Here is a 456,165-nt window from a genome sequence, read left to right as displayed (position 1 = left end):
CCCCGAGGGCCGCACCGTACGATCCGCCGCCGCGCGCCCCACGCCGAAACGTACCCGTTTCTGCGAACCCCCTCGCCAACGCGGCGCTACACCGGCTGCAACGTCACGCCCTGCTCGCAGCGCTCGATCAGCTCCGCCAGCGGCACGCCGGCACCGAACAGGAAGCCCTGCACCGCATCGCAGCCCTGCTCCCGCAGGAAGTGGAACTGGTCGGCGGTTTCGACGCCCTCGGCCACCACCTGCAGCCGCAACTGATGGCCGAGCGCGATGATCGCCGCCACCACCGCGCGGTCTTCGTCATTGCTGTCGCCGCCGGCGAGGTTGGCGACGAAGGAGCGGTCGATCTTCAGCTTGTTGATCGGCAGCCGCGTCAGATAGCTCAAACCCGAATAGCCGGTGCCGAAGTCGTCGATCGACAGGCCCACACCGAGCGCGCGGATGCCGCGGAACGCCTCGATGGTCTGCGGCGTGCCCTCGATCAATATGCCCTCGGTGACTTCGATCGCCAGATTGCGGGCCGGCAGCCCGCTTTCGCGCAGGCAGCGGTCGACCAACTCGGGAAAGTCCGCCTGCTGCAGATGCGGCGGCGAAATATTGACCGCGACCTCGAGGTCGATGCCGGTGCGCATCCGCAGCGTCTGGATTTCGCGGCAGGCGGTCGCCAGGACCCATTCGCTGATCGGCACGATCAGCCCGCACTGCTCGGCGATCGGGATGAACTGGCCCGGCTCCATCGCGCCACGCTCCGGGGTGTGCCACGACAGCAGCGCCTCGACGCCGACAATGCGCTGGCTGGCGGTGTCGACCAGCGGCTGATAACGCAGCGTGAATTCCTGCTCGACCAGCGCGCGCCGCAGCAGGCCCTCGATGGTGAAGCGGGCCAGCGACGCCTCCTTCATGTCCGGCGAGAAGCGGCGCACCTGGCCGCGGCCGCCCTGCTTGGCGGCATGCAACGCCGCATCGGCCGCCTGCAGCAGGTCGGCGACGGTATTGCCGTCTGCCGGGAACAGCGCCATGCCGATCGACGGCACGACGCGCAGCCGTACGCCGCCCAGCCGCAATTCCTCGGACAGCCGCGCGACGATCTTGGCGGCCGCCAGTTCGGCCTCGCTTTCATCGGCGATGTCCGACAACACCACGGCGAACTCGTCGCCATCCATCCGCGCCGCCAGGTCGGCCCGGCGCACGGCGGCGCGCAGCCGGTCGGCCATGGTGCGCAGCACGTCGTCGCCCACATGGTGTCCGAGCGAATCGTTGATGCGCTTGAATTGGTCGAGGTCGATCAGCAGCAAGGCAACCCGTCCGTCACGGGCGCCGATCGCCTGCAGCAGCGCGTCGGCACGGCCGCTCAGATAGTCGCGGTTGGGCAGCCCGGTCAGCGTGTCGTGGTGCGCGAGATGATCGATATAGGCATCGGCGCGCCGGCGCTCGGTCAGATCGTGGGCAATCGCCAGGTAGCCGCCGGCGCCGTCCTCTCCCGCGTCCCCTTGGTGCCTGCCGGCGTCGCCACCGGCCCCCGGCAGCGGCAACAGCGTCAATTGCACGGGCAGCGTCGAACCGCCCTTGCGCACGTAATGCCAGGTGTGCTCGTCGACCAGCCCGAGGCGCGGCTTGGCGATCAGCGCTTCGAAACCCGGCGCCACCGGCTGGCCCAGTTCGGCGGACAGTGCGCGGGCCCGCGCGGCGAGTTCTCCCGGTTCGTGCAGCGCGCTGTACGGAATGCGTCCGACCAGTTCGTGCGCCTGGTACCACAGCATCTGCTCGCCGGGGCGATTGATCGAGGTGATCGTGCCGTGCCGGTCGAACCCGATCACGCAGATCGGCGCATGGTCGAGCAGGCGCGCGTGCCGCTGCGCCACCACGTCGGCCGACTGCCTGGCGCGTTCGGCGTTGCGGCGCCGCGCGGCCAGATGCCACACCAGAGCGCCGAGCAGCACGGTGCCGAGCGTGCCGGCCGCGATCACCAGCGGTACCGGGGCGGGGCCGCCGTCCTCGAAGGCGGGCAGTGTGCTCGCGCGCACGGTCCAGGTCTGGCCGCCGAACGACAGCTCGCGATCGAGTTGGCGCAGCGGATGCGAATGCATGCGCGGCGCCGCCTCGCCGCCCGCCCGGGCCAGCAGCACGGTGCTGGCGGCGGAGGGCCGCCCCTGATACAGCGACAGCGAAAGCTTGCCGCCATGGATCGCCGCGGCATCGGCAAGCAGGTCGCCGAGCCGGTAGGCGGCATAGACATAGCCGAGCACGGCGTGCCGGCGCTCATCCACCGCGTTCAGCGGCATGCCGTTGCGGTAGACCGGCAGATACAGCACCGTGCCCTGCAGCGCGACGCTGCGATGGGCCTCGCGCAGCAGCGTCACGCGGGAAGTCATGCGCGCCTGCATCGCGTCGCGCGCCGCTTCTGCCGCCGCGCGGCGTGCCGGGTCGGACAGATGGTCGAAGCCCAGCGCGCCGATGGTGCGGCCGGCGAAGGGCTCGACATAGATGCCAGGCGCGTAGACCTCGCGCTCGCCGCGCGGAAACACGTCGAAGGCGGGCAGGCCGTCGGCGCGGACGGTGTCGATCAGCGCCTCCAGCCCGGATGCATCCGTCAATCTGGCATAGCCGACCGAGTGGATGCCGGCCGGCAGATCGTCGACCTGCGTGGCAAGCATATAGGCGCGCCATTGGTCGCGCGTGGTGTCGGGATCGGCCGCCAGCAGGCCGCTGGCCCCGCGCACCAGACGCTCGCCGGTATCGAGACGCTGGCGCACCGCCATTACGCTCGCCGCGAGCATCGCATCGAGGCGCTGCGCGGCGGCCCGCTCGCTCCACGCCGCGGTCTGCACGGCGGCCACCGCGGTGACGCAGGCGCCGGCGGCCACGACCAGCAGAGCCAGGACGGCAGGAGGAAGCGAAGGCAGTTTCATCGCGGTAGCAAAGCGGCGGGGCGGCGGGGCGGCCTGGATTGGGGCGCCGGAGCGTGGCGCCAGAGCGGTGACCGGCACCGATGCCGCTGGCGTCCAGGCTCCGATCACGGCTTGGACTATACCGCGCGAAATGCACTTTGCGACAGCCGCCAGGCCCGCCCCGGCTACTCGCACCATGCCGCTCGATGTGATACGGTGACGCCTACGGAACCCGCCGACCCCGGGGAACGCCCTTGCGGGCACGCATGCACCCGTCCCCCTTGCTCGACGCCTCGCCCAACGCACCGCAGAAAGGACCGCCCGACACACCGAACGACGATCGCCGCGCGCAAGCGCCCGCGGCACAGACACGTCGTCCGCGTTTCGCGCTGTCGTTGACGACCCGCATCGCGCTGGTCACGGCCGGTCTGTCGACCGTGCTTGGCGCCGCCATCGTGGTCGGCTCGCTGCAATCGGCCCACGCCGATCTGCGTGACGCCCTGCAGGCGCAGCAGGATTCCGTGGTCAAGCTGACCGCGGAGCAACTGGACACGGCGGTCGGCGATCGCCTGATCCTGCTCGAACACCTGGCCCCGCAGTTCAAGACCATGATGGACGCGCCGCCCGCCCAGTTGCAGGCGATGCTCAGCCGCGCGCTGCCGATTCCCGGCACCTTCAACAGCGCCGTCGTGGTCGACGCCAGGGGCATGCTGCTGGCCCGCGACGGCACCGTGGTATCGGTCGCGGACCGCACCTACTTTCGCGAGACCGCACGCACGCTGGCGCCCGTGATCAGCCCGCCGATCCGGGCGCGGGCCGATGGTTCGGTCGGCGTGCTGCTGGCCGTGCCGATCGTCTCGGACGACAAGACCTTCCTCGGACTGGTAGGCGGCTGGATCGACCTGGGGCGCTCCAACTTCCTGGTGGAGGTGCCGCACAGCCCGATCGGCAGCACCGGCTTCTATTGCCTGGTCTCGGCCGGGCCTCAACCGGTCTACGTGCAGCACCGGTTGCAGCAGCAGGTGGGACGACCGGCGCGCGCCCAGGGCGAGACCTGCGGGGTGCAGGCGCAACCGGCCACGTTCGAGTTCCTGACCCCGCGCGAGCCGGTCATCGCACGGTATCTGATGGCCACCACCGGCTGGGAACTGGTCGCGGTGCTGCCGGCCAAGGAAGCCTTCCAGCCCTTGCACGCGATGCAGCAGCGCTTCCTGCTGTGGTCCGCGGTGGCCGTCGGCATGGTGGCGATGCTGAACTGGTTCGCGGTGCACTGGATGTTCGCGCCGCTGGCGCAGTTGCGGCGCGTGGTGCGCGACAGCGCGCGCGACCTGTCGGCCTTCGAGCGGCTGTCGACCGATCGCCACGACGAGATCGGCGTGCTGGCGCGCGCCTTCGCCCGGCTGATGCGCGACGTGCGCGAGCGCCGCGAACAGCTGCATCGCAGCGAGGCGCGCCTGCGCGCGGTCACCGACACGCTGCCCTCGCTGCTGGCCTTCATCGACACCGAAGAGCGCTACGTCTTCAACAACCTCGCCTACGAGCGCACCTTCGGCATTCCGCTCGATCAGCTGCGCGGCATGACGCTGCGCGAGCTGCTGGGCGAGGCCCGCTACGCGCGCATCCAGCCGTATCTGCAGCAGGCGCTGGCCGGCACCGCGGTCACCTTCGAGACCGAATTCCACGACCCCGACTACCACTGCACCGAGACCAATTTCCGGCCCGAGTGGAGTGCCGACGGCAGCCGCGTCGAGGGCGTGCATGTCCACGTGCAGGACATCACCGCGCGCAAGCTCGAGACGCTGCGGCTGGCGCAGATCTCGCGCCTGGACCACCTGACACAGCTGCTGAACCGCAGCGCCTTCGAGACGCGGCTCGCGGAGGCGATGGCGCGCAGCCGTTCGCAGGAGCGCTTGATGGCGCTCCTCTACCTCGACATGGACCGCTTCAAGGCGGTCAACGACCACTATGGGCACGCGGCCGGCGACCAGCTGCTGCAGAGCTTCGCCAAGCGCGTGCAGCGCTGCGTGCGCGAGCGCGACGCGGTGGCGCGCCTGGGCGGGGACGAGTTCGCCATCGTGATGGAGGACATCGACCGGCCCGATGTCGCGGTGCGCGTGGCCGGCGCGATCCTGCATTCGGTGGGCCGGCGCTTCTTCATCGAAGGCGCCTTCGTCGACGTCAATGTCAGCATCGGCATCGCGCTGTACCAGGGTGCCCCGATCACATGGCAGCAGCTGGCCAAGGAGGCCGATGCGCTGCTGTACCGCGCCAAGGACGGCGGACGCGGCCGCTTCGAGATCGGCCCGCCGGAGCTGGCGAACCGGTCGCGCGAGGCGCGCTCGTAGGGCCGCCTTCGCCGCCTTTGCCGCCTTCGCCGCCTTCGCCGCCGGGGCCGCCCTGCGTCGGCGCCACGGGCGGATCCGGCAGCGGCGGCACCGGCGGCAACCCGAGCATTGGCGGCGTATCCTAGAAGACCGATTCGTACCGTTCGTTCACAGGAGCCAGTCATGTCAGACCAGCAGCCCCCAGCGACCCGCATCGAACAGGACAGCCTGGGCCAGGTACCCGTCCCCGCCGACCACCTGTGGGGCGCGCAGACCGAGCGCTCGCGCCAGAACTTCCGCATCGGCAACGAGAAGATGCCGCCGGCGCTGATCGAGGCATTTGCGATCCTGAAGCTGTGCGCGGCACGCGCGAACCGCGAGCTGAACGTGCTCGACGCGGGGCTGGCGCAGGCGATCGAACAGGCCGCGGAGGAGATCATCGCCGGCCAGTGGCCCGACGAGTTTCCGCTGTCGGTCTGGCAGACCGGCTCGGGCACGCAGACCAACATGAACCTGAACGAGGTGATCGCCAACCGCGCGATCCAGCTGCTCGGCGGCGAGGTCGGCAGCAAGCGGCCCGTTCATCCCAACGACCACGTCAACGCGAGCCAGTCGTCCAACGACAGCTTCCCGACCGCGATGCATATCGCCGCGGCGCGTGCGGTGCAGCGCCAGCTGCTGCCGGCGCTGGAGACGCTGCAGAAGACGCTGGGCAGCAAGGTCGAGGCCTTCGCCGATATCGTCAAGGTCGGCCGCACCCATCTGCAGGATGCCGTGCCGCTGACGCTGGGCCAGGAGTTCTCCGGCTACCAGGCGCAGGTGGCCGACGCGCAGGCGCGGCTGCACCAGGCCGTGCTGCGCGCGATGCCGGTGCCCCAGGGCGGCACCGCGGTCGGCACCGGCCTCAATGCGCCGGCCGGCTTTGCCGCCGCCTTCGCGCGCGCGCTGGCCGACTACACCGGCCTGCCGTTCGAACCGGCGGCCAACCGCTACGCGTTGCAGGCCGCGCACGACGCGCTGGCCGACCTGTCCGGCGCGCTCAATACCACGGCTTCGTCCTTCCTGAAGATCGCGCGCGACTTCATGCTGCTGGGTTCGGGCCCGCGCGCGGGCTTTGCCGAACTGCAGCTGCCGGCCAACGAGCCGGGTTCGTCGATCATGCCGGGCAAGGTCAATCCGACCCAGGCCGAGGCGCTGGCGATGGTCTGCTGCCGCGTGATCGGCAACCACACCACCATCACGCTGGCCAACGGCCTGGGCACGCTGGAACTGAACGCTTACAAGCCGGTCATCGTTTACAGCCTGCTGCAGTCCGTTACACTGCTGGCCGACGCGGCGGCCAGCTTCGCCGAACACATGGTGGCCGGCGTCGAAGCGGACCGGGCGCGCATCGCCGAGCTGCTCGAACGGTCGCTGATGCCGGTCACCGCGCTGAATCCGCATATCGGCTACGACAAGGCGGCCGAAATCGCCAAGCTCGCGGTGGCCCGCAACCTGTCGCTGCGCGAGGCGGCGATCGCCTCCGGCCATGTCACCGCCGAGCAGTTCGAGCAGTGGATCGATCTGAAGGGGATGACGCGCGAGGTGTAGCGCCGCGGCGCACCGGTGCTGGCGGACGCGTCCACGACCGCGCATGCGGCCGCCCACACATGGAACGACCCTATCGACCGGCCCCGCGCTGCCGCGGCGGCCGGCGACAAACCCGCTTGAGACGGGCAGACGACGATCGGGGATAACAACGATCGCATTGACGAGATGATTCCTGCTCCCATTCCCGCCGATGACCAGCGGCGCCTCGACGCGCTGTACTCGCTGAACCTGCTCGATACCGCCGCCGAAGAGCGCTTCGACCGGCTGACCCGCCTGGCCAGGCGGCTGTTCGACGTGCCGATCGCGCTGGTCAGCCTGGTCGATGCCAGGCGCCAGTGGTTCAAGTCCTCGTTCGGCCTGGCCGTGCGCGAAACGCCGCGCGAGCAATCGTTCTGCGGCCATGCGATTTTGCGCGACGACCTGCTGATCGTGCCCGATGCGCTGCAGGACCAGCGCTTTCACGACAACCCGCTGGTCACGGGCGCGCCCGGCGTGCGTTTCTATGCCGGCTGCCCGCTCGCGGTACGGGGGGGCGCCAAGGTCGGCACGCTGTGCCTGATCGACACCGAGCCGCGCGAGTTCGACAAGGACGATCAGGCGCTGCTGCACGATCTGGGTCGCCTGGCCGAGCAGGAACTGGAGTCGGCGCAACTGGCCTCGATGGACGACCTGACGAGGCTGTCGAACCGCCGCGGCTTCTCGGCGCTGGCGCAGCATGCGCTGGCGGTCTGCCAGCGCCAGGGAATGCCCGTCACACTGCTGTTCTTCGACATGGACGGCTTCAAGGCCATCAACGACCGCTTCGGGCACGCCGAGGGCGATCTGGCGCTGGCCGCCTTCGCCGACCACCTGCGCCAGGCCTTCCGCGAGTCCGACCTGATCGGACGGCTGGGCGGCGACGAGTTCGTCGTGCTGCTGGTCGACGCCTCGGCCGACCAGTGCGACGCGATGCTGGCCCGGCTGCGGCAAGTCGTGGACGCGTACAACGCGCAGAGCCAGCGCGGCTATGCGCTGGATTTCAGCGCCGGCGCGGTCGCCTTCGATCCCGCCCGGCACACCGGCATCGCCGACCTGCTGGCGCAGGCCGACCAGGCGATGTACGCCAACAAGGCACGCAGGAAGGGAACGCCGCCCGCCGCGCCACAGTAACTCGCGTTGCGGCCGCCGCCGCGCCGTGTTACTGTCCGCCCATCCAGGAGAAAGCGAGCCTGCGGCGCGACAGCGCGGCGGCAGCGCTGCCGAAGGCGTACCCCCGAAACGCTCAGGTACCGAAGACTGGAGACGACAACGAACTGGAGAGCGCCGCCATCATGATTGAACGATGACGGCCGCCGAAGGGGCAAACCGGGTCCGGGGCGGACGCGGTGAATCTCTCAGGCAAAAGGACAGTGGGGGCAGCCGGGTTGGCATCGACGATGCCGGCCGGCTGCCCCTTTTTGCATCCTGGAGCCTGAAATGAAAGTCATCGTGATGGGGGCCGGCGTGATCGGCGTGGCCTCGGCGTGGTATCTGTCCAAGGCCGGCCATGAGGTCGTCGTGCTCGAGCGCAATGCCGGCGCGGCACGCGAAACCAGCTTCGGCAACGGCGGCCAGATCTCGGTCAGCCATGCCGAGCCCTGGGCCAACCCCTCGGCGCCGCTGAAGCTGCTCAGCTGGCTGGGACGCGAGGACGCACCGCTGCTGTTCCGCCTGCGCGCCGACCCGGCGCAATGGTCGTGGGGGCTGAAGTTCCTGCGCGAATGTCCGGCCCGGCGTTCCACCCGCAACATGATCCAGCTGCTCAACCTCGGCACCTACAGCCGCGCCAGCCTGCAGGCGCTGCGCGCCGAGACGGGGATCGAATACGATCATCTGACCCGCGGCATCCTGCACTTCTATACCAGCCAGAAGGAATTCGACGCGGCCATCGAGCCGGCGCGCATCATGCGCGAGCTGGGCTGCGAGCGCCGCGTGATCGGTCCCGACGAAGTGGTGAAGCTCGAACCGGCGCTGGCCTCGATCGCGCCGCGGCTGGCGGGCGCCACCTACACCAGCGAGGACGAGTCCGGCGACGTGCACCGCTTCACCACCGGGCTGGCCGCGCTGTGCGAGGCGCGCGGCGTGCGCTTCCGCTACGGCGTGCGCGTGCAGCGGCTGCTGGCCGAAGGCGGTCGCATGCGCGGGGTCGAGATCGCCGACGAGACCGGCGCCTACACCTTCGAGCAGGCCGACGCCTATGTGCTCGCGCTCGGCAGCTTCAGCCCGATGCTGGCGCGGCCGCTCGGCGTCAAGCTCGATATCTATCCGGCCAAGGGTTATTCGGCCACGCTGCCGGTGCTCGACCCGGAGCGCGCGCCAAGCGTCAGCCTGACCGACGACGAGTACAAGCTGGTGTTCTCGCGTCTGGGCGACCGGCTGCGCATCGCGGGCACCGCGGAGCTCAACGGCTATTCGATGGAGCTGAACCCGGTGCGCTGCGAGGCGATCGTGCGGCGCACGCTGGAGATCTTCCCCGGCGTCAGCCGCCCCGAACTGGCGCGCTACTGGACTGGCCTGCGACCCGCGACGCCGGGCAACGTGCCGTATATCGGCGCGAGCGCGGTGCAGGGGCTGTACCTGAACACGGGCCATGGAACGCTGGGCTGGACCCACGGCTGCGGCTCGGGACGCGCGATCGCCGAGCTGATCAGCGGCCGCGTGCCGGAGGTGGACTTTGGCTTCTGCGGTCCGCTGCCGGAGGCGCCACGGATGGCGCGGCCGCTCGCGCCGGTGGTGGCGGCGCGTGCCGCCGCGTCGGAGCCGGCAGAGGTCTAATCCGGGGTCTGATCCGGGGTCTTATACGGATCTGATACGGGCCTGAAACAACGACACCGGCGCGGCATGGCATCGCCATGCGCGCCGGTGTTTTCGTTTCATCGTTGGCGTGGATGCGTCCGGGCACGCCTCGGGCACGCCTTGGAGATGCATCAGGACAAGCATCGGAACACGTGTCGAGCATGCATCGCGCACGCACCGGCCCCCGCATGCCGGCGAAAGCGTACCCGTTTCTGCGTGCCCCTCGCGCAAACCGTACCCGTTTCTGCGTACCCGTTCGTGAGCGTCGATGGGCCGGCTGATTGCGATGAAACCGCCGGTAAAACCGGCGCGCCGGCAGGCGAGGGATAGCGGCGCCGTACCCGTTTCTGCGTCGCGCGAACTCGATGAAGACAGACGCCGCGCGCGGAGCGTACCCATTTCTGCGTACCCCGCGGTGGTGCGAAATGAAGTCCGGCGCGATCGCGATGCAGCGGCATCGCACCGTTGCACCATCCCGCCGCTGCCAGGCTCAGGCGATGGTATCCACCACGCCACCATCGACCCGCAACGCGGCGCCGGTGGTCGCCGATGCCTGCGGCGAACAGACGTAGACCACCATGTGCGCGACCTCTTCCACCGTGGCCGCGCGCTGGAGGATCGAGCTGGGCCGATGCGCCTTGACGAACTCGGCGGCCGCCTCCTCGATCGACAGCCCCGCCTTCTCCGCGTCCTCCCGCAGCATCTCGCGCAGGCCGTCCGACAGCGTCGGCCCCGGCAAGACCGCGTTGACGGTCACGCCGGTGCCGCTGAGCCGTTTGGCGAGGCCGCGCGATACCGCCAGCTGCGCGGTCTTCGAGAAGCCGTAATGGATCATGTCCTCCGGCGTGTTCAGCGCGGACTCCGACGAGATGAACACCACGCGGCCCCAGCCGTTCGCCGCCATCGCCGCCGTATACGCCCGCGCCAGCCGCACGCCCGACATCACGTTGACATCGAAGATGCGGGTCCAGTCCTCGTCGCTCAGTTCGTAGAAGTCGCGCGGACCGTAGATGCCGGCGTTGTTGACCAGAATGTCCACGGCCGGCTCGGCGGCCACGATGGCATCGCACCCCTCGGCGCCGCCGACGTCGGCCGCGACGCCGCGCACCGTGGCGCCCGGCACCTCGCGCACCACGTCGGCAATGGCGCCCTCGACGGTGTCCTGCTTGCGGCCATTGACGATGACGGTGGCGCCGCTGCGCGCGAGGCCGATGGCGATGGCCAGCCCGATGCCCGCGGTGGAGGCGGTGACAAGGGCGGTCTTGCCGGTGAGATCGATCTGCATGAGTACCTCCTGAATCAATGGGACAGCAGGGCAGAGGATGCAAACGGTTGGCGAAAGCCGTACGCAGAAACGGGTACGCTATTGGAGAAAATCGCCACCACCGCCGTATGCCGCGGACTAGTGGCGGCGTTCGCCTCGTGCGTCGCCCGCTGCGGGAAACACCACGCGCACCCGCAGCCCCGGCTCGTTATCTTCCAGCGACAGCGTGGCGCGATGCACCTGGGCGATCTCGTCGACGATGGCCAGGCCCAGGCCGCTGCCGCCGCTCGGTGCATCGGGCAGGCGGTAGAAGCGATCGAGCACGCGGGCGCGCTGCTCGGGCGGGATGCCGGGACCGTTGTCGGCGACCATCAGCGCGACGCCGCCCGCATCCGCGCGCTGCACGCGCACGTCGACCTTGCCGCCGGCCGGCACATAGCGCAGGGCGTTGTCGATCAGATTGGTCAGCAGGATGCGCAGCGCGTCGGGGTCGCCCTGCACGGTCAGCCCGGCCGAGTCTCCATCGCGGCCATCGTGACCGCTGTCGCCATCGTGACCAACCCGACCATGGCGACCATCCCCACCATGGCGACCATCGGCACCGCCATCGCCATCGGTAGTGTCGAGCCCCAGGTCGATATGCCGATCGAGAGCGGCCTGCGTCATCTCGCCGACCACCGCCGCGGCCAGCTCGCGCAAGGCGACCGGCTGATGGCCCGCGACGGCCGCGCCGGGCTCGTGGCGCGCGAGCGTCAGCAACTGCGTCACCAGATGCGTCAGCCGCTCGAGCCCGTCGCGCAGATTGCCAACCGCCTCGCGGCGCGCCGGCTCGCTGTCGGCGCGTTCGACCAGTTGCGCCTGCAGCTGCAGCGCGGTCAGCGGCGTGCGTAGCGCGTGCGCGGCATCGGCGATGAACGCGCGCTGCGTGTCGATCGCGTCGGACAGCCGCGCCAGCAGCAGGTTGAGCGCCTCGGTCAGCGGCGCGATCTCGGCCGGCATCTGCGCCACCGCCAGCGGCGACAGCGCATTGGCGTCGCGCTTGCCCACCTGCCGCGCGATCTCGCGCACCGGCCGCAGTCCGCGGCCCACCGCCAGCCAGACCATCCAGCCCAGCAGCGGCAGCAGCAACAGCAGCGGCGCCACCGTGCGCAGCGCCATCCGCGCCGCCACTTCGCGGCGCGCGCTCATCGGCTGCGCGATCTGCACCACCGCCGGCCCGAGCTGCACGCTGTAGATGCGGAACTCGCCGTCGTCGGTGCGCACATTGGAGAAGCCGAGCTCCGCGCGCGGCGGCAGCGACGGCCGCGAATGCGACAGATAGAGGCTGCGGCCGGTGCCGTCCCAGATATGGATGACCACGTCCTCGTCGGAGCGGAACAGGTTGTCGGTGCCGGGCGGCAGCGGCGGCGGCAGCGATGGCATCGCCGGGCCGCTGAACTGGCTCGGCAGCGCGAGCGCGACCTGGCGCATCTGGTAGTCGAACAGCGCGTTGGCCTCCTGCCGGGCCTGGCCGTAGATCAGCGCGGTGGCGGCGGCGATGCCGGCCAGCAGGCCGAGCGCCAGCCACCACAGCAGGGTCCGCTGGATCGATCGCATCAGCGCGCTCCTCCAGCGGCTTCATTGTCCTTGCCGCCGTCTTTCTTGCTGCCCGTCTCGCTGCCCGTCTCGCTGTCCTTCTCGCCGCCGTTGTCCCCCTGCTGCACGCCTTCATCGAGCTTCGGGCAGACATAACCGACACCGCGGATATTGCGGATCAAACCCTGGCCGAGCTTCTTGCGCAGCGCGTGGATATAGACCTCGACCGTGTTGCTGCCCACCTCGTCGTCCCAGCCGTACAGCTTCTCCTGCAGCTGCGGCACCGACCAGACCTTGCCCGGACGCGCCAGCAGCGCCGCCAGCAACGCGTATTCGCGCGCCGACAGATGGACCGGCTCGCCCGACAACGTGACTTCGCGCGTGGCCGGATTGAGCACGATGGCGCCGTAGCGGACCAACGGCTCGGCGCGGCCCTGCGCGCGCCGCGCCAGCGCGTGGATGCGCGCCACCAGCTCCTGCAGGTCGAAGGGCTTGACCAGATAGTCGTCGGCCCCGGCGTTCAATCCGGCGACGCGATCGGCGACCGCATCGCGCGCGGTCAGGATCAGCACCGGCGTGGCGACGCCGCGCGCCCGCATGCCGGACAACACATCAAGACCGGATCGGCGCGGCAGGCCGAGATCGAGCAGCACCAGATCGTGCTGCCCCTCGGCCGCGCCGCCGGCGGCGACGCCAGGCGGTTGCGTGGCGGCCGACAGTCCGGCCTCGCCGTCGCGTACCCAGTCCACCGCGAAGCCTTCCTGACGCAGCGCCAGCCGCACGGAATCGCCGATCATCGTGTCGTCTTCGATCAGCAGCACACGCATCGCTTCGCTCCGTTCGTCCGCCCCGCCGGGCGTGCGCAGCGGCTCATCGCCGGTCGACCGCTTCGGCCAGCGCGTGCGCCAGCCCCGGCAGCGCGGGAAAGCGCGCGGTGATGACCTGCACCGGCACCGGCTCGAGGAAAGCGCGCATGCGTCCCTTGTCGACGAAGCGCGCGTTGAAGCTCGACGCCGCCAGCGCCTCGACGAAGCGCGGCACGATGCCGCCGCCGATATAGACGCCGCCGCGCGCGCCGAGGATCAGCGTCACATCGGCCGCGACCGACCCGAGCAGGCCGCAGAACACCGCGAGCGCGCGCTGGCACAGCGCATCGCCGCGCTGCAAGGCGCCCTCGGTGACCTCCGCCGCGGTCAGCGGCACGCGCACGGGCGTACCCGTTTCTGCGGCCAGCGCGGCATGCGTGTGCGACAGCCCCATGCCCGACAGCAGCCGTTCGGCCGAGACGCGGCCGTGCTCGCGATGCGCGGCATGCCAGGCGATCCACTCGTCGTCGGTGGCCGGCATCAGCTCGACATGCCCGCCCTCCCCCGCCAAGGCCACGGGCCCCGCGCCGTGGCGGCCGGGGATCAGCCCCGATACGCCGAGCCCGGTGCCGGGGCCGATCAGGGCCAGCGGCGTGTCGGCCGCCGGTGTGCCGGCACGCACGGGCGCCAGCTCGCCGGGCTGCAGGTACGGCAGGGCCAGCGCCAGCGCGGTGAAATCATTCAGCGCCAGCAGTGTCTCCAGGCCCAGCGCCTGGCGCACCGCCTCGATCGAGAAGGCCCAGGCGTGGTTGGTCAGCTTGACGCGATCGCCAGTGACCGGATTGGCGAGGCCGATCGCCGCGTGGCGCGGCTGCGGGCCGGGCAGCTGCGACAGGTATTGCCGCATTGCCGCTTCCAGCGACGGATAGTCGGCGACCTTCAGTGCCGTGACCGGTCCGATCGCATCGGGCGCGGTCTGCAGGGCGAAGCGGACATTGGTGCCGCCGACATCGGCGAGCAGGCGTGGGTAGGTAGTCATCGCAGGGCGGAAAACATCGGGCGAAATTCGGGCCGTGGTGGCAACGCGTGCATTCGGGCTACGTGTTCGGGCTACGTGTTCGGGCTACGTGTTCGGGGGCGTGTTCGGGCGGTGTGTTCGGGCGGCGTATCGAAGCGGCGTATCGAGTCAGCGTAGTCAGGCCTCGCAGTCAGGCAGTGAACACATCGAACCCATGCCGATGCCGGCTGGCCACCAGCCCCACCGGCAACGCGGGCCCCGGCTCCTGCAGCGCGCGCTCGAACACCTCGGCCTTGGCCGCGCCGGCAAACGCCAGGAAGACGCGCTCGGCCGCCAGCAACGCGGCCAGGTTCAGCGTCACGCGCGCATGCGGCGCGCTGGCCGGGCGTGTCACCACATAGCAGGGCGTATCGCCGTTCAGCGCTTCGCCGAGCTCCGGCGCATCGGCGAACAGCGACGCGGTATGGCCGTCCTCGCCCATCCCGAGCACCGCCACGTCGGGCTGGCGAAACGCGGCATTGAGGCGCACCACCGCCCGCGCGGGCTCGGACGCCTCGACCGCATCGGCGATCAGCGGCACGAAGCTGGCGGCGGCCGCGGCATCGCGCAGCAGGTGTTCCTGCACGAGGCGCGCGTTGCTGTCCTCGTGTCCGGGCGGCACCGCGCGCTCGTCGACCAGCGTGATGGTGACGGCGTCCCAGCGCACCGGCCGATAGCGCAGCCGCTCGAACATCGGCACCGGCGAGCGCCCGCCCGAAACGGCCAGCACAGCGTGTCCGCGGTCCTGGATGGCGAGGTCGAGCGCGTGACTGACGGAGGCGGCCAGCGCTTCGGCCTGGTCCAGCAGCGAGGGATGTTCGAAGCGGCGCATGGCGATTTCCGGGTCAGGGTTCGTTGGAGCGGAGCGGCGGGCCGATTCGCCAAAGCGGGCGAGCCGGCGTCAGACCTCCTCGTGCCACAGCGCGTTGTCGCGCGAGAGCAGCGCGGAGGACGCGGCCGGTCCCCAGGTGCCCGCGGTATAGGGCTTTGGCGGCAGCGAACTCTCGGCCCAGGTGTCGATGATCGGCTCGACCCAGCGCCATGCCTGCACCTGTTCGTCGCGGCGCACGAACAGGCCCAGCCGTCCGCGTATCACGTCGAGCAGCAGGCGTTCGTAGGCACCGGCGCGGCGCACCTTGAACGAGTTGGCGAAATCAAGGTCGAGCGAGGTCGGCGTCAGCGCGACCGTGTCGCCGGGCTGCTTGACGAGGAAATACAGCCGGATGCTTTCCTCGGGCTGCAGCCGGATCACCAGCCGGTTCTGCGGCGACAGCGTCAGCGGACGGGGAAAGATCGCATGGGGCACGTCGCGGAAATGGATCACGATCTCGGCCACGCGCGACTGCATCCGCTTGCCCGTACGCAGGTAGAACGGCACACCGGCCCAGCGCCAGTTGGCGATCTCGGCCTTGATCGCGACGAAGGTCTCGGTGCGGCTGTCCGGCGCGATGCCGGGCTCTTCGAGATAGCCGGGCACCGGCTTGCCGGCGATGGCGCCAGCGCGGTACTGCCCCCGCACCGTCTTCTCGGCGACCTCCTGCGGCGAGATCGGCTTGAGCGCCTTCAGGATCTTGATCTTCTCGTCGCGCACCGCGTCTTCGGTCAGGCTGGTGGGCGGTTCCATCGCGACCATGCAAAGCAACTGCAGCAGGTGGTTCTGCACCATGTCGCGCAGCGCGCCGGTCTGGTCGTAGAAATCGCCGCGGCCCTCGACACCGAGTTCCTCGGCGATCGTGATCTGCACGTCCTGCACCCATTCGCGCCGCCACAGCGGCTCGAACAGCGCGTTGCCGAAGCGGATCGCCATCAGGTTCTGCACCGACTCCTTGCCCAGGTAGTGATCGATCCGGTAGATCTGCTCCTCGGCGAAGTAGCGCGCCACCGCCGCGTTGATCGCCTCGTTCGAATCCAGATCGTGGCCCAGCGGTTTTTCCAGGACCACGCGCACCTTCGGATGGTTCAGGCCGGTGCGGCCGAACTGCTCGCAGATCGGCACGAACAGATGCGGCGCGGTGGCCAGGTAGCAGACCACGACCTCGGGTTGGCGGTCCAGCACCTTGCGCGCCAGCGCGTCGAAATGCTCGGGCTTGCGGGCGTCGGCCTGCACGTAGCACAGCCGCGCGACGAAGCTGGCCCAGTCGCCCGGCGGGGCGTGTTCGAGGCCCGGCCGCATGCCCTGCTCGAGCGTGGCGACGTATTCCTCGGTGGTGGAAGGATGGCTGCCCGTGGCCAGGATGCGCGCCGCGGGATGCAACAATCCGGCGCGATGCGCGTCGAACAAGGCCGGCAGCAGTTTGCGCCTGGCCAGGTCACCGGTGCCGCCAACCAGCACCATGTCGAAATCGGGCATGCTCACCCTGACCTCCTTGTCGCTTGATAGAGACCCCGTAGCGCGGCCGTTGCGGCCAGTTTACGTGAGTCGCGGGCGCTTTGCGAGCCACGCGGCAGCCAGCGGCGGCCGTGGTCGTGGGTGTGGCGGCGCGTGTGGCGACGAGAGGCGGCGCGGCGGGCATGCTCCGTGCAAGCCCCTGCAACATGCGCTAGGCTGAACTGCGACATGCCAGGCATTGAAGAATCCGCTGGAGAGAGCCCCATGCCCCATCCCGTACTCGAACAAGTGACGGCCCGCATCGTGGCCCGCAGCGCGCCGACGCGCCAAGCCTACCTGTCCCGCACGCAGGCCATGGCCGGCAGCAAGGTGCAACGCGCGCAGCTGTCCTGCACGAACCTCGCGCACGGCTTCGCCTCGATGCCCGAGCCCGCCAAGATCCGCCTGAAGGCCGAGGAACGGCCCAATGTGGCGATCGTTTCCTCGTACAACGACATGCTTTCGGCGCACCAACCGCTGGGAGAGTTCCCCGCCTGGATCAAGGAAGCCGCGCTCGAGGCCGGCGCCACCGCGCAATTCGCCGGTGGCGTGCCGGCGATGTGCGACGGCGTGACGCAGGGCCAGGACGGCATGGAGCTGTCGCTGTTCTCGCGCGACGTGATCGCCCAGGCCACCGCGGTCGCGCTGTCGCACCAGATGTTCGATGCGGCGCTGTATCTGGGCATCTGCGACAAGATCGTGCCCGGGCTGGTGATGGGAGCGCTGTCGTTCGGCCATCTGCCCGCGGTGTTCGTGCCGGGCGGGCCGATGCCGACCGGCATCCCGAACGAGGAAAAGGCCCGCATCCGCCAGTTGTATGCGCAGGGCAAGATCGGCCGGGAGGAACTGCTCGAGGCTGAAAGCCGCTCCTACCATTCGCCCGGCACCTGCACCTTCTACGGCACCGCCAATTCAAACCAGATGCTGATGGAGATCATGGGCCTGCATCTGCCGGGGACCGCCTTCATCAATCCCCACACGCCGCTGCGCGAGGCGCTGACGCGCGAGTCCGCGCGGCATGTGCTGCGGCTGGTGCACCAGGGCGAGCGCTATACGCCGATCGCGCAGGTGCTCGACGAACGCGCCTTCGTCAATGGCATCGTCGGCCTGCTGGCGACCGGCGGCTCGACCAACCACACGCTGCATCTGATCGCGATGGCGCGCGTGGCCGGCATCCTGCTGACCTGGGACGACTTCGACGAACTGTCGGCGGTGGTCCCACTGCTGGCGCGGGTCTATCCGAACGGCCAGGCCGACGTCAACGGCTTCCAGGCCGCGGGCGGTCTCGCGCTGGTGATCCGCGGCCTGCTGGCGCGCGGCCTCCTGCATGATGATGTGACCACCATCGTCGGACAGGGCCTGGAGGACTACACGCGCGAACCGGCGCTGCGCGAGGGCAAGCTGGTCTGGATCGACGGGCCGACCGAATCGCTGGACGCGTCGGTGGTGCGCGGCGCCGGCGAGCCGTTCGCGCCGGACGGCGGCATCAAGGTGCTGGACGGCAATATGGGCCGCGCGGTGATCAAGACCTCGGCGGTCAAGGCCGAGCATCAGGTGGTGCAGGCACCGGCGCGCGTGTTCCATCATCAGGACGACATGCTGGCCGCCTTCAAGCGCGGCGAGCTGGAGCGCGATTTCGTCGCGGTGCTGCCGTACCAGGGACCGGCGGCCTGCGGCATGCCCGAACTGCACAAGCTGACGCCGACGCTGACGGTGCTGCAGGACCGCGGCTTTCATGTGGCGCTGGTCACCGACGGCCGCATGTCGGGCGCCTCGGGCAAGGTGCCGGCCGCCATCCACGTCTGCCCCGAGGCGCTCAAGGGCGGCGCGATCGGCAAGGTCCGCGACGGCGACATGATCCGCGTCGATGCGCCGGCCGGCATCCTGACCGCGCTGGTGCCGCAGGCCGAATGGGAAGCGCGCACGATCGACGTGCCGGACCTGAGCCGCCATCGCCATGGCGTCGGCCGCGACCTGTTCGGCAACTTCCGCCGCAACGTCAGCACGGCGGAGGAAGGCGCCTGCACGCTGTTCGCGGACGAGGCCTGAGCGGCGGCGAGGGCCTGAGCGGCAGGGGCGCGGCCCCTGCCTGCCACCGCTAGGCGTGTCGCTGCGCGCCGCCCGGCGCGGACTGCGGCGACTGGGGCCGCTGGGCCGGCTGCGGCGTATGGGGCTGCGGCGTATGGTTCAGCACCAGCGCGGTCTGTTCGCCCTGACCGCCATTGCCCGGCACGCGCAGCTCCTGCACCGGCACCGCGATATCGATGCCGACCGCCTGCAGCTCGCGCTTGACGCGCTCGTAGAAGGCGAAGCGCAGGTTCCAGTAGTTGTCGTTGGAGGTCCAGCAGCGCAGGTTCAGCGTCACGCCCTCGCTGGTGAAGTTGACCACCATCGCCTCGGCCGCCGGCACCTCGAGCACGCGCTCGTCGTCGGCCAGCATATGGCGCAGCACCCGCAACGCGGTCTGCACGTCGGCGCCGAACGGCACCGTGACCTCGATATCGAGCCGGCGCGTCGGATTCTCGCTGTAGTTCGTGATCGCGCTGCCCCAGATCTTGTTGTTCGGCACGCGCAGGCAGACGCCGTCGAAGGTCGTCAGCTCGGTCATGAACAGCCCGGTCTCGCGCACGGTGCCGGCGATGCCCTGCGCGTCGATGTACTGGCCGACGCGGAACGGCCGCAGCAGCACCAGCATGATGCCCGCGGCGATGTTCTGCAGCGTGCCCTGCAGCGCCAGCCCGATCGCCAGGCCCGCGGCGCCGAGCATCGCGATGATGCTGGCGGTCTGCACGCCGAACTGCGACAGCACCAGGATCACGGTGACGACGCGCACCACCCACTGCGTGACGCTGCCCAGCATCGGCCGCAGCGTCGCGTCGACATGCGGGCGGTCGAAGGCGTGCAGCACCGCGTTGCGCGCGCGGCCGCTGAGCCACCAGCCCACCAGCAGGATAGCGAGCGCGGCCAGCACGTTCAAACCCTGGTGCACGGCCAGCTGCAGCAGATAGGCCCAGGTGGCCTGCAGCTTGTCGGCGTCGATGAAATTCAGATCCATGGCGTCGGCTCCGGAAAGGATGGCATCACGAAGGCGTCACGGTGCATCACGACGAACCCTCGCGGCGGGTATGCACCAGTTCGCCGGCATCGGGCAACGGCGTCTCGCTGCGCGTCAGCTGGCGCGGATCGAGCTGATGCGAGAAGCCCGCCACCGAGCCCATGCGGCGCTGGCGGTCCTCCGGCAGCGTCGGCCCGCTCTGGATATAGACGGTCAGCAGCTCGGCCAGATTGACCAGCACGTCCAGATGCGTCCGCTCGTAGCCATGCGAGGCATCGGCACCGAAGCACAGCAGCGCGGTGCGCACGTCGTGGCCCGCGCTGACCGCGGCACCGGCGTCCGAATGGTAGAAGCGGAACACGTCGCGATGGCTGGGGATGCCATGCTCGTCGCACAGCCGCAGCAGGCGTCGCGTCAGGTGATAGTCGTGCGGACCGGCCGAGTCCATCAGCGGAATCGTCACGCCTTCCTCGCGCGCGCCCTGCCCCGGCGCCACCGGACCGATATCGATGCCGATCACCTCGCTGACGTCGTCCTCGATCACCGCGGTCGCACCGGAGCCGACCTCTTCCGTCAGCGTAAACACCGCATGGCAGTCCATCGGCACCGAGGCGCCGCTCTCGCGCACCGCCTTCAGCGCGGCCAGCACCGCGGCGACGCCGGCCTTGTTGTCCAGATGCCGCGAGACGACATAGCCGTTGTCGAGGATTTCGGGATTGGCGTCGAAGGCGACGAAATCGCCGACCTGGATGCCGAGCGCGCGGATCTGCTCCGGCGTCGCCGCCGGTTCGTCGAGCCGCAGTTCGAGCTGGTCCCAGTTGACCGGCTGCGTATCCACCGCCTCGTTGTAGACGTGGCCCGAGGCCAGCAGCGGCAGCACCGAGCCGCGATGCCGGCCATGTTCGGTAAACAGCGTCACGCGGCCGCCTTCGGCCCAGCGGCTGGACCAGGTGCCGATCGGCGCCAGCGCGAGCCGGCCGTTGGGCTTGAGCTCGCGCACCATCGCGCCGAGCGTGTCCAGGTGCGCGACGATCGCGCAGTCGGGCCCCATGCCGCTGTTGGCGCGGTTGCCGCGCAGCGTCGCGCGGATGGTGCCGCGCCGGGTCAGCTGGTAGGGAATGTCCAGACCATCGAGCACATTGGCGGTGTAGTGCACGATCTCGTCGGTCAGCCCGGCCGGGCTGGGGATGGCGAGCAGCTCCAGCAACGCGGTCTTCAGGTACAGCCGGTCGATGTTCAGTTTCTGCATGGATGTCGATGCCTGGCGCCGCGCGCCCGGGACATGGCGCGCGAATCCGCTCAGGAATTGGCTCAGGAGGTGAAGGGGAACAACAGGTCGACGAAGCGCTCCGCGGTCGGCTGCGGCTCGTGATTGGCCAAGCCCGGCCGCTCGTTGGCTTCGATGATCACGTACTCGGGCTGGTCGGCGGCCGGCACCAGGAAGTCCAGGCCGACCACCGGGATGCGCAGCGCTCGCGCCGCGGTCTGCGCGGCCTCGCGCAGCACCGGATGGAGCTGGCCGGTGACGTCGTGCAGCGTGCCGCCGGTATGCAGGTTCGCGGTCTTGCGCACCGGCACGCGCTGGCCGGCGGCCGGCACCGATTGCAGCGTCAGGCCCTGCGCCGCCAGGCAGCGCTCGGTCTCGGCATCGAGCGGAATGCGGCTCTCGCCGCCGGTGGCGGCGCTGCGCCGCGCGCTGTGGCGCTCGATCAGCGTCTTCAGGTCGGCCTGCCCATCGCCAACCACCTCGGCCGGCTTGCGGATCGCCGCGGCCACCACCTCGTAGCCGATCACCACGATGCGCAGGTCCTGGCCCGGGCAGAACGATTCGAGCAGCACGGTGCCGCCCTCCTGGTGCGCGGTGTCGATCGCGCTGCGCAGATGGTCCTCGGTGCGGACGTCGACGCTGATGCCGCGGCCCTGCTCGCCGAAGGCGGGCTTGACCACCACCGAGCCGTGCTCGGCGAGGAAGGCGAGGTTCTCGGCATCGGTGCCGATCTGGCGCTGCGCCGGCACCTTCAGTCCGACCTGCTCCAGCCGCTTGCGCGTCAGCGCCTTGTCCTGGCACCACGTCATCGCCACCGCGCCGGTCAGCTCGGACAGCGACTCGCGGCACAGGATCTCGCGCCCGCCATAGCGCAGGCTGAAGATGCCGGCATCGGCATCGATGATCTCGACGCCGATGCCGCGCCGGCGCGCTTCCTTGACGATCAGCGCGGCATACGGATTGAGGTTGTCGCACTCGCTCGAGCCGGCGAACAGCGGCTCGTTGATCGCGTTCTTGTGCTTGACGACGAAGCCGTCGACCTGCACGAAGCCGAGCTTGTGGTACAGGCCGATCGCATGCTGGTTGTCGTGCAGCACCGACAGATCGAGATGCTTGCGTCCGCGCGAGGCGAACAGCGCGATCAGCTCGCGCACCAGCGCCTGGCCGACGCCCGCCAGATGCGTCTGCGGATCGACCACCAGGCACCACAGGCTGCTGCCGCCGCGCTCGTCGCCGAAGGCCAGCAGATGGTCCACGCCCATCGCCGAACCGATGATGTCGCCGGTCGATTCGTCCTCGGCGATCAGGTAGATCACCGCGTCGTGGTCGCGCTGGCGCCAGACCGTGGCGGGATCGAGCGGCACCATGTGGCGCGCCGCGTAGAGGCGGTTGATCGCCGCGATATCGGCGCGTGTCGTCAGGCGCCGGATCGTGACGCCGGCCGCGCCGGTTGCTGCGGCCGCGGCGGCATCGCCGTCCTCGAGCGTGCGGCGAAACAGCAGCGACGGGTCGAGGAACAGCGTCTGCGGCGCCTCGGCCAGCAGCAGCTGCGGCGCTTCCACATAGAGCGCGATATCACGCCGGCCCGGCGCTTCCTGCTGCAGCTCGGCGGCCAGCCGCGCCGGCGATTCGAACGACGGCGCGAACATCAGCCGGCCCCAGCCGCAGTCGAGCATTGCGTTCGGGCGCGCCGACACCGGCGCGGGCGCGGGGCTCGGCTGCACGGCGGGTTCCTGCTGCACCGGCGCGCCGCCGGCGTCGTGCATCACGGCGCGCGGGGGCTGCCCTTCGGCGCCGGTGGGCGCGCCGAGATGGAGCGAATCGGCCAGTACCGACGGCTTGGTCGACGGCTTGGCCGACTGCTTGGCCGAAGGCTTGGTGGCTGGGCGGACTTCCGCATTGACGGTCGACATTCGATCTTTCTCCTCGTTGTTGTCCGGGTTCTGGCCCCGGTCGTTGCCGACACGGGACTGCGGCCGCGCGCGGCGGCCGTTGGCGTCATCGTCAGGGTGGGGGGCTGCCGGTCCCGGTCTGTCGCCAGTCATGGCAGCCCTCACAGGCCATGCGACTGCAGCCAGCCCTCGAGCAGCGCGACTTGCCACAGCTTCGAGCCCTTGAGCGGGGTGATGTGGGCATCGGGGTCGGCCAGCATCGACTCGACCACGCCGGCCCGGTACAGGCCGCGCTGGCGTGCCGCGTCGCTGTCGACCAGGCCGCGCACGTAGTCGAGGAAGGGACCGCGCAGGTACTTCAGCGCCGGCACCGGGAAATAGCCCTTGGGGCGGTCGATCACCTCGGCGGGGATCACCTGCCGCGCGGCTTCCTTCAGCACGTGCTTGCCGCCCGCGGCGATCTTGTGGCGCGCCGGCATACGCGCGGCCAGTTCCACCAGGCGGTGATCGAGGAAGGGCACGCGCGCCTCCAGCGCATGCGCCATCGTCATGTTGTCGACGCGCTTGACCGGGTCCTCGACCAGCATCACGGTCGTGTCCAGCCGCAGCGCGCGATCGATCGCGCTGTCGGCGCCCGGCATGGCGAAATGCGCCGCCAGGAAGCGGCCGCTCGGATCGTCGGCCAGCCATTGCGGCGACAGCAGCTCGGCCATCTCCGACTGCGTGCGGTCGAAGAACACCTTGCGATAGGCCGCGACGCCGCCGTCGGCATCGGTATTGGCCGCCAGCGGCGGATACCAGTGGTAGCCGCCGAACACCTCGTCGGCGCCCTGCCCGCTCTGCACCACGCGGCTATGGCGCGCGACCGCCGCCGACAGCAGATAGAAGGCCACGCAGTCGTGGCTGACCATCGGCTCGCTCATCGCGTGGATCGCATCGGGCAAGGCGTCCAGCAGATCGGCCGCGGGGATCATCATCTTCTCGTGGCGCGTGCCGAAATGCCGGGCCACCAGATCGGAATAGTGGAACTCGTCGCCGGCCTCGCCGCCGGCCGCCTCGAAGCCGATCGCATAGGTGCGCAGGTCGGGCGTACCCGTTTCTGCGAGCAGGCCGGTGATCAGGCTGGAGTCCACACCGCCCGACAGCAGCACGCCGACCGGCACGTCGGCGACGGTACGCAGGCGCACCGCGTCGCGCAACGCGGCCAGCGTCATGTCGCGCCATTCCTCAAAGGTGCGCGCCTCGTCGGCGGCATCGTGGACGAAGTCGAGCCGCCACCAGGTACGGGTTTCGGTGCGGCCATCCGCATGCACGGTCATGTGCGTGGCGGGCGGCAGCTTGCGCACGCCCTGGACGATCGTATGCGGGGCCGGCACCACGGCGTGCAGCGTCAGGTAGTGATGCAGCGCGACCGGATCGAGCGCGGTATCGATGTCGCCGCCGGCCAGCAGCGCCGGCAGCGTCGAGGCAAAGCGCAGGCGCCGCGCGTCCTGGCTGTAGTACAGCGGCTTGATGCCGAGGCGGTCGCGCACCAGGTGCGTGGTGCCGGTGTCGCGCTCCCACAGCGCGAAGGCGAACATGCCGGCCAGGCGATCGAGCGCCGCGGGGCCCCAGGCGTGCCAGGCCTTGATGATGACCTCGGTGTCGCCGGTCGACGAGAACGTGTAGCCGCGCGCGCTCAGTTCCTCGCGCAGCGCGTGGTGGTTGTAGATCGCGCCGTTGAAGACGATGCCCATCCCCAGCGCGTTGTCGATGAAAGGCTGATGGGCGCGCTCGGACAGATCCATGATCCGCAGGCGCCGATGCCCGAAGGCGCGCCGGCCCAGGCCGAACAAGCCTTCGCCGTCAGGGCCGCGCGCGGCCTGCACCCGCGCCATGTCCGCCACGGCGTGAAGGTCGGCCATTTGTTGATCGAAACGTATTTCTCCTGCGATACCGCACATCGATGGTCTGCTCCCTTGCCCGCAGGCGCGCGGGACACCCTTGCTTATCGCACGGGGCGATGCCAGGGTCTGCCCGCGCTCATCCGACGCAATGTCGGAATTCGCCTACAGATAATCGAAATTGACAATATTTTCGGGACAGATCGATGGAGAAATGGTTTCCGTGAATATTTGGCAGGGCCCGGGCGAACGGGCGCGAGCCCTTGCCGGGCAAGGGCTGCAGCGGATGGAAAAATTTCGCAAAGAGTGCCGCCGGCGTCGCTTTCAGCAGCGTGGCCGCACGCAGAAACGGGTACGCTTCGGCTGGGACTCCGGTCGAACTCCGGTCGAACTCCGGTCGAACTCCGGTCGAACTCCGGTCGAACTCCGGTCGAACTCCGGTCGAACTCCGGTCGAACTCCGGTCGGAATCAGGCGGGATTCAGGTGGCCCCGGGGCTGTCGTGAAGCCGGTTGCGGTTCGCCAGCGCCGGGAACAGCCGCATCCACACGGCCACCACCACCAGCGTGCCGATGCCGCCGAGCAGCACCGCGCCGACCGGACCCAGCCAGGCCGCCGTCACGCCGGATTCGAATTCCCCAAGCTGATTGGAGGCGCCGATAAAGACGGAGTTGACCGCGCCGACCCGCCCGCGCATGTCATCCGGCGTATCGAGCTGGACCAGCGTCGAGCGCACCACCACGCTGATCATGTCCGAGGCGCCCAGCACCACCAGCGCCAGCATCGACAAGGGCAGCAGCGTCGACAACCCGAAGCAGATCGTCGCCAGGCCGAACAGTGCCACCGCGCCGAACATCACGCGGCCCACCTTGCGCTCGAGCGGATGACGGGCCAGCCAGATCGCGGTGGCCAGCGCGCCGATCGCCGGCGACGAGCGCAGCAGCCCCAGGCCCCACGGACCGGTATGCAGGATGTCGCGCGCGTAGATCGGCAGCAGCGCGGTCGCGCCGCCCAGCAGCACCGCGAACAGGTCCAGCGAGATCGCGCCCAGCAGCACCGGCCGGCTGCGGATATAGGCAAACCCGGCGAACAGCGTGCTGATGCTGACCGGGGCGGTCAACCGCTGCGGCCGCTGCCGCAGCTTCAGCAGCGTGATCAGCGTGGCGGCCGCCAGGAACAGCAGCGCGCCGATGCCGTAAACCACGCCGGGGCCCGCGACATAGGCAAAGCCGCCGAGCGCCGGGCCGACGATGATCGCGGTCTGCGTCGCCGAGCTCGACAGCGCGACCGCGCGCGGCAGCTGGCGCGGCGTTACCACGCTGGGCAGCAGCGCCTGCAGCGTGGGGGTTTCGAAGGCACGGGTCGCGCCGAGCAGTGCGACGAACACAAAAATGTGTTCGTGCCGGACCCAGCCGGCGAGACTGGCCGCCGCCATGCCGAGGGCAATTGCCGCTTCGGTCAGCTGGCAGATCCGCACGATCTGGCGACGGTCGAAGCGGTCGGCGACGTGGCCCGACATCAGCAGCAGCACCACCGAGGGCAGGAACTGCACCAGGCCAACCAGGCCCAGCATCAGCGGGTCGCCGGTCAGGTCGTACATCTGCCAGCCCACCGCCACGGTCAGGATCTGGTAGCCGATCGTCGTACAGAGACGGGCGCACCAGAACATGCGGAAACCGGGGTCGCGAAAGACCGAATCCGGATCGGAGGCGGACGGCGTGCTGCTGGCAGGGGTGGGAGGCATGGCGGGAGAGGGAAGCGGCGCCGTCTTGTGCGGTGGCGGCTGCCGGGACAGCGGGAGGCCGGTGTAGCGGGTCATGAGTGGCCCATGGCCCGCCTCGCCGGCAAGCCGCAATTCTAGCGGAGCGGCGCCAGGCGCGCTGGACGTTACATGAATCCCTGCTGGCAGCGCGGTGTTGGCGTCACGCAACGTCGACCATGACGACGGGGCCGGTTTGCGGCGCCTGAGAATGCTTCGCATTTATAATTCGCCGCTTCTTGGGTGACGCGGAGGCCGTGATGCCGCTTTCACCTGGTCGCGGTCCGGTCGCCGCGCCATCGCGCGGATCCGACCCCGCTTTCGCCGCTTTCCCGCCTCTGTTCAGGATCCGATCTTGCAAGCCGCCTTCCGCCTGACCGCCGCAGCCGCCGGCGTCGCCCTGCTGTGCCTGTCGTCCCCGGCCCGTTCGGCCGAGCCCATTGTGATCGCCCAGGCGTCGCCGCAGGCGCACACGCAACTTCAGGCGCAAGCTCAGACGCAGCCCCAGGAAGCTCAGGCCCAAGTTCAGGCGCAAGCCGCCCCGGCCGCCGCGGACGCCGACAAGACGCTGAGCACGGTGACCGTGGTCGGCAACTGGCTGGATCAGCCAAACGAAACCAAGGTGCTGGAGCACCCGGGCGCGCGCTCGATCGCCGACCGCCGGACCATCGAGGAAAGCGGCGCGACCAATGTGCGCGAGGTGCTGCGCCGCATGCCGGGCGTGCAGGTGCAGGACAGCAACGGCACCGGCGGCAGCGACATCTCGCTGAACGTCGGCGTGCGCGGCCTGGCCTCGCGCCTGTCGCCCCGCTCGACCGTGCTGCTGGACGGCGTTCCGCTGGCGGTCGCGCCCTACGGCCAGCCGCAGCTGTCGATGGCCCCACTGTCGATGGGCAATATCGACACCATCGACGTGGTGCGCGGCGCGGGCTCCGTGCGCTATGGCCCGCAGAACGTCGGCGGCATCATCAACTTCGTGACCCGGCCGATTCCGCAGACCTTTGCCGCGCAGGCCTCGGTGGAGACCGAGGTGGCAACGCACGGCGGCAATGTGAAGACCATGCCGAGCGTCTTCATCGGCGGCACCAACGACAACGGCCTCGGCGGCGCGCTGATGTATTCGGGCGTGCACGGCGACGGCTATCGCCGCGGCAACGACCGCGTCGATATCGACGACCTGATGCTCAAGGGTTCGTACCGCATCTCCAGCACGGACCAGATCACCGCCAGCTATCACTACTACGAGGCGCTGGCCGACATGCCGGGCGGCCTGACCGCCGCGCAGTACGCCGCCGATCCGTTCCAGTCGGTGCGGCCGTACGACACCTTCGCCGGCCGCCGCAACGACGTCTCGCTGAAGTATTCGCACCAGGACAACAACCGCAAGTTCGAGGTGCTGACGTACTACACCGACAGCTTCCGTGGCAGCCAGATCGAGAGCGAGAGCGCCGGCCGCCGTCGCCTTGGCTCGTTCCCGCGCCACTACCACACCTTCGCCGTCGAGCCGCGCTATTCGCAGCTGTTCCGCGGCGCCAACATGAGCCACGAGGTCAGCGTCGGCTACCGCTACCTGCGCGAGGCCAGCGACGAGCAGGCATCGCGCACGGCGTTCTACACGCCGGGCACGGTCGATCCGACCACGATCGCCTCGCCGATGTACCAATGGCGCAGCGGCGGCACCACGGCGAACGCGGTCTATATCGACGACACCATCAACGTCGGCAACTGGACCATCACGCCGGGCCTGCGCTATGAAATGATCCGCTCGAACATCACGGACCATTTCACGCAGCGCCGCACCGACATCAAGTCGGACGAGCCGCTGCCCTCGCTGGCGGTGATGTACCACGTCAGCGACAACTGGAAGCTGTTCGGCAATGCCGGCGTCTCGTTCGGGCCGCTGCAGTACTTCCAGATCGCGCAGACCACCAACGGCCTGGCGCCGGAAAAGGCCAAGACCTACGAGCTGGGCACGCACTTCAACGCCAACGGCTGGGGCGGCGAGCTGACGCTGTTCAACATCGACTTCGACGACGAGCTGCAGCTGCGCGGCGGCACGATGGGCAGCCCGGACGCGTGGACCAATCTCGGCGCGACGCGCCACCGCGGCGTCGAGAGCTCGCTGCGCTACGACTTCGGCACGCTGTCGAAGGCGCTGGCCGGCCTGTCGGCGTATGCGGGCTATACCTATACCGAGGCCACCTACAACCACGGCACCTTCGCCGGGCGCGACCTGCCGTTCTACTCGCGCCATGTGGCCACCGCCGGCGTGCGCTACAGCCGCAACCGCTGGACGCTGAACGTCGATGGCTTCGCGCAATCGCGCCAGCATTCGCCCGGGGATCCGACCGACGGCACGCCGTACCAGACCGCCGAGAGCGCCAACGGCGCGCTGGGGGACATCCCCGGCTACGCGCTGGTGCACATGCGCCTGGGCTACGACTTCGGCAAGTCGATGTCGAACCTGAAGCTGGCGGTGGGCGTCAAGAACCTGTTCGATCGCCGCTATTTCACGCGCTCGACCGACAACAACCTGGGCAAGTACGTCGGCATGCCGCGCACGTTCTACGTGCAGGCGACGCTGGCGTTCTGAGGGACTTGAGCTGGGCGGGGGCGGGGTTTGAAGCGAGGTCTGCCGGGCGCTTGCCCGGGGCACGTTGCGTGTCCGCGGGCAAGACGCTGAATCCCCGCCTGCGCGGGGACGACGATGCGGCGCGCGCCGCCTAGACGATCTCGCGCGTTTCCATGAATTGCAGGTTCGGGAAGCGTTCCTGCGTCAGCCGCAGGTTCACCATGCTCGGCGCCAGATAGACGTGGTCGCCGGCGCCGTCGAGCGCGACGTTGTGGCCGGCCTTCTCGATCAGCTTCTCGATCTCGGCCGGGTCGCCCTTGAGCCAGCGCGCGGTCGCGCACTCGTGCGATTCGAAGATCGCGTCGACGCCGTACTCGTGCTCGAGCCGGTGCGCCACCACGTCGAACTGCAGGATGCCCACCGCGCCGAGCACCAGCTCGTTCGAGGCGATCGGGCGGAACATCTGCGTCGCGCCTTCCTCGGCCAGCTGCTGCAGGCCCTTCTGCAGCTGCTTGACCTTCAGCGGATTGTTCAGCCGTGCGCGGCGGAAGTGTTCCGGCGCGAACGATGGAATGCCGGTGAACTTGAGCGCCTCGCCTTCCGTGAAGACATCGCCCAGGCGGATCGTGCCGTGGTTGGGCACGCCGATGATGTCGCCGGCGTAGGCCTCCTCGGTGGTGTTGCGGTCCTGCGCCATGAAGGTGATCGCGTTGTTGATCGCCACCGTCTTGCCGGCCGACACGTGCAGCAGCTTCATGCCGCGCGTGAAGCGGCCGGAGCAGACCCGCACGAACGCAATGCGGTCGCGGTGGCGCGGGTCCATGTTGGCCTGGATCTTGAACACGAAGCCGCTGAACTTGGCTTCCTCGGGCTGCACCGTGCGGCTGTCGGTCGCCCGCGGCTGCGGCGAGGGCGACAGGTCGCACAGCGCGTCGAGCAGCGACTGTACGCCGAAGTTGTTGATCGCCGAGCCGAAATAGACCGGGGTCTGCTTGCCGGCCAGGAAGGCGTCCTTGTCGAAGGCGTGCGAGGCGCCGCGCACCAGTTCGATCTCGACGCGCAGTTCCTCGGCCTGCGAACCGAGCACGCGGTCGAGCTCGGGATTGTCCAGTCCGTCCAGGATGGCGGCGGTGCCCTTCTCGCCGTGCGGATCGAACAGCTGCACCTTGTCGTCGATCAGGTGATAGACGCCGCGGAACGCCTTGCCCATGCCGATCGGCCAGGTCATCGGCGCGCACTGGATCTTCAGCACGTCCTCGATCTCGTCGAGCAGCTCGATCGGCGAGCGCCCTTCGCGGTCCAGCTTGTTGATGAAGGTCAGGATCGGCGTATCGCGCAGCCGGCAGACGTTCAGCAGCTTGATCGTCTGCGCCTCCACGCCGTTGACCGAGTCGATCACCATCACCGCCGAGTCGACCGCGGTCAGCGTGCGGTAGGTGTCTTCCGAGAAGTCCTCGTGGCCCGGGGTGTCGAGCAGGTTGACGATGTGCTCGCGGTACGGGAACTGCATCACCGACGAGGTCACCGAGATGCCGCGCTGCTTTTCCAGCTCCATCCAGTCGGAGGTGGCGTGGCGGTCGGCCTTGCGCGCCCGCACCTCGCCGGCGACCTGGATCGCGCCGCCGAACCACAGCAGCTTTTCCGTCAGCGTGGTCTTGCCGGCGTCGGGGTGGGAAATGATGGCAAAGGTGCGACGACGCGCAATTTCGGATTCGAGCGAGCTCACGGTAGGACGTTCGGATGGCAGGCGATTGGATCGGGACCCGGAGGGCGCGGCAGAGGCGATGGCGAAGCCGATCGCGCCGCGCCTGGTGTGTCGCGTTCCGCGGCGGCCGGCTTGGGATCGGCTGTCGCGGCGGAGCGCCCGAGGGAATGGGCCGCTATTCTACCGGTTCCCGGCGCCGACCGGTTCCGGCGCCTCGCCGCGGCGCCGCCGCTCCCGCAGGCTGCCGAATTGCAGCGCGTACTGATGGGTCAGTTCGGCGCCGAAGAAGAAGATCTGGGCCGAGTAGTACACCCACAGCATCAGCGCCACCACCGAGCCGGCCGCCCCGTACGAGGACGCCACCGCGCTGTTGCCCAGGTAGATGCCGATCAGGCGCTTGCCGACCGAGAACAGCACCGCGGTGATCACCGCGCCCATCGTCACGTCCCGCCAGGTCACGCGCACGCGCGGCAGCATCTTGAACACCACCGCGAACAGCGCGGTGACCACGGCGAACGAGAAGCCGTTGGAGATGGTGGTCGCGACCGGGGCCAGCCACGACTCGAACCACATGCCGTCCCAGAAGCGCTGCACCACCGCGATCGCGGCATTGACCACGAGCGACACGAGCAGCATGAAGGCCAGCACCAGCACCAGGCTGAACGACAGCAGCCGCGTGCGCACCAGCGAACGCCAGCCGCTGGCCGGCGTCGCATCGGCCTCCCAGATATCGTCCAGGCTCGCCTTGAGCTCGGCGAAGGCGCTGGTCGCGCCGACGATCAGGATGCCGGTGGCGATCAGCGCCGCCACGCCGCTGCCGCCGGCGCGGTGCGTGGCGGCCAGGATTTCCTGGATCGCCGTCGCGCCCTGCGTGCCGAGCAGGCCCTCGAGCTGCTCGAAGATCTCGCCGCGGGCCGCTTCGGCGCCGAAGAACAGCCCCGCGATCGAGATCACCAGCACCAGGATCGGCGCCAGCGAGAACAGCATGTAGAACGACAGCGCGGCGCCCTTGCTGGCGGCGCGGTGCGCAAACCAGGCCTGCACGGCGCCCGTCACCACCATCGCGGTGCGGCGCAGGGTATGGCGGTCGGGCAGCATGCGGGCCAGGCCGTGCCAGCGGCCGTCGCGGTGCTCGGGGTCGGGTTGGTACATCGGCAAGAAGGCGCTCCCTGGCTTGGTCGGTGGGCTGAGGTCCGGAGGGGCTGGGGGTCGTGCCGCCGCAGGGCGCGGCCGGCGGGGCAGTGTTCAGGATACCGCGCCTGGCGGCTGTGCCCAAGCCGCGTTCGGGGCAAGGGCTCGCGCAGGCGGGCGCAAGCGGGCGCGAGAGCCGGTGCAAGAGTCGTTGCAAGAGCCGGTGCAAGAGCCGGTGCAGGGGCGGGTGCAAGGGCGGGTGCAAGGGCTGGCGCGAGCGTCAGTACAAGGGGTAGCGCGAGGCCTGTGAAAGAGCGGGCGCAAGGGCCGGCCGCGACCAACTGCTAGAGTAAAAGCGGGCGGCGCGCCATTCCGCCGCCGCGTCTTTCGTCTCTTCTCTCTCCTTCAGGAGGTACCGTGATCCGTTTTCCGATCGCATCCTTCCCCGCCCTCCGGCTCGGCACACTCGCGCTGGGCGTCGCCGCCATCCTGGCGACCGCCGGCTGCGACCGCAGCCAGCCCGGCCCGAAACCGATTTCGGGCGACACGCCCGCCGCCGACACCGCGCCTTCGGCCAACCCGCCGGCTCGCAAGGAATGACGCCGAGGCGCGGCCTCGGTTTCGGCCTCGGTTTCGGCCTCGGTTTGGGCGTCGGTTTGGGCCGCGATTTGGCCGCGGTTTCGCCGCGGTTTGGCCGCGTCTGGGGCCGACGTGGGGGCCGCCGATGCTCGTCGCAGGCCGATGCGTACCCGTTTCTGCGGACGTTCGTGTGTGGGTTTCCGAGTGTTATGGACGCGTCGGGTGCCGCCGTCGCGCTTTTCGCCCGTCTGCGCGCGTCCGGCACCCGTGCGTTAAGCCGGTGTAACCGCGCCGCCCTTGGCTGCGCGGCGCGGGCCAGGCAGGGGACTTCGGCCGTATCGGCGAGCCCGTCGCGCCGTTCCCTGCCCTGACTTCATCCGGAATTCCTCCTTTGGACGGATGCCGGCGCCCGTGCCGTTGTGCCGGCGCGCCGTTGGCCACCGTCCCGGCGTCGACGGCATGGCCGGGAGGGAAACACCGTGCGCGCAGCCGCCGCCACCCCGGTTTCAGGGCCGCAACAGAATCGGACCGGTCCGTCCAGGGCGATCCGTCGCGCGCGCGGCCAATGGCCGCAAACCCAACGGGGACAACGGCGGGCGCATCTTGGCACGCTTGTCGCAACAGGCCGTGGAGAGCCAGGACCCACGCTTCAGCCACGGGAGAGCGCCCCACCATGCGTCACCCTCCAGCACGCATGACGGCACGACGCCGCGCCCAGCGTCCGGCGCGCGCCGCGCCGTCGGTATTGCAACTGCTGTCGCCCCCGCTATTGGCTGCGCCGCGGTTGCCGCATCGGGCGACATCGTCGTTCTGCACGGAGTCCAACCGCGTCCTGCCGATCGGGGCCTTCCGCAGCCGGACACGGCGATAGCCGCCCTTCCGTGGATCGTCGGCGGCCACGGGCCGCCCACAGGTCGGCCTGTCCACGCGCCGCGGCGCGCCGGCTGGCCATCCGGCATCCGATCAGGGAGGAGACACAATGAAAACCAGGCTTTGCGCATTCGCTGCGTTGGCCGCGTTCTGTACCAGCGCCGCGGCCGGCAGCTTCAGCCATCTGGACCGGTCCGACGATGCCGAGATCCACAGCCATACGGCATGGAGCAACGATATCTACGTCAAGGGCTTCGGCTTGTCGCTGGGCCTGCTCGGCGCCGGCGCGCAGGACGACGAGGCGCCCGGCCAGCAGTCCGCGGTGGACGACGACGGCAAGACACGGCAGGTGGCCCGCCTGCCGATCGATCTGCTGGCGGCATCGGCCGATTCGGTCGGCTACGGTGGCGGCCTGGCATCGGGCTGCTGGAAGCCGGCCTCGTCATTGGCGCCGCGGCGCTGAGCGGCAAGCGCCATGAAAAAGGGGCCGATGAATCGTCGGCCCCGCTGATTGCCGCTGTCTCGGCGGTGCGCTACTCGGCGTGGCTCGACTGGCCTTCGACGCGGATATTGTGCTTGTGCATCAGCCGGTAGAGCGTGACACGCGACACGTTGAGCTCGCGCGCGGCGGGCACCACGTGGAAGCCGTGGCTCGCCATCACCGAGCGGATGGCCTCGCGCTCGGCCTCTTCGCGGATCGCGTCGAGGGTCTTGCGCGGCGCGTCGCTGTTGCCGTGCAACTGCAGGTCCTCGGCGGTGATCTTGCGATTGTCGGTCATCACGATCGCGCGGCGCACCCGGTTGATCAGTTCGCGCACATTGCCGGGCCAGCCGTACTGCATCATCGCCTGCGTCGCGCACGGCGAGAAACCGCGAATGCGCCGATGGGCCTCGTGGCCGTGCTCGGCGAGCACCGCGTTGGCCAGCAGCAGGATGTCCTCGCCGCGCTCGCGCAGCGGCGGGATCGACAGCGTCAGCACGCACAGCCGGTGGAACAGATCGGAACGGAAGCGCCCCTCGGCCTGCGCCGCGACCAGGTCCACGTGCGTCGCCGAGATGATGCGCAGGTCCAGCGGTATCGACTGATGGCCGCCCAGGCGCGTGATCATGCCCTGCTGCAGGAAGCGCAGCAGCGCGACCTGGCTCTCCAGCGGCAGATCGCCGATCTCGTCCAGAAACAGCGTGCCGCCCTGCGCCTGCTCGATCCAGCCGATCTTGCGCTGGTTGGCGCCGGTGAAGGCGCCCTTCTCGTAGCCGAACAGTTCGGACTGCACCAGGTGCGGCGGAATCGCGCCGCAGTTGATCGCGACGAAGGGCCCCTTGCGCCGGTTCGACGCTTCGTGGATCGCCTGCGTGGCCAGTTCCTTGCCGGTGCCGGACTCGCCCGAGATGAACACCGGGGCGTCGTTGTGCGCGACCTTGGCCAGCGAGCGGAACATCCCCCGCATCGGCGCGCATTCGCCGATCATCTTGCCCTGCACCGCCGTATCCGGCCCGCGGGCGGCGTGCAGCGCGGCCATGCCATGCGCGTGCTTGAGCGTGTAGGCCAGTTCGCTGTAGGAGAACGGCACGCGCACATAGTCGACGCAATAGTCGCGGATCAGGCGCCGCACCCGCTCGTCCTCGAGCCGCTGCGGCGAGGTGATCGCGACCCACATCACGTGCAGGCATTGCAGGCTCTGCTCGAGCAGCGCGATCTCGGCATCGGTGTATTCGGTCTCCAGGTCGAGCACGCCAGCCATCGGCGCGCTGCTGCGAACGACCCGTGGCAGGTCGCGCAACTGGTGATGGTGGCGGATCTCCCAGCCGGGTCCGAACTGGCTCGCGTCGATGCCGAAGTTCTGCTGTCGTGATACCACCAGGACCTGCGCGGCCCGCGATGTCGGCTTGTTGAGTCGGTCCATCCCGTTCTCCCGCGCGTTTGGCGTGGCCGCATGCCGCACGGTCTCGCTGCGCCGGCTGGCGGACGGGATCGGGCTGCGGTCCAGTTGTATGCGGTGCGGCTGGGCACCCAGGTGGGCGGCCGCCATTACACGCTCGAAACGCTGTGGGGAGGGAGATCGAACATCGCGGTCGGCGTCGTGCCGCTGCGCAGCTGTTCACGAATGGTGCGGCGCATGCTGTCCCGCTCGCGCATCAGGCGATCGCTCGGGGCATGCAGGGTCTGGCCGGAATAGCGGTGATAGAGGGCCTGATAGGTCAGCACGTTGACGATCCATTCCTCGCGCTGGGCGCGCAGGCGGGCGATGTCGGCTTCGAGCTGGCGGTGGCGTTGCAACAGGCCTTCAATGGCCTGCCGGACGTTCGATGGCACGCTGTCGTCGGCCGCGAGCACGGCGGCCACGGCATCGGCGATGGATTCGTCGCGATGCTCGCGATGGGACTGGCTGGGAGCGTGTTCGGGTTTGGCGCCGGCGACATTGGCCAGATGGCTCCAGGCGCGGGTAATCGAAGGCGTGGCGGATCGAGTCGGCTCGAGAACGGGCCGATGGACTTCTCCTGCGGTCATGATTCTTCCCCGTTGAACAACATCCCCCGGCACTACACGTTCGCGATTACCACTTGTTCCGCTTATTGTTTCGGCACGCTTTGCGCATGCTCTCGTCGTGGAGGCGAAGCCGCCTGAAGGCGGTCTGTCTGTACGTCCGCTTCACGCGGATCGAATGGGTCTGCGTCGCGCCATGGGCGCACTCCGTTGCCCGGAGTCAACAAGGGGCGCTTCGAAGCGCCCCGGGAATAGCACGCCTCTAGTTCAGTGCATTTGGCTTCGTTTGTCTAGCCCCCACGCGGGGCATGCGCCCAAAATCATCCTTCGGTATGACCGTAACAACGGTGGCCCATCATGGTGCGGGAGGTAAATAAGTACTTACCTTGAACGCAGAAACGGGTACGGTGCCCGCGTTCCGCGCTGCTGCAGCGCACGCAGAAACGGGTACGGTCCGGTGACTTTGCAGCGAAATTTCGAACGTTCGGGGGCACGTCCCGGACGATGGCCATGAAAAAGGGCGGCCGTGGCCGCCCTTGCTGCAAGCGATGCCGCCAGGTCAATGGCCGGGCAGATAGTAGAACTTGAAGACGAAGACGGCGGCGATGATCCACACCATGATCGGCACGTCCTTGGCCCGGCCGGTCAGCAGCTTCAGGCCCGCATAGGTCACAAAGCCGAAGGCCACGCCGTTGGCGACCGAATAGGTGAACGGCATGCCCAGCGCGGTGAGCACCGCCGGCACCACTTCGGTGGCGTCGTTCCAGTCGATGTCGACCAGCTCGCGCAGCATCAGGCAGGAGACATAGAGCAGCGCCGGCGCGGTGGCGTAAGCCGGCACGGTGCCGGCCAGCGGTGCGATGAACAGGCAGGCCAGGAACAGCACGGCCACCGTCACCGCGGTCAGGCCGGTGCGGCCGCCGGCCTGCACGCCAGAGGCGCTTTCGATGTAGGCCGTGGTCGACGAGGTACCGAGGAAGGAGCCGGCCATGATGGCCGTGCTGTCCGCCATCAGCGCCTTGTTCAGCCGATCCATCTTGCCCGCCTTGAGCAGCCCCGCGCGGTTGGCCACGCCCATCAGCGTGCCGGTCGCATCGAACAGCTCGACCAGGAAGAACACCAGCACCACATTGATGATGCCGATCGACAGCGCGGCGGTGATGTCGAGCTTGAACAGGGTCGGATCGATCGACGGCGGGGCGGACACGATGCCGTGGAAGGTGTTGCCACCAAACGCGAAGCTCAGCAGCGTGGTCAGCAGGATGCCGATCAGGATCGCGCCCTTCACCTTGAGGCGGTCCAGTGCGACGATCGCCAGGAAGCCGACGATGGCCAGCACCGCCGAGGGCTGATGCAGATCGCCGAGCGTGACAAGCGTGGCGGGGCTGGCGGTGACGATGCCGGCGTTCTTCAGCGCGACGATGGCGAGAAACAGCCCGATGCCCGCGGTGATCGCCACCCGGATCGAATGCGGGATGCCGTTGACGATCATCTCCCGCACACGCAGCAGCGTCACCAGCAGGAACAGACAGCCCGAGATGAACACCGCGCCGAGCGCGGCTTCCCACGGCAGGCCCATGCCCTTGACGACGGTGTAGGCGAAATAGGCATTGAGCCCCATGCCCGGCGCCATCGCGATCGGATAGTTGGCGTAGAAGCCCATGATCAGCGTACCGAGCGCCGCGGCCACGCAGGTGGCGACGAACACCGCGTCCTTCGGCATGCCCGCATCGCCCAGGATGGTCGGGTTGACGAAGATGATGTACGCCATCGTCAGGAAGGTCGTGACGCCGGCCAGTATCTCGGTGCGCACGTCGGTCTGGTGCTCGCTCAGCTTGAACAGGCGTTCGAGCGGCGAGCGGCGCGCCGGCGTGGTCATGGCGGGTGTGTCGTTGGGTTCGGAAAGGGGTTCGGGCATCGACATGCTGTGTCTCCTGTATCGTTTTGTCCCGTCTCTCGCAAAAGGCAAGAGCCTCCTTCCGGCGCGTTGGCCAGGGAGGCACACGTAATGTCTTACACTTTTGTATACAGGTGCGCCGATACGGACAAATAGACTGTATGCAAAATGGGTGATGATCGCACGAGGGCACTCGCGTGATCTAGCCTGCAGCAGGGGAACACCGCTCTTGACGTGGGCTCCGATCCCCCGTATAAAGCGCGCTAGATTCAAGCGACGAGGCAACAGCACATTCGTTAGCCACCGTCATGGTACTTCGGTTGTCCATGGTGTCCTTTCCTTGAGTTGCTCTGCCGGAAGCGCCCTGAGCGCCTCCGTTTTTTAATTTTTTTTAGGAAATGCAAGACCATGAAAACCGGTATCGTCAAATGGTTCAACGACGCCAAGGGTTTCGGTTTCATCAAGCCGGACGAAGGCGGTGATGATCTGTTCGCCCACTTCTCGGAAATCCAGGGCTCTGGATTCAAGTCGCTGCAAGAAAACCAGCGCGTTTCGTTCGAAGTGAAGAACGGCCCGAAGGGCCTGCAAGCAGCGAACATCACCCCGCTGTAAGGCCTCGCGCTCCTCGCCTTCGGGCGAGAAGACACTGAAAGCCCCGCCCCGTGCGGGGCTTTTTGTTTTGTGGCGCGGCGAACTTCGTCGGTCCGCCAAGCGCTGGCCGCCGGGCGGCGTCGTCCGGGTTCGACGTCTCTCTTCGGCCCCTTCCCTCGCTCCTTCCCTGGCTCCTTCCCTGGCTCCTTCCCTCGCTCCTTCCCTGGCTCCTTCCCTGGCTCCTTCCCTCGCTCCTTCCCTCGCTCCTTCCCTGGCTCCTTCACTGGCTCCTTCACTGGCTCCTTCACTGGCTCCTTCACTGGCTCCTTCACTGGCTCCTTCACTGGCTCCTTCCCTGGCTCCTTCACTGGCCCTTCACTGGCCCTTCACTCGCCCCTTCACTCGCCCCGTCCTCCGCCCCTCCTCCTCGCCCCCCGTCCGCTCGACCCTTTCCCCTCGGCTCTCCCCCCCTCCGCCGCGCCTTTGCTCAGGTCCTCCCCTTGGTTGCCCGCGCGCCAGAACAGTTTGGCGCACCGCCATCAGCCGGGCCTCACCACGCAGAAACGGGTACGGGCAGCGCGGATTGCCGTCCGCAGAATCGGGTACGGATTGGCATCGCTGGCCCTTTTCGGACCGCCGACAGCCGCAGAAACGGGTACGCCATGGCCCACCCCACAAGGATTTCGGCACGCAGAAACAGGTACGGATAGGCCGGCACTGAAGGCCGATCCGCGGTCCGCGCACGGGTCACGTTCGCAGAATCGGGTACGGTTTGCCGCTTTTTTGCCGCGACGCAGAAACGGGTACGGTTTTCCGGGTGCATCCCCTCGGGATCAATGCGGCACCATTTCCCGCAGAAACAGGTACGCGGATCGCACCGGTCGGACACGTACCAGACGCGCAGAAATGGGTACGGCCGTCTGGCAGTCCTCCAGCGATCTCTTCTGCGAGGTCCGACCTCCGACGCAGAAACGGGTACGCCCTTAGGCATTGGCAACGTTTCCGGCCCGCAGACGTTTGGAAGCGCTCGCTTTTAACAGGATGTACGTATACGTGGTCCTTTGCCGTGAGCGGCGCGGCTTCACGGCCTTGAGGCTGCGCAGAAACAGGTACGCTCGTCGCTCCACCGATGCCCCATCGCGTACGCAGAAGTAGGTACGCTTTGCGGAGGCCGCTCCCCCGCCTGTCGCTCGCAGAACTGGGTACGCCGCAGAAACGGGTACGCACTTCCCCCAGTTGGTCCCACGCATCTTCACGCAGAAACGGGTACGGCCACGCCGGGATGCGTGCAATACCGGGCCCAATGCGCTTTATGAGGCGCTTTCCAGTCTTCTCGATCCCAGCCGGCACGCCGATACGGCGCAGAAACGGGTACGCACCGAGCCCGCGGCCGCTGTGGATAAGCCTGTGCAATGCCGAAGTTATCCCCGCAGAAAGCGGTTCGCCGCTTTCGCTGAAACAGGTTCGGGTATACGCAGATTCGGGTTCGACGCTTCGCAGAATCGAGTACGCTGCGGCGCAGAATCGGGTACGAAGGGAGTCGGTTTACGTTTACGGTTCAACGGCTTAGGCGCCCCGTATACGGTTTACGAGTAGTTAACCGTAAAGGTATGTATTGCTTGTAGTGGATGACTGCGCGGAAGTGGACAACCCTGCCGGGTTGCCCCCTGCCGCACGGCATGCGAGCTGGCAAGAGAGAGATATCGGCACAGAGCCAAGGGCTGACCAGGCCGGCGCGAAGCCGCTGCGAACGCGGGGTATACCCGGCCAGATTTCACCACACGACGGGGTATACGCCCGAATCTCCGAACGTACCCGTTTCTGCGTGACAAGGGTGGCGGCATCAAGTAAAAAGGCGGGTAATTCGAAGCACGCCGATATGCCGATCAAACGTTCCCTGGCCACCCCGGACGACCGCACCGTCACTGACGTGGAAACCGGTCCCTCGCGCATCATCGTTCCCGGCAACGATGCGCCGTTGGTTCCGTCCGAAAAATTTCAGCGGCTGTTCGACGAAGCGCAAGCCATGGAGCGCGAAGACGCTTGGCAAAGTGGCGAGGTCGGCTTTCTGAGCCGCGCCAGTGTGCAGGTCACGCTTCCCTACCGAGCGCCGAAGGGCGCGCCGCCCGTCTGGACCCGGACCAGTGGCAACATCTCGCTGATGATCCAGCCCGGTTACTTCACGCAGCAGCGTTCCGAGCGCGCCAGCAACGGCCGCCAGAAGCTGGTGTCGGAAACGGTCTCGCTCGGGTATCCCTATGGCTCCTATCCGCGGCTGATGCTGGCCTGGATCGGCAAGGAGATCATGGCGAAGAAGAAACGGGGCGAGTTTACCGGCACCGTGGACGACCGCCGCATCTCGCTGGGCAACTCGCTGTCCGAGTTCATGTACAACCTCGGCATCCCGATGGCCACGGGCGGCAAGCGCGGCACCATGACGCTGGTGCGCCAGCAGATGATCCGCCTGTTCTCGGCGACCATTGCGATCGTCCAGAACAAATCGGCGCCGACGCAGAACCAGACCAACAACCACGAGCCGATGTCGATCGATCGGGTCGGCTACCTGCTGGCAGATCAGCTGTCGACCTGGTGGGATCCGATGCAGCCGGGCCAGGGCTCGATGTTCGAAAGCTTTGTGGTGCTGTCGGAGCCGTTCTTCAACGAGCTGGTCAATCGCCCGGTGCCGGTCGATATGCGTGCGCTGAAGGCGCTGAAGCAGTCGCCGTTCGCGCTGGACGTCTATTCCTGGCTGACCTACCGCTTCTTCACCATCCAGCGGCGCACCGAGATCCCATGGGAAGCGCTGCAGATGCAGTTCGGTACCGAGACCGAGAGCGAGCGCAAGTTCCGCGCGCTGTTCCGCAAGGCGTTGAAGGACGTGCTGGTGGTGTATCCGGACGCCAAGGTGGACGCCGACTCGTCGAAGGCGCTGATTCTGCAGCCCTCGCGTACCAGCGTGCGCAAGCTGGCCTGAGCGACTGTCCTTGAAGGAACGCGCCGGGGCCCCTTCGCCTCGGTAATATTGGGCGCGGCAATAAAAAAAGCAGGTGTTGAACACCTGCTTTTTTGCTGGCTCCCGGCGAGTGCCGCGAACCAGCGGCGACGCGGGCAATCAGGCCGGTTTGATGCCGGAAGCTTGCTTGCCCTTCGGACCTTCCTTGACTTCGAAGGTCACTCGCTGGCCGTCCTTCAGCGTCTTGAATCCAGTGCCCTGGATTTCCGAGAAATGGGCGAACAAGTCCGCGCCACCATCGTCCGGGGTAATGAAGCCGAACCCCTTGGTTTCGTTGAACCACTTAACCGTACCGGTTGCCATGTGAGTTTCCTTTCGACGCAAGTTCTTTGTACACGACGCAAACAACCGTTCAAGCACGTTGATTTCTCGCAGATACCGAACGGAAGCCGACGAGGGTGACACGACTTGACGCGACTGTGTTGGGCATCATATCCAGTTTGTCTAACCGTGTCATGTGCGGCGTACAACGCACAACCTCTAATGTAGGCCGATTCTCGACCGATTTTCAAGCACAACTTTTGAAGAAACTTGTGCGCCTTTTTGGCTTCCGGGCTGTGACGAATTCGTGTAATTGAAGAAATCGGTTGATAGCACCAAGGCGATTGACTAAAGTTTCGCCTACAGTCAAACCGCGCTTTCAGCGCTGAAAGAGAGAGGCCCCGGTGGCAGCGAAAATCATCACGGTGTTCAATCAGAAGGGCGGCTGCGGCAAGACAACGGTCAGCATGCATCTCGCGGGAACGCTGGGTTTGCGCGGGGCGCGCGCAATGCTGGTCGATATGGACGAGCAGGGAACCGCGACGCGTTGGGCGGCGCAAGCTTCGGACGAGCGCCCGTTCCCCGCTTCCGTCATTGGTTTGGCGGCCTCCGGCGGTGCGATGCACCGCGAAGTCCGCAAGTTCGTCCAGGACTACGACTATATCGTCGTCGACTGCCCGCCCGCAGTGCACTCCGCAGCGCCGTCCAGCGCCCTGCTGATCTCCGATCTGGCAGTGATTCCGGTCGTCCCGTCGCCCCCGGATCTGTGGGCGGCGGTGGCGGCCAAGACCCTCGCGCAGCATGCGCAGGTCCAGAACGAAACATTGACCGTCCGCGTGATGGCCAATATGGTGCAACGCCGCGTTTCCATCGCGCGCCAGGCTATCGAAATCCTGGGCGATGACGGCGACTTTCCCCTGCTGCAATCGATGATTGGCTCGCGCTCGGCGTTCCGTGAGTGCCAGGCCATCGGTTGTACCGTGCACGGCGTACCGGGCGCACGCGAGGCGGTGCAGGAAGTCGACATCATGGTGGACGAGGTGTTGTCCCTGATCGAGTAAAGAGAATGGCAACGAAGATGAAGAATCTGCGGGCCGGCATGCTGGCCGGCATGGCGGCGGAAAAGAGCCGCGCCGACACGCTGGACCGCTTCGCGCGCGCGGAAGCGGCGATCGCCAAGCATCCGCACGGCCTGTTGCAGGCAAAGGGCGCCGAAACACCGCCCACTTTCAGCGCTGAAAACGAGGAGCGTTCGGGAGACGGCCGCGTCCTCAAGCGCATCCCGCTGGCGCAATTGCACGACAACCCGCTCAACGCGCGCCGGATTTACGATCCCGCCGTCGTCCAGGAGCGCGCCGCGTCGATCGCGACCCACGGCCAGAAGACGCCGGGTCTCGCGGCGCCAGACCCGTCCCGTCCCGGCCATTACATCCTGATCGACGGCCACTACCGCAAACGCGCGCTCGCGGCGGCCGGCAAGCTCGAGATGGAGTGCTTCGTCGAGAGCGACCTCAGCGACCTCGACTTCTACCGCCTGTCCTTCCTGCTGAACGAACAGCGCTCGGACCAGTCGGCGCTAGACAATGCGATCGCCTGGCGCCAGTTGCTGGACGAGGGCAAGGTTGCCAAGGAAGAAGATATTTGCGAGCTGACCGGCATGTCGGCCGGCACGGTCAACAAGACGCTGGCGCTGCTGAAACTGCCCGAGTCCGTGCTGATGGTGATGCGCGAGCGTCCCAGCGCGATCGGCATCGCGGCCGGCTATGAGCTGACGCTGTACTACAAGCTGGCGGGCGAGGAGCGCACCCGCGAGCTGGCGATGCGCATCATGAACGACGGCCTGTCGAGCCGCGAAGTCGAGGCGATTCGCAAGCAGGCGCAAGAGGGCAAGGCGCGCAAGGTCAAGGAAATCAGCCGCCAGTACAAGATCCGCACCAGCGGCGGCGAGCTGCTGGGGACGATCAAGGAATGGGACTCGGGCCGTGTCGTGCTCGACGTCCAGCTGACCGATCGCGATGCCCGCGAAGCGCTGCTGGAAGCCCTGAAGGCGCGCTTCGGCCTGGACAAATCGCTGCTGTAGCAGACCGCACGGGCGGCGCGCCGGTGGGCCATGAAGATGGTCCGCCCGCGCAGCACGCCATCACGGCTGCCCGGCGTGCCGCCGCACCAGCATGCGCGGCGTGAATCGGAGGTCGCGATGCTCGGCATGCTCGGGCAGCGCAACGAAATCCCGCCACGCCGCGCGAAGCAGCCGGTCCAGGCCGCTGGGGGAATAACCGGCAAGCGGCTGACTGGCCCGTTTGGCCTGGCCCCGCGACGTCGGCGGCAACATCAGCGGACCCAACAACGGCGCGGCGTGGGGTAGCCCGTCCGCCGCCAAACCGCGGTCTGCCCAATGCAGGGAGAGGGCGTTCCAGGCATCGTCGCTGAGCGTGGCGAAGCGCTTCTCGACGCGGCCCGGCTCAGGGTCCGACATCACGATTCCGGACCCACCGCGGTCGAACCGCGCGCGAACCAGACAGCGGCTGCCGTCGCCGAGCCGAAGATGGCCCCCGGTGACCAACACGGCTTCGCCGATCCGCATCCCGCAATCGCCGATCAGATACGCGGCGGCATTGGCCGCCCGCCATATCGGCGTGCCATCCGATCCATCGAGCCAGCGGCGAAATGCGGCCACACTCGTACCCGCGCCGGCCGCCAGCCCGGGAGCCGTTTCCCGGTGACCGGCCAGCCCAGCCAGACCATCTGCCTGATCCTCTAGCTCTCCGTCCGCCTTGTCGCCTGGCCGATCGTCGTGCAATGCCGCCGCCGCAGGCGGTATCGCAAAACCATCGAAGGGATGATGCGCCAGCACGCCGCGTTGGCGCAGCCAGCCGAACAGCGCCCGTATCACCCGCATGGCCGCCTGGCGAGAACTGTCCCGCAAGCCGCCCTCGAACGGCCGCCACGGCATCCGGTCGCGCGGGCCGGCGGGTCCCTGCCAGAACGAGGCCGGTTGCGGATCGGCCAGGAAATCCCAATACGCCGACAGATCTACCGCGTTCATGCCGCGCAAGGGCTGCCGTCGCCGCGCCGCCCACAGCAGCAGCCGTTCCGCCTCGCGCCGGTAGCTGGCCCAGGTGTGGGAGCCGGGCCGCTTGCCCTCCAACCATTGGCGTACCAACTGCAACTCCTCGCCAAGAACGGCTCGCCAGTCACCATTAAGTGCTGTACAGAGCATATATTCCAGCGGAACAGGCGCCGCCAGCCGTTCGTCCAACGGTGCCGGCGACATCGGCGGCCGCTGCGATGGCGCGACCAGCGCGCCCACCTGGGGCCCCAACACCGGTCCCCCATCGCTCGCCCGCAGCGTGTCGCGCTGCCGCTCGAGCCAGTGCCGTACCACGTCGGCCGACTTGGCGCCCAAGCGCGGCACCCCGCGCCACCAGGCGGCGCCGCGCCGGTTGACCCGCTCCACCAGGTCGCCGATGCGTTCGATGCCGCCCGCCGCGAGCCGGCGCGACAAGCTCGGTCCGAACCACAGCGACACCGCGTGATCGAGCGCCGGCCGCCCCGGCGACAAGCGCTCCAACGACGACAGCGCGTCGACGCGCCGGTCCATCGCGACATTCGAGCGACCCTTGAGCGAGTCGAACATCGCCGCGATATCCGGCCGGTTGTTCTGCAGCGCGAACTGGACCAGCCGATCGCGCAGCCGCAGGATGCGCTGCACCGCCTGATGCTCGGTCAGCGCCTCCTCCTCGTCCGGGTCGAGCAGATAGCGGTTGGCGATATCGACCGCGGCCATGCCTTGGGCATACGCGCGTACCACGGCGAATTCGGTCCGGGTCAGTTTCGAGGGATCCAGCGTGTCGTCCCGCACAGACATCGGCAATCGCCCTTAAGTGATTGATTGATAACGACTTTGAGCAGACGAGTAGCGCAACCTGCCCAAATTGCTACCCGAAGTGTAATGTAAATTATTTTCTCGGCACAGCGTCCGAAAGGTCGACCCGTGCCAGCAGAGCATGGCGAAGAATCGCCGCGAACATCGCCTGAAACATTGACCGGACATCGGTCGAATACCGCCCAAACATCGGTCCGAACCCTAAGAACGCGGCCGCTTTGCGATTGACGTAAGGGAAAATCCTTACCCCGCCTCCAGCCTTGTGCTGCGTACGCATTCGCACAAAAGCGACTTGCCCACCATCCGGCAAGCCTTGCTTTCCTGTTTTCGCATGCATATGCTGGACCGCAGAATAAGTGAAAGTTAAGTCTGTCTTTAGAGGGATCGAAAGCGTGCAAACACGCAAACGGGGCGATTGCATCACGCTTGACGGGAAGGGACGGCCGCGCTGAACGCCGCGCCGAACAGAAGCGGGATGGATCGTAGGGAGGGGCAGGGGCAACATAGCACCGCACTTCCGATCACACGGGCGACCGTCGCGGCGCACGTGTCGCAACAAGAACGAGAGCGGCATGGCCACCATTCTGTTGATCGAGCCTCATCCATTACTGCGATTGGGCCTGCGCCAGTTACTGGCGCAATCCGAGCTTCCCGTCCACGTCATCGATGTCGAACCGGCCGCGCTGCCGTCGCCCGACGACGCCCGCCTGCGCGACGCCGACCTGCTGATCTACGGCTGGCACGACGATGGCAGCGGCACCTGGCAAGCGATGGAGGACGTGTGCCGCTATCTGGCGCCGCAGCGCGTGCTGGTGCTGGCCGATGGCCTGCCCGCCGCAATGGCGCAGGAATCCGTGCCCCCGATGGTGGCGGGCCTGCTGTCGAAGAACTGCTGCGCCGAGGTGCTCGACGCCGCCATCCGCCTGGTGCTGGCCGGCGGCGAGTGCTTTCCCGCGCTGGTCCACGCCCAGCCGACGCGGCAAACGGGGCTGTCCGGCCTGCAGAACACCGGCGGCAGGGAAGGGACGGCCACCCGGCCGGATGAACCGATCGAGTCGACCCGCGCCGTTCCCGGCTGGTCCGCGGACATCGCCATCCGCACCGCACCGCTGATCCAGCCCGATATCGAAACACCGTCGTTCGGCTCGCATCTGCTCAATATCACCGAGCGGCAATACGAGGTGCTGGCACTGCTGGCACGCGGCTACCCGATCAAGACGGTCAGCCGCGTGCTCAATATCTCGGTGGCCACCGCCAAGACCCACGCCTGCACGCTGTACCACCGCCTGCATGTGCGCAACAAGGGCGAGGCCGTCTACGAAGCGCTGCGGCGCGGCGCCAAGCTGAACTGGCCTGGACCCTCGACGCTGGGCGCGGTGCCGTTGCACGTCGACGCCATGCGATTGCCGGCGGTCTGCCAGGCGGCCTGAGTTGCAAGGCGCCGGTCACGGTGGCATGTGCTTGCGCGAACTCATCCTTTCGGCTGAGGGACTTCATTCCAATGGTCGAGGCGGCCCGGGAGGCGGCTTGCTAGGCTTATGGACATGCACGCCGGCAGTCACCTCGCCCCCCTGAGCTCGCCCGAGTCGATGACGACCCTTCTTCTGGCCAACAACGCGATCATGCTGCGCGCGCTGTCGCGCCACCTCGGCAAGCGTCAGGCCTCCTGCCCGTTGACCTTGCAGTCGCCGGAATGGCTGCTGCACGCATCCTCGGCCCAATTGCCCAAGCAGCCCGTCGATTTCGCGCTGCTCGATTGCAGCAGCAGCGACGCGGATGCCGGCGCGCTGATCGACGCCTTGTGCCAGCGCATCGCGCCGCGCCGGTGGCTGCTGATCGCCAGGTCAGGCGCCACGGCGCTGACGCAGCGCGCCGCCCGGCTCGGGGCCGGCGGCTGCCTGCTGGCACCGGCTTCGCCCGACCTGCTTTCCGCGGCGGTGGCGCTGGTCGCCGCCGGCGGCCAATGCTTTCCGCGCGCCAGCATGGCGTGGCTGATGGCGCCTGCTCCCTCTCCCGCTGCGACCTCCAACTTTCTGCGCCCTGGTTCTACGGCAAGCGGCTGATGGTCGTCCACCGGCGATGCGGCCTATGCTGGCACTACGCTGCTGGCGTAGCCGGACCCGGGATCAGAAGGTCCGCCGCCGGCAGGAGCGGGGGGTCATATGAATGGAGGAGCGGCGGTCCTGATCGTGCGCGGCTTTGCCGTGCCGGAGGGCCGCAACAAGTGGGCGTGTTGTTATGAGATCCGGCTGGCGTCGGCATGCGATGGGCCGCTGGTCCATCGCGGCGAACTGCATGGCCGCGCGTTCTGCAGCGAGGATGCCGCGGTAATCGCGGCCCGCGAAGCCGGCGAGCGCGAAGCGCGGCGGCGCATTGCCGCGGGACTGGCGACATCGTTCCTGTCGGTGGCGCCCGGCACGTGCGCGGGCGATGGCCGCGACATCAGGACGCCGCGGCCGGACGATCGGTAAGCGATAGAGCCAGGCGAACGAACACGAAGGGGGGAAATAAGGCGCGTGCTCGGGGGAGCCGCATGTCGGATGACGAATCGAACGACATGCGTACACGCGCGTATCGGCTGCGGCGATCGCCCGGCCGGATCTGCGGACCACGGCGGAGCCGCCGCTCGACAGACGGCACGCCGGGGTCCTTTCTTTTTTGGGAAGAGCGCGGCCGTCGACGACGACCGCAGACGACGACCGCAGACGACGACCGCAGACGACGACCGCAGACGACGACCGCAGACGACGACCGCAGACAACGACCGCAGACAACGACCGCAGACAACGACCGCAGACGAGCGCAACGCAAGGAAGGGGGAAAAAAGAAGCCCGCAGACCGGGGGACCATGCGGGCTCCAAAGTGGCAGGCCGATTCCGCCTGGCCCACCACAAGACTGACGATATCCAATCGATCTTGCGACTTCCATCAACCAAAAGGACCAAAAGCCCACGGTCGCGCCGCGGCGGCGCGGGGCATTCCGCGGGGCATTCGACACCATGTGGCACTGGCACTTGATTTCGCGCTTCGGCGACGCCGCGCTGCTGCTGCCGTGCGCCGCGCTGTTGCTGCTGTCGCTGTGCCATCGCGGCGAATGGCGCGCGGCGCGCGACTGGTGCCTGGCGTTCGCCGCCGCCGCCGGACTGACGCTTGCATCGAAGCTGGCCTTTATCGGCTGGGGCATCGGCGTGCCGGCGCTGGACTTCACCGGTTTCTCGGGCCACAGCATGATGGCGGCGAGCGTGCTGCCGGTGCTGCTGCATCGGCTCGCACCGGGACGGCGGCCGCGCCTCGGGTGGATCGCGGCAACGCTCGGCGCATCGCTGGCGCTGCTGGTGGGCTATTCGCGTTTGCCGCTGGGCGCGCATTCGCTCAGCGAAGTGGTGGGCGGACTGGCGCTGGGATTTGCCGTCAGCGGCGGCTATCTGCTGGCCACCGCGCCGCGCCGGCGCCAGCGGCGGCCCCCGCGGTGGCGTCGATCGCCGCGCGCGCCGCTGCTGCTGCTGATCGGCGCCTTGCTGCTCGGGGTGCCGGCATCGGGCGCGCATGCGCCGACCGAGCAGTGGATCGAACAGATCGCGCTGTATCTGTCCGGCCGCGCGCGACCGTTTCAACGCGAGGATTGGCAGCGGCGCGAAGCGGCGACGATCGCGCCTCCGGCCCCGTCCACCTTCCCGTCTACCGCGCCGTCTTCCTCGCCCGTATAGCAGCCCCCACCTGTGTGGGGGACCCAACAGACCCCACGCCGACCCGAGCGCGACGATGTTCCCGATATGCCGACGCACGGCATCGAACACGGCAGCAAGGGGAGAGGGTCATGGCAACGGCAAGCGCGCAGGCGATCGTCGAGCGGCAGACGGCGCTGCAACTGCTGTATCGGGTCTCGGATGCATTGACGGTGGGCATCTGCGGCATCCTGGTCGGCGAATTCTGGTTTCCCGAGGGCGGTCTGGCATCGGCGGCGCCGATACATGGCTTCCTGACCGCGTTCTGCGCGGTCGCCACGCTGATCGTGTTCCCCGCCTGCGGGCTCTACGAATCGTGGCGCGGCCGCAGCCGCGCCGCACTGGGCGTGCGCACGCTGGCGGCATGGAGCCTGGTCGCGGTCAGCGGCCTGGTGCTGGCCTACCTGATGCATCAGATCGGCGCGGTGTCGCGCTTGTGGTCGACCACCTGGTTCGGCGCCGTCTCGCTGGCGCTGATCGGCTCGAGGCTGGTGCTGTACCAGCTGCTGGGCAATGTGCGGCAGCAGGGCATCAACGCCAAGCGCGTGCTGATCTTCGGCTACGGCCCGCTCGGCAGCGAGATGTACCGGCGCGTGCATCGCATCCGCGAGGCCGGCTATCACGTGGTCGGCATCTACTGCGACCACGACGACGACACGCTGCCGTCCGGCGTGCCGATCCTGCGCGAAATGAGCGACGTCACGCGCTTCGTGCGCAGCCAGGACGTGCGCGAGATCTGGCTGACGCTGCCGATGGCGGCGTGCCGCGATCTGTGCGACGTGGTCTACCAGTTCCGCAACGACCTGGTCGACATCCGCTGGGTGCCCGACATCATGTCGGTCGAGCTGCTGGGCCACCGCTTCAGCGAATTCCTCGGCCTGCCGGTGATCGACCTGAACAGTCCGCCCGATTCGCGCATCACGGGCCTGCTCAAGGCAAGCTTCGATCGCGTGTTCGCCGCGGTGGCGCTGCTGGGCATGTCGCCGCTGCTGGTCGCCATCGCGATCGGGGTCAAGCTGTCCTCCCCGGGCCCGGTGCTGTTCCGGCAGAAGCGCCTGGGCATCGACGGCAAGCCCTTCGACGTCTTCAAGTTCCGCACCATGGTGGTCCACCAGGACCGCGGTGTCACGCAGGCGGTGCGCAACGATCCGCGTGTGACCCGCATCGGCGCCTTCCTGCGCCGTACCAGCCTCGATGAGCTGCCGCAGTTCTTCAACGTACTGCGCGGCGAGATGTCGGTGGTGGGCCCGCGCCCGCACGCGCTCGAACACAACGAGATGTACAAGGAGCTGATCGACCGCTACATGCTGCGCCATCGCGTCAAGCCCGGCATCACCGGCTGGGCGCAGATCAACGGCCTGCGCGGGCAGACCGACACGGTCGAGAAGATGCGCGCGCGCATCGAGTTCGATATCTATTACATCCGCAACTGGTCCTTCCAGCTGGACCTGCGGATCATCGCGCGTACCGCGCTGCATGGCTGGACCGGCAAGAGCGCGTTCTGAAAGAGTTCCGGCCCACGGCTGTGGCGAACGTGCGTTGGCAAGCGCACGGTGCCGGCGGGTACGGTCGAGCCAAATGGGGCATACCAAGACCCCAGCGGGAGGAGACCATGAAAGCCACCATACGCACGATCCTGGCGGAGGTGGGCCGGCTCGAGGTGCCAGCGGACACGCTGGACGATCACGCCGACCTCTATGAAGCCGGGCTGTCGTCGCTCGCCACGGTGCACGTGATGCTGGCCATCGAGAACGCCTTCGATATCGAGATTCCGGACCGCATGTTGACGCGCCAGCTGTTTCGCAGCATCCAGTCACTGGCCGACGCGATCGTGTATCTGCGCCAGCAGCAGGAGGCAGCATGAACGCGTTCACGGCGCAGGCGGTGCAGCCCCGCCCGCACGATGCCGGCACCGATGCGGCGCATGTCGATCCGCCGGACACGGCGCATCCACCGCGGGACATGCTGGCTGCCGCGCGCGAGGTGGTGCCGCTGGCGGCGGCGCAGGCCGATCGCGTGGACCGCGAGGCGGCGTTCCCCGAGGCCGCCTTTGCCGCGTTGCGCGAGCGCGGCCTGCTCGGTGCGATGGTGCCGGTGGAACTCGGTGGCGGCGGCGCGTCGCTCGATACCATCGCGGCGATCTGCCGCGTGCTCGGCGGCGCGTGCGCGGCCACCGGCATGATCTACGCGATGCATCAGATCCAGGTCGCCTGCCTGGTCGCGCATGCGCGCGGCAGTATCTGGCACGAGCGCCTGCTTGCGCGCATCGCCGGCGAGCAGCTGCTGCTGGCCTCGGCCACCTCGGAGCAGTCGATCGGCGGCGCGCTGCGCACCAGCGGCTGTGCGGTGGCCACCGACGGTGGACGCTTTCATCTGGTCAAGATGGCGCCGACCATTTCGTACGGCGCGCAGGCCGACGTGATCCTCGCCACCGCGCGCCGCCATGCGGAGGCCCCGCAGTCCGACCAGGTATTGGTCTGCGTGCTCGACGGCGACTGCACGCTGCAATGCACGAGCGGCTGGGACACGCTGGGCATGCGCGGCACCTGCAGCAACGGCTTCCGGCTGGAGGCGCGCGGCGCCTGCGAGCAGATCGTGCCGGTGCCGTTCGGCGAGATCGCCGACGCGACCATGACGCCGGTGTCGCACATGCTGTGGAGCGCGCTGTGGACCGGCATCGCCGCCGACGCGGTACAGCGCGCCAAGGCCTTCTTCCAGGGGCAGGCGCGCTCGCGGCCCGGCACGCTGCCGCCGTCGGCCACGCGGCTGGCGGAGGCGGCGGCGATGATCGACACGATGGAGGCGCGCGTGCAGATGGCGCTCGCGCATTACCGCCAGCACACACCGGGCCGATCCGTCTCCGCGGACTTTGCCTTTGCCGCCGAAATGAACGGCCTGAAGACCAGCGTGTCGGCGCTGGCGCTCGAGGCGGTGCAGATCGCGCTGCTGATCTGCGGCATGGCCGGCTACAAGCAGGGCACGCCGTTCAGCGTCGGCCGCCATCTGCGCGATCTGTGGTCGGCGCCGCTGATGATCAGCAACGACCGCATCCTGACCAATACCGCCAGCCTGCTGCTGGCCGAACGTTCGCATTGAGGAGAATCGGCATGGACTACCAGAGCGGCCAGCACGGTGGCGCCGTCGAGCCTGCCGACACCGCGGCGCCGCCGCAGCGCCTGTCACGATCGCCGGAGGAGGCCGCGCTGGCGGCGCAGCGGCGCTTTCGCCAGGCGCTGATCGAGGCCGGCCTGCTGATTCCGACCGGCGTCGATGGCCTGTATGGCCGCAGCGCCGACTTCGAGGCCATTGCCGACGGCCTGAACGCCACCATCGGCGCGCTCGGCGCCGACCAGCAGGCCGAGGTGATGCGCTTTCCGCCGGCGATGGCGCGGCAGGACTTCGAAGCCAGCGAATACCTGAAGAGCTTTCCGCAACTGGCCGGCACCGTGCACAGCTTCTGCGGCAGCGATCGCGATCATCACCGGCTGCTGGCCAGGCTCGATGCCGGCGAGGAATGGGCCGACCAGCAGCGGCCCACGCGCGTGGTGCTGACGCCGGCCGCCTGCTATCCGATCTATCCGGTGATGGCCGCGCGCGGACCGCTGCCGCCGCAGGGCCGAGTCGTCGACGTGCTGTCGTACTGCTTCCGCCATGAGCCCTCGGTTGATCCGGCGCGCATGCAGCTGTTCCGCATGCGCGAGTACGTGCGGCTGGGCACCGCCGAGCAGGTCGCCGCGTTCCGCGCGCAGTGGATCGAGCGGGGCAGCGCGCTGGCGCAGCAGCTGGCCTTGCCCTGGCAGCTCGACCTGGCCAACGACCCGTTCTTCGGCCGCGGCGGCAAGATCGTCGCCGACGGCCAGCGCGAGCAGAAACTGAAGTTCGAACTGTTGATTCCGATTCACGACGACGCCCCGCCCACTGCCTGCATGAGCTTCAACTACCACAAGGACCACTTCGCCGAAGTCTGGCCGCTGCGCACCGCCGACGGCGCGCGCGCCCACACCGGTTGCGTCGGCTTCGGCATCGACCGGCTGATTCTGGCGCTGCTGCGCCACCATGGTTTTGCGCTGGCACGCTGGCCGAGCCCGGTGCGCGAGCTGCTGGGACTGCGCCATGTATGACGGCACCGGGCGGCTGGCGCCAGCCGTGCATGCCTCGCATGTCCTGCATACCGAGCAGGCGGTCTGGCCGCAGACCAACTGCTACGTCGACCTGTGGATCGAACTGCTGCACGGCTGGCAGCTCGATCCGCTGGCGGCGCTGCCGTTTACCGTCGCGCAGGACTTCGAGGGCGATCAATTCACCTTCTTCAAATACCCGGTCGACGACCTGGAGCGGCTCTATGGCGTGGTGGTGCAGGAGCTCTCGCTCTACGACGCGATGGAGCGCCATGTCGCGACGCAGACTGCGCGCGGCCATGTGGTGCTGCTCGAGGTCGACGGTTATTACCTGCCGGACAATCGCGCCACCTCGTACCGGCGCCAGCACACCAAGACCACCATCGGCATCGACGTGCTGATGCCCGAGGCGCGCGGCGTCGGCTATTACCACAACGACGGCTACCACGTCGCACGCGGCGACGACTATGCGGGGCTGTTCCGCTTGCTGCCCGACCTGCAGGCCGATCCCAATCTGCTGTTCCCGTATGCCGAGGTGGTGCGGCGGCGCTTTCCACCGCTGTCCGGGCCGATGCTGCTGCGCGCGTCGCTGGCGCTGTTGCGGCGGCATCTGGCGCGGCGACCCCGGCAGAACCCGATCGCGGCGTACCGGCAGGTGTTTCCGCAGCATCTGGACGAACTGGCGGTGCGCGGCGAACCGGCCTTCCACCCGTACGCCTTCAACGTGCTGCGCCAGCTGGGCGCCAACTTCGAGCTGCTGGGCAAGTACCTGCGCTGGCTCAGCCTGCAGGGACAGCCGCTGCCGGCCGCGATCGCCACGGCCTGCCAGCGGCTGGCATCGGAGGCGATGGTGATGCAGTTCCGGCTGATCCGCTCGATTCTCGGCCGCCGGCCCGACGCTTGCCAGGATTGCCTGGACCAGATGGAAGCCTGCTACGAGGCCGCGGTACCGGCGCTTGCCGCCTATGTCGGCGAGGGCGAGCCCTGACGCCGCGGGCGCGCTCGCGACCGCGCCCACGGCCGTAGCGACGACCGCGCCCGATGTGTGCGAACGGATGGCGGCGGCCATGCCGCTGGGCCGGCCGCTGACGCGGCAGCCGCTGGCCGGTCCGTGGCGGATGCTGGAAACCGGGGCCGATGCGATCGCCAGGCCGTCGGAGTTGCCGGGCGACTTGCCGACTGACTTGCCGACTGACTTGCCCGCCGACTTGCCGCCCGACTTGCCCGACGCCGTGCCGGGCAATGTGGACTGGTTGCCGGCGCCGGTCCCTGGCACCGTCGCGCAGGCGCTGCAGGCGGCGGGCCGCTGGTGCGCCGAGGCGCCGCCCCCGCTGCACCAGCGCGACTACTGGTATCGCGTGCCGATCTCCGGCGAGGGCGCCCACTGCCTGCGGCTGCGCGGCCTCGCCACGATCTGCGAGGTGTGGCTCGACGACACGCGCGTGCTCGACAGCCGCTCGATGTTCGTCGAACACGAGATCGCACTGACGCTGTCCGGTGCTCACACGCTGACGCTGTGCTTTCGCTCGCTCGAGCGCGCGCTGCGCGGCCGGCGCGGTCCGGTGCGATGGAAGCCGCGGCTGGTGTCGCTGCCGTCGTTGCGGCATGTCCGTACCACGCTGCTGGGCCATATGCCCGGCTGGTGTCCATCGGTACACGCGGTGGGCCCGTGGCGCGAGATCGATCTGCTGCCGATGCCTGCGCCTGCGCGAGCGCTCGACGCCGCCCGCTGTGAAACGATCGCGCGCCTGGACGGCGACGACGGCATCGTATCGGTGCAGGTGCGCGGCGTCGCTGCGCTCGCGCCAGGGCCGCTGACGGTGATCGTCGACGGCCACGAGGCCGCGCTGACATGCCGGCACGACCCGCTACACGACGCGCAGCACGACGCGCAGCACGACCCGCAGCACGACCCGCAGCACGGCCCACAGCACGGCCCACAGCACGGCCCGCAGCACGGCCCACGACACGGCTCACAGCGCGGCCCACAGCGCAGCCCGCAACACGACCTTGTATGGCACGGCAGCGTACGCGTGCCCCGCGTGCGCAAATGGTGGCCGCACACGCACGGCGAGCCGGTGCTGTACGACGTGATGCTGCGCGCCGGCGCGCAGACGCTGCCGTGTGCGCGCGTCGGCTTCCGGCACGTCGATGTCGACGAGCGCGACGGCGGCTTCGTCGTTCGCGTCAACGGCGTGCCGGTGTTCTGCCGCGGCGCCTGCGTGGCCAGCCTCGATCTGCATGGCCACGCGCCCGATGCGCGGACCTGCGCCGCGTGGCTCGAACAGGCGCGCGACGCCAACATGAACATGATCCGCATCAGCGGCGTGACGTGCTATCAGGGCGAGGCGTTTTACGCGGCCTGCGATGCGATGGGCCTGCTGGTCTGGCAGGACTTCCTGTTTGCCAACTTCGATTATTCGGCCAACGTCGGGCCGAGCGGCGGCATCAACGCAGCGACCAATGCCGTGACCAATGCCGTGACCAATGCCGGGACCAATGCCGGGACCAATGCCGGGACTGACGCCGCAACCAACTCCGGGACCAGCGCCCAGGCCGGCTCCGCCGCCGCGCTGCTCGACGACGCACGCCGCGAGGTGCACCAATGGCTGGCCGCGCATGGCCACCATCCGAGCCTGGCCGTGCTGTGCGGCGGCAGCGAGGCGGAACAGCAGGCGGCGATGCTAGGAGCCCCGCGCGAGGCGTGGCGCCAGCCGCTGTTCGACACGGTGATTCCCGACTGCATCGCCGCGCATGGTGTTGCCGTGCCGTATGTCCGCAACTCGCCCAGCGGCGGTGCGTGGCCATTCCAGCCCGATCGCGGCGTCAGCCACTACTACGGCGTCGGCGCCTACCAACGGCCGCTCGACGATGCGCGGCGCGCGCGCGTGCGTTTTGCCGCCGAATGCCTGGCCTTCGCCAACGTGCCATGCGAGCGCACGCTGCGCGAGGCGATGGCCGGCGTCGCGCCGGTGCACGACCCGCGCTGGAAGCGCGCGGTGCCGCGCGATGCCGGTGCGAGCTGGGACTTCGAGGACGTGCGCGACTTCTATCTGCAATCGCTGTACGCCGTCGATCCCGCACACCTGCGCAGGGAGGATCCGGCGCGCTATCTGCAGTGCTCGCGTGCGGTCGTCGCCGAGCTGATGAGCGAGGTCTTCGCCGAATGGCGCCGCGCGGGCTCCAGCTGCGCCGGAGGACTGGTGTGGCAATGGCAGGACCTGGCCCCGGGCGCCGGCTGGGGCATCGTCGATGCGCTGCGCCGGCCCAAATCCGCCTGGCATGCGCTGCGCCAGGTCTGGCAGCCGCGGCAAGTGCTGCTTACCGACGAAGGGCTGAACGGCGTGCATGTGCACCTGATCAACGAGACCGCGGCCCCGCAGCCGATGCGCCTGCAGTTGCGCTGCCTGCGCGACGGACTGACGCCGCTGCTCGACGTGGCACGCGACTTCACGCTGGCGCCGCGCTCGGTGCAATGCGTCAGCGGCGCCGAGCTGGCGAGCGAATTCTTCGACTTCGCCCATGCCTATCGCTTTGGTCCGCGCCTGCATGACGTGGTGCATGCGGCGTGGTTCGACGCCAGTGGCTCGCTCGTCAGCGAAGCCTTCTATCTGCCCGATCGCAGTGCCAACGCGCTCACGCCGCCTGAGCTACATGCGCAGGTCGAGCGCATCGACGGTCAGTGGTGGCTGACGATATCGGCGCGCCGCTTCGCGCGCTGGGTGCAGATCGACGATGCGAACCTGCAACCGGCAAGCGATTACTTCCATCTCGCACCCGGTGCGAGCCGCCGTGTGCTGCTGCGTGCCGACGAGGGAACACGTGATCGGGAGGGGCACGGCAATGAAGGCGGCGGAGAAGGCCTAAACCGTCTGGCGAACACCGCCATCCCGATGGGTGAGATTCGCGCGCTGAACGCGCCTCGTCCACTTGGCTACGGCGCGTAGCGCATCGTCGCGCAAGCCAATCCCCATCACAACGCGCGCAGGCATCGCCGCTGCGCCGTGCCAAAAGGTTGCACCGCTGTAACGCGGCTCCCTCCCGATTCCCACCTACCGAAGGATGAGCAGGTTTCAGCCGTGCGGCTACTGTTGGGCGTCCCACAGATGGAACTTAATGGAAGCACGCAAGCCGCACCGCGTCGCCGTCATGGTCAGCATCGCTGTCTCGTGGTTGTGACGGACGTCGTCGATGGGTCCTGGTGCGAGGCGGGGGAAAAACAGCAACAAAAAGGACAAGAAGGGAGAACAGAAATGATCGGTCAACGTTCGGATTTGCACGTCAACCACCTGCTGGCCTCGCTGCCGCGCAAGGAGTGGGAGACGCTGTCGGGTCATCTGGAGCTGGTGCGGATGCGTGCGGGACAACTGCTCACCGACTCGGGTCAACGCATCCACCATGTGTACTTTCCCACCACGGCGATCGTGTCGATGCTGTCGCTGCTGGAAAACGGCGCGACGGCCGAGATCGCCGCGATCGGCAACGAGGGCCTGGTCGGCATTCCGGTGCTGACCGGCGGCGACACCATGCCGTGCCGCGTCGAGGTGCGCACGCCCGGCTTTGCCTATCGGCTGTCGGCGGGCACGCTGCGCCAGGAGTTCATGCGCTCGCCGACGATCCAGCGCGCCACGCTGCTGTACGTGCAGGCCGTGCTGACGCAGATCGCGCAGACCGCGGTCTGCAATCGCCATCATTCGCTGAACAAGCAGCTGTGCCGCTGGCTGCTGCTCGCGCTCGATCGCATGGCGACCAACGAGTTGGTGATCACGCAGCAGGTCATCGCCAACATGCTCGGCGTGCGCCGCGAGGGCGTGACCGAGGCCGCCGGCAAGCTGGAGGACCTCGGCCTGATCCATCACAGCCGCGGCCATATCACGGTGCTGGATCGTCATGGGCTCGAAGCGCATTCGTGCGAATGCTACAAGCTCGTCAAGCGCGAGTTCGACCGGCTGCTGCCGGCCCTCGCCGAAGCGTGAACTGCGCCAGTGCGTCAGGAGATTGCCGTGGACAGGTTGTCTTTCGCCGGAACGATGCCGGCTCCCAACGTGGTGCCGCAGCGGCCGGCCGGCTATGCGCGTGCGCTGCAGGATCGCGCCGGCCTGCTGGTCGGTGCGACGCTGGCCGGCGCCGCCGTGGCCGGACTGGCCGCGTTGACGGTGCCGCCGCGCTACGAGGCCGCGGCGCTGATCCAGGTCGCGCAGCCTGACGTTGCGGTCGCCGGCGCACCGGGCGCGCCGTCGACTCCCGCGGCCGGCTTCGACGCCAGCATTCTGAAGAGCCGCGCGGTGGCCGCGCCGGTGATCGAGCAGCTCAGGCTCGGCATCACCGCCGAGCCCGTGCGCGCGCCGCTGGTCGGCGCCCTGGCGGCACGCCTGTCCGAGCCGGGACAGGTGCGCGGCGCCTGGCCGCCGGGGATGGGCTATGCATGGGGCGGCGAGCGCATCGCGCTCGATACGCTGGCGGTGCCCGAGCGGCTGCTGAACAAGCCGCTGACGCTGGAGGTGCTCAGCGGCGGGGCGTTTCGCTTGAGCGATGGCAACCGTACGCTGCTCGAAGGCCGAGTCGGCGAGCCGGCGGCGGTCGATGGCGTCGAGGTGCTGATCTCGCGCATCGACGCGCGGCCGGGCACGCGCTTCACGCTGATGCGGCGCGATCCGGTGGCCACGGTCGACGCCGTCGCGAACCAGCTCAAGGTCAGCGAAATGCCGGGCGGCACCGTGCGGCTGTCGTGGCAGAGCGGCGATCGCAAGCAAGCCGCCGATCTGGTCAACGGCATCGCCGACGGCTACATCCGCGGGCAGACCAGTGCGCGGCGCGGCGATGCGGCCGAATCGCTGGCCTTCCTCGCGGCCGAGCTGCCGCGCGTGCAGGCCGAGCTCGAACGCGCGGAGGCGGCGCTGACCCGCTACCGTTCCCGCTCCGGCTCGATCCAGCCGACGCAGGACGCGCAATCGTATCTGCAGGGCAGCATGGAGTACCAGCGCCAGATCGCCGCGCTGCGGCTCGAGCGTACCAAGCTGCTGCAGCGCTTCACCACCGATGCCAACGAGGTGAAGACCGTCGACAGCCAGATCCAGCAGCTGATCCGGGAGCGGCGCGAGCTCGACGAGCGCATGCAGAACCTGTCGCTGTCCGAGCGCGAGTCGGTGGCGCTGACGCGCGACGTCAAGGTGGCCGAGGACATGTACATGACCCTGCGCCGCAAGATCGAACAGCTGTCGCTGGTGCAGGCCGACCGCAGCAGCGCGGTGCGCATCGTCGATGCGGCCGCGGCCTCGACCGTGCCCGTCGGTGTCGGCCCGTGGCCGGCGGCGGTCGCCGGCGGTGCTGCCGCGCTGGTGCTGGCGATCGGCGGCGTGATGCTGCGCCGGCGCGTCAAGCCGGTGGTCGCCGATGCCAACGAAGCGGAGGCGCGCCTGGGCCTGTCGATGCTCGGCGATGTCGCCTTCAGCGACGAGCAGGCCGAACTGGAGCGCCAGGCCGAGCTCGAACGGCGCTTCGGGGCAATGGCGGCGATGGGGCTCGCCGATGCCGCGCGGCAACGCCTGGCCGCGCCCGCGCCTGGCACCGCGCTGGCCGAGGCGCAAGGCGGTGTCGATCCGCAGGCCGGCGCTCGCAATGGCAACGGGCTGCACGATCGCTTCCTGCTGGCCCGGCGCTCGCCGCATGCGTTGGCGGTCGAGGGGTTGCGCAGCGTGCGGGCCTCGCTGTACTTCGGCCTGCGCGGCGCGCCCGATACCGTGCTGGCGATCACCAGTCCCGCGCCGGGCGCCGGCAAGACCTTCGCCGCGGTCAACCTTGCGGTGCTGTTCGCCGAGGCCGGACAACGCGTGCTGCTGATCGATGCCGACATGCGGCGCGGCAAGGTCGCAACGTGGTTCGGCCAGGCCGCCGAGCCGGGACTGTCCGACGTGCTGGCCGGCCGCATTCCGGTGGGCGCGGCGGTGCAGCCGACCGTGGTCGCGGGGCTGTGCATCCTTGGCGCCGGTGCCACGCCGGTCAATCCGTCGGAGCTGCTGATGCTGCCGACGCTGAAGGACGCGCTGCAGCAGTGCAAGGAGCGTTTCGACCTGGTCATCGTCGATACGCCGCCGGTGCTGTCGGTCGCGGACGCGATGCTGATCGCCAGCCTGGCGGGCTCGACGCTGCTGGTCATGCGCGCCGACGTGACGCTGCCCGGCCAGGTCGACGACACGCTCAAGCGGCTCTCGCGCGCCGACGCGCGCATCGCGGGCGGCATCATCAACGGCGTGGCGCAGCGCCGCAGCAACCGCGCGGACTTCGCCACCATCAATCCGTATCTCGGCATGCCGCTGCCACCTGCAACGCCGGCGGCCCGCGCCCTCGAACGTCCCGTGGCTGCCGCGGCGGGCAAGGCGTGAAGCGGGCAGCGTACCCGTTTCTGCGTAGACGCTGCGCACGATTGCAGAGTCAGTAAGACGGTTTCGAGAAGGCATGCGCGGGCGCTTGCCCGCGCGCCTTCTCGGCATCCGGGGGAAGACCGATGAAGCGAGTGGCGTTCGACCACTGCGTCGGCTGGCTGCATGCCGGCCCTGGCGCAACCGGCGTGGTGCTGTGCGCGCCGTGGGGCCACGAAGCGATGTGGTCGCATCGCGCGTGGCGGCATCTGGCCGCGGATCTCGCCAGCGCCGGCATGCCGGTGCTGCGCTTCGACTATCCCGGCTGCGGCGATTCGGCGGGAACCGACGGGGGTCCCGATCGGCTCAGCGCCTGTGCGCACAGCATCGTGCGGGCCGTGCAGACGCTGCGCACGCATACCGGGGTCGAGCGCGTGGTGCTGTGCGGTCTGCGCCTGGGCGCGACGCTGGCCGTGCTGGCCGCCGAGGCAATGGCCGCCGACGGAGGGCAGCGTCCCGAGGGACTGATCCTGCTGGCACCGCCGGTGACCGGCCGCGCCTATCTGCGCGAACTGCGCGCGCTGCAAGGCAGCTGGTGCAATAACGCGATCCCCGATATTCCGGTCGCGCCGCCGCGCGACGGCAGCTGCGAGGTGCTGGGCTATCGGCTGCCGTCCGATGCGGTGGCCTTGCTGGAGAGCCTGCGGCTGGAGCGCCGTGCTACCTGCCCCGCGCCACGCGTGCTGCTGCTCGATGCATGGCCCGGCGGCGGTTCCCCGGTCGCCGCTCTGGCGGGCCGCTATCGCGCGCAGGGCGCGCAGGTGACGCGGCTCGACTTCGACGAGTATCCCGCGATGATGCGCTCGGCGGAGAACAGCAGCGTGCCCGAGCAGGCGTGGCAGCAGATCGCACAATGGTTGGGCCCGGCCGCTTCGGTCGCGCGCCGGGCCAAGCCGTCTTGCGATGTCCCGGACGATGCCGTGTTGCGCGTCGAGGGGATCGTGGAGCAGCCGGTGTGGCTCGATGGCGGCCGTCAGTTCGGCGTGCTGTGCACGCCCGAGGACGGCGCCGATACGAGCGGCATCGCGGTGCTGTTTCCAAACACCGGCGGCAACCACCATGTCGGCGATTGCCGGCTGTTCGTCACGCTGTCGCGCCAGCTCGCCCATGCCGGCGTGGCGGCATTGCGGCTGGACGTATCGGCGCTTGGCGACAGCCCGCTGGCCGCGCGCACGATGCGGATCGCGGCGCTCTATGGCGAGCAGCCGTGGCGCGATGTCGCCGCCGCGGCTGCGTGGCTCAAGGCGCGCGGCTACCGGCGCGTGGTCGCGGCCGGGGTTTGCTCGGGCGGCTTTCTCGCGCTGCAGGCGGCATTGGCGGCCGCGCCGATCGATGGGCTGGTGCTCGCCAATCTGCTCAAATTCCGCTGGGACAGCCGGGACGGCGGCAACGGGGCAAATGCCGAAGCCGAAGCCGACGCCGATGCGCAGCCGCAATCGACGCGGGTCTACCTGGCCGCCGCGCGCAATCCGGCGCAATGGCTGCGGCTGCTGCGCGGCGAGATCGATCCGTGGCCGCATGCCGCCGCACTGGCGCGGCGGTTATTGTCGAGCCGCGCCGGCGCCGAGCCGGGCACGCAGGACCTGGACGTGTATGCGCGCGAGGCGATGCACAGCCTGCAACGCCGCGGCGTGCGCGTGGATCTGCTGTATGGGGCGGGGGATATCGGCCTGGAAGAAGCGCGTGCGCGCTTCGGCCGGCATCTGGAGGCGCTGGCGCCGATGAGCGGCATTCGCGCCCATGTACTGCCGCGGCTGGACCATTCGCTGTTTCTCGCGGAGAGCCGCGCGCAATTTGCGGCTTGCCTGATGCGGCATCTGGCGGCGTCCGGGGCGCCGGTGGCGGCGACATCCACGTCTTCGCTGGCCGCGTCTTCGGCCGCTTAGCCCGCGGGCCCGCCCCCGCAGACCCCGGACTGGCGCTTGGCCTTCGTCCGGGGCCAGGGGCGGCCCGCGACGCATCAGCGCGCCGGCGGCGTGGTCAGTTCGCGCTTGGCCTCCTCGTTGGCCTCGCGCATCTCCTGCTTGCGTTCCTGCTTGGCGGCCTTCACTTCCTGCTTGTATTCCTGCCGCGCTTCGGACTTGCGCTCGCGGTACTCGCCGCGTGCCTCGGCGCGTGCCATGCGCCGCTCGACCAGCGGATCGAGCTTCGGCTGGAGCTGGTAGACGCCCGGGCCGTACGGCGTGGCGACCATGCCTGCCGGAACGCTGCCGGGAGCGGGGCCGGTGGTCGGCATGGTCGAGGCCGCGCCGGCGGGTGCCATCGTGCCGGCACCGGCGCCGGCGCCAACACTGGCACCAGCGCCAGCGCCGACACCAGTACCACCGGCGCCAGCGGCGGCGCCCGCGCCAACGCTGGTATCGGCACCGGTGCCGGTGGAGGGCGCCATCGGCGCCTGCGCAAAGGCGGTCGCGCTGATCAGACCCGCGGCCAGCGCCGCCAGGGCGGTTCGGGTGCGCACAGTCAGGTTTCGGGACATATCGGACCTCTTGAGTTGTTATCGAACGAAGCCCGCGGCCGATGGGGCCGCGGGGACGACGGTGGCGGCACGCGATCGAAGGATGCTGCCGCCCGCTCGATTTTTGATGGCAAGCGCTCGTCGCCGTTTCCGCCTTTCAACAACTCCTTACAAATGGCCGAAAGACCGACAGCGCGTTCCTACGCGGCGCGCGCCGGCTGTCCTACAAAACGCCGATCCCCGCGCGCGGCGGGGATCGGCGTTGATACGACGGTAGGGTGCCAGCCCGTGCGGATCAGGCGCGCTTGGCCTTGATCGCGCTGTACTGGTTCATATAGCGATACTTGCCGAAGTGGTAGTGCGAGCGGTACCAGCGGCCTTCCACATGCAGGCCGTTGAACAGCACGCCCTTGACGTCGCCGCCGGCATGGCGGATTGCCTTGTCGGTCGCCTGCAGTTCGCTCGCCGTGGTGACATCGGCGCGCGCCACCAGGAAGACCGCACCCGCCCTGCTGGCCAGGATGCCGGCATCGGCCGCCGCCAGCACCGGCGGCGAATCGATCAGCACCACGTCGTAGCGCGACTTCAGTTCATCGATCAGCGCCTCCATGCCCGGGCTGTTCAGCATGTCGGCCGGCTGTGGCGCCTGCGTCCCCGTCGGGATGAAATCCAGCCCCGGCGCGACCTGGCGCTGCACCACCTTGTCCAGCGGCGTGCCGAGCAGCACGTCGCTCAGCCCCGGCGAGCGGCGCGAGCCGAAGCGGTGGTTCAGGCCGCCGCGGCGCAGGTCGGCGTCGACCAGCGCGACGCGCTTGCCGCCGGCACCGAGGATCGCGGCGAAGTTCGCGGCGATGAAGGACTTGCCGACGCCCGGTGCGGGGCCCGTGATCACCACGATGCGGTTGCGGCTGCCGACCAGCGCGAACTGCAGCGCGGTGCGGAAGCTGCGCAGGCTTTCCATCGCCGGGTCCTCGGGCTCCTGCAGCGCGAGCAGGCCAGGCAGCGGCCTGGCGCCGCCGAACTTGCGCGCCTGCTGCTGGCTCTGCGGGATCGTCGCGTAGACCGTCAGGCCGGTATGCTGCTCGATCTCGTCGGCATCGGTCAGTCCGCCGTCGAGCGAGCGACGCACCACCACCATCAGCAGGCCGGCCAGCACGCCCAGGCCCACCGCCACCGCGACGATCAGCGGGCGATTCGGCCGCACCGGCTTGAGCGGCACGCTGGCCGGATCGACCAGGCGCGCGGTGCCGACCTTGCTCGCCTTCATCAGCTTGAGCTGCTGCACGTCGTTGAGCAGGGCCTGATACAGCTCGGTATTGACCTTGACGTCGCGCATCAGGCGCAGCACGTTCTGCTCGACATCGGGCAGGCGCTGGATGCGCCCGGTGACGCCGTTCAGCTGCGCGGTCAGGCTGTCGATCTGGCTGTCGATCGCGGTGATGCTGGGGTGGTCGCCGACAAAGCGCATCGCCAGTTCCTGCCGCTTCTGCTTCAGTTCCTGCAGGCGGGTCTGGATCTGCACCGACTGCGCCAGGATCAGCTTCGATTCCTCGCTCAGGTCCACCGTGCCGCGCTGGTTGCGCATCGCGTTATAGCGCGATTCGGCGGCCTCGACCTGCTGGCGCAGCTGCGGCATCTGGCCCTGCAGGAATTCGAGCGATTTCTCGGCTTCGGCGGCCTTGCGGCGTACGTTCTGCTCGACATACTCCATGCCGATCTCGTTCAGGATCGCCGCGGTCAGCTGCGGCGAATCGCCTTCGAGCGTGACGCCGATCACGCCGCTCTGCTTGCCGCGTTCCATGATGTGAAGCTGCTGCTGCAGGCGGGCGATCGCGGCCAGCCGCGGCAGATGGCGCAGTTCGAACTGCGCGCCGGGACGGCCATCGAGCTTGCTGATGGTCAGGTTGACCGGGCCGTAGGCCGTCTTCACCGTCAGCGGCTCGCCGACCTTGCCGTTGGCCCGGGCCGGATCGCTGGCGAAGCTGACGCGGTAATCGCCCTTGCCGAGCGCGGTCACCGTGATCTTGCGCTCGTCCATCTCGGCCGGCACCGTCAGCTCGCTGACCGCGATCGATTCGCTGCCCCAGGCGAATCCGCCCCAGCCGAACAGGCCCGGCTGCGACAGCTCGCTGTTGTTCTGCGCGATCGCGCGGCCCACGATCGGGAAGTAGCGCGGCGACGCCTCGATGTTCAGCATCAGGTTGTCGACCGCGCGCCCGACCACCATGCGCGACTGCAGCAGCTCGATCTCGGCGGAGGCGGCCGACTTGACCTCGATCACCGGCGAGATCTGCGCGGCCACGCGGTTGGTCGCCGCGGTGGTGTTGGTGCTCTCCTCGACCTGCACCATGATGTCGGCGCGATAGACCGGGCGCGCGATCAGCGCATAGATCGCACCGAGCGCGATGACCAGGCCCGCCACCGTCAGGAAGGTCCAGCGGTATCGCGCCAGCACGTCGAACCAGGAGGTCAGATCGACCATGCCATCGCGCTCGTCGGCGCGCTCGGAGTGGGTGCTCCGGATGTTGTTGCTATTCATGATGCCTCCCCGTGACATTCGGCCGGCGCAATGGCTCTTATGCGTACCGACCAGGATTCGATGCCCGTCTTGATCAAGCCGAGTGCGATGGCGAACATGCTGTGCGAACCGCCGAAGGGATCGGGCACGTCGGCCGCGATGAACTCGCAGATGCGATAGACGCGGCCGCGTGCATCCGGAAACCGGCGCTCGACCTCGTCGCGCTGCTCGAGGTCCATCACCAGCACCAGATCGGCCCAGTCCACCAGCTGCGTGTCGACGACGCGGGCGCGATGCCCGCGCAGTTCATGCCCCTCGGCGGCCATCAGCGCGATCGCGCACGGATGCGCCGCCGCGCCGACCGGCGGTGCCAGTCCGGCGGAGGCCACCTCGCACGTTGGCAGCGCCTGCCGCAGCAGCGCTTCGGCCATCGGACTTCGACAGGTATTGCCGATGCAGACCACCAATATGGTTCGGATCATCGCGCCCGCCTATCGGACCACGCCGGCCGTGCCGATCACCGGCTGGGTCGACGGAATCAGCAGGTTGATGACGCGGCTCCAGCGCACCAGTTCGCGGGCATCGACATAGACGACGTCCTTCGGCTCGAGCTCGAATCCTTCTGCGATGGCCAGGGCCACCGGCGAGCTGCCGTCCAGGTGGAACACCTTCGGCTCTTCGCCGGCGGTGGTCTTGCGGATGACGTAGATCTGGTCGGCGCTGGCCGAACTCGGATTCACGCCGCCGGCATCGCCGAGCGCCTCGTTCAGCGTCATGCGTCCGTTGCGCATCAGCAGCGCGGTGGGCCGCAGCACTTCGCCGGTCACGAACACCTTGCTGTCCTCGCGCTGTTCGACGCGCACGATGTCGCCGTTGCGCAGCAGGATGCGCGACGGGTCGACGCCCTTGGCCAGCAGCGCCGGCATGTTGATGTACCAGCTGCGCTCGCCGCGCGTCACGCGGATGCGGCTGCTGTCGCCGGTCTGCGTCAGCACGCCGCCGGCGCGGTTCAGCGCCTCGACCAGCGTCATCGGCGCGTCGTCGATCGGCAGCATGCCGGGCGTCTTGACCTCGCCGTCGACATAGACGCGCTGGCTGCGGAAGGCCAGCACGCGCACCGTCATCTGCGGGTCGCGCACCACGCGCGACAGCGCCTTGGCGATCTGGTCGCGCACCTCGTTGGCGGTCTTGCCGCCAACCTTCATCACGCCCGCGTACGGGAACTGGATGTCGCCGTTGGGACTGACCACATAGCCGGGCACGTTGGCGCTGCCGCCGGTGGCGGGCAGCTCGTAGGCCTGGCCGATGCTGTAGGTCTGCGTCGGGAAGACCAGCTCGGGGTGGTCCCAGACCACCACCGAGATGATGTCGCCCGGGCCCACGCGATACGGCTGCGGCGCGGCGAACAGCTCCTCGACGTTCTCGTTCTCGCGGCGCGAGTTGTTGCGCAGCTCGCGCACCAGGTCCATCGTGATCGGCGTGATCTTGGGCACCGCATCGGGGCCGATGGCGGAGACCGGCGCCTGCTTGTCGAAATACATGCCCGGCGAGCTGGCGCAGCCGGCCAGCAGCGCCGCCGCTCCCATCGCGCCGGCCGCGACCAGCCCCGCCACTGCTCGACCGCGGCGCACACTGCGTGGACCGCGTTGCTGATGCTGTTCCAATGCTTTCATGGCAACCTCCCCCACTGCGACTTGCACATGGACACGCGCACGGCCATGTCCCCCGGATGCTGCCATCGTGTCCGCGCAGGCACTGGGTATCGGTGCGTTGTCACACATTTGATGCGGAGTGGATCGGGAGCCCAACGCAAGGGGAACGAAAGGGGTTGGCGAGGACGCGCTTGCCAGTGTTCGAACTCGCGCAAGCGCGCGTATCACGCAAAAAAAAAAACGGGCCGGATTTCATCCGGCCCGCCTTCGTTCGAACCCCGCCTGGCGTCAGCGCATGCCGCCTCCGGCCTGCAGCGGCAGTTCGGTAATCTCCGCGCGTTCGTTCGCCGGACGCGGCATGCGCGTGACCGACGCAACCGGCGCCGCGCCGTCGCCGTTGACCCATTCGAGCTTGGCACCGCGTTGCAGCGCGGTGTAGACCGCCTCGCCCTTGTTGCGCACCTTCAGACGCTGGTACAGCGTGCAGGCGTGGCTCTTGACCGTGGCCACCGAGATATTGAGCATGCGGCTGACGGTCTTGATCGGATGGCCGCGCGCCAGCAGCACCAGCACCTCGTACTGGCGCGGCGTGATCTGCAGCATTTCGGCTTCGTCGTAGTAGGTCGCTTCCGCGCTGCCGGTGTCGACCGGTGCGGGACGCGGCGCGGCCGCGGCAGCGTGCGGCGGCACGATGCCGCTGCGCGAAGACGCCGGCATCGCGGGATGCGGCGACACGGTGGCGCTGCCCGTCATCGTGGGGCGCACGCCGAGCGAGGGCGGCGCGACCACCGGACCCCCATAGCCGGCCGGCAGCGAGGACGACAGCGTGCCCGCCGCGCCGTTGCCGCGCACGAAATAGCCGCCCACCATCGCCAGGCGAATGGCCGCTTCGAGCACGGCGAGCGAGGCGGACTTCGGCAGGCAGCCGCACACGCCCTGCGCCATGGCGGCAGCCGGAACCTGCAGCGGCACCATATCGGAGAGCAGCAGCACGCGCTGGGCGTTGAGCACGCGGCGGACCTGGGTCAGCAGTTGCCAACCGGCGTCGACATCCTGCGGCATGCCGAACACCATCAGGTCGGTATCGCCGTCGGTGCCGTCAAGAAGAGAGACATCGGCGGGATCGATCGCGATGACCTGATCGATCCCCTCGATGCGCTCCAGCATCTGGTGCAGGCCCAGCCGGAGCAAGGGATGGCTTTCAATCAACAGTGCATTCATGTTCTTTTTCCCCCGTATCTGTGGGCGGAAAACAGGTAAATACACTGGTGAATGCAGTTGCCTCATCGCAGGCGACTTCCCGGCGAAGCGGCTCAGGCCTTCCCCCCGTCTGTCGGTCTCGGCATCACCAGGCCACTGTGGTGCGCCGGCCCCGATAGCCGACCCTGTTCCCCACCCCAAAACATTTATCTTTAATCCGTTTAGGGCATCTTATGGGTTGAGTCAGTCGAAATCAAGTCACCTCCCAGGGACCCGGAAGGATGGGATTACCCCCACTTTTCATAATCCGGTAACCCTTGATCCATAAGCGTTTCCAGCCTCCCCAAATGGGTGAGAATAAATGCGCCCATTAGAGTTTCAATAATGAAACAACGCTCGTTCGATAATGTTTCAGCGTTGAAACTCGTGTCATCGCCGATGGCGTTCCCATCGCAGTAGATCCAGCCTCGCCCGGGCCATCGATACAGCGCTGAAACAGCAGCGGCCCGCACCGTCACGGATCGCGCCGCGCACACGGACGGGGCCCCGCGAACGGGGGGCCCGCCAAATGGATGAGTGGGTTCTCCACCATCAGGATGATGACCGCGAGGCAGGGCGCATCGTCCCTCCCTCCACCCTGCTTCCACCCTTCTGCCGCCGTCCTGCCGCCGTTCGTGCGGAGGGCATCCGCCCGGCGCGGGACCCTGTCGCGCCACGCCCGCTGGGTGCGCCAACGAACAGAGCTTGCCCATCGCGCTGCCTACGCTTTGTGGCACGGAGCGCCGCCCGCCAGCACGGCGCGTCTTGGCGCGGCATGTTCGTCGCTGTGCGCCATCCCATCCTGCTGCATGCCGATACGGTCAGGGCCATGAAGCTTCTTCACATCATTGCGACTATCAATCCGGCCGGCGGCGGCCCGATCGAAGGCTTGCGGCAGTTGCGCATGCCGCTGGTCGAACGCGGCGTGCATGTCGATGTCGTCTGCGGCGACGATCCGAATGCGCCATGGGTGCGCGAGAGCGAGCTCAACGTGATCGCGCTGGGGCCTTCGAAGGGCATCTACACCTATAACCCGCGCCTGCTGCCGTGGCTGCGCGAACACGGCACGCGCTACGACGCGGTCATCATCGAAGGTCTCTGGCAGTTCCACAGCCTGGCCGCGCTCTGGGTGCTGCGCGGCAAGGTGCCGTATTACGTGTTCACCCACGGCATGCTGGACCCCTGGTTCAAGACCCGCTATCCGCTCAAGCATCTGAAGAAGCTGGTGTACTGGCTGCTGTTCGAGCGCCGCGCGCTGCGCCATGCCACCGGGGTGCTGTTCACCTGCGACGAAGAGCGCCGGCGCGCGCGCCTGTCATTTCCCTGGTACCACTGCACCGAACGCATCGCGTCCTATGGCACCGCGCAGCCCCCGGCCGACGACGGCACGCTGCGCGCGGCCTTTCACGCGGCCTTTCCGCAGACCGAGGGCAAGCGCATCGTGCTGTTCTTCGGGCGCATCCACGAGAAGAAGGGCTGCGATCTGCTGATCGAGGCCTTCGCGCGCGTGGCGAACGTCGATCCCGCGCTGCAGCTGGTGATTGCCGGCCCGGGCGCGCCGGCGTTGCGCGAGGACCTGGAGATGCTGGCCGAGAGGGTCGGCGTCGCCCCGCGCGTGGTGTGGACCGGCATGCTGTCCGGCCCGCAGAAGTGGGGTGCCTTCCATGCCGCCGAAGTGTTCTGCCTGCCCTCGCACCAGGAGAACTTCGGCGTCGCGGTGGTCGAGGCGCTCGGTTGCGGCGTGCCGGTGCTGATCTCCGACAAGGTCAATATCTGGCGCGAGATCGAGGCGGACGGCGCGGGCATCGTGCGCACCGACACGGTCGACGGCACCGAACAGGCGCTGCGCGAATGGCTGGCCGCCGACGCGGCCACGCGCGCGCGCATGCGCGCCGCCGCGCCGGCCTCGTTCGCGCGGCGCTTCCAGAGCAGGCAGGTCGGACAACGCCTGCTCGACATCATTCAGGGCCGCGCCGATGGCGCGCCGCCGGCCGACCGCGATTCCGGACCGGCGCTTTCGCATGCGGCCCCTTAGCGGTTGACCGGGAGACTGACATGCGAGAACTGATCCTCAATGCCGACGATTTCGGCTGGGATGCCGATACCTGCGACGCCACCATTGCCTGCTTCGAGGCCGGGCTGCTGACCAGCGCCACCATCATGACCGGCCGGCCGGCGTCGCAGCAGGCGTACGACTACGCGCGCCGCAACCGGGGGCGCTTCTCGTTCGGCCTGCATTTCAACATGGTCGACGGCCATCTGCCGCATGCGGGCCGGACCTCGTCGCTGTGCACGCCCGACGGGCGCTTTCGCGCCAGCCATCGGCAGCGCGTGCGCGCGCTCGCCTGGATGCTGTCGGAGGACGATATCGCGCGCGAGTTCCGCGTGCAGCTCGAAGAGCTGCGCGACCACGGCGTCGAGGTGACCCATGTCGACAGCCACGGCCATCTGCACAAGTTTCCCATCGTGATCAGCGCGCTGCGCACCGAACTCGAACGGGCCGGCCTCGAATGGGTACGGCGGCCGCAGAACTTCTACTTCACCGCCAATCCGCGCCAGGCGGTGATGAACAACTATTGCCAGCGCTACTTCAACGGGCTGCGCCATACCCATTACTACGGCGCGATCAATCACGACAACACCGACTGGGCCGCGCGGCTGCCGGAGCTGCTGCGCGACGGGCTCACCGAGATCTCTGTCCATCCCGGCTTTGCGGAGCCCTGGCGGCGCTGCGAGACCGAACCGCTGGTCAGCGCCACCGAGTTGCGCACGGCGCTGCAGCGCGCCGGCATCGCGCTGCGGAGGTACGGCCAATGACCGCTCCGCTGGCCCGTAGCCTGCCGGCGCAGGCGGTGACGCGTCCCGATACGCCGCAGGCCGCCGCCGACGGCGCGCATGCCGTGCCGTGCAAGACCGCCAAGGTGTCGGTGCTGATCCTGACGCTGAACGAGGAGAAGAACCTCGCACGGTGCCTGGAGTCGGTGTCGTGGTGCGACGATGTCGTCGTGCTGGACTCGTACAGCACGGATCAGACGCTGGAGATCGCGCGGCGCCACGGCGCGCGCGTGTTCCAGCGCAAGTTCGACAACTGGTCGGCCCATCAGAACTGGGCCAACGAGAACATCGACTTCAAGCATCGGTGGGTCTACTACTCCGACGCGGACGAAGTGGTCAGCCCGGAGCTGGCGGTGGAGCTGCGCGAGATCGCCGACCGGGTGCCGGGCGACGAGGCCGAAGCGCCCGTGGCCTACCGCGTGCGCTACAAGAACTACTTTCTCGGCAAATGGATCCGCTTCGCCGGCGGCTATCCAATCTGGGTGCTGCGCTTCTTCCAGCCGGACAAGGTGCGCTGGGAGCGGCTGGTCAATCCGGCGCCGGTGGTCGACGGGTCGGTCGGCTTCCTGCGCCATCATTTCCTGCACTACAGCTTCAACAAGGGCTTCGACGCCTGGTTCGACAAGCACAACAAATATTCGATGGGGGAGGCGCTGGAGACCATCCGCAGTCTGGACGAGGACAAGTTCCGTTTTTCCTCGCTGTTGGCCTCCGATCCGCCGGCGCGCCGGCGGGCGCTGAAAGAGCTGTCGTTCCGCCTGCCGATGCGGCCGGTGGCGCGCTTTCTGTACCTGTACCTGCTGAAGTTCGGTTTCATCGACGGGAAGGCCGGATTTCATTACTGCGTGCTGGTATCGATCTACGAATACATGGTGGTGCTGAAGGTACAGGAGCAGCGAAGACGGGCGATGCAGTTACCCCTGTAGCCGGCGTGCGCCGCCACCGCTGGAGAGAACCATGCGAGTGGCCTACGTGACGACGTACGACGCTTCCGATCCCCACGCCTGGTCGGGATCGGCAAGCTATATCCCGCGCGCGCTGCGCAGCAGCGCGATCGAGACCGAGGTGATCGACAAGGTCGACGAGGGGCCGGTGCTGGCCTGCCTGCTGCGCGCCAAGGCGCTGGCCTATCGGCGGCTGTTGCGGCGCGACTACCAGCGCGACCGCTCGCCGACGGTGGCGCGCCGCTACGCGCAGCGCGTGCAGCGCCGCCTGGAGGGCGCGCACTGCGACGCGGTGCTCAGCCCCGGCACGCTGCCGGTGTCGTGCCTCGACACGGACCGTCCGATCGCGATCTGGACCGACGCGACCTTCGACGGCATGGTCGGCTTCTATCCCGGCTTCAGCAACTTCTGCAAGGAAACGCTGCGCGACGGCCATCGGCTCGAGCAGCAGGCGCTGTCGCGCTGCCGCCTGGCGATCTTCAGCTCGGAATGGGCCGCGGCCACCGCGCTGCGCCACTACGACGTCGATGCGGCCAAGGTCAAGGTGGTGCCGTTCGGCGCCAACCTCGAATGCAGGCGCACCTCGCAGGATATCGAGCGGATCGTGCTGGGCAAGGACTACCGCGTCTGCCGGCTGCTGATGGTCGGCGTGGACTGGATGCGCAAGGGCGGCGAGACCGCGCTGGCCGTGGCGCAATGCCTGAATCGCCGCGGCCTTCCGACCGAGCTGCATGTGGTCGGCTGCCGTCCGCCGTACGAACCACCCAGCTTCGTCAAGCTGCACGGTTTCGTGCCCAAGAGCACGGAAGCGGGCCGGCGCCACTTCGAGCGGCTGATGAGCGAGGCCCATTTCCTGCTGCTGCCCTCGACCGCCGAGTGCTACGGCGTGGTGCTGGCCGAGGCCAGCTCCTTCGGACTGCCGTCGCTGGCCACGCGGGTCGGCGGCATTCCGACCGCGGTACGCGATCGCCGCAACGGCATGACCTTCGAGCTGCAGGCCGATCCGGCCGAGTGGTGCGACTACATCGAGCGCGTGTTCCAGTCCGCGCCGCACTATGGCGCGCTCGCCCGCGGCGCGTACCGGGAGTACGCCGAACGGCTGAACTGGCGCAGCGCCGGCGAGCAGGTCAAGCAACTGCTGCGCAGCCATTGCGCCTAGCGGCACGCGCGGCCGCCACACTGCGCGGGCATCCCACGAAAAGTAACTTGACCTTTTATGAGGTCGAGGCAACAGTGCGACGCCATGTTGGACGCTACATTGTCTGCACAAGAGGACCTTTGGTTCGCAACACGTTGCAGGGCGATCGACGATGACTGAAAAGACCGTACTGGTCACCGGGGCGAGAGGCTTCTTCGGCGGTTACGTCGTGGAGCACTATCTTGCCGCGGGCTGGCGTGTGGTCGGCCTCGGCCACGGCAGCCCGGGCAGCGCCTGCGCCGGCCGCGTGGTCTGGCACCAGGCCCCGGTCAGTCTCGAGCGCCTGGAGCGGCTGGAGATCGAGCCGGATCTGCTGGTGCACTGCGCCGGCGGCGGGTCGGTGTCGGCATCGCTGCGCGATCCTTTCGGCGACCACGCCCGCACCGTCGACTCGACCGCCGCCGTGCTCGAATACATCCGGCGGCATTGCCCACGCACCCCGGTGGTCTATCCGTCCAGCGCCGCGGTCTATGGCAACGCCGCGCATCTGCCCGCCAGCGAAGGCAGCACGGCGCCGCTGCGGCCGGCCTCTCCCTATGGCATGCACAAGTTGATGGCCGAGCAGTTGTGCGCGTCGTATGGCGCGCACTTCGGCGTGTCGGTGGCGGTGGTGCGCTTTTTTTCGCTCTTTGGCGAGGGGCAGCGCAAGCAGCTGCTGTGGGACGCATGCCGCAAGATCGGCCAGCGCGACGACCTCTATTGCGGCACGGGCGAGGAGAGCCGCGATTGGCTGCATGCCGAGGATGCGGCGCGCCTGGTGGCCGCGGTGGCGGCGCAGGCGTCGCCGGCCTGCCCGATCTACAACGGCGCCAGCGGCACGACCACCACGGTCAGGCAGGTGCTGACGCTGCTGTATCGGGACCTGGCGCCGTCGCGCCATCCGCGCTTTTCGCTGGCGGTCCGTCACGGCGACCCTTGCGACCAGTGCGCCGATATCGGTCATACGCTGAGCACCGGCTGGGCCCCGCAGATCCGGCTCGAAACGGGCGTGCGGCGCTATGCCCAATGGTTCGAGGCAGTGTGCGATGACTAGGGTCGGTTTCGTTTTCGCCTTCCAGGATCGCGGCTGGCTCGGCGGCATCAGCTACTTCCGCAACCTGCTGTGGGCGCTGCACACACTGCCCGGACGCACGATCGATCCGGTGATCCTGACCGGCGAGCGCACGCCGGCGGACCTGCTCGAAGGCATGCCGCCGCTGCCGGTTCATCGCACGGCGCTGCTCGATCGCCGCCGTCCGTGGTGGTACGTGCGCAAGGCCTGCCAGGCGGCAAGCGGCACGGACCTGCTGCTGGCCCGCTATCTGGCCCGCAACGGCATCGCGGTGCTGTCGCACCACAACCCGCTCGGACCGCGCGCCGGCGTGCCGACGCTGGGCTGGATTCCCGATTTCCAGCATCTGCATCTGCCCCAGATGTTCTCCGGCGAAGAGATCGCGATGCGCGACCGCCTGTTCGCGTCCTTGTGCCAGGGCTCGGCGCGCGTGCTGGTCAGCAGCCACGCCGCGTGCCGCGATCTGCAGCGCTGCTTTCCGGCGCAGGCGCATCGCGCCCGCGTGCTGCAGTTCGTGGCCAACATGAATCCGCTGGCGCCGGCGCCGCCGGTGTCCGAGCTGGAGCGCCGCTACGGCTTTCGCGGTCCCTACTTCCATTTGCCGAACCAGCTGTGGCAGCACAAGAACCACGGCATCGTGGTCGAGGCACTGCGCCTGCTGAAGCAGCGCGGGATCGAAGCGCTGGTGCTGTCGACGGGCCAGACCGCCGACCATCGGCAGCAGCCCGGCTATGGCCAGCGCCTGCTGGGCAGCGTCGCGGAGGCCGGCCTGCAGCGGAATTTCCGCTTCCTCGGCGTGGTCCCGCACGGCGATCTGGCCGGCCTGATGCGTGGCGCGGCCGCGCTGATCAACCCGTCGCGCTTCGAAGGATGGAGCACCACGGTGGAAGAGGCCAGGTCGCTGAACAAGCCGATCCTGCTGTCCGATATCGAGGTCCACCGCGAACAGGCGCCGCCACGCGGGGTCTTCTTCGCCCCGGACGATGCGCCCGCGCTGGCCGACGCGATGGCGCAGGCGCTTGCCTGTCCGGCCTCGTCCGAGAGCGACGCCGAGCAGGCGCGCCTTGCCCGCGACGACCTGGCACGGCGCCGTCGCCGCTTCGCCGAGACCTACCAGCAGATCGTGATGGAGTTGAGCGCCTGAGCGCCTGAGCAGTTGAACAACTGAGCTCCTGAGCTCGTGAGCGCGGCGTCGCGCCGCCGCGTCACCCTGCGCCGCGGCTCGGCGGTTCAGTCCCTGCGACTCAGCGTCCCTGCGGCTTGCGCGTGCCGATTGCCCGCGCCGGCGTACCGCCGTAGACCGTCCACGGCGTCGGCAGCGATTTGGTGACCACCGAGCGCGGCGCGACCACCGCGCCTTCCGGCACGGACACCCCCGGCGAGACGAAGCTCTCCGCGCAGATCCACACCCGCGGCGCCAGCGTGATCGGCGAGGCGATCAGCTGGAAGTTCGGGCTGTTGTAGTCGTGCGAGCCGGTGCACAGATGCGTGCCTTGCGACACCACGCAGTATTCGCCGATGTCGATGCGCTCGATGTTGTACAGCGTGACGCCGTCGGCCACGCCGGCATTGTTGCCGATGCGCAGATTCCACGGTGCCCAGATGCGCACGCCCGGGTAGACATGGACATGGCGCCCGAGCTGCGCGCCGAACAGCCGCAGCAGCGCGGCGCGCCAGGCGTGTGCGGGCCGCGGGCTGGGACGGAACAGGAACAGCCAGACCCAGTTCCAGATCTGCCGCTGCACGCGGTTCCCCAGCGAGAACGAGGGGCCCATGGTCGGATCGTCTTGCGTAATCAGCATCGGCTGTCCCGGTAAGCGCGCGGCGCGCATGGGACGATGGTGTGCCGGGACACGCCGACGGTCGGTGCGGCCGGTCACAGACCCCGCGCCGTGGATGCCCGGCGGCCTGGAATGGGACTTGCACGAGCGGTGGATCGTGCAGGAGACCATTCATGCGGATCCATCATCTGAACTGCATCTCGACTTGTCCGCTGGGCGGGCGCCTGATGGACGGACGTTCCCGTTCGATCCTCGAGCGCGGCGAGCTGGCCTGCCACTGCCTGCTCGTCGAGCTGCCGGAGTGCCTGGTGCTGGTCGATACCGGCATGGGGCGGCGCGACGTGCAGGACCCGCGCTCGCGCCTGAGCGGCTTCTTCCTGACGCTGTTGCGGCCCGATTTCCGCGACGAGATGACGGCCTACCGGCAGGTGGAGGCGCTCGGCTTCGATCCGCGCGACGTGCGGCACATCGTGCTGACGCATCTGGACTTCGACCACGCCGGCGGACTCGACGACTTCCCCTGGGCCACCGTCCACCTGATGGCGGCCGAGCGCGACTATGCGCGGCTGCAGCGCACGTGGCTGGACCGCCAGCGCTTCCGGCCGCAGCAGTGGTCGACGCAGGAACGCTGGCGCACCTACGCACCCGACGTCGGCGAGCGCTGGTACGGCTTCGACCGCGTCCGCACGCTCGACGGTCTGCCGCCCGAGATCGCGATGGTTGCATTGCCCGGCCATACCTTCGGCCATGCCGGCATCGCGGTGCAGGCGCAGGGCGAATGGCTGCTGCAGGCGGGCGACGCCTATTTCCATCACGGCGAGCTCGACCCGGTGCGGCCCTACTGCACGCCGGGGCTGCGCTTCTATCAATGGATGATGGAAAAGGACCGTGAGGCTCGCCTGGCGACACAACGGCATCTGCGCGAGCTCAAGGAACGGCGCGACGGCCATATGACGGTCTGCTGCGGCCACGACGTGGTCGAGTTCGAACGGCTGTCGCGGCGCTCGGCGCGCGTGCCGGCCCGCGCGTTTGCCACGGCGCCTTGATCGCCCCCGGGCGCCGATGACGCGCGATGCGCGCCGGCCCCAAATATGCAAGCCCGTGGAGCAATTTCTGCAAGCGCTGCAGCGCGGCGCAGGAGCCCCATGTTGCAGGTGGCTCGCAAATACCGGCATGCGGCTTGCGTGGCGAGCGGGTAGATCACCACGACAATCAGGAGGGACAGCATGAAACCACGAGATCTGCTGGTGGTGGCCGCGTCTTGCCTCGCGCTGGCGAGCCAGCTCGCGATGGCGCAGGGCCGCTCGAGCGGCGGCAGCGGCAAGGCAGGATCGACCGGCATGAGCGATAGCGCCGGCGCTGGCGCAGGTACCGCGGCCGGCGCCAGCGCTCCCGTCAGCGGCGGTGCGCGCGGCGCGGTCGGCCCCGGACAGGGCGCCCAGTCGAGCGTGCAAGGCAGCGCGCAAGGCAGCGGGCAAGGCGGGGCCCAGGGCGGCGCGCAAGCCGGCGCCGGCGGCTCCCGTCAATCCCGCGCCGGCGATGTCGAGCATGGCGGCAGTCCGACCACCGGTTCGCCGTCGGGCGGACGTCAGCCTCCTGGCAGCGCGAAGGCCGCGCCCGGCGGCGGCACAGGGAAGACCGCGGGGAACAACGCGGGCAACACCGCTGCCAACAGCGGCGGCGACGCGACCAGCGGCAAGCCGGCGAGCGGCTCGCGCCGCGCCGGCGGCGTGTCCGACTCGACCCAGGGCAGCAGCCGCGCCAGCGCCGGCGGCGGCAAGGCCAGCACGCCGTCCGGGGCGACCAAGGGCAGCGGCACATCGGATCGCGGCACGGGCGGGGGCGGCGTGACCAGCGGCAGTGACCGCTGAGGCAAACGCCGCCCGAAACGCCCGAAACGCCGTCCGTTACTCGGTGCCGACGCTCGCGGCCGGCACGCTGACCGCCGCGCGCTCGCCGCACAGGGCCTGCATCGCGGCCTCCCAGCGGCCCAGCACCGCGTCGCGGTCCAGATGCCGCTCGGCCCAGGCGCGGCCCGCCGCGCCGAGCGCGTCTCGCGTCGCCGGGTCGGCGGCCAGCGCATCGATCGCCGCGGCAAGCGCGAGGCCGTCGCCCGGCGCGACCACGCGCCCGCAGCGCGCCGCCAGCCGGGCCAGCTCGGTGCCGGGATGCGCGGTCGCAATGACCGGCCGGCCGCTGGCCAGCATGCCCGCCAGCTTCGACGGCAGCACCAGGTCGGCGGCATCGGCGCGCTGCGGCAGCAGATGCAGATCGGCGGCGGCCAGCAGCGCGGGAAAGCGCGAGGCCGGCTGCAGCGGCAGGAAACGGACCTGCGGCAGCCCGGCGCACGCCTGCTCGAGCGCGGCACGGCCCGCGCCGTCTCCGCACAGCACGAACCAGATGTCTGGCCGGTCGCGCAACTGGCGCGCGGCCTCGGCCAACACTTCCAGTCCCTGCTTGTTGCCCATGTTGCCGGAGTACAGGGCTACCGTGGCATCGGGCGCAATGCCCAGCCGACGCCGATAGAGACTGCCGCGGCCGGGCTGGATCGCGCGCAGGTCGACCCAGTTCGGAATCAGTTGCGTGCGTGCGGCCGGCGCGCCCTTGTCGCGCGCGAGCCGCAGCATTGCCTCGGAGATCGTCGATACGCGGTCGAAACCGGCCATCGCATGGCGCTCCAGCCCATAGGCGAGCCTGCGCAGCAACGGCTGCTTCAGCAGTCCGAGCGCGAAGGCGGCATCGACCTCGTAGTCCTGCACATGCAGCCAGGTCTTCGCACCGGTCCAGCGGCCGAGTAGCAGCGCGGCGGGGCTGCACAGCAGCGGCGGCTCGACCACCATCACCACGTCCGGACGCCAGCGCCATTGCGCCAGCAGGCAAGGCAGGCTGCTCAGCGCGAAGCTGGCCAGATGCAGCACGCGCTTGAAGCCAGACGGCCGGCGCGGCACCCAGATCGGCGCGCGCCATACCTGCACGCCGTCGTGTTGCTCGCGCCGGTATTGCCAGGCGCGGTAGCCGGCGCCGACACGCCAGGCCGGATAGTAGGGCGGGGCCGTGACGACGCGCACCTGGTGGCCGCGCGCGGCGAACCAGCGAGCCTGTTCGCCTGTGTACTTGCCGATGCCGGTCAGCTCGGGAGCGTAATTGAGGCAGTACAGCAGGATCTTCATCGGCGGGACCTGCGCGGGCTCAGCGCAGCGCGACCAGCCGCGGCTGGCGCCGCGGCGGGCTCTCCAGGCGGCCGCTTTGCAGCGCGTCGCGATAGGCCAGCCGCAGTCCGTCGACCAGCGACACGGTCGGCTTCCAGCCGGTCGCCTCGATCCGGCGCGAGTTCAGCCGCTTGCGCGGCGTGCCGTCGGGTTTGCTGGTGTCGAAGCGGATCGCGCCGCGAAAGCCCACGGTGTCGGCGATCAGCTCGGCCAGCACGCGGATGCTGACCTCGTCGGGGCTGCCCACATTGAAGAAACCCGGCGCGCCGGCGTGGTTGCGATATTCCTGCTGCGGCAGCGCCATCAGGTGCACGCAGGCCTGGCCGAGATCGTCGGCGTAGAGGAATTCGCGCAGCGGCGTGCCGGTGCCCCACACCACCACCTCGCTGGCGCCGCTCTGCTTGGCCTCGTGGAAGCGCCGCAGCAGGCCGGGTATCACGTGGCTGTTCTCCGGGTGGTAGTTGTCGCCGGGGCCGTACAGATTGGTGGGCATCGCGCAGCGGAAGTCGGTGCCGTATTGCCGGTTGTAGCTCTCGCACAGCTTGATGCCGGCGATCTTGGCGATGGCATACGGCGCGTTGGTCGGCTCCAGCGCGCCGGTGAGCAGCGCCGCCTCGTCGATCGGCTGCGTGGCGAAGGCCGGATAGATGCAGCTCGAACCGAGGAACAGCAGCCGCTTGACGCCCGAGCGCCACGATTCATGAACGACGTTGGCCGCGATCAGCAGGTTCTGCTGGATGAACTCGGCCGGATAGGTGTTGTTGGCATGGATGCCGCCGACACGTGCGGCGGCCAGGTAGACCTGATCGATGCGCTGCTCGGCGAAGAAGGCGCGTACCCTGGCCTGGTCGCACAGGTCCAGTTCGGCATGCGTGCGGGTGATCACGGTGATGTCGGGACGCGCGCCGAGCGCGCGCACGATGGCGCCGCCGACCATGCCGCGATGGCCGGCAACGAAGATGCGTTGTGGAGGCTGATTCATGGCTGTGACACTGACTGTGGATCGGCGAATTGGGCCACCGGCGTGGCGATCGGGCGAGGATCGGGAACGCCGGGCTGCACCCGGAAGGGCGTGCACTGGACGGACTCTAGCGCGCGATCCCGCTCCCGACTGTGGGCTTGCGCACATTGGCGCGGGGCGGCTCGAACCGGTGTGCGCCATCGAACGGAAAACATGCTTACCCCCCGGCATCGTGCGGCCATGCGGGTCCGTGGGCTCGCGGGTCCGGATGTCCGGTTCCGCCCTGGTCCCGCACGGCATACCCGCTCACCGACTCAGAAGGCGGTCAGACCATGCAAACCACCTCGACCCTGCCGATCGGCGCCCGCACCAGCCACGCCGCCCTGCTGCTGTACCTCGGGCTCGGCGCACTGTGTGCGATCAAGCTCAATGTGATCGGCGAAGTGTACGTCGGCGAATTCATCGCGGCGGCATACGGCCTGGCGATGCTGTCGACGCTGCGGATCGAGCGCGGCTATGCCACCTTCCTCGGCCTGACATTGATGTGGGCGTTCGCCCAGGCGCTGTCGGACCTGTCCAACAGCACGCCGCTGACCAGTTCGATCAAAGGCGTGCTGGCGCCGGGCGTGTTCTTCCTGACGGTGTTCGCGATCGGCACGCACTTCAGCCAGGGCAGTCCGAAGCGGATCTGGTATTTTCTGATCGGCGCCGCGCTCAGCGAGATCTTCAACGTGAGCCGGGCCCCGACCGAGGAGATGCTGTACAACCCCTGGAAGTGGGGTTATGCGACGCCGGTGCTGATGCTGCTGCTGTGCTATCTGGCGCTGGCACGCGCCGGCGCGCTGCGCATCGCGCTGTGCATCCTGGCCTATTGCGCCGTGTCCGCGGCGTTCGACTTCCGCAGCGCGGCGGGGCTGCCGCTGCTGGCGCTGGTGATCTACCTGCTGCGCCGTAGCGCCGTGGTTGCGTGGGTGCGCAGCCTGACCAATGCGCGCGGCGGCATTCCCTTGCTGTTCGGCGTACTGGTGCTGGTGATCGCGGCGCTCAACGCGCTGTTCTCGATGGTCTTCGCGCATGCCGGCGAGTTCGGCTTCCTCACCCCCGAAGCCGCGCACAAATACACCGTGCAGGCCACCAGCGAGCTCGGCATCCTGTTCGGCGGCCGCTCGGAGATCCTGATCTCGATGCGCGCCTTCCTCGATGCGCCGCTGCTCGGCCATGGCTCGTGGGCGATCGACCGCAACGGCTACCAGGACGCCTACAGCGTGATGGTCTACCAGATGGGGGCCGCGCTCGACGACAAGATCGTCGTCACCGACGACACGCTGATTCCCGCCCACTCCTTCCTGATGGGCGCGCTGATCTGGAGCGGCCTCGTCGGCGGCCTCTACTGGATCTGCATGTTGGCCCGCACGCTGTGGTTGTTCGTGCGCAATATTCCCACGCTGCCGATCTTCTTCTATGTCGGCACCGCGCAGTTCGTCTGGGACGTGTTCTTCTCGCCGTTCTCGGCGGACCACCGCTGGGAGTCCGCGCTGTTCCTCGGCATGCTGTTCGCCTGGCACCATGCCTCCCGCAATCGCCAGCTGCGGAGCGTGCAATGAAATTCAGCGTGGTGACGGTCTCGTTCAACCAGGCGCGGTATCTGGAGCAGGCGATCCGTTCGGTCACGGGCCAGCGCGGTTGCGAGATCGAATACATCGTGGTCGATCCGGGCTCGACCGATGGCAGCCGCGACATCATCGCGCGCCATGCCAGGTCGATCGACCATTGCATCCTCGAGCCCGACAACGGCCCCGCCGACGGCCTGAACAAGGGCTTCGCGGCGGCGACGGGGGAGATCTTCTGCTACCTGAACTCCGACGACCTGTTCCTGCCGGAGGCGTTCGCCAAGGTGGCCGCCTACTTCCGCCGCTATCCGTCGTCCGACGTGATCTGCGGCAACGGCTACGTGATCGACGGCGAGGGCGCACTCGTGCGGCGCGTCTACTCCGACCGCTTCGGCCTGCGGCGCGCCGCCTATGGCGCCAGCATTGCGATCCAGCCGTCGACCTTCTTTCGCGCCGAGACCTATCGCGCGGTCGGCGGCTTCAATGTCGAGAACCGCTCGAACTGGGACGGCGAACTGGTGGTCGACATGGCGCTGGCCGGAGCCACCTTCCGCAATGTGCCCGACTTTCTCAGCTGCTACCGCGTCTACGCCGAGTCGATCACCGGCTCGGCGCGGATGGCCGAGGCGCACCGGCAGTTCGAGCAGCGCATGTTCCGCAAGATTCTGGGGCGCGATCGCCGCCGCTACGACGATCTGGCGTCGGCCTGGTTCCGCGTGACCAAGCATCTGGCCAATCCGCGCGCCGCCTATGAGCGCGTGGTACGCGGCCCCGTGTTCGGGAGGCAGTCATGATCCGGAAAGTGCTGGCGGCCGTCTCGATCGGCCTGCCGTGGCCGCTGCGGCGGCGGCTGCTGAACCGCTTCTGCGGCGCGCGCATCGATCCGAGCGCGCGCATCGGCTGGTCGCTGGTGCTGTGCGACGAGCTCGAGATGGGGCCGCACTCGCACATCGCCCACCTGACGCTGGTCAAGGGCATCCGCCGGCTGAGCCTGGGCGAGCATGCCATTCTCGGCAGCCTGAACTGGGTGTCGGGATTCCCGCAGGGGCTGACCGATTCGCCGCATTTTCGCGATGCCGCCGACCGCGACCCGGCACTGGTGATCGGCCGGCATGCCGCGATCACCTCCCGCCATATCCTCGATTGCACCGACACCATCACGGTCGGTGCGTATTCGACGGTGGCGGGCTATCGCAGCCAGATCCTGACGCACAGCGTGTCGATCCGCGAATCGCGCCAGCGCTGCGCGCCGGTGACGATCGGCGCCTACTGCTTCGTCGGCACCGGCTCGATCCTGCTGCCCGGCGCGGCACTGCCCGACTACAGCGTGCTGGCCGCCGGCGCGGTGCTGAACCGCAGCATGGCGGCGCCACACATGCTGTACGGCGGCTGCCCGGCGAAGGCGGTGCAGGAACTGCCCGAGGACCTGGCTTATTTCCGGCGCGAGGAAGGGTATATCGTCTGACGGTGCGCACGGCGCCCGATGTCAGATGCGTCGTCCCCGCGCCCGCGGGGGACCCGGCGGCTCGCGAAGACGCCCATCTCCGCATCCGCCGCGCATCCGCCGCCTGCATCCGCTGCCTGCATCCGCCGCAATGACAGCCAACGAGGGGATGATCCGTTCAGGGCTTGACCGGTTCAGAGCTTGACCGGTTCAGGGCTTGGCCAGCACCCCGGCCAATCCGTGCCGAGCGAAACCGTGTATCAGCGGCAGCAGCGCCAGCAGGATCAGCAGCTCGGTGGCAAGCACGCCGAACGACACCGCCGCCTGGCCCAGCAGCTTGCCGCCCGCCACCGCGATCAGCAGACCGGCGGCGTTTGCCGCCAGATACACCAGCGACAGCCGTGCGTGGTTGTTGGTCGAGGTCACCATCACCGATGCCGTATGCCACAGCGAATTGACCACCGCGGCCGCCAGCAGCCAGCTGTAGTCGGGATGGATCGGCGCGATCTTGCCATGCGTCCACAGCTGGCAGATCCATTCACCGGCGATATACAGGAACACGCCGCAGGCACCGGCCAATCCCACCGAGGCGCTGAGCGCATGACGGAACAGGGCGCGCAGCGCGCGCGCGTTGCGCTGGCCATAGAGCCGGCCGATCTCGGGAGACAGCGACTGGCTGATCAGCTGGCCCAGCTGGTAGGGGATGCGCGAGAGCGTGCGCATCGCGCTGAAGTAGGCGACGAAGGCGGGACCGAAGACAAAGCCCGCGCACAGCACCATGCCCTGCATATTGAGGGCGTTGCCGATCGGGAAGGCATTGAGCGCCAGCGCGGGCAGCAGCATCTCGCGCAGTTCGGCTCGCGAAAACGCCGATACGCCGGCGCGCGCCCATGCGGCCAGGCGCACCATCCGCACATACGTCACCACCACCAGCAGTACCCGCACAATAGCCAGCAGCGTCAGCAGCAGCAGGAAGCCGCCATCGAACAGCAGCACGCCGGCGGCGAGCGCGACGAATTCGAGCAGCCGGAACAGGTTCAACCACATGATGGCCTCGGCGTAGCGCCCCACGCTGTAGAACACGCCGTGCGACAGCAGTGCAAACATGTAGCCGACCACGTAGATCGCGATCATCAGCATCGCCAGCACCGCCGCGCCGCCGGCCAGGCCGGTCCATCCCTCGATCGCGTCGCCGAAGGCGGCGCCGGCCAGCATCGCCATCCCGCCCAGCACGGCGCCGATCGACAGCAGCAGCACCAGCGTCGACTGGTAGCACACCACGGCGGCGCGCTGGTTGCCCGCCGCGATGCTCATGTTGATGCGATTGACCGCCACGCCGGTGAAGCCCAGGTCGGCGAGCCCCAGATAGACCGGTACCGCAATGACCATCAACCAGGTGCCGTAGCGCTCGGGCCCCCAGGCCGCCAGGAACAGCGGCACGCTGAGCAGCTGGGTCAGGATGGTGACCACCTGCCCAAGGGCGTTGGCGCCGATGCCGCGCAATATCCGCTCCACGCTTTCCTCTTTCTTTGCGCGGCCCGGGCCCGCCGCAGCAGGCCCGGGCCGCCATCCATGCGCCGGCGCTTGCGCGCCGCCGCACTGACGCGTTTGCCATCAGCCCATCATTCGTGGTGATCGTAGGCGCGGAAGCCTGCCAGCTTGCACAGGGCATCGCGCCGCGCCGCCGCGTAGTCGGCGCCGATCATCTCGCGTACCAGTTCATCGAAGGTGGTGGTCGGCGACCATCCCAGCCGCTCGCGCGCCCGCGTGGGATCGCCCAGCAGCGTGTCGACCTCGGTGGGGCGGAAGTAGCGTGGATCGACCCGCACGATCACGTCGCCGACCTTGCGTCCGGGCGCCAGCTGGTGGCGGCTGTTGTCGATCGCGTCGATCACGCCGATCTCGTCAACCCCGCTGCCTTCGAAACGTACCGTGATGCCCAGTTCGGCGGCGGCCCGCTGCACGAATTCGCGCACGCTGTGCTGCTCGCCGGTGGCGATCACGAAGTCCTCCGCCTGTGCCTGCTGCAGCATCATCCATTGCATCTGCACGTAGTCGCGCGCATGGCCCCAGTCCCGCAGCGAGGACAGGTTGCCCAGGTGCAGCGTGTCCTGCAGGCCGAGCGCGATCCGCGCGATGGCGCGCGTGATCTTGCGCGTCACGAAGGTCTCGCCGCGCAACGGGCTCTCGTGGTTGAACAGGATGCCGTTGCAGGCGTACATGCCATACGCCTCGCGGTAGTTCACCGTGATCCAGTACGCGTAGAGCTTGGCGGCCGCATACGGGCTGCGCGGATAGAACGGCGTGGTTTCCTTCTGCGGAATCTCCTGCACCAGGCCGTACAGCTCCGAGGTCGACGCCTGGTAGAAGCGCGTGGTCTTTTCCAGGCCGAGGATGCGGATGGCTTCGAGCAGCCGCAGCGTACCGAGCGCATCGGTGTTCGCGGTGTATTCCGGCTCCTCGAACGACACCTGCACGTGGCTTTGCGCCGCCAGGTTGTAGATCTCGTCGGGCTGCGATTGCTGCACCACGCGCACCATGCTGGCGGTATCGGTCATGTCGCCGTGGTGCAGGAACAGGCGGCGGTCGGGGGCCTGCGGGTCCTGGTACAGATGGTCGATCCGCTCGGTATTGAACAGCGAGCTGCGGCGCTTGATGCCATGGACCTCGTAGCCCTTGGCCAGCAGCAGCTCGCACAGATAGGCGCCGTCCTGGCCGGTGATGCCGGTGATCAGCGCACGCTTGCGGCGTGCCCCGCTGCCGGCCGACGCCTCGTCGTGCTGCCGCGGCTGGAGTTCGAGATCGCCGGCCGCGAGCGGGCCGAGCGGTTGCAGGTCAAGTGCGCCCATAAATGTCTGCCATCCTGATGATGTCGTCTTCGCCAAGGTACGAGCCGGACTGGATCTCGATCAACTCGAGCGGGATCCGGCCGGGATTTTCTAGACTGTGGGTTTCGCCGATCGGGATATAGGTGGACTGATCCTCGGTCAGCAGGAATTCGACGTCGCCGCGGCGCACGCGCGCGGTGCCCGACACCACCACCCAGTGCTCGGCGCGGTGGTGATGCTTCTGCAGCGACAGCTTGGCGCCGGGTTTGACGCTGATGCGCTTGACCTGATAGCGCTGGCCGTGGTCGACGCTGTCGTACGAGCCCCACGGCCGGTAGACCTGTCGATGCTGCGTGGCCTCGGGGCGTCCCTGCGCGCGCAGCGCTTCGACCAGCTGCTTGACGTCCTGCGCATGGTCCTTGTGGACGACCAGCACGACGTCGGGCGTCTCCACCACGATCACGCTGTCGAGCCCGGCCACCGCCACCATCCGATGCGAGGCGTGGACCAGGCAATCGCGCGCGCCGTGCGTGACCACGTTGCCGACCGCCGCGTTGTTGCCTTCGGTCTTCTCGGCCGCCTTCCACACCGCGTCCCACGAGCCGATATCGCTCCAGTCGGCCGCGAGCGGCGCCATGCGCCCGTCGCGCAGATGCTCCATCACCGCATAGTCGATCGAATCGGACGGGCACGCGCCGAAGGCATCGGCATCGAGCCGGCAGAAGTCCAGATCGGATTTGCCGCGCGCCACCGCCTGTTCGGCGGCACGCAGGATGTCGGGGGCGAACTGCCGCAGCGCATCGAGATAGACCGAGGCGCGGAACAGGAACATGCCGCTGTTCCAGAAGCAATTGCCTTCGCCGAGGAAGTCGGTGGCCTGCTCCAGCGAAGGCTTCTCGACGAATCGCTTGACCGTCATCAGCGCGCCATCGTTGGTCGGCACCGCCTTGATATAGCCGTAGCCGGTGGCCGGGAAGGTCGGCACCACGCCCAGCGTGGCAACAGCGCCCGCCGCGGCGGCCACGCTGGCGGCGGTGACCGAGCGCGCGAACGCCGCGTGGTCGCGGACCAGATGGTCCGACGGCAGCACCAGCAGGATCGGATCGTCGCCGCCCGCCTGAGCCTTGATCGCGGCGACCGCGGCCGCCGGCGCGGTGTTGCGCGCATGCGGCTCGAGCAGGATCGCCGCCGGTTCGCAGCCGATCTCGCGCGCCTGTTCGGCGACGACGAAGCGGTGCGCTTCATTGCTGACGAGGATCGGCGCGCCGACGCCGTCGATACCGCGCACGCGCAGCAACGTGTCCTGCAGCAAGGTATGGTCGCCAAGCAGACGCAGGAACTGCTTCGGATGGCCGTCGCGCGACAGCGGCCATAACCTCGAGCCGGTGCCGCCGCACAGCACCACCGGTACGATTCGATTCTCGCTTGCCATGACACCTCCAACCGGCCGCTGCGCGCGCCGATGCGATTGGGTGAAACCGTCAGGGCAAGTGTATCGACCGCTGTCCCGCAGCAATGTTTGTTAGGCAACAGAGATCGACGGTCACCGTCTCGCGCCGCAGGTGGCGCAGCGATGACAAAAAGGGCCGGCGCAATGGCCGGCCCTGCGGGGCTCAAACAAAGAGAGTGGATGGGGGCGCTTCTCTCGTTCCAGCGAGACAGCGGGCGGGTTTATCGCACCCAGTGTCCCGGCCGCATCACCCAGCCGTGCGGCCCGCGCACCCAGCGCTCGGGCACATAGCGGTAGCCGGGGCGGGCGCGTTCCCAATGGCCCGGTTGCCATACATAGCGCGGACCGGCGGCACGCCAGTAGCCCGGCACCCAAACCTGTCCCCGGCGTGCGGCCCGTGGCGCTTCGTAGCGCGGCGGTGGCGGCGCGTCACGGCGATAGCCATGGTCGCGATCGTAGCGATGGCCGTCATGCGCCTGGGCCGGCGACACGAGGCCGAAGGCCGAGCCGGCGGCGAGGGTGGCGAGCGCGAGAATCAGAGGGCGGGTCATGAGGTACTCCTGGTCCGGGTAACAAGCTGGGCGTTGCGGTGATGCACTGCGATGCGGTTCGGGGCCGTTGGCGCGGCCGCAATTCCATCAATAGCGGTGATGGCGATGGTGATGCCCGTGCCCATGTCCATGCGGCACGACGATGCAGGCGGACAGCATGGCGGCGGTGGCGGACAGCAGCACGAGGATGGAGAGGGTTCGTTTCATCTGTGGGCTCCTTGGCGGGGCGCGTTGAACATGGCTGCAATGTAGCGGTGCCCCCGCTGCGGCGGCCGTTGCACTTGTAAGGCACTCTCACAGCGCCATCGCGTCGCCGCGGCCGCGTCGAGCGACGGCGTCGATTGGCGTATCTCCTTGCGCGGCAAGGCTTTTTCGCCAGGATGAACGCGTGTGGAATCGCCGCGCCGCGTTGCGCGTGCGTAATGTGGCGTTACATCGGAAATGAATGCGGGCAGGGCGGCATGCCGATCGGCACGCCGAGCCTGCGAATTGGCCAGCGAATCGGCGAGCAAATCGGCCAGCGAACAGGTCAGCGAACAGGCCAGGGAACAGCCAGTAAGTCGGCCGTTGAATCGGCCAGGGAATCAGCCAATCAGCCGGGGAACCCGCCGTGGGCGCGTCAGTGCGCCGTGCTGGTGTACTCGATCTCGAGCCGGTAGGCGACCGCGAGGAACAGCGATTGCGCCAGGCACAGCGTGCTGGTCAGCGAGCGGAAGCCGAAGGTCGCGCCGTCCTGGACCTGCAGCAGCACGCTGGCGTGTTCGGCCAGCGGGCCGAGCGCGCTGTCGCTCAGTGCGACGATGCGCGCGCCCTGCGCGGCGGCGGTCCGGACGCACGCCAGCGTTTCCTCGGCATAGGGCGCGAACGAGACCGCGATCATCACGTCGCCCGGCTGGATGGCGCGCAGCTGGCCCTGCTGCATATGCCCAAGGCCATTGAGCCACTGGATCGGCTTGCTGGTGTGCTGCAGCGCGTAGGCGAGGTAGGCGCCCACCGGGAAAGCCCGTCGCGATGCCACCAGCCAGATCGACGGCGCCTCGACCAGCATCTCGACGGCCTGGCCGAAGCGTTCGCCGTCGACCTCGCGCTGCAGGGCCTCGAGGCTGTCGAGGCTGCCCGCGATGACCTCGTGCGCGATGTCCGCCGGCGCCAGCGGACCGCCCTTGCTGCCGATCAGCGCGCGCAGCCGGTCGCGATAGTCCCGATTGGGCGCCAGCTGCCGGGCCGCCGCGGCGCGGAACAGCGCCTGCATCTGCGAATACCCCGACAGTCCGAAATGCTTGGCGAAGCGGACCATGGCCGAAGGCTGCACGCCGCAATGGCGGGCCGACTCGTTGACGCCGTCGAGCACCAGCTGCTCGCGATGGCTCTCGACGTACTGCGCGATCGCCTTGAGCTGCCTGCTCAGTTGTGGGAAGCCGGCGCGCACGGCGGCCAGGAATTGATCGGCGTCTGCGTAGGGAAGGGATTCGCTCATCGGTGTTCGGTGCCGCCGCGCTGCCTCTCCGGCGGCAGCATCGTGCAGGCCGCATGTGGAGAGACAGGCATTGAATTGGAATTTATTTTCTCACACAACAAAAAACAGAACAAATTTTCTATTCTCGCGCTATCATCGCTTCCATCGCTGGCGCAGCCGCTCGGTCCCGATCCACGGCAGCGACCAAGACAAGACAAGACAGCAGACAGAGACAGCACCTCCATGCGCACCCTCCCATTTCCCGATCAGCGCGATTTCGATGTGGCCTGCCTTGGCCGGCTGGCGGTCGATCTCTATGCGCAGCAGATCGGCTGCAGCCTCGAGGCGGCCAGCACCTTCGCCAAATACCTGGGCGGCTCGTCGGCCAATATCGCCTTCGGCACCGCGCGGCTCGGCTTGCGCTCGGCGATGATTTCGCGCGTCGGCAACGAGCAGAACGGGCGCTTCCTGCTCGACACGCTGCGCCGCGAGGGCTGCGACGTCAGCCGGGTGCAGATCGACGCCGCGCGGCTGACCGGCATGGTACTCCTGGGCATCAAGGACCAGGACACCTTCCCGCTGCTGTTCGCGCGGGAGAACTGCGCCGACATGGCGCTGGATGCCGAGGCCATCGACGCCGCCTTTCTGGCCCGCTGCCGCAGCCTGGTCATCACCGGCACGCATCTGAGCACGCCCGGCGTGCTGGCCGCCTCGCGGCGCGCCCTCGAGATCGCCGGGCGCCACGGCGTGGTGCGCGTGCTGGACATCGACTACCGCCCGGTGCTGTGGGGCCTGACCGGCAAGGGCGACGGCGAGACGCGCTATATCGGCAATGCCGAGGTCAGCCGCCACCTGCAGGCGCAGCTCGGCGCGTTCGAACTGATCATCGGCACCGAGGAGGAATGGCTGATCGCCGGCGGCGTCGAAGGCGACCTGATGGCCAGCCTGCGCCAGGTGCGCGCCTGCACGCAGGCCACCCTGGTGGTCAAGCGCGGACCGCTCGGCTGCACGATCGTCACCGGCGAGATTCCGCCGACGCTGGACGATGCGCTGACGGTGCTGGGCGAGCGGGTCGAGGTGCTCAACGTGCTCGGCGCCGGCGATGCCTTCGCCTCGGGCCTGCTCGCCGGCCTGCTGTGCGGCAAGGACTGGCGCGAATCCGCTGCCATCGCCAATGCGTGCGGCGCCATCGTGGTGTCGCGGCACGGCTGCGCGCCGGCGATGCCTACGCCCGCCGAGCTGGCGCACTGGTTCTCCGGCCATCGGCATCCGCGGCCGGACCGCGATCCGACGCTGGCCCATCTGCATCGCGTGTCGGCGCCGCGCCAACCGTGGCCCGAGCTGTACGTGCTGGCCTACGACCATCGCTCGCAATTCGAGGAGCTGGCGCGCGCGGCAGGCGCCAACGTGGCCGAGATCCCGCGGCTCAAGCGGCTGATCAACGAAGTGGTGGCCGAGGTCGAATGCGATCCGGGCTGCGGCGGCAAGATCGGCGTGCTGATCGACGGCCGGCTGGGCGAATCGGCGCTGCATCAGGCCACCGGTCGGGGCTGGTGGGTGGGCCGCCCGATCGAGCTGCCCGGTTCGCGGCCGTTGCGCTTCGACGGCACGCGCTCGCTCGCTTCCGAGCTGGCGCACTGGCCGCGCGAGCAGGTCGTCAAGTGCCTGGTGTTCTATCACCCGGACGATCCGGCCGCGCTGCGCGCGGAGCAGGACGACTACCTGCAGGCCGTATGGGAAGCGACCCGCCACAGCGGCCACGAGCTGCTGCTCGAGGTCATTCCGCCCAAGGACACGCTGGCACCGGATGACCGGGGCGAAGCGGTGGTCCGCGCGATCCGCCACTTCTACGACATCGGCCTGAAGCCGGAATGGTGGAAGGTCGGCGCGATGTCGGCAGCGCAATGGCAGGCGCTGGACCGGCTCGTGCAGGAGCGCGACCCCTGGTGCCGCGGGGCGGTGATTCTTGGCCTGAACCAGCCGCTCGAGCAACTGCTCGATGGCTTCGCGCAAGCCAGCTCGCCGCTGGTCAAGGGCTTCATGATCGGCCGCTCGGTATGGGCCGAGGCGAGTCTTGCGTGGCTGCGCCGCGAACTGGACGACGACGCCTTCCAGGCAAGGGTCGCCGCCAACTTCCGCCGGCTCATTGCAGGCTGGCGCAGCACCCGGCCCGCGCCCACGGGCGACAGCACCACACGGGAGGCAGCATGAATCCGAGGTCGATGCGCAACACCGGCAGCCTGCTGGTCAAGGCCCAGCCGGGCCGCCATATCGTCGACATCACGCCGCAGTCGGCCGGCTGGCGCTATATCGGCTTTCGTGCAATCCGGCTCGACGCCGGCGAGGCCGAAGCGTTGTCCACCGGCGCGCGCGAGCTGTGCATCACGGTGTTGTCGGGGCAGCTCGACGTGGTGGTCGGCACGCAGCGGTTCAGCGCGCTGGGCAGCCGCCGGTCGGTCTTCGAAGAACAGTCCCCGTATGCCGTCTATGTGCCGCCGGGCCGCGACGTGCAAGTCATCGCGCGCGATGCGGCGGAGATCGCGTTCAGTACCGCACCGGCCGAGGGCCGCCTGCCATGCCGCGTGATCGAGCCCGCGCAGATGCGGCGCAGCGTCCGCGGTCAAGGCGCCAACACCCGCCATGTCTGCGACATCCTGCCCGAGACCGAGGCCGCCGAATCGCTGCTGGTGGTCGAGGTGATCACGCCCGGGGGGCATTCGTCCAGCTATCCGCCGCACAAGCACGACAGCGCCGACGCGAGCGACCCGCTGGCCGAAACCGCGTTGGAGGAGGTCTATTACCACCAGCTCAATCCCTCGCAGGGCTTCGCCTTCCAGCGCGTCTATACCGACGACCGCAGTCTCGACGAGGCGATGGCGGTCGAGCATCGCGATGCGGTGCTCGTGCCGCGCGGCTATCACCCGTGCACGGCGCCGTACGGCTACGACCTCTATTACCTGAACACGATGGCCGGGCCGGAACGGCGCTGGGCCTTCCGCAACGACCCCGCGCATGAGTGGCTGATGGCGCCGCGCTGAAGCGCCGCGCCAGTGCCGCTCGAGTGCCGCCCGACACTGCTCAAACGCCGAACCCGCTTGATCCCCGCCGCAGGGCGGACACCCGCATCGCCATACGACAAGGGAACACCGCAGTTCCCGCCAAGACAGGAGACATCGCCATGAAGACCCGCATCCCCCGCGGCATTGCCCGCGCCTTCGCCGCGCTCGCCACGACGCTTGCCACGTCACTGGCCACGACGTTTGCCTGCGTGGCCCCGGCCGGCGCACAGACCTTCCCCAGCCAGCCCGTCAAATGGATCGTGCCCTATGCGCCGGGCGGTACCACCGACGTGATCGCGCGCAACCTGGCGCTGCGCATGGGGCAGGACCTGGGCCAGCCCGTGGTGGTCGAGAACCGGCCCGGCGCGGCCAGCATCATCGGCGCCACCGCCATCGCGCGAGCGGCGCCCGACGGCTATACGGTCGGCACCGCGGACTCGGGCACGCTGGCCTTCAACCCGGCGATGTATTCGAGCCTGACCTATGACGCGGGCAAGGACTTCACCTTCATCGGCGGACTGGGCCGGATGCCGCTGGTGCTGGCCGTGCATCCGTCCTTTCCGGCGAAAGACCTGAAGGAGTTCGTCGCGCTGGTGCGCAAGTCGCCGGGGCGCATTTCTTCGGCGTCGTCGGGGCCCGGCTCGCCGCTGCATGTCGCGCTGGAACTGTTCAAGCAGCGTACGCGTACCGACATCCTGCACGTGCCCTACAAGGGCTCGTCGCCGGCGCTGCAGGACCTGATGGCCGGCCAGGTGCAGACCATGTTCGTCGACTTGCCGCCGAGCCTGTCGATGATCCGCGCCGGCAAGATCCGCGTGCTGGCCGTGGCCACGCCCCAGCGACTGCCGATCCTGCCCGACGTGCCGACCATGGCCGAATCCGGCCTGCCCGAACTCGCGGGCTTCGAGGCCTATGCATGGCAGGGCTTTGTCGGCCCGGCCAAGCTGCCGCAGCCGGTCGTCGCGCGGCTCAACCAGGAACTGGTCGCCGCGCTGCGCCATCCGGGCACGCGCGCCAAGCTCGAGGAGCTTGGCATCCAGCCGATGCCGATGTCCGCCGCGGAGTTCGGCGATTTCACGCGCAGCGAGCAGAAGCTGTGGTCCGGCGTGATCAAGGCCGCCGGCATCCGGCTCGATTGAGCGCGGCCTGCGCCGGTTCTCTCCTCGCTCCTGCTCTCGCTCCAGTCTTTACCGTACCCCGGAGTTTTCGTCATGAATGAACCGCTTCATCAACGCCGCGCCGTGCTGCGCGCGCTCGCTGCGATGTCTGCCACCGCGGCCTGCCCGGCGCTGGCCCAGGGCGGCGCCTACCCGTCGCGCCCGATCGAACTGATCGTGCCGTTTGCGGCGGGCGGCGGCACCGATGTGCTTGCGCGCGCCTTCGCCGAGGCCGCGCGCAAGCATCTGCCGCAGAACCTGGTGATCCTGAACAAGTCGGGCGCCAGCGGCGCGGTGGGCTGGGCTGATCTGGTCAGCGCCAAGCCCGACGGCTATCGGCTGGCGGTGATCACGGTCGAGCTGACGATGATCCCGCATCTGGGTCTGGCCAAATTCACCGCCGACGACATGACGCCAGTCGCGCGCCTGAACGCGGACCCGGCCACCATCGCGGTGCGCGCCGATTCGCCCTTCACGACCATCGAGGCGTTCCTGGCCGCCGCCCGCAAGCAGCCCGATTCGATGCGCGTGGGCAATGCCGGTCCCGGCTCGCTCGGCCATCTGTCCGCCGCCGCGCTGGAGGACAAGGCCGGCGTGCGCTTCAACCATGTGCCGTTCCGCGGCGCGAATCCGGCGGTGCTCGACCTGCTCGGCGGACATATCGAAGCGGTGGCGGTGACGCCGGTGGAAGTCGCGACCTATGTGGCCGCCGGCAAGATCCGCCCGCTGGCGGTGATGTCGGAGCAGCGCATCAAGGCGGGCTGGGAGAACGTGCCGACGCTGAAGGAGCGCAACGTCGATCTGGTCATTCACGGCTGGCGCGGCATCGCGGCGCCCAAGGGCACGCCACCGGACGTGGTCGCCCGCCTGGGCAGCGCCATCGCCAAGACCATGCAGGACCCCGCGCTGCGCGAGACGATGGCCAAGCAGAACATGGGCGAAGGCTATCTGGACGAAGCCGCCTTCAAGCGCGTGATCGCGCGCGACAACGCTACCTTCAAGGCGCTGATCGAAAAACTGGGGATCAAGACCTGATCGGAAGTCCGGGCCGGCCTACGCAGAAACGGGTACGGTCGGCTTCGGCAGCGCGGCTGCGGTACGCAGAAACGGGTACGCATCGTCGTGCAGTGTGCCCCGTTGCAGCGGCCATGCGGGCGAACTGGTGGCGTCGGAAAGAGAAGAAGGAGCGCCGATGTGGCCGAAGGCGAAGACCGAAGCCTTCGCCTTCGCAGGCAGCCATCAGACCCGGCTCGGCATCGCCAGCAGATACCGGCGCGGATCGAAGCGCGTGGTGGCCAGCATCACCAGCACGACCGCGGCGAGGTGGTACCACCAGGCGGTGGCGAAGCTGCCGGTTGCGTCGTGCAACACCGCCGCCAGCCACGGGGCGCAGCCGGCCAGCAGGAAGCCGCCGCCCTGCATCAGCGCGCCGAGCGCGGCGGCGTCTTCGGGGCGGGGCAGGTGGTCCAGCGCGACCACCAGGTAGAGGGAGAAGCAGCCGCCGAGGCCGGCGCCGCCGATGATGGCCCATGCGGGCGGCGCGAGATCGGGCCATCCGGCCAGGCCGGCGAAGCCGATCGCCTGCAGGGCGAGCGCGAGCGCCAGCCATGCGCGGCGATCCGGGCTGCGGGCCGCCAGCGTCGGCAGCGCCAGCGCGGCAACGGCCTGCGCCACCGACATCACCGCGATCAGGCCGCCCGAGGCCGGACCGCTCCAGCCGCGCTCCTGGTAATAGGCGGCGAGCCACGCGATCAAGGAGGCATAGCCGCCGTTCATCACGCCGAACGAGGCCATCAGCAGCCAGGTGCGTGGGCGCTTGAGCAGGCGCAGCACCGGAATCGCGGTGGGGCGGCTGGCTTTGGCACTGGCATCAACGGTGTGGGCGGCGTTCGCTTTGGCCCTGGCATCGGCGACGTGAGCGGCGTTGGCTTTGGCGCTGGCATCAACGGTGTCGGTGGCGTTCGCTTTGGCCCTGGCATCGGCGACGTCGGCAGCGTGGGCTTCGGCTCTGGCATCAACGACGTCGTTGGCGTTGGCTCTGGCATCGGCGATGTCGCCGGCAGGAATCGCTGGCTCGACCGCCGCATCGCGCGGCAGCGTCCGCCACGCCAGCAGCCATCCGGCCCATGCCGGCAGCGCCCACACCGCAAGCCCCGCATGCCAGCTGCCGCTCAGGCCGGCGATCCACGGCGTCAGCTGCGCGCCAAGCGCGCCGCCCGCCATCAGCGCGGCCGAATAGAGGCCCATCACCATCGCCATCCGCGTCGGAAACCGGCGTTTGACGATCGCGGGCAGCGCCGCCTGCGCGGCCGCCGTCCCGAGGCCGCACAGCGCGGCGGTGGCGATCAGCGCCGTGCCGCCGGGCCAGGCGAGCCGCAACAGCGAACCAATGCCGACCAGCGCCAGTGCGAGCAGCACCGCGCGCCGCTCGCCGAGCCATCGGCGCATCGCCGGCGCGAGGCAGGCGCCGACGCCGATCAGCACCATCGGCAGCAGCGTCAGCCACGCCATGCCGCGGTAATCCAGCCCGGTGCTGTTGCGGATGACCGGCGCCAGCGGGCCGATGCCAGTCAGGAAGGGACGCAGGTTCAGGCCGGCCAGCACGATCGCCGCCAGCGCCCAGCCCGGCGCGCCGAGGCCGCGCCGGCCGGTGGAGACTTCAACTGCCATGGAACTCAACGGCCATAGACCGCATCGGCGGTGACACCCACATCGAGGCGGATCAGCGGCAGCGGCGGCGGATCGAGCGTCAGCCGCAGCGCCTGGTAGGTGGCCTCGCTGGACAGGCCATAGGGCGCGGCGTCGTTGTTGTCGAACGCGTAGTAGACCTCCTGCACGCCGCTGATCACCAGCGCGGCCAGGCACATCGGGCAGGGATGGCCGCTGGCATAGACCGCGCAGCCGCGCAGGTCCGGGCTCTGCAGGCGCCGGCTGGCGGCGCGGATCGCCTCCATCTCGGCATGGCTGGTCGGATCGTGGCTGTGGACGATGCCGTTGACGCCGGTCGCGATCAGCTGGCCGTCGCGCGCCAGCACGGCGCCGAAGGGCCGGCCGCCGCGTGCGCGATTGGCCTGCGCCAGATGCACGGCTTCGCGCAACAGGGATTCGTGGTTGGACATGGGGATGCCTCCCGGAAAAAGAGCCTGCGGGTAGAGGACCAGACTGTACGCGCGCGCTTGGCAATTGGGAAATTAAATGATGGAATGCTCGGCAGGGAGGAATCAAATAGATGCGCAAAGGCCCGCGCAAGGGCCGGCGCCCCGGCGCCAAGACCCGCGCAATCGAGCTGGGCAAAGACGCGCGCAAAAGACCGCTCAAAGGCCCCCCAAAGGCCCCCCGAAAAACCGCCCGAACACCTGCGCGAATCCCTGCCCAAATGGCCGCCTCGAACGACACCCCTTGAACGACATCCTCGATCCCCAACTGCTGCGCAGCTTCGTCGCCGTGGCCGACAGCGGCAGCTTCACCCGCGCCGCCGAGCGCGTCCATCTGACCCAGTCCACCGTCAGCCAGCAATTGCGCCGGCTCGAGGAACAGTGCGGCTGCGCGCTGCTCGACCGCGGCGGGCGCTATGTCACGCCGACCCCGGAGGGCGAACGGCTGCTGGGCTATGCACGGCGGATCCTGCAACTGTCGGGCGAGGCCGTCGCGCAGATCCGCGACAGCGCGGTGCAGGGCGAGATCCGGCTCGGCGTGCCGGAAGACTTCGCGGCGCAGACGCTGACGCCGGTGCTGGCCGATTTCGCGGACGCGTGGCCCGGCGTGCGGCTCGAGGTCACCAGCGGCCTGAGCCACGAGCTATGGCAAGGCTTCCAGGAGGGGGATTTCGATCTGGCGCTGATCAAGCAGCGCGAGGGCAGCGCCGCCGGGTTGGCGAGCTGGCCCGAGCCGCTGTGCTGGATCGACAGCCGCCGGCGTCCCGCCTTCGGGCGCGAGCCGGTGCCGCTGGCCGTCTTTCCCGGCGGCGCCCTGTATCGCGGCGAGATGACGCATGCGCTGGAGGCGAGCGGCCGGCGCTGGCGCATCGGCTTCGTCAGCGCCAGTCTTGCCAGCCTGAGCTCGGCGGTGGCCGACGGCCTGGGCATCAGCCTGCTGCCGCGCCGCGTGGTCACGCGCGCGCATCGCGTGCTCGACGAGCCCGCGCTGATCGGCGCGGTGCCGCCGGTCGAGCTGAGCCTGCATGCCAGGCCGGAACCGTCGGCGCCGGCGCGGGACATGGCGGCACGGTTGCAGGCGATGTGCGATGCCATGATGCGGCGCGACCAGCGGCGCGGTCAGCCGCGCGATGCGTAGCCCCACGATTGGCGCGAGCAGCAGCCCGAACAGCAGGGCGAACAGAAGCGCCAACAGCAGCGCCAACAGCAGCGCCAACAGCCGCGCCAAAAACAGCGCGATATCTGGCGGGCCGCGTACCCCGATGACCGGCCGGCTCAGCCAGCCGGATCAGCGATCCGTGCGGATCGGCCCGAACTCGACCGGCACCCACGTATAGCCGTTGCCGTCGGCCCGCACGTGCCCGATGCCGGGGAAGGGCAGATGCATGCCGGCGACCCACAGCTTGTTGCGCGCGGCATCGTTGAACAGCCGCTTGCGCGTGCGTACCGCGGCGCGGCTGTCCACGTCGAATTCGATCGCCACGTCCGGCCGGCGGAACTGCACCGCATGGCTGTGCACGATGTCGCCCCACACCAGCAGGCTCTGCGCCTTGCCGTTCTTCTCGGAGCGCAACAGATAGCCGGTATGGCCGGGGGTATGGCCGTAGGCGGCCACCGCGGCGATGCCCGGCACGACCTCGTCGCCGGCCTTGAAGGTGCGGAAGCGCCCGCCCGCCTGATACGGGGCGACCGCATCCCGCGCCATCTTGAAGTAGGGCTGGGCCTCGGCCGGGGCCTTGTCGGCGACGTCCTGCGACAGCCAGTAGTCGGCGTCCATCTGCGACGCATGGACCGTCGCGGTCGGGAACGCCGGCTTGCCGTCGACCGCCAGGCCGCAGGCGTGGTCGCCATGCAGATGGGTCAGCAGCACGGTGTCGATCTGCATCGGGTCGTAGCCGGCGGCGCGAACGTTGTCGACGATCTTGCCCAGCGCGGGGCCGAAGCAGGCGCCGGCGCCGGTGTCGATCAGCACCAGATTCTTGCCGGTGTGGATCAGAAACCCATTGACCGCGGTCTGCACGCCGGGAGTCGACTCCACGAACATGCGCGCCAGCAGGGTTTGCACCTCGCGCGCGCTGGTGTTGCGCAGCAGCTTGGGGTCGACATCGATATAGCCGTCGTACAGTGCGGTGATCTCGAACTCGCCGAGCATCATCCGGTAATAGCCGGGCACCTGATTCTGCTGCTGCGCCGGTACGCCCTGCGCGTGGGCCGGCGTGCCGGCGAGCGCCGCGCACGACAGTGCGGCGGCCAGCGCGAGAGGAAGAACACGACGCGGAAGGGCAAAACGGGACGGGTTCATGCGGCGCTCCATGCGGAAGAACGTTGTTTGGCGCAATGACGGGAACAACAAGCCGGAAATCGGGCTGGCGCTAATGTATCACTCGTCACATTTCCCCGCAGGCCGTCACTCCGCTGGCGGCAGCCGATACGGCACGCTGCCGTGCTCGTTGGTCGCCTCGACCAGGCGGATCAGATACAGCAGGAACCGTTCACGGTCGGCCGGCGGCAGATGGTCGACGGTGCGATCGTGCGCGCGCTGAACCGCCGCCTCCATCTTCCTGACCAGTGTCTTGCCCTTGCGGGTCAGCTTGACCAGCTTGACGCGCCGGTCGGTTTCGCTTTGCCGCCGCTGCAGCAGTCCGCGCGCCTCCAGTCGAGGAATGACTTCGGCCACCGTGGTGCGCTCCAGGCCTACCTCGAGGGCCACGGTGTTCTGGTCCAGTTCGCCGTGCTGCTCCAGTGCCGTCAACAGGCTGTACTGGACCGGCGTGATGCCGAACGCCTCGGTCTCCTCGAGGAACAGCGAGCAGTGGATCTGATGCAGGCGCCGGATCAGGAAGCCGGGGCGCCCCAGCAGCGTGGAGCGGTGCCGGGCGGCGTCGATCTCGGTCTGGATGGCGATGGGTCGTTTGGTCGTCGTCATGCGGTGTCGTGGTCGGCAATCGACGGCATTTCGCCGCCGGCGGTTGGCCCCTGGCCAGGCAGCAGCCGTTCCAGCGTGGCTGCGGTTGCCGCCATTATCGCCGATTAGGTGGCATGCCCCGTATTGCACAGAAACGGGGCAGGCTCGCTGCCGGCTGGGTTCGTATACGCCGGCTCGCGGTGCGCCGGCACCAGCGTCGCGCATGCGGAATCGACCCGGATAAGTGGCATACCCCGTATCTCGTTGGGTCCTCGGAAAGCCGCAAAGCCTTGCCGGGCAACGGTTTGCAGCAACGGCGAGCTCGCCGCCGGCATGCACTGGCAAAGTTCTTGCGTTTTGCAGGCAGCGTTTTCACCCCATGAGGCCAGCATGACTGAAAGCAATCGCGACATCGTTCTTCGGCAAGGCCGCGTCATCGATCCGGACGCCGGCATCGACGCGGTGTGCGATGTATGGATCCGCAACGGCCGCATCGCCGCCGTCGGCGACGGCTCGGCGGCCTTGCCTGCCGACGCCGATGCGGCCGAAGTCGTCGACTGCCGCGGCAAGCTGGTGCTGCCCGGCCTGATCGACACGCACGCGCACGTGTACCAGTACGTGACCGGACGCTTCGGCCTGAACGCTGATATGTGCGGCGTGCATTCCGGAGTCACCACGTTGATCGACCAGGGCGGCGCGAGTTGCATGACGCTGCCCGGGTTTCGGCACTACGTCGCCGAGCCGGCAAGCAGCCGCATCTACGCCTTCCTGTCGGCCTATCTGGTCGGTGGGCTCGAAGGCCATTACTACGCCGAGCTGTATCGGCCCGAATGCGTCGATGTCGATGCCACGGTGAAGGCCGCGCTGGCCAACGCCGACCTGGTGCGCGGCATCAAGGCCCATGCCGAGCTCGGCGGGTTTGCGCGGTGGGGCGTCGAGGTGATGCGTGCGTCCGCCGAGATTGGCCGTCAGACAGCGCTGCCGGTCTATGTCCACTTCGGCCAGTTGTGGCCGATGCCTGGCCACGTCGAGCACGATGTCGACCCCGACACGATCCTCGAGCAGGTGGTCGACATGCTCAAGCCTGGCGATGTGCTGGCGCACCCGTTCAGCCGCCATCCCGGCGGCTTCGTAAACCGCGACGGCACCGTGCACCCGCTGGCGCGCGAGGCGGCGGCGCGCGGACTGAAGATCGACGTCGGTCACGGCTCGCACTTCAGCTACCGGATGGCCCGCACCGTGCTCGAAGCCGGCATCGTGCCCGATACGCTGGGCGCCGACATGCATGGCTACAACACGCACGTGCCGGCGCCAGCGGGTACGCCGGCGGAACATCCGGACCAGGACCATATGTTCCTCGGCCGCGTCCGCTTCAGCCTGGTGTCGGCGATGACCAGCATGCTCGCGCTCGGTTTGCCACTGGACCATGTGGTGCGCATGGCCACCGTCAATGCGGCAAGCATGGCCGGCCTGAAGGACGGCGCCGGCACGCTGCGCGTCGGCGCCGAGGCGAACGTCTCGGTGCTGGAAGACCTGCGCGGCCGCTGGGTTCTTGCCGACAACGAGGGCACCCAGGTGGTGGGCGAGCGGATGCTGGAACCGGTGTTCTGCCTGCGCGCCGGGCAGCGCTTCGACGCGGCCGCGCCCATCCTGCCGGTGGCGCAGGTCGCCTAGGGAGATCGCGATGACGACCCCGGCAGCGCACAACGACCGCGGCAGGAACGGCGGCAACAACGGCAGCAAGACCGGCGGCATCGGCGCGCGGCTGCGCCGCAAGGAGGACGACCGTTTCCTGCGCGGCCGCGGCGACTATGTCGCCAACCTGCGCATGGTCGGCATGCGCGATGTCGCCTTCGTGCGCAGTCCGCTGGCGCATGCGCGCATCCGCGGCATCGAGAAGCCCGAAGGGCTGGCCGATGCGGTATTCACGCTGGCCGACCTCGACGGCGTGCGGCCCATCGTCGCCGACTCGGGGCTCGCCGGCTTCAAGTCGTCGGCGCAGCCGGTGCTCGCCGACGGCAAGGTGCGCCAGGTCGGCGAGATGATTGCGATGTGCGTGGCCCCGACCCGCGCCCTGGCCGAAGACATTGCGGCGCAGGTCTTCGTCGACTTCGAGGAGCTGCCGGCGGTGGTCGACATGCTGGCCGCACGCGAAGTCGGCGCGCCGCTCGTGCACGAGCACTGGGGCGACAACGTGTTTCTTTCGACGGCGGTCGGCACGGACGGCGACAACGAGGCCGCGTTGGCCGCGATCCGCGCGAGCGCGCCGATTCACGTCATCCGCACGCTGCGGACCGCGCGCCAGAGCATGGCGCCGATGGAGGGCCGTGGCGTGGTCGCGTGGTGGGACCGGCGCCTGGCCCAGCTGGTGGTGGTCACCGCGGCGCAAATGCCGCATATCAACCGCACGGGTCTGGCGGGCTGTCTGGGCCTGGACGAAGGGCAGGTTCGCGTGATCTCGCCGGACGTCGGCGGCGGCTTCGGCTACAAGGGAATCCTGCTGCCCGAAGAAGTCTGCGTCGCGTGGCTGGCGATGCGGCTCGAGCAGCCGGTGCGCTGGATCGAGGATCGGCGCGAGCAGCTGACGGCCAACGCGAACTGCCGCGAGCACGCCTATCGCATCGAGGCCTGGGCCGAGCGCGATGGCCGCCTGCTGGCGGTCGACTGCGAGGCCACGGTGGATTCTGGCTGCTATTCGTCGTACCCCTTCTCGGCCTGCCTGGAGGCCGCACAGGTCGGCAGCATCCTGCCGGGGCCCTACATGATGGAGCGCTATCGCTGCCGCACCTGGTCGGTGGCGACCAACAAGCCGCCGATCCTGCCATACCGCGGCGTGGCGCGCACCGGCGTCTGCTTCGCGATCGAGAGCGTGATGGACGCGATCGCGGTCGAGGCGGGGCTGGAACCCCATCAGGTGCGGCTGCGCAATCTGGTGCCGCCCGAGCGCATGCCGTTCGACAACATCACCGGCAAGCACTTCGACAGCGGCGACTATCCCGAATGCGTGCGACGCGCCGTGGCAGCCATCGATCTGCCTGGCCTGCGGGCGCGCCAGCAGCGCGGCGAGCCCGACGGGCGCCGCATTGGCGTCGGGTTTGCGGTGTTCTGCGAGCAGGGCGCCCATGGCACCTCGGTCTATCACGGCTGGGGCATTCCGATGGTGCCTGGCCGCGAGCCGGCCGTGGTGCGGCTGACGCCGGACGGCGTGCTGGAGATCCGCGCCGGCGTGCATTCGCACGGGCAAGGTATGGAAACGACGCTGGCCCAGATCGCGCACGAGGTGCTCGGCGTCGACACCGATCAGGTGCGCGTGCTGCTTGGCGATACCGCGATCACGCCGTACTCCACCGGCACCTGGGGCTCGCGCTCGATCGTGATGGCCGGCGGGGCCGTGGGCCAGGCCTGCAAGCAGTTGCGAACACGGCTGCTGCACATCGGCGCCCATCTGCTGGGCCTGCCTGTGCCGGCGGCGCGCTGGGAGGACGGGGCGGTGGTGGGCGGCGGTGGCCGCGTGCCGCTGGCCGAGCTCGCCCACGTCTGGTACCGGCAGCCGCAGAAGTTGCCCGCCGATGTCGATCCTTCGGGGCTGGAGGTCATGACCACCTACCAGGCAACGCGCGATACCGGCACCTTCAGCTATGCGTGCCATGCGGTGGCGGTCGCCGTCGATACCGAACTCGGCAAGGTCGAACTGATCGACTACGCGATCGTCGAGGACGGCGGCGTGCTGATCAATCCGATGGTGGTCGACGGCCAGGTCTACGGCGGGGCGGCGCAGGGCATCGGCACCGCGCTGTACGAGGAGATGCGCTACAGCGAAGACGGCCAGCCGCTGGCATCGACGCTGGCCGACTACCTGCTGCCCGGCGCTACCGAAGTGCCTGCGATCCGCATCCACCATATGGAAACGCCAGCGCCCTACACCGAGTTCGGCCAGAAGGGCATCGGCGAGAGCGGTGCGATCGGCTCGCCCGCGGCGATCGTCAACGCCATCAATGACGCGTTGCGGCCGCTGGGCGCCGAACTGCGCGAGCTGCCGGCAAGCCCGCGGGCGATCCTCGCCGCGCTCGCCAATGCGCGTGCCAGGGATGTCCGCCACCCCGGCCACTTCAGCCCGATGCCGTCGTCGCCTGCGCAGGTGGCGGCATGAAGCCGGCGCCGTTCGACTATCGGCGGCCCGACACCGTCGAAGCGGCGCTCGCCGCGCTCGCCGGCAGCAATGGCGTTGCCAAGGCCGTCGCCGGTGGCCAGTCGCTTGGCCCGATGCTGAACCTGCGGCTGGCACAGCCGGCCGAGCTGATCGATCTGGGCGGCATCGCGGCACTGCGCGAATGCCTCGACGCGGGCACGTCGGTGCAACTGGGCGCCGGCATCACCCATGCGCAGATCGAGGACGGGCGCATTCCCGATCCGAGCCGCGGCCTGATGTCCTTCGTCGCGCGCGGCATCGCTTATCGGGCCGTGCGCAACCGCGGCACACTGGGCGGCAGCCTGGCCCATGCCGACCCGGCGGCCGACTGGATCAACGTGATGGCGCTGCTCGACGCCACCTGCATCGTGATGGGCCCGCGCGGCCAGCGCGAGATCGCGCAGCGCGACTGGATGGTCGGCGCATTCACCACGGCGCTGGCGGATGACGAAGTGCTGCTCGGGGTCCGCATCGCGCGCTTGAGCCCCGGCGCGCGCTGGAGCTACTACAAGGTCAACCGCAAGCCGGGCGAATTCGCCGAGGCGATCTGCGCCTTCGTCGACGACGGCGCACAGGGTAGGCGTCGCGCGGTGATCGGCGCCATCGACGGCGCGCCGTTCGTGATCGCCGACGCCGGCGCGCTGATCGAGCGCTGGGACGAAGCGCTGGCGCACCGCCACCTGTGCGAGGCCGGGCTCGAGCCCGGCACGCTTGAATACCAACTCCACGCGGTGGCGTTGCGGCGCGCCGCCGCGGCGCTGGCTGTCTTTACCGGAGAAGGCGCATGACACTCCCCATGCCTGTCGAACTGTGTGTCAACGGCGAGCGTGTCAGCGCCGCCATCGAGCCCCGCACGCACCTGGCCGACTTCCTGCGCGAACACCTGAACCTGACAGGCACCAATCTCGGCTGCGAGCAGGGCGTCTGCGGCGCGTGCACGTTGCAGGTCGACGGCGTGCCGACGCGTTCGTGCACCGTGCTGGCCGTCAGCTGCACCGGCGCCGAGGTACGCACCATCGAGGACTTCGATGCCGACCCCGTGATGGCGCAACTGCGCGAAGCCTTCAGCGCCGAACACGCGCTGCAATGCGGATATTGCACGCCGGGCATGCTGGCCACTGCGCGTGACATCGTGCTGCGGCTGCCGGATGCCGACGATGCGCGCGTCCGTCACGAGCTTGCCGGCAACCTGTGCCGCTGCACCGGCTATGTCGGCCTGGTGCGGGCGATACGCAGCGTGCTCGATGCCCGCAAGACCGCCGGCGCGGTCAATCGGACCTGACCAGAACCCGCGCGAACCGACACGACACGCTACCGAGGCGACCCACAGGAGGCTGAGCCCCGCATGGAACTCCAACAAACGATCTTGCTGCCGTTCGCGCGCGACGCGGTATGGCGCTGCTTCCGCGATACCGAGGGCGTGATCGCCTGCCTGCCCGGGGCGTCGCTGTCGGCGCCGCCACGAGACGGCCGGTTGCCCCTGACGATGACCGTCAAGCTCGGGCCCATCGTCGCGGTCTTCGCCGGCGACGGCGAGATGCGCCTGGACGATGCCGATTACCGTGGCGCGGTGACAGGCACCGGCGCGGACCGCAAGAGCGGCTCGCGCGTCAAGGGCGAGGCCGCGTTCTCGCTGCATGACCTCGCGGACGCGACCGGCGGGCCCGCCACGCGCGTCGACATCGCGGTGGACTATGCGATCGCCGGCAGCCTGGCGCAGTTCTCGAGAGGCGGCATCGTGCGCGAGCTGGCCGCCCGGCTGACCGAGGCCTTTGCCGCCAACCTGCGCCGCAAGCTCGAAGCCGAGGCCGGACCGGCCGTTACCGTTGCGGCGGCGCCAACGGTAGCCGCCTTCGCCGCGGCCGAGCCGCCTGCCTTTGTCGAGACGGCGCCTGCGCCGTCGAGGCAGGCCCCAGCCAGTGGGCCAGCCAGTGCGCCAGCCAACGCGCCTGCCAACGCGCCGCTCGACCTCAATGTCCTGTTCTGGCCCGCGCTGTGGGCCCGCCTGCGGCAGTGGCTGTCGTTCGGCCGCCGCTGAGTTTGCCGTCCCTTTCCCTGATTCGCTCCGCAAGACCTGTCCCGTGACGAGGTATTCCATGACTCCCAAGCTGATCCGTACCGCGCTGCTGTCCGCGCTCCTGATGGGCGCCACCGCGCTGGCCCAGGCCCAGTCCACCATCCGTATCGGCGCGCCGCTAGCGTTGACCGGAGGCCTGGCCGACGAAGGCAAGAAGCAGCAGGTCGCCTATGACATGTGGCTCAAGCGGGTCAACGCGGCCGGCGGCATCAATGTCGGCGGCACCCGGCGCAAGGTGGAGCTGATCACCTACGATTACCAGTCCGACGAGAAGCGCGCGCAGCAGATGGCCGAGAAGCTGATCACGCAGGACAAGGTCGAATTCCTGACCGCGCCCTTCGGCTCCGGACATACCAAGGTTGTCGCGGGCGTGGCCGAGCGCTATGGCATTCCCGTCATGGCGTCGGCCGCGTCGTCGGAGTCGGTGTTCGACCAGGGCTACAAATACCTGTTCGGCACGCTGGCACCGAACGGCGGCCTGGTCGATTCGATGATCCGCACCTTCACCGCACAGATGCCCACGGTCAAGAAGATCGCGATCCTCGGCCGCGAGGACGTGTTTCCGCGCTCGATGGCCGCGACCATGAAGGCACATGCCGAGAAGGCCGGGCTCAAGGTCGTCCACAACGAATATTTCCCGGTGGGAGCGCTCGACCATTCCGCGTCGCTGTCGCGCATCAAGGCATCGGGCGCCGAGTGGATCTATATCACCGGCTACACCAAGGACCTGATCCTGGTGCGCAAGCAGATGGCCGATCTGGGCACGACCGCGCCGATCATCACGATGATCACCGGTCCGGCCTACCGCGAGTTCATCGATGCGCTGGGCCCGCTCGCCAACAACGTCAGCAGCGCGACCTGGTGGCATCCGTCGTCGCAATACAAGGCGGACGATGTGTTCGGTTCGACCAAGGCGTTCTACGACGAGTTCGTCGCCCGCGAGAAGCACGACCCCGACTATGTGCACGCCTCCGCGGCGGCGGCGCTGATCGCGCTGCAGAAGGCCATCGAGAAGGCGGGCAGCACGCAGGGCGCCAAGGTGCGCGACGCGCTGGCCTCGCTCGATGCGATGACGTTCTACGGCCCGGTCAAGTTCGGCCCCAATGGCATGAATGCCGGGCGCGACCTGCCGATCATCCAGGTCCAGTCGGGCAAGGTGGCGGTGCTGTATCCGCAAGCCGTCAAGCAGGCCGACCTCGTCGCCGTGCGCTGACACGGACCGCCGGAAGCCACCGCCATGAGTCTCTACGCACAAATCGTCGTCAACGGCCTGATGCTGGGCGCGCTGTACGCCTGCATCGCCGTCGGCTTTTCGCTGGTCTGGGGCGTGCTGAACGTGATCAACATGCTGCACGGGTCGTTCATCGTGCTGGGGGGCTATCTGGCCTACTTCGCGTGGCTGCACTGGCAGGTCAGTCCCTTCGTGATGCTGCTGGTGGTATCGGTGGGATTGTTCCTGCTCGGCTTCCTGCTGCAGTACGGGCTGGTCAACCGGGTCGTGTCGCAGCCGGTGCTGACCACGCTGACGCTGACCTTCGGCCTGGACATGATCCTCTACAACCTGATGAACGTGTGGTTCGACGCGACGCCGCGCCGGATTTCGCTGGACCTTGGGCGGCTGGACCTGAACGGCGTGATCGTGCCGAACGACCGGCTGCTGGCGATGCTGCTGGCGCTGGCGATGACCGGCGTGCTCTATCTGGTGCTGCGCAGCTCGCGCATCGGCCGCGCGATCGTCGCGGTGCGGATGGACCGTGATGCCGCCACGCTGATGGGCATTCGCGTGGGCCGCGTCTACGCGATCACGTTCGGCATCGGCGCGCTGATGGCCGGCGCCTGCGGCGTGCTGATGTCGGTGGTGTTCCCGATCACCACCAATATCACCGGGCTGCTGCTCGGCAAGGCCTTCGTGATCTGCGTGATCGGCGGGCTCGGCACGGTGCCGGGCGCGCTGGTCGGCGGCCTCGCACTGGGGCTGATCGAGAGTGTGGCGGGCAACTTCCTGGGGGCGCAGAGCGCGATCCTGGTCGGCTCGCTGCTGATGCTGGTGCTGTTGATGACGCGGCCCACCGGGCTGATCGGCAAGCGAGGGTACCAATGAACGCCAACCGTTCCCGCTTCCCCGCGCGCGGCGCGCATCTGCTGTTCGCCGGCGGCGTGCTGTTGCTGGCCGCGATGCCGTTCCTGGCCGACAACTACTTCGTGCGGCTCGCCACGTTCGTCTGCATGTACGGCGCGCTGGCGCTGTCGTGGAACTTCATCGGCGGCTATGCCGGCTATCCGTCGTTCTCCACCGCGGCCTTTGTCGGCCTGGGCAGCTATGTCGGCGGCCTGCTGCAGAACGCGGGCGTGCCGATGGTGCTCGCCTGGCTGGGCGCGACCGTGTTCGTCAGCCTGTTCGCCGCGCTGCTTGGCGGCGCAATCCTGCGGATGAAGGGCCATTACTTCGCGATCGGGTCGATCACGCTGGTCGAGGTGCTGCGCATGGTCGCCTCGCTGTGGGTCGATGTGACCGGCGGCGGGGACGGGCTCAATATCCGCATCCTCGACGGCGGCCCGGACTTCGCCGGCCGTGTCTTCCTGTACGCGATGCTGGCGGTGATGCTGTGCGCGTGGGCCACCACGCTGGCGGTCGAGCGCTCGCGGCTCGGCTTCGGCCTGCGCTGCATCAGCCAGAACGAGGAGGCCGCCGATATGGTTGGCATCGACACCAACCGCTACAAGACCGCGGCCTACACGCTGTCGGCCGTCTATTGCGGCACCGTCGGCGCCATCTACGCGTCGTGGGTCTCGTATATCGCGCCGACCGACGCGTTCGGCATCCTGCTGACGCTGAAGGTGCCCGTGATGGCGATGCTGGGAGGACTTGGCACAGTGTACGGGCCGCTGGTCGGCGCCACCGCCTTCGTGCTGATGGAGGAAACCATCTGGGCGCGCTTTCTCGACTACCACCAGGCGATCCTCGGCGTGGTGATCGTGCTGCTGATCTTCTTCCTGCCGGGCGGCCTGCTGAAGATCGACTATCGGCGCGGGCTGGCACACATCCGATCGGCCGCCTGGGCGCGCGCCGGCCGCGCCACCGCGACGGAGGTGCGCTGATGGGCAGGCTGCTGGAGGTCCAGGCACTGGACAAGCATTTCGGCGGGTTGCATGCGACCCGCGAGGTCAGCTTCGCGCTGGAGGAAGGCGAGATCGTCGGACTGATCGGACCGAACGGCGCGGGCAAGACCACGCTGGTCAATCTGATCACCGGCGTGGTGCGCGCCGACGGCGGCTCGGTGGTGTTCCGCGGCCGGGACGTGACCGCGCAGCGGCCGTGGCAGGCGGCCCGCAGCGGCCTGGCGCGGACCTTCCAGATCGTGCAGCCGTTTCCGCAGATGACGGTCCTCGAGAACGTCTGCGCCGGCGCGCTGTTCGCGGGCCACGCGGCGAGCCTGGCGCAGGCCGAGCGCGACGCAATGGACCATCTCGAGTTCGTCGGCCTCGCGCATGAGGCGCGGCGCCCGGCCACCGCGCTGACGCTGCCGTCGCGCAAGCGGCTGGAACTGGCCAAAAGCCTGGCGATGCGGCCGCGCCTGCTGCTGCTCGACGAGGTCAATGCGGGGCTGAACACCGCCGAGATCGACCAGGCGCTGGCGCTGATGCGCGCGATCGCGGCGCGCGGCGTGACCATCCTGCTGATCGAACATCTGATGAAGGTCGTGATGTCCCTGAGCCAGCGGATCCTGGTGCTGCATCAGGGCGAGCTGATCGCGCAGGGCGAGCCGCAGGCCGTCATCCGCGACGCGCGCGTGGTGGAGGCCTATCTGGGCAGCAAGTTTGCCGCGCGCCAGGCGGCGCATGGCGTAGCCGCGACGCCGGCGGCGGACACCACCACGGAGGTCCACCGATGAACGTCCAAACCAGCGCCGCCATGGGCGCTCGCACCAGTGCCGCGCCCGCCGGCGCCGCCGCGCCCCTCAACACGCCGCTGCTGGAGATTGCCGGGCTGCACGCCGGCTACGGCGACGTGCAGGTGCTGTGGGGCATCGACCTGCAGGTGCCGGCAGGCGAGATCACCTGCATCGTCGGCTCCAACGGCGCCGGCAAGTCCACGCTGCTGCGGACGATCTCCGGCATGGTCAAGCCCTCGGGCGGGCGACTCGCGTTTGCCGGCAAGGACATGACCGGCGCCAGTCCCGACGCGATGCTGCGCGCCGGCGTCGCGCATGTGCCCGAAGGGCGGCGGCTGTTCCGCGGCCTGTCGATACGCGACAACCTGCTGCTTGGCGCGTATCTGCGCAGCGACAGCCGCGCCGACATCGAGGCAGACCTCGACTTCGTCTTCACCATGTTTCCGATCCTGAAGACGCGCCAGAAGCAGGATGCCACCACGCTCTCCGGCGGCGAGCAGCAGATGTGCGCGATCGGCCGGGGCATCATGTCGCGCCCGCAGCTGCTGATGATCGACGAGCTGTCGCTGGGGCTGGCCCCGCGTGCGGTCGAGAACCTGGGCGAGGCGCTGCTGCAGATCAACCGCGCGGGGCTGACCATCCTGCTGGTCGAGCAGGATGTGCTGACGGCGTTCGAGCTGGCCCGCCATGCAAACGTGGTCGAGACCGGACGCATCTCGCTTGCAGGCGACACGCGCGTGCTGGCCGACGATCCCCGTGTGCGCCAGGCCTATATGGGGATGTGAGGCGGCATGAGAATGGCAATGGACGCGATCGATGCCAATCAAGCGGACCGCCGCGCCGCCAATGCGCGCGTGCTGGCGCGGCTCGTCTCGGTACAACCCGCGTGGACGGCCGTAAGACCCGCGCGCGAGGCGCTCGGTCTGGAGCACCACACCCTGCTGCACGCCGGCCCGCCGCTGACGGACCCGTGCCGGCCGCCGGGACCGCTGCTCGCTTCGGCCGTGCTGTGCTGCCTGTACGAGGGCTGGGCGAGCGATGCGATGGCGGCCGAGCGCGCGATTGCATCCGGGCGCATTGCGTTGCGGCCGGCGCAGGACTTCGGCGCCGTCACGCCGCTGGCCGCGTTGATTTCGCCTTCCTCGGCGCTGGTGGAGGTCACCGACGTCGCGGCTCCAGCCGCGTACTGCCCGCGTGCCCGGGCGTGGTCGCTGCTGGGCAGCGGCGCGGGGCCGCAGTTGCGCTTCGGCAGCCGGGATCCCGCGATCCTGCCCAGGCTGGCGTGGCGCGATGGCCCGCTGGCGCGCCGGCTGAGCGCCGTGCTAGCCGCCGGGCCGCTGCCCCTGCTGCCGCTGGCGGCGGCGGGACTGGCCGGTGGCGACGATCTGCATGCGCGTACCGTCGTGGCCAACGCGGCCCTGTGCGAGCGGCTGATCCCGGCGCTGGACACCCTTCCCGACGTGGCGGCCGACGCCACCGGCGAAGCAGACGCGTACGCGGTGGCGCAGATGCTGCGCCAGACGCCGCTGTTTTTTCTGACGCTCTGGATGGCGGCCTGCCACCTGATGCTCGAACGCGCCGCCGATGGCGGCCGCGACGCGGCGTCGACCCTCGTCGTGGCGCTGGCCGGCAATGGGCAGCAGGCTGGCATCCGGCTGGCCGGCCAGCCGCATCGATGGCATACCGCGGCTGCCGCCGCACCGGTCGGGCCGCCGCTGAACGCATCGGCGGCCGCGGCCACCGCCTCGCCGGTAATCGGCGACAGCGGGGTCATCGATGTGTTGGGCTGTGGCGGGCAGGCATTGACCGGAGCGCCGGAGATCGCCACCGTGCTGGCGCCATGGTTGCCGGCCGACTGGCGCAAGCGGTCCGGAATCCTGCTGGCGGGCCGGCATCCGGGCCTGGCGCCGCAAGGGCTGGCCGTGGGCCTCGATGCCGCACGCGTCGCCGCGGGTTGCGAGCCGCTGACCGCGATCGCCATGATCGATGCCGCCGGGGAACGGGGCCTGCTCGGCCGCGGGCTGTACGTGCCGCCCGCGACCCTGTTCGCGCAGGCCGCGCGGGACATCGCGGCAGCGGCAGGCGAGGCCTGACGCCGCCGGGCCATTGCGGGCGCCGATTTCGCCAGGCAGCGCCAGGTTCGTCCCTGCGCTTGCCGCCACTGTGCCGTCCCCCTATAGTCGGGCCAATGTCCTTCAACTCGGGAAACGGCATGACCACCAGCGATTCCGCTCCGAAACGGCAAGCAGCCGGCGCCTCGACGCCCGTCGTGGCCGACGCGCGCGGCCACGTCGTCGAGCAACCGGTGTCGGAGCGCATCCGCGCCCGGCTTCTCGCCGCGCGCCAGCGCTTCCACGCCAACGACAATATCTCGCGCTTCATCGAGCCGGGCGAGCTCGACCAGCTGTCCAAGGAGGTCGAGAACCGGCTGGCCGACGTGCTGCGCAGCCTGGTGATCGATATCGACAACGATCACAACACGCAGGAGACCGCGCGCCGCGTCGCCAAGATGTACCTGAAGGAAATTTTCGCCGGCCGCTATGTGCATGCGCCGAGCGTGACGGAATTTCCCAATGTCGAGCAGCTCAGCGAGCTGATGATCGTCGGTCCGATCCGCGTGCGCAGCGCGTGTTCGCACCACCTGTGTCCGATCATCGGCAAGCTATGGGTGGGCGTCATGCCGAACCAGCACTCGAACCTGATCGGCCTGTCCAAATATGCGAGGCTGGCCGAATGGATCATGTGCCGGCCGCAGATCCAGGAAGAAGCAGTCAGCCAGATGGCGGACCTGCTGCAGCAGAAGATGAATCCGGACGGCCTGGCCATCGTGATGGAGGCTGAGCACTTCTGCATGCACTGGCGCGGCGTGCGCGATACCGACGCCAAGATGACCAACAGCGTGATGCGCGGCTCCTTCCTGAAGAACGACAGCCTGCGGCGCGAATTCCTGACCCTGCTCAATCTGAACCGCGGCTGAAGGAGGCCATCATGCTTGTTCGTCTGCTTTACGGGAGCCGCGCCCGCCAGCCCGCCGACGAGGATCTGGTCGATACCATCGTCGCCACCAGCATCGAGCGCAATCCGCCGCAAGGCATCACCGGGGTGCTGTGCTACGGCAACGGTGTGTTCCTGCAGGCCCTGGAGGGCGCCCGCGCCGAGGTGTCGGCGCTCTATCACCGGATCGCACAGGACCCGCGGCACGAGGACGTGGTGCTGCTGCACTACGAGGAAATCGCCGAGCGGGAATTTGCCGGCTGGGCGATGGGGCTGGTCGATACCTGCCGCATCAATACCGCCACGCTGCTGAAGTATTTCCCGCGGGCGGAGTTCGATCCGTACCGCACCAGCGGGCGCGCCTCGCTGGCGCTGCTGAGCGAATTGATCGCGGGCAACGCGGTGGTGGCGCGCAGCGCGGAGCGGCCGCGTTATTGAACGGTCGCCGTTGAGGGACCGCAGCTCGTCGGGGGATTGTTGACTACCGAGGGATCGCTGGCCATCGCGTGGCCGCTGACCACCGAGGGATCGCAGGCCTTCGACGGCGAGCGCCGGTGAGTCAGGCCACCCGCGAAAGCAGGGTGGCCTGCAAGGGCCGATCAAGGGCCGATCAAGGGCCGATCAAGGGCCGAATCGCCCGTCAGTCCTTGCCGAGCTCGTGGCCGATATAGCCGCCGACCGCCGCGCCGCCGATGGTGCCCCACGGGCTGCCGTCACTGACTTCGTGGCCGATCGCGCCGCCGGCGACAGCGCCGCCCAACGTACAGCCCTGCATCGAGATGGTCATCGCGCCCGCCGCAACGAGCGTCGCTATCAGCTTCCACATGATGATCTCCTGAGCGGCGTGGTTGCCGCCTGATGCGTCCAGCTTAGGCCCGGGCGGACCGGCGTCGATTCGGCCCCGGACTGAATTGCCTGTAGGAAAGGGACGACACCCCGGGCGGCGGACATGTCACAGCCTTCGCCCTGCTCGTCCCCTGCCTGTGCTTCGCTTGTGCGCCGCCGCATGCCGTGCCGGCATGCCAGCCATGCGCAAGCCGCGCTTGAGCGGCACCGGGCCGCGCGCCATCATCGTGACGTCGCAGCCCACGAGGAGACACGATGTCCGCCGTGCCCACGCCCACCCTGGAGTTCTGGTTCGAGTTCGGCAGCAACTACAGCTACCTGAGCGCGATGCGGATCGAGGCGCTGGCCGCCCGGCACGGCGTCGCGCTGGCATGGAGGCCCTTCCTGCTCGGCCCGGTGTTCGCCGCACACGGCTGGGAAGGCTCGCCCTTCGTGGTGCAGCGCGCCAAGGGCGCCTACGCGATGTTCGACACTGCGCGCCAGTGCGCCAAATACGGCCTGCCGTGGCGGCAGCCGAGCCAGTTTCCGCGCCGCGCGCTGCTGCCGATGCGCGTGGCACTGCTCGGCGCCGAGGAGCCCTGGATCGGCGCCTATTGCCGCCGCATCATGCGGATCAATTTCGCCGAGGACCGCGATATCGACAACCCCGAGGCGGTCGGCGAGGCCCTGGCCGAACTGGGCCTGCCGGCTGACGCGCTGCTGTCCGCCGCGGTGCTGCGGCAGAACAAGGAGGCGCTGCGCGCGCAGACCGAACGGGCGCTGCACCGCGGCATCTTCGGCGCGCCGACCTTCTTCGTCGGCGAGCAGATGTTCTGGGGCAACGACCGGCTGGAAGACGCGCTGGCGCTGGCCATCGGGCAGGCCGCGAATGCCTGAGCGCGCGGGGCGGGCCGGGCTGGGCACGGGGGGCACGCGTGCTACCATCGTCGCCCCATGCCGACCAATATCGAAATCAAGGCCCGCGTCGACGACCGCGACGCCCTGGCGCCCCTCGCGGCCGAACTGGCCGATCACGGTCCCGAGCTGCTGCAACAGGACGACACCTTCTTCCATTGCGGCAACGGCCGCCTCAAGCTGCGCGCGTTTCCCTCGGGACGGGGCGAGCTGATTTTCTATCGCCGCGCCGACGACAGCGGTCCCAAGCCCAGCCACTACCAGATCGTGCCGACCGCCGAGCCGGACCAGCTGCGCGCCGCGCTGTCGGCCGCCTACGGTGAGGCCGGGCGCGTGCGCAAGGCCCGCATCCTCTACCTGATCGGCCGCACCCGCGTGCATCTGGACCGCGTCGAGGGACTGGGGGACTTCCTCGAACTGGAGGTGGTGCTGCGCGACGGCGAAGCGCCCGAGCACGGCGTGGCCGAGGCGCACGCGCTGCTGGGCAAGCTGGGCATCGACGCCAGCCGGCTGGTGCCGACCGCCTATGTCGATCTGCTGCGCGCAAGGGGCTGATCCCGCCCGGCTTTTCGCAGAGGGCTTGATTGCCGCGCCGCTTTCCTGCCCTTCCTCGCCGACTGCGTCGTTGCCTGCCTTGTTCGCCGATCTCCCGCGCCGCACCGCCTCCCCGCCGGTGCCATTCCCGTGAACACCCTGATTTCCACCCGCTTTGATGTAGTACATACTGAACGTCCATTCGGTAAACACTACATCAATGGCGGGGCCCGGAAGCACCACGCCGCGCCGCGGCCGGACGTATCCGCCGCGGAACGAGCGCGAAGCCGCTTGCCGTGGCATGCTTGCACGGTTCGGCGTGGGCAGCCGCTGGCCCGTTCCTTGCGTCAAACCGGCCGCTGCGATTTATGTAGTGAATCCTGAATGAAAACAGTGCGCGGCGCACCGCCCGGGCGGGGCGCCACGCACCAGCGCTGTGCCGTCCCTGTGCCGGGCCTGCGCCGGCGCGCCTTGCCGTTCCACCGTCCATCTCCGCCAACCGGCGACTCGCTTCAGCAAAGGAAGAACGATGCACAACCGAATCCGCCCCCAACGACGACTGCGCCGCGCCACCGCTGCCATGGCAGTCACCGTGTCGGCGCTGCTCGGCAGCGCCGCGGCGCTGGCGCAGAACACCATCAAGATCGGCGAGATCAACAGCTACAAGGCGCAGCCGGCGTTCCTCGAGCCGTACAAGCGCGGCTGGGAAATGGCGGTGGACGAGGTCAATGCGGCGGGCGGCGTGCTCGGCAAGAAGCTGGAGGTGGTGTCGCGCGACGATAACGGCAATCCGGGCGACTCGGTGCGGGTGGCCGAGGAACTGGTGGCCCGCGAGCGCGTGGCGCTGTTGTTCGGCGGCTTCCTGTCCAACACCGGCCTCGCGCTGACGGACTATGCGAAGCAGCGGCGCGTGTTCTTCCTGGCCGCCGAGCCGCTGACCGACAAGATCGTCTGGCAGAACGGCAACCAGTACACCTACCGGCTGCGCCCGTCGACCTATATGCAGGTCGCGATGCTGGTGCCCGAGGCCGCCAAGCTGAAGAAGAAGCGCTGGGCCATCGTCTATCCCAATTACGAGTATGGCCAGTCGGCGGTCGCCACCTTCAAGAAGCTGCTGAAGCAGGCGCAGCCCGATGTCGAGTTCGTCGCCGAGCAGGCACCGCCGCTGGGCAAGGTCGACGCCGGCTCGGTGGTGCAGGCGCTGGCGGACGCCAAGCCCGATGCGATCTTCAACGTGCTGTTCGCCGCCGACCTCGGCAAGTTCGTGCGCGAGGGCAATACGCGCGGCCTGTTCGAGGGGCGCGAGGTGGTGTCGCTGCTGACCGGCGAACCCGAATACCTCGATCCGCTGCGCGGCGAGGCGCCGAAGAACTGGGTGGTCACCGGCTACCCGTGGTACGCGATCGATACGCCGGAGAACAAGAAGTTCGTCGAGGCCTACCGCAAAAAATTCAACGACACGCCGCGCGTCGGCTCGGTGGTCGGCTACGCCGCGGTCAAGTCGATCGCGGCCGGGCTGCAGAAGGCCGGCACCGCCGACAGCGACAAGCTGGCCGCCGCATTCTCCGGCCTGCGCGTCGACACGCCGATGGGGCAGATCGTCTACCGTCCGCAGGACCATCAATCGACGATGGGCGCCTACGTCGGCCGCACCGGCGTGCGCGACGGCAAGGGCGTGATGACTTCGTTCGTCTACGTGGACGGCGCCAAGGTGCAACCGAGCGACGCCGAGGTGAAGGCGATGCGGCCGGCGCAATAACGGCGATGCAATCAGGCCGGTGAAATCGTGCCGTTGAGAGGGCGGTCCAATCAGGCCGGTGCAACAAGGCCAATGCAACAAGGCCGGCACGTCCCGGCTGGAGTCGACACATGACACTGACAAGCTTGCTGGTCCAGTTGCTGAACGGCCTGGCCGAAGCCTCGACGATGTTCCTGGTGGCTGCCGGGCTGTCGCTGATCTTCGGCGTCACGCGCATCGTCAATTTCGCGCACGGCTCGTTCTTCATGCTGGGCATCTATCTGTCGTACACGGTGGTCAGCCGCATCGGCGAAACCGCCGCCGGTTTCTGGGGCGGCGTGCTGGTGTCGGCGCTGCTGGTCGCCGCGATCGGCGCGCTGGTCGAATGCGTGATCCTGCGGCGCATCTATCAGGCGCCGGAGCTGTTCCAGCTGCTGGCGACCTTCGCGCTGGTGCTGGTGATCAAGGATGCGGCGCTGTTCGTCTGGGGACCGGAAGACCTGTTCGGCCCGCGCGCCCCGGGCCTGAGCGGCGCGGTGGAGATACTGGGCCAGCGCTTCCCGCAATACGACCTGGTGCTGATCGCGATCGGCCCGCTGGTGCTCGGCCTGCTGTGGCTGCTGCTGACGCGCACGCGCTGGGGCACGCTGCTGCGCGCGGCGACGCAGGATCGCGAGATGGTCGGCGCCCTCGGCATCAATCAGGCCTGGCTGTTCACCGGCGTGTTCGCGCTGGGCTGCTTCCTTGCCGGACTGGCCGGCGCGCTGCAGGGTCCGCGTGTCCCGGCCAACCTGGCACTGGATCTGGAGACGATCGGCAACGCCTTCGTCGTCGTCGTGGTCGGCGGCATGGGCTCGATTCCCGGTGCCTTCCTCGCGGCGCTGCTGATCGCCGAGATCAAGGCGCTGTGCATCGCGCTCGGCACGGTGTCGTTTGGCGGCGTCGAGATCGCGCTGACCAAGATGACACTGGTGGTCGAGTTCCTGGTGATGGCGGTGATCCTGGTGGTGCGGCCATGGGGACTGCTGGGCAAGCCGCAGGCGCCGTCGCGCAATGGCGCCGAGCTGGAGGCGCCGATGCGCGCGCCCGGCAAGGCGGTCAAGCTCGCCGGCGCGCTGACCGTCGCGGCGCTGCTGCTGGTGCCGGTGCTGGCGCAGGCCTATCCGTACCTGACCGTGCTGCTGGTCGAGATCCTGATCGCTGTGCTGTTCGCCGCCAGCCTGCACTTCATCATGGGGCCGGGCGGCCTGCATTCGTTCGGCCATGCCGCCTACTTTGGCCTCGGCGCGTATGCCGCCGCGCTGCTGCTGACCAAATGGCAGCTGCCGATGGAGGCCACGCTGCTGCTGGGGCCGCTGGTCGCCTGCATTGGCGCGGTGGTGTTCGGCTGGTTCTGCGTGCGGCTGTCGGGCACCTATCTGGCGATGCTGACGCTGGCCTTCGCGCAGATCGTCTGGTCCGTCATCTATCAATGGGACGGCTTTACCGGCGGCAGCAACGGGCTGCTGGGCGTGTGGCCAGCCGGCTGGCTGTCGTCACCGACCGCGTTCTACTACCTGACCATGGGGCTGTGCTGCCTGTGCGTGCTGGCGCTGCGGCGCGTGCTGTTCGCCCCGTTCGGCTACGCGATGCGGGCCGGCCGCGACTCGGCGCTGCGTGCCGAGGCGATCGGCATCGACGTCAAGCGCGTGCAGTGGGTGGCGTTCGCCATCGCGGGCCTGTTCTGCGGCATGGCGGGCGTGCTGTTCGCCTACTCGAAGGGCAGCATCTCGCCGGAGGCGATCAGCGTCGGCCGCTCGGTCGACGGCCTGGTGATGGTGCTGCTTGGCGGCGTGCAGACGCTGGCGGGGCCGCTGGTCGGCGCGTCGGTGTTCACCTGGCTGCAGGACACCATCGCGCGCGAAACCGATTACTGGCGCGCGCTGCTGGGCGCGACCATGCTGCTGCTGGTGATCCTGTTCCCGGCGGGCATCGTCGGTTCGCTGCGCAAGCGCTTCGGGCGCGAGACGGACCCGGCCGTAGCCGAGCCGGCGGCCGGCGGTGCGGGGGTGGCCGGCGCGTCCTCCTCGTCCTGGCAATCCCCCTCGCTGAAGGAGCCGGCATGACGCTGCTGCAAGTCAGACATCTGGGCAAGGCGTTCGGCGGCGTCAAGGCGGTCAGCGACGTGTCGTTCGACCTGCCCGCCGGCCAGCTGCTGGCGCTGCTCGGCCCGAACGGCGCCGGCAAATCGACCTGCTTCAACATGCTGAACGGCCAGCTGAAGCCGGACCAGGGCTCGATCCGCTTCGACGGGCACGAGATCGCCGGCATGCGGCCGCGCGACATCTGGCGGCTCGGCGTCGGCCGGACCTTCCAGATTGCCGCCACCTTCGGCTCGATGACGGTGGTCGAGAACGTGCAGATGGCGATCCTGTCGCGCGAGCGCAAGCTGTTCCAGCTGTGGCGCCCGGTGCGCGCGCACCATCGCGACGAGGCGATGGCGCTGCTCGAGCAGGTCGGCATGGCAAGCCAGGCCGAGCGCGCCTGTGGCGTGCTCGCCTATGGCGACGTCAAGCGCGTCGAGCTTGCGATCGCGCTGGCCAACCGGCCCCGGCTGCTGCTGATGGACGAGCCGACCGCCGGCATGGCGCCCGAAGAGCGCCGGGCGCTGATGGCGCTGACCAGGCAGCTGGTCGTGCGGCACCAGTTGTCGGTGCTGTTTACCGAGCACAGCATGGACGTCGTGTTCGCCTATGCGGACCGGATGATCGTGCTGGCGCGCGGGCAGCTGATCGCCGAGGGCGATGGCGAGGCGATCCGCAACGATCCGAAGGTGCGCGAGGTGTATTTCGGCACCGGCAAGACCTTCGAAAGCCAGGCGGGACAGCGCCGCCCGGCACAGACGCAGGAGGGCTCGGCATGAACGCCGACATGCTGTTGGAAGTCAGCGGCCTGAACGCCTTCTATGGCCGCGCGCACATCCTGTTCGATGTCGGCCTCGAAGTGCGGCGGGGCGAGGTGGTCGCGCTGATGGGCCGCAACGGCGCCGGCAAGTCGACCACGATGAAGGCGCTGATGGGGCTGCTCGACCGCGCGCACGGCAGCATCCGCTTCCGCGGCCGCGACCTGGCGCGTGCCAAGCCGTACCAGATCAGCCGCATGGGCATGGGCTTCGTGCCCGAGGACCGGCGCATCTTCACCGACCTGACGGTGATGGAGAACCTCGAGATCGGCAAGCAGCCGCCGCGCCCCGATGCGGTCGAATGGACGCCGCAGAAGCTGTTCTCGCTGTTTCCCAATCTCGGCGAGATGCCGCACCGTCCGGGCGGCCAGATGAGCGGCGGCGAGCAGCAGATGCTGACGGTGTCGCGCACGCTGATGGGCAATCCCTATCTGGTGCTGCTCGACGAGCCGTCCGAGGGCGTGGCGCCGGTGATCGTCGAGCAGATGGCCAACATGATCCTGGCGCTCAAGCGCGAGGGCATGTCGATCCTGCTGTCGGAGCAGAACCTGCATTTCGCCGAACTGGTCAGCGATCGCGCCTATGTGCTGGAGAACGGCCACATCCGCTATCACGGCACCATGGCGGAACTGGCGGCCAACGACGCGGTGCGGCGCGACTACCTGGCGGTGTAGGGAGCGAGTCGACAGGCGCGCTGGCAAGCGCGCCGGGAAGCGCGCCGCCGCGTCTCAGCGGCCGGTGTCCTCGATCAGGCGCAGCAGCGCATCGGGGCTGACCGGCTTGACCAGATGCTGGCCGAAGCCGGCGGCCTTGCTGCGATCGCGGTCGGTCTCCTGCCCGTAGCCGGTCAGCGCGACGAAGCGGCAGGGGTGCTCGCCGAGCGCTTCGCGCAGCCGGCGCACCAGCTCGTAACCGTCCATCACCGGCAGCCCGATGTCGAGCACCGCGACATCAGGGGCGAAGCGTTCGACGATACGCAGCGCGGAAACCGGGTCGTAGGCGACCTGCACATGGTGGCCGTAGGCCGTCAACAGCTGCGCCAGCGCCTGTACCGAATCGACGTTGTCGTCGACCAGCAGCACGCGGCGCGCATCGCCGGGGGCCACCACGGCGGCAGGTTCCTCGCGGTGCGCAGCGGCGACCAGTGCGGCGCTGGCGTGCGCGGGCAGCCGGATCGTGAATTCGCTGCCGTGACCCGGTCCTTCGCTGGTCGCCGTGACGCTGCCGCCGTGCAACTCGACCAGATTCTTGACCAGCGCCAGGCCGATGCCGAGCCCGCCCTCCGGGCGGTCGATCTTGCGCGGCCCCTGATAGAACAGGTCGAACAGATGGGGCAGCATCTCGGCGGCGATGCCGATGCCGTTGTCGCGCACCTGGATCACGATGGTGCCGTCGGCGCTCTCACCGCTGCCGCTGCCGCTGCCGCTGCCGATATCGTCTCCGCCTTCATCGTCGCGCCGTGCCGACAGCAGGATTTCGCCGCCGATATCGGTATAGCGCGCGGCATTGGTCAGCAGATTGGCCACTGCCTGCGCGAGCCGCACGGGGTCGCCCTGCCAGACCAGCGTGCGGTCGACATCGACGGTCAGCCGATGGCTGCGCTGCTCCAGCAGCCGGCTTGCCATCTCGACGGCCTTGGTCAGCACGTCGACGAGCTGCACCGTCTCGACCTTCAGTTCGATATTGCCGCGCGTGATGCGCGAGACGTCGAGCAGATCGTCGATCAGCCGCACCAGATGATCGACCTGGCGCTCGATGATGGCCCGCTCGCGCTGGGTCTCGGTGGAGCCGCGCATGCGCATCAGTTGCAGCGCGGTGACGATCGGCGACAGCGGATTGCGCAGCTCGTGCCCCAGCATGGCCAGGAATTCGTCCTTGGCCTGGCTGGCGCGCTCCAGTTCGCGCAGCAGGCGTTCGCGCTGCTGCTCGGCGATCTCGCGCGCGACGCGGTCGCTGGCGTCGCGCGTGAAGCAGCGCGTATAGCGCAGCTTGCCGTCCTCGAAGCAGCCGTTCGAGTGGATCAGCACGGGTTTGATGCTGCCGTCCTTGCAGCGCAGCCTGGCCGGCTGGTCGTACAGCGTCTCGCCCGCCTTCAGGCTGTCGAGGATGTGTTCGATGACCGGGGCGTCGACGTGAAAGTCGGTGATCGGGCGGCCCACATACTCGTCGTAGCGATAGCCGAGCATCTGCAGCTCGGCCTGGTTGGCCCACAGGATGGTGCCGTCCGCCGCCACGCGGTGCACCCCCTCGGCGGCGTTGTCCAGAAAGTCGGTCAGCTCGATCTCGCGCCGGCGCAACGTGGCTTCGGCCTCGCGCAGGCGCTTGACCTCGTTCTCCAGCGCCAGCGCCTTCTGCTGCCATACCGCGGCGCGCAGGGCGTTGTCCTCGATCTCCGGCGGCTTGCCGGCCGCGGTGGCGTAGAAGTGGGTGTGGACGTCGCAGACGCAGCGGAAGTGCCGCGCCTGCTCGTCGCTGTCGAACACGCGATGCGGATACGCGCACAGCAGCTTGAAGCCGTGGCGCCGGATCAGGTCGTTCCACAGTTCCTCTAGCCGCAGCGCGGCGTCGTGCCTGCCCTGCTCGCACAGCAGCGCCACCATCTCGCCGAAGGCGTGCAGCGGCGGAGCACGCCGCGCTTCGGTGGCGACCAGCTCCCCCACACTTGCCAGAAAGCGCTGCTCGTCCGGCCAGCCGTCGACCATGAAACGGTCCAGCGTCGCCTGCGCCGGCAGTGCGACCAGATTGCCGGTGTACCACGGCCGGTCGTCGCGTCCGGGGCCGAGCCCGCGCAACAGCGGCAGCAGGGCGTCCAGGTGTTCTTCGGTGGCGATCAGGATCGCACTGCCGCCGCAGCGCAAGGCCTCGTCGGCGAACTCGCGCACGTCCGCCAGAAGGATCGAATCCTCGTCGTAGAAGCGGACCATGTGGGAGGGCTCAGGCCTGGCCAGATGCCCCGGGATGACGGCTGACATAGAAGCGATGTGGGCGCGCTGCGCCGTGCGGAAGGCCCCATGATACTGCGCGCGCGCCGGCAGGCCGTCAAATCGCACGCCTATTGCCGTGAACCGGACGCGGATTGGACGCGGACCGGCCGCGCATCGGACGCGAACCGCCCGCGAACCAGCCCAGGAAATGCCGGCGAAGGCAGCGCGGAAAGCGGCGGCGAAGGCCCCGTATCGACGCCGTGCCCGATATACTCTGCGCAACACTCCTACCGATGCCGCCACGCAAAGTGTCCACCTCGTCATCCAACAAGAACAAGACGCCGGTCCCTTCGTACGATTTCACCGACCAGGTCGGCCACCTGTTGCGGCGGGCCTATCAGCGGCATGTCGCGATCTTCCAGCAGACCATTCCCGATTCGCAGCTGACCGCGGCGCAGTTCGTCGTGCTGTGCGCGGTCAAGGAGCGGCAATCGTGCTCGCTCAGCGAGATCGTGCGCGCCACGGCGATCGACCAGGCCACGGTGCGCGGCATCATCGAGCGGCTGAAGGCGCGCGAGCTGATCGCGGTGTCGCATGACCCCAGCGACCGGCGCAAGGTGGTGGTCACCGTCACGCCCGCCGGACTGGCGCTGATCGACCAGACGATTCCCTTCGCGCACCAGATCACCGAGCAGACCTTCGGCGACCTGAACCCGGCCGAACGCGTCGCGATCACCTATCTGCTCAAGAAGATGAGCGAGTTCGACGAGCGCGAGCCGGGGGCGTAGCACCAACTCGAACGCGAACGCAAAGGCTGCCGTTCCCGCGAGCGCGGTAATGCAGCCGCTGCTTCAGCCGGCAAGGGCGGAGACACCGGGTCGCCGCATTCGCGCGGGCGACGATTTCCCTGCGGCATCGGCCAGCGCCGCGCGCACCGATTCCGGCGTGAACGGCGGCCGCCGCAGCCGCAGGCCGGTGGCGTCGAACAGCGCATTGGCCAGCGCCGGCGCGCCCGGCAGCGAGGCGGACTCGCCGGCGCCAAGCGGCGCCTCGTGCTGGCGCGGCATCAGCACCACCGAAATCGGCGGCAGCTCGGGGAAGGTCAGCAGCGGATAGCTGCCCCATTCGCGGCTCGCGACGCCGTCCGCGTGGAAGCGCACCTGCTCCTTCAACGAGCGGCTGAGGGTCTGCACCACATTGCCATGCACCTGATGGCGGACGCCGTCGGGGTTGACCATCATGCCGGTGTCCTGGCCGACCACCACGCGCAGCACGCGGATGCTGCCGCTGTCGGGCTCGACCTCCAGATCGACGACCCACGCCGACCAGGCCGCGCCGAAGCCGGGAAACTTGCTGTGGATATAGCGCGCATAGGCGATGCCGCGGCCGCGCAGCCTGCCGTTGGCAGCGGGGATGCCGCGTGTCCCGCGTTCGCCCTCGCGCCAGCCGGCTTCGTTGGCGACCGCGCGCAGCAGGTCCGTCGCACGTTCGTCGGCAAGATGCCGCAGCCGGAAGGCCAGCGGGTCCGCGCCCGCCTCGTGCGCCAGCTCGTCGATAAAGGACTCGTGCGCGAAGGTATTGGGCAGCGCCGATACCCCGCGCAGCCACGCGGCGCGGACGATGGCCGGCGTATCGTCGCAGGCGATGTGCGTATGCGCGTAGTCGTAGGGCGGCACCGCGGTGCGGTCGCCCATTTCCAGCATCCGCGGCGCCGGGTCGATCCTGCCGGTCAGCAGCAGCGCCAGCGTCGGCGCGTCGTTGGACGGATAGCGGCTGACGAAGTCGCAGCCCAGCAGCGCGCCATCGGCGCCAAGCGAGCCCTGCACGTCCATCAGCTGCGCCGCGCCCTTGGGCTCCCACAGATGTTCCTGCTCGCGCGACAGCTGCACGCGCACCGGCCGGCCCACCGCGCGGGACAGCAGCACGGCGTCGGCGCAGACGTCGTCCGCGCAGTTGCGGCCATAGCAGCCGGCCGCCTCCATCCGCACGATCTCGATCCGGCTTTCGTCCAGCCCGGTCAGGCGCGACAGGTCGATGCGCAGCACATGGGGGTTCTGCGTGCCGGACCAGACCGTCAGCGCGCTGCCGTCCGCATCGTTGTGCCGTTCTTCGTGCCGTTCTTCGCGCTCTTCGTTGCGTCCGTCGTCGTCCCGCTCTTCGTTGCGGCCTTCGTTGCGCCCATCGTCGCGCCCTTCGTTGCGCCCTTCGTTGCGCCAGTGGGCCACACCGCAGGACGGCCCGATCGACGCGTGCATCTGGTAGGGCCATACATAGCTGCGCTGCAGCGTGGTGGCGGCCTGCTCCCGGGCAAGATCGACATCGCCCTGCGCGCGCAGCTCGCGCCGTTTGGCGGGATTGGCCCGCAGCGCGGGCTCGGGATCGTCCAGCGGCGGCAATGGCGGCGCGGCGCGCCAATGCACGCGCAGCCGGCGCGCCGCTTCGATCGCCTGCTCCTCGCGCTGCGCGACCACGCCGACGAAATCGCCGATCGTCACGACATCGACCACGCCCGGCACGTCGCGGATCGAGTCCCGATCTACCGAAATCAGGCTGCGGCCGACGAAGTCGCCGGCATCGCGTCCCGCATACGGGGGACGGATCACGCGCCCATGCAGCATGCCGGGCACGCGCACGTCATGGACGAAGGTCAGCGCACCGGTGGCCTTGCCCGGAATATCGACGCGCGGCGCGGCCTTGCCGACCACGCGATAGGCGCTGGCCGGCTTGAGCGCGACCTCGTCGGCCAGCGGCAGTTCGATGTGGTCGTCGCCGAGCAGGGCCCCGTAGGACAGGCCGGTTTCGGCGGGCGTATGGCTGTCCGATGGACGGACGCGAACGCGGCCTGCGTCGACGACGAGGCCGTCGGCCGCCACGCCAAGGCGCTCGGCGGCGCGCGCCAGCAGGAAGGCGCGCGCCTGCGCCGCGGCCCGGCGCAGCGGCTGCGCGGAAATCTGGATGGTCGCGCTGGCGATGGTCGGGCCCTGGTTCGGCGTGGCATCGGTATGCCCGAGCACCATGCGCACCGAAGCGAGCGGCACGTCCAGTTCCTCGGCGACGATCTGCGCGAGCGCGGTGCGGATGCCCGTGCCGAGATCGACATGGCCATTGAAGGCCAGCACCTCGCCGTCCGCTTGCACGGCGACGAAGACATCCGGCAGCGCCGGCACATAGTCGGATGCCGCCCCGGGCTGGCCGGGTGCGGGTTTGGGCGCGGCCTGCGCGGCGCGCGTGATCAGCAGCACGCCGCGGGCCTGCGACAGCGCCGCCCTCAGGGCGCGCGGAGAGTCATCGTCGTGCATCGGCATTTCGTTCGTTTTCCTTCGATCGCGGCCGCGCCGCGATGGCGCCGCAGTGCTCTCGCATCGCCTTGCATGGATCGCCCCGCATGGCCTGCAAGGCGTGCGGCCGCGGGCACCTTCGACAGTTATACTGGCAGCTTCGCAACGCCAGATCCTCGCAACCGACGACATGACCACCGCGACGGCAAGAACCAGGGCAGCGGCCGGCACGCGGGCCCGGCAAGCCCAGGATACGCGCGCCAAGATCCTGAAGGCCGCCATCAAGGTGTTCGCCGAGCGCGGCTACGACGGTGGACGGGTCGAGCGCATCTCGTCGCTCGCCAAGACCTATGACCGGATGATCTACTACTACTTCGGCAGCAAGGAAAAGCTGTTCGTCGAAGTGCTCGAGACCATCTACATGCAGCTGAACGAGGCCGAGCAGGCGCTGGAGCTCGATCCGGACAATCCGGTGCGCGCGCTGATGCAGCTGACCGATTTCGTCTGGCACTACTACCTGGACCACCCCGAGTTCGTCGCGATCCTGACCAGCGAGAATATCAGCCAGGGCCGGCATGCGAAGAAGTCCGGCCGGCTCAAGGAAATCTCCAGCTATGCGCTGTCGGTGCTCGACGGCGTGCTCGAGCGCGGCAAGGCCAGCGGCCAGTTCCGGCCCGAGGTGCGCGCCCGCGACATCTATCTGGTGATCGCCTCGCTGGGCTACTTCTACAACTCCAACCACCATACGCTGAGCGCGTTCCTCGGCGAGCCGATGATGAGCAAGCCCGCGCTGGAGCACTGGCGCGAGGTGATGCAGCACACCGTGCTCAACGCGGTCTGCCGGCCCGCCATTGCGGCGGAGCAGGCGACGGCGGCCGAGCCGGCCGCGGCATCCCGCCCCGCCAGGTCCGCGCGCAAGCCGGTGCGCAAGACCGTGGGCAAGACCGCGCAGAACGCCCGCGTGGCGGCGGCCGGTTGAAGCGGGACGCATCGGCGGTCTCCGGCGGTCTGTCGAAGCCTTAACGATCCTGCGCCGCGGCGATCGCGCCCAGCGCTTCGTCGCGCGGCATCACGGTCGCGTACTTCTGCTCCATATCGAACAGATTGGCCTGATGCGGGCCCAGCGCGCGATCGCCGACGCAGTCGGACAGCACCAGCGGGCGGAAGCCGTGCGACATCGCATCGACCACGCTGGCGCGCACGCAGCCGCTGGTCACGCAGCCGGCCACCAGCAGCGTGCGCACGCCGCGGTGCGCCAGCCAGGCCGCCAGCGACGTGCCGAAGAACGCCGACGGCACGGTCTTGCGCACCACCAGCTCGCCGTCGCGCGGCGCCAGCTCTGGCACGATCGCGCTGTCGTGGCTGGCCTCCTTCAGGGTCAGCATGCCCGGCACCTTCTGCGTGAAGACATTGCGGTCGGCATCGTCGTCGGCAAAGACGATGCGCGTATGCGCGATCGGCCAGCGCTGTTCGCGCGCCGCGGCCAGCAGCGGCCCGGTGTTGGCGATCGCCTGCGGGATATTGCCGCCGCCAAAGACCGCCGGATCGGCAAAGCCGTTGACGAAGTCGATGATCAGCAGGCCGAACGGCGCGGCGATCTCCATGGTCGCGCCAAAGCCCTGGCGCTGGTACGTCGACACTTCATCCTGCATGTCAGGCTCCGTCGTTTCGATAGTCGAATGCATGCTGCACCGGCGCGCCGCCGTCCATCACGCGGCCGCGCTCCACCACCGTCTCGCCATCGAGGCGGACGGTGCAATGGCGTACCGGAATGTCGATGTGGCAGGCGGTGGTGCGGCTGCCGCCGGCCTCGTTGTTCGGGCCGAACGAGCACAGGAAGTTGCCCTCGTAGGCGCGCGCGTCCATGCCGATGGTGGCCTCGCGGTCGTACATCGCCAGCGTGGACCAGCGCGCGCGCGGCTGCAGGCCCCAGCCGATGTGCGACATCGCATAGGCCTCGGGGTCGTTGAACGAGGCCATGTAATCGGCCAGCAGCTCGGCGTCGAGCTCGCCGTCGATCGACGTGACATAGCCGTTCTCGACCGTGATATCGATCGGCGCCTGCAGATAGGACTTCATCGGCAGCAGGATGTCGCCGCGGTCGAGCACGATGCGGCCGTTGGTGCCGCCCTCGTTGGGCCAGGTCAGCACGAAGCCGCTCGGCCAGTGGTCCCAGCGGCCGGGTTCGTCGACGAAGCCGTACTCGCTGATGGCCGGGAATTCGCCGAGCGCGCAGCGCAGGTCGGTGCCGGCGTCGGAGACGACATGCATCTCCCGCGCCCGCGACAGCCGCGCGGTGGCGGCGCGCACGCGCGTGCGGTCCGCTTCGGTCGGCACCAGCCGCACCAGCACCTCGGGCGGCTCGACCGCCAGCAGGATCTTCGTGCCGGTGGCGAGGATCGCGTGCTGCTCGGGCGAGAACAGCAGCGTCATCAGGTCGAGCACCAGGTCGCTGGCCTTGAGCGCGGCGATCGCGGCCGGATTGCCGGTCAGCGGCGTGGTGCCGAGATAGGCCAGCGAATCGCGGCTCAGCGCCTTCTCCGCGTTGACCGGCGGCAGATCCAGCCGGTTGACGATGGCGCCCATCGACGAGGCCGCCAGCAGCGCGGTGCGCATCGTCTGCGGATGCGTGGCGGCGCTGGTCAGCACGGTGACGCTCTGGCCCGGCTGCAGCTTCGACAGCGTCAGCACCTGCTTCCAGGCTTGCGTCAGATCATGATCGCTTACCGGCATGCGTTCTCCTTGCTCGGTGATTCGGTGAAGGTTGGCGTGCGTCACGGCTGCAGCGGCGCGCCGAGGAAGTCGCCGAAGGCGCGATAGAACCCGGCCTCGTCGTCCCACGGAATCATGTGGCCGGCGTCTGGCACGCGCGCGACCTGCAGCTGCGGCATCAGGCCGCGGATTTCTTCGACGTCCTCGGGTCGGATCACGTCGCCGCGGCCCGCGACCATCAGCAGCGCCGGCACGGCGACATGGGGCATGTCGGCATGCACGTCGTCCTGGTGGAAGCCGTCGAAGCTGGCCACCACCGCGCGTTCGTCGCAGGTATGCAGCCATTCGGCGCGCAGCCGCAGCTGCGCCTCGGTCCAGGTCGGGCAGAAGGCGCGCATGCCTTCTGCATCGATGCCCCGGCGCGCCAGCCGGATCGAATCGACATACCAGGGCAGCTGCGAGGGGTAGGGCCGGCGGCCGGGGCCGGATACCGGCGGGTCGATCATCGCCAGCCGTACCAGGCCGGCCGGCCTGGCGCGCGCCGCGCGCAGGCCGATGCGCGCGCCCATCGAGTGGCCGACCACGCTGTAGCGCTGCAGGCCGAGGGCCTCGGCGAAGGCGATCACGTCGGCCGCCTGGGCATCGAGGCTGTAGTCGAGCGCGTCGCCGGCCTCGGACAGGCCGCGGCCGCGTACATCGAGCACATAGGTATCGAACTGGCGGCCGAAGCGCTCGCCGACGAAGCCCCAGGTGATCGCAGGGGAGGTGATGCCCGGCACGACGATGACCGGGTCGCGCGCGTCGCGGCCTTCGCCCGGACCGCCGTAGCGCAGGTAATGCTGGCGGATGCCGTTGGCAAGGACGTTGCCGCCATAGAGTAGGGACGCTGTCATGACGGCCTCCGCTCAGTACGCGCCCGACAGCAGCGTGCCGCCGCCCGGCACCACCGCCTCCAGGTCCAGCGCCTTGAGCATCGCGTAGGTGGTCGCGATCGCGGCGGTGATCACCGGCTTGCCGGTCATCGCTTCGACCTTCTCGACCACCGGCAGCGAAGGCATCTGCACGCAGGCAGACAGCACCACGGCATCGACGTCGCGCGTATTCATCTGCGCGACGATGGCCGGCAGGCGGTTCGGATCGTGGCGGCCCACTTCGAGATTGTCCGGAATCTCCAGCGCGCGCCAGTCGACCACCTCGTAGCCCTCGTTCCGGATGTAGTCGACCACCAGCTCGGTCAGCGGCTTCATATAGGGCGCGACCAGCGCAATGCGCTTCGCCCCGATCACCTTCAGCGCATTGACCAGCGCGCCCGCGCTGGTGACCACCGGTGCGGTGCCGTCGTTCTCGGCGGTGCGCGACTGCAGGCGCCCTTCCGACACGCGGTGATAGCCGCGCCCCATCGACATGATCGCCACCAGGCAGGCGTAGCCCAGCACGTCGACCCGCGCATCGCTGAGTTCGACCGCGCAGCGGTCCGACTCGGCGTCCATCGCGGCAAGCTCCTCCTTCTTGACCGTCTTCATCCGCATCCGGCTCGAGTGGAAGGTAAAGCGTTCCGGCCGCACCAGCTGGCGCGCCGCCAGCATCGCGGGGATCTCGGTTTCCATGGTGGTGTTGGAGCTCGGCACGATCTGGCCGATCCGGAAGACTTTCTGCACTGTCGACTCCGTTTGTCAGTAGAGAGGGGCGCGTTACGGCAAGCCGTCTTGCGTGTGTCGAGTCATTGTAGTGTACACACTGTATTACGACAACCATCTCCGGCACCGTGCCGAATGCACCATTTTAGTAAGTACTCAACGAACGTAAGGCGCAATTGGTGCTTGAGTTCACGGATATGGCGCATTGCAGCGTTCCGTCCACTTCAATACCTAGGGATTACACCGAGTCGCCGCATTCCGCCTTTACGTCAAAAAATATGGTGTGTACACTCAATTCCAATCGCTGGCCCCGGCCGGCGCGAACTGTGTTTGATGGAAGTGATGGCCAGGAGAAAAACGTGCAAGGCAAACCTCGGATCGCCGTGATCGGTGCAGGACTGGGAGGAACGGCCGCGGCCGCGCTGCTGCAGCGTGAGGGCTTCAACGTCAGGCTGTATGAACAGGCCCCGGCGTTTTCGCGGCTTGGCGCCGGCATCCATGTCGGACCCAACGTGATGAAGATCATGCGCAGGATCGGCATCGAGGACGGACTCAATGCGATGGGCTGCCATCCGGACTACTGGTACAGCCGCGACTGGAAGACCGGCGAGGTGATCGCGCAGATTCCGCTGGGCGACTACGCGGTGTCCCATTACGGCGCCACCTACCTCACCGTGCACCGCGGCGACTTCCACGCGCTGCTGACCGACGCGGTCGCGCCCGGCACGCTGCTGTTCGACAAGAAGCTGACCCAGGTCGAGGATCTGGGCGATGTGGTGCGGCTGAGCTTTGCCGACGGCACCGTCGAGGAGGCCGATATCGTGATCGGCGCCGACGGTGTCAATTCGAAGATCCGCGAAACGCTGCTGGGCGCCGAGCCGCCCAAGTACACCGGCTATATCGCGCACCGCGCGGTGTTCCCGATCTCGCGCGTCAAGGGCTTCACGCACGACCGCTGTACCAAGTGGTGGTCCGACGATCGGCACATGATGGTCTACTTCGACACGGGCAAGCTCGACGAGATCTATTACGTGACGGGCGTGCCCGAGCCGACCTGGGACATGAGCAAGAGCTGGCTGCCGAGCAGCATCGAGGAGATGCGCGCCGCGTTCGACGGCTGGCACCAGGGCGTGCAGTCGCTGATCGAAGGCACGGTCGAGGTCACCAAGTGGCCGCTGCTGGAGCGCGACCCGCTGCCGCTGTGGAGCCGCGGCCGGCTGGTGCTGCTGGGCGATGCCTGCCATCCGATGAAGCCGCATATGGCCCAGGGCGCGGCGATGGCGATCGAGGACGCCGCGATGCTGACCCGCTGCTTCGTCGAAGCCGGGCTCGACGACTTCGGCACGACCTTTGCGTTGTACGAGGCCAACCGCGCCGAGCGCGCCAGCAAGGTGCAACGGGTCTCGCACGAGAACACCTGGCTGCGCAGCAACGAGAATCCCGACTGGTGCTTCGGCTACGATGTGTTCGAGGTACCGCTGGTCGAGCCTGCCGCGGCCCCGGTGCCCGCCAGCCCGGCCACCGCGGCCACCGCCACCGCCGCGGCCTGAGCGCAGGCCTGGCGCGGGTCTTCGGGCCCGCCGGCGCGGTCGAGCCGGCGCGCTCCGGCCCGCGATGCCCATCGTGAATCCCGGAGGCGCGGCAACCTTGCATTGCCGCCCCCAAGACAAGCCAGCCCCATGAGCGTGCCTCGCCCCCCCAGCCAGCTCTCGCTGAACGTCAACCGCACCGAACGATCGGTCTGCGCCGACCCGGCCACGCCGCTGCTCTATGTCCTGCGCAACGACCTGCAATGCAACGGGCCGAAGTACGGCTGCGGGCTCGGTCAGTGCGGGGCCTGCACGGTGCTGATCGACGGCGTCGCGGCGCGTTCGTGCGTGGTGCCGGTCAGGGCCGCGGTCGGGCATGCGGTGACGACGCTGGAAGGGCTTGCGCGGGGCGAGCGGCTGGACCCGGTGCAGCAAGCCTTTATCGAGGAACAGGCGGCCCAGTGCGGCTACTGCCTGAACGGCATGATCATGACCGCCAAGGCCTTCCTGTCGATGCATCCCGATCCCACCGACGAGCAGATCCGCGAAGCGCTGCGCTTCAACCTGTGCCGCTGCGGCACGCATGTCGAGATCGTGCGCGCGGTCAAGCGCGCCGCGGTATTGCTGGGGCAGGCCGGCGAACAGGCGGAGCCGCGATGAACGATCTGGCACGGGTGGCCGGCGGCGGCGATATCGCCCACGGAGCGGACGGGACGATGCTGATCCCACCGCCCGCGCGCGAACGCTGCTTGTTTGGCGAAGTCGTGCGGCCCCGTCATCCGCATGCCGCGACGCTGCGCCGCTTCGACGCCGAGGCCGCACGCGCGGTGCCCGATGTGGTCGCGGTGGTCGCGCGCGCCAACTTCCTCGCCGTGGTGGCACGCTCGCCCGCGCAGGCGGCAGCCGGTGCGGCAGCGTTGCGCCCGGTATGGTCGGAGGCCGGGGGCCGTACCGAGCAGCGTGTTCCGCGCCGGCGCCGGGTGGTCGCCTCGCACGGCGACGCAGCGTCGGCGCTGGCGGCCGCATCCATGCAACTCGAACAGGACTACCGCTGGCCGCTGGCCGGCATCGCCCCGCCTGCCGCCACCGCGATCGCGGATTGGCGAGACGGCGAACTGCGGGTCTGGCTTCCGGATAGCCGTCCCGGTGCGCTGCGCGCCGAGCTGGCGAAGCTGCTCGGGATTGCCGAGACCGCGGTCGCGCTGATCTGCTGGCACGACGGCGCCGATATGGCCGATATGGCCGCCATGGCCGACATGGCCGACATGGCCGACGTGGCCGACATGGCCGACGTGAGCGGTGCGGCCGCCCGGGCAAGCGTGTCCCATCATGCCGCCGCCGATGCCGCGCTGCTGGCGCAGGCGGTCGGCGGACCGGTGCGGGTTCGCTTCGATGCGGCGGCGTTCGACGATGCCGCGGGATGGATCACGACCCGCATCGCAAGTGCGACGACCGGCGGCGAGCCCGATGGCGAGGCCGCCGCGATTTCCGCCTACCAGGTCACAGCCACGGCAATGCCTGTCCAGGCTCGGCCGCTGGCATCGATCCAGACCGGTACGCCGTCCGCGGTCTCGGATGTCGGCGGCAGCGATGACGCCGGACTGGTGCCGCCGTATCGGATCGACCATCTCGAAGCGGTGTCGGCCGACATGGCGCCCACGGCAGTCGCCATCGCGATCAACCCATTGGCGGGCGCCGTCGCTCAGGTGTTTGCACGCGAATCGCATCTGGACGAGGCCGCCGCGCTGGCCGGCGTCGATCCGGTTGCGCTGCGCCTGAATCATCTGCAGGACGAGCGGGGCGCGGCGCTGGTTCGGCAGGTGGCGTGGCAGGCCGGATGGCAGGCGCCTGCACAGCGCTCTGTGTCCCGCGCCGCGTCGCCCGATGTGTCGGCGGGCGTTCGCCGCGGGCGCGGCTTCGCCTACGCCAGCGTGGTCGATACCGATGGCGCGCAGCCAACGCACAGCTGGGCCGCGTGGGTTGCCGACGTCGAGGTAGACGCGTTCAGCGGCGAAGTCAGCGTGACACGGGTCACGCTCGGTCACGACAGCGCGGTGTCCACGTCCACACCTTCGCGGTCGTCCTTGCCGTCGCCTTCGCCTTCACCTTCACCCGGCCGAACGCAGGCCGCTGCGCCGGCGCTGGAACACGATATCGCCGAAGCGACCCGGCAATTGACGGCACAGGCGCCGTCGTTCGATCGCTGGGCGACGGCCGCCGATGCCGCCACCGCGCTGCCGGCCGCGGTCGGCACGCTCGCTCCCGAGGTCCGCGTCGTCGGCGGCTTGACGACGACCGCGGGTCTGCGCGGAAGCGCCGCCGCGACCCTGCCCGCCGCCGCCGCGATCGCCAATGCGATTTTTGATGCCACCGGCGTGCGCCTGCGCGAGCCGCCGTTCAGCGGCGAACGCGTACGCCTGGCGCTGGCCGGAGAACACACCGAGGGCGCGCCCGCCAGGCGCAAGCGCCATTGGCTGATTGCGGCGGGCGCCGCCATCGCCGGACTGTGCGCCACCGTGATGCCATGGCGCTCGGCGATCGCGCCCGTTGCGCCCCCCGAGCCGGGCTTCTATTCGGCCGCGACAATCGAACGCGGCCAGCTGGTGGCGGCGGCCGGCGATTGCGCGGTCTGCCACACCGCGCCCAACGGCGCGAAGAACGCCGGCGGCCTGCCGCTCGAGACGCCGTTCGGCACGATCTACAGCACCAATATCACGCCCGATGTCGACACCGGCATCGGCAACTGGTCGTACGCCGCGTTCGAGCGCGCGATGCGCGAAGGCGTCCATCGCGACGGACGCCGGCTGTACCCCGCCTTCCCCTATACCGCCTTCGCCAAGATCAGCGAGGGCGATATGCGCGCGCTGTACGCGTACCTGATGTCGGCCGAGCCGGTGCATGCGCCGGCGCCGAAGACCGAGTTGGCGTTCCCCTTCAATCTGCGGCCACTGATGGCCGGCTGGAATCTGCTGTTCCATCGCAACGAGCCCTTCCAGCCCGACCCGTCGCGCTCGGTGCAATGGAACCGCGGTGCGTATCTGGCCGAAGGGCTGGGACACTGCAGCGCCTGCCATTCGCCGCGCAATGCCTTCGGCGCGGAGAAGGGCGGCCGCGCCTACCTGACCGGCGGCGAGGCCGAAGGCTGGGAAGCGCCGGCCTTGACCTCGCTGTCGCGCGCGCCGATTCCCTGGACCGAAGAAGACCTGTTCCAGTATTTGCGCACGGGGTACTCGTCGCGCCATGGCGCCGCCGCCGGACCGATGGCGCCGGTCGTCGAAGAGCTGGCGCAATTACCGGAGAGCGACGTCCGCGCGATTGCGCACTACGTCGCATCGTTCAACGCGCCGCCGCCGGATGCCGCCACGCTCGACCGGCGGGCACGGGTCCTCGAGCAGCGCAGCGCGACGCTAGCCCGCACCATGACCGGTCCCGCCGACCGGCTCTACCAGAGCGCCTGTGCGGTCTGCCATCAATCCGATCAGGGCGTGCCGATGTTCGGCGCCAAGCCGTCGCTGGCGCTGAACACCAATCTGCATGGCGACAAGCCGGACAACGTGATTCAGGCCGTGCTCAAGGGCATTCCGGCGCCTTCATCGAATGCGCTGGGCGATATGCCGAGCTTTGCCGACAGCTTCGACGACCGGCAGGTCGCCGAACTGGTGCATTACCTGCGCGCCCGTTTTGCGCCGGACAAGCCGGCCTGGCAGGGCGTGGACGAGGCGGTGGCCCGAATACGCAGCAGCGCGTCCACCGGCGCGAAGGTCGTACATGGCGCCAATGGCGCCAATGGCACGCATCACGGGCAATAAGGTCGAACAGGCTCAAGACATCGAAGAGGTCGCCGCCGCTACTCACAACCGCACCACTGCTTCACAACGCATTCCCGATCACGATGCAGCACGCACTGCATCGGACCCCAGTCACGCCGAACCCGCACCTTGCGTCATCGACGCCGAGGCGGGGACGGTGTTGGCGCCAGCACCCAAAGGTAGACCAAGCAAGGAGCGAAGATGTCGTATCAGTACCCTCAAGGAACGGCCGGCGTGCTGGCCCCAACGACGGAACCGGATGTCTACCGCAAGGTGACATGGCGCCTGATTCCGTTCTTCTGTCTGTGCTATCTGGCCGCTTATCTGGACCGCATCAATGTCGGGCTGGCGAAGCTGCAGATGCTGGACGACCTGAAGTTCAGCGAGACGGTCTACGGCCTGGGCGCCGGGCTGTTCTTCGTCGGCTATATCCTGTTCGAAGTGCCGAGCAACCTGGTGCTGCAGAAGGTCGGCGCGCGTATCTGGATCGCCCGCATCATGGTGACGTGGGGCCTGCTGTCCGGGGCCACCATGTTCGTCACCACGCCCACGCAGTTCTATATCGTGCGCTTCCTGCTCGGCGCGGCCGAAGCGGGCTTTCTGCCCGGCGTGCTGCTGTACCTGACCTACTGGTATCCGACCCATCGCCGCAGCAAGATCATCGCGCTGTTCATGATCGGGCTGCCGCTGGCCAGCATGATCGGCAGTCCGATCTCGGGCTGGATCATGACGGCGTTTGCCGGCGTCTACGGCTATGCCGGCTGGCAATGGCTGTTCTTCCTCGAGGCGCTGCCCTCGGTGCTGCTCGGCGTGATGGTGTTCTTCTATCTGCCGAACAACATCGACTCGGCCAAATGGCTCGATGCGGGCGAGAAACGCACGCTGCAACGCAATCTCGAAGCCGACGTGCTCGTCGAGAACCAGCATTCGCTGAAGGCGGCCTTCACCGACCGCCGCGTCTGGATGCTGGGCGTGATCGACATGTGCCTGCTGATGGGAACGTATTCGATCGGCTTCTGGATGCCGACCATCATCCGCGATTCGGGCGTCGCCAGCCCGCTGCATATCGGCCTGCTGACCGCGATTCCGCATGCCGTGGCGGTGGTGGCCATGCTGATCAACGGCGCGCATTCGGACCGCACCCGCGAACGCCGCTGGCATATCGTCGTGCCGGTGCTGTTCGGCGCCTTCGGGCTGGTCGCCAGTACCTTCGTCACTGGCCATACCGGCGCCACACTGGCGCTGCTGACGCTGGCCAACGTCGGCATCGTGGCGACGTTCCCGGTGTTCTGGTGCCTGCCGTCGACCTTCCTGAGCGGCACCGCGGCGGCCGCGGGCATTGCGCTGGCCTGCTCGATCGCCAACCTGGGCGGGTTTGCGGCGACGTACCTGCTGGGCTGGATGAAGGACACCTTCAACAGCCCCAGCGCCGGCCTGATCCTGTTCGCCGTCTGCCTGCTGGGAAGCTGCCTTCTGGTGCTGGCGATGCCGGCGAAGACGGTCAACCGATAGCGGCAAGGGCGGGGCGGCATACGGCCACTGCGGCGGCCGCTGCGGTGATCGGACGGCCGAGGCGATATACAGTCGCCCGGCAGCCGCCGTACAATAGGCGCTCCAACTGCCCGTATCCGACCCCATCATGCCGCGAGCGAAAGCCGTCCGCCTCGACACCGACAGCCCCGCCGAACCGCTGGACGACGGCAAGGCCGCGTCCGGCATCCAGGTCGACGAGATCGCCGAGCGCATCCTGGTCGCGATCTGGGAGCACAGGCTGCCGCCCGGCACCAAGCTGGTCGAGGAGAAACTGGCCACTGTGTTTGGCGTCAGCCGGACCAAGGTGCGGCTGGCCTTTACCAAGCTCGCACACGAGGGCGTGGTGACGGTGTATCCGAACCGCGGCACCTTCGTCTCCAGCCCGAGCGTGCAGCAGGCCCGCCAGGTCCTGCATGCGCGGCGGCTGATCGAGCCCGAGCTCGCGCGCGACCTCGCGGCCGGCATGACGCGGGAGCGCCTGCGGCCGCTGCGCGCGATCACGCGCGACGAAGCGCAGGCGCGGCGCAAGAACGACCGGCGCACGATCATCCGGCTGTCCGGCGAATTCCATGCGCGGCTTGCGGACCTGTCGGAAAACCAGTACTTGGCCAGGTATCTGCGGGAGCTGTGCTCGCTGACCTGCCTGATCATCGCGCTGTACGACGCGCCGGGCGTGCCGTCCTGCCCGCATCACGAACACGACGACATTCTCGATGCGCTCGAAGCGGGAGACGGCGAGCGCGCGGCCACGCTGATGACCGAGCATCTGGCGCATGTCGAGAGCACCTTGCACCTGGACGCGCCGGCCGACGAAGAGGTCGACCTGGAGGCGGTGTTCGCCTCCGTGTAGCAAGGCGCCGCCGCGCCGGGTCATCGGAGCACCGATGTGCGGACTGACCTGCGGTCTGGGGTGCGGACCGACGTGCGGGCTGCCGACAACGACTGGCGAACGATGGGCTAACGATGCTCGATACGCGCCGCGAGCGCATCGGGCAGACCCAACGTGGACTTGGCATCGGGCCGGCGGAACGTGCCGGCGGTCGCCTTGCGCGTGTTCAGCGCGACAAGCCCCTCGGCCTGCTTGACGGCGGCCGCCATCTGGTCGACCACGGGCACCGGGATGCGGTCGCGCACCCGCGCCGCCAGCCCGGCCAACGGCGCACCGGCAAGGATCACCACATCGGCCTCGTCCTCGGTGACGGCGCGGTTGGCCAGCGCCACCAGCAACGCCTCCTTCTCGTCCTGCACATCCGATACCGACGCAAACGCGTCCTCGAGCATGCGGATGCCGGCCAGCCGGCCGCGCAGTCCGTGCATGTCGACGCATTCCTCGTACCACGGGCCCAGCGCGCGGGCGAAGGTGACGATGGCAAAGCGCCGTCCCAGCATGCAGGCACTGAGCATTGCGGCCTCGGCCATGCCCACGACCGGCAGGTCGAACAGTTCGCGCGCGCCGAGCAGGCCCGGGTCGCCGAAGGCGGCGATGATCGCCGCATCGACGCTCGCATGATGCTCGGCCAGCATCTCCAGCGCGATGGCGCCGCCGATCTGCGCCTCGGCACGGGTGGCGATATAGGGCACGCCGCGTGGCGCGGTCAGCGGCACCAGTTCGGTACCGGGCGCGGCGGCATCGCTGCCGGCGGCCATCAGCCGCGCCGTGATGCCTTCGCTGGTATTGGGATTCAGGACAAGGATGCGCATGGTGTCTCGGGATGGAGTCGCGGGTTCGTCACGTGCGGGGAGCGGCCGTCGCCTCAGCCGGCCGCCAGCAGTTGTTCGACCAGGCGCGCGGCCGCCAGTACGCGCCAGTCGGCGCCGCGCGGGCCGGCGATCTGCAAGCCGACCGGCAGGCCGTCGCGCCCGGTGCCGCATGGCACCGAAATCGCCGGCGCCTGGGCATGGTTGAAGAACGGCGTGAAGACGGCATGCGCCCGCGGTTCGACGGCGACGCCGCCGATCCGCTCGGGACCGAGCCGGTCGTTGGGCCAGGCCACGCACGGCGTGGTCGGGCACAGCAGCAGGTCATGCTCGGTGAAGAACGCCGCCAGGGCCAGGCCGATGCGGCGGCTCGCCTCGCGTGCGCGCGCTACCTCGGCGCCGCTCCACGACAGGCCGCGCTCGATCTGCCGCGCGATGTCCGGATCGAAGCGATCCGGGTCGCTTCGCCAGGCCTCGCCGTAGAGATTGGCCAGGCCGACATGCTGCAGCGGCATCAAGGCCGCCTCGCCGGCCCCTTCCGGCCAGGCCGGATCCTGCCGCGCGATGCGCAGCCCTGCCGCACGCAGGCGTGCCACCGCCGCCTCGAAGGCCTCGGCGACATCGTCGTCGACCGGTGTGTCCAGGCCCAGGCGCGGGCTGACCGCGATGCGAAGCTCCTCCAGCGGCTCGGCCGCAGCGCACTGAAAGCCCATGGAATCGGGATCGCGCGGATCGGGACCGCACAGCGCGCGGAACATCAGGGCAGCATCGTCGACCGTGCGCGTGATCGGCGCCATCACCTGGATGCCCGGAAACGCGTGCGGAAAACCGGCGGCATCGGGAATGGCGCCGAAGGACGGCTTGAAGCCGACCACCCCCGCGTGCGCGGGCGGGCGCCGACTGGAGCCGCCGCCATCGGTGCCCAGCGCCAGCGGCGCCATGCCGGCGGCCACCGCCACCGCGCAACCGCCCGACGAGCCGCCGGCCGTCAGCGCGGTGTCCTGCGGATGGCGCGTCAGCCCGTAGACCTTGTTGGTGGTCAGGCCCTTGCAGGCGAATTCCGAGGTATTGCCCATGCCCAGCACGATGGCGCCGGCCGCGCGCAGCCGCTCGACCGCGATGGCGTCCTCGGGCGCGACGAAGTGGCGGTACAGCAGCGAGCCCTGGGTCACGCGGCGGCCGCGCACCCACACCACGTCCTTGACAATCACGGGCACGCCGGCGAGCGGCGGCCGTTCGCCGGCGGCCAGGCGGCCGCGCAGTTGCGCGACGTCGGCCTCGACCAGATCGCGGCGCTCCTCGAAGACGGCATTGAGTTCACCGTTGCGCGCGTCGATGCGTGCCTGGAACGCCGACACCACCGCGCCGGGATCGAGCTCGCCCGCGTTGACCTGGGCCGCGATGCCAGAGGCGCTCGGGTACGGCGGCGCGGCATCGCGGTCATGGCCGCTGTCCTGCCGACTGCGATTCGGATGGGACATCAAAGGCTTCCTCCCGAAGTCCGGTAACGCGGCTTTGCCATCTCCGGCAGCGCGCACGGCAGGAATTCGCCGTGTCCCGCCGTCGCCTGCATCTTGCCCTCGTGCGCGACGACCTTGCCGCGCACCAGCGTCGCGACCGGCCAGCCCTTGACGCGCGTGCCTTCGTACGGCGTGTAGTCGACCGCGTGATGCAGGTCGGCGTTGCGGATGACCACCTCGCGCTGCGGGTCCCAGATCGCCAGATCGGCGTCCGCGCCGATCGCGATGGTGCCCTTGCGCGGATGCAGTCCGTAGAGCTTGGCGGGGTTGGTCGACGTCAACGCGACAAACTGGTTCAGCGAAATGCGCCCGCCGCCGACGCCCTCGGAGAACAGCAGCGGCAGCCGCGTCTCCAGCCCGGGGATGCCATTCGGAATATAGCGGAACGGCACCTCCTGCCCGCCCGGCTGCTTGCCTTGCGGATCGTCGTAGCGGAACGGCGCATGGTCCGACGAGAAGATCGTGAACAGGCCATCGGCCAGGCCGTCCCAGATCACCTCCTGGTTGGCGCGGTCGCGCGGCGGCGGGCTGCAGACGCATTTCGCGCCATGGTAGCCGGGCTGGTCGAGGTCCGATGCCGTCAGGAACAGGTACTGCGGGCACGTCTCGGCGAAGATCTTCATGCCGCGCGCGCGGCTCCAGCGGATCTGCTCGACCGCTTCGCGCCCCGACACATGGACGATCAGGATCGGCACATCGACCAGTTCCGAGAAGGTGATGGCGCGGTGCGTCGCCTCGCGCTCGATCGCCATCGGCCGCGCGATGGCATGAAAGCGCGGCGCGGTCTTCTGCTCGGCCTCCAGCCGGTCGGTCAGCCAGGCGATGCAGTCGGAGTTCTCCGCGTGGATCATCACCAGCGCGCCTTCCTGGCGCGCCACCGTCAGCACGTCGAGGATTTCGCGGTCGTTAAGCTTCAGGTCGTCGTAGGTCATGTAGACCTTGAACGACGTGTAGCCCTTGCGGATCAGGGAGGGCAGCTCGTCGCGCAGTACCGTCTCGGTCGGATCGGAGACGATCAGGTGGAAGGCGTAGTCCACCACGGCGCGCCCTTCGGCCCGTCGATGGTAGTCGGCCACGGCGGCACGCAGCGACTGGCCCTTTTCCTGTGCCGCAAACGGAATCACGGTGGTGGTGCCGCCGCACGCGGCCGAGATGGTGCCCGACTCGAAGTCGTCCGCCATCTTCAGGCCGTCGGGCATCGGCTGGTCGAGGTGGCAATGCGCATCGACACCGCCCGGCAGCACCAGCTTGCCGCTCGCATCGATCTCCTCGTGGGCGCTGCCGAGGTCGTGGCCGAGCTGCACAATGCGGCCGCCGGCGATCGCGATGTCGCATTGCACGGTGTCGCTGGCGGTCACCACCGTGCCATTGCGGATCAGAAGGTCGAACTGTTTCACGGGTATCTCATTACGGTTGTTGTTCTGGCGCGGCACACGCGGCGCTCGTTCAGCGTGCGGCCTCGTTGCCGAGGTCGGACAGGCGGGCCCGTGCGGTCTCGCGTGCCACGCCCGCGGCGACGGCGATCAGCACGCATACCACGGCCAGGTAGATGGCGACCGGCGTGCTGCTGCCGAAGCGGTCCAGCAGGCCGACGGCGATCAGCGGGGCCAGCGCGCCGCCGAACACGCCGGCGAACTGGAAGCCCAGCGAGGCGCCGGTGACCCGCACCTTCGTGGCGAACAGCTCGGGCAGGAACGACGCGAGCGGCGAGAACATGAAGGACACCAGCACCATGCCGATGAACGAGGCCAGCATGATCAGCGCCGGGCTCAGCGTATGCACCAGCGCGAAGAAGCCGAATGCCCACAGCGCGCCGCCGATGCCGCCGATCATCAGCACGGGGCGGCGGCCGATGCGGTCGGCCAGCAGGCCCGCGACGGGGATGAACAGAATCTGCGCGACGGCGCCAAGCAGCACGGCATTGAGCGCGATGCTCTTGGGCAGGCCCAGCTTGGTCGGCACGTAGTACAGCAGGAACAGCGTGAAGACGTAGAAGGCGATATCGCCGCCCAGGCGCGCGCCGAATGCGATCAGCAGCTGCTTCTTGTAGTGACGCAGCACTTCGGCGATCGGCGCGCGCGCTTCGGCGTGCTGCGCTTCGGCCTTCTCGAACACCGCGGACTCGCGCACATTGGCGCGGATGTACATGCCGACGCCGACCAGCAACGCGCTCAGCAGGAAGGGCACACGCCATCCCCAGCTCAGGAACGCCTCTTCCGACACCATCCACGTCACCAGCGCGAAGACGCCGTTGGCCAGCAGCAGCCCGATCGGCGCGGCCAGCTGCACCAGACTGCCGAGCAGCCCTCGGCGCCTGCCTTCGGGATCGAGCTCGTTGACCATGATGGCCGCGCCGCCCCACTCGCCGCCCAGCGCGAGGCCCTGGATCACCCGCAGCAGCACCAGCAGCAGCGGCGCCAGCATGCCGACGCTACCGTAGGTCGGCAGCAGCCCGATGCCGAAGGTCGCCAGGCCCATCATCAGCAGCGTGACGATCAGCACGGACTTGCGGCCGAACTTGTCGCCGAAGTGGCCGAAGATCGCCGCGCCAAGCGGCCGCGCGACAAACGCGACGCCGTAGCTGGCGAAGGACAGCAGCGTCGCGGTCAGCGGATCGCTCTGCGGGAAGAACAGCTTCGGAAAGACCAGCGCGGCGGCCGATCCGTAGATGAAGTGGTCGTAGAACTCCAGCGTGGTCCCCGCCACGCTGGCGCCCGCGACCCGCGCGACCGACTGGGGACGGTCCTGCGCGGCACGCGCGGTTGCGTCGACACTGACTGCTTGCATGATGCGTTCTCCTCCGGAGGGGGCCGCCTGTCGGCGGTTGGCATGTTGGCGTAGTGGGTGGGACTGCTGCTTCCGTGCCGTCGGCACGGCCCTCGCATGGCGTCTCACTGTCCCGTACAGTAGTCCAATAACCGCCATACAATCAAGACCAAAATTGTTTGACGAAAGTGGTGCATGTGCATGCCGGCTATTGGTGCGGCGCACGGTTTCGGGGCACGGCCGCGGACGTGCAGGCCAAGCGGGGAAAGGGTTTGCGGGGTGGGGTGGGAGATGGCCGCAGCGCAGCGCGGCCGCGTGAGGCCCGCCGTCGACGGACGAGGGGCTAGGGAAAACGAGGGGTCAGCCGGCCGAAGAAAGAGAGGCCTGGCGCAGTCGCGCCAGCGCCAATACCTGCAAGGCGGCACAAGCGATGCCGTCGTAGAGCGGCACGTCGGTATCGCGCAGGTTCACGTAGCCGCACAGCGCGGCGGCGACGGTGACCACCACGCGTGCGCCATGGGCGCGATGCAAGGTGCGCACGGCATCGCGCAGCTTGTCGGCCACGCTAGTGTCGGTCGCCCCGCCGTAGGCCCCCGGCGCTTCGATGCCGATGATGCCGGCCAGGCGGCTGCCCAACCCGTACTGCCGCACGAGGTCGCGATACAGCGGCACCAGGTCGGGACCGACCGTAATCAATCCGACGGGCGCGCCGAGTTGGGAGCCGAGCAGCATGGCCGATTCGGTGACACCGGCGACGGGGATCGTCGCCTGCCGGCGGAGCTCGCCGAGCGCGGTGTCCATCGACACGCCGAGGATCGCCGCGTCGCACCGGTGCAGATGTCTGGCGCCTAGGGCGAGCAGGCCCGGCACCGCCAGCGCGTTGTCGGCCGCGGAACGGATGGCCGCCGGGCCGTCGGGATTGTGGTGCCCGTCGAGCGTGTGACCGGGGCCGATCGCCTCGCGCGCCACCGCGCACATGCGCGCCGTCATCTCGACGCTGGCATTGGGGTTGAGCAGAACGAAGCGCACGATCAGGCCAGCGGGGCGCCGAGCACGTCGGCCAGATCGATGTCGGTCGTCGGCGCCATATGGGCCAGCACGCGCGCCTGGACGTCGGCCAGATGGCCGCTCATCGTCGCAATCGCCGCGGCCACGTCGCCTTTGTCGAGCGCGGCGACGATGCGGCGGTGCTCGTCCGGCGCGCAATGGCTCTCGTCCCGCGCCTCGTAGAGCGCGACGAACAGTTGTGTGCGAGCGATCAATTGCTCGAGATAGCGCAGCAGCGAGTCGTTGCCCACCAGTTCGGCCAGTTTCAGGTGGAACTCGCCGGCCAGGCGCACCGACGTTTCGCGGTCCTGCGCCCGGCATGCCGCCTCTTCGGCCTCCACATGGGACTTGAGCCGTGCCAGGGCACCACGGCCACCGCGCTGGGTCAGGCGCATGGCCAGCGCGGCAACGAGCCCCGCCTCGACGATGGCGCGCGCGCCATAGATGTCCGCCACGTCTTCCGGCGACGGCTGCGGTACGAAGGCGCCGCGATTCTGCAGCAGTTCGAGCTTGCCTTCCTGCCCCAGTCGAGCCAGCACCTTTCGCACCGCGCCGCGCGTGGTGCCAAACAGTTCCGCGAGATTGCGCTCCCGCAACGGCATGCCGGGGCGCAGCTTGCCGGCCATCAATGCGCTGGCAATCGATTGATAGAGGCGTTGCTCGATGTCGGGCGAAGGGTCGGTACTCATCCGTGGGACGTGCGCGAGCGGCCGGCGTGGCGGACCGATGGCCGAATTATTCTTGCGTTCCGGGTTATCGTCAACCAGAATGGTTAACCAGATTTCAGCAAAATTGTTGTGCGGTAATGGTGCATGCGGTGCACCATCGGTGCGCCATGAATGCGCCATCAACAGGCGCCCGCACCAGAAGCGACCGTGATCCCTTCGAAACGAGACCCATCCATGACCACCGAATTCCTGCAGTCACCGCCCGTGTTCGACCTTGTATTCACCGGCGCCACATTGCTCGGTACCGCGGCCGGTGCCGACGTCGCGCAGCGCGACATGACGCTTGCCGTTCGGGACGGCTCGATCGCCTATATCGGCAACGCGCTGCCCGAAGGCGCCCAGGTCCGGCGCGTCGTCGACGCGACCGGCAAGGTGCTGATGCCGGGGCTCGTCAACGTCCATACGCACGCGATCCTGTCGATGGTGCGCGGCGTGGCCGCCGACGCGGGCTTCGCGCCGTCCTATACGCCGGGAATTCCGAAGGGCACGCAGGTCAATCCGGAGCAGGCCCGCGCGCTGGCGCGGCTCGGCGCGCTCGAGGCGATGCTGTTCGGTTCCACGCTGATCGGCGACAACTTCGTGCACGCCGACGTGACCACCGAGGCCATGGCCGAACTCGGCGTGCGGCTCGCGCCGAGCTGGCGCATCCACGATGTCGATTTCGCGCAGGTCGCCGAAGGCCGCTGGCACTACGACGCGGCGATCGGATCCCGCACTCTGCAGGCGGCCCTGGATCTGGCGGCCCGCTGGCAGGGAAACGATCGCGTCCAGGTCCAGCTCGCCGCTCACGCCGTCGACACCTGTTCCGACGGCTTCCTGCGCGAGATCGCCGCGCTGGCACAGCAGCGCGACATGCGGGTGAACATGCACCTCGGCCAGAGCGTCGTGGAAGTCGAGCGGGTGAAGGCACGCACGGGGCGCACTTCAACCGAAGTGTTGGACGAGACCGGACTGCTGACGCCGCGCCTGATGGGCGGCCATTGCATCTATGTGACGGCAGACGACATCGAGAGGCTCGCGCGGGCGGGCGCACATGTGGTCCACATCCCCAAGTGCAATGCGACCTCCGGCCGCCTTGCACCGACGCCCGACATCAAGCGCGCCGGCATCAATATCGCGCTGGCAACCGATACGCAGCATGCGGACATGATCGAGTTGATGCGCTGGGCCCTGGTCACGGCGCGCGTGCAGCGTGGCGGCGTCGATGACGATTGGCAGCCGCGCCATGTGTTCGAGATGGCGACCATGGGCGGCGCGCGTGCGCTCGGGCTGGCGGACCGCATCGGCACGCTGGAGATCGGCAAGCGCGCGGACCTCGTGATGCTGGATTTCGCGCGGCCGCATCTGGTTCCGCTGGTCAATCCGCTCGGCAACCTGGTTCACAACGGCCAGGGCAGGGATGTCCGGATGGTCGTCGTCGATGGCGAGGTGCTGGTGAACGATGGCGTGCCGACGCGCGTGGATCTCGACGAGGTATGCCGTGAGGCCGAGCATGCCTGTCGCGCGCTGTGGCAGGGAGTCGGTCGCGAATACTGGAAACCGGCGGCATGACGCCGCTGCGCTGTCGCGTCGTGCCGTGATGCAGCCATCGATGGCACGGCGCTTGCAAACGACCCGGGGCGTTCCTTCCTTCCATCGCAACAGGTGACCCTATGACGCTGCACGCTTTGTTGAGCCGATGCCTTCTTCCCTGCGCCGCCCTGCTGACAGTCGGCACGGCTTCCACCAACGCCGTGGCGGCGGCATCGGCCGCCAGCTTTCCGGACAAGCCGGTACGCATCGTGGTGCCATTCCCGCCCGGCGGTGCGGCCGATACCTTCGGCCGCGTCCTCGCGGACAAGCTTGGCGCGGCGTGGAAGCAGCCGGTGCTGGTCGAGAACAAGCCGGGTGCCGGCGGCCGGATTGCCACCGAGTACGTGGCCAAGGTACCTGCGGACGGACACACGCTGCTGCTGGTGACGGTGGGCCATGCGGTCAATCCCAGCCTCTATCCGAAGCTGCGCTATGACACCGAGCGCGATTTCACGCCGGTGGCAATGGTCGCCACGCTGCCCAGCGTGCTGGCCGTCAATCCGGCAGTGCAGGCGCGCTCCGTGACGGAGCTGGTCACACTCGCGCGGCGCGCCGGCGGCAAGATGACCTATGCCTCCTCGGGCAGCGGCTCGACCAGCCATATTGGCGGCGCGCAGTTTGCCAGCCTGGCCGACGTCGCTCTGACCCACGTGCCCTACAAGGGCGCTGCGCCGGCGCTGACGGATCTGGTCGGTGGCCAGGTGGACATGATGATCGACCCGGTCGTCTCGTCGGTCGGCTATATCAAGAGCGGAAAGCTGCGGGCCCTTGCCGTGACCACGCCGCGCCGCTCGCCCCTGCTGCCCGACGTGCCGACGATGGCAGAGGCCGGCCTGCCCGCCTACCAGTTCGCACCCTGGTTCATGATGATCGCGCCGTCGGGCGTACCACGCGAGATCGTGCAGAAGCTAAACCAGGACATCGCCGCGGTACTTGCGAGCGCCGACGTGCGCAGCCGCTTCGAGGCGCTGGGCGCCGAGCCGGCCACCGCGTCGCCTCCGGAGGCGGCGGCCTTCCTGCGCGGCGAGCTGGACCGTTACGCGAAGCTGGTGCGCAGCGGCAAGCTGCAGGCGGAATGACGATGGACCGCGATGCCTTGCCGCCGAACTCCGACGAACAAGCGCCAGCCGTGCAGCGCGACCTGCTCGGTTATGCGGGTCGTCCGCCCCACCCGCATTGGCCAGGCGAGGCCAGGGTGGCGGTATCGTTCGTGCTGAATCTCGAGGAAGGCGCCGAACTGTCAATCGCCGAAGGCGACGCGCGCAACGAATCGACGTACGAGGTGGTCGACCGGATCGAAGGCCGTCCCGATCCCTGCCTGCAGAGCCATTTCGACTACGGGACGCGTGCGGGATGGTGGCGCATCATGCAATGCCTGGCCGACGCCGGCGTAGCCATCACGGTCAGCGCCTGCGGACGAGCCGTGGAGCGCCTGCCCGAATTGGCGCGCGATGCCGTGGCCCGTGGCCATGAGGTCGCCGCCCATGGTTGGCGCTGGGAAAGCCATGTCGCCATGTCGGAGGAGCAGGAGCGCGAGGCCATCGACCGCACGGTCGCCGCAATCCGTTCGGCCACCGGCATACGGCCGGTGGGCTGGCATACCCGTTCCGCGTCGACCCCGAGAACGCGCAGGCTGCTGATGGAAGAGGGCGGGTTCGTCTACGACAGCGACTTCTATGGTGACGACCTGCCCGTGACGCTGTCTGGCCCGCGCGGGCCGCATGTGATGCTGCCCTATGCATTCGACACCAACGACATGCAGTTCCAGCACGGCAACCGCTTTGTGCGCGCCGCCGACTTCGCCGGCTATGTCACCGATGCGTTCGACTGGCTCTGGCGCGAGGGCGCACACGCCCCCAAGATGATGTCCGTCGGATTGCATCTGCGCATGTTGGGGCGGCCCGGCCGCATTGCGGCGCTGGAGGCGATGCTCGCGCATATGCGTTCGCGCGGCAGCGTCTGGATCGCGCGGCGCGACGCCATCGCGCGGCACTGGCTGGCGCATGCGGAGACGACGCGCGTGTAGCGGAGGGGCGAGGTCGTCGCGTACTCAGCGATTTCCGCCATGGCGAAGCGCCGCGCGAAATCGCGGCGCCGCCTTGCCCAGATGCTCCCACAGCCGGTTCGCGACGGGCCCATGCGGGCGGTCGCGCCGGCGGGCGGCGACCAGTTCCTCGACACGGCCCGGCAGATAGCGCCCGGCGATCGACAGCAGTCTTCCTTCCGCCAGTTCCTGCCCGATCAGAAAGCGGGGCAGATGTCCCCACGCCATCCCCTGCAGGATGATCTCCTTCTTCATCATCGGATCCGGCACCGTGCATTGCGGCGCGCCCGCCACGACGAAATGCTCCTGAGCCACGGGACGCCGTGCGCTGTCGCGGATCACGCATTGCGTCAGCGCCCGCAATTGCTCGGGACGGATTGCACGCGAGACCGGGAATGGCAGAAAACCCGGTGCCACCACGGGGATCAGCTCGATCTTGCATAGATCCAGCCATTCGATGCGCGTGTCGCTCTTGTCGACGCGATGCACGATCAGGTCCGCCTCGCCGTCGAACAGGCGCTCCCACGGCCCGGTCACCGCTTCGACATGCAGGTCCAGCCGCGTTGCGGGATGTTCCGCGAAGAACGGGCCGAGCAGCCGCAGCGTCTGCGGCGGCGGACACAGGTCACCGATCACCACGCGCAGTTCGCTTTCCTCGCCCATCGCCAATTGCTCGGCATGAAGCTGCAGCGCATGCAGCTCGCGCAGCAGCGACTGGGCGTGCCGATGAAACGCGCGCCCCGCTTCCGTCGGGCTGACCCGGTAACCGCTGCGATCGAGCAGCGCCAGGCCAAGCTGCCGCTCCAGCCTGGCCACCGCCGCAAACACCGCGGGATGCGTCCGATGCAGAACCGTCGCGGCCGCCTGGAAGCCTCCCTCGCGGACGACGGCGTCGAAGCACTGCAGGTCTTGCAACGTGAAGCGGGACATTGTTTGTTTTGCTGACAGAGAAGTTGAGAACTTTGTAATTTTCTAAGATTCGGTCCGCCGCTAGGATGGTTCCTGTGATGGCCCCGGCGCCGATTCGGCGAAGGGCCTTCCCTACCTTCCAGGAGAACCGAGATGCAAGCGCTTTCGACCTTCACCACCAGCGATGCCCAACGGATTGCCTACCGTTTCGAGGGCGAAGCCGGCCGCCCCGTGCTGATGCTGTCCAATTCGATCGCGACCGATATGTCGATGTGGGACGGCGTGATGCCGCAATTGCTGGAACGCTTTCGCGTGCTGCGCTACGACATGCGCGGCCACGGCGCCTCCGACGTGCCGACCGGCGCCTATTCGCTGGACCGGCTCGGGCGCGACGCGCTCGAACTGATGGACGCGCTGGAGCTCGAACGGGTCCACTTCCTCGGCCTGTCGCTGGGCGGCATGGTCGCGCAATGGCTGGGGATCCACGCCCCCGAGCGAATCGACCACCTCGTGCTCGCGCATACCGCCGCCTATCTCGGCCCCGCTGCGGATTGGGCGCCTCGCATTCAAACGATCCTGACCGCGACGCCGAACGAGACCGCCGAGGCGTTCCTGGGCAACTGGTTTCCCGCCGAAATGTGCGAGAAGAGCGATCCGGCGCTCGCGTCGTTCCGCAAGGTCCTGCTCGAAACCAACCCACGCGGCATCGCCGGCGCACTGGCCGCCGTGCGCGATATGGACCTGCGTCGGACCATTACGCTCATTTCACGGCCGACGCTGGTGATCGGCGGGAAGTTCGATACGGTGACACGCGCGGAGCACAGCGAAGAGATCGCAGCGGCGATTCCGAGTGCGAAGCTGGTGCTGCTACCGGCGGTGCATATGTCGAATGTGGAGATGCGCGAGGGGTTCTTGGCGGAGGTCGGCGGTTTCCTTCGCTGATTTGGCATCTGTGGCAATGAGACGCTATCCCCCATCGGTGGGGTCTTGAACGGTCTGCGAGCGCCGATACTATACGATCCGGCATTCCCATTTCGGCGAAATACGTGAAGCGGCGAGGTCAGGCAACTTACGCCTTATTGGCCGAACAGTCGATCATGGTTTGCTCATTTGTAGAGCATCGAAATCCTGCTGTACCAGCGGGCGGGTCCGCTATATCAATTCAAAATAAGGAGAATAAGTTGGACTTTATCGACGAGGTTCGATCGCTCGCCGCCAGGGTCGCGGCTGCCAAGGATATGCTTCAAACCGAAGAAGCAACGAAGAACGCGATGGTGATGCCGTTCATCCACATGCTCGGCTATAACGTCTTCGATCCTCTGGAGGTCACACCCGAACTCGTCGCTGACGTTGTGTTGCCACTAGGCAAGCAATGTCCTCCCTCATGATCCGTGATGCGGACGCGCGACCTGTTGTCGGCGTTGACACATCCGTCATTCAAAGCAGAAAAGCGGGGTTCGGGCCCGTGCGCTGCTCGACCATCAAGACGCGGCTCTCAAGGTAGTCAGCCGTGTCACCAGTTCTCCCACCCCCGTGTACGGTTCCGGCGCCATCTCGGCAGTGAATCGCCGGCTCAGCTCCATGGCCCGTCTCGTCGCAGCGTCGAGATTCGGTCTGGTGATGGCAAAAGCGTCCCGCATGCCTTTCCTGTAGTGCGGAACATGATTTTTCAGTCGCCGGAGCACCTCGTCGCGATGGACGGGCGCGTGGACCTGCGCGTAGTGGAGCAATAGCCAGAGCTCAAAATTCGGCACCGACGCGACGGCACGGAAGGCGACGTCTTGCTTGATATCGTTCTTCAGCCGACCATCCAGTGCCGCTGCGTATTGCAGGGCATCGAAGTAGCTGTCGTGATCATCGCGGTCAAAAACAGCGTAGACCTGTTCGAATGCACGGGCCTGGATGCGCTTGTGGCGGTCGCCGTTTCGGAATAGCGATTCGGCGTATTGCACCACCTGGATCGGAGACGTTCCGATCTCGCAGTGCCGGACTTCCACATTGGTGGTGTGCAAACGATAGGCGGCCCGGATTTCGCAGAAGTAGTTTGGCTCGGTTTTCGCGCCTTCGGAAACGATCAGGATGCGGTCGTAGCTGGCGCGCTGGCCAATCTTGCGCGCCAACTGATCGCGTCGGCGGACCCGTGGGGATTTATCCCGGGCCATCAGTGACGTCGCCCGATATCACCGCGCACCAACGGGATGCCGCCATATCGGCCGATCAGATATCCGCGCTCCAGCGCTTCATTCTTGCGAGGGCTGAATTCTGCGAGCGCAATCAGGTGCGAGGCTTGTTCGTTGTCTTTTTCGACGAGCCAGATCTGATCGCGTCGGAGAAGATCCGGCGCATCGAGCAGCGACGTATCGTGGGTCGTAAAGATCAACTGCGCGCCGCCGGTATTGACGTCGGGACGGTGAAACAGCCGGACCAACTCGCGAACCAGAAGGGTATGGAGGCTGGTATCCAGTTCATCGATCACCAATGTCTGACCCTTCTCGAGAATGTCCAGGACGGGGCCGGCGAGGAACAACAGGTTGCGTGTTCCGTTTGATTCGTCCATTAGATCGAATACGGCCGTGCCGTGATCGGTGGTATGCGAGAAGCGCAGCTGATGCTCTTCGATTTCCTCCGACCGCAGCTCGGACTTGCCGGCGGCAACATCGAAATGCACTGTCTGCCCAGGCACCTTGCGCGTCACGACTTCGATGTCGGCAATGCTGATGTCGGCGGACGTCAGGAAATCGCAAATCCGCTTGCGTCCTCCGGGCTGCTTGAGCATCTCGATCGAAACCTGCGGATTGAGCCGCGCCTGCTCGTTGAAGACGACCAAACTGCTCGCGAACCAGTCGAACAGCGGCCGCAGTGCTTCGCTGTTGAGCTGGGCGGCCATCGACAGAAACAGCGCATTGGACCGGGTGGCGTTTTCCCACAGCGTCTTCGCGCCCTTCAGCCCGGTACCGAACTCGTAGATGTCCTTGCCCGAGCTTGGGTCATAGTGCCGTTCGAACCAGCGCTGCGGCTTGAAGGCTTTATAGACCAGCAGATGCTCGCTGACGATGCGTTGCTGCGTCATGGCGAAGCCGTACTGATGCCGCACGCCGGATAGGATCACGGTCACCTCGAACTCTGTCGGTTTCGCCGCAGAAGCGGTGTCGAGGCGGAACGGCTGGACGGCGTATGTCTGCCCAGGCTGTACGACCGTGGCCGATTCCACGACCACGCCACGCATGTATTGCAGCGCCTTGATCAGATTCGACTTGCCGCTCGCGTTGGCGCCATAGACGGCGGCGCTGCTCAGCAGCCGGGGGGCGGCGTTCAGGCCGGTTTCGACGGTATTGGTGTCGGCGAGAGAGGCGTCCTTCGACGCCACGAGGCTGAGGACCTGCTCGTCCCGCAGGCTGCGGAAGTTCTTGACGCGGAACTCGAGGAGCATGAAATCAACCTGGTGGTGCGTAGAATAAATTTGAATCTTGCGCAGATAATGCGCAAAGTCAAGTTATTCGAGTGATCCAGGCGGAAATTTCGAACGGTAGTGTCGTTTTCAGCGCTTCCGGACGGCGCTGGAATCTGCTGGGAAGCCCGCCCACATAGATGCTCTCGACCAAAAAAAGCGCCGCCCACAGGCGGCGCAATCAGGCTTCGTCCATTAGCCCAAGTGTCGATAATCTTCCCGAGCCGGATCAGAACCGGTAGGTAACGCTGCCCACCACCGTCCGGCGGGCGCCGAAATAGCAGTCGCCGCGGGCGAGGCAGGTCGTCAGGTATTCCTTGTCGAACAGGTTGTTCACGTTCAGCGCGACGCGAACCGGACCGTGGTCGTAGGCCAGCACGGCGTCGACGAGCGTGGCGCTGCTGACCTTGTTGCGATCGGTGCCGTCATAGCTCGCGCTGAAATACCGCACGCCGGCGCCGGCCGAGAAGCCAGGCTTGTCGAACAGGTTGAACTTGTACGTGCCCCACAGCGAAGCCATATGCTTCGGAATGCTGGCGATGCGCTTGCCGACTTCGGCAGGATTGCCGGCGAGGATGCGGGTATCGAGGTAGGTGTAGTTGGCGATCAGGTCCACCCGATTGCGCAGCGATGCGAGGGCTTCGACCTCGACACCGCGCGTACGGGCTTCGCCGATCTGCACGGTGTCGGGCACGCCGTTGACGATGCCCGATGCGCGACGGTTCTTCTCGCGCATGTCGAACACGGCCATCGTCACCATCGCGTTCTTGCCGGGCGGCTGGTATTTGATACCGGCTTCCCATTGCTTGCCGCGCAGCGGCTTGAGCGGGCCGGCGCGGTTGGTGCCCGGCACACCCTGGAAGGACTCCGAATAGCTGATGTACGGATTCAGGCCGATGTCGGTCTGGTACATCAGGCCGAAACGCTTGGTCAGCTCATTGTCGTCGCGCGAGCCGGCCGTCGTGTTCACTTGCGAGGCACGCGACCAGTCGTAGCGCAGGCCGACCATCAGCAGCCACTGGTTCCACGACATCTGGTCCTGCATATAGATGCCGGTCTGGATCTGCTTGGTCGGATTGACGTGGCCGAGCGTCGGTGCGACGTAATTGCCGTAAACGGGATTGATGATGTCGATCGGCGCCGCGCTGCCGGTACCGTTGACGCCCCGGCGTCCGTCGATATCGGCGTGCTGATAATCCATGCCGGTCAGCAAGGTATGGCCCACGCTGCCGGTGCCGAATTTGGCCTGTGCCTGGGTGTCGACGAGGAAGGACCGCAGCCGCGGGTTGTCCCAATAGACGGTCCGTCGCAGCAACCGGTCGCTGCCTTGCACCCAGGGGCCTTGTGAATTGTTGAAGCTCGCGTAAATGCTGCGGTAATCCACCGTGCTGTACGAGTACCGCAGATTCTGGCGGACCGTGAACACCTCGTTCGCCTTGTGCTCGAACTGGTAGCCGATCGCCGCCTGTTCCGCCTTGAAGCGGTCGAATCCCGGCTCGCTGACGAACAGGCTGTCGCGAATCTTCAGGCCGCCGGGGTTCGGAAACAGCATGCCGCTCCAGGGAAAGAAGCCCGCAGTGGTATTGCTGTCATCCCGCTGGAAATTCGCCAGCAGCGTAAACGACGTATCGCTGTTCGGCCGATACGTCAGCGACGGCGCGATCAGATAGCGATTGTCCTGGGCAAAGTCCACATGCGTGTCGCTGTCGCGCGCGAGCGCGACCAGCCGATACAGCCATTTGCCGTCCGCATCGAGCGGCCCGGTCAGATCGGCCTGGACCTGCTTGCGGTTGTTGTTGCCGAACTGCACGCCGATTTCGCGGGCGGCCTCGGGCTGCGGCCGCTTGCTGACGAGGTTCAGGATGCCGCCGACCGCGCCCTGGCCGAACAGCATCGACGACGGGCCGCGCAGGATGTCGATCCGCTCCAGCGCATACACGTCGGGACGGACGTTGTTGTAGTAGCCCACCGCATTGAGCAGGCCGTCCTGGTATTGCGTGAAATCGGTGCCGCGAAAGCGTCCCCAGTCGCCGCGATTGTCGTTGCCGTAGAGGCCCGCGTGGACGCCCGCGGTATAGCCCATCGCCTGCTGCACCGATTGCGCGCCCTGCGCCTCGATGCGGTCGCGCGTGATCACGGTGATCGACTGCGGCGTTTCCATGATCGGGGTATCCGTCTTGGTCGCGGTGGCGCTGCGCTTGGCGACGTAGCCAAAGACCGGGCCGGTCGCGGTTTCGTTGTCGCTGGTGGCACGCACGGTAACGGCCGGCAATTCGGCGGGGGCCGTGGCAGTAGCGGTGGCGGGGGCAGTAGCGGTGGCGGTGGCAGCAGAGGCGGTGGCAGCAGAGGCGGGGGCGGCAGAGGCGGGGGCGGCAGCCGGCGCCGATGCATCGGCGGACGCGGACTGCTGGGCCCAGACCATGCCGGCGGCTTGCAGGCCCAGGGCGAGAGTCGTCAGGCGAAGGGCATGGCCGCGGTGGCGGCCGCGGCGATAGGTTGCACGCTGTGGCATGGTCGGTTCCGTCTATATTTTTTCAGAACGCCCGCGGAATGCCGCCGCGGTGCGGCGGCGCGGACCGTGACGTCGGTCCGTGCGGGTCGGAGGCTCGGGCAACGAACGATAAATGCGAATCGTTCTTGTTAACCTTCGCATTGTAACGGCATGTGTCGAGCCGGACATAAAAGGGTGACCGCGCCACAGGGTTAATGGGCCCGTGCGCGGCCCCGTTCTCGTACCGCCCCGGGGAAGCACCAACAGGACAGGAGGGCCGCGATGCCGCTGCCGCCGTATTTCGCCGATCGACACGACGCCGGCGTCCAATTGGCGCGCCGCCTGAGCGAGCTGGGCTATGCGAAACGAGAGGAAAACCAGCCGCCGCTGGTGCTGGCCCTGCCGCGCGGCGGTGTGCCGGTCGCCTTCGAGGTCGCCCGCGCGCTGGGCGCGACGCTCGACATCCTGCTGGTGCGCAAGATCGGCGCGCCCGGCTATCCCGAACTGGCGCTGGGCGCGGTGGTCGAGGGCGATGCCACCGGCTCGCCCCCGCATACCGTCGCCAATGACGATGCGTGGACGCGCCGCGCGGTCGACAGCGGCGCCTTCGAGCTGGAGCGCGGTCGACAGCTGGGAGAAATCGCCCGGCGCCAGCAGCGCTATCGCGGCGGGGCGCCGGTGGCGGCGATGCGCGACCGGGTCGTGATCATGGTCGACGACGGCGTGGCGACGGGCGCCACGATGCGCGCGGCACTGGAGAGCGCGCGCCATGCCGGGGCGGCTCGCGTGATTGCGGCGGTGCCGGTCGCTTCGGTGGAAGGGTTGGCGTCGCTGCGGGACGCGGCCGACGAATGCGTCTCGCTATGGGTGCCGGACGATTTCGGCGCGGTGGGCGCGTATTACGCGGATTTCGACCAGACCACCGACGAAGAGGTGATGGCCTTGCTGCGCGAGGCTGGCAACGCGCAGCGCGGCTGAGCGCGACAGGTGGTCAAGCGCGCTGCTGCGCGAGCCGCCGCTTCAGATGCTGGATCAGCCCGCCGGCGCGCAGCATGTCGAGCAGGAACGCCGGGATCGGTTCGCATGGCACGCGGCTGCCGTCGGGCAGCACGACCGCGGCGTTTTCCAGATCCAGCGTCGCGTGTTCGCCGTCGATCAGCTTGTCGGTATCCGCGCAGACCAGCGCCGGCAGGCCGAGATTCAAGGCATTGCGATAGAACAGGCCCGCGAACGAAGGCGCGATCACTGCCGCCACGCCGAGATGGCGCAAGGCCTGGGGAGCCTGCTCGCGCGACGAGCCCACGCCGAAATGCCGTCCACCGACGACCAGATCGCCCGGCCGTACGGTCGCGGGAAATTCGGGACGCAATCCGGCCAGGCAATGGCGCGCGATCTGCTCGATTCCGCCTTTCATCTGCGTGGCGGGCGCCATCGCATCGGTATCGACGTTGTCGCCGAAGCGCCAGATGCGGCCGGGGGCCTGGCGTTCGGGCCTGGTATGGGGTCCGGTATCGGGGCCGGTTTGGGTCGGCGTATCCATGCGGATCTCGGTCTTCACAGCAGCGTGCGCGGATCGGTGATGCGGCCCGTGACCGCCGATGCGGCCACGGTCATCGGCGAGGCCAGCCACACCGCGCTGCCGGCGTCGCCCATCCGGCCCGCGAAATTGCGCGCGGTCGAGGCGATCGCCCGCGTGCCGGCGGCGAAGCGCGTGGGCCCGTAACCGGCGCAGGCATTGCACGCATTGGGCAGCAGCTGCGCGCCGGCATCGACGAGCGCCGCCAGCGTGCCTTCGCGCTCGGCCTGCTGCTGGTCGCGCAGCGAGGCGGGCGCCAGCTGCAGCGAGACGCCCGGCGCGACCTTGCGCCCGCGCAGGATGCGCGCGGCCATGCGCAGATCGTCGAGCTTGGCGCCCGTGCAGGCGCCGAGATAGGCGAGGTCGATCGGCTGGCCCTGGGCGTCGCTGACCGGCGCGCCGTTGGCCGGCGAGTGCGGCGCGGCGACCTGCGGCGCCAGGGCGGCGGCGTCGAAGCGATGGGTTTGCAGCAGCGGCGCATCGGCATCGCTGCGCCAGTGCTCGATATCGATCTGCGCCAGCGTGGCGGCGGGCACGCCGGCCTGTTCAAGCCATTGCAGCGTGGTGGCGTCCGGTGCGACGAGGCCCGTCTGCGCGCCCAGTTCCGCGCTCATATTGGTCAGCGTCATCCGCTCCTGCATCGACAGCGCGGTCACCGCCGTGCCGGCATATTCGATCGCCTCGTAGCGGCCGCCGCCCAGTCCGAGCCGGGCGCACAGGAACAGCATGATGTCCTTGGCGCAGACGCCGTCGGCCAGCGTGCCGTCCCATTGGATGCGGATGGTCTGCGGCACGCGCAGCCAGATTTCGCCGGTGGCCAGCACGCCCGCCATCTCGGTGGCGCCGATGCCGAACATATAGGCGCCGAACGCGCCCCCGGTGGGACTGTGGCTGTCGCCGCCGACGATGAACTGGCCCGGCAGCACGTAGCCGCGCTCGGGCAGCACCACGTGGCAGATCCCTTCGTTGTCGATCAGATGCGGCAGGCGCTGTTCGCGGACCCAGTCGCGCGTGAAGCGGACGATCGCCTCGGCCTCGGCATCCGCGGCGGGCACGAAGTGGTCGGTCACGACGACGAAGCGCTCGGGGTCCCAGACCTTGGCGCCCAGCTCGCGCAGCAGCGGCGCGACGCGGCGCGGTCCGCTGGAGTCGTGCGACATCGCCAGATCGACCTTGCAGGTCACCACGGTGCCGGGCGTCGCGTGGTCCAGGCCCGCGGCGCGGGCGACCAGCTTCTGTGCGAGGGTTTGCGCCGGGGCGGTCCCGGCGCCGGCACGGCTCATTCCACCTTGGCTCCCGAATAGCGCACCACGGTGGCCCAGCGCTTGATGTCCTGCTTGACGAAGGCGCTGAAGGCCTCGGGCGTGCTGGCGACCGGCTGCGCGCCATCGCTTTCGAGGCGCTTGGCCACCGATGGCGTCTCCAGGCCCCGGCGCGCGGCCTGATAGAGCGTGCGCGTGACTTCGGGCGGCAGCCCTGCCGGGCCGAACAGCCCGAACCAGGCATTGGACTCGAAGCCCTTGACGGTCTGCGAGATCGGCGGCACGCCCGGCAGCTGCGGCAGCGGCGCCGGACTGGTGACCCCAAGCGCCTTGAGCTTGCCGGCCTTGATATGCGGCAGCACGTTCAGGGTGCTGGCGAACATCAGCTCGACGCGGCCCGACAGCAGGTCGGTCACTGCCGGCGTCGTACCTTTGTACGGAATGTTGACGATGTACGTGCCGGTCATCATCTTGAACATGTCGCCGGCCAGATGCACCGACGAGCCGACGGCGCCGATGCCGAAGTTCAGTTTGCCGGGACGGGACTTGGCCAGCTGGATCAGCTCGGCGACATTGTTGGCCGGCACCGACGGATGGGCGACCAGCACGCTTGGCACGCTGGCCACCAGTGTGATCGGCGTGAAATCGGCGACGGGATCGAAGGGCAGGTTCTTGTACAGCGTCGCGTTGATGGTATGGCTGGTGAAACTCATCAGCAGCGTGCTGCCGTCCGGCGCGCTCTGCGCCACCAGCTCGGCGGCGATATTGCCGCCGGCGCCCGGGCGGTTCTCGACCACGACGGACTGGTCCAGCAGCTTGCCCATCTCGTTGGCGATGGTGCGGGCCAGCGTATCGGTGGTGCCGCCGGCCGGCGCGCCGACCAGGATGCGGATGGGCTTGCCGCCGGCGATCTGGCCAAGCGGGGCCGCCGACGTGCCGGATGTCGCGGAGGTGCCCGATGTCGCCGATGTGCCGGATGTGCTCGCCTGCCCTGCGTTCCCGTTGGTTGCGCCGATGGCGCTGGACGGCGCGAGCAGCGGCAGCAGCGGTATCGGCGACGCCAGCGATGTCAGCAGCGTGGCCGCGCCCAGCCTGAGCGCGGCGCGGCGTGTCTTGACGATGCCGGCGGGGTGCGCCGGCGGCAGAAGGGAACGGCTGGCTCGATGCAGCGGCATGACGCGAGTCTCCTTGTCTGATCGTCGAAGCGCGCAGCATGGCGCGCCTGCGTCAGTCTCGCAAGCTGGTGCGGGTCCCGTTGTCGACCCAGACGTTGGCGCTGTCGCCGCCTGCCGGCGACAGCTCCATCCGGTATTCGTAGCGGTCGGGCCGGTACTGCCCGAGCAGCAGCTGGATCGGCCGGCCGGACTTGTCCTGCACCACGCGGCGGGTCGCCAGCAGCGCGGCGCCGACCGGCACCTCGAGCAGCGGGGCCACCACCACGTCGGCCAGGCGCGCCGACAACACCTGCGTGGCACGGCCCAGCTTCAGGCCGCCGCGGTTCTCGAGCAGCCGCAGGATCGGCGTGGTCTCCAGATCCTTGCGCGTCAGATGGCGGCCCAGGTCGGCCGGCACATAGACGGTGATATGGGACAGCGGTTCGCCGTGGTAATGGCGCACGCGCACCACCTTGGTGACGGGATCGCCGGGCTGCAGGCACAGCGATTCGGCGACGTCCGGGGCGGCCTGCACCTCCTCGATCGAGATCACGTTGACCGAGGTCTTCTGGCCCATGTCCAGCAGGTTGTCCAGCAGGCTGACGGTGCGTGGCGCATTGGCGGCCGGCGCGATCGGATGCGGATTGACGAAGGTGCCCAGGCCGCGATGGCGGCGCACCAGGCCTTCCTGCACCAGGCGATCGAACACCCGGCGCATGGTCACGCGCGAGGCATGGAATTGCTTGGCCAGGTCGATCTCGCCCGGCAGAGGCCCCTGGCCAAAACGGCCTTCCACAATCTGTTGGCGCAGCACCACGTAAATCTGGTGATACAGGGGAACGACGGCTTCACTCATGGTTTCCCTTGCGAGTCGACGACAGGTCGGCAATTAGTTTAATGTACTTTAAATCAGACATGGATCAAAGTGACAACGGAATACGTGCCGCCGTGTGAATTCGCACATTGGCTGGGCCGGCCGGTCACTGGCCTTGGCGGAACAACGTCGGCGCAATGTCGACACAATTTGCGGTGCAATCCGGCGAGCGATTTCCAGCCAGCATTTCCGCTACGGGAAGCGACGCATGAAGCGCGCCCCGGCAACGGCCGCCAATGATCCGCGATGCGGTCCATCCGAAACATCCCCCCAATGCAGGACGTGCTTAAAAAAACACCACCTGCGCCCTGTCCGATTCCTCGTTTCAATTCCGTAACGCCACGTCAGCCGGTTCGGTTTTATCGGCATCCCGACTTAACTATCCGGCGATAAACATATTTTTCTCGCGCAATCGGAATCGCCGCGCGACGCCACTTTCCGGCCGCTGTCACATCGATGTGACATGTCTGTTCCGGTTCACAGTATTTGGGCTCCCAGTGTCGCACCGAAAGCGGGATCTTGCACCGCAGCAGGGCCATTTTGGCCTTGTTTTACAAGGGAAAGCGACGCCTGCGGGGGGTGCTGGCACCGAATATGCGCAGGGCGCTTCGGTTTGGCCAATGCCGGACCATGACCTGGCTACCGCTTCGTTTTCCGTCTGACGAGCGCGGCGCCGGGCTGAGTCGCAGAGAACATTCCTCCTGGGAGCTATGTATGAAAAAGACCTTACTCGCGTCCGCCGTCGCCCTGACTCTCGGGGTGACAGGGCACGCCTTGGCACAGACCGCAACCGACGACGCCGTGGCGGTGAATGTCAATGTCACCGACAACGACACCACCACCACGACCAAGACCAATTCGGAGAACCGCGGACGCGCATGGGCTGAGGGCCTTGGCACGACTGCGGCAAACAACGGCTCCACCTCGACCGCCAACTTCTCCAATGCCTTCAACACCAGCCGTGCGGTCGCCATGACGCGCCTGAACGGCACGGTCAGCGGCCTCACCGTCAGCCATATCGGCAACGTGGCCCGCCAGCTGGGTAATGCCAGCGGCGGCGCCGGCGGCCGCGGTGGCGCGGGCACCGGCGGCAATGCCATGGGTGGCACCGGCGGCAATGGCGGCAACAGCGGCAATGGCGGTGCCGGCGGCAACGGCGGTGCCGGCGGCATGGCAAGCATTGGCGATGCGACCGCGGGCGATGCCACCAACGGCAGCGCAACGGCAGGCCGCGGCGGCTATGGCGGTAACGCCAACGGCACCGCGGGCCGGGGCGCGAACGGCGTCGGCACCGGCGGCGGCGCCTTGGCCGCCAGCGTGGGCGTCGGCGCGCGCGGCGCCAATGGCACCGGTGCCGGCGGTAACGGCACCGGCGGCAGCCTGGCCGGCGGCGGCGATGGCGGCGGTGCCGGTGCGGCGTCGGGCGGCTCGCTCGGCGCGAGCGCTGGCCTGGGCGGCAGCAGCAGCTCGAGCGGCGGCGGCGCGCGCGGTCCGGGCGCTGACACCACCGCGACCACCGCGGGTGCGGGCGGCGCAGGCACTGGCGGCGCAGTGACCACGGCGGGCGGCACGTCCGGCGCGGCGGGCGGTGCCGGCGGCGCTGGTACCACCGGCGCAGTGGCGGCCACTGGCGGCGCGGGTACCGGCACTGGCGGTGCGGGTGGCGCGGGCACCGGCGGTGCGGCGACGGCTTCGGGCGGCGCCGGCACGGGCACCGGCGGCGCTGGCGGCGCGCAGACCAGCGTGGCCGGTAACGGCGGCAACGGCGGCAATGCCACCAATGGCGGCGCCACCACCACGGCCAGCAATGGCGCCGCGACCGCCGGCAACGGCGCGGTCGGCGCGGCTGGCGCGACCAGCGGTGCCGGCGGTGCCGGTGGCGCGGGTGCGGGCGGTACCGGCGGCGTGGGCAACGGTGCGACCGGCGGTGCCGGTGGTGCCGGTGGTGCGGCGCTGGCCGATGCAGGCACGTTCAACATGTCCAACGCGATGAGCAGCGTCGGGCAGTCGGCGGCCGGCATCATGATCGCCAACCAGAACAGCGGCCTCGGCTCGCTGGTGCAACAAGCCGTCACGGTCCAGGCCAACCTGGCTGTAGGCAGGTAAGACGCTGCGCGCTCGCGAATGCCGGTGCGTGGATGGCGCACCGGCATCGCGCCTTGCGCGGTGTTGCTCTGCAGGAGTGGGCGTCCCGGCCTCGCGTCGGGATGCCCGTTCGACGGGACACAAGGAGGCACCATCATGCGAGCGGTCCGCACCGCTGTCGGCGCTTTGACGACAGCATTCCTGCTCTGGCCCGGCCTGCACGCCGCGGCGGAGCCGTCCGCCGCGCCAGAAGCGGCGAGCCCGACGGCCGCGATGCCGACCACCGTCGGCATGCCGGAAGACAACAGCAAGGACACCCCGATGGCCGCGACACCGCGGACAACGGTCGACGCATCGGCACAAGGGCAGACGGGCACCGTGCTCGCCGGCTTCGGCAAGCCGGTCGGCACCGACGCGCTGGCCGATATCCGTGGCGGCGCCGAAGTGGTGGTCAACGACATGCGGCTGGCTGGCGTCGTGGCGGACAACACCGCCAATCGCGTCATCACCGGCAGCAACGCGATTTCGGATGGGGCGTTCGCCAATGCGAGCGGCCTGCCCACGGTGATACAGAACACCGGCGCCAACACGCTGATCCAGAACGCGACGATTCTGAACGTGCGATTTGGGCCATGAAGCGGGCCATGAAGCGGGCCATGAAGCAGGCCATGAACCTGCCACGCCTTGCCGCGCTGGCGGCGCTCGCCTGGGCGTCGGCCATGGTGCCGGCGCACGCCGCCGATACGGTGGTGATTCCACCGGCCGGCAGCGACTACAAGGTCCGGACGGTGAGCCTGAAGGAGGCACGCTTCAAGACCACCATCCGGCAGCAGTACGACTTCAGCTGCGGCTCGGCCGCAGTGGCGACCCTGCTTACCTATCAGTACGGCCATCCGGTCACGGAAGCCGAAGTGTTCCAGCAGATGTACCTGACCGGCGATCGCGCCAAGATCCAGCGCGAGGGCTTCTCGCTGCTGGACATGAAGCGCTTCCTCGAAACGCGCGGCTTCATGGCCGACGGCTTCGAACTGCCGCTGTCCAAGCTCGAGGAAACCCAGGTCCCGGCGATCGTGCTGGTGGTCGAGAACGGCTACCACCATTTCGTCGTGGTCAAGGGGGTACGCGGCAATCGGGTGTTGGTTGGCGATCCCGCCCTCGGTACGCGAGCGTTGTCTCGCGAACACTTCGAACGGATCTGGGACAGTAGTCTTCTGTTCGTGATCCACAACCGCACCGATATCGCGCGCTTCAACCAGGCTTCGGACTGGCGCGTCGCACCCAGTGGGCCGTACTGGATGGGGGTCAATCGGGACAGTCTGTTCTTTACCGTCATGCCAAAGCATGGCGCTGGAGACTTCTAGGGACCCGTCACCATGTATCGACAAGCCATGACTACGCGGCCGGCGCGCCGCGGCGCCGCCCGTGGCGCTGCCAATTCGGCCGCGGCAGCGATGCTGCTAGGCGCGGGACTGGCCTGCGCCGGCCAGGCGTGGAGCACGCAGGCCCCGCGCGAGGACGGGCTGGACGCCGGACTGGCGTCCTACCCCGCCGCGGATCCGCATCACGATGCCATCGCTGCCGCGCGCAGCGGCATGGCCGGCTGGAAACCGGTCGCATCGGCACGATTGGAAGAACTGCGAGGCGGCTTCGAGACCGGCGGCCTGCAGGTCTCGTTCGGCATCGAACGCGCCGTCTATATCAACGGCAACCTGGTGGTATCGACCAGCCTGGTGATTCCCGACGTCAGCCGCATCACCTCGGAACAGGCAGGACGGCTTGCCGCCGCGCTGCAGAGCGCGGCCAATGCGGGCTCGGTCGCGGCCAACGCGCTGGGGCAGGCCGGGCAGGCGGGGCAGGGCACCTCGACGCCCGGCAGCGGCAGCGCCAGTTCCTCGGCGAGCGCGGGACAGCCAGGCACGTCCACCTCCACGCCGGGCACCGCCACGGTGGCGGCGCCATCGCCTCCACCGTCTTCGGGGACGCCGCCGATGCCGGCGCCGGCGGTGATCGCCACCGCGACCGGTTCGGTCACCACCAACGGCCTGCTCAATCTGATCCAGAACGGGCCGGGCAACAGCTTCAACGCGGGGGCGCTGGCGGGCACGCCGGCGACCGTGATCCAGAACTCGCTCAACAACCAGTCGATCCAGAGCCTGTTGACCATCGATGCGGGCGTGAACACCTTGCAGGCGTTCCGCGCGGGGGTCGCCGGCGCGGCATTGAACAGCGCCCTGCAGCGGGCGGCGAGCATGCGGTAGAGCCAAACACGCATACGGGACCACACGAAGCAAGCGGAAGCAACGGATGCACGCGGTCGCATCCGGACACACAGGGGTGCATGGCAACAACGCAAACAGGTCGCGGACTCCTGAACCAGTCCGCCATCCGGGGGGAGGAGAGTCATGAGAAAAAGGTCGATGCAGGGCATCCGGCAGGCGGGATGCTCGACCTTGCTATTGCTGGGGGGATTGGCGCATGCGCAGAATCTGCCCGACGAAGGGCCGACGGCCGCCAAGCTGGAAGCCCTGAAACGCGAGGTCGCGGAACAGGCCGCCGTGCTCGACGCGATGAAGCGCTCGATGGCCCAGCAAGAGGCCACCATCCGCGAGTTGCGCAGCATCGTCGGCGCCGATGCGCTGGCGAACAAGCGCGGCGGGCAGCGCGGCCCCGGTGTGACCGGCGCCGATATCGCGACCGGCGCGGCGACGGCGCCGGCTGCCGCCAGCGGCAATACCGGCCTGCCGAATACGCGCAACGTGCCGGTCAATCAGGCACAAGGTCCGGCACAAGGTGCGGCACAGGGCCCCGCACAGGGCCCCGCCAACGGCAGCACCACCGTCGCACAGGCGCAGGAACCGGTGGGCCGGCCGCCCGAGCGCGACACGCGTCCGCCGGAGATCGCGCCGATCTTCGATCAGCCCGGCGTGCTGACGCCGCCCGGCCGGCTGGTGGTCGAGCCGGCGTTCCAGTACGGCTATTCGTCCAACAACCGCGTGGCGCTGGTCGGCTACACGGTGATTCCGGCGATCCTGATCGGGCTGATCGACGTGCGCGAGGTCAAGACCTCGACCTATGTCGCCTCGGTCGCCTTCCGCTACGGCATTACCAAGCGGCTTGAAATCGAGGCCAAGGTGCCATACGTGCATAGCTCGGGCTCGACCATCAGCCGCGAAGTCTTCACCGGCACTGCGGTCGACAACGTCTTCAATTCGAGCGGTAGCGGACTGGGCGATGTCGAGGCGACGCTGCGCTATCAGCTGAACTACGGCAACGACCGCATGCCGTATTTCGTCGGCTGGCTGCGCTACAAGTCCAATACCGGCAAGAGCCCGTTCGACGTGGTCACCGATTGCGTGCAGCGCTGCATCGGCAATACCACCGGCACCGGGCTGCCGCTGGGCATGCCGACCGGCACCGGCTTTCATGCGATCCAGCCGGGCATCACGTGGCTGCTGCCGACCGATCCTGCGGTGTTCTTCGGCACCTTCAGCTATCTACACAATTTTGGCCGCGACAACGTCAGCCGTACCGTGCTGAACGGCCAGAAGGAGCCGCTGGGCAAGATCGAGCCGGGCGACATCTTCGGCTTCAACTTCGGCATGGGCCTGGCGCTGAACGAGCGGGCGTCATTCAGCATCGGCTACGACCAGAGCATCATCTGGCCGACCAAGCAGAACGGACAGACCGTGCCCGGCTCGGTGCGGATCACGCAGGGCTCGCTGCTGGTCGGCTATTCGTACCGCTTCAGCGACCGCTATACGCTCAATATCTCGGTCGGCGCGGGGCTGACGCGCGATACGCCGGATCTGCAGGTCAACGTGCGGCTGCCGATCACGTTCTGAGCGGCTTCGGGTCGGGCTCGGGCTTCGGCTCGGGCTTGCGCTTTGGCGCGGGTTCGCTTCGGCTCGGACTTCGCCCCCAGCTTCGGCTTTTGGCGTTGCCCTGGCGTCATCGCCGTCACGTCGGCCCTGTGCCGGCGTGACGGCTACGCGACGCGGCGCCGGCACGGTGCGCTGCCCCCCACGGCTTCGCTTGCGATTCCCTGCCTGGTGGCGTACAAAAGTAAAACCCGCCCCGCTGGCGGATTCTGCCGCCACCTGCCAGCCTCGGCAGCCCACGGACGGGACCTCGCTCGGAGGAATCCGTCATGCGCAAACGCATCTACTGGTTATTGCCCGACGTGGTCAGCGCTCGGCGCACCATGGACGATTTGCTGATCAATCGCGTCGAACACCGGCACATCCACTTCGTCGCCCGCGACGGCATGGACATGACCGGCCTGCATGAAGCCAATCTGTTCCAGACCTCCGATATCGTTCACGCCGCCGAGATGGGTTTGATGATCGGTGGTGCGGTCGGCGTGGTCGCCGGCGTGGTGGTCGCGATGTTCCCGATCGTCAGCGATACCCCGCAATGGGGCCTGGTCGGCGTGCTGGCGGTGCTCGGCGCGGTATTCGGGGCCTGGGCCTCGAGCATGATCGGCAGCTCCGCGCCGAACAGCCGGCTCAAGCCCTTCGAGGCCGATATCGCCGACGGCAAGATCCTGCTGATGGTCGATGTGCCGCGCGGCCGTGTCGAGGAAATCGAAACGCTGCTGCGCAGCTCGCATCCGGAAGCCCGCTTCGCGGGGATGGACCCGGCGGTGCCGGCATTCCCCTGATCCGGCGCGATGCATTGCTTCGGCTGTTCGATGGTCTGATGGTTTGATGGTCTGAAGGTCCGATGATACGTGGTGCAGGGCCCGTGCCCGTGCACCACGTTCTCTCTCTGCGCGCCGGCTCGGCGCGACTCCCCGCGCATTGACCCCTCGCCGAGAAACCGGTAGTTTTCGGCCGACCCTCCCATCTCGCCTGAAGATCGATGAATCGCATGCTGCCGGGCACGCGCGCCCTCCGGACCTTCGAAGCGGCGGCGCGGCATCTGAACTTCACCCGCGCGGCCGAAGAGGTTGGCCTGACGCCCGCGGCGGTCAGCTACCAGATCAAGGAAATCGAGGAACAGCTCGGCATCACGCTGTTTACGCGCACCAGCCGCAGCATCCAGCTGACACCCGCCGGCGCGGTCCTGTACGAGGCCACCGCCGATGCGCTCGACAATCTGCGCCGCGCCACCGCGCGCGCCCGGCGCATGGCGCGGGGCGCGACGCATCTTCGGATATCGCTGGAGGCGCGCTTCGCGTCCAACTGGCTGCTGCCTCGGCTGCCGCAATTTCGCGCCGCGAATCCCGGCCTGGAGCTGACCTTCGATATCAGCGAGCAGGTCCGTGATTTCGAGGCCGACGATATCGACGTCGCGATCCGCTTCGGCGCCGGCCACTACGAAGGCGCACGCGCCGAGCGTCTGTTCGGCACGGTGGTGGTACCGATCTGCAGTCCCCGCCTGCTCGAATCCGGCCCCCCGCTGCGCGAGCCGCGCGATCTGCTGCACCACACGCTGTGCCATGTCGATTGCCGGACCGATGGCATCGTCTGGCCGGACTGGCCGATGTGGATGGCGGCGGCCGGCATCAAGAACTTCGACGACAGCCGCTGCATGGCCTTCGCCGATTCCACGCACGTCGTGCAGGCCGTGCTGGACAGCGGCGCCGTCGGCCTGGTCGAACTGCCGATGATCGCCAACGACCTCGCGGCGGGCCGTCTGGTCAGGCTGTTCGACATCGGGGTCAGCGTGGCGCAGGATTATGCGTATCACCTCGTCTATCCGCAGAGCAGCAGCGACGATCCACGCGTTGTGGCGTTTCGCGACTGGCTGATCGAACAAACCAGGCAGACACCACAGGGATAAGCTGGCCTCCCTGCGGTATATTTCCCCGCATGTCCGCGCATACCCCATCCCATTCCTCCTCCCATCCCTTCTCGCTGACCGGCCGCGTGGCGCTGGTTACCGGCGGTGCGCAGGGTCTTGGCATCGCCATCGCGAAAGGCTTGATCGACGCCGGTGCCATCGTGCTGGTGGCCGCACGCAATGCGCAGCGTGTCGAGCAGGCCGTCGCCACGCTCGGTGAGGGCGCCCGTCCGCTGGTGCTCGACATTACCGACGAGACCGCGGTAGCGAACGCGTTCGACAGCATCGACAGCCAATATGGCCGGCTCGACATCCTCGTGAACAACGCCGGCGCGCGCAATCGGCAGACCATGGCCGAGCTCGATACCGGCGATCTGCGCGCGATGATGGAGACCAATCTGGTCGCGCCGTACAACCTGTGCCGGCATGCAGCGATACGCATGCGTCGCGGTGGCTATGGCCGCATCATCAATGTCAGCTCGATCGCGGGGCAGGTGGCGCGGGGCGACGACGTGCTGTATCCCGCCACCAAGGGCGCGCTCGATGCGCTGACGCGCTCGCTATCGGCGGACCTGGGGCGCGATGGCGTCACCGTCAACGCGATTGCGCCGGGGTTCTTCGCCACCGAGCCGAACCAGCCGATGGTCGGCGACGCCGGCGTGAAGGACTGGCTGCAGCGCCGTACCTCGCTGGGCCGCTGGGGCCAGCCGGACGAGATCGCGGGCGCCGCGGTGTTCCTGGCCTCGCCGGCGGCGTCCTATGTCACCGGCCACGTCCTTGCCGTCGACGGCGGCTATCTGGCTCATTTCTGACTCACGTCTGACTCACTTCGGACGCGTCGGCCGCGCGGCATCCTGCGCGCCGCGCCGCTTGCGAAAGTGCGCGTAGACGTAGTCGAGCATCGCGCTGGCCGCGGCCGAATCACCGCGGTCGCGCAGCCGCACCAGGCAGATGTCGCGCACCAGCGATTCCAGCCGCAGCGGCCGGATCGCCAGATTGGGCAGCTGGAACTGGAACAGCGCCAGCGACGGCACCACGGTGACGCCGAGGCCCGCGGCCACGAGCCCGGCCACCGTGGCCAGATGCTCGACCTCCATCACGCCATTGAGCCGCGTCGGATGCAGCGCGGCGTCCAGATGCTGCCGCACGCTGCTGGTGCGCGACAGATGGATGAACGGCAGGCCGGCGAGCGCGGACGGGGCGATGCTGCGGCGCGAGGCCAGCGGATGATCGGCGGGGCAGATCACGTGGAAGGAATCCGCCACCAGCGGCTCGATCTTCAGGTCCGCATCCTGGCTTGGCGCCGGCGCCAGCGCGAAATCGACGCGGCCGCGCCGTACCAGATCGATGCAGCCGTCGGCCAGCACATCGTGCAGCGCCAGCGCGATGCCTGGATAGCGCGCGCGGAAGGCGGCGAGCACCGGCGGCAGATCGCCCGCGGCGATCGACGGCAGCGCCGCGATCGCGACCCGGCCCTTGCGGCGCTCGGCATGGTCGCGCAGGTCGGCGAAGGCGTCCTCGAAATCGGCCAGCAGCCGCTCCGCTACCTCCTCGAAGCGGCGACCCTCGGCACTGAGCTCGACAAAGCGCGTGGTGCGCTCGAACAGCCGCGCGCCGGCCTGTTCCTCCAGCGTGCGGATCAGCGCGCTGAACGCCGACTGCGACAGATGGCAGGCCTGCGCCGCCCGTGTGAAATTGCGCTGCTGGGCCAGTGCGACGAAGGCGCGCAGATGCTTGACGGACAGGTTCATGGCGGCGAAAGGATGGTTGATCGAGGGCGAATGGACGGCGAATGGACGGCGCATGGATGGCGCACGGACGGCAAATGCACGGCGAGCGGGCCGCGAATTGACCACGGATCGGTCGGGAATCGACCACGGACGGACCGCGCATTGATCGGCCGGACCGCTAGATTAATCCAAATAATCCGTTTTTCCGAATTCGCCATCGTGCCTAGAATGCCGGGACCGGCCGCGCATCTGCGCGGTTCCGTATTGGTCTTTGTTGGTCCTTGTTGGTCCTTGTTGGTCCTTGTTGATCCCTGTTGGTCCTGATTCCGACCGTCGACTTCCTGATATCGCGCCCGCCATGGCTTCTTCCCTCTCGATCGGCTCCGGTGCCGGCTTCTCCGGCGATCGCATCGACGCCGCGCTGCCCGTGGTGCGCACGCTGATCGCCGACGGCGGCCCGGCCGCGCTGATCTTCGAAACGCTGGCCGAGCGCACGCTGGCGCTGGCCCACCTGGCCCGGCGCGCCGATCCCGAGCGCGGCTACGAGCCGCTGCTCGACGCCTTGCTGACCCCGGTGCTGGGCCTGTGCCTGGCGCACGGCATTCCGATCATCGGCAATTTCGGCGCGGCCAATCCGCACGGCGCCGCGCGACGCGTGCAGGCGCTGGCGGCCGAACTGGGCCTGCCCAGGCCGCGCGTGGCCGTGGTCGAGGGCGACGATCTGTCCGGCGATGCCGGCCGCGCGCTGCTGTCGGGCCTCCTGGGCGAGGCCTTTCCCGAGCGCCGCTTCGTCTGCGCCAACGCCTATATCGGCGCGCAGGGCATTGCCGATGCGCTCATCGCCGGTGCACAAGTGGTGGTGTGCGGCCGCGTCGCCGACCCGGCCCTGGCGGTCGGCCCGGCGATGGCGCATTTCAAATGGTCCTGGCAGGACTGGGACCGCCTCGCGCGCGCGACCATGGCCGGCCATCTGCTCGAATGCGGTGCGCAGGTGACCGGAGGCTATTTCGCCGATCCCGGCATCAAGGACGTTCCCGACGTCCATGCGCTTGGCTATCCGATCGTGCGACTCGACAGCGATGGCGGCATCGAGATCGGCAAGGCGGCCGGCACCGGCGGCTGCGTCGACCTGCGTACCGTCAAGGAACAGCTGCTGTACGAGGTCCACGACCCCGCCGCCTATCTGACGCCCGACGTGGTGGCCGACATCAGCGCGGTCACGGTCGAGCAGGTCGGTCCGGACCGCGTCGCGGTGCGCAATATCCGCGGCCACGCGCGTCCCGAGCAACTGAAGGCCAACCTGTTTCATGAAGGCGGCTGGATCGCCGAGGGCGAGATCTCCTACGCCGGACCGAACGCCGCGGCGCGCGCGCGCCTGGCCGGCGACATCGTGCGCAAGCGGATGGCGATGCTGGGCATTGAGGCGCCGGTGCGGCTCGACCTGATCGGCGTGCTCAGCGTGCTGGCCGACGATGGCGGCGCATGGCTGTCCGCGCCGCAACCAGATGAAGCGCGAAGCCAGGACGTGCGGCTGCGCGCCGCGCTGGCGCACGAGGACAAGGCCGTGGCAGAGGCGCTGCTGCGCGAGGTCAACGCGCTCTATTGCTGCGGACCTGCCGGCGGCGGCGGCGTGCGCACCGCGCTGCGTCCGCGGCTGAACGCGATGTCCTGCCTGGTGCCGCGCGATGCGGTGTCGCCGCGCCACACGATGATCGAAGGCTGAACATGACGACGTCCGACACCATTGCCCTCTATCGTCTCGCGCACGCCCGCACCGGCGACAAGGGCGACCGCTCGAACATCAGCGTGATCGCCTATGACGAGCGCGATTTCGCGCATCTGCTCGCACACGTGACCGAGGACGCGGTACGCACGCTGTTCCGTCATCGCCGTCCCGCCGCGGCGACGCGCTACGTCGTGCCCAGCCTGCATGCGATGAACTTCGTCCTCGACGGCGTGCTCGACGGCGGCGTCAACGATGCGCTCAATCTCGACGCGCACGGCAAGGCCCTGTCCTTCCTGCTGCTGCAGTTGGAGATTCCCTTGCCGCCGCGCTTGCGCGGAGGCGGCTGACTCGGCGCCACGCATCGGTTCATCCTGACCCGACGACTGGCCTGATCACCGACCTGATCACCGACCTGATAACTGACCTCATAAAACACCCAGAGGAGACCACACCATGCCATCCCGATTCCTGCCCGCGGCCGTGCGAACGCAACCGGCGCCGCGCCTGAAGACACTGCTCCCCGCGCTGGCCGCGCTGACGGCATTCGCCGCGCTGGCGCTGCCGTCAGCGCCGGCGCGCGCGGAATTCCCCGACAAGCCGGTCCGTTTCGTCGTGCCCTTCGCCGCCGGCAGCGCCACCGACCAGCTGGCCCGCGCCATCGGCCAGGCGATGACCACCGATGCGAAGGTCACCGTGGTGGTCGACAACAAGCCGGGCGCCAACGGCTTCATCGCGGCCTCCGACGTCGCCAAGGCCGCGCCGGACGGCTATACGGTGCTGATCACGACCAACACCACGCACGCGGCCAACGAGCATCTGTTCAAGAAGCTGCCCTACGATCCGGTCAAGGATTTCACGCCGATCACCGCGCTGGGCAAGGGCGGGCAGATCATGGTGGTCAACCCGCAATTGCCGGTGAAGACCGTGGGCGAGTTCATCGCGCTGGCCAAGCAGCAGCCGGGCAAGCTGAGCTTCGGCAGCGGCAGCTCGTCGTCGCGCATCGCCGGCGAACTGTTCCAGCAGATGGCGCAGGTCCAGCTGCTGCACGTGCCCTACAAGAGCAATCCGCTGGCGGTCACCGACCTGCTCGGCAACCAGATCCAGATGATGATCACCGATACCGCGACCGGCCTGCCGCAGGTCAAGAGCGGCAAGCTGCGCGCGCTCGGCGTGTCCGGCAAGACCCGTTCGCCGCTGGCACCGGATGTGCCGACCATCGACGAGGCGGGCGTCAAGGGCTACGAGATGAGCTACTGGTTCGCGGCGTACACGCCGGCGGGCACGCCGCAGCCGGTGGTCGCGAAGCTGAACGAGCTGCTCGTCAAGGCGGCGCGCAGCCAGACCGCAAGCAACTTCTATCGCAGCACCGGCACCGAGATCTTTACCAGCACGCCGGCCGAACTGGCGGCCTTCCAGCAGCAGGAATCGGCCAAATGGGGGCGCATCATCCGCGCCGCCAATATCCAGCCGGAATAAGGCGGGCGAACAAGCCGGCGAAGTGAGCCGAGGAAATAAGCCGGCAGCCGCTCCCGCATTCGCTGGAGCGGCATCGCGATGGTTTGCCGGGTCGCCAGCACGGTCATGTGCAGGGCGCGTGCGCTCCGGAGTATGATCGTCGCATGCAAGCCTCGATCTTCTCTTCCGCCCATCCGGCCGACCAGTTGGCCGAGTTCACCGACCCAGAAGCCGCGCTGGCGCGCATCGGCGAGATCTACGACAACGCGGTCGGCGCGGTGCGCGCGCGTTTCGATGCCTTCGCCCGCGGCGAGCCGCTGCCCTCGGCGGCGCATGCCTGTTATCCCTATCTGGGCATCTCGGTCAATATCGAAACGATGGTGACCGACAGCCGGCCGTCGTGGGGCACGGTGGCGTATCCCGGGGTTTATGGCACCACCGTGACGCGGCCCGATCTGTTTGCCGACTACTACCGCGACCAGATCGAACGGCTGATGCGCTATCACCGCGTGCCGGTGGTGGTGGGCACCAGCCGGCGGCCGATTCCGCTGCCCTTCGTGATCGAGGCGTCGACCACCGATATCAGCTACACGCAGGCCCGCGAACTCGAGGCGTCGTTCGTGCTGCCAGAACTGAGCCGCATCGACGACGGGATCGCCAACGGCACCTACGAGCCCGTGCCCGGCGAGGCCTGGCCGCTGTCGCTGTTTCCCGCCGAGCGCGTCGATCTGGCGCTGCAGCGGCTGTACCACTACACCGGCACGGCGCCGCAGCACTTCCAGCGCTTCGTGCTATTCACCAATTACCAGCGCTATGTCGACGAGTTCGTCGCGCTGGGCCGTTCGCTGATGACCAGCGCCGATGGCGACGAGTACATCCGCTTCGTCGAGCCCGGCGATATCGTGCAGAACCACGGCGAGGCCGAGCCCGATCTGGCGCTGTATCCGCGCGCGCTGCCGCAGATGCCGGCCTATCACCTGGTGCGCGAGGACCGGCTCGGGGTCACGCTGGTCAATATCGGCGTCGGCCCGTCGAATGCCAAGACGATGACCGACCATCTGGCGGTGCTGCGCCCGCATTGCTGGCTGATGGTGGGGCATTGCGGCGGCCTGCGCCGCTCGCAGCAGCTTGGCGACTACGTGCTGGCGCACGCCTATGTCCGCGACGACCACGTGCTGGACCAGGACCTGCCGCCATGGGTCCCGGTGCCGCCGATTGCCGAGATCCAGGTCGCGCTGCAGGAAGCGGTAGCGCGGGTGACCGGGCTGTCGGGCAACGAGATGAAGACGCGGATGCGCACCGGCACCGTGGTCTCGACCGACGACCGCAATTGGGAATTGAAGTCCAAGACGCTGTACGCGCGGTTCAACCAGTCGCGCGCGATCGCGATCGACATGGAAAGCGCGACGGTGGCGGCCAACGGCTTCCGCCTGCGCGTGCCCTACGGCACGCTGCTGTGCGTCTCGGACAAGCCGCTGCACGGCGAATTGAAGCTGCGCGGCATGGCCAACGCCTTCTATCGCCAGCGCGTCAGCCAGCATATGACGATCGGGCTCGAAGCGATCCGCATCCTGCGCGAGAACGGCGTCGAGGCGCTGCACTCGCGCAAGCTGCGCAGCTTCGACGAGCCGGCGTTCCGGTGACACGGTGACACGGTGACACGGTGACACGGTGACGCGCGACGCCGCCGGTATCGCTATGGTGTCCCCTCTCCCGTGAGCGGGAGAGGGAAGCCAACCTGCGGTGTCGCAAGGTGCGCGGGTGTCTCAGGCGGCCTGCTGCTCGGCGCCGCTCAGCTGTGCCGCCCGCAAATGCCGATTGATCCCCGACACCACCGCCTTCAACGACGCCGTCACCAGATTCGCGTCGATCCCCGCGCCGAAGCCGGTCGCTGATTCCCCTACCCGTACCTCGACATAGCAGGCCGCGCGCGCATCGGCGCCGGACGATTGCGCGTGTTCGTGGTAGTCCATCACGCGCACCGGCATGCCGAGCGCGCGCACGAAGGCGTCGATCGGACCGTTGCCCTTGCCGCGCACCACGCGCGTGGCGCCATCCTGCACCAGCGTCGCCTCGATCTCGACCTGGTCGTCCGCGCTCGACATCATCCGGTGCGACACGTAGCGCAGCGGCGCATCGACATCGAGATATTCGCGGCGGAACAGTGCGAACAGATCGTCCGCGCTGGCCTCGGCCCCGGTCTCGTCGGTCATGCGCTGCACCGCGCGGCTGAACTCGATCTGCAGCCGGCGCGGCAGATACAGCCCGTGCACCTGTTCGAGCAGATAGGCCATGCCGCCCTTGCCGGACTGGCTGTTGACGCGGATCACCGCGTCATAGCTGCGGCCCAGGTCGGCGGGATCGATCGGCAGGTACGGCACCTCCCAGATGGCATCCGGCCTCTGCTGGGCGAAGCCCTTGCGTATCGCGTCCTGATGCGAGCCCGAGAACGCCGTGAACACCAGATCGCCGGCATAGGGATGGCGCGGATGCACCGGCAGCTGATTGCAATGCTCGACGCACTGGCGCACCTCGTCGATATCGGAGAAGTCCAGCTGCGGATCGACGCCCTGCGTATAGAGGTTCAACGCCAGCGTGACCAGGTCGACGTTGCCGGTGCGCTCGCCGTTGCCGAACAGGCAGCCCTCGACGCGATCGGCACCGGCCATCACGGCCAGCTCGGCCGCCGCCACCGCGGTGCCGCGATCGTTATGCGGGTGGACCGACAGCACGATGTCGGCGCGGCGCGCCAGATGCCGATGCATCCATTCGATCTGGTCGGCAAACACATTGGGCGTGCTGCACTCAACCGTGCTCGGCAGGTTCAGGATCATCGGTCGCGACGGGCCCGGCTCCCAGATGTCGGCGACGGCGTCGCTGACTTCGAGCGCGAAATCGAGCTCGGCCATGCTGAAGGTCTCGGGCGAATACTCGTAGGTCCACGCGGTGCCGGGAATCGCATCGGTCAGTTCGCGGATCAGCCGCGTGCCGGCCAGCGCGATCTCCTTGACCTCGTCGCGGCTCGCGCCGAACACGATGCGGCGAAACGCCGGCGCGATCGGGTTGTACAGATGCACGACCGCACGCGGCGCGCCGCGCAGCGATTCGATGGTGCGGCGGATCAGGTCGTCGCGCGCCTGCGTCAGCACGACGATGGTCACGTCGTCGGGAATGCGGTTCTGCTCGATCAGCATGCGCACGAAGTCGAAATCGGTCTGCGATGCCGACGGAAACGCGACCTCGATCTGCTTGAGGCCGATCTTCACCAGTTGTTCGAAGAAGCGCAGCTTGCTCGCCACGCTCATCGGCTCGATCAGCGCCTGGTTGCCGTCGCGCAGATCGGTGCTCATCCAGACCGGCGCGCGCGTGATGCGCTGGTTCGGCCAGCTGCGATCCGGCAGATCGACGGTGGCGGCGGAGCGGTATTTGACGGCGGGATTGCGCAGCATGAACGGGTCCTCCTCGCGAGGGAATCGCGATAGCGAAAAAAGGCGGGACGCATGGCAAGCGGGCGATCGAATGCCGATCGGGCGCGATCAGGACCGCAATCGAGGCCGATTGCGGCGTGCCAATGCGAACGGAAAAGTGGCGACAGGCTGCCGAACTGCCACGGGGCGCTAGGCCCGGCAACCGATCGGTAGGTCTAGTTGTAGCGAGGAGAGGGCGCAGGCGAGCGCGCGGACCGAGCCGAGGCCATCGATGGCGACCGCACGACGCGCGCGCGCCGACGCGGCGATGCGCAGGGCATCGGCGGCTTGGCGGTGGACGGTCGTTGCAACGGACATCGTGCTGGCTGGTGTGAGTGGTGTCGAGCTTCGATGCGATTCGACGCGATTCGACGAGGCGCTACGGTGTAGCAGCCACAAAGCGTAGTGCATCGAGCGTCGACTCGTCAAGCGCGCACGCTGCGGTGGTGTGACGCCACACCGCGGTCTCGGCCAAATGGATGAGATCGCGCTCCCGGTCTCGTACCTGAACGCGCGCTGCCCCACGCAAACCGCGGCCATCGTCCACCGCCTGGCCGGTACAGCGACGCCGCCGTCGCGCCTAGCCTGAATGGGGACATTGGCCCAGCAAACGGGGAGACATCATGAGAACGGGAACGGGGTCGAAGGCGCTCGCCTGGGTCGCGGCGGCGCTGACAGCGATGGTATTGGCCGCATGCGGCGGAGGCGGCGGCAGCGATGGTGCGGCAGCGGGTCCGAGTTCGGGCTCGGGTTCCGGCGGATCGTCGGGACCCGGGTCCAACGGCTCACCGACAACGGTCAGCTATACCGTGACACTCGGGCAATCGGCGGGACAGGTCGGCGTGGGCCGCACGCTGACGCTGGCCGCCGTCATCGTCGACAGCAATGGCAAGGACGTTACCGCCCAGGGCAGCTACGCGTGGACCTCGTCCGATCCCGCCGTCGCGACGGTGACACCGAGCGCCACCGTCGCCGGTGCCGCGGTCGTGACCGGCATTGCGCCGGGCACCGTCAACGTGCAGGTCGCCGCCACCATCAACGGTGCCGACGGCAAGGCCATCATGCTGCCGGTGCAGACGGCCACGATCACCGTCGCCGCCAGCCACCACTACAGCCTCGCGGTCTCGCATCCGCTGCTGACGCTGGCCAATGGCGAAACGCGGCAGATCCGCGCCACGCTGCTCGATGGCGACGGTATCGATGTGTCGGCCGCCGTGCACGACTGGGCCTGGGCCAGCTCGGCCGCCGGCATCCAGCTCAGTGCCGATCGCGAGCGCGCGACGCTGCACGGCGTCAATCTGTCTACCACCAGCACGGTCGAGGGCACGGTCACCGTCGGCGTGACGGCGCCCAATGGCGTCGCGCTGGCCGCGCGGATCGCCGTCGTGGTGCTGAAGAACGGCAGCTACGCCTACACGCTCGAGCTGCTGCGCAACGGCACGCCGATCGACGCGATCTCGATCCTGAACGGCTATCCGGCCACGCTGTCCGCGCGCGTGATGCGCAGCGACGGCCTTGATGCGACCGCGCAGTTCGACGGCCAATGGTCGTACGCCAGCACCTCGCCGTCGCTGTCGGTCCAGCCCACGGCGAGCGGGCGCGGCTTCACGCTGAACACCAGCCGTCCCAACGGGGCCGATCCGCTGCAGAGCCTGTTGAAGGTCACGGCCACCAGCAACGCCCTCGATGCCACGCCGAGCGCCGGCCTGACGGTGACCGAGCAGCCGACCTGGGCGCTGGTCTACGACGGTCCGCAACCGCTGCGCATCGCGACGATGCCGCCGCTGCCGATCCCGGTCACCGCGACCGTCAGGCATCGCGGCAACGCGCTGACCTTCCTCGAATGCGAGGCGTGGGACTGGCAGCAGGCCGGCAATATCGCCGTGACCCCGGCCACGCATCCGGGCCAGGTCGGCGTGACGCCGTTGACCCCGGGCGACTTCTCGCTGACCGCGAGCTGCAGCGTCAGGAAGACCGGGCAACGGTTGTCGGTGACGATCGCGGGCACCGCAATCTGATGCGCGCGCAGTTGGCGCGCAACCAGCGCGCCATGCCGCGCCATGCGAAACGCCCCCATGGCGACAAGCCGTGGGGGCGTTCTATCGGTCCAGATCAGAGGCAGCGAGAGACGAGCGTACCCGTTTCTGCGTGCCAATGGGACCGGCCCTCAGAACCGATATCCGACACCGACGCTGAACAGCCACGGGTCCAGCTTGACCTCCGACACCTTGGCGCCGGCCGCCTTCACATCGCTGGAGAGCCACACCTTCTTGATGTCCGCATTCAGGTACCAGTGGCGCGTCAGCCGGTAGTCCATGCCGATCTGCAGCGCGGGCGCGATGCTCCAGCGGTCCAGCGACAGCGTATTGCCGGCGAGATCCGCGCCCCAGATCCGCGTGAAGTTCAGCCCCGCGCCGACATAGGGCCGGAAGGTGGCGTGCGGCAGGAAGTGGTACTGCACCAGCAGCGTCGGCGGCAGATGCTTGAACGTGCCGATCCGATTGCCGTCGAGATGGACGTCGTGCTTCTGCGGAATGGTCAGCACCAGTTCCGCGGCGATATGCGGCGTGAAGAAATAGGTGACGTCCAGCTCGGGGATCCACTTGTTGTTGACGCCGATCCGGTCCGAGGCGCCGGCGCCGCCGACGGGGTCGGACTTCTGCGCAAAGTCGAGATAGGTGCCGCGCAGGCGGATCATCCAGTTGCCTTCGGGCTGGGTGACGGCCGCAGTGCCAGCTGCGGCGCCGGTTGCCGTGTTGGTTGCAGCGTCGGCCGCGTTGGCGTGCAGCGGCGGCAAGGCCATCATGACGGCCGCCGCGGCGACCGTTGCCAATCGGGTACGAGGAGATTGCATCGGGCTCATGTTGTGATCGACAGGACTGGGAAAGACCCCATGCCGAGTGTGCCCGTGGTGCCTGCGGACCCGTTTGACCTAAAGCAAAGGGCCAGCAAAAGCTGGCCCTCTCTACTATGGCGTGCGGCTGCGGTGTGCGGCTGCGGCGTGCTGCTACGACGTGCTACCGCGCGCTGTCGTGTATCTCCCCCTGGCCCTTGCCCTGCGGCTTGCGCACGATGCGGATCGGCTTCTCGTGCGCGGACGGGGCGGGGCTGGACGCATTGCCCAACGTATTGCCCGATGTATTGCCGGATGTATTGCTGTCGCAGCTGTTGCAGCCCCCGCTGTCGCAACCGGTGGCGCAGCCGGCCGCTACCGCCTGCGGCGCCAGCCGTGCCACCAGCCGCGCGCGCCATCCGCGTGCCTGCGCGCCGCCCAGGCTGGCGGCCAGCGCGGCCTTGGCGCGCTCGCGCGTGCGCGGCATGTAGCGCGCCGCCACCGACAGCGCGCACACCAGCACGATCAGCGGCACCAGCACGGATTCGACGGCGTGATAGAGCGACATGATGGTTTCCGGCTGCCTCAGCTGAACAGCAGCGCCACGCGATACGTGACGAACGCCGCCAGATAGCCCAGGCCCGCGAGATAGAGCGTGGAGGCGGCCATCACCTTCCACGAGTTGGTCTCGCGGCGGATCACGGCCAGTGTCGAGATGCACTGCGGCGCGAACACGAACCACGCCAGCAGCGCCAGCGCGGTGGCCAGCGACCACTGCGCGGCGATCATCGGCGCGAGCTGCGCCGCCACCGTGTCCTCGCTGCCCGACAGTGCGTAGACGGTCGCCAGCGCGCCGACCGCCACTTCGCGCGCGGCCAGGCCCGGCACCAGCGCGATACAGATCTGCCAGTTGAAGCCGACCGGCGCGAATACCTTCTCCAGCGCGTGGCCGATCATGCCGGCGAAGCTGTAGTCGATCGGCGGCAGCGTCGCGCCTTCGGGCGGGGACGGGAAGGTGGCCAGGAACCACAGCAGCACCGTCAGCGTCAGGATCACCTTGCCCACGCGCGACAGGAAGATGCGGGCGCGCTCCCACAGCCCGATCGCGACGTCGCGCGGATTCGGAATGCGGTAGGCCGGCAGTTCCATCAGCAGCGGATGCTCGGTGCGGTCACGGCGGAAGAACTTCAGCGCATAGGCGACCACCAGCGCGCTGACAATGCCGGCCACATACAGGGCGAACAGCACCAGCCCTTGCAGGTTGAACACGCCCATCACCGTGTCCGCCGGAATGAAGGCGCCGATCAGCAGCGCATAGACCGGCAGCCGTGCCGAGCAGGTCATCAACGGCGCGACCAGGATCGTGGTCAGCCGGTCGCGCGGGTCCTGGATCGTGCGGGTCGCCATGATGCCGGGAATCGCACAGGCGAAGCTCGACAGCAGCGGGATGAACGAGCGGCCCGACAGCCCCGCGCCCATCATCAGCCGATCGAGCAGGAAGGCCGCGCGCGGCAGATAGCCCGATTCCTCCAGCGTCAGGATGAACAGGAACAGGATCAGGATCTGCGGCAGGAACACCACCACGCTGCCCAGGCCGGCGATCAGGCCGTCGACGATCAGGCTGCGCAGCAGTCCATCGGGCAGCAGGCCGCCGACCAGTTCGCCGGCATAGGCCACGCCGCCCTCGATGCTCTCCATCAGCGGCTCGGCCCACGAGAACACGGCCTGGAACATCAGGAACAGCAGCACGGCGAGGATCGCCAGGCCGAACACCGGATGCAGCACCACGCGGTCGATACGGTCTTCGAGGCTCGCCGATGCGGTCGGCATCGTCACCGCCGCGTCGAGCAGGCGCTTGACCTCGGCATGCGTGTCGAAGTCGTCGGCCGGGGCCGGAGGAGGCGGCGGGGCCGACGGCAGCGCGCCGTCGAGCACCGACAGCAGCGCGGCGGCGCCACCGCGCCGCACGGCGACCGTCTGCACCACCGGCACGCCCAGCGCGGCGGCCAGCTTGTCGCGGTCGATGCGGATACCGCGGCGTTCGGCCGCGTCGCTCATATTGAGCACCACCACCATCGGCAGGCCGAGGCGGCGCAGTTCCAGCACGAAACGCAGGTGCAGCCGCAGATTGGTGGCATCGACCACCGACACCAGCAGGTCGGGCACGGCCTCGCCGGGGCGGTTGCCCATGCAGACGTCGCGCGTGATGGCTTCGTCCAGGCTCGTCGCGTGCAGGCTGTAGGCGCCCGGCAGATCGAGGATGCGGACCTGCCGGCCGGACGGCGCGACGAAATAGCCTTCCTTGCGCTCGACCGTGACGCCGGCGTAGTTGGCCACCTTCTGGCGGCTGCCGGTCAGCCGGTTGAACAGCGCGGTCTTGCCGCAATTGGGGTTGCCGACCAGCGCGACGCGCAGCGGCGCCTGCGCGGTGGCGGCGGAAGCGGGAGTGGCGGGAGAAGTAGCGACGGACATGGCGTAATTCGAATCGGTCCGCTTCATGCGGTACCGGCTGTATCGGCGGTATTGCCTGCAGCAGCCGTATTGCTCGCAGCGGCCGGATTGGCGGTGCGGGCGCCCTCGGGCTGCACCGTCACGCGGGCGGCTTCGGCGCGGCGCAGCGCGAAGCGCGTGCTGCCGACCTGGGCGACCAGCGGGTCCTTGCCGAACGGGCCGAAGGTAATGATCTGCACGGCCTCGCCGGGCACGAAGCCGAGTTCGCGCAGGCGTCGGGCGATGGGATCGTTCGGGGTGCTGTCGTCGACCGACAGTACGATGGCCGCGGTGCGCCGCGGCAAGTCTGACAAGCGCATGTGCTTTGGTCCCGCGGGCGGGTTGCCGGCGTGGCGCCGGTACTACCTGACCGCTTGCTTAGTGATGAATCAGCGGGCGTAGATGAGAATCGTTTGCATTGTACTGCATTCACTCCCGCCCGATGTGCCGTACTGGCGTGGGGTGCCGCCCGACGTGCCCGCAATTGCCCTGTGGCATCGCGGGACGCAGGAAGGACAGCGGCCCGGCCACCGCCGCCCCATCGGGCTGCGGTGGCCGGGCCGGTGCCTGGCTGCGGTGCGTCGGTCCGAGCGCGTTCCCCTAGCCGCCCAGATACGCGTTGCGCACCTGGTCGTTGGCCAGCAGGTTCGCGCCGGTATCGGCCAGCACCACCTTGCCGGTTTCGAGCACATAGCCGCGGTCGGCGACCTGCAGCGCCTTGTTGGCGTTCTGCTCGACCAGGAACACCGTCACGCCGTCCTCGCGGATGGTGCGGATGATGTCGAAGATCTGCGCGATGATCATCGGCGCCAGACCCAGGGTCGGCTCGTCGAGCAGCAGCAGCCGCGGCCGGCTCATCAGCGCGCGGCCGATCGCCAGCATCTGCTGCTCGCCGCCGGACATGGTGCCGGCGCGCTGCGAGGCGCGCTGCTCCAGCCGCGGGAACAGCTTGAACACATGCTCGATGCCCGCCTCGATCTCGTCGCGCTTGGCGAAGAACGCGCCCATCTTCAGGTTCTCCAGCACGGTCAGGCTGGGGAACACGCGCCGGCCCTCGGGCGAGATCGCCATGCCCATGCGCATGATCTCGTGCGTCGAGCAGCCGGTGATGTCGCGGCCCTCGAACAGCACGCGCCCGCTGGACGCGCGCGGGCTGCCGCAGATGGTCATCATCAGCGTGGTCTTGCCCGCGCCGTTGCTGCCGATCAGCGTGACGATCTCACCCTGGTTGACCTCGATCGATACGCCACACAACGCCTCGACGGCGCCGTAATGGGTATGGACCTGTTCCAGCTTCAGCATCAGTCCTCTCCCAGGTATGCCTTGATCACGCGCGGGTCGTTGCGCACGTCCTCGGGTTTGCCGATGGTGATCGGGCGGCCGTGCTCCATCACCAGGATGCGGTCGGACACGCCCATCACCAGGCTCATGTCATGCTCGATCAGCAGCACCGCGATGCCGAACTCGCGCCGCAGCTGGTCGATCAGCGTCTTGAGCTCGACCTTCTCCTGCGGGTTCAGGCCCGCGGCCGGTTCGTCCAGCATCAGCAGGCGCGGCTGCGTGATCATGCAGCGCGCGATCTCCAGCCGCCGCTGGTGGCCGTACGACAGCGTGCCCGCCTCGCGGTTGGCCACCGCGCGCAGGCCCATGCGGTCGAGCCATTCGGCGGCGCGCTCCAGCGCCTCGCGCTCGGCGCGGCGATAGGCCGGCGTGGCGAACAGCCCGTGCAGCAGCCCCGATTTGACGCGGCGATGCTGCGCCACCATCAGGTTCTCGACCACCGTCAGGTTCTTGAACAGCCGGATGTTCTGGAAGGTGCGGACCAGTCCCTGGCGCGCCACCATATGGCTCGGCAGGCCGGCGATGGGCCGGTCGTCCAGCATCACCTCGCCCGCGGTGGGCTTGTAGAAGCCGCCGACGCAATTGAACACCGTGGTCTTGCCCGCGCCGTTCGGCCCGATGATGGCGAACACCTCGTCGTTGCGGACGCTGAAATCGATGCCGTCCACCGCCAGCAGGCCGCCGAAGCGCATCTGCAGGCCGGACACTTTCAACAGTTCTGCGCTTTGTGCACTCATTGCGGCAACTCCACGTGCGGGCGGCTGGCGGGCAACAGGCCCTGCGGGCGCCACATCATCATCAGCACCATCACCAGGCCGAACAGCAGCATCCGGTATTCGGCGAAGCCGCGCGCGACCTCGGGCAGCACCGTCAGCAGGATCGCGGCGATGATCACGCCGAGTTGCGAGCCCATGCCGCCCAGCACCACCACGGCCAGGATCAGCGCCGACTCGATGAAGGTGAACGATTCGGGATTGACCAGGCCCTGGCGCGCGGCGAAGAACGCGCCGGCCAGGCCCGCGAAGGTCGCGCCCAGCGTGAAGGCCGACAGCTTGATGCGGGTCGGATTCAGGCCCAGCGAGCGGCAGGCGATCTCGTCCTCGCGCAGCGCCTCCCAGGCGCGGCCCATCGGCATGCGGATCAGCCGGCTGGTGACGAACAGCGTCAGTCCCACCAGCAACAGCGCGAGCAGGTACAGGAAGATCACCATGTGCTCGCCGCTGTAGTCCAGGCCGATCAGGTCGTGGAAGGTGCGGGCACCATCCTCGCCGGCGCTGCGGGTCATCGGGATGCCGAACACGGTCGGCTTCGGGATGCCATAGATGCCGTCCGGTCCGCCGGTCAGGCTGGTCAGGTTGTTCAGCAACTGGCGGATGATCTCGCCGAAGCCCAGCGTCACGATGGCCAGGTAGTCGCCGCGCAGGCGCAGCACCGGAAAGCCCAGCAGGAAGCCGAACAGCGCGGCCATGCCGGCCGAGATCGGCAGGCATTCCCAGAACGACAGCCCGAAGGCCTGGTTCAGCAGCGCATAGGTGTAGCCGCCCACCGCGTAGAAGCCGACATAGCCGAGGTCGAGCAGGCCGGCGAAGCCGACCACGATGTTCAGGCCCAGGCCGAGCATCACGTAGATCAGCGCCAGCGTGGCGACGTCGACCGCGCCGCGCGAGCCGAAGAACGGCCAGATCAGCCCGACCGCCAGCAACACCCAGACCGCGGCGCGCTGCTGCCCCGGCGCGAGCGTGGGCAGCGCCGGCAGCCTGACCGCCGAGGTGGTGCGGTGGATCACCGGCTTGAACAGCTGGAACAGGAACACCGCGGCCACCGCGATCCACACCGGGCGCCAGTGCGGTTCGAGCACCACGCGATAGCCCTCGAGCTTGAGCTGCAGGCCGAGGATGGGGATCGTCAGGATGGCGGTCAGCACCGCCGCCGAGACGGCGTTCTTCAGCGATTGCGTCATCGAAATGGAGGAGTTCATGGCGCGGTCCTCAGACTTTTTCCACGTCCGGCTTGCCCAGCAGGCCGGTGGGACGGAACAGCAGGATCAGCACCAGCAGGCCGAACGCGACCACGTCCTTGTATTCGGCCGGCATGTAGCCCGAGGCGAAAGTCTCGGCCAGGCCCAGCAGCACGCCGCCGAGCATCGCGCCCGGAATGCTGCCGATGCCGCCGAGTACCGCGGCGGTGAAGGCCTTGATGCCGGCGACGAAGCCGATGAAGGGGTTCAGCTTGCCGATCGTCAGCCCGATCAGCACGCCGCCCGCGGCGGCCAGCATCGCGCCCAGCACGAAGGTGAACGAGATCACGCGGTTTGTGTCGATGCCGAGCAGATTGGCCATGCGCATGTCCTCGGCGCACGCGCGGCAGGCGCGGCCCATGCGCGAGTGGCCGATGAACAGCGTCAGCGCGATCATCAGCACCAGCGTCACGCCGACGATCAGCAGGCGCGAGTACGGCACGGTCACCGTGAAATCGCCGCCCATCTCGAGCTCGAGCGCGCCGCTGATCAGCACCGGCACCGACACGTCGCGCGCGCCCTGGCCGATCTGCACGTAGTTCTGCAGGAAGATCGACATGCCGATCGCGGAGATCAGGGGCACCAGACGCGGTCCGCCGCGCAGCGGCCGGTAGGCGACCCGCTCGACCGCGAAGCCGTACAGGCCGGTGACGATCACCGACACCAGCAGCGCGGCGCCCAGCACCAGCGGCAGCGGATAACCGGCGGCCACGCCGATCGCGGTCAGCGTCACCAGGCCCACATAGGCGCCGATCATGTAGATCTCGCCGTGGGCGAAATTGATCATGCCGATGATGCCGTAGACCATCGTGTAGCCGATGGCGATCAGCGCATAGATCGCACCCAGCGTCAGGCCGTTGACCAGCTGCTGGGTGAATTGGGGTAGGAATTCGTTCATGAGGTACGTCCCGTCTGTACAGCACGTCGGCCGGGTTCAGCCCGTTCGGGCCGCTTCGGTGAGGCCGGCGTGCCTGTCGCGGCGGGCCCTTCCCGCGCGGGGAAGGGCGCGATCGAAGCGGCCCGGCATATCAAAACGCCCCGTTCGGTGACGAACGGGGCGTTGGCACGGACCGCGCCGGCGATCAGTTGGCGGCCGTCTTGGTGGCGTCCTTGTGCCAGGTGAAGACGACGAACTTGAACGACTTGAGGTCGCCCTGCGCGTCGTATTCGACCTTGCCGATCGGGGTCTGGAAGGCGTTCTTGTGCATGTACGCCGCGACCTTGACCGGATCGGTGCTCTTGGCGCCCGCGATCGCGTCGGCGATGATCTTGACGCCCGCGTAGGCCGGCATCTGGAACGGACCGTTCGGATCGCGCTTCTTGTCGGCGAAGGCCTTGACCAGCGCCGCGTTGGCCGGGTCGGCCGAGAAGTCGGCCGGCAGCGTGACCAGCATGCCTTCCGAAGCCGGGCCGGCGATCGCGGTGACGTCCTTGTTGCCGACGCCTTCCGGTCCCATGAACGTCGCCTTGACGCCCTGCTCGCGCGCCTGGCGCAGCAGCAGGCCCATCTCGGGGTGATAGCCGCCGAAGTAGACGAAGTCCACGCCCTGCGACTTCAGCTTGGTGATCACGGCCGAGTAGTCCGAATCGCCGGCGTTGATGCCTTCGAACAGCACCACGGGGATCTTGGCCGCTTCCAGGTCCTTGCGCACCGAGGCGGCGATGCCCTGGCCGTACGACTGCTTGTCGTGCAGCACGGCGACCTTCTTGGGCTTGACCTTGCCGATGATGTACTGCGCGGCGGCCGGACCCTGCTGGTCGTCGCGGCCGATCGTGCGGAAGATCATCTTGCGCTTCTTGCCTTCGGTCAGCTGCGGCGCGGTGGCCGACGGCGTCACCATCACGACGCCTTCGTTCTCGTAGATGTCCGCGGCCGGAATGGTCGAGCCCGAGCAGACGTGGCCGATCACATAGCGGATGTTCTGGCTGACGATCTTGTTGGCGACGGCCACGGCCTGCTTCGGTTCGCAGGCGTCGTCCATCAGCACGACTTCGAGCTTGTTGCCGCCGGCGCCGCCGGCAGCGTTGATCTGCTCGATGGCGGTCAGCGCGCCCGCCTTGACCATGTCGCCGTACTGCGCGACCGAGCCGCTCATCGGGCCGGCGATGGCGATCTTGACGGTTTCCGCATGCGCGGCGGCACCCAGGGTGAGCAGCGCGGCGGCCAGAGAAAGGGAGGTAAGACGGGAATGCTTCATTGGGAGCTCCTCGATCGTGTTTGTTCGAATCATCCAGGCGCGGGCCTCGGACGTGCGCAAAATCGAAGAACTCCCCGGCGACTTGACAGGCTGGTCGGGGGCGCGCATGCACGACCGCGGCTCAGGCCTGAAAGGGCACTACTTGACCACGTTCTTGTTATTGCGCAGGCCAATCGCCCGCCTGCCCACCGCACCGATGAGGACCGGGTAAGTCCGTTCGGCGTCGGCCAGGTGGCGGCATTATAAGGTGAATCTTGGAGCGGCCTATGCGCGCTGCACCAATCCGAGGCTGTTGTGGCTTTCGCGGAACACTCGAACGCGCCGAGGCCCTTCCGATGGGGGGTAATGCGGTTTGGCGCGGGGTTCAGCGGCCGGTGGTCACCATGCCGCGCGTGGCCAGCGCGAGCGCGCCGTGCCGGGTGCCGCCACGCAGGCTCGACGAAATCTCCGCCGCGGCGTGCTGGACCATTTCCGCGAACGTGCGCAGCTTCTGCGGCTTGAAGCGCTCCGCCGGCCCGGACAGGCCGACCGCGGCGAAGACCTGGCCATGCCCGTCGACGATCGGCGCGGCCACGCCATGGACCGACTCGCGCCATTCGCCGCGATTGACCGCATAGCCCTGCCGCCGCACCTTGTCCATTTCCTGCAGGAAGCGCGCCGGCTCGACGATCGAATTGGCGGTGGCGCTCTCCAGCGCGGTCGACATCCGCTGCAGCACGGTCGGCGGCTGGAAAGCCAGCATGGCCTTGCCTGTCGCCACGCAGTGCGCCAGCGCGCGGCCGCCGATCTGGGTATAGGCGCGGACTGGATTGGGGCTGTCGATCTTGTGCACGTAGACGACCTCGCCGCGATCGAGCACCGACAGGTGGACGCTTTCGCCGCTGTCGTGCATCAGCCGTTCCATCCAGCCCTCGGCGTGGCGGCGCAGATCGAGCCGGCCCAGCACCGCCGAGCCCAGCTCCCACAGCTTGATCGACGCGCTGTAGGCCGCGGTGTCCTCGTCGCGGATCACATAGCGCAGCTCGGTCAGCGCCTGCAGCAGCCGATGGACATTGCTCTTGGCCATGCCGAGCCGGTTGGCGATCTCGGTCAGCCCCAGCGGCCGGTCGCTATGGGCCAGCAGTTCGACGATGCCGAGGCCTTTGATCAGGGTGTTGTTCATGGTTTGCTGTATTGCCTGGGCGCTTACGCGGGCAGCGGACGGGTCGTCCGCCCTGTTCTCAAATACGGAACCGTTGTCCCGTATTCCGGCACGTCCATATAATGCCTCGCATGCCCCGCCGCCCGCAAGACGGGCGCCGGCGTGCCTTTCCGCCAACCGGCGCCCTCCCACCGCTGCCACTGTCATGTCCGATCTGAACGAGAAGGATCTGCCGCTCGCCGGCGTCAAGGTATTGGAGTTCTGCACCGTTGCCGCCGGGCCGTTCTGCGGCATGCTGCTGGCCGACATGGGCGCCGACGTCGTCAAGATCGAACCCCCCGACGGCGATACGCTGCGGCAATGGCCGCCGATTTCGGCCGGCTTCTCGGAGAACTTTGCTTCGCTGAACCGCAACAAGCGCTCGGTGGTGCTGAACCTGAAGCAGCCGGAAGACGTGGCGCTGGCGCGCCAACTGATGCTCGAGGCCGACGTGGTGGTCGAGAACAACCGGCCCGGCGTGATGGACCGCCTGGGGCTGGGCTATGCGAGCCTGCGCGAAGACCATCCGGGGCTCGTCTACTGCTCGGTGTCGGCCTATGGCCAAAGCGGGCCGCGTGCGACCGAGGGCGGCTTCGACCTGACCATCCAGGCCGCCGCCGGCGTGATGAGCGTGACTGGCGAGCCGGACGGCGCGCCGGTCAAGTGCGGCGTGCCGCTGGCCGATTTTGCGTCCGGGCTGTACGGGGCCTTCGCCATCGCCAGCGCGCTGGCCCGCGTGCGCGCCGGCGGCGCCGGCATGCATATCGATGTGCCGATGTATGGCTGCACGCTGGGCATCGCGGCGCTGCAGACCAGCGAGTATTTCGGCACCGGCCGCAGCCCGGCCAAGCTGGGCTCGGCGCATCCGCGCAACGCGCCGTACCAGGCGTTCCAGGCCGCCGACGGCTACTTCGCGATCGCGGCCGGCAACCAGAAGCTGTGGCTCGAGGTCGTGCGCGTGGTCGAGATGCCCGAACTGGCCGAGGACCCGCGCTTTGCCACCACGCGCGATCGCGCCGCCAACCAGGTTGCGCTGAAGGACCTGCTGGAGCAGCGCTTTGCCCGCGCCGGCGTCGATCACTGGATCGCGGCCTTCCAGGCCGCCGGCGTGCCGCACGCGCGCATCAACGACTACGCCGCCGCGCTGCAGGATCCGCAGGTCGAACATATGGAGTGGGTGCGCCCGCTGACGCTGCCGAGCGGCGTGGCGACGCGGACCTTCGTCTCGCCGTTGCGGCTGGACGGCATGGGTCTGCCGGTGCGCCGGCCGCCGCCCGCGCTCGGCGAGCATACCGAGGCGGTTCGCGCCGCCCATGCCGGCGGCGCCGCGGAGCAGCAGCAGGGGCAAACGCAGGAACGAACGCAGGAACAATCGCAGGAACGAACGCAGAAGCAAACGCAGGAGAAAACGCCATGAGTCGCACCATCGAACCGCTGCGGACCTTCGTTGCCGGCGTCACGTCGCTGATGGAAGGACCCGACCGCGACGAGGCGGCCTTGCTCGAAGGCACGCGGCCCCTGCTGCAGGCGCTGGTCGCCCGCGACGACTGGCTGCCCGACGAACTGGCGCAGCCGCATCCGACCTACTACCAGCAATACCTGCTGTACGGCGATCCGCTCGATCGCTTCTCGGTCGTCAGCTTCGTCTGGGGGCCGGGCCAGCAGACCCCGGTGCACGACCACACGGTGTGGGGCTGGATCGGCGTGCTGCGCGGGGCCGAGATCGACATCCGCTATCGCCTCGACGATCGAGGCATCCATCAGGACGGCGAGGAAACCCGGCTCGAGGCCGGGCAGGTGGCGGCGGTTTCGCCGTCGCTCGGCGACATCCACCGCGTGCGCAATGCCTTCGACGACCGCGTCTCGGTCAGCGTCCACCTGTACGGCGGCAATATCGGCCGCATTCGCCGCCATGTCTTCGATCCCGCGACCGGCGCGCCGAAGGAGTTCGTCTCCGGCTATGCCAACCGCTTCGCGCCGAATCTGTGGGCCGCTGCCGATGTCTGACGACGCATCGACCGTCGCCGCCACCGCGCAGCCGGCGCTGCTGGTCGACCGGCAAGGCGATATCACGCGACTGACGCTGAATCGTCCGCAACGGGGCAATGCCTTGTCGGCCGAACTGGTGCAGGCGATGCACGACGCGGTCCTCGCCTGCCAGCGCGACGGCACGCGGCTGCTGCTGATCGAAGGCGCGGGCAAACACTTCTGCACCGGCTTCGACCTCGCCGACCTCGACGGCGAAACGGATGACACGCTGCTGGCCCGCTTCGTCCGCGTCGAACTGATGCTGCAGGCCGTCTATACGGCGCCATTCACCACCGTCGCGCGGGTCCACGGCCGGGCCATGGGCGCCGGCGCCGATCTGGCGGCGGCCTGCGAACAATGCTGGGTGGCGGCCGACAGCCGCTTCGCCTTCCCCGGCGCGGCCTTCGGGCTGGTGCTGGGGACCGCGCGGCTTGCCGCCCGCGTCGGGCCGACACTGGCGCGCCAATGGATCGGCGCCGGCGCCACCATCGATGCCGACACGGCCCTCGCCACGGGCCTGGCCTCGCGGGACTTCGAGGCCGACGAACACGGCAAGCCCGACACCGCGCTGGAGGCGCTGGCGCGTCAGGCGCGCCGGCTCGACACCGACACGCAGGCGGCGATCCATGCCGCCTCCCGCGCAGACGGCGACGAACTCGCCAGGCAGCTCGCCGCGCTGGTCCATTCGGCCGCGCGGCCCGGTTTGCGCGAGCGCATCCGCGCGTATCGCGCGGCGTCGGCCCGCTAGGCGGTCCGTTGCCGCGCGGCCGGCGTGGGGAAGATGCCGACGAAGCGATCGCGCGCCGGATGATCGGGCGCCGCCTTCCAGACGCAATAGACCTCCGACGGCACGGTGCTGTGCTTCAGCGGCCGAAATGCCGCGCCGGCCAGCGCCGAATGCCGCAGGGCCGCCGGCACCACCGCCACGCCCATTCCCTGCGAGACCAGCGACACCACCGACAGCCAGTGCCGGACCTCGTGGCGGATCTGCGGATAGAAGCCCTCGGCCGCGCACATGTCGACGATGCGCGCGTAGTAGTCGGGCGACGCATTGCGGGAGAACAGCACGAACGGCTCGCCGCGCAGCTCGGTCAGCGCGATGGTCCGCCGGGTTGCCAGCCGATGGGCGGCCGGCATGCAGCAGACGAAGGGCTCGCTGTGGATCAGCCGCGCCGCCAGCTCGTCCGGCACCCGGCTGGTGTGGATGAAGCCGACGTCGAGCTGCCCGTGCAGCAGCGCCTCGATCTGTTCCTGCGAATTGAGTTCGGTCAGCGCGATCTGGATGCCGGGCTGGTCGGCCTCGAACTGCTGCAGCTTCTGGGGCAGGCCTCGATACAGCATCGACCCGACGAAGCCCACGCGCAGCCGGCCCACGGCGCCGGCTTCGATCTGCCGGGCCAGCAGCCGCGCCTCCTCGGCCTGCGCCAGCAGCGCGGTGGCGGATTCGCGGAAGGCCCGGCCCGCCGCGGTCAGCCTCACGCCCTTGCTGTCGCGCTCGAACAGCCGGGCGCCGACCGACGCCTCCAGCTGCTGGATGTTCAGCGACAGCGGCGGCTGGGAGATCGACAGCCGGCGCGCGGCGCGGCCGAAGTGCAGCTCGTCGGCCAGCACGAGGAAATAGCGCAGATGGCGGAACTCCATGGCAGGGCGGCGTTCGATGACGCTTCGATGAAGGTTCGTTGAAGAGGGCGGCAACCGGCGCGGCAACCGGCGCGGCAACCGGCGCGGCAACCGGCGCGGCAACCGGCGCGGTAACCGGCGCGGTAACCGGCGCGATACCCGGCGCGATACCCGGCGCGATACCCGGCGCGATACCCGGCGCGATAACGGGCCGGTAACGGGCCGGTAACGAGCGCCGGTAACGGTGAAGCGGGCCTCATTCTATGCCTACAGTTTGCGCGCGGCATGCCGTTATCCCTTCGATGTGCCGCCTGAACAGGTAGCGCGCAGCAGCAGTGCGGGCTGCGCCAACGGCGAATACAAGGCCCCCGTGACGCACCATGACCACTACCAGACCCTAGGCGTTGCCCCGACGGCCACGGCGGACGAGATCCGGCAGGCGTACCGGCGGCTGGCCATGCGCTGGCATCCGGACCGCAATCCGGACGATCCGCAGGCCGCGGAAGAGCGGTTCAAGCGATTGCAGCATGCCTTCGCGGTGCTCAAGGATGCCGGCCGCCGGATGGCCTATGACGCCGAGCGCGCCGCGCCGCGTGGCGGTTCCAGCCACGGCGCCGGCAATGGCGCGGGCAATGGCACCGGCAACGGCCGCGGCGCCCACGGACCGCGTCCCGCCCGCGAGGCCTGGCCGCATGGCGGCCCGCGCCGCAACGCGCAGGGCAAGGCCGGCGTCGACTACCTGTGCGAGACCAGCATCGCGCTGGAAACGGCGGTGCTGGGCGGCATGGCATCGACCCGCGTCAGGATGACCGTCGATTGCCTGCACTGCGATGCACGCGGCATCCGCATGATGGCCTGCAAGCCGTGCGCCGGCACGGGCCAGGTGCGACGCGGCCTGTTCCACGCGTATGGCGCCTGCGAGCGCTGCGCGGGTCGCGGCGTCGAGCCGGCTCCCTGCGACGCCTGCGGCGGGACCGGCAAGGTCCGCGTCGACAAGGCACTGCGCGTGCAGATCAAGCCGGGCGTGATCGACGGCACCGTGCTGCGCGCCCGCGGCATGGGCGGAGCCGGCATCGACGGCGGCCCCAACGGCAATCTGATGTGCAAGGTCCGGGTGCGCAAGGACCGCGTGTTCGGCGTCGATGGGCTGGACCTGACGCGCGAACTGAAGATCGACTTCGTGCTGGCCTGCCTCGGCGGCCGCGTGCCGGTGGTGCGCTTTCGCAAGACCGTGATGGCCGAGATCCCGGCGATGACGCGCAGCGGCACCGTGATCCGCGTGCGCGGCATGGGCCTGCACGATCGCGCCAAACAAAAGACCGGCGATCTGCTGCTGACGGTGGTCATCGATCTGCCGTCGCGGCTGCGCGCGCTGACCGAGTCGCAGCAGACGCTGCTGCGCGAACTCGGCCGCGGCGCCGGCGAATGAACCCTGAATGAATCCTTACTGGTTCTTCATGGCCTCGGCCAGCCGCCGGATGATCGCCCCCTCGCTCTTGAAGGCCTTCTGCGCATAGGCGGTGTACTGCTCCGGACCCATATAGTTGGTCGACATGCCGTACTGCTGCGTCACCGTCAGCAGCTTCTGGTCCTTCAGCGCGTTGCGGAACGCGGTGTCGAGCTTCTTGACGACCTCGGGCTTCATGCCGGCGGGGCCGACGATGCCGAACGGCGAATTGGACCAGACCGGATAGCCGATCTCCTTGAGCGTCGGCGCATCGGGGAAGTCCGGCGCGCGCTTTTCCGACAGCACCGCGAGCACGCGCAACTGGCCGTTCTTCACATAGGGCAGCAGCGTGTTGGTCAGCATCGCCACGTCGCACTGGCCGCCCAGCAGCGAGGTGATGGCCTCGGCGTCGCCCTTGTACGGGACATGCGTCCAGTTCGATTGCGTGATGCGCGCCAGTTCCGAGATCGTCAGATGCTGGCTGCCGTAGATGCCGGTGGTGCCGTAGCTGATGCCGCGGCTCGACGCCTTGGCCTCGGCCACCAGCTCCTGCATGGTCTTCCACTTGGCATCGGTGCGCACCGCGACCGCGAAGTTGTAGTCCGCGATCATCGAGATATAGGTCAGGTCCTTCAGCGGGTCGTAGCGCATCTTCTGCACGTGCGGCAAGCGGAAGATCACCACCGGCGCCATCGTCAGCGTATAGCCGGCGGGCTCGCTGGTGGCCATCTGCGTCGCGCCCAGCGTGCCGCTGACCCCGGGCTTGTTCTCGACGATGATCGATTGGCCCAGCTCGCGCCCGGCCGCGTCGGCCAGCGCGCGGCCGATCTGGTCGGTGATGCCGCCGGCGCCGTAGGGCACGATCAGCTTGATGGGACGACCGGGAAAGTCCTCGGCGTGCAGGCGTCCGACCGGCATCCCGGCCACGCCCGCCGCCCATGCCGCGCCGGCCAGGCGCAGGATTTGGCGTCGTTGCATGTTGTCTCCTTTGTATGGTGTCGATGCGACGGTGTCGATACGACGGCCAGGCTGTCCCGCCCGGCTCGCACGGCTCGGCCGTGGCGGGACAGTATGCAACGCGTTGCGGTCTGGTGGTGTGACAGGGCGGGTTTGTCCCTAGCGCTGCAAGCGACGCATGAGAGCGTAGCGAGGTGAATCCCCTGTGTGGGCGCCTATACAAAAAACATATCGTCCAAGCCATTATTAGTATTGGACGCAAATCGCTGGTTCCTCGAACATTCCAGCATCCGGCGGGCTCGGTCCCGGCCGCATATCGAGAAGTGGGAAGAGGAGACAAGCATGCCGACCAGCGCCGTCCGTCAGGACGTTTCATCGCAACCCGCCGCCGCGGCGACGCCGTCCGTGCACCCGGTGCCGGACCAGCATGGCGTCAATCTGTTTGCCAGCGATCCCGACCTTCGCGCGCTGCTGCCGCTGTATCTGCCGGCGGACCTGTACCAGCACCTGTTGCCGCATCTGGACCGGATGGGTGCGCTGGCGGGGGGCGTGCTGGATGCGCTGGCCAATACCGCCGATCACCATCCGCCGACGCTGACGTATCGCACGCGCACCGGCATCGATGCGCAGCGCATCGACAAGCATCCGGCCTATGTCGAGCTCGAACGCGTGGCCTTTGCCGAGTTCGGCCTGGCGGCGGTATCGCATCGCGGCGGCGTGCTGGGCTGGCCGCAGCCGATGCCGGCGGCCGCCAAGTACGCGCTGACCTATCTGTTCGTGCAGGCGGAGTTCGGCCTGTGCTGCCCGCTGTCGATGACCGATTCGCTGACGCGCACGCTGCGCAAGTTCGGCGATCCGGCGCTGGTCGAGCGCTTCCTGCCGAACCTGACCACGCAGGTGTTCGAGGACCTGTACCAGGGCGCGATGTTCATGACCGAGCAGGGCGCGGGCTCCGATGTGGCGGCCACGGCCACGCGCGCGATCCCCGATCCCCAGGCGCAGGGCGGCTGGCGCCTGACCGGCGACAAGTGGTTCTGCTCGAATCCCGACGCCGAGCTGGCGATGGTGCTGGCGCGTCCGGATGGTGCGCCCGACGGCATCAAGGGCGTGTCGCTGTTCCTGCTGCCGCGCCGGCTGGCCGATGGCAGCCCGAACCACTATCGCATCATCCGCCTGAAGGACAAGCTGGGCACGCGCTCGATGGCGAGCGGCGAGATCCGCCTCGAAGGCGCGCACGCCTGGCTGGTCGGCGAGCCTGGCCGCGGCTTCGTGCAGATGGCGGACATGATCAACAACTCGCGCCTCTCCAACGGCGTGCGCGCCGCCGGACTGATGCGGCGGGCGTTGTCGGAAGGACTGTTCATCGCGCGGGAGCGCCGTGCGTTCGGCAAGCGGCTGATCGACATGCCGCTGATGCGCCGCCAGCTGCTGAAGCTGGCGCTGCCGACCGAGCAGGCCCGCACGATGGTGTTCCAGACCGCCGAGGCGCTGCGCCGGGCCGACGCCGGCGAGGCCGACGCCTATCCGCTGATGCGCATCCTGACGCCGCTGATCAAGTTCCGCGCCTGCCGCGATGCGCGCAAGGTCACCGGCGACGCCATGGAGATTCGCGGCGGCTGCGGCTACATCGAGGAATGGAGCGATCCGCGGCTGGTGCGCGACGCCCACCTCGGCTCGATCTGGGAAGGCACCAGCAATATCGTCGCGCTCGACGTACTGCGCGCGATCCGGCGCGAGGGCGCCCTGCCGGTGCTGCGGGCCCATCTGCAATCTCTGCTGGTGCAGACGCCGATGCACGCCAACGCGCGCGCGGCGTTCGACCGCGCACTGGAACGCGCCTGCACGCTGGCGGCCGACGCCGCGCAGGCCGATGCGGCCGGCGATGTGCTGGCCCGGCAGGCCGCGTCCGCGCTGTATCACGTGACCAGCGCGGCGGCGATGGCGTGGGAAGCGGGCCGCATCGGCTCGGTGCGCCGCATGCGGCTGGCCCAGCTGGTGCTGATTCACCGCGTGCTGCCGCGCGATCCGCTGGCAGGTGGCGCCGAGCCGGACTGGCTGGCCGATACCGTGGCGCCGGCGGCCGAAGGCGCGGTGCAGCCTGCCGGAGCGGTCGATCAGGTCGATCTGTTCTGAAGATCTACTGAGCCGCCAGACCCGCATACCTGCCGACATGGGACCTGCGGACCCACGGAACGCAGACCCACGGTTCCACGGCTCCACCGACTCACCCGCCGCGACGCGCAATGCCTCGCGGCGGATCCCAACCCCACAACAACCCGAACAAGCGCCCGGGACGACGAAGCCCGCGGCGCATCGCCTGACAAGGAGACATGAAATGACCCCCTGGCAACGCTTCGCGGCGCTCGCCGCCGCTTCCACGCTGACGCTGTGCGCCGGCATCGCACCCGCCTTCGCGCAGAAGGACTATCCGTCCAAGCCGATCATGATGGTGGTGACCTACCCGCCGGGCGGCCCGACCGACGCGATGGCGCGCACGCTGGCCGCCTCGCTGAAGAACACGCTGGGCCAGCCGGTGGTAGTCGAGAACCGCGCCGGCGCCGGTGGCAATATCGGCGCGGAGGCCGTCGCGCGCGCCGAGCCCGATGGCTACACGCTGATGTTCGGCACCTCGGCGCCGCTGGCGATCAACGTCAGTCTCTATCGCAAGATCAACTACGACCCGGTCAAGAGCTTCACGCCGGTGATCCAGATCGGCCATCTGCCCAATGTGCTGGTGGTCAATCCGTCGGTGCCGGCGAAGAACGTCACCGAGCTGATCGCCTATGCCAAGGCCAATCCCGGCAAGCTGACCTATGCCTCGTCCGGCAACGGCGCGTCGTCGCACCTGGCCGGCGTGCTGTTCAACAACCTGGCGGGCACCGACTTCCAGCACATTCCGTACAAGGGCACCGGCCCGGCGCTGAACGATCTGCTGGGCGGCCAGGTCAGCATGACCTTTACCGACGTGCTGACCGCGCTGCCCTTCATCAAGAGCGGCAAGCTGCGCGCGCTCGGCGTGACCACCCGCGAGCGCTCGCAGGCGCTGCCCGATGTGCCGACGGTCGCGGAGCAGGGCGTCGCCGGCTTCGACGTGTCGGTGTTCTTCGGCGTGGTCGCGCCGGCCGGTACGCCCAAGGAAGTCATCGGCAAGCTCAACACGGCCTTTGCCGACGCGCTGAAGCAGCCGGAGGTCCGCAAGACGCTGCAGGGGCAAGGGCTCGAGTTCGCGCCCTCGACCAAGCCCGAGCAACTGGGCGGATTCATCAAGGCCGAGGTCGGCAAGTGGCGCGCGGTGGTGCAGAAGTCCGGCGCGCAGCTGGACTGAGCCGGATCGACCTGGATTGATGACAGCGCTCACGATGGCGCCGACGATGGCAACGAGCAAGGGAATCCGATGACGCAAGCAAGCACCGGCGCGCTCGCCGGTATCCGGGTGGTCGACCTGTCGCGCATCCTGGGTGGCCCGTACTGCGGGCAGATCCTGGGCGACCACGGCGCCGATGTGCTGAAGATCGAGCCGCCGCAGGGCGACGACACGCGGACGTGGGGGCCGCCGTTCAAGGACGGCGTGGCGTCCTACTACTTCGGCCTGAACCGGAACAAGCGCGTGATGCGGCTCGATCTGGCGGCGCCGGCCGAGCGCGAGGTATTGCTTGCGCTGCTGGCCGACGCCGACGTGCTGATCGAGAACTTCAAGACCGGCACCATGGAGAAATGGGGCTTGGGCTACGAGGCCCTGTCGCAACGCTTCCCGCGGCTGGTGCACTGCCGCGTGTCGGGCTTCGGCGCCCACGGACCGCTCGGCGGCCTGCCGGGCTACGATGCCGCGATCCAGGCGATGGCGGGCATCATGAGCATCAACGGCGAGGCGGACGGCGAGGCGCTGCGCGTCGGCCTGCCGGTGGTCGACATGGTGACCGGGCTGAACGCCGCGCTCGGCGTGCTGCTCGCCCTGCAGGAGCGCGAGCGCAGCGGCCGCGGCCAGTTCGTCGAGGCCGCGCTGTATGACTCCGGCCTGTCGCTGCTGCATCCGCATGCCGCCAACTGGTTCATGAGCGGCAAGGCGCCGCAGCGCACGGGCAACGCCCATCCGAACATCTATCCGTACGACACGGTGGCCACCGCCACCGATCCCATCTTTCTCGCGGTCGGCAACGACCGGCAGTTCCGCATCCTGTGCGAGCACCTTGGCGTGGCCGCACTGGCCGACGACGAGCGCTATGCGACGGCCGGGGCGCGCTCGGTCAATCGATCCGCGCTGAAGGCCGAACTGGAGGCGCTGCTCGGCACGCGTGACGGCAAGGCGCTGGCCGACGCGCTGGTGCAGGCCGGTGTGCCGTGCGCGCCGGTGCTGTCGGTGCCGGATGCCCTGCAGCATCCCCATACGGCGCATCGCGAGATGGTGGTCGAGATGGAGGGCGGCTATCGCGGGCTGGGCGCGCCGGTGAAGCTGTCGCGCACGCCGGCGACCTATCGCTTCGCGCCGCTGGCCGAGGGGGACCGCTTCCTGCCTCGCGACGGGGAGAGTTAAGCGGGAGAGTAAAGCGGGAGAGTAAAGCGGGAGAGTCAAGCGGAAGAGCCAGGCGGGAGGGCTGGCCTGCTGTCCACTTTGGACATTGCGGTTCTTGCACTATGGTAACGAGACGCATTCCGAGCGTGAGGCTGCGCCACCCGGCGCGGACATGAGCGCCGGTGCCAATCGATTCCCAAGGAGACCACCATGTCCTATGTCGACGGTTTTGTCATTGCTGTGCCCACCGCCAATCGCGAGGCCTACCGCGAAATGGCGCAGAAGGCCGCGCAGGTGTTCAAGGAGTACGGCGCCCTCCGGGTGTACGAGTGCTGGGGCGACGATGTGCCCGAGGGCAAGGTCACGTCGTTCACCATGGCGGTCCAGCGCAAGGACGACGAGTCCGTGGTGTTCTCGTGGATCGAGTGGCCCTCGCGCGAGAAGCGGGACGAGGGCATGAAGGCGTCGCTGGCCGATCCGCGGCTGGCGAACGACATGCAGAACATGCCCTTCGATGGGCAGCGGATGATCTACGGCGGCTTCGAGACGATCGTCCAGGCCTGAGCGCCGGGCCGCCTCGCCCGCCAGGGCGTAGCGGCGGAATGGCTTGCGATGGGGCGGACCGCGGCTAGAATCGCGGTTCGCGACGCTGCCTGTCGTTGTCCCGCCTACCGACCGCTACCCGATGCCCACGAAGAAATCCGACACCAGCAAGCGCGCGACCAGCGAGCAAGCCCTTCAACTGCTGGATGCGGCCACCGAGCATGTGCTCAACCACGGCCTGGGCGATCTGTCGCTGCGCAGCGTCGCGGAGGCCCTGGGTACCAGCCATCGCATGCTGATCTACTACTTCGGTTCCGCGGACGGATTCTGGCAGGCGCTGCTGCATCGCATCCGGCATGCCGAACAGCAGGCGCGGCAGCAGACGCTGGCCGAAGGCACGGATCCGAAGACGGCGCTGGTCTCCGCCTGGCAGCGATACTCGGCGTCGAACTACCTGCCCATCATGCAACTGGTGTTCGAAATATACGGCCGCGCCATCCGCGACCGCGAACGCTTCAGCGGCTTTCTCGAGGACGTGATCGGCAGCTGGACCGGCATGCTGGCCGAACGCTTCGAGCGCAATCTGGGGATGAGCCGCACCGAGGCCAGGCTGCTCGCCCGCGTCGAAGTCGCCACGATTCGCGGGCTGCTGCTCGATCTGGTGACCACCGGCGACCGCAAGGGCACGACCGCTGCCATCGAGTACTTCGCCGAAATGATGGCACGCCACCGTCGGCCCTGATCCCCTCGCTGCCGCTACGCACCAGCCCCTGATTTCCCCCGGTGATTCGCGTATACCCTCGCTACACCCGGCAATGTACCACATGGTACATTGCGTCTCGATTCGACAGCCGTGGGTGGCGGTCGAAGTGATTCTCGACCGAGATGAATCGACCGGACGGATCGGCCGAGATGGATCGAAGACAAGGTGAGTGCAGCATGAAACGGCGAACATGGATGAGCTGGACTGCGGGCGCAGTGCTGGCGGCGGCGCTGCCGGGTATCGGGCAGGCTGAAACCTACCCCGCCCGGCCGGTACGGCTGGTGGTGCCGCAGGCGGGCGGAACGGGCAACGACGTACTGGCGCGGGCGCTGGCCGAACGGTTGGGACACGCGTGGAAGCAGGCCGTCGTGGTCGAAAACAAGCCTGGCGCCAACGGCGCGCTGGCCATCAACTACGTGTTGTCCCAGCCGGCCGACGGCTACACGCTGTTCTTTGCCGGCGTGTCGAACCTGAGCTTCAACCCTCATCTGTATCCGAAGCTGCCCTATCGCCCGTCGAAGGATCTGGTCGGGGTCGCGATGCTGGCGAACTCGCCCTTTGTATTCGTCGCCGCACCGTCGCTGGGCGTCAAGACCTTGCAGGAGTTCGTGCAGATGGCCAGGGCGCGTCCGGGCGAGATCAGCTTCGCATCGGGCGGCGTCGGCAACTCCACCCATCTCGCGATGGAGCTGGTGGCCGAAAAGGCCGGCATCAAGCTGCAGCATGTTCCCTTCAACGGCCCGGGCGGCGCTACCAGCCTGATGAACGGACAGACCCCGGTGATGATGAACGTGGTGGCGGGCGTGCACGCCAACATCGCCGGACAGAAGCTCGTGCCGCTCGCCGTCACCGGCGACAAGCGCCTTGCGGCGCTGCCCAACGTGCCCACCTTCAAGGAACTGGGCTATGACATCGCGGTGCCGGGCTGGTATGCGATCGTCGCCAAGGCCGGAACGCCGGCCGCGCTGGTGCATAAGATCAACGCCGATATCAAGCAGGCGCTGGACGACCCGCAACTGAAGGAAAAGCTCGCCTTCCAGTTCCTCGAACCGATCAAGGGCCCCTCGACGGAAGTCGAGCGCTACATGAAGCGCGACTCCGAAGCCTGGGGTCCGATCATCCGCAAACTCGGCATTTCTCTCTGATCAAGCCATGCCTCATCTGACAAAAGCCGTCCACGAATACCGCCTGGCGTCGATGCGCAAGCTGATGGATCGGCTGCGCGTCGATGCGCTGGTCTTCGGCACGCCCGACTTCTTCCAGTTCGCGACCAACTTCCAGCTGGACGTATGGCCATGGGAACGGCCGGTCTTCGTGGTCGTTCCGCGCAATGGCGACACCTTCGCGGTGATGAACGAACTGTCGACCAACCATATGCGCTTCGCCACCGAGAAGGGGAAGGTATGGTTGTCGGATATCACCTATTACGCCGAGCACCCACGCATTTCCCATCGCCTGCCGCTGGTGCCGCAGCTGCCCGAGGTCGTCGCCGGGCTTCTGGCTGAGAAGGGTCTGGGCATGTCGCGCATCGCCGTCGATGTCGCACATCCGATCCTGACGGCGGCACAGCGCCATCTGCCCGAGCTGACACTGCGGCCGTCCATGGGCGACATGCGTGGCCTGCGTTGGGTCAAGCATCCCGAGGAACTGCAGGTGATGCGCGAGCTCGGGGCGCTGACCGATTGGGTACAGGATCGCTATCGCGAGAACATCCGCGCGGGCCGGCTGGTCCAGGAACTGGACCATGCCATGGCGGCCCTGATGGTCGAGGAAGCCGCTCGCCGTTTCCCCGGCGAGGACTTCGACATTCTCAAATGCTGGACGCTGTCCGGGCCCGCATCCGCTTCGCCCCACGGCGACGGCGCGGCTTGCGGCGCGCGCATCTCGGCGGGCGACACGATCGTCAATCTGGTGCTGCCGCGCCTGAATGGACTCTACGTCGAGAACGAGCGCACGTGGTTCTGCGGCAAGCCGACGGACCAGCAGGCCCGCCTGTACTCGGTGGCCGCGGAAGCTACCGACGCCGCGGTGGCAGCGGCGGTGCTGGGGAAACGCGTGTGCGACATGGATGCCGCGGCGTTGCAGGTGATCGAGCGGGCCGACTGCGCGCAGTACGTCTTCCACCGGACGGGCCATGCCGTCGGCCTGATGCTGCATGAGTATCCGGAAGACATGGCGTTCAATACGCGGCCCCTGCTGGCAGGGGAGGTGTATTCCGCCGAGCCGGGGCTGTATGTCTATGGACTCGGCGGCTTCCGGCTCGACGACACGGTGATCGTCGGTGAGCGGCCCGAGGTCATCGTCAAGACGCCGAAGACGCTGGCTTACGCGACGGTGGAGTAGGCGGGGAGGCAGGGGCGGGCCATTCGCGGCGGCATGCGGATGGGCCCCGCAGCGATCTACTTGCCAAGCAGGCGGTCGAGCTTGGCGTCCATCCGCTCCAGCCGGGTCTCAACCGCCCCGACTCGAACCTCCAGCGCTCCGAGCCGGCCCTCCAGCGCTCCGAGCCGGCCCTCCAGCGCATCGAGCCGGCCGCTCAGCCGCTTGTCCAACTCGACAATCTGAACACTGAGCGGGCCGGTTCCCTTGTCCACCTTGTCCTGAGTGGTGGAGTTCATGTACCCCATTACCGAGAGGATCAGGCCTATCCCGGTGCCCACGGCGGCGAACACTCCCCACGGTGCGACGGTTGCTGCGGCTTGCTTGCGGACCAGATGGACCAGGTCTTCCCGGGACATCGACTCGTCGCGGCGTCGAAAAGGCCTCGAGCGATGAGGATCGATAGGCATTGCATCGTCGCCGGTGGCGTAAGGATCGTGGGCGGTGCTCATGGACATGTTTGGGCAGAGGTGAAAACGGTCGGCATCGATCGTCGGCACAGGCAGTCATCGTAGTGGCCCAACAGCGCACCGACTCGATCGATGCGGCACTATCCCATCCCACCCAATCCCCTGCTTTCGCTTTTCGCCGCCGTCCATCGAAGAGCGTGCACGTGGCGATCGGCGTCCTAGCCCGGAATCATCCCCGTCAACCAATACGCCTGCACCATCGTGATGATGCCGACGATCACCGCGAACAGCAGGCTGTGCTTGACCGTGAAGCGGAACAGCTCCGACTCGCGGCCGACCAGTCCCGTCGCGGCGCACGCCACCGCGATGGACTGCGGCGAGATCATCTTGCCGGTCACGCCGCCCGTGGTGTTGGCGGCGACCAGCAGCGTGTCGGAGACGCCGATCTGATGCGCGGTCGTGCTCTGCAGCGAGCAGAACAGCGCGTTCGACGAGGTATCGGAGCCGGTCAGGAATACGCCGAGCCAGCCGAGGAACGGCGAGAAGAACGGGAAGGCCGCGCCGGTGCCGGCGAGCAGCAGCGCCAGCGTCGACGACATGCCCGAGTAGTTGGCAACGAAGGCGAAGGCGAGCACCAGTCCGATCGACAGGATGGGGCGGCGCAGCTCCAGCAGCGTCTCGCCGAAGGTCGCCACCAGCGCGCGCGGCGACATGCGCAGCAGCACGGCGGAGATCAGCGCGGTCAGCAGGATCGCGGTGCCGACGGCGGACAGCAGGTCGATCTTCAGCACGGCATCGTAGGCCTTGGGCGCGGCGACGATCGGCGCGGTCTTGACGACCAGCTGGTCCAGCCACGGCACCGGGAACTTCAGCACCGTGCCGGCCAGCGCGCCGCCGGAGGCGAACAGCGCCTTGAACGGCTGCAGGCTCCATACCGTGACGATCGCGGTCAGGATGCCGAACGGCGCCCAGGCGCACACCGTTTGCGCGAGCGTGTAGGGCGAGGCCTTGCGCCGGTTCGTGGCGCCGATCGTCGGCAAGCCGCCCATGTCGCCGAAGCCGCCGAGCGCCGCGGCGCCGCCGTGGCCGGCACGCAGCGATGCGCTGGCGGCGCGCGTCGCGCTGCGCGGCTGCCACACCTTCAGGAAGGCCGACAGCGACACCAGGCTGACCAGCGCGGAGGTGATGTCCGGCAGCTCCGGCCCGATATGGTTGGCGGTGAAGTACTGCGTCACCGCGAAGCTTGCGCCGGTGACCAGCGCGGCGGGCCAGGTCTCGCGCACGCCCTTGACGCCGTCCATCATGAACACCAGCCAGAACGGCACGGCCAGCGACAGCAGCGGCAATTGCCGGCCGGCCATCGCGCCGATATGGAAGGGATCGATGCCGGTGACCTGGCCGGCCACGATGATGGGGATGCCCATCGCGCCGAAGGCCACCGGTGCGGTATTGGCGATCAGGCACAGTCCCGCCGCGTAGAGCGGATTGAAGCCAAGGCCGACCAGCAGCGCGGCGGTGATCGCCACCGGCGCACCGAAGCCCGCCGCGCCCTCGAGGAAGGCGCCGAAGGCGAAGCCGATCAGCAGCACCTGCAGGCGCTGGTCGTCGGTGATCGCCAGCACCGAGGCGCGGATCACGTCGAACTGGCCCGTCTTGACGACAATTTTGTACAGGAACACCGCGGTGACGATGATCCAGGCGATCGGCCACAGGCCGTACAGGAAGCCGTAGCCCGCGGCGGCGAGCGCCTGCGGCACCGGCATGCCGTAGCCGGCGATGGCCACGGCCAGCGCGAGCGCCAGCGTGATCGCCGCGGCCACATGGCCCTTCATGCGCAGCAGCGCCAGCGCGACGAAGAAGAACAGGATGGGAATGGCGGCCGCCAGCGAGGACAGCCACAGGCTGCCCAGCGGCATATAGACCTGTTGCCAGGTTTGCATATCGGTCTCCTCCGAGGGATGCGAGTCTAGAAAGGAAAAAATCGTGGCCGGCGAAGCCACCGACGAGGTTGCGGTTGCCACCGCGTCGTTGCCGCGAATGCGCGAATCCAGCGTCTTCGGAAGCCGCTGGGTCCGCGCTTTGGCGGGGACGAGGGGCTCTTGTCGGCGAGGGTGCCGGGCTTATTCGGGTTGTCCGCGCTCGCGCAGCAGATCGGCCAGGCTGCGCGCGGCCGGCCGCAGGGGCTCGCGGTGGTCGGTCCACCCCATCTGCCGCGATGGCGTGAAGGCCCGCAGCCGCGTCGCCGCCCAGCGGAACAGCCGATACAGGCGCGGATGGGCGAACGCGCCGCGCCAGAAGCGCCAGATCAGCTGTTCGCCACGGCTGTAGCGCGCGCCCTGGCCGCGCAACGGGTGCTGCACCGCCTCGTCGGGATTGCGGTTGGCCTCGGTGCGCAGCCGGATCAGCAACTGGGGAATCGGAATCCGCACCGGGCAGACCTCGCCGCAGGCGCCGCACAGGCTCGACGCGGTCGGCAGGTCGGCGGTGGCGTCCAGTCCCAGCAGATGCGGCGAGATGATCTTGCCGATCGGGCCCGGATAGGTCGTGCCGTAGGCGTGCCCGCCGATGCGGGTATAGACCGGGCAGTGGTTCATGCAGGCACCGCAGCGGATGCACTGCAGCGTCGCGCGCAGTTGCGCGTCGGCATAAGCCTGGGTGCGGCCGTTGTCGAGCAGCACCACGTGCATCTCGCGCGGGCCGTCGAGCTCGCCGGCGCGTCGCGGACCGGTGATCAGGTTGAAGTAGGTGGTGATCGCCTGGCCGGTAGCCGAGCGCGTCAGCAGCGTGGCAAGCGGCACGATATGGTCCAGGCTCGCCACCACCTTCTCGATGCCCATGATCGCGATATGCACCGGCGGCACGGTGGTCGACAGCCGGCCGTTGCCCTCGTTCTCCACCAGCCACAGCGCGCCGGTATCGGCGGCGGCGAAGTTGACGCCGGACAGGCCGATATCGGCCTCGACGAAGGCGTGCCGCAGCGCGCGGCGGCCCGTCTGGATCAGCGTGTCGACGTCCTCGGTGTAGGGCGTGTCGGGGATATGCTGCTCGAACAGCGCGGCGATATCGCCGCGCGTCTTGTGGATCGCCGGCATCACGATATGCGAGGGGCCTTCGCCGGCCAGCTGGACGATGTATTCGCCCATGTCCGACTCGAGGCTGCGGATGCCGCGCTCGGCCAGGTAATGGTTCAGCGCGATTTCCTCGCTGGCCATCGACTTGCCCTTGATCACGCTGCGCGCGCCGTGGCGCTCGGCAATGCCGGCGATGATCGCGTTGGCCTCGTCGGGCGTCTGCGCCCAATGGACCTGCACGCCTGCTTCGGTCAGCTTCGCTTCCAGTTGTTCCAGCAGCGCTGGCAAATGCGCCAGCGCGTGCTGGCGCACCGCCTCGCCGAGATCGCGCAGGGCCTGCAGTTCGTCGCCGTCGGGAAACTGGAGCGCACGCTTGTTCTGCAGGAAGTCCATCGCGCCGCGGAAGCTGCTGCGCAGCTTGGGGTCGTCGAGCGCCGCGCGCGAGCGCGCCTTGAAATCGGCGGAGGGGACGAAATGCATCGGGGTCGCGCTCATGCGGATTCTCCCTGTGCCGGTACCGCGCCCGGTACCGCGCTCGATGGCGTGGCGGATACCGCGGCCGATAGCGCGCTCGATACAGCGCCCGATACAGCGCCCGATACAGCGGCCGATGGCGCCTTGCCGGCGCGCTCGACGATCAGCACCCACAGCCGGCGCGGTCCATGCGCGCCATAGGCCAGCGTCTGCTGGATGTCGGAGGTCTTCGACGGGCCGGACACCAGCACCAGGTTGGTCGGCATGCCGTCCTGCCAGCGTTCGGCGCGCATGGCCGCGTGCAGGTCGGCATGCAGCGTGTCGGCGTAGACCAGCGCCACATGCAGCGGCGGCACCAGCGAGACCGTGCGCGGTGCGCGCGCGTCGGGCACGAGCACGAGCGTGCCGGTGCCGGCGATGCCGGAGCGCGCCACCGTGAAGCCGGCGTCGATGGTGTCGAACAGCTCGCGTTTCCAGTCTTCGACGGGGCGTTGATAGGCGACGGCTTCCACGGTAGACGGGAGGGCGCGCGACAGCGCGGCGCCCTCGGGACCCTGGGAATCGAACAGCAGCCGGCGCACGCCATCGGCGGCCAGGCGCCCGGCGAGCAGTGCGGGCCAGCCGGCCTCGTCGGTGCGCCACACCTCGGCGTGGGCGGCCTGCAAGTTGACCTGCATCGCGTCCGTCAGCGTGGCGGCGTCCGCGGGCGCGTGCATCGCGCGGCGGAGGTCGAAATGCGCATCGATGCGCCGGCTCAGCGTTGGCGCGGCGGCGTGGCCGTCGGCTGCGTTCGCTGCATCCGGCGCGGCGGCGCGCAGCCGTTCGAGAATGCGGGTGCGGGCGTCGTCGGCGTTCATCGCTGTGGCTCCGTTCCGGCGATGGCCACATCCCGACCGCCGCCGCTGCCGCCGCTACCGCCGCTTCCTCTGCCGCCGCTTCCGCCGCCGATGCTGTCACGGCTGCCATCGTCACCGCTGTCACCGCTGCCATCGCCGCTGCCAAGGCGGCGCCACAGGAACGTGGCCATGTGCTCGACCTTGAGCCCGAGCGCCTGCCGGCGCGCGGCGTGGCCGATATTGAGCAGGCAGCCGCAGTCGGCCGATACCAGCGTGTCGCAGCCGGTCGCGCAGGCCGAGCGGACTTTGTCCTGCACCATCGCCCCCGAGATGTCCGGATGCTTCAGCGAGAAGGTGCCGCCGAAACCGCAGCATTCGGACTCGCGCTCGTGTTCCAGCCGTGTGACACCGGGCAACGCGTCGATCAGCTCGACGCCGTGCACGCGCGTTCCCATCTCCCGGCGGGCCGCGCAGGAGGTATGCAGCACCACGGTTTCGGGTCGGGCGGATCCGGAGCCCGAGCCCGAGCCCGAGTCCGACCCCGACCCCGACCCCGATCTGGACTTCGACCCCGAGGCCGCCGCGGCGGGAAAGCGGACCTTCAGTACGCGCAGCAGGAACTCGCTCAGTTCGTACACGCGCTCGGCCAGCGCGCGCGCCTTCGGCCCGGCGACGGCGTCGTCCTCGAACAGCCTGGGCCAGTGATGGCGCATCATGCCGGCGCAGGAGCCGGAGGGCACCACGATCGGCCAAGGCTGCGAAAACAGGTCCAGCTGCGCGCGTGCGACGGCGCGCGCCTGCTCGGGGTTGCCGCTGCTGTAGGCCGGCTGGCCGCAGCAGCTCTGCCCGCGCGGGAAATGCACGGTCAGCCCTTCGCGCTCGAGCAGGCGGACCGCATCCAGGCCGGCTTGCGGCACGAACAGGTCGACCAGGCAGGTCGCGAACAGGTACACCTCGGCGGGGGCCTCGGGGTATTGCCTCGGAATCATGTCTCGCTCCGGAGATGGCCTGCCTGCAATGGCGGGCTCGATGCGTGGTGCTGGGGACGTCGTCATGCGTCTGATGGCGGGCGCGATGGGGCGCAATGGGTGCGACCGGGGCGCGATCGGGCACCGCAAGGCGCGTCCGCTTCGGCGGCATAATTCCCGCTGCGGCGACAAGGTTCAAATTGGTTGGACCAGTTGGCGAACCGGGCGGCAAGCAGGGTGGCGGACCAGGTGGCCAGCCCCGGTGGCGGGCCGGTCGGCGGACCAGCACGTGGCATGGCGATGCGAAGGGAGAAAACGATGGCGGCAGGCATGCGCGAGCGCGGCCGGGTGGAAGAGGTGATGCGCAAGGTCGAGACCGCGCTGCTGGACGGCACGTGGCGGGCCGGTACGCGCCTGCCGGCCGAGCGCGTCCTGGCCGAGACCTACGGCGTGGCTCGCAATACGGTGCGCGAGGCCACCCAGCGGCTGGCCGCGCGCGGCCTGCTGCAGAGCCGGCGCGGCGCCGGCGTGTTCGTCACCGAGCAGCTGCGCAGCGGCATCGCCTCGCCGTGGCGCCAGCTGGTGGCCGATCATCCGGCGCTGCGCGAGGACATCCTCGAATTTCGCCGCGTGCTGGAAGGCGCCACCGCCTATTTCGCCGCGCTGCGCGCCGACACGCAGGATCTGCGGCGGATCCGCGCGCTGTTGGACCAGTTGGAGCGAGCCCGAGGCCGCGACGACAAGCAGGCGGAGGCGGATGCCGACGCCAAGCTGCACGAGGCGATCGCGCTGGCCTCGCACAACACGATGTTCCTGCACCTGCATACCAGCGTGATCGGCATGCTGCGCGAGCACATCACGACCAATGGCACCGGCCTGCGCGAGCAGGACGCGGAGGCCTCCGAACAACTGCTGCTGCAGCATCGGACGTTGTGCGCGGCGATCCTGGCGCGGCGTCCGGAAGAGGCGCGCACGGCGATGCAGGCGCATATCGATTACGTGCGAAGCCGGGCGGAGTAACGGTGCAGGGCACGGAAGGCGACGCGCATTCCCCCGCTATTGCGCAGCCCCGTGCCGCCGGGTAACACGTACGCGATCGTACGCAGAAACGGGTACGGTCTCACCGGCCGAGCGGAAGGACAGCCCTACGGCGGGGCGCTCGAGCGAGCCACGGGAGCCGTCCCAACACCGGAAAGGGCGGAAATCGAACCCGTTCGGCGGGCCGCCGAGCCCGCGATAGCGGCACGCAGAAACGGGTACGCCTTGCGCCCAGCCACCCCGCGATATGCCCCTCCCCCCGCTCCCGTAACGTTTGCGCGCTATATTGCGGACCAGGGGCCCCGCCATCGCGCCAAGCCGCGTCAAGCCACGCCAAGCCGCGTCAAGCTACGCCAAGCTGCGCGATGACCGGGCCACCACTCCTTGCCGGGGGAACAGATGGCGTTCACTGAAACGATCCGCGCGCGGCGCTATGCGTTCGCGGACCTGAAGACCCTGCTGGCCAAGGCCAGCCCGGCCCGCTCGGGCGACCAGCTGGCCGGCCTCGCGGCCGACACCGAGGAAGAACGGATGGCCGCGCGCATGGTGCTGGCCGACCTGCCGCTGTCGCGCTTCCTGAACGAGGCGCTGATTCCCTATGAAAGCGACGAGGTCACGCGCCTGATCGTCGATCGCCACGACGCCGATGCCTTCGCCGAGATCGCCGCGCTGACGGTCGGCGAATTCCGCAACTGGCTGCTGCTGCATGAGACCGACGGCACGGTGCTGGCGCGGGTGGCGCCGGGCATCACGCCGGAGATGGCGGCGGCGGTCAGCAAGCTGATGCGCAACCAGGACCTGATCGCGGTGGCCCGCAAATGCCGCGTGGTCACGCGCTTTCGCGACACGATCGGGCTGCCGGGCCGGCTGTCGGTGCGCTTGCAGCCGAACCATCCGACCGACGACCCCAAGGGGATCGCCGCATCGATCATCGATGGCCTGTTCTACGGTTGCGGCGACGCCACCATCGGCATCAATCCCGCCGGCGACAACCTGGCGTCGATCGTGGCCCTGCTGCGGCTGATCGACGAGCTGCGCGAGCGGCACGGCGTGCCGACGCAATCGTGCGTGCTGACCCATGTCACCAACACGCTGCGCGCGATCGAGCAGGGCGCGCCGGTGGACCTGGTGTTCCAGTCGATCGCCGGCAGCGAACAGGCCAACGCCAGCTTCGGCATCGACCTGGCGCTGCTGGCCGAAGCCCGCGCCGCCGCGCTGTCGCTCGGGCGTGGCACGGTTGGCGACAACCTGATGTACTTCGAGACCGGGCAGGGCAGCGCGCTGTCGGCCAACGCCCACCACGGCGTCGACCAGCAGACCATGGAGGCGCGGGCGTACGCGGTGGCGCGCGCGTTCTCGCCGCTGCTGGTCAATACCGTGGTCGGCTTCATCGGGCCGGAGTACCTGTACGACGGCAAGCAGATCGTGCGCGCGGGGTTGGAGGACCATTTCTGCGGCAAGCTGCTCGGTGTGCCGATGGGCTGCGACATCTGCTACACCAACCACGCCGAGGCCGATCAGGACGACATGGACACGCTGCTGACGCTGTTCGGCGTGGCCGGCGTCAACTTCATCATGGGCGTGCCGGGCGCGGACGACATCATGCTGAACTACCAGAGCACCGCCTTCCACGACGCGCTGTATCTGCGCGAGACGCTGGGCCTGGCGCCGGCGCCGGAGTTCGAGGCATGGCTGCAGCGCACGGGCATCCTCGGCGACGACGGCAGGCTGGTCGAGCCGGCCGAGCGCCAGCCGCTGCTGCAACTGGCGCACGACCTGTAACCGCTCCGGGAGCCAACGATGCCTTCGAACCTTGCTCCGCCGCATCCCTGGCAACGGCTGCGCCAGTTCACCTCGGCGCGCATCGCGCTCGGGCGGGCGGGGCACAGCCAGCCCACCGATGCGGTGCTCGCGTTCGGCCTTGCCCATGCGCAGGCGCGCGACGCGGTGCACCAGCCGCTGTCGTGCGAGGCCGTCGAGGCGGCGCTGGACGAGGCCGGGTTTGCCAACCTGCGGGTCCACAGTGCCGCGGCGGATCGCGCGCAGTATCTACGCCGCCCGGATCTGGGCCGCCGGCTGGACGGGGACAGTCGCGAGCGGCTGCGCCAGGCGGCGGGCGAGCCGTGCGACGTCGCCTTCGTGATCGCCGACGGCCTGTCGTCACAGGCGGCGCAGCGTCATGCGGTGCCGGTGCTGAGCTTGGTACGGGAGCGGCTGCCCGACTGGCGGATCGGTCCGGTCGCGATCGCCGAGCAGTCGCGCGTCGCCCTCGGCGACGAGATCGGCGAGCTGTTGCGCGCGCGCCAGGTCGTGATGCTGATCGGCGAACGCCCCGGGCTCAGCTCGCCGGACAGCCTCGGCATCTACCTGACCTACGATCCGCACCCCGGGCGCACCGACGCGCAGCGCAACTGCATCTCCAACGTGCGGCCCGAGGGACTGTCCTACCAGCAGGCGGCCGATCGGCTGGCGTGGCTGCTGCGCGGCGCGCTCGCGCTCGGCTGCAGCGGCGTGCGGCTCAAGGAGGACAGCGGCGACCTGGGCCAGAACGAGGCCGCCGCCCTCAGGTCACCGGCGCCGGATTGAACAGCACCAGCGCGTTCTGCAGCTTCCACTGCTCGGCATACGATTTGCGGCCGCTGGCGATGTCCAGCATCGCGTGGAACAGCTGCCAGCCCACCTCTTCGATGGTGGCCTCGCCGGTGGCGATGCGGCCGGCGTCGATGTCCATCAGGTCGTGCCAGCGGCGCGCCAGGTCGCTGCGCGTGGCGACCTTGATCACCGGGACTTCGGCCAGTCCGTACGGTGTGCCGCGTCCGGTGGTGAACACATGCAGGTTCATGCCGGCGGCCAGCTGCAGCGTGCCGCAGATGAAGTCGCTGGCCGGCGTCGCCGCATAGAGCAGGCCCTTCTGCGTGGCCTTCTCGCCGGGGGCCACCACGCCGTGGATCGGCCCGGTACCCGACTTGACGATCGAGCCCATCGCCTTCTCGACGATGTTCGACAGGCCGCCCTTCTTGTTGCCCGGCGTGGTGTTGGCGCTGCGGTCGACGCGGCCCTTGCTGAGGTAATGGTCGTACCACGCCATCTGCTCGATCATCGCCTGCGCGACCTCGGGCGTGGCGGCGCGCGCGGTCAGCTGGTCGATGCCGTCGCGCACCTCGGTGACCTCCGAGAACATCACGGTGGCGCCGGCGCGCACCAGCAGGTCGGTGGCGAAGCCGACCGCGGGATTGGCCGTGACGCCGGAGAACGCATCGCTGCCGCCGCACTGCACGCCAACGACCAGGTCCGACGCCGGGCAGGTCTCGCGCCGGCGCGCGTTCAGCCGTTGCAGATGGCGCTCGGCCGTCTCCAGGATCGAATCGATCATCGAGCCGAAACCGACATGGCGCTCGTCCTGCAGGCACACGACATCGGGCGCGCCGCCCTCGACCTGCAGCGGGATCGTGCCGGCCTCGATCAGGCGCGTCGGCTGCAGCTTCTCGCAGCCCAGGCTGACGATCATCACTTCGCCGCCGAAGTTCGGATTGAGCGCGAGGTTGCGGATCGTGCGGATCGGGATGACCGCATCGGGCGCGTCGATGGCCACGCCGCAGCCATAGCTGTGTTCCAGCGCGACCACGTCGTCGACGTTCGGATAGCGCGGCAGCAGCTCGGCCTTGATCCGGCGCACGGCGAAGTCGACCACGCCGGCCACGCACTGCACCGTGGTCGTGATGGCGAGGATGTTGCGCGTGCCGACCGAGCCGTCGGCGTTGCGGTAGCCCTGGAAGGTGTAGCCCTCCAGCGGCGGCAGCGCGGGCGGCACGCGATTGGCGATCGGCAGCGCGTCAAGCTCGGGCGCGGACGGCATCCGCAGCACGCGCTCGTTGACCCAGCTGCCGCGCGGCAGCGGCTTGACCGTGTAGCCGATGACGACGTTGTAGCGCAGCACCGGCGCGCCCTCGTCGAGATCGACCAGCGCGACCTTGTGGCCCTGCGGCACGTTTTCGACCAGTTGCAGCCCGCACGGGAAGGTAGCGCCGGCCGGCAGGCCGCCGTCGTTGGCGACGATGGCGACGTTGTCGGCCTCGTGCATGCGGATATAGAGCGGTTGGCCGGGGCCGCGGCTCGCCGTTTGCATCATCAGTGGTTCTCCTGTGCCGCCGTCAGTCGGCGGCGATCTTTCCGGTTTCGATGACGCGCTTCCAGCGGGCCGACTCGGCGGCCTGGAAGCGGGTGAACTGTTCGGGCGTGTTGCCGACGATCTCGAAGCCGACCTCGAGCAGCTTGTTCTTGACCGCGGGGTCGTTCAGCCCGGCGACGATGCCCTTGTGCAGCTTGTCCCGGATATCGGCGGGCAGTCCCCTGGGCGCCGCCACGGCCTGCCACGAATAGACGACCAGGTTCTTGATGCCCGCTTCTTCCATGGTCGGCACCGAGGGCAGCACCGGCGAGCGCTGCGTGCTGGTGATCGCCAGCGCGCGGATCTTGCCGGCCTTGACGTGCGGCATCGCGGTATTGATGTTCATGAAGGTCGCATCAACCTGGCCGCCGATCAGGTCGTTCATCGCCGGCGCGCCGCCCTTGTAGGGGACATGCGTGCCGCTGGTGCCGGTCTGCTGCCAGAACAGCTCGGCGGTCAGATGGTCGCTGGTGCCGTTGCCGGCCGAGGCGAAGGTCAGCTTGCCGGGATTGGCCTTCAGGTACGCCACGACTTCCTGCAGCGTCTGGAAGCGCGAGTTCGCCGGCACGGCGAGGATGTTCGGCGCCTGCACCGCGACCGAGATGTAGTCGAAATCGCGGGCCGGGTCGTAGGGCGTGCTCTTGATCAGATGCGGCGCGATGACCAGCGGCCCCAGCGAGGACACCAGCAGCGTATAGCCGTCCGGTGGCGCGCGCTTGACGAAGCTGGCGCCGATCGCGCCCGCCGCGCCGGGTTTGTTCTCGACCACGAAGCTGGCGCCGGTCTGCTCCTGCAGCTTGGCGCCCAGGATGCGGGCGATCACGTCGGTCGAGCCGCCGGCGGGGAAGGGCACCACCATCGTGACCGGCTTGTCGGGCCAGGCGGCGTGGGCGGACAGCGTGGTGGCGAGGCCGAAGGCCAGCGTGGCGATCAGGCGTTTCATCAGTGTCTCCTTGAGGATGGGGTCTGCGCTTGTCGTGCATCGGCCGGTCCTGGGCGCCGGCCTGTTTCTGTCTATTCCTGCCTGTTTACTGCCCCGTCTGCCGGGTTCTCGTCGGGTGGTCGCCGTTACGGGCGCTCGCCGAATTCGGCCTGCGCGCGGGTCCACGCACGCGCCTGCTCGCTGATCGATACGCCCAGGCCCGGCCGCGTCGGCACGGCGATGCGGCCATCGCGGATCTCCAGCCGCTCGTTGAACAGCGGCTCGAGCCAGTCGAAATGCTCGACCCAGGGCTCGCGCGGATACGCCGCCGCCAGGTGGATGTGCAGCTCCATCGCGAAATGGGGGGCCAGCATCAGGCCGGCGTGCTCGGCCAGCGCCGCGACCTTCAGGAACGGCGTGATGCCGCCCACGCGCGGGGCGTCGGGCATCAGGTAGTCGGCGGCGCGGTGGCGGATCAGGTCCCAGTGTTCGGCGGCGCTGGTCAGCATCTCGCCGGTGGCGATCGGTGTATCGAACTGCGCGGCCAGCGCGGCATGACCCTCGTGGTCGTAGGCGTCCAGCGGCTCCTCGATCCAGACCAGGTTGAACGGCTCCAGCGTGCGGCACATGCGCTGCGCGGTGGGGCGGTCCCACTGCTGGTTGGCGTCGACCATCAGCGGCACGGCGTCGCCCAGCTGCTTGCGTACGGCGCCGACCCGTTCGAGGTCGCGCGCGCCGTCGGGCTGGCCGACCTTGAGCTTGATGCCGCCGATGCCGCGCTCGACCGAGGCGGCGGCGTTGATCAACAGCTGATCGAGCGGCGTATGCAAGAAGCCGCCCGAGGTGTTGTAGCAGCGCACCGCATTGCGCTGCGCGCCGAGCAGCTTGGCCAGCGACAGGCCCGCCCGGCGCGCCTTCAGGTCCCACAGCGCGACGTCGAAGGCGCCGATCGCCTGCGTCGCCATGCCGCTGCGCCCGACCGAGGCGCCGGCCCAGCACAGCCTGTCCCACAGCCGCGCGATGTCGCTGGGGTCTTCGCCCAGCAGCGTCGGCGCCAGTTCGCAGGCATGGGCGTACTGGCCGGGACCGCCGGCGCGCTTGGAATAGCTGAAGCCCATGCCCTCGCGCCCGTCCGCGGTCGTGATCTCGGCGAACAGGATCGCGACCTCGGTCATCGGCTTCTGGCGGCCGGTCAGCACCTTGGCGTCGCTGATCGGGGTGGCCAGCGGCAGAAAGCAGCTGGACAGGCGGATCCAGGCGATGCGGTCGGCGGCGAGGGTCATGGGGTGTCTCCGTTGGGCGGGGGGTAATCGTCTTCGTCTTGCGGTGCGAAATGACAACGTTGTCATTCCGCCGCCAAAACAAGCCCGTTACAATGTCGGGCGCCGTGCACAGCGATTTTGTACGGCGGCGCGACAGGAACGGGCACGTTTCGGCGAAATGCTAACGTTGTCATATCATCGCTGTCAACGCGCTTCGCCACGATGCCGGCTCATGGCTTTCCCGAAGCCGCCCGTCCGTTGCCCTGTCCGTTGCCCTGTCGTTGCCCTACCTTTTGCCTTGATCCGAGACCCCGACGTGGCCCCCACCAAAGCCCAGAACAAGTCCGTGACCCTGCATGACGTCGCCTGCGAGGCCGGCGTGTCGCTGATCACCGCGTCCCGCGCGCTCAGCAATCCCGGCATGGTGTCGGCCAAGACCATCGAACGCGTGCAGCAGGCGGCGGAGGCGGTGGGCTATATCCCGAACCTCATCGCAGGCGGACTGAAGTCGCGGCGCAGCCTGATGGTGGCGGCGGTCGTGCCCGATATCGCGGTGACGCAGTTCCTGCCGACCATCAAGGCGCTGACCGAGACGCTGGAGGCGGCCGGCTACCACCTGATCCTCGGCCAGAGCAGCTACGACGATTCGCGCGAGGAGGCGTTGCTCAACGCGATGATCGGCCGGCGCCCGGACGGCATCGTCGTCACCGGGCTGATCCAGTCGGAGGCGGCGCGCGAGCGGCTGCGGCAGTCCGGCATTCCGGTGGTCGAGACGTGGGAGCTCAGCGACCGGCCGGTGGACATGGCGGTCGGCTTTTCGCACGTCAAGGTCGGCAGCGCGGTGGCCGGCTATTTCCTGTCGAAGGGCTGGCAGCGCGTGGGCATCGCCACCGGCGACGATCGCCGGGCACGCCTGCGCTCGGAGGCCTTCGTGTCGACCTTCGGCCGGCCGGTGCCGACCGCGGTCGTGCCGGCGCCCAGCAATCTGCCGTTGGGGCGGCGCGCTCTGGCGGAGCTGCTGGAGAAGGAGCCACGGCTGCAGGCGATCTGCTGCAGCTCGGACCAGCTGGCGCAGGGCGTGCTGGTCGAAGCGCAGGCGCGCGGCCTGCGCGTGCCCGAGGATCTGGCGGTCTGCGGCTTCGGCGATGCCGAGGCGTCCGCGCACATGGCGCCGTCGCTGACCACGGTCCAGGTCGATGCCGCGCGTATCGGCGCGACCGCCGCGCGGCTGATCCTGGACAAGTGCAAGGGCCTGCCGGTGGAGCCGCGCATCGTCGACGTGGGCTTTCGCGTGATCGAGCGGGCGTCGACGGGCGGGCCGGATTAAAGCTCGGCGCGCGCCGAAAGTCTGCCGGTCACTGGATCACTGCGTCACGGGGTCACTGCGTCACTGCGTCGCTGCGTCACTGCGGCATCGCCGCCAGCCGCGGCCAGATCGCCTGCAATTCCCCCTTCAGGAACGTCAGCAGGCAGCGCGTCGCCATGGTCTGGTAGCGGTTCGGCAGGGTCAGCATGTAGAGCCGGCTGCCGAACACGCTGATGCGGTAGTCGCGCAATACCGGCGTCACCAGGCCGGCGGCGAGTTCGCGCCCGATCGCGTAGAGCGGAAAGATGCCGATGCCGACGTCGCCCAGCACGGCCTCCTTCAGGAAGGCGAAATTCTCGGAGCTCAGCGTAGGCTCCAGCGCGACCTGCTCGCGTTCGTCCTCGCCGGCGCGCGCGCCGAAGGCCTTCAGCTTCTGCCCGACCGGCGAGGCGCAGACGATCGCATGGCGCTGCAGATCGGCAAGCGTCCGCGGCGCCGGCTGCGCGGCCAGATAGGCCGGCGAGGCGCACACCACCCAATCGACCTCGCCGATCTCGGTCGCGACCACCGAATCGGGCGGGGTCGAAATGATCCGCAACGCGACCTCGACGTCCTCCGACACCAGGTTGTGGATGCGGTTGTCGAACACCACATCGAGCGTGATGTCCGGGTAGCGGTGCTTGAACTGCACCAGCAGCGGCGACAGCAGCGCGTGGCCCAGGCCGGTCGGCACCGACAGCCGCACATGGCCCTGCAGCGTCTTGCCCATATTGCTGATCAGCGCGTCGGCCGCGGCCACCTCGGCGAGGATGTTACGGCCGTGCTCGTAGAGGCCGGCGCCCACCGGCGTCGGCTCGACATGGCGCGTGGTCCGGCGCAGCAGCTGCACGCCGAGCTCTTCCTCCAGCGCCTTGAGCCGGTAGCTGACGTTGGCGCGCGTCATCTTGAGCTTGCGTGCGGCGGCGGAAAGGTTGCCGGCGTCGACGATATCGACGAACAGGCGCAGGGCGTTCAGATCCATCATGGCGAAATGGTGGTGGGGTGCGGCAGGAGCGGGACGGCGGGCCGGAAAGCGGCGCCGGCCGCGGATTGTCAAATATGGCTGTCCATTCTGTCCAAGCTGTCGTGGATTGTCAAAATCCGGGGTCGGCGTACCATGACGGCCATCCGCCCGCATTGCCGGATTGACCGGTCCGGCCCCGGACCGCTGCCGGCCCCGCGGCGCCACCCTTCCTCCACCGAATTCCCACGGAGATCGCCATGACCCTGGACACCGAATCGTTTTCCTTGCTGCGCGCCTCGGTGCAGCGCTTCATCGAAGAGCGCCTGAAGCCCGCCGAGGACATCCTCGAGGAAACGGACGACGTGCCGGCCGATATCGTGGCCGACATGAAGGAGATGGGCCTGTTCGGCATCTCGATCCCGGAAAACTACGGCGGCATCGGCCTGTCGATGTCGCAGGAGTGCGATGTCGTCTATGACCTCGGCCATACCGCGCTGGCCTTCCGCTCGGTGTTCGGCACCAACGTGGGCATTGGCTCCCAGGGCATCCTGATGGATGGCACCGAGGAGCAGAAGCAGAACTATCTGCCGCGCATCGCCAGCGGCGAGCTGATCATCTCCTTCGCGCTGACCGAGCCGAACGCGGGCTCCGACGCGGCCTCGCTGCAGACCAAGGCGGAACTGGACGGCGATCACTATGTGATCAACGGCACCAAGCGCTTCATCACCAATGCGCCGCGCGCCGGCGCCTTCACGCTGATGGCGCGCACCGGCGGCCCGGGCGCGTCGGGCATCTCGGCCTTCATCGTGCCGGCCGACACGCCTGGGATCTCGCTGGGCAAGCCGGACAAGAAGATGGGCCAGCGCGGCACCAAGACCTGCGACGTGGTGCTGGAAAACGTGCGCGTGCCGGCCGCCAACATCATCGGCGGCGTGCCGGGCGTGGGCTTCAAGACCGCGATGAAGGTGCTCGACCGCGGCCGCCTGCATATCTCGGCGCTGGCGTGCGGCATGGCCCATCGCCTGCTGACCGATGCGGTGGCCTACGCCAAGGACCGCAAGCAGTTCGGCCGCCCGATCGGCGAATTCCAGCTGATCCAGGGCATGCTGGCCGACAGCCAGGCCGAGCTTTACGCCGGCCTGTCGATGGTGCGTGATTGCGCCCAGCGCTACGACGCCAAGGAGCCGGGCAAGAGCGATCCCGAAGTCAGCATGCTGGCCTCCTGCGTCAAGATGTTCTGTACCGAGATGGTCGGCCGCGTGGCCGATCGCGCGGTGCAGATTCACGGCGGCGCAGGCTATATCGCCGAATACAAGGCCGAACGCTTCTACCGCGACGTCCGTCTGCTGCGCCTGTACGAAGGCACCACGCAGATCCAGCAGATGATCATCGCCAAGCAGCTGCTGCGCGATTGAAGCCGGTCCGGACGCGGAGGGTTCGAGCATGAAACAGCTTCAACGCGTCCGCCTCGCCGGCACGGCATCCGGGGTGGCACACTCCGGTGCCGGCGCGCACGGCTGGGCCCCGCATCTGGGATGGACCGCGGACGAGCCGGTTCGTCCGCCATGCTTTCCGATCATCGCCGCGCTGCGCGCCGCCTGCGCGACGCCGCCGACCGCACCGCTCGACGTGGGCGCGCTGGCGCTAGGCGCGGCAGCCATTCTGGGCCGCCGCGATCCGATCGTGTCGGTCCAGGCGGCGGCCGAGCTCGGCGACGTCGACGGCGTGCTGTACCGGACCGGCAACGGCGGCTGGACGCTGCTGCACCGGACCGCGCTGCGTCCGTCCGACACCCGCTTCGTCCAGGCCTGGCTGCTCGCCTGCTATGCGATGCGCGGCGAGCATGCAGATACCGACGCCTTCGAATGCCGGCAAGCGAGCCTGTATTCGCTGGCCGATGACGACAGCCCCGCGGCGCGCGCCTACAGCTTCGCGGCGCGGCTGACGATGCCGGCAACTGCCTGCCATCTCGGCCTGACGGGCCATGTCGATGGCGACGTGCTGATGGCCTTCGCCTCGCAACTGCAGGTGCCGCTGCTGCATGCCGCGCGGCGCTGGCTTGCACGTACCGCGCAGAAGGCCGTGCTGGTGCTCGATGAAGCCGGGACGGTGCGCGCCAGCTGGCTCAGCGAGACCGCGTGCGCGGCGGGCTGGCGCATCGATCCGGCCGCGCTGCCGGTACGGGACGGGAAGGGCACGATCGAACCGTCGGGCGATGCCATGCTGGCTGCCGTCGTGCACGAACGCCGCGTCGCGATGTCGGACTGGTTTGCGCAGGCGCCGGCCGGCGGCCAGCTGATGGAAGCCTCGTTGGGAACGGTCGAAAGCGGACGGGGACGGCTGAGGCTTACCTTGCTGCAGCTGCCGCGCGATGCGGTCTGCCCCCAGCCGCGCGCGATATGGCCGCAATACGGCGCCAGTGTCAGCGCCAACGTCAGCGCGTAGCGCGCGGCGGCCCGCGCCTCAGCGGATCAGCAGCCGGCGACTCAGCGGATCAGCAGCCGGCGACTCAGCGAATCAGCAGCCGGCGACTCAGCGAATCAGCAGCCGGCGATCCGAGGGGCCGCGCGTCACGCTGCCGCCGCTGGCCGCGCAGTTTGCTGCGGAGTTTGTCGCGCAGTTCGTCGAGCCGCGTGGCGCCAGCCGCTCGAGCTGGCGCCGCATCCTGGTCAGACAGGTGAGCATCATGCCGCGCTCTTCCAGGCTCAGCGGCGAGACCCAGACCGATTGCAGCGCCTTGATGGCCTGACCGAGCTTGTCCATGCGATGGCTGGCGCTGGAGCGGATCAACGGAATCGGCTGCGCCGCATACGGGCCGGACTGCTGCTCGAGCCATCCCTGGTCCGACAGGCTGCGGACCATCGCCTCGAATTCCTCGGCCTCGAGCCAGGGCAAGGTGCAAGCCGCCGTGATGCGATCCGGTTCGGTGCGCTGCCGGTGTGCGAGGTGTTGCAGCAGGAGCCATTCCGTCGGGGAGATGCCGGACTGCGACAGAACGTGGTCGAGGGCCGAATGCCAACCGGCCAGATTCTCTTGCAGACAGCGCAGCAGCGGCTCCTTGGCGTCGTACAGGTTGGCTGACATGGTGTCGCGGGTCTCCTGTTGTGTTTTGCCTGATGTGTTCCGTTCGCTGGATTGCCTGGCGCTGGCGCGGGAGCCAACCCTGCCTGCGATCGGGGGCACCATCGTGCGTTGCCCGGATACCGCATTCTTTCGAAAAGCTCACGAAAGTATTTGGTGGATCGTCGGGTGAAGCGATGGTTTTGCCGCTGTTCCTGGTGCTGCGACACGGCGTCGCAGCGTCGTGCTCGGCTCAGCCACCATCACGCCTCGATCCGCGCCCTGGTCGGGCGCTGCAATCGCGTGCTGCAATCGCGCGCTTTCATCGCGCCTCAATGCCAGAAGGCATCCACCTCGCGCAGCAGATGGCCGGCCAGGATGTAGTCGCCGAGGCGGCTGGCGCGCGCTTCGAGCTCATGCAGTTCCTGGTCGGCAATGGCGCCGAGATCGAACAGGCAATAGAGATTGCGCTGACGGAAGGTGGTCTTGGGTTTGGCGAGCCCTTCGATCAGGGCCTCGTGCGAGCGCACCGCGATGCTTTCCTGGCCGCGGTACTGGACGCGTATGCCGCGTTTTTCCCCCAGCCGGCCCAGTTCGACGGCGTCCTGCCAACCCGTTTCATAGTCCAGCTCCAGCGCCAGAACCTCACGGGCGGCCAGCAGACGCAGGGCCTCGTTTTTGCTGCCGGCTCGTGCGATTGACATGCTTACCTCCGTGGCGATCAAGGACTGTACAAATATACAGTCCTTGAGGTCACCCGGCAAGCGGAAGGTGCCCCGAATGGCTCACCGATCCGGGGCCGAGACCACGCCCGTGCGGCGTGGCCGATGACCGCTCACGCCGCCGCGCGGGTGCTCGTCGCGAGTTCCCGCACAAACGCCTGCATCGACCTTGGCGGACGACCCAGGATCGCCTGCAGCACCAGCGTATTGGCGCGCAATCCATGGGCTGCATAGTGTTCGTGGATCTTGCGCAGCAGCTCCCATTGGGCCGCGGTGTAGTCCAGCGGCAGGCGCGCCCTCCATCGCTCGAAATCGATCTCGCCGGGGACAATGTTGCGGCCGAGCGCCTCGCTCATCATCGCGGCAATCTGCGTGCGCGTCAGTCCCGCCTCGCCGGCCAGCTCGAAACAGCCGTGCGCCAGCCGATCGGTGGTCAGTGCCATCGCGGCGACCTCCGCCACGTCGCGATAGTCGACGCGGGCCACCGGCACGTCGACCGGATAGGGCTCGGCGAAGCTGCCCTCGGCCACCACGCGCGCCCATCCGCCCAGCAGGTTCTGATGGAAGTTCGCGGGCTGCAGCACGGTGAACTGCAGGCCCGAATCGAACAGCGCCTGCTCGACCGGAATCTTGCTGGCGTGGTTGGCGAGCGTCACGTCGGTCGGCTGGATCACCGAGGAAAACACGAAGCGCCGCACGCCGGCGCGCCGCGCCGCGGCGACCATGTTGATGCCGAGCTGCGATTCGTCCGGCGCGAAGGCCGGGCCGATGTAGAAGACGCCATCGACGCCATCCAGCGCGGCCACCAGCGTCTCGGGCGAGCGCAGGTCCGCGACCGCGACCTCGTCGACGCCATTGGCCAGGGCGTGGGGAGCGCGTTGCGCGTCGCGGACCAGTCCGCGCACGGTCACGCCCTTGTCCCGCAGCGCCTGCGGAACCAGGCCGGCAAACCGTCCGGCGGCGCCGACGACCAGTACGCGGCGCGCCGCCGCGGACTCGGAGGGAGATGTTGCTGTGGCGATGGATGTCACGATGCGTGTCCTCGTTCGTGGTGGATGATCCGGACACGATAGAGAGTCACGTATCGGAGGAGAATACGGGCGCTCGATGATTCTCTCTTCCACAAACTGAGAGAATGGCGGGCAACGATCTTCGAATCCAACCGGAATCCAACCGGAATCCAACCGGAATCCAAACGGGAATCCAGCCGTGGAGCGCTGATGGACCGCGTATCCGACATCCTGACCTTCCTCGCCATCGCCGAGCACGGCAGCCTCAGCAAGGCCGCCCGGCATCTGGGCCGCTCGCTGCAATCGGTCAGCCGTTCGCTGGCGCTGCTCGAGCGCAGCCTCGGCGTGCAGCTGGTGCAGCGAACCACCCGCAGCTGCCAGCTGACCGAGGCCGGCGAGGCGTTCCGGCATCGCGTCGCGCCGGCCATGGCGGAGTTGAACGAGGCGTGGGATGCCGCGTCGAGCCTGAGTACGTCCGCGTCGGGCACGCTGCGGGTCAGCGCACCGGTGCTGTTCGCACCGGCATATATCGTGCCGGTGGTCGCCCGTTACATGGAGCGGCATCCGAAGGTGGAAGTGGAGCTGACGGTCAGCGACGCCTTCACCGGTCTGCGCGCGGAAGGGCTGGACTTGGCGGTGCGGATCGGCGAGGTGACCGACGACAACCTGAAGGCGCGCCGGCTGGCGATGCTGCGGCGCGTGGCCTTCTGCTCGCGCAGCTATGTGGCGCGCCACGGCGTGCCGGCGCACCCACGCGACCTGGCCGCGCATCGCTGCGTCGTGCGCAGCGGCGAGGGCAACGACGCGCGCTGGCCGTTCCTGATCGACGGCAAGCTGCGGCGCTTCGCCGTCGACGGCAGATTGCGCGCGGGCAGCACGGCCGCCGTCAACGAGGCCGTGGCGCTGGGCCTTGGCATCGGGTTCGGCCCGCTATGGCAGGTGCGGCCTCTGCTCGACCAGCGGCGCCTGGTGACGGTGCTGGACGCGTTCGAGGCGCCGCCGATCCCGGTGCAGGCGGTATGGCCCGCGGCCCGCGCGATTCCGGCCAAGACGCGGGCCTTCATCGACCTGCTGGCGGACCATCTGGGCGGCCTGTCGTTATAGCGCTGACCGGCCACCGGCGCTGCAGCGTGGCAACGCTTGCGACCGGCAGCGCCGCGCGGAAGTCCTTACTTCGCGAACACCTGGCTGATATCGCCGAACGCCTTGAATTCGAGCGCATTGCCCGACGGGTCGAGAAAGAACATCGTGGCCTGTTCGCCGACCTGGCCCTTGAATCGCACATGCGGTTCGATCACGAACTTGACGTTGGCCGCGCGCAGCTTGTCGGCCAGCGCCTCCCATTGCTCCATCGACAGGATCGCGCCGAAATGGCGCACCGGCACGTCGTCGCCATCGACCGCGCTGGTCGAGCGATGTCCGGTCTCTTCGGGCGACAGGTGCGCGACCACCTGATGGCCGTAGAAGTTGAAATCGACCCAGCTGTCGGAGCTGCGGCCCTCGGGGCAGCCGAGCAGCTCGCCGTAGAAGCGCCGGGCCTCGGCCAGATCGTGCACAGGGAACGCCAGGTGGAACAGGGGAATGGTTTGCATATGTGTGTGTCGGCCTTTGTGGAGAGAAAGCGCCCGGCTGCGGCGTGGTATGGTCCCGGAAATTCTACTCAGCACAAGTCGCGATATGAAGCGAATCATTTTGGCGCTGAGTATCAAAGATTTCGATCGGATACCGCCGAGCCCTTCGCCATGATCCGCTACTTCCGCACCTTCCTGGTCGCTGCCGAGACCGCTTCGTTTTCCGCCGCCGCGGCGCGGCTGTCGCTGACCCAGTCCGCGGTCAGCACGCAGATACGGCGGCTGGAAGAGGATCTGGGCTGCGCGCTGTTCGATCGCACCGGCAAATCGGTGGCGCTCAGCGAGCAGGGGCGCAAGCTGCTGCCCGAGGCGGTGCGCTTCGTCGAGCTGTACGAGTCGATGAAGGGACAGGCGCACGCGGCTCCCGCGCTGACGCCGATCGACCTGGGCGCGGTATCGACGGTGCAATCGACGCTGCTGCCCAAGGCGATGCAGCGTTTCCGCGCCGATTATCCGAAGACCCACGTCAATATCGTGCCCGGCATGTCGACGCAGTTGTTGACCCAGGTCGACGCGCGCGAACTCGAGGTCGCGGTGATGATCAAGCCCCGGCTCGGCATTCCGGCCGAGCTGAAATGGCTGCCCTTGCTGAGCGAGCCCTTCGTTGCCATCGCGCCGCGTGGCGCGCCGCGCGAGCTGAGGGCGATGCTGGGCGCGCTGCCCTTCATCCGCTACAACCGGCATTCGGCCGGCGGGCATCTGGTTGACCGCTATCTGAAGCGCCATCGGCTGCGCGTCGACGAAGGCATGGAGCTCGACGAGCCGGCGGTGATCCTGCAGATGGTCGACCAGGGCCTGGGCTGCGCGATCGTGCCGGCCGATCTGCTGCCGCTGGCGCAATGTCCGAACGTGCAGGCCGAACCGTTGCCGGGGCGGCCGATCCATCGCGAGGTCGGCGTGCTGGCGCGGCCCTCGGCACTGTCGCGCGCGCCGACCGCTGCGCTGATCGAGGCCTTCGTCATCGCGGCGCGCCAGTGGCGCGGGCGGCGGAGCAAATCCCGCTGAACCGGACGTGGCCGGACGGCTCGGACTCGCATGTCCGAATCCGGCTGGTCGCTTCGCCGGAAAGCGGTAGCATGCAGCCATGGAACTCGATCCCGACACCTGCTACCGCGCCGTGGTTTCGCACGACCGCCGCTTCGACGGGCGCTTTTTCGTCGCCGTGTCGTCGACCGGCATCTACTGCCGGCCGGTCTGCGCGGTGCGCACCCCCAAGCGGGAAAACTGCAGTTTCTTCGCCACCGCGGCGGCGGCCGAGAAGCACGGCTATCGGCCCTGCCTGCGCTGCCGGCCCGAGCTGGCGCCAGGCCATGGGATTGCCGACCTGTCGGGCCGGCTGGCGCAGGCGGCGGCGACGCTGATCGACGAGGGCTTCCTGGCCGATGCCGGCGTGCCCGAGCTCGCCGCGCGCATCGGCGTCACCGAGCGGCACCTGCGGCGGCTGTTCACCGCGCAGTTCGGCGTCTCGCTGGTCGACTATGCGCAGACGCAGCGCCTGCTGCTCGCCAAGCGGCTGCTGACCGATACCGCGCTGCCCGTCACCGAGGTGGCACTGGCGGCCGGCTTCGGCAGCGTCCGCCGCTTCAACGACGTGCTGAAGACGCGCTACGGCCTGGCGCCCACCGCGATGCGCAAGCGCGCCGCGGGCATGCCGGCCGACCGCCTGGTGTTCGAGCTCGGCTACCGGCCGCCAATGGCGTGGGCCGCGCTGATGCAGTTTCTCGGTGCGCGCGCGGTGCAGGGCGTCGAGCAGATCTGGCCCGATGCGCATGGCGGCGAATACGGACGCACCGTTGCCATCGAAGTGGGTGGACGACTGCACAGCGGCTGGATACGGCTCGCGCTGGTCCCGCAACGCCACGTATTGCGCGTGACGCTGTCCGGTTCGCTGGCGCATGCCATTCCGCAGGTGCTGGGCAAGGTCCGGCGCTTGTGCGATCTCGGTTGCCGGCCCGACGTGGTCGATCGCCATCTGGGCGCGCTGGCGGCCGACATGCCCGGCATGCGGTTGCCGGGGACCGTGGACGGTTTCGAGATCGCGGTGCGGGCGGTACTGGGCCAGGTCGTCTCGCTGGGCCAGGCCCGTGCCATGCTGCATCGGCTGGTGCAGGCCCATGGCGTACCGCTGGCCGCGCCGATGGACGAACTGCGCGCCTGCTTTCCGGGCGCGGCCACGCTGGCTGCGGTGCCAGTGACGGAGCTCAATGCACTGGGCGTGCCGATGGCCAAGGCGCGCGCGATCCATGCGATCGCCACGGCCGTGGTCGAAGGCAGGGTGTCGCTCGAGCCCGGTGTGGAACCCGCGCAGACCGTCGCGGCGCTGTGTGCCATCGACGGCGTGGGCGACTGGACCGCGCAATACATTGCGATGCGCGCGCTGGGCTGGCCCGATGCGTTCCCGGCCACCGACTATGCGCTGCGCATGGTGCTCGGCATCGAGCGCAACGGCGAGATGCTGCGGCACGCCGCGCAATGGGCGCCGTGGCGCGCTTACGCTGCCATGCATCTGTGGCGGCAGTACCAGGACATGCAGGACCGCCGCGAGCGCGAACGTGCCGAGGCGCGCGCGGTGCCCGCGGGCCTTGGCGCTACCACTGGCGATCCAGCCGTGACGCGACGCGCCCGCAGAACACGCCGCCCTCAATTACAGGAGCAGCCAACATGATTCACTATCGTTCGATGTCGAGCCCGCTCGGCGACGTGCTGTTGCGCGCAGAAGACGGCCATCTGACCGGGATGTTCTTTGCCGGCCAGAAATACCATCCGGCCGGACCGTTCGACTCCGCTGCCGTTGACGCACGTAACGCGCGCGTACTGGCGCAGGCGGCGCAAGAGCTGACCGAGTACTTCGCCGGTGGGAGGCAGCGTTTCACCGTGCCGCTGCGCCTGGCCGGCAGCGCCTTCCAGCAGCAGGTCTGGCGGGCGCTGTGCGAGATCCCCTTCGGCGAAACCATCAGCTATGGCCAATTGGCCCTGGGCCTCGGCCTGCCGCCCGGCCATGCGCGCGCGGTTGGCAGCGCGGTGGGCCGCAACCCGATCTCGGTGATCGTGCCCTGCCATCGCGTGCTGGGCGCCAAGGGCGCGCTGACGGGCTATGCCGGCGGCACCGACCGCAAGCAGGCACTGCTGCGGCTGGAAGGCACGGCGGCGGCGCCGCATCTGCCGCTGTTGCGCGACGCGCTGGCGGCCGCCGCATGACGGCAGCCGCATAACGATGGCCCGTAACGGTAGCCTCGTAACGGCAGCCTCGTAACGGCAGCCACATCGCGCTACCCGCGTCGCACCCGCAACGCACCCGCAACGCACCCGTAACCGCGCGCCGACATGCCACGGCTCTTTGTCGCACTGGAAACCCCGCCCGCGCTGGCGGCCTCGCTGCTGGCGACGCTGCCGCGCGAGCGCGGCATCCGTGCGACGCCGGCCGCGCAGGTCCACCTGACGCTGCGCTTCGTCGGCGAGGTCGAGGAGGAAAAGGCCGCCGCGATCGACGCCGCGCTGGCCACGATCGCCGCCGTGGCGGTCCCGGTGCAGGTCGCCGGCGTTGGCCGCTTCGGCCGGCGCGGCGGCATCCTGTGGGCCGGCGTCGTGCCCGCGGAACCGCTGCTGGCACTGCATGGCGCGCTCGATCTGGCGCTGCGCGATGCCGGGGTCGAGCCCGAGACGCGCCCCTTCCACCCGCACCTGACGCTGGCGCGCTGCGCGCCGCATGCGGCCGAGCCACTGCTGCGCGAGTGGGTCGCCGCGCACCGGGAACTGGCCTGCCCGTCCTATCTGGCGCGGCGCTTCGTGTTGTTCGAGAGCCGCCTGCAGCGGCAGGGCGCCGAGCATCGCTGCCGCCGTGCCTTTGCCTTGCGCGAGCCGGAGCGGGACAACCCCCCGTAAGTCGGGCTCAAGTTTTGCGCCAGGGATGCCGTTTCTGTACTAGAGTCCCAACGCCCGCAATCTGGATCCCCGCACCCGCCCGCGTGATTTCATGAGTTCCCACGAGTCCATCGACCAGCCCGAGGCCGCCGTCCCGTCCGACGAGCAGTACCGCCTGACGCATGCCTCGCAGATCGGCACGGTGCTGCGCGATCTGGCGTGGCAGAAATGCACGCTGAACGTGCGCTCCGGCCGCGGCCGGGAAACCGTTTCCTCGGTGCTGCACGTCGATCCGGGCAGCCGCACCTTCATCTTCGACTGGTGCCGGACCGACGAGGAAGCGCGCGCGGTGCTGGAAGCCGAGGAAAACGCGATTTCGGCCTCGCTGCGCGGCGTGCCGGTCAACTTCACCATCGGCCAGCCGGAGCCGGTGCAATATCAGGGCGGCCCGGCGTTCAAGGCCCCGTTCCCGGACAAGCTCTATCACTTCCAGCGCCGCCGGCATTTCCGCGCGCGCACGCTGGTGACGCGGGGCTATGGCTGCGAAGGGCGGCTCGACGACGGTACCGTGGTCAAGCTCGATATCTCGGATCTGTCGCTATCGGGGGTTGGCCTGCGCTCGCGCACGGTCGGCGATACGCAGCTGCCGGTCGGTACGCGCATCGCCCGCGCCCGGCTCGATTTCCGCGAGCTCGGCAAGCTCGACCTCGATCTGCAGGTGGTGGGACATTGGCTGGTGGGCCGCGACGACAGCGCGATTCATCATTTCGGCTGTGCCTTCGTCAATCCGGACGGGCGGCTGGAAAATACGCTGCAGCGGCTGGTATTCGCGCTGGAATTGGCCCATCGCGGCTGATAAAAGGCGCCGGCGGTTCGCAGCGAAATCGGCCGAAAATCGCCGTCCGCAATCACATCGTTCGCGCGAAAGCGGGAAATCCAGCGCCATTGAAAGCCGCTGGTCCACGCTTTCGCGAGGATGACGCGCGGGTCGGCGCCCTCGCGCTGTTTCTTCCCGCTGTTTCTTCCTTATTGCGGCTTGCTCTGCGCCACCATCGTGAGGGCGAGCATCACATCGCCGGACAGGCGGCCACCGTTCGATGGCATGCCGGCATCTTCCAGAATGGCCCACAAATTCTCGGAGCCGGCCGCAATCCGTTGACGCAGTTCGGCGAGATAGGCCTGTTCGGCGGGCATCAGGGGTCTCTCTGCCATGCGCATATCCGCGACGATTGCGCCAAGCGAGATGTCATCGAAAGTCATATTGGTGTTGCGGTAGTCTCTTTTTTGGCAAGAGTCTTTCAGGTTCGGACTTGTTGGACGGTGATTTTAGCAATGTATATCGCAACGCGATGCATGGAATACCGCGACTTTTCTCCGGTCTATTCCGAGGAGTGATGGCGGCGACGCGCCTCACGCTTTAAAGCGTTGCGATTGTGAGCATTGCGACATGATTCGCTTCAAACAAGCGGCGCAATATTGGCGTTAATTGTCGATTGTCGTTGTGGCGAGGAGACAGCAACGCAGGGCAGCGACACAGGGCTTGCCTGGTGCCGCACGGTCATGCCGCGTCCTCATGTCACACCGTCGTGCCGCAACCTCGCGCCGCAATCACGCCGCAATCACGTCGCACTCACGCCGCAATCAGCCTGCTCATTTCCATCGCGGCCTCGCGCATGCGGGGCAGCATGCGGGCAAGCATCTCCGCCTCGCCGACCTGCGTGGGCCGCACGCTGACGCTGATGCCGGCCACGACCTCGCCCGATTCCGCATGCACCGGCACCGCAAGCGCGCGCAGATCGAGCTCCAGTTCCTCGTCCACCACCACGTAGCCGAGCGTGCGGGCCTGCTCGAAGCACGCCTCCAGCTCGGTGCGCGACACCTTGGTCTGCAGCGTGCGCGGTCGCAGCTCCGCGCGCTCGAAGTAGGCATCGCGCGCCGGCTCGTCCAGGTGGGCCAGCAGCATGCGGCCGATCGACGTGCAGAAGGCCGGCAGGCGGCTGCCCATGCCGAGCGCGTGCGACAGCATGCGGCGCACCTCGCAGCGGGCCAGATACAGGATGTCGGTGTCTTCGAGGATCGCCAGCGCCGAGGTCTCGCCCACCGCGGCGCTGAGCCGGTCCAGGATCGGCTGTGCCTGCGCGACCAGCGCGGTCGACGAGAAGTAGGCGTGGCCGAGATGGAGCACGCGCGGGCGCAGCGCGAAGCGGCCGTCTTCCTGGCTGACATAGCCGAGCCGCTGCAAGGTATAGAGGCAGCGCCGCACCGAGGCGCGCGACAGCTGCGTGCGCTGCGCGATCTGCGAAATGGTCAGCGGCCGCCTGCGTTCGGAGAAGGCCTCGAGCACGTGCAGGCCTCGGGCCAGCGACAGCATGAAGTTCGGATCGCCCGCGTACTGGTCCAGTTGGTCCGGACGTCGCGGAGCCGTGCGCGGTGGGGCCGCATCGGCGCGCGCGGCGTCGGAGGCAGCGGGAGCACCGGGAGCAGCGGGAGCAGCGGGCGCCGGGGCGGCGGTGGAGCGGGTGGCGTCCATATGGGAAAGGGCAGGAAGAGGGCGACAGCGATTGTTCGATAATCGCGCATCATAACCGGCCCCGGGGTGCTGCGGGAAATCTGCGGCCGGCGTCGCTGCGCGATGCCCGCGGGCTCGGCGCATTCGCCGGCGTGCGATCCGAGCATTCCCCCCGCGCGATCCCCTCGTTCTCCGCCGCGCTATTCCGCCAGCGCCGCCAGGATTTCCGCATGCAGCCGGCGATCGCCGCAGGCCACCACGCGTCCGCCATGCTGCGGATCGTCACCGGTCCAGCTGGTGATGATGCCGCCCGCGCCCTCGACGATCGGGATCAGCGCCTGCACGTCGTAGGGCTGCAGCCCGGCTTCGACCACCGCATCGACATGGCCCGCGGCGACCATGCAGTAGGCGTAGCAGTCGCCGCCATAGCGCAGCAGCCGGGCGCGGTCGGCCACGCAGCGGAACGCCTTCCGTTCCGGCTCGTCGCCGAACATCTCCGGCGTGGTGCACATCAGCTTGGCGTCGGCGAGGCTGGCGCAGGGACGCGTGCGCAGCGGCGTCCTGCCGAGCCAGGCGGCGTCGCAGGTGCCGACGAAGCGCTCGCCGGTGAACGGCTGGTCCATCACGCCCAGCACGGGCCGGTCGCCGTCGTTCAGCGCGATCAGCGTGCCCCACAGCGGCAGGCCGGTGATGAAGGCGCGCGTGCCGTCGATGGGGTCGAGCACCCAGGTCAGCGGCGACGTGCCCTCGATGCGCTCATGCTCCTCGCCATGGATGCCATGGTCGGGATAGGTCGCGGCGATCAGCTCGCGCATCGCGGTCTCGGCAGCCTGGTCGGCGGCGGTGACGGGATCGAAGCGGCGGCCGCCCTTGTCCTGCACCTCGGCATGGGTGCGGAACAGCGGCAGGCTTTGCGCCGCGGCCGCGTCGGCCAGGCGGTGGGCGAAGTCCAGATATTCGTTCAGGCGTTCGGCGGGCAGCGGCATGGCGTCGGCAGCGGGTGGTTGCAGGAAGGGACGTGGAACGGGACCTGGGCAAGGGCGCAGGAAGGGCCGGCAAGGACCGGCCGATGCAGCGATGGTACGTCGGTCCCAGCGGGCATGCCAGCCGCGCTTTGGGGGCCTTGGCTCCGACTGACGCCTAGCGCCGGTTCGGCGCGACGATGCCGAATCGCTCCATCTGCCGGTAGACCGTCGCGCGCGAAATGCCGCAGGCCGCGGCGACCTCGGTCACGTTCCAGTGGTGCGCCTGCAGCGCGGCCAGCAACTGGCGCGCTTTCGGATCGTCGGGGACCGGCGAGCCGGCGGCATCGGATGCGGGCACGGACGGGGGCATGGATGCGGGCACCGATGTGGGCACAGACGCGGCCAGCGCGCGCAGCGGGCTCGCCGTGCCGGCGTCGGTCACCTCCGGCGGCAGGTCGCCAAGATCGATATGGCCGCCGTCGCTCATCGCCAGCGCGAAGCGCAGCACATTGCGCAGCTGGCGCACGTTGCCGGGCCAGTCGTAGGCCAGCATCGCGCGCCAGGCGTCGTTCGACAGCGTGGCGTCGATGTGCAGCTGGGCCGCTTCCTCCTGGCAGATGCGTTCGATCAGATAGGCCTTGTCCTGGCGCTCGCGCAAGGTCGGCAGATACAGCGTGGCGCCGCACAGCCGGTAATACAGGTCCTCGCGAAAGCGCCCCTCGGCGATCAGCTGGCGCAGGTCCCGGTGCGAGGCCGCGACCACGCGCAGGTCGACCGCGACCGGACGCTGCGCGCCGAGCGGGGTGACCTCGCGCTCGGACAGCACGCGCAGCAGCCGGCTCTGCAGGTGCAGCGGCATGTCGCCGATCTCGTCGAGGAACAGCGTGCCGCCATCGCTCTGCGCGATCAGGCCGCGCATGCCCTTGCCGCGCGCGCCGGTGAAGGTGCCGGCGGTATAGCCGAACAGCTCGCTCTCGATCAGCGTCTCCGGAATGGCGGCGCAATTGACCGCGATGAAGGCATGCTCGCGCCGGTTGCTGCTCTGATGCAGCGCCTTGGCGAGGACTTCCTTGCCGGTACCAGTCTCGCCGTGGATCAGCACATTGAGCGGCTTGTTGGCGAGGCGTTTCGCCTGCGTGATCAGCCGCTGCATCTGCGCGTCGTCGGCGCCCAGCGCATCGAGCGCGGCGGTGTCGCCGGGCTCGGGCGCGGCCGGTGCGGGAATGCGGTGCGGCATCACGCGCGGCGCGATCGCGCTGGCGTAGTAGACTTCGTCGCCATGCGTGCGCAGCGTGGCGCGATCGGACGACATGCCGGCGCGTGCGATGCGCCACAGGTCGCTCATGCTCTCGCGGAACAGCATCGTCAGCGGGCGCCCGATCACCGGGCCATGGTCCGCCGCACGCAGCGCGCGGCGCGCACCGCTGTTGATGCCGCAGACGATGCCGTCGGCGTCGAAGGCCACCATGATCTCGCCGCTGACGTCGACCAGCGACCAGGTCGCGCCCAGCCGCAGGATCCAGCGGTCGCGGAAGTAGCGCAGGAAATTGGCGTCCTCGATCATCTGCGCGTACATCGCCGTCATCTGCAGCGCCAGATGCTGGCTCTCGCGCGGACCGGGCGAGGTCAGCGCCGATACGTCGAGCACGCCGAGAAAGCCGCCGGTGGGGTCGAACAGCGGCGCGCTGTTGCACGTCAGGCTGATATGCGAGACATCGAAGTGGTCGGTCTGGTGGCAGGTGACCGCATGCTGCTCGACGATGCAGGTGCCCACCGCGCAGGTGCCGGCCTGGCGCTCGCTCCAGTCGGCGCCGAGATAGAGGCCGGAGCTCTTGAGCTCGCGATCCCACTGGTCGTTGCCGATGAAGTCTACCGCGATGCCGTGCGAGTCGGTCAGCAGCAGCACGTAGCCGAGCGAGGACATGCGCTTGTACAGCTGCTCCATGCCGGTGCGGGCCACGCCGAGGAAGTCCTCGATCTGGTCCTTGTGCTCGCGCAGCCGTCCCGCCTCGACGATATGGGCCGGCATGCGGCGGCCGGGGTCCATACCGTACTCGTTCACGCAGCGGATCCACGAGCGCTCGATCTCGCTGAGCGGCGGCCGGGCCGGATCGGCCTGGCTGGCGAGCGTCAGCACCTGCTCGACATGCGCGTGCCGTTGGGCGGCTTGCTTGGCACTGATCACAGGGTCTCCTTCGCTGCGCCTTGCCGGGGGGACGGGCGACGCTTATCTGCTGTTGTCTTCGTGGTGTTATCCAATATAGACCCGGAGGCGGACGGTGTCGGTACCGCGGGCCGCCTTTTCCCTCTCCCCCGGGCCCTCTCCCGCGGGCGGGAGAGGGGAGCCCCCCGGTGGCCGAGAGCGCTGCCCCTTCCCAGGCGCGACGACCTTACACCAGCCCCGGGGCGGACTTCAATCCCGACAAGCCCGGGCTCAGACCTCGCCCCTGCGCAGCGCGCCGGCCAGGTATTCGGCCTGGCGGATCGCCAGCGCGACGATCGTCAGTGTCGGATTGGCGGCCGAACTGGAGGTGAACTGGCTGCCGTCCGAGACGAACAGGTTCTTGACGTCGTGCGCCTGCCCCCAGCGGTTGACCACGCCGTCGCGGGCGTTGGCGCTCATCCGGTTGGTGCCCATATTGTGACTGGCGGGATACGCCGGCATATCGATGACCCGCGTCGCGCCGACGGCCTCCGACAGCTTGCGGAACTGCTGCAGCCCGTGCGCCGCGATGGCCTCGTCGTTGCGGTGGTAGGTCTTGGTCACGATCGGGATCGGCAGGCCGTACTGGTCCTTCTCGGTCGGATGCAGCGTGATGGTGTTCTGCTCGCGCGCCATGTCCTCGCCGCAGACCCAGATCGCGGTCATGTGGTCGTACTGCTCCAGCGCCGAGGTCACGTCGCGTCCCCAGCCACCGGGCTTCATGAAGGCCGCCGTATAGGGCAGCCCCAGCGCCAGCCCTTCCAGGTAGTAGCCGCCGTTGAAGCCGCGCCTGGTATTGAGCGCGACCTCGTCGGCCACCACCGCGCCGATATCGAAGCCGCGGTACATGTAGACCGGCTTGCGATGGATCGCCACCGCGGCCGCGGTAGCGTGGTTCATGTAGTTGCGGCCGACCTGGCCCGAGGAATTGGCCAGCCCGTTGGGGAACAACGTCGAAGTCGAGTTCAGCAGCAGCCGCGCCGATTCGATCGAATTGCCCGCCACGCAGACCACGCGCGCCTTCTGCAGATGCTTGCGCCCCTTGCTGTCGGCATACAGCACGCCGTTGACCTTGCCGGACTTGTCGTGCTGGACCTGCAGCACCATGCTCTCGGGCCGCAGTTCCACACGGCCGGTCGCCAGCGCCTTCGGGATCTCGGTGTAGAGCGCCGACCATTTGGCGCCGATCTTGCAGCCCTGCATGCAGAAGCCCGCCTGCTGGCATGCGGGACGCCCGTCGTAGGGCGTGGAATTCGAGGCCACCGGCCGCACGATCTTGCGATAGCCGATCTTGCGCGCACCAGCCGCCACCACCTTGTACTGGTTGCTTTCGGGCATCGGCGGCTGGCCGCTGGCGGCGCTGCCGGTCACGCCCATCTTCTTCTCGGCCTTGTCGTAGTACGGAGCCAGTTCCTCGTACGTGATCGGCCAATCCAGCACGTTGGCGCCTTCGACCTGCCCATAGATCTGCCGCGTGCGGAAGTCGTGCGGCTGGAAGCGCAGCGCGACGCCGGACCAGTGGATGGTCGAGCCGCCCACCGCCTTGACGATCCACGCCGGCAGGTTCGGATAGGTCTTGGTGTGGTGCCAGCCGCCGGCCGAGATCCGCTTGTCGAGCCACGAGATCTTGCGGAACATCGCCCATTCGTCGTTCTCGAAGTCCGCCTGCGTGTAGTGCTTGCCGGCCTCGAGGATCACGATCTTGCCGATGCCCCGCTGCGCCAGCTCGTTGGCCAGCGTGGCGCCGCCCGCGCCGGAGCCGATGATGACGACCGCGTCGCGGTCGTTCAGGTCGATCCGTGTTGCCATGTTTTGTCTCCAGTGTTGTCTCGATGCGGTACCGCGGTACGGTCAGCGGTGCCGTCTGTGCGGCCCTGCGATGCGCTTGCGGATCAACTCGCGGACCAGATTGCGGACCAGATTGCGGACCCCATTGCGGATCGAATGGGCCGATCAGATCCAGTCGATGTCGTTGAAGCCGCGGTTCGCGTAGCCGCCCTTCTCCCAGGAAGAGCCCTCGTAGCCGAGCAGCGGCCAGACCGCCTTGTTGTCGTAGAGGCTGGTCACCATCTCGCCGCGCACCTTCTCGAAGAAGGGCGTGGTCTCGATGGCCTTGAGCAGCGCGACCCGGTCGGCCTCGTCCTGCAGCTGTGCGTAGGGTTTGCCGTGCTTGCGCTGCGCGGCCGCGTCGAGCTCGCGGGCGCCCCGCTGCAGCAGCGTGCGGACCGCCTTGTCCTTGGCAGCCGCCTGGTCCAGCGGCGCGATGGCCTGCACGTAGTAGCGGTCGGCGAAGCGGTCGTGCGGGAAGATGTCGCGCGCCATCACCAGCAGCGTGCGCGCGGTCGGCGTGCCCAGCGCCTTCAGGTCGGTGACCAGCGCCTCGCGCGCCGGCTTGGCCAGCGCGCCGGGCGAGACCACGGCGACGCCGATGGCGGCCAGGCCCGTGCCGCGCAGAAAGCCGCGCCGGGTCACCGGCTGGGTCTTGGCCACGATGCGCATGCCGGCCGCGGGCGCGGCGGCATCCTCGTGCTGGATGTCGTCTTGCATTTGTCGTCTCCTTCGGTGGGATATCGGTATCGTTGTGTTCGCGGCGTCGGGCGTCGGACGTCGGGCGTCGGGCGTCGGGCGGCGGTTCGGCGGCATTCGGCGGCATTCGGCGGTGTTTGGCTGCGTTTGGCAGCTTGGGGCCGCATCAGGCAGCTTCGGACCGTATCGCGCAGCGTCGGCAGCGTTGGCCGCGCCGCGCTAGCCTGGCGGCGCCGCGGCACCGCGCGGCCGCGTTGCGTGACGGATGGAAGCGCGCGGCATGGGCTCGTGGTCGTTCGCCGCCACGCTGCCGAGCACGTCGGTCAGCATGTGGTGCAGGCGGTCGGCCAGCACCTCGGCGATCACCGGCGCGCCCAGCTCGGTCTCGCACGACGTGGTGCGGTCGGCGAGCGCATCCCCCAGGCCCGCCGGCTGCCCGAGCGCTTCGCACAGCAGGCGCCAGTCCGGCGGCGCGATCAGCGTGCCCGAGGTCAGCAGCACGCCAGTGCGCCGGCGCAGCTGCGCGAGGCCGACGATCTTGCGCGAGTCGACCACGACCTCCCAGGGCGACAGGCCGCCATAGCAGGCCCACGTCAGTGCCGCATCCGCCTGGTGGCTGCGCGCCTGCTCGGGCGGCAGCGCGAACGCCGCGATGCCCATGTCGCGCAGCAGGCCCGCATGCAGCACGCCTAGCCACCGGTAGCTGCCGATCGGCCCGCTCGACAGCAGTGCGTGATCGGGCGGCAGCACGATCGAGGCCGACAGCATCCACGGGCCGGTCAGCACCGCGCCGCCGCCGGAGCCGCGCACGACCGCGCGGTCCGCGAGTGCGGTGCGCTCGTGCAGCGCCCGCTGCGAGCAGCCGAACACCACGCCGGGCGCGCGATAGGTCCACAGCCGCAGGCGCGGCTCGGTGACCGGCTCGGCCAGCTGCCGCGCGTTCCACGCCTGCTCGGCGTGCGGCGTCGCGGTGACGAGGGTCGGGGCGAGCGCGGCCATCACAGGTCTTCCGCGGATTCGAGGCGCCGCTTCAGGTCGCCGAGGAAGGCCGCGGCCGGGTAGCCGTCGACGGCGCGATGGTCGAACACCAGGTGCAGGCCCATCATCGGCGCGATGCTGATCCAGTCGTCCTTGACCACGGCGCGCCGGATCACGCGCGTGACGCCGAGAATCGCCGCCTGCGGCGCGTGCAGGATCGGCGTGAAGCGCTCGACCTCGGTCATGCCCAGGTTGCTGATGGTGAAGGTGCCGCGCTGGTAGGCGCCGGCGCTCAGCGTGCCGTTGCGCGCGCCCTCGGCCAGCGTGCGCGCCTCGCGGGCGATCTCCTCGACCGGCTTGCGATCGACCTCGCGCAGCACCGGCACCACCAGGCCGTCGTCGAGACTGACCGCGAGCCCGATATTGACGTCCGGCATCAGCTCGATCTCCTTGTCGGAGACGCGCGCGTTCAGGCGGGGATGCGCACGCAGCGTCAGCGCGGCGGCACGCAGCACGTAGGCGGTCAGCGTGAGCTTGACGCTGTCGCCCAGTTCCGCCTGCAGCCTGGCGCGCTTCGCTTCGACCGCGCTGACATCGGCCTCGAGCGAATGCGCGACCCGGGGAATCTGCCAGCCGGCCGTCATGCCGCGCGCGATCGCGCCGCGCATGCCGGTCAGCGGAATGGTCTGCCGGGTGGGCCCGGGCGGGGACGCGGGCGCGGCGGTTCCGTCCTCCGCCGCCAGCGTCAGTGAGGCTTCGGCCATGGTCTACTCCTCGATGCGCGCCAGCACGGCGCCGCGCGCGAAGGTGTCCTGCGACTGCACCAGGATCTCGGCGATGCGGCCGGCCACCGGCGCGACGATCTCGTGCGTGGTCTTCACCAGCTCGGCTACCACCAGCGTCTGCCCCTCGGCGACGCTGTCGCCGACATTGACCTGCCAGTCCTGCAACAGGGCCTCGGTGCCTTCCTCGACATCGGCCCACACGTCGTCTGCCATCGTTACGTCGGTCATGCTGCTTCTCGCTTCAGTTCCTGGGTGGGTTGCATCAGCGCGCGGACGCTGGCGGCGATCGTGTCGACTTGCGGGATCACGAAGTTCTCGAGGGGACGGCTGAACGGGATCGGCACGTCGGGCACGGCCAGGCGCCGCACCGGCGCCTTCATCGACAGGGTGTCGAGATGCTCGGCCACGATCGCGGCGATCTCGCCGGACAGGCCGTAGCTCAGATAGTCCTCGTCGGCGATCAGCAGGCGGCCGGTCCTCGCCACCGACTCGAGCACGGTTTCCTTGTCGAGCGGCACCAGCGTGCGCAGGTCGATGATCTCGACATCGATGCCTTCCTGCGCCAGCTGCTGGGCCGCGAGCACGGACTTCTGCACCATCTGGCTCAGCGTGACGATGGTCACGTCGCGCCCCTCGCGCACCACGCGCGCCTTGCCGAACGGAATCGTGTAGGCCTCGGTGGGGACGGCCGTGGTGCTGCCTTCGAAGTACGACATCCACGACAGGCCCATGATGCCCTTGTGGTAGCAGAACACCACCGGGTTGTCGTCGCGGATCGCCTCGATCATCAGGCCCTTGGCGTCGTAGGCGTTCGACGGCACCACCACCTTCATGCCGGGCATATGCGCGAAGGTGCTGTACAGGCATTGCGAGTGCTGGGCCGCGTCGTTGTAGCCACCGCCGATGCCGGTCATCACCACGGCCGGCAGCTTGACGCGGCCGCCGGACATGTAGGTGTTCTTGGCCAGGTGGTTGTAGATCTGGTCGAAGCAGACGCCGAAGAAGTCGACGAACATCAGCTCGGCGATCGGGCGCAGCCCCTCGGCCGCGGCGCCGATCGCGGCGCCCATGAAGGCGGTCTCCGAGATCGGCGTGTCCATGATGCGCTCGGGACCGAAGCGGTCGAGCAGTCCGGTGGTGGCGCTGAAAATGCCGCCGTACTTGCCGATGTCCTCGCCCATCACGAAGACGCTGGGGTCGCGCTCCATCTCCTGGCCGATGGCCTCGGCGATGGCCTGCGCCATGGTCAGCTTGCGGGCGGCCTGTGCGGGCTCGACCGAGGCGTGGGTGTCGTTGGGTTGCATCTGGTTGTCTCCTGTTCCTGTCATTGCGGGCAGCGGGTGGCGTTTCGTGTTGGCCAGCGGGGCCGCCATCACGCGAACACGTGCTGCAGCGCTTCCTCGGGGGCGGGGTAGGGGCTTTCGCGGCCGAACGCATAGGCGGCGTCGACGCGTTCGACGATCTGCCGGCGCAGCGCGGCATCTGCCTCGTCGTCGAGCAGGCCCTGTTCGCGCAGCTGTTTGCCGAGCCGGTCGATCGGATCGTTGCGGCGCAGCGTCTGCGCTTCGTTCTTCGGCCGGTAGGTTTCCGGATCGCCCTGGAAGTGGCCCAGGTAGCGGTCGGTCTTGACCTCGATCAGCGTGGGCCCTTCGCCGCGCCGCGCGCGCGCGACCGCGACACCGGCCGCGCGGAACACCGCAACCGCATCGTTGGTATCCACCAGTACGCCGGGTATGCCGTAGCCGGCGGCGCGAACCGCATTGCTGTCGACCGACGTCGAAGCCGACTTCTCGACCGAGATGCCATATTTGTTGTCCTCGCAGACGAACAGCACCGGCAGCTTCCACAGCGCCGCCAGATTCAGCGCCTCATGGAAGGCGCCCTGGTTGGCCGCCCCTTCGCCGAAGAAGGCGATGGCAACCCAGTCCTTGCCGAGCTTGCGCGCGGCCAGCGCGGCGCCGCAGGCCTGCGGCGCGCCGGCGCCGACGATGCCGCTGCACGAGAACTTGGTTTCGGGGTGGAACAAATGCATGTGGCCGCCCTTGCCGCGGCCCAGGCCGGTGACCTTGCCAAACATCTCGGCGGTCATTTCATTCAGCGGCACGCCCTTGGCGATCGCGAAGTGGTGCGGGCGGTGGGCGCCGACCACGGTGTCCTCGGTGCGCAGATGCGCGCAGACGCCGACCGCCACCGGTTCCTGGCCCGCGGCCAGATGCATTTCGCCGGGCACCGGGCCGGCACCGATATCGAAGGCCAGACCCTTCTGGATCTTGGGCGGCAGCTTTCCTTCGAGATACACCTTCGCCATCGTCTCCTCGTAATGGCGAATCTCGACCATCTTTTCGTACATCCACAGCAACTGGTCCGTGGTCGGTTCCATCGTCGTGTCTCCTGTTTCTTTCGCTTGGCGAGGCGCCCGTGTCCGCGTGGGGAAGCGCGGGTGCGGCGGGCGCCGCGGCTGCCATGTCATTGCAAGCGCGATGCCAGTGCGGGAAAGTGGGGGGACGGCGGGGGACAGACCGAGCTGGGCCGGTGGCCGCAACGCCTTGTGTGGCGCGGCTTCGCGGCGGATCGGGGAGGGTGGGTCAGGGGCGGTGCGGGACGCTCGGAGGCGATGGGATGGCGGCCGGTGCGTCGCGACGCCGTCGCGGCATGCGACAGGTGTCGCGTCCGGAATGCGACAGGTGTCGCACGGGGAGAGGCAGCGGCGAGGCGCCGGGAGGCGCCGGGAGGCGGGGGTAGCGGAGGTAGCGGAGGTAGCGGGGGTAGTGGAGGTAGCGGAGGTAGCGGAGGTAGCGGAGGTAGCGGAGGTAGCGGAGGTAGCGGGGGGGGGGGGCTAGCCCTGCAGCGCGCGTATCGCCGTGCGCAGCGGCATTGCGATGTCGGCGGCGCGCGACTCGACCCGGTGGATCGGGCCGGCCACCGACACGCCGTAGACCACCCCGGCCAGCGTCAGCGGCACCGCGACGGCGCCGAGGTCGGCCAGCGACTCGCCGAAGTTCTGCGCCCAGCCGCGTTCGCGCGAGATTTCGAGCTCGGCCTCCAGCGCTTCGCGCGACGCGAGCGTGCGGGCGGTCAGCGGTGCGAACGAGGCCCGCGCGAGCAGTGCGTCGCGGTCCGCGGCGGGCAGCGCGGACAGGATCGCGCGTCCGATCGAATTGGTATGGGCCTGCCGCAGTTCGCCGGCGGTGGCGATGTAGCGCACCGGATTGCTGGACTCGACCACGTCGAGATAGACCACGCGCCCGTCGTCCTGCAGCTTGCCGAAGATCACCGTCTCGCCGGTCTCGTCGCGCAGCGATTCGAGCACCGGCTGCACCCGCTCGAGCAGCGGGTCGTTGGCGGCGATGCGTTGCGCGATCGCCAGCAGGCGGCCGGTCGGGTAATAGCCCTGGCGCCGTCCGGTCTCGTACAGATAGCCCAGCGCCGCCAGCGTGCGGATCAGGCCGAGGCAGCTCGACATCGGCGCGCCAAGCAGCCTGGCCAGTTCGGTCAGCGTCAGCGAGCGTCCTTCGCGCGCGTAGATCTCCATGATCTCGACCACGCGCAGCGCGGTCTTGACGTTCGAACTCGCGGCTTTGTCGGCGGGCTCCACGGCGGTCATCTGCTTGTTCCTGTCGGCCTGTTGATCGGGGGCATGCTGCGCAAGGCCGACAGTGTAAGGCCTTGGCGGGCGCCGCCGCGGCTCGCGCCGACGCTAGGCGGGATCGTTGGCCGCGTCCGTGGCGGCATCCATCCTGCGCCTGGGCAGCGGCTCGGGCCAATGCCGGATATTGCCCGGCGTGCGCGAGAAGCGGGTCGGAATGCCGACCGCACGCAGCTGGCCCTCGCTTGGATGCGCGTATTCGAACACCATGCCGGTCGCGCGCAGGTGCGGGTCGTCCAGCACGTTGTCGAAGCGCGGTACCTCGCTGTGCGGAATGTCGGCGTCGCGCAGCAGGTCCAGCCATTGCGCGGTGGTTTTGGTGCGCACGATGTCCGCCAGCGTCGCGTACAACGAATCGATATGCGCGCTGCGGCCGGCGGGACTGGCGTAGCGCGGATCGGCGGCGAGCTCGGGGCGCCCGGCCACGGCGAAGAAGCGGGCCCATTGCGCGCTGGTGTACGGCAGCAGCGCCAGATAGCCGTCGGCGGTCTGGTAGGGCTTGCGATGGGGCGACATCACGCGCCCGTAGCCCGCGTCGCCCAGCGGCGGCACGAAGGTGCGGCCCGCCAGCTGCTCGACCGCGAGGAAGGACACCAGCGTCTCGAACATCGGCACCTCGATCGCCTGGCCCTGTCCCGAGCGCTCGCGTTCATAGAGCGCCATCGGAATCGCATAGGCGACGGTCAGTCCGGCGACCTTGTCCGCCAGGATCGTGTTGACGTAGCGCGGGCCCTGGTCGCCGTTGGCGCCCTGGAACTGCGCCAGGCCGCTGCGCGCCTGGATGATGTCGTCGAACGCCGGCTGCCCCGCGTACGGGCCGTCCTCGGCATAGCCGTAGGCGCCGCAATAGATCAGGCGCGGATGGTCTTCGCGCAGCGATGCGTAGTCCAGGCCGAGCTTGCGCAGCGAGGCGGGGCGAACGTTGGAGACGAACACGTCCGCCTCGGCAAGCAGACGCTTGAGGGCGGCCAGGTCGTCCGGCCGCTTCAGGTCCAGCACGACGAAGCGCTTGTTGCGGTTCAGGTTCAGGAAGGCCGCGCCCATGTTCGGATGCCGCGCCGGCTCCGCATGGCGGAAGACGTCCCCTTCCGGGGATTCGACCTTGATCACCTGTGCGCCCATGTCGCCGAGGATCTGCGTTGCATAGGGGCCCATGCCGACCGAGGTCATGTCGACCACACGCACGCCGGCCAGCGGACCGGTGGCGGCGGTGGCGTTGGTGTCAGGCGTGTCCCAGGGCGAATTTGTCATGCCGTGATCCATCACGCGTTGTGCTCCGGGGTTCAGTTCGGTTCAATGCGGTTCAATGCGGTTCAGTACGACTTCGGCAGGCCGAGCACGCGCTCGGCGATGAAGCACTGGATCAGCTGCGGGCTGACCGGCGCGATGCGCGGGATATACGATTCGCGCAGCAGCCGCTCGACGCGGTACTCGCGCGAGTAGCCCATGCCGCCGAGGGTCAGGATCGCGGTCTGGCAGGCGTTGTGGCCGGCTTCGGCGGCCAGGTATTTGGCGGTGTTGGCCTCGGCGCCGCAGGGCAGGCCGGCGTCGTAGCGCGCCGCCGCCTTCATCACCATCAGGTTGGCCGCTTCGAGCTGCATCCAAGCCTGCGCCAGCGGATGCTGCACGCCCTGGTTGGCGCCGATGGGCCGGCCGAACACCACCCGGTCCTTGGCGTATTGCGTGGCAATCGCCAGTGCCGCACGGCCCAGGCCCACCGCCTCGGCGGCGATCAGGATGCGCTCGGGATTGAGCCCGTGCAGGATGTATTCGAAGCCGCGTCCCTCCTCGCCGATCAGGTCTTCCTCCGGCACGAACAGCTCGTCGATGAACAGCATGTTCGAATCGACGGCGCCGCGGCCCATCTTGTCGATCTCGCGCACCTCGATGCGGCTGCGGTCCAGCGCGGTGTAGAACAGCGACAGGCCTTCCGTGGGCTTGCCGACCGATTCCAGCGTCCGCGTGCGCGCCAGCAGCAGCATGCGGTCGGCGACCTGCGCGGTCGAGATCCAGATCTTGCGGCCGCTGACCTGATAGCCGCCGTCGACCTTGCGCGCGAAGGTCTTCAGCCGCGTGGTGTCGAGCCCCGCGTCGGGCTCGGTTACCGCGAAGCATGCCTTCTCGCGGCCTGCGATCAGCGGCGGCAGGAAGCGGGACTGCTGCTCGGGCGAGCCGAATACCACCACCGGATTCAGGCCGAACACGTTCATGTGCACCGCCGAGGCGCCGCTCATGCCGGCACCCGATTCCGAGATCGCCTGCATCACCAGCGCCGCCTCGAGGATGCCGAGACCGGCGCCGCCGAGCGCTTCCGGCATCGCCACGCCGAGCCAGCCGCCCTCGCACATCGCCGCGTGGAAATCGTGCGGGAAGGTGTGGTCGCGGTCGAGCCGGTCCCAATATTCCATGTCGAAGCGGGAGCAGACCGTGCGCACCGCTTCGACAATGGCGGTCTGCTGGTCCGAGAGTTCGAAATTCACGTCGCTGTCCTCGTGTTGCGGCTGTTGTTCGGTGGGGGCGTGGCGGCTTGGTGCCGCGCTAATGCCGCTGATGCGGCGTCAGTGTGGGCGTTGGTGCCGCGTTGGTGCCGCGTGGGTGCCGCGTGGGTGCGTGCATCGGCGCGGCGTCACGGCGCGGCACGATGGCCGGTCATTCGGGCTGGATGCCCGCGTCCTTGACCAGCCTTGACCATTTGCGCAGCTCCGCCGTGACGAAGTTGCCCAGTTCGGCCGGCGTGCTGCCGAAGGGTTCGAAGCCGAAGGCGTAGTACTGCGCGGCGTGCTGCTTGTTGGAGACGATCGCCACCAGTTCGCGATTGAGCCGTTCGACCACCGGCGCGGGCGTGCCCGCCGGCGCGAACACGCCGTTCCACGACGTGATATCGAAGCCCTTGAGCTCGGGCACGCTGGCCAGCGGCGGCACCTCGGGCAGCAGTTCGCTGCGCTGCGCGGTGGTCACGCCGAGCGCGCGCAGCTTGCCCGCCTTGACGTTGGCGATGCCGGCGGCGAAGTCGACGAACATCAGCTGGATCTGGCCGCCGATCACGTCGGTCATCGCCGGCGGGGTGCTCTTGTAGGGGACGTGCAGCATGTTCAGGCCCGCCATCCGCGCCAGCGTCGCGCCGGCGACGATGCCGGTGCTGTTGCCGCTGCCATAGGACAGACCCGGATGCGACTTGGCGTAGGCGATGAACTCGGGCAGCGTCTTGACCGGCAGCGAGGGGCTGACGACCAGCATGAAGGGCAGGTTGCCCATGCGCGCGACCGGCGTGAAGTCCTTGACCGGGTCGTAGCGCAGCTGCTTCATCAGCGACGGGTTGGCCGAGTGCGTGGTGTTGGTCGTCATGAACAGCGTGTAGCCGTCCGGCGCGGCCTTGGCCACGTATTCGGCGGCAATGGTGCCGTTGGCACCCGGCTTGTTCTCGACCACGACCGACTGGCCGAGCGACTCGCCGAGATACTTGGCCGTCAGCCTGGCCACCGCATCGGTGCCGCTGCCGGCGGCGAACGGCACCACCAGCTTGATCGGCTTCGAAGGAAAGGTGTCTGCCAGCGCCGCGGGCGCGGCTACGGTCAGCGCCATCGCCACGGCGGCCGCGGTGCGTCCCAATAGTCGGCCCAAGCCCTGCCTGGTCAGCATGTTCATCGTCTGTCTCCTCGTTATGGTGGGATGGCCCGACTGCGCGGGCTCAGGGTTGGGCGCGGCTCAGTCGGGCCGCACCACGCGTTCCGGCGATTCCTCGTACGGCGGCGAATAGATGACCAGTACCTTGACCGGCTCGTCGCTGACCACCGTGAACACGTGCATCTCGTCGGCGGGAAAGAAGCAGCAGTCGCCCGGGCCGAGCTCGCGGCGCTGCCCGCCTACCTCCGCCAGCGCGCGGCCCTCGAGCAGGTAGCAGACCTGCTCGATGCCCGGATGCGCATGCGGCAGCGCGCCCTTGCCCTTTTCGATGGTGCCGTGCACCACCTCGAGATGGCGCGCGCCGACGGTTTCGGGGCCGATCAGGCGACGGTTCAGGGTGCCGACGTGGTTGGCCGGGTGATAGCCCGGAACGTCGTCGAGCGATACGAAGTAAGTGGGGCGGTCTGGCACGGGCAAGCCTCGGTATGGAGTCGCGGAAGCGATCTTCAAATTCGAAATGATGAATCGGAGTTTATATCCGTGAATTAACGGGTCAAGCGATTTGTGGACGGCTCCGGGTTTACGCCTACCGAAGCGGGGCCACGGCAAACGGCGACGCGAAGCCGCACCGCCGCTCGGAAGGCCGGCGGCGTACGTGGGGAGAGGAAGAACGGGGAAGGAGGAGGGAGGAGGAAGAAAGGAGGGCAGGGAGGGCGGGGAGGGCAAGGAGGCGGGTCTGGCGTAGCGGTCCCACCTGATCGGCAGGCCGCTGCGCCTTGGCCCGGACGCCGACTATGTCGCCGGCGGCGAATTGCCGGCCGGGCCGGCGCCGGCGACCGTGCCCTGCTCGACCATCGCCAGCAGCATCTGCAGCTTCGGCAGTTCGACCGGCTTGACGATATGGAAGTGAAAGCCCGCCGCCTTGGTTTCGGCCCGGTCGCTCGGCTGGCCGAAGCCGGTCATCGCGGCGAACACGGTGCCGGACCAGCCCCGCATGTTCTTCAGTCCGCGCAGCAGCGCAAAGCCGTCGACCACGGGCATCGCGATATCGATCAGCGCCAGCTGCGGCACGAAGCTGCCGGCGATCTCGATAGCGCCTTCGGCGTCGTAGGCGATATGGACCTCGTGCCCCATCGCCTGCAGCAGCATGCCCAGGCTGTCCGCGGAATCGCGGTTGTCGTCGACCACCATCACCCGCAGCGCGCCGGCCGGCAGCGGCACCGCCGTATCCTGCTTTTCGTCGGCGCTCTCGATGCCCAGCGGCAAGCGGATCGTGAAGGTGCTGCCCATGCCTTCGCCGGGGCTGCTCGCACGGATCGAGCCGCCGTGCAGCTCCACCAGCGAGCGGCACAGCGACAGGCCGATGCCCAGGCCGCCCTCGTCGGACACCTTGCCGTGCTTGTGCTGCACGAACAGGTCGAAGATGGTGTCGATCTCGCTGGCGGGAATGCCGATGCCTTCGTCGCTGACGCGCAGTTCCACCGCCTGCGGCTGCAGCTCGGACTCGATCGCGATCCGGCTGGCCGGTGGCGAGAACTTCGACGCGTTCAACAGCAGGTTCTGCAGCACCTGAATCAGACGGGTCGGATCGGCGCGCATCGCGATCTGGCCGGGCACCCGCAAATCCAGCCACTGCCTGCGCCGCTCCAGCGTTGGCTTGGCGGCTTCGGCCGCCCGCGCGACGATGTCGGCCAGGTCCACGCGGCTGTATTGCAGCTCGACCTTGCCGGAGGTGATGCGGCCCATGTCGAGCAGGTCGTCGACCAGCCGCGTCATATGGGACAGTTGCCGGTCCAGCACGCTCTGGCACTGGCGCAGCGTCGCGCTGTCGCGCGGCGCCCGCTGGTCGCCCGAGCCCAGCGTCTCGAGCCGCATCAGATTGACGGCGTTGCGCATCGGTGCCAGCGGATTGCGCAGTTCGTGCGACAGCGTGGCCAGGAACTCGCTCATGCGCCGGCTCGATTGTTCCAGCTCTTCCAGCCGCTTGCGCTCGGTCATGTCGCGCGTGACCTTGGCGAAGCCCTGCAGCACACCCTGCTCGTCGAACATCGCCGTGATGGTGACGTTGGCCCAGAACAGCGTGCCATCCCGGCGCACGCGCCAGCCTTCGTCCTCGAAGCGGCCATCGGCGGCGGCCCGGCGCAGCTCGTAGTCCGGCCAGCCGCGCGCCACCGCATCAGGTGGATAGAAGACCGAGAAATGCTTGCCGATGATCTCGTGCGCGGCGTAGCCCTTGATCTTGGCGACGCCGCGATTCCAGCTGGTGATATTGCCGGACACGTCGAGCGTGAAGATCGCGTAGTCCTGAATGGCCTCGACCAGGGCCCGATATTTGGCTTCAAGCTGCTTCGGCGTGCCTTCCGCGTTGGCTGAAGCCTCCGTACCGTGCGCCGGTTCGGTGGGGTGTGTCATGTTGAAGCTCCGGGCGGGGATGACGCAAAGGATACGCCAGCCCTGGCGGCGGGCCAAAAAAACCGCAGGCGGCACGAGGCCGCCTGCGGTGTCTTGGGGGCGCATCGGCGATGCGCCACACGTGCCGATACGTTCGATACATTCGATACGCAGGCCGGTTGGCGTGGAGCGTCGCCGGCGCCCGCGGGCACGGCTCAGGCCGCCCGCGCTGCCGGTGTGCGGCCTGCCGCCTCGGCGCTCTCGCGGTACAGCGTCGAGGCGCGCTGCACCAGTGTGCTCAGGCTTGGCGTCATCGGCTTGAGCTCCATCCGCTCGGCCGCGAGCGCGCAGGCCAGGTTGGCCCTGTCGCCGCGCAATGCCGCCTCGATCAGCGTCAGGTTCAGGATGTCGCGCTGGGCGTGGCTGCCGCCGAAGCGATGCGCGATCAGGCGCACCGGCATCAGCAGTTCGATCGCATGGTCGTAGTCGCAGGCCTCGAACGCGTACAGCGCCTCGATCACCGGCAGGCCGACCTCGCGCGTCATCGCGGCGTTGGTACCCGTGCCCGCCGTCGCCCGCCGCATGTTCGCCATCAGCCTGGCGAAGGACGCCGGGCGGTCGTCGCCGAGATAGGCAAGGCCGGCGTGCACGTCGTTGAAGGCGTAGGTCCCCTCCGCGCCGCGCGCCTCGCAGGTATCGGCCAGTTCCGCCCAGCGCGAGCCCACGTCGATGCCGCGCAGCTGCAGCCGCCACAGCATCGCGCTGGCGTCGATCACGTCGAGCGCCACCGCGGAGCGCGCGGCACGGATGCGTTGGTCGTACAGCGCCAGCACCTGGTCGGCATGGCCGAGCTCGAGGTGGAACAGCGCCAGATGCCACCAGTTATGGACGGCCATCATGTTGTCGGTGGCCCAGTCCTCGGTGCGCGACTGCAGCCAGCCGATGCCCTGGTCCGGGCGGCCCTGCATCTCCATCACGTGCGCGACCGCATGAATGGCCCACGGATCGCGCGGATCGAGCTCCAGCGCGAAGCGCCCGCGTTCCTCGGCCTGTTCGTACAGATGGGTCTCCTCCAGGCCGAAGGCGTGCATGCCCAGCACATGGCTGAAGCCCGGCACACGCGCATTCCAGTTCGGCAGCACCTGCGCGATGCGATCGCGCAGCATGCTCGACTGGCCCAGCAGGAAGTCGGTGATATGCGCGACCTGCAGCGCCAGCGCATCGCGCGGGTAATCGATCACGATGTCGCCATACATCTGGTTCGCGCGGGCGAACTCGCCGTCGAGCCAGGCACGGGCAGCGGCGATATGCCGGCGCTCGCGCTCGTTGGCGATGCCGTGCAGCGCCTCGGCGGCCTCGACGGTCTGGCGCAGCAGCGGCGCGACCGCGCCATCGCCGGCGGTGATCAACATCCCCGCGCGTAGTGCGTGCCCCATCACGAACTCGGGGTCTTCGGCCAGGGTCTCGTCGATCATCGTCAGCGGATCGCCGTAGTAGCCCTGCAACAGTTCGAGGGCGGATTCGAAACGCTCCATCGAACGGCTATTGCCCGACGAAACCTGCAGGTGCCGGGAATCGGTGTGTGCCATGGAAGTCATCCTTGTTTCTAATGCGCAATCCAGCAGCCCGGTGGTCTTGTCGCTGTCTGCGCCGCATCATGCGGCCGGCGGGCGTCGCGGCTGGCCTCGCCATTGGAGAGTCTTGGAGGCGGGGCAGTAGCGAGGTTAGGGGGGCGCCGTGATATGGCCGTGCGCGCCGGCGTGAAAGAAGCGTGAAAGTTGTGGGGCAGCAGTACCGCGCTGCGTCAATCCGTGGCCTATAAAAGAGCTTTCCAGGCCAGCTTCGCAAGCCGATGCCGCCGCGCCTGCCTCTGACATCGGCCACGGCAAGGACTCCCAAGCGATGGCGGCGGTCCGTCTCGATCTGTTCGGCGGCTTTACCCTGAGTTCGCCGGACGGCACTCCCATCCCCCTGTCCGCGCGCAAGGCGCGCGCGGTGCTGGCCTATCTTGCGCTGGCCGACGGCCGGCCGCAGCCGCGCGACAAGCTGGCCGCGCTGCTCTGGCCCGACAGCCATGCCGAGCAGGCACGCACCAGCCTGCGCCAGGCACTCAGCGCGGTGCGCCGCGCGGTGGAGGGATATCCCGTGGTGCTGGCCGATGCCGACCGGGTGGCGCTGTGCGGCGTCGCGGTCGACGTGGTGGCCTTCGAAGACCATCTGCGCGCTGCTACCCCGGAGGCGCTCGAGGCCGCCGTCGCGCTGTATCGCGGCGATCTGCTCGAGGGATTCGATGCCGCCGCGCCGACCTTCGACCATTGGCTCGCGGTCGAGCGCGAACGGCTGCGCGGGCTGGCGCTGCAGGCGCTGGCGCGGCTGATGGATCGGCACGAGCAGGCGGGCGAGCTCGATCGCGCGATCGCCTGCGCCACGCGCCTGCTGACGCTCGATGCCCTGCAGGAGTCGGTGCACCGGGCGCTGATGCGGCTGTACGACCGGCAGGGTCGGCAGGCGCTGGCGCTCAAGCAGTACCGCCTGTGCCGGATCGCGCTGCAGCGGGAGCTGGGCGTGTCGCCCGAGGCGGAAACGGAGGCGCTGCACCAGCAGATTCTGCGTGCGCGGCGGCAGGCGTCGCCGGTGCCGGCCGCACCGGCGGGGATGTCGGCCGCGCCGCCGGTGGCGGTGTCCGGGGCGCCGGTGTCCGCGGCTCCGGTGGTGCCGGAGGCCCCGGCCGGCGCCGGCCCCACTGCCGCACCGATCGCCGGCGCCGCCAGGGCAGCCGCGGCGGTCGCACCCGGTACGCCGCAGCCGCGCCATGCCGTCGTCGTAGTTGCCAGCGTCGACGATATCGGCGCCCATGCCGCCGGGCTCGACGCCGAGCAGATCCATGGCCTGCTGATGCGCTGGCGCGAACGGGCCCGGGCGTTGGCCGCTGCCTGCGGGGGCACCGTGACCGACGAGATCGGCGCGCGGCTGACCGTCGTGTTCGGCGTGCCGGTGGCCCACGGCAACGATGCCGAACGCGCGATGCACGTCGCCGTCGGCCTGCACGACGGCGTGCGGCGCCTGTGCCCCGAGTGCGCGACGCCGCCGGCGGTGCGGGTGGGCGTCGCCAGCGGACAGGTCCTGTTCGCGGCCGCGCCACCGACCGCTGGCGGCGCGATGACGCTGACCGGCCCGCCGGTCAACGTCGCCGCGCGCGTGATGGAGCACGCGCAGGCCGGCGAGACCGTGGTCTCGAATCGCGTCTTTCTCGCCTTGCCGGGGCGCCTGGAGGTCGAGCATCTGACCGATGTGTCGATGCCGGGCATCCCCGAGCCGATTCCGCTATGGCGCGTGCGCCGGTTTCTCGATGCCGCCGAGACGGCGCCCCAGCATGCCTTCGTCGGACGGCAGGCCGAGCTGGTGCAACTGGCCGGCGTGGCCGGCGATTGCCTGCGCTCCGGACAGGGCCGCGTGGTGGTGATCCGCGGCGAGGCCGGCATCGGCAAGAGCCGGCTCGCCGAGCGCTTCGTTGCGCTGGCGCGCGAACACGGCATGGAAGCGCTGCGCGCGCTGGTGCTCGATTTCGGCGTCAGTACGTCGGGCGATCCGCTGCGCGTGCTGGTGCGCGCTCTGTTCGGCATCGATGCCGGCGCCAGTACCGAGGCGCGCGCGGCGGTCATTGCGGGCTCGATCGCCAGCGGCCGCATCGACGATGACGACGTGCCGTTCGCCTTCGATCTGCTCGACGTACCCCAACCCGAGGCGCAGGCCGCGGCGCTGGCGGCGATGGATGCCGGCGCGCGGCAGCGCGGCGTGCAGCGCTTCCTGCTGGCGCAGGTCGCGCGCCGCAGCACGTTCAAGCCGCTGCTGATCGTCGTCGAGGACGTGCATTGGGCCGAGCGCGCGCTGCTCGATTGTCTGGCGCGGCTCGCTGCCGCCACGCGAAGCTGCCGGCTGGTGCTGGCGATGACGGTGCGGCCGGAGCAGGATCCGCTCGACAGCGCATGGCGCGCGGCCGCGGGTGGCGCGTCGCTGACCACGATCGACCTCGGGCCGCTGAACGATGCGGAGGCGCGCGAACTGGCGACGCGCTATCGCCATGTCGACGAGCAGCTGGCCGATTCCTGCATCCGCCGCGCCGAAGGCAATCCGCTCTTTCTCGATCAGTTGCTGCGCAATGCGGCCCCCGGCACGGACGCCGAGGCGCTGCCCGGCACGCTGCAGAGCATCGTGCTGGCGCGCATGGACCGCTTGCCCGAGTCGCATCGCCAGGCCCTGCAGGCGGCCGCCGTGCTGGGTCAGCGCTTCTCGCCGGTGGCGCTGCGCCATCTGCTTGGCACGGCCGACGATCCCTGCGATGCGCTGGCGCGGCAGGCGATGCTGCGGCCCGAGGGCGAAGACTACCTGTTCATGCACGCGCTGATTCATCAAGCCGTTTATGCGTCGCTGCTCAAATCGCGCCGGCTGGCGCTGCATCGGCGCGCAGCGGACTGGTATCGGAGCCGCGATCTGACGCTGCATGCCGAGCATCTCGACGCCGCCAGCGATGCCGGGGCGGCGCCGGCCTACGAAGCGGCGGCGCGGCACGAGGCGGGGCACTTCCGCAACGAGCGGGCGCTGCGGCTGGTCGAACGCGCGCTGGAGATCGTCGGCGATGGCGCGACCAGGCAGTCGCTGGCCTGCCTGCGCGGGGAGCTGACGCTCAATCTCGGCCAGCCGGCCGAAGCATTGAAGGCGTTCGAGCACGCGGTGGCGCTGGCCGACGACCACAGTCAACGCGCCCACGCGTGGTTCGGCGTGGCCTCTGCCCTGCGGCTGCTGGACCGCTACGAGCGCGCGTTGATCGCCCTGCAGCATGCGCAGCGCGGCGCCGCGGCAATCGGCGACGCCGACATGCTGGCGCAGATCGAATCGCTGCGCGGCAACGTTCATTTCCCGATGGGTGACCTCGATGCCTGCCTGACCGCGCATCAGCGCGCGCTGCAGCACGCCGGCGTGGCGGGCTCGGCGCTGGGAGAGGCCCGCGCGCTCGGCGGCCTCGGCGATGCCTACTATCAGCAAGGCCGCATGGTCACCGCCCGCGCGCATTTCGTGCGCTGCGTCGAACTGGCCCGCGCGCGCGGCTTCGTGCGGATCGAAGGGGCAAACCTGCCCATGGTCGGCGCGGTCGACCTGCTGTGCAATGCCTTGCCGTCCGCGCTGGCGCGCTGCGAGGAGGCGCTGCGCATCGCCCGCAGGATCGGCGATGCGCGCATCGAACTGCTGGCCTATGACGTGATGGCGTCCACCGAGCAGCAGACCGGCGATTGGGCGAAATCGCAGGCGCATGCCGAACGGGCGTTGGTGCTGGCGCGGCGTTTGGGGGCGCGTCGCTTCGAAGCGGAACTGGCCGGACGGCGGGCACTGGCCATCGGCAACCAAGGGCATCCGGAGGCCGCGGAACAGTTGCTGGACGAAGCGCTGGCGTTGAGCCGCGACACCGGCATGCGGTACTCCGGCCCGATGATCCTGGGGTTTCTCGCCCGCACCTCGCGCGATCCGGACAAGCAGCGCCGTGCGTTGGCGCAAGGCGAGGCGATCCTGACGCAAAGCTGCGTCAGCCATTGCCACCTCGATCTCTACGAGGCTGCGATCGAAGTTTCGTTGCGCAACGGCCGTTGGGACGATGCGGACCGCTATGCCGACGCGCTGCAGGCCTACACGCGACCGGAGCCGTTTCCGTGGGCACAGTTCCTGATCCGCCGCGCCCGGGTCCTGGCGGCGCTGGGCCGCAGCCAGCGCGGTGCCAGCCAGACCGGGCTGCGGGCCGAGCTGATGGCGCTGCGCAAGGAGGCCCTCGGCGCAGGCATGCTGGCGGCCCTCGCGGGTATCGATGAGATGCTCAGGCGCGTTCACACCGCTCACTAGCGCGCAGCCGTGCGGGCGTCCCCGTTCGGCCATCTACCCGCTGTACCACGACTGAATCGAAAACCTGCCAACGATTTCCAATAGCGCCACTGGCTTGCTGCCCGGCACCATCTGGCCAGCATCGGCGGTACGCCGCCGCTGCACCACCCTCCGCCACGGTCTGGCGGAATCCATCCCCACTTCGTCAGGAGCAATCATGGCTGGCACTCACACTGTCGCTTCGTCTGCCATCGTCGACTCGAGGCCACCGCCCGATCCGGGCGTCGATACGCCACGCGATCATGGCACGATGGCCGTGCAAGCAGGCGGGAACTCGGCTCGCATCCAGTATGTCCGTGCTGCGGACGGGCCTCCGGCCCACCAGGGGGGCGACGGGAAGGCCGGTCCCTGGGACAAGGTCCTGTCGTTCTTCGGTATCCGAAAGCCCGCTCCCCATCATGAACGGCCACACATCGGCGACTCGCGGCCAGCTTCCGATCGGCCGCCGGTAGAGAACCGAGTCGAAACGACGGTCGTCCAATCGGCCCCACCCCCGGCCAAAGCGGAATCCGCGACACCGTTTCCGATTCTGAAGCTTCCGTTCGAGCTGCTTTGCGAGGTGATGGCGCGGGTGCCCCATGACGAGCGGCACTTCTTCCGTCGCGATGCATCGTTGGGAACAACTTGCAGGAAATTTCACGATGCCATCGCCGCCGTGGCCAAGATGCCACGGTATCGCGATGACGACGCTCTTGCCCGACGTATGGCCGGAATGAGATGGGCGAGTCAGCTCGTTCCAATGATCGACACCATTGCCAATGCGAAGGCATCCACTCGCGAGTGGGCACTTGCAGCGGTGGTTCGGATGGCCGGCGGGATGTCGGCAGCAGGCAGGCGAGCAATCGTGTTGGCGATCCTTCAACGTGCGAAGGATCGTTCGACACTGTGGGCACTTGAATTGATGCGCCACTTGGCCATGAGGCTGCCCGATTCGGATGGTGAGCTCTTGTCCATATTGACCGACCGCGCCATACAGATCGATGTGCAAAGTGATGACGAACATCTGGCCAAGGCGAGAGTCCTCGCACAACTCGCACAACGAATCAGCCCTGATGATCTGCCCGGAACCGTGCGCCGCTGGGAGTCGATATACAAAGCGGTCTCGGCGCATCCCCGCAACGAGGATGTCCTTACCGTGCGCGGCCTGAGAGCTGGATTCGATCATTTGAGCAGCGACACATTCAACTGCAAGTTCAATGTCGAATCCGAGGGAATGCTGCTTTGCAGACTGATTTGGCTCTACCGCGCAGTAGACAGCCTGCAATCCAGGCAGTACGAGGCGGCCTGCACCGCAGAGGAGTTGGTCCCCAGGGAGCCGCCGAAGCCTTTACCCGGCACAGTGAAGCCGCCGGATCCATGGCGCGCATACAGCAGCATCATGGATCGCCCCATACCAAAAATCGATCGCTTGCCATCCCACATCATGTAGCAACGCCCCGTTGCGTGGATCGCAAAGAATAGCAATAGCCCGGAGGAGACGATGCGAATTGATGGGTTTCGCCCGAGTACTCAATCGAATGACAATAAGTTGCCCGACTCGGAAACCGGGCGGTCAAATACAAGCCCCCGAGGCGACCCGCTCCTCGACGATATAGGTTCATCCGGCCATGGCATCGCACCATCGTTCCAACCAGACTTGGATATCGATCGGGGTCCCAATGCATTGAACCTGCTCAAAGATGAGTCTCTGAATCCGCTAATCGTCATTGACGAGCTGGGTAGCGGAATCGCTGATAAGTCGACTAACAACCGAAACGTGAGGCCCGTCCCTCCTCGCGAGCCCGTCCCGTCCTCTCAAGTCGCCAATTGGCCTCCCCCGTACCTCTCTCACGCGAAGCTCTCGGAGACAAAGGGATGGCATCTGCTCAATGAAGTTACCTACGGCCTATGGAGCGCGGTAACGGTAGGACGCGAGGGGATGCACATCGCCGTGTCGTCCACGGACGAACTGAGGACGTTCTCGGCCACTTCGTATCTGCCTGCAGCGAATGAAGGTGCCCTGGTCGGCAGCACGTTTGCAGTGATGGAGGCCATCGGTACTGCTCACCTCGTATGGAAGGCAGGGCGGAAGAAGTCGGAACTGGACCAGGCGCTGCGCAAGCATGCCGCCGGGCGGGACCGTTTCGTGAATGGCAACCCGGAAATTGCCAGCTTGCTTGGTGAGAGACAGGCGCTCTCCACGTTGCTCAATACCTGGCCGTGCGACGCGGAAGCGAAGTTGCTGCCGGATTGGCAACGGGATCTGTCCGCATCGCCGTTGAACCTTCAGAGAACCCGGGCCGACCTGAAGGGGGTGGAAGAAAAACTCGAGAAACTGGCGCTCGACCTGGCCGCGGATTTCGAGCACTACGTCCGCTATGAGCAGGCCGCCAATCAGCTCGCCGAAGCGACCGACAATCTCCATGCCATGGGCGTCGCCGCTGCGCGGGACAGCGTCGTACAACTGGGCGGAGCCGCGTGCAATGCGGCGGATGCCGCGGTAAAGCTCGGTGTGCAAGGCGTCGATGTTGCGGCAAACAGTGTCGCCAGTGGTGCCTTCAGCATTGCGATGGGCGCATTCCACATCGGTGCCGCCGTGGTCGGCTTGTATCAGTCGGAGCGACGGCTGCTGGATCTTGAAGCGGCTCGTAGCCGCAGGCCCGAGCTGCGGACCGTCAATGGCGCAGAGCGGCTGGTCTCGGAGGCGGCGGATCATCATCGGCAATGGTTGACTGACCAGGCCGCCCGGACGAAATCTGCCGCTGTCCGGCAATCTCATATTGCAGGCGCTGCCGTATCAGCATCCGAGCAAGCTGAAGACGCCGCGAGCGCGAAGGAGCTGATCGGCATCGTGCTGCATCATCAGGAGAAGGCGTTTCAGGCGATCGAGACGGATGAACTCAAAAAGATCTCTCGCGCGAAATTTCGTATCGGCTACGGCGCGACATCGATCGCAATAGGGATTGGTTTCGTTGTCCTGGCGGCGACCGGCACCGGAGGCATATTCGCCATCGCAATGCTCGCCATCGCTCTCGCTGCTGGGGTCTTTTGGCTCACCTCGGGTGTCCTGCGCTTTGTCAATGATCGCAAGGATGCAGGCCGCGCAGCGAATCGCGATGTCGAATTGATGGCCATGGCGCAGCGCATTCTGCAAGAGCGGCGGCAACCTACGATCGAAGAAATGCGGAGCAACCGATTTGTGGCCATTGAGGCGATGCTGAACGCGCTCCTTGACGGTGATCGCCCAGTGACCAGATGTGCGCTGACGGAAGCACTCGTGTCGCTTGGGATGGATGCGAACCTGCTCGAAGCGATCAGGCTGCGTTCATCGGTCCGGCTGGACTCTACCTACGCGAAGGACCGCGAGGAGATCTCGCAGAAGCTGCGCTGTTTCGCATCGCAGGCGCAGACCGACGCGCTGAAGGCAGCCATGGAAGGGATGGCGCTGCGTAGCGACGAGGCCATGCTGAAACCGTTGCGGCAACTGTTTCAGGAGTTCATCGAAGGAAAGACGGCGATGCGCCAGGAGTATGAACGCCGGTCAGGGGCGTTGGCGTTCCTGCGGGAGAGGTTGCCCGAACCCTTCTGGAAGAAGATCGGCGTTGGCGAGGTCGCGTACCGGCCGGTGGAGCGACTGTAGGAGCAGGCTGACGCGCCGATCCGCACACCGCGCCCACGGTATTCAGCCCTGACAGGATTTCAGCATGCGGGCGGCATGGACGTGTCCGGCTGCGGTAGCGTAAGTCAGAGCGGTTCGTCCGGAATTGTCCCGCAGGTCCCAGTCGGCTCCTGCACCGAGCAGCACAGCCAGAATTTCGATATGGCCGTTGGCGGCGGCATGCATCAAGGCAGTGGCGCCGCGAATATCCCTCGAATCGACTGCGGCGCCGTGGTGAAGCAACGTCCGGGCGGTGTCGCGGTGTCTGGCGGGACCGAGGCCAGCAGCGACGTCACGCCGCTCGTTTGCGCCCTGCGGTGTGCCGGAACGAGTCAAGGCGGCAAACGAACCCATGGTATCGACATGGATTGCCGTGACGCGGTCCTGTAACGACGCCCCGGCATACAGCGTTGCCGAGTGGAGGGCGGCGAAAGCCAGTGCGGTTCGCCCTTCGCCATCCTTGGCATCGACCGCGGCGCCGTGGCGCAACAAGACCTCCACGGTGCCCCGGTGTCCGGCCACGGCGGCGAACATCAACGCCGTCCGGCCCAGCGCATTGCGGGTATCGACAATGGCACCGGCATCCAGCAGTCTCTCGACAATACCGTCGTGGCCGGCGATGGCGGCCGCCATCAGGGCAGTGTCGCCGCACTGGCTTGGCACCTCGGTAGCCGCCGAGGCGGCGAGCAGGCGCTCCACGACGGCAACATGTCCGTGAAAGGCAGCCAGCATCAACGCGGTATCGCCGCTGTCTGCCGCACCCAGATTCAGCTGGCGCATGCCGTGCTCGTCGGCGTGGGCCAGCAGCATGTCGACGACGGCCTCGTGGCCCAGTTCGGCGGCGACCATCAGCGCTGTCTTGCCGCGCTGAACGGCAAGATCCAGCGGCATCTCGCATGACAGCAGCGTCGCCAGCTCGGCGAGGTCCGCCGAGGACACTGCCCTGGCCATGTTGGCGAGATAGGCTCGGTACCAACCATCCTGCCGTTGCAGCCCCGCCATGATCGGTTCCATGCCGGGCCTCGGCTGACGCTGTGCCCCCAGCCCATATTCATAGGCATAGCGACCATCGGCATCGGGTACGAAGGCGGCGAGCCAGGCGCCGGTGTCGCCCTTGCGACCGGCATGGCCGAGCAACCACGCCAACCAGGCCGGATCGGTGTGTTGCTGGCTGAAGGCGATATGCATGGCCGTTTCCCCGCGCATATTGCGCGCATCGAGACGAGCGCCATGTTCCAGCAGGCATGCCAGCAGAGCGACCGGCGCTGCCGAACGGACCGCGTAGTGCAGGGGCGGATCGCCCTGCCCATCGCAGGTCTGCAGCGCGTCCGGCGCGGCCGCGAGGGCCTGTCGGACGAGCGCCACCTTGCCGCTTCGGATGGCGGCATGGACGGCGGGGAGTGCACTGTTTGCGGAGCTTGACGGAGGGGTTCGAGAATACGGCGATGCGGACGGAGAAGCGGTGGCCGGCCGCGCCGGATTCCCGCTGGCATTGGCGTCGTCGGGGAAGGGCTCGAATGGGTTGCGCTGCATGGCGGCGTCCTCCGTCGGGACTGGCTCGCCGTCCGCCGCAAGGGGAGTGGGCGGGAACGGTGGCGGGCTTGGGGGAACGCCAGCCTACGCACGGTTCAGCGCGATTTCTTACGGAAATGTGTCGGCAGTTCAATCTTTCGCAACAAAGGGCGCCGGCACTGTTGTGCGAACGCAGCGAACTGCGGTTGGCGGGCCGGCGTGCAAGCCGCCGGGTGCCGAGTGGATGGGCGCGGGGCGGAAGCGGGACCCGGCGCCAAATAACGATGGGCGAGGCCGCCAATGGCCCCGCCCCCTGGGCAGGCGTCAGGCTCTGCGCCGTACCAGCCCGTAGATCACCAGCAGCACGATCGCGCCGATCACCGAGGCGATCCAGCCGGCCGGCTCCCCGGGGCGATACCAGCCGAGCGCCTGGCCGACATATCCGGCGATCAGCGAACCGCCTATGCCAAGCAATATGGTCAAGATCCAACCCATCTTGTCGTCGCCAGGCTTGATGGCCCTGGCGATCAGCCCGACGATCAGGCCGACGATCACCGTACCGAGGAATGACAGCATACGCATCTCCCAGTTTCGAGCGGCCGGCGGGTCCGAGCCGCTTCGGCGCCATCTTGCCACGCCTTTGGGCGCAGGGCGAGCAGTCCGGCGCACTGGACATTCAGAGTTTTTGAAACGATCGTCCAGCCCGGGACCGGCCGCGGTGGCCGCAGTGCTGGCAAACTTCGCCCATATCGCGAATCATCGCGCCATCGATCATTCACCGGGAGACCGCCGTGGGCGAATTGCAGGTCCTGCTGGAACAGCACGGACTGACGCTGGTATTTCTGAACGTGCTCATCGAGCAGGCCGGGCTGCCGGTGCCCGCCTATCCTTTGTTGCTGGTTGCCGGGGCGCTGGGCATGCGCGAGACCGGACCGTCGATCGGCGCGGTGCTTGGCGCCGTCGTGGTGGCCTGCCTGATCGCCGATTCGCTGTGGTACCTCGCGGGCCGGCGCCTGGGCCAGCCGATGCTGCGCACCATCTGCAAGGTATCGCTGTCGCAGGACAGCTGTATCCGGCAAACGCAGTCGCTGTATCTGCGTCTGGGGCCCCGTTCGCTGATCTTCTCCAAGCTGTTGCCGGGCGCGGGCGCGCTGTCGACGGCGATGGCGGGCATGACGGCCACGCCGTTCACGGTCTTCCTGTTCTACGACGCGATCGGTGCCGTGGTCTGGGCCGGCGGGGCGCTGATGATCGGCGCGGCGTTCAGCGATGCGATCGATGCCGTGCTGGACGCCTTCGGCACCTATGGCCACCTGGCGCTGATGCTGGCGCTGCTTGCGCTCGCGCTGTTCATCGTCTGGCGCTGGTGGAAGCGGGTCCGGCTGCTGCGCCGCACCCGGCTGATTCCGCGCATGAGCGTCGTCGAACTGGAGGCGCGGCGCCAGGACGGCCGCCTGCCGCTGGTGCTGGACGTGCGCGCGCCGGGCAGCGCGGCGCTCGAGCGCATCCCCGGCGCTCTGGCGGTGGACCCGGAGGCGCCGCTGGACGTACTCGCCGAACATCCCCCGGCCGTCGAGATCGTGATCTATTGCGCCTGCCCCAACGAACTGTCCGCCGCCATGCTGGCCGAGCGGCTGCGCGCGGCCGGCTATGCCAATACGTGGGCGCTGCTGGGCGGCATCGATGCCTGGAAGCAGCTGCAAGGGGAACGTGTGCTGGCGGTCTAGCGAGCCCGATGCGGACTGTCTGGCGCCGGGAGACCCTTCCGACAACGCGGGAAGAGAACGGCTATAGTTGCCGTTCCAACTCGATCGCCGTCCACGGAAAACGCCTGGCGGCGCCGCGGCGTGCCGATGCGTCGATGTGCCGGTCGGCCATCGATCGCGCCACGCCCGGCCAAAAAACCGTTCCCGCTTCGCCTTCCCGCATCCTTCCCGCATGACCGCTCCCACCACTGCCTACTCCCTGCTCGATCTTTCGCCGATTCCCGAGGGAAGCGACGCCGCCCAATCGATGCGCAATTCGCTGGACCTCGCGCAGCATGCCGAGCGCTGGGGCTATCGCCGCTTCTGGCTGGCCGAGCACCACAACATGCCTGGCATTGCGAGCGCCGCCACGGCGGTGCTGATCGGCTACGTCGCCAACGGAACCTCGACCATCCGCGTCGGCTCGGGCGGCATCATGCTGCCCAACCATTCGCCGCTGGTGGTCGCCGAGCAGTTCGGCACGCTGGCCTCGCTGTTTCCGGGCCGTATCGACCTGGGACTGGGCCGCGCGCCCGGCACCGACCAGCTGACGGCGCGCGCGCTGCGCCGCAGCGCGACCCATGACACGGCCGACACCTTCCCGCAGGACGTCGAGGAGTTGCAGGCCTATTTCGACGAGCCGCGGCCCGGCCAGCGGCTGCGCGCGGTACCGGGCGCGGGCCTGAAGGTGCCGCTGTGGCTGCTGGGCTCCAGTCTGTTCAGCGCGCAGCTGGCCGCATCGATGGGGCTGCCGTTCGCCTTCGCCTCGCATTTCGCGCCAGGCTTCATGCGCCAGGCGGTGGATCTGTATCGGCAGACCTTCCGGCCTTCGGAGGCGCTGTCCCGGCCCTACGTGATGCTGGGCCTGAACGTGTTCGCCGCCGATACCGATGCCGAGGCGACCCGGCTGTTCAGCTCGCTGCAGCAGCAGTTCCTGGCGCTGGTGCGCGGCACGCCCGGGCGCATCCGTCCGCCGGTCGACGATATCGAATCGATGTGGAACGAGACCGAGGCCGCCCATATCCGCCGCTCGCTGTCCTGTTCGGTGGTCGGCAACCTCGATACGGTGCGCGAGGGCATGCAGCGCTTCGTCGACGATCTGCGTCCGGACGAGCTGATGCTGACCGCGCAGATCTACGATCATCAGGCGCGGCTGCATTCCTTCGAGCTGGCCGCGCAGGCCGCGCAGCAATTGCGGCCGGTCAGCGGCGCGCAGACGCTGTAGCGCAGGCAATCGTCATCGGCTGTCGGCGGGGCGACGGCGTACGCTCACACCTATGCGCCGACCTATGCGCCGACCTATGCGCCGACCTGTGCGCCGACCTGTGCGCCGACCGGTGCGCCGACCGGTGCGCGGACCTATGCACCGACCTACGCGGCCGCAGTGGTGACCCCCGTCGCCGCGCCGCTCTGCGCCTGCCGGTGGCGGCGCACGTTCTCGATCAATTCGCGCCGCGCCGCGTCCAGCCAGGCGGTGCGGTGCCTGACCGGGTCTCTGGGCGACAGCTTCGCCGCACTGATCTCGCCAAGGAAGTAGCGCACCATGCTGCCCGCGCGCGCGGGCACCGGCATCATGCCCAGCAGCTGGCCGGCACCGATCACGCCCTTGTCGGCCGCGTGGCACAGGCCCGCCCACGCGGTGCGGCCCAGCGCCAGATAGAGGGCACCGTCGCGGACCCTTGTCAGCCGTTCGACAAACTGCGTCTCGAACGCGCGGCGCAGCATCGGTATGGCCAGCAGCGCTTCCAGCGTGCCATCGAAGGCCAGCCCACGGCGCATGGTCGCCTGCGGCAGCAAGGCCAGCGGCTGCAGCAGGTGAAAGCTGTCCTCCCACAGGGCGGTCGCCCGTTCGGCGCCGACCAGTGCCGGGATGCCGAAATGATCGAGCATGCGGATCAGGTTTGGCCGCACCAGCGGCCCGCCCAACTCGATCTGGCGCTTGTTTTCCAGCTGGACGATGCGGCCCGGCGCATGCGCGCGCAGCAGGGCCTCGGTCAGTTCGGCGGCGAGCCGCACATGCATGTGTCCGGGCGTCGTGCTGACCAGCACCAGCCGGGCGGTGGCGTTGACGTGTTCGAACGGCACGTAGCTCATCACGTAGGTGCCGTCGCTGTCCACCACGACCGGATGCGCCATCACGGCGTTGGCGCCGCCTTGCCGGATGCGCGCGCAGTAGTCTTCGATGTAGCTGCTCAAAGGTGCCCCCCGTTCCTCGGCGACGTATTTTCTGCCTGCGTATCGGCGGTTGCCGATGCTCGTCGTTTGCTTGCATGGTAAGCGCAGGGACGGTGCGGGCAAAGTCGCGGCGCGACGTTTCGGGCGCGGCGCGGCGGGGGATTGGTGGGGCAGCGAACAGATGGCGTCAACCACGCGCGCGGAAGGTCCGCGCCATGGCGACAGCGGGCTCGGGCTCGTTCAACCGCCGGTGCAGGCGAGCGTCGCCGGTCCGGCCTGCGGGTCCATCGCCACGATGGTCGGTGCCAGCCCGCGCAGCAGCCTGACCGACAAGGCGCTGGTGAAGCTGTAGCGCGCCGCATGCGGGCCGCGCACATGCAACGTGACGGTGCCGAAGTAGCGCTCGCCGATGGTGAAGACGAAGGTGGCCGAGCGGCTGACGGCGCGCGATGCGATCACGTAGCCCCCGCGGCCGAACACCATGTGCCGATGATCGCCGGTGCCGGTCTTGCCGCCGAGCGCCATGCCGCGATCGGCCGGAAAGGCGCCCTGTGCCGAGCGCGCGGTGCCGCCCTCGACCACGTCCAGCAGCGAGCGCCGCGCGAGTTCCGCGACATCCTCGGGCAGCAGGCGCTTGCGCTGCCCGGGCCGCAGCACGAAGCGGGTTTCGTACGGTGTGCCGGCGGCGAAGTCGAGCCAGCGCACGGTCTCGGTGTACGGCTGCAGGCCGCCGCTGAGCAGGATGCCCGCCAGCTCCGACAGCGCGGCGGGACGATCGCCGGAGGCGCCGACCGCGCTGCCATAGGAAGGCGTCAGCGTATCGAAGGGATAGCCCAGCCGGCGCCAGCGCTCGCCGATCCGCTCGAAGGCATCGCGCTCGAGCAGGATGCGGATGCGGTTGTCCTGCCCCGCCTTGCTGCGCGTGCGGAACAGCCAGGTGTAGACCTCCTGGCGAACGTCGGCGCTGGCCTCCAGCACCTGTTTCAGGTCCGCCTCGGAATGGTCGTCCAGATAGTCGATCAACCACAGTTCGAGCGGATGGATGCGCGACAGGTAGCCGCGGTCGTTCAGCGAGAATTTGTCCTTGCCGTACTTGTCGTAGAGCTTGAACACATCCTCGTCGTCGAGCTTGGTGCCGAGCTTGGCGCGCAGATGCCGTGCGAAAGTGGCCTCGTCCATGGTCGGATCGGCGCTGCGCAAGGCCACCGCCACGCGCACCGCGATGGGCTTCACACGCTGCAGCAGCAGCGCGATGCGGCCGTTCTTGTCGAGCGCGTTGTATTTGCGATAGAAGCCGGTCAGGTACTGGCTGCCTTCCTCGTCGGCGAAGCGCTCCAGCCATTTGCGCCGGCCGGGCGCATCGCGGTCGGCCAGCAGCTCGCTGGCATCGGGGTGCGCGCGGTGGACTTCGTAGCGGACGATGTCACGCATCATGCGGATGAACACCAGGTTGACCGAGTGCTGGAAGGCCCGGCGCACCGTCAGGCTTTCCACGCTGGCCGAGCGCTCGAAGTTGGTGAAGGTCTGCAGCCCGCCGCCGGTGAAGAAGGCCTCGCCGGCGCCGCCGGCGTACTTGCGTTCGAGCGCGGCCTCGAGCATCGCGCGGCGATTGCCGTTGGGGTTCTTCAGCAGCCAGTCGATCGTCCAGCGCGTCAGCCCATCCTGCGGCGAGACCGGGACGCGCTGCAGCTCGGCGCGCGTCATGCCGGCGTAGCGGTCGTGCAGTTCGGCAAGGATCTCGAGGTAGGTGACCAGCGTGCGCAGCTTGGCGGTCGAGCCGAGATTGAGCCGCGCGCCGCTGTTCAGGTCGAACGGCTGGTCGATATTGTCGGCCTGCACGCGCAGATAGCTGGCATTGCCGACCCGCTCGAACAGCGTGAAGCTGGCCGCCAGCTTCGACGGATCGTCATGATCGCGCAGCATGTTGTGGCCGTAGAGGCCGAGCTCGCGCGCGCCTTCCTTGTCGCGCAGCTTCATCAGCGTGGCGGTGATCTGGCGCTGCGCCTCGGTATTGATCGTGCTGGCGACCGTCAGGTCGAGCCGGTCCAGATCGTAGCGGCTCGACACGCCGAGCAGGCGCGACAGATCGGTGCGCACCTGGTTGATGGCCTTGCGCGTGACGAAGGGATCGGCGGGCGGCAGCGAGGGAATCGGCGCCTTGTCGAGCCGCGCGGCCAGCGCGGCGTCGCGCAAACGCGGCGAAATCACGCCCGCGCCGGCGAGCAGGCGCAGATAGCTGTCGGTCAGCGGTTCCAGGTTGGTGTCGTAGCGGCGCAGATGGTACGAGGGACGGCGCTGCGCGATGATCAGCGACAGCGCCTGCTTGAAGACCTGCGCCTCGCGCGGCGTGGGCGGTTTCGACTCGATCTCGTGCAGCATCCGGTTCGCTTCGTCGAAGTCTTCGCCGTACCAGTAGTACATGCCATCCCCGATGCCGTGGATTTCGCCGCGACCATTGCGCGCCGACAGCGGTACGGTGTTCAGGTAGTCGACCACGATGCGTTCGCGCGCCCGCACGGTATCGCGCCCATCGAGATAGGCGCGCACCGAGGCCGAGCCCATCTGGCGCAGCTTCTCCGAGATCGAGGACGTGCGGCCCTGCGGCGAATGGCGGTATTTCTCGATCTGCGTGGCCAGCGTGCTGCCGCCCGGCGTGTCGCGCTCGCGATCGACGATGGCGAACAGCTGGTCGACGCCGGCGCGCGACAGCCGGCGCCAGTCGAGCGCCGGATTGCGGGTCGGATATTCGGGATTGAGCAGCCCCTGGTTCTCGACGAACAGCAGCGAGTTGGCCAGGACCTGCGGCACTTCGCGGTAGTCCTGGTACTGCCGTTCGGGGAAGCGCTGCACCGACACGTTGCGGTCGTTGCAATCGAGCAGGGCGAGCCCGGCGCGGGTCTTTTCGCGATAGGGCGCGTACAGGCCGAGATCGAGGTATTCGAGCATCGCCTGGGACATCCGCGCCTGATGCTCGCGCACGAAGCCGCGCGCTTCCAGCAACTCGGTGTAGTGCGGAATGCGGGCATAGCCGAGCCGCATATCGTAGGGCCCGGCATCGGGGAAGCGGATGCGGTCGCTGGCGCCGGGCGCGATGGTGTAGGTCAGGCGCTGGCCCCAATCGTGAAAATAGCGCGCCTGCCACCGCGAGGTGCGAACCTCGTCAGCGATCAGATGGGCGGCGAAATAGCAGGCGCCGCCAACCAGGACCAGCAGGACAACGATAGGCCAGACACGACGCGACACGGTTCGCTTCCGGTGCTATGGGTGGTCGATCGAAGCGTCATTGCGCACTACGGGCCGCGCGCCTCCGACCTCTAGTATTGGCGCTAGCCGGCGTTTGCACAGGGGCCGCCGACAGAAAATTTTCCGGCCGTGCCGTCGAGGTCGGCGAATGCAGGCAGGCGATCGGCTCGCAGGGCCAAGTATGCCTTGGACGTCGCTCGTGGTGAAGGGTGGGCCGCAGGCGGGGTTTGGCCGCTGGCGCGCCACTAGTGCGGATCGGCGTCGCGGCCCGTCTGGCGCCTTGCCTCCGGCGCAACCCCCAATCGCCGCGCCAGCCGGTGGAAATTGCTGCGATCCATGCCGGCCGCGCGCGCTGCGGCGGCATAGGCGCCGCCGTGCCGCGCCAGCACGGCTTCGATCCAGCGGCGCTGGAATTCGTCGGTGGCTTCGCGCAGCGTGCCGCTCCCTATCAGCCGATCTGCCTCCGGCGCGCTTGCCGGCAGGGACTGCGCGGCACGAGCGGCCGGTGTGTCGTCGCGCTGCGCTGCGGTGGGGCGGCTGGGGTGGCGGACGTCTTCGTTGGCTTCGTTGCCATGCGCGAGCCGGCTGGTGCCGCTGTCCAGCCCAAGGTGGCGCGGCTCGATCGCGATCCAGCGCGCGCCGCGGCGCGATTCGGCCAGTGCGCGCAGCGCCGCCCGGCTGATCAGATGTTCGAGTTCGCGGACATTGCCCGGCCAGGCATACGCCATCAGCGCCAGCGCCGCGTCCGGCGACAGCCGAAGGTTGCGCGCACCGAGCCGGTGCTGGTTTTCCTCGAGAAAGCCGCCGGCCAGCGCCAGCACGTCGCGCCCGCGCTCGCGCAGCGGCGGCACGCGCAACGGATAGACCGACAGCCGGTGATACAGGTCCGCGCGAAAGCGGCCCTCGGCCACCGCCTTGCCGAGGTCGCGGTTGGTCGCCGCCAGCACGCGGACATCGACCCGCAGCAGCCGGTCGCTGCCGGGCCGCTGCACTTCCCCGCTCTGCAGCACGCGCAGCAGCTTGGCCTGGACCGGCAACGGCAGCTCGCCCACCTCGTCGAGAAACAGCGTGCCGCCGTCGGCCAACTCGAACTTGCCGACGCGGTCCTGTACCGCGCCGGTGAAGGCCCCGCGCTTGTGCCCGAACAACTCGCTGTCGGCCAGCGTCTCCGGCAGCGCCGCGCAGTTGATCTGCACCAGCGGCCGGTCGCGGCGGGTCGAACGGTCATGCAGACGTTGTGCGACCAGTTCCTTGCCCACGCCGGTTTCCCCCAGGATCAGCACGCTCAGATCCGACGCCGCCACCGTGTCGATTTCCTGCTTGAGCCGCTTCATCGCCGCGCTCTTGCCAAGGAGCTCGCGCGGCTGGCCACGGGCCTGCAGCGCGCGGCTCATTTCGCGCTCGCGCGCCGCGCGTTCGGCCAGCGCGCGGATCGTCTCGTCGGCCTCGATGCCGGATTCGAGCATCGTCACCACCGCCTGCATCTGCGCCGCCGAGATGTCGGCGAAGGCGCCGGGCTGCAGCGCGTCCAGTGTCACCAGGCCCCACAGCCGGCCGCCGCAATGCAGCGGCGCGCCCATGCAGTCGTGGATCGGCAGGATGTCCGGCTGTCCCTCGATCAGCCCGTCGTACGGGTCCGGCAGGCCGCAATCGGCGGCGAATCGCACGCCGTCCTCGCTGTCGAGCAGCTGCGCCAGGCGTGGATGAGCCGAGACGGGGAAGCGCCGCCCGAGTGCGTCATCGCTCAGGCCGTGGACGGCGACCGGCACCAGCACTTCTCCTTGCAAGCGCAGCAGCGCCGCGGCATCGCACCGGACGATGCCGCGGGCGGCGGCCAGCAGTTGGCGGAAGCGCCCTTCGTCGGCGGGCGTGGGGAAATCGGAATTCGTGGTCATGTGGACAACAACGTGGTCATTCGGACAACGCATGACGCGTAGTCATTTGGACAACTGCATTGCATGATGCCATAAGAATCAAGGGTTTGCGCCCGGTGTCCCCCCTGGCATGCCGCTTGATATGACAAGGTACCTCTCGACGTCCAACCACAGGAGCGTTTTCATGCTGTCCCCGAATACCATCGCGCTGGTCAAGGCCACGGTGCCCGTGCTGAAGCAGCACGGCGAAGCGATCACGCAACACTTCTATCGTCTGTTGCTGACCCGGCATCCGGAACTGAAGGCCTTCTTCAACGAGGCCCACCAGGTGCACGGCACGCAGGCACGCGCCCTGGCCGGCGCGGTGCTCGCCTTCGCCAGCCATATCGACCAGCTCGACGCGCTGGCCGGCGCGCTGCCGCGGATCGTGCAGAAGCACGCCGCACTGGGCGTCCAGCCCGAGCACTACCCGATCGTCGGCGGCTGCCTGCTGCAGGCGATCCGCGACGTGCTTGGCGAAGCGGCGACCGACGACATCGTCGGCGCCTGGGGCGAGGCCTATGGCGTACTGGCCAAGATCCTGATCGATGCCGAGGAGGCGGTCTACCGCGACAACGCGGCCCAGCCCGGTGGCTGGCGCGGAACGCGCGGCCTGCGCATCGCGCGCAAGGTGCAGGAGAGCGAGATCATTACCTCGTTCTACCTGGAGCCCGCGGACGGCGGCGTGCTGCCCGCCTTCCGGCCGGGCCAGTACCTGACGCTGCTGCTGACGATCGACGGGGCGCCGACCCGTCGCCACTACTCGCTGTCCGATGCGCCGGGCAAGCCGTGGTACCGGATCAGCGTCAAGCGTGAGCCGGGCGGCCGCGCGTCGAACTGGCTGCACGACCATGCCGCGGTGGGCGACGTCCTGCAGGCGCTGCAGCCTTGCGGCGACTTCGTGCTCGAGCAGGCGGCCAACGACCGGCCGCTGGTGCTGGTGACCGGCGGGGTCGGCATCACGCCCGCCATCAGCATGCTGGAAGCGGCCGCGCCCGCCGGCCGGCCGGTCCACTTCATCCATGCCGCGCGGCACGGCGGCGTGCATGCCTTCCGTGAGCGCGTCGATGCGATCGCCGCCAACCACGGCAATGTGAGCGTTTGCTACGTCTACGATACGCCGCGGGAAGGCGATGACCCGCACGCCGTGGGCTTCGTCACGCGTGAGCTGCTGGCGAGCCGGCTGCCTGCCGACCGCGACGTCGACTTCTACCTGTTGGGGCCGAAGGCCTTCATGCGCTCGGTCTATGCCGACGGTCGCGCCCTGGGCATCGCGCCCGAGCGCCTGCGCTACGAGTTCTTCGGACCGCTGGAGGACTTGCAGGCGGCGTGAGCGGCGCGGTAGCGGAGGCGGTCGCCCCCGCGATCGCCTGTCCTGCCGCCAACCCTGCCGGCGGCCCTGTCGCCAACCCTTTCGCCAACCCTGTCGCCCGCCTTGCCGCAGGCCCTACCGCCCGCCCTCCGGCATGCCGATCGCCGTGGTCTCGATGACCTGCTGCTGGTCGCCCTGGCGGATCTCCGTGCGCAGCACGAAGGCTTCGCTGGGGCAGTACCAGTCGGTCACGGTCATGCTGTACGGGTCCGGCCGTTCGACGTCGTCGCCGATATGGACCTCGCCCAGCGAGGCCTGCTTGTCGTACCGGATCGGCAGGCATTCTCGCCGGCCGAGCGGCGTGTCGATATGTTGCCGGCGGCCGACCCGCCGCTTGCCGATGTGGATCGAGGCCCGCGGCACGCGGATGGTGGTCACCGCTTCGCCCGAATGCAGGCTGTTGATCTGCAGGCTGGCGGTGGAATGCAGCGACTCGCCGGGCAGCGTGGCGCCCTCGCGGATATCGTGGCCGGCATAGGACAACAGGCCCGTGCCCTCGAACGAGGCCTCGCCGAACAGCCGGGCATAGCGGGCCTGGGCGTTGATGGTGGCGTGCTGGCTGCTGATCCGGCCATTGGCCGAGCCCGTATCGCGCACCAGCGTCAGCCGGTGCATCTGATCCATGACCACCGGCGGACCCATCATCGCCGCCAGCGCGGACTTCGAGTGGATGTCGAGCCAGGCCGCGCAGCCGCCCGGCACCGGGCCGGGATGGCGCACCGTCATCGTGATCGACATCGGCATCTGGCCATCGGCCTCGAGCTGCGCGCGGGCGCCGCTGCGGAACCACGGTGCCTGGCAGACCGGCGGAGCGGTGGCCTCGGCGGGTTGGACGGATGGGGTGGCCGGAGCGGCAGCAGCGGCGGGATGGGCCGGATTGGCGAGAGTGGCAGGCGCCGCGGAGGCCGCCGGCGGTCCGGCCGGCTGCGCGTGCGAGCCTGGCGCCCAGAGGGCGGCAACGACGGCCGCGAGGACCGCGGCGATGGCCCGGGCGAGGGCCGGGGCAACCGTCGCGGCAAGGACGGTCGGCAGAGGCCGCGTCCAGCCGCGTCGCCAGTGGATGCCGCGTCGGTCAGCCAGCGCGGCTGCTGTCATCTCCGCCCCCTCGGTTCATGCCGCCACATTATGCAGACGGGGGGCGGGACTGCCTATGCGGGCTGATCCCGACGGAGAAGGTCCGGCGTGCCCGAAGTCTCGGCGTGCACCAAGCTCAGGCTTTGCGCCCAGCTCAAGCCTGCGCCGCGGCAGGCGTGGGCCGAACTCAGGCGTGCGCCGGCTCGGCCAGCGGCGACGGCACCAATCCGGGCAGGGCGCCATGGCGGGCGGCGCGCCGCAGTTGCTGCAGCCGTGCCTGCAGGCGCGGGTCGGGCTGCGTCGGCGGATACATGCCATTGGGGCAGGCCACGCCCAGCAGGTCCAGCGCCTGCTTGAAGTCGTCCAGCGTCAGTCCCTTCGCCGGATCCAGTGCGATCAGGCGGGACTGCAGCGACGCATCGACGGAGGCTGCATCGGCAGTCAGCACCACGTAGTTCTGCGGAACGGGCCGGGTCGCGGCCAGATAGGCGGCCACCTCGGCGCCGAAGCCGCCGTTGGCCGCCGGCGCGAAGGCATGTACCTGCAGGTCAAGCTGTTGCACCAGGGCCGAGCGGGCGCCGGTGCCCCAGGCATGCGGCAGCACCACACGGGCGCCGGCCAGCCCGAACAGCCGCCGTACGAAGCCCAGCGCGACCGGATCGAACAGTCGCAGTTCGCGCACCGCGCCGGTTTCCGGTTTGCCGCCCAGCCGCGCGGCGGAGCGCTCGGAGAACAGCACTCCGGGCACGTCGAGCATGATCAATCGTTCAGACATGAGATTCCTCTGCATCCATCGGAGCGGTAGGGGAGCGTTCAGGTTACGACGCACGATCGGGCCTGCGGCCGGCCTCGGCGGCGACAACATGAAACAGTTCTGTAACTTGTGGTTCGGTGACGTAAAAACCGCCTGTCAGTGCCGACTTTTGTTTCCCGGCGACACATTTGAGGCGCTTGCGACCCCGCCGATCATGCCCGCTCGTGGTGCACGATCCTGCATCCCACAACGCGCCAGACGCCGTTTCGGACGACGAATTCGGGTTCTCCCTAGGTGGGGTGACAACGAGCGGTTGCGGTATGGTTACGCCTTTTTCCAGGGGGGCGGTTTTGCCTCGACCCCGGGGCGCCTCGACCGCCGACTGACGGGCACCATCTCGCCCGAACCCGACTCGGAGATTCGCCATGAACGAAATCGTCGATGCCGTCAACGGCATCATCTGGAGCTCGGCACTGATCTACCTGTGCCTGGGCGTCGGCCTGTATTTCTCCATTCGCACTCGATTTGCCCAGGTGCGGCACTTCTTCGGCATGATCCGCCTGATGCTGGACGGCAAGTCCTCGGCACAGGGTGTCAGCTCCTTCCAGGCCCTGGCGATGTCGCTTTCGGGACGGGTCGGCACCGGCAATATCGCTGGCGTGGCAACCGCCATTACCTTCGGCGGTCCAGGCGCGGTGTTCTGGATGTGGGTGATGGCCTTCCTCGGCGCCAGCACGGCGTTCGTGGAATCGACGCTGGCGCAGATCTACAAGGAAGAGGTCGACGGCCAGTATCGCGGCGGCCCGGCGTACTACATCGAGAAAGGGCTGGGCACCAAGTGGTACGCCTGGATCTTCGCGCTGGCGACGATCCTTGCCTGCGGCGTGCTGATGCCCGGCGTGCAGTCGAACAGCATCGCGGCCGGCATGACCAATTCATTCGGCATCGATCCGGCGGTGACCGGCGCGGTGCTGGTCATTCTGCTCGGCCTGATCATCTTCGGCGGCGTCAAGCGCATCGCCAGGTTCGCCGAGATCGTGGTGCCGTTCATGGCGCTGGGCTACATCCTGGTGGCCTGCGTGATCGTCGCGCTCAACGTCGGCAAGCTGCCCGAGGTCATGAGCCTGATCCTGCGTAGCGCCTTCGGCCTGGAGTCGGCCTTCGGCGCGGTGCTCGGCCTGGCGATCCAGTGGGGCGTCAAGCGCGGCGTCTACTCGAACGAAGCCGGCCAGGGTACCGGCCCCCATCCCTCGGCGGCCGCCGAAGTCTCGCATCCGGCCAAGCAGGGCCTGGTGCAGGCGTTCTCGATCTATGTCGACACGCTGTTCGTCTGCTCGGCGACGGCCTTCATGATCCTGATCACCGGCGCCTACAACGTGGTCGGTCCCGCCAAGGAAGCGCTGCACACCGGCCTGGCCGGCGTGGAAGCGGGACCGGGCTTCACGCAGCATGCGGTCGAAAGCGTGCTGCCTGGCTTTGGCGCCGCCTTCGTGGCGATCGCGCTGTTCTTCTTCGCGTTCACGACCATCGTCGCCTACTACTACATCGCCGAGACCAACGTCGCGTATATCAACCGCAAGATCCACCGCCCGTGGATGGTGTTCCTGCTGAAGATCGCGATCCTGGCCGCCACGCTGTACGGCTGCGTGCGCACCGCGACGCTGGCCTGGGCGCTGGGCGATATCGGCGTGGGCCTGATGGCGTGGCTCAACATCGTGGCGATCGTGATCCTGCAGAAGCCCGCGCTGAAGGCGCTGCGCGACTACGAGGCGCAGAAGCGGCAGGGCCTCGACCCGAATTTCGTGCCGGGTCCGCTGGGGATCGATAACGCGGTCTTCTGGGAGCAGCGTGCGGCCGGCGTCAAGCAGCGCCGCCCGGGCGACGATCAGGACGGCGGCGAGCCCGCCGTCTCGCCGGTCATTGCGGCACCGCGCTCCGCCGAATAAGGGAACGACGAAGGGCGCACGAACAAGTCGTGCGTGCCGGACCGTACGCCGTCGGCTAGCCCGCCGACGGCTGCGGCAGCATCAAATCCTGGCGGGCGGCAAAGTCGAACAGTTCCCTGTCGTTGCTGGCCCCCAGCTTCTGCATCGCGCAGTTCTTCTGCCGGCTGATGGTCTTGACGCTGCGGCTCAAGGCCGTGGCGATCTGTGTCACCGACTTGCCGCTCAGATAGAGCCGCAGCACCTCCGTTTCCCGCACCGACAGGCTGCCGATGCCGGCCCGTTCCTCCGGACAGGGGTAGCGCGAACTCGATTCCGCCAGGATGCGCGCCGCCGATTTGCCGATATAGGTCTGGCCGCGCTCGACCTGGACCAGGGTGTGGACGAGCTCGTCGAGCGGCGAATCCTTCAGCAGGATGCCCTGCACCGGCACCTCCGCGATGGCGCGCAGGATCAGCGGGTTGGTCATCATCGTCAGCACCACCACGCGCATCTGCGGATGCTGCCGTCGCATCTGCCCGAGCATCCGCAATCCATCCTTGGCCTGGCCGCCCGGCATATGGTAGTCGGTGACCACGACGTCGGGCGTACACGTAGCGATGGCGCGAAACAGTGCCTCGGGCGTCGTCACGTCAGCGCAGACCTGCCAGCCGGCGTGCCCTTGCAGGACGCTGCGGATCGCCAGGGAGATCGCGGGGTGGTCGTCCGCGACGACGATGTTCAGTGCCATGCCATTGCTCCTGCGCCCGCGTGCCGAGCCCCGTCGCAGAGCGCGGCTGGTGCCAGGGGCGTGCGGTCCATCGGAAAAGAAGCGCCGCGCGGCAAATGCCGTGCGGCGCAAAGCGCGTGACATCTGTATCGGGCGGCCCCATGACACGATGGAGGTACGGACAGGACGACACTACCGCCCGGCACAGCGACAGCGCACATGCCCACCCTCAGACCAAAAACGGGAAATAGTCGGAAAGCGCTGCAATGCCCCGCCAGATTAGTGGGCAAGGGAGCGCGAAGCGATAAGACGAGTCTCAAAACGGGATCGGGTGCGAGGGTGTGCGGCTGAATCCCGCCGGCAGGGCGGGGTCAGCTCCGCTGCGCTCAGCTCGACAGCGTCCTGGCCCACCGCGCGAGCGCCGGCACCAGTTGCGCCATCGCGGCCGCCACGCCGGCGGCATCGCCGTCGCGGCACGCCGCCTCCAGCGCCTCGCAGCCCGCCGCGACGGCATCGGCCGATACCATCCGCGCGGCGCCCTTGATACGGTGCGCGATGGCGTGGGCCGCCCGCCAGTCGGCGCGCGCCACCGCGACGCGCAGCGCGGCCAGATCCGCCGTGTTGCCGGCCAGCAAGGCTGCCCGTACCGCCGCATCGGGGGCCGGCGCGTGGGGCGCTGCGGCGAATGGCGTCGAAAGGCACCGCCCGCCCGGCGGGTCCCCCAGCCAGTGTTGCAATGCGCGCCCGAGCGTGTCGAGATCGATCGGCTTGAACAGGCAATCGTCCATGCCGGCCGCCAGGGCTTGCTGGCGGTTGTGCGGCCGCGCGTCGGCGCTGTAGCCAAGCACGGGCACGCGCGACCGGGCCAGGGCCCGCTCCTGCGCGCGCAGCTTGCGCGCCAGCGTGAAGCCGTCCATGCCGGGCATGTTGCAGTCGAGGATCACGAGATCGAAGGTGGGGTCCGGCGCCGCGCACCGCACCAGCGCCTCGTGGGCATCGCCGGTACCGATTGCCTCCACCCCCAGATGACGCAGCTGCCTGGCCAGCAGCATCCGGCCCGCCGGATGGTCGTCGACGATCAGCGCGCAATAGCCCTTGCGCAATGGCGCGATCGCCGGCCGGCCGCGAGCGGCCTGACGGCTGTCGCCGCGCAGCGCGCGTCCTGCACAGGCCTCCGCGGTCAGCGTCAGCGTCAGCAGCGCGGTGGTGCCCTGGCCCGGCCGGCTGAGCAGTTCGAGGTCCCCGCCCATCTGGCGGGCGAGCTGGCGCGAGATCGACAGACCGAGGCCGGTACCGCTGGTCGAGCGCGCTTCCGCGGCCCGGAAGAAGGGCTCGAACAGCCGGGGCATCTGGTCCGCTGCGATGCCGGGGCCGCGGTCGCGCACCACGATGCGCACCGTTTCCCGATCGACATCCTCGCCCGCGCTCTCGAGCTTCACCGTGATGTCGCCATGGCCGCTGAACTTGATCGCATTGCTGAGCAGATTGCCGACCACCTGCCGCAGCCGCTGCGGGTCGGCCCGATGGCGACGGGCCCGCAGCGTGCCCAACTGCAGGCGGATGCGCAGACCGCGCGATGCCGCCAGCGGCCGAAACGCCTGGACCCACTGCTGCAGCAGCGTATCGAGCTGCACCGGCTCCGGCCGGATTTCCATTCGGCCCGCCTCCAGCCGCGCCATGTCGAGCAGATCGCCGACCAGCGCGACCAGCGACTTGGCGCAGTCGTGCGCGGTGTCGATGTAGTGGCGGGCCTCGCCATGGATCGCGGTCTTGTGCTTGAGCAGATCGAGGATGCCGATCACCGCGTGCATCGGTGTCCGGATTTCATGGCAGATCGTCGCCAGCAGGCTCAGGCGATCCGCATCGGGCGATGCGCCGGGGGAAGCACCGACGGCAGCGCCGACGGCAGAGCCCACACAAGGCGAGGGACCACGGTGGCCGCCGTCCGCGGACGGCCGCATGCCGGCCGCGCTGCGGCGGGTGGCCGGGCGTGCGTTGCCCAGGCGCCGGTGCAGCGTGGTGGCGGCGCGGGCGATGCGCCGGCCGTGGCGATGCAGGGCGACCGCGCACGCACCCATTGCCGTCATCCACAGCAAGGTGCCGAGCGAGCAGGTCAGCAGCCATGGCCGACGTCCGTGGTGCGCGTGCGCGGGCGCCGGCAGCGCAGCGGGAACCGCAGCGGGCATCTGCGCCGTCGACACCCAGCCGGCCTGCAGCGCGTCCCAGTGCGCTGGCGGGATCGCGGCCAATGCCTTGTTCAGGATCATGCGCAGCTGCGGCGCCGCCGGCGAAACGCCGAAGCCGATCGCGGCCGGCTGCGGGCCCAGCGGAGCGGCCACGCGCAGCCATGGCGCGAAGGCGTAGCGGACCATGTAGTGCGCGCAGGTCAGCGTGTCGACCGCGGCGTCGGCCTGGCCGTGCGCGACCATGCGGTAAGCCTCGGTCGTGGAACTGGTGCGGATGACGGTGGCGTTGGGAACCTGTGCGAGGCGCTCCGCCAGGCCGCGGCTGCTGCGGCGCACGGCGATGCGCATGCCGGCCAGGCCCGCGGCATCCCGGATGGCGCCGTTGGCGGCGTGGGTGGTGATGACCCATGGCGTAATCAGATAGGGCAGCGATGGCTGCAACCGGCGCGCCCGGCGTCCCGATTCGCGCATCGCGGCGGCATCGGGCGGCGGCGAGTCCGCCGTCACCGCGGGCACCAGCAGCACCGTGCCGTCGCGCAGGGCCGCTTCGCGCGCCCCGGGGTCTTGCTGCCAGACCGGTTCGAAACGCAGGCCGGTGATGCGGCCGACCTGCTCGAGCGTCTGTACGGCGATGCCGGCGGCATGTCCACCGGCGCCGACGAAGGCCATCGGCCCACCGATCGGCGATGCGCTGTAGCGCACCACCGGATGGGCGGCCAGCCAGCGCCGTTCGGCACTGGTCAGCGTGTCGGCGAGCCGTTCGCGCACTGCTCCGGTATCGTCGCGCTGCGTCTGGATGCGGCCGAGCTGCGCGGCCACCAGCGCCGCCCACAGCAGGCAGCCGCACGACATCAACCCGTACAGCCGACGCTCAGAGCGCTGCATCGGCCGGCCGGCGCATCGTCGCCGCCATGCACGGCGTGCGGTTGGCAAGAGGGGTTGGCATCGCGGCGACCTCCGGGCAGACACAGTGAAGCGGAGGAATCTAGCCAATGCGCCATGCCGCGACTATCGCAGTTCGACGCGGACGGTGTTCTATCGGACGCGTTGCTCCGAATCCGATGCCGCGATCAATCCTGTTCGCAGCGGCCGGGCGCGATCGCGATTTCGCCGACCGGCCGGTCGCCGATGCCGGTGTAGCGAAACACCAGTGCGATGCCCAGGCGGCCCAGCACCGGTACATCGGGATTGCGACAGATGCCGCGCACCAGAGCCGGCGTGGCGCTGGCCATGAAGGCGGCGGTGCCCTCGCGCGAGGCATCGAAACGAACGAGATTCAGATGGAAGACCACGCGCTTGCCGCTTTCGCCGCGGCAGCCGTCCAGACGCGTGGCGGTATCGAGCAGGATGGGGCCGGAGCGCGTCAGCTCGCGGCAGGCGCTGCCCAGCGCCACATCGGTGCTGCTGCCGGAACCGGTCAGCCGCGTGACGCCGTTCATGCCGGTGGGCCGGCCGTCGGCCACCCCGACCAGCAACCGGGCCAGTGCCGACATGCTCGACGGCGCGGTGGTCGAGGCGGCGGCGTTGCCATGCTGGGCCACCGCCGGCCACGATGCGCAGGCGATCAGGGCGGCTGCGCGCCAGGGGTGGGGCAACGAAATCAAAAGCGAGTTCCGCATGAAGATACCGGTATCGAGTTGGCCTCGAATGGCGGCTGCGGGCGGGCTGCCCGTTCGCCATGGCGAAACCATAGCGAGCCGATTGCCGGTGTGCTGTCAGTCACTGTCCTACATTGGCAAGCGAAATGCGTTCAAATCCATGTGCTATGCTGCAACGCAGCAAAAATCAACCCGGAGCGTTCGCGCGCTTCCGCAAACCGCGCATGGCAAGAAGCTTGATGGGAAATTGGCAGCGTCCGTGGCGGCAGATCGGCACGCTGCCGCGTCAGTCGGCCCGTCACCTTGGCGACTGGCTCGGTCGCTTGCACGGACGCGGCGCCACGGCTCCCACCGCCCGCACGCGTGTGCCGCCGCCGCTCGCGCTGCCTGCCGGTCCGCTGCCGGGGCAGTGGTCGCAGCGGCGCCTGAAGCTGCCGGCAATGCCCGGCGAACTGGTATCGCAGCTGAGCTACTGGCTTTACGAGCCGTCGCGCCGGCACCGCGGGCCGCTGCCGCTGGTGGTGATGCTGCATGGCTGCCGGCAGACCGCCGAGGACTTCGCCGCCGGCACGCGCATGAATGCGCTCGCCGAGCGCGAGGGCTTTCTGGTTGCCTATGCCGAACAGCCGCTGCGGCGGCAGTTGCAGCGCTGCTGGCAATGGTTCGATCTCGCCGCCAGCGAGGGCGCGCGCGAAGCGCAGGCGATCGCCGCGCTGATCGATGCGCTGGCCTTGCGGCGCGATGTGTGTCCCGATCGGGTGTACCTTGCCGGCCTGTCCGCCGGTGCCGCGATGGCGGCCGTGGTGGCCTTGCGCTATCCCGACAGGATCGCCGCGGTCGGCCTGCATTCCGGCGTGGTGGTGGGCGCCGCCGATTCGGCGCGGGCGGGTTTGCGGGCGATGCAGCAGGGCTCGCGGGCCGAGCCGGCGGCCCTGCTCGATGCGGCCGGCGTCGCGCTGGCCGGCAAGCCGATGCCGGCGCTGATCCTGCATGGCATGGACGACGAGGTGGTGCACCCGGTCAATGCGCGGCTGCTGGCGCGGCAGTTCCTGGCCTACAACCGCCTGCCGGATCGCGTCGATGGCGAGCGCCGTAGCGGTGAGCCGGTGCGGGCGGCCGGCGCGTCGACGCGCCAGCAGCAGGGCCACGCGGATGGCCACACCAATGGCAACGCCGATTCGGCCGGCATGCCCGCCGGCCACTACCTCGAATCCCGCTTCGGCTACTCCCGCCGCGATCTCGTGCAGCTATGCGAAGTGGCCGGGCTCGGCCATGCGTGGAGCGGCGGCGATCCGGCCTATCGCTATCACAGCGACACCGGGCCGGCGGCGAGCATGCTGATGTGGGAGTTCTTCCGCGAGCATCGGCGCTGAACCACGGCACCGGCCGGGCGGCCGGGGTGCCAGGGCAGGGCGCCCGGGGGCCTGGTCTTGGACCAGTCCCCGGATCGGCCTCCGGATCGGCCTGCGCAATCGCGCCCCGGACCGGCCCCGGAATCGGCCCCGGGATCGACCCGGTTCGGCCTCGGTCCGCTTACAACCTGGTCGACTTGCGCGCGAACAGCGCGGTCACCATGCCCAGCGCGCACAGCGCGACGACATAGTGCGCGGGCGCCAGCGGATCGCTCTTCAGCATCAGCGTCACCGCCATCGGCGTCAGCCCGCCGAAGATCGCGTACGACAGGTTGTACGAGAACGACAGGCCGGAGAAGCGGACATGCGCCGGGAACGCGTTGACCAGCACGAACGGCACCGCGCCGATGGTGCCCACCGCGAAGCCGGCCAGCGCATAGAGCGGCAGCAGCAGGTCGGGGCGCTGGTGGATCACCGTGTAGAACAGATAGCTGCTGACGGCCAGGAACAGGCCGCCGAAGAACAGCGTGCGGCGGGCGCCGATGCGGTCGGCCAGCGCGCCGGCCACCACGCAGCCGATCGACAGGCACAGCGTCGCCACGCTGTTGGCGACCAGCGCCGTGCGTGCGTCGAATCCGTAGAGCTTCTGCAGGAAGGTCGGCGTCATCAGGATCACGACCACGATGCCGGCCGACAGCATCCACGTCAGCAGCATCGACACCGCCACCGCGCCGCGGTGATCGCGCACCACGGCCTTCAGCGGCATTTCGGCGGCCAGCGCCTTCTTGCGCTGCAGCTCGGCAAATACCGGCGTTTCATGCAGCCAGCGGCGCAGGTACATCGACGCGATGCCGAACACGCCGCCGAGCAGGAACGGCACGCGCCAGCCCCAGTCGGTCAGCTGCTCCGGCGTGAAGATCGTGTTGATGCCGGTCGCCACCAGCGAGCCCAGCAGGATGCCGGCGGTCAGCCCCGCGGTCAGCGTGCCGCAGGCATAGCCGACGTGGCGGCTGGGCACGTGTTCCGAGACGAAGACCCAGGCGCCCGGCACCTCGCCGCCGACCGCCGCGCCCTGCAGCACGCGCAGAAGCAGCAGCGCAACCGGCGCCAGCAGTCCGATCGCGTGGTAGGTCGGCAGCAGGCCCATCAGCAGCGTGGGCACCGACATCAACAGGATCGACAGCGTGAACATCTTCTTGCGCCCGAGCAGGTCGCCGAAGTGGGCCATGATGATGCCGCCCAGCGGACGCGCCAGATAGCCGGCGGCGAAGATGCCGAAGGTCTGCAGCTGCCGAAGCCAGTCCGGGATCGAGGGCGGGAAGAACAGCTGCCCGATCACGGTGGCGAAGAAGACGAAGATGATGAAGTCGTAGAACTCGAGGGCGCCGCCGAGGGCGGCGAGGGACAGGGTCTTGTAATCCTGGCCGGTCAGCGGGCGCGCGGCGCGTTCGAGCGACGCGCCGCCGGCGCCAACCGTACTGCTGGTGGTGGACATTGAGGAAACTCGCAGAAAACTCGCATGGAGGAGATCGCATGCGAAGCGCGCTAACACGGGTAAGTGTGAGGGTACGGCCGGCGGGTACAGCGCGGGAGAGAGGCAGGGCCAGAGGACGGGTGGGCCTCGGCATGCGACGGAACGCTTCGCAAAGGCGAAACGATACCAGATCGAAGGCCGGGCCGCCGATGCGCCGTTCGCAATAATCCCCCGCGCCCCGTCATGAAGCATTACCATAATGCCCAAAAAAGTGGGATCCAGAGCACAACTGGAGCCAAGGACGTGCATCGGGAGGGCGCCAGGCCGCGATGACGGCAGGCGAAAACCGCCGGGCACGTGCGGCTGTGGGGGTCAATTTCTTCGGGACGACATGGCATTCAAGATTTCCATGCAGGCCGCCACCGCGACGCCGCGGCGGCGTACGGGCCTGCGCGTGGCGGGCGGCATTGCGGCAGCAGTGGCGATCTTCGGTCTGGCCGGCTACTTCGGCGGACCGCCGCTGATCCGCTCGCTGGCCGCGAGCCAGGCCAGCGAGGCGCTGGGGCGCAAGGTGACGATCGGCGCGGCGCAGGTGCGGCCATTCTCGCTGGCCGCGACGGTCGGCGATGTCACGATCTTCGAGCCGGATGGCACCACGCCGATGCTGACGCTGGGCTCGGCCGATATCGACGCGTCGATCGCCTCGCTGTGGCGCCTCGCCCCGGTGGTGGACGCGGTCCATATCGACCGGCTCGCGGTGCATGTCGTGCGCGAAGCCGATGGGCGGCTGAGCTTCGACGACATCCGCGACCGGCTGGAGGCCAGGCCGAAGAGTCCGGACGACGGCAAGCCGGCGCGCTTCTCGATCAACAACATCGCGCTGACGGAAAGCTCGCTGCGCTTCGACGACAGGATGCTCGGCGAAACGCAGCGCATCGACCATCTGACGGTCACGCTGCCCTTCCTGTCCAATCTGCCGCACGACGTCAATATCGTCACGCAGCCGACCATCAGCGCCCATATCAACGGCTCGCCGCTGGCGGTCAGCGGCACCATGCTGCCGTTCGCCGATGCGCGCGAGGCGAAGCTGAACCTCGATCTGGATGGCCTCGACCTGGTCCGCTTCATGCCGTTCGCGCCGCGGCTGACCGATGCCGAAGTCAAGGCGGGCAAGCTCGACACGCGGCTGGTGGTGGGTTTTCGCCAGCAGCAGGACCAGCAGCAGATCGACGTCTCGGGCACCGCCACGCTGCGCGAGGCCGATATCCGCAAGCGCGACGGCGCGCCGCTGCTGCAGGCCGGCAAGCTGACGGTCGATATCGCGCGGCTGGCGCCGGCCGACAACCTGATCCATCTGCGCGGCGTGACGCTGGACGGGCTCGACCTGCGCGCGCTGCGGCGGGCGGATGGCACGCTCGATCTCGCCACCGCCTTCCTGCCGCGTGCGGCGACGCCCGCGAAGGCGGCCGCGCCCGCGGCTTCGTCGTCGGCCTCGGCCTCGGCTTCCGCCTCCGCGCCGGCGGCGGCCGCTGCTTCAAGCTCCGCTTCGAAGTCGGCCTCGACCTCGACCTCGACCGCGGCCCCCGCGCCGCTGGCCTCCGCCTCCGCACCGGCCGCCTCGGCCCCGCTCGCCTCCGCGTCCGCATCGGCCGCCGCCGCCGCTTCGGCCCCCGTGGCACGACAGCCCGCCGGCGATGCCAAGCCCTGGCGCTACACCATCGACCGCGTCGCGCTGAAGCAGGCCCGCGTGGCGCTGCGCGACGAGGCGGCGTTCTCCGGCCCCGGCACGCTGGCGCTCGGTCCGATCGACGTGCAGGTCGACGGCTTGTCCGGCGACAGCGACAAGCCGGCCAGGCTCGACGCCACGCTGGTGGTCGCCGACGGCCAGACCATCGCGCACGAGGGCGCGCTGTCGCTGCGCGACGCCACGCTGGCCGGCACCCTGCGCGCCAATGGTCTGCGGCCGCAGACCTTCGCCGCCTGGTTCCCGGGCGAACTGCGCGTCCAGCTGGGGCAGTCGGCGGTCGATGCCGAGCTGAACTACCGGATGTCGTGGGCTGCGCCGGCCTTCACGCTGTCGCTGGACAATTCGCGCGTCGCCATGAGCGGCGTCCATGTCGCGCTGCGCGATCCGGCCACTGCGCCGCGGGCCGCCGCGCCCTCCGACGATGCCGTGGCGAAACGGCGCGAGCAGCGCGCGCGCCAGCGCGGCGACCTGGTCGGGGACAAGCTGCCGCTGCTCAGCGCCGACAAGCTGACGCTGGACGGCCTGCGCTTCGATCTGGCCGCGCAGTCGCTGCAGGTCGCGCAGATCGGCCTGAGCAACCCGCAATTCGCCGCCGTGCGCGATCAGCGCGGCGAGCTGGTCGAGGCCTCCCGCATCTGGGTGGCGCAGTCGCGCGCCGCCAGTGCGAAGGTGGCCCAATCCGCGGGCAAATCCGCTGCCCAATCCGCTGCTCCGCGCACGAACGCCGCCACGGCGCCCGCCAAACCGTGGCAGGTCGAGGTGGGCAGCGTGGCGATCGAGGGCGGCAAGCTGCGCCTGACCGACTACCAGCCGGCCGCCGCCAACGGCAACCGCCCCGTGGTCCACCAGCTGCGCGGCATCGACGTCAAGACCGGCGCCGTCCGCTGGCCGCTGCCCGCCACGCCGATCGCGCTGAAGGCCAAGGCCGAATCGGGCCGCCGCGGCGTGCTGTCGCTCGACGGTACCGTGCAGCCGACGCAGCCGGCGCTGCAGATGCGCGTCGATGCGCGGCAGTGGGACCTGACGCCGTTCCAGCCCTATCTGGCCGACCGCTTCAACGCGGCGCTGCGGGCCGGCAATGCCACGGTCAATGGCCGGCTCTCCGTCGCGGTGCCCACCGGCAAGCCGCTCGCCGCAACCTTCGCCGGCACCGCGCAGCTGAGCAATGTGCGCACGGTCGATCGCCTGAACGGCGAGGACTTCATCCGCTGGCGCTCGCTGGGCCTGAGCGGCATCGACTTCCAGATGGACGACAGCAAGGGGCCGTTGCGGCTGGCGCTGGGCCAGATCGCGCTGAACGACTTCTATGCGCGCGTGATCCTGAACGCGAACGGCCGGCTGAACCTGCAGGACGTGGTCTCGGGCGGCGCGCAGCAGGGCCAGCCGGCGCCGACCACCAGCCTGACGCAGGCCAATACCGCGCCGGCACCGGCGAGCGCGCCCGAGGCTGCGTCCGCGTCGGCGACGGTGGCCGCCAGCCCCTCCGCGCCGGCGGCGGGCTCCACCAAGGGCACCGCAGCCGGTCCACAGATCCGCATCGGCGGCATCAAGATCGACAAGGGCAACATCCACTTCTCCGACTTCTTCGTCAAGCCGAACTACACGGCCAACCTGACCGGCATGCACGGCTCGATCTCGAAGGTGTCGACCGGCGATCCGGCGCCCGCCGACCTGGTGCTCGAGGGCCGGCTCGACGACGATGCCCCGGTGACGATCAGCGGCAAGCTGAACCCGCTCGGCGAGCAGCTCTATCTCGATATCGCGGCCAAGGCGGCTGGCGTCGAGCTGACGCGCCTGACGCCGTATGCGACCAAGTACGCCGGCTATCCGATCACCAAGGGCAAGATGACGGTCGATGTTGCCTACAAGATCGAGAACGGCCATCTGAACGCCAGCAACCACCTGTTCCTGGACCAGCTGACGTTCGGCGACAAGGTCGACAGCCCCACCGCGACCAAGCTGCCGGTGCTGCTGGCGGTGTCGCTGCTGAAGGACCGCAATGGCGTGATCGACGTCAACCTGCCGGTATCGGGCTCGCTGTCGGACCCCGAGTTCAGCATCGGCGGCGTGATCGTGCGCGTGATCGTCAATCTGCTGACCAAGGCCATCACCTCGCCGTTTTCGCTGATCGCCTCGGCCTTCGGTGGCGGCGACGAGCTGGGCTACGTCGAGTTTGCCCCCGGTTCGGCGAACCTGACCGACGCGGGGCGCAAGAAGGTCGAGACGCTGGGCAAGGCGCTGAACGATCGGCCGGGCCTGCGGCTGGAGATCACCGGCCGCATCGACCCGGCCACCGACGCCGCCGGCGCGCGCCGCGCCTGGCTCGACGAACAGGTCGCCGAGCAGAAGGTGCGCGAACTGCGGCAGTCCGCGCGCGAGCAGCGCGCGACCGACGACGAGGACGACGAGCAGGGCGCCAAGGTCACGGTCAGCCCGCAGGAGTATCCGAAGTATCTGGAGGCGGTCTACCGGCGCTCGTCGATCAAGAAGCCGCGCAACCTGATCGGCATGGCCAAGTCGCTGCCGACCGCCGAGATGGAGGCGCTGCTGCTGCAGAACGCGCCGGTGACCGATGGAGGCCTGCGCCAGTTGGCCGAGCGCCGCGCGCTGGCAGTCAAGCAGGCGCTGGAGCGCGAGGGCAAGGTGCCCGAAGCGCGCCTGTTTCTGACCGCGCCGAAGCTCGATACCGAGGGCATCAAGGACAAGGGCTCGCCGAACCGCGTCGACTTCACGATCCGGCAGTAGTGGCGCCGGCGCGCCGGTGTACCAGCCGCACGTCGCGAATCACCATGCGGTCGCGCGGCAGCGCCGGCAGGCGGGCGAAGTCGAGCGTCAGGTCCTGCTCCGGCACGCTGTAGCGCAGCCCGCGCAGCAGGAACAGGACCGCCTGCTTCATCAGCGCCACGGTGATCCCTTCGCCGGGACAGCGATGATGATCGGCGGCCTGCGCGCCGCCCTGCGGGATGAAGCCGAACGGCGGGGGCGCGCGGGCCAGGAACCGTTCGGGCGCGAAGGCCTCGGGCTCCTCCCAGCTGCGCGGATCGCGGTTGGTGCCGTACAGGTCCAGCATCACGCGCCGCCCGCGCGGAAAGCGGTAACCCTTCCATTCGAAGTCCTCGCGCACGCGCGCCACCACCGCCGGAAAGAACGGATACCAGCGGCGCACCTCCTGCACGAAGGCATCGAGATAAGCCGGGTCGCCTTGCTGCAAACGTTCCCGGCATGCCGGATGCAGGTGCAGCGCGTGCGCGACGAACACGATGAAGACCGAGACCGCCACGGTCGGCCGCAGCAGGTTCGCCAGTTCCACGGCGGCGATGCGCGGCGGCAACAGCTGGCCATCCGCATCGTGGTGCCACGCCACCGTATGCATTGGCGTGTGCTCGAGAAGCTCGAACTGCCCGGCGCGCGCCTGATCGATCAGCCGCGACAGCCAGGCCTCGACCCGGTCGCGCGCGCGTCGCGAGCGGAAATGCCCCAGCCCCGGCGCGGCCGCCTGGTCGAACAGCGCAGTCAGCTGCCGGCAACGCGGCTCGACCTCATGCTCGCGCAGCGGCACGCTGGCCCAGCTGCATACGGCCCGGGTCAGCAGCGGATGCAGCGCGTCGTACAGCGCCACCGGCTGGCCATCCGACCACGACCGGGCAGACAGCAGCCATTGCTGCGCGACCGCGTCGCACAACGAGGCGATGCGCTCGGGCGCGGTCGCATGCATGAACAGGGCCTTGCGCATCCGGTGCGCGTCGCCGTCGAGCGTCTGCACGCCGCCCTTGCCGAACAGCGTCGCGCGCAACGGCTCGGGCGCGGCACCGCCACGCTGGAACCGCTGCGGATCGTAGAACAGCGCCGCCGCCTCGGGCCCGGTCATGCACAGCGTGCGGCGCAGCAGCACGCGGGTTTCGAAGACATCGGATTGCAGGGCGCGGCAGCGTTTGGCGATGAAGCGATAGGAGTCGGCCAGCAAGGCCAGGCTATGGTCCCCGGGCGTGTCGCGTGGAATGGCGGGCATCGGCAATGCTCGGATCGGAGGCTTGATCGCCGATCCGCTGCAACCTGCATGCCAGCGCGGCGCGCTCGCGGCACCAGGTCGGGCGCAGCGCCGTTCGCGGCGCATCCGACCGGGCCCGGGATCGTGGCGCCGCAGCAAAAACGCGTATGATTCGCTCCGGATTGAATAAAGGAGCTTGTTTTGCAGCAGGAAACCGTCGCCTACAAGACCTGGGTGTGTCTGATTTGCGGTTGGGTCTACGACGAGGAGCAGGGCTGGCCGGATGATGGCATCGCGCCCGGCACGCGCTGGGAAGAGATTCCCGAGGATTGGCGCTGCCCGGAATGCGATGTGGCGAAGGCCGATTTCGCGATGATCGAGATCTGACGCAGCGCGTCGTTCATCGACGCGTGCGGGACTCGCGCGTTCGGCTCGCGCTCCAATGATGCGCCGCAAGGCGCTTGGTCAGCCGTGGTGCAGGCCGCGGTGCAGCCGCCCATGCGCGTTCGCGTGCGGCCGGCTATGTGGCCGATTGCGCGGCGTCGGCATGGCGCGCCGCCGCATCTGCCGGCAGCGGCGCCAGCGCATCCGCGCGGGCCGCATGCTGCGCCACAGCGCGCGTCCGACCGTCAAGGTCAGCGCGGCAACGAGCAGGATGGCGATCCAGAACAGGGACATGTCAGCCTCCCTGCCGGTCGCGATGCATCGCACCGGCAAGTGCCGAGTCGGCGGTGGACCGGCTCGGACCCGTGGCCAGCTGGTCCGCTCAGATCAGCAGCGGGATCGCTTCGAGTACGGCCAGGCCCAGCAGCGCGCCGGCGATTGCGCCGAGCGTGCGGCAACTGATCTGCAGTGGCCGCGCTGCAACGGGCACCATGCCCATCACGATAATCCCAACCAGCGCCATCGGAATCAGGAACACGAGGTCGTGCATGTCCAGGGTCGGCATGGCGGTCTCCTTTCCTCTCTCTCTGTGGGGAATGCTGTTATGCCTGCAGTATAGGCAGCGGGGCGCACTATCCAAGCTCTTTGCCGCTCGGGGTTGACCCGAAGGCTGCGCGCCTTCCCGCCGATGGCCGCCGCGTGTCCTATGCTGTGCAAATGAACGGGACCCGGTCTCGTCACAGCATACGGAGGTGGCAATGGAACTTCACATGCATTCGCACCACTACGTGCGCCGCGTGCCGGACTGGAGCGCGGCCGCGGTGTCCGGCCTGGCCGCCGGCGCGCTGCTGCTGGTGCTCGAGCTGTTCTGGTCGACCATGATCGCGGGCACCAATCCGTGGCCCACCACGCGGATGATCGCGGCCATCGTGATGGGCCCCGACGTGCTGCAGAGCGGCATGTTCAGCGTGGCCACGGTCACCGCGGCCCTGGTGATCCACTTCGTGCTGGGCGCCGTGCTGGGCATGATCCTGGCGGCAATCATGGCGCCGTTCCAGCTCGATTCCAGCCTCGGCATGGCGCTGCTGGTCGGCGCGGTGTTCGGCCTGGTGATCTACGTGATCAACTTCTACGGCATGACTCGCTTCTTCCCGTGGTTTGCCGATGCGCGCGGCTGGCACACGCTGTTCGGCAACATCGTGTTCGGCATGTGCGCGGCAGCGGCGTACTGGAAGCTGGAAAGCAAGGACGTCACGCACTGAGGCGCGACGGCGAATGCGCGGCGGTCGGGGTTTGGCTCCGGCCGCCGTTTTTTTTATGGGCAGCTGTGGCCGGGTCGGGCCCTGCTCGTGCGTCGCCGGTGCGTTGCCTGTCCGTTGGCCTTGCGTCGCTCGTGCGTGCTTGTACGTGCTTGTGCGTGGCTTGTGCGATGCGGCACGGCTCGCGCGCCGCATCGCCTTGAATCGACCGGATCGGATGCACTAGTCTTATCCTAGCTGCGTGACTTGGGCAGCCCTCGTGCCGGCGGCACAGAAGGAGGGGTCGACATGGCGCTCGCCATCGCACTCGTGGTCATGGTTGTCGCTTCGGTGCTCTTCCACTTCCTGAGCCCGTGGTGGGCGACGCCGCTCGCGTCCAACTGGAAGCAGATGGACGACACGCTCACCATCACGATCGTCATCACCGGCGCCTTCTTCATCGGCATCAACCTGTTCGTCGGCTACATGGTCTGGCGCTATCGCCATCGCGAAGGCAGCCAGGCGGCCTACCAGCCGGTCAATCACAAGCTCGAACTCTGGCTGATCGGCGGCACCACGCTGGGCATCATGGCGCTGCTGGCGCCGGGCCTGTTCGTCTATGCCGACTACGTGCGCCCACCGCGCGACGCGATGCTGGTCGAGGTGGTCGGCCAGCAATGGTCGTGGGGCTTTCGCTTCCCCGGCGCGGGCGGGCAGTTCGGCACCACCGATCCGCGCTTCGTCGGCCCGGGCAATCCGCTCGGGCTCAACCCCGACGACCCCAACGGGCAGGACGACATCATCGTTGCCGGCCCCGAGCTGCATTTGCCGCTGGGGCGGCCCGTCAAGATCCTGGCGCGCTCCAAGGACGTGCTGCACGACTTCTATGTGCCGGAATTCCGCGCCCGCATGAACATGGTGCCCGGCATGGTGACCTCGTTCTGGTTCACGCCGACGCGCGCCGGCACCTTCGACGTGCTGTGCGCGCAGCTATGCGGCGTCGGCCATCACAACATGCGCGGCAAGGTCGTGGTCGACGAGCCCGCCGCCTTCACCGCCTGGCTGCAGAAGCAGCAGACCTTCGTCGCGATGCGCGCGGGGCAGCCCGCGGCGGCGGCCACGGTTTCCACCCAGCCGAGCGGCACACGCGGCCCCGGCCCGGCGGCGACCGATCTCGCCGAACAGGGCAGGGCGCTGGCGCAGAGCAAGGGCTGCGTCGCGTGCCACAGCGTGGACGGTTCGCCCAGCGTCGGGCCGACCTGGAAGGGCCTGTACGGACATACGTCGACGTTCACCGACGGCAGCAGCGCCAAGGTCGACGACGACTATCTGCGCACCGAGATCCGCGAGCCGCAGCAGCGCGTGGTCAAGGGCTTCGCGCCGATCATGCCGAAGATGCCGCTCAGCGACGACGAGGTCAACGCGCTGATTGCCTTCATCCGGTCCACCGCGGGGCCGCCGCGCGAGGCGGCCGGGAAGTAGCGAAAAGCCCGGGCGTTGCGCCGCGGAACCCGCAGCCGAACCACCAGCGAAGCCGCAGCGGAACCGCAGCACAACGCCGGCGCGCCGAAGCGCTAGAGAGTACAGAGGCAGCGCCGCGTCCGAGCCGGACGCGGCCCGCCACGACAGGTCACCGACCGCAGGAGAGATCACCATGGCCTACGCCGACGATGCCGTCCACCACGGGCCCACCAGCTTCTGGACGCGTTATGTCTGGAGCCAGGACCACAAGGTGATTGCGGTGCAGTACACGATCGTCGCCATCGTGGTGGGCCTGGTCGGCGTCGTGCTGTCGAACCTGATGCGGATGCAGCTCGGCTTTCCGGGCCGCTTCGACTTCATCGACGCCAACGCCTATTACCAGTACGTGACCATGCACGGCATGATCATGGTGATCTACCTGCTGACCGCGCTGTTTCTCGGCGGCTTCGGCAATTACCTGATCCCGCTGATGGTCGGCGCGCGCGACATGGTATTCCCCTTCCTCAACATGCTGAGCTTCTGGGTCTACCTGCTGTCGGTGATCGTGCTGCTGGCCAGCTTCTTCGTGCCGGGCGGACCGACCGGCGCGGGCTGGACGCTGTACCCGCCGCAAGCGATCCTGGCCGGCACGCCCGGCCACGAGTGGGGCATCATCCTGATGCTGGTTTCGCTGCTGATCTTCATCGTCGCGGCCACCATGGGCGGCCTGAACTACGTGACCACGGTGCTGCAGGCGCGCACCGAGGGCATGACGCTGATGCGGATGCCGCTCGCGGTCTGGGGCATCTTCATGGCGACGATCCTCGCGCTGCTGGCGTTCCCCGCGCTGTTCGTCTCCGGCGTGATGATGCTGCTCGACAAGACCATCGGCACCAGCTTCTTCATGCCGTCGATGGTGTCGATGGGGCAGCAGCTCGACTACAAGGGCGGCAGTCCGCTGCTGTTCCAGCACCTGTTCTGGTTCTTCGGCCATCCCGAGGTCTATATCGTTGCGCTGCCGGCCTTCGGCATCGTGTCGGACCTGATCAGCGTGCACGCGCGCAAGAGCATCTTCGGCTATCGCACGATGGTGTGGGCCATCCTGGCGATCGGCGTGCTGTCGGTGGTGGTGTGGGCCCACCACATGTTCGTCAGCGGCATGAACCCGTACTTCGGCTTCTTCTTCGCCACCACCACGCTGATCATCGCGATTCCGACCGCGATCAAGGTCTACAACTGGGTGCTGACGCTGTGGCGCGGCGACATCCATTTCTCGGTGCCGATGCTGTTCGCGATCGGCTTCATCAGCACCTTCCTGATCGGCGGGCTGACCGGGCTCTTCCTCGGCAACGTCAGCGTCGACATCCCGCTGTCCAACACCTACTTCGTGGTCGCCCACTTCCATATGGTGATGGGCGTGTCGCCGATCCTCGTGGTGTTCGGCGGCCTCTATCACTGGTATCCGAAGGTCACCGGCCGGATGCTGAACGACACGCTGGGCCGCGTGCATTTCTGGGTGACCTTCGTCGGCACCTACGCGATCTTCTTCCCGATGCATTACCTCGGCATCCTCGGCATGCCGCGCCGCTACTACGCCTTCGAGAACTACGCTTTCATCCCCGAATCGGCGCATGTGCTGAACGCCTATATCTCGGTGGCCGCCTTCGTCGTCGCGGCGGCGCAATTGCTGTTCGTCGCCAATCTGATCTGGAGCGCGCGCCGCGGCGAGCCGGCCGGCGCCAATCCTTGGCGCGCCGCGTCGCTCGAATGGCAGACGCCCCATACGCCGCCGGAACACGGCAACTGGGGCCCGCATCTGCCGGTGGTGTATCGCTGGGCCTATGCCTATAGCGTGCCCGGCGCGCGCGAGGACTTCATCGCGCAGAACGCACCGCCCGAAGCCGGCGGCGCCGAACCCGAACCGCATGCCAGCCAGGGAGCCGTCGCATGAATACCGGAGCACTGTACCGAGTCGCGCGCGGCGACGATGGCCCGGCCCCGCGCGGCGGCGACGCGATGCGTCAGCACGCCTCGGGTTCGACGCCCGGCAGCGTCGCGCTGTGGGTCTTCATGGGCGTGATCACCTCGCTGTTCTCGCTGTTCGTGGTCGCGTTCGGCCTGCGCATGGACTCGGCGGACTGGCATCCGATCGCGCTGCCGTGGCAGGTGTGGCTGTCCACGGCGCTGCTGGTCGCCGGCAGCGTGGCGATGTGGCGGGCGGCTCGTGCCGCGCAGGCCGGCGATCCGTCGAACGCGCGGCGCATGCTGATGCTGGGCGGGGCCGGCGCGCTCGCCTTCGTCGCCAGCCAGCTGTGGGCGTGGCAGGCGCTCGGCGCAGCGGACATCCTGCCCGCCAACAATCCGGCCGGCAGCTTCTTCTACATGCTGACCGGGATGCATGGCCTGCATATGGTCGGCGGCCTCGTGGCGTGGCTCGCCGCGTGGCAGGGCGTGCCCGCGGGCGCCGCCTTGCGCGTACGGCTGCTGGCGCGCTACTGGCACTTCATGCTGGCGGTCTGGCTGGTGCTGCTGGCCGCGCTCGGCTGGCTGACCCCGGAAATCGTGCGCTACATCTGCGGCACCGCCTGATCGCGAGATCGGCGCGGGCAGGCAAGCGAAGGAGGCGATATGGCGACCCAACTGCACCCCGGCGATGGCGTGGCCGACGCCGCGGCACACACCGCGGCCCACACCCCGACCATGCACGGCGGCTGGCGCGGCATGCTGGCCGACTGGGGTTCGGACCGGCATGCCTTCCAGGTGTCGTGGGGCAAGGCCATGATGTGGATCTTCCTGTTGTCCGACACCTTCGTCTTCAGCTGCTTCCTGATCAGCTACATGACGGTGCGGATGACGACCACGGTGCCGTGGCCCAATCCGAGCGAGGTGTTCGCGCTGACGATCGGCGGCGAATCGATTCCGCTGATCCTGATCGCGATCATGACGTTCGTGCTGATCACCAGCAGCGGCACCATGGCGATGGCGGTCAACTTCGCCTATCGGCGTGATCGCGCTCGCTGCGCGATGCTGATGCTTGCCACCGCCGCGCTGGGCGCCACCTTCGTCGGCATGCAGGCGTTCGAATGGACCAAGCTGATCGAGGAAGGCGTGCGTCCCTGGGGCAATCCGATGGGCGCGGCGCAGTTCGGCTCGTCGTTCTTCATGATCACCGGCTTCCACGGCCTGCACGTGTCGTGCGGCGTCATCTATCTGCTGGTGGTCGCCACGCGCGTGCTGCGCGGCCGCTACGAGCGCACCGGAAACTACCAGATCGTCGAGATCGCGGGCCTGTACTGGCACTTCGTCGACCTGGTATGGGTGTTCATCTTCGCGTTCTTCTACCTGTGGTGAGGTCCGCCATGTCCGAACCCATCCTGCACGATTCCCCGATGCCGTCGCACGGCGGCGCGCCGGCCGCCGACCCGGGACACGGCGCCACCGGCCAAGCCCATCCGATCGGCCTCTACCTGAAGATCTGGGGGCTGCTGTTCGTGCTGTCGGCGATGTCGTACGCGGTCGACTACTTCCACCTGCAGGGCGCGCTGCGCTGGACGCTGATCCTGATCTTCATGATCGCCAAGGCCGGCCTGATCGTCGCCGTGTTCATGCACATGGCATGGGAGCGGCTGGCGCTGGTCTACGCGATCCTGCTGCCGCCGCTGTGCCTGCTGGTACTGGTCTGGCTGATGGCGGTCGAGGCGGACTATACGTTCCTGATGCGGGGCGAGTTCTTCCGTTAGCCGCCCGTTAGCCGTCGCTAGCCGTCCGTTCGCCCCGCTAGTCCCCGCTAGTCCCGCTAGCCCTCGCTAGCCGCGCCGTAACGAATTCAGGGAAGCGGTCAGACCGTTTCCGTCTCCCCCGCCGGCTTCAACGCGTCCTCGGCCGGCGTCCCCATGCTGGTGTCCGGCGCCTGCCCGACGACTTCGCAGGCTGTCGGCGCGACCGGCAGCATCTGGCTGGCGCGCCAGTTGCCGAAGCGGTAATAGGCCGCCGCCAGCGTGATCGACACCACCGAGCCGAGCGGGAAGCTCCACCAGACCGCGTCCGCGCCCATCGTGCGGCCGAGCCACCAGGCGAACGGCAGGCGCACCACCCACATCGAGACGAACAGCACGGCCAGCGGCGCCATCACCGCGCCGGTCGCGCGGACGGTGCCGAACAGCACGATGGTGAAGCCGAACAGGATGAACGACCACAGCACGATCGCGTTGATGTGCTGGGCGATCTCGATCGCGCCACCATCGTCCGGCAGGAACAGGCCCAGCGAATGCCGGTTGAACAGGTAGACCAGGCCGACCAGCGCCCCTGTCATCGCCAGATTGAAGGCCAGGCCCATGCCGGTAATGCGGCCGACGCGGTCCCAGCGGCCTGCGCCAACGTTCTGCGCGACCATCGACGAGACGCTGGCGCCCACCGCCAGCGCCGGCATCTGGACGTAGGTCCACAGCTGCGAGGCGACGCCATACGCCGCCGCGGTCTGCGAGCCGTACTGGTTGACCAGCGCCATCATCACGATCGCGGACGACGAGATCACCACCATCTGCAGGCCCATCGGCAGCCCCTTGGCTACCAGCGAGCGCAGGATGCCGAGGTCCGGCCGCAGGTAGCGCAACTGATCGCGATGCAGCGTCAGGAAATGCTTGCGGCGATAGAGCAGCCACATCATCGCGGCCAGGCTGACCAGCTGCGCGATCAGCGTGGCCAGCGCGGAGCCGGCGATGTCCATGCGCGGGATTGGCCCGAGGCCGAAGATCAGCAGCGGGTTCAGCGCGACGTCCAGCACCACCGACAGCAGCATGAAGTAGAACGGCGTGCGCGAGTCACCGGCCCCGCGCAGGGTCATCATCACGAAGTTGTAGAAGTACATGAAGGGCAGCGCGAGGAAGATGATCCGCAGATAGCGGATCGCCAGCGGCCGCGCATCCTCGGGCGTGCCCATTGCGCTCAGGATGTCCGGCGTGAACAGGTAGCCCAACGCCGCGGCGATGACCGACAGCAGCACGAAGAACGTGGTGCTGGTGCCCACCACGCGCCGCGCCTCGTCGAGATCGCGCGCGCCGACGGCCTGCCCGATCATGATGGTGTTGGCCATGCTGATGCCGAACACCACGCCGAGCAGGAAGAACAGCACGATATTGGCGTTCGACGTCGCCGTCAGCGCCGCCTCGCCGAGATAGTGGCCGACCCAGATCGAATTGATCGACGCATTGAGCGATTGCAGGATGTTGCTGCCGAGCACCGGCAGCGAGAACAGCAGCAGGGTGCGGCCGATCGGGCCGGTAACGAGTCTGGCGTCGGGCTTCATTGTTATTGGTCGGTGAGCCGCAGGGGCGGGAGCCGGGGAGCGAGTTCGTATAGTATTCCAGGCGACCGACACCCCGCCCTCCATGATCCAGCCCACCCCCTCCGCAAGCGCCGCGCCCGTATGGTTGAAGGTCGGGCCGGCGCTGTTCCTGCTGCTGTGGTCGAGCGGCTTCGTCTTCCTCAAGCTCGGTCTCGCCTACGCCGATCCGCTGACCTTCCTCGCGCTGCGTTACGCCTGCGTGATTGCGCTGCTGATCCTGCCGTGGCTGTGGCTGCGGCCAGCCCTGCCCCCCACGCCGGCGGCATGGGGCCATCTGGCGATGGTGGGCCTGCTGATGCAGGCGGGGTATTTCTCGTTCACCTATCTGAGCCTGAAATACGGACTGTCGTCGGGCGCGGTGGCGCTGATCACCTCGCAGCAGCCGATCCTCGTCGGCCTGCTCGCGCCCGCCATTGCCGGCGAACGGGTCGGTCGGGTGCGCTGGATCGGACTGCTGCTTGGCGCGAGCGGCGCCGCGATGGTGATTGTCGCGACCTCGTCGATCGACCTGTCCTCGCGGCTGGCGCTGCTGTTCGCGGTGCTGGCCCTGCTGGTGATGACCGCCGGCACGCTGTGGGAGAAGCGCTTCGGCCGGGACACCCATCCGCTGACGGCCAATCTGGTGCAATACGGGGTCGGGCTTGCGGTGACCGCGCCGCTGGCGTGGTGGCTGGAGGCGATGCACGTGCAATGGACCCCGGGACTGGTCGGCTCGCTGACCTATCTGGTCGTCGCCAATTCGATCGTCGCGATGACGCTGCTGCTGGCGATGGTCCGCCACGGCGAGGCATCGCGCGTGTCGGCGCTGTTCTTCCTGGTGCCGCCCACTACCGCGCTGATCGCCTGGGCCGTGCTGGGCGAAACCGTGCCGCTGGCGGCGTGGCCTGGCATGGCGATTGCCGCTGCCGGACTGTATCTGGTGATGCGGCGGCCGACCTAGCGCCCCGTGCCCACTGCAAGGAGTCGTCCTTTGTCGAAACCATCGATGCGTACGGTCCTGCCGCTGGCCACCATCACCGCGGCCAGCATGCTGACGATGGATCTATACCTGCCAGCCGTGCCGACGATGCAGCTCGATCTCGGCATCACGGTGGCGCAAGGACAGCTGACCATCGCGATCTTCCTGCTCGGCCTGGCCGCTTCGCAATTGGTCTGGGGCGAGCTGCTGCACAGGATCGGCCCAAGGCGCTGCGTGCAGACGGGCCTGCTGGCCCTGATCCTGACCAGCTTCGGATGCGTGCTCGCGCCCGATCTGACGATGCTGCTGGGCCTGCGCCTGGTGCAGGGCATCGCGGCGGGCGCGGCGACCGTGGTGGTGCCGACCGTCGTGCGCGCGACACTGCCGGAGCAGGACGGCGTGCGCGGCATCGCGGCGATCGCGATGATCGAAGCGATCGTTCCCGCAGCGGGGCCCGTGCTGGGTACCGCGCTGCTGCTGATCGCGGACTGGCGCACGACCTTTGCGATCATCGGCGTCATCGCCCTGGCGTCCGCGCCCTTCGCGCTGCGGGCCACGCCCGTCGCGCTGCCGTCGCAGGGGGACGCGGACGGGGATGAGGGCGGGGGCGAGGGCGGAAGGGTCGGCTATCGCGCGCTGCTGCGCAACTGGCATTTCGTCGGACTGGCGCTGGCGCATGCGCTGTCGTTCGGCGCGCTGATCACCTTCGTCGCGAGCGCGCCGCAGGTGCTTCCGGCATTGGCCAACACCGGCCAGAGCGGCTTCGCGCTGGCGCAGGTCTGCGGCGTGGCGGGCTTCATCGTGGCGGCGAGCCAGGCCGGCCGGATCAGCAACCGGCTGGGCCCGCGCCATGCCATCCAGCTTGGCGCGCTGCTGCACGGGCTGCTGTGCGCCGCGCTGCTGGCGGCATGGTGGGACGACCGGCTTTCCTATCCGTGGCTGCTGGCCTTCTGGACGGCGTTCTGCGCGGTGCTGGGCATACGCGGCCCGACCGCGTTCAGCGAGGCGCTGTCGGTGCCGACCGCGCAGCTCGGGCGCGCGTCGGCGTTGATGGTGCTGGCGTTGCTGGCGGTGGGCGCGCTGGCGACACAGGCCACGGCACCGTTCCTGCCCGGCGGCCAACTCGGTGCCGTGGCCCTGTCGATGAGCCTGCTCTGTTGGGCGAGCTGCGCGCTGGTCGCCCGTTATCCCGACAAGCAGGCCAGCGTTCGCGCCCGACAGCGGCCGGAACAGGAGCAGGCCAGGCTCTGAGGATGGCGCGTCCCTGCCGCCCATGGAAGCGGGCTCGCTAAACAGCCGGCAATTCGATTTCGAGCGCGACGCCGTCGCGCCCCGGATCGGCGCCGCCTTCCAGCCGTCCGTCCACGATCCGCACCGCGTGCACCCAGCCGATCGTGTAGTTGTACGGGTTGCGGATCACCTGATAGCCGTCCTGCTCCAACTCGCGGGTGATATAGCGCGGGATGCGATTGCAGACGTCGATCGCGTTGCTGGTCGACGAGAAGCGCGGCGCGGACACGGCGGCCTGCATCGGCATGTCGAAGTCGACCACATTGACGATGCTCTGCAGCACGCCCATCGCGATCTGCGTGCCGCCCGGCGCGCCGAGCACGATCTCGGGCCGGTCGTCCTTGAAGACGATGGTCGGGCACGACGAGGTGAAACGGCGCTTGCCCGGCGCGATGCTGCCGGCGCGTCCCGGCCGCGGATCGAACACGCCCATGCAGCCGTTGTACATGAAGCCCAGGCCCGGCGTGATCACGCCAGACGGCATCGCGAGCGAGTGCGTCAACGCGACGCAATTGCCTTCGCCATCCACCACCGACAGATGCGTGGTGTCGCGCGGCACCGCGTGGCCCGGATTGACGCGCGGCACTTCGGCGCGCTGCCCATCGCGGATGCGCTGCGCGACCTCGCGGGCGTAATCGGGCGACAGCAGCCGGTCCAGCGGCACGTCGACGAAGGCGGGATCGCCGATGAAGCGGTCCTTGTCGCAGGTGGCCTGCTTCATCGCCTCGCAGACCACGCGGATATAGTCGGGGCTGTTGTGCCGCATTGCGCGCAGATCGAACTGCTCGAGGATCGCCAGCATCTGCAGCAGCATCGCGCCGCCGCCGGGCGGCCGGTTGGTGGTGACGCGGCGGTCGCGGTAGCCGCCGACCAGCGGCGCGGTGCGCACGGCCTGGTAGCCGGCGAGGTCCTCGCGCGACAGCAGCGCGCCGTGTTCGCGCATGTCGGCAACGATCTGATCGGCGATCTCGCCCAGATAGAACGCGTCGACGCCGCCGGATGCGATCCGCTCCAGCGTGTCGGCATAGTCGCGGTTCTTCAGCGGGGTGCCGATCGTATGCGGCGAACCGTCGGGGCGGCAATACAGTTGCCGCCCGCTCTCGCTGAAGGCCAGGCGTTCGCGGTTGCTGGCGCGGCCCAGCGTCGCCTCGTCGATCCAGAACGCATACATGCCGGGCCGGACGAAGTAGCCGTCGCGCGCCCACTGGATCGCCGGCTGCACCACCTCTTTCCACGGCAGCCGGCCGTGGCTGCGATGCAGCGCCTCCAGGCCGCGCAACGTGCCCGGCGTGGCGATCGACTGATAGCCGATGTCGTTGAGGCGGTCCTTGATGAAGAAACCGAAGCCGTCGCGGGCTTCGCCTTGCAGCAGGTCGGCCCACATGTCGGGGCGCGCGGCGGCCGGCGCGGTGGCATGGAAGTCGATGTATTCGTGCGCGCCGCTGCCAGGCACGCTGCCGGACATATAGACCGCGGCGGTGCCGAAGCCCGCGATGCCGCACATCAGCGGATCGACCACGGTTTGCGCAAGGGCGCAGGCGACCGCGGCATCGGCCGCATTGCCGCCCGCGCGCAGGATCTCGATGCCGGACTCGGCCGCTTCCGGCTGCGGGCAGGACACCATTCCACTACGGGTCATTGCTTGTCTCGATAGGTTGGCGCCGGGGAGCGCCACCGGCGATGCCGATGGCGCATGCCGGCGCGGGATCGTGGTGATGACTGGATGGGCAGGACCCTGGACTTACTTCGCGCTCAGGTCCAGATCGCCGATCGCGCCCTGCCACTTGGCGGTATCGCGCACGGTCAGTTCCATCAGCTGGTCGGACGGGCCCGGCATCGGCAGCACCTGCATCGACTTGAGCTTGTCGACCACGGCCGGCTCGGCCAGGAAGGTCTGCGTGGCGGCATGCAGGCGCGCGATGACGTTGGCCGGCGTGCCGGCCTTCGCCGCGATGCCGCTCCAGCCGATGTTCTCGAAGCCCTTCAGGCCCAGTTCGGCGGCGGTCGGCACGTCGGGCAGCTCGGGCACGCGCTTCGAGGCGAACAGCATCAGCGGCACCAGCTTGCCGGCCTTGATCTGCGGCAGCGCGGTGCTCAGCACCGGCGCCATGACCTGCGTCGCGCCGGAGACAGTCGACACCACGCCATCCGGCTCGCCGCGATACGGTACGTGCAGCAGGCGGATGCCCTGCTGCTTCTGCATCAGCTCGACCACCAGATGGGTCGAATTGCCGTTGCCGGACGAGGCGAAGCTGATGCTGCCGGGCTTGGCCCTGGCGGCGTCGACCAGCTCGCGATAGTTGCGCAGGCCGGATTGCGGATTGGCGACCAGCACGAAGGGCACGGTGGCCAGCATCGACACCGGCGCGAAATCGGATTCGGGCTTGTAGGCCAGCGGCGCGTAGACGAACTTGTTCAGCACCATCTGCGAGACGCCCGCCAGGAACAGCGTGCAGCCGTCGGCCGGCTGGCTCAGCACGTACTTGGCCGCGATGATGCCGCCCGCGCCGGCCCGGTTCTCGACCACGATCGGCGTTTGCAGCGTCTTGCCGACGCGCTCGGCCCACATGCGGGCCAGGGTGTCCGTGCTGCCACCGGCCTGCTGCGAGACGACCATCCGGATCGGGCGCGACGACGCGCCAGGCTCACCGCAGCCGTAGCTCGGTGCGGCCACGCCGAAGGCGAGCGCAAGGGGAACAGCGAAGTGGAAAAGGGAAGTTTTTCTCATAGGTGGTGGCAGTGTCCAGGTCCGTCGAATTCCAGGTCTGGTGCCTGGATGCCGGGAAATTATTGGCCCCAACCGCAAACTCACCTAGTGAATTGTTTCGAACCATCTATTAGTATTCGCTCATGGATCCATCCGACCACAGCATCGCCTGGGCGCGCCGACTGCGGGTGCGGCACCTCGAGTCCTTCCTGATTCTTCACGATGCGGGCACGCTGTCGGCCGCCGCGACGCGGCTGCATATGACGCAGTCCGCGGTGTCGCACTGGCTCAGCGAAATGGAGGAACTGGCCGGCGTCAGGCTGGCGATCCGCGGCCGGCGCCTGCAGCTGACGCCGGCCGGCGAGGCGGTGCGCCGGCTGGCCGTGCGCGTGCTCGGCGAGGTATCGCGCGCCCACGACGAACTCGGCGCCATTGCCAAGGGCGCGGTCGCGCGCCTGCATGTGGGCAGCGTGCTGGCCGGCGTCGCGCACCTGATTCCCTGGGCCATCGTCGCATTCCAGCGGGTCCAGCCCAATGTCTCGATCCAGGTCACGGAAGGCGCGTTCAATACGCTGCTCGAGCGCCTGGAGAGACGCGAATTCGATCTGGTGGTCGGCTCGATCGATGCGCGCGCCTATGGTCCGCATCTGGCGCACGAGGTGCTGTTCGAAGATGCGATGGCGGTGGTGGTGGGCCCGCACCATCCGCTGGCACAGGCAAAACGGCTGCGCTGGGGGCAGCTGTTCTCGTATCCGTGGGCGATGCCGCAGCGCGAGACGCTGATGCGCACGCGGCTCGATACCGTGCTGCTCGAGCACGGCGCCGCCGGCCTGCGGCCGGCGGTCGAGACAGGTTCCATCGTCACGATGCAGGCGGTGCTGCGGGAAACCGACTATATCGGCGTCTGTTCGGCCGCGATGGCCGAGCACCTGGCCGCGCTGGGGCTGCTGCATATCCTGCCGCTGGGCGACCGGGAATCGTTCGGTCCGGTCGGGGCGGTATGGCGCAAGGGCGGCGACGACGAGGTGTTGCACGCCTTCATGCAGGCGTTGCGGGACGAGGCGGGCCGGATCCGTGCCGCCGAGCCGGGGGCGGCCGCGCGGTAACGCACCGCCCCTCGCTCCCTCGCGGCACGGCGGCAAGGCTTACGCCGTCAGCGCGGCACGCGGATATTGTTCCTGACCTCGTCCACGCCCATCACTTCCTCGGCGATATCCTCGACGCGGTACTTGGCGCGGCGGTCCGATACGGTACCGCTCAGCGTGACGATGCCCGAGCCGACCTCCACGGTGACCTCGGACACGTCGAGGTCGCGCGCCTCGGCCAGGCGCTCGCAGACCTCGTCGCAGATGCGCTCGTCGGTGCGGCGATAGCCCTTGGGCAGGGTGCGGGCGCGCCGTGGGGCCGTACTGCCGCGCATTCCCGCGCCGCCGCTCGCGCCGCGTTCGCCGAATTCGTTGAAGCCGACGCTGCCGCCGCCGGAGCCCATCGCCCCGGTGTCGCCGCGCCGATAGTGGTAGGCGTCACGCATGCCGCGCGAGCCGCCATAGCCGCGATGGCGCCAGGTCTCCGCGACCTCGCCGGTGCGTGGGTCCTCGGGGAACCACTCCATGCCGCCGGTCACGGTGCCGCGTCCGCGGCGGTCCTCGCCGGTTTCCCGGGGCCACATCTGGCGCGTACCGCTGGTGTCCCGGTTGCCGGTGTCTCTATTGCCGGTGTTTCTATTGCCGTTCATTTCGGTCTCCTTCGATCAGGGACGTAATGGGCAATGGCCGCAAAATCCGTACCGCCGCCGCGCGGTGCGGGCGCGGTCGCGCGGCATGGTGCGGGCACGCGCGGTGCAATCTTTGCCGGGATGGCTTGTAAATAAAACGCGCCTGGACGCCCGATCGACGTCCTAGGGCGATGTAAAAAGGCCTTCCCGTGTGGGAAGGCCCGGATTTGCCGCAGAGCGTCAATCAACCATCACGTCGGCCGGCGCATCACACCTGCGTGATGAATTTGGTCACCAGATAGCCGTCGAAGGTCTCCATGCCGCCTTCGCTGCCGATGCCGGAGTCCTTGATGCCGCCGAAGGGCGTTTCGGCCAGCGCCATGCCGAAATGGTTGATGTTGACCATCCCGGCCTCGAGACCGTTCGAGACCAGCGTCGCGGTCTTCAGCGAGTTGGTGAAGACATACGAGGCCAGGCCGTAGGGCAGGCTGTTCGCGCGCCGCAGCGCTTCCTCGGCGTCCTTGAAGCGCGTCACCGGCGCCACCGGGCCGAACGGTTCGTCGACCATCAGCTTCGCGTCGTCCGGCAGGTCGGTGACCACCGTGGGCGCGAAGAAATAGCCCTTGCTGCCGATGCGCGCGCCGCCGGCGACGACCTTGCCGCCGCGATGGCTGGCGTCGTCGAGAAACTGCTCCATCGACGCGATGCGGCGCTCATGCGCGAGCGGCCCCATCTGCGTGCCGTCCTCCAGACCGTCCCCGACCTTGATCGAGCCCATCACCTCGGTGAAGCGGGCCAGGAAGCGATCGTAGGCTTTCTCCTGGACGTAGAAGCGGGTCGGCGACACGCAGACCTGGCCGGCGTTGCGGATCTTGAAGCGGGCCAGCATCTCGGCGGCCGGCTCGATATCGGCGTCGTCGAACACCAGCACCGGCGAATGCCCGCCAAGTTCCATCGTCACGCGCTTCATGTGTGCGCCGGCCAGCGCGGCCAGCTGCTTGCCGACCGGCACCGAGCCGGTGAACGAGATCTTGCGCACGATCGGCGATTCGATCAGATAGGTCGAGACCTCGCTCGGCACGCCCCAGACGATGTTCAGCACGCCCGGCGGCAGGCCGGCATCGTGGAACAGCTGGGCCAGCGCGACCACCGCGCTCGGCGAATCCTCCGGGCCCTTCAGGATCAGCGTGCAGCCCGCGCCGAGCGCCGACACGATCTTGCGGATCGCCTGGTTGAAGGGGAAGTTCCACGGCGTGAAGGCCGCGCAGACGCCGATCGGCTCGCGCACGACGATCTGCCGCACGTTCGGATTGCGCGGCGGAATCACGCGGCCATAGATGCGGCGGCATTCCTCGGCGTGCCAGTCGGCGTGCTCGGCGCAGATCATCACTTCGGCGACTGCCTCGGCCAGCGGCTTGCCCTGGTCCAGCGTGATATTGCGGCCGATGTCCCTGGCGCGCTCGCGGGTCAGCTCGCCGACGCGGCGCAGGATCTTCGCGCGCTCCAGCGGCGAGGTCTTCTTCCAGCTGTCGAAGGCGCGCTGCGCGGCGGCCAGGGCGCGGTCCAGATCCGCGGTGCTGGCGTGCGGCAGTTTGCCGAGCACCTCCTGCGTGGCGGGATTGATCACGTCCTGCTCGCGGCGCCCGCCGCCTTTGACGAACTCCCCATCGATATAAAGGGCGAGGTCCTGGTACATGGCTTCTCCTGTGTCCTGTGTCGTGAGTCCTGGGTCCGCTGTCGGGAACCGGGGCGTGTGCCACGCGGGCGCCCGGGGTTCCGAACCCGTTAGCTTACCGCGTCGGCCATCGCGGCGTGCGGCGACCCACGCAGCGACTCTCGCGACGATTCATGCCGCGGCCGACACGACCGCTGCGCGTCTTCGATCGCGATTCCTTTCAACGAGCCTACATCTCGCTTTCACGTCCCTTTCAAAATGCATCACGTCATGATGCAAACGCAGATTCCTTGCTGTGGTTAACCCTGAAACCAGACAACTGAAAGGGCGCTGAAAGCACGCTTCTCTAACGTTGCATCCGCTTTCGGCACAGCGCTCGTGCCGTGCGGCTTTGCATTTAACGAGGAGAATCATGTTGCGCATACGCAGCCAAAAGGACTTCGCCTCCGGCCTGATGTTCGTGCTGGTCGGCCTAGGCTTTTCCTTTGTCGCTCGCGGCTATTCGATGGGGACGGCCGCGAAGATGGGTCCCGGATATTTCCCCTTCCTGCTCGGCCTGGTACTGGCCGCGCTCGGCGCGCTGGTGTTGCTCGGCTCGCTGTCGAGCAAGGGCGAGGAAGACCGGATGGAACGCTGGGACATCAAGATCCTGCTGTGGATCCTGGGTTCGGTGGTGCTGTTCGGCCTGTTGCTCAAGCCGCTCGGCATGGTGCTGTCGGTATTCGTGCTGGTGGTCGTGTCGTCGATGGCCAGTCATGAATTCAGCTGGAAGGGCGCGCTGCTCAACAGCGTGGTGCTGGTCCTGATCAGCCTCGGTGCCTTCGTCTACGGCATCAACCTGCAGATGCCGGTGTGGCCGGCGTTCATCACGGGCTAAGGAGCGCGCAGATGGAATTGCTTGAACATTTGACGCTCGGGTTTTCGACCGCGCTGTCGTTCCAGAACCTGGCCTACGCCTTCCTCGGCTGCCTGCTCGGCACGCTGATCGGCGTGCTGCCGGGCCTCGGCCCCCTCGCGACCATCGCGATGCTGCTGCCGATCACCTACACGCTGCCGCCGGTGGCCGCGCTGATCATGCTGGCCGGCATCTACTACGGTGCGCAGTACGGTGGCTCGACCACGGCAATCCTGGTCAACCTGCCCGGCGAATCGTCGTCGGTGGTGACCACCATCGACGGCTACCAGATGGCGCGGCGCGGCCGTGCCGGCGTGGCGCTGGCCACCGCCGGTATCGGATCGTTCTTCGCCGGCTGTGTGGCCACGCTGATCCTGGCGGCCTTCGCCGGTCCGCTGTCGGAACTGGCCTTCAAGTTCGGCCCCGCCGAGTACTTCTCGCTGATGGTGCTGGGCCTGATCGGTGCCGTGGTGCTGGCCTCTGGCTCGCTGGTCAAGGCGATCTCGATGATTGTGCTGGGCCTGCTGCTGGGCCTGGTCGGTACCGACGTGAACTCGGGCGCCGCGCGCTTCTCGTTCGACATCCCGGAACTGACGGACGGCATCGACTTCGTCGCGCTGGCCATGGGCATGTTCGGCTTCGCCGAGATCATCGCGAACCTGGAGCAGAAGGAAAACCGCGAGACCTTCACCGATCGCGTGACCAACCTGTTCCCGACGAAGGAAGACTTCAGGCGCATGATCCCGGCGGTGCTGCGCGGTACCGCGCTGGGCTCGGCGCTCGGTATCCTGCCGGGCGGCGGCGCGTCGCTGGCTTCGTTCGCGGCCTACACGCTGGAGAAGAAGTCGTCGAAGTACTCGCACGAGTTCGGCAAGGGCGCGATCGAAGGCGTGGCCGGTCCCGAATCCGCGAACAACGCGGCGGCGCAGACCTCGTTCATTCCGCTGCTGACGCTGGGCATTCCGCCCAACGCGGTGATGGCGCTGATGGTCGGCGCGATGACGATCCACAACATCCAGCCGGGTCCGCAGGTCATGACCAGCAACCCGCAGCTGTTCTGGGGCCTGATCGCCTCGATGTGGATCGGCAACCTGATGCTGATCATCCTGAACCTGCCGCTGATCGGCATCTGGGTCAAGCTGCTGACCGTGCCGTATCGCTTCCTGTACCCGGCGATCCTGGTGTTCTGCGGCATCGGCGTCTACTCGGTCAACAACCAGACCTTCGACGTCTTCATGGCCGCGGGCTTCGGCGTGGTGGGCTATCTGTTCCTGAAGCTCAAGTGCGAACCGGCGCCGCTGCTGCTCGGCTTCGTGCTCGGGCCGATGATGGAAGAGAACTTCCGCCGCACGCTGCTGCTCTCGCGTGGTGAGTTCTCGGTGTTCGTCACGCGTCCGCTGTCGATGGGCCTGCTGATTGCCGCCGCGGCGCTGGTGGCGGTGGTGGCGCTGCCCTCGATCAAGGCCAAGCGCGAAATCGCCTTCCAGGAGGAGTAGAGAAAAACCGGGCCGGCCGGCGCCCCGGAGCCATTCCGGGCGCGCCGACCGGCCCGGTCGTTTTGCGCATGTCTATCGTTGCATGAAAAGACCAACCATCGATAGTCTCGTTTCCCGGCTCTATATCCTGAAGTTCGTGCAGTCCAGCCCGGCCACGGTGCTCGCTCTCGTCGAGCGGCTGCGCGAACATGGCATCGAGAAGAACATCCGCTCGCTGCGCCCAATCCTGCGCAGCCTGCTGATCGCACGGGCGATCACCGCGGAACTGGTCGAAGGCAACGGCCGGGTCTACTCGATCACCGACAGTGGGCGCGAAGAGCTGGATGCCTACCTGTCCCATCTCGATGTGCTGCAAAACGAAATCGGCGGCGACCGTTGAGGCCGCCGCCGATTGTCGTTTGAGCGATCGGACTTTCTTGCCGAACCGCTTTACTGGCTGACCAGCTCGATCGCCGTCTGCGAGTCGTCGTTGGCCTTGGCCACCAGCACCTTGATGTTGTTCGGCACGGCCGACGCGATGCCATCGACCGGGATCGGCATGATCAGCCAGTCCGCGTTGTTGTCGATGGTGATCGCGCCCGAGCTGAAGATCACCTGCTTGGTGCCGGCCGTGGTGACGCGGATCTGGTAGTTGTTGCCGCCGTCGAACTCGTTGGAGTCCTGGCCCGAGGCCGGCACTGCCGACTTGTAGCCCACGTTGGCGAAGGTCGGGCTGACCGTATTGATGTCCACCGACGGGGCCGTCACGTAGATATCGACGTTCTGCGCGTTGAACGCGGCGTTGACCGCGCGCACCCGCGCCTTGGTCGACAGCAGTCCCTTCTCGTACGGATCGTCGATCACCAGCGTGTCGGCGCGGTCGTCGCCGGGCAGCGCCACGATGGTGTACTTGTGGCCGGTGGCCGCATCGACCTGGGCGCGGCCCACTTCGGTCTGCGTGCCCGCGGCGTTGAAGGTGAACAGGTGGTTGCCGTCGTCGACGTCCGAATAGCGGGCGACGAACTTGTACGGAATGTTCTGCAGGGACGTCTTGGCGCCGTTCTGGTAGACGTCGAGATTGAGCGTGGTCGGGATCGGAGGCACGGCGTGGATCACGCGTGTCTGCGGTTCGTTCAGGCCGAGACGGTCGTCGATGCCATCATCGCCGCCGCCGCATGCCGCGAGCATGGCGCTGGCCGCCACCATCAGTCCCAGTGCAATCCCGGATTTCGAGAACAGCTTCATGGATTTCCCCTTGCAGGTGAAATGAAAGCGAAGAAGTTACGGGGCCGACCGCGTAATGCCACGGGATGGCAAGGGTTGCCGACTGCGTTGGCATGGCATGGCCAACGCATCGCAACAGGCCTTGGTGTGGTCGGGGTCCGGCCGCGTGCCGTGATGGAACGATAGTGGTGGTCACGATGGGCCGAAACGCTGCGCGCTCCGATATGGCTGTCGGAGGAATCCGACAGCCGATTGAATCACTCCGGCGAGCCCAAGCCCTGCAAGGCCTGGCGGCGCCGTTCTGCACAGCGGAATGGGAGTGCGCGTAAAAAGCGGGTTTGTCTATCGCCGTTTGCCATTGTTTTCACTCGTGAGGCCCCTCATCCTTCACCCCGCTTGATTTTTTCCAATTTTTCGTCACACTTGCCGGGATAGCTGACCGAGCACGATGTCAACAATCACAAACGGGGCGGGGAAAGTGGCCAGGTCGGAGGCGATGGCGGCTGGCGCGGTTCCGGCGGCGGACACCGATCCGTTGACCGGGGTAGCAAGCCGCCCATTCTTCTTGAGCAAGCTCGAAGCACGCCTGCAGAACGAGGCCGTGCCGCGCTGCGCATTGATCCTTCTCGGCATCGACGACTTCCGCGCCTTCAATGACATGCACGGTCATGGCGAAGGCGACCGCATCCTCCAGCAGATGGCCCGCCGGCTGCGCGACGCCTCGCCGCGCGATGCCGTGATCGGCCGCACCGGCGGCGACGAGTTCGCGGTGCTGCTGCCCTCGATCTACGATCCCACCCTGGTGCGCCACGTCAGCGCGGCGATCCTGTCGCTGCTGTCCGAGCCGTACGACTGCAATGGCCACCGCCACTATGTGCTGGCGAGCCTGGGCGCCTGCGTGATGCCGGCCGGCGGCGACAACGCGTCCGATGCGCTGGCCTCGGCCAGCCTGGCGCTGGCACGGGCCAAGCGCGACGGCGGCCGCACCATCCGTTTCTTCAAGGCGCAGATGCGCGCCGATGTCACCAGCCGGCTGTCGCTGGTGCAGGCACTGCGCGAAGCCTATGCGCAGCGGCAATTCGAGCTGCTGTACCAGCCGCAGGTCGACCTGCGCGACGGCCGCATCGTCGGGGCCGAGGCGCTGATGCGCTGGCGGCATCCGACCCAGGGCCTGCTGGCCCCGGCCGCGTTTATCGATGCGCTGGCCGCCAGCAGCGTCGCCGTCGACGTGGGCATGTGGCTGCTGCAGACCGCCTGCGCGCAGGCGCGTGCCTGGTCGCTGCAGTTCGAGCAGGCGCCGCGCGTGGCGATCAACCTGTTCGCCGCGCAACTGGCGGAAAGCCGCCTGCTGACCGAAGTCCGCCACGTGCTGCGCGAACTCGCGCTGGAGCCGAACCGGCTCGAACTGGAAATTACCGAGACCATCGCCCTGCAGCAGGGCGACGAGGTGTCCGGCCAGCTGCAGACGCTGCGCCGCGACGGCGTGACGCTGACCTGCGACGACTTTGGCACCGGCTATGCGTCGCTGAGCTTCCTGAAGACCTTCCCGGTCGACCGCATCAAGATCGACCAGTCCTTTATCCGCAACGTGACCCAGGACCCGGTCGATGCGGCCATCGTCCGCTCGGTGATCAATGTCGGCTCGAGCCTGCGCATCGGCGTGATTGCCGAAGGCGTCGAGACGGTGGAGCAGCGCGATTTCCTGCTGGCCAACGGCTGCCACGAGGTCCAGGGCTATCTGTATGGCAAGCCGATGCCGGCCGACCAGCTGACCGACCGGCTGTACGAGCAGCAGCGGCTGGCCAAGGACTGAAAGCGCGAGGACCGAACGGCCGGCGGACCGAATGGCTGGCCGACCGAATGGCCGGCGGCATGAACGTGCCGAGTCATCCCGATTCCGGACCGTAAAAAACGACGATCCCCGCCGCAGCGGGGATCGCAGGGAAGGGCCCCATCGCGGGCCCTTTCCTTTTTCCGCCTGCGCGGATCGCTTCCTTACTTCGCCAGCTCCGACAGCCGCACCTGGCTGATCTTGCCGCCCTGCACCCAGCCGACCACGGTATCGGCCATCGAACCGCCCTTGGCGTCGATGCCGTCGACCTCGTTCGGGTTGAGTTCCTTCGGCAGCGTCTTCATCGCGTCGGGCATCTTGGCGCGGATCGCCGTGGCGTCGCTGGTGGTACCGGCCAGCTTCATCGCATGGGCCAGCGCATGCACCATCGTGTAGTTCAGCGACATCTCGGTGGTGGCGTCCTTGCCGTCATGCAGCTTCTTGTACTTGGCGTTGAAGGCCTGCGCCGCCGGGCGGCTGTCGCTGTTGAGCGGCAGCACGCCGATCGAGCCCTCCAGCATGCCCAGGCCGTTGGTCACGCGCGCCATCTCGTCGAGCTTGGCCTGGTCCATCACGATGAAGCCGCCCTTGAAGCCGAGTTCGCGCGCCTGCTTGACGACCAGCGCGGTCGGCTCCGACGGGCCGCCGACGAACAGCACGTCCGGCTTGTCGGCGATCACGCGCGACACGCCGCTGTAGAAGTCGGTCGCCTTGGTATAGGACATCGGGTTGTTGCCGACCACCTTGCCGCCCGCCTTCTCCCAGGCCGGCACGAAGGCCTGCACCCACGCCTTGGCGTAGTCGTGGTCGGCCGGCACCAGCGCGACGTTCTTGCCGAAGCGCTTCATCTGCGCCTTGACGAAGGGCTCGATATAGCCGGTGTACGCCGGCGGGATCCGGATGGTCAGCTTGTTGCCGGCGTCGGTGATGCGCGGCACGCTCGAGTACGCCATCACCATGAACTTCTCTTGCTCGTTGAAGGCCTGCAGCGCGAAGATGCCGCCCGAGTGCGGCACGAACACGGCCGGCGTCTTGTGCTGCTGCACCAGGCGGCGCGCGTTGATCGCCGATTCGGCCGGCGCGTACTTGTCGTCGAGCGCGACCACTTCGAACTTGACCTTCTTGCCGCCGACCTCGACGCCGCTGGCGTTCAGTTCGTCGACCGCCATCTGGATGCCCGACAGCACGTTCTTGCCGTACAGCGCGGCGCCGCCGGACAGCGGGCCGGTATAGCCCAGCTTGACCACTTCCTGCGCGAAGGCCGCGCCGGAGGCCAGCAGGGCGGCCAGCGCGGTGGCGGCCAGCGGCAACAGCTTGCGGCGGGGTTTGGTGGCGTTCTGCATCTTCCGTCTCCTTAAACGATGAAAGTGCCATCGGGTCGTGGCCCGGATGGTCTTGGTTGAATCTCGATCCGCTTCGATTCAGTGTCTGGGTACCCGCTTTCGCGGGGGGCCGGCGGCTTCTGTCCTTCGTCCTGACGGCGTCACCCGCCGATATAGGCCCGCCGCACGCCTTCGTCATTGAGCAGCGAATCGCGATCGCCCTCCATCACGATGCGCCCGCCCTCGATCACGTAGCCGCGATGGGCAATGCCCAGCGCCGCATAGGCGTTCTGTTCGGCCAGCAGCACGGTGGTGCCGGCGCGGTTGATGCGCTGGATCACCTCGAACATCTGCTTGACCACCAGCGGCGCCAGCCCCAGCGACGGTTCGTCGAGCAGCAGCGCGCGCGGCCGGCCCATCAGGGCGCGGCCGAGTGCGACCATCTGCTGCTGGCCGCCCGACAGCGAGCCCGCCGGGTCGTCCTTCTTCTGCTGCAGGATCGGAAAGAGCTCGTAGACCTCTTCCAGCGAGCGCCTGATGCCGGCGCTGTCGCGGCGATGCACGTAGGCGCCCAGCGTCAGGTTCTTCTGCACGCTCATCGCCGGGAACAGCTTGCGGCCCTCGGGGCAGTGCACCAGCCCCGCCTGCACGATCTGCGACGGCTTCATGCCGGACAGCTCGCGGCCGTCGAAGCGCATGCTGCCGCCGCTGGTCCGGTGGATGCCGCTCATCGCCAGGAAGATCGAGCTCTTGCCGGCGCCGTTCGCGCCGAGCAGCACGACCAGTTCACCCGCCTTGGCGTGCAGCGTGATGTTGTCGAGTGCGCGGAAGCTGCCGTAGGAAAGCGATACGCGTTCAAGCTGCAACATGGTCGGCTCCCAGATAGGCTTCGATGACCTGCGGATTGCGCTGGATTTCCGCCGGCGTGCCCTCGGCGATCTTCTCGCCATAGTTCAGCACCATGATCTTGTCGGCGAGCCGCATGATCATGTCCATCTTGTGTTCGATCAGGCAGACCGTCTTGCCGTGCCGGACCATCTTGCGGATCAGTTCGGCCAGGCCCACGGTCTCCTCGGGGTTGACGCCGCCGGCCGGCTCGTCGAGCAGCAGCAGCTCGGGCCCGGTGGCCAGCGCCAGCGCAAAGGCGACGCGCTTGCGCTCCTCCTGCGTGATGTCGGATGCCACTTCATGCGCGAGATGCGACAGCCCGACGAAGTCCAGCGCCTCCTCGGCCTTGTCGCGGCACAGCCGCTCTTCCTCGCGCAGCCGCCTGGTGTTGAACAGCACGTCGCGCAGGCCCGCATGGGTGCGCAGCCGATGGCCGACGATCAGGTTGTCGAGCACGGTGGCGCGATCGAACAGCGCGGTGGCCTGGAAGGTGCGGGCGATGCCCAGGCGGGCGATGCGGTCGGCCCGCATGCCGGCCACGTTGGTGCCCTTGAACAGCACCTCGCCGGAGCTTGGCGCATGGGTGCCGGCCACCAGGTTGAAGAAGGTCGTCTTGCCGGCGCCGTTGGGGCCGATGATGGCGTTGATATGGCCGGCCTCGAAGGTCACCGAGACATCGTTGACCGCGGTCAGCCCGCCGAATTTCTTGGTCAGGTTGCGGATCTCAAGCATGGTCGGCTCCGGCGGAAGCGGGGGCGGGCGCAGCGGCCTTGCCGTCGGCTGCGTCATCTCCGGCGGCGCGGCGTGCCGGCTGGCGCTGGCCGCGGCGCGCGGCGGCGGCACGGCGCGCCTGGCGCTTCAGGTAGGTCCCGACGATGCCGTCGGGCAGGAAGATGATCAGCAGGATCAGCACCGGGCCGAACACCAGCATGCGGTAGTCCTGCAGGAACTGCAGCGTCTGCGTGACCCAGGGCACCAGCAGCGCGCCCAGCAGCGGCCCGAGCAGCGTGCCGATGCCGCCGACCAGCATCGCCATCACCATGTCGAAGGTCAGGTCGGTTCGCGCGATGTCCGGACCGAGGAAGCGCACGTGGCCCGCATACAGCGCGCCGGCGAAGCCCGCATAGGCCACCGACAGCACGAAGGACAGCACCTTGGTGCGCATCAGGTCGATGCCCAGCGCCTCGGCCAGCGCGTCGCTGTTGCGCACCGCCATGAAGCTGCGGCCCAGCAGCGAGCTGACGATCCGGTGCATCAGGAAGGCGCCGATCACCAGGAAGAACAGCACCAGGTAGTACTGCGCCTGCACGCTGTCGAAGGTTACCGGGCCGATCGCGGCCGGTACCGGAATGCCGATCAGGCCGACCGTGCCGTGCGTCAGGCTTTCCCACTTCTCGATCAGCAGGTAGATGATGTAGCCGATGCACAGCGTGAAGATCGAGAAGTAATGGCCCTTGAGCCGCAGCGATACCACGCCAACCACATAGCCGACGATCATGCAGACCACGCCGGACAGCACGAAGGCGGCCCAGAACGGCATCTGGTGATCGACGGTCAGGATGCCCAGCGTATAGGCGCCGATGGCCATGAAGCCGCCGTGCGCGAGATTGAGCTGGCCGGTGTAGCCGGTGATCAGGTTCAGGCCCAGCGTCGCGATCGCGTAGATGAAGGCCAGCGTCATCACCGTCAGGTAATAGCTGTTGGTCGTCAGCAGCGGAAACGCGATGGCCAGCGCCAGCAGCAACGCCCAGCCGGTCTTGCCTTGCAATGCGTTCATGTCGAGAGTTCTCCTACCTTGTGCGCTTCGATGCGGCGGCCGTCACGCGGCCTTGCCGGCGAACAGGCCCTGCGGCCGGATCGACAGGATGATCACCAGCAGCACGAAGGCGATGATGTCCTTGTAGTCGGTCGACACGTAGAAGCCGCCGAAGCTCTCCGCCATGCCGATGATCAGGCCGCCCAGGATCGCGCCGGGGATGCTGCCCATGCCGCCGAGGATGATGATCACGAAGGCCTTGGTGATGACCAGGTGCCCCATCGCCGGATAGACCAGGTTGATCGGCGCATACAGCGTGGCGGCGATTGCGGCCAGCGCGCCGGAGATCGCGAACACCAGCAGCGTGACGCGCGTCGCGTCGATGCCGACCAGCGCCGCGCCTTCGCGGTTCTGCGCCATCGCGACGATGGTCGAGCCGGTCACGGTGCGGGTCAGGAACAGATGCAGCACCACCATCAGCGTGAAGGCGGCGGCGATGATCAGCAGCCGCTGCAGCGGCGCGGTCAGGCCGAACACCTCGACCAGCTGGCCGTAGGGCGTCGGCATGCGATGGAAGTCGGCGCCCCACAGCGCCTGTGCGCCCGCTTCCAGGAACAGCAGGATGCCGATCGCCGCGATCATGTCGTGCAGCTCGGGCGCGTTGCGCAGCGGATGGAAGACCAGCCGCTCGGCCAGCATCGACAGCAGCGCCACGGCCAGCGCCGCGGCGACCATCGCCAGCCAGTAGTTCACGCCCAGCGACGTCATCATGTAATACGAGACGTAGGCGCCGGCCATGTAGAAGGCGCCGTGCGCGAAGTTGGGTACGTGCAGGATGCCGTAGACCAGCGTCAGGCCGAGCGCGACGAGGCTGTAGACCCCGCCGAGCGTCAGCCCGTTCAGAAACTGTTGGAAGAACATTGACACCGACTCACCTCATGCAGATCGAAATCGCAAACGGGGGCGCGCTTCGGCGAACCGATGCGCGTGGCAGGACAGCGCCGCGAAAAAAGACGCGGCCTGCCGGTCAACCAATGTGGGGGTCAACTGCGCGGCTTGGCGCGCATCGGAAAGGGTTGCATGGCGGTCTCCTGAAACGGTCGATCCGGGCCGCAAGATGCCCAGCTTTCATACCGGTTATTCGTGTCGTGACTGACCGCTGCGAGGTGTGTCGCAGCGTCTCCGCACGATCGTTCGTTTTCGTTGACTGTTGCATAGGGCTTGAGGCACAGTCAAGGAATACGGAATAGTCTTTCGCACAGCGAAATAGCGGTTTCCGGCCCGGCCGCGCAGGGGTTTTTCGCTGTCGCAGCGCGGTCAAATGCGGGCGGGTTTTCCCTGCTTTTCGGCCGCTGCCGCCGCTGTCGCGCCCGGCTTTCCGCTCGATTTCCGCCTCGATTCCGCCCCGATTTCCGCCTGGACCGCCGATCATGAAGCGCACCGCCACCGTGATTCCCGTTGTCGCCGAGCCGCCCTCGACGGTGCCGGCGAGCGCATTGCGCGATGCCGACGAGGCGGGTCCCGGAAATCCCGCGGAGGCCGAGGATCGCAGCTTCGTCACGGCGCTCGCGCGCGGTCTCGATCTGCTGCGCGCGTTCGGGCCGCAGGACGACTATCTCGGCAATGCGGAGCTGTCGCGCCGTACCGGCATTCCGCGGCCGACGGTGTCGCGGCTGACCTATACGCTGACGCGGCTCGGATACCTGGTCTATGTCGAGTCGCTGGAGAAATACCGCCTGGGCCAGGGCGCGATGGTGCTGGGTCACCGGTATCTCGCGACCTCCGGCATTCGCGAGGTCGCGCAGCCGCTGATGCAGTCGCTGGCCTTCGCCACCGGCTGCACCGTTGCCCTTGCCACGCCCGACCGCCACGAGATGGTCTATCTCGAAGTCTGCCAACCGCGCGGCGCGCTGGTGATGCGGCTGACGCCGGGCTCGCGCCTGCCGATCGCGACCTCGGCGATCGGCCGCGCCTGGCTCGCGGGTTTGCCCGCGGCGCGGCGCGCCAGCGTGCTGGGCGATCTGGAGCGCCACTATCAGACGCGCTGGCCGACGATTCGGAGCAAGCTCGAACGGTCCTTGCGCGACTACGGGCGGCGCGGCTTCTGTGTCGCGCATGCCGAATGGGACCGCACCGTCAGCGGGGCCGCCGCGCCGGTGGTGCTCGAAGGCGGCACCGAAGTGCTGTCGATCAATATCGGCGGCGCGGCCTCGCGGCTGACGCCGGAAATCCTCGAGGCGAATCTCGGCCCGCGCGTGCGTCAGCTTGCCGAGGCGCTGCAGGGCAGGCTGTGGCGCGTCCACGGCTGAGCGGACCTGGCCATCGGGACCATCACCAATACCCACGACATCTCGACCACCACAATCATCAGCACAAGGAGACAGGCATGGAGATCAGCAACAAGACCGTCGTCGTCACGGGCGGCGCCACCGGCATCGGGCGGGCACTGGTACTGGCGTTCGCCAAGGCGGGCGCGCGTGGCATCGCGGTCGCCGATCTGGACGAGCGCGGCGCGCAGCAGGTCGCCGCGGAGGCGGCCGAGCTGGCGCCGTCGTGCCAGACCTTCGGCTGCCGCACCGATGTCGCCGATGCGGCCGCGGTGCAGGCGCTGGCCGACGAGGCCACGCGCCGCTTCGGCCAGGTCGACGTGTTCTGCTCGAACGCCGGCATCATCCTGCGCAAGGGCCTCGATGCCACCGCCGACGAATGGCAGCGCATCTGGGAAATCAACGTGATGGCCCACATCCACGCCGCCAATGCCGTGCTGCCGCAGATGCTCGAGCGCGGCGACGGCTATTTCGTCAATACGGTGTCGGCGGCGGGCCTGCTGTCGCAGATCGGCTCGGCGCCGTATGCGGTGACCAAGCACGCGGCGATCGGCTTCGCCGAATGGCTGGAGATCACCTACGGCGATCGCGGCATCAAGGTCAGCTGCATCTGCCCGCAGGGCGTGCAGACGAAGATGCTGTTCGGCGAGAACGGCGAGCGCAAGGGTTTCCTGCAGGAGGGCTCGGTCACGGCCGAGCACGTGGCCGCGGTGACGCTGGAAGGCATCCGCGACGAACGCTTCCTGATCCTGCCGCATCCCGAGGTGCTCGAGTACTACCGCCGCAAGGGGCAGGACTACGACCGCTGGCTCAAGGGCATGCGGCGGCTGCAGGAGAAGGTGATGAGCGAGTTCGGCGGCATCGGCAAGCAATGACCGCCGGCACGCCGATGTTCGAGATGGATTGACCCATGGCGGCGACGGGCCGATTGAAACGATTGGCCCCGATTGGCCGCAATCGAGACGACAGAGACCGAACAAGCGTCCAACACAAAGGAGACAAAGATCATGCGGATTTCCCCATTCACCGGCGCGCTGTCCGCGCTTGCCACGGTGCTCGCCACCGCGTTCGCCGCGCCGGCGGTGCAGGCCGAAACCTATCCGGGCCGGCCGATTCGTATCGTGGTCGGCTTCCCGACCGGCGGCGCGCCGGACACGCTGGCGCGCATCGTGTCCGAGAAGATCTCGCCGTCGTGGGGCCAGCCCGTGGTAGTCGACAACAAGCCCGGCGCGGGCGGCAATATCGGCGCGGAAGCGGTGGCACGCGCGCCGGGCGACGGCTACACGCTGGCGCTCGGCACGGTCGGCACCCATTCGATCAATGGCGCGGTCTACAGCAAGCTGCCGTACGACATGGTCAAGGACTTCACGCCGGTGATCCTGCTGGCGACGACGCCCAATGTGCTGGTGGTCCATCCGGGCGTGCCGGCCAAGACCACCGCCGAGTTGATCGCGCTGGCCAAGTCCAAGCCCGGCGCGCTGACCTTCGGCACGCCCGGCATCGGCACCTCGCCCCACGTGGCCGGCGAGCTGTTCAATACGGTGGCCGGGGTCAAGATCACGCACGTGCCCTACAAGGGCCGCGCGATGGCGATCCCCGACCTGCTGGGCGGCCATATCACGATGATGTTCGACAACCTGCCGTCGGCGCTGCCGGTAATCAAGGAAGGCAAGCTGCGCGCGCTGGGCGTGACCAGCCTGAAGCGCTCGGCCTCCGCCCCGGATATTCCGACGCTGGCCGAGCAGGGGTTGAGCGGCTTCCAGGCCGACTCGTGGTTCGCGATCTTCGCGCCGGCGACCACGCCGAAGGACGTGGTGGCCAAGCTCAATACCGAGCTGAACCGGATCTTCACGCTGCCGGACGTGCAGGCCAAGCTGAAGACCCTCGGCCTCGATCCGGTGCTCGGCACGCCCGACGCGCTGGCCTCGTTCCAGAAGGCCGAGATCGCGAAGTGGGCGAAGGTGGTGAAGGACTCGGGGACGACGCCGCAGTAATCGGCGGTATCGGCAACACCGAGCGTTACGTCATGCGACGCGGTTCTCCCCTCTTCCGCCGGCGGGAGAGGGGTCGGGGGAGGGGGCAACAGCGCCCGCTATTGCCAATAGCGCCCGCAAAACCACCGCCTTTTCCTCCCCCGGGCGCGCGAGAGGGGAGCCCCGCCCCGGTTATTCCTCGAGCGCAGTAGTACCCCGTTCCGCCAGCCGGTCCGGCACGCCGCGCAAGCGCGCCAGGCTGACCGCCGCGCCAACCGCCGCCACGCAGGCCGCCACGCCCAGCGCCGTGCGCGAGGCCGACGTTCCCACCAGCGCAAACAGCAGGGCCACCACCGCGGTGCCCGTGGTCTGCCCCAGCAGCCGCGTGGTCGCCTGCGCGCCGCTGGCGCCGCCGCTGCGATGCGGCGGCGTCGCGCCGATCATCGCGCGGTTGTTCGGCGACTGGAACAGGCCGAAGCCGAGCCCGCACATCGCCATGCGCCACAGCACGTCGATGCTGCTGCTGCCGCGATCGAGCATCGCCAGCAGGACCAGCCCCGTGCACAACAGCGCGAGCCCTAGCCCGGCCAGCACGCTGGCGGGGAAACGATCCGAAAGCCGCCCTGACAGCGGCGCCATCACGGCCACCATCAGCGGCCACGGCGTGATCAACAGCCCGGTCTCCTGCAGCGATCGCCCGAGCTGGTATTCGAGATAGAAGGGCAGCGCGACGAAGGCCAGCATCTGCGTCATGAAGGAGCAGAACGACGTGCCCACCGCCAGCGTGAAGGCGCGATTCGCGAACAGGTCCACCGGCACCAGCGGCGCCGCCTTGCCGCGCTCCATCCGTGCCAGCCACCAGCCGAGCAGCATGGCCGCGATCAACCCGCCCACCGCCGCCCGGCGCAGGCCGTCATGGCCCAGGCCATCGACGCCGAGCACGAACAGGCCGATCACCACCGCCGACAGCAGCGCGCTCGGATAGTCGAACGCGCGCGGCTGCGGCGGCGTGACAGGCAGCGCCCAGCGGCTCAGGCTCAGCGCGATCACCGCCACCGGCACGTTGATGGCGAACAGCCATTGCCAGCTGGCGAACGACAGGATCAGCGCGCCGACCGACGGGCCGATGCCGGTCGTGATGCCGACCACCAGCGCGTTCAGGCCGATGCCGCGTCCGAGCTTGGTGGGCGGATAGATGTAGCGCACCAGCGCCGTGTTGACGCTCATGATGCCGGCGCCGCCGATCCCCTGCAGCACGCGCGCCGCCACCAGCATCGGCAGGTTGACCGACAGCGCGCACAGCAGCGAGCCGACCAGGAAGGTCGCCAGGCCGATCCGATAGACGCGCTTGTAGCCGAGGATGTCGCCGAGCGAGGACAGCGGCAGCAGGCAGACGGTGACCGTCAGCTGATAGGCGTTGACCACCCAGATCGTATGGCCGGGATCGGTGCCGAGCTGGCGGGAGATCGACGGCAGCGCGATATTGGCGATCGAGCCGTCGAGCACGGCCATGATCAGGCCGCAGAAGACGGTGAGGATCGCCCACTGGCGTTGCGGATGGGGAAGACCTTGATCTGAATGCATCGACGGTACGGCGGGGAAGGCGAGGATGGCGGCTGGCCGGCCCGGTGCGATCGCGCATCAAGTACGCCGCGGCGAGCGGACCGATGGCGCGGCCCGATGCTGGCCGGCGCCGGGCGGCGACATTATCGGCGCAGCGCCCCGCGCCCGCAAATCGCCGCGTTGTGGTATATCGCGCGCGCTGGAATCATGCGCACGTGCCGCGCTTTCGCACAGACATTGCAGACATGGCATCGCCGTGCGCGCCCGTAACCGGCGCCGTGCCGGTGTTCGCGATCAGCGCGCCAGCTGGCCGAGCACGCTCTCGAGCGACGACAGCCCGTTCTCGATCAGGTGCGACATGTAGACGTTCATCTGCGGCATCACCAGCATCAGCAGCAGCATGCCGCCGGCCAGCGTGACCGGGAAGCCGACCGCGAAGATCGACAGCTGCGGCGAAGCGCGGTTCAGGATGCCCAGCAGCAGGTTCAGCGTCAGCAGCGCCGCCACCAGCGGCAGCGCCAGCAGCAGGCCCGACGAGAACACCGTGCCACCCGCACGTGCGACGGCCGCCCAGCCATCGGCCGACAACGGCGTGCCGCCGATCGGCAGTGCCGAGAAGCTGTCGACCAGCGTGGCCAGCATCAGCAGGTGGCCGTCCAGCGCCAGGAACAGCAGCATCGCGACGATGCCGAGGAAGCGCCCCAGCACCATGGTCTGGCCGCCGGCGCTCGGATCGAAGAACGAGGCGAACGACAGGCCCATCTGCAGGCCGATGATTTCGCCGGCGTATTCGACCGCGGCGAACACCAGCCGCATCGTGAAGCCGAGCGCGATGCCGACGCCGATCTCGTTCAGGATCAGCAGGAAGCCGTCGAAGGAGTAGACCGGCACCACCGGCAGGTTCTCGATGGTCGGCGAGATCGCGATCGCGATCAGCGCGGCCAGGCCGATCTTGGCCTGCCGTGGTATGGTGCCCTCGCTGAACAGCGGCGCGGTGGCGATCAGCGCGAGCAGCCGGAACAGCGGCCACAGGAAGGCCGCAATCCATTCGTAGAGCTGGGCCGTGGTCACTGATACCATCGCGTCTCGCCTCTTGCCGTGGTTGTCGTTGTCTGCGCCGCTATCCGCGTCGCTAGCTGCGTCGTCATCCGTGCCGCACGTAGCCGACTCACGGCCGGCTCAGCGCACCAGCCCCGGAATGCCCTCGAACACCTCGCGCATGTAGTCGACGAAGGTGTTGATCATCCACGGCCCCACCAGCACCAGCGTGATGAACAGCGCCAGCAGCTTGGGGATGAACGAAAGTGTCATTTCGTTGATCTGCGTGGCGGCCTGGAACAGGCTGATCGCCAGGCCCGCGATCAGCGCGACCAGCAGCAGCGGGCCGGCCAGCAGCAGCGTCATCTTCATCGCCTGGGTGGCGATGGTCATTACGGTTTCCGGCGTCATTTGGCCTCCGGTGCGCTTGCGGCGTCGGCGTGGTACATCGAAGGTGGCACGTCAGGTCAGGAAGCTCTGCGCCAGCGAGCCCAGCAGCAGCTGCCAGCCATCGACCAGCACGAACAGCATCAGCTTGAACGGCAGCGAGATCGTCGCCGGCGGCACCATCATCATGCCCATCGCCATCAGCACGCTGGCAACCACCAGGTCGATGATCAGGAAGGGGATGAAGATCGTGAAGCCGATCTGGAACGCGGTCTTCAGTTCGCTGGTGACGAAGGCCGGCACCAGCACGCGCAGCGGCACGTCTTCGGGGCCCTGCATCTCCGGCGTTTTCGCCATCTGCGCGAACAGCGCGAGGTCCTTCTCGCGGGTCTGCTTCAGCATGAAGGCCTTCATCGGCGCGGCGGCGCGTTCGGCCGCCTGCTCCAGGCTGATGCGGTTCTCCGACAGCGGCTTGTAGGCCTCGGTGTAGACCCGGTCCAGCACCGGCGACATCACGAAGAAGGTCAGGAACAGCGACAGGCCGATCAGCACCTGGTTCGGCGGTGACGTGGCCGTGCCGAGCGCGGTGCGCAGCAGGCCGAGCACGATCACCACGCGGGTGAAGCCCGTCATCATCAGCAGGGCAGCCGGCAGGAAGGACAGCGAGGTCAGCAGGACCAGCGTCTGGACCGACAGCGACCAGGTCTGGCTGCCACCGGGGCCGGGGCGGCTGACGATGCCCGGCAGCGCCTGCGCGGCCGCGGGATCGGTGCCGAGCGCGAGAGCGGCGGCCAGCAGCAGGCCGAGCGTCAGCGTCAGCGGCGCTCCGGACCGACGCCGGCTGGCGGCGTACATGGTGTTCATGACTTCAGGGTCTGTTGCAGGTTCTGTTGCATCGAGCGCAGCAGCTTCTGCGCGAAGGTGGCCTTGTCGCCGAACGGGGCTTGCGGCGACATCGGCGTCGAACCCGTGCCGCGCATGCCGCCCGTGCCGGCCATCGCGGCGATCGCCTCGCCGGGCGATGCGGAGCCGGCCGGCAGCGTATGCAGCGTGCGGATTTCGCCGGCGCTGACACCGAGCACCAGCCAGGTATCGCCGACCTCGACCAGCAGCAGGCGCTGGCGTGCGCCCAGGCTGGTGCTGCCGACGACTTTCATCACACCGCCCTGGACATGCCGCACCAGGCCGGCGCGGCGCGCCAGCCAGGCAAGGCCGAGGATCAGCGCAATGATCGCGAACAGGCCGAGACCGGCCTGCGCGAGCGCGCCGGCACCGGTCGCGCCGGTCACCGCATCGGCCGCGTGCGCGAGGACCGGCAGGCCGGTCGCCGCACCGCAGATCGAGCGGGCCGCGTACGAGCGCGTGCCAGGCGCGGGCCGCAATGCGCGGCCCCGAGCGGGTTTCATTTGTTCAGCTTCCGGATGCGTTCGGACGGCGTGATGATGTCGGTCAGGCGGATGCCGAACTTGTCGTTGACCACCACCACCTCGCCCTGCGCGATCAGATAGCCGTTGACCAGCACGTCCATTGGCTCGCCGGCCAGGCCGTCGAGCTCGACCACCGAACCTTGCGCCAGTTGCAGCAGGCTCTTGATCGGTACCTTGGTGCGGCCCAGTTCGACCGTCAGTTGCACCGGGATATCGAGGATCATCTCGATATCGTTGTGGAAGCCGCTCGACGCTTCGCGCTCCAGCGGCTGGAAGACCGTCGCGGCCGCGGGCGTGGCCGTCGCCACCGTGGCGGCGGGCTCAGGCGCAGCGGTCGCGCTGGTTTGCTCGGCCAGGGCGCTCGCCCAGTCGTCCATCGGATCGGCCGGCTTGTCCTCTTTGCCGTCAGTCATGGTCGGTTTCCTTGTTGGAATCGCTGTCTTGATGATTGAACATGCGCTGCACACGCAGCGCGTACTGGCCGTTCATCGTGCCGTAGCTGCACTGCATGACCGGCACGCCGTCGACCTTGCCGATCACGTTCTCGGGCAGCTCGATCGGCAGCACGTCGCCGGCGCGCAGCGCCAGCACTTCTGCCACGGTGCTGCGCAGATGCGCGAACTCGGCCACCAGTTCCACCTCGGCGGCGCGCAGCTGTTGCGACAGCTGCTGCAGCCAGCGCTTGTCGACCTCGACTTCATCCTGCAGCGGATTCATCAGCAGATCGCGCACCGGTTCGATCATCGAGTACGGGAAGCAGACGTGCATCTGCCCGCCGACCGCGCCCAGCTCGATATGGAAGGCGGTGGTCACCACGACCTCGTTGGGGATCGCGATGTTGGCGAATTTGGTGTGCATCTCCGAGCGGACGTATTCGAACTCGATCGGATGGACCGCCTGCCAGGCGTGGCCATAGCTGGCCAGTGCCAGATCCAGCATGCGGCGGATGATGCGTTGCTCGGTCTGCGTGAAGTCGCGGCCCTCGACGCGCGTATGGAAGCGCCCGTCGCCGCCGAACAGGTTGTCGACGACCAGGAACACCAGGTTCGGGTCGAACACGAACAGCGCGGTGCCCCGCAGCGGCTTCATGTGGACCAGGTTCAGGTTGGTCGGCACCGGCAGGTTGCGCACGAACTCGCCGTATTTCTCGATCCTGATCGAACCGACCGAGATATCCGCGCCGCGGCGGATGAAGTTGAACAGCGCCGTGCGCAGCTGGCGCGCGAAACGCTCGTTGATGATTTCCAGCGTATGCAGCCGGCCGCGGACGATGCGCTCCTGGGTCGCCAGGTTGTAGGGCCGCACGCCGTCTTCGGAGACCGGCGCCACGGCCTCGGGCGTCTCGGCCTCGCCGGATACGCCCTTGAGCAGCTCGTCTACTTCATCCTGCGAGAGGAATTTGTCGTAAGCCATTTAATGTCCTGCCCCAATGAACGACTGGATTAAAGAAGCGCCGCGCGCACGCCGGCCTGGGCGCGCGCGAGGTGCGCATCGGCGGGCGAGAGTCGGGTGGTCGGCTTCATATCGGGTTGGCAAGCGGGGCAGGGCACGGGCTTACTGCACCACGAAGGAAGTGAACAGGACATCCACGATCTGTTGGCTCGGCAGCGCCGGTGCGAACGGCTTTGCCAGCGCCTGCTTGATTTCTTCGGCGAGCTTCTGCTTGCCCTCGACGGTCGACAGCTCCGGCGGCTGCTTGGCCGACAGCAACAGCAGGATGCGGCTGCGCGCCTCCGGCAGATATTCGGCGATGCGCGCCTGCGTCTGCGTGTCGGCCACCTTGACCGACAGGCCGGTGTGCAGGAAGCGGTCGCCGTCCTCGCCCTTCAGGTTGACGGTGAAGGCGTCGAGCGCGACAAAGATCGGCGCCGGAACCACGGGGGCGGCCGGCGCGGCGGGTGCGCGGTTGTTCAGCAGGCTGCCGAGGAAGAAACTTCCCGCGCCCAGCACGGCCGCGACCGCGACACCGGCGAGAATCAGCACCCCGCGCTTGCTGGAGCTGGGTGCCTGGGGAGTCGTGAGCGTTTTCGCCATGAGATGCCTGTATCGGAATGCCACGCCATTCTCGGTGAATCGGTGGCGGGCAATGGGCCGAAAAAAAGGGGGAAACCCGCTCAGCTTGGCCGTTTGAGTCGAGCGGGAGCGACCGTCGGCGGCAGCGGACGGTCATCTCATGGGTTAACGTTGGTGGCCGGCGGAACTTGAGCGGGCTGTCATCGGCGGGTCATTGCCGGGCGCCAGACTCGCGGGATTTCCATCCACGAGAGCCTGCGCATGCGCCGTCCCGCCGTCCGTTCCGCCGCCTGTTCCGTCGCCACTTCCCTCGATCCTTCGATCGAGGCCGTCGTTGCGTCCGCCGATGCGCCCGCCATTGCGCCGGCCATTGCGCCGGCCGGCGCGCCCGGCCGCCGTGCCGGGACCCGGGTAGTGGGCCTCGCCGCGCTGGTGATGTCGACCGCGCTGCTCGCCGCCTGCGGGGGCGATGACGACCAGGACGACGGCCCGCGGCGTTCGGTGGGCGCGGTCCGGCTGATCGGCGAGCAGACGCTGCCCAACGATCTGCAGGTCGGCGGCACCACGGTGGGCGGCCTGTCCGGCATCGACTACGATCCCGCGGCCAATCTCTGGTATCTGGTCTCGGACGACCGCTCGGACAAGCAGCCGGCGCGCTTCTATACGGCGCGGATCAGCTATGACTCGGCTCGCCTGCAGCCGGTGCAGATCGCCAGCGTCGTGACGCTGCGCCAGGCCGACGGCAGTGCCTACCCCAACCGCACGGCGGGCGGCGTCGTGCCCGATCCCGAGGCGATCCGCTTCGATCCGTCCACCGGCGGCCTGTGGTGGACCAGCGAGGGCGATCGCGTGCTCGGCCTCGATCCCTTCGTCGCGCGGGCCCGCACGGACGGCACGCTGAGCGGGACGCTGCCGCTGCCGGCGGCGTTCCAAATGTCGCCCACGCAGGAAACCGGCTCGCGCAACAACGCGACGTTCGAGGGACTGTCGCTGTCGGCCGCCGGCAAGTCGCTGTGGGTCAGCATGGAGGGGCCGCTGTACCAGGACGGGCCGCTGCCGACGCCGTCGTCCGGCTCGGTTTCCCGGCTGCTGCGCTACGACCGCAACGGCAATGTGCTGGCGCAGTATGTCTATCCACTCGACGCAATCCCGGCCGCGCCAGCCCCGGGGCGCAGCGCCGACAACGGCGTGACCGAGATCCTGGCGATCGACGACAACCGGCTGCTGACGCTGGAGCGCGCCGGCGTGCAGGGCGCCGATGGCAACTTCACTACCTATGTGCGGCTGTACCAGATCGATATCCGCGGCGCGACCGACGTGCGCAACCTGGACCGGCTGGCCGGCGCCAGCTACGTGCCGGTGCGGAAACGGCTGGTGCAGAACCTGAACGCGCTGGGGCTGAAGACCGTCGACAACATCGAGGGCATGGCCTGGGGACCGAAGCTGGCCAATGGCCGCGACAGCCTGGTGCTGGTGTCGGACAACAACTTCAACGCGACGCAGATCACGCAGGTGCTGGCGTTCGAGGTGGTGCCGGAGTAGAAGAGGGGGCCGGCGCTGGCGGCGTTCCTCGGCTTTCGTCAGCCGCCGTCAGCCACCGTCAGCCACGTCAGCCGCCGTCAGCGCCCGTAGCCGTACCCGTCGTAGCCGCGGCCGTCGTATGGCTGGTCCGGATAGCCCTGCTGGTAGGCCGGCGGATAACCGCGGCGGTCCTCGCCGTATTGCCGCTGTCGCGCCGGCCCGTCGGCCCGGATGCGGGCGGCACGGATCGGCCCGGCCGCTTCCAGCGGCCCGTTGACGATCAGGTCGCCCTGCACGCGCAGGGGGCCATGCACGGTCAGCGGGCCGTTGAAGGTGCGCTGCGGCGCCCCCCGCATCGACGGGCCGTCGTCCGTCTCGAACCATTGCCCGGTGACCGGCCCGCGTACCCGCACGCGGCCATCGACCTCGACCGGGCCCTGCACCGTCACCGGCCCGTTGACGACCAGCGTGCCGGCCACCGTCATCGGGCCGGATTCGACAGGCTGCGCCTGTGCCTGGCCGGCCAGCATCGTCACGCCGCACATGGCCATGGCGGCCAGCCCTCGGCGCAGGGCAAAAATTCCTGCATTCACACCGTTCTCCCCATGATTCGGCAGCCTCAGTTGTACCGCGCGGCGAGGCGCCCTGGGGCCGCCGTTTCCCTTTGTTGCCAACGACTTACGGCGGTTACACCCGGTAACGGCGGGGCAGTGTCGCGTGGCTGTTGCCAGGTCGTCAGTCCTAAGTCTTATATAAGATATAAGACGTTTGACCGAGGACCGGCGTTGAGCGTACAATCGCGATCACAACGGTGTTGTTTAACCCCTATTCCTCTATCACCCCGCAGGCTCCCATGCTCGAAAACTATCGCGCCCATGTCGCCGAACGCGCCGCGCTTGGCATTCCTCCGCTGCCGCTGTCCGCGCAGCAGACCGCCGAACTGATCGAACTGCTGAAGAATCCGCCCGCCGGCGAAGAGCAGACCCTGCTGGACCTGATCACCTACCGCGTGCCCGCCGGCGTCGATGACGCCGCCAAGGTCAAGGCCTCGTACCTGGCCGCCGTCGCCCTCAGCAAGGAAGCCTGCGCGCTGATCAGCCGCGCCCGTGCCACCGAACTGCTCGGCACGATGCTCGGCGGCTATAACATCTCGCCGCTGATCGAGCTGCTGGACGACGCCGAAGTCGGCACCGTCGCCGCCGACGCGCTGAAGAAGACCCTGCTGATGTTCGACGCCTTCCACGACGTCAAGGAAAAGGCCGACAAGGGCAACGCCAATGCGCGCGCCGTGCTGCAAAGCTGGGCCGACGCCGAATGGTTCACCAGCCGTCCGGAAGTCCCGCAAAGCCTGACCGTGACCGTCTTCAAGGTCCCGGGCGAAACCAATACCGACGACCTGTCGCCGGCGCCGGACGCCACCACCCGCCCCGACATCCCGCTGCACGCGCTGGCGATGCTGAAGAACAAGCGCGAGGGCGCCGCGTTCCAGCCCGAGGAAGACGGCAAGCGCGGCCCGGTCAAGTTCATCGAAGCGCTGAAGGAAAAGGGCCACCTGGTCGCTTACGTCGGCGACGTGGTCGGTACCGGCTCGAGCCGCAAGTCCGCCACCAACTCGGTGCTGTGGTTCACCGGCGAAGACATCCCCTTCGTGCCGAACAAGCGCTTCGGCGGCGTGTGCCTGGGCGGCAAGATCGCCCCGATCTTCTACAACACGATGGAAGACGCCGGCGCGCTGCCGATCGAGCTCGACGTGTCGAAGATGGAAATGGGCGACGTGGTCGAGCTGCGTCCCTATGAGGGCAAGGCGCTGAAGAACGGCGAAGTCATCGCCGAATTCCAGGTCAAGTCCGACGTGCTGTTCGACGAAGTGCGCGCCGGCGGCCGCATTCCGCTGATCATCGGCCGCGGCCTGACCGCCAAGGCGCGCGAAGCGCTGGGCCTGGCGCCGTCGACGCTGTTCCGCCTGCCGCAGAACCCGGCCGACACCGGCAAGGGTTACACGCTGGCGCAGAAGATGGTCGGCCGCGCCTGCGGCCTGCCGGAAGGCAAGGGCATCCGCCCGGGCACCTACTGCGAACCGAAGATGACCTCGGTGGGCTCGCAGGACACCACCGGCCCGATGACCCGCGACGAACTGAAGGACCTGGCCTGCCTGGGCTTCTCGGCCGACCTGGTGATGCAGTCGTTCTGCCACACCGCCGCCTATCCGAAGCCGGTCGACGTCAAGACGCACCACACGCTGCCGCAATTCATCAGCACCCGCGGCGGCATCTCGCTGCGCCCGGGCGACGGCGTCATCCACTCGTGGCTGAACCGCATGCTGCTGCCCGACACCGTCGGCACCGGCGGCGACTCGCACACCCGCTTCCCGATCGGCATCAGCTTCCCGGCCGGCTCGGGCCTGGTGGCCTTTGCCGCCGCCACCGGCGTGATGCCGCTGGACATGCCGGAATCGGTGCTGGTCCGCTTCAAGGGCAAGATGCAGCCGGGCGTCACGCTGCGTGACCTGGTCAATGCGATCCCGCTGTATGCGATCAAGCAGGGTCTGCTGACCGTTGCCAAGCAGGGCAAGAAGAACATCTTCTCCGGCCGCATCCTGGAAATCGAAGGCCTGCCCGACCTGAAGGTCGAGCAAGCGTTCGAACTGTCCGACGCCTCGGCCGAGCGCTCGGCCGCCGGCTGCACGGTGCGCCTGAACAAGGAACCGATCATCGAATACATCAACAGCAACATCACGCTGCTGAAGTGGATGATCGCCGAGGGCTACCAGGACGCCCGCAGCCTGTCGCGCCGCATCAAGGCGATGGAAGCGTGGCTGGCCGATCCGAAGCTGCTCGAGCCGGACGCCGACGCCGAGTACGCCGCCGTGATCGAGATCGACCTGGCCGACGTGCACGAGCCGATCGTCGCCTGCCCGAACGACCCGGACGACGTGAAGACGCTGTCCGACGTCGCCGGCGCCAAGATCGACGAAGTGTTCATCGGCAGCTGCATGACCAACATCGGCCACTTCCGCGCCGCGTCGAAGCTGCTGGAAGGAAAGCGCGACATCCCGGTCAAGCTGTGGGTCGCGCCGCCGACCAAGATGGACCAGAAGCAGCTGACCGAGGAAGGCCACTACGGCGTGTTCGGCACCGCCGGCGCGCGGACCGAAATGCCGGGCTGCTCGCTGTGCATGGGCAACCAGGCACAGGTGCGCGAAGGCGCGACGGTGATGTCGACCTCGACCCGCAACTTCCCGAACCGCCTGGGCAAGAACACCAACGTGTATCTGGGCTCCGCGGAACTGGCCGCCATCTGCTCGCGCCTCGGCCGCATCCCGACCAAGGAAGAGTACATGGCCGACATGGGCGTGCTCAACGCCAATGGCGACAAGATCTACCGCTACATGAACTTCGATCAGATCGAGGACTTCAAGGGGGTGGCGGATACGGTGACGGTTTGATGGCAGGGATTTGATCTGGTCTTTGGGGTTTGGGTTGGCGATTGTCCCGAGCCCCAGGGACTGAGCTGAACTGCTTTTGGATTTGTTGCTGTTGGAAAGCCTCGGAGGCGAAAGTCTCCGGGGCTTTTTGTCTTGGCGCGACTTGTTGGAGGGCGATTCTGTTGCCGCGTCCTCCCGAGCGGGGTCTTGTGTCGGCTTGACCGTCATCGGTTTACAAACAATAATGAAATCACCATAGTTGTAAACTAGCCTGCCCGGGAGGTGCGATGATTGGAAACCGACTGAAGAGGGCACGTGAGGCGCTCGGCCTTTCCTTGCGCGACCTCGAAGCGACCATCGAGGGCCTGGTGTCTGCACAAGCCATCGGCAAATACGAGCGAGACGAGATGATGCCGAGTTCCACCGTACTTCTTGCCATGGCGAAGGCGCTGCGCGTCTCCCCCGAATTCCTGCTCAGCGAACGGAAGATCGAGCTGACCGGCGTCGACTTTCGCAAGGCGCCCCATACGGCTGCGAGGGAGGAGCGCGCGGTCGAGGCGGCGGTACTGGATCACGTCGAGCGCTATCTCGAGCTGGAAGAACTGCTGGCGGCGGAGGACGGCGCCTGGTCTCCGCCACGCGGCGCCGCGTTCGCCATCGGTGATATCGAAGATGCCGAACCTGCCGCGGACACGCTGCGGCGCCTCTGGTCGCTGGGGACCGACCCGATCCCGGCAATGACCGAATTGCTCGAAGACATGGGCATCAAGGTGATCGCGCTCGATCTGCCAGAGTGTTTCTCGGGCTCCAAGGCGTTCGTCCAGCAAAGCGGGCAGCGCGATGTCCCCGTGATCGTCATCAACAAGAATCACAACGGCGAGCGTCAACGCTTCACGCTGGCGCACGAGCTTGGGCATCTGGTGCTCTGCTTCGCGGAGTTGAGCGACGCGGAGCAGGAAAAGGCGGCGGACCGCTTTGCCGGCGCCTTGCTGATGCCGAAGGAAATGATGACTCGGCTATTGGGCAGCCATCGCACGTCCATTTCGATCGGCGAACTGGTGGAGCTGAAGAAGATTTTCCAGGTCAGCGTTGCGTCGCTGGCAGTACGGTGCTCGCAGCTTGGCGTGATATCGAAGGCCGCCTACGGCCGCCTGTGGGGACAAATTCGGGGAATGGGCTGGAACAGCCCCGGATCCAATGAACCTCACAAGCTTCCGGCCGAAGTGCCACAACGCATGGAACGCATGTGCCTGCGAGCCGTCGCAGAGCAGGCCATTTCGGAAGCGAAAGGCGCTGAGCTGCTCAGGATCAGCGTCCGCGAACTGGATCGCCGCTTGATGGGGCACGTCCACTGATTCGCCATGATCATCCTCGTTTCGGATACGTCTGTTCTGATCGATTTGGAACGAGGGGGATTGCTCGAAGCCTCGTTTTCGTGCGGCTTGACGATGATCGTGCCCGATCTGCTCTACGAGCGGGAGCTCGAAGCGGAAAACGGGCCGCTCTTGAGGAAGCTGGGGCTTGGAGTGGTGGCCCTCACGCCCGATGAAGTGGCATTCGCCCAGCGAGTGAGAACCGAACGGCGAAAGTTGTCACTGCCGGATTGCTTTGCGCTCAGTTGCGCCACACGGCCGAACCACGTTCTTGTCACGGGAGACGGGGAGTTGCGAGCCGAAGCTATATCCAGGCTGGGAAAGGTGTATGGGCTGCTTTGGCTGCTCGATCAAATGGCGTCTTCAGGGGTGTTGTCGAGTTCTCAGCTTCACGAAGGATTGTCTCGGATAGCTGCGCATCCGCGGTGTCGGTTGCCGCAAGGTGAGGTGAGGATTCGACTGAGCGCTTGGGCGCCGGCGTAGTTCGGTCGATGTAAAGCTGAGATGACAGCTCTGGTCAGCCTGACAGCGAGACAGGTACCCAACGATGGAGGGGTACGGAAATAGCGGACTGTGGTCGATAGCCAGGAGCGTTCCCGTTGCGCGTGCGACGCCATCACGTCGGTATCGGTCGGCGCACAGCGACCCGCGAACGTATTTGCCGCGCTTATTTTCGTCCTGGCCTTCTGCCACTACCGCTTCCCAGATTCATAAAATGAAGATCAATCACAGCATTATCACTATCCTTGCCGTCTCTACCCTGGCGTTGACCGGCTGCGCGTCCGTCGACATGGCGAGCAAGGAGCAGTCCGACCAGGCCAAGCAGTTCAGCGCCCCCAGCGCAGGCAACTCTGGAATCTATGTCTACCGCAATAGCTTCGTCGGCAAGTCGCTGAAGAAGGACATTTGGGTGGACGGCAAGTGCCTGGGCGAAAGCGCATCGGACGTGTTCTTCTACACGCAGGTCGAAGGCGGCAAGAAGCACAAGATCGAAACGGAATCGGAGTTTTCGCCGAACGCCCTGGAAGTGGCCATGGAAGCCGGCAAGAACTACTTTGTGCGCCAGTTCATCAAGCTCGGCGCTTTTGTTGGCGGGGCCGATCTGGAGCTGATTCCCGAAGAGCAAGGCAAGGCCGACGTGGCCAAGCTCGAATTGGCAAAGTCGGGCACCTGCAGCCAGTAAGACGTCTGATTTGGCGGTCGGTCACGCGCCGTGAGCGTATTGTCCGACCGCGCTTCCCCCGGCAATCCCCGAACGCCCCTCGTTACGCGACCTCTTCGCACGGTGCAACGAAGGCCGCACACCTACGGCGGTTGGGTGCAAATATTCCACGCCGAAAATACAATCCATACGCCTTCTCAAAAGGCGAACAAATACAAAACGAACAAAAGCAGACCTCGGGGGGTCATCCATGCGTGTTCTTGTTCCATTGCTGTTGGCCACGGCTTTGGGCTTTGCCGGTTGCGCGCAAACGCCTGAAGAACAGTTGGCACCGCGCTCGTCCACGGTGCGCCTGTGCGACGGGAATGCCTGCACCGAACAGGATCGACGCGTAGCAACAGCGCAACTCGCGTCGAACGAAGCCGATCCGCGTATGCAGGCATTGGCCAACGTGGCCGAGAAGAATCCGGACGCGGCCTACGACCTGGGCCTGCGCCTTCTGCGCGGCGACGGCGTGAAGCGCGACAGCTATCAGGCCCTGGAATGGCTGCGCAAGGCCGGCGACAACGGTCATACGCAGGCGCAACTGGCGCTTGGCCGAATTTATCTGATGGGCTTTGAGGAAATGGGTTCGGACCCTGCCGAAGCCGAGGCTTGGCTGATGCGAGCCGCAGCCAAGGGCAGCAAGGAAGCCAAAGAGTTGATTCCGCAGGCTCAGGCTGCCAAGAAAGACGAACAAAGCGCGTACCGAGTCCGCGAGGCTTATCGCACCTCCTGGATTGCCTGGTACAGCAGCTATCCGTATTACTGGGTATGGGGCCCTTCCGGCTGGTATCACCGCTAAGCCTTCCCACCCGGATTTTTTCGTCAATTTCCTCGACAGGAACGCCCTATCATGCCCAAGAATATTTCCTTGCGCGCGGCCGCATTGGCCGCGTCTCTGGTTCTCGCTGGCTGCGCCACGGCCGGCGGCGGTCTGATCAGCACCGGCACCGCGCCCACCGCTGCCACCGGCGCCGCGGGTGGCGCCACCAGCGTGAATGCCAATGCTTCCCTGGAGCGTTGCGACGCGCCGCTGGGCACGCTGGCGGTGGACGACGGCCGGGGCAAGGAGTGGTACGCGAGCTTTGGCGCGGCCACCAAGGTCACCAGCATCGAGCCGCTGATCCGTCTGGCCGTGCAGCAGTCGAACTGCTTCGTGATCACGTCGATCGGCAACAATCGCACCGAAAGCAAGCTGTCGAACATCACCGACAAGCAGCGCAATTCCGGTGAATTCCGCGCAGGCTCGCGCCAGCAGAAGGGCCAGCGCGTAGCGGCCGACTACTACATGGAGCCGGCCATCATCATCGACAACGACTCCACCGGCCAGCTGGCTGCCGGTGTTGGCGGCCTGTTCGGCAGCGTCGGCGCGCTTGTGGGCGGTGCCATGCAAAGCAAGGCATCGGTCGTGACGCTGACCATGTTCGACATCCGTTCGGGCGTGCAGGTCTCCATCTCGGAAGGCAATTCGACGGCGACGAACTTTGGCGCCGCCCTGGGCGCGTTCGGCGGCAATACGGCCGGCGGCCTGGGTGGTTTCTCTCGCACGCCGGAAGGCAAGGCCACCGTCGCGGCATTCATGGACGCGTACAACAACATGGTGATCTCGCTGCGCAACTACAAGGCGCAGGAGGTCAAGGGCGGACTGGGACGAGGCGGGCGGCTGAAGGTCGGCTCGTAAATTCCTTCGACGATCGCCCGCGTTTGCCGTCATCTGCCGCTCGCCAGAAGCCGGTGGATGCATGGAGCGCGGGGGGATCGGTTCTGCATTACCGCGTAGGGGACCTTTGTCCCGCGAGAGCCCGCAAGACCTTACGCGACCGCGATACAACCCGGCCACCGGGAAGTATGCGAAGAAGGCGATCATCGCCGCGCCCCGGCAGGCCTCATGGCCTTGTCGGGGCGTTTTTCGTTTGGGCCAGGAAGCACGGCGGCCCCTGCTGATGGCTGAGGCAGAGGGGCCGGGCGTGATGCCGCCCGACAGCAAATAGCCAGCCCCGCCAGCCAGCCGGCGACCACCGGAACGGCGGCACCCTGAATTTTTGGGCCCTTGTCCGAGCCCTCGCCCCATCGCTCGCTGTCTTCTCGAGATTCCGCGGGTATCGCCACGCGCGCACAAAGGCGAGCCAAATACTTGGCACCCGACGCGCTTCGCCATCGGGTGAGGGAATTGGCGCCCCGCGGACAACATGCTGTTTCTACACGCGCGCCTAGTGCCTACAAACAATGGTGGCTAGGATTCAACGCAACCCGTCAAGTACCAATACATCGATCCATTGCGATGGCGGTGGGTGCGATGCCCATCCGTTTTCCTGATTCACTCACTTCGCCAATCGTTCGTCCAGTGAAAGACGGGGGACCTTCGCTCGGAGCTTTATCCGTTCATTTTGTTCGCACGACCTGACAAGAGTCTTGATGCCATGAAACCTGCATCTACATCGCCGTCCGTCTCTGAGGGAATCACCCGCCGCCAACTGCTCTCGCTCGGAACGAGTGCCGCGGTAGCTGCGTCCTTGCCCTTCACGGCCACGGCTGCTTCGACGACGTCCACCGCGCAGAAGACCGCGGCAACCTCACAGGGGAATTTCGCCATGAACTATGTCACTACCAAGGACGGTGTCCAGATCTTCTTCAAGGACTGGGGTCCTGCCGATGCGACGCCGATCGTCTTCTCTCATGGATGGCCGCTGAGCTCCGACGATTGGGACGCCCAGATGATGTTCTTCCTTGCCAAGGGCTATCGCGTCATTGCCCATGATCGGCGCGGCCATGGCCGCTCGTCGCAGGTTTGGCAAGGACACGATATGGACCACTACGCCGACGACCTGGCAGCGGTGGTAAGCCATCTTGATCTCAAGGGCGCCATCCACGTGGGTCACTCCACTGGCGGTGGCGAAGTCGTGCGCTACCTGGCGCGGCACGGCGAGAAGCGGGCCTCGAAGGCTTGCCTGATTGCCGCGGTTCCGCCGCTGATGGTCAAGACGTCATCCCATCCGGGCGGCCTGCCGAAGGAGGTGTTTGACGGCCTGCAATTGCAGACGGCCACCAATCGGGCACAGTTTTTCCGGGATCTTCCCGCGGGGCCGTTCTATGGTTTCAACCGGCCGGGCGCAAAGCCTCAGGAAGGCCTTATCCAGAACTGGTGGCGACAAGCCATGATGGGCAGCGCGAAGGCGCATTACGACGGCATCGTGGCGTTCTCGCAGACCGACTTTACCGAGGATCTGAAGAAGATCAATTTACCCGTGCTGGTGATGCACGGCGATGACGATCAGATTGTGCCCTACTCGGAATCGGGCCCCTTGTCGGCCAAGCTCTTGAAGAAAGGCATCCTGAAGACGTACAAAGGCTTCCCGCACGGAATGCCGACGACGCAGGCGGAGGTCATCAACGCGGATCTCCTGGAGTTCCTGAAGGCCTGATCGGCGGAAGCCGCAGACAACTGCCGGGTCCGCTTCGAAGCGGACCGGCAGTCGCCCCCATCAGCACTCGCATCGGCTCACGCTCGCATCGCGTGCGCGCCTTTGGTCTGGCCGGCAAGCTCCGCCGCGACAAAGTCCACCAGTACGCTTGCGCGCGCCGGCATCCGTCGACCGAATCCGTGCAGCACCTGCAGCGGTACCGCGCGTAGCGCCAACGCTGGCACTACACGCTGCAGCCGGCCGGCATCGAGGTCAGCCTGCACGGCGACGTGCAGCAGCTGCGCGATACCCAGGCCGCTGAGCGCTGCCGTGCGCATCGCAGCGCCATTGTCGGCATCGAAGGACCCCTTCGTCTGCAGCCGCGTGCCGTCGGCAAGCGTGACCGGCATGACTTGTCCTGCCAACCGATAACGCACATGGCGATGGTGCAGCAGGTCCGCCGCCGTGCGAGGCTCCCCGCAACGTTCCAGGTACGCAGGCGAGGCCACGAGCACCACAGGAAGGGTTGTCAGGTGCCGTGCATGCAGGCCGCTGTCAGGTGCGTGTCCGGCGCGGAAGGCCAGGTCGAACCCCTCGCGGATCAGATCGGCGTGCTGGTCGCTGAAGCTGACGTCCAGGGACAGGCGCGGATGGCGCGGCATCAATTTCGACGCGATCGCGGCCAGCAATGTGGCGCCCAGATCGGCCGGCATGCTGATGCGAAGATGACCTGCCGCCGCCATCTCCGACGGCGCAATCAACCCCTCGCTTGCTTCCTCGAGTCCTCGCACCAGCGGCGCGACGCGTCGGTAGAAGACGGTCCCTTCGTCGGTCAGTGCGAAGGCGCGGGTAGATCGGTGAAAGAGCTTCACGCCCAATCGGGCTTCAAGTCGCGACACGCTCTTCGAAATGGCCGAGGGCGTAGTGCCGAGGAGCCTGGCGGCCCTGGTGAACGAACCCGCTTCTACCGCACGGACAAAGGCTGAAAGGCCATGGAGGCGTTCTATCGACATGGAAGACAATTTGGCACAAGTCATGCGCCCAATGCAGGGCTGCTCGCCTTGCGACGGATCCTCTAGATTTTCAATCTCATCAAACAGGAATGTCGAGGTACACGATGGGCAAGCTTGAAGGAAAGGTCGCGGTGATTACGGGCGGCAACAGCGGTATCGGATTGGCGATGGCAAGGCGGTTCGTCAACGAGGGGGCCCAGGTGCTCATCGTCGGCCGGCGCGCGGACGCCGTTGATGCGACGGTTGCCGAACTGGGGCCGCGCGCGAGTGGCCTGACAGGCGATATCGCCGATCTGTCCACGCATGATCGCGTGTCGGCAGAGGTCGTCAAGCGGTTTGGCGGGGCCGACATCTACGTGGCCAACGCGGGCATGAACCAGATCAGGCCGTCCGCCCAGGTTGACATCGACGAATACGACGCCCAGTTCGCCACCAACACGCGAGCTGTGTTCTTCGGCGTGCAGAAGATCGTGCCGGTGTTGCGCGACGGTGGCTCCGTTCTCCTTGTCAGTTCGATTGCCAGTGCCAAGGTGCTCGATGGACACGCCGTCTATGCAGGTTCCAAGGCGGCAATTGAGGCGTTTGCGCAGAGCTGGGCGCTCGAGTTCAAGGCGCGCGGCATTCGGGTGAACGTCATCAGCCCAGGTCCCGTCGATACGCCGATTCTGTCCAAGCTGGGCGTTGCCGACGGTGACCGGCCAGCTTTCGAGGCAGCCGTGGCAGGTGCCATTCCGCTTGGTCGCCTTGGGCGTGCCGAGGAGATTGCATCGGCGGCACTGATGCTGACCAGTGAGGAAGGCACCTTCATCACCGGCGTGAACCTGCGCGTCGATGGTGGGATCGCGCTGACCTGATATTGCTGACGGCAAACCGCCTCGCTGTTGGGGCCGGCTGGCAGCGCTGCCGTGATTGGAAAGAAAGGCGCCGCGGGTCTTTTGAACCCTCGGCGCTTTTCTCGCGATCATCGTCGCAATCGACTCGATGACGGTTTGTCGTCGAGTATCGATCAGTAATCCCACTGCACCGGAACGAAGCGGAAACTCCCGCCGTTCTTTGCGACGTGACCGATGGACGGGAAGGCGACATGCGCCGCGGCCAGTAGAGCGCCGGTCTCGGCGGCTTCGTTAAGCAGCGCGATACGCACGTCCACAGCGACTTCCGGCTCGTGCTCGAAGCCATTCTGCCAAGCGGGATTGTCGAAGCCGACTTCGAAGATGGCATCGCCCACGAAGGTCAGCTTCTCGCCCTTCGATGCAACATCCACGACGCAGTGCCCCGGGGTGTGTCCACCCGTTACACGCGCCGACACGCCCGCTGCGACTTCGACGGTCTGATCGAACAGCACGAGGTTCTTGCTGTAGAGCTCGACGAACTTGGCGGCCGCCTTGCGCAAGGCGGGAGGAACCGCTTCCGGCATGACCGTCTGGCTGAAGTCCGGATTCTTCCAGAATTCGACTTCCGCGGCCGCTACGTGAATGCGTACGTCCGGCCGCAGGCGGGCCTTGACGCCATCCACGTTCAGGCCACCGACATGATCCATGTGCATATGGGTGATGACGATATCGGTGATGGCAGCCAGATCAATACCGGCCGATTCCAGCCGCATCACCGACCGACCGGCGCGCGAGAAGTATTCGAATCCGTCACCGAGGCCCGAATCGATCAGGATCAGGCGTTCGCCGCTACGCACGAGCGCGATATTCAGCGCCCAGTCGAACATGTCACGTTGCAGGAAGCGGCTATCGAACCATTCGTTGCGGTCCGATTGGCTCACGTTGGTCGACATGGTACTGGTCGGAAGCGGCAGAATGCCATCGCTGATCAGCACGACGTCGACGTCACCGATGCGCACGGCGTAGCGGGAGGGAACGAGTTCGCCGGAACCTGCGTTGCCAAGGTTGACGGTCACCGGCTGCACATTGCGGATTGTTTCGCTCATTTTCTGGAGTCCTGTCCATTGAGTGGGTAAGCCGCACGATGCGGCAGGCGAGGTCCGTTTCGCTGCGCGGACATCTTCCTCGACCGTCGCACGGGTTGTGCAACGATCGTTGCCACCGAGTGTAGGCAGGAGGGGCGATTGGCAGTAGAGTCGCGGCGGCCTTCAGTATGTTGACCGAACGGCAACAATCTCCGACGGGCGACAACACGCGCGATCCGTCTTCTTGCTGGAGGATAGGGACGAAAAATCGAAGCGCTTGGTGGGGCTGTCGCTCAGACCAGGCGCACGGCGCATGGCGTGCGATGTTATGATCGAAGCTGGATTCGACGACGGCTTGAACAGGAAATAAAACTGCAGAAGCAGCGTTCCGGGGCCGTGCTTCTCACAATCAATAGCGTCAGGCCATGGCCTGGAAGTACTCAAATGATGGATTGGTTCCCTATCGTCTTTATCGCGTTCAAGGTCCTCGTGTTGGGCACGGGCATGTTCTTCGCCATCAAGTGGCATTACGATAAAGGCAGGAAGAAATGATCAAACCAGCGGACGCTCGCTGCTGATGGGCCGATTTGCGGGAAGTGCCCGGCTGAATTGAGAGTCGGCGAGATGCGAGCGAGAACGTGGCCCTACGCATCGCCCTCGGCCACCAGTCTTTCGATGTATTCCTCCAGCCCCGTCCCACCCCTCATCGGTTCCTCGGACAAATCGAACCGACTGTCCACACTGACGGCGGTCATCCGCGCATAGGAATCGGCAGCGGCATCCGAGAACCCCAGCCCCACAAACGTCTCCTTCCACTTCTCCCGCGGCACGACTTCGACCTGAACGGGCCGCCGAAGTGCCTGCGAGAAGGCCATCGCAACCTCTTCGGATGAATACCGCCGTGGCCCTTCCACATGGCGGACGCCAACATCGTCGAGCGGGGACATCAGCCTGGCTGCTGCCGCTTCCCCCAAATCGCGTGGCGCCACCATGGGGATTGGTAGATCGGCAGGAAACATCGTCGGCAGCTTGCCCGTGCTGCGTACCGTATCGAGCAGCCAATCCCAATTGCTCATGTAGTAAGCGGCGCGATTGATCGCCGCAGGAATCGGTTGGCGGCGCAGTCCTTCTTCGAGCTCCCACAGGACGCTCAAATCGCCGATGCGCTCGCCGGGCTGGGCGCCGCCTGTGGATTCGGCGACGACCTTCTCCAGCCCCGAGCCCTGAAGCGCGGCAAGGATGTTGGCCACCGTGTGCCGCTCGATCGCATCGGTGTCCTTGCTGGTATCGGCGGGCGGATTGAGCAGGAACGCTCGGCGTCCCCGCTGAAACGCGGCCCGCAGTGACGCCACGTCTTCCACGTCCGCCTCGACGACCGCGGCGCCCTTGTCGCGCCATTTCGCGGCGCGGGCGGCCGAACGGGTCACGATGGTGACCGCCTGGCCGCGGGCGAGCAGCGCATCCGCTGTCGCCGATCCAACATGTCCGGTACCGCCCATGATGACGTACATGTGCTTGCCTCCCGCGTCCCCTGAGCCGTTGTCGGGAATGGACGCATAAGTCATTGCTCATGTCGAAACCATATCAAAGACCGAAGCGGCGTTGGCAATTCCCCTTGAAATGGCCGAACTGGCGACGATTACCGCCCCGCATCCCTCGGCACCACTTTCCACATGACGACCCCGGCCGCCACCAGCAATCTCGCCAACAGATACAGCGCGTTGTCCATGCTGCCGGTCTGAACCTTGACCTGCCCGATCACCCACGGGCTGACGATCCCGCTGGTAATGCCGACACTGCTGATGAACGCGAGTCCGGTTGCAGCGGTATGCCCGGGCAAATAGCTGCGTGGCAGCGACCAGAAGATCGGCAGCGCCGCAAAGATCAGCACCGCCGCCACAGACAGGATCGCCAGCATCGCGCCGAAATGCGGCAGTCGCAGGGTCAGCAGCGCGAGCGCCAGGGCACCGCCGCAGCAGCACAGCAGGAAATGCTTGTGCCGCTCGCCGGTGCGGTCCGAATGCCGCGCGATCAGGATAAGACCGACGGCGCCCACGGCATTCGGAATGACGCTATACAAGCTGATCGACACGACATCGGTAATGCCGAAATCGCGAATCATCAGCGGCATCCAGAAATTCAGCGTCAGCGAGCCGCAGGTCAGCGCGAAATAGATAAACGCGAACACATACAGCCTGGGGTTGCGCAGCGCCTCGCGCAGGGCGCCGAGCGTATGGGCCGCGTGGCTGCCTTGCTCGCCTTCCAGTTGCCGTGCCAGCAGCGCCTTCTCGCTAGCGGTCAGCCATTTGGCGTCGGCGGGGCTGTCAACCAGATACCAGGCGGCGATCAAGCCGAGCAGCACGGCGGGCGCGCCTTCGATGGCGAACATCCATTGCCAGCCGAACAGCCCCATCACGCCGGCCATATCGCGCATGATCCAGCCGGAGACCAAGCCGCCCAATACGCCGGCGATCGCGACACCCGCGAAGAAGATGGCCATCACGGCCGCGCGCCGATGCGCGGGGAACCAGTAGGTCATGTACAGCACGATGCCGGGGAAAAAGCCGGCCTCGAATACGCCGAGCAGGAAACGCAGCGTGTAGAACTGCGCCGGCGTGGAGACGAAGGCCATTCCCACCGAGACGGCGCCCCACAGCAGCATGATCCGCGTGAAAGTCCGCCGAGCGCCGAAGCGGGCGAGCAGCATATTGCTTGGCACTTCGCACAGTACATAGCCGACATAGAACACCGCGGCGCCGAGTCCGTACATTGCATCGCTGAAGCCGAGGTCCTGCTTCATCTGCAATTGCGCGAAGCCGATATTGATGCGGTCAAGGAAGGAAATGACGTAGCAGACGAACAGGAAGGGGACGATGCGCAGCCAGATCTTCTGGTGCAGGGCGTCTTGTTCGTGTGCGAGGGCGAGCGGGGGCGTCGCGGTGCCCGCGTGGAGTTGGGACATGCTTTGTCTCCGTAAAGCAGGAAGGAGGAAAAAGAGGGGCGGATCGCGCCGCCCTTAACGGGCCGGTGTCTTGCGCACCGTGGGCCCGGAGTGGATTCCGTCGTGTATCAACCGTTGGCGCGAGCGCGCCCTGTCGTTCGTCGAATATGTTGTCGCGTATCTCGTCGCGTATCCCGTCGAATCAGGCCGCGGCCGTTTCGGCCTCGCGCGCCAGTTGCAGCGCCGACAGCAGCGTCTCGTGGTCGCCGATATGGTTGGCCAGCAGCAAGATCAGGCGGGCGTTGGCCGCCTGGCTTTGCGCATCGTCCAGATCGCGGTGCATGTCGATCAAGGCTTCGTAGAAGTCGTCGGGACGGGCGAGGTTGGGGGCGGTGATAAGGGGCATGGTGTCTCCGGGGGATGTCGTTGCCGCTTGCTGGGGATCATGCCGCGAGCGCTTCGGCGCAGGCCGGTGTTCCTCGCGCCGCCGGCGCAGTCTCCGCCAGACGCTTGCCTTGAGCCCGAGCCATCGCCTCCATCACCCGTCCCGCATCCACCGCACGCCAGCGTGCGCAGACATGTTGATCCGGACGAATCAGATACGCGGTACCCGGCACCGCGTCGTAGCGTTGCGCCACGATGCCGTCGCGATCCCTGACCACAGCAATGTCCGATGTCCGGGCAGCGCGATGACCGTCCGGCGCGACGAACAGCATCCGTGGTGCACCGGCTTGACCGCGGAGCGCGGCGATCTGCCTGTCGGCCTCCGCATCGAGATCGTCGGGATGGCCGTAGACCAGCAAGCTGAATCCGCCATGCAGCTGCGACAGCAGCCAATCCTCGGCGCCATCGGCCTCGACCGGCGCCTCGGCACACGGCGCCCCAGGAATCATGGCGCCAGCGAAGGCATCGGTGTCGACCGTATTCAACGGGGACGAGGCCAGCACGCTCGGCACCGACAGGCGCCCGCTATTGACCAGCGTCCGCGCAAACGGATGCTTCGCCGCCAGCGTCAGTACCGCATCGCGAAACACACGGCTTACCTGGCTCTTCGGCGTGATGAAGTCCGTGGAGCGAGTCGAATTGCGGATGTTCTCGTCCGCCGCGTATTCGCGCTCGCTGGCATAGGTGTCGAGCAGCGCGTCCGGCGCCTCGCCGCGCAGCACGTGGGCCAGTTTCCAGGCCAGATTGTCCGCATCCTGTACGCCGCTATTGGCGCCGCGCGCGCCGAAGGGCGACACGCCATGCGCCGAGTCGCCGGCGAACAGCACGTTGCCATGCCGGAAGCTGTCCATGCGCAGGCACGAGAACGTGTACACGCTGACCCATTCGAGCTCGAATTTCGCATCCGGGCCGAGCAGGGCCTGCACGCGAGGAATGACGCGCTCCGGCGATTTCTCCAGCACCGGGTCCGCGTCCCAGCCCAGCTGGAAATCGATACGCCAGACGTTGTCGGGCTGCCGATGCAGCAGCACCGATTGATTCGGATGGAAGGGCGGATCGAACCAGAACCAGCGCTCGCTTGGAAAGCCGGCTTCCATCCGGATATCCGCGATCAGGAAGCGGTCCTTGAAGGTGCGGCCCTTGCTGTCCAGGCCCAGCAGATTGCGCATCGGGCTGCGCGAGCCGTCGGCGGCGACGACATAACGAGCCCGCACTGGATATGTGCCATCGGGCGTTTCCACGGTCAGCGTGACGGTGGCATCCGCGCCGCCCTCATCGCGGCGCTCGATGCCGACCACCTTGTTCTTCCAGCGGATCTGCAGATTCGGCAGTTCGAGCGCGCGCTCGAGCAGGAAGCCTTCGACGTAATACTGCTGCAGGTTGATGAAGGCCGGCCGGCGATGTCCGCTTTCGGGAAGAAGATCGAACGCATAGACCATCTGGTCGCGCAGGAACACCTTGCCGAGATTCCAGCGCACGCCCTTGTCCACCATGCGATCGCCGCAGCCAAGCCGATCGAAGATCTCCAGCGTGCGCTTGGCAAAGCAGATCGCGCGCGAGCCGGTCGACAGTGTGCAATCGTCGTCCAGCAGTACGACCTCGATGCCTTGCTGGGCCAGGTCGATCGCGGTGGCCAGGCCTACCGGGCCGGCACCGATGACCACGACCGGATGCATCGCGTTGGTAGCCGATTGCTCCGCGCACGGCCGGTATTCAAAGGTCAATCGTTGATAGTCGACCGCCATCTTGTTGTCTCCTTCCACCATCCTGGATGCCGATACCGATACCGATGCCGATACCGATGCCGATACCGATGCCGATACCGCCGCGTCAGTCCTGCAGCGCGGCCCACATTTCCTTGTCGCGCTCGGCGGTCCAGATGCGCGGATGCGTGATGCCGGACGCCTCGTCATAGGCGCGCGTCACGTCGAAGGGCAGGCAGTGCTCGTAGATGAAGACGTGGCCGAACTTCGGGTCCATGCTCTTGCGGGTATGCGCCATCGCGGCCTTCAGATCCATCTTCCGAGCGACCGCTTCCTGGCCGGCGCGGTACAGCGTGCTGACGAAGTCCTTGGTGTAGGCGATGCCCTCGCGGACCTGCTGCGGCGTGGTCAAGGCCGGACCGCGCCCCGGGACGAGCTTCTCGGCGCCCAGCGCCTGCAGCGCGTCCAGCGTCGCCGGCCATTGGGCCAGCTGCGCGTCGCCGCAATAGCAAGCTGCCTCGTACTCGACCAGATCGCCGGAGAACAGCACCTTCTGCGACGGCAGCCAGACCACGGTGTCTCCCTTGGTGTGGCCCGAGCCGAGATGCGCGATGCGGACTTCCAGCTTGCCGAGGAACAGCGTGATTTCCTTGTCGAACACCAGCGTCGGCCAGGTCAGGCCCGGCACGGTCTCGACGCCGGCGAACAGGCGCGGGAACCGCTCGATCTCCGACTTCATGTCGGCCTCGCCACGCTCGACGATCATTTCGTAGGTGCCGCGGCTGGCGATGATCTGCTGCGCGCCCTCGGCGAAATACGCCGAGGCGCCCAGCACGCGAACCGCGTGGTAGTGCGACAGCACGACGTACTTGATCGGCTTGTCGGTGACCGTGCGGATCCTGGCGATCAGGTCCTGCGCCATCGCGGGCGTCGCGGTGGTGTCGACGATCAGCACGCCGTCGTCGCCGATGATCACGCCCGAGTTCGGATCGCCTTCGGCCGTGTAGGCGTAGGCGTTCTCGGACAGCTGGGTGAAGGTGACCTTTTTGGCTTCCAGGTCGGCTTGCGATGCGAATGCTTTGGCCATGCTTGCCTCGTCGTGGGTGACGGGGCGCGGCAGCGGGCGGCATTGCGCAGCGGCAATGCACAGGTACTGTCTCGCCCCTTCGTTATTGGATTGGCCGCGCGCGAGAGGGCATGCGGCGTTGTCGGGGTAGACGGATGGTAGGAGGTCTCCGTGCGTTAGTCAATGGATAAGTTATTGGCTAAAACATAAAGAACGAACAACAGACCGGCGGGTGGCAAGCGCGGCGCCCATGCGGCGTTGGATTAATATCCAGCCTTTCGGAGGGCAACCATGAGCGGGCCAGGGCAGGCGGGACAGGAGAAGACGCAGCGCGGCGTGCAGAGCGTCGACGTGGCGGGCCGCTTCCTGCAGGCGCTGGCAGAGGCGGGCGCACCGCTATCTGCGGTCGAACTCGCCACGGCCGTGGGCATCGCCCCGGCTCAGGCCCATCCCTACCTCGTATCGCTGACGCGGCAGGGCTGGATCAAGCGCGACCATCTCGATGATCGCTTCGAACCCGGGCCGCTGGCGCTGCAACTGGCGCGGATGCGGCTGGAGCTGGATCCCGGCCTGCACGCCGCGGTGCCCCTGGTCGCCGCGCTGACCGCGCAAACCGGCTGCAGCGTGGCGGTCAGCGTGCCGGGCCCGCAGGGTCCCACCATCGTGCGCTACGAGCGCGGCAACGCGCCGCTGCACGTCAACCTGCATGTCGGCACCGTGATGTCGCTGGCCACTACTGCTACCGGCCGCATGTATTGCGCCTGCATGCCCGAGGCGCAATGGGTGCCGCTGTTCGACGCCCTGCCGGCGCGTCCCAAACGCGCGGCGTTCCTTGCCGAACTGGACGAGGTGCGCAGCCGCGGCATCGCCCGCAGCATCGATATCCCGAGTCCCGGCGTCAGCAGCCTGTGCGTGCCGGTACGCGACGCCGCCGGCGCCCTCCGGCTGCTGCTTACCGCAATCGGCCCGACCGCAACCATCGACACGACCTGGCGAGGCGATCTTGCGCGCGCCCTGCAGGCAACCGCAGGGCAGATCGCCGATTCACTGCGCGTAGAGGGCTGAGCCATGACGAATGCCACTGGAACGACCGACGAGGCCACGGGCAAGCCGCAACGCGGCATTCAGGCGCTCGACGCCAGCGCGCAGCTGATCGGTGCGCTGCTGCGCGCTGGCGGTCCGCTCGCGCTGAGCGAACTGGCGCGCGGCGCGGGCATGGTGCCCGCCAAGGCCTTTCCGCACCTGGTCAGCCTGTTGCGAGCCGGCGTGCTCGAGCGCGATGCCGATGGCCGCTTTCTGCCGGGACCGCTGGCCCTGCAATTGGGACTGATCGCGTTGCAGCGCCTGTCGCCGGTGCGCGAGGCCGAGCCGGAAGTGCGCGGCCTTGCCGTGGATACCGGCCTCAGTGTCGCAATGGCCGTGCTCGGGCCGCTCGGACCGACGGTCGTGCGGCTCGAGGAATCGACGCGGCCGCAGCACGTCAGCCTGCGCGTCGGCACGGTGCTGTCGCTGGTGAATACCGCAATCGGCCGCGTGTTTGCCGCGCATCTGCCGGAAGATGTGCTCGGCGGAATGCTCCACCAGGAAGCGGTGCGGATGGCGGGCGCGTCGACGAAGGACATCGGGACCGGCAAGACCCCTTATGCCGCGAGGCTGGCCCGCATTCGCGCGCAAGGCGTCGACGATGCACTCGACAAACCGGTGCCCGGCATCCATACGTTGGCGGTGCCGGTGTTCGACCACACCGGTACCGTGGTGCTGGTGCTCGCGGCGATGGGGACGGCGGGGAGTTTCGATAGCGGGCACGACGGCAACGTCGCGCGCCAATTGGCCGGCGCAGCGCAACGCTTGTCGTGGCGATTTGGGCGGACGCAATCCGACGCACGGGGGTGAGATGACTGCCCAGCCTTGATTTCCATTGTTCGAACATGGTGTCAGGCCAACACTAGACTGTCAGGACAACAATCTTCAAGGAGACGACCCAATGTCACGCCCCATCCTGAACATCGCCGACGCCCAATACCTCGACTTCGCCGACCTGTCGCGCCAATACGGCTCCGAACTCCCCGCCGACCGCTACGGCGGCCGCATGGCGCCGATCGGGCGCATGCTCGGCGCGCAAAAGCTCGGCTACAACCTGACGGTGATCGAGCCCGGCAAGCGCGTGTTTCCTTTCCACAGCCACCGCGCCAACGAGGAGATGTTCTTTATCGTCGAAGGCAGCGGCGAAGTGCGCATCGGCGAGTCGCGCCATCCCGTTCGCGCCGGCGACGTGATCGCCTGTCCGGCGGGCGGTCCGGAAACGGCGCATCAGATCATCAATACCGGTACGCAGGAACTGAAAGTGCTGGCCGTCAGCACGATGACCGCGCCGGAGCTTTGCCACTATCCCGACTCGGGCAAGTTCGGCGTGCTCGATCACGGCAATGGGTTTGCCTATATCGGCCGCGCGGAGGGGAGCCTGGACTATTGGGAAGGGGAGTGAAGCACGGTTCGCCAGCTGCGACGCTGGCGAACCGCAGAGGCAGGAAGCGGTAGGCGGTGCGCTTATCCCGCCAGCTTGATCAGCGCCGGCACCGTCAGCACCGCCGTGTAATACCCCATGAACTGCACGCCGGTGTTGAAGCCCAGCACGCGCGACAGCAGGCCGCCGATCGAGCCGAGCGTGACGATCACCAGCAGGCCCAGCAGCTGACCTTCCCACACGCTGATCACCAGGATCAGCCCGACAAAGGTGGCGACGATGGCCTCGTGCGAAATGCGGCGCGATACGAACAGCGCGGCGCGGCGCGCGTAATTCATCGCAAACGGATACGACACGATCGCCGCCAGCAGCACCGCCAGCAGGCCGTAGCCGAGGAATTCCCAGTGGCTCAGCAGGTTGTGCAGGTTGTGGGTCTGGCCGTTGCCGGCATCGACGGTGAAGACCGGCGGGGCATTGAACAGCGGCGCGGCCGGACCGGCGGCCACCGGGCTCAGCGGCAGGCCGAAGGCGATCAGCGGAATCAGCGCCTCGGCGATATAGGTCGCCTCGGTGACGCCGTTGCGCGCGCTGAGCACCGTGGTCAGCCGGTGATAGGCGTGCTTGATGCGCGAGCCGACCAGTTCACCCAGCACCACGGTCATCGCGACCGGGCTGAACACGAAGGTTGCGCTCGAGATCGCCGCGGTCGCCACGGTCCAGCGGGTCTGCGTGCCGTCCATTACCTTCAACGGATTGGGGAAATAGCCGCTCCATCCCTTCACGTCAGGTGCCAGCGTAAACGTGCGGGCTTCCTTGCGCTGCATGCGCGGACGGTCGACCGGCGACAGCGTCGAAAACAGGTCCGCGATCAGCGGGCCGATCGCGATGCCGAGGAAATAGCTGATGCTCAGCTTGACGCCGAATTTCGCGGTCAGGGTCTGCAGCGCGACGATCACCACCACGAAGGGCACCAGCGTCGCCACCGAGGCCCAGCGGCCCGGCGACGCGTAGGCGATCACCAGCGCGGCGGCCACGAAGATCCACGGCGCGGCTTTCGTGATCGTGGCGCCGAACGGGGCCAGCAGCACGGCGAACAGCACGGCCAGCGGCACCGCGCAGAACGCGGCGACGATGGCGCCGGAAATCATCTTGCGCAGCGCGATATGCGGCACGCCGAGATTGCGCAGATGATTGGCGTCCTGCATCAGCGGCGTGGCCATGGTATCGCCGGGAATGGCGAGCAACGCGGTCGGCACCGCGTGCGTCATGTGCTTGGCGACCGCGCCGGCCAGGAAGAAGGTGAACACGCCGGCGGGCGGCACGCCGAGCAGCACGACCAGCAACGTCAGCGGCGCGAGCGTCGTGGTCTCGTCGGTGCCCGACACCAGGCCGATCGCCGCGAAGACGATGGCGCCGGCCAGGCCCATGCCCAGCGCGACAAGGATCTGCGTCAGCAGAGGGGTGGATTCGATCATGATGCGCTCCAGGCGGTGGCGGGTCAGGCGGCGTTGGGGCGAGCAGGAGCGGCGGCCGCGTCCGCATCCGGTATCGCGACGTCGGCGTGGCCGGCGGCCATCGCACCGCGTTCGCGCGCGGCAAACAGCTCGTAGAGCTGGAGTTCGCGCAGTTCCTGCACCGTGGCGGCGGGGAGGTCGGCCATGGTTCCGAGTCCACCGGATTCCTCGGCAAGACGGTCGAGCGCCTGCTCGCGTGCGGCGGCCGCGGTTGCGCTGCTCGCATCGGTTCCGCTGTCCTCGGTGACCACGCGCTTGGGTTTGAAGAGGCAGGCGCAGATGAAGCCGGCCAGCACGCAGCCGGCCAGCCCGGCGAGCATCGCATAGGCGCGCGCGAGCTCCGGTGTGCGGACCAGTTCGGTCAGGATGCGGCTGGCGATCGCAAAGGCCGCGAGGCTCAGCGCGCCGCCGATGACGATGGCGCAGGCGAGATGGCGCGGATTGGCGGTATCGCCCCAGACTTCGACCAGCGGGCTACCGGCGGCCTTGGGTTGTGGTTGCATGGTTGTCTCCTGTGTGGCGCCTCGCTTGTCGGCGGGCGCTTTTTCTTGGTGTGGCGAGCGGGGGTGGTCGGCAGGTCGCTGCCCCCTCCCTTAACCCCTTGCCTGCTCGCGGGAGAGAGGCCGGGGAGAGGGAAGTCTCCCGCCGCCGGGGGGCGCCTCTATCCCTGCCGCAGCTGCGCCAGCAGTTCGATTGCACGGTCGGTGCGCACGTCCTTTTCCTCGGCCATCCGGCGCGCCACCTGTTCGACCTCCTGGCCGACGGCGCCGGCGACCAGCGCGATATTGCGGGCGTGCAGCGCCATATGGCCGCGCTGGATGCCTTCGGTGGCGAGCGCGCGCAGGGCGCCGAGATTCTGCGCCAGTCCGACTGCGGCGGCGATTTCGCCGAGTTCCTGCGCGCTTTGCACGCCCAGGATCTTCAGCGCGAGCCGCGCCAGCGGATGGGTCTTGGTGGCGCCGCCCACCAGCCCCACCGGCATCGGCAATTCGATGGTGCCGACCAGCGCGCCGGTGGCGTCCTTCTCCCAATGCGTCAGCGACGTGTAGCGGCCCGCGCGGCAGGCATAGGCATGCGCGCCGGCCTCGACCGCGCGCCAGTCGTTGCCGGTCGCGACGATGACCGGATCGATGCCGTTCATGATGCCCTTGTTGTGTGTCGCCGCGCGGTACGGGTCGATTGCCGCGAAGGTGTAGGCGTCGAGCACGCCTTCGATGATGGCGTCGCCGCTGCGCTCGCCGGTGGCCAGCGCTTCGGGCGTCAGCCGCACGCGTGCGCGCGCAAGGCGCAGGTCGGCGAGGTTCGACAGGATGCGCAGCCGGACCGGCGCGCCGGTGATGCGCTCGACCACCGGCGATACCGCCTCGGCCATCGTATTGACGGTATTGGCGCCCATCGCGTCGCGCACGTCGACGATCAGGTGCATCACCACCATCGCGCCGCGCGGCGTGTCGGGAAACACATGGACCTCGATGTCGCGGCAGCCGCCGCCAAGTCCGATCAGCACCTTGTCCCGCGCGTTCGCAACGGCGAGGATCTCGTCGCGATGGCGCAGCAGCGCCTGCCGCGCGCCATAGGGATCGGCGACGCCAACCACCTGCACCTGCGCCCGCATCAGCGGGCCGGAGCTCGAGGTCTCGAAGCCGCCGCAGCCGCGCGCGAGCTTGGCCATGTAGGAGGCCGCGGCAACGACGGACGGTTCCTCGACCGCCATCGGCACCAGCACGTCCTTGCCATTGATCTGGAAGTAGCCGGCCACGCCGAAGGGCAACTCGAAGGTGCCGATCACGTTTTCGATCATGCCGTCGGCACGTGCCGCGCCCAGCGCGCCGGGCTCGGCCAGCAGTGCGTGCTCGTCGTCGTCCAGGCCGACCGCGTCCGCGATGGCGGCCAGGCGCTGGGCCGGCGTCATCTCGCGAAAGCGCGGCAGGCGGGAATCGACGGGTTTGCGGCGGGAGTCGGCCGCGGCGGTGCCATCGGAGGCAGCGGCGGCATCGGACGAGGGGAGGGAGGCAAGCATCGAGGTCTCCGTTCTATGGTTCTCTGGTATGGAATGGAGACAGTCTAGGGTGACTGTACCAGTCAATAGGGGTACAGTTTGCGGGGACAGTGACCAGCCGCCCGGTATTTGCGCCCTATCGATGACCTCCACCGCTCCGGGCACCGCCCGCAAATCCCCATCGCTCGCCACCACGCTGGCCGACTCGATCGCCCGCCAGATCGCCGAAGGCGCCTATCGCACCGGCGATCGCCTGCCCTCGTTGCGCGAACTGGCGCAACTGCATGGCTACAGCAAGAACACGATCGTGGCCGCCTTCGAACTGCTGGTCGCGCGCGGGCTGGTCGAGCCGCGGCGTGGCTCGGGCTTCTTCGTTCGGGAGGTGGCAGTCCGGCCCGCGCCCGAGGAGGATGCCGGCACACTGGGCCGCGCGATGGACATCGTCTGGCTGATGCGCGAGCAGTTGAAGAGCCGGCCCGACGTGCTGGCGGTCGGGGACGGCTTCCCGCCGGTGTCATGGCTGGCGGAGGCGCGGCTGGACCGCTATCACCACAAGGTCGTGCGCACCGGCCTGGGCGCGCTGTTCCGCTACGGCAACCGTTTCGGCTTCGGCCCGCTGCGCGACCATCTGGTCCGCAAGCTCGGCGATGTCGGCATCGGCGCGCAGGCCAGGCAGATCGTGCTGACGCACGGCGCCAACGAGGCGCTGGACCTGGTGATCCGCTACTTCGTGCCGGCCGGCGGCACGGTGCTGGTCGACGATCCCGGCTATTACCCGCTGTTCGGCAAGCTAAAGCTTGCCGGCGCCCGCATCGTCGGCGTGCCGCGGCTCGCGGATGGCCCGGACATCGACGCGCTGGAGCAGATCCTGACGCGCGAGCGGCCGCGGTTGTTCTTCACCCAATCGGTCGGCCACAACCCCACCGGCTCGGATCTTTCCGCGGCCAAGGCGTATCGCCTGCTGCAGCTGGCCGAGCGCTTCAATCTGCTGGTGGTCGAGAACGACGCGCTGGCGGACTTCAAGCCGACCACGCTGCCGCGGCTGTCCGCATTGGACCAGTTGCAGCGCACGATCTATATCGGCAGTTTTTCCAAGTCCTTCTCGGCGGCGCTGCGGGTCGGCTATATCGCGTGCAACGACGCGCTGGCCAGCGATCTGGCCGACCTGAAGGCGCTGATCCATGTCAGCAGCTCGGAGTACTGCGAGCGCACGGTCGACGTGATCCTCAGCGAAGGCCATTACCAGCGCTATCTCGCCAAACTGCGGGCGCGGCTGGCCGCCGCCACCGAGCAGGCATTGGCGCTGTTCGATCGGCTGGACGCGGACGTATGGGTGCGTCCGCCGCAGAGCCTGTACTTGTGGGCCGCGTTTCCGGACGCGCCGGACTCGCTCGCGCTGGCCGAGGCCTTGCTCGCGAAGAAGGTGATGATCGCGCCCGGCCGCGTGTTCCGTGTCGATCCGGAGGCCCGGTCGCCTTGGGCGCGGTTCAATGTGGGCGCGGTGCTGGATCCGCGGTTCGAGGCAGCCGTCAGGCGGGTGTTGGGGCGGCGCGGGCGGGGTTAGCCCGTCGGTCACATCGCGAGCGCCAATGCTGCGGCCGGGCCAATGCGGACTTGCGGGGGCGTGGCGCCATGACGTCATGCGGCCGGCGTGATGGCGCCCGATACGGAAACGGCCAAGGAAACGACTGAGTGGAAAACCGGGATGCAGAACGCGATCGCGGTGGGCAAGGTCGTCGCCGGCACCGGATGGCGATGCCTCCGGTGCCGTCGTCGATTTGCGTTGGTAGGCTCGATTGGACTCGAACCAACGACCCCCACCATGTCAAGGTGGTGCTCTAACCAGCTGAGCTACGAGCCTGTGGAAGGCGCGGATTATAGAGAAGCTTTTGCGTGCGCACAAGCCTGCCGCGAAAAAAATGCGGCACGGATTTGCGGGCTGTGGGACACCGCCCGATTGCCGGGCCCGCGTGGCTCTCCTAAAAAGGGAACAACGGCAAGCCAATCAGCCTGCCCAGCCAGCCATTTGGCCCATCCGCCCATTCCCCCATTCGCCCATTCACACGTGCCATGCTGAAGATCGCCACCTTCAATATCAACGGCATCCGCGCCCGCCTGCCCGCATTGCTGGAATGGCTGGAGCGCGAGGCGCCCGACGTCGTCTGCCTGCAGGAATTGAAGACCGTCGATTCCGGCTTTCCGATCGATGCGATTCGTGCCGCCGGCTATGGCGCGATCTGCCATGGCGAGAAGTCTTGGAATGGCGTGGCGATCCTGTCGCGCGGAACCGAGCCGATCGAAAGCCGGCGTGGATTGCCCGGGGACGATGGCGACAAGCAGAGCCGCTACATCGAGGCGGCGGTGCATGGCGTGCTGGTGGGCTGCCTGTATCTGCCGAACGGCAATCCGCAGCCGGGCCCGAAGTTCGACTACAAGCTGGCCTGGTTCGAGCGCCTGCTGAAGTATGCGGCCACGCTCTACGACAGCGGCCATCCGGTCGTGCTGGCTGGCGACTACAACGTGGTGCCGACCGACGAGGACATCTACAACCCGCGTTCCTGGCTCAAGGACGCCTTGCTGCAGCCCGAAAGCCGCGCCTGCTATCGACGCCTGCTGGAGCAGGGATGGGTCGATGCCTTGCGCGAAAAATATCCCGACGAGCGGATCTATACCTTCTGGGATTACTTCCGCCAGCACTGGCAGACCAATTCGGGGCTGCGCATCGACCATCTGCTGCTGAACGGGACGCTGGCCCCGGCGTTGCGCGAGGCCGGCGTCGATCGCTGGGTCCGCGGCGCGCCGCAGGCGAGCGACCATGCGCCGGCGTGGATCACGCTGGAGTTCGGTGGTGGCGCGGGAGGGCGTCGGGCGTCGTCGAAGGCGGCGGCGAAGGCGCCGGCGAAGAAGGCTGCCACGACCGGGGCCGCGGCTGCGAAGGCGGTTATCGCGAAGGCGCCTGCGGCTGCCAAGCGGGGCGCCGCTGCGGAGAAGGCCACGGCTGCCAAGAAGGCCACCGGTACAAAGGACGCTACCGCCGCAAAGAAGGTCACTGCGGCCAGGAAATCCACCGATACAAAGAACGCTACCGCCGCAAAGAAAGTCACTACGGCCAGGAAAGCCACCCCGGCAAAGAAAGCCACCCCAGCAAAGAAAGCCACCGCCAAGAAGGCCACCGCCGCCAGGTGAAGCGCGACTGAGCGACAATGACGCCCGTCGCGGCCACAGGCGCCGCGCCAATGCCGTTTGTCGATTGAACTCCCCCTCGCTTCGCCCATGCTCCTGAAAGTCGGCGCGCTCGCCAGGCAGGCGGGCCTGACGGTCCGCGCCCTGCATCACTACGACCGCATCGGCCTGCTCAAGCCTTCCGGGCGTTCGGCCGCGGGCTATCGCCTCTACAAGCGCGACGACGTGGCGCGGCTGCATGCGATCCAGGTCTTGCGCCAGTCCGGCCTGTCGCTGGCCGCCATCGGCGCGCTGCTGGCGGGCGAGGGGCCGCCGCGGCATCGCATCGTCACGCAGCAGATCGAGGCGCTCGATCGCGAGATTGCCCGGGCGACCGAACTGCGTGGCCGTCTGATGCTGCTGCAGACGGTGCTGGCCGCGGGCGGCGAGCCCGAGATCGAGCACTGGCTTGCGGCCCTGCGCCAGATGCGGGCCTATCGCGAGTACTTCAGCGAGGCGGAGCTCGAAACGATCTTCCGCGAGTGGATCGCCACCGAGGCGGAATGGCAGCCGCTGCTGGACGAAGTCCGGGAGGCGATGGCCCGGCAATGGCCCGCGGATGCGATCGGCACGCAGGCGCTGGCGGCTCGCTGGATGCATCTGGCCATGCGCTGGATGCAGGGCGACATGGCACGGGCCATCCGTTGGGGCGAAATGATCAAGCAGGCCGCGCAACAGGGCTTTGGCGGCATCGACGCGACGATGATCCGCTATATGGAGGCGGCCGTCGAACTGCGCATGGCGGCGTGGCTGCGGCACCTGTCGCCGGACGAACTGGCGCGGCTCGACAAACGGCTCGAACCCGAATGGCGGGCGCTGGCGCAGCGCGCCCGTGCGCTGATCGCGGCTGGCACCGATCCTTCCGCGGCGGCGAGCCGCACGCTGGTGCGCGATTGGGATGCCTTGGTCGACCGTATGGTGGGCCACGATGCAGGGCTGCGCGACAAGCTGCTGAAGGCCTATCGCGACGAGCCGCTGCTGCAGGTCGGGCACATGGTCGATCCCGGCGTGCGCGAGTTTGTCGAGGCGGTGCGCACGCACGCCGGTAAGGCGCCGTCGCGGCGGCGCTGACGATCGGGTCACGCCTTGACATGATGGGAACCGGCACGCGCGGGGGGTTGACCCTGACGTCCACGTCAGGGTCTATGCTGCCCCGCTTTCGCAGCAGGAGACCGCCATGTCCCACACCGACACCACCGCGCTGGCCCAGGGCCGGCCCAGCACGACAGCGCTGATGATGGCCATTGCGCGCGCCGTTCACCAGTTGCTCGACGATCCGCTCGTGCTGCCCGATCCCATTGCCTTGCCGATTCTTGGCCCCGAACTCGAACGCGCCGTGCGGGACGATCCCTATCGCCATAACGACCCGATGGCGCGCCCGATGCGCGCCGCGGTGGTGGCGCGCGCGATGGTGGCCGATGCCGAACTGGCCGAGGCCGCTTGCGCCGGCGTGCGCCAATGCGTGGTGCTCGGCGCGGGCCTGGATACGCTGGCGTGGCGCGTGCCCGCGGCGGATGACGGCATGCGCGTATTCGAGGTCGACCATCCCGCCACGCAGGCGTGGAAGCGAGACCTGATGCGGCAGGCCGGGCTGAGCATGCCCGACGGTGTGACCGCCGTGCCGGCCGACCTTCAGCATGCATCGCTGCAGGGCGTGCTGGAGGCGGCGGGCTTTCGCCGCGACCGGCCCGCCTGCTTCGTATGGCTCGGCGTGACGCCGTATCTGACGGACTCCGCGATCGAAAGCACGTTGCGCCATGTCGCCAGCCTGCCGGCGGGCACGCGCATCGTGTTCGACTACCGCGTCGATGCCGGCGTGCTGCCGCCATTCGAGCGCGTGATGGCGGCGCATATGGCCGGGCAGGTGGCCGCGCTGGGCGAGCCCTGGCTGTCGGAGTTTGTGCCGGAACAACTGGTGCAACGGCTGACCGCCATGGGCTTTACCGAGGTGACGGATCTCGACGCGCCGGCGCTGAACGCGCGCTATTTCCCTCGCCGCAAGGACGGCCTGCAGACCGCCGGCGGCGGCCTGCGGGTGCTGTGCGCCAGCGTGGGAGAAGCGCGATAGCCTGGCGTCGTGGAGGCGCCAGGCGCGAGACGGCAGACGCCTGACGCCTGACTGACGGCTGACGGCTGACGGCTGACGGCTGACGGCTGACGCCGGACGGCTGACGCCGGACGGCTGACGCCGGACGCCGGACGCCGGACGCCGGACGCCGGACGCCGGACGCCAGACGCCAGACGCCACCACTCAGCCGCGTGCCGCCGCCAGCGTCCGGCGGGCGTAGTACTCGAACGTCAGCTGCGAGCGGCGCGGCGTCAGGATCCAGTCGTGCGCCTCCGTGGCCAGCGCCTCGGGCAGCGGCTTGATGGTGCCGGCCGCCATCGCGGCCAGTTGCATGCGGGCCGCGCGCTCGAACAGCAGCGCCATCACGCAGGCCTCCTCGACCGAGGTCGCCGCGATCAGCAGGCCGTGGTGGGCCAGCAGGATCGCGCGCTTGTCGCCCAGCGCCGCCGAAATGATTTCGCCTTCCTCGTTGCCGACCGGCACGCCCGGCCATTTCTCCAGGAACGCGCAATCGCCATACAGCACGCACGTATCCATATGCGACACCGTCAACGGGACTTCCAGCATCGACAGCGTGGCCGCGTGGAACGGATGCGTGTGGATGATGCAGTTGACGTCCGGCCGCGCGCGATAGATCCACGAGTGAAAGCGGTTGGCGGGATTGGCCATGCCGCCGCCCTCGAGCACACGCAGGTCTTCGTCGACCAGCAGCAGGTTTTCCGCGGTGATCTCGTCGAAGCCGAGTCCCAGCTGCTGCGTGTAGTAGCGGCCGGGTGCGTCCGCCCGAGCCGTGATCTGGCCGGCAAGGCCGGAATCGTGGCCGCCGTCGAACAGGATGCGGCAGGTCAGCGCCACTTTTTCGCGCAGCGATCGTTCCGGCACGGTCAGCCGGGTTTGCATCTCGCCCTGTGCGCGGGCGATCAGCTCGTCTTTCTTCAGGTCGAAGGTATCAGCCATGTTGGATGCTCCGTTGGGATGTCGAGGGGCCGGTTGCGGTCGTCCGGTTGCGGTCGCCCGGGGGGCGTCCGATTGGGGTCGCCCTTACTCGGCCTTGATCTTTGCCGCTTCGACCACCGCCGCCCACTTCTTCTTTTCGGCGGCCATCGTCGCGGCGTATTCCTGTCGGGTGCCGGCCAGCGCCTCGCTGCCTTGCGCCGCGAGCCGGCTGCGCAAGCCCGGGCGCGCCAGCGTGGTCCGCAGCGTCGTGGCCAGTCTGTCGACGACTGCCGGCGGCGTGCCGGCCGGGACGTACAGCGCATTCCATGAGCTGGTCTCGAACGATGGCAAGCCGGCTTCCTGGCTCGTGGGCACCGTGGGAGCGGCGCTGGAGCGCGTGCCGTTGGCGATCGCCAGCGCGCGCAGCTTGCCGGCCTTGACCTGCGGCATCACCACCGGCACTGCGTCGATCACCGCGGCGACATGGCCGCCGATGGCGGCATTGACGGCTTCCGCGCCGCTCTTGTACGGCACGTGATTGATCTTTGTCCCGCTCAGCAGCTTGAACAGTTCCATGCTCATGTGCGGCGCGCTGGCGCTGCCCGCCGATCCGTAGTCGAGCCGGTCCGGATGGCTGCGCGCATAGGCGAGGAATTCGTTGAGGTCGCGCGCGGGCACGCTGGCGGCCACCGCCAGCATGAAGGGCGACTTCGACACCATGCCCAGCGGCGTGAACTGGCTGTCCGGCGAGTAGGGCAGCTTGCCGGCTGGGTAGATCAGCGGATTGACGATCTGCGTGCCCACCGTGCCCATGAACACCGTATAGCCGTCGGGCGCCGCCTTGGCGGCCGCCTGCGCGGCGATCAGGCCGCCGGCCCCAGGCCGGTTCTCGATCAGCACGGTCTGGCCCAGCGCGCCGGACCATTCCTGCCCGACCAGGCGGGCGATGTTGTCGGTGATGCCGCCGGCGCCAAAGGGCACCACCAGCCGGATCGGCTTGGCGGGGAACGGCTCTGCGGATAAGGCATTGGCGGTCAGCAGGCAACAGCCGGCCACCGCCATCATCCATCGGGGCGCTTTCATCTGGAACTCTCCGTTGTGTGTCATGTGATTGCCGGCATGACACAATGTGTCCTATGGAATGTGTTGTGTCAAGTAGGACATGTTGTACCCGGAGCGTCGATATAATGCCGCGGTCGCTTTCGCTACCGCCTCGTCATGGTCAATCTGGCGCATCGCCTCCGCACCCTCCGCCGCCAACGCGGCTTTTCGCTGGAAACGCTGGCCGAGCAGACCGGCCTGACGCGCAGCTATCTGTCCAAGCTCGAGCGGGGGCTCAGTTCGCCATCGATCGCCACGATCCTGAAGATCGCCGATGCCTACGGCATGGGAACGGGGCAACTGCTGGGCGATGCCCGCGACAGCGCGCACGAAGTCGTGTGCATCTCGCGCGCCGGCGAGCGCGAGCCGCTGTCACCCTCGGAACGCGAGGGGACCTATCGTTACGAGGCGATTGCCGCGCAGCGCAAGGTCAAGGCGATGGAGCCCTTCATCATGTATCCGCCACGGGAGTTTCCCGACGAAGCGCGCTCCGCGCACAGCGGCGAGGAGTTCCTGTTCGTGCTGAAGGGCCAGGTCGAGGTGATGCTCGGAGAGGAAACGATCGCGTTGTCGATCGGCGATTCGCTGTACTTCGATGCCGATCTGCCGCACCGCATTCGCACGGCAGGGCGGGCGCAGGCCGAGGTGCTGGTTACCACGGCGAAGTAACAGCCGGAGCAAGAACCGGGAGCAAGAACCGGAGCAAGAACCGCAGCCGCAATGGAAAAGCCGCCGGGGCGCATCGCCGCCGGCGGCTTTGGCAGGGTGGGGTGGGAGCCGGCACGCCGCCAGCTGCCTCCGTCGAATCGGCTTCAGGCCGTCTTGGCCTCCTGATAGGCCGTGTACAGGCGCTGGAACACCGGTCCCGGCACGCCCTTGCCGATTGTTTGGCCGTCGATCGTCACCACCGGAAGGATCTCCTTGCTGGCCGACGACAGCAGGACTTCGTCGGCGGCGAACACCTCGTCGCGGGTGACCGGGCGGGAGACCAGCGGAATCTCGAAGCGGGCGCACAGCTCTTCGATCAGGCCATAGCGGATCCCTTCGAGGATCAGATTGTCCTTGGGCGGCGCCGCGACGACGCCATTCTTGACGACCCAGACGTTGGACGCCGAGGCCTCGGTCAGCATGCCGTCGCGGAACTGGATGGCCTCGGTGACGCCATGCTCGGACGCATTCTGCGCGGCCAGCACATTGCCCAGCAGCGAGGTGGACTTGATCTGGCAGTGCAGCCAGCGCTTGTCCTCCATCGTGACGCAGGCCACGCCGCGCTCGGTTGCGGCAGCCGGCGGCAGCGACATCGGATTGGTCATGATGAAGACGGTCGGCGTGACTTCCTTCGGGAAGGCGTGCATGCGCTTGGCGACGCCGCGCGTGACCTGGATATAGATCATCTGGTCCGGCATCGGATTGGCCTGCATCACGCGCGCGATCAGCGCCGTCCATTGGCCCTCGTCATGCGGATTCGGAATACCGATCGCATCGAGGCTGCGCGCGAGCCGGGCCAGATGCTGTGCCGCGCGGAACGGCTTGCCGGCATAGACCGGGATCACCTCGTAGACGCCGTCGCCAAAAATAAAGCCGCGGTCGAGCACGGGGATGCGCGCCTCGGACAGCGGCGTCAATTCGCCGTTCAGATAAACGATGGCGTCGGAGCTGGAAGTCATGGCATTGGATGCGAGTGGAACAGGATGAGGCATTGTTCCACAGCGGCTCGCGCGGGGTCATGCCGAATCCGCATAACGTTTGTGCCGGGGGGCTTCCGGACGAACGCCGGACGAAAGCCGGACGAAAGCAAGCTTGGCCTTGCTTGTAGGACGAATCCTTGCCGTAATCAGCGGCCCTCCGACGCCGCTGACCGGTGTCCTGCGGAATACTCCGGGGAAAACGACTGACAGCGTGGCGCCGTGCTCACCTTCGTGTTGCTGACCCTCGCCGCGATCGGGCTGATCGCGATCGTGATCTACCTGTCGAAATGAGCGGCAGGCGGCTGGCCCATGCCATGCGACGAGGCACGGGGCAGGGCCGGTGCGCGCCGGCAGCGCGCGCCTCAGCTCGCGCCGTCGGTACGCAGCGGCGCGGCGGCGACCGGCAAGCCCGGAGGCTCCTGGCCGCCGCCCGTATCGTTGGCAGCGACGCGCTCGTCCGGTGCCGGGGCCGGCGTGGGCGTCTCGTCAAGACGATTGCCATGCGCGTCCAGGTCCGGCCGGCGCGCGAACAGCAGCGCGAAGTCGCTCAGTGCCTGCCACGTGCTCTGGTGCGCGATGATGTCCGAATGATTGCTGCCGGGAATGGTCTCCACCGCCACCGGCCCCGGCCACGCCGCCATCAGGCGCTCGGAGCATGCATGCGGGACGACGTCGTCGACCTCGGCGAGCAGCACCTTGGTCCGCTGCACCACCTTCTTGCAGTGCGAGATCGAATCGAAGTGATGACGCATCAGCTGGCGCAGCGGCACCAGCGGAAACCGCTTGCGCACCAGTTCCAGCAGCGAATCGTAGGGCGTGATCAATTGCAGGCTCTCGAAGTCCTGCAGATCGGCCAGCTGGATCGCGACCCCCGTGCCCAGGCTGCGGCCGACCACGTGGACCCGCGTGCCCGGCAGCACGCGCCGCAGATGCAGCAGGAACTGGCTGGCATCGGCGACGGCCGCCGCCTCCGACGGGCTCCCGTCGGAATGGCCGAGGCCCCGATAGTCGAACGTGGCGAAGCCGACTTCGGGCGGCAGCCAATGTAGAAATTGCATGGTCTCGAGCACGTCTTCCCCGCGACCTGGCAAATAGAACAACAGATCGGTGACGGCGCAGTGCGCATCGCCGCGATACACGTAGCCGCGCAGCATCCCGCCGGGGATGGTGTGCGAATAGGCGGTGATGCCTTCCGGCAGTTCGCGCGGCGGGCGCCGCCTCGCGTCGAACAGCAGGCGGCCCTGATTGATGCCGAGGTAGGTCCAGTAGCTGAGAAAGCCGGCTGCCGTCAGCACGGCGGCGGCGCCGATGGTCTTGCAGGGCAGGTGCATCAGGACCTGCCGGAACAAGCTGCGGTTCGCGTGGTGATTCGCGTGGTGATTCACATTGCGATTCGCATTGCGGTTCGGGTTGCGTTTCTGTTCATCCATGAGGCGCACCTTATACGAATTCGCCCCTGTGCGGCAAATCGCTGCCGAACACGGGCGGATAGCGGCAATTGCCGGCAGTACCCCAATGGTGCGGACCTGTGCGTCGCGGCATCGCATCCGCATCGGGGGTCACCCCCTCGCGATCGGCGGATCGATTTCCTATGCTGCCTGTGTCCCCTCACCTGTCCCTGTCCTGACAAGGAGAACAACATGGATCGCCGCCAGTTCTTGAAATGGGGAAGCTTCATCACCGTCTCGGTCGCCACCACAGGGTTGGCCGGCTGCGGCGGTGGCGATGACAATCCCGATCCGCCCGAACCCGACCTGTTCGACTTCCGCCACGGGGTCGCCTCCGGCGATCCTCGTCCCGACAGCGTCGTGTTGTGGACACGCGTCGAAGGCGACAACGGCAGGCGCCACGTCAATGTGCGCCTGCAGGTGTCGACCCAGGAGGACTTTTCCACGCTGGTCGTCAATGACCTTCTGCGCGCCTTGCCCGAGTGGGACTACACGCTGCGCACCAAGGTCACCGGCCTGAGCGCCGCCACCACCTACTACTACCGTTTCCGCGTGGGCAGCCGCTTCAGCCCGGTCGGGCGCACCCGCACCGCGCCCGCGGCCGGCACGCCGCTGTCGCAGCTGAAGTTCGCCTTCGTCAGCTGTCAGGACTGGAGCATCAACCACTGGGCCGGCATGGAGGAGCTTGCCCAGCAGGACCTCGATTTCATCGTGCACACAGGCGACTACATCTACGAGGCCGTGGCCGACGGCGCGCCGGTCAATCTGGTCGAAAGCCGCCATACGCCGCTGTCGCTGCCCGACGGCACGACGCTGCCGAGCGGCTTCCGCTACGCGACCACGCTGGAGGACTACCGCTATCTGTACAAGGCCTATCGCAGCGACGCGCGCCTGCAGGCGCTGCATGCGCGCTTCCCGATGATCGCCATCTGGGACGACCACGAGTTCTCCGACGACTGCTGGCAGGACCGCCAGAGCTACGATGCCGACGACGACCAGTCGCCGCAGACCGCGCGACGGCGCAGCGCCAACCAGGCCTGGTTCGAGTACCTGCCCGCCGATGTCACGCTGGACCTGAACAACCCCTCGTTCCAGAACATCCAGATCTATCGCGCGTTCACGTTCGGCAATCTGGCGACGCTGCTGATGACGGACGAGCGGCTGTATCGCGCCGACCATCTGATTTCCGAGGCCAATGCCGGCGGCGATGTCGGCAGCCGCTTCTTCATCCGGCGCGATGCGCTGAAGGCGGCAGAGGACGCCAAGATCGCCGCGGCCGGCGGTGCGCTGACGCAGGTATCGATGCTGGGCGATGCGCAGCGCGCGTGGTGGCAGGACCGTGTGGGCGGTGCGGCGACGACGTGGAAGCTGTGGGGCAACCAGGTTTCGCTGCTGCGCATGCAGATCGATCTGACCGAAGCCATCGCGGAGCTGATGGTGTTGCGGCTGATCGCAAGCAATACGGCGCTGACGCCGCTGCGCGACCAGATGGAAACGGCGTTGACCGCGGACCTGCGCGCCGCGCTATCGTCCGGGACCTATCCGAACAACGTCGCCTACACCAATCTGCGGCAACTGCTGTCCACGCAGGCCGGCATCGACAGCGCGACCTTCGACGCCAATATCAAGCCGACGCTGGACAGCCGCCTGCCACCGGCCTCGCTGCTGGCCACCTATGTCTTGAACGCGGACCAGTGGGATGGCTACGACGCGGAACGTCGGAACCTGATGGCCTTCCTGAAGACGAACAACGTCCGCAATGTGGTGGCGCTGACCGGAGATATCCACGCCTTCTTTGCCGGCGTGGTGATGGACGACTTCGATGCGGCCACGCCGACGCCGGTGATGGTCGACCTGGTCGGGGCAGGGCTGTCGAGCAATACGCTGATGAGCACGTACAAGAGCGTGGTCGACAACGACCCGCGCTTTGCCGAGATCAAGGCGTTGATCTACGAGGAGGTCAGCGGCGCGGTCGTCAATACCCTCAATCGCACGCTGCAGCATTTCAATCCGTGGATGCGGTACGCGGAGACCAATGTCACCGGCTATGCGATCGTCACGTTGACGCCGGACAAGCTGAACTGCGCCTTCCATATCATGAAGGGCTTGGTCGACGGCAATGCGCCGCCGCAGCCGGCGACGGCGCGCGTCACCACGGTCGAGGTGCCGGCGGGTTCGGCGGTGGTGAACGTGGTCTGAGGGGTTCGCGGCGCGGCAGGGCGGCGCCCCGCCGGCCGCCGCCGGCCCCCGCTGGCCACCGCGCTGAGGCATGGGGTTTGGTACGATCAGTGACGGCGCGCATCCGATGCGATGCGCGCCGCGGAAGGGGCACCCGAAGGCGGGCACCCGAAGGTGGGCACCCGAAGGTGGGCACCCAAAGGCGCGTCCACCTGTCTGTCTGATCCACCACGGAGATCCCATGCGTTGCAGCGCTGCCGGCCCGGTCCTGTCCGCCATCCCGATCAGGGTCCTTGGCGCCGTCCTGAGCGCCGTGCTTACCGCGGGACTTGGCGCCGCGTTCTGCGGCCCTGGCGTGGCGCATGCCGCGCCTGCGTCGGTGGAACCGGCGGGCGTGCCGCCGCCCGCATCAGCCGGCGAGGCGGCGCCGGCGTTGCCCACGCCGGTCGCCACCGCCGAAGGCATCTCCGAATACCGCCTGCCCAACGGACTGCGCGTGCTGCTCGCCCCGGATGCGGCGCAGCCGACCACCACGATCAACATCACCTACCTGGTCGGCAGCCGGCACGAAAGCTACGGCGAAAGCGGCATGGCCCACCTGCTCGAGCATCTGCTGTTCAAGGGCACGCCGAGCGTTCCCGATGGCGCGATCGGCCGGCAGATGGCGAGCCGGGGGATGCAGTTCAACGGCACCACCGCGCACGATCGCACCAATTACTTCGCCACCTTTGCCGCCAGCGAGGAAAACCTCGACTGGCTGCTGCGCATGGAAGCGGACCGCATGGTCAACAGCACGATCTCGCGCAGTGCGCTCGACAGCGAGATGACGGTGGTGCGCAACGAGCTGGAGCGCGGGGAAAACAGCCCGACTGGCGTGCTGCTTCGCCAATTGGCGGCCAGCGCCTACCACTGGCACAACTACGGCAAGGCGCCGATCGGCGCGCGCAGCGATATCGAGCACGTGGGCATCGATGCGCTGCAGGCCTTCTATCGTCGTTACTACCAGCCCGACAACGCGGTGCTGGTCATCACCGGGCAATTCGATCCGGCCCGCACGCTGGCCAGCGTGAGCCGCTATTTCGGCGCGATCCCCAGGCCCAACCGCGTGCTGGCGGAACAGTACACCGTCGAGCCGCCGCAGGAAGGACCACGCGAGATCCTGCTGCAGCGGCCCGGCGATATCCAGGTCGTGGCCGCGCAATATCACATCGGCCCGGGCGCGCATCCGGATACCGCGGCGATGACGCTGCTGGTCGATATCCTGACCGCCATACCGGGAGGCCGGCTGTATCGCGGACTGGTCGAGCAGAAGAAGGCCGCGTCGCAGACGGGCTTTCTGCGAGCGTTGAAGCAGCCGGGCAGCGTGGTGTTCCTCGCGCAGGTCGGCAAGGCGCAATCGCTGGAGCCGGCGCGCACCGGACTGCTGGAGCTGGTGGAAGGCATCGCCGCCCAGCCGATCACGCAGGAGGAACTCGACCGCGCGCAGCGTCGCGCGCGCAACGGCTACGAACGCATGCTGAACAATCCGGCCAGCTACGGCGTGGCGCTGTCGGAAGCCATCGCCAAGGGCGATTGGCGGCTGATGCTGATTGCGCGGGATCAGATCGAGCGGGTAACGGTCGACGACGTCAATCGCGTCGCCCGCCACTATCTGCAGCGCACCAATCGCACGCTGGGCCAGTTCATTCCGGTCGACGTGCCGAGCTACGTCGCGATTCCGCCGGCGCCGGACCTGGCCGAGCTGACGCGCGGCTATCGCGGCAAGCCCGGCAACGCGCCGGTCGCACCGTTCGCGCCGACCCCCGCCAATATCGAGGCGCATACGCTGCGCGCGACGCTGCCGAACGGCATGGTCATGGCGATGCTGCCCAAGCCCACGCGCGGTGCGCGCGTGCACGGCCAACTGGTGCTGCGCATGGGCGATGTCGACAGCCTGCGCGGCCTGGACGCGGTAGGCACGCTGACCGCCGGCATGCTGATGCGCGGCGCCGGCGGACGCGATCGGCAGCAGCTGATCGATGCCTTCGAGTCGCTGAGGACGACGGTCGGGGTTTCGGGCGACGCCGAACGCGTGACCGTCAGCTTCCAGGCGCCGCGCGAACATCTGCCGCAGGTCCTGACGCTGCTGCGCGATGTGCTGCGCGAACCGACCCTGCCCGCCGCGGAATTCGAGGTGCTGCGCACCACTGCGGTCGCCGGCATCCAGAGCCAGGTACGGCAGCCCGAGGCGCTTGCTCCGGTCGTGCTGGGCCGGCACGGCAATCCCTATCCGAAGGGCGACCCGCGCTATGTGCCCACGCTGGAGGAATCGATCGCCGAGCTGCGGGCGGTCCAGCTTGAGCAACTGCGCGACTTCCATCGGCGCTTCTACGGCGCCAGCCATGCGCAGTTCGCGCTGGTGGGCGACTTCGATGCCGAAGCCGCCCGGCAGCAGGTGCAGGCGCTGTTCGGCGACTGGAGCGCGCCGATGCCGTTCGCCCGCGTCGAGCGCGATTTCCTGCCGCTGCATCCGGCCAGCCTGGCCGTGCCGACGCCGCACAAGGCCAATGCCAGTTTCACCGCCGCGCTGCCGATCGGCATGACGATGGACCATCCCGACTATGCGGCGCTGGCGATCGCCAACCGGATCTTCGGCGGCAGCTCGATGAAGAGCCGGCTGGCCGACCGGCTGCGCCAGCAGGAGGGCATCAGCTATGGCGCCACCAGCTACCTGCGGATCGGCGCGCTGGATACCGCCGGCCGCTTCGGCATCCAGGCCTCCTTTGCCCCGCAGAACCTGCCCCGGCTCAAGGCCGGCGTGCAGCGGGAGCTGCGGCGCTTCCTGCGCGAGGGCGTGACGGAGGAAGAACTGGCCGAGGCCAGGAGCGGACTGCGGCAGCAGGGGGTGGTCACCCGCAGCCGCGACGAGGCGCTGGTCTCGATGCTGGCCTATCAGCTGTTCGTCGGCCAGACCATGGCGTTCACCGAAGAGCTGGAGCGCCGCATCGACCAGACTACGGTCGAGCAGGTCAATGCGGCGATCCGGCGCTATCTGGACCCGGACCGCTTTGTCGAGGTCTATGCCGGTGCCTGGCCCGACGCGGCCGGGGCCGGGGACCCCGGCAAGGCGGCAGCCACGCCTGAAGGCGGTCAATAGCTATACATAATGACGACGGTTTAAACGATAAATTGTACAAATGGAGGGGGCGTCGCCAGAATGGGGCCTTCGCTGCGACACATAACCACGCAGCACAAAGAACCTCACCCCGGAAACCCGAACCTACTACCCAACCAGGAGCGATCCCAATGCTGCAATCCCGTGAAGGCCAACGCGTCCCCAATGTCACGTTCCGCGTCCGCGAGAACAATGAATGGAAGAACCTGAACACCGCGGAGCTGTTCGACAACAAGACCGTCGTGGTCTTCTCGCTGCCCGGCGCGTTCACCCCGACCTGTTCGTCGACCCACCTGCCGCGCTACAACGAACTGGCGCCCGTTTTCGCCAAACACGGCGTCGACGCGGTCCTGTGCGTCTCGGTCAATGACACCTTCGTGATGAACGAGTGGGCCAAGGACCAGGAATCCGAGAACATCGTGATGATTCCCGACGGCAACGGCGAATTTACCGACGGCATGGGCATGCTGGTGGACAAGACCGACCTCGGCTTCGGCAAGCGCAGCTGGCGCTATTCGATGCTGGTCAAGAACGGTGTGGTCGACAAGATGTTCATCGAGCCGGAAGAGCCGGGCGACCCGTTCAAGGTCTCCGACGCCGACACGATGCTCGCCTACGTCGCCCCGGACGCCAAAAAGCCGGACCAGGTCGTGGTGTTCTCGAAGGAAGGCTGCCCGTTCTGCGCCAAGGCCAAGCAACTGCTGGCGGACAACGGCTACCAGTACATCGACGTGCCGCTGGAACACAAGATCCGCGGCAAGGTGCTCGGCGCGGTGTCCGGCACGATGACCGCCCCGCAGGTGTTCATCAACGGCAAGCTGATCGGCGGCGCCGAGCAGGTCGAGCAGTATCTGGCCGCCTGATCGCCCGCAGCGCCTTTATCCCCCGATTCCACTGATTCTTCCGTGGCGCGGTCCGGCAGTCGCCGGACCCGATGGCGGCGTGCCGCCCTCGGGTCCGTGGATTGAACCGCCCCGAATACTTCGAACATCCCGAATAGCTCCAATTCACCCATCGTCTCTCCGAACAGGAATTTCGCCATGCAAACCATCGTCACCGACATCGCCGTGATCGGCGCAGGCACCGCCGGCCTTGCGGCCTATCGCGCCGCCAAGGCCGCCGGCAAGCGGGCCGTGATCATCGAAGGCGGGGAATACGGCACCACCTGCGCGCGCGTCGGCTGCATGCCGTCGAAGCTGTTGATCGCGGCGGCCGAGGCCGCGCACGAGCTGCGCCATACCGCGCCGTTCGGGGTCCATGTCGATGGACAGATCCGCATCGATGGCCGCGAGGTGATGGACCGCGTGCGGCGCGAGCGCGATCGCTTCGTCGGCTTCGTGGTCCGTGGCGTCGACAATATTCCCGAGCAGGACCGTCTGCGCGGCCATGCCCGCTTCATCGACAACACGGTGCTGCAGGTCGGCGACGATGCCGACGGCACCGTGGTTCGCGCCGGCCGCGTGGTCATCGCCACCGGCTCGAGCCCGGCCGTGCCGCAGCCCTTCCGCGTGTTCGGCGACCGGCTGGTGGTCAACGACGACGTCTTCGACTGGCAGGACCTGCCGCGCCGCGTGGCCGTGTTCGGCCCCGGCGTGATCGGCCTCGAACTGGGCCAGGCGCTGTCGCGGCTCGGCGTGCATGTGCGCGTGTTCGGCGTGCGCGGTGGCGTCGGTCCGCTGACCGACCCGGCGATTCGCGCCTATGCCGCCCAGGCCTTCCAGCAGGAGTTCTATCTGGACCCGGATGCCAAGGTCACGGACATGGCGCGCGAAGGCGACGAGGCGGTGATCTCGTTCATCGACCGCGACGGCAATGCGGTCACCGAGCGCTTCGACTATGTGCTGGCCGCCACCGGCCGCCAGCCCAACGTGCGCAATCTGGGCCTGGAAAACACCGGGCTGGAGCTGGACGAGCGCGGCGTGCCCGTGTTCGACCCTGCCACGCTGCAATGCGGCTCGGCGCCGGTCTTCATCGCTGGCGACGCCAACGATGTCCTGCCGCTGCTGCACGAGGCCGCCGACGAGGGCAAGAGCGCCGGCGAGAATGCCGCCGCCTGGCCGCAGGTCTCGCCGGTGCCGCGCCGTGCGCCGATCGCGGTGGTGTTCGCCGATCCGCAACTGGCCATGGTCGGCCAGCGTTATGCCGACTTGCCGGCCGACAGCTTCGTCACCGGCGAGGTCAGCTTCGAGGACCAGGGGCGCAGCCGCGTGATGCTGAAGAATCGCGGGCTGATGCATGTCTATGCCGACAAGGCGAGCGGGCGTTTTCTCGGTGCGGAATGGATCGGGCCACGCGCCGAACATATCGCCCATCTGCTGGCATGGGCCTATCAGCAGCAATTGACCGTCGATCAGATGCTGGCGATGCCGTTCTATCACCCCGTGATCGAAGAAGGATTGCGCACCGCGTTGCGCGACGCACAGGCCCGGCTGCGCGCCTGAGCCGGTTAAATGCCGCCGTGGCGGCGTTCCTTGCCATTGCCGTTATGCGGCTTGCCGCGCATCCCCGCCTCGACATTGCGGGGGTGCGCATTATTATGTAATTGCCGAATATTGTGATTCTGTCTTATTGGATTACATTTTTTATAGTGACGCGCACATAACCGTGAGCTAGCATAACGGCACCCTACAACTGGCAAGGAATGACGATGGCGACTTACAAACAATTACTGGCAGAAAAGGAAAAACTCGAAGCGCAACTTGAGGAAGCCAGGCAAACCGAAGTGGCGACGGTGATCGCCCAGATCCAGCAGCTGATGGAGGATTACGGTTTGACGGCCGAGGATCTGGCACCGCGCCGCCGTGGCCGTCCTCGCAAATCGGCGGGACGCTCGGGTACGCCGGCGCCGGCCAAATACCGCGATCCCAAGACCGGCAAGACCTGGTCCGGCCGCGGCCGCGCACCGGCATGGCTGGGCAAGAATCGCGATCGCTTCCTGATCGCCGAGTAAGGTCGTGCGTGTAAGTCCGGGCGTGTAAGGTCGTGCGTTATTGCATTTCGCGAACGGTAATGCGTCGAATCGCAATATCCGACGCGGCCGATGTCCTGCCAGGGGATGCGATTTGCCGCCGGCCCGCCTGCGATTCTGTGCGATAGCCGATCCACGGGCGCCAGCATACCCATTGGTCTTTTGCGGGAATTCCCGCGCTTTGCACCGGTTCCGCCAAGTCTGCTTGCAAGAAGACATTGCGACAAGACAATGTGCAAGACATTGACGGCACTCAATTAAGTCTTTTCTTACAATCGAGCCGATCCTCCGTATTGCGCCGGGTCAACGCAATACGGGCCGGCCGCCGCCGAATTGCCGAAACGATAACGGTAACGGTGCGCCGCGCATCGAAACGCTCGCCGCACGCCAATACGATATCCTGCGCCGCTTCGGCGCGATCCTCCGATTCGCAGGTCAGCCATACCGCGCCTTGCAGGCAAACGACGGTGTATCCTTGGCCGATCACCAGCCGAAGCGGTTCGGTGCCAATGCGGCCAATCCGGCCAATTAGACCCATCCTGCCGATCCGGTCGGTCCCATCCATTCCGTCGAGTTCAGCGAATGCATGCATGGCAGTCTCCTGGCGTGCCCCGCATCGGGAAAGGGCGCCTTGTCATTGTGGCCACCCGCCTGATTCGCTGGCCGGATGTTTCGTCATCCCCGGTATTCCGGCGGATCATGGCCACCGCCGATGACAACGCCATCGGGGCCATATCCCTATCGGCTTCGGTCCGCGCCTCTGTCCGCGCATTTGGTCGCGCGTTTTTCCACATCAGCCCGCCATGACGCCAATCAGCCAGGCCGCTTCCCAGGCCCTGCGCGCGATGTCGCTGGATGCGCTGCGCGGATTCGACAGCGCGGCGCGGCATTTGAGCTTTACCGCCGCAGCCGACGAGTTGTGCCTGACGCAGTCGGCCATCAGCAAGCAGATCAAGAGCCTGGAGGACGCGCTCGGCGTGCCGCTGTTCCTGCGCGGGGCCAAGGGCTTGTCGCTGACGCCCGAGGGACGCCTGCTGCAGCAGGCCGCCAGGGAGGCCATCGAACAGCTGGCCGGCACTGTCGAGCGCCTGATCGCACCGGAGCGCAGCGCGATCTCCGTCACCACCACCCCGTCATTTGCCTCGCTTTGGCTGGTGCCACGCCTGGCGCGGTTCCAGGCGGAGGCGCCGGAGATCGACGTGCGCATCGACGCCTCGGAGGCGATCGCCAATCTGGACAGGGATGGCTTCGACCTGGCGATCCGGCTGAGCCAGCCGGGGCAGGCCCCCACCGCGCTGCTGCGCGAACGGCTGATGCTGGTGGCGGCGCCACAGGTCGCCGCGCGCATTCATCGGGCGGACGACATCCGTGCCGCGACGCTGCTGGTCTATCACGATCCGAATGCGCGCTTTGGCTGGATGTCGTGGGGCGAGTGGTATCGCCGCCTGGGCCTGACGCCGGTGGCCAGCCAGCCGTGCCTGTATTTGTCGCGCTACGAGCACGTCGTCGCCGCGGCCGCGGAAGGCGCGGGCGTCGCGATCGGCCGCACGCCGCTGATCCTGCCGCTGCTCGCCCGCGGCGAGCTGCAGGTGGTACTGCCGGATGCCGGAATCGACGGCATGGAATACCAGGTCGTGACCGCGGACCATGCACAGGCACGGCCCGCGGTGCACCGTTTCGAGGCCTGGTTGACGCGCGAACTGACGCGCGACGTCACCGGTTGACGACAGGCGCCGCGCGCTCCCGGCCGACACCGATGACACCGGCGACACCGGCGACACCGGCGACACCGGCGACACCGGGCGATCAGAAGCGATGGCGCACGCCGACCCCGTAGTTGTTGCCGTGGGACAGGCCGCCGACCTTTTCGTAGTAATAGGCGACATAGACGTCGGTGCGCTTTGACAGGTTGTAGTCGTAGGCCACCGCCGCGGTGTTGCGCTCGACGTCGGCGACCTCGTTCTTGACCTTGCCGTAGGCATACGACAGCAGCAGGCTGCCCGCGCCGATCGGCACCGACGCGCCGATCTGCCCGTTCGTGTGCTTGATGTCGCCGGTCGCGCTGTCGATGTCGGAGCGGATGTGCTGGCCCTGCGCGAACAGCTTGACCACCTTGAAGTCGTAGCTCAGGCCGGCCTGCACGGCGTTCTGCTTGCGAAAACCCACCATCGCGGCCGGCGAGGTCACGTCGCCCGGCGTGTTGTGGAACTTGACCTGCTGGAAGGCGACGGTCGCGGCAAACGGGCCGTTGAAGTACAGCACGTTGCCGCCCCACTTGTTCTTGCCGTTGTCGCCGGCCTGCTCGCCGAAGGCGTAGATCGCGTTGAAGCTGAGCCCGCCGAACTTCGGCGACGAATAGACCAGCGAATTGCTCCAGCCCGAATCGCCGACGATGCCCGGATCGTAGACCGTGCCGCCATTGCTGCTGACATAGGTGTGGAAGATGGTCGGCGAGAAGTGGTACGAATCGACCAGCGGATTGAACAGGATCGTCGACAGGAAATAGGGCGTGGTATTGCGCCCGAGCCGGAGAGTGCCGGCCCTGTCGCTCTGCAGCCCGACGTAGGCGCTGCGCGTGAACATGCCGTCAGCATCGAAGCGGCCCGCGCGGCCGCCGTCGGCGCGATAGAAGCCGTTCAGGTCGAAGATCGCCTTCAGGCCGTTGCCCAGGTCCTCGGTGCCCTTGATGCCCCAGTAGGAGGTCTGCATGCCGCCGGCGCCCAGCACATAGGCGCGATCGCCGCCGACCGCCTTGTTGCTGCCGACGTAGGTGTCGACCTGCCCGTATAGCGTCACGCTGGACTGCGCCAGCACGCCCCCGCTTGCCAATGCCGCCATGGCGGCCGCCAGCGCGCGCGCCGGCCCGAATTTCGTTGTTGTCATGCAAACCTCCATCGTTGACCCTGATTTCTCTCGTGCTTCGTTGTGATGTTTTTGTCGTGACGTCGCCGTGATCGTGCGCGTCGGCCCCGCTCGGCTGGCTCGGCCGTAGGACGGGGCGTTCGGACCAGTGTGCGGAAATCGGGCGGGACCGACCACCATCATTTTTCGCGCGACGCGAGCGCAAAATGTGTGCGGTGCCGGGGCAAGGACGGTGCAGCCGGATTGGCGCGCAGAGCCGACGCCGGGCGCTACGCGGCTACCGAGGCTACGCGGTTACCGAGTGCCAAATGAACGGCCAATGAGCGGCCAATGGGCAGCCACCAATGAGCGGCCAATGAGCGGCCAATGAGCGGCCAATGAGCGGCCACCGAGGGGCTGTCGAGCGGATACCGGCCGGCCACTACGCGACCAACGTCAACGGCGGGTGCAGCGCCCCGATGGCGGTCTTCAGATGTTCGGCGAATGCGGCCGCGGCCGGCGGCAACGCGCGGCCCTTGCGCGTGGCCAGCACCAGCCGGCCCAGCGCCAGTTCCGGATCGCTCAGCGGCACCGCGGTCAGCGTGCCCTGCCGCGTTTCGCGCAGCGTGCCGGCATGGAACTGGAAGCAGATCGCATCGGTCTGCCGGACGAAACCCTTCAGCGTCTCGACCGTGGTCGCCTCGAGCATCACCGACAGATGCAGCCGATTGCGCGCGGCAATGGCCTCGATCAGCCGGCGGCTGGCAAAGTTGGCCGGACCGAGGGCGACCGGAAACGCCGCGCAGTCGGCCAGCCGCAGCGTGCGCCGGGCCGCGAGCGGATGGTCCGGCCGCATCATCGCGCAGAACGGCTGCGGCGCGGCCGCCAGCTCCTGTAGCAGCGGACTGGCAGGCGGATCGTGCGCGAGCAGCAGGTCGGCGTCGTCCTGCTTCAGCGCATCCATCAGGGCATCGGTGCCGCCGATCGCCACATGGAATTGCACGCCGCGATGGCGCGCCTGATAGCGGCCGATCGCATCGGGCAGGAAATCGGTTGCCACCGACTCCGCCGACGCGATCCGCACCGAGCCGCGCACCAGCCCGCGCAGTTGCGCCATCTGCGCCGCGGCCGCGTCCAGGTCGGCCAGGCTGCGCCGGATCGTGGCCACCAGGACCTCGCCGGCCGACGTCAGGCGCACGCCGCGCGGCAGCCGCTCGAACAGCGGCGTGCCGATCTGCTGTTCCACCTCGAGAATCTTGCGGTTCAGCGCGGTGGATGCGACATGCAGCTGTTCGGCCGCCTTGCGGATCGAGCCGCAGCGGGCCACGGTGTCGAGGTACAGATAGACGCGGGGAGGGTGAAGCATCGGCTCGGGGCAGCAGGAAACGGAACGATCACTGCTTAGCAAGGATCGTGCGCACCCTGTGCGTCCGACGGACAACACGGCGAATGCGGCCATGCGCTGGCCGATCGTCCGTTCGCGTCCTATTGTGGGACGTGGTTGGGTCGGTCCGGACGGTGCGCGGCCGGCCCTTGATCTGTAACAACTTCGACGGAGCGCATGGCTATGCAGAAGACTGGATCGGCAAGATGGCAAGGCGGCATCAAGGACGGCGGCGGCACGATCTCGACCCAGAGCGGCGTGCTCAAGGATGCGCCATACGGCTTCAAGGCGCGCTTCGAGGGCGGCCCCGGCACCAACCCCGAGGAACTGATCGGCGCCGCGCATGCCGGCTGCTTTTCGATGGCCCTGTCGCTGATCCTCGGCGAGGCGGGCATGGTGCCGGACAGCATCGACACCAAGGCCACCGTGACGCTGGAAAAGGAAGGCGGCGGCTTCAGTATCACGGCCATCCATCTCGACGTGGCGGTGCGCATCCCCGGCGCGGACCAGGCCGCCTTCGACAAGTGCGCGCAGACCGCCAAGGAGAACTGCCCGGTGTCCAAGCTGATGAAGGCGCCGATCACGATGAATGCCACCCTGAATGCCTGAGGCCGGGTCCGCCGCCGTGCCGCGCCAACATGGCCCGGCGGCGAGATTCGCGGGAACCGGGCGCGAAACGCGCTTTCTATAATGGACAGGGCGCAGCGCCCCGCCATCCGGCGCTGCTGCCCGCCACCTCAGGAGGCAACATCATGCAGAGCAGCGAAGCGGTGCTCACGCAGGCCCGCGCGGCGCTGGCCAATCTGCCGTTCCACGGCCAGCATCTCCATCCCACCATCAATCTGCGCCTGTCCGACGGCGCTCTGATCCTCGAGGGCGACGTGCCGGATATCGTCGCCAAGACGCGGGCCGCGGCCCGGATGCGCAAGATCGACGGCGTATCGTGCGTGATCGACCATCTACGCGTGGCCAACGGCGCCGCGCCCGCAGGCGATGGCGAGCTGCGCAATGCCGTCTGCCAGCGACTGCTGCAGGCGGTGGATTTCCGCAGTTGCAAGATTTGCGTGCATGCCAAGGGCCGGCTGGAAACGCTGCGCGAGGCGGTCGGCGAGCGCAGCGGCTGGATCGAGGTCAATACCGTCGATGGCATCGTGACCCTGCGCGGACAGGTGATCAGCCTTTCCCATATGCGCCTGGCCGGCGTGCTGGCCTGGTGGTCGCCCGGCTGCCAGTGCGTGGTCAATGAGCTGGAGATCGCGCCGGCCGAGCGCGACAACGACGAGGAGATCACCGAGGCGCTGCGCCTGGTGCTCGAGTCGGACCCGCTGGTCAATGCGGACCAGATCGTCATCCGCACCGAAAACCGCGTGGTCACGCTGGAGGGCTATGCGGGCGAGGGCGCGCGCCGCCAGGCCGAACGCGATGCCTGGTATCTGCAGGGCGTCGAGGACGTGGTCAACCGGATCGAGCGCCGGCCCGACGCCGTCTGACGTCCGAACGCGCGAGAAGCGCTGCCGAAGGGTTTGTGCTGTTTCTCGCCCCGGGCCCTGGCCCCCGCCCCCGGGCCCCGGGGCCCCGGTCCTTCAGGCCGCGGCGCCTTCGCGCAGCGCGTCCTCCACGCGCCAATAGCGGCGCCGCGCCCGCAGCGCGTAGCGGGCGCGATAGTGCGACATCGACATTCCCGTCGCGCGCTGGAACAGCCGCCGGAAGGTCGCCGCATCGCTGTAGCCGCACGCTTCGGCGATCGCCTGCGTGCCGTGCAGCGATACCTCCAGCAGCGTCTTCGCGCGTTCGATCCGCAGCGCATGCAGATAGGCCAGCGGCGTCGCGCCGGTGACCTGGCGGAAATGCCGCAGCAAGGTCCGCTCGCTGACCGCGGCGGCGCGGGCCACTTCGGCCAGCCGGTATGGCGCGCCGATATGGTCCTGCAGCCAGCGCTTGGCGCGGAACACCGGGCTGTCCGCCGTGGGCGTGAGCCAGCGCTGCGCCGTCAGCGCCGGTGTCAGCTGCTGGCGTTCGGCCTGCAACAGCAGCACGCGCGCGCTGGCCTGGGCCAGGTCGGGATCGTGCAGATGGCCCAGCACGCGCAGCATGAATTCGGTCTGCAGAGCCGGCGCCACGCTGTGGAAGACGCGCCCGTGCACGCCCATCGGCTCGTCGTGCGCGAAGTCGCACAGCGGATAGCGGCGCGCCATCCAGCTTTGGTACAGCCACGGCGCGCTCACGCGGGCGCCGTCGAGCAGGCCGAGTTCCGCGGCATAGGCGATGCCGTTGAAGGACGCGGCGATCCAGCCGCCCGCCTGCGCATGCCGCTCCACCAGCCTGAGCACCGCGCGCTGCTGTTCGAACAGCTCGCCCAGATGCGGGGCGTTGCGGGCCATCACCCCGGGGATCACCAGCAGTGAATGCGCTTCGGCAGGCTGGGGAGGGGGTTCGACAGCGCGTTCGACGGCGCGCTTGTCCGCGCCCTTGTCCCCGCGCTTGTCCCCGCGCTTGTCCCCGCGCTTGTCCCCGCGCTCCGCCGGGCGCGAGCGCCGGCGCGCCCGGGCCAGCCCCGGTACCGGCATCGGCAGCGCGCGTCCCGTTTCCCCGATCACCTGCCAGCTGAGGCCGCAATCGCGGCCGGGGCGCTGCAATTGCGCGATGCCGCTGGCCGTGCGCAGCACGTCGAGCGCGGCAAACAGCGAGCCCGGCATGGCGTGGGGCAGCCACAGCAGCCGCACATGCAGCTCGGGCGCGGGGCGATCCGTCGCCGGCAGCAGGCCGAGTTCGGGGAAATCGTGTGCGGCAGCATCTTCGTCTTGGCAGGGCGGGCGGGACACGGACTTGGCGGGATCGGCATCAGAAATGGCGATATTGGTCCTCCCCTGTGCGACGGACAAGCCCTAGCATCCCGGATTGACTCCCGGCACAAGGCGGCCCTTGCCGCCACGACATTCCTACCCCGGGCCCTCACCAGGAGACTTCATGCAGCCACGTCTGCCCCCCGCCGTACGCCGCCTCGCCGCGGCCGCGCTGTTCGTCTGCACCGCCGCCGCCACCAGTGCGGTGCAGGCCGCGCCCGACGCGACGCTGTTCGAGGCAGCGCGCGCCGCGCAGCCGAAACTGATCGAATCGCTGAAGGAAATGGTGTCGATCGAATCGGGCAGCCGCAACGCGGCGGGACTGGCGCAGATGGCGGCGTATGCCGAGAAGCGGCTCGCGGCGCTGGGTGCGACCGTCGAGCGCGTCAAGCCGAAGAGCGGGGACAGTCCGATCGTCAAGGCGACGCTGACGGGCAACGGCAAGGCCCGCATCATGCTGATCGCGCATATGGACACCATCTATCCTCCCAACACGCTGGCCACGCAGCCGATCCGGCAGGATGGCAACAAGCTGTACGGGCCGGGCATCGCCGACGACAAGGGCGGCATTGCGGTGATCCTGCACGCGCTGGAGATCCTGCAGGCGAGCGGCTGGCGCGACTATGCGCGCATCACGGTGCTGCTGAACGCCGATGAGGAAATCGGCTCGGAGGGCTCGGGCGAGCTGATTGCCGCGCTCGGCGAGCAGCACGACGTGGTGCTGTCGTGCGAGCCGACCGCGGCCAAGGCGGTGGTCAAGGCCGAGGCGCTGCTGCTCGGCGCCAGCGGCACCGCCAGTGCGACGATGGAGGTCAAGGGACGCGCCGCGCATGCGGGCGCGGCGCCCGAGCATGGCCGCAACGCGCTGCTCGAACTCGCCCATCAGCTGCAGCAGACGCGCGATATCGCCAAGTCGGTGCCCGGCACGCAGCTGAACTGGACCGGCGCGCAGGCGGGCGTCGTGCGCAACCAGATTCCCGAAGTCGCGGTGGCGACCGCCGATGTGCGCACCACGGTCAAGGACGGTCCGCAGAAGCTGAAGGCCGCGCTGGAGCGCAAGGTCGCCGAGAGCAGGCTGATTCCGGATACGCATACCACGGTGTCGATGGAGGAGGGCCGTCCGCCCTTTGTCGTCAACGAAAAGGGCCGCGCGCTCGCGAAGCGGGCCCAGCAGATCTACGCCGAACTGGACGGGCGCCCGCTCGCGCTGGCGGAGGGGACCGGCGGCGGCACCGACGCCGGCTATGCCGCGCTGTCGGGCAAGCCGGCCGTGGTGGAGAGTTTTGGCCTCGCCGGGTTCGGCTATCACGCACGCGACGAGTACATCGAAATCGACTCGATCGTGCCGCGGCTGTATCTGATGACGCGCATGCTGCAGGAAATCGGCAAGCAATAGCGGGGTAGTCCACTGCGCGGGAGTCGCATTCCGCGGCAGTCGTATTTCACGGCAACCCCATTCCGCGGCAACCCCATTCCGCGGCAATTCCATTCCGCGGCAATTCCGTTTCGCAGTCGTTCCGCTTGAAAACCGCGCCATACCGCTTGTCCAATGCGCCCGCCGGCAAGAAACCGGCGGGCGCATTTTTTTGCGCAACGCTGCGCGAGCCGCCAGCGCAAGTTTTGCAAGGCGTGCAGGGATTGTCTTCCGGATTCACAACGTGGGGCCTGCGCTGGCGCGCAGCGGGATCGGCACGCCCGTTGCTAGAGCAAGAAACGCGTCGCCGGCGGCATGCCGCACGGCGTCTTTCGCTCACCCCACAATGGAGTTTCCATGGACACCTTGACCGATCTGCTGGATGCCAAGGGCTGCCCGCTGGGCCAGCAACATTTCACTTGGAAGGACCTGGTCCAGGCGCCGATCAGCAAGCTGGACGACGACGCATTCACTCGCGTCCGGATCATTCTGATGAATGGCATCGAATCCGATGCGCTGCGGCTCAAGCACATCATGTCCCGCTGCAATCGGGAATTGCGCATTCCGCTCGCGCAGATCCGCCGCGTCGAGCATCACCAGGCGACGATGATCAACTGGCTGATCGGCGCCGACCATTCCCCGCTGGAGACCACGATCGCCTACGAGCAGGTAGCCATCGAGGTCACCGCGGCCGTCGCGCAGACCGAGCCCGATCCCTACCAGGCGCAGGCCTATCGCTTCGGCCTGCTGGAGGACTTCGATCACCTGTACCGCTATAGCGCGCTGCTCGACCGGCTCGAAGGCAAGGACGCGAACGCGATCACGCAGGGCCATACCGACATCGTGCCGGGGCGCTCGACCTGGGTCGAACACCGCGCGCCGCAGGACGACGTGCGCGAGAGCTACGACCGCGCCAACGCCGCGCTGATCACCAAGATTCACGCCGCGATGATCACCGCGGCCGAGTACCAGACCCACGACTACTACATGAACATCGGGCCGCTGTTCACCGATCCGCTGGCGCGCCAGCTGTACGCCGAGATCGCCTCGATCGAGGAGCAGCACGTGACCCAGTACGGCTCGCTGATGGACCCCGACGAAAGCATGATCGAGAAGTGGGTGATTCACGAAGCGATGGAGGCCTACAACTACTACAGCTGCGTGCAGCAGGAGAGCAACCCGCGCATCAAGGCGATCTGGGAACGCTTCCTCGATTACGAGCTGGGGCATCTGCATGTCGCCTGCGAAATGCTCAAGCGCCACGAGAATCGCGATCCGGCCGAGATCTTGTCCGGGCCGCTGCCCAAGCCGATCGACTTCGCCAGCCAGCGCGATTTCGTGCGCAAGGTGCTCGCGGACGAGGTGGACCTGCGCGCCAACGGCATGGAGTTCGTACCGCTCGACAAGGACAGCCCCGCCTCGATCGAATACCGCCGCGTGATGAATGCCGAAGGCTCGCCGTCGCAGCTGGTGTCCGCCGGCTATGTGTGGACGCCCGGCACGGAACTGGCGCGGATGCACACGAGCGCCTGAGGCGTTTGTTGCCGAGGCGGCTGCCGAGGCCCGCACGCTGAACTACCGAGCCGAACGATCGCTTGAACTATCGAGCCTGACTATCGAGCCTGACTATCGAGCAGGACAACCGAAACTGGAGAGAACGCATGCAACAGACCACCCAGATGGGCGTCAACCGCACCGGCGCGCAGATGTCGCCGATCGACACCGAGACCATGGAGCGTTATGCCGAAAACATGGGGCCGGACAGCGGTATCGACGATATGAACGTGCCAGCCGAATCGCAGCCCGCCGCCGACATGCGTGCCCAATATATTGATGCGGCCGATCCGGTCGGTTCGGTGCCGCTGCCCGGTACGCTCAAGGGCGCGATGAGCACGACCGTGGACAAGCTGACCGGCAATCGTCCCGAGGTGCTGATCGACAAGCTCGGCGAGCGCCTGGCTTTCGAACGTACCGGTACGCGCCTCTACGAACTGATGATCGCCAAGTGCAAGGAGATGGATACCAGCGCGGTCGATCCGGACGTGCTCGGCACGCTGATGCATTTCCACGATGAAGAGGCCGAGCACTTCGCGATGGTCGACGAGACCATGCGCGCGATCGGCGCGGACCCGACCGCGGTCACGCCCTGCGCCGACGTGGCGGGTGTCACCGCGATGGGCGTGCTGCAGACCATCGCCGATCCCCGCACGAACTTCGCGCAATGCCTCAATGCGCTGCTGACCGCGGAGATGACCGACAACGCCGGCTGGGAGCTGCTGATCAAGCTCGCGACCGAGACCGGTCATACCGAGATGGCGCAGAAGTTCCAGCAGGCGCTGACGGAGGAAGAGCAGCACATGGCCACGATCCGGCAGTGGCTGGAGCGCGCGGTCATCACCGAAGCGACGTAAGACGAGGCGCACCGGCACCAACACCAACACCAACACCAACACCAGCACCAGCACCAGCACCAGCACCAGCACCAGCACCAGCACCAGCGCCGGTTGCCGCGCCAGCGCCGCGGCATCCCCCCGCCTGAAGGAGAGCGCATGAAGGAAATGTTCTATCGCGACCATCTGATCGCCGCCCACGCGGTGCCGGTCGGCGCCAGCGCGGGCGTGCGCTACGGCTACCAGGGCGAGATCCTGCCGGCCGGGGCGCGTGCGGCCACGACGCAGGACCTGCCGACGTCCTTCGCCTCCGATGTCGACACGGCGTTCGACAACGCGGCCACGGCGATCGAGGCCTGCCTGCTCGAGGGCCGGCGGCTGATCGATACCCGGCTCGACGGCGCCGACACGCCGGCGGCGTCTTCCGACCCGGCCCGGGCGCCGGGCTCGGGCAACAGCAATCACAGGAGCATGCAATGACCCAGAAGCAGACCGACCAGGGCAAGAGCGGATCGAGCGGCAAGGGCGCCGCGCAGGGTGGCAAGGATGGCGGAGGCGGACGCGAGGAGCCGAGCCCGATCGATGTGCAGAAGTCCCTGAAGGGCATCGACTTTCCCGCCACCAAGGACGACATCCTCTCGCGCGCCCGCGACGGCGGCGCCAGCGAGGAAGTGATGGCCGAACTGGAACAACTGCCCGAGCGCGACTACGATTCGCCGGCAGAGATTTCGCGGGAGTTGGGCAAGCTGCATTGAGCGAATTGACTGTGCGCCGCCTTTCGCGGGGTATTCAGCTGCCGCAGGCGTAATGCGATTCGGGGCAGGCGGTGCGCAGCTTTTGATTTCTGCGTGCTACGACACCGCCTCCAACACCGGCGCCACGACCGGGCGCGGGCCTGGGAACGAATCGCCATAGCCCATTTCCGGATCGCGCGCGAATATCTCGGCGGCCCAGTCGACGAAGACCCGCACCTTGGCCGACAGATTCCGGTTTTGCGGATACATGGCCGAGATCGGCATGACCTCTTCCTGCCAGTCGCCCATGATTTCGACCAGCCGGCCGCTTTCCAGATACGGTTGCGCCATCACGCGCGAAATGACGGCGATGCCGTGTCCTTCCAGCGCACAGCCGATATAGACCTCCGGATCGTTGGTCGAGATCGCCGACGGCAGCAGCAATTCATGGCGTTCGTCGCCGCGCGTCAGAATCCATGGCATTTCCCGGCCGGTGCGCGTCGACAGGTAATTGATCGCGCGATGCTGCATCAATTCTTCGGGCGTGGTCGGCGTGCCGTGCTGCTTTAAATAAATCGGCGACGCGTAGAACGCCAGACGCAATTGGCCGATGCGGCGCGCCACCATCGTATCGTCGACGGTATCGCCGACGCGGATCACCACGTCGACGCCTTCCTTCAGCAGATCGATCGGCTTGCCATTGATGGTCAGTTCGACCTTCAGGTCCGGATAGCGCGCGAAGAACTCATGTAGATTGGGCACGAGCGCCAGGCGCGCCAGCCCGCCCACGGTATCGACGCGCAGCGTGCCGCGCGGGGCCTGGTTCTGATGGGTCAGCGACTGCTCGGCTTCGTCGACATCGGCCAGAATGCGCACGCATCGCTCGTAATAGGCGGCGCCTTCGGAAGTCACGCTGATCCGGCGCGTGGTACGGTGCAGCAGCTTGACGCCCAGATGCGTTTCCAGATTCTGGATCAGCCGCGTCAGCGTGGCCTTGGGCAAATCGAGCGATTCGGCCGCGCGGGCGAAACTGCCGACGTCCACGACGCGGGTAAAGGCTTGCATTGAGACGAAGCGGTCCATGGCGGCTGTCCAATTAGAAGCCATAGCGAGCGGACGGCGCCGCGCGGCTGGCGAGGGCGAATCTTACTCACTCTGTCGGTCGTATGCACGGTAGGGTCTTTCATTGGCATAACCGCAACAGTGGAGCGGTTATTCGCCGAATGGGGACGATCTATCGGAACAGACCACGGGCCGGCGCGATTATTCCATCCGCAGAATAGTGCGTTGGCAAACTGCGCCTTTATCCCGTCTACGTTAATCACCATAATTCGATGCAACGCAACATGCAAACCATGCGTCGAGCCGTGTTCCCGGCCGGCGCAACGGGACCGACACCATGACCAAACCGACGCAAGCCACCGCATCCCAGCCCGCCAAGGCCGGCGCCGCGGCGCGCGTGGTGCGGCATGAGATCGCCAGCGGCGAGCGCACCATCGCTGTGCACGTGTGCTATCCGGCCGGGTATCCGACCGCCTGGGCGCCGGCGCCGCTGCCGTGGCTGCTGTATCTGCACGCCGGCAGCTTCGTCGACGGCGGCATCGAGAAGGCGGCCCATCTGACCCGCCAGCTGGCCGGCGCAGTGCCGGCCGTGGTGGTGGCGCCCGAATACTCGCTGGCCCCGGACCATCCGTTCCCGGCCGCGCCGGAGGACGCCTTCAATACCGCCGAATGGGTATTGCGCCAGGCGCGCCGGCTCAAGGTCGACAAGATGCGTTTCTCGCTGGTCGGCGAGGAAGCCGGCGGCAATCTGGCGATTGCGGTGGCGCAGATGCTGCGCGATCGCGGCCTGCCCGCGCCGCGCGCGCAATGGCTGATCCGCCCGGTTACCGACCCCTGCCTGCAGCACGCCTCCTGCGCCGGCCAGGCGCACGTGCCGCTGGAAACGCTGCAGCGCATGGCCGTCTGCTATCGCGATTACCTGCCGACGCCCGCCGCGTCGGTCCACCCCTACGCCGCGCCGGCGCATGCGATGCGCCTGGCCGGCCTGCCGCCGACGCTGATCCAGGTGGCCGAGCTCGATGCCCTGCGGCCCGAAGGCGAGGCCTTCGGACGCAAGCTGCTCGACCGCGGCGTGGCGGCGGAAACCCGAATCATGCCCGGCGCCTGTGGCGCCGGTGTCGAAGCATCCCACGACCGATGTCAGGTATGGGTCGATGAAGGCGCGCGCTTTCTGCGAGAACGATTCGCGGACAGCGACGATGCCTCGCCACAGGCCGAACGCCGGCCGGCAGCCAAGCCTTCCGGTTGGGCGCCGTGACGTGCCTGCGGCCGCGCCAGCGTTCATCGCGCTAGCGCCGGCCGCCATTCGAGAAGTCAGCCGCGTGTGAATGTCTCCGGACCCCGCGTCGGCGCCCCAGGGTGTGCTCACCCGCAAGGCGCCGAACGGGCCCGGCGGGCGGCGTTCGTCCTTTTGCTTTTCCGGTTGAAGAAAACCCGAAACGGAGTGAAGAAATGAAGCTGCAATCCCGACGTAGCCTGATCGCCGTCGCCATCGTGGTCGTGCTGGGCACCGGCCTGGCGACCTCGATCCTGCGCCCCTGGCATGCCGGCGAGGCGCAAGCCGTGCCGAGCCCCGCCGCCAGCGCGGCGGCGGTCGATGTCGCCGCCGCCATCGGCAAGACCATCACCGAGTGGGACGAATTCTCGGGCCGCCTGGAGGCGATCGACCGCGTCGAGGTGCGTCCGCGCGTCGGCGGCACCATCGACGCGGTGCACTTCCGCGAAGGCGCGATGGTCAAGAAGGGCGATCTGCTGTTCACCATCGACCCGCGGCCGTACGCGGCCGAGGTGGCCCGCGCCGAAGCCGCGCTGGCCGCGGCGCAGGTGCGCGCCAGCCACGCGCAGAGCGAGCAGGTGCGGGCGCAGCGGCTGCTGGACGACAACGCGATCTCGCGTCGCGAATTCGACGAACGCATCCATGCGGCGCGCGAGGCCAACGCCAACGTGCGCGCCGCGCAGGCCGCGCTCGACTCCGCCAAGCTGAACCTGGCCTACACCCGCATCACCTCGCCGGTGACCGGCCGCGTCTCGCGCGCCGAGATCACGGTGGGCAATCTGGTCGCCCCGGGCGCCAATGCCCCGGCGCTGACCACGGTGGTGTCGGTGTCGCCGGTGTACGCCAGCTTCGAGATCGATGAGCAGAGCTATCTGCGCTACACGGCGCCGGGCGCCGCGGGCGGGTCCAACGGCAAGGGCATGGCGGTGTATCTGGGCCTGGCCAACGAGGAAGGCCATCCGCACGAGGGCCGCATCCAGTCGGTCGACAACCGGCTTGACCCGCGCAGCGGCACGATCCGCGTGCGGGCGGTGTTCGACAACCCGGACGGACGCCTGCTGCCGGGGCTGTACGCCAAGGTCAAGCTCGGCGGCAACGCGCCGCATGACGCGGTGCTGATCAACGACCGTGCGATCGGCACCGACCAGGGCAAGAAGTTCGTGCTGGTGGTCGACAAGGACAACAAGCTGAACTATCGCGAAGTCCAGATGGGGCCCAACTACGACGGCCTGCGCGTGATCCGCTCCGGCCTGAAGGCGGGCGAGGTGATCGTGGTCAACGGCCTGCAGCGCGTACGGCCGGGCGATACGGTCGCGCCGACGCCGGTGCGCATGGCGCTCAAGCGCGAGCTCGAACGCGGCAATGCGACCGAAAAGAGCGCGGACAACCAGCCGGAGCCGGCCAAGAAGGAGTCGGTCGGATGACGTTTGCCAGCCTGATTTTCTCGCCTCGCCCGCGGGCTGGCGAGGGAGAACCAGCCCCGCCAGCCACGGCATCCTGAGCTGACCCAGTCAGCCAGCTGCATCGCCCAAATGCGTTTCCATGGCGTCCAGAAAACGGACCGCCAGGGGGCTCCCTTTTTTATCGAGACCCGTCATGAACCTCTCGAAATTCTTTATCGACCGGCCGATCTTCGCCGGCGTGCTATCGGTGCTGATCTTCCTGATCGGCGCGATCGCCATGTTCAAGCTGCCGATTTCCGAGTATCCGGAAGTCGTGCCGCCGTCGGTCGTGGTGCGTGCCCAGTATCCGGGCGCCAACCCGAAGGTGATCGCCGAAACCGTCGCCTCGCCGCTGGAAGAGCAGATCAACGGCGTCGAGGACATGCTGTACATGTCCTCGCAGTCGAACAGCGACGGCCTGCTGACGCTGACCGTGACCTTCAAGCTGGGTACCGACCCGGACAAGGCCCAGCAGCTGGTGCAGAACCGCGTCTCGCAGGCCGAGCCGCGCCTGCCCGAGGACGTGCGCCGGCTCGGCATCACGACCGTCAAGAGCTCGCCCGACCTGACCATGGTGGTCCACCTGGTCTCGCCGAACGATCGCTATGACATGACCTACCTGCGCAACTACGCGGTGATCAACGTCAAGGATCGCCTGGCGCGTATCCAGGGCGTGGGCCAGGTGCAGCTGTTCGGCTCGGGCGACTATGCGATGCGCGTGTGGCTCGATCCCGAGAAGATGGCCGAGCGCCAGCTCGCCGCCAGCGACGTGGTGCGCGCGATCCGCGAGCAGAACGTGCAGGTGGCCGCCGGCGTGATCGGCGCCTCGCCGTCGCTGCCGGGCACCGACCTGCAGCTGTCCGTCAACGCGCAGGGGCGCCTGAACACCGAGGAAGAGTTCGGCGGCATCATCGTCCGCACCTCGCCGGACGGCGGCGTGACCTATCTGCGCGATGTCGCGCGCATCGAGCTGGGCGCGTCCGAATACGCGCTGCGCTCGCTGCTCGACAACAAGCCGGCGGTGGCGATTCCGATCTTCCAGGCGCCGGGATCGAACGCGATCCAGATCTCCGACGATGTGCGCAAGACCATGGAAGAGCTCAAGGAGAACTTCCCGGACGGCGTCGACTACAGCATCGTCTACGACCCGACGCAGTTCGTGCGGCACAGCATCGAGGCGGTCACGCACACGCTGTTCGAGGCGATCGCACTGGTGGTGCTGGTCGTGATCCTGTTCCTGCAGACCTGGCGCGCGTCGATCATTCCGCTGCTGGCGGTGCCGGTGTCGATCGTCGGTACGTTCGGCCTGATGTACGCGTTCGGCTTCTCGATCAACGCGCTGTCGCTGTTTGGCCTGGTGCTGGCGATCGGTATCGTGGTCGACGACGCGATCGTGGTGGTCGAGAACGTCGAGCGCAACATCGAGGAAGGACTGTCGCCGAAGGAGGCCACCTACAAGGCCATGCGCGAAGTCAGCGGGCCGATCATCGCGATCGCGCTGGTGCTGTGCGCCGTGTTCGTGCCGCTGGCCTTCATGACGGGCCTGACCGGCCAGTTCTACAAGCAGTTCGCGCTGACCATCTCGATCTCGACGATCATCTCGGCGTTCAACTCGCTGACGCTGTCGCCGGCGCTGTCCGCGCTGCTGCTGCGCAGCCATGACGCACCGAAGGACTGGCTGGCGCGCGCGATGGATCGCGTGCTGGGCGGCTTCTTCAAGCGCTTCAACCGCTTCTTCGGCGCGAGCTCCGAACGGTACGGGCAGGGTGTCAAGGGCGTGGTGCGCCGCAAGGGCGCGGTGTTCGGCGTCTACGCCGTGATGCTGGCGCTGACCTGGGGCATCTTCCAGATGGTGCCGAAGGGCTTCGTGCCGGCGCAGGACAAGCAGTACCTGGTCAGCTTCGCCAAGCTGCCCGATGGCGCGACGCTCGACCGGACCGAGGACGTGATCCGCCGCATGTCGGAGATCGCGCTGAAGCATCCGGGCGTGGAATCGGCGGTGGCCTTCCCGGGCCTGTCGATCAATGGCTTTACCAACAGCCCGAGCGCCGGCATCGTGTTCGCCACGCTCAAGCCGTTCGAGGAGCGCAAGTCGGAAGACCTCAGCGGCAATGCGATCGCGGCGCAGCTGAACCAGCAGTACGGGGCGATCCAGGACGCGTTCATCGCGGTGTTCCCGCCGCCCCCGGTGCAGGGCCTGGGCACCATCGGCGGCTTCAAGCTGATGATCGAGGACCGCGCCGCGCTCGGCTATGACGCGCTGTTTGCCGCGACCAATGCGTTCGCCACCAAGGCGCGCGCGACGCCGGAACTGGCGGGCATCTTCAGCAACTACCAGGTCAACGTGCCGCAGCTCGACGTGCAGCTCGACCGCGTCAAGGCCAAGCAGCTCGGCGTGCCGGTGACCGACGTGTTCGACACGCTGCAGACCTATCTCGGTTCGGCGTACGTCAACGACTTCAACAAGTTCGGCCGTACCTACCAGGTCAAGGTGCAGGCGGATGCCAGCTACCGCCAGCATGCCGAGGACATCCTGCAGCTGAAGACGCGCAACGCCGCCGGCGAGATGGTGCCGCTGTCGTCGATGGTGCAGGTCAAGCAGGGCTTCGGTCCGGACAGCGTGGTGCGCTACAACGGCTTTACCGCCGCGGACATGAACGGCGGACCGGCGCCCGGCTTCTCCTCGGGCCAGGCGCAGGCCGCGGCCGAGCGCATCGCCGCGGAGACGCTGCCGAAGGGCATCAAGTTCGAATGGACCGAGCTGACCTATCAGGACATCCTGGCCGGCAATGCGGGCGTGTGGATTTTCCCGCTGTGCGTGCTGCTGGTATTCCTGGTGCTGGCCGCGCAGTACGAGAGCCTGACGCTGCCGCTGGCGGTGATCCTGATCGTGCCGCTGTCGCTGCTGGCCGCGCTGACCGGGGTGTGGCTGTCGGGTGGGGATAACAACATCTTCACGCAGATCGGCTTCATCGTGCTGGTGGGCTTGTCGGCGAAGAACGCGATCCTGATCGTGGAGTTCGCCCGCGAGCTGGAGCATCAGGGCCGCACCATCGTGCAGGCCGCGATCGAGGCGAGCCGCCTGCGTCTGCGCCCGATCCTGATGACCTCGTTCGCTTTCATCATGGGCGTGGTGCCGCTGGTGGTGTCGACCGGCGCGGGCGCGGAGATGCGCCAGGCGATGGGCGTGGCGGTGTTCGCCGGCATGCTGGGCGTGACGTTCTTCGGCCTGTTCCTGACGCCGGTGTTCTACGTGGCGCTGCGCAAGCTGGCCACGCGCGGCAAGGCGCAGCCCGAGCCGGCGCCGGAGCCGAAGCCCGACAACAGCGTGGCACTGGCTGAACCGCAACATTGAGTCGCAGTGAAGGTGTGCTCGCTCCCCCGGGGAGGGAGCACACCGAACGAGCCAAAGAACGAGAATCAAGGAACAACGACATGACAGCAAACCTGCAATCGTGGATGCCGCGGCTGGCCACGCTGGCCGCCGCGCTGGTGCTGGCAGGCTGCTCGCTGGCGCCGACCTACAAGGTGCCGGAAACCGCGACCGCCCCGGCCTTCAAGGAGGCCGAGGCCGCGCAGGCCGAAGGCGCCCAGTGGAAGGTGGCGACGCCGGCCGAGGGCGTCGAACGCGGCCAATGGTGGAAGGTATTCGGCGACGCCGAACTCGATCGGCTGATCGACGCGGCCAACAGCAATAACCAGGACCTCGCGGCGGCGGCCGCGCGCGTCAAGCAGGCGCGCGCCTTCACCGGCGTGGCCGAAGCCGACCTGTATCCGCAACTGAGCGTCGGCCTCGATCCGACGCGCAGCCAGCCGTCCGCGGCCTCGCTCGGTTTGCCCGACGGCACGCCGGTGTCGCCGCGCACCGTGCTGCGGGCCCGTGCGATCGCCAGCTACGAGGTGGACCTGTTCGGCCGCGTGGCCGACAGCGTCCGTGCCGCGCGCGCCGAGGGCGAAGCGGCCGAGGACCTGTTCCGCTCGGTGCAGTTGACCTTGCAGGCCGACGTTGCGCAGGCCTATTTCGTGCTGCGTACGCTCGACGCCGAGCGCCAACTGCTGCGCGCGACGATCGCGCTGCGCGAGGACGCGGTGCGCCTGCTCAAGCGCCGTTTCGATGCCGGCGAGACCACCGACCTCGACCCCGCACGCGCCGAGGCCGAGCTTGGCACCGCCCGCGCGGATCTGGCCGATATCGAGCGCCGTCGCGCGAACCAGGAGCATGCGCTCGCCGTGCTGACCGGCGTGCCGCCGTCGCAATTCGCGCTGGCCGAACGTCCCTTCGACGCCGCGCCGGTGGCGATTCCGGCCGGCTTGCCGTCAGACCTGCTCGAGCGCCGGCCCGACATCGCGCAGGCCGAGCGCCTGATGGCGGCGGCCAACGCGCGCATCGGCGTGGCCAAGTCGGCGTTCTTCCCGCGCATTTCGTTGACCGGCGTGTTCGGCTTCGAGTCCAGCGAGCTGTCGAATCTGTTCCGCTGGTCCTCGCGCGCCTGGCTGCTCGGCCCGCTGATCGGCTCGACCATCGCGGCGCCGATCATCGACGGTGGCCGCAACCGCGCCAACCTGGCCGCGGCGCGCGCCCAGCATGAAGAAGCGGTCGCTGCCTACCGGCAGACCGTGCTGGTGGCGTTCCGCGAGGTCGAGGATGGGCTGGCCGATGTCCGCTGGCTGTCGCAGCAGGCCAGCGCGCTCGACAGCGCGCTCGCCGGGGCTCGCCGCGCGCAACGCATCTCGCGCAGCCGCTACGATGCCGGCGCGGTCGACTATCTGACCGTGATCGATGCGGACCGCACCGTGCTGCAATCGCAGCGCGCGGCCAATCAGGTGGCGGGCCTGCGCGCCGCCGCCACCGTGGCGCTGGTGCGCAGCCTCGGCGGCGGTTGGGGGCCGGTGCAGGCGTCGAGCGACGCGGCGGCACGGTGATCGCGGTCAGGGTGATCGCGGCCAGCGTGATCGTGGCGAGGCAATAAAGCAACACGCCCGCTGTCTGCTGTGCGCAGGCAGCGGGCGTGCCGCAACAAGGGGAGAGGCCGGCGTGACCGGCCTCTTTTTGCATCCAGGATCAGAGCAACATGCCGCCCGAGGCCTCGACCCGTTGCGCGTTGATCCAGCCGGTGCCCGGGGCAAACAACGCCGCCACCACGGCGCCGATATCGTCCGGCTTGCCGGGGCGGCCCAATGCGGTCACCGAAGAAACGAAGGCGTTGACTTCCTCGTTGTCGCGCACGACGCCGCCGCTGAAGTCGGTCTCGATGGCCCCGGGCGCCAGCGTGTTGACGCTGATGCCGCGCGGGCCCAGCTCCTTTGCCAGATAGCGCGTCAGCACTTCGACGCCGCCCTTCATCGTCGCGTAGGCCGAGTAGCCCGGCAGCGCGAAGCGGGCAAGGCCGGTCGACACATTGAGGATGCGCCCGCCGTCGGCGATCAGCCCGAGCAGGGCCTGCGTCAGGAAGAACGGCGCCTTCAGATGGACGCGCATCAGTTCGTCGAACTGTTCTTCGGTGGTATCGGCAAAGGCGGCATGCACGCCGATGCCGGCGTTGTTCAGCAGGAAATCGAAACGGCTGCGGCCCCAGCCGGCCAGCACCGACTCGACCTGTGCCGCGAAGCCGGGGAAAGCGCGGCTGTCGGCCACGTCCAGCTGCAGCGCGGCGGCGCGCCGCCCCAGCCGCTCGATCTCCGCGACCGCGCTGTCGGCCTCGGCGCGCTGGCCCCGGTAGGTCAGGATCACGTCGGTGCCCTGGCGGGCCAGGTGGATCGCGGCATTGCGGCCCAGGCCGCGGCTGCCGCCGGTGATGACGGCGATGGTGGAAGTTGTGGTCATGAAGTGGACTCCGGATAAGGGGGTTGGGGGTTTCGCGTTGCGGATCGGGGTCGAGCCGCGTGAATCCACTTTATTGATTCGTCCGTGACGCATAAACTGGCGTGGCGCGATAGCTCTGTTTTCCATCGCTAAACAATTGCTCGGACAACCCACCCCATGGACTCCCTCGACACGCTGCGCATCGTTCTGCGCGTCGCCGAACTCGGCGGCTTCGCCCGGGCCGCGGACAGCCTCGAGCTGTCGAAGGCCGCGGTATCGATCGCGGTGCAACGGCTGGAGGCCAGCCTCGGCACCCAGCTGTTCCATCGGACCACGCGCCGGGTCCAGCTGACCGCCGACGGGCAGGCGTTCTACGAGCGTGCCCGCGATCTGCTCGATGACATGGACGAGCTGCACGGGATGTTCCAGCGCGACGGCGGGGCGCTGAAGGGCCGGCTGCGCGTCGACATGCCGGCCGGCATGGCCTCGATGTTCGTGATTCCGCGGCTTCCGGAATTCCTCGACAGGCATCCCGAGCTTTCCATCGAAATCAGCGGGACCGACCGTCGTGTCGATGTGGTGCGCGAAGGCTTCGACTGCGTGGTGCGTGTCGGCACGCTGGAGGACAGCAGCCTGGTGGCGCGGCCGTTGGGGGCGATGCGGCTGATCAACTGCGCCAGTCCCGGCTATCTGCGTCGCCATGGCGTGCCTCGCACCATCGACGATCTTCGCGATCATCGGCTGGTGCACTACGCCAGCACACTGGGGCAGCGCCCGCTCGGCTTCGAATACCCCGATGGCGCCGGCCATGCGGCGATGCCGATGGCGGGCGCCGTCACCGTCAACAACGGCGCCGCGTACGAAGCCGCGGCGGTCGCCGGACTGGGCATCATCCAGGCGCCAGCCACGGCGATGCAGGCCAGGCTGGCCGCAGGCGAGCTGGTCGAAGTCCTGCCGGATTTCCGGCCGCCGGCGATGCCTGTCACGCTGCTCTATGCGCAGCGACGCAATCTGCCGCGGCGCGTGCGCGTCTTCATGGACTGGATCGCGCAGGTCCTGGCACCCCACCTCGAACCGGTGTCCTGACGCGCGCGCCGTGCTTGCAGATCGCCGAGGCATGGGCGCGTACGGACGGCCGCCCCGTGAAGTGCCCACGTTGCTGCGGTACAGTCGAGGCCATGAGCAAGCCCCGTCCCATCGAGCCCGCCCACGACCATGACGATGCCGCGCTGCGGCAGCGCGCCGCGCGCCGCAGCACGCTGGTCAGCGTGGCGGCCAATCTGGTGCTGACCGTCGCGCAGGCCGTCACAGGCATCGTCGCCGGCTCGCAGGCGCTGCTGGCCGATGCCGTCCATTCGCTGTCGGACATGCTGTCCGATTTCATCGTGCTGTTCGCGGGCATGCACAGCGGCAAGGGGCCCGACGAAGATCACCAGTACGGCCACCAACGCTTCGAGAACGCGGCTTCGCTGGCGCTCGGCGTGCTGCTGCTTGCCGTCGGCGTGGGCATGCTGTGGTCGGCGGCCGGCAAGGTCGATCCCGCGGGCGACACGCCGCCGGTCGGCATGGCCGCGTTGTGGGTCGCGCTCGGCACGCTGGTGCTGAAGGAATCGCTGTTCCGCTATCTGCTGTCGGTCGCGCACCGCGTGCGCTCGAGCATGCTGGCGGCCAACGCCTGGCATTCGCGCTCGGATGCCGCGTCGTCGCTGGTGGTCGCGCTCGGTATCGGCGGCAGCCTGCTCGGCTATCGCTGGCTCGATCCCGTCGCCGCCATGGTGGTCGGCCTGATGATCATCCGCATGGGCTGGCGCTTTGGCTGGAATGCGATGCAGGACCTGATGGACCGCGGCGCGGACGCGCACACCGTCGAGGCAATCCGGCACAGCCTGTTGTCCACGCCGGGCGTGCTTGGCGTACACGACCTGCGTACGCGCAAGATGGGCGACCTGATCCTGGTCGACGTGCATCTGGAGATGGAGGCGATGCTGACCGTCGAGCAGGGCCACGCGATCGCGATGGAGGCCCGCCGGCGCGCGATGGAAAACCGCGACGTGCTGGACGTGATGACCCACATGGACCCGGTGCGCCGTGGCGGCGCCACCGTCGACCGCGCAGCCGGCTAGCGCTTGCGCAGCGGCGCGAGCAGATGCGACAGGCCGTTGTGGTCGAGCTCCTGCATCAACGCCAGCAACCGCCCGATCTCACCCGGCGGAAACCCTTCGCGCGCAAACCAGTTCAGGTAATTGCCCGGCAGATCGGCGATCAGCCGGCCCTTGTACTTGCCGAACGGCATGGTGCGGGTGACGAGGAGTTGCAGGTCTTCGGGGTGCATGGAGATAAGGGGGCCGCAACTGCGCTTGCCGGCGGCTCGTCGCCTTGTCGCGGTTGCCCCATATCGTAGCGGATCCATGGCGGCGTCCTCACGTGTCGGTCCCCGGGAGCAACTGTGCCCCATCAACCGGCCTCGGCCCCCGCCGCACACGCAGGCAACGACGGCCGTGCCCGTTCCAGCCGCACGCTCCAGGCCGCGACCGCCAGTGCCGACAGCGGAGCCAGCGCGGCAACCCAGGGCAGGGCGGTCAGGCCTGGACCGTGGTCGATCACCATGCCACCGAGCCAGGCGCCCAGCGCATTGCCGAGGTTGAAGGCGGCGATATTGAAGCTCGACGCCAGGTTCTGGCCCGGTCCGCGCGCGTGCCGCAGCACGCGCAGTTGGAGCGGCGACACCGTGGCGAAGGCCGCGATGCCGAGGATGCCGACGAAGGCCACCACCGCGACCTGGTGGTGGATGGCGAAGGTCATCAGCGCCAGCACAGAGGCGAGCGAGAGCAGCGTGGCGAGCACCGCGGCGACCGGACGGCGGTCCGCCAGCCTGCCACCGAGCAGATTGCCGACGATCATGCCGGCGCCGAACAGCAGCAGGATCGGCGACACCGCCGCCTCGCCATAGCCGGCCACCTTGGTCAGCAGCGGCTGCACGTAGGTGATCACCGCGAAGATGCCGATGGCCTGCAGGATCGTCATGGCCAGGCCCAGCATCACCTGCGGCCGCACCATGGTCGCCAGCTCGTCCTTCAACGAGGCCGGCGCGCTGTGGTCGCGGCTGGCCTTGACCAGCATGCCGATCACGACGAGCGATACCAGCCCGATCAGCGTCATCGCCCAGAACGTCGAACGCCAGCCCAAATGCAGGCCCAGCCAGGCGCCGGCGGGCATGCCGAGCAGCGTGGCCAGCGTCAGGCCGGAGAACATCACCGAGATCGCCGAGGCGCGGCGGTCTTCCGGCACCAGGCCGGTCGCCACCACGGCGCCGACGCCGAAGAAGGTGCCATGCGTCAGCGAGGTGATCACGCGGGCGATCATCAGCGTGGTGTAGTCGGGTGCCAGCGCGCAGGCCGCGTTGCCGACGGTGTAGATCACCATCAGCGCCAGCAGCACGGCCTTGCGCGGCATGCGGCGGGTCAGCAGCGTCAGGATCGGCGCGCCGGCGGCGACACCGAACGCATAGCCGGACACCAGCATACCGGCCGAGGCGATCGACACGTGCAGGTCGGCGCTGACCTGCAGCAGCAGGCCCATGATCACGAATTCGGCGCAGCCGATGCCGAACGAGCCGGCGGTCAGCGCGTAGAGCGCCAGCGGCATGCCTGCGCGCGCGGGCTTGGCAGGAGGCTTGGCAGTGGGTGGGGTGGTGGACGGGGTGGTGGACGGGGTAGTGGCGGTAGGCGGGGCGGCCATGACAACTCTCCTATTGGAAGGCCCGCAGTTTGCTCGCCTGCATCTTTTTGAAAAACCGGCGGTATCATGAATCAGTTTCAATATCCGATTGATAGTCATGGACCGAATCGGCGATATCGCGCTGTTCCTGCGCGTACTGGACCTCGGCTCGATCAGCGCTGCCGCGCGCAGTCTCGACCTGTCGGTGGCCGTGGCCAGCCAGCGCCTGAAGCGGCTGGAGCAGGACCTGAGCGTACGCCTGCTGCACCGGACGACGCGCCGGCTGCACCCGACGCCCGAAGGCGCGGCGCTGGCCGAGCAGGGCCGGGGGCTGGTCGAGGAACTGGAGGCCCTCGGCAGCTCGTTGCGCCGGGCCGGTGGCGAGGTCACCGGTACGCTGCGCGTGACCACGGCATCGTCGTTCGGCCGCCAGTACCTGTCGCCGCTGCTGCCCGAATTCATGGCGCGGCATCCGCAACTTCGGCTGAACATTCATCTGGACGACCGCGTGGTGGATCTGGTCAGTGCGGGCTTCGACTTGGCGGTTCGCATCGGCGCGCTCGACGATTCGACGCTTGTCGCGCGCAAGCTCGCCAACAATCGGCGGCTGCTGTGCGCGTCGCCGGACTATCTGCGCCGGCATGGCACCCCGCGCACGCCGGAAGAGCTGGCCCAACACGAATGCCTGGTGCTGGTGGGCAGCCAGGGCAGGCAGGACCTGTGGCGGCTCGAAGACCGTGACGGCCGAGAGATTGCTGTGCGGGTGCGGGGCCGGATCGAGGCCAATACCGGCGAATTGCTGTCGGACGCGGCGCTGGGCGGTCTCGGCATCGCGCTGCATTCGTACTGGCATGTCTGCCCGATGCTGCGTGCCGGCCGTCTGGTGCAGGTGCTGCCGGACTACCAGATCCCGGACACGGGCATCTATGCGGTGATGCCGCAGCGACGACTGGTGCCGCCGCGCGTGCGAGCGCTGGTCGATTTCCTGGCCGAGCGCTTCGGCGATATCCCGCCGTGGGAGCGCGACAGCGGACTCAAATGACCGCGCGCGCGGTGCCGATCCGCTCGAGCACGAAACGCACGCGCGCCGCCACGTCGACGCGCGGCAGCTCGATCAGCGTATAGCCGCAATCGCGATAGGCCTGTGCGACCGCGTGGCAGGTCCGTTCGGCCTCGTCCAGGCTCTGCTTCCGCTCGGCGTCCTGCCGGTAGATTTCCGGCCAGGGCGGTGCGATGAAGACCTGCTGGCGATAGCGGAAGGCGGCGGCGGCGCGCAGCAGATGGTCGGGCACCGGCAGCTCGCACAGCCGCAGGTAGCCGATCACGTCCGGCACGCCGCGGTCGAACAGCACGGGGCCGGGATGCCGCTGCGCCAGACGATAGGAGCGCAGTTCCCAGGCCAGCATCGCTTCGGCGAAGGCCTGCCGGTCGCGCCATGGCAGCGCGGGTCCGTCGATCGCGATTTGGTCCTGGATGATGCCGCGACCGGCTTCTTCCGAGCGGGCATAGCCTTGCCGCTCCAGCGCATCGATCAGCGTGCTCTTGCCCGAGCCTGGGCCGCCGGTGAAGACGATCAGGCGGTCGATATGGCCGGCGACGCCGGCTGCGGCATGGTCTTCGGTCTGGTTGAAGCTTGGTGCCGACATTGGCTTCTTCCTGGATGATTGGAATTTCGGGGCGCTGCGAATGGTGAAGCATGGACGGCCGGGCGCGTGCCGGCTTACTTCGACGTCGCGATGCGCGCCGTCAACAACGGATAGGGATTGATCGCACCGGTCGGCGTATAGATGCCGTAGTGCAGATGCGGCGGCGTGCCGCGCGCGTTGCCGGTATTGCCGACATACCCGAGCACGGTGCCGGGCGTGACGCGATCGCCGGGCGCGATCTCGCCATAGCGGTCGAGGTGGGCGTAGTAGTGCATCTGCCGGCCCGGTCCCATGACCCAGACCACCTGGCCACCGAGATTGTTGGTGCCGACGCGGGACACGATGCCTTCGGTGGCCGACACGACCTCGCGACCGCGCGGCGCGAAGATGTCGATGCCCTGATGCTGCCGGCCGCCGGAGCGCGGGGCGTTCCAGGTATCGCGCAAGGCGTTGGCCGGTACGCCTGCGACGGGCACCGGCAGCGCTTTGGGCGCCGGCATCGCCGCGAGGCGCATGCCGTAGAACACGCGGTCCAGCACCGGCTGGACGCGTGGCCAGGCCCACCATGCCGCCGCCGCGAAGGCCGCGACCCATAACCACCCCGAACGCCTGCGCAGGATCGACACGGGGTCAGGCTGCCGCGGTGTTCGCCGATCGGCGCGGACTCAGGCGGTTGCCCTGGCGGTCGCAATCGGCACGCCGGCCTGCAGCGTCAGCGTGACCGGCGTCTTGCCGGCGATCTCCAGCAGGCGTTCCCATTGCTCGTCGCTCAGCGCCGCCGACGCATGCAGCGTGCGTTCGATGCGCGTATCGCCGTCGCGGTTTTTCAGCAAGGTCAGCTCGACGCGCAGATCGCCGAGGTCCCAGCCCTTGCGGTCCGCATACATGCGCAGCGTGATCGCCGTGCAGGCACCGAGCCCGGTCAGCACATAGTCGTACGGAGCCGGCCCGGCATCCTGCCCGCCCGCCTTGGCGGGCTCGTCGGCCACCAGCTGATGCTTGCCGGTGGTGATTTCGTGCCGGTAGTTCGGTCCGGCGGCGCGGACACTGGCGTGGGAAACCGGGGTCATGACGGGCGGCTCCTTGCAGGGGAGGGAAAGAGGGGAAAGATGGGACGGTACCGAAAATGCTGACTGCCGAGGCCGGTGCCGGAGCGGTTCACACTATCACTTAAGCGCTCTCGCGTACAGCCAGCCTCGGTGCCAGGGCTCCCGGAATCCCGGTCGATCCCTCGTCAGTTCCTCGTCAGTCCCTCGTCAATTCGTCGTCAGCACCCGCACCGGTCCGCGCCGTTCCAGCATGTCGACGACGACATGCCGGCCCGAGCGCCGCAGCGCGACGTCGGCCGAGCCGCCCCCGACCGCCAGATTGCGGAAGACCACCTCGTCGAGGAAGGCCGGCAGCGCCGGCTCGTCGAAGGTGATATGCACGCGCTCGGTGTCGAAGCCGAGCCCGAGGCTGGCCTGCAGCATGTATAGCGGTGCGGCCGCGGCCCAGGCCTGCGGGGTGCAGGCGACCGGATAGAAGGTCGGGCCCTGCGTGCCCTGGCGCGGGAAGCCGCAGAACAGCTCGGGCAACCGGCGCAGGTCGATATAGGTGGAGGCCGCGAACAGGCCCTCGAAAATCCGCGCGGCTTCGCGATGGAAGCCGTAGCGCGCCATGCCGCCCGCGATCAGCGCATTGTCGTGCGGCCAGACCGAGCCGTTGTGATAGCTCATCGGGTTGTAGCGCGCCTCGGTCGACGCCACGGTGCGCACGCCCCAGCCGCAGAACGACGTTCCCGACATCAGCGTACGTACCACCGCGGGGGCGCGCTCGGGCAGCGCGATGCCGGTCAGCAGCGCATGGCCGGCGTTCGACGTGCGCACCCGGCATGGGCGCTTGTCGCCATCGAGCGCGAGCACGTAGGTGCCGAGCGCCTCGTCGAAGAACTCCGCATCGAAGGCCGCGCGCAGGGCCTCGGCGCGCGCCGCGCATTGGGTCGCACGCTCGGTCATGCCCAGTTGCGCGGCGATATCGGCGCCGGCCTGCCAGGCGCCGTAGACGTAGGCCTGCACCTCCGCCAGCGCGATCGGGCCCCTGGCCAGCGTGCCGTCCGCATGGAAGACCGAGTCCTGGCTGTCCTTCCAGCCCTGATTGACCAGCCCTTCGGTGGTGCGCCTGCCGTACTCGACGAAGCCGTCGCCATCGCGGTCGCCATAGCGCTCGATCCATTGCAGCGCGGCCTCGAGGCTCGGCCACAGCCGCTGCAGCGTGCCGAGATCTCCGGTGCGATGCAGATAGGCGCCGGCCAGCATCACGAACAGCGGCGTCGAGTCGATGCTGCCGTAGTAGCGGCGAAACGGCACCTCGCCGAGCTCCGCCATCTCGCCGTGCCGGACCTCGTGCAGGATCTTGCCCGGCTCGGCGTCGGCGGCCGCATCGTTCTCGGTGGCCTGGTTGGCCGCCAGATAGCCGAGCACGCCGCGCGCGATATTCGGGTCCAGCCACAGCGTCTCCAGCGCGGTGATCAGCGCATCGCGGCCGAAGACGGTGCTGAACCACGGAATGCCGGCATAAGGGTAGGGACCCTCCGGCGTATCGGTGATCAGCATGTACAGGTCCGACACGCTGCGCCGGACCGCCTCGTTGAAGATCTCGTTCGAGGTCACGATCGAGGCCGCGCGCGAGGCCGAGTTGCGCAGCGCCCGCCGGGCGTCGCGCAGCGCGCTGAAGAAGGCGCAGCGGGTCTGCTGCGGAATCTCGCCGATACCGCAGCGGATCTCGACGAACAGCAGGCGCGCCTCCTTCGGCTGGATATCGAGCGTGAAGCGCGCGCAGTTGCCGGTCAGCCGGGTCGGCGCCGGATCGAACAGCAGCGCCGTGTGCCGGCTCTGCTGATCGAGCCCGGTATAGCCGAGGATGACCCGATTGTTGCTGATGCGGGGCGGATGATGTTCGCCGCGGCGCTCGCGTTTCGAGCCGCGGACCTCGAACAGGTCGGCGAAGTCCGCCGCGAACGCGAGTTCGAGCTGGATGCGGCGCGGCTTCTCGTCGAAGTTGCGGATGATCAGCCGTTCGTAGCAGGTCGCGTTCCACAGGAAGCGCGAGCGGCGCAGATGCAGCAGATCGTGTTCGATCATCAATTTGCCATCGCCGTCGAACAGATCGGGATTGGTCAGGTCGCAGGTCAGCGTCGCGTTGTCGTCGCGCAGCGTCGACGACAGCAGCATCGGCCGCGCGCCGTCGATCGACAGGAACAGGTGCGACAGGTGGCGGGTGTCCCGATGGAATATGCCCTCGGGACTGCCGGGGCCGGACAGCGCATCGCCGTTGTGGTCGAACACCGCGAAGGTGTCGCCATGCTTGAGCGTGCGCGGCCTGCGCTCCTGCAGCGACGCGGCGGCCGGGATGAAGAACTGGGCGAGCTGGGTACCGCCGGGCCCGGTGGGCGCCGGCGCGTGGGAGGCAGCAACAGTGCTGGCGGTTGGCATCGTCGCGATCCTTTGCGGTTCAGGCGAGGGCGGGCAGGCCGACACGGTCGCTGCCGGCCACGCCGCCCACCGTTGCACCCATGGCTCGGCGCAGCAGCGCACCGGCGCTGACATCGGCCAGGCTGCGATAGATCTCGACATACTGCTGCGCCATTCGTTCCACGGTGAAGCGCTGCTCGAAGGTCGCGCGGATCCTGCCGCGGTCCAGTTCGTCGATGCGTCCGACCGCCTGCGCGGCCTGCTCGATGTCCTCGACGATAAAGCCGGTCACCCCCTCGTCGATGACTTCGGGCACCGAGCCGCAGCGATAGGCGATCACCGGCGTGCCGCAGGCCATCGCCTCGATCATCACCAGGCCGAAGGGCTCCGGCCAGTCGATCGGGAACAGCAGCGCGCGCGCGTTGCCGAGGAATTCGGCTTTCTGATGCTCGTTGATTTCGCCGATGAACTTGACCTTCGGATGCGCGGCGATCATCGGCGCGATGACTTCGTCCCAATAGGCCTGGTCGGCCTTGTCGATCTTGGCGGCGATCTTCAGCGGCATGCCGGTGCGCGCGGCGATTTCGATGGCGCGATCGGGCCGCTTTTCGGGCGAGATGCGGCCGAGGAAGGCCAGATAGCCGCCCTTCGCCTCGGCGGTGAAAGGCAGCAGGTCGCGCGGCAGGCCATGGTGCACCGTGCCGACCCAGTTGACGGGCGGCATCGGGCGGCGCTGGTCGTCGGAGATCGACACCAGCGGAAATTCGGGGAAGGCGCGATAGAAGGGCACCAGGTCGGGCAGATCGAGCCGGCCATGCAGCGTGGTGACGGTGCGCTCGGCGATGTCGCGGATCAGCGGGAAATGCAGCAGGTCGATGTGGAAGTGCAGCACGTCGAAGTCGTCGGCACGCCGGCGGACCTCGTCCAGCATCATGATGTGATAGGGGATCGGGTCTTTCACCCTGGGATCGAGCCGTAGCGCGATGTCGGAGCCGCGTACCAGCCGGGCGGCGGTCCTGGAGTCGCCGCTGGCGAACAGGGTCACGTCATGACCCTGGCGGACAAGCTCTTCGGTCAGATAGGACACGATGCGCTCGGTGCCCCCGTAGAGCTTGGGCGGGCAACGCTCGGCAAGCGGGGCGATCTGGGCAATCTTCATCAGCAAACCTCCTCTTCAAGCGAAGTTGACTGTCCGGAAGCCGCACGGCCGCGATGGCCGATGCGGCGTGGGTGCCGTTCCAGAGAAGACGGGCCGACGCCAAATTAAGGGCTGCTGTGTGACCTTCAAGAGCCGCCCGGCAAAAATTTTTTTGGGCGGCGCGTAGCGGCGCCGCCCTCTTCAGCTAGTTATATGCGATGCGGAAGCGGTGTGAAGGACGGGCCGCATGCGGCCCTTGCCGGCCGGTGGTCCGACGGCGTCAGCGCTCGCCATTGCCGTCGCCGAGGCCATGCCGGGCATGCCATTGCGCCAGCGATTCGTCGGGCCACTGGCGGCAATGGACATGCCCCTTGCCGCGCGGCACGTCGACCCAGGGCGCGGCATAGTCCAGCGCCGCCTCGACGACCTCCGGCGGGCGCGGCAGCGGGGTGTCGATCGCCGACGCATGGGGATGGACCAGTTCCGGCCAGCGCGGGTCCCACAGCCACAGCGGGCTGCCGCATTGCAGGCAGAAATGCCGCGACGCCGGCGAGCGGGTCGCGCGCTTGCCGGGCTCGCGCATCACGGCGTGATAGATGCCCAGATGCTTGCTGCCGCGTACGCGCAGCGTGTTGGCGTCCGCGCCGAGATTGATCGCATAGCCGCCGGAGCCCGCGGTCTTGCGGCAGATCGAGCAATGGCAATGCATGAAGGGGTAATACGAAGACGACTCGACGCTGAAACGCACCGCGCCGCAATGACAGGAGCCTTCCAGATGCATGGCGACCTCATATCCAGGAGTGGTGGATCGAGGTTCCTATTGTGGAAGCTGGCCGGCGGAATACCAATCCAATACCAGGCCTGTACCAGACCAATACCAGACCAATACCAGACCAATACCAGGCCGATACGAGGCCGATACCAATGCAATGCGCCTATCGGTCAGCAGCGAAGACGCCGCGCCAAAACAAAAAACCCGCCGATCTTGCGATTGGCGGGTTTTCTGCTTTTGCTGGCGGAGTGGACGGGACTCGAACCCGCGACCCCCGGCGTGACAGGCCGGTATTCTAACCGACTGAACTACCACTCCTTGTCGGCTTGCCTGCTGGTGCCGCTGCAATGGCTGGCATGGTTGCCGGCATTGCAGCGATCGGTCCAGTCGGCGTCCGGATGCATGGCATCCGGTCAAGCTGGCGTCCCCTAGGGGATTCGAACCCCTGTACTCACCGTGAAAGGGTGATGTCCTAGGCCTCTAGACGAAGGGGACTGGAACCGTTTCGCATTGACGCTGTGTTTTGCGTCGCGAGGGGCGCAAGTATAACGCCGATTTTTTTGCATGTGAAGCCTCTTCGATGCGATTGGCGAATCGGCGGGTCCGACAGATGCCTATGGCATCATTCCGGCACGACAACATGAGGATGGACATGCTTCAGGACACGCACAGCAAGCTGATCGGTTATTTGCTCTGGATCTTCGGTTTTACCGGCTCGCATCGCTTCTACTATGGCAAACCGGTGACCGGCACGATCTGGTTCCTGACGCTCGGCCTGCTGGGCATCGGCTGGCTGATCGACCTGTTCCTGATTCCGGGCATGGACCGGGATGCCGACCGCCGCTTTACCTCGGGCCGCGTCGATTTCAATATCGCCTGGATTCTGCTGACCTTCCTCGGCATCTTCGGCGTGCATCGGATGTATATGGGCAAATGGCTGACCGGCCTGCTGTATCTGGTGACCGGCGGCTTCTTCCTGATCGGCGTGCTGTACGACTTCTGGACGCTCAATGACCAGGTGTCCGACAAGAACCGCGTGTTCTCCTGAGCTTCTCCTGAGCGGCGGACCGCGTCCCATGCGCACGGAGCGCTGAACCATGGCAGGCAGGCAAGGCACCCTCGGGCTGAAAGGCATCGCGCTGCTGGAGGCGACCAAGGGCGCGCTGGTGGTGCTGGCCGGCATCGGCCTGGCGGCGCTGCTGCATCGCGACGCGCAGGCGCTGGCCGAGGCCATCGTCGCGCGCCTGCACCTGAATCCCGGCAGCCGCTATCCGACGATCTTCCTGTCGCTGGCCGCGCATCCCGACGATCCGCGCCTGTGGGCCATCGGCGCGTCGGCCGCGATCTATGCCGCGATGCGATTCGCCGAGGCCTATGGCCTGTGGCACGAACGCGCCTGGGCCCAGTGGCTGGGCGTCTGGTCCGGTGCGATCTATATTCCGGTGGAACTTTACGAAGCGGCGCGGCATCCGACCTGGATACACATCGGCGTGGCCGTCGCCAACGTGGCGATCGTCGCCTATCTGGCCGCGAGCCTGGCCCGCCGGCGCGGCACGCCGCGATGACGGGCGCCTGATGCCGGCACGGCCCGGGCATCGGGGCGGACAGGGGGATCGCCAGGGGAACAAGCGGAACGAGGGGACGAGAGGGCCCAGGGGGACTCTCGAAGACCGACCACGCGAGGAGCCAGACATGCCTGAATCGAACGATCCGACCCGATCATCGGCCGATCCATCCGCACGGCCGCGGCATTTCTCGATGATCCGCGAACTGGCGCTGGCCGACGTCTTTACGCTGGCCAATGCGGCCTGCGGCATGGCATCGGTGTTCTTCGCGATGTTCTACATCGACAGCCAGTCGCTGCGGCACTTCCTGATCGCGGCGGCCTTCGCGCCCGCCGCCTTCTTCTTCGACGTGATCGACGGCCGCGTCGCGCGCTGGCGCCACGCGCATTCGGCGCTGGGCCGCGAGCTCGATTCGCTGGCCGACATCATCTCGTTCGGCGTCGGTCCCGCGACGCTGGCCTTTGCCGCCGGCATGCGCGGCGGCTGGGATCTGCTCGCGCTGATCTATTTCGTTTGCTGCGGCGTCAGCCGGCTCGCGCGCTTCAACGTCACGGCCGAATCGCTGTCCGGCGCCAGCGGCAAGGTGTCCTATTTCGAGGGCACGCCGATCCCGACCAGCGTGGTGCTGACCGGCGTGCTGGCGCTGTGCGCCTGGCAGGGCCGCATCGGCGATGCGCTGTTCGGCGGCGCCTGGACGCTCGGCCCGGCGGTACTGCATCCGCTCGTGCTGCTGTTCGTGCTGTCGGGCTCGCTGATGATCAGCAAGACGCTGCGGATTCCGAAGTTCTGACGGGGTGATCGTCCGCGGCGATCGTCTGCGGCGACCGGATGCGGCCCGCGAATGCGGCCACCGAATGCGGCCACCGAATGCGACGACCGGATTCGGCGATCGGCTATCGCAGCGACAGCCACACCGTCTTCGGTTCGGTGAAGTTCTGCAGCGCCGCGTCGCCATGTTCGCGGCCCAGCCCCGAATCGCCGGCACCGCCCCAGGGCAGCCGGACATCGGTATAGCCGTAGGTATTGATCCATACCGTGCCCGCCTTCAATTCGCCGGCGACGCGATGCACGCGCCCCATGTCCGCGCTCCAGACCCCGGCCGCCAGGCTGAACGCGGTGCCGTTGGCGATGCGGATCGCATCGGCCTCGTCGTCGAAGGGAATCACTGCGGCCACCGGGCCGAAGATCTCCTCCTGCGAGATGCGCATCGCGTGCGCGACGTTGGCGAATACCGTGGGTGCAACGAAGTAGCCGCGCTCGCCAACCCGCATGCCGCCGGCCACCACTGATGCCCCTTCCTGCTTGCCGATCTCGATATAGTCGAGCACCGTCTTCAGCTGCGCGTTGGATACCAGCGGCCCCATCGTCGTCTCGGGCAACGCCGGATCGCCGACGCGGATCGCGTTGGCCCGTGCCGCGAGCCGCTCGACCACCTCGTCGTAGATGGCGCGTTGCGCGAGGATGCGCGATCCCGCGGAGCAGACCTGGCCGGCATTGAAGAAGATGCCCGATGCCGCGGCCCGTACCGCCGCGTCGAGATCCGCGTCGGCAAAGATCAGGTTGGCCGATTTGCCGCCGAGCTCGAGCGTGACGCGCTTGAAGTTGCCGGCCGCGCCCTGCATGATGCCGCGGCCCACGCCCGGCGAGCCGGTGAAGGTCACCTTGTCGACGCCGGGATGGCCGACCAGCGCATCGCCGACCACGCTGCCCTTGCCGGTGACGATATTGAGCACGCCCGGCGGCAGGCCGGCTTCGAGCGCGAGTTCGCCGACGCGCAGCGCCGACAGTGGCGTGATTTCCGCGGGTTTGACGATCACGGTGCAGCCGCATGCCAGCGCCGGCGCGATCTTCCACATGCCGATCATCAGCGGGAAATTCCACGGCACGATCGCGGCCACCACGCCGACCGGCTCGCGCACGGTATAGGTCAGCGCGTCGGGGCGGGCCGGTATCACGTCGCCGTGGATCTTGTCGGCCCAGCCCGCGTAGTAGCGCACGGTGTCGATCACCGCCGGCAGGTCCTGCCGGCGTACCGCGGCCAGCGGCTTGCCGGCGTCGAGGCTCTCCAGCGCGACCAGCTCGTCCCGATGCGCCTCGAGCAGGTCGGCAAAGCGCTGCAGGATGCGGCCGCGTTCCGCGGCGCGCATGCGGCTCCAGCCCTTCAGCGCGCGGCGCGCGGTCTGCACCGCGAGGTCGACCTCGGCCGGGCCGCCCTGCGCGACCAGCGCGATCGGTCCCTCGGTGGCGGGATTGATATCGGTCGAATAGGCGCCCGAGATCGGCGCGACACGCTCGGCGCCGATCAGCAGGTCATGCTGCGGCAGCGAGGACGAATTGGGCCAGATCGGCGAATTCGGCGAGGGCAGCGAACTCGTTGGCGGCAAAGGCGACGGCATGATGGCTCCTCACGGGATCGACCCGGTGCAGTGTCGATTCAGTGTTGGCAAGCCGCGGACCAAAGTCCAATTAATAGATCGGATTGATTTATCCGAAAAAGTTATGGCGCCGGCGCGTCCGGTTTACCGGGTCGATCCGGCTGCTTGGTCTCGCCCGGTTCGTCAGGTCCGTCCGTTCCCTCGCCGGGGCGCACCGTGCGTGCTTGGGCCGCGAGCGGCGGGACCAGCCCCACGATCGCCGCATGCAGTTCCGCGGCGACCACGGGCTTGTGCAGCAGCACGGTGCCGCTCGCATGCACGCTGCGCAGCCGGTCCGCCGCGGTATCGCCGGTGATGACGATCGCCGGTACCGCCTCTCCCAGCTGCTTGCGCAGTGCCGCCATCGCCTGCAGGCCGTCCCGGTTTCCGCGCAGCCGATAATCCGCCACGATCAGGTTGGGCCGGAACGCCGGCAGGCAGGCCAGCGCGTCGCGCTCGGACTCCGCCGCCCGGCAGTTGCATTGCCAGCCCGACAGCAGCTCGGTCATCGCCAGCCGGATATGCGGATCGTCGTCGATGACCAGCGCCCGCACGCCCGGCAGCGGTTCCAGCTGCATCGGCGCATCGCTCGGCAGCCGATGTACCAGCGCCTCCATGCCGGCCGGCGGCAGCCAGACCCAGGGCAGCGCCATGCGGAACACCGAGCCGCGCTGTGGCGTCGAGGCGAGCGTGACATCGGTGGACATCGTTCGCGCGAGGCCGCTGGCGATCGACAACCCGAGTCCCAGGCCCTTGCGCTGATCGCGCTCGGGATTGCCGAGCTGATGGAACTCCTGGAAGATCGCCGCGTGCTGCGACGCCGGGATGCCGATCCCCGTGTCCCATACCTCGAGCACCGCATGCTCGCCGCGCCGGCGGCAGCCCACCAGCACGCCGCCGCGCTCGGTATAGCGGATTGCATTGGCGATCAGATTGCGCAGCACCAGCTCGACCAGCGCCGGATCGGCGAACACCGCGCAGGTCGTCTCGCGCGTCCGGTAGACCAGCCCGCGTGCTTCCGCCAGCGGCGCGAACTCGTTCTCGAGCCGGTAGAGCAGCGGCTGCAGGCGAAACGCCATCGGCCGTGCCTGCACCACGCCGGCTTCGAGCTTGGAGAAGTCCAGCAAGGTGTTCAGCATTTCCCGCGCGGCGTCCGAGGCCGCCTCGATATGCGTCAGCAGCTGGCGCTGCTTGTCATCCATCGAGGTGCGGCTCAGCGAGACCAGAAACAGGCCGAGCGCATGCAGCGGCTGGCGCAGGTCGTGGCTGGCCGATGCCAGGAACACCGATTTCGCGCGGCTCGCCTGCTCGGCCGCGCGCTGGGCGGACTCCGCGCGCGCCGTCTGCTCGCGCAGCTGCCCGATCAGTTCGATATTCTCGAAGCGCAGCGCGATCGAATGCCGCGCCACGCGGGCGTAGTTGCGCGCGAACACGATCAGCACGATCAGATAGAGCGGCGTCGCCAGGAACATCGGCAGATAGTCGGGGTCGCCGGTGGCCAGGAAGCTGATCCATACCGGCAGGATCGCCGGCACGAAAAAGCCGACGGCGACCGGCAGGCAGGCCGAGAACACGGCCAGCGCCGCGGCGCTCATGCCCGCGATCAGCGACAGCACCGAAATGACGATCGGCGGCTCGCGGACATCGAGATAGAGCAGCGCGATCACTCCCCACAGCGAGCCGATGCAGGTCAGCAGCATCGTCATCCAGCGCGCGTAGCAAGGCGCTGCGGCCTCGGTGGTGCGTTCCGGCATCCGCTGCCGGCCGACCAGGCCGTAGGCGCAGGCCAGCGTCATCGCGATGGCCCACGGCAACGCCAGCGGGCGATCGCCGGACAGCACCAGCCCGGCCGTCAGGAACCAGGATGCCAGCGCGCAGCCGATCATCGCGACGCTGAAGCTCTGGTCCAGCAGATCCATCTGGGCGGCCAGCAGCCGTCCCTCGTCGAAGCGCGGCAGCAAGGGCAGCCGCCAGCGGCCGCTGGCGCGCTTCACCGCGCGGCCTGGATCAGGCCACGCCGCTGCGCCTCGATGATGGCCTCGACGCGGCTGACCACGCCAAGGTGATCGAGGATGGCGGCGACATGCACCCGCACCGTGTTCTCCGACAGGCCGAGATGGTGCGCGATGATCTTGTTGGAACGGCCCAGCGCCAGTTGGCTCAGCACCTCGAGCTGGCGCGGTGTCAGCTGGCTGGGACGGTAGCGGGCCGCATCCGTGGCGGACGGGTCCGGCGCGATGGCGTCATCCGCATGGCAGAAGTAGCTGCCGCCCTGCAGGCAGCGCGCGATCGCCTTCTCGATGCGCGTGGCGTCCGCCGATTTGGGCAGGAAGCCGGCCACGTCCTTCCGCACGTCGGGGGGAATCGCGTCCGGGCCCGAGGTACCCGAGACGATCAGGATGCGCGCCGCGGGAAAATGCCGGCGCAGCACGCGCACGCCCTCGATGCCGTTCAGGCCCGGCAACTGGATATCGAGCAGGATGATATCGACCGCGGCTCCGGCATGGTCCTGCACCGCCTCCATCACCGTGCCGGCCTCGACGATCGCGGACACGCTGGCGCTGTCGGCCAGCAGCAGCCGCAGGCCGGTGCGGAACAGCGTATGGTCGTCGATCAGCAGCAGGCAGGCATCGGGCATGGCGGTCGATAAGGGCCGGTCATCGGCGTGGCGGGCCGCTAGAACCTTGCGGTCGGGGTATCGCATGGCAGGGTGAAGGCGCGCGGATGGCGGCCGGCGGCCCTTGCCAGTGGTGGATTGGAATCGATTCCCGACCGCTTGTCCATGCCTGCCGATCCGGGTTGCCTAGTCCGGATGGATTATTGGCGTGGCTGGCGCGTGATGCGAGGATGCGTCCTGAGCGGAACCGCGACTCGCTCATACCACTTTGAAGTACCCGCACCTCCCGGCTGCGGGTATTTTTTTGCCCGATCGCTGCTCGGCGACATGGCCGCCATGCAGCGCATGCATTCACGATCGCGATTGCGCCGGCCATGCCTCGCCATGTCCTTCGGTGTCGGTGCGATGTCGGTGCGATGTCGGTGCGATGTTGGTGCGATGTTGGTGCGATTCCCGCGGCCATCATGCCGCCCGATCCAGCGGCCAGACCCGCGTATCGCGCGGCGTATCGAAACGATAGTCGCTGTAGGTCCGCGCAAACAGCTCGGCGCCGAGTCGCTCGGCCTGCGCGATCGCATCGGTCGGATCGCGTACCACCTCGCCGCGGCGATTGCCGGTACCCCGCACCACGCCTGCCAATTGCGAATCGGTATAGCGGGCATACTCCTGCAATTGATGAACGATGCCGAGCGCCGCGCCGGCATAGCTTTCCTCGGACGCCAGTACCAGGCCGAGGCGCTTGCGGGCCAGCTTCGGCACCACGGTGGCCGAATCCGGATGCGAGGCGGCGTAATAGCAGAACATCCGGTCGAAGAAGGCCTTGGTCTGCGCCGACAGGCCATACCAATAGATCGGCGAGCAGAACACCACGCCGGCCGCGGGCAGAAAGTCCTGCAGCAATAGGTCGCGATAGCCGTCGTCGATGCCGCAGCTGCCGTCGGCGCGCCGGCATTGGCGGCAGTCGCGCAGCAGCCCGCCGATATGGTCGTCGAGAAAGCGCAATTTGACCGGGTGGCCCGCTCGCTCGACGCCGCGCTGCACCGCGTGCGCCATCGCCGCCGAATTGCCGTCGCGCCGAGGGCTGCCCACCAGGATCAATACCGGCCCGGAAGGAAGAGTTTGGTAGAAAGTCGTATCCGTCATCATGTTCCTTGCATTGCGTGGTAGGGACACGGCGACTGTAGGATGGCGGCTGCGGCGCGACAAACGAGCAATTCTTGCGTCGAACAAATTCGGTTCATCTCTGGGTTTCCTGCGCATTTTTTTGGAGCGCAATGCATGTTCGCTTCCTTGCCGATCGCCGCCCTGCGGGTATTCGAATCCGCCGCGCGGCATCTGAGCTTCAAGGCCGCGGCGGCCGAGCTGTCGGTGACGCCGGCCGCCGTCTCGCATCAGGTGCGCGGGCTCGAGTCCTGCCTTGGCGTGGCACTGTTCACGCGCCTGCCGCGCGGCGTGGCGCTGACGGTCGAAGGCGAGCGGCTGTTCCTTCGGATGCATGGCGCGCTGCTCGATGTGGCCCAAGCCATCGACGAGCTGCTTCCGCAGCCGGCGGCGGGGTCGCTGACGGTGACCACCACCATGTCGTTCGCCGCGCTGTGGCTGGTGCCGCGGCTGGGGCGCTTCTATCAGGCGCATCCCGATGTGCACGTGCGGATCGACAGCGATGGCGCGCCGGTCGACCTGCACCAGGACGCGCGCATCGATGTGGCGATCCGCTATGGCACCAGCGCCTGGCCCTCGCTGCTGAACGCATGCCGCCTCGGCGAAACGTTCGGCGTTTACGGATCGCCGGCGCGGATCGCAACTGCCGGCCAGGAGACGCCCGAACTGATCACGGTGCGATGGACCGATTCGACGCTGTACGACGATGGCTGGCAGGCGTGGTGCGATGCGGCCGGCGTGCGTTGGCTGCAGGAAGGCGCCACGATGCGCGCCTACGACGAGGAGAGCTATGCGCTGCAGGCCGCCGTCGCGGGACAGGGGCTGGTGCTCGCCAGCTCCATCATGGTGTCCGACAGCGTGCGCAATGGGCTGCTGCTGCCGTATCGGCCCGATATCACGGTAGCCGGCGCCGCCTATACCGCGCTGTGCGTGCCGGGGCGCGAGCGGCATCCGCCGGTGCGGGCGTTTCTGGCCTGGCTGGCGCGGGAATGGGCCTGAAGGCGTCGCCTTTCGCCCATGCGGCTCAATGCCACGTCAATGACGTGTTACACCGTGTAGGGCACCCGTTGCCGCGGCCCGCGCATGGTCTCCCCCATGGCGCGACGCAACATGGCGATTCCTGCCGCCGCCCGGCAATTCGCGTTGCCTAATATTCAGATCGTGGCGGTTCCGCCAGCGGCCATCGGGAGGAAAGCATGCCGACCGCAGTCCGACACCGTTTTCCCCTTGCTGCCCGCATCGCCAGCATCGCGCTCGGCATGGTTTGTTTCGCCGGCATGGCGCCGACGGCAACGTTGGCGGCATTGCAGGACCACTTCCTGTACTTCCCGAGCAAGGCACCGCTGGCCGCGCTGATTTCCGACGAATTGCGCCCCTGGCCCGGTGAAGACGACTTCATGGGCCTGCTCGCCGAGCCCAGCGGGCCGGCGCGTGCCACCGCGATCGTGTTCCATGGCAACGCGGGCCATGCCGGCCACCGCAAGGTCTATGCGGACGCGCTGGTGCAGCACGGCGTGCGGGTCATCCTGGCCGAATATCCGGGCTATGGGCCGCGCGATGGCGAGGTAGGCGAGGCCAGCTTCGTCGCCGATGCGCAGCGCACCATCGAACTGGCCCATGCGCGCTTCGGCGCGCCGCTGCTGCTGATCGGCGAATCGCTCGGCGCCGGCGTGGTGGCCGCAGCCGCCGCGCGGCAACGCGACCGGATCGCCGGCCTGATGCTGATCACCCCGTGGGATCGGCTGGCCCATATCGCCGCCCATCACTACGCATGGCTGCCGACCTCCTGGCTGTTGCGCGACCGCTATGACAGCGTCGCCAATCTGGTCGCATTCGATCGCCCGGTATTGGTAGTGGTGGCCGAACGCGATCGCATCGTGCCGGCACGCTTCGGCCGCGCACTGCACGACGCGCTCGGCATGCGGCGGCAATTGCGCGTGGTGCCGGGTGCCGACCACAACGACTGGTTCGACCGCGTCGATGCACAGTGGTGGGGGCAGGCGCTCGCCTTCCTGCTCGAATCAGGGCCCAACGCCGCCGCTCCGTGAGCCGGTTTACCAGCGATTCGCCAGCGATTCACCAACGGTCCGAGGGTAATTGCATTAATGTTGGAACTTACGGATTTGGACGCGCATTGGTTATCCTTGTGTCATTGCATTGAATGAACCAATCCGATGAAGCTCTCTCCCGCCATTCCAATTCTGCGTATCTTCTCGGTGGACAAGGCCAGGGAGTTCTATCTCGATTTCCTTGGATTTTCCGTCGACTGGGAGCATCGCTTCGAGGAAAGCCTGCCGCTGTACATGCAGATATCGCGCTCTGAATTGCTGCTGCATCTGAGCGAGCATCACGGCGATGGCACGCCCGGAACGGCAATATTCCTGCGGGTCGATGACATCGAAGCGCTGCATCGGGAATTGGCGGCGAAGCCGTACCGATATGCGCGCCCCGGCGTCGAAACGATGGACTGGGGCAAGGAAATGCAGGTGGCCGACCCGTTCGGTAATTCCCTGCGTTTCTGTCAGCTCATTGACGATTAATTATATTTCGAACACCTACCGTAGTAGGGGTAACGCGGCGCCACGCGAATTCCGTTGTGCGAAATCAATTACACTGGCGCAAAAAATAAGCTTTATTTCGGCAGGGGTCAGGAGCCAAAGCTTGGTGAAGAGTCGAATTGCGTCGGGCATGGCCCCGGCGCGCCAGTCGTATGCCATCGTCGTCGACGACCATCCGCTGGTGGCGCGCGGTATTGCGGGATATCTGACAACGCATTGCGACTACGCGGTGGCGCACTATGCCGCGAATGCGCAGGAGTGCTTTCAACGGATCGATAGCGACGGTCCGCCCAGCCTGCTGGTGGTCGATTTCTGGCTGCCCGGCGGCACCGCCCTGGCGCTGCTGCGCGAGGCTGCGGCAAAGCTGCCATCGTGCCGCCTGCTCGTGATGAGCGGCGATGAAGACGCGCGCGTACAGATCAAGGCCATGGAGGCGGGCGCGCACGGCTTTCTGCGCAAGAGCGAGCCGCCGGAGACGTTCGCCCAGGCGGTGGCCACGCTGCGCCAGGGCGGCACCTGGTTCCCGGCCGTGCCCGCGGCGGAACTGACACCGGCCCTGCGCCGCGAGCTGCCGCTGAGCCCGCGCGATCTCGGCCTGACCGATCGGCAGGGTCAGGTGCTTGCATTGATGCTGCGCGGCCTGCCCAACAAGCAGATTGCCAAGGAACTGGCGATTTCCGAGCAGACCACCAAGGAACACGTGACGGCCATTCTCGGCAAGCTGGGCGTCAGCAATCGCGTCGAGGCCATCACGCTGCTGCACGGACGCCGGCTCGAACCGTGAGCGGGTCGATCTCGCAACGGCTGGGCCTGCGTGCCGCCGCCGCCGAATCGAGCGTCAGCCCGCGTGCCCGCGCGCGCCTGGTCGACATGACGTTCGAGCGCCTCGTCTTCAGCGTCAACGCGATTCCCTTCGTCGGCCTGCCGTTCGTCGTCTGGCTTCATGTCACGGGCAGGGATGCCCGTTCGCTGCTGGTGTGGACGCTCGCCTACTGCCTCGCCGCCGGCTGGATGCGGCTGGAGCGCCGCCACTATCGGCGCGAGCGCGCGCAGTCCGACGACGCGGCGATGGCCGAGCGCTGGCTGCCGGTGGTTCGGCGCATCGCGCTGGTCCACGGCCTGTGCCTGTCGATGGCAACGGTCTTGACCGCGGGCCAGGTGACGTTCGACTTTGCGCTGCTGCTGCATATCAGCCTCGCGGCCATTCTTGCGGCCAACGCCACGCACCAGACGCCGATACTGGGCGCCTTCCAGCGGTTCTTCTTTGCGTGCTGGGGTGTGGTGACGGTCAACGTGCCATGGAGTTTCCCCCATCACTGGCAGGTGGTGCTGCCGTTGACGCTGCTGTACGCGGTGGCGATCTATCGGCACGCGTTGATCGCCAATCAATTCTTCCGCCAGCAGGTGCAGCTCGAGGACGACGGCATCCGGCTTGCGGAGAGCTATCGGCTCGCCAAGGAGGCGGCCGAGGATGCGCTGCGCGCCAAGAACCTGTTCCTGACCACCGCCAGCCACGACCTGCGCCAGCCCGTTCATGCGATGGGGTTCCTGATCGAAGCGATCGCACAGCGCAATCGCGATCCGGCGCTGAATCCGCCGCTGGAGGACCTGCGGCGCAGCGTCCGATCCGTTCATCTGATGTTCAACTCGCTGCTTGACCTGTCGAAGATCGAGCAGGGCATGGCGATGCCGCGCAGCGCACCGGTGGCGCTCGCACCCATCATGGAGGAAGTCGCCGCGCTGTTCCGCGAGGAAGCGCATAGCCGCCATCTCGATCTGCGCGTGCGGGTGCCGAAGCAGGCCGCCGCGGTGCTGGCGGATGCTTCGCTGCTGCGCCAGTCGCTGGTCAACCTGGTCCACAACGCGCTGCGGTACACGCAGCGTGGCGGCGTGCTGCTGTCGGCGCGGCGCCGCGAAGCGGACTGGCTGCTGGAAGTCTGGGATACCGGCATCGGCGTGGCCAACGAGGACAAGAGCCGGATCTATTCACCGTACTATCGCAACGAATACGCCTGGCGCATCGATAGCGCCGGTCATGGCCTCGGTCTCGCCGTGGTTGCCCGCTGCGCGACCATGATGGGTGCCGCCTACGGGCTGGACTCCGTCGAACGTCGCGGCTCGCGATTCTGGCTGCGCTTTCCGGCCGCTGACCCCGGGCAGGCCCATGTGCACGCGATGGCGGCCGAGTCCCAGGCCCGCCCGACGAGCGCGCTGCCGCCGCTGAGCGGTTGCTGTCTGATCGTCGAGGACGATCCGGTCGTCGTCAGGGCGTGGGGGAGCCTGATGCAGGCATGGCATGTCGATGCACACTGCGCGGCCTCGGCGACGGAAGCGATCGCGCTGCTCCATGCCGGCCTGCGTCCGCAGGTGATCCTATGCGACCAGCGCCTGCGATCCGGCGAGAGCGGCTTCGAGGTGCTGAAGGAGCTGCTGGAGCGCTGTCCCGGCGCCAGCGGCGCGATGGTCAGCGGCGAATTCGATTCGCCCGCCCTGCTGCAGGCCGAACGCGAGGGCTATGTGGTGCTGCGCAAGCCGGTGGAGCCTGCGCAGTTGCATGCATTGCTGTACCAGTGGCTTCGGCCGGAAGAGACGCTGCACCGCGCGTCGTGATCCGTGGGCGATGATCCGGTGCCAGCATCGCCATCCCACCTCCTTGTAGAGGACCGACTATGCCAATCCAGATCCGTGACGAAGTCCCCGCCGATATTCCGGTGATCGAGTCGGTCGTCGCCGAAGCCTTCCGCAGCGCGACGCATGCCAGCGGTACCGAACCGCTGATCGTCAATGCATTGCGCGCGCGAGGGCAGCTGTCGATTTCACTGGTGGCCACGGACGCCGACCAGCTCGGCGGCCGCATCGTCGGTCATGTGGCGGTGTCCCCGGTCGCGATTTCCGATGGCAGCGAAGGCTGGTATGGCCTTGGTCCGATCGCTGTACTGCCCGCCTGGCAGTCGAAAGGTGCTGGTACGCTGCTGATGAACGCAGCACTGGACGCGCTGCGCCGGCGCGGCGCGCGAGGCTGCGTGGTGCTTGGAGAGCCCGCCTATTACAGCCGCTTCGGCTTCGTTTGCCGTGCGGACCTCGTATTGCCCGATGTCCCGCCGGAATATTTCCAGGCGGTGCGCTTCGAAGGCGAGTGGCCGGCGGGGACGGTGGAGTATGACGAGGCGTTCTGGGTGACGGGGTAGAGTGTGGGCGCGCCGGCGACGACACGAGCGAGACATGAAAGGAGGTTGCCTCTGCGGCGAGACCGCGAGGACCGGCCGCCTGCCAAGGTGCCGGCTCGGACATCGTCCGTTCACCTGCGTACAATGCCGGCCTCGACTACCGAGATGATCCCGTGAAGAAAACCGACCTCGAAAAGAACAAAGGCCTGAAGATCGCCAACAGCATGAAACAGGCCGGCGCCAAGCGCGGCGGCCCGGCTCCGAAGACCGAGCGCCGCGGCGCGGCAGCGGCCAAGACGGGCCTGCTTGGCAAATTGCTGGGGAAGGCGGTGCCGCCGGAGAAGTCCGGCGATTGATCGTGCTTGCTCGGCTTCGAAAGCGACCGTAGCGTTCTGGCTCGCGGCCTGTCGCTGCCCTGAGGTGTTTCCCCCTTCGGCGGTATGGCGAGATTCGAGCCCGCCTCCGACAATCGTACGTCTTCGTGTTGGCATCGCGCCACGTCAGGACGATAACGATTAGAACGGGAGGGTCGCATGCGTGTATTCAGCGCTGTTTCGGAGCTTCACATCGGTGGACGCGATGTTGGGGCGACGATCCTGCAGTGGGGGGCAGGAGCCATTTTCTTTTTGTTCACGGGGGCGGCGAGTGCCCATGGGGGCGGACTGAACGCCGAGGGTTGTCACACGAACCGGAAAACTGGCGAGTACCACTGCCACAGAGGAAGCGGACATACCGGCGTCCGCGCGGTGCCGGCACCTGGCGCCAGGACCCACCCATCGGCCAATGCCTTCATGGCCCGCCAAGGTTCGTCCACCGGCCCTACCTGCTATCGCGGGCCGCGCGGCGGCACCTATACGATTACCGCTAGCGGTCGCAAGAACTACGGCGGGTGCTAGCGCGCCTCGCGGCCCCGAAGTTCGCCAATCGCCTTATCGCGCCCCAAACACCAGCGACTGATGCGCGGCCACGCCCGCCATCACGCCATCGGCACTGGCGAACGTCGCGCTCTGCATGCCGCGGGCGATATCGCCCGCGGCGTAGACGCCCGGTACCGTGGTGTTCTTCTGCGCATCGGTACGGATGATCGAACCGAACGGCATGTCTTCCATTTCGCAGCCCAGCTGCTGTGCCATGTCGCTGTTCTGGCGGCTGCGAACGGCGAGATAGAGCGCGTCGACCGCGGTGGTTCGGCCATCGGCAAACTCGATTGCCGATAGCGCCGTGCCCTCGCCGTGCAGCGCCTTGATCGGCGCCGCTTCGATCGCGACACCACGCTTTTCCAGCTCCGCGAGTGCGGTTTCGTCGGCGGCCGGCTCCCCATTCAAATAGAGCGTGGTCGGTCCCCATTCGGCGATCAGCATGGCCTGATGGACCGACATCGGCGACATGCTTAGCACGCCCAGGCGTTGGTCGCTGAATTCGAAGCCATGGCAGTACGGGCAATGAATCACCGACTTGCCCCAGCGTTCCTTCAGTCCCGGCAGGTCGGGCAGTTCGTCGGAGATGCCGTACGCGAGCACCAGCCTGGCGCCTTCCACCGCCTCGCCGTTCTCGAGGCGCACCGAGAAGGCCCCCAGTTCTCCTGACGCGCGGATGGCTCGACCTTCGATAAACGTGGTCGTGGGATACGCCGCCACCTGCTGTCGCGCGGTCGCGAGCATGGCGGCGGGATTGCTGCCGTCCTGGGCCAGGAAGCCGTGCGAATGCGTGGCAAAGCGATTGCGCGGGGCGCCCGCATCGATGATGCAGACCGAGCGCCTTGCCCGCGCGATATAGGTGGCTGCCGACAGGCCGGCGAAACTGCCGCCGATGACGATGGCGTCATACCGCATGGACGTGCTCCAGATCGTGGCGGCCGCCGCGGGCGACCATCCGTTTGTGGAAATCGGCGCTCAGCATCGCCAGCGTGACCTCGCCCAGCCGCGCCAGCAACAGCGCTTCCGCGTCGTTGAAGGCCTGGTCGAGCGCGGCATTGACGGCTTGCTCGACCAGGCAACCGGGTGATTCGGTCCGGTTGCCGATCGCCAGAAGCGACGGACAGCCAAGCGCGGTATAGACGTCGCGCAGCGTGACCCTGGACAGGTCGCAGGCGAGCGTCCAGCCGCCGCCATGGCCCTTTTCCGAGCGCACATAGCCCTGCTCGCGCAGGCCGGCCATCACGCGGCGGATGACCACGGGATTGGTTTCCATCGCCTTGGCGAGAACCTCGGAAGTGACCGGGCCATCGTGCTCGGCCATGTGCAACAGGACGTGGAGCACGCCTGACAGTCTGCTATCGCGTTTCATGGAACTTATGGTGTTACATGAAACGCCGAATGTCAAGATAAAGGAGAGCAGGTCGATTGCGACGCCCTGACCGCGGGAAGCCGGGGCCGATGATTGGGTGGCTTGCATGGGTTCTCTCCGTGAATGCGGGAGAGCGCAGCGTAATGCGGACGCGGCTGCGGCGTCTTGAACGATTGTGCGAGCCGAATCAGCGGCCGTTGGCCGACTGGACCATGCGCAGCCATCTGGCCGGCGGAATGCCGTAAGCCTTGGTGAAGTGCCGCGTCATGTGGCTCTGGTCCGCAAAGCCGGCTGCCACGGCGCTGCGCCGATACTGGAAGCACTGCACGCCGGCCGGCGTACGGCCGATGGCATAGGTATCGTGCCGGTGCATTGCATAGGCGTTGCCGATGAAGAAGGCCTCGATGCGCTCGATGCCCTGCGCCGGTTCGGCGCGATGCACCCAATCGGGGCTCTTGGCACGACGTTTCGTCATGGCCGGCAGGGGCCGGCATGGGGCCCTCTTGTGGGAAGGGACGCTGTCATTGTCTGCTGAATGTATAGCCTTGCGCCTGCGTCCGCAATCGGCTGTAATCCCGTGGCGCCTTTTTTGCACCGGCGTCGCCCGACAATGACCGAATAACGAGACAAGCGAACCAGCCGTGTTGAAAACCCGAATTGGCATTCTTGCCCTGGCGATTTCCGCCCACGCCATTCCCGCCTTTTCCCAATCCGCAGTCAATCGCGACGAGTTCTATTGGCTCGGCGAAATCAACAAGGCCACCACCGTGATCAATACGGATGAAGGGCTATTGGACAAGCAACTCGCTCCGCGTATCGCGTCGGGCCTCGTCAAGGTGCTGGAAGACGGCAATCGGCCGGGCGGCAAGCGTCCCTCCACGGTGATCACGTTCGAGCCGCTGTTGATCCAGGCGGCCGGCGTCGAGGTGACCCTGCTGCATGCGGGGCGGTCCAGCCAGGACATGCACGCGACCTACCGCGCCGCGATCCTGCGGGACAATCTGCTGAGCCTGGCCGACCAGCTGAACAAGACCAGCCGATCGCTGGTAGCGCTGGCCGAGAAGCACGCCAATACCATCGTGCCCAATTACACCAACGGCGTGGCGGCGCAGCCGAACAGCCTGGGCCATTATCTGCTCGGCCATGCGGCGGGACTGGAGCGCGACGCACAGCGGATTCGCGAGGCCTATGCGCGCATCGATCGTTCGCCGATGGGAACGACCGTATTGAACGGCACCAGCTGGCCGCTCAATCGCGCGCGCATGGCCGACTATCTGGGCTTCTCGGCGATCGTCGACAACGCCTACGATGCCGCGCAGATTTCCTCGACCGAACAGCCGGTCGAGGTCGGCGCCATCGTCACCAGCATTGCGCTGCATGCGGGCAACTTCATCGAAGACGTGATGACGCAGTATGCGCAATCGCGTCCGTGGATGCTGTTGCAGGAGGGCGGCAGCAATACCTATGTCTCCAGCGCGATGCCGCAGAAGCGCAATCCCGGCCTGCTGAACACGACGCGCCGGCACGCCTCGACCGCGGTCACGCTGGCGATGGGGCCGGTGATTCAGGCGCACAACATCACGCCGGGAATGGGTGACGCCAAGGAGGTCAAGCCCAACAGCGAAATGGTGCAGAGCGCAATCCGCGTGCTGCAGGGCTGGGACAAGATCCTGAACGCGCTGGTGATCAGCCCCGAGCGTGCGCTGGAGGAGCTGAACAGCGACTGGACTGCCTCGCAGGAACTGGCCGATGTGCTGATGCGCAAATACAAGCTGCCATTCCGCGTGGGCCATCACTTCGCATCGGAGATCGTCGACTATGCGAAGGCCAACAATATCCGGCCCAGCGAATTCCCGTATGCGCAGGCGCAGCGCATCTATGCGGAAGCGGTCAAGGGCCAGGGGCCGGCGCAATTGCCGATGAGCGAAGCGGAATTCCGCGCCACGCTCGATCCCGTGGCGATCGTTCGCCATCGTGCCACCGTAGGTGGTCCGCAGCCTGCGGAGATGGAGCGGATGCTGAAGGCGGCAAAACAGACGCTGGCGCAGCAGGATGCCTGGATCAAGGAAAAGCGCGGCCGGATCGATGCATCGCTGGCCCGGCTGGATCGGGATTTCAGCAAGCTGGCCAAGTCGGCGAATTAGGAAGACAACCAGGCCAATAACAAGGCCACCAACGAGGGCCACCAACGCGGGCTACCACCGTGGGCTACCAACGAGGCGACCAACTAGCTTTCTGCGCGATGCCGATCGGGTGAGATCCGTTCCATCAGCCGTTGCGCATCGAATGGCGCCTTGACCTTCTGATCGTTATCGAAATAGCAGTAGCCACCGGCTGGAAACCCGCATGGTGGCGGGGGGTGTTCAAAACCTGTTCAAAATCCATTCAAAATCGACTACGCCGAAATGCGGACTCGGATGGGCTCAAGTCCGCGCGTATTGGCGTAGATCGCGGCAGTTGCATCGCTCATGTGCCCGAGCAACGCCTTCGTGTCCACGCCGCCCTGTTCCATGTAGACGCGCTTGCAGAGACTGCGGATCTCGTGAAAGGTCGGGGCGTTGTCGCCGCGAATGCCGGCAAGTTCTCGCGCTTCGTTGAAGGCCGATGTAATGCTCGACAGACGCACCGACCCACCACGTCTAGCCGGCCCCCAGCTTTTGACGTGATGCACCAAGTAGCGGCTGATGACGCCCGTCGCCTTGCATCGCGCAATGACATCCCCAACGCTCATGCCAATGGCGTCCATTCGCAGCGCGAGGGGGATTGCAATGCGAGCGTCCGTCTTAGGCCGGTGCGCGATGATGACATCGCCTTGAATCGTGGAACGCTGCCAATTCGCGATAGTTGATCGATCCTGGCCCGTCACGAGCGCTAGCAGCATGGCGTTCTCCAGCCAAGGCGAGACCGCTGGCGCCTTCTCCAGTATCGCTTTGAAGTCGGGCAGCGTCAGGCGACGGCGCTGGACCTTCACCCGTACCTTCTCGGTGATTTCAGCGGGATTGGTTGGCATCCATCCCAGCGACACGCCCTTGCGGCAAGCGACCGTGATTCGCGAACGAACCGACTGGGACATGCGCACCGCGCCGCGTTCCTTGATCGCCTCGAGCATGTCGGCGACATGCTTTGTGGTGAGCGCCGAGCATTCGATATGGCCGATTGCATCCTTGATCGCACGATCCAACGAGCGGATGTTCGCGAGGCTTGTCTTTTTGTAGTGGTCGAGCGGCAACCGGTCGAGCAACTCGGCGACGGTGTGGCTACCGCCCGCGACGCGTTCTGACAGCGAGCGCTGCAGTTGTCCGGAGGTGGCAATGACATTCGCCTCATTTGCCTCGTGGATAGCCTGCGCCAAGGGAACCCGGCCGATGATGTGCGTCTTTCCATCACGCGGATCGCGCCAGGTGAAGTAGCCCGGGCGCGGCTCGTGGAGGTTCGGCGGGAAGTGGGCGCGCTTGCGAATTCGGGGGCGGGCTGCCATGGCTCAATGGGGAATGCGTTGTGCGAGGGAGGGCCGGGCGATGCCGTCCTGAAAGACGGCATTCTGCTCGACATAATAGGCGCGGCCGACCTTCACCGGCGGTGGGTAGATCTTGCCTTCCTTAATCCAGAGCCGCGCGGTGCGGATGGCGGGCGGCGGATCAAATTGGCTCTTGAGCCATTCATCGAGGCGCTTCTTCATGTGCCTTCTCCAGATTCCAATGCTTGCGGGTCAATTCGATGATGCGTGCTGCCGCTTCGGTCATTCTTCTTGGTCTTCCGCGCACCAATCGCAGTCCCATGCGGGCGATACCCCATGCCGGCACGGCTTGCTTTCGTCGTGATACTCGGCCTCCGGCTCTTCAAATTCGTCAGGGTCCGTGTCTCGGATTCGGTTTTTGGTAGTCATCTGTCGACCTCCATCACGCATTGCACCCAGGCAATCATGCGCCCGCCAGCTCGTCGTCATGATCCAGCAGCCGATGCCGGAACCGCGGCAGCTTGATGCGAACCGGTCGCGTCGCGATTCCCCAGGCCTCCAGCAGCTCGTCGAAGCGCAGGCGCGGCCGGCTGCATCCCTCGCGTGCATAGACGTCGCGCTCGAGTTCGGCGCGCAGGGCCTCGACGTTGGCTGCCGAGTACTCGCAGCAGTGTTTTCCGCGTCCCTCGAATCGCTCGACCCGGCGCACCATGTTGCCGAGTAGTCGCAGGTTTCGCGTGACCCTGTTGGCGCTGCTGCCGATCTCGCGGGCGAATTGCGCCGCGACGATGTGCTGGCCATCGAGCAGTGCGGTGATGACGCGCTCACGAATGGTCGGTTCACTCATGCCGCCTCCCTCTCATCCATCTCAATCCGAATCTGCGTCGTCCGGATCAGGTCGTTCGCGTACTGCAGCGTCATTTCCATCGACTCGGCCCGGAGAACTCTCACCGCGGCCCGAGCGGCCTTGATATCCGACATCTCCAGCGGCATCGCATAGCGCAGCTTGCGTGCGAGCACTCGCAGCGGCTCCAGCGGCATCGGCCGGTTCTGACGCAGCGCGTGGGTATGGAATGCGTCGATGATTCCTTCCAGCGCCGGAGCAGTCTCGTAGTAGTGGCCGTCGTTCATGTCGCGGAAGATCGGCGTACCGTCGCGGGTCGTCGTCACCTCGCCGTCGCGTTCCAGGCCGTCGAGGATCGCCTCCAGCGGGTCGAACACAGCGGCTACCCTCCACGGCTCCGATCGGATCTTGACGCCGCCAAGGTTCCATCTCGGGCGGTACGGCTTGCGTGGCTTCTGGCTTCGGCTCACAGCAACACTCCATCTTGCTCAACGACCACGTTGGCCAGAGCGCTCTCCAGCAGGTAGCCATATGCCTTCAACTGCCGCGCAAGCTCCCATCGCTCAGCAGGGCTGTGGGTCAGCCACATGCAGCAGTCCACGGCGCTTTCGTATGTCTCGTATTGCGTGCTGCAAGACGGGCAACGGGCGCGCGCGATGCTTGCCAAGTCATCATTTCCTTCGTCCTCGGCGCAGCAGTCCGCCGCATCATCTTCACAGTCGTGCATCTCCTGGCATACCGGGCATCGCCACATGACGACTTCTTCAGGCGCCGGCTTACGCTCGTCCTTCAGCTCCTCGACTGGAGCCGCGTTCATTGGGCGGGGAAGGCGAATGGCTAGCATCTCACTCTCCAACGGAAGAAAAGACGGCGCGCCCGCAGGGGACGAAGCGCGCCGCGAATCGGTCAGGCGCCCGTGATCTCGTCGCGGCGCGCGTGGTAGATGTCGAGCAGCGGCGCGGCCACGTCTTGCGGCAGGTCGCGCAGCTCGTCGGCCATCAGGCCCAGCGTCTCGACGTCCTTGCAGGCGCGCAGCTTCTCTGCGAAGCCGTTGGCGTCGAAGTCGATCGGCACGCCGCCAGGCTGGTTGTCGATCTGGGCAGGGGGCTCATCGTCGCCCTCGGCATAGTCGGAGGCCGGCGTGATGTAGTCCCCTTCGAGCACGTTGTCCAGCGCCTGGCTTTCGCCACGCGCATGCAGGCCGTCGAGCGCCGACGCGTTGGCGAGCTCGATGCTGACAGGCAGGTACTTGAACAGCCGGCGCAGGACCGTCTTTCGCCCCATTTCCTCGTAGTGCTGGCCCCACACCGTCTTTTCCTTGTCGCGCGCGAACTTGTAGTTCTGGCTGGCGTCACGGATCTCGTTCACCTGCTCGGCACTCATGACCTCGAACGCGTGGCCGCCGCCGACCAGCTTTGCCACCGCATAGAACGCGACTACCCGGCCGCGGCCCGACATGGCCGGCTTGTGCTCGAGCTTCTCGTCCAGGCCGTAGGCGTACTCGAAGTGGTCGCCTTCGCGCACCGCGTGTGCCGCGATGCTGACGACTTGGCCAGAGCGCCGCGCGAGGTCGATCAGGCCCTTGTAGCCGATCACGATCTGCGTCTCGACCTTGTCGGTCACCCACCTGCCGTTCTGTTGCTTCTTCTTCTCGAACGGAATCAGATACGCGTGGCCCAGCGGTGTGTTCGGCTCCAGGCCCAACTGCGAACATTGCACGACGGCGCCCATCAGGGACTCGACAGTGCATTCCATCAGCTTCGGGGTGGTGCGCAGGGCGCCGAGCGCGATCTTGAGCATGCGGTCAGGGCTGACGTGCTTGGGTAGCACCGCTGCGAGCGTCGATTTCTGCGACTCGAAGAAGGCCTTCACGCTGCCGATGCCGGCCTGCGCGGCCACCATCTTGGAGGTCTTCTTCAGTTCTGCGAGGTTGGTTTGTGCCACGGTCATTCCTCGTTGCGGTTGGTGGTTGCCCAGGCGGGCAGGCTGATGATTTCGATCTGGTCGCTGTAGCCGGGCCACTGGTTGATGCGCAGGCAGTCGGCGTAGCAGGCGAGGTCCAGGCGGTAAGCGTTGCGGCCAGCTTCTTTGGCGGGGTCGTCAAGCATCAGCGCGCAGGCTGCGAACGGGTATTCCGTCTCGACCGCCACGAAGATGAACCCCAGCACCGGGCGGCCGCTCGCCGCGGCAAAGCCGTCGGTGTAGAAGGCGTCCTGGACGTGGTACCGCTTGCGCGCGATCTGGCGCCGGAATTCGGCCGGGCTCGCGTCGGAGTAGGTCTTGAGGTCCAGCAGGATCACGCCGGCGTCGCCGCAGTCGTGCACCCAGTCAGGCCGGCAGCGGCACTGCACGCCGGTGTCCGGGTCCACCCACAGGGCGGTGACCTCGGCCGCGCCGACGGCCAGCGCGTCGCAGACCTCCGGCAGCCGGCGCACCGACTCAGCCTGCCGCAGCGCCGTTTCGTACTGCTCTTCCTTGATGATCACGGCGCCCGGCCGGAGCGCGGCCATCTCGGCCACGTAGTCCTTCCACTTGTTCGTGTTCCGGTTCCAGTCCGGGCCCACGATGTAGCGTTCGGCGAAGCTCTCCGGCTCGAGCACCATGCAGTGCGCGAGCTGGCCCTCGAGCTGGCCGGCCTTCTCGCGTGGCGCCGGCCGCGCCGGGTCGATGTGCCGCGCGTAGGCGATCGCCGGCGACTGCGCCACGCTGTCGAGCACCGACTTCGACGCGCCGGGCAGCCGGTGGTATTCGTCGATCGGCACGCCGTGATGCACGCCGGTCCAGGCCGCAAACGTTGGCAGCGGGGCGTTCATTGCAGTCGAGCTCCGGTCAGGGGGTGATACGTGCCGCGGCGCGGCGCATGCTGCAACGACAGCACCCAGCGGTCGCCCAGCGCAGCCTTTGCCTTCTCGCGCAGCCCATCGACGCGCGCCTGGCGCTTTTCTTCCTCGGTCAGCGGCGACACGTAATGCCGCAGGTCGAATCCTTTGGTCGGGGTCATCTCACACTCCCATTGCTTGTCTGATCGTCGCGGCCAGCACTGCCACGAGGAATGCCCACACGCAGTACTTGAGCCGCTTACAGTTGCGCGCGATGCGCTCGTCCCGCATGCGCTCGTTGAATTCCTTGATGTCGATCACGACTTGCCCTCCCTGGCGGCGAGCATGGCGTCTGCCAACCCATAAGCGGCCGAAGCAATGCGATCAGCGTCAGCATCGGAATAGCTGTTGATGTTTCCAGCCATCGCCTGCATCGCCTTCGCGGCGAAGTAGTCGCGCAGGGTCATGCCTTGGAAATCGACTGTGCTGCCCGGGGGAAGCAAGACACCCAGGGCCACCATGTTTCCATTGGTGCAGTTCTCGATATGGACCGGGAACGCCGGTCCGCCATCGTTGATCTTTGCCATCCTTATCTCCTCAGTGCCCGCAGGGCAGATTTCCGTTCTCGTCCGGCTCCGCGCCGCAGCTGATGCAAACGCGCTTGAGCAGCGCTGCCAGCAGCCGCGCTAGGCCGGCTTCGGTCCATTGGTGCGTCATTGCACTGCCTCCAGCCGCCGCTCTTCGCGCATACGCTCGGCGTGCTCTTCCATCTGGTACTCGTCCTCGGCGCGCTTCTCGCGGGCCTGCTGCGCCAGGTATTCCCAGCACAGTTCCTCGATGGCGTCCTTGTCGTAGCTGCCGACGGGCAGCTTCGCGGTGCGGTCGTTGCAGTGCTGCATGCCGACGAAGGTCACGTAGACGTCGACGATGTCGATGCTCACGTCGTCGTTGCCGATGACGCCGTAGGTATCGAAGTGCACGGTCAGCTCGTAGTTGGAGCGGATCACCGCGCCGTCCTCGATTTCTCGCTCGACGGTGAAGGTGTATTCGGCGCTCATGCCAGCACCACCCACAGCAGCACGGCGAGCGCCGCGACCAGCGTCGGCACCACGTACACCAGCAGGGCCATGCAAAGGGCGTAGCGGCTCATTGCTGCTGCTCCTTGGCGCGGGCCAGCGCATTCAACGCAGTTTGGAACTGGCTGAGATGCTGGACATCCCAGCCGTAGATCGAGCACGTCGAGCGCCAGATGTCACACATGCCCTCCAACGCCTCCACCAGCTCGCGCATCAGGCACTCGTGCGCTGCCTGCCTCGCCGCTGCCTGTTCGTTCGTCATTGCTGGCTCCCGGTCAATGCAGCGATTGCGCGATCGCCGTCTACATAGAAGTCGTCGGCTTCATGCTCGACGCCGTTGTCATCACGGAAAGCAGTGAAGTCGGCGATATGCATGACCTGGAGCAGACCGCATGCATCGATGCGCAATAGCCCGGTCTGCACGTCGAAGTCGTAGATTGGCCACCAAGAGCTGTCCAGTGTGCGGCCCACGAAAGGCTGCGGAAGGCTATTGATGTAGGCCATGTCGAGCATGTCGTTCGTCACGGCTGCTCTCCGACGGCTTTCGCGAGGGCGGCGCGCGCCTTTTTGAAAGCGGACGAGCACAGCTCAATACGCTCGCGCCATGCCTTCCCACCGTCATCGTCGTAAGGATTCGCGTTCTTCTCGGCGTCATCCCACGCGATCATGGTTAAGCATGCCTCGTACAGCTCCGGCGCGGCGGCGATCAGCTTGGCGTTGGCTTCCACGGGGTAGCCAACTTCGCTCCCGCCGTGCCATCCCTTGTTCGCCGTTGCAATGGGCTTATCGCCTGCAACGCCGCCACCGTTCTGATAGAGGTCCGATGGCGGCCGACGCCATACATTCCCATCGCTGTCGGCGAACCACGGCCCCGGCGTATGCGCGCTCTTGTCCTGTTGATCCATGTCTGTCTCCAAGCCCGCTTGGCGGGGGGTTGGGTTAGTCGTCTTGTCGATCGATTTCCCGGTCCCAATGCACCGGGTGGAATTGCTCGCGCAACGCCCTCATGTGGGTGCCGATAGAGGATGCAAGCGAGGTGTCGCCATCCTCGACTGCGCTGATTTGCTCGTCGCGCAAATCGAGGTACGTCGCCACGGCGTTCTGCAAGTGCTCGCGGGCAGCCACAGCGGCACAGGCGCGCCCCAGGTCTTGCACGCGGTGTAGAGCCACGGTCGTTTTCATCCTCATCCCCTCGGTTCGTTGTGGGATCAGGCGGTGACCCGCTCGGCCGTCAGCTGCGCGTAATCCGAGCGCGCATGGCGCCGCTGTTCGGCCGCTTCCTCCATCACCGCCTCTACGTTGTCCGCGACGATCTTTTCGAACTTGGAGGCGATGTAGGTGCCGACAGCGGTGTCAACGCGGCGCAGATGCTCGGCCAGACCCTCGCCGGGCTCGGCGCGCATGCCGTGCAGGCGGAAGATTTCGCCGAGGACCTCCAGGGCGTCGTCGCCTCCCAGGTACTCGCCGACTGCGCCGGCGCGCAGGTTCGCTTCGATTTCTTCAGCGGCTTGGTAGCGGTCCATCGCCTCACTCCCCCACGACGAACGACAGGAACTCGTCGTCGTCCATGTCCGTGCAGTCGATCCAGTCCGCGAAGAACGCAACGCGCTCCGCAGGATGAATCCAGCGGAAGTGCGTCCGGTCCGGGCTCGCGCAGTAGAGAAAGCCCTCGCTACGCAGCGAGTACGACTCGACGTGCGCAACCAGGCCATGCGGCGCGGTTGGCTTAGCGGCTTGGTGGGTGGTCTGCATCTGCGGCTCCATCGGTGTGTGCGTCGATGGATGCAGTATAGAAAAGCTGTACCCAGCAGTCAAGAAAAAATGTACTGTGGTGTTGCTTCTCTATCCTTGGGGATCTTTACGGCGAGGATTCGGCCCGGACGACCTCCGTGGCGACCCGTGAGGCGACCTGGTTAAGCGCCTGCATGGTCAGGGCGAAGGATTGGGCGTATCGACCGCTGATGGAATAGCTATGTGTGCCGTCAGGCTGCCACTGGATAAGAATCGTCCCGTCCGGCGGCTTCGGCTGGTGCTGGCCGCGCTCAACCGATCCCCGATAGCGCGCCAGCTCAATAACATTTGACATGAACCCCTCTCATGCTGCCGGTGCTTGTGCCGGCTCTTTGAGGGATCAAAGTAAGGGATTTGTGCACTTAAGCACATACAAAAGGCCCTGCCGATGTGCATGCGCGACAGGGTAGGGCGAGGTCCGGAAGAACCGATGGGGAGGTCTAGGCGCACGGAACGCGCGAGGCGTATCCGGCGCGTCTGGTAGGCAGAGAGACTTGCCGGGGTAGGGCAAGCGATAGGCGTAAAAAAGCCCGCCGGAGGGCGGGCTTCAAATTTTGAGGTTAGTTCCTGGCGAAGCTGAGAACGGCATCGTCGTCTTCAATCGAAACGACCCTGGTATGCGGCGCCGTGCTCAGCTCCTTCATTACCTCATCGTGCGCCCTCGCTAGTGTCGGGTCCATACCGGTTGGGGCGTTGACGGCCAACAGCACGCCGCTCGGGAGCCCGCCGACCATACCGAGCCGTTTCAGTTTGCCCAGCCACTCCCATCCGTGATCATAGATTGCGGCAGGATCGTCGTGCGCTAAGTGGAGCGGCTTGATGGCCTTTAGCGGCTTACCGTCCCACGACAGAGCCACGAAGGGGAACGTCGCGTGATAGGTCTCGTTGCCAACCTTTCGCGGTTTGAATCTGCTTACCAGATCAGCCGATTTGAGAGTGTTTCGGACGTGTTTTTCCAGCAGCTTCTCTTGGTAGGCCTTGGTCGCGAAATTTCGCCCCACGACTTCATCAAACACTCGCGAAAGTTCGGCAAGGGGATCCTCGGCCAGAACCGCTCTTACCTCGCTGAACCTGACCATCGATTCCCGCGGACGAACGAGCTCGCTGAATATCTGCTTTGTTACAGAAGGCGTGCTCCATCCGCGAGCAGAAACTTTCTCGAAGGCCGCTTTAATCCGATCGAGCTCCTCCTTCAGTAGGTCACGGGTAGAACGGTACACGTGAGAATCCAACTCTTCGAAGAACGCGGTGATCCGCCGGAAAGTGCGAAGCAGCTTGTAGTCGAAGAACCCAGTCTTCGGACACGCCATGACAACGCCGATGTTGGCGAACTCGCCCGTTTCTGCAAACGGGAGGAAGCGCACGATCGCGTACTGACATGCGTACTTCACTTTGCCTTCTCCCAGAAACCGTCAGATGCTTTGCAGGCGCGCAGAAGCTCCTCGATGCGCGCTTTGTCAAATGGGGTTGCTACCCCTTCGTCGACCCACCACCACTCTTCAGGGCAGCTGTCGCACAAGGAAGGGAACGCGTTTAAGGCCGACTCTAGGCGCTCCTCATACGAGGCGCGCTTCACTAGGTCATCGACAACATCATTCCAGCAATGAGCAAAAATGTGCGTTCTTAAGAACTGTGTGAGATCAAACGCTTCATCGAAGGCTTGATTGTGATCGATGATGACCATCTCAGACTTAGGGGTCCAAAGAACGTTCGGATTCCCACCAATCTGGGTCAGGTTACGGTCCGCATTGCGTACCCATCTGTCAAATACGAGTATATCCGATCGCACATCGCGAGGTATGGAGTCGATGTTTGTCCACGCTATCTCAAGCGCGTGCGGCAGGGCTTCGGATGCGAATACAAGGCCGGACCCTAGTTCCTGCCACGCCGGGGGGAGGCATTCAACGAGCCCATCGGAAACGTAAGCCGGTCGGAATGGGGCAATGGGAAGGCCAAGCTCCTTAGCCAACCCCCCGGCGATCCATTCGCAAACCTGGCTACGCCTCCCAGCATGCTTGCCCTTCACGTAGTAGAACTTCCCGTCATCGCCGCGGCAATAGAAGGGGCACGTGATGCCCTGTGCTGCCCTATGCAGCACCTCAACAATTTCAACGTCCATTCCAAGATCTTCGTGCGGAGCTTACGGCCGCTTACATGCCACCAGCATCGACCGGCTGATGGTCGAGCCGCCGCTGAAGCTGGCGAAGGTCTGGCTCGCAGACCCAGAGGCGAAGGTTCCTCGGTCGCTATTCCCGGAGAGGATGTCGTAGCCTTTGTCGCCGCACAGGTCGCCGGCCTTCTCCAGGCAATGGCCCCAAGTGCGAGCCAGGCCTGAGCAGTTCAGTGAATAGGCCTTGCGCCCATCGGGTGCATAGGTTTCCGAGGCGGTAGCGCAGCCGCCGAGGAGGGCGGCTATCCCGAGCGCTGCGATGGTGCGCATAACTTCTCCCGTTCGTTGTTCTTCGTTCTTCCCGGCTTGGGTCAGCCGGTCTCTTCCTGTTCGCACCCTACAGTGCGCCTTTCAGTATAAATTCAAGGTGTTGCTCAATATCCTGGAAGACTTCAGATGACTCGTCCATCAGCATCGCCCTTTCCGCAGGATGATGTCCTTCGCCTAGCGGAAGATCTCTTAGGTTGCGGATCCCCCTCCGAAGAAGGGCGCGAGCAAGCGATTGAATGGCTTCTGGCTCATCGTCGACGCCTTTCTCAACGCATTTCTGTTTGGCAAGGGCAGTTATCAGAACAAGCACGAGATGCTCGAGGACAAACACCTGCTGCTTGAGCCTTTGGTGCTCAAGGTCGTGCTCTGTGAAGGTCGGCATTCCGATCTCGTTCCCTGATTCTTCTTTCGTGGCTCAGCCGGTTTTTTTGACTTCCTTTGCCGTACTCTCGGGCTCGCCTGCGGTCCCGCTTGTCGAAAACGGAGATGCAGTCACCGGCTTGCCTTCTGAAGCCAGGTCGATGGCCGCGGCAAGGATTTTGTCCAGCTGAGCAATTTGCTTCTGCGAAAGCTGATCAAGCTTCGCCCGAGGAAAGCTGAAGGGCCATGACTGCTCGGCCGCGGCTGGCCCAGCATCCTCGATAGGAAGCGCGGCACCCGTAACCGCTCGAATCTTCAGCATCTGCGACCAGCTCGGATCGTGCCTGCTGTTCTCCCAGGCCGAGACGTTCGACTTTGTCACCCCGAGCGCGTCCGCGAGCTGCTGTTGCGTTAGCTGAGCTCGGGCGCGGGCCTCGATGATCCACCGGTTAAGTTCCATCGGCGAATCGTAAAGAAAACCTGTACCGAAGAGGTCGATATTATCTTGACTAGAAGGTACAGCTTTTCTATACTTCGTCGTACGTAGAGAACGAGTGGATTCCATGAACGAGCATCCGATTGACATGGCGGCGCGCATCGTCGGCTCACAGGTCGCCCTGGCTGGGCACCTGTCCGTCACGAAAGCAGCCGTGAATCAGTGGAAGCAGCCTGGCCGCAAGGTCCCGGCCGAGCACTGTCCAGCGATCGAACGCCTTACCGGCGGCCTCGTTCGCTGTGAGGCTTTGCGCCCTGATGTTGACTGGGCCTACCTACGCGATAGGGCGCCAGCAGAAGCCGAGCAGCCTGCTGCTGCTTGAGGGGCGTCTATGTCTTCTTCCCCGGCTTCGCGTGCTTCGCGCTCGTCCCGTTCTCTTCCATTTCCTCGGCAATGCGCTGCAGCTGATCCAGAAGGACGCCAACCGTCTCCAGCGCGTCAAGGATGGCTCCGCGGTGATCGTGACGGAAGGGATTGCCTTTGCCGCTCGCGAGCCATCGCGGCGATACGCCAAGGGCTCGAGCCAGCTCGAACGTATGCCGGCTGCCTTTCGCATTGCGATCCGGTGCGCAGAGGTACTGGATCGACTGGTAGTGGACCCCAATGCGCCGCGCAAGCCCGCGCATTGACGTTGGCGGATCAGTCTGTTGCATCGCCCAGCGAAGGCGGTCCCCGTATGTACGCATGGCAAAAATTTTGTCATGGCCTCTATGCAGAAGTGTTTGCCGGTTTGCGGCAGAAGGCTCTGCCGCCCCTGAGGTTTGAGTTTTGAACAGGAGTACCTAATGTCCCGTCGCGCCGAATTCCGGAACGAAGTCAAAACTCGTCTGAATGACGAGGACTACGAGGCTTTGCAGGCTTTCAAACTGATGCAGGGCTTCGAGTCCGATTCCGCTGCGCTCCAGCGCGCCGTCAGGCTCGCGTTGCGTGGCGTTGTTGGAACTTTGCCCGTACGCATCTCGGGCGTCAGTGCCGAAGTGTCCCAGGCTGGGACGAGAGAGGCCGCATGACGATCGAGAAAACCGAGGTCACAGCGCTGATTCCGACCGATGACGCGCGGGATCTGGTGCTCCGCGCCGCAAAAATGGGTGTCTCGTCGCCGGAATACCTCGGATACCTGATCCTGTTTGCCGCTTATGGCATCGAACACACCGAAGCTGCCGAGTTTTTGGCTCGGGCCGGTTCGGGACAAGTTGGGACGCAGGGGTAAGGCGATGAAGCCGAACGAGCCGATCCACTTCGATGCAGCGCAGAAGAGCTTTGCCGATGCCCATCGCTTCGCAAGGAAGATGGCTGCTGCTGGCACCACCAAGCGCCGCGTCCATTCCTGGGCCGAGGCAATGAAGGCCGCATTGAAGGCGCCACGGGGGCAGTAATGGCTCGAATCCGAACCATCAAGCCGGAGTTTCCGCAGTCGGAGAGCATGGGCAACGTGTCTCGTGACGCGCGGCTCTGCTTCGTCCAGATGTGGACTCTCGCGGACGATGAAGGGAGGCTTCGCGGAAATTCGCGAATGCTCGCGAGCCTTCTTTTCCCCTATGACGACGACGCGAAAGACCTGATCGACGACTGGCTCAGTGAGTTGGAAGGCGAAGGCTGCATTGTCCGTTATGTCGTCGACGGAGCCAGCTACATCGAAATCCGTAACTGGTTGATTCATCAGAAGATTGACAGGCCGAGCAAGTCGAAATTGCCGGCTTTCGACGGTTCCTCGCGAATCCTCGCGAATCCTCGCGAACGTTCGTCGGAGGATCAAGGATCAAAGGACCAAGGAAAGGAAGAACTACCCCCCAACCCCCCATCGCCTGACGGCGACGAGGGGGCTGAGCTCGATCTGCAAGCAAAACCCAAGCGGGAACGTAAGCCGCGTGTCGCACTGAAGACCTTCCTCGAAGCCTGCAAGGCAAACGGGGTCAAGCCAGTGACGAGCTACACGCCGCTCATGGAGTACGTGGAAGGAATCAAGCTGCCGCACGAGTTTCTGGAGTTGGCGTGGGACGTCTTCTGCCGCGAACACCTGCCCGGTGGTGCGAACGCACACCGCCTGCAAGCGGACTGGCAGCGGCATTTCTGCAACTACGTGACCAAGGGCTACTACCGCCTGTGGGTCTGCAAGGCAGACGGCTCGTTCGAGCTGACGACGCTTGGCCAGCAGTCCCGAAAGTTCCTGGAGGCAGCATGAGCGCCCGCGACGAATTCGCTGTGCCGCACAGCATCGAGTCGGAGCAGGCTGTCCTCGGTGGGCTGATGCTCGACAACGACGCGATCGACCGCGTTGGTGACCTGCAGGTGGAGCACTTCTACCGCGGCGACCATCGGGCGATCTACGCGCAAATCCGCGAGATCCTGTCCACGGGCACGGGGGCCGACACACTGACGGTCTACGAGCGTCTGGCAGCGAAGGGCCAAGCCGAGGAATGCGGTGGTCTGGCGTACCTCAACGAGTTGACGCTGGCCACGCCGAGCGCCGCGAATATCGGCCGCTACGCAGCCGTGGTGCGTGACCGCGCCGTCAAGCGTGCTCTGCTGGCGCTGGCCAACGAGGTGCCCGCGATGGTCATCGGTGACGCCGAAGCCCGCATCGTGGTCGATCGCGTGCAGGCCAAGCTCGAGCAACTGTCCCGCGAGCGCGTCAAGACCGAGCCCATCCGGGCGTCCGAGGGCATGGCGGACTTTTGCGACCTGCTGACGGCGCAACTGGAGGGCAAGGTTCAGCCGCTGTCGACCGGGTTCCGCGATCTGGACGAGAAGCTCGGCGGGGGATTCCGAGCCGGCGAGCTGGTCATCGTCGCTGGTCGTCCGGCCATGGGCAAGACGGCCTTTGCGCTGAACATCGCCGCGAACGTCGCGCGCAATGACGGCGCCCTCGTGCTGTCGATGGAAATGCCGCTGGCCCAACTGCACCAGCGCAATACGTCGATGCTCGGTCGTATCCCGATGGCTCGCCTGCGTCAGCCGGACCTCATGACAAACGAGGACTGGAACAACGTCACGGCTGCTGCCGCGCGGATTGCTGACCTGAGCCTGTTTCTCGACGAGCAGCCAGCTCTCACGCTGCTTGAAGTCCGGGCCAAGGCTCGCGCGGTCAAGCGCAAGCACGGCTTGGCGCTGCTGGTGGTCGATTACCTCGGCCTGATGACTGGCGGTCCCAGCGAGAACCGGAACCAGGAGGTCGGCAGCTATTCCCGCGGCCTCAAGGCGCTGGCCAAGGAGTTGGACATCACGGTCTTGGCGCTAGCCCAACTGAACCGCGACCTGGAGCGCCGTGCCGACAAGCGTCCGACGATGGCCGACCTGCGCGACTCGGGCGAGATCGAACAGGACGCCGACATCATCTGCTTCCTGTATCGGGATGAGGTGTACGACCCGGACTCGATGGCGAAGGGCATCTGCGAAGTGCTGGTGGAGAAGCAGCGCCAGGGCGAGAAGGGAATGGTGCCGCTGGCCTACCGCGGCGAGTTTGTGCTGTTCAGCGATCTGGCGCACGGCTTTCGCATGCCCGAGCCCAAGCGGCAGGGACGCAAGTTCAGGGACGACATGTGATGACCATGGACGAAATGCTGGAAATCGCTTGCTGCTGCGACCCGAAGCCCGCAGAAGTGGGTGCGGATGCCGCCACGACGCGCGTGCGCGCGCGCGTTTGCACCTTCACGGTCCCCGGCGCACCGGTGGCAAAGGGCAGGGCGCGGTTCGCGAAGCAGGGCGGTTTCGTGCGCGCCTACACCCCGGCCAAGACCGCGGCGTACGAGGGACTTGTCGCTCTGGCCGCGGCTGAAGCCATGGCCGGTGCTGACCCGATGCAAGGGCCGATGCGCCTGGGCGTGACGATCCTGCTGCCGATCCCGGCGAGCTGGTCCAAGCGCAAGCAGGCGCTGGCCGTGGAAGGGCTCGTGGCCGCGACGAAGAAGCCGGACGCAGACAACGTGCTCAAGGCGATCAAGGACGGCATGAACGGCGTGGTGTACGTCGACGACTCGCAGGCAGTGGAAATCAACGTGGTGAAGCGGTACGCGGCGACGCCGAAGGTGGTGGTCGTAGCGCAAGAACTCGAACTCGAAAAGGCGTAAGGAGAACTGACATGGACAAGGAAGCGGTGGGGATGGAGCGGCAGGCCATCACGGTGTGGAAGGACGGCCGGTACAAGTTCTGGAGCGCGGCCGATGCGGCATATGCGCAGAACGATCCGGACTGGCTGGCGACGATCCCGCTCGCGCAGCAGCCGGCAGCGCAGGCGGTGGTTCCCGATGGTCACGTGCTCGTTGGTCCGGGCGCAGTCATCATGGGGCGCGGCGTGTTCGATCCCCGGCACACGAAAGCGGCCGCAAAGCTGTCGTACCTTCTGGGCGCCCCGCAGCCGAGCCCGCAGCAGACCGAGCAGCCCGCCGAGGAAGCGCGGGGCGTGGATGCGGTCGGCCTCGACGGCCTGCTGTGCGAACACTGCGGCGAAGGCCATACCGTGCTGACCTTCGAGAGCGGCCAGTTCGCGTGCAACTGCGATACGTGCAGCGCCGATTGCCAGGACTTCGCGGTAGAGCGCCTGAACGCCCTACTCGCCGCGCCCGCCGCAGCAGAGGCGCAGCCAGATCGCGTCAAGTGGGACAAGTTTCCCGCCTGGCTGATCGACCACCACGAGGGCGACACGATCACGGAAGAACTGTTGCAGCGCGCGCTGGCCGACATGCTCAAGGCCCATCCGCCTGTCGCCCATTCCCGGCAAGAGCAAAGCCGGCCGGTACCGGATGAGGGGCGCGATGCGCTGCCTCCTCTGCCGTATCCCGACCTATGGCGTCACGGCGCTGGATTCCACGGCTACACGGCGAAGCCCGGTGAAGGACCGTGGTTCACGGCGGCGCAGATGCGCCAATATTCCCAAGCCGCCCATTCCCGGCAGGCGCAAGGCGGGGCGCTGTCGGATGCGCGGCGGAAGCGAGCATTCGATGTGTGGCTTGAAATGGAGCGCAAGCGTCGCCCGTTTGGCGTGAGCATCGAGGAGCAGCGCGGATTCTGCTCAGGGTTCGCTGCCGCATGCGCCATCCTCGCCCGCGCCGCAGCGGAGCCGCGCGCGGAGGGGCAGCGGGAACTGTCCGATGCCGCTATCGAGCAGGGATGGCACCAGACGTTCAGCACGAACAACCCGTATTGCCCGTGCAATCTGAAATCGTTCACGAAGGCGGTACGTTGGGCCGAGCGCGCCCTCGCCGCGCAGAAGAAGGGGGCTGACCGAGATGCCTAAGAGCATTGCCGTAGGTAGCGGCGCGGAAGTCATCGTGAGCGATGAGGACTATGCCGCCCTGTCGCGCCACAAGTGGCATCTCGATATAGACGGATATGCAAGAAGCAACGTCCCCTCGGATGTCCGCAGGCAGACACAAATTCACATGCATCGCGTAATTGCCGGGCTCGCTCGCGGGGATAGGCGATATGTCGACCATATCAACGGTAACAAGCTCGACAACAGACGAGAGAACCTGCGCATTTGCAGCGGAGCGGAGAACGGCTGGAACGTGCGGCTCTCGAAAAGAAACAGCAGCGGATACAAGGGCGTCTCCTTCGAGAAGCGCTCCGGAAAGTGGCAGGTCCGAATTAGGCAGAAGGGGAAACAGATTTTTCTCGGCTATTACGAATTCCCAGAAGAAGCTGCCCACGCCTACAACAAAGCCGCCGTCCGTCTACACGGCGAATTCGCAGTGTTGAACCCAGTCGGTGGCGCATTCTATGCAAGCGACCGCGCCGCCCACCACACGACCGGAGGCGGCAATGCAGATTGATCTGATGGAAGCGAAAGTGAGCCAAATGCGCACAGGCGAAGCGCGTGCAGCGGTGCGCGATTTGATCGCCAAGGTCCGCGAGCTGGAGCAGGAGAACGCCCTGCTGCGCGAGGTTGTAGCTGAGTACAACGACTGTATCCGGTATATGGACGCCGGCGGGGATTTCCACGAGTTCCAGCGCATCACCATCGACGCGGCTCGCGGAGGGAAGGAACATGGCTGACATCGCGCAGAGGCTCGAAGAATGGGTGGCGTCGCCAATCACGACGAAGGCTGACATTCGTGGCGTGAAGTCGGCGATGCAGTCTGCCGCGAGGCACATCCGCGAGCTAGAGCGCCGCGCCACGGACGGGCAGCGCGATACGGCGCGAGGCGTGCCGCGAGAGCTTGCAAAGGGCGACCCGCTGAACCCTTATCGGACGCCAGCCCAAGAATCTGCTTACCGGTGGGGTTGGAATGGCTGCCGCGCCCTCATGCTCGCCGCCGCGCCCACGCCGCCAGCAGGGGATGCGGGGCGCATAGAAGGCGTCAACAAGGTTGAGCGAGACGGCGATTTTTCGGTGCGCCTGACGTTCGACTCCTGCCGGCAGGCCAGTGCATTCGACCGTGCGGCGATGGCCGCCATGGCCGCCAGCAAGGGGGAGAAGGGATGAGCGAAAACGAGAAGTTCTATGACGACGAAATCGCCCCTGCGCTGAGGGAAATCATGACCAAGTGCCAAGAGCGCGGGATGTCGTTCCTTGGTCTTGTCGAATACGCGCACGGCGAGCGGGGCCGCACGACTGTGCTTCAGCCCGAGGCAGGACTTGAGATGGTCATGGCTACGCTGTGCGCGAAGGCTGGCGCAAACATCGACTCGTTCATGATCGGCCTTGCGCGCTACTGCCATGACAAGGGGATCGACACCAGTCAGAGCATCGTCATGCGCCAATGGTTCGGCATTGGCCTCGCCGAGAGCGCACGCAATCCCAGCAAGGGGAGCGACGATGGACGATAAGCAGATGAGGGAGGCGTTCGAGGCGAAATGGCCAATGCCGCGCTATTGCGTCTGGACGGGGAGAGGGTATGCCGCGACGCATCACACTGCATGGGACGCGCACGCTTACCGCCGGAAGTGGGAGGGATGGCGCGAAGGCTACGCCGCTGGCATGGAGCGCGGTCGCAAGGAGGGGCTGGACGAAGCCGCGACGCTCATGCAGATGCATGCCAAGGCAGTGTGTGCTCAGTTCCCCGACGCCATCCGCGCGGAGATACCAGGAGACCGAAATGGCTGACCACCTGCATTGTCCCTTCTGCGGCGACGGCGGCGAGAAGGGCGAAGTCGAGATGACCGAGTTCCCGTCGCGCAACCAGTACAAGGTGGTCAAGTGCTACACCTGCGGCGCGAGCTGCCCGGAGGCGAACTGGAATATGCGGGTGGGTATGGAACCCGTGGCGAAGGCTGAGCCCGTGCCCACCTTCGCCGACTGGCAGGCGTTCCACGACTCGCTGCGCCAGGCTGAGGCGACGGAGCAGGAGATTGCCGAGGCGGTGGCATGTCGGGACGAGGCGGGGCTCGGGATGCTCGTCGGGGCGATTGGCGGGAAGAGATAGGAATCAGGATTTCATGCGTACGGGGACCGGAATGGATCTGGAAAAGCGGTTGGAGAATTGGGCAAAGGCCAACAGAGTAGGCGGGCCTCGGCCGGGCTACTGCGCGCCATGGGCGAAGCTGGCCGACATCTTGGCGAACGGGCCCCACGTCCCCGAGATCGTCGAGATCGACCACAAGGACGCCGATCGCGTCACGAAGGCATGGCGCCGGCTGGTGCCGTACCAGCAGCAGTTGCTCAAGCTGTCGTACATCACCAATCTGCCGCCGTGGCTGGTCTGCCGCAAGCTCGGCATCCGGCAGCGGCCGCACAGCGTCTTCGACCTGGAGATGGCGAGGGCCAAGCACCTTCTGAAACAGCATCTGGCGCGGATCGACGACGAAGGTGTTGTAAACCGAAAAAAGATGCCCTATACTGCGCCGGACAACTTGATTCCGGCCATTGCCGAGACCGCCGCCTAAGGGGCGGCGCTCGCCCAGGAGAAAGAGAAGCCCGCCAGTGAGCGGGCTTTTTTGCGTTCACTCACGCATGGCGGCTTGCCGTTTGAGCAAGCCCGGTATCCGGTACGAAAGGCAAACGCGCCGGGGACTGCGAGGAAAGCCGCCAACCGTGAGAGGATGCGTTGCTTCAGAGCTTGTGCTGGTGTGCCGAACCATGGCGGCAGGGTTAGCTCCCAGCCGGCTCAAGCACTGAGGGAATGCCCCTCAACTCGTCTCCTCTCGCGCCCACCGCGAGTTCGCCCCGTCCGGTCTCGGCGGGGCTTTTCTTATTCTGATCTGACCCATGTCGAACGAAGCACCCAACCTCCGCTCCGAAGACGGATCGTGGGATAGGGCTGCTGTCATGGAGGTCGTCTGCGAACGGATCGCTGGCGGCGAGAGCGTGAGGCAGATTTGCGAAGGCTCGGACCTGCCCGACAGGAAGCAGATCAATCGTTGGATTGCGTCCGACGAGGGACTGCGCAAGCTGTATCTGGAGGCGTGCCGGGCGAGAACGTACTTCCACGCCGAGGAAGTTATTGAGATCGCCGATACCGAGCCTGACCCAGCCGTTGCCCGGGTCCGAATGGACGCCCGACGCTGGCACTGCGCGAAGTTCAACCGCGTCGACTTCGGCGAGAAGGTGACGCAGGAGCACGTCGGCAAGGACGGCGGCCCGATCGAACAGAAGACGACGGTGGTCGATGAACGCGAAGTCAAAGCTATCGTCGACCGAGTCGAGGCCGAATTCTGATCTCGAACGGGCGGTCATCAAGGCGAAGTGCGAGCGGGACCATCTGTTCTTCAGCCGCTACTTCTTCAAGCACCGCCAGGGCATCAAGTTTCGAGTCAACTGGCACCACGTGCTGATCGCCGATACGGTGCAACGGGTGATCGACGGCGAGCTCAAGAACGTCGTCATCAACGTGCCGCCTGGCTCGTCGAAAACCGAGCTCGTGGCGATCAACCTGATTGCCCGCGGCCTGGCGCTGAATCCGCGTGCCCGATTCCTGCACATCTCGTATTCGGACGACCTCGCGCTGCTCAACAGCGAGACCGCCCGGGAAATCGTCGGATCGGACGAATACCAGGCGCTGTGGCCGCTGGCCATCGCTGACGACGCCAAGTCGAAGAAGCGCTGGAACGTGGTCGTCGACGGCAAGAAGGCCGGCGGCGTCTACGCGGTGTCGCTTGGTGGCCAGATCACCGGCTTCCGGGCCGGCCACATGGCCGAAGGGTGGCAGGGCGCGATCATCATCGACGATCCGCTCAAGGTTGAGGACGCCTACAGCAAGACGAACCGCGACAAGGCGAACCGCAAGCTGCTGTCGACGGTCAAGAGCCGGAAGGCCAACCCGGACACGCCGATCATCGTGATCATGCAGCGGCTGGCCGAGGAAGACCCGACGGGCTTCATTAAGGCCGGCAAGGTGCCGGGGAACTGGGAGTTCATCGAGGTCCCGGCCCTGATCACCGATAGCTACGTCGCCAATCTGCCTGAGCGCGTCCGCGCCATGGTGGAGCGTGTCGATACCGACGCGGACGGCCGGTTCAGCTACTGGCCGTACAAGGAGCCGCTGGCCGACATGCTGGAGATGGAGCGGGCAGACCGCTACGTCTTTAGCGGCCAGTACATGCAGCGGCCGAGCCCGCTGGGCGGCGGGATCATCAAGAGCGCCAACTTTGGCCGCTACTCGGTGGTGCCGGAGCTAGTCAAGCGCGTCATCTACGCCGACACGGCGCAGAAGACCGCAGAGCGGAACGACTACAGCGTCTTCCAGTGCTGGGGGCTGGGCAAGAACGGGCGGATTTACCTGCTCGACCAGATCCGCGGCAAGTGGGAGGCGCCTCAGCTGCGCCGTCAGGCGATCGACTTCTGGAACAAGCATCTGCCGCTCGGCATGCCACATGGCGCCGCGCTGGTGAAGATGCGAGTCGAGGACAAGGCCAGCGGCACGGGGCTGATCCAGGACATCCGGGAAAGCGGCGGCATCCCCATCGAGGGAATCGAGCGGGATAAGGACAAGCTGACGCGCGTGATGGACGTGGTTAGCTACATCGACTCGGGGTACGTCAACATCCCCGAGTCGGCGCCGTGGGTGAGCGATTTCACGCAGGAGTGCGACGCGTTCACCCCTGACGATACGCACGCGCACGACGACCAGATCGACCCGCTCGTCGATGCGATTAACGACCTGCTGGCCTCTGGCCGGGTCATCGATACCTGGGCAAGGCTTGCACAATGAATCGCAAACAACGAAAAGACGCGGCGATGGCGCACAAGGCCAATGTCGCGGCTTCCGCCAATGCGAAGCGCTGGGCCAGCGGCGACAGCTTCCAGAACTTCGAGGCGCGCGTCGGCCTGGGCACCGCCAATCAGGCATCGCAGTACACCTACGGGTTCGACTTCATCAGCCGCAATCGCGTGCAGATGGAGGCGATGTACCGGTCGTCGTGGGTGGTCGGCCAGGCAGTCGACGTGGTCGCGGACGATATGACCCGCGCTGGCGTCGATCTGGATGCCGATCTGGACCCGGGCGACCGGAACAAGCTAACGGCCGGTTTCGAGCGCCTGGCGCTCTGGGATCGGATCAACGACACGATCAAGTGGGCGCGCCTCTACGGCGGTGCGCTTGCGGTGATGCTGATCGACGGTCAGAACCCGTCCACGCCGCTCAATCCTGACAGCGTTGGGCCCGGCCAGTTCAAGGGCCTATTCGTGCTCGACCGATGGCTGGTGCAGCCGTCGCTGTCCGATCTGGTCAAGGAAATGGGCCCGGACATGGGCATGCCGCGCTATTACGACGTGGTGGCCGACAGCATGGCGCTGTCGCGGCAGCGCATCCACTACAGCCGGGTACTGCGGATTGACGGCGTCGAGCTGCCGTACTGGCAGAAGATCGCCGAAAACCTGTGGGGGCAGTCGGTCATCGAGCGGCTGATTGACCGCCTGGTGGCGTTCGACAGCACGACGATCGGCGCGGCGCAGTTGGTCTACAAGGCCCACCTTCGCACGCTGAGCGTCGACAAGCTGCGCGAGATCATCGCGGCCGGTGGCCCGGCCATGGAAGGGCTGCTCAAGAACGTCGACATGATCCGCCGGTTCCAGTCGAACGAGGGCATGACCCTGATCGACGCGGCGGACAAGTTCGAGACTCACCAATACCAGTTCTCCGGGCTGGACAACGTGCTGATGCAGTTCGGGCAGCAATTGTCCGGCGCGCTACAGATCCCGCTGGTGCGCCTGTTCGGCCAATCGCCGGCTGGCCTGAACTCCAGCGGGGAGTCGGACCTGCGGACCTACTACGACAACATCAAGCAGCAGCAGGAGCGGCGCCTACGCGCACCGTTGACGCGGCTGTTTGACGTGCTCGTGCGCTCGGAGCTTGGGCACAAGCCGCCGGAAGGCTTCGCCTATAGCTTCACGTCGCTATGGCAACTCTCGGACACCGAGAAGGCGACCAACGCCAAGACGACGACCGAGGCCATCGTGACGGCCTACGACGCCGACCTGATCGACCGACCGACGGCGATGAAGGAGCTGCGCCAGGCCAGCCATAGCCACGGCGTCTTCACCAGCATCTCGGACGAGGCGATCGAGGAAGCGGAGAACGAGCCGCCGCCAGCACCTGAACTGGAACTGCCCAATGCTGATGACCAGAACGACCGATCGGAAACGACGGAAGAACCCGGTCAGGCTGAGCGGGCCGGAAAGGCTGTACAGGACGCAGCTACGGCAGGTCGCGCAGCGGGTGGGCGCGCTCGTCAATGGCTTTCCGCCTGGCGATCCAAGCGCAGCGCCGACGATTGAGCAGCTTCTGAGGCGGTACGCCGAGGCCCTGACACCTTGGGCCCAGGCGACCGCCGCCCAGATGCTGGCCGAGGTCAACCGCCGAGATGAGCAGGCGTGGATGGCCCAGGCACGCGAGATGTCGCGCGAACTGGCGCTGGAGATTCGGAACGCTCCGACGGGGGCGACCATGCGCGCACTGATGGCCGAGCAGGTTGGGCTGATCAAGTCCATCCCGATCGAGGCTGCAGAGCGCGTTCACAAGCTGACGATCGAGGGGCTGGAGAACAGCTCCCGGGCGTCGGAGATATCCAAGGCCATTCAGGCATCGGGTGAGGTGGCAAAGAGCCGCGCTGACCTGATTGCCCGCACTGAGGTCGCCAGGACCGCTTCGACGCTGACCGAGGCGAGAGCCCTGCACGTTGGCTCGCCGGGCTATTTCTGGCGGACCTCTGGCGACTCGGACGTCCGCGACTCGCATCGAAAGATGAATGGCCAGTTCGTGCGCTGGGACGACCCTCCCACGCTGGACGGCATGACGGGGCACGCCGGGCAGTTTCCGAACTGCCGGTGCTACCCGGAACCTGTGATTCCCGAGGACTGAAATGGAAAAGATCGAGATTACCTGCGAAGAACTGGCCGCGGCTTTCACGGAGTGGGACCGTCGATACCGGGAGGAGCCCGATCGCTTCTGGAGCGAGGCCGAGATGGCCGCCGCAAGTCCCGAGACGTATGGGGACGCTGCAGCTCCGTATCTCATCGAAATCATCCAAGAGCAGCGCGCGACCCGCGCCTGAGGGCTATGCGATTTTTCACACCCGAAATCCTTGGGCCAAAGCAATCGTTGACGCCGTCCGGATTCCTCGTTTGCCACGACGTGCCGATTGCCAGAACCGGGGAAATGCTCTATGGCGCCGGCGAAGTTCCGGTGGAGCCTGGGCCCGACGGGATCGTGCGCATCAGCCGAACGCCCGACGAAGTATTCCGGCCGGAAACGATTGCCAGCTTTGAAGGTGCGGCCGTCACGATGGACCACCCGGACGACTTTGTTGGGCCATCAAACTGGAACGACCTCGCCGTCGGAACTGTGATGAACGTCCGGCGAGGAACCGGCATTGAAGACGACCTTCTTCTTGCCGATCTGATGATCACCAATCAAGGGGCCATCGACGAGGTGCGAGCTGGGCTTCGAGAGGTGTCCTGCGGATACGACGCAGGGTATGAGCAGGTAGGACCTGGGCGCGGGGTGCAGCGCGAAATCATTGGAAACCACGTAGCCCTCGTCGAGCGCGGCCGGTGCGGTCCGCGCTGCGCGATCGGCGATAAGGAACCCGAAGACATGAAGACCAAAGACAGCAAGCCGAAGGGCAAGCGAACCTGGCTGGATCGCCTCATGACGGCGATGAAGGCCAAGGACGAGGCGGCCGTGCAGGAAGCCATCGAAGAAGGCCAGACGGCCCTCGACGAGGAATCCGAGGAAGAGCGCGAGGCCCGCGAAGCCCAGGAGCGCGAAGCCAAGACCGGCGACACCCTGAGCCAGATCCTGAAGACGGTGAAGGCGCTGGACTCGCGCATGTCCAAGCTCGAATCCCGGGACTCGGAGCGCGAAGAAACCGACGACGAGGACGAGGACGACGACGAGAAGGCCAAGACCGGCGACGAAGGCGACCTGACGGAAGCCGAGACGGCCGCCAAGCTGGACGAATCCGACGTCGACCTGTACACCGGCGACGCCGCGGCCAGCATCCCGTCGCGCGCCGAGATTCTGGCGCCCGGCATCAAGCTGCCGACCCTCGACGCCAAGATGAACACCAAGGACCGCGCCGCGGCCCTGTGCAAGTGCCAGCGCAAGGCGCTCGACCTGGCGTACCAGACCGAGGCCGGCAAGAAGGCCATCGCCCCGTTCCTGGGCGGCAAGACGGTGGACTTCGAGAAGCTGCCGGCCGCGCTGGTGCACGCCGCCTTCATGGGCGCGAGCGAGCTGGTGAAGGCGCACAACAACGCCGGCACGACCCGCAGTGCAGCGCCGACGCGCGACTTCGGCAAGGCCAAGACCGTGGCAGACATCAACGCCGCCAACCGCAAATTCTGGGCCGATCGGTCCGCACACTAAGGGAGTGCCCCACATGAGCAACGCAATCCTGTATCGCATGGCCTCGGGCATTCCCGGGGACATCTCGCGCCAGTCGCAAGCCACCGTCGAACCGCAGATTTTCGACCCGGCGCTGCCGTTCCCCGGCTACGGCCTGTTCGGCAAGCTGGCTGCGGGCAAGTTCGTGCCCGTCGCCAGCGGTGACACCGCTGCCGTCATCTATGGCCTGCTGGTCCGTCCGTACCCGACCACGGGTGGCGCTGGCTCGGAGCCGCTGGGCACCGCAACGCCGCCGACCAAGGGCGTGTGCGACGTGCTGCGCCGCGGCTACATGACCGTCAAGAACAACGCCGGCACCCCGGCGCTGGGCGGCACCGTGTACGTGCGCGTCGCTGCCGCTGCAGCTGGCAAGCCCATCGGTGGGATCGAGGCTGCTGCCGACGGCACCAACACTGTTGCGGTGGCCGGCGCCATCTTCATGAACGGCGGCGATGCCAACGGCAACGTCGAAATCGCCTTCAACATCTAAGGGGCTACCCAGAATGAGCAAAATCATCGTTCCGCGCATGGCCGCGGCCGCCGCGATCGCCATGGTCAATGCCCCGGCGATCATCCGCGCACGTACCCGCGACAGCATGCTGACGTTCGACAGCCGTACCATCGACAGCACCGGCGCGTTCCTGATCGGCGAACTGGAGCGCCTGGACCAGACGCTGCACATGCCGCTGGCGTCGGTCACCTGGTCGCGTGACATCGACCTGCGCGAAGACGTCTCGATCGCTGACGAAACCTCGTCGTTCACCAATTCGAGCTTCGCCGCCGCCGGTGGCGCGTCGCCCAACGGCAAGTCGTGGATCGGCAAGGACGCTTCGGCCATCGCCGGTATCGCGCTGGACATCGGCAAGACCGCCAGCCCGCTGACCCTCTGGGGCATGCAGATCGGCTGGACCATCCCCGAGCTGGAATCGGCCCAGAAGCTCGGCCGCCCGGTCGACCAGCAGAAGTACCAGGGCATGGTGCTCAAGCACAACATGGACGTCGACGAGCAGGTCTACATCGGCGACCCGGTTCTCGGCGTGACCGGCCTGGTCAACAATGCCGCCGTCACTAACGTGGCGAATGCCGTCACCGGCAACTGGGCGACCGCGACACCGGACCAGATGCTCGACGACGTCAACGAGCTGCTGGCCAGCGTCTGGCAGGAGTCGGCGTATGCTGTGTGCCCGGAACGACTGCTGGTCGATCCCGTGAGTTACAGCCGCCTGGTCCAACGGAAGGTCAGCGAAGCGGGCAACATCAGCGTGCTGAACTACCTGCGCGAGAACAGCATCGCCAACGCGAACAACGGCCGCCCGCTGGACATCTTCCCGTCGAAGTGGCTGACTGGCCGCGGCGCGGCTGGCGCGAACCGCATGGTCGCCTACACCAAAGACCAGCAGCGGGTCCGATTCCCGCTGGTGCCGCTGCAGCGCACGCCGCTGGAGTATCGCGACATCCGCCAGCTGACCACGTACTTCGGTCGCCTGGGCGTCGTCGAGGTGGTCTACCCCGAGACGATCGGCTATCGTGACGGCATCTAAGGGGAACGCCATGGCGAAGGTTAAAATCCACGTGGCCAAGGCGTTCAAGCTCCTGGGCAAGGACGGTAAGCAGCACGATTTCCCGGTCGGCAACCACACCGTCGACCAGGACGTCGCCGATCACTGGTTCGTGAAGGCGCATCTTGGCGGCGAGGCCGCTCAGAACGCCGACACCGAAGCGGCGGCCGACGAGCTGCCGGCCGAACTCGAGGCGAAAGCCAAGGCTCTGCAGGCAACCGAGGCGGACTTGGCCGCGCGCGAGAAGTATGCGGCTGGAATGGTCGAGGCGATGACCAAGCACGCCGCTGACCTGGACCAGCGCGAAGCCAAGGTGGCAGAGCGCGAGAAGGCCGTCGCCGAGCGCGAGCAGGCTATCGAGGCGAAAGCCAAGGAAGATGCGGAAGCGAAAGCCAAGGCGGAAGCCGAGGCCAAGCCGGCCGCGAAGACCTCCAAGTAAGGTGAGCCGTGGTTGACGTTGCCCAGTTCAGACAGGACTTTCCCGAGTTCTCGGATACGACCAAGTACCCCGATTCCGCCGTCCAATTCTGGCTGACGGTCTCGGTGTCGCTCGTCAATCCGTGCCGCTGGGGCGTCCTGACCGATCAGGGCATCGAGCTCTGCACGGCTCACCACCTCGTCTTGGCTGCTCGGGATGAGCAGGCCGCCGCGGTAGGCGCGCCAGTTACGACACAGGCGCAGCAACGATCGACGACGGCGGATTCTGGAACTTGACCACCTACGGCGTGCGGTATCTCACCCTCGCCAGGATGATGGGCGCCGGCGGCTTCCAGCTATAGGCGCGCGCCCATCGGGAGCTTCCCATGGGCATTATCAAGGTGGATCGGCTGAAGGATGTGCTGCAGTCGATCAACGGACTCGTCCAAAAGCAGGTGCTGGTCGGCATCCCCGACAGTGCGCCAGAGCGAAAGGACGACGCGCCGATCGGCAACGCTGCCATCGGCTACATCCAAGAGACAGGCTCTCCGGCAAACAACCTGCCGGCGCGGCCGTTTCTGGTACCCGGTGTATCTGATTCCCTTCCAAAGGCCACCGCTCAACTCGAGAAGGCGGCCACCGCGGCGCTGGAAGGCGACCCGGCAGCGGTTGAGCGGCGCTTGTCGTCCGCTGGCCTGGAGGCACAGAACAGCGTTCGGGCAAAGATCAACAGCGGCATCAAGCCCGACCTGAAGCCGAGCACGATCGCAGATCGGCTCCGACGCGGCAGGACGGGCACAGTGCCGCTGATCGACACAGGCCAATTGAGAAATTCCGTGGTGTATGTAATTAGAAAAAAGTAGCATTACATACGACATCGATTTCGAGATGAGGTATGCCAAGGAAACCCGCAGAGGAAACGCCTGAACAGAGGGAAAAGCGCTTGGCGCGGCAGCGAGCATATGAAGCCAGGCGCAGAGAGCGCGACCCGGAAGGGTTCAAGGCTGCTCAGCTTGCCGCGGCCAAGAAATGGCGAGAGAACAATCCAGAGAAGCGGAAGGAAGCGACCAAGAAATGGCGCGAAGCAAACCGCGATCGGTTCAATGAAGCGCGTCGTCAATGGCGATCTCGGAATGTCGTGCGCGCGCTGTTTCTGGAAGCAAGATCCAGGGCGAAGGCGCGCGGCGTGGAGTTCTCGATTTCGATCGACGACATCCCGCCGATGGGCGACGCATGCCCATTGCTGGGCCATCCCTTCCCGGCACCAGAAGAACGGAGAACGCCGTACTCACCGTCGCTGGACCGGATTGACGCTTCCAAGGGATATGTAAAGGGGAATGTCTGGATCGTTGGCTATCGCGCGAACCTCATAAAAAATGACGGCACCGCGGAAGAGCACGAGATGATTGCCAAGGCTATGCGACAGCGACTGAGCGTTGCGTGACGCACCGCCGCTAAAAAATTTCCAGCCCCGCCTAGTGCGGGGCTTTTGTTTTGGAGTCGCGAATGGCGCTACTAGACGTCATCGACGTGCTGCTCGACCCGGATTTCATGGACACCGGCCTGGTGTGCAACCGGATGACGCAGACGGTGGACAGCCATGGGCGCGCCGTCAACACCGTCACGGCCACGCCGTTCGCAGCCGTGGTGACCAGCGACCAGGGCGACATCCTCGAGAGGATCGCCGAGGGAAGTCGCATCGTCGGCTCAATCCTCGTCCATACGCCGTTCCGTCTGCGCGATGGCGGCGATGGCGCTGACGCCGACGAGATCGTCTGGCGCGGCCGGACGTACACGGTGGCGAAGGTCAACGACTACAGCCACTTCGGGCGCGGCTTTGTCTGCGCCACCTGTGACATCAAGCCTCTCTCGGGGTAAGCCATGAACGACAGCTCGACCGGTGGCTACCTGGCGCCAGTCGCCGCATCGCCGCCGCTCGAGGACGATGCACTCGACGACCTGCTGCAGGAAATGGTGGCCGGCATCACCGGTTTGCCGCCCACGATGGTGCGGCCGCGGTGGCAGCCAACTGTGCCGAAGCAGCCCGAGCCGTCAGTGAACTGGTGCGCGCTAGGCATCACGACGCAGGAAAACGACGCGAGCCCCGCGATCCAGCATGACCCGACGGGCGACGGTAGCGACGTCTACCAGCGTCACCAGGACATCGAATTGCTCTGCACGTTCTACGGGCCCGCCGCGAAGGGATATGCCCAACGCTTGTTGGATGGTCTCGCCATCCCACAGAACAGCGAACAGCTTGGCCTGAACGACATGAAGTTTGTGTCGGTCGGGACGATTCGCGCGGCGCCGGACCTCGTGAATCAGCAGCGGATCCGCCGCTACGACGTCACCGTCGCTCTGCGCCGCAAGATCACCCGGACCTATCCGGTCCTCAACCTCCTGTCCGCCCAGGTGAAGACCGAGACAGACTCGGTGCCGCCGATGAGCGGCACCACCAATATCGACCAGTAGAGGATGACCATGCCCAACGGATTGCCGGTGTCGCGGCTGATCGACGTCACCATCAACATGTCGCCGCTGGCGGCGCAGGGTGCGAACCTGAACACGGCGCTGTTCCTGGGCGCCTCGGCCGTGATCGACACCAACGAGCGCATGCGCTCCTACGGCACGATCGACGCGGTTGCCTCGGATTTCGGCACGTCGGCGCCTGAGTACAAGGCGGCCGTGCTCTACTTCCAGCAGACGCCGCAGCCTTCGCAGCTGTATCTCGGCCGCTGGGCCAAGAGCGCAACCTCGGGCTCGATCCGTGGTGGCGTTCTGTCCGCCGCGCAACAGGACATGGCGGCCTGGAATGCCGTGACCAATGGCGGCTTCAAGATCAGTGTGGATGGCGTCGAGAAGTCGCTCACCGCGCTGGACTTCTCCGCCGAAACCAACCTGAACGGCGTCGCAAGCGCCATCCAAGCCGATCTGACCGGCGCCACGATCGTGTGGACCGGCCAGCAGTTCGTGGTCACCTCGGACACTACCGGCACCACCTCGACGCTGAGCTACGCGACGGCGCCCAGCACCGGTACGGACATCTCGGCCATGCTGGGCCTGACGAGCGGCGTGGCTTCGGTCCCGGTCGCTGGCATCGGCCCGGAGACGCCGGATGCTGCTGTGGCGCTGTTCCTGAACCGCTTCTCCAACAAGTTCCTTGGCCTGATGTTCGCGGATACGGGTCTGACGAACGACCAGCACGAGTCGGTGGCGGACCTCGTCGAGGCCGATCAGCGCCATCTGTACGGTGCGACGAGCCAGGAGCCGCTGGCGCTCGATCCGACCAGCACCACGGACCTCCTCTCGCGCTTCAGGGCCAAGGGCTACAAGTACTCGTTCTCGCAGTACTCGAGCAGCAATCCGTATGCCGCGGCATCGATGCTCGGCCGGCTGCTGACCACCGACTTCAACGCGAACAACTCGACGATCACGCTGATGTACAAGCAGGAACCCGGCATCGTGCCGGAGACCCTGACCAGCAGCCAAGCCGACGCCATCCAGGCGAAGAACGGCAACGTATTCGTCGAGTACAGCAACGACACCGCGATCATCCAGTACGGCGTCACGCCGAGCGGCATCTTCATCGACTCGGTCTACAACTCGATCTGGTTCCAGAACCGCATCCAGACCGATGTGTACAACCTGCTGTACCAGTCGCCGACCAAGATCCCGCAGACGGATGCAGGGAATGCCCTGATCGCGGCAACGATCGAGGCGGCCTGCGATGCGGCGGTGAACAACGGCTATTTGGCTCCGGGCGTCTGGAACTCCGGCGGCTTCGGTGCACTCCGGCAGGGCGACACGCTGGCCAAGGGCTACTACGTCTATGCGCCGCCGATCGCGCTGCAGTCACAGGCTGACCGGGAAGCGCGCAAGTCGGTGCCGTTCCAAGTCGCGGCCAAGGAGGCCGGCGCCATTCACACCGTTGACATCCTGGTCAACGTGAACCGCTGATAGGGGAAATCATGTCCGGAACGTATTCGTTCATCGACGTACAGGCGTCGCTCGTGGGCCCGGGCGGGGCCTTCCAGCTCGGCTATGGCGAGGCCACCGCCGAGGAAGGCATCACCATCGCTACCGCGAACGACAAGAACACCATGACGGTGGGGTCGGACGGCAGCGTCATGCACAGCCTGCGCGCTGACAACTCGGGCCAGATCACGCTTCGGTATCTGAAGACCTCCCCGGTCAACCGGACGCTGATGGCGCTGTACAACGCCCAGAAGATCGAAAGCCGACTGTGGGGCAAGAACGTCATCACGGTCACGCAGTCGGTCGCAGGCGACATCGCCACCGGCATCCAATGCGCCTTTAAGAAGGTGCCGGACCTGAACTACGCCACCGAAGGCGGCATCGTCGAATGGGTGTTTGACGCCGGCCGTATCGAAGAGATGCTCGGGACGTACTGACGATGACGACCAAGATCGAACTCTCCGGTCACGAGTACTCCATCGGCCGGCTCAGCGCGATGCAGCAGTTCCATGTATCGCGCCGCATCGCGCCGATCTTGCCGGCGCTGATCCCGGTGTTCCTGCGCTTCCGCGAAAGCGGGAGGGCGCTGACCGAGGATCTGGAAGGCATGGCGCAGGCGCTGCAGCCGCTTGCCGATGGCCTGGCAGCCCTGAAGGACGAGGACGCCGAATACGTCTTCGGCGCCTGCCTGTCGGTCGTGCAGCGCAAGCAGCCGACCGGCTGGGCAAACGTCTGGTCGGCGGCCGGCAAGGTAGCCATGTTCGACGACATGGACCTGTCTGTGACGCTCCCTCTCGTTGTTCAGGTCATCAGGGCCAACCTCGGGTCTTTTACACAAGGCCTGCTTACCAGCCAGCAGAGCGGGCCGGAGGCGACACAAGCTGGCTGAGGACTCTCCCGGGCGGCGAGGATTGGCTTCTGGCGCCGGTTGCCGAGGGCTGGTGCAAGTACGAATCGCTGATCGACGGCACGCTGGGCCTGGAAGACGTCGCTCTGATGAACGACGCCATCGCGGTTCGGGGCGACAACCTCGCGGCTGCGCGCCGCATGCTGGAACAGAACAATGGCCGATAGCGCTGTCATCCGCGAGTTTCTCGTCGCGCTCGGGTTCAAGGTCGACGAGAAGGGCCTGAAGAACTTCAATACCGGCGTCGAGCAGGCCACGAAGGGCGTCGTCCGCTTGGTTAGCACCATCCAGGGCGCTGCTCTGTCGATCGGCGCAGGCGTCTCGGCCTTCGCGTCGAAGCTGGAGGGCCTGTACTTCGTCTCCAAGCGGACCGGCGCTGCGGCGACGAGCCTCAAGGCGTTCGAGTACGCCGCTCGAAATCTCGGTGTCTCGTCCGAGGCCGCCTTTGGCACGGTCGAAAACCTGGCGAAGTTCCTGCGCAACAACCCCGCAGGAGAGGGGTATCTGGGCACGATCGGCGTCCAGACGCGCAACGCCAACGGCGAGCTGCGCGATACCGTCGACATCCTGGCCGACCTTGGCAAGGAGTTGGGGAAGAAGGACTTCTGGCTCGCCAACCAGTACGGCAGCATCCTGGGCATCGACGAGAACCTGCTGTTGGCGATGCGCGATGGCGAGTTCGCCAAGTTCATGCAGCAGTACCGGGACATGTCCCGGAACAACGGCCTTGACAAGGCAACGAAGGACGCGCATGCCTTCATGATCGCTCTGCGCGATCTCGGCACGACGTTCGAGAACTTCGCCATCAAGGTCCAGGCGTCGCTGCTGGGCAAGGTCGGGCCACAACTGGAGCGGTTCAAGCGGTGGTTCGAAGAGAACTCGCCGATGATTGCCGATCGCGTGGCCACCATTGCAAGCGCCGTGCTGCGCGCGGCCGAGGCCATGGGGCCGCCGCTGGCTTGGGTGATCGACAAGTTTATCGAGCTCGACAAGGCAACCAACGGCTGGTCAACGCAGATCCTGCTGCTGATCGGTGCGTTCAAGGTGCTGGGCGGCTTCCAGATCATCTCCGGCATCTGGAAGATGGTCACGGCCGTGCGAGCGCTCGGGGCAGCAAATGCCGCCGCTGCGGCCGCTGGTGGAGCTGCCGCTGGAGCGGGAGGCGCGGCTGGTGCTGGCGCGACGGCCGGCATTCTGTCGCGGTTCCTGCCGTGGCTGGCCAAGGCCGGCGGCGCTGCAGCGCTGCTGTTCCACTACGGCGGCCTGAACAAGGGCGAGGAAGAAGAACTTGCCCGGCGACGAGCATCGGCCGGTGGCAAGACGAGTCTCGCTGACACGCCATTCGGCAAGCTGATTGCGAGGGGCGAGGGCGATTACAACAGCGTCAATCGCGGCGCGAAGGGCGGCTACAAGGCTGGCACCGAGAATCTGGAGGGCATGACCGTTGCTGAGGTCATGCGCGCCCAGCAGGAAGGGCAGTTCAACGCCGCCGGTCGGTACCAGATCATCAAGACCACCCTGGCGGATGCGGTCAAGAAGCTGGGTCTCACGGGGTCGGAGAAGTTCGATCGCGGGCTGCAGGACCGGATTTTCAGCGAGTACCTGGTTGGCTCCAAGCGGTCGGCCATCAAGGACTACCTGACCGGCGCCAGCGACAACATCGTCGCCGCCATGCAAGCCGCTGCCCGGGAATGGGCGAGCGTCGCGGACCCGGCGACCGGCAAGAGCTTCTACGACGGTGTCGGCAACAACCGCGCGTCCATCTCGGTCGAGCAACTGGAGCAGGCGCTGCGCAACACCCGGGCAGCCATGACGGCGTCGCCGCCGGTGTACGCGCAGCGAGCGCCAGGCGGCAACAGCGTGCAGCTCGAGCAGCGAACCGAGATCAACGTGTACGGCGTCAACGATGCTGCTGCGGCCGGTCGGGAAGTCTCGCGCGAGCAAGGACGCCTGAATGGCGACCTCGTGCGCAACCTTCAAGGAGCGGTGTCGTGATCCTCGACATGATCACCTTCGTGCCGAAGAGCATCGGCGGGATCACGATACCCGTTACCTTCGAGGAGGCGTATCAGGACGAGCTGCAGATCACCGAGCACCCGGTAGAGCAGGGGGCGGAGATCAATGACCACGCCTTCAAACGGCAACCAGAGGTGGTCATCAAATGCGGCTGGAGCAATTCGGACCTGATGGCGCTGGCTGGCACGCTGGAGGCGATATTCCTCGGTGGCAGCCTGCCGACTGCTGACTACATCAGCACGGTCTACTCCCAGCTTCTGGCCCTGCAAGAGCTTCGGGAGCCGTTCGACGTCGTGACGTCGCTGCGCAAGTACGACAGCATGCTGTTCAAGTCGCTGTCCGTGCTGAAGGACCAGAAGACCGGGGCGGCGCTATCGGTCACGGCAACCCTGAAGCAGCTACGCATCGTCAATACGCAGGCGACCACGCTGCCGCCACGGGCCAATCAGGCAGACCCGGCTGCCACCGCTGAGACGCAGAACACTGGCGTCAAGGCAGCGGCGCCGGCAACGCCTGCGCCGGGCGGGTCTGTACCACCAACGAGCATGTGATGCCGAACTTCTTTGAGATCCCGCTATCGCCGGAGCCGCAGCGGTTCACGATCACGCTCAGTGGCGTGGATTACCGGCTGACGGTTCAGTATCGCAAGGCCGGGGACGCGGGGTGGATTCTCGACATCGCGGACGCGAACAACGCGCCGCTGGCGACCGGCATCCCTCTGGTAACCGGTATCGACCTGCTTGGTCAGTACCGGCACCTCGGGTTCGCCGGCCGACTATGGGTTCAAGGTGCAGACGACCCGGATAACGTGCCGACGTATGAGGATCTTGGGATCGGGTCGCATCTCTTCTGGGTGACGGACGAATGAGCACGCCGCAATTCGGCCGCAAGGTCTCGCTGATCATCGGACAGGATAGCGGCGCCGCGCTGGACTTGTCGGAGCTGCGCTTCCGCTTCGACGTGCGCCGCGGCGACTTGCAGACGCCGAACTCGGCTCGCATCCGCGTCTACAACGTATCGGAGAACACGGCCCAAAGGATCGAGCGCGAGTTCAGCCGCGTGGTGCTGCAGGCAGGCTACCAGGGCAACTACGGGATCATCTTCGACGGGACGCTAGTGCAAGTCCGACGCGGCCGCGAGAGCCAGACGGACACGTATCTGGACATTACTGCGGCGGATGGCGATCGCGCGTACAACTTCGCCGTGGTGAACCAGACGCTGGCCGCAGGATCGACGCTCAGTGACCATGTTGGTGTCTGCACCAAGGAGATGGAGCACTTCGGGGTTGGTAGCGGCTACGTTGCTCCCGTTCCCGGGAAGCCCCTGCCGCGCGGCAAGGTGATGTTCGGGATGGCGCGCGATTTTCTTCGGATCGCAGCAAAGACGCATGCGATGGTCTGGAGCATCCAGGATGGAAAGCTCCAGATGGTGCCTGAGACGTCGTACGCGCCGGGCGAGATCCCGAAGATCACAGCCGAAACCGGAATGGTGGGTCTGCCTGAGCAGACCCAGAACGGAATCACGGTCAAGATGCTGCTCAATCCGAGCATCAAGATCAGCCGCCTGATCCAGCTCGACAACGCCAGCATTCAGCGCTACGAGTACGGGCTGTCGATCAGCCAGCAAGAACAGAATGAACGGGTGTCCCAACAGAACACCCTCCAGAATGACGGCTTCTATTACGTCATGGTCGTCGAACACTACGGCGATACGCGCGGGAACGATTACTACACTGAAGTCATTTGCTTAGCGGCGGATGGAACTGGCCTGGCAAACGTTGATTTGGAGAATAGGGCGACGCTTGGGGTGCCGCAGTTGCCCCCGAACGTCATCAAGCGATATGGCTAGTCTCGGGATATAGACGTACGAATCTGCTCTAGTGTCATAAGCCGATCCACGACCATGACATGCGTACCGTTCTTGCCGAGCTTCGTTACGACAACAGAGGAATCATGGAACGTGTCGTAATTGGGCGTGCCGCCAACCAGTATGACTGTCCCGATCTTATTTCCAAGGATGCGCCAATAGCAGCCCTGGTAGGTCGACGACCCAACGGCTTGCTCCACATGCCGCATGTTCGTGGCGTTAGCCAATGGAAGGCGGCAAGGTCTCTCTGGGTAAAAGCGAACGGGGAAGCTGCTTAATGGAAGAAGCTCGCTTATGGCTACCGGGGACAGTGGATATGCCCAAATCACCTCTCGGTGTGCGGTCTTTCGTCTGGCGAACACATCGTCGAGGAAATCCTTGTAGCCTGGGTCGCACGTTGCATAACGCCTAGTCTCCGGCGAGTAGCACCAGCCGCCCGCGAAGAGTTGTTTTTCGAGGTTCTGCGCTTGCTCACAAGCCAACCTTCCCTGCCTGTCGTCAATCTTCGCTTTGCTGCATGTTCTTGAGCTGGAGATTAGCTGCTCCATGAGGGCCTGACCTTGCTCGTCAGTCAGGGCGGCTTGAGACGCCAAGGGCGAAAGCAGAGAGACAAGCAATACCAGCTTCTTCATAGCGAACACCATGGATAGACGAGAGCGGGTTGACGATCCCGAGGTAGCGCTTCGGGAGGCGTTCGACGGACTGCGCGCGGGCATCTGGACGGCGCTGCCAGGGGTTATCCAGTCGTTCGATGCCAAAGCGCAGACGTCCGAGGTTCAGCCGACGATCAAGATTCCGGTGCGCAAGCTCGACGGCACGATCGAGAGTGTGGCACTCCCGATGCTGGTCGACTGCCCGGTGCAGTTTCCGTCTGGCGGGAATTGTACGTTGACTTTTCCTGTCAAGCCGGGCGACGAATGCCTGGTTGTGTTCGCCAGCCGTTGTATCGACGCATGGTGGCAATCGGGCGGCGTCCAGGAGCAGGCCGAGATCCGGATGCATGACCTGTCCGACGGCTTCGTGTTCCTGGGCTTTCGATCGAAGCCACGGGCGCTGCAAGGCGTGAGCACTACAGCAGCTCAACTGCGAACCGACGATGGCAGTGCTTTTGTCGAAGTGAATGGCGCCACCCATGCGATCAACATCCAGACGACGGCGCCGGTGAACGTCACCTCCAGCGCTTCGGCGCGCGTGACTGCTCCGAGCATCAGTCTCGGCGCGTCGGGGCAGTCTCTGTTGTCCTTCGTGACTTCTGCATTTCAATCCCTGTTCAACCAGCACACGCACAACGAAACCGGCAGCGTGACCGGAGTCCCGAATCAGCAGATGGGGAACACTCACCTGACGAGCACGGTAAAGGGCGGATGACATGCGGTATCGCAAATTGGACGCCGACGGCGATTACGTTTTCGGTGGGGGACAGGCCGACTTCTACAAAGACAGCCCGGACGCCGTAGGCCAAGCGGTGATGACGCGACTGCGGCTGCTGCGCGGTGAGTGGTTCCTCGATACGACCGAGGGCACGCCGTGGGCAACTGAGGTGCTCGGCAAATACACCGCCGCTTCCTATGACGCCGCGATCCGGCAACGCATACTAGGGACGCAGGGCGTGACCGAGTTGGCCAGCTACTCCAGCAACCTCGATACCGAGCGCCGGCACCTTAGCGTGACGGCGACTATCAACACGATCTACGGCACCACCACAGTGCAGGCGACGCTCTAATGGCCATCACCACGACCGCACCGACGATCGACGCCAGCGGCATCACGGCACCGACCTACGCCGAAGTGCTGGAATACCTCAAGGACCAGTACCGCGCTATCTACGGGCCGGACGTATATCTGGAGGCGGATAGCCAGGACGGCCAGTTGCTGGGAGTGTTCGCCAAGGCGATCAGCGACGCCAACTCGGTGGCCATCGCC

The 456,165-nt window shown here is 67.6% G+C and carries 417 protein-coding genes, 3 tRNA genes, 3 pseudogenes and 1 riboswitch (1 of these 424 only partly in view); of the genes and pseudogenes, 224 read left to right on the top strand and 199 right to left on the bottom strand.

Annotated features, from left to right (window positions below; genetic code table 11):
- Positions 1–86: 86 nt before the first annotated feature.
- Entirely contained in the window at positions 87–2,906 is a 2,820-nt protein-coding gene (locus K7G19_RS09290; RefSeq protein ID WP_226106957.1) for an EAL domain-containing protein, read from the bottom strand.
- 245 nt (positions 2,907–3,151) lie between these two features.
- Here K7G19_RS09290 and K7G19_RS09285 point away from each other — a divergent pair, with 245 nt between their 5' ends.
- The 4 genes from K7G19_RS09285 (at position 3,152) to K7G19_RS09270 (ending at position 9,592) form a co-directional block, all read left to right on the top strand.
- Entirely contained in the window at positions 3,152–5,230 is a 2,079-nt protein-coding gene (locus tag K7G19_RS09285; protein ID WP_226106956.1) for a diguanylate cyclase domain-containing protein, read from the top strand.
- Positions 5,231–5,392: 162 nt separating this feature from the next.
- Positions 5,393–6,799 (top strand): class II fumarate hydratase, encoded by a 1,407-nt coding sequence (gene fumC, locus K7G19_RS09280; RefSeq protein ID WP_149318610.1) that lies wholly within the window; start codon positions 5,393–5,395, stop codon positions 6,797–6,799.
- A gap of 165 nt (positions 6,800–6,964) precedes the next feature.
- A complete protein-coding gene (locus K7G19_RS09275; RefSeq protein ID WP_226106955.1) occupies positions 6,965–7,948 on the top strand; it encodes a diguanylate cyclase in 984 nt (327 codons plus the stop codon).
- Positions 7,949–8,081: 133 nt separating this feature from the next.
- Positions 8,082–8,198: riboswitch (glycine riboswitch) on the top strand.
- Positions 8,199–8,254: 56 nt separating this feature from the next.
- Positions 8,255–9,592, top strand: a complete 1,338-nt coding sequence (locus K7G19_RS09270) for a D-amino acid dehydrogenase (protein ID WP_226106953.1) — start codon at positions 8,255–8,257, stop codon at positions 9,590–9,592.
- Between the two features lie 511 nt (positions 9,593–10,103).
- On the opposite strand, the gene K7G19_RS09265 is transcribed toward K7G19_RS09270, so the two are convergent.
- The 6 genes from K7G19_RS09265 to zwf form a co-directional block, all read right to left on the bottom strand.
- Positions 10,104–10,898, bottom strand: coding sequence for an SDR family NAD(P)-dependent oxidoreductase (locus K7G19_RS09265; RefSeq protein ID WP_226106951.1), 795 nt, complete (start codon positions 10,896–10,898; stop codon positions 10,104–10,106).
- 117 nt (positions 10,899–11,015) lie between these two features.
- The gene (locus K7G19_RS09260; protein WP_226106949.1) at positions 11,016–12,473 is read right to left on the bottom strand and encodes an ATP-binding protein; all 1,458 of its coding nucleotides are present in this window, start codon (positions 12,471–12,473) and stop codon (positions 11,016–11,018) included.
- Positions 12,473–13,279 (bottom strand): response regulator transcription factor, encoded by an 807-nt coding sequence (locus K7G19_RS09255; protein WP_150082303.1) that lies wholly within the window; start codon positions 13,277–13,279, stop codon positions 12,473–12,475. Before K7G19_RS09255 ends, K7G19_RS09260 begins: the two co-directional genes overlap by 1 nt.
- Before the next feature lie 43 nt (positions 13,280–13,322).
- Complete coding sequence (gene glk / locus K7G19_RS09250; protein ID WP_226106946.1) at positions 13,323–14,297, bottom strand: glucokinase; 975 nt, start codon at positions 14,295–14,297, stop codon at positions 13,323–13,325.
- 169 nt (positions 14,298–14,466) lie between these two features.
- The gene (gene pgl / locus K7G19_RS09245; protein ID WP_150082301.1) at positions 14,467–15,147 is read right to left on the bottom strand and encodes a 6-phosphogluconolactonase; all 681 of its coding nucleotides are present in this window, start codon (positions 15,145–15,147) and stop codon (positions 14,467–14,469) included.
- A gap of 69 nt (positions 15,148–15,216) precedes the next feature.
- A complete protein-coding gene (zwf, locus tag K7G19_RS09240) occupies positions 15,217–16,665 on the bottom strand; it encodes a glucose-6-phosphate dehydrogenase (protein WP_187829214.1) in 1,449 nt (482 codons plus the stop codon).
- Positions 16,666–16,908: 243 nt separating this feature from the next.
- On the opposite strand from zwf, the gene edd reads away from it, so the two are divergent.
- Entirely contained in the window at positions 16,909–18,732 is a 1,824-nt protein-coding gene (gene edd / locus K7G19_RS09235) for a phosphogluconate dehydratase (RefSeq protein ID WP_226106944.1), read from the top strand.
- 49 nt (positions 18,733–18,781) lie between these two features.
- Here edd and K7G19_RS09230 read toward each other — a convergent pair whose 3' ends face one another.
- The 5 genes from K7G19_RS09230 to K7G19_RS09210 all read right to left on the bottom strand — a co-directional run bounded on the left by K7G19_RS09230 (position 18,782) and on the right by K7G19_RS09210 (position 26,523).
- Positions 18,782–19,738, bottom strand: a complete 957-nt coding sequence (locus K7G19_RS09230) for a mechanosensitive ion channel family protein (RefSeq protein WP_226106941.1) — start codon at positions 19,736–19,738, stop codon at positions 18,782–18,784.
- A gap of 46 nt (positions 19,739–19,784) precedes the next feature.
- A complete protein-coding gene (locus tag K7G19_RS09225) occupies positions 19,785–20,987 on the bottom strand; it encodes an osmoprotectant NAGGN system M42 family peptidase (protein WP_149318600.1) in 1,203 nt (400 codons plus the stop codon).
- A gap of 62 nt (positions 20,988–21,049) precedes the next feature.
- Complete coding sequence (gene ngg / locus K7G19_RS09220) at positions 21,050–22,918, bottom strand: N-acetylglutaminylglutamine synthetase (RefSeq protein WP_226106940.1); 1,869 nt, start codon at positions 22,916–22,918, stop codon at positions 21,050–21,052.
- A 140-nt stretch (positions 22,919–23,058) separates the two neighbouring features.
- The gene (locus K7G19_RS09215) at positions 23,059–24,840 is read right to left on the bottom strand and encodes an N-acetylglutaminylglutamine amidotransferase (RefSeq protein ID WP_226106932.1); all 1,782 of its coding nucleotides are present in this window, start codon (positions 24,838–24,840) and stop codon (positions 23,059–23,061) included.
- Positions 24,841–25,260: 420 nt separating this feature from the next.
- The gene (locus tag K7G19_RS09210) at positions 25,261–26,523 is read right to left on the bottom strand and encodes an MFS transporter (protein WP_149318598.1); all 1,263 of its coding nucleotides are present in this window, start codon (positions 26,521–26,523) and stop codon (positions 25,261–25,263) included.
- 370 nt (positions 26,524–26,893) lie between these two features.
- Between K7G19_RS09210 and K7G19_RS09205 the strand changes: the two genes are divergently transcribed.
- Positions 26,894–29,131, top strand: coding sequence for a TonB-dependent siderophore receptor (locus K7G19_RS09205; protein ID WP_226106930.1), 2,238 nt, complete (start codon positions 26,894–26,896; stop codon positions 29,129–29,131).
- Between the two features lie 130 nt (positions 29,132–29,261).
- Here K7G19_RS09205 and K7G19_RS09200 read toward each other — a convergent pair whose 3' ends face one another.
- Positions 29,262–30,836 carry a peptide chain release factor 3 gene (locus K7G19_RS09200; protein WP_226106929.1) on the bottom strand — a complete coding sequence of 525 codons (1,575 nt, stop codon included), beginning with the start codon at positions 30,834–30,836 and terminating at the stop codon, positions 29,262–29,264.
- A 159-nt stretch (positions 30,837–30,995) separates the two neighbouring features.
- Complete coding sequence (locus K7G19_RS09195) at positions 30,996–31,967, bottom strand: YihY/virulence factor BrkB family protein (RefSeq protein WP_226106928.1); 972 nt, start codon at positions 31,965–31,967, stop codon at positions 30,996–30,998.
- Between the two features lie 396 nt (positions 31,968–32,363).
- On the opposite strand from K7G19_RS09195, the gene K7G19_RS09190 reads away from it, so the two are divergent.
- Positions 32,364–32,546 (top strand): hypothetical protein, encoded by a 183-nt coding sequence (locus K7G19_RS09190; RefSeq protein WP_226106927.1) that lies wholly within the window; start codon positions 32,364–32,366, stop codon positions 32,544–32,546.
- 958 nt (positions 32,547–33,504) lie between these two features.
- Positions 33,505–33,858 carry a hypothetical protein gene (locus K7G19_RS09185; RefSeq protein WP_150082292.1) on the top strand — a complete coding sequence of 118 codons (354 nt, stop codon included), beginning with the start codon at positions 33,505–33,507 and terminating at the stop codon, positions 33,856–33,858.
- 70 nt (positions 33,859–33,928) lie between these two features.
- Here the strand turns inward: K7G19_RS09185 and K7G19_RS09180 are convergent, their stop codons facing one another.
- The 3 genes from K7G19_RS09180 to K7G19_RS09170 all read right to left on the bottom strand — a co-directional run bounded on the left by K7G19_RS09180 (position 33,929) and on the right by K7G19_RS09170 (position 37,804).
- Entirely contained in the window at positions 33,929–35,299 is a 1,371-nt protein-coding gene (locus tag K7G19_RS09180; protein ID WP_226106926.1) for a sigma-54 dependent transcriptional regulator, read from the bottom strand.
- A 125-nt stretch (positions 35,300–35,424) separates the two neighbouring features.
- Positions 35,425–35,904 carry a hypothetical protein gene (locus tag K7G19_RS09175; RefSeq protein ID WP_226106925.1) on the bottom strand — a complete coding sequence of 160 codons (480 nt, stop codon included), beginning with the start codon at positions 35,902–35,904 and terminating at the stop codon, positions 35,425–35,427.
- A gap of 535 nt (positions 35,905–36,439) precedes the next feature.
- A complete protein-coding gene (locus K7G19_RS09170; protein WP_370639513.1) occupies positions 36,440–37,804 on the bottom strand; it encodes an NCS2 family permease in 1,365 nt (454 codons plus the stop codon).
- Positions 37,805–38,185: 381 nt separating this feature from the next.
- Between K7G19_RS09170 and K7G19_RS09165 the strand changes: the two genes are divergently transcribed.
- Positions 38,186–38,389 (top strand): cold-shock protein, encoded by a 204-nt coding sequence (locus K7G19_RS09165; RefSeq protein WP_006576725.1) that lies wholly within the window; start codon positions 38,186–38,188, stop codon positions 38,387–38,389.
- 1,858 nt (positions 38,390–40,247) lie between these two features.
- Positions 40,248–41,342, top strand: coding sequence for a replication protein RepA (locus K7G19_RS09160; protein WP_053823267.1), 1,095 nt, complete (start codon positions 40,248–40,250; stop codon positions 41,340–41,342).
- Between the two features lie 138 nt (positions 41,343–41,480).
- On the opposite strand, the gene K7G19_RS09155 is transcribed toward K7G19_RS09160, so the two are convergent.
- Positions 41,481–41,684, bottom strand: coding sequence for a cold-shock protein (locus K7G19_RS09155; protein ID WP_006576252.1), 204 nt, complete (start codon positions 41,682–41,684; stop codon positions 41,481–41,483).
- Between the two features lie 362 nt (positions 41,685–42,046).
- On the opposite strand from K7G19_RS09155, the gene K7G19_RS09150 reads away from it, so the two are divergent.
- Both K7G19_RS09150 and K7G19_RS09145 read left to right on the top strand, forming a co-directional pair.
- Complete coding sequence (locus K7G19_RS09150) at positions 42,047–42,703, top strand: ParA family protein (RefSeq protein WP_149318590.1); 657 nt, start codon at positions 42,047–42,049, stop codon at positions 42,701–42,703.
- Positions 42,704–42,708: 5 nt separating this feature from the next.
- Positions 42,709–43,722: a ParB/RepB/Spo0J family partition protein gene (locus tag K7G19_RS09145; protein WP_149318589.1), complete on the top strand. Its 1,014-nt coding sequence runs from the start codon at positions 42,709–42,711 to the stop codon at positions 43,720–43,722.
- 60 nt (positions 43,723–43,782) lie between these two features.
- On the opposite strand, the gene K7G19_RS09140 is transcribed toward K7G19_RS09145, so the two are convergent.
- Positions 43,783–45,510, bottom strand: a complete 1,728-nt coding sequence (locus K7G19_RS09140; protein ID WP_226106924.1) for a phage integrase family protein — start codon at positions 45,508–45,510, stop codon at positions 43,783–43,785.
- 590 nt (positions 45,511–46,100) lie between these two features.
- Between K7G19_RS09140 and K7G19_RS09135 the strand changes: the two genes are divergently transcribed.
- The 13 genes from K7G19_RS09135 (at position 46,101) to K7G19_RS09075 (ending at position 62,675) form a co-directional block, all read left to right on the top strand.
- Complete coding sequence (locus tag K7G19_RS09135) at positions 46,101–46,958, top strand: response regulator transcription factor (RefSeq protein WP_149318587.1); 858 nt, start codon at positions 46,101–46,103, stop codon at positions 46,956–46,958.
- Positions 46,959–47,117: 159 nt separating this feature from the next.
- Positions 47,118–47,591 carry a DNA-binding response regulator gene (locus K7G19_RS09130; RefSeq protein ID WP_226106923.1) on the top strand — a complete coding sequence of 158 codons (474 nt, stop codon included), beginning with the start codon at positions 47,118–47,120 and terminating at the stop codon, positions 47,589–47,591.
- 99 nt (positions 47,592–47,690) lie between these two features.
- A complete protein-coding gene (locus K7G19_RS09125) occupies positions 47,691–47,999 on the top strand; it encodes a hypothetical protein (RefSeq protein WP_150082290.1) in 309 nt (102 codons plus the stop codon).
- 528 nt (positions 48,000–48,527) lie between these two features.
- Positions 48,528–49,235, top strand: coding sequence for a phosphatase PAP2 family protein (locus K7G19_RS09120; protein ID WP_149318585.1), 708 nt, complete (start codon positions 48,528–48,530; stop codon positions 49,233–49,235).
- Between the two features lie 110 nt (positions 49,236–49,345).
- Entirely contained in the window at positions 49,346–50,758 is a 1,413-nt protein-coding gene (locus K7G19_RS09115; protein WP_226106922.1) for an undecaprenyl-phosphate glucose phosphotransferase, read from the top strand.
- A 107-nt stretch (positions 50,759–50,865) separates the two neighbouring features.
- Positions 50,866–51,117: an acyl carrier protein gene (locus tag K7G19_RS09110; RefSeq protein ID WP_149318583.1), complete on the top strand. Its 252-nt coding sequence runs from the start codon at positions 50,866–50,868 to the stop codon at positions 51,115–51,117.
- The gene (locus tag K7G19_RS09105; protein WP_226106921.1) at positions 51,114–52,349 is read left to right on the top strand and encodes an acyl-CoA dehydrogenase family protein; all 1,236 of its coding nucleotides are present in this window, start codon (positions 51,114–51,116) and stop codon (positions 52,347–52,349) included. Before K7G19_RS09110 ends, K7G19_RS09105 begins: the two co-directional genes overlap by 4 nt.
- A gap of 11 nt (positions 52,350–52,360) precedes the next feature.
- Entirely contained in the window at positions 52,361–53,374 is a 1,014-nt protein-coding gene (locus K7G19_RS09100) for an amino acid--[acyl-carrier-protein] ligase (protein ID WP_226106920.1), read from the top strand.
- Positions 53,367–54,359 carry a DUF1839 family protein gene (locus K7G19_RS09095; RefSeq protein ID WP_187829212.1) on the top strand — a complete coding sequence of 331 codons (993 nt, stop codon included), beginning with the start codon at positions 53,367–53,369 and terminating at the stop codon, positions 54,357–54,359. Before K7G19_RS09100 ends, K7G19_RS09095 begins: the two co-directional genes overlap by 8 nt.
- A gap of 67 nt (positions 54,360–54,426) precedes the next feature.
- Positions 54,427–57,318 carry a glycoside hydrolase family 2 protein gene (locus K7G19_RS09090; RefSeq protein WP_226106919.1) on the top strand — a complete coding sequence of 964 codons (2,892 nt, stop codon included), beginning with the start codon at positions 54,427–54,429 and terminating at the stop codon, positions 57,316–57,318.
- A gap of 306 nt (positions 57,319–57,624) precedes the next feature.
- Positions 57,625–58,347: a Crp/Fnr family transcriptional regulator gene (locus tag K7G19_RS09085; RefSeq protein ID WP_006577453.1), complete on the top strand. Its 723-nt coding sequence runs from the start codon at positions 57,625–57,627 to the stop codon at positions 58,345–58,347.
- A gap of 27 nt (positions 58,348–58,374) precedes the next feature.
- A complete protein-coding gene (locus K7G19_RS09080) occupies positions 58,375–60,753 on the top strand; it encodes a polysaccharide biosynthesis tyrosine autokinase (protein WP_370639512.1) in 2,379 nt (792 codons plus the stop codon).
- Between the two features lie 122 nt (positions 60,754–60,875).
- On the top strand, positions 60,876–62,675 hold the full coding sequence (locus K7G19_RS09075) for an alpha/beta fold hydrolase (protein ID WP_226106918.1): 1,800 nt from the start codon (positions 60,876–60,878) through the stop codon (positions 62,673–62,675).
- Between the two features lie 74 nt (positions 62,676–62,749).
- Here the strand turns inward: K7G19_RS09075 and K7G19_RS09070 are convergent, their stop codons facing one another.
- The 5 genes from K7G19_RS09070 to K7G19_RS09050 form a co-directional block, all read right to left on the bottom strand.
- Positions 62,750–63,268, bottom strand: a complete 519-nt coding sequence (locus tag K7G19_RS09070; protein ID WP_149318577.1) for a hypothetical protein — start codon at positions 63,266–63,268, stop codon at positions 62,750–62,752.
- Positions 63,269–63,542: 274 nt separating this feature from the next.
- A complete protein-coding gene (locus tag K7G19_RS09065) occupies positions 63,543–65,786 on the bottom strand; it encodes a polysaccharide biosynthesis tyrosine autokinase (RefSeq protein WP_149318576.1) in 2,244 nt (747 codons plus the stop codon).
- On the bottom strand, positions 65,783–66,247 hold the full coding sequence (locus tag K7G19_RS09060) for a low molecular weight phosphotyrosine protein phosphatase (protein ID WP_226106917.1): 465 nt from the start codon (positions 66,245–66,247) through the stop codon (positions 65,783–65,785). Before K7G19_RS09060 ends, K7G19_RS09065 begins: the two co-directional genes overlap by 4 nt.
- A gap of 9 nt (positions 66,248–66,256) precedes the next feature.
- Positions 66,257–67,351, bottom strand: a complete 1,095-nt coding sequence (locus tag K7G19_RS09055; RefSeq protein WP_149318695.1) for a polysaccharide biosynthesis/export family protein — start codon at positions 67,349–67,351, stop codon at positions 66,257–66,259.
- Positions 67,352–67,705: 354 nt separating this feature from the next.
- On the bottom strand, positions 67,706–68,638 hold the full coding sequence (locus K7G19_RS09050; protein WP_149318574.1) for a DNA-binding response regulator: 933 nt from the start codon (positions 68,636–68,638) through the stop codon (positions 67,706–67,708).
- Positions 68,639–69,485: 847 nt separating this feature from the next.
- On the opposite strand from K7G19_RS09050, the gene K7G19_RS09045 reads away from it, so the two are divergent.
- From K7G19_RS09045 to K7G19_RS09020, 6 genes are all read left to right on the top strand, one after another.
- Positions 69,486–70,691, top strand: coding sequence for a glycosyltransferase (locus K7G19_RS09045; protein WP_150082810.1), 1,206 nt, complete (start codon positions 69,486–69,488; stop codon positions 70,689–70,691).
- A 20-nt stretch (positions 70,692–70,711) separates the two neighbouring features.
- Positions 70,712–71,473 carry a ChbG/HpnK family deacetylase gene (locus K7G19_RS09040; RefSeq protein ID WP_226106915.1) on the top strand — a complete coding sequence of 254 codons (762 nt, stop codon included), beginning with the start codon at positions 70,712–70,714 and terminating at the stop codon, positions 71,471–71,473.
- On the top strand, positions 71,470–72,417 hold the full coding sequence (locus tag K7G19_RS09035) for a glycosyltransferase family 2 protein (RefSeq protein WP_149318571.1): 948 nt from the start codon (positions 71,470–71,472) through the stop codon (positions 72,415–72,417). The genes K7G19_RS09040 and K7G19_RS09035 overlap by 4 nt, the downstream gene beginning before the upstream one ends.
- 31 nt (positions 72,418–72,448) lie before the next feature.
- Entirely contained in the window at positions 72,449–73,594 is a 1,146-nt protein-coding gene (locus K7G19_RS09030) for a glycosyltransferase family 4 protein (protein WP_226106913.1), read from the top strand.
- 151 nt (positions 73,595–73,745) lie between these two features.
- The gene (locus K7G19_RS09025) at positions 73,746–74,666 is read left to right on the top strand and encodes an NAD(P)-dependent oxidoreductase (RefSeq protein ID WP_226106912.1); all 921 of its coding nucleotides are present in this window, start codon (positions 73,746–73,748) and stop codon (positions 74,664–74,666) included.
- Positions 74,659–75,828, top strand: coding sequence for a glycosyltransferase family 1 protein (locus tag K7G19_RS09020; RefSeq protein WP_226106910.1), 1,170 nt, complete (start codon positions 74,659–74,661; stop codon positions 75,826–75,828). The genes K7G19_RS09025 and K7G19_RS09020 overlap by 8 nt, the downstream gene beginning before the upstream one ends.
- Before the next feature lie 100 nt (positions 75,829–75,928).
- Here the strand turns inward: K7G19_RS09020 and K7G19_RS09015 are convergent, their stop codons facing one another.
- Positions 75,929–76,486 (bottom strand): putative colanic acid biosynthesis acetyltransferase, encoded by a 558-nt coding sequence (locus tag K7G19_RS09015; RefSeq protein ID WP_149318568.1) that lies wholly within the window; start codon positions 76,484–76,486, stop codon positions 75,929–75,931.
- Between the two features lie 152 nt (positions 76,487–76,638).
- Here K7G19_RS09015 and K7G19_RS09010 point away from each other — a divergent pair, with 152 nt between their 5' ends.
- Both K7G19_RS09010 and K7G19_RS09005 read left to right on the top strand, forming a co-directional pair.
- The gene (locus tag K7G19_RS09010) at positions 76,639–77,511 is read left to right on the top strand and encodes an MBL fold metallo-hydrolase (protein WP_150082807.1); all 873 of its coding nucleotides are present in this window, start codon (positions 76,639–76,641) and stop codon (positions 77,509–77,511) included.
- Positions 77,512–77,691: 180 nt separating this feature from the next.
- Complete coding sequence (locus tag K7G19_RS09005; RefSeq protein WP_226106908.1) at positions 77,692–78,336, top strand: hypothetical protein; 645 nt, start codon at positions 77,692–77,694, stop codon at positions 78,334–78,336.
- A 36-nt stretch (positions 78,337–78,372) separates the two neighbouring features.
- On the opposite strand, the gene K7G19_RS09000 is transcribed toward K7G19_RS09005, so the two are convergent.
- Positions 78,373–79,635, bottom strand: a complete 1,263-nt coding sequence (locus tag K7G19_RS09000) for a glycosyltransferase WbuB (protein ID WP_226106907.1) — start codon at positions 79,633–79,635, stop codon at positions 78,373–78,375.
- A 19-nt stretch (positions 79,636–79,654) separates the two neighbouring features.
- Positions 79,655–80,656: a GDP-L-fucose synthase gene (locus K7G19_RS08995; protein ID WP_149318564.1), complete on the bottom strand. Its 1,002-nt coding sequence runs from the start codon at positions 80,654–80,656 to the stop codon at positions 79,655–79,657.
- Positions 80,657–80,967: 311 nt separating this feature from the next.
- Here K7G19_RS08995 and K7G19_RS08990 point away from each other — a divergent pair, with 311 nt between their 5' ends.
- Genes K7G19_RS08990 through K7G19_RS08980 form a run of 3 tightly spaced genes read left to right on the top strand, consistent with a single transcriptional unit; the run spans position 80,968 to position 83,710 of the window.
- On the top strand, positions 80,968–82,239 hold the full coding sequence (locus K7G19_RS08990; RefSeq protein ID WP_149318563.1) for a hypothetical protein: 1,272 nt from the start codon (positions 80,968–80,970) through the stop codon (positions 82,237–82,239).
- The gene (locus K7G19_RS08985) at positions 82,236–83,039 is read left to right on the top strand and encodes a glycosyltransferase family 2 protein (RefSeq protein ID WP_150084717.1); all 804 of its coding nucleotides are present in this window, start codon (positions 82,236–82,238) and stop codon (positions 83,037–83,039) included. Before K7G19_RS08990 ends, K7G19_RS08985 begins: the two co-directional genes overlap by 4 nt.
- Positions 83,036–83,710 (top strand): hypothetical protein, encoded by a 675-nt coding sequence (locus tag K7G19_RS08980; protein WP_006577967.1) that lies wholly within the window; start codon positions 83,036–83,038, stop codon positions 83,708–83,710. Before K7G19_RS08985 ends, K7G19_RS08980 begins: the two co-directional genes overlap by 4 nt.
- 189 nt (positions 83,711–83,899) lie before the next feature.
- Here K7G19_RS08980 and K7G19_RS08975 read toward each other — a convergent pair whose 3' ends face one another.
- The 5 genes from K7G19_RS08975 to K7G19_RS08955 form a co-directional block, all read right to left on the bottom strand.
- On the bottom strand, positions 83,900–85,204 hold the full coding sequence (locus K7G19_RS08975; protein ID WP_226106904.1) for a lipopolysaccharide biosynthesis protein: 1,305 nt from the start codon (positions 85,202–85,204) through the stop codon (positions 83,900–83,902).
- A 107-nt stretch (positions 85,205–85,311) separates the two neighbouring features.
- The gene (gene gmd / locus K7G19_RS08970) at positions 85,312–86,538 is read right to left on the bottom strand and encodes a GDP-mannose 4,6-dehydratase (RefSeq protein WP_226106902.1); all 1,227 of its coding nucleotides are present in this window, start codon (positions 86,536–86,538) and stop codon (positions 85,312–85,314) included.
- The gene (locus K7G19_RS08965) at positions 86,525–87,949 is read right to left on the bottom strand and encodes a mannose-1-phosphate guanylyltransferase/mannose-6-phosphate isomerase (RefSeq protein WP_226106900.1); all 1,425 of its coding nucleotides are present in this window, start codon (positions 87,947–87,949) and stop codon (positions 86,525–86,527) included. Before K7G19_RS08965 ends, gmd begins: the two co-directional genes overlap by 14 nt.
- A 239-nt stretch (positions 87,950–88,188) precedes the next feature.
- Complete coding sequence (locus K7G19_RS08960) at positions 88,189–88,518, bottom strand: YXWGXW repeat-containing protein (RefSeq protein ID WP_150084720.1); 330 nt, start codon at positions 88,516–88,518, stop codon at positions 88,189–88,191.
- Positions 88,519–89,137: 619 nt separating this feature from the next.
- Complete coding sequence (locus K7G19_RS08955; RefSeq protein WP_226106898.1) at positions 89,138–89,995, bottom strand: MurR/RpiR family transcriptional regulator; 858 nt, start codon at positions 89,993–89,995, stop codon at positions 89,138–89,140.
- A 222-nt stretch (positions 89,996–90,217) separates the two neighbouring features.
- On the opposite strand from K7G19_RS08955, the gene iolC reads away from it, so the two are divergent.
- The 4 genes from iolC to K7G19_RS08935 all read left to right on the top strand — a co-directional run bounded on the left by iolC (position 90,218) and on the right by K7G19_RS08935 (position 95,225).
- Positions 90,218–92,185, top strand: coding sequence for a 5-dehydro-2-deoxygluconokinase (gene iolC, locus K7G19_RS08950; RefSeq protein WP_226106896.1), 1,968 nt, complete (start codon positions 90,218–90,220; stop codon positions 92,183–92,185).
- Entirely contained in the window at positions 92,182–93,012 is an 831-nt protein-coding gene (gene iolB, locus K7G19_RS08945) for a 5-deoxy-glucuronate isomerase (protein ID WP_226106894.1), read from the top strand. Before iolC ends, iolB begins: the two co-directional genes overlap by 4 nt.
- 140 nt (positions 93,013–93,152) lie before the next feature.
- Entirely contained in the window at positions 93,153–94,172 is a 1,020-nt protein-coding gene (locus K7G19_RS08940) for a tripartite tricarboxylate transporter substrate binding protein (RefSeq protein WP_149318555.1), read from the top strand.
- Between the two features lie 72 nt (positions 94,173–94,244).
- Positions 94,245–95,225, top strand: a complete 981-nt coding sequence (locus K7G19_RS08935; RefSeq protein WP_150084723.1) for a tripartite tricarboxylate transporter substrate binding protein — start codon at positions 94,245–94,247, stop codon at positions 95,223–95,225.
- A gap of 204 nt (positions 95,226–95,429) precedes the next feature.
- Here the strand turns inward: K7G19_RS08935 and K7G19_RS08930 are convergent, their stop codons facing one another.
- Together K7G19_RS08930 and K7G19_RS08925 are read right to left on the bottom strand one after the other, a co-directional pair.
- Positions 95,430–96,860: an MFS transporter gene (locus K7G19_RS08930; protein ID WP_226106892.1), complete on the bottom strand. Its 1,431-nt coding sequence runs from the start codon at positions 96,858–96,860 to the stop codon at positions 95,430–95,432.
- A 5-nt stretch (positions 96,861–96,865) separates the two neighbouring features.
- Positions 96,866–97,309, bottom strand: coding sequence for a nucleoside deaminase (locus K7G19_RS08925; RefSeq protein ID WP_149318553.1), 444 nt, complete (start codon positions 97,307–97,309; stop codon positions 96,866–96,868).
- A gap of 289 nt (positions 97,310–97,598) precedes the next feature.
- Here K7G19_RS08925 and K7G19_RS08920 point away from each other — a divergent pair, with 289 nt between their 5' ends.
- Positions 97,599–98,483 carry a LysR family transcriptional regulator gene (locus K7G19_RS08920; protein ID WP_370639524.1) on the top strand — a complete coding sequence of 295 codons (885 nt, stop codon included), beginning with the start codon at positions 97,599–97,601 and terminating at the stop codon, positions 98,481–98,483.
- Between the two features lie 150 nt (positions 98,484–98,633).
- Here K7G19_RS08920 and K7G19_RS08915 read toward each other — a convergent pair whose 3' ends face one another.
- Together K7G19_RS08915 and K7G19_RS08910 are read right to left on the bottom strand one after the other, a co-directional pair.
- A complete protein-coding gene (locus K7G19_RS08915; protein ID WP_226106888.1) occupies positions 98,634–99,647 on the bottom strand; it encodes an MBL fold metallo-hydrolase in 1,014 nt (337 codons plus the stop codon).
- Between the two features lie 105 nt (positions 99,648–99,752).
- Positions 99,753–100,271 carry a MarR family winged helix-turn-helix transcriptional regulator gene (locus K7G19_RS08910; protein WP_226106886.1) on the bottom strand — a complete coding sequence of 173 codons (519 nt, stop codon included), beginning with the start codon at positions 100,269–100,271 and terminating at the stop codon, positions 99,753–99,755.
- A gap of 369 nt (positions 100,272–100,640) precedes the next feature.
- On the opposite strand from K7G19_RS08910, the gene K7G19_RS08905 reads away from it, so the two are divergent.
- From K7G19_RS08905 to K7G19_RS08845, 13 genes are all read left to right on the top strand, one after another.
- Positions 100,641–101,924, top strand: a complete 1,284-nt coding sequence (locus tag K7G19_RS08905) for an amidohydrolase/deacetylase family metallohydrolase (protein WP_226106884.1) — start codon at positions 100,641–100,643, stop codon at positions 101,922–101,924.
- A 10-nt stretch (positions 101,925–101,934) separates the two neighbouring features.
- Positions 101,935–104,400 carry a xanthine dehydrogenase family protein molybdopterin-binding subunit gene (locus tag K7G19_RS08900; RefSeq protein ID WP_226106882.1) on the top strand — a complete coding sequence of 822 codons (2,466 nt, stop codon included), beginning with the start codon at positions 101,935–101,937 and terminating at the stop codon, positions 104,398–104,400.
- Complete coding sequence (locus tag K7G19_RS08895; protein WP_226106879.1) at positions 104,397–105,227, top strand: xanthine dehydrogenase family protein subunit M; 831 nt, start codon at positions 104,397–104,399, stop codon at positions 105,225–105,227. Before K7G19_RS08900 ends, K7G19_RS08895 begins: the two co-directional genes overlap by 4 nt.
- The gene (locus K7G19_RS08890; protein ID WP_150084730.1) at positions 105,224–105,721 is read left to right on the top strand and encodes a (2Fe-2S)-binding protein; all 498 of its coding nucleotides are present in this window, start codon (positions 105,224–105,226) and stop codon (positions 105,719–105,721) included. The genes K7G19_RS08895 and K7G19_RS08890 overlap by 4 nt, the downstream gene beginning before the upstream one ends.
- A gap of 63 nt (positions 105,722–105,784) precedes the next feature.
- On the top strand, positions 105,785–106,477 hold the full coding sequence (locus K7G19_RS08885) for an SRPBCC family protein (protein WP_226106877.1): 693 nt from the start codon (positions 105,785–105,787) through the stop codon (positions 106,475–106,477).
- A 58-nt stretch (positions 106,478–106,535) separates the two neighbouring features.
- The gene (locus K7G19_RS08880) at positions 106,536–107,729 is read left to right on the top strand and encodes an amino acid ABC transporter substrate-binding protein (RefSeq protein WP_150084732.1); all 1,194 of its coding nucleotides are present in this window, start codon (positions 106,536–106,538) and stop codon (positions 107,727–107,729) included.
- A gap of 24 nt (positions 107,730–107,753) precedes the next feature.
- Positions 107,754–108,617 (top strand): branched-chain amino acid ABC transporter permease, encoded by an 864-nt coding sequence (locus K7G19_RS08875; RefSeq protein ID WP_150084733.1) that lies wholly within the window; start codon positions 107,754–107,756, stop codon positions 108,615–108,617.
- Positions 108,614–109,615 carry a branched-chain amino acid ABC transporter permease gene (locus tag K7G19_RS08870; protein WP_226106875.1) on the top strand — a complete coding sequence of 334 codons (1,002 nt, stop codon included), beginning with the start codon at positions 108,614–108,616 and terminating at the stop codon, positions 109,613–109,615. The genes K7G19_RS08875 and K7G19_RS08870 overlap by 4 nt, the downstream gene beginning before the upstream one ends.
- Positions 109,615–110,409, top strand: coding sequence for an ABC transporter ATP-binding protein (locus K7G19_RS08865; RefSeq protein ID WP_226106873.1), 795 nt, complete (start codon positions 109,615–109,617; stop codon positions 110,407–110,409). Before K7G19_RS08870 ends, K7G19_RS08865 begins: the two co-directional genes overlap by 1 nt.
- Positions 110,406–111,194: an ABC transporter ATP-binding protein gene (locus K7G19_RS08860; RefSeq protein ID WP_226106872.1), complete on the top strand. Its 789-nt coding sequence runs from the start codon at positions 110,406–110,408 to the stop codon at positions 111,192–111,194. Before K7G19_RS08865 ends, K7G19_RS08860 begins: the two co-directional genes overlap by 4 nt.
- 18 nt (positions 111,195–111,212) lie before the next feature.
- Positions 111,213–112,502, top strand: a complete 1,290-nt coding sequence (locus tag K7G19_RS08855) for a DUF1116 domain-containing protein (RefSeq protein ID WP_226106871.1) — start codon at positions 111,213–111,215, stop codon at positions 112,500–112,502.
- A gap of 119 nt (positions 112,503–112,621) precedes the next feature.
- The gene (gene folE / locus K7G19_RS08850) at positions 112,622–113,386 is read left to right on the top strand and encodes a GTP cyclohydrolase I (RefSeq protein ID WP_150084737.1); all 765 of its coding nucleotides are present in this window, start codon (positions 112,622–112,624) and stop codon (positions 113,384–113,386) included.
- A gap of 11 nt (positions 113,387–113,397) precedes the next feature.
- Complete coding sequence (locus K7G19_RS08845; RefSeq protein ID WP_226106870.1) at positions 113,398–113,841, top strand: BLUF domain-containing protein; 444 nt, start codon at positions 113,398–113,400, stop codon at positions 113,839–113,841.
- A 202-nt stretch (positions 113,842–114,043) separates the two neighbouring features.
- Here the strand turns inward: K7G19_RS08845 and K7G19_RS08840 are convergent, their stop codons facing one another.
- Positions 114,044–114,229: a glycine zipper 2TM domain-containing protein gene (locus K7G19_RS08840; RefSeq protein WP_053823305.1), complete on the bottom strand. Its 186-nt coding sequence runs from the start codon at positions 114,227–114,229 to the stop codon at positions 114,044–114,046.
- A 275-nt stretch (positions 114,230–114,504) separates the two neighbouring features.
- Between K7G19_RS08840 and K7G19_RS08835 the strand changes: the two genes are divergently transcribed.
- The 6 genes from K7G19_RS08835 to K7G19_RS08810 all read left to right on the top strand — a co-directional run bounded on the left by K7G19_RS08835 (position 114,505) and on the right by K7G19_RS08810 (position 121,030).
- Complete coding sequence (locus K7G19_RS08835; protein ID WP_226106869.1) at positions 114,505–115,125, top strand: 2-hydroxychromene-2-carboxylate isomerase; 621 nt, start codon at positions 114,505–114,507, stop codon at positions 115,123–115,125.
- Positions 115,126–115,182: 57 nt separating this feature from the next.
- Positions 115,183–115,698: a class IV adenylate cyclase gene (locus tag K7G19_RS08830; protein ID WP_150084739.1), complete on the top strand. Its 516-nt coding sequence runs from the start codon at positions 115,183–115,185 to the stop codon at positions 115,696–115,698.
- A 559-nt stretch (positions 115,699–116,257) separates the two neighbouring features.
- A complete protein-coding gene (locus K7G19_RS08825; RefSeq protein WP_226106868.1) occupies positions 116,258–117,436 on the top strand; it encodes an ABC transporter substrate-binding protein in 1,179 nt (392 codons plus the stop codon).
- A 110-nt stretch (positions 117,437–117,546) separates the two neighbouring features.
- A complete protein-coding gene (locus K7G19_RS08820) occupies positions 117,547–119,520 on the top strand; it encodes an ABC transporter permease (RefSeq protein WP_226106867.1) in 1,974 nt (657 codons plus the stop codon).
- A complete protein-coding gene (locus tag K7G19_RS08815; protein ID WP_226106866.1) occupies positions 119,517–120,317 on the top strand; it encodes an ABC transporter ATP-binding protein in 801 nt (266 codons plus the stop codon). Before K7G19_RS08820 ends, K7G19_RS08815 begins: the two co-directional genes overlap by 4 nt.
- Entirely contained in the window at positions 120,314–121,030 is a 717-nt protein-coding gene (locus tag K7G19_RS08810) for an ABC transporter ATP-binding protein (protein ID WP_149318543.1), read from the top strand. The genes K7G19_RS08815 and K7G19_RS08810 overlap by 4 nt, the downstream gene beginning before the upstream one ends.
- Positions 121,031–121,084: 54 nt before the next feature.
- Here the strand turns inward: K7G19_RS08810 and K7G19_RS08805 are convergent, their stop codons facing one another.
- On the bottom strand, positions 121,085–123,280 hold the full coding sequence (locus tag K7G19_RS08805; RefSeq protein ID WP_226106864.1) for an ATP-binding protein: 2,196 nt from the start codon (positions 123,278–123,280) through the stop codon (positions 121,085–121,087).
- Positions 123,281–123,573: 293 nt separating this feature from the next.
- On the opposite strand from K7G19_RS08805, the gene K7G19_RS08800 reads away from it, so the two are divergent.
- The gene (locus K7G19_RS08800; RefSeq protein ID WP_149318542.1) at positions 123,574–124,068 is read left to right on the top strand and encodes a MarR family winged helix-turn-helix transcriptional regulator; all 495 of its coding nucleotides are present in this window, start codon (positions 123,574–123,576) and stop codon (positions 124,066–124,068) included.
- 63 nt (positions 124,069–124,131) lie between these two features.
- Here the strand turns inward: K7G19_RS08800 and K7G19_RS08795 are convergent, their stop codons facing one another.
- A complete protein-coding gene (locus tag K7G19_RS08795) occupies positions 124,132–126,585 on the bottom strand; it encodes a xanthine dehydrogenase family protein molybdopterin-binding subunit (protein ID WP_226106863.1) in 2,454 nt (817 codons plus the stop codon).
- Between the two features lie 163 nt (positions 126,586–126,748).
- Between K7G19_RS08795 and K7G19_RS08790 the strand changes: the two genes are divergently transcribed.
- On the top strand, positions 126,749–127,537 hold the full coding sequence (locus K7G19_RS08790) for a TetR/AcrR family transcriptional regulator (RefSeq protein ID WP_150084742.1): 789 nt from the start codon (positions 126,749–126,751) through the stop codon (positions 127,535–127,537).
- 40 nt (positions 127,538–127,577) lie between these two features.
- On the opposite strand, the gene K7G19_RS08785 is transcribed toward K7G19_RS08790, so the two are convergent.
- The 4 genes from K7G19_RS08785 to K7G19_RS08770 are packed head-to-tail and all read right to left on the bottom strand — an operon-like array spanning position 127,578 to position 130,877.
- On the bottom strand, positions 127,578–128,210 hold the full coding sequence (locus tag K7G19_RS08785) for an N-carbamoylsarcosine amidohydrolase (protein ID WP_149318539.1): 633 nt from the start codon (positions 128,208–128,210) through the stop codon (positions 127,578–127,580).
- Between the two features lies 1 nt (position 128,211).
- Complete coding sequence (locus K7G19_RS08780) at positions 128,212–129,291, bottom strand: 2,5-dihydroxypyridine 5,6-dioxygenase (RefSeq protein WP_226106862.1); 1,080 nt, start codon at positions 129,289–129,291, stop codon at positions 128,212–128,214.
- A gap of 41 nt (positions 129,292–129,332) precedes the next feature.
- Complete coding sequence (locus K7G19_RS08775; RefSeq protein WP_226106861.1) at positions 129,333–130,163, bottom strand: alpha/beta fold hydrolase; 831 nt, start codon at positions 130,161–130,163, stop codon at positions 129,333–129,335.
- Positions 130,164–130,175: 12 nt separating this feature from the next.
- Positions 130,176–130,877, bottom strand: a complete 702-nt coding sequence (locus K7G19_RS08770; protein ID WP_226107067.1) for an Asp/Glu racemase — start codon at positions 130,875–130,877, stop codon at positions 130,176–130,178.
- Between the two features lie 389 nt (positions 130,878–131,266).
- Between K7G19_RS08770 and K7G19_RS08765 the strand changes: the two genes are divergently transcribed.
- From K7G19_RS08765 to K7G19_RS08745, 5 genes are all read left to right on the top strand, one after another.
- Entirely contained in the window at positions 131,267–132,457 is a 1,191-nt protein-coding gene (locus K7G19_RS08765; protein WP_149318535.1) for an FAD-dependent monooxygenase, read from the top strand.
- 129 nt (positions 132,458–132,586) lie between these two features.
- The gene (locus tag K7G19_RS08760; protein ID WP_226106860.1) at positions 132,587–133,096 is read left to right on the top strand and encodes a (2Fe-2S)-binding protein; all 510 of its coding nucleotides are present in this window, start codon (positions 132,587–132,589) and stop codon (positions 133,094–133,096) included.
- Positions 133,093–136,245 (top strand): cytochrome c, encoded by a 3,153-nt coding sequence (locus K7G19_RS08755; protein WP_226106859.1) that lies wholly within the window; start codon positions 133,093–133,095, stop codon positions 136,243–136,245. Before K7G19_RS08760 ends, K7G19_RS08755 begins: the two co-directional genes overlap by 4 nt.
- A gap of 201 nt (positions 136,246–136,446) precedes the next feature.
- A complete protein-coding gene (locus tag K7G19_RS08750; RefSeq protein WP_149318532.1) occupies positions 136,447–137,757 on the top strand; it encodes an MFS transporter in 1,311 nt (436 codons plus the stop codon).
- A 127-nt stretch (positions 137,758–137,884) separates the two neighbouring features.
- The gene (locus tag K7G19_RS08745) at positions 137,885–138,628 is read left to right on the top strand and encodes a GntR family transcriptional regulator (RefSeq protein WP_226106858.1); all 744 of its coding nucleotides are present in this window, start codon (positions 137,885–137,887) and stop codon (positions 138,626–138,628) included.
- Positions 138,629–138,735: 107 nt separating this feature from the next.
- On the opposite strand, the gene K7G19_RS08740 is transcribed toward K7G19_RS08745, so the two are convergent.
- The 6 genes from K7G19_RS08740 to K7G19_RS08715 all read right to left on the bottom strand — a co-directional run bounded on the left by K7G19_RS08740 (position 138,736) and on the right by K7G19_RS08715 (position 145,657).
- Entirely contained in the window at positions 138,736–139,479 is a 744-nt protein-coding gene (locus K7G19_RS08740) for an aspartate/glutamate racemase family protein (RefSeq protein ID WP_226106857.1), read from the bottom strand.
- Between the two features lie 53 nt (positions 139,480–139,532).
- A complete protein-coding gene (locus K7G19_RS08735; RefSeq protein WP_226106855.1) occupies positions 139,533–140,957 on the bottom strand; it encodes an amidase in 1,425 nt (474 codons plus the stop codon).
- Positions 140,957–142,393 (bottom strand): dihydropyrimidinase, encoded by a 1,437-nt coding sequence (gene hydA / locus K7G19_RS08730; protein ID WP_226106854.1) that lies wholly within the window; start codon positions 142,391–142,393, stop codon positions 140,957–140,959. Before hydA ends, K7G19_RS08735 begins: the two co-directional genes overlap by 1 nt.
- Positions 142,394–142,442: 49 nt before the next feature.
- The gene (locus tag K7G19_RS08725; protein ID WP_149318527.1) at positions 142,443–143,783 is read right to left on the bottom strand and encodes an MFS transporter; all 1,341 of its coding nucleotides are present in this window, start codon (positions 143,781–143,783) and stop codon (positions 142,443–142,445) included.
- 339 nt (positions 143,784–144,122) lie between these two features.
- Positions 144,123–144,791, bottom strand: coding sequence for an aspartate/glutamate racemase family protein (locus tag K7G19_RS08720; RefSeq protein WP_149318526.1), 669 nt, complete (start codon positions 144,789–144,791; stop codon positions 144,123–144,125).
- A 2-nt stretch (positions 144,792–144,793) separates the two neighbouring features.
- Positions 144,794–145,657: a GntR family transcriptional regulator gene (locus K7G19_RS08715; RefSeq protein ID WP_226106853.1), complete on the bottom strand. Its 864-nt coding sequence runs from the start codon at positions 145,655–145,657 to the stop codon at positions 144,794–144,796.
- Here K7G19_RS08715 and K7G19_RS08710 point away from each other — a divergent pair.
- The 3 genes from K7G19_RS08710 to K7G19_RS08700 all read left to right on the top strand — a co-directional run bounded on the left by K7G19_RS08710 (position 145,649) and on the right by K7G19_RS08700 (position 149,135).
- Positions 145,649–147,088, top strand: a complete 1,440-nt coding sequence (locus K7G19_RS08710; protein WP_226106852.1) for an amidohydrolase family protein — start codon at positions 145,649–145,651, stop codon at positions 147,086–147,088. The genes K7G19_RS08715 and K7G19_RS08710 overlap by 9 nt on opposite strands.
- A 101-nt stretch (positions 147,089–147,189) precedes the next feature.
- Entirely contained in the window at positions 147,190–148,188 is a 999-nt protein-coding gene (locus K7G19_RS08705; protein WP_149318524.1) for a tripartite tricarboxylate transporter substrate binding protein, read from the top strand.
- Positions 148,185–149,135, top strand: coding sequence for a polysaccharide deacetylase family protein (locus K7G19_RS08700; RefSeq protein WP_226106851.1), 951 nt, complete (start codon positions 148,185–148,187; stop codon positions 149,133–149,135). The genes K7G19_RS08705 and K7G19_RS08700 overlap by 4 nt, the downstream gene beginning before the upstream one ends.
- Positions 149,136–149,159: 24 nt before the next feature.
- Here the strand turns inward: K7G19_RS08700 and K7G19_RS08695 are convergent, their stop codons facing one another.
- Positions 149,160–150,083, bottom strand: a complete 924-nt coding sequence (locus K7G19_RS08695; protein ID WP_226106850.1) for a LysR family transcriptional regulator — start codon at positions 150,081–150,083, stop codon at positions 149,160–149,162.
- A 132-nt stretch (positions 150,084–150,215) separates the two neighbouring features.
- On the opposite strand from K7G19_RS08695, the gene K7G19_RS08690 reads away from it, so the two are divergent.
- Entirely contained in the window at positions 150,216–151,004 is a 789-nt protein-coding gene (locus K7G19_RS08690) for an alpha/beta fold hydrolase (protein ID WP_226106849.1), read from the top strand.
- 239 nt (positions 151,005–151,243) lie between these two features.
- Entirely contained in the window at positions 151,244–151,450 is a 207-nt protein-coding gene (locus K7G19_RS08685) for a hypothetical protein (RefSeq protein WP_226106847.1), read from the top strand.
- A 93-nt stretch (positions 151,451–151,543) separates the two neighbouring features.
- Here the strand turns inward: K7G19_RS08685 and K7G19_RS08680 are convergent, their stop codons facing one another.
- The 3 genes from K7G19_RS08680 to K7G19_RS08670 form a co-directional block, all read right to left on the bottom strand.
- Complete coding sequence (locus K7G19_RS08680; protein WP_226106845.1) at positions 151,544–152,182, bottom strand: RloB family protein; 639 nt, start codon at positions 152,180–152,182, stop codon at positions 151,544–151,546.
- 41 nt (positions 152,183–152,223) lie between these two features.
- Positions 152,224–153,492, bottom strand: coding sequence for an ATP/GTP-binding protein (locus K7G19_RS08675; RefSeq protein ID WP_226106843.1), 1,269 nt, complete (start codon positions 153,490–153,492; stop codon positions 152,224–152,226).
- A 247-nt stretch (positions 153,493–153,739) separates the two neighbouring features.
- Positions 153,740–155,932 carry a TonB-dependent siderophore receptor gene (locus tag K7G19_RS08670; RefSeq protein WP_226107065.1) on the bottom strand — a complete coding sequence of 731 codons (2,193 nt, stop codon included), beginning with the start codon at positions 155,930–155,932 and terminating at the stop codon, positions 153,740–153,742.
- A gap of 351 nt (positions 155,933–156,283) precedes the next feature.
- Between K7G19_RS08670 and K7G19_RS08665 the strand changes: the two genes are divergently transcribed.
- Positions 156,284–156,979 (top strand): phosphoribosyltransferase, encoded by a 696-nt coding sequence (locus K7G19_RS08665; protein WP_226106841.1) that lies wholly within the window; start codon positions 156,284–156,286, stop codon positions 156,977–156,979.
- Between the two features lie 13 nt (positions 156,980–156,992).
- Here K7G19_RS08665 and K7G19_RS08660 read toward each other — a convergent pair whose 3' ends face one another.
- Genes K7G19_RS08660 through K7G19_RS08645 form a run of 4 tightly spaced genes read right to left on the bottom strand, consistent with a single transcriptional unit; the run spans position 156,993 to position 160,849 of the window.
- Positions 156,993–157,541: a 3-isopropylmalate dehydratase gene (locus K7G19_RS08660; protein ID WP_226106840.1), complete on the bottom strand. Its 549-nt coding sequence runs from the start codon at positions 157,539–157,541 to the stop codon at positions 156,993–156,995.
- Between the two features lie 14 nt (positions 157,542–157,555).
- A complete protein-coding gene (locus K7G19_RS08655; RefSeq protein WP_149318517.1) occupies positions 157,556–158,860 on the bottom strand; it encodes a 3-isopropylmalate dehydratase large subunit in 1,305 nt (434 codons plus the stop codon).
- Positions 158,857–160,014, bottom strand: a complete 1,158-nt coding sequence (locus tag K7G19_RS08650) for a tripartite tricarboxylate transporter substrate binding protein (protein WP_149318516.1) — start codon at positions 160,012–160,014, stop codon at positions 158,857–158,859. The genes K7G19_RS08655 and K7G19_RS08650 overlap by 4 nt, the downstream gene beginning before the upstream one ends.
- Positions 160,015–160,066: 52 nt before the next feature.
- Positions 160,067–160,849, bottom strand: coding sequence for a GntR family transcriptional regulator (locus K7G19_RS08645; RefSeq protein ID WP_149318515.1), 783 nt, complete (start codon positions 160,847–160,849; stop codon positions 160,067–160,069).
- 732 nt (positions 160,850–161,581) lie between these two features.
- On the opposite strand from K7G19_RS08645, the gene K7G19_RS08640 reads away from it, so the two are divergent.
- The 8 genes from K7G19_RS08640 (at position 161,582) to K7G19_RS08605 (ending at position 169,548) form a co-directional block, all read left to right on the top strand.
- Positions 161,582–162,973 carry a hypothetical protein gene (locus K7G19_RS08640; protein ID WP_149318514.1) on the top strand — a complete coding sequence of 464 codons (1,392 nt, stop codon included), beginning with the start codon at positions 161,582–161,584 and terminating at the stop codon, positions 162,971–162,973.
- Between the two features lie 135 nt (positions 162,974–163,108).
- Complete coding sequence (locus tag K7G19_RS08635; protein ID WP_226107063.1) at positions 163,109–163,588, top strand: hypothetical protein; 480 nt, start codon at positions 163,109–163,111, stop codon at positions 163,586–163,588.
- A 32-nt stretch (positions 163,589–163,620) separates the two neighbouring features.
- Entirely contained in the window at positions 163,621–164,313 is a 693-nt protein-coding gene (locus tag K7G19_RS08630; RefSeq protein ID WP_149318687.1) for a C39 family peptidase, read from the top strand.
- 27 nt (positions 164,314–164,340) lie between these two features.
- The gene (locus tag K7G19_RS08625) at positions 164,341–165,210 is read left to right on the top strand and encodes a flagellin (RefSeq protein WP_150084798.1); all 870 of its coding nucleotides are present in this window, start codon (positions 164,341–164,343) and stop codon (positions 165,208–165,210) included.
- A gap of 144 nt (positions 165,211–165,354) precedes the next feature.
- On the top strand, positions 165,355–166,794 hold the full coding sequence (locus tag K7G19_RS08620) for an acetate kinase (RefSeq protein ID WP_149318511.1): 1,440 nt from the start codon (positions 165,355–165,357) through the stop codon (positions 166,792–166,794).
- Positions 166,795–167,099: 305 nt separating this feature from the next.
- Positions 167,100–167,612, top strand: coding sequence for a DUF1269 domain-containing protein (locus tag K7G19_RS08615; protein ID WP_149318510.1), 513 nt, complete (start codon positions 167,100–167,102; stop codon positions 167,610–167,612).
- A 200-nt stretch (positions 167,613–167,812) separates the two neighbouring features.
- The gene (gene gcvA / locus K7G19_RS08610; protein WP_226106839.1) at positions 167,813–168,736 is read left to right on the top strand and encodes a transcriptional regulator GcvA; all 924 of its coding nucleotides are present in this window, start codon (positions 167,813–167,815) and stop codon (positions 168,734–168,736) included.
- 29 nt (positions 168,737–168,765) lie between these two features.
- Entirely contained in the window at positions 168,766–169,548 is a 783-nt protein-coding gene (locus K7G19_RS08605; RefSeq protein WP_226106838.1) for an SDR family oxidoreductase, read from the top strand.
- 12 nt (positions 169,549–169,560) lie between these two features.
- On the opposite strand, the gene K7G19_RS08600 is transcribed toward K7G19_RS08605, so the two are convergent.
- Complete coding sequence (locus K7G19_RS08600; RefSeq protein ID WP_226106837.1) at positions 169,561–170,487, bottom strand: LysR family transcriptional regulator; 927 nt, start codon at positions 170,485–170,487, stop codon at positions 169,561–169,563.
- A gap of 337 nt (positions 170,488–170,824) precedes the next feature.
- Between K7G19_RS08600 and K7G19_RS08595 the strand changes: the two genes are divergently transcribed.
- From K7G19_RS08595 to K7G19_RS08580, 4 genes are all read left to right on the top strand, one after another.
- The gene (locus K7G19_RS08595) at positions 170,825–172,189 is read left to right on the top strand and encodes an acyclic terpene utilization AtuA family protein (RefSeq protein ID WP_226106836.1); all 1,365 of its coding nucleotides are present in this window, start codon (positions 170,825–170,827) and stop codon (positions 172,187–172,189) included.
- Positions 172,190–172,191: 2 nt separating this feature from the next.
- On the top strand, positions 172,192–172,539 hold the full coding sequence (locus tag K7G19_RS08590; protein WP_226106835.1) for a hypothetical protein: 348 nt from the start codon (positions 172,192–172,194) through the stop codon (positions 172,537–172,539).
- A gap of 106 nt (positions 172,540–172,645) precedes the next feature.
- The gene (locus tag K7G19_RS08585) at positions 172,646–173,668 is read left to right on the top strand and encodes a tripartite tricarboxylate transporter substrate binding protein (RefSeq protein WP_226106834.1); all 1,023 of its coding nucleotides are present in this window, start codon (positions 172,646–172,648) and stop codon (positions 173,666–173,668) included.
- A 143-nt stretch (positions 173,669–173,811) separates the two neighbouring features.
- The gene (locus tag K7G19_RS08580; protein WP_149318505.1) at positions 173,812–175,290 is read left to right on the top strand and encodes an AMP nucleosidase; all 1,479 of its coding nucleotides are present in this window, start codon (positions 173,812–173,814) and stop codon (positions 175,288–175,290) included.
- 123 nt (positions 175,291–175,413) lie between these two features.
- On the opposite strand, the gene leuA is transcribed toward K7G19_RS08580, so the two are convergent.
- The gene (leuA, locus tag K7G19_RS08575; RefSeq protein WP_226106832.1) at positions 175,414–177,096 is read right to left on the bottom strand and encodes a 2-isopropylmalate synthase; all 1,683 of its coding nucleotides are present in this window, start codon (positions 177,094–177,096) and stop codon (positions 175,414–175,416) included.
- 827 nt (positions 177,097–177,923) lie between these two features.
- Here leuA and K7G19_RS08570 point away from each other — a divergent pair.
- On the top strand, positions 177,924–179,132 hold the full coding sequence (locus tag K7G19_RS08570; RefSeq protein WP_226106830.1) for a hypothetical protein: 1,209 nt from the start codon (positions 177,924–177,926) through the stop codon (positions 179,130–179,132).
- A gap of 149 nt (positions 179,133–179,281) precedes the next feature.
- Here the strand turns inward: K7G19_RS08570 and K7G19_RS08565 are convergent, their stop codons facing one another.
- The 10 genes from K7G19_RS08565 to K7G19_RS08520 form a co-directional block, all read right to left on the bottom strand.
- Complete coding sequence (locus K7G19_RS08565; protein ID WP_370639523.1) at positions 179,282–179,917, bottom strand: OmpW family protein; 636 nt, start codon at positions 179,915–179,917, stop codon at positions 179,282–179,284.
- A 214-nt stretch (positions 179,918–180,131) separates the two neighbouring features.
- Complete coding sequence (locus K7G19_RS08560; protein WP_226106826.1) at positions 180,132–180,515, bottom strand: DUF6587 family protein; 384 nt, start codon at positions 180,513–180,515, stop codon at positions 180,132–180,134.
- 17 nt (positions 180,516–180,532) lie between these two features.
- A complete protein-coding gene (locus tag K7G19_RS08555; RefSeq protein WP_149318502.1) occupies positions 180,533–182,419 on the bottom strand; it encodes a ferrous iron transporter B in 1,887 nt (628 codons plus the stop codon).
- Positions 182,420–182,442: 23 nt separating this feature from the next.
- Positions 182,443–182,757, bottom strand: coding sequence for a FeoA family protein (locus tag K7G19_RS08550; protein ID WP_226106823.1), 315 nt, complete (start codon positions 182,755–182,757; stop codon positions 182,443–182,445).
- A 280-nt stretch (positions 182,758–183,037) separates the two neighbouring features.
- A complete protein-coding gene (locus K7G19_RS08545; RefSeq protein WP_149318501.1) occupies positions 183,038–183,739 on the bottom strand; it encodes an ABC transporter ATP-binding protein in 702 nt (233 codons plus the stop codon).
- Positions 183,739–184,515, bottom strand: coding sequence for a high-affinity branched-chain amino acid ABC transporter ATP-binding protein LivG (gene livG / locus K7G19_RS08540; RefSeq protein ID WP_149318500.1), 777 nt, complete (start codon positions 184,513–184,515; stop codon positions 183,739–183,741). Before livG ends, K7G19_RS08545 begins: the two co-directional genes overlap by 1 nt.
- Positions 184,512–185,756: a high-affinity branched-chain amino acid ABC transporter permease LivM gene (locus K7G19_RS08535; protein ID WP_150084807.1), complete on the bottom strand. Its 1,245-nt coding sequence runs from the start codon at positions 185,754–185,756 to the stop codon at positions 184,512–184,514. Before K7G19_RS08535 ends, livG begins: the two co-directional genes overlap by 4 nt.
- A gap of 10 nt (positions 185,757–185,766) precedes the next feature.
- Entirely contained in the window at positions 185,767–186,693 is a 927-nt protein-coding gene (gene livH, locus K7G19_RS08530) for a high-affinity branched-chain amino acid ABC transporter permease LivH (protein WP_006576581.1), read from the bottom strand.
- A gap of 184 nt (positions 186,694–186,877) precedes the next feature.
- Positions 186,878–187,993 carry a branched-chain amino acid ABC transporter substrate-binding protein gene (locus K7G19_RS08525; RefSeq protein WP_149318498.1) on the bottom strand — a complete coding sequence of 372 codons (1,116 nt, stop codon included), beginning with the start codon at positions 187,991–187,993 and terminating at the stop codon, positions 186,878–186,880.
- 364 nt (positions 187,994–188,357) lie between these two features.
- Positions 188,358–189,155, bottom strand: coding sequence for an IclR family transcriptional regulator (locus K7G19_RS08520; RefSeq protein WP_149318497.1), 798 nt, complete (start codon positions 189,153–189,155; stop codon positions 188,358–188,360).
- Between the two features lie 184 nt (positions 189,156–189,339).
- On the opposite strand from K7G19_RS08520, the gene K7G19_RS08515 reads away from it, so the two are divergent.
- Genes K7G19_RS08515 through K7G19_RS08505 form a run of 3 tightly spaced genes read left to right on the top strand, consistent with a single transcriptional unit; the run spans position 189,340 to position 191,949 of the window.
- Positions 189,340–190,590, top strand: a complete 1,251-nt coding sequence (locus tag K7G19_RS08515) for a CaiB/BaiF CoA-transferase family protein (protein WP_226106821.1) — start codon at positions 189,340–189,342, stop codon at positions 190,588–190,590.
- Entirely contained in the window at positions 190,587–191,180 is a 594-nt protein-coding gene (locus K7G19_RS08510; RefSeq protein WP_149318495.1) for a cysteine dioxygenase, read from the top strand. Before K7G19_RS08515 ends, K7G19_RS08510 begins: the two co-directional genes overlap by 4 nt.
- Positions 191,173–191,949: an enoyl-CoA hydratase/isomerase family protein gene (locus K7G19_RS08505; protein WP_150084808.1), complete on the top strand. Its 777-nt coding sequence runs from the start codon at positions 191,173–191,175 to the stop codon at positions 191,947–191,949. Before K7G19_RS08510 ends, K7G19_RS08505 begins: the two co-directional genes overlap by 8 nt.
- Here the strand turns inward: K7G19_RS08505 and K7G19_RS08500 are convergent.
- Positions 191,946–192,842, bottom strand: coding sequence for a LysR substrate-binding domain-containing protein (locus K7G19_RS08500; RefSeq protein ID WP_149318493.1), 897 nt, complete (start codon positions 192,840–192,842; stop codon positions 191,946–191,948). The genes K7G19_RS08505 and K7G19_RS08500 overlap by 4 nt on opposite strands.
- Positions 192,843–192,880: 38 nt before the next feature.
- On the opposite strand from K7G19_RS08500, the gene K7G19_RS25065 reads away from it, so the two are divergent.
- Positions 192,881–193,039: a glycine zipper family protein gene (locus tag K7G19_RS25065; protein WP_226106819.1), complete on the top strand. Its 159-nt coding sequence runs from the start codon at positions 192,881–192,883 to the stop codon at positions 193,037–193,039.
- A 152-nt stretch (positions 193,040–193,191) separates the two neighbouring features.
- Complete coding sequence (locus K7G19_RS08490) at positions 193,192–194,250, top strand: DnaJ C-terminal domain-containing protein (RefSeq protein ID WP_190286447.1); 1,059 nt, start codon at positions 193,192–193,194, stop codon at positions 194,248–194,250.
- 15 nt (positions 194,251–194,265) lie between these two features.
- Here the strand turns inward: K7G19_RS08490 and K7G19_RS08485 are convergent, their stop codons facing one another.
- Positions 194,266–195,246 (bottom strand): tripartite tricarboxylate transporter substrate binding protein, encoded by a 981-nt coding sequence (locus tag K7G19_RS08485; protein ID WP_226106817.1) that lies wholly within the window; start codon positions 195,244–195,246, stop codon positions 194,266–194,268.
- A gap of 321 nt (positions 195,247–195,567) precedes the next feature.
- Here K7G19_RS08485 and K7G19_RS08480 point away from each other — a divergent pair, with 321 nt between their 5' ends.
- The 7 genes from K7G19_RS08480 to K7G19_RS08450 all read left to right on the top strand — a co-directional run bounded on the left by K7G19_RS08480 (position 195,568) and on the right by K7G19_RS08450 (position 203,384).
- A complete protein-coding gene (locus tag K7G19_RS08480) occupies positions 195,568–197,358 on the top strand; it encodes an acyl-CoA dehydrogenase family protein (RefSeq protein ID WP_226106815.1) in 1,791 nt (596 codons plus the stop codon).
- Between the two features lie 202 nt (positions 197,359–197,560).
- Positions 197,561–198,550, top strand: coding sequence for a tripartite tricarboxylate transporter substrate binding protein (locus K7G19_RS08475; protein ID WP_226106813.1), 990 nt, complete (start codon positions 197,561–197,563; stop codon positions 198,548–198,550).
- A gap of 69 nt (positions 198,551–198,619) precedes the next feature.
- Positions 198,620–199,756, top strand: a complete 1,137-nt coding sequence (locus tag K7G19_RS08470; protein ID WP_226106811.1) for a CaiB/BaiF CoA-transferase family protein — start codon at positions 198,620–198,622, stop codon at positions 199,754–199,756.
- A 189-nt stretch (positions 199,757–199,945) separates the two neighbouring features.
- Positions 199,946–200,299: a DUF1428 domain-containing protein gene (locus K7G19_RS08465; RefSeq protein WP_149318487.1), complete on the top strand. Its 354-nt coding sequence runs from the start codon at positions 199,946–199,948 to the stop codon at positions 200,297–200,299.
- Between the two features lie 121 nt (positions 200,300–200,420).
- Entirely contained in the window at positions 200,421–201,020 is a 600-nt protein-coding gene (locus K7G19_RS08460; RefSeq protein WP_149318486.1) for a TetR/AcrR family transcriptional regulator, read from the top strand.
- A gap of 197 nt (positions 201,021–201,217) precedes the next feature.
- Positions 201,218–202,186, top strand: coding sequence for a tripartite tricarboxylate transporter substrate binding protein (locus K7G19_RS08455; RefSeq protein WP_226106809.1), 969 nt, complete (start codon positions 201,218–201,220; stop codon positions 202,184–202,186).
- A 7-nt stretch (positions 202,187–202,193) separates the two neighbouring features.
- Entirely contained in the window at positions 202,194–203,384 is a 1,191-nt protein-coding gene (locus tag K7G19_RS08450; RefSeq protein WP_149318484.1) for a Xaa-Pro peptidase family protein, read from the top strand.
- A gap of 56 nt (positions 203,385–203,440) precedes the next feature.
- On the opposite strand, the gene K7G19_RS08445 is transcribed toward K7G19_RS08450, so the two are convergent.
- From K7G19_RS08445 to K7G19_RS08425, 5 genes and pseudogenes are all read right to left on the bottom strand, one after another.
- Complete coding sequence (locus K7G19_RS08445) at positions 203,441–203,920, bottom strand: hypothetical protein (protein WP_150084814.1); 480 nt, start codon at positions 203,918–203,920, stop codon at positions 203,441–203,443.
- A gap of 128 nt (positions 203,921–204,048) precedes the next feature.
- Positions 204,049–205,770: a lactate permease LctP family transporter gene (locus K7G19_RS08440; RefSeq protein WP_226106807.1), complete on the bottom strand. Its 1,722-nt coding sequence runs from the start codon at positions 205,768–205,770 to the stop codon at positions 204,049–204,051.
- Between the two features lie 180 nt (positions 205,771–205,950).
- On the bottom strand, positions 205,951–207,396 hold the full coding sequence (locus K7G19_RS08435; protein ID WP_226106806.1) for a LutB/LldF family L-lactate oxidation iron-sulfur protein: 1,446 nt from the start codon (positions 207,394–207,396) through the stop codon (positions 205,951–205,953).
- Between the two features lie 116 nt (positions 207,397–207,512).
- Positions 207,513–208,232, bottom strand: a pseudogene (locus K7G19_RS08430) (lactate utilization protein C); the annotation flags it as partial.
- Entirely contained in the window at positions 208,229–209,200 is a 972-nt protein-coding gene (locus tag K7G19_RS08425) for a (Fe-S)-binding protein (RefSeq protein ID WP_226106803.1), read from the bottom strand. The gene K7G19_RS08425 and the pseudogene K7G19_RS08430, both read right to left, overlap by 4 nt.
- Positions 209,201–209,497: 297 nt before the next feature.
- Between K7G19_RS08425 and K7G19_RS08420 the strand changes: the two genes are divergently transcribed.
- From K7G19_RS08420 to eutC, 3 genes are all read left to right on the top strand, one after another.
- On the top strand, positions 209,498–210,199 hold the full coding sequence (locus K7G19_RS08420) for a FadR/GntR family transcriptional regulator (protein ID WP_226106802.1): 702 nt from the start codon (positions 209,498–209,500) through the stop codon (positions 210,197–210,199).
- Between the two features lie 417 nt (positions 210,200–210,616).
- Positions 210,617–211,999 carry an ethanolamine ammonia-lyase subunit EutB gene (locus K7G19_RS08415; RefSeq protein WP_226106801.1) on the top strand — a complete coding sequence of 461 codons (1,383 nt, stop codon included), beginning with the start codon at positions 210,617–210,619 and terminating at the stop codon, positions 211,997–211,999.
- 18 nt (positions 212,000–212,017) lie between these two features.
- Positions 212,018–212,803 (top strand): ethanolamine ammonia-lyase subunit EutC, encoded by a 786-nt coding sequence (gene eutC / locus K7G19_RS08410; RefSeq protein WP_149318478.1) that lies wholly within the window; start codon positions 212,018–212,020, stop codon positions 212,801–212,803.
- Here eutC and garD read toward each other — a convergent pair.
- The 3 genes from garD to K7G19_RS08395 form a co-directional block, all read right to left on the bottom strand.
- The gene (garD, locus tag K7G19_RS08405; protein WP_226107061.1) at positions 212,781–214,343 is read right to left on the bottom strand and encodes a galactarate dehydratase; all 1,563 of its coding nucleotides are present in this window, start codon (positions 214,341–214,343) and stop codon (positions 212,781–212,783) included. The genes eutC and garD overlap by 23 nt on opposite strands.
- A 25-nt stretch (positions 214,344–214,368) precedes the next feature.
- Positions 214,369–215,328, bottom strand: a complete 960-nt coding sequence (locus K7G19_RS08400; protein WP_149318476.1) for a tripartite tricarboxylate transporter substrate binding protein — start codon at positions 215,326–215,328, stop codon at positions 214,369–214,371.
- Between the two features lie 125 nt (positions 215,329–215,453).
- The gene (locus tag K7G19_RS08395) at positions 215,454–216,590 is read right to left on the bottom strand and encodes a mandelate racemase/muconate lactonizing enzyme family protein (protein WP_226106800.1); all 1,137 of its coding nucleotides are present in this window, start codon (positions 216,588–216,590) and stop codon (positions 215,454–215,456) included.
- 295 nt (positions 216,591–216,885) lie between these two features.
- Here K7G19_RS08395 and K7G19_RS08390 point away from each other — a divergent pair, with 295 nt between their 5' ends.
- The gene (locus K7G19_RS08390; RefSeq protein ID WP_226106799.1) at positions 216,886–217,896 is read left to right on the top strand and encodes a LacI family DNA-binding transcriptional regulator; all 1,011 of its coding nucleotides are present in this window, start codon (positions 216,886–216,888) and stop codon (positions 217,894–217,896) included.
- Between the two features lie 76 nt (positions 217,897–217,972).
- Here K7G19_RS08390 and K7G19_RS08385 read toward each other — a convergent pair whose 3' ends face one another.
- Positions 217,973–218,896: a LysR family transcriptional regulator gene (locus K7G19_RS08385; RefSeq protein WP_149318681.1), complete on the bottom strand. Its 924-nt coding sequence runs from the start codon at positions 218,894–218,896 to the stop codon at positions 217,973–217,975.
- Between the two features lie 239 nt (positions 218,897–219,135).
- On the opposite strand from K7G19_RS08385, the gene K7G19_RS08380 reads away from it, so the two are divergent.
- Both K7G19_RS08380 and K7G19_RS08375 read left to right on the top strand, forming a co-directional pair.
- A complete protein-coding gene (locus K7G19_RS08380; protein WP_149318473.1) occupies positions 219,136–220,293 on the top strand; it encodes an acyl-CoA dehydrogenase family protein in 1,158 nt (385 codons plus the stop codon).
- A gap of 28 nt (positions 220,294–220,321) precedes the next feature.
- Complete coding sequence (locus tag K7G19_RS08375) at positions 220,322–221,323, top strand: hypothetical protein (RefSeq protein ID WP_226106798.1); 1,002 nt, start codon at positions 220,322–220,324, stop codon at positions 221,321–221,323.
- 87 nt (positions 221,324–221,410) lie between these two features.
- Here the strand turns inward: K7G19_RS08375 and K7G19_RS08370 are convergent, their stop codons facing one another.
- The 3 genes from K7G19_RS08370 to K7G19_RS08360 all read right to left on the bottom strand — a co-directional run bounded on the left by K7G19_RS08370 (position 221,411) and on the right by K7G19_RS08360 (position 223,691).
- Entirely contained in the window at positions 221,411–222,064 is a 654-nt protein-coding gene (locus K7G19_RS08370) for a hypothetical protein (protein WP_226106796.1), read from the bottom strand.
- A gap of 206 nt (positions 222,065–222,270) precedes the next feature.
- Positions 222,271–222,642 (bottom strand): PHA-granule associated protein 4, encoded by a 372-nt coding sequence (locus tag K7G19_RS08365; protein WP_150084824.1) that lies wholly within the window; start codon positions 222,640–222,642, stop codon positions 222,271–222,273.
- A 131-nt stretch (positions 222,643–222,773) separates the two neighbouring features.
- Positions 222,774–223,691 (bottom strand): NmrA family NAD(P)-binding protein, encoded by a 918-nt coding sequence (locus K7G19_RS08360; protein ID WP_226106794.1) that lies wholly within the window; start codon positions 223,689–223,691, stop codon positions 222,774–222,776.
- Between the two features lie 189 nt (positions 223,692–223,880).
- Here K7G19_RS08360 and K7G19_RS08355 point away from each other — a divergent pair, with 189 nt between their 5' ends.
- Positions 223,881–224,774: a LysR family transcriptional regulator gene (locus K7G19_RS08355; protein ID WP_226106792.1), complete on the top strand. Its 894-nt coding sequence runs from the start codon at positions 223,881–223,883 to the stop codon at positions 224,772–224,774.
- Positions 224,775–224,839: 65 nt separating this feature from the next.
- Here the strand turns inward: K7G19_RS08355 and K7G19_RS08350 are convergent, their stop codons facing one another.
- The gene (locus K7G19_RS08350; protein WP_149318467.1) at positions 224,840–225,262 is read right to left on the bottom strand and encodes a VOC family protein; all 423 of its coding nucleotides are present in this window, start codon (positions 225,260–225,262) and stop codon (positions 224,840–224,842) included.
- Positions 225,263–225,412: 150 nt separating this feature from the next.
- Between K7G19_RS08350 and K7G19_RS08345 the strand changes: the two genes are divergently transcribed.
- The 5 genes from K7G19_RS08345 (at position 225,413) to K7G19_RS08325 (ending at position 230,018) form a co-directional block, all read left to right on the top strand.
- Positions 225,413–226,306 (top strand): LysR family transcriptional regulator, encoded by an 894-nt coding sequence (locus tag K7G19_RS08345; protein WP_149318466.1) that lies wholly within the window; start codon positions 225,413–225,415, stop codon positions 226,304–226,306.
- Positions 226,307–226,385: 79 nt separating this feature from the next.
- Positions 226,386–227,966: a DNA-3-methyladenine glycosylase 2 family protein gene (locus tag K7G19_RS08340; protein ID WP_226106790.1), complete on the top strand. Its 1,581-nt coding sequence runs from the start codon at positions 226,386–226,388 to the stop codon at positions 227,964–227,966.
- Positions 227,963–228,499: a methylated-DNA--[protein]-cysteine S-methyltransferase gene (locus K7G19_RS08335; protein ID WP_226106788.1), complete on the top strand. Its 537-nt coding sequence runs from the start codon at positions 227,963–227,965 to the stop codon at positions 228,497–228,499. Before K7G19_RS08340 ends, K7G19_RS08335 begins: the two co-directional genes overlap by 4 nt.
- 126 nt (positions 228,500–228,625) lie before the next feature.
- Positions 228,626–229,183: an RNA 2',3'-cyclic phosphodiesterase gene (thpR, locus tag K7G19_RS08330; protein ID WP_226106786.1), complete on the top strand. Its 558-nt coding sequence runs from the start codon at positions 228,626–228,628 to the stop codon at positions 229,181–229,183.
- A 91-nt stretch (positions 229,184–229,274) separates the two neighbouring features.
- Positions 229,275–230,018 (top strand): flagellar brake protein, encoded by a 744-nt coding sequence (locus tag K7G19_RS08325; RefSeq protein ID WP_149318462.1) that lies wholly within the window; start codon positions 229,275–229,277, stop codon positions 230,016–230,018.
- A gap of 170 nt (positions 230,019–230,188) precedes the next feature.
- Here the strand turns inward: K7G19_RS08325 and K7G19_RS08320 are convergent, their stop codons facing one another.
- From K7G19_RS08320 to K7G19_RS08235, 18 genes are all read right to left on the bottom strand, one after another.
- The gene (locus K7G19_RS08320; protein WP_006576881.1) at positions 230,189–230,422 is read right to left on the bottom strand and encodes a hypothetical protein; all 234 of its coding nucleotides are present in this window, start codon (positions 230,420–230,422) and stop codon (positions 230,189–230,191) included.
- 370 nt (positions 230,423–230,792) lie between these two features.
- Complete coding sequence (locus tag K7G19_RS08315; protein WP_226106783.1) at positions 230,793–231,692, bottom strand: IclR family transcriptional regulator C-terminal domain-containing protein; 900 nt, start codon at positions 231,690–231,692, stop codon at positions 230,793–230,795.
- Positions 231,693–231,871: 179 nt separating this feature from the next.
- Complete coding sequence (hisN, locus tag K7G19_RS08310; RefSeq protein ID WP_149318460.1) at positions 231,872–232,657, bottom strand: histidinol-phosphatase; 786 nt, start codon at positions 232,655–232,657, stop codon at positions 231,872–231,874.
- A 154-nt stretch (positions 232,658–232,811) separates the two neighbouring features.
- Positions 232,812–234,821, bottom strand: a complete 2,010-nt coding sequence (locus K7G19_RS08305) for a sigma-54-dependent Fis family transcriptional regulator (protein WP_226106782.1) — start codon at positions 234,819–234,821, stop codon at positions 232,812–232,814.
- Positions 234,822–235,070: 249 nt separating this feature from the next.
- The gene (locus tag K7G19_RS08300; protein ID WP_226106781.1) at positions 235,071–236,648 is read right to left on the bottom strand and encodes a GMC family oxidoreductase; all 1,578 of its coding nucleotides are present in this window, start codon (positions 236,646–236,648) and stop codon (positions 235,071–235,073) included.
- A 144-nt stretch (positions 236,649–236,792) separates the two neighbouring features.
- Positions 236,793–237,386, bottom strand: coding sequence for a twin-arginine translocation signal domain-containing protein (locus K7G19_RS08295; protein ID WP_226106780.1), 594 nt, complete (start codon positions 237,384–237,386; stop codon positions 236,793–236,795).
- Between the two features lie 198 nt (positions 237,387–237,584).
- On the bottom strand, positions 237,585–238,364 hold the full coding sequence (locus K7G19_RS08290) for a ligase (protein ID WP_223819871.1): 780 nt from the start codon (positions 238,362–238,364) through the stop codon (positions 237,585–237,587).
- The gene (locus K7G19_RS08285) at positions 238,364–239,107 is read right to left on the bottom strand and encodes a dihydrolipoamide acetyltransferase family protein (protein ID WP_149318457.1); all 744 of its coding nucleotides are present in this window, start codon (positions 239,105–239,107) and stop codon (positions 238,364–238,366) included. The genes K7G19_RS08290 and K7G19_RS08285 overlap by 1 nt, the downstream gene beginning before the upstream one ends.
- A gap of 3 nt (positions 239,108–239,110) precedes the next feature.
- A complete protein-coding gene (locus K7G19_RS08280) occupies positions 239,111–239,356 on the bottom strand; it encodes a lipoyl domain-containing protein (RefSeq protein WP_006578478.1) in 246 nt (81 codons plus the stop codon).
- On the bottom strand, positions 239,353–240,432 hold the full coding sequence (locus tag K7G19_RS08275) for an alpha-ketoacid dehydrogenase subunit beta (protein WP_150084833.1): 1,080 nt from the start codon (positions 240,430–240,432) through the stop codon (positions 239,353–239,355). Before K7G19_RS08275 ends, K7G19_RS08280 begins: the two co-directional genes overlap by 4 nt.
- 68 nt (positions 240,433–240,500) lie before the next feature.
- Complete coding sequence (locus K7G19_RS08270; protein ID WP_149318455.1) at positions 240,501–241,508, bottom strand: thiamine pyrophosphate-dependent dehydrogenase E1 component subunit alpha; 1,008 nt, start codon at positions 241,506–241,508, stop codon at positions 240,501–240,503.
- A 456-nt stretch (positions 241,509–241,964) separates the two neighbouring features.
- Positions 241,965–242,732 (bottom strand): IclR family transcriptional regulator, encoded by a 768-nt coding sequence (locus tag K7G19_RS08265; RefSeq protein ID WP_149318454.1) that lies wholly within the window; start codon positions 242,730–242,732, stop codon positions 241,965–241,967.
- 93 nt (positions 242,733–242,825) lie between these two features.
- A complete protein-coding gene (locus K7G19_RS08260; protein WP_226106779.1) occupies positions 242,826–244,025 on the bottom strand; it encodes a CaiB/BaiF CoA-transferase family protein in 1,200 nt (399 codons plus the stop codon).
- Between the two features lie 62 nt (positions 244,026–244,087).
- Positions 244,088–245,254 (bottom strand): acyl-CoA dehydrogenase family protein, encoded by a 1,167-nt coding sequence (locus tag K7G19_RS08255; protein WP_150084836.1) that lies wholly within the window; start codon positions 245,252–245,254, stop codon positions 244,088–244,090.
- Positions 245,255–245,423: 169 nt separating this feature from the next.
- The gene (locus K7G19_RS08250; protein WP_370639511.1) at positions 245,424–246,419 is read right to left on the bottom strand and encodes a Bug family tripartite tricarboxylate transporter substrate binding protein; all 996 of its coding nucleotides are present in this window, start codon (positions 246,417–246,419) and stop codon (positions 245,424–245,426) included.
- A gap of 60 nt (positions 246,420–246,479) precedes the next feature.
- Complete coding sequence (locus tag K7G19_RS08245) at positions 246,480–246,869, bottom strand: cupin domain-containing protein (protein ID WP_149318451.1); 390 nt, start codon at positions 246,867–246,869, stop codon at positions 246,480–246,482.
- A gap of 321 nt (positions 246,870–247,190) precedes the next feature.
- Positions 247,191–248,810, bottom strand: coding sequence for a hybrid sensor histidine kinase/response regulator (locus K7G19_RS08240; protein WP_226106778.1), 1,620 nt, complete (start codon positions 248,808–248,810; stop codon positions 247,191–247,193).
- 194 nt (positions 248,811–249,004) lie between these two features.
- Positions 249,005–250,378 carry a tetratricopeptide repeat protein gene (locus K7G19_RS08235; RefSeq protein WP_226106777.1) on the bottom strand — a complete coding sequence of 458 codons (1,374 nt, stop codon included), beginning with the start codon at positions 250,376–250,378 and terminating at the stop codon, positions 249,005–249,007.
- Positions 250,379–250,691: 313 nt separating this feature from the next.
- Between K7G19_RS08235 and K7G19_RS08230 the strand changes: the two genes are divergently transcribed.
- The 3 genes from K7G19_RS08230 to K7G19_RS08220 all read left to right on the top strand — a co-directional run bounded on the left by K7G19_RS08230 (position 250,692) and on the right by K7G19_RS08220 (position 258,336).
- Positions 250,692–254,678 (top strand): BTAD domain-containing putative transcriptional regulator, encoded by a 3,987-nt coding sequence (locus K7G19_RS08230; RefSeq protein WP_226106776.1) that lies wholly within the window; start codon positions 250,692–250,694, stop codon positions 254,676–254,678.
- Between the two features lie 196 nt (positions 254,679–254,874).
- A complete protein-coding gene (locus K7G19_RS08225) occupies positions 254,875–256,146 on the top strand; it encodes an F-box protein (RefSeq protein WP_226106774.1) in 1,272 nt (423 codons plus the stop codon).
- 489 nt (positions 256,147–256,635) lie between these two features.
- Entirely contained in the window at positions 256,636–258,336 is a 1,701-nt protein-coding gene (locus tag K7G19_RS08220) for a hypothetical protein (protein WP_226106772.1), read from the top strand.
- 42 nt (positions 258,337–258,378) lie between these two features.
- On the opposite strand, the gene K7G19_RS08215 is transcribed toward K7G19_RS08220, so the two are convergent.
- Positions 258,379–259,887: an ankyrin repeat domain-containing protein gene (locus K7G19_RS08215; RefSeq protein ID WP_226106770.1), complete on the bottom strand. Its 1,509-nt coding sequence runs from the start codon at positions 259,885–259,887 to the stop codon at positions 258,379–258,381.
- A gap of 303 nt (positions 259,888–260,190) precedes the next feature.
- Positions 260,191–260,442 (bottom strand): GlsB/YeaQ/YmgE family stress response membrane protein, encoded by a 252-nt coding sequence (locus K7G19_RS08210; protein ID WP_006577258.1) that lies wholly within the window; start codon positions 260,440–260,442, stop codon positions 260,191–260,193.
- Between the two features lie 215 nt (positions 260,443–260,657).
- Here K7G19_RS08210 and K7G19_RS08205 point away from each other — a divergent pair, with 215 nt between their 5' ends.
- A complete protein-coding gene (locus tag K7G19_RS08205; protein ID WP_149318444.1) occupies positions 260,658–261,593 on the top strand; it encodes a DedA family protein/thiosulfate sulfurtransferase GlpE in 936 nt (311 codons plus the stop codon).
- A gap of 211 nt (positions 261,594–261,804) precedes the next feature.
- Complete coding sequence (locus tag K7G19_RS08200; RefSeq protein WP_149318443.1) at positions 261,805–262,836, top strand: LLM class flavin-dependent oxidoreductase; 1,032 nt, start codon at positions 261,805–261,807, stop codon at positions 262,834–262,836.
- A 146-nt stretch (positions 262,837–262,982) separates the two neighbouring features.
- Here K7G19_RS08200 and K7G19_RS08195 read toward each other — a convergent pair whose 3' ends face one another.
- From K7G19_RS08195 to norR, 3 genes are all read right to left on the bottom strand, one after another.
- Complete coding sequence (locus tag K7G19_RS08195; RefSeq protein ID WP_226106768.1) at positions 262,983–263,807, bottom strand: hypothetical protein; 825 nt, start codon at positions 263,805–263,807, stop codon at positions 262,983–262,985.
- 219 nt (positions 263,808–264,026) lie between these two features.
- Positions 264,027–267,029 (bottom strand): transglycosylase domain-containing protein, encoded by a 3,003-nt coding sequence (locus K7G19_RS08190; RefSeq protein ID WP_226106767.1) that lies wholly within the window; start codon positions 267,027–267,029, stop codon positions 264,027–264,029.
- A 245-nt stretch (positions 267,030–267,274) separates the two neighbouring features.
- Positions 267,275–268,924 carry a nitric oxide reductase transcriptional regulator NorR gene (norR, locus tag K7G19_RS08185; protein ID WP_226106766.1) on the bottom strand — a complete coding sequence of 550 codons (1,650 nt, stop codon included), beginning with the start codon at positions 268,922–268,924 and terminating at the stop codon, positions 267,275–267,277.
- A gap of 163 nt (positions 268,925–269,087) precedes the next feature.
- On the opposite strand from norR, the gene hmpA reads away from it, so the two are divergent.
- Positions 269,088–270,275 carry an NO-inducible flavohemoprotein gene (gene hmpA, locus K7G19_RS08180; protein WP_226106765.1) on the top strand — a complete coding sequence of 396 codons (1,188 nt, stop codon included), beginning with the start codon at positions 269,088–269,090 and terminating at the stop codon, positions 270,273–270,275.
- A 114-nt stretch (positions 270,276–270,389) separates the two neighbouring features.
- Here the strand turns inward: hmpA and K7G19_RS08175 are convergent, their stop codons facing one another.
- Positions 270,390–271,058, bottom strand: a complete 669-nt coding sequence (locus tag K7G19_RS08175) for a hypothetical protein (protein ID WP_226106764.1) — start codon at positions 271,056–271,058, stop codon at positions 270,390–270,392.
- Positions 271,059–271,575: 517 nt separating this feature from the next.
- A complete protein-coding gene (locus K7G19_RS08170; protein ID WP_226106763.1) occupies positions 271,576–272,163 on the bottom strand; it encodes an HAD domain-containing protein in 588 nt (195 codons plus the stop codon).
- Between the two features lie 404 nt (positions 272,164–272,567).
- On the opposite strand from K7G19_RS08170, the gene K7G19_RS08165 reads away from it, so the two are divergent.
- Positions 272,568–274,088, top strand: coding sequence for a sodium:alanine symporter family protein (locus K7G19_RS08165; RefSeq protein WP_149318437.1), 1,521 nt, complete (start codon positions 272,568–272,570; stop codon positions 274,086–274,088).
- A 55-nt stretch (positions 274,089–274,143) separates the two neighbouring features.
- Here the strand turns inward: K7G19_RS08165 and K7G19_RS08160 are convergent, their stop codons facing one another.
- From K7G19_RS08160 to K7G19_RS08150, 3 genes are all read right to left on the bottom strand, one after another.
- Positions 274,144–274,815, bottom strand: coding sequence for a response regulator transcription factor (locus K7G19_RS08160; protein WP_149318436.1), 672 nt, complete (start codon positions 274,813–274,815; stop codon positions 274,144–274,146).
- Positions 274,816–275,180: 365 nt separating this feature from the next.
- Positions 275,181–277,865, bottom strand: a complete 2,685-nt coding sequence (locus tag K7G19_RS08155) for an ATP-binding protein (RefSeq protein ID WP_226106762.1) — start codon at positions 277,863–277,865, stop codon at positions 275,181–275,183.
- Between the two features lie 185 nt (positions 277,866–278,050).
- The gene (locus K7G19_RS08150; protein ID WP_149318434.1) at positions 278,051–278,584 is read right to left on the bottom strand and encodes a hypothetical protein; all 534 of its coding nucleotides are present in this window, start codon (positions 278,582–278,584) and stop codon (positions 278,051–278,053) included.
- Between the two features lie 218 nt (positions 278,585–278,802).
- Here K7G19_RS08150 and K7G19_RS08145 point away from each other — a divergent pair, with 218 nt between their 5' ends.
- Positions 278,803–279,951, top strand: a complete 1,149-nt coding sequence (locus tag K7G19_RS08145) for a PHB depolymerase family esterase (protein WP_226106760.1) — start codon at positions 278,803–278,805, stop codon at positions 279,949–279,951.
- Between the two features lie 160 nt (positions 279,952–280,111).
- Here the strand turns inward: K7G19_RS08145 and K7G19_RS08140 are convergent, their stop codons facing one another.
- Complete coding sequence (locus K7G19_RS08140) at positions 280,112–281,425, bottom strand: MFS transporter (RefSeq protein WP_149318432.1); 1,314 nt, start codon at positions 281,423–281,425, stop codon at positions 280,112–280,114.
- Positions 281,426–281,795: 370 nt separating this feature from the next.
- Here K7G19_RS08140 and K7G19_RS08135 point away from each other — a divergent pair, with 370 nt between their 5' ends.
- On the top strand, positions 281,796–285,896 hold the full coding sequence (locus K7G19_RS08135) for a DUF748 domain-containing protein (RefSeq protein WP_226106758.1): 4,101 nt from the start codon (positions 281,796–281,798) through the stop codon (positions 285,894–285,896).
- Here K7G19_RS08135 and K7G19_RS08130 read toward each other — a convergent pair.
- Positions 285,880–287,160 (bottom strand): cytochrome P450, encoded by a 1,281-nt coding sequence (locus K7G19_RS08130; protein WP_226106756.1) that lies wholly within the window; start codon positions 287,158–287,160, stop codon positions 285,880–285,882. The two genes, K7G19_RS08135 and K7G19_RS08130, sit on opposite strands and share 17 nt — an antisense overlap.
- Positions 287,161–287,340: 180 nt before the next feature.
- Between K7G19_RS08130 and K7G19_RS08125 the strand changes: the two genes are divergently transcribed.
- The gene (locus tag K7G19_RS08125) at positions 287,341–287,526 is read left to right on the top strand and encodes a rubredoxin (protein WP_149318430.1); all 186 of its coding nucleotides are present in this window, start codon (positions 287,341–287,343) and stop codon (positions 287,524–287,526) included.
- Between the two features lie 78 nt (positions 287,527–287,604).
- Here the strand turns inward: K7G19_RS08125 and K7G19_RS08120 are convergent, their stop codons facing one another.
- Complete coding sequence (locus K7G19_RS08120; protein ID WP_149318429.1) at positions 287,605–287,817, bottom strand: hypothetical protein; 213 nt, start codon at positions 287,815–287,817, stop codon at positions 287,605–287,607.
- Positions 287,818–287,905: 88 nt separating this feature from the next.
- The gene (locus K7G19_RS08115) at positions 287,906–288,088 is read right to left on the bottom strand and encodes a hypothetical protein (protein ID WP_006578697.1); all 183 of its coding nucleotides are present in this window, start codon (positions 288,086–288,088) and stop codon (positions 287,906–287,908) included.
- A gap of 193 nt (positions 288,089–288,281) precedes the next feature.
- On the opposite strand from K7G19_RS08115, the gene K7G19_RS08110 reads away from it, so the two are divergent.
- The 6 genes from K7G19_RS08110 to K7G19_RS08085 all read left to right on the top strand — a co-directional run bounded on the left by K7G19_RS08110 (position 288,282) and on the right by K7G19_RS08085 (position 293,962).
- Positions 288,282–288,785: a sodium/proton-translocating pyrophosphatase gene (locus K7G19_RS08110; RefSeq protein WP_149318428.1), complete on the top strand. Its 504-nt coding sequence runs from the start codon at positions 288,282–288,284 to the stop codon at positions 288,783–288,785.
- A 285-nt stretch (positions 288,786–289,070) separates the two neighbouring features.
- Positions 289,071–290,243, top strand: a complete 1,173-nt coding sequence (locus tag K7G19_RS08105; protein ID WP_149318427.1) for a c-type cytochrome — start codon at positions 289,071–289,073, stop codon at positions 290,241–290,243.
- 172 nt (positions 290,244–290,415) lie between these two features.
- Complete coding sequence (gene ctaD, locus K7G19_RS08100) at positions 290,416–292,173, top strand: cytochrome c oxidase subunit I (protein WP_149318426.1); 1,758 nt, start codon at positions 290,416–290,418, stop codon at positions 292,171–292,173.
- Positions 292,170–292,811: a cytochrome c oxidase subunit 3 gene (locus tag K7G19_RS08095; RefSeq protein ID WP_226106755.1), complete on the top strand. Its 642-nt coding sequence runs from the start codon at positions 292,170–292,172 to the stop codon at positions 292,809–292,811. The genes ctaD and K7G19_RS08095 overlap by 4 nt, the downstream gene beginning before the upstream one ends.
- A gap of 39 nt (positions 292,812–292,850) precedes the next feature.
- Positions 292,851–293,573 (top strand): heme-copper oxidase subunit III family protein, encoded by a 723-nt coding sequence (locus tag K7G19_RS08090; protein ID WP_370639510.1) that lies wholly within the window; start codon positions 292,851–292,853, stop codon positions 293,571–293,573.
- Positions 293,574–293,611: 38 nt separating this feature from the next.
- On the top strand, positions 293,612–293,962 hold the full coding sequence (locus K7G19_RS08085) for a cytochrome C oxidase subunit IV family protein (RefSeq protein ID WP_226107059.1): 351 nt from the start codon (positions 293,612–293,614) through the stop codon (positions 293,960–293,962).
- 98 nt (positions 293,963–294,060) lie between these two features.
- Here the strand turns inward: K7G19_RS08085 and K7G19_RS08080 are convergent, their stop codons facing one another.
- Positions 294,061–295,527, bottom strand: coding sequence for an MATE family efflux transporter (locus K7G19_RS08080; RefSeq protein ID WP_226106754.1), 1,467 nt, complete (start codon positions 295,525–295,527; stop codon positions 294,061–294,063).
- Positions 295,528–295,609: 82 nt separating this feature from the next.
- Between K7G19_RS08080 and K7G19_RS08075 the strand changes: the two genes are divergently transcribed.
- Both K7G19_RS08075 and K7G19_RS08070 read left to right on the top strand, forming a co-directional pair.
- Positions 295,610–296,506, top strand: a complete 897-nt coding sequence (locus K7G19_RS08075; RefSeq protein ID WP_226106753.1) for a DMT family transporter — start codon at positions 295,610–295,612, stop codon at positions 296,504–296,506.
- Positions 296,507–296,551: 45 nt separating this feature from the next.
- Positions 296,552–297,775, top strand: coding sequence for an MFS transporter (locus K7G19_RS08070; RefSeq protein WP_226106752.1), 1,224 nt, complete (start codon positions 296,552–296,554; stop codon positions 297,773–297,775).
- Positions 297,776–297,812: 37 nt separating this feature from the next.
- Here K7G19_RS08070 and ggt read toward each other — a convergent pair whose 3' ends face one another.
- Entirely contained in the window at positions 297,813–299,453 is a 1,641-nt protein-coding gene (gene ggt, locus K7G19_RS08065; protein WP_226106751.1) for a gamma-glutamyltransferase, read from the bottom strand.
- Positions 299,454–299,555: 102 nt separating this feature from the next.
- Positions 299,556–300,542, bottom strand: coding sequence for a tripartite tricarboxylate transporter substrate binding protein (locus K7G19_RS08060; protein ID WP_226106750.1), 987 nt, complete (start codon positions 300,540–300,542; stop codon positions 299,556–299,558).
- Positions 300,543–300,664: 122 nt separating this feature from the next.
- Between K7G19_RS08060 and K7G19_RS08055 the strand changes: the two genes are divergently transcribed.
- Positions 300,665–301,627 (top strand): LysR family transcriptional regulator, encoded by a 963-nt coding sequence (locus K7G19_RS08055; RefSeq protein WP_226106749.1) that lies wholly within the window; start codon positions 300,665–300,667, stop codon positions 301,625–301,627.
- Between the two features lie 47 nt (positions 301,628–301,674).
- On the opposite strand, the gene K7G19_RS08050 is transcribed toward K7G19_RS08055, so the two are convergent.
- The gene (locus K7G19_RS08050) at positions 301,675–302,256 is read right to left on the bottom strand and encodes a BON domain-containing protein (protein WP_226106747.1); all 582 of its coding nucleotides are present in this window, start codon (positions 302,254–302,256) and stop codon (positions 301,675–301,677) included.
- Between the two features lie 247 nt (positions 302,257–302,503).
- A complete protein-coding gene (locus K7G19_RS08045; RefSeq protein WP_226106745.1) occupies positions 302,504–303,931 on the bottom strand; it encodes an NAD-dependent succinate-semialdehyde dehydrogenase in 1,428 nt (475 codons plus the stop codon).
- Positions 303,932–304,325: 394 nt separating this feature from the next.
- Between K7G19_RS08045 and K7G19_RS08040 the strand changes: the two genes are divergently transcribed.
- The 3 genes from K7G19_RS08040 to K7G19_RS08030 all read left to right on the top strand — a co-directional run bounded on the left by K7G19_RS08040 (position 304,326) and on the right by K7G19_RS08030 (position 306,680).
- Entirely contained in the window at positions 304,326–304,787 is a 462-nt protein-coding gene (locus tag K7G19_RS08040; RefSeq protein WP_149316548.1) for a tripartite tricarboxylate transporter TctB family protein, read from the top strand.
- An 11-nt stretch (positions 304,788–304,798) separates the two neighbouring features.
- Positions 304,799–306,301: a tripartite tricarboxylate transporter permease gene (locus K7G19_RS08035; protein ID WP_149316439.1), complete on the top strand. Its 1,503-nt coding sequence runs from the start codon at positions 304,799–304,801 to the stop codon at positions 306,299–306,301.
- 82 nt (positions 306,302–306,383) lie between these two features.
- Positions 306,384–306,680, top strand: a complete 297-nt coding sequence (locus K7G19_RS08030; protein WP_023264200.1) for a helix-turn-helix transcriptional regulator — start codon at positions 306,384–306,386, stop codon at positions 306,678–306,680.
- Positions 306,681–306,730: 50 nt separating this feature from the next.
- On the opposite strand, the gene K7G19_RS08025 is transcribed toward K7G19_RS08030, so the two are convergent.
- Positions 306,731–307,525 (bottom strand): DUF4397 domain-containing protein, encoded by a 795-nt coding sequence (locus K7G19_RS08025; protein ID WP_149316438.1) that lies wholly within the window; start codon positions 307,523–307,525, stop codon positions 306,731–306,733.
- Positions 307,526–307,952: 427 nt separating this feature from the next.
- Between K7G19_RS08025 and K7G19_RS08020 the strand changes: the two genes are divergently transcribed.
- Complete coding sequence (locus K7G19_RS08020; RefSeq protein WP_149316437.1) at positions 307,953–309,317, top strand: bifunctional diguanylate cyclase/phosphodiesterase; 1,365 nt, start codon at positions 307,953–307,955, stop codon at positions 309,315–309,317.
- Positions 309,318–309,499: 182 nt separating this feature from the next.
- Here K7G19_RS08020 and K7G19_RS08015 read toward each other — a convergent pair whose 3' ends face one another.
- From K7G19_RS08015 to K7G19_RS07995, 5 genes are all read right to left on the bottom strand, one after another.
- Complete coding sequence (locus K7G19_RS08015; RefSeq protein ID WP_149316436.1) at positions 309,500–310,678, bottom strand: ABC transporter substrate-binding protein; 1,179 nt, start codon at positions 310,676–310,678, stop codon at positions 309,500–309,502.
- Positions 310,679–310,818: 140 nt separating this feature from the next.
- Positions 310,819–311,526: an ABC transporter ATP-binding protein gene (locus K7G19_RS08010; RefSeq protein ID WP_149316435.1), complete on the bottom strand. Its 708-nt coding sequence runs from the start codon at positions 311,524–311,526 to the stop codon at positions 310,819–310,821.
- The gene (locus K7G19_RS08005) at positions 311,513–312,277 is read right to left on the bottom strand and encodes an ABC transporter ATP-binding protein (protein ID WP_149316434.1); all 765 of its coding nucleotides are present in this window, start codon (positions 312,275–312,277) and stop codon (positions 311,513–311,515) included. The genes K7G19_RS08010 and K7G19_RS08005 overlap by 14 nt, the downstream gene beginning before the upstream one ends.
- Positions 312,270–313,322, bottom strand: a complete 1,053-nt coding sequence (locus tag K7G19_RS08000; protein ID WP_149316433.1) for a branched-chain amino acid ABC transporter permease — start codon at positions 313,320–313,322, stop codon at positions 312,270–312,272. Before K7G19_RS08000 ends, K7G19_RS08005 begins: the two co-directional genes overlap by 8 nt.
- 42 nt (positions 313,323–313,364) lie before the next feature.
- Positions 313,365–314,228, bottom strand: coding sequence for a branched-chain amino acid ABC transporter permease (locus K7G19_RS07995; RefSeq protein ID WP_149316432.1), 864 nt, complete (start codon positions 314,226–314,228; stop codon positions 313,365–313,367).
- Between the two features lie 503 nt (positions 314,229–314,731).
- Here K7G19_RS07995 and K7G19_RS07990 point away from each other — a divergent pair.
- The 3 genes from K7G19_RS07990 to K7G19_RS07980 all read left to right on the top strand — a co-directional run bounded on the left by K7G19_RS07990 (position 314,732) and on the right by K7G19_RS07980 (position 317,622).
- Positions 314,732–315,610, top strand: a complete 879-nt coding sequence (locus K7G19_RS07990) for an IclR family transcriptional regulator (RefSeq protein ID WP_149316431.1) — start codon at positions 314,732–314,734, stop codon at positions 315,608–315,610.
- Positions 315,611–315,687: 77 nt separating this feature from the next.
- Positions 315,688–316,503 (top strand): SDR family oxidoreductase, encoded by an 816-nt coding sequence (locus tag K7G19_RS07985; protein ID WP_226106743.1) that lies wholly within the window; start codon positions 315,688–315,690, stop codon positions 316,501–316,503.
- 132 nt (positions 316,504–316,635) lie between these two features.
- Complete coding sequence (locus K7G19_RS07980) at positions 316,636–317,622, top strand: tripartite tricarboxylate transporter substrate binding protein (protein WP_149316429.1); 987 nt, start codon at positions 316,636–316,638, stop codon at positions 317,620–317,622.
- A gap of 171 nt (positions 317,623–317,793) precedes the next feature.
- Here the strand turns inward: K7G19_RS07980 and K7G19_RS07975 are convergent, their stop codons facing one another.
- The 8 genes from K7G19_RS07975 to fliL form a co-directional block, all read right to left on the bottom strand.
- A complete protein-coding gene (locus K7G19_RS07975; protein WP_226106741.1) occupies positions 317,794–319,185 on the bottom strand; it encodes an MFS transporter in 1,392 nt (463 codons plus the stop codon).
- Positions 319,186–319,458: 273 nt separating this feature from the next.
- Positions 319,459–320,244, bottom strand: a complete 786-nt coding sequence (fliR, locus tag K7G19_RS07970) for a flagellar biosynthetic protein FliR (protein WP_226106739.1) — start codon at positions 320,242–320,244, stop codon at positions 319,459–319,461.
- Between the two features lie 99 nt (positions 320,245–320,343).
- Complete coding sequence (gene fliQ, locus K7G19_RS07965) at positions 320,344–320,613, bottom strand: flagellar biosynthesis protein FliQ (RefSeq protein ID WP_149316426.1); 270 nt, start codon at positions 320,611–320,613, stop codon at positions 320,344–320,346.
- 51 nt (positions 320,614–320,664) lie between these two features.
- Positions 320,665–321,453: a flagellar type III secretion system pore protein FliP gene (gene fliP / locus K7G19_RS07960; protein ID WP_150082895.1), complete on the bottom strand. Its 789-nt coding sequence runs from the start codon at positions 321,451–321,453 to the stop codon at positions 320,665–320,667.
- Positions 321,450–321,995, bottom strand: a complete 546-nt coding sequence (gene fliO, locus K7G19_RS07955) for a flagellar biosynthetic protein FliO (protein WP_226106737.1) — start codon at positions 321,993–321,995, stop codon at positions 321,450–321,452. Before fliO ends, fliP begins: the two co-directional genes overlap by 4 nt.
- Positions 321,992–322,429, bottom strand: coding sequence for a flagellar motor switch protein FliN (gene fliN / locus K7G19_RS07950; protein WP_006576009.1), 438 nt, complete (start codon positions 322,427–322,429; stop codon positions 321,992–321,994). The genes fliO and fliN overlap by 4 nt, the downstream gene beginning before the upstream one ends.
- Positions 322,422–323,429 carry a flagellar motor switch protein FliM gene (gene fliM / locus K7G19_RS07945; RefSeq protein ID WP_150082893.1) on the bottom strand — a complete coding sequence of 336 codons (1,008 nt, stop codon included), beginning with the start codon at positions 323,427–323,429 and terminating at the stop codon, positions 322,422–322,424. The genes fliN and fliM overlap by 8 nt, the downstream gene beginning before the upstream one ends.
- 141 nt (positions 323,430–323,570) lie before the next feature.
- Positions 323,571–324,050 (bottom strand): flagellar basal body-associated protein FliL, encoded by a 480-nt coding sequence (gene fliL, locus K7G19_RS07940; RefSeq protein ID WP_023265181.1) that lies wholly within the window; start codon positions 324,048–324,050, stop codon positions 323,571–323,573.
- Positions 324,051–324,290: 240 nt separating this feature from the next.
- On the opposite strand from fliL, the gene K7G19_RS07935 reads away from it, so the two are divergent.
- A complete protein-coding gene (locus K7G19_RS07935; protein ID WP_226106735.1) occupies positions 324,291–325,571 on the top strand; it encodes an esterase-like activity of phytase family protein in 1,281 nt (426 codons plus the stop codon).
- A 77-nt stretch (positions 325,572–325,648) separates the two neighbouring features.
- Here K7G19_RS07935 and K7G19_RS07930 read toward each other — a convergent pair whose 3' ends face one another.
- Positions 325,649–326,143: a hypothetical protein gene (locus K7G19_RS07930; RefSeq protein ID WP_150082892.1), complete on the bottom strand. Its 495-nt coding sequence runs from the start codon at positions 326,141–326,143 to the stop codon at positions 325,649–325,651.
- A gap of 260 nt (positions 326,144–326,403) precedes the next feature.
- Between K7G19_RS07930 and acnB the strand changes: the two genes are divergently transcribed.
- From acnB to K7G19_RS07895, 7 genes are all read left to right on the top strand, one after another.
- Entirely contained in the window at positions 326,404–328,995 is a 2,592-nt protein-coding gene (gene acnB, locus K7G19_RS07925; protein WP_226106733.1) for a bifunctional aconitate hydratase 2/2-methylisocitrate dehydratase, read from the top strand.
- Between the two features lie 266 nt (positions 328,996–329,261).
- Entirely contained in the window at positions 329,262–330,329 is a 1,068-nt protein-coding gene (locus K7G19_RS07920) for an XRE family transcriptional regulator (RefSeq protein ID WP_226106731.1), read from the top strand.
- Positions 330,330–330,335: 6 nt separating this feature from the next.
- Positions 330,336–330,830: a hypothetical protein gene (locus tag K7G19_RS07915; protein WP_150082891.1), complete on the top strand. Its 495-nt coding sequence runs from the start codon at positions 330,336–330,338 to the stop codon at positions 330,828–330,830.
- Positions 330,831–331,062: 232 nt separating this feature from the next.
- A complete protein-coding gene (locus K7G19_RS07910; protein WP_226106729.1) occupies positions 331,063–331,530 on the top strand; it encodes a DUF2846 domain-containing protein in 468 nt (155 codons plus the stop codon).
- Between the two features lie 229 nt (positions 331,531–331,759).
- Positions 331,760–332,353 carry a tetratricopeptide repeat protein gene (locus K7G19_RS07905; protein ID WP_149316416.1) on the top strand — a complete coding sequence of 198 codons (594 nt, stop codon included), beginning with the start codon at positions 331,760–331,762 and terminating at the stop codon, positions 332,351–332,353.
- Positions 332,354–332,404: 51 nt separating this feature from the next.
- Positions 332,405–333,232, top strand: a complete 828-nt coding sequence (locus K7G19_RS07900; protein WP_226106727.1) for a penicillin-binding protein activator LpoB — start codon at positions 332,405–332,407, stop codon at positions 333,230–333,232.
- Between the two features lie 910 nt (positions 333,233–334,142).
- The gene (locus tag K7G19_RS07895; RefSeq protein WP_149316414.1) at positions 334,143–334,973 is read left to right on the top strand and encodes an alpha/beta fold hydrolase; all 831 of its coding nucleotides are present in this window, start codon (positions 334,143–334,145) and stop codon (positions 334,971–334,973) included.
- A gap of 77 nt (positions 334,974–335,050) precedes the next feature.
- On the opposite strand, the gene K7G19_RS07890 is transcribed toward K7G19_RS07895, so the two are convergent.
- Entirely contained in the window at positions 335,051–335,965 is a 915-nt protein-coding gene (locus tag K7G19_RS07890; RefSeq protein ID WP_226106725.1) for a LysR family transcriptional regulator, read from the bottom strand.
- Positions 335,966–336,069: 104 nt separating this feature from the next.
- Between K7G19_RS07890 and K7G19_RS07885 the strand changes: the two genes are divergently transcribed.
- The gene (locus K7G19_RS07885) at positions 336,070–336,819 is read left to right on the top strand and encodes an SDR family NAD(P)-dependent oxidoreductase (RefSeq protein ID WP_226106723.1); all 750 of its coding nucleotides are present in this window, start codon (positions 336,070–336,072) and stop codon (positions 336,817–336,819) included.
- A gap of 152 nt (positions 336,820–336,971) precedes the next feature.
- Here K7G19_RS07885 and K7G19_RS07880 read toward each other — a convergent pair whose 3' ends face one another.
- The 6 genes from K7G19_RS07880 to K7G19_RS07855 form a co-directional block, all read right to left on the bottom strand.
- Positions 336,972–337,904: an MBL fold metallo-hydrolase gene (locus tag K7G19_RS07880; protein WP_226106721.1), complete on the bottom strand. Its 933-nt coding sequence runs from the start codon at positions 337,902–337,904 to the stop codon at positions 336,972–336,974.
- 623 nt (positions 337,905–338,527) lie between these two features.
- A complete protein-coding gene (locus K7G19_RS07875) occupies positions 338,528–339,394 on the bottom strand; it encodes an NAD(P)H-binding protein (RefSeq protein WP_226106719.1) in 867 nt (288 codons plus the stop codon).
- Between the two features lie 128 nt (positions 339,395–339,522).
- Positions 339,523–340,845: an MFS transporter gene (locus K7G19_RS07870; RefSeq protein ID WP_226106717.1), complete on the bottom strand. Its 1,323-nt coding sequence runs from the start codon at positions 340,843–340,845 to the stop codon at positions 339,523–339,525.
- A 181-nt stretch (positions 340,846–341,026) separates the two neighbouring features.
- Entirely contained in the window at positions 341,027–341,230 is a 204-nt protein-coding gene (locus tag K7G19_RS07865; RefSeq protein ID WP_150082883.1) for a DUF2783 domain-containing protein, read from the bottom strand.
- Between the two features lie 37 nt (positions 341,231–341,267).
- Positions 341,268–343,013, bottom strand: a complete 1,746-nt coding sequence (locus tag K7G19_RS07860; protein ID WP_226106715.1) for an FAD-dependent oxidoreductase — start codon at positions 343,011–343,013, stop codon at positions 341,268–341,270.
- Between the two features lie 85 nt (positions 343,014–343,098).
- A complete protein-coding gene (locus K7G19_RS07855; RefSeq protein WP_149316407.1) occupies positions 343,099–344,058 on the bottom strand; it encodes an MBL fold metallo-hydrolase in 960 nt (319 codons plus the stop codon).
- Positions 344,059–344,328: 270 nt separating this feature from the next.
- On the opposite strand from K7G19_RS07855, the gene K7G19_RS07850 reads away from it, so the two are divergent.
- The 3 genes from K7G19_RS07850 (at position 344,329) to K7G19_RS07840 (ending at position 346,522) form a co-directional block, all read left to right on the top strand.
- Complete coding sequence (locus K7G19_RS07850) at positions 344,329–345,102, top strand: IclR family transcriptional regulator (protein ID WP_226106713.1); 774 nt, start codon at positions 344,329–344,331, stop codon at positions 345,100–345,102.
- A 3-nt stretch (positions 345,103–345,105) separates the two neighbouring features.
- Positions 345,106–345,930: an IclR family transcriptional regulator gene (locus K7G19_RS07845; RefSeq protein WP_226106711.1), complete on the top strand. Its 825-nt coding sequence runs from the start codon at positions 345,106–345,108 to the stop codon at positions 345,928–345,930.
- 91 nt (positions 345,931–346,021) lie between these two features.
- A complete protein-coding gene (locus K7G19_RS07840) occupies positions 346,022–346,522 on the top strand; it encodes a cupin domain-containing protein (protein WP_149316404.1) in 501 nt (166 codons plus the stop codon).
- Positions 346,523–346,584: 62 nt separating this feature from the next.
- Here the strand turns inward: K7G19_RS07840 and K7G19_RS07835 are convergent, their stop codons facing one another.
- The 3 genes from K7G19_RS07835 to K7G19_RS07825 all read right to left on the bottom strand — a co-directional run bounded on the left by K7G19_RS07835 (position 346,585) and on the right by K7G19_RS07825 (position 350,035).
- Positions 346,585–347,976 carry a tripartite tricarboxylate transporter permease gene (locus tag K7G19_RS07835; protein ID WP_226106710.1) on the bottom strand — a complete coding sequence of 464 codons (1,392 nt, stop codon included), beginning with the start codon at positions 347,974–347,976 and terminating at the stop codon, positions 346,585–346,587.
- 23 nt (positions 347,977–347,999) lie between these two features.
- On the bottom strand, positions 348,000–348,518 hold the full coding sequence (locus K7G19_RS07830) for a hypothetical protein (protein WP_150082877.1): 519 nt from the start codon (positions 348,516–348,518) through the stop codon (positions 348,000–348,002).
- Between the two features lie 158 nt (positions 348,519–348,676).
- A complete protein-coding gene (locus K7G19_RS07825) occupies positions 348,677–350,035 on the bottom strand; it encodes a hydroxymethylglutaryl-CoA reductase, degradative (RefSeq protein ID WP_226106709.1) in 1,359 nt (452 codons plus the stop codon).
- A gap of 121 nt (positions 350,036–350,156) precedes the next feature.
- Here K7G19_RS07825 and K7G19_RS07820 point away from each other — a divergent pair, with 121 nt between their 5' ends.
- The gene (locus K7G19_RS07820; protein ID WP_149316400.1) at positions 350,157–351,578 is read left to right on the top strand and encodes a PLP-dependent aminotransferase family protein; all 1,422 of its coding nucleotides are present in this window, start codon (positions 350,157–350,159) and stop codon (positions 351,576–351,578) included.
- 220 nt (positions 351,579–351,798) lie between these two features.
- On the opposite strand, the gene K7G19_RS07815 is transcribed toward K7G19_RS07820, so the two are convergent.
- A tRNA-Val gene (locus K7G19_RS07815) sits at positions 351,799–351,875 on the bottom strand.
- A 209-nt stretch (positions 351,876–352,084) separates the two neighbouring features.
- Here K7G19_RS07815 and xth point away from each other — a divergent pair.
- The 3 genes and pseudogenes from xth to K7G19_RS07800 form a co-directional block, all read left to right on the top strand.
- A pseudogene (gene xth, locus K7G19_RS07810) lies at positions 352,085–352,885 on the top strand (exodeoxyribonuclease III); the annotation flags it as partial.
- A 402-nt stretch (positions 352,886–353,287) separates the two neighbouring features.
- Positions 353,288–354,307, top strand: coding sequence for a MerR family transcriptional regulator (locus K7G19_RS07805; protein WP_226106707.1), 1,020 nt, complete (start codon positions 353,288–353,290; stop codon positions 354,305–354,307).
- Positions 354,308–354,413: 106 nt separating this feature from the next.
- Positions 354,414–355,304 (top strand): SAM-dependent methyltransferase, encoded by an 891-nt coding sequence (locus K7G19_RS07800; RefSeq protein ID WP_226106706.1) that lies wholly within the window; start codon positions 354,414–354,416, stop codon positions 355,302–355,304.
- Between the two features lie 183 nt (positions 355,305–355,487).
- On the opposite strand, the gene K7G19_RS07795 is transcribed toward K7G19_RS07800, so the two are convergent.
- Both K7G19_RS07795 and K7G19_RS07790 read right to left on the bottom strand, forming a co-directional pair.
- Positions 355,488–356,261 carry an aldolase gene (locus tag K7G19_RS07795; RefSeq protein WP_149316396.1) on the bottom strand — a complete coding sequence of 258 codons (774 nt, stop codon included), beginning with the start codon at positions 356,259–356,261 and terminating at the stop codon, positions 355,488–355,490.
- A gap of 84 nt (positions 356,262–356,345) precedes the next feature.
- Entirely contained in the window at positions 356,346–357,323 is a 978-nt protein-coding gene (locus K7G19_RS07790; protein WP_226106705.1) for a tripartite tricarboxylate transporter substrate binding protein, read from the bottom strand.
- Between the two features lie 135 nt (positions 357,324–357,458).
- On the opposite strand from K7G19_RS07790, the gene K7G19_RS07785 reads away from it, so the two are divergent.
- Positions 357,459–358,010 carry a helix-turn-helix domain-containing protein gene (locus K7G19_RS07785; protein ID WP_149316544.1) on the top strand — a complete coding sequence of 184 codons (552 nt, stop codon included), beginning with the start codon at positions 357,459–357,461 and terminating at the stop codon, positions 358,008–358,010.
- Between the two features lie 143 nt (positions 358,011–358,153).
- Here K7G19_RS07785 and K7G19_RS07780 read toward each other — a convergent pair whose 3' ends face one another.
- A complete protein-coding gene (locus K7G19_RS07780; RefSeq protein WP_226106703.1) occupies positions 358,154–359,008 on the bottom strand; it encodes a D-amino acid aminotransferase in 855 nt (284 codons plus the stop codon).
- A 383-nt stretch (positions 359,009–359,391) separates the two neighbouring features.
- Positions 359,392–360,360, bottom strand: coding sequence for an alpha/beta hydrolase (locus tag K7G19_RS07775; protein WP_223819555.1), 969 nt, complete (start codon positions 360,358–360,360; stop codon positions 359,392–359,394).
- 309 nt (positions 360,361–360,669) lie between these two features.
- On the opposite strand from K7G19_RS07775, the gene K7G19_RS07770 reads away from it, so the two are divergent.
- The 5 genes from K7G19_RS07770 to K7G19_RS07750 all read left to right on the top strand — a co-directional run bounded on the left by K7G19_RS07770 (position 360,670) and on the right by K7G19_RS07750 (position 368,759).
- Complete coding sequence (locus K7G19_RS07770; RefSeq protein ID WP_150082868.1) at positions 360,670–362,676, top strand: alkaline phosphatase; 2,007 nt, start codon at positions 360,670–360,672, stop codon at positions 362,674–362,676.
- 220 nt (positions 362,677–362,896) lie between these two features.
- Positions 362,897–365,791: a pitrilysin family protein gene (locus K7G19_RS07765; RefSeq protein WP_226106701.1), complete on the top strand. Its 2,895-nt coding sequence runs from the start codon at positions 362,897–362,899 to the stop codon at positions 365,789–365,791.
- Positions 365,792–365,940: 149 nt separating this feature from the next.
- Positions 365,941–366,672 (top strand): glutathione peroxidase, encoded by a 732-nt coding sequence (locus K7G19_RS07760; RefSeq protein ID WP_149316391.1) that lies wholly within the window; start codon positions 365,941–365,943, stop codon positions 366,670–366,672.
- Between the two features lie 177 nt (positions 366,673–366,849).
- On the top strand, positions 366,850–368,250 hold the full coding sequence (locus tag K7G19_RS07755; RefSeq protein ID WP_226106699.1) for a dihydrolipoyl dehydrogenase: 1,401 nt from the start codon (positions 366,850–366,852) through the stop codon (positions 368,248–368,250).
- Positions 368,251–368,456: 206 nt separating this feature from the next.
- Positions 368,457–368,759, top strand: coding sequence for an H-NS family nucleoid-associated regulatory protein (locus K7G19_RS07750; protein WP_149316543.1), 303 nt, complete (start codon positions 368,457–368,459; stop codon positions 368,757–368,759).
- Between the two features lie 271 nt (positions 368,760–369,030).
- Here the strand turns inward: K7G19_RS07750 and K7G19_RS07745 are convergent, their stop codons facing one another.
- A complete protein-coding gene (locus K7G19_RS07745; protein ID WP_150082865.1) occupies positions 369,031–369,369 on the bottom strand; it encodes a DUF2917 domain-containing protein in 339 nt (112 codons plus the stop codon).
- Positions 369,370–369,580: 211 nt separating this feature from the next.
- Between K7G19_RS07745 and K7G19_RS07740 the strand changes: the two genes are divergently transcribed.
- Positions 369,581–370,501 (top strand): LysR substrate-binding domain-containing protein, encoded by a 921-nt coding sequence (locus K7G19_RS07740; protein ID WP_226106698.1) that lies wholly within the window; start codon positions 369,581–369,583, stop codon positions 370,499–370,501.
- An 82-nt stretch (positions 370,502–370,583) separates the two neighbouring features.
- Here the strand turns inward: K7G19_RS07740 and K7G19_RS07735 are convergent, their stop codons facing one another.
- Positions 370,584–371,660, bottom strand: a complete 1,077-nt coding sequence (locus tag K7G19_RS07735; protein WP_226106697.1) for a porin — start codon at positions 371,658–371,660, stop codon at positions 370,584–370,586.
- A 400-nt stretch (positions 371,661–372,060) separates the two neighbouring features.
- On the bottom strand, positions 372,061–372,984 hold the full coding sequence (locus K7G19_RS07730) for a LysR family transcriptional regulator (protein ID WP_150082862.1): 924 nt from the start codon (positions 372,982–372,984) through the stop codon (positions 372,061–372,063).
- A 201-nt stretch (positions 372,985–373,185) separates the two neighbouring features.
- On the opposite strand from K7G19_RS07730, the gene K7G19_RS07725 reads away from it, so the two are divergent.
- On the top strand, positions 373,186–373,611 hold the full coding sequence (locus K7G19_RS07725) for an OsmC family protein (protein ID WP_149316384.1): 426 nt from the start codon (positions 373,186–373,188) through the stop codon (positions 373,609–373,611).
- A gap of 143 nt (positions 373,612–373,754) precedes the next feature.
- The gene (locus tag K7G19_RS07720; RefSeq protein WP_226106696.1) at positions 373,755–374,492 is read left to right on the top strand and encodes a BON domain-containing protein; all 738 of its coding nucleotides are present in this window, start codon (positions 373,755–373,757) and stop codon (positions 374,490–374,492) included.
- Positions 374,493–374,585: 93 nt separating this feature from the next.
- On the opposite strand, the gene K7G19_RS07715 is transcribed toward K7G19_RS07720, so the two are convergent.
- On the bottom strand, positions 374,586–375,731 hold the full coding sequence (locus tag K7G19_RS07715) for a GlxA family transcriptional regulator (RefSeq protein ID WP_370639522.1): 1,146 nt from the start codon (positions 375,729–375,731) through the stop codon (positions 374,586–374,588).
- Between the two features lie 250 nt (positions 375,732–375,981).
- On the opposite strand from K7G19_RS07715, the gene K7G19_RS07710 reads away from it, so the two are divergent.
- The 5 genes from K7G19_RS07710 (at position 375,982) to K7G19_RS07690 (ending at position 380,404) form a co-directional block, all read left to right on the top strand.
- Positions 375,982–377,241: a M20/M25/M40 family metallo-hydrolase gene (locus K7G19_RS07710; RefSeq protein WP_150082916.1), complete on the top strand. Its 1,260-nt coding sequence runs from the start codon at positions 375,982–375,984 to the stop codon at positions 377,239–377,241.
- 375 nt (positions 377,242–377,616) lie between these two features.
- The gene (locus K7G19_RS07705) at positions 377,617–378,792 is read left to right on the top strand and encodes a hypothetical protein (protein WP_226106695.1); all 1,176 of its coding nucleotides are present in this window, start codon (positions 377,617–377,619) and stop codon (positions 378,790–378,792) included.
- A 128-nt stretch (positions 378,793–378,920) separates the two neighbouring features.
- On the top strand, positions 378,921–379,670 hold the full coding sequence (locus K7G19_RS07700) for a DUF892 family protein (RefSeq protein ID WP_149316381.1): 750 nt from the start codon (positions 378,921–378,923) through the stop codon (positions 379,668–379,670).
- Between the two features lie 138 nt (positions 379,671–379,808).
- Positions 379,809–380,129, top strand: a complete 321-nt coding sequence (locus tag K7G19_RS07695; protein WP_149316380.1) for a hypothetical protein — start codon at positions 379,809–379,811, stop codon at positions 380,127–380,129.
- Positions 380,126–380,404, top strand: a complete 279-nt coding sequence (locus K7G19_RS07690; protein WP_149316379.1) for a DUF2795 domain-containing protein — start codon at positions 380,126–380,128, stop codon at positions 380,402–380,404. The genes K7G19_RS07695 and K7G19_RS07690 overlap by 4 nt, the downstream gene beginning before the upstream one ends.
- A 96-nt stretch (positions 380,405–380,500) precedes the next feature.
- On the opposite strand, the gene K7G19_RS07685 is transcribed toward K7G19_RS07690, so the two are convergent.
- The gene (locus tag K7G19_RS07685) at positions 380,501–381,466 is read right to left on the bottom strand and encodes a LysR family transcriptional regulator (protein ID WP_226106694.1); all 966 of its coding nucleotides are present in this window, start codon (positions 381,464–381,466) and stop codon (positions 380,501–380,503) included.
- Positions 381,467–381,782: 316 nt separating this feature from the next.
- Here K7G19_RS07685 and K7G19_RS07680 point away from each other — a divergent pair, with 316 nt between their 5' ends.
- The 4 genes from K7G19_RS07680 (at position 381,783) to K7G19_RS07665 (ending at position 389,086) form a co-directional block, all read left to right on the top strand.
- Positions 381,783–382,703: an alpha/beta hydrolase gene (locus K7G19_RS07680; protein WP_149316376.1), complete on the top strand. Its 921-nt coding sequence runs from the start codon at positions 381,783–381,785 to the stop codon at positions 382,701–382,703.
- A gap of 194 nt (positions 382,704–382,897) precedes the next feature.
- Entirely contained in the window at positions 382,898–384,145 is a 1,248-nt protein-coding gene (locus K7G19_RS07675; protein ID WP_149316375.1) for an efflux RND transporter periplasmic adaptor subunit, read from the top strand.
- A 172-nt stretch (positions 384,146–384,317) separates the two neighbouring features.
- Positions 384,318–387,518, top strand: coding sequence for an efflux RND transporter permease subunit (locus K7G19_RS07670; RefSeq protein WP_149316374.1), 3,201 nt, complete (start codon positions 384,318–384,320; stop codon positions 387,516–387,518).
- 80 nt (positions 387,519–387,598) lie between these two features.
- Positions 387,599–389,086, top strand: coding sequence for an efflux transporter outer membrane subunit (locus K7G19_RS07665; protein ID WP_150082859.1), 1,488 nt, complete (start codon positions 387,599–387,601; stop codon positions 389,084–389,086).
- 139 nt (positions 389,087–389,225) lie between these two features.
- Here the strand turns inward: K7G19_RS07665 and K7G19_RS07660 are convergent, their stop codons facing one another.
- On the bottom strand, positions 389,226–389,987 hold the full coding sequence (locus K7G19_RS07660) for an SDR family NAD(P)-dependent oxidoreductase (protein WP_149316372.1): 762 nt from the start codon (positions 389,985–389,987) through the stop codon (positions 389,226–389,228).
- Between the two features lie 156 nt (positions 389,988–390,143).
- Between K7G19_RS07660 and K7G19_RS07655 the strand changes: the two genes are divergently transcribed.
- Both K7G19_RS07655 and K7G19_RS07650 read left to right on the top strand, forming a co-directional pair.
- Positions 390,144–391,052, top strand: coding sequence for a LysR family transcriptional regulator (locus K7G19_RS07655; protein ID WP_226106693.1), 909 nt, complete (start codon positions 390,144–390,146; stop codon positions 391,050–391,052).
- 92 nt (positions 391,053–391,144) lie between these two features.
- Positions 391,145–392,089, top strand: a complete 945-nt coding sequence (locus K7G19_RS07650; protein WP_149316370.1) for a cation diffusion facilitator family transporter — start codon at positions 391,145–391,147, stop codon at positions 392,087–392,089.
- On the opposite strand, the gene K7G19_RS07645 is transcribed toward K7G19_RS07650, so the two are convergent.
- Together K7G19_RS07645 and K7G19_RS07640 are read right to left on the bottom strand one after the other, a co-directional pair.
- Positions 392,086–392,298 carry a DUF3820 family protein gene (locus K7G19_RS07645; RefSeq protein WP_149316540.1) on the bottom strand — a complete coding sequence of 71 codons (213 nt, stop codon included), beginning with the start codon at positions 392,296–392,298 and terminating at the stop codon, positions 392,086–392,088. The genes K7G19_RS07650 and K7G19_RS07645 overlap by 4 nt on opposite strands.
- Before the next feature lie 122 nt (positions 392,299–392,420).
- Positions 392,421–393,611 carry an MFS transporter gene (locus K7G19_RS07640; RefSeq protein ID WP_150082915.1) on the bottom strand — a complete coding sequence of 397 codons (1,191 nt, stop codon included), beginning with the start codon at positions 393,609–393,611 and terminating at the stop codon, positions 392,421–392,423.
- A 190-nt stretch (positions 393,612–393,801) separates the two neighbouring features.
- On the opposite strand from K7G19_RS07640, the gene K7G19_RS07635 reads away from it, so the two are divergent.
- Positions 393,802–394,725, top strand: coding sequence for a LysR family transcriptional regulator (locus K7G19_RS07635; protein WP_226106691.1), 924 nt, complete (start codon positions 393,802–393,804; stop codon positions 394,723–394,725).
- Here the strand turns inward: K7G19_RS07635 and K7G19_RS07630 are convergent.
- The 8 genes from K7G19_RS07630 to K7G19_RS07595 all read right to left on the bottom strand — a co-directional run bounded on the left by K7G19_RS07630 (position 394,718) and on the right by K7G19_RS07595 (position 401,186).
- Complete coding sequence (locus K7G19_RS07630) at positions 394,718–395,329, bottom strand: AAA family ATPase (protein WP_226106689.1); 612 nt, start codon at positions 395,327–395,329, stop codon at positions 394,718–394,720. The two genes, K7G19_RS07635 and K7G19_RS07630, sit on opposite strands and share 8 nt — an antisense overlap.
- Before the next feature lie 74 nt (positions 395,330–395,403).
- The gene (locus tag K7G19_RS07625) at positions 395,404–395,955 is read right to left on the bottom strand and encodes a M23 family metallopeptidase (protein ID WP_370639509.1); all 552 of its coding nucleotides are present in this window, start codon (positions 395,953–395,955) and stop codon (positions 395,404–395,406) included.
- 39 nt (positions 395,956–395,994) lie between these two features.
- Complete coding sequence (locus K7G19_RS07620) at positions 395,995–396,399, bottom strand: OsmC family protein (protein ID WP_226106687.1); 405 nt, start codon at positions 396,397–396,399, stop codon at positions 395,995–395,997.
- A gap of 186 nt (positions 396,400–396,585) precedes the next feature.
- Positions 396,586–398,802, bottom strand: coding sequence for an amylo-alpha-1,6-glucosidase (locus K7G19_RS07615; RefSeq protein ID WP_149316367.1), 2,217 nt, complete (start codon positions 398,800–398,802; stop codon positions 396,586–396,588).
- 19 nt (positions 398,803–398,821) lie between these two features.
- Complete coding sequence (locus K7G19_RS07610; protein WP_149316366.1) at positions 398,822–399,940, bottom strand: glycosyltransferase family 4 protein; 1,119 nt, start codon at positions 399,938–399,940, stop codon at positions 398,822–398,824.
- Positions 399,941–400,199: 259 nt separating this feature from the next.
- Positions 400,200–400,700 (bottom strand): GFA family protein, encoded by a 501-nt coding sequence (locus K7G19_RS07605; protein WP_226106685.1) that lies wholly within the window; start codon positions 400,698–400,700, stop codon positions 400,200–400,202.
- A gap of 232 nt (positions 400,701–400,932) precedes the next feature.
- Positions 400,933–401,009: transfer RNA gene (locus K7G19_RS07600), tRNA-Asp, on the bottom strand.
- A 101-nt stretch (positions 401,010–401,110) separates the two neighbouring features.
- Positions 401,111–401,186 (bottom strand) — tRNA-Glu (locus K7G19_RS07595).
- Positions 401,187–401,343: 157 nt separating this feature from the next.
- On the opposite strand from K7G19_RS07595, the gene K7G19_RS07590 reads away from it, so the two are divergent.
- The 3 genes from K7G19_RS07590 (at position 401,344) to K7G19_RS07580 (ending at position 403,046) form a co-directional block, all read left to right on the top strand.
- Positions 401,344–401,739: a TM2 domain-containing protein gene (locus K7G19_RS07590; protein ID WP_223129660.1), complete on the top strand. Its 396-nt coding sequence runs from the start codon at positions 401,344–401,346 to the stop codon at positions 401,737–401,739.
- A 49-nt stretch (positions 401,740–401,788) separates the two neighbouring features.
- On the top strand, positions 401,789–402,256 hold the full coding sequence (locus tag K7G19_RS07585) for a DUF2127 domain-containing protein (protein WP_149316363.1): 468 nt from the start codon (positions 401,789–401,791) through the stop codon (positions 402,254–402,256).
- Positions 402,257–402,449: 193 nt separating this feature from the next.
- The gene (locus K7G19_RS07580; RefSeq protein WP_226107055.1) at positions 402,450–403,046 is read left to right on the top strand and encodes a phosphatidylcholine/phosphatidylserine synthase; all 597 of its coding nucleotides are present in this window, start codon (positions 402,450–402,452) and stop codon (positions 403,044–403,046) included.
- 103 nt (positions 403,047–403,149) lie between these two features.
- Here the strand turns inward: K7G19_RS07580 and K7G19_RS07575 are convergent, their stop codons facing one another.
- From K7G19_RS07575 to K7G19_RS07560, 4 genes are all read right to left on the bottom strand, one after another.
- Positions 403,150–404,652, bottom strand: coding sequence for an aldehyde dehydrogenase family protein (locus tag K7G19_RS07575; protein ID WP_226106683.1), 1,503 nt, complete (start codon positions 404,650–404,652; stop codon positions 403,150–403,152).
- Between the two features lie 101 nt (positions 404,653–404,753).
- The gene (locus K7G19_RS07570; RefSeq protein WP_226107053.1) at positions 404,754–406,589 is read right to left on the bottom strand and encodes a hybrid sensor histidine kinase/response regulator; all 1,836 of its coding nucleotides are present in this window, start codon (positions 406,587–406,589) and stop codon (positions 404,754–404,756) included.
- A 71-nt stretch (positions 406,590–406,660) separates the two neighbouring features.
- On the bottom strand, positions 406,661–407,308 hold the full coding sequence (locus tag K7G19_RS07565; RefSeq protein ID WP_150082852.1) for a response regulator transcription factor: 648 nt from the start codon (positions 407,306–407,308) through the stop codon (positions 406,661–406,663).
- A gap of 441 nt (positions 407,309–407,749) precedes the next feature.
- A complete protein-coding gene (locus K7G19_RS07560; RefSeq protein ID WP_370639508.1) occupies positions 407,750–408,430 on the bottom strand; it encodes a flavodoxin family protein in 681 nt (226 codons plus the stop codon).
- A gap of 135 nt (positions 408,431–408,565) precedes the next feature.
- Here K7G19_RS07560 and K7G19_RS07555 point away from each other — a divergent pair, with 135 nt between their 5' ends.
- The 8 genes from K7G19_RS07555 (at position 408,566) to K7G19_RS25060 (ending at position 415,069) form a co-directional block, all read left to right on the top strand.
- Positions 408,566–409,447 (top strand): LysR substrate-binding domain-containing protein, encoded by an 882-nt coding sequence (locus K7G19_RS07555; RefSeq protein WP_226106681.1) that lies wholly within the window; start codon positions 408,566–408,568, stop codon positions 409,445–409,447.
- Positions 409,448–409,707: 260 nt separating this feature from the next.
- The gene (locus K7G19_RS07550; protein ID WP_226107052.1) at positions 409,708–410,496 is read left to right on the top strand and encodes an alpha/beta hydrolase; all 789 of its coding nucleotides are present in this window, start codon (positions 409,708–409,710) and stop codon (positions 410,494–410,496) included.
- Positions 410,497–410,622: 126 nt separating this feature from the next.
- Positions 410,623–410,988 carry a glyoxalase superfamily protein gene (locus tag K7G19_RS07545; protein WP_149316359.1) on the top strand — a complete coding sequence of 122 codons (366 nt, stop codon included), beginning with the start codon at positions 410,623–410,625 and terminating at the stop codon, positions 410,986–410,988.
- A 124-nt stretch (positions 410,989–411,112) separates the two neighbouring features.
- Positions 411,113–411,790 (top strand): response regulator transcription factor, encoded by a 678-nt coding sequence (locus K7G19_RS07540; protein ID WP_223819544.1) that lies wholly within the window; start codon positions 411,113–411,115, stop codon positions 411,788–411,790.
- A complete protein-coding gene (locus K7G19_RS07535; RefSeq protein WP_226106679.1) occupies positions 411,787–413,616 on the top strand; it encodes a hybrid sensor histidine kinase/response regulator in 1,830 nt (609 codons plus the stop codon). Before K7G19_RS07540 ends, K7G19_RS07535 begins: the two co-directional genes overlap by 4 nt.
- Positions 413,617–413,675: 59 nt before the next feature.
- The gene (locus tag K7G19_RS07530) at positions 413,676–414,194 is read left to right on the top strand and encodes a GNAT family N-acetyltransferase (protein WP_226106678.1); all 519 of its coding nucleotides are present in this window, start codon (positions 413,676–413,678) and stop codon (positions 414,192–414,194) included.
- A 152-nt stretch (positions 414,195–414,346) separates the two neighbouring features.
- The gene (locus K7G19_RS07525; protein WP_226106677.1) at positions 414,347–414,529 is read left to right on the top strand and encodes a hypothetical protein; all 183 of its coding nucleotides are present in this window, start codon (positions 414,347–414,349) and stop codon (positions 414,527–414,529) included.
- A 177-nt stretch (positions 414,530–414,706) separates the two neighbouring features.
- Positions 414,707–415,069: a YHYH domain-containing protein gene (locus K7G19_RS25060; protein ID WP_226106676.1), complete on the top strand. Its 363-nt coding sequence runs from the start codon at positions 414,707–414,709 to the stop codon at positions 415,067–415,069.
- 33 nt (positions 415,070–415,102) lie between these two features.
- On the opposite strand, the gene K7G19_RS07515 is transcribed toward K7G19_RS25060, so the two are convergent.
- From K7G19_RS07515 to K7G19_RS07505, 3 genes and pseudogenes are all read right to left on the bottom strand, one after another.
- Complete coding sequence (locus tag K7G19_RS07515) at positions 415,103–416,005, bottom strand: NAD(P)/FAD-dependent oxidoreductase (protein WP_226106675.1); 903 nt, start codon at positions 416,003–416,005, stop codon at positions 415,103–415,105.
- Positions 415,995–416,459: an Rrf2 family transcriptional regulator gene (locus tag K7G19_RS07510; protein ID WP_149316532.1), complete on the bottom strand. Its 465-nt coding sequence runs from the start codon at positions 416,457–416,459 to the stop codon at positions 415,995–415,997. Before K7G19_RS07510 ends, K7G19_RS07515 begins: the two co-directional genes overlap by 11 nt.
- Positions 416,460–416,760: 301 nt before the next feature.
- Positions 416,761–416,934: pseudogene (locus tag K7G19_RS07505) on the bottom strand (AraC family transcriptional regulator); the annotation flags it as partial.
- A gap of 166 nt (positions 416,935–417,100) precedes the next feature.
- Between K7G19_RS07505 and K7G19_RS07500 the strand changes: the two are divergent.
- Complete coding sequence (locus K7G19_RS07500) at positions 417,101–418,603, top strand: argininosuccinate lyase (RefSeq protein ID WP_226106674.1); 1,503 nt, start codon at positions 417,101–417,103, stop codon at positions 418,601–418,603.
- Between the two features lie 251 nt (positions 418,604–418,854).
- Here the strand turns inward: K7G19_RS07500 and K7G19_RS07495 are convergent, their stop codons facing one another.
- From K7G19_RS07495 to K7G19_RS07385, 23 genes are all read right to left on the bottom strand, one after another.
- A complete protein-coding gene (locus K7G19_RS07495) occupies positions 418,855–419,937 on the bottom strand; it encodes a phage integrase Arm DNA-binding domain-containing protein (RefSeq protein WP_226106673.1) in 1,083 nt (360 codons plus the stop codon).
- A 3-nt stretch (positions 419,938–419,940) separates the two neighbouring features.
- A complete protein-coding gene (locus K7G19_RS07490; RefSeq protein WP_226106672.1) occupies positions 419,941–420,138 on the bottom strand; it encodes an excisionase in 198 nt (65 codons plus the stop codon).
- Positions 420,139–420,379: 241 nt separating this feature from the next.
- Positions 420,380–420,763 (bottom strand): hypothetical protein, encoded by a 384-nt coding sequence (locus K7G19_RS07485; protein WP_174108201.1) that lies wholly within the window; start codon positions 420,761–420,763, stop codon positions 420,380–420,382.
- On the bottom strand, positions 420,760–421,137 hold the full coding sequence (locus K7G19_RS07480; protein ID WP_226106671.1) for a hypothetical protein: 378 nt from the start codon (positions 421,135–421,137) through the stop codon (positions 420,760–420,762). The genes K7G19_RS07485 and K7G19_RS07480 overlap by 4 nt, the downstream gene beginning before the upstream one ends.
- An 89-nt stretch (positions 421,138–421,226) precedes the next feature.
- Positions 421,227–421,604: a hypothetical protein gene (locus tag K7G19_RS07475; protein WP_226106669.1), complete on the bottom strand. Its 378-nt coding sequence runs from the start codon at positions 421,602–421,604 to the stop codon at positions 421,227–421,229.
- 62 nt (positions 421,605–421,666) lie between these two features.
- On the bottom strand, positions 421,667–422,710 hold the full coding sequence (recT, locus tag K7G19_RS07470) for a recombination protein RecT (RefSeq protein WP_226106666.1): 1,044 nt from the start codon (positions 422,708–422,710) through the stop codon (positions 421,667–421,669).
- Complete coding sequence (locus tag K7G19_RS07465) at positions 422,707–423,522, bottom strand: PD-(D/E)XK nuclease-like domain-containing protein (RefSeq protein WP_370639507.1); 816 nt, start codon at positions 423,520–423,522, stop codon at positions 422,707–422,709. The genes recT and K7G19_RS07465 overlap by 4 nt, the downstream gene beginning before the upstream one ends.
- A gap of 47 nt (positions 423,523–423,569) precedes the next feature.
- Complete coding sequence (locus K7G19_RS07460) at positions 423,570–423,761, bottom strand: hypothetical protein (protein WP_226106662.1); 192 nt, start codon at positions 423,759–423,761, stop codon at positions 423,570–423,572.
- Position 423,762: 1 nt separating this feature from the next.
- A complete protein-coding gene (locus K7G19_RS07455) occupies positions 423,763–423,900 on the bottom strand; it encodes a hypothetical protein (RefSeq protein ID WP_226106660.1) in 138 nt (45 codons plus the stop codon).
- On the bottom strand, positions 423,897–424,166 hold the full coding sequence (locus K7G19_RS07450; protein ID WP_226106658.1) for a hypothetical protein: 270 nt from the start codon (positions 424,164–424,166) through the stop codon (positions 423,897–423,899). The genes K7G19_RS07455 and K7G19_RS07450 overlap by 4 nt, the downstream gene beginning before the upstream one ends.
- A gap of 126 nt (positions 424,167–424,292) precedes the next feature.
- Positions 424,293–424,637, bottom strand: a complete 345-nt coding sequence (locus tag K7G19_RS07445) for a hypothetical protein (RefSeq protein WP_226106656.1) — start codon at positions 424,635–424,637, stop codon at positions 424,293–424,295.
- Between the two features lie 88 nt (positions 424,638–424,725).
- Positions 424,726–424,917: a hypothetical protein gene (locus tag K7G19_RS07440; RefSeq protein WP_226106654.1), complete on the bottom strand. Its 192-nt coding sequence runs from the start codon at positions 424,915–424,917 to the stop codon at positions 424,726–424,728.
- Positions 424,914–425,180, bottom strand: a complete 267-nt coding sequence (locus K7G19_RS07435) for a hypothetical protein (protein WP_226106652.1) — start codon at positions 425,178–425,180, stop codon at positions 424,914–424,916. The genes K7G19_RS07440 and K7G19_RS07435 overlap by 4 nt, the downstream gene beginning before the upstream one ends.
- The gene (locus K7G19_RS07430; RefSeq protein WP_226106650.1) at positions 425,177–425,560 is read right to left on the bottom strand and encodes a hypothetical protein; all 384 of its coding nucleotides are present in this window, start codon (positions 425,558–425,560) and stop codon (positions 425,177–425,179) included. Before K7G19_RS07430 ends, K7G19_RS07435 begins: the two co-directional genes overlap by 4 nt.
- Before the next feature lie 34 nt (positions 425,561–425,594).
- Positions 425,595–425,837 carry a hypothetical protein gene (locus K7G19_RS07425; protein WP_226106648.1) on the bottom strand — a complete coding sequence of 81 codons (243 nt, stop codon included), beginning with the start codon at positions 425,835–425,837 and terminating at the stop codon, positions 425,595–425,597.
- Between the two features lie 26 nt (positions 425,838–425,863).
- Complete coding sequence (locus K7G19_RS07420; protein WP_226106646.1) at positions 425,864–426,178, bottom strand: hypothetical protein; 315 nt, start codon at positions 426,176–426,178, stop codon at positions 425,864–425,866.
- A gap of 4 nt (positions 426,179–426,182) precedes the next feature.
- Positions 426,183–426,407: a hypothetical protein gene (locus K7G19_RS07415; protein ID WP_226106645.1), complete on the bottom strand. Its 225-nt coding sequence runs from the start codon at positions 426,405–426,407 to the stop codon at positions 426,183–426,185.
- Positions 426,408–426,513: 106 nt separating this feature from the next.
- Positions 426,514–426,741 carry a hypothetical protein gene (locus K7G19_RS07410; protein WP_226106644.1) on the bottom strand — a complete coding sequence of 76 codons (228 nt, stop codon included), beginning with the start codon at positions 426,739–426,741 and terminating at the stop codon, positions 426,514–426,516.
- Between the two features lie 265 nt (positions 426,742–427,006).
- The gene (locus K7G19_RS07405) at positions 427,007–427,837 is read right to left on the bottom strand and encodes a DUF3037 domain-containing protein (RefSeq protein ID WP_226106643.1); all 831 of its coding nucleotides are present in this window, start codon (positions 427,835–427,837) and stop codon (positions 427,007–427,009) included.
- Complete coding sequence (locus K7G19_RS07400; RefSeq protein ID WP_226106642.1) at positions 427,834–428,565, bottom strand: HipA family kinase; 732 nt, start codon at positions 428,563–428,565, stop codon at positions 427,834–427,836. The genes K7G19_RS07405 and K7G19_RS07400 overlap by 4 nt, the downstream gene beginning before the upstream one ends.
- Positions 428,566–428,586: 21 nt before the next feature.
- Complete coding sequence (locus K7G19_RS07395; RefSeq protein WP_226106641.1) at positions 428,587–428,886, bottom strand: hypothetical protein; 300 nt, start codon at positions 428,884–428,886, stop codon at positions 428,587–428,589.
- A 67-nt stretch (positions 428,887–428,953) separates the two neighbouring features.
- A complete protein-coding gene (locus K7G19_RS07390) occupies positions 428,954–429,268 on the bottom strand; it encodes a hypothetical protein (protein WP_226106640.1) in 315 nt (104 codons plus the stop codon).
- Between the two features lie 33 nt (positions 429,269–429,301).
- Positions 429,302–429,811 carry a helix-turn-helix transcriptional regulator gene (locus K7G19_RS07385; RefSeq protein ID WP_226106638.1) on the bottom strand — a complete coding sequence of 170 codons (510 nt, stop codon included), beginning with the start codon at positions 429,809–429,811 and terminating at the stop codon, positions 429,302–429,304.
- Here K7G19_RS07385 and K7G19_RS07380 point away from each other — a divergent pair.
- Positions 429,810–430,064, top strand: coding sequence for a helix-turn-helix domain-containing protein (locus K7G19_RS07380; protein WP_226106636.1), 255 nt, complete (start codon positions 429,810–429,812; stop codon positions 430,062–430,064). The genes K7G19_RS07385 and K7G19_RS07380 overlap by 2 nt on opposite strands.
- 7 nt (positions 430,065–430,071) lie before the next feature.
- Here K7G19_RS07380 and K7G19_RS07375 read toward each other — a convergent pair whose 3' ends face one another.
- The gene (locus K7G19_RS07375; protein ID WP_226106634.1) at positions 430,072–430,395 is read right to left on the bottom strand and encodes a hypothetical protein; all 324 of its coding nucleotides are present in this window, start codon (positions 430,393–430,395) and stop codon (positions 430,072–430,074) included.
- 132 nt (positions 430,396–430,527) lie between these two features.
- On the opposite strand from K7G19_RS07375, the gene K7G19_RS07370 reads away from it, so the two are divergent.
- The 35 genes from K7G19_RS07370 to K7G19_RS07200 all read left to right on the top strand — a co-directional run bounded on the left by K7G19_RS07370 (position 430,528) and on the right by K7G19_RS07200 (position 454,224).
- The gene (locus tag K7G19_RS07370; RefSeq protein ID WP_226106632.1) at positions 430,528–430,752 is read left to right on the top strand and encodes a hypothetical protein; all 225 of its coding nucleotides are present in this window, start codon (positions 430,528–430,530) and stop codon (positions 430,750–430,752) included.
- The gene (locus K7G19_RS07365) at positions 430,749–430,952 is read left to right on the top strand and encodes a hypothetical protein (RefSeq protein WP_226106631.1); all 204 of its coding nucleotides are present in this window, start codon (positions 430,749–430,751) and stop codon (positions 430,950–430,952) included. The genes K7G19_RS07370 and K7G19_RS07365 overlap by 4 nt, the downstream gene beginning before the upstream one ends.
- Before the next feature lie 4 nt (positions 430,953–430,956).
- On the top strand, positions 430,957–431,118 hold the full coding sequence (locus K7G19_RS07360) for a hypothetical protein (protein WP_226106630.1): 162 nt from the start codon (positions 430,957–430,959) through the stop codon (positions 431,116–431,118).
- A gap of 137 nt (positions 431,119–431,255) precedes the next feature.
- On the top strand, positions 431,256–431,924 hold the full coding sequence (locus K7G19_RS07355) for a hypothetical protein (protein WP_226106629.1): 669 nt from the start codon (positions 431,256–431,258) through the stop codon (positions 431,922–431,924).
- The gene (gene dnaB, locus K7G19_RS07350; protein WP_226106628.1) at positions 431,921–433,285 is read left to right on the top strand and encodes a replicative DNA helicase; all 1,365 of its coding nucleotides are present in this window, start codon (positions 431,921–431,923) and stop codon (positions 433,283–433,285) included. The genes K7G19_RS07355 and dnaB overlap by 4 nt, the downstream gene beginning before the upstream one ends.
- Positions 433,285–433,809, top strand: coding sequence for a RusA family crossover junction endodeoxyribonuclease (locus K7G19_RS07345; RefSeq protein ID WP_226106627.1), 525 nt, complete (start codon positions 433,285–433,287; stop codon positions 433,807–433,809). Before dnaB ends, K7G19_RS07345 begins: the two co-directional genes overlap by 1 nt.
- 11 nt (positions 433,810–433,820) lie before the next feature.
- On the top strand, positions 433,821–434,975 hold the full coding sequence (locus K7G19_RS07340) for a hypothetical protein (RefSeq protein WP_226106626.1): 1,155 nt from the start codon (positions 433,821–433,823) through the stop codon (positions 434,973–434,975).
- On the top strand, positions 434,968–435,510 hold the full coding sequence (locus K7G19_RS07335; protein ID WP_226106624.1) for an HNH endonuclease: 543 nt from the start codon (positions 434,968–434,970) through the stop codon (positions 435,508–435,510). The genes K7G19_RS07340 and K7G19_RS07335 overlap by 8 nt, the downstream gene beginning before the upstream one ends.
- Positions 435,500–435,733 carry a hypothetical protein gene (locus K7G19_RS07330; protein ID WP_226106622.1) on the top strand — a complete coding sequence of 78 codons (234 nt, stop codon included), beginning with the start codon at positions 435,500–435,502 and terminating at the stop codon, positions 435,731–435,733. The genes K7G19_RS07335 and K7G19_RS07330 overlap by 11 nt, the downstream gene beginning before the upstream one ends.
- Entirely contained in the window at positions 435,726–436,163 is a 438-nt protein-coding gene (locus tag K7G19_RS07325) for a hypothetical protein (RefSeq protein ID WP_226106621.1), read from the top strand. The genes K7G19_RS07330 and K7G19_RS07325 overlap by 8 nt, the downstream gene beginning before the upstream one ends.
- A complete protein-coding gene (locus tag K7G19_RS07320) occupies positions 436,160–436,507 on the top strand; it encodes a hypothetical protein (RefSeq protein WP_226106620.1) in 348 nt (115 codons plus the stop codon). The genes K7G19_RS07325 and K7G19_RS07320 overlap by 4 nt, the downstream gene beginning before the upstream one ends.
- The gene (locus tag K7G19_RS07315; protein WP_226106619.1) at positions 436,497–436,784 is read left to right on the top strand and encodes a hypothetical protein; all 288 of its coding nucleotides are present in this window, start codon (positions 436,497–436,499) and stop codon (positions 436,782–436,784) included. The genes K7G19_RS07320 and K7G19_RS07315 overlap by 11 nt, the downstream gene beginning before the upstream one ends.
- Entirely contained in the window at positions 436,777–437,103 is a 327-nt protein-coding gene (locus K7G19_RS07310) for a hypothetical protein (protein WP_226106618.1), read from the top strand. Before K7G19_RS07315 ends, K7G19_RS07310 begins: the two co-directional genes overlap by 8 nt.
- Positions 437,104–437,134: 31 nt before the next feature.
- Positions 437,135–437,563 carry a hypothetical protein gene (locus tag K7G19_RS07305; RefSeq protein ID WP_226106617.1) on the top strand — a complete coding sequence of 143 codons (429 nt, stop codon included), beginning with the start codon at positions 437,135–437,137 and terminating at the stop codon, positions 437,561–437,563.
- Between the two features lie 322 nt (positions 437,564–437,885).
- Positions 437,886–438,335 (top strand): hypothetical protein, encoded by a 450-nt coding sequence (locus tag K7G19_RS07300; protein WP_226106616.1) that lies wholly within the window; start codon positions 437,886–437,888, stop codon positions 438,333–438,335.
- A complete protein-coding gene (gene terL / locus K7G19_RS07295; protein ID WP_226106615.1) occupies positions 438,286–439,827 on the top strand; it encodes a phage terminase large subunit in 1,542 nt (513 codons plus the stop codon). The genes K7G19_RS07300 and terL overlap by 50 nt, the downstream gene beginning before the upstream one ends.
- Positions 439,824–441,392 (top strand): DUF1073 domain-containing protein, encoded by a 1,569-nt coding sequence (locus K7G19_RS07290; RefSeq protein ID WP_226106613.1) that lies wholly within the window; start codon positions 439,824–439,826, stop codon positions 441,390–441,392. The genes terL and K7G19_RS07290 overlap by 4 nt, the downstream gene beginning before the upstream one ends.
- Positions 441,298–441,975, top strand: coding sequence for a phage minor head protein (locus K7G19_RS07285; protein WP_255650738.1), 678 nt, complete (start codon positions 441,298–441,300; stop codon positions 441,973–441,975). The genes K7G19_RS07290 and K7G19_RS07285 overlap by 95 nt, the downstream gene beginning before the upstream one ends.
- Position 441,976: 1 nt before the next feature.
- Positions 441,977–442,168 (top strand): hypothetical protein, encoded by a 192-nt coding sequence (locus K7G19_RS07280; RefSeq protein WP_226106608.1) that lies wholly within the window; start codon positions 441,977–441,979, stop codon positions 442,166–442,168.
- 47 nt (positions 442,169–442,215) lie between these two features.
- Entirely contained in the window at positions 442,216–443,484 is a 1,269-nt protein-coding gene (locus K7G19_RS07275) for a DUF2213 domain-containing protein (RefSeq protein WP_255650722.1), read from the top strand.
- A 13-nt stretch (positions 443,485–443,497) separates the two neighbouring features.
- The gene (locus tag K7G19_RS07270; protein WP_226106605.1) at positions 443,498–443,992 is read left to right on the top strand and encodes a hypothetical protein; all 495 of its coding nucleotides are present in this window, start codon (positions 443,498–443,500) and stop codon (positions 443,990–443,992) included.
- Positions 443,993–444,005: 13 nt separating this feature from the next.
- Positions 444,006–445,043, top strand: coding sequence for a DUF2184 domain-containing protein (locus tag K7G19_RS07265; protein WP_226106604.1), 1,038 nt, complete (start codon positions 444,006–444,008; stop codon positions 445,041–445,043).
- A 10-nt stretch (positions 445,044–445,053) separates the two neighbouring features.
- Positions 445,054–445,500: a hypothetical protein gene (locus K7G19_RS07260; protein ID WP_226106603.1), complete on the top strand. Its 447-nt coding sequence runs from the start codon at positions 445,054–445,056 to the stop codon at positions 445,498–445,500.
- An 8-nt stretch (positions 445,501–445,508) separates the two neighbouring features.
- The gene (locus tag K7G19_RS24905; protein WP_370639506.1) at positions 445,509–445,775 is read left to right on the top strand and encodes a DUF4054 domain-containing protein; all 267 of its coding nucleotides are present in this window, start codon (positions 445,509–445,511) and stop codon (positions 445,773–445,775) included.
- Between the two features lie 89 nt (positions 445,776–445,864).
- On the top strand, positions 445,865–446,341 hold the full coding sequence (locus tag K7G19_RS07250) for a hypothetical protein (RefSeq protein WP_226106602.1): 477 nt from the start codon (positions 445,865–445,867) through the stop codon (positions 446,339–446,341).
- Between the two features lie 32 nt (positions 446,342–446,373).
- A complete protein-coding gene (locus K7G19_RS07245; RefSeq protein WP_226106601.1) occupies positions 446,374–446,922 on the top strand; it encodes a hypothetical protein in 549 nt (182 codons plus the stop codon).
- Between the two features lie 62 nt (positions 446,923–446,984).
- Positions 446,985–447,356 carry a hypothetical protein gene (locus K7G19_RS07240; protein WP_226106600.1) on the top strand — a complete coding sequence of 124 codons (372 nt, stop codon included), beginning with the start codon at positions 446,985–446,987 and terminating at the stop codon, positions 447,354–447,356.
- A gap of 3 nt (positions 447,357–447,359) precedes the next feature.
- Positions 447,360–447,950, top strand: coding sequence for a hypothetical protein (locus tag K7G19_RS07235; RefSeq protein ID WP_226106599.1), 591 nt, complete (start codon positions 447,360–447,362; stop codon positions 447,948–447,950).
- A 9-nt stretch (positions 447,951–447,959) separates the two neighbouring features.
- Positions 447,960–449,435: a DUF3383 domain-containing protein gene (locus tag K7G19_RS07230; protein WP_226107051.1), complete on the top strand. Its 1,476-nt coding sequence runs from the start codon at positions 447,960–447,962 to the stop codon at positions 449,433–449,435.
- 11 nt (positions 449,436–449,446) lie between these two features.
- Positions 449,447–449,890, top strand: coding sequence for a phage protein (locus tag K7G19_RS07225; protein WP_226106598.1), 444 nt, complete (start codon positions 449,447–449,449; stop codon positions 449,888–449,890).
- A 2-nt stretch (positions 449,891–449,892) separates the two neighbouring features.
- Positions 449,893–450,342, top strand: coding sequence for a phage tail assembly chaperone (locus K7G19_RS07220; protein ID WP_226106597.1), 450 nt, complete (start codon positions 449,893–449,895; stop codon positions 450,340–450,342).
- 174 nt (positions 450,343–450,516) lie between these two features.
- Complete coding sequence (locus tag K7G19_RS07215) at positions 450,517–452,355, top strand: mannosyl-glycoprotein endo-beta-N-acetylglucosamidase (protein ID WP_226106595.1); 1,839 nt, start codon at positions 450,517–450,519, stop codon at positions 452,353–452,355.
- Positions 452,352–452,927, top strand: coding sequence for a phage baseplate protein (locus tag K7G19_RS07210; RefSeq protein WP_226106593.1), 576 nt, complete (start codon positions 452,352–452,354; stop codon positions 452,925–452,927). The genes K7G19_RS07215 and K7G19_RS07210 overlap by 4 nt, the downstream gene beginning before the upstream one ends.
- On the top strand, positions 452,927–453,244 hold the full coding sequence (locus K7G19_RS07205; protein ID WP_226106591.1) for a hypothetical protein: 318 nt from the start codon (positions 452,927–452,929) through the stop codon (positions 453,242–453,244). The genes K7G19_RS07210 and K7G19_RS07205 overlap by 1 nt, the downstream gene beginning before the upstream one ends.
- Positions 453,241–454,224, top strand: coding sequence for a hypothetical protein (locus K7G19_RS07200; RefSeq protein WP_226106589.1), 984 nt, complete (start codon positions 453,241–453,243; stop codon positions 454,222–454,224). The genes K7G19_RS07205 and K7G19_RS07200 overlap by 4 nt, the downstream gene beginning before the upstream one ends.
- Here the strand turns inward: K7G19_RS07200 and K7G19_RS07195 are convergent.
- Positions 454,221–454,874 (bottom strand): hypothetical protein, encoded by a 654-nt coding sequence (locus tag K7G19_RS07195; protein WP_226106587.1) that lies wholly within the window; start codon positions 454,872–454,874, stop codon positions 454,221–454,223. The two genes, K7G19_RS07200 and K7G19_RS07195, sit on opposite strands and share 4 nt — an antisense overlap.
- Before the next feature lie 10 nt (positions 454,875–454,884).
- Here K7G19_RS07195 and K7G19_RS07190 point away from each other — a divergent pair, with 10 nt between their 5' ends.
- The 3 genes in view from K7G19_RS07190 to K7G19_RS07180 are tightly spaced (at most 1 nt apart) and all read left to right on the top strand, a layout consistent with a single transcriptional unit that may run on beyond the window.
- Positions 454,885–455,610 (top strand): Gp138 family membrane-puncturing spike protein, encoded by a 726-nt coding sequence (locus K7G19_RS07190; protein WP_226106585.1) that lies wholly within the window; start codon positions 454,885–454,887, stop codon positions 455,608–455,610.
- Between the two features lies 1 nt (position 455,611).
- Positions 455,612–455,965 (top strand): hypothetical protein, encoded by a 354-nt coding sequence (locus K7G19_RS07185; protein WP_226106583.1) that lies wholly within the window; start codon positions 455,612–455,614, stop codon positions 455,963–455,965.
- Positions 455,965–456,165, top strand: partial view of a baseplate J/gp47 family protein gene (locus K7G19_RS07180; RefSeq protein WP_226106581.1) — the start only. Its footprint extends 981 nt past the window's final position; 201 of the gene's 1,182 nt are visible here — the first part of the coding sequence; it begins with the start codon at positions 455,965–455,967; its stop codon lies off the right edge, out of view. Before K7G19_RS07185 ends, K7G19_RS07180 begins: the two co-directional genes overlap by 1 nt.

This window comes from Cupriavidus sp. DB3, assembly GCF_020418465.1.
Taxonomy (GTDB): domain Bacteria; phylum Pseudomonadota; class Gammaproteobacteria; order Burkholderiales; family Burkholderiaceae; genus Cupriavidus; species Cupriavidus cauae.
The sequence above is the reverse complement of the archived record's forward strand: the minus strand, read 5'-3'. Positions and strand labels throughout refer to the sequence as shown.

Bases quoted from the DNA above. Each gene is read 5' to 3' on its own strand.
- K7G19_RS08965 (WP_226106900.1), bottom strand. From the start codon at position 87,949: ATGGCAAGCGAGAATCGAATCGTACCGGTGGTGCTGTGCGGCGGCACC.
- K7G19_RS08990 (WP_149318563.1), top strand. From the start codon at position 80,968: ATGCAAACCACCTCGACCCTGCCGATCGGCGCCCGCACCAGCCACGCC.
- garD (WP_226107061.1), bottom strand. From the start codon at position 214,343: ATGCAAACGGCGAGCCGCGGCCCCGGCCAACCGCTCTATATCCGCATG.
- K7G19_RS08620 (WP_149318511.1), top strand. From the start codon at position 165,355: ATGAGAAAAAGGTCGATGCAGGGCATCCGGCAGGCGGGATGCTCGACC.
- K7G19_RS07300 (WP_226106616.1), top strand. From the start codon at position 437,886: ATGTCGAACGAAGCACCCAACCTCCGCTCCGAAGACGGATCGTGGGAT.
- K7G19_RS08075 (WP_226106753.1), top strand. From the start codon at position 295,610: ATGATCCAGCCCACCCCCTCCGCAAGCGCCGCGCCCGTATGGTTGAAG.
- K7G19_RS08105 (WP_149318427.1), top strand. From the start codon at position 289,071: ATGGCGCTCGCCATCGCACTCGTGGTCATGGTTGTCGCTTCGGTGCTC.
- K7G19_RS08875 (WP_150084733.1), top strand. From the start codon at position 107,754: ATGAGTCTCTACGCACAAATCGTCGTCAACGGCCTGATGCTGGGCGCG.
- K7G19_RS08165 (WP_149318437.1), top strand. From the start codon at position 272,568: ATGAACGAAATCGTCGATGCCGTCAACGGCATCATCTGGAGCTCGGCA.
- thpR (WP_226106786.1), top strand. From the start codon at position 228,626: ATGCCACGGCTCTTTGTCGCACTGGAAACCCCGCCCGCGCTGGCGGCC.
- fliN (WP_006576009.1), bottom strand. From the start codon at position 322,429: ATGACTGACGGCAAAGAGGACAAGCCGGCCGATCCGATGGACGACTGG.
- K7G19_RS08510 (WP_149318495.1), top strand. From the start codon at position 190,587: ATGAGTCGCACCATCGAACCGCTGCGGACCTTCGTTGCCGGCGTCACG.
- K7G19_RS08280 (WP_006578478.1), bottom strand. From the start codon at position 239,356: ATGACCGACGTAACGATGGCAGACGACGTGTGGGCCGATGTCGAGGAA.
- K7G19_RS07185 (WP_226106583.1), top strand. From the start codon at position 455,612: ATGCGGTATCGCAAATTGGACGCCGACGGCGATTACGTTTTCGGTGGG.
- K7G19_RS07425 (WP_226106648.1), bottom strand. From the start codon at position 425,837: ATGAAAACGACCGTGGCTCTACACCGCGTGCAAGACCTGGGGCGCGCC.
- K7G19_RS08435 (WP_226106806.1), bottom strand. From the start codon at position 207,396: ATGAGCGCGACCCCGATGCATTTCGTCCCCTCCGCCGATTTCAAGGCG.
- K7G19_RS09085 (WP_006577453.1), top strand. From the start codon at position 57,625: ATGATCGGTCAACGTTCGGATTTGCACGTCAACCACCTGCTGGCCTCG.
- K7G19_RS08260 (WP_226106779.1), bottom strand. From the start codon at position 244,025: ATGACAAATTCGCCCTGGGACACGCCTGACACCAACGCCACCGCCGCC.
- K7G19_RS08995 (WP_149318564.1), bottom strand. From the start codon at position 80,656: ATGAATCAGCCTCCACAACGCATCTTCGTTGCCGGCCATCGCGGCATG.
- K7G19_RS09175 (WP_226106925.1), bottom strand. From the start codon at position 35,904: ATGACCGCAGGAGAAGTCCATCGGCCCGTTCTCGAGCCGACTCGATCC.
- fliL (WP_023265181.1), bottom strand. From the start codon at position 324,050: ATGGCGAAAACGCTCACGACTCCCCAGGCACCCAGCTCCAGCAAGCGC.
- K7G19_RS08865 (WP_226106873.1), top strand. From the start codon at position 109,615: ATGGGCAGGCTGCTGGAGGTCCAGGCACTGGACAAGCATTTCGGCGGG.
- K7G19_RS09195 (WP_226106928.1), bottom strand. From the start codon at position 31,967: ATGTACCAACCCGACCCCGAGCACCGCGACGGCCGCTGGCACGGCCTG.
- K7G19_RS07225 (WP_226106598.1), top strand. From the start codon at position 449,447: ATGTCCGGAACGTATTCGTTCATCGACGTACAGGCGTCGCTCGTGGGC.
- K7G19_RS07910 (WP_226106729.1), top strand. From the start codon at position 331,063: ATGAAGATCAATCACAGCATTATCACTATCCTTGCCGTCTCTACCCTG.
- K7G19_RS07705 (WP_226106695.1), top strand. From the start codon at position 377,617: ATGGACACCTTGACCGATCTGCTGGATGCCAAGGGCTGCCCGCTGGGC.
- K7G19_RS09060 (WP_226106917.1), bottom strand. From the start codon at position 66,247: ATGATCCGAACCATATTGGTGGTCTGCATCGGCAATACCTGTCGAAGT.
- K7G19_RS08340 (WP_226106790.1), top strand. From the start codon at position 226,386: ATGGAACTCGATCCCGACACCTGCTACCGCGCCGTGGTTTCGCACGAC.
- K7G19_RS07325 (WP_226106621.1), top strand. From the start codon at position 435,726: ATGGCTGACATCGCGCAGAGGCTCGAAGAATGGGTGGCGTCGCCAATC.
- K7G19_RS07905 (WP_149316416.1), top strand. From the start codon at position 331,760: ATGCGTGTTCTTGTTCCATTGCTGTTGGCCACGGCTTTGGGCTTTGCC.
- ctaD (WP_149318426.1), top strand. From the start codon at position 290,416: ATGGCCTACGCCGACGATGCCGTCCACCACGGGCCCACCAGCTTCTGG.
- K7G19_RS07990 (WP_149316431.1), top strand. From the start codon at position 314,732: ATGAAGCGCACCGCCACCGTGATTCCCGTTGTCGCCGAGCCGCCCTCG.
- K7G19_RS07780 (WP_226106703.1), bottom strand. From the start codon at position 359,008: ATGACTTCCAGCTCCGACGCCATCGTTTATCTGAACGGCGAATTGACG.
- K7G19_RS08580 (WP_149318505.1), top strand. From the start codon at position 173,812: ATGCAAGCCTCGATCTTCTCTTCCGCCCATCCGGCCGACCAGTTGGCC.
- K7G19_RS07670 (WP_149316374.1), top strand. From the start codon at position 384,318: ATGAACCTCTCGAAATTCTTTATCGACCGGCCGATCTTCGCCGGCGTG.
- K7G19_RS08705 (WP_149318524.1), top strand. From the start codon at position 147,190: ATGACGCTGCACGCTTTGTTGAGCCGATGCCTTCTTCCCTGCGCCGCC.
- fliO (WP_226106737.1), bottom strand. From the start codon at position 321,995: ATGAAACCCGCTCGGGGCCGCGCATTGCGGCCCGCGCCTGGCACGCGC.
- fliR (WP_226106739.1), bottom strand. From the start codon at position 320,244: ATGGTATCAGTGACCACGGCCCAGCTCTACGAATGGATTGCGGCCTTC.
- K7G19_RS07615 (WP_149316367.1), bottom strand. From the start codon at position 398,802: ATGCCAACCGCCAGCACTGTTGCTGCCTCCCACGCGCCGGCGCCCACC.
- K7G19_RS08900 (WP_226106882.1), top strand. From the start codon at position 101,935: ATGACGACCCCGGCAGCGCACAACGACCGCGGCAGGAACGGCGGCAAC.
- K7G19_RS09125 (WP_150082290.1), top strand. From the start codon at position 47,691: ATGAATGGAGGAGCGGCGGTCCTGATCGTGCGCGGCTTTGCCGTGCCG.
- K7G19_RS08220 (WP_226106772.1), top strand. From the start codon at position 256,636: ATGCACATCGCCGTGTCGTCCACGGACGAACTGAGGACGTTCTCGGCC.
- K7G19_RS08885 (WP_226106877.1), top strand. From the start codon at position 105,785: ATGGAACTCCAACAAACGATCTTGCTGCCGTTCGCGCGCGACGCGGTA.
- K7G19_RS07270 (WP_226106605.1), top strand. From the start codon at position 443,498: ATGAGCAACGCAATCCTGTATCGCATGGCCTCGGGCATTCCCGGGGAC.
- K7G19_RS08425 (WP_226106803.1), bottom strand. From the start codon at position 209,200: ATGATTCCGAGGCAATACCCCGAGGCCCCCGCCGAGGTGTACCTGTTC.
- K7G19_RS08600 (WP_226106837.1), bottom strand. From the start codon at position 170,487: ATGAACCTGTCCGTCAAGCATCTGCGCGCCTTCGTCGCACTGGCCCAG.
- K7G19_RS09025 (WP_226106912.1), top strand. From the start codon at position 73,746: ATGACTGAAAAGACCGTACTGGTCACCGGGGCGAGAGGCTTCTTCGGC.
- K7G19_RS07640 (WP_150082915.1), bottom strand. From the start codon at position 393,611: ATGCCGCTGGCGCTCTACGCGCTGACCGCCGGCTCGTTCGGCATCGGC.
- K7G19_RS08755 (WP_226106859.1), top strand. From the start codon at position 133,093: ATGAACGATCTGGCACGGGTGGCCGGCGGCGGCGATATCGCCCACGGA.
- K7G19_RS08980 (WP_006577967.1), top strand. From the start codon at position 83,036: ATGATCCGGAAAGTGCTGGCGGCCGTCTCGATCGGCCTGCCGTGGCCG.
- K7G19_RS08465 (WP_149318487.1), top strand. From the start codon at position 199,946: ATGTCCTATGTCGACGGTTTTGTCATTGCTGTGCCCACCGCCAATCGC.
- K7G19_RS07280 (WP_226106608.1), top strand. From the start codon at position 441,977: ATGGAAAAGATCGAGATTACCTGCGAAGAACTGGCCGCGGCTTTCACG.
- acnB (WP_226106733.1), top strand. From the start codon at position 326,404: ATGCTCGAAAACTATCGCGCCCATGTCGCCGAACGCGCCGCGCTTGGC.
- K7G19_RS07985 (WP_226106743.1), top strand. From the start codon at position 315,688: ATGGAGATCAGCAACAAGACCGTCGTCGTCACGGGCGGCGCCACCGGC.
- K7G19_RS09090 (WP_226106919.1), top strand. From the start codon at position 54,427: ATGGCGGCGGCCATGCCGCTGGGCCGGCCGCTGACGCGGCAGCCGCTG.
- K7G19_RS07935 (WP_226106735.1), top strand. From the start codon at position 324,291: ATGCGCCGTCCCGCCGTCCGTTCCGCCGCCTGTTCCGTCGCCACTTCC.
- K7G19_RS07895 (WP_149316414.1), top strand. From the start codon at position 334,143: ATGAACTATGTCACTACCAAGGACGGTGTCCAGATCTTCTTCAAGGAC.
- K7G19_RS07800 (WP_226106706.1), top strand. From the start codon at position 354,414: ATGTCCCACACCGACACCACCGCGCTGGCCCAGGGCCGGCCCAGCACG.
- K7G19_RS07340 (WP_226106626.1), top strand. From the start codon at position 433,821: ATGGACAAGGAAGCGGTGGGGATGGAGCGGCAGGCCATCACGGTGTGG.
- K7G19_RS08375 (WP_226106798.1), top strand. From the start codon at position 220,322: ATGAAACAGCTTCAACGCGTCCGCCTCGCCGGCACGGCATCCGGGGTG.
- K7G19_RS08525 (WP_149318498.1), bottom strand. From the start codon at position 187,993: ATGAAGCATTCCCGTCTTACCTCCCTTTCTCTGGCCGCCGCGCTGCTC.
- K7G19_RS09035 (WP_149318571.1), top strand. From the start codon at position 71,470: ATGACCGCTCCGCTGGCCCGTAGCCTGCCGGCGCAGGCGGTGACGCGT.
- K7G19_RS07750 (WP_149316543.1), top strand. From the start codon at position 368,457: ATGGCGACTTACAAACAATTACTGGCAGAAAAGGAAAAACTCGAAGCG.
- K7G19_RS08715 (WP_226106853.1), bottom strand. From the start codon at position 145,657: ATGGCGCATTCATGGCGCACCGATGGTGCACCGCATGCACCATTACCG.
- K7G19_RS07645 (WP_149316540.1), bottom strand. From the start codon at position 392,298: ATGCACCCCGAAGACCTGCAACTCCTCGTCACCCGCACCATGCCGTTC.
- K7G19_RS08170 (WP_226106763.1), bottom strand. From the start codon at position 272,163: ATGTCTGAACGATTGATCATGCTCGACGTGCCCGGAGTGCTGTTCTCC.
- K7G19_RS08485 (WP_226106817.1), bottom strand. From the start codon at position 195,246: ATGCAACGACGCCAAATCCTGCGCCTGGCCGGCGCGGCATGGGCGGCG.
- K7G19_RS09110 (WP_149318583.1), top strand. From the start codon at position 50,866: ATGAAAGCCACCATACGCACGATCCTGGCGGAGGTGGGCCGGCTCGAG.
- K7G19_RS07375 (WP_226106634.1), bottom strand. From the start codon at position 430,395: ATGCAACAGACTGATCCGCCAACGTCAATGCGCGGGCTTGCGCGGCGC.
- K7G19_RS08855 (WP_226106871.1), top strand. From the start codon at position 111,213: ATGGACGCGATCGATGCCAATCAAGCGGACCGCCGCGCCGCCAATGCG.
- K7G19_RS08095 (WP_226106755.1), top strand. From the start codon at position 292,170: ATGAATACCGGAGCACTGTACCGAGTCGCGCGCGGCGACGATGGCCCG.
- fumC (WP_149318610.1), top strand. From the start codon at position 5,393: ATGTCAGACCAGCAGCCCCCAGCGACCCGCATCGAACAGGACAGCCTG.
- K7G19_RS09000 (WP_226106907.1), bottom strand. From the start codon at position 79,635: ATGAAGATCCTGCTGTACTGCCTCAATTACGCTCCCGAGCTGACCGGC.
- K7G19_RS08830 (WP_150084739.1), top strand. From the start codon at position 115,183: ATGCCGACCAATATCGAAATCAAGGCCCGCGTCGACGACCGCGACGCC.
- K7G19_RS07320 (WP_226106620.1), top strand. From the start codon at position 436,160: ATGAGCGAAAACGAGAAGTTCTATGACGACGAAATCGCCCCTGCGCTG.
- glk (WP_226106946.1), bottom strand. From the start codon at position 14,297: ATGACTACCTACCCACGCCTGCTCGCCGATGTCGGCGGCACCAATGTC.
- K7G19_RS08270 (WP_149318455.1), bottom strand. From the start codon at position 241,508: ATGGAACCGACCACGGACCAGTTGCTGTGGATGTACGAAAAGATGGTC.
- K7G19_RS07200 (WP_226106589.1), top strand. From the start codon at position 453,241: ATGAGCACGCCGCAATTCGGCCGCAAGGTCTCGCTGATCATCGGACAG.
- K7G19_RS07580 (WP_226107055.1), top strand. From the start codon at position 402,450: ATGATCCGCGAACTGGCGCTGGCCGACGTCTTTACGCTGGCCAATGCG.
- K7G19_RS07885 (WP_226106723.1), top strand. From the start codon at position 336,070: ATGGGCAAGCTTGAAGGAAAGGTCGCGGTGATTACGGGCGGCAACAGC.
- K7G19_RS08700 (WP_226106851.1), top strand. From the start codon at position 148,185: ATGACGATGGACCGCGATGCCTTGCCGCCGAACTCCGACGAACAAGCG.
- K7G19_RS08650 (WP_149318516.1), bottom strand. From the start codon at position 160,014: ATGCCGCTGCATCGAGCCAGCCGTTCCCTTCTGCCGCCGGCGCACCCC.
- K7G19_RS09265 (WP_226106951.1), bottom strand. From the start codon at position 10,898: ATGCAGATCGATCTCACCGGCAAGACCGCCCTTGTCACCGCCTCCACC.
- K7G19_RS08665 (WP_226106841.1), top strand. From the start codon at position 156,284: ATGCCGCTGCCGCCGTATTTCGCCGATCGACACGACGCCGGCGTCCAA.
- K7G19_RS09120 (WP_149318585.1), top strand. From the start codon at position 48,528: ATGTGGCACTGGCACTTGATTTCGCGCTTCGGCGACGCCGCGCTGCTG.
- K7G19_RS07795 (WP_149316396.1), bottom strand. From the start codon at position 356,261: ATGGCTGATACCTTCGACCTGAAGAAAGACGAGCTGATCGCCCGCGCA.
- K7G19_RS08325 (WP_149318462.1), top strand. From the start codon at position 229,275: ATGAGTTCCCACGAGTCCATCGACCAGCCCGAGGCCGCCGTCCCGTCC.
- K7G19_RS09115 (WP_226106922.1), top strand. From the start codon at position 49,346: ATGGCAACGGCAAGCGCGCAGGCGATCGTCGAGCGGCAGACGGCGCTG.
- K7G19_RS08790 (WP_150084742.1), top strand. From the start codon at position 126,749: ATGACCACCGCGACGGCAAGAACCAGGGCAGCGGCCGGCACGCGGGCC.
- K7G19_RS07460 (WP_226106662.1), bottom strand. From the start codon at position 423,761: ATGACCCCGACCAAAGGATTCGACCTGCGGCATTACGTGTCGCCGCTG.
- K7G19_RS07250 (WP_226106602.1), top strand. From the start codon at position 445,865: ATGGGCATTATCAAGGTGGATCGGCTGAAGGATGTGCTGCAGTCGATC.
- K7G19_RS08300 (WP_226106781.1), bottom strand. From the start codon at position 236,648: ATGGCAACACGGATCGACCTGAACGACCGCGACGCGGTCGTCATCATC.
- K7G19_RS08020 (WP_149316437.1), top strand. From the start codon at position 307,953: ATGTCAACAATCACAAACGGGGCGGGGAAAGTGGCCAGGTCGGAGGCG.
- K7G19_RS07860 (WP_226106715.1), bottom strand. From the start codon at position 343,013: ATGGCGGTCGACTATCAACGATTGACCTTTGAATACCGGCCGTGCGCG.
- K7G19_RS08345 (WP_149318466.1), top strand. From the start codon at position 225,413: ATGATCCGCTACTTCCGCACCTTCCTGGTCGCTGCCGAGACCGCTTCG.
- K7G19_RS09165 (WP_006576725.1), top strand. From the start codon at position 38,186: ATGAAAACCGGTATCGTCAAATGGTTCAACGACGCCAAGGGTTTCGGT.
- K7G19_RS08880 (WP_150084732.1), top strand. From the start codon at position 106,536: ATGACTCCCAAGCTGATCCGTACCGCGCTGCTGTCCGCGCTCCTGATG.
- K7G19_RS08010 (WP_149316435.1), bottom strand. From the start codon at position 311,526: ATGTTGCAGCTTGAACGCGTATCGCTTTCCTACGGCAGCTTCCGCGCA.
- K7G19_RS07195 (WP_226106587.1), bottom strand. From the start codon at position 454,874: ATGAAGAAGCTGGTATTGCTTGTCTCTCTGCTTTCGCCCTTGGCGTCT.
- K7G19_RS07760 (WP_149316391.1), top strand. From the start codon at position 365,941: ATGCTGCAATCCCGTGAAGGCCAACGCGTCCCCAATGTCACGTTCCGC.
- K7G19_RS07840 (WP_149316404.1), top strand. From the start codon at position 346,022: ATGTCACGCCCCATCCTGAACATCGCCGACGCCCAATACCTCGACTTC.
- K7G19_RS07260 (WP_226106603.1), top strand. From the start codon at position 445,054: ATGGCGAAGGTTAAAATCCACGTGGCCAAGGCGTTCAAGCTCCTGGGC.
- K7G19_RS07720 (WP_226106696.1), top strand. From the start codon at position 373,755: ATGCAGAGCAGCGAAGCGGTGCTCACGCAGGCCCGCGCGGCGCTGGCC.
- K7G19_RS08640 (WP_149318514.1), top strand. From the start codon at position 161,582: ATGAAAAAGACCTTACTCGCGTCCGCCGTCGCCCTGACTCTCGGGGTG.
- gmd (WP_226106902.1), bottom strand. From the start codon at position 86,538: ATGGGCGCACTTGACCTGCAACCGCTCGGCCCGCTCGCGGCCGGCGAT.
- K7G19_RS08740 (WP_226106857.1), bottom strand. From the start codon at position 139,479: ATGCGCATCCTTGTCCTGAATCCCAATACCAGCGAAGGCATCACGGCG.
- K7G19_RS07770 (WP_150082868.1), top strand. From the start codon at position 360,670: ATGGATCGCCGCCAGTTCTTGAAATGGGGAAGCTTCATCACCGTCTCG.
- K7G19_RS08585 (WP_226106834.1), top strand. From the start codon at position 172,646: ATGCCATCCCGATTCCTGCCCGCGGCCGTGCGAACGCAACCGGCGCCG.
- K7G19_RS08155 (WP_226106762.1), bottom strand. From the start codon at position 277,865: ATGCAGCGCTCTGAGCGTCGGCTGTACGGGTTGATGTCGTGCGGCTGC.
- K7G19_RS07265 (WP_226106604.1), top strand. From the start codon at position 444,006: ATGAGCAAAATCATCGTTCCGCGCATGGCCGCGGCCGCCGCGATCGCC.
- K7G19_RS08895 (WP_226106879.1), top strand. From the start codon at position 104,397: ATGAAGCCGGCGCCGTTCGACTATCGGCGGCCCGACACCGTCGAAGCG.
- K7G19_RS09210 (WP_149318598.1), bottom strand. From the start codon at position 26,523: ATGCCTCCCACCCCTGCCAGCAGCACGCCGTCCGCCTCCGATCCGGAT.
- K7G19_RS07835 (WP_226106710.1), bottom strand. From the start codon at position 347,976: ATGATCGAATCCACCCCTCTGCTGACGCAGATCCTTGTCGCGCTGGGC.
- K7G19_RS08800 (WP_149318542.1), top strand. From the start codon at position 123,574: ATGCCGCCACGCAAAGTGTCCACCTCGTCATCCAACAAGAACAAGACG.
- K7G19_RS07980 (WP_149316429.1), top strand. From the start codon at position 316,636: ATGCGGATTTCCCCATTCACCGGCGCGCTGTCCGCGCTTGCCACGGTG.
- K7G19_RS07610 (WP_149316366.1), bottom strand. From the start codon at position 399,940: ATGAAGATTGCCCAGATCGCCCCGCTTGCCGAGCGTTGCCCGCCCAAG.
- K7G19_RS08550 (WP_226106823.1), bottom strand. From the start codon at position 182,757: ATGCGCTTGTCAGACTTGCCGCGGCGCACCGCGGCCATCGTACTGTCG.
- K7G19_RS08385 (WP_149318681.1), bottom strand. From the start codon at position 218,896: ATGGATCTGAACGCCCTGCGCCTGTTCGTCGATATCGTCGACGCCGGC.
- K7G19_RS07635 (WP_226106691.1), top strand. From the start codon at position 393,802: ATGGACCGAATCGGCGATATCGCGCTGTTCCTGCGCGTACTGGACCTC.
- K7G19_RS08335 (WP_226106788.1), top strand. From the start codon at position 227,963: ATGATTCACTATCGTTCGATGTCGAGCCCGCTCGGCGACGTGCTGTTG.
- hmpA (WP_226106765.1), top strand. From the start codon at position 269,088: ATGCTGTCCCCGAATACCATCGCGCTGGTCAAGGCCACGGTGCCCGTG.
- K7G19_RS08735 (WP_226106855.1), bottom strand. From the start codon at position 140,957: ATGTCCCATCCGAATCGCAGTCGGCAGGACAGCGGCCATGACCGCGAT.
- K7G19_RS08005 (WP_149316434.1), bottom strand. From the start codon at position 312,277: ATGCTTGAGATCCGCAACCTGACCAAGAAATTCGGCGGGCTGACCGCG.
- K7G19_RS08960 (WP_150084720.1), bottom strand. From the start codon at position 88,518: ATGACCCGCCCTCTGATTCTCGCGCTCGCCACCCTCGCCGCCGGCTCG.
- K7G19_RS07450 (WP_226106658.1), bottom strand. From the start codon at position 424,166: ATGGCAAAGATCAACGATGGCGGACCGGCGTTCCCGGTCCATATCGAG.
- K7G19_RS08090 (WP_370639510.1), top strand. From the start codon at position 292,851: ATGGCGACCCAACTGCACCCCGGCGATGGCGTGGCCGACGCCGCGGCA.
- K7G19_RS07900 (WP_226106727.1), top strand. From the start codon at position 332,405: ATGCCCAAGAATATTTCCTTGCGCGCGGCCGCATTGGCCGCGTCTCTG.
- K7G19_RS09260 (WP_226106949.1), bottom strand. From the start codon at position 12,473: ATGCGATCGATCCAGCGGACCCTGCTGTGGTGGCTGGCGCTCGGCCTG.
- K7G19_RS09225 (WP_149318600.1), bottom strand. From the start codon at position 20,987: ATGCAGAAACTGAACATCGACCGGCTGTACCTGAAGACCGCGTTGCTG.
- K7G19_RS08605 (WP_226106838.1), top strand. From the start codon at position 168,766: ATGTCCGCGCATACCCCATCCCATTCCTCCTCCCATCCCTTCTCGCTG.
- K7G19_RS08925 (WP_149318553.1), bottom strand. From the start codon at position 97,309: ATGTCCAACCACGAATCCCTGTTGCGCGAAGCCGTGCATCTGGCGCAG.
- K7G19_RS07385 (WP_226106638.1), bottom strand. From the start codon at position 429,811: ATGGAATCCACTCGTTCTCTACGTACGACGAAGTATAGAAAAGCTGTA.
- K7G19_RS07410 (WP_226106644.1), bottom strand. From the start codon at position 426,741: ATGTCAAATGTTATTGAGCTGGCGCGCTATCGGGGATCGGTTGAGCGC.
- K7G19_RS07420 (WP_226106646.1), bottom strand. From the start codon at position 426,178: ATGGACCGCTACCAAGCCGCTGAAGAAATCGAAGCGAACCTGCGCGCC.
- recT (WP_226106666.1), bottom strand. From the start codon at position 422,710: ATGACCGTGGCACAAACCAACCTCGCAGAACTGAAGAAGACCTCCAAG.
- K7G19_RS08365 (WP_150084824.1), bottom strand. From the start codon at position 222,642: ATGTCAATCGCACGAGCCGGCAGCAAAAACGAGGCCCTGCGTCTGCTG.
- K7G19_RS08450 (WP_149318484.1), top strand. From the start codon at position 202,194: ATGCCTCATCTGACAAAAGCCGTCCACGAATACCGCCTGGCGTCGATG.
- K7G19_RS08275 (WP_150084833.1), bottom strand. From the start codon at position 240,432: ATGCAACCCAACGACACCCACGCCTCGGTCGAGCCCGCACAGGCCGCC.
- K7G19_RS08760 (WP_226106860.1), top strand. From the start codon at position 132,587: ATGAGCGTGCCTCGCCCCCCCAGCCAGCTCTCGCTGAACGTCAACCGC.
- K7G19_RS08470 (WP_226106811.1), top strand. From the start codon at position 198,620: ATGACGCAAGCAAGCACCGGCGCGCTCGCCGGTATCCGGGTGGTCGAC.
- K7G19_RS08070 (WP_226106752.1), top strand. From the start codon at position 296,552: ATGCGTACGGTCCTGCCGCTGGCCACCATCACCGCGGCCAGCATGCTG.
- K7G19_RS07475 (WP_226106669.1), bottom strand. From the start codon at position 421,604: ATGCTAGCCATTCGCCTTCCCCGCCCAATGAACGCGGCTCCAGTCGAG.
- K7G19_RS08060 (WP_226106750.1), bottom strand. From the start codon at position 300,542: ATGAGAAAAACTTCCCTTTTCCACTTCGCTGTTCCCCTTGCGCTCGCC.
- K7G19_RS08035 (WP_149316439.1), top strand. From the start codon at position 304,799: ATGGAATTGCTTGAACATTTGACGCTCGGGTTTTCGACCGCGCTGTCG.
- K7G19_RS08785 (WP_149318539.1), bottom strand. From the start codon at position 128,210: ATGCAGGATGAAGTGTCGACGTACCAGCGCCAGGGCTTTGGCGCGACC.
- K7G19_RS08780 (WP_226106862.1), bottom strand. From the start codon at position 129,291: ATGCCGGTAAGCGATCATGATCTGACGCAAGCCTGGAAGCAGGTGCTG.
- livH (WP_006576581.1), bottom strand. From the start codon at position 186,693: ATGAACGAATTCCTACCCCAATTCACCCAGCAGCTGGTCAACGGCCTG.
- K7G19_RS08285 (WP_149318457.1), bottom strand. From the start codon at position 239,107: ATGGCCGAAGCCTCACTGACGCTGGCGGCGGAGGACGGAACCGCCGCG.
- K7G19_RS08455 (WP_226106809.1), top strand. From the start codon at position 201,218: ATGAAACGGCGAACATGGATGAGCTGGACTGCGGGCGCAGTGCTGGCG.
- K7G19_RS08675 (WP_226106843.1), bottom strand. From the start codon at position 153,492: ATGCTCCTCGAGTTCCGCGTCAAGAACTTCCGCAGCCTGCGGGACGAG.
- K7G19_RS07555 (WP_226106681.1), top strand. From the start codon at position 408,566: ATGTTCGCTTCCTTGCCGATCGCCGCCCTGCGGGTATTCGAATCCGCC.
- K7G19_RS07755 (WP_226106699.1), top strand. From the start codon at position 366,850: ATGCAAACCATCGTCACCGACATCGCCGTGATCGGCGCAGGCACCGCC.
- K7G19_RS07380 (WP_226106636.1), top strand. From the start codon at position 429,810: ATGAACGAGCATCCGATTGACATGGCGGCGCGCATCGTCGGCTCACAG.
- K7G19_RS07550 (WP_226107052.1), top strand. From the start codon at position 409,708: ATGGTTTGTTTCGCCGGCATGGCGCCGACGGCAACGTTGGCGGCATTG.
- K7G19_RS08815 (WP_226106866.1), top strand. From the start codon at position 119,517: ATGACGCTGCTGCAAGTCAGACATCTGGGCAAGGCGTTCGGCGGCGTC.
- K7G19_RS08250 (WP_370639511.1), bottom strand. From the start codon at position 246,419: ATGAACATGCTGACCAGGCAGGGCTTGGGCCGACTATTGGGACGCACC.
- K7G19_RS08460 (WP_149318486.1), top strand. From the start codon at position 200,421: ATGCCCACGAAGAAATCCGACACCAGCAAGCGCGCGACCAGCGAGCAA.
- K7G19_RS07735 (WP_226106697.1), bottom strand. From the start codon at position 371,660: ATGACAACAACGAAATTCGGGCCGGCGCGCGCGCTGGCGGCCGCCATG.
- K7G19_RS08870 (WP_226106875.1), top strand. From the start codon at position 108,614: ATGAACGCCAACCGTTCCCGCTTCCCCGCGCGCGGCGCGCATCTGCTG.
- K7G19_RS08810 (WP_149318543.1), top strand. From the start codon at position 120,314: ATGAACGCCGACATGCTGTTGGAAGTCAGCGGCCTGAACGCCTTCTAT.
- K7G19_RS08560 (WP_226106826.1), bottom strand. From the start codon at position 180,515: ATGTCGCTCTATCACGCCGTCGAATCCGTGCTGGTGCCGCTGATCGTG.
- K7G19_RS07915 (WP_150082891.1), top strand. From the start codon at position 330,336: ATGATCATCCTCGTTTCGGATACGTCTGTTCTGATCGATTTGGAACGA.
- K7G19_RS07430 (WP_226106650.1), bottom strand. From the start codon at position 425,560: ATGGATCAACAGGACAAGAGCGCGCATACGCCGGGGCCGTGGTTCGCC.
- K7G19_RS07680 (WP_149316376.1), top strand. From the start codon at position 381,783: ATGACCAAACCGACGCAAGCCACCGCATCCCAGCCCGCCAAGGCCGGC.
- K7G19_RS08000 (WP_149316433.1), bottom strand. From the start codon at position 313,322: ATGAACGCATTGCAAGGCAAGACCGGCTGGGCGTTGCTGCTGGCGCTG.
- K7G19_RS07360 (WP_226106630.1), top strand. From the start codon at position 430,957: ATGAAGCCGAACGAGCCGATCCACTTCGATGCAGCGCAGAAGAGCTTT.
- K7G19_RS07485 (WP_174108201.1), bottom strand. From the start codon at position 420,763: ATGAGTGAACCGACCATTCGTGAGCGCGTCATCACCGCACTGCTCGAT.
- K7G19_RS07190 (WP_226106585.1), top strand. From the start codon at position 454,885: ATGGATAGACGAGAGCGGGTTGACGATCCCGAGGTAGCGCTTCGGGAG.
- K7G19_RS09255 (WP_150082303.1), bottom strand. From the start codon at position 13,279: ATGCGTGTGCTGCTGATCGAAGACGACACGATGATCGGCGATTCCGTG.
- K7G19_RS08910 (WP_226106886.1), bottom strand. From the start codon at position 100,271: ATGACGACGACCAAACGACCCATCGCCATCCAGACCGAGATCGACGCC.
- K7G19_RS07890 (WP_226106725.1), bottom strand. From the start codon at position 335,965: ATGTCGATAGAACGCCTCCATGGCCTTTCAGCCTTTGTCCGTGCGGTA.
- fliM (WP_150082893.1), bottom strand. From the start codon at position 323,429: ATGGCTTACGACAAATTCCTCTCGCAGGATGAAGTAGACGAGCTGCTC.
- K7G19_RS09040 (WP_226106915.1), top strand. From the start codon at position 70,712: ATGCGAGAACTGATCCTCAATGCCGACGATTTCGGCTGGGATGCCGAT.
- K7G19_RS08615 (WP_149318510.1), top strand. From the start codon at position 167,100: ATGCGCAAACGCATCTACTGGTTATTGCCCGACGTGGTCAGCGCTCGG.
- K7G19_RS07315 (WP_226106619.1), top strand. From the start codon at position 436,497: ATGGACGATAAGCAGATGAGGGAGGCGTTCGAGGCGAAATGGCCAATG.
- K7G19_RS08770 (WP_226107067.1), bottom strand. From the start codon at position 130,877: ATGGAAACCGAGATCCCCGCGATGCTGGCGGCGCGCCAGCTGGTGCGG.
- K7G19_RS08140 (WP_149318432.1), bottom strand. From the start codon at position 281,425: ATGTCCACCACCAGCAGTACGGTTGGCGCCGGCGGCGCGTCGCTCGAA.
- K7G19_RS08655 (WP_149318517.1), bottom strand. From the start codon at position 158,860: ATGAGCCGTGCCGGCGCCGGGACCGCCCCGGCGCAAACCCTCGCACAG.
- K7G19_RS08670 (WP_226107065.1), bottom strand. From the start codon at position 155,932: ATGGTCTGGGCCCAGCAGTCCGCGTCCGCCGATGCATCGGCGCCGGCT.
- K7G19_RS08690 (WP_226106849.1), top strand. From the start codon at position 150,216: ATGCAAGCGCTTTCGACCTTCACCACCAGCGATGCCCAACGGATTGCC.
- K7G19_RS07825 (WP_226106709.1), bottom strand. From the start codon at position 350,035: ATGCTTGCCTCCCTCCCCTCGTCCGATGCCGCCGCTGCCTCCGATGGC.
- K7G19_RS09290 (WP_226106957.1), bottom strand. From the start codon at position 2,906: ATGAAACTGCCTTCGCTTCCTCCTGCCGTCCTGGCTCTGCTGGTCGTG.
- K7G19_RS08135 (WP_226106758.1), top strand. From the start codon at position 281,796: ATGGCATTCAAGATTTCCATGCAGGCCGCCACCGCGACGCCGCGGCGG.
- K7G19_RS07785 (WP_149316544.1), top strand. From the start codon at position 357,459: ATGGTCAATCTGGCGCATCGCCTCCGCACCCTCCGCCGCCAACGCGGC.
- K7G19_RS07870 (WP_226106717.1), bottom strand. From the start codon at position 340,845: ATGTCCCAACTCCACGCGGGCACCGCGACGCCCCCGCTCGCCCTCGCA.
- K7G19_RS07335 (WP_226106624.1), top strand. From the start codon at position 434,968: ATGCCTAAGAGCATTGCCGTAGGTAGCGGCGCGGAAGTCATCGTGAGC.
- K7G19_RS07530 (WP_226106678.1), top strand. From the start codon at position 413,676: ATGCCAATCCAGATCCGTGACGAAGTCCCCGCCGATATTCCGGTGATC.
- K7G19_RS07440 (WP_226106654.1), bottom strand. From the start codon at position 424,917: ATGACGAACGAACAGGCAGCGGCGAGGCAGGCAGCGCACGAGTGCCTG.
- K7G19_RS08475 (WP_226106813.1), top strand. From the start codon at position 197,561: ATGACCCCCTGGCAACGCTTCGCGGCGCTCGCCGCCGCTTCCACGCTG.
- iolB (WP_226106894.1), top strand. From the start codon at position 92,182: ATGAATCCGAGGTCGATGCGCAACACCGGCAGCCTGCTGGTCAAGGCC.
- K7G19_RS08235 (WP_226106777.1), bottom strand. From the start codon at position 250,378: ATGGCACACACCGATTCCCGGCACCTGCAGGTTTCGTCGGGCAATAGC.
- K7G19_RS08775 (WP_226106861.1), bottom strand. From the start codon at position 130,163: ATGACAGCGTCCCTACTCTATGGCGGCAACGTCCTTGCCAACGGCATC.
- K7G19_RS07370 (WP_226106632.1), top strand. From the start codon at position 430,528: ATGTCCCGTCGCGCCGAATTCCGGAACGAAGTCAAAACTCGTCTGAAT.
- K7G19_RS25060 (WP_226106676.1), top strand. From the start codon at position 414,707: ATGCGTGTATTCAGCGCTGTTTCGGAGCTTCACATCGGTGGACGCGAT.
- fliP (WP_150082895.1), bottom strand. From the start codon at position 321,453: ATGAACACCATGTACGCCGCCAGCCGGCGTCGGTCCGGAGCGCCGCTG.
- K7G19_RS07235 (WP_226106599.1), top strand. From the start codon at position 447,360: ATGAACGACAGCTCGACCGGTGGCTACCTGGCGCCAGTCGCCGCATCG.
- K7G19_RS07790 (WP_226106705.1), bottom strand. From the start codon at position 357,323: ATGAAAGCGCCCCGATGGATGATGGCGGTGGCCGGCTGTTGCCTGCTG.
- K7G19_RS08160 (WP_149318436.1), bottom strand. From the start codon at position 274,815: ATGGCACTGAACATCGTCGTCGCGGACGACCACCCCGCGATCTCCCTG.
- K7G19_RS08545 (WP_149318501.1), bottom strand. From the start codon at position 183,739: ATGCTGAAGCTGGAACAGGTCCATACCCATTACGGCGCCGTCGAGGCG.
- K7G19_RS09155 (WP_006576252.1), bottom strand. From the start codon at position 41,684: ATGGCAACCGGTACGGTTAAGTGGTTCAACGAAACCAAGGGGTTCGGC.
- K7G19_RS07690 (WP_149316379.1), top strand. From the start codon at position 380,126: ATGACCCAGAAGCAGACCGACCAGGGCAAGAGCGGATCGAGCGGCAAG.
- hisN (WP_149318460.1), bottom strand. From the start codon at position 232,657: ATGCCGCTGCCCGCCGAACGCCTGAACGAATATCTGGACTTCGCCCAC.
- K7G19_RS08420 (WP_226106802.1), top strand. From the start codon at position 209,498: ATGGCGGCAGGCATGCGCGAGCGCGGCCGGGTGGAAGAGGTGATGCGC.
- K7G19_RS07775 (WP_223819555.1), bottom strand. From the start codon at position 360,360: ATGCACCTGCCCTGCAAGACCATCGGCGCCGCCGCCGTGCTGACGGCA.
- livG (WP_149318500.1), bottom strand. From the start codon at position 184,515: ATGAGTGCACAAAGCGCAGAACTGTTGAAAGTGTCCGGCCTGCAGATG.
- K7G19_RS07390 (WP_226106640.1), bottom strand. From the start codon at position 429,268: ATGCCGACCTTCACAGAGCACGACCTTGAGCACCAAAGGCTCAAGCAG.
- K7G19_RS07490 (WP_226106672.1), bottom strand. From the start codon at position 420,138: ATGAAGAAGCGCCTCGATGAATGGCTCAAGAGCCAATTTGATCCGCCG.
- K7G19_RS08915 (WP_226106888.1), bottom strand. From the start codon at position 99,647: ATGAACCCGTCCCGTTTTGCCCTTCCGCGTCGTGTTCTTCCTCTCGCG.
- K7G19_RS07310 (WP_226106618.1), top strand. From the start codon at position 436,777: ATGGCTGACCACCTGCATTGTCCCTTCTGCGGCGACGGCGGCGAGAAG.
- K7G19_RS09140 (WP_226106924.1), bottom strand. From the start codon at position 45,510: ATGTCTGTGCGGGACGACACGCTGGATCCCTCGAAACTGACCCGGACC.
- K7G19_RS07620 (WP_226106687.1), bottom strand. From the start codon at position 396,399: ATGACCCCGGTTTCCCACGCCAGTGTCCGCGCCGCCGGACCGAACTAC.
- K7G19_RS09050 (WP_149318574.1), bottom strand. From the start codon at position 68,638: ATGAATGCACTGTTGATTGAAAGCCATCCCTTGCTCCGGCTGGGCCTG.
- K7G19_RS08225 (WP_226106774.1), top strand. From the start codon at position 254,875: ATGGCTGGCACTCACACTGTCGCTTCGTCTGCCATCGTCGACTCGAGG.
- K7G19_RS07740 (WP_226106698.1), top strand. From the start codon at position 369,581: ATGACGCCAATCAGCCAGGCCGCTTCCCAGGCCCTGCGCGCGATGTCG.
- K7G19_RS07855 (WP_149316407.1), bottom strand. From the start codon at position 344,058: ATGGCCAAAGCATTCGCATCGCAAGCCGACCTGGAAGCCAAAAAGGTC.
- K7G19_RS07655 (WP_226106693.1), top strand. From the start codon at position 390,144: ATGGACTCCCTCGACACGCTGCGCATCGTTCTGCGCGTCGCCGAACTC.
- K7G19_RS07695 (WP_149316380.1), top strand. From the start codon at position 379,809: ATGAAGGAAATGTTCTATCGCGACCATCTGATCGCCGCCCACGCGGTG.
- K7G19_RS08555 (WP_149318502.1), bottom strand. From the start codon at position 182,419: ATGTCCGTCGCTACTTCTCCCGCCACTCCCGCTTCCGCCGCCACCGCG.
- K7G19_RS07395 (WP_226106641.1), bottom strand. From the start codon at position 428,886: ATGCGCACCATCGCAGCGCTCGGGATAGCCGCCCTCCTCGGCGGCTGC.
- K7G19_RS08015 (WP_149316436.1), bottom strand. From the start codon at position 310,678: ATGCAGAACGCCACCAAACCCCGCCGCAAGCTGTTGCCGCTGGCCGCC.
- K7G19_RS08175 (WP_226106764.1), bottom strand. From the start codon at position 271,058: ATGCCGATGTCGATCACGATGACGGTGCGCCATCCCGGCCCGGTGCCG.
- K7G19_RS08025 (WP_149316438.1), bottom strand. From the start codon at position 307,525: ATGAAGCTGTTCTCGAAATCCGGGATTGCACTGGGACTGATGGTGGCG.
- K7G19_RS09015 (WP_149318568.1), bottom strand. From the start codon at position 76,486: ATGCTGATTACGCAAGACGATCCGACCATGGGCCCCTCGTTCTCGCTG.
- K7G19_RS08505 (WP_150084808.1), top strand. From the start codon at position 191,173: ATGTCTGACGACGCATCGACCGTCGCCGCCACCGCGCAGCCGGCGCTG.
- K7G19_RS07630 (WP_226106689.1), bottom strand. From the start codon at position 395,329: ATGTCGGCACCAAGCTTCAACCAGACCGAAGACCATGCCGCAGCCGGC.
- K7G19_RS08320 (WP_006576881.1), bottom strand. From the start codon at position 230,422: ATGACTTTCGATGACATCTCGCTTGGCGCAATCGTCGCGGATATGCGC.
- K7G19_RS08200 (WP_149318443.1), top strand. From the start codon at position 261,805: ATGACCGCTCCCACCACTGCCTACTCCCTGCTCGATCTTTCGCCGATT.
- K7G19_RS07650 (WP_149316370.1), top strand. From the start codon at position 391,145: ATGAGCAAGCCCCGTCCCATCGAGCCCGCCCACGACCATGACGATGCC.
- K7G19_RS08265 (WP_149318454.1), bottom strand. From the start codon at position 242,732: ATGACCGCCGTGGAGCCCGCCGACAAAGCCGCGAGTTCGAACGTCAAG.
- K7G19_RS08395 (WP_226106800.1), bottom strand. From the start codon at position 216,590: ATGACCCTCGCCGCCGACCGCATCGCCTGGATCCGCCTGTCCAGCTGC.
- K7G19_RS09170 (WP_370639513.1), bottom strand. From the start codon at position 37,804: ATGTCGATGCCCGAACCCCTTTCCGAACCCAACGACACACCCGCCATG.
- K7G19_RS07675 (WP_149316375.1), top strand. From the start codon at position 382,898: ATGAAGCTGCAATCCCGACGTAGCCTGATCGCCGTCGCCATCGTGGTC.
- K7G19_RS08085 (WP_226107059.1), top strand. From the start codon at position 293,612: ATGCCGTCGCACGGCGGCGCGCCGGCCGCCGACCCGGGACACGGCGCC.
- K7G19_RS08520 (WP_149318497.1), bottom strand. From the start codon at position 189,155: ATGAACAACACCCTGATCAAAGGCCTCGGCATCGTCGAACTGCTGGCC.
- K7G19_RS08145 (WP_226106760.1), top strand. From the start codon at position 278,803: ATGGCAAGAAGCTTGATGGGAAATTGGCAGCGTCCGTGGCGGCAGATC.
- K7G19_RS08350 (WP_149318467.1), bottom strand. From the start codon at position 225,262: ATGCAAACCATTCCCCTGTTCCACCTGGCGTTCCCTGTGCACGATCTG.
- K7G19_RS09065 (WP_149318576.1), bottom strand. From the start codon at position 65,786: ATGAATAGCAACAACATCCGGAGCACCCACTCCGAGCGCGCCGACGAG.
- K7G19_RS08115 (WP_006578697.1), bottom strand. From the start codon at position 288,088: ATGCCGACCCTGGACATGCACGACCTCGTGTTCCTGATTCCGATGGCG.
- K7G19_RS07660 (WP_149316372.1), bottom strand. From the start codon at position 389,987: ATGACCACAACTTCCACCATCGCCGTCATCACCGGCGGCAGCCGCGGC.
- eutC (WP_149318478.1), top strand. From the start codon at position 212,018: ATGCCTTCGAACCTTGCTCCGCCGCATCCCTGGCAACGGCTGCGCCAG.
- K7G19_RS07305 (WP_226106617.1), top strand. From the start codon at position 437,135: ATGGATCTGGAAAAGCGGTTGGAGAATTGGGCAAAGGCCAACAGAGTA.
- K7G19_RS08745 (WP_226106858.1), top strand. From the start codon at position 137,885: ATGCCGCGAGCGAAAGCCGTCCGCCTCGACACCGACAGCCCCGCCGAA.
- K7G19_RS08380 (WP_149318473.1), top strand. From the start codon at position 219,136: ATGACCCTGGACACCGAATCGTTTTCCTTGCTGCGCGCCTCGGTGCAG.
- leuA (WP_226106832.1), bottom strand. From the start codon at position 177,096: ATGCTGCGCAATCCCGCCGTCAAATACCGCTCCGCCGCCACCGTCGAT.
- K7G19_RS08890 (WP_150084730.1), top strand. From the start codon at position 105,224: ATGACACTCCCCATGCCTGTCGAACTGTGTGTCAACGGCGAGCGTGTC.
- K7G19_RS09130 (WP_226106923.1), top strand. From the start codon at position 47,118: ATGACGACCCTTCTTCTGGCCAACAACGCGATCATGCTGCGCGCGCTG.
- K7G19_RS08055 (WP_226106749.1), top strand. From the start codon at position 300,665: ATGGATCCATCCGACCACAGCATCGCCTGGGCGCGCCGACTGCGGGTG.
- K7G19_RS09135 (WP_149318587.1), top strand. From the start codon at position 46,101: ATGGCCACCATTCTGTTGATCGAGCCTCATCCATTACTGCGATTGGGC.
- K7G19_RS09095 (WP_187829212.1), top strand. From the start codon at position 53,367: ATGTATGACGGCACCGGGCGGCTGGCGCCAGCCGTGCATGCCTCGCAT.
- K7G19_RS07545 (WP_149316359.1), top strand. From the start codon at position 410,623: ATGAAGCTCTCTCCCGCCATTCCAATTCTGCGTATCTTCTCGGTGGAC.
- K7G19_RS09070 (WP_149318577.1), bottom strand. From the start codon at position 63,268: ATGTCCCGAAACCTGACTGTGCGCACCCGAACCGCCCTGGCGGCGCTG.
- K7G19_RS08985 (WP_150084717.1), top strand. From the start codon at position 82,236: ATGAAATTCAGCGTGGTGACGGTCTCGTTCAACCAGGCGCGGTATCTG.
- K7G19_RS08660 (WP_226106840.1), bottom strand. From the start codon at position 157,541: ATGGATACGCCGACCCAAACCGGCCCCGATACCGGACCCCATACCAGG.
- K7G19_RS08440 (WP_226106807.1), bottom strand. From the start codon at position 205,770: ATGCAAACCTGGCAACAGGTCTATATGCCGCTGGGCAGCCTGTGGCTG.
- K7G19_RS08080 (WP_226106754.1), bottom strand. From the start codon at position 295,527: ATGAAGCCCGACGCCAGACTCGTTACCGGCCCGATCGGCCGCACCCTG.
- K7G19_RS08290 (WP_223819871.1), bottom strand. From the start codon at position 238,364: ATGGCCGCGCTCGCCCCGACCCTCGTCACCGCGACGCCGCACGCCGAG.
- K7G19_RS07745 (WP_150082865.1), bottom strand. From the start codon at position 369,369: ATGCATGCATTCGCTGAACTCGACGGAATGGATGGGACCGACCGGATC.
- K7G19_RS08230 (WP_226106776.1), top strand. From the start codon at position 250,692: ATGGCGGCGGTCCGTCTCGATCTGTTCGGCGGCTTTACCCTGAGTTCG.
- K7G19_RS07865 (WP_150082883.1), bottom strand. From the start codon at position 341,230: ATGCCCCTTATCACCGCCCCCAACCTCGCCCGTCCCGACGACTTCTAC.
- K7G19_RS08590 (WP_226106835.1), top strand. From the start codon at position 172,192: ATGACGACGTCCGACACCATTGCCCTCTATCGTCTCGCGCACGCCCGC.
- K7G19_RS08845 (WP_226106870.1), top strand. From the start codon at position 113,398: ATGCTTGTTCGTCTGCTTTACGGGAGCCGCGCCCGCCAGCCCGCCGAC.
- K7G19_RS07365 (WP_226106631.1), top strand. From the start codon at position 430,749: ATGACGATCGAGAAAACCGAGGTCACAGCGCTGATTCCGACCGATGAC.
- K7G19_RS07400 (WP_226106642.1), bottom strand. From the start codon at position 428,565: ATGGACGTTGAAATTGTTGAGGTGCTGCATAGGGCAGCACAGGGCATC.
- dnaB (WP_226106628.1), top strand. From the start codon at position 431,921: ATGAGCGCCCGCGACGAATTCGCTGTGCCGCACAGCATCGAGTCGGAG.
- K7G19_RS08825 (WP_226106868.1), top strand. From the start codon at position 116,258: ATGGCAGTCACCGTGTCGGCGCTGCTCGGCAGCGCCGCGGCGCTGGCG.
- K7G19_RS07820 (WP_149316400.1), top strand. From the start codon at position 350,157: ATGACCTCCACCGCTCCGGGCACCGCCCGCAAATCCCCATCGCTCGCC.
- K7G19_RS08500 (WP_149318493.1), bottom strand. From the start codon at position 192,842: ATGGAGTTCCGCCATCTGCGCTATTTCCTCGTGCTGGCCGACGAGCTG.
- K7G19_RS07880 (WP_226106721.1), bottom strand. From the start codon at position 337,904: ATGAGCGAAACAATCCGCAATGTGCAGCCGGTGACCGTCAACCTTGGC.
- K7G19_RS07230 (WP_226107051.1), top strand. From the start codon at position 447,960: ATGCCCAACGGATTGCCGGTGTCGCGGCTGATCGACGTCACCATCAAC.
- K7G19_RS07205 (WP_226106591.1), top strand. From the start codon at position 452,927: ATGCCGAACTTCTTTGAGATCCCGCTATCGCCGGAGCCGCAGCGGTTC.
- K7G19_RS08480 (WP_226106815.1), top strand. From the start codon at position 195,568: ATGCCGACCAGCGCCGTCCGTCAGGACGTTTCATCGCAACCCGCCGCC.
- K7G19_RS08030 (WP_023264200.1), top strand. From the start codon at position 306,384: ATGAAAAGACCAACCATCGATAGTCTCGTTTCCCGGCTCTATATCCTG.
- K7G19_RS07245 (WP_226106601.1), top strand. From the start codon at position 446,374: ATGCCAAGGAAACCCGCAGAGGAAACGCCTGAACAGAGGGAAAAGCGC.
- gcvA (WP_226106839.1), top strand. From the start codon at position 167,813: ATGAATCGCATGCTGCCGGGCACGCGCGCCCTCCGGACCTTCGAAGCG.
- K7G19_RS09030 (WP_226106913.1), top strand. From the start codon at position 72,449: ATGCGAGTGGCCTACGTGACGACGTACGACGCTTCCGATCCCCACGCC.
- K7G19_RS07920 (WP_226106731.1), top strand. From the start codon at position 329,262: ATGATTGGAAACCGACTGAAGAGGGCACGTGAGGCGCTCGGCCTTTCC.
- K7G19_RS08930 (WP_226106892.1), bottom strand. From the start codon at position 96,860: ATGGCAGTTGAAGTCTCCACCGGCCGGCGCGGCCTCGGCGCGCCGGGC.
- folE (WP_150084737.1), top strand. From the start codon at position 112,622: ATGACCACCAGCGATTCCGCTCCGAAACGGCAAGCAGCCGGCGCCTCG.
- K7G19_RS07665 (WP_150082859.1), top strand. From the start codon at position 387,599: ATGACAGCAAACCTGCAATCGTGGATGCCGCGGCTGGCCACGCTGGCC.
- ngg (WP_226106940.1), bottom strand. From the start codon at position 22,918: ATGTCGACCGTCAATGCGGAAGTCCGCCCAGCCACCAAGCCTTCGGCC.
- K7G19_RS07805 (WP_226106707.1), top strand. From the start codon at position 353,288: ATGCTCCTGAAAGTCGGCGCGCTCGCCAGGCAGGCGGGCCTGACGGTC.
- norR (WP_226106766.1), bottom strand. From the start codon at position 268,924: ATGACCACGAATTCCGATTTCCCCACGCCCGCCGACGAAGGGCGCTTC.
- K7G19_RS08805 (WP_226106864.1), bottom strand. From the start codon at position 123,280: ATGGTCCGCTTCTACGACGAGGATTCGATCCTTCTGGCGGACGTGCGC.
- K7G19_RS08820 (WP_226106867.1), top strand. From the start codon at position 117,547: ATGACACTGACAAGCTTGCTGGTCCAGTTGCTGAACGGCCTGGCCGAA.
- K7G19_RS08240 (WP_226106778.1), bottom strand. From the start codon at position 248,810: ATGACACACCCCACCGAACCGGCGCACGGTACGGAGGCTTCAGCCAAC.
- K7G19_RS09215 (WP_226106932.1), bottom strand. From the start codon at position 24,840: ATGTGCGGTATCGCAGGAGAAATACGTTTCGATCAACAAATGGCCGAC.
- K7G19_RS08210 (WP_006577258.1), bottom strand. From the start codon at position 260,442: ATGCTGTCATTCCTCGGTACGGTGATCGTCGGCCTGATCGTCGGGCTG.
- K7G19_RS07220 (WP_226106597.1), top strand. From the start codon at position 449,893: ATGACGACCAAGATCGAACTCTCCGGTCACGAGTACTCCATCGGCCGG.
- K7G19_RS08695 (WP_226106850.1), bottom strand. From the start codon at position 150,083: ATGTCCCGCTTCACGTTGCAAGACCTGCAGTGCTTCGACGCCGTCGTC.
- K7G19_RS08295 (WP_226106780.1), bottom strand. From the start codon at position 237,386: ATGCAAGACGACATCCAGCACGAGGATGCCGCCGCGCCCGCGGCCGGC.
- K7G19_RS09270 (WP_226106953.1), top strand. From the start codon at position 8,255: ATGAAAGTCATCGTGATGGGGGCCGGCGTGATCGGCGTGGCCTCGGCG.
- K7G19_RS07495 (WP_226106673.1), bottom strand. From the start codon at position 419,937: ATGGCAGCCCGCCCCCGAATTCGCAAGCGCGCCCACTTCCCGCCGAAC.
- K7G19_RS08630 (WP_149318687.1), top strand. From the start codon at position 163,621: ATGAACCTGCCACGCCTTGCCGCGCTGGCGGCGCTCGCCTGGGCGTCG.
- K7G19_RS07510 (WP_149316532.1), bottom strand. From the start codon at position 416,459: ATGAAACGCGATAGCAGACTGTCAGGCGTGCTCCACGTCCTGTTGCAC.
- K7G19_RS09005 (WP_226106908.1), top strand. From the start codon at position 77,692: ATGAAACCACGAGATCTGCTGGTGGTGGCCGCGTCTTGCCTCGCGCTG.
- K7G19_RS07605 (WP_226106685.1), bottom strand. From the start codon at position 400,700: ATGCATCTGGAAGGCTCCTGTCATTGCGGCGCGGTGCGTTTCAGCGTC.
- K7G19_RS08595 (WP_226106836.1), top strand. From the start codon at position 170,825: ATGGCTTCTTCCCTCTCGATCGGCTCCGGTGCCGGCTTCTCCGGCGAT.
- K7G19_RS07725 (WP_149316384.1), top strand. From the start codon at position 373,186: ATGCAGAAGACTGGATCGGCAAGATGGCAAGGCGGCATCAAGGACGGC.
- K7G19_RS09055 (WP_149318695.1), bottom strand. From the start codon at position 67,351: ATGGGAGCGGCGGCGCTGCTGGCCGGCTGCGCCAGCTCGCCGGGCATG.
- K7G19_RS09010 (WP_150082807.1), top strand. From the start codon at position 76,639: ATGCGGATCCATCATCTGAACTGCATCTCGACTTGTCCGCTGGGCGGG.
- K7G19_RS08795 (WP_226106863.1), bottom strand. From the start codon at position 126,585: ATGCCGATGCACGACGATGACTCTCCGCGCGCCCTGAGGGCGGCGCTG.
- fliQ (WP_149316426.1), bottom strand. From the start codon at position 320,613: ATGACGCCGGAAACCGTAATGACCATCGCCACCCAGGCGATGAAGATG.
- K7G19_RS07515 (WP_226106675.1), bottom strand. From the start codon at position 416,005: ATGCGGTATGACGCCATCGTCATCGGCGGCAGTTTCGCCGGCCTGTCG.
- K7G19_RS07290 (WP_226106613.1), top strand. From the start codon at position 439,824: ATGAATCGCAAACAACGAAAAGACGCGGCGATGGCGCACAAGGCCAAT.
- K7G19_RS07565 (WP_150082852.1), bottom strand. From the start codon at position 407,308: ATGCCCGATGCCTGCCTGCTGCTGATCGACGACCATACGCTGTTCCGC.
- K7G19_RS08215 (WP_226106770.1), bottom strand. From the start codon at position 259,887: ATGCAGCGCAACCCATTCGAGCCCTTCCCCGACGACGCCAATGCCAGC.
- K7G19_RS09160 (WP_053823267.1), top strand. From the start codon at position 40,248: ATGCCGATCAAACGTTCCCTGGCCACCCCGGACGACCGCACCGTCACT.
- K7G19_RS09020 (WP_226106910.1), top strand. From the start codon at position 74,659: ATGACTAGGGTCGGTTTCGTTTTCGCCTTCCAGGATCGCGGCTGGCTC.
- K7G19_RS07850 (WP_226106713.1), top strand. From the start codon at position 344,329: ATGAGCGGGCCAGGGCAGGCGGGACAGGAGAAGACGCAGCGCGGCGTG.
- K7G19_RS09105 (WP_226106921.1), top strand. From the start codon at position 51,114: ATGAACGCGTTCACGGCGCAGGCGGTGCAGCCCCGCCCGCACGATGCC.
- K7G19_RS07570 (WP_226107053.1), bottom strand. From the start codon at position 406,589: ATGGATCTGCTGGACCAGAGCTTCAGCGTCGCGATGATCGGCTGCGCG.
- ggt (WP_226106751.1), bottom strand. From the start codon at position 299,453: ATGACCCGTAGTGGAATGGTGTCCTGCCCGCAGCCGGAAGCGGCCGAG.
- K7G19_RS09275 (WP_226106955.1), top strand. From the start codon at position 6,965: ATGATTCCTGCTCCCATTCCCGCCGATGACCAGCGGCGCCTCGACGCG.
- K7G19_RS09100 (WP_226106920.1), top strand. From the start codon at position 52,361: ATGGACTACCAGAGCGGCCAGCACGGTGGCGCCGTCGAGCCTGCCGAC.
- pgl (WP_150082301.1), bottom strand. From the start codon at position 15,147: ATGCGCCGCTTCGAACATCCCTCGCTGCTGGACCAGGCCGAAGCGCTG.
- K7G19_RS07585 (WP_149316363.1), top strand. From the start codon at position 401,789: ATGGCAGGCAGGCAAGGCACCCTCGGGCTGAAAGGCATCGCGCTGCTG.
- K7G19_RS07345 (WP_226106627.1), top strand. From the start codon at position 433,285: ATGACCATGGACGAAATGCTGGAAATCGCTTGCTGCTGCGACCCGAAG.
- K7G19_RS07330 (WP_226106622.1), top strand. From the start codon at position 435,500: ATGCAGATTGATCTGATGGAAGCGAAAGTGAGCCAAATGCGCACAGGC.
- K7G19_RS09075 (WP_226106918.1), top strand. From the start codon at position 60,876: ATGAAGCGAGTGGCGTTCGACCACTGCGTCGGCTGGCTGCATGCCGGC.
- K7G19_RS07685 (WP_226106694.1), bottom strand. From the start codon at position 381,466: ATGGACCGCTTCGTCTCAATGCAAGCCTTTACCCGCGTCGTGGACGTC.
- K7G19_RS08625 (WP_150084798.1), top strand. From the start codon at position 164,341: ATGACTACGCGGCCGGCGCGCCGCGGCGCCGCCCGTGGCGCTGCCAAT.
- K7G19_RS08120 (WP_149318429.1), bottom strand. From the start codon at position 287,817: ATGTCCCTGTTCTGGATCGCCATCCTGCTCGTTGCCGCGCTGACCTTG.
- K7G19_RS08050 (WP_226106747.1), bottom strand. From the start codon at position 302,256: ATGAACGGCAATAGAAACACCGGCAATAGAGACACCGGCAACCGGGAC.
- K7G19_RS09230 (WP_226106941.1), bottom strand. From the start codon at position 19,738: ATGGATCTGAATTTCATCGACGCCGACAAGCTGCAGGCCACCTGGGCC.
- K7G19_RS08645 (WP_149318515.1), bottom strand. From the start codon at position 160,849: ATGAGTGAAGCCGTCGTTCCCCTGTATCACCAGATTTACGTGGTGCTG.
- K7G19_RS07875 (WP_226106719.1), bottom strand. From the start codon at position 339,394: ATGTACGTCATCATGGGCGGTACCGGACATGTTGGATCGGCGACAGCG.
- K7G19_RS09045 (WP_150082810.1), top strand. From the start codon at position 69,486: ATGAAGCTTCTTCACATCATTGCGACTATCAATCCGGCCGGCGGCGGC.
- K7G19_RS09180 (WP_226106926.1), bottom strand. From the start codon at position 35,299: ATGGACCGACTCAACAAGCCGACATCGCGGGCCGCGCAGGTCCTGGTG.
- K7G19_RS08045 (WP_226106745.1), bottom strand. From the start codon at position 303,931: ATGTACCAGGACCTCGCCCTTTATATCGATGGGGAGTTCGTCAAAGGC.
- K7G19_RS07765 (WP_226106701.1), top strand. From the start codon at position 362,897: ATGCGTTGCAGCGCTGCCGGCCCGGTCCTGTCCGCCATCCCGATCAGG.
- K7G19_RS08725 (WP_149318527.1), bottom strand. From the start codon at position 143,783: ATGCAAGCAGTCAGTGTCGACGCAACCGCGCGTGCCGCGCAGGACCGT.
- zwf (WP_187829214.1), bottom strand. From the start codon at position 16,665: ATGCCCGATTTCGACATGGTGCTGGTTGGCGGCACCGGTGACCTGGCC.
- K7G19_RS08635 (WP_226107063.1), top strand. From the start codon at position 163,109: ATGCGAGCGGTCCGCACCGCTGTCGGCGCTTTGACGACAGCATTCCTG.
- K7G19_RS07215 (WP_226106595.1), top strand. From the start codon at position 450,517: ATGGCCGATAGCGCTGTCATCCGCGAGTTTCTCGTCGCGCTCGGGTTC.
- K7G19_RS07415 (WP_226106645.1), bottom strand. From the start codon at position 426,407: ATGCAGACCACCCACCAAGCCGCTAAGCCAACCGCGCCGCATGGCCTG.
- K7G19_RS08355 (WP_226106792.1), top strand. From the start codon at position 223,881: ATGGACCGCGTATCCGACATCCTGACCTTCCTCGCCATCGCCGAGCAC.
- K7G19_RS09145 (WP_149318589.1), top strand. From the start codon at position 42,709: ATGGCAACGAAGATGAAGAATCTGCGGGCCGGCATGCTGGCCGGCATG.
- K7G19_RS08515 (WP_226106821.1), top strand. From the start codon at position 189,340: ATGTCCGATCTGAACGAGAAGGATCTGCCGCTCGCCGGCGTCAAGGTA.
- K7G19_RS08110 (WP_149318428.1), top strand. From the start codon at position 288,282: ATGGAACTTCACATGCATTCGCACCACTACGTGCGCCGCGTGCCGGAC.
- K7G19_RS08400 (WP_149318476.1), bottom strand. From the start codon at position 215,328: ATGAAACGCCTGATCGCCACGCTGGCCTTCGGCCTCGCCACCACGCTG.
- K7G19_RS08905 (WP_226106884.1), top strand. From the start codon at position 100,641: ATGACTGAAAGCAATCGCGACATCGTTCTTCGGCAAGGCCGCGTCATC.
- K7G19_RS07590 (WP_223129660.1), top strand. From the start codon at position 401,344: ATGCTTCAGGACACGCACAGCAAGCTGATCGGTTATTTGCTCTGGATC.
- K7G19_RS07445 (WP_226106656.1), bottom strand. From the start codon at position 424,637: ATGAGCGCCGAATACACCTTCACCGTCGAGCGAGAAATCGAGGACGGC.
- K7G19_RS08130 (WP_226106756.1), bottom strand. From the start codon at position 287,160: ATGCCCGCCATTCCACGCGACACGCCCGGGGACCATAGCCTGGCCTTG.
- K7G19_RS07845 (WP_226106711.1), top strand. From the start codon at position 345,106: ATGACGAATGCCACTGGAACGACCGACGAGGCCACGGGCAAGCCGCAA.
- K7G19_RS09285 (WP_226106956.1), top strand. From the start codon at position 3,152: ATGCACCCGTCCCCCTTGCTCGACGCCTCGCCCAACGCACCGCAGAAA.
- terL (WP_226106615.1), top strand. From the start codon at position 438,286: ATGAACGCGAAGTCAAAGCTATCGTCGACCGAGTCGAGGCCGAATTCT.
- K7G19_RS08370 (WP_226106796.1), bottom strand. From the start codon at position 222,064: ATGGTGCCCCCGATCGCAGGCAGGGTTGGCTCCCGCGCCAGCGCCAGG.
- K7G19_RS08835 (WP_226106869.1), top strand. From the start codon at position 114,505: ATGTCCGCCGTGCCCACGCCCACCCTGGAGTTCTGGTTCGAGTTCGGC.
- K7G19_RS07240 (WP_226106600.1), top strand. From the start codon at position 446,985: ATGGCGCTACTAGACGTCATCGACGTGCTGCTCGACCCGGATTTCATG.
- K7G19_RS08935 (WP_150084723.1), top strand. From the start codon at position 94,245: ATGAATGAACCGCTTCATCAACGCCGCGCCGTGCTGCGCGCGCTCGCT.
- K7G19_RS09185 (WP_150082292.1), top strand. From the start codon at position 33,505: ATGAAAACCAGGCTTTGCGCATTCGCTGCGTTGGCCGCGTTCTGTACC.
- K7G19_RS07355 (WP_226106629.1), top strand. From the start codon at position 431,256: ATGCTCGCGAGCCTTCTTTTCCCCTATGACGACGACGCGAAAGACCTG.
- K7G19_RS08750 (WP_149318532.1), top strand. From the start codon at position 136,447: ATGTCGTATCAGTACCCTCAAGGAACGGCCGGCGTGCTGGCCCCAACG.
- K7G19_RS08315 (WP_226106783.1), bottom strand. From the start codon at position 231,692: ATGGACGCCACCCGCTCCACCGCCGCCCCGGCGCCCGCTGCTCCCGCT.
- K7G19_RS08415 (WP_226106801.1), top strand. From the start codon at position 210,617: ATGGCGTTCACTGAAACGATCCGCGCGCGGCGCTATGCGTTCGCGGAC.
- K7G19_RS07975 (WP_226106741.1), bottom strand. From the start codon at position 319,185: ATGCATTCAGATCAAGGTCTTCCCCATCCGCAACGCCAGTGGGCGATC.
- K7G19_RS08840 (WP_053823305.1), bottom strand. From the start codon at position 114,229: ATGTGGAAGCTGATAGCGACGCTCGTTGCGGCGGGCGCGATGACCATC.
- K7G19_RS08940 (WP_149318555.1), top strand. From the start codon at position 93,153: ATGAAGACCCGCATCCCCCGCGGCATTGCCCGCGCCTTCGCCGCGCTC.
- K7G19_RS07830 (WP_150082877.1), bottom strand. From the start codon at position 348,518: ATGCAACCACAACCCAAGGCCGCCGGTAGCCCGCTGGTCGAAGTCTGG.
- K7G19_RS07560 (WP_370639508.1), bottom strand. From the start codon at position 408,430: ATGACGGATACGACTTTCTACCAAACTCTTCCTTCCGGGCCGGTATTG.
- K7G19_RS08860 (WP_226106872.1), top strand. From the start codon at position 110,406: ATGAACGTCCAAACCAGCGCCGCCATGGGCGCTCGCACCAGTGCCGCG.
- K7G19_RS07575 (WP_226106683.1), bottom strand. From the start codon at position 404,652: ATGCCGTCGCCTTTGCCGCCAACGAGTTCGCTGCCCTCGCCGAATTCG.
- iolC (WP_226106896.1), top strand. From the start codon at position 90,218: ATGCGCACCCTCCCATTTCCCGATCAGCGCGATTTCGATGTGGCCTGC.
- K7G19_RS08535 (WP_150084807.1), bottom strand. From the start codon at position 185,756: ATGAACTCCTCCATTTCGATGACGCAATCGCTGAAGAACGCCGTCTCG.
- K7G19_RS08955 (WP_226106898.1), bottom strand. From the start codon at position 89,995: ATGAGCGAATCCCTTCCCTACGCAGACGCCGATCAATTCCTGGCCGCC.
- K7G19_RS08710 (WP_226106852.1), top strand. From the start codon at position 145,649: ATGCGCCATCAACAGGCGCCCGCACCAGAAGCGACCGTGATCCCTTCG.
- edd (WP_226106944.1), top strand. From the start codon at position 16,909: ATGCCCCATCCCGTACTCGAACAAGTGACGGCCCGCATCGTGGCCCGC.
- K7G19_RS07700 (WP_149316381.1), top strand. From the start codon at position 378,921: ATGCAACAGACCACCCAGATGGGCGTCAACCGCACCGGCGCGCAGATG.
- K7G19_RS08565 (WP_370639523.1), bottom strand. From the start codon at position 179,917: ATGGCCTTGCCGCCGCTGCACGCCAACGCGGCCGACGCTGCAACCAAC.
- K7G19_RS07730 (WP_150082862.1), bottom strand. From the start codon at position 372,984: ATGCTTCACCCTCCCCGCGTCTATCTGTACCTCGACACCGTGGCCCGC.